General features: G+C 65.9%; 331 protein-coding genes, 8 tRNA genes, 2 other RNA genes, 2 pseudogenes and 1 riboswitch. Of the genes and pseudogenes, 136 read left to right on the top strand and 207 right to left on the bottom strand.

The features are described 5' to 3' along the window. Positions 1 to 68: 68 nt before the first annotated feature. A protein-coding gene (locus F622_RS13680) for an IS3 family transposase (protein ID WP_143592474.1) occupies positions 69 to 1,246 on the top strand; the annotation gives its coding sequence in 2 pieces (ribosomal slippage) (positions 69 to 336 and positions 336 to 1,246; 1,179 coding nt in all). 247 nt (positions 1,247 to 1,493) lie between these two features. On the opposite strand, the gene dinB is transcribed toward F622_RS13680, so the two are convergent. The 4 genes from dinB to F622_RS0103820 form a co-directional block, all read right to left on the bottom strand. Continuing rightward, on the bottom strand, positions 1,494 to 2,750 hold the full coding sequence (gene dinB, locus F622_RS0103840; RefSeq protein ID WP_019571370.1) for a DNA polymerase IV: 1,257 nt from the start codon (positions 2,748 to 2,750) through the stop codon (positions 1,494 to 1,496). Positions 2,751 to 2,868: 118 nt separating this feature from the next. Beyond that, positions 2,869 to 2,945 (bottom strand) — tRNA-Arg (locus F622_RS0103835). 275 nt (positions 2,946 to 3,220) lie between these two features. Further along, positions 3,221 to 3,772 carry a hypothetical protein gene (locus tag F622_RS0103825; protein ID WP_019571369.1) on the bottom strand — a complete coding sequence of 184 codons (552 nt, stop codon included), beginning with the start codon at positions 3,770 to 3,772 and terminating at the stop codon, positions 3,221 to 3,223. 527 nt (positions 3,773 to 4,299) lie between these two features. After that, positions 4,300 to 4,854: an outer membrane beta-barrel protein gene (locus tag F622_RS0103820; protein WP_026331530.1), complete on the bottom strand. Its 555-nt coding sequence runs from the start codon at positions 4,852 to 4,854 to the stop codon at positions 4,300 to 4,302. 386 nt (positions 4,855 to 5,240) lie between these two features. On the opposite strand from F622_RS0103820, the gene F622_RS14185 reads away from it, so the two are divergent. Then, on the top strand, positions 5,241 to 5,453 hold the full coding sequence (locus F622_RS14185) for a CsbD family protein (RefSeq protein ID WP_026304820.1): 213 nt from the start codon (positions 5,241 to 5,243) through the stop codon (positions 5,451 to 5,453). Between the two features lie 250 nt (positions 5,454 to 5,703). Here the strand turns inward: F622_RS14185 and F622_RS0103810 are convergent, their stop codons facing one another. Together F622_RS0103810 and F622_RS0103805 are read right to left on the bottom strand one after the other, a co-directional pair. Further along, positions 5,704 to 6,204 (bottom strand): PRC-barrel domain-containing protein, encoded by a 501-nt coding sequence (locus tag F622_RS0103810; RefSeq protein WP_019571366.1) that lies wholly within the window; start codon positions 6,202 to 6,204, stop codon positions 5,704 to 5,706. Positions 6,205 to 6,475: 271 nt separating this feature from the next. Then, positions 6,476 to 7,183, bottom strand: a complete 708-nt coding sequence (locus F622_RS0103805) for an MBL fold metallo-hydrolase (protein WP_018951899.1) — start codon at positions 7,181 to 7,183, stop codon at positions 6,476 to 6,478. A gap of 72 nt (positions 7,184 to 7,255) precedes the next feature. Between F622_RS0103805 and F622_RS0103800 the strand changes: the two genes are divergently transcribed. Together F622_RS0103800 and F622_RS0103795 are read left to right on the top strand one after the other, a co-directional pair. After that, a complete protein-coding gene (locus F622_RS0103800; protein ID WP_019571365.1) occupies positions 7,256 to 7,876 on the top strand; it encodes a methyltransferase domain-containing protein in 621 nt (206 codons plus the stop codon). 182 nt (positions 7,877 to 8,058) lie between these two features. After that, positions 8,059 to 8,577, top strand: coding sequence for a DUF302 domain-containing protein (locus tag F622_RS0103795; protein ID WP_019571364.1), 519 nt, complete (start codon positions 8,059 to 8,061; stop codon positions 8,575 to 8,577). A 76-nt stretch (positions 8,578 to 8,653) separates the two neighbouring features. On the opposite strand, the gene F622_RS0103790 is transcribed toward F622_RS0103795, so the two are convergent. Continuing rightward, entirely contained in the window at positions 8,654 to 10,609 is a 1,956-nt protein-coding gene (locus F622_RS0103790) for a DEAD/DEAH box helicase (protein ID WP_019571363.1), read from the bottom strand. A gap of 255 nt (positions 10,610 to 10,864) precedes the next feature. Between F622_RS0103790 and F622_RS0103785 the strand changes: the two genes are divergently transcribed. Then, positions 10,865 to 11,218: a metalloregulator ArsR/SmtB family transcription factor gene (locus tag F622_RS0103785; protein ID WP_018169908.1), complete on the top strand. Its 354-nt coding sequence runs from the start codon at positions 10,865 to 10,867 to the stop codon at positions 11,216 to 11,218. Positions 11,219 to 11,321: 103 nt separating this feature from the next. Here the strand turns inward: F622_RS0103785 and F622_RS0103780 are convergent, their stop codons facing one another. Both F622_RS0103780 and F622_RS0103775 read right to left on the bottom strand, forming a co-directional pair. Continuing rightward, entirely contained in the window at positions 11,322 to 12,401 is a 1,080-nt protein-coding gene (locus F622_RS0103780) for a lipoate--protein ligase (RefSeq protein WP_019571362.1), read from the bottom strand. A gap of 44 nt (positions 12,402 to 12,445) precedes the next feature. Further along, on the bottom strand, positions 12,446 to 14,584 hold the full coding sequence (locus tag F622_RS0103775; protein ID WP_019571361.1) for a TonB-dependent siderophore receptor: 2,139 nt from the start codon (positions 14,582 to 14,584) through the stop codon (positions 12,446 to 12,448). A 144-nt stretch (positions 14,585 to 14,728) separates the two neighbouring features. Between F622_RS0103775 and F622_RS0103770 the strand changes: the two genes are divergently transcribed. Further along, positions 14,729 to 15,361, top strand: a complete 633-nt coding sequence (locus F622_RS0103770; protein ID WP_018169905.1) for a MarC family protein — start codon at positions 14,729 to 14,731, stop codon at positions 15,359 to 15,361. Positions 15,362 to 15,434: 73 nt separating this feature from the next. Here F622_RS0103770 and F622_RS0103765 read toward each other — a convergent pair whose 3' ends face one another. Next, on the bottom strand, positions 15,435 to 15,935 hold the full coding sequence (locus tag F622_RS0103765) for a heme-binding protein (RefSeq protein WP_018145527.1): 501 nt from the start codon (positions 15,933 to 15,935) through the stop codon (positions 15,435 to 15,437). A 213-nt stretch (positions 15,936 to 16,148) separates the two neighbouring features. Continuing rightward, positions 16,149 to 16,919, bottom strand: a complete 771-nt coding sequence (locus tag F622_RS0103760) for a hypothetical protein (RefSeq protein ID WP_019571360.1) — start codon at positions 16,917 to 16,919, stop codon at positions 16,149 to 16,151. Positions 16,920 to 17,220: 301 nt separating this feature from the next. Between F622_RS0103760 and F622_RS0103755 the strand changes: the two genes are divergently transcribed. Further along, positions 17,221 to 18,276 carry an NAD(P)-dependent alcohol dehydrogenase gene (locus F622_RS0103755; RefSeq protein WP_018145529.1) on the top strand — a complete coding sequence of 352 codons (1,056 nt, stop codon included), beginning with the start codon at positions 17,221 to 17,223 and terminating at the stop codon, positions 18,274 to 18,276. Here the strand turns inward: F622_RS0103755 and F622_RS0103750 are convergent. The 8 genes from F622_RS0103750 to F622_RS0103715 form a co-directional block, all read right to left on the bottom strand. Then, positions 18,266 to 18,913 (bottom strand): dienelactone hydrolase family protein, encoded by a 648-nt coding sequence (locus F622_RS0103750; protein WP_018176698.1) that lies wholly within the window; start codon positions 18,911 to 18,913, stop codon positions 18,266 to 18,268. The genes F622_RS0103755 and F622_RS0103750 overlap by 11 nt on opposite strands. After that, positions 18,897 to 19,553: a phosphoribosyltransferase gene (locus F622_RS0103745; RefSeq protein ID WP_019571359.1), complete on the bottom strand. Its 657-nt coding sequence runs from the start codon at positions 19,551 to 19,553 to the stop codon at positions 18,897 to 18,899. The genes F622_RS0103750 and F622_RS0103745 overlap by 17 nt, the downstream gene beginning before the upstream one ends. Before the next feature lie 131 nt (positions 19,554 to 19,684). After that, the gene (locus tag F622_RS0103740; protein ID WP_018145532.1) at positions 19,685 to 19,888 is read right to left on the bottom strand and encodes a DUF2892 domain-containing protein; all 204 of its coding nucleotides are present in this window, start codon (positions 19,886 to 19,888) and stop codon (positions 19,685 to 19,687) included. A 114-nt stretch (positions 19,889 to 20,002) separates the two neighbouring features. Continuing rightward, complete coding sequence (locus tag F622_RS0103735; RefSeq protein WP_018169900.1) at positions 20,003 to 20,206, bottom strand: DUF2892 domain-containing protein; 204 nt, start codon at positions 20,204 to 20,206, stop codon at positions 20,003 to 20,005. Positions 20,207 to 20,524: 318 nt separating this feature from the next. Continuing rightward, on the bottom strand, positions 20,525 to 21,829 hold the full coding sequence (locus tag F622_RS0103730) for a citrate synthase (RefSeq protein WP_018169899.1): 1,305 nt from the start codon (positions 21,827 to 21,829) through the stop codon (positions 20,525 to 20,527). A 138-nt stretch (positions 21,830 to 21,967) separates the two neighbouring features. After that, complete coding sequence (locus F622_RS0103725; RefSeq protein ID WP_018169898.1) at positions 21,968 to 22,939, bottom strand: sensor domain-containing diguanylate cyclase; 972 nt, start codon at positions 22,937 to 22,939, stop codon at positions 21,968 to 21,970. A 56-nt stretch (positions 22,940 to 22,995) separates the two neighbouring features. Next, a complete protein-coding gene (locus tag F622_RS0103720) occupies positions 22,996 to 23,946 on the bottom strand; it encodes a GGDEF domain-containing protein (RefSeq protein WP_019571358.1) in 951 nt (316 codons plus the stop codon). Positions 23,947 to 23,981: 35 nt separating this feature from the next. Further along, on the bottom strand, positions 23,982 to 25,478 hold the full coding sequence (locus F622_RS0103715) for an FAD-linked oxidase C-terminal domain-containing protein (protein ID WP_019571357.1): 1,497 nt from the start codon (positions 25,476 to 25,478) through the stop codon (positions 23,982 to 23,984). Positions 25,479 to 25,559: 81 nt separating this feature from the next. Between F622_RS0103715 and crcB the strand changes: the two genes are divergently transcribed. The 4 genes from crcB to F622_RS0103695 all read left to right on the top strand — a co-directional run bounded on the left by crcB (position 25,560) and on the right by F622_RS0103695 (position 28,890). Then, positions 25,560 to 25,970, top strand: coding sequence for a fluoride efflux transporter CrcB (gene crcB / locus F622_RS0103710; RefSeq protein ID WP_018145538.1), 411 nt, complete (start codon positions 25,560 to 25,562; stop codon positions 25,968 to 25,970). A gap of 85 nt (positions 25,971 to 26,055) precedes the next feature. Beyond that, entirely contained in the window at positions 26,056 to 27,342 is a 1,287-nt protein-coding gene (gene serS, locus F622_RS0103705) for a serine--tRNA ligase (RefSeq protein ID WP_019571356.1), read from the top strand. Positions 27,343 to 27,397: 55 nt separating this feature from the next. Further along, positions 27,398 to 28,438, top strand: a complete 1,041-nt coding sequence (locus F622_RS0103700) for a thioredoxin fold domain-containing protein (protein WP_019571355.1) — start codon at positions 27,398 to 27,400, stop codon at positions 28,436 to 28,438. Positions 28,439 to 28,467: 29 nt separating this feature from the next. After that, complete coding sequence (locus tag F622_RS0103695) at positions 28,468 to 28,890, top strand: hypothetical protein (RefSeq protein ID WP_018169893.1); 423 nt, start codon at positions 28,468 to 28,470, stop codon at positions 28,888 to 28,890. Positions 28,891 to 28,911: 21 nt separating this feature from the next. Here F622_RS0103695 and cyaY read toward each other — a convergent pair whose 3' ends face one another. The 3 genes from cyaY to F622_RS0103680 are packed head-to-tail and all read right to left on the bottom strand — an operon-like array spanning position 28,912 to position 30,008. Continuing rightward, a complete protein-coding gene (cyaY, locus tag F622_RS0103690; protein WP_018145542.1) occupies positions 28,912 to 29,235 on the bottom strand; it encodes an iron donor protein CyaY in 324 nt (107 codons plus the stop codon). Between the two features lie 51 nt (positions 29,236 to 29,286). Continuing rightward, positions 29,287 to 29,673 carry a DUF423 domain-containing protein gene (locus tag F622_RS0103685; protein WP_018176707.1) on the bottom strand — a complete coding sequence of 129 codons (387 nt, stop codon included), beginning with the start codon at positions 29,671 to 29,673 and terminating at the stop codon, positions 29,287 to 29,289. Continuing rightward, positions 29,673 to 30,008, bottom strand: a complete 336-nt coding sequence (locus tag F622_RS0103680; RefSeq protein WP_018145544.1) for a hypothetical protein — start codon at positions 30,006 to 30,008, stop codon at positions 29,673 to 29,675. The genes F622_RS0103685 and F622_RS0103680 overlap by 1 nt, the downstream gene beginning before the upstream one ends. A 371-nt stretch (positions 30,009 to 30,379) precedes the next feature. Between F622_RS0103680 and F622_RS0103675 the strand changes: the two genes are divergently transcribed. Further along, positions 30,380 to 30,940, top strand: coding sequence for a hypothetical protein (locus F622_RS0103675; protein ID WP_019571354.1), 561 nt, complete (start codon positions 30,380 to 30,382; stop codon positions 30,938 to 30,940). 129 nt (positions 30,941 to 31,069) lie between these two features. Here F622_RS0103675 and F622_RS0103670 read toward each other — a convergent pair whose 3' ends face one another. The 6 genes from F622_RS0103670 to F622_RS0103645 form a co-directional block, all read right to left on the bottom strand. Further along, positions 31,070 to 31,840 carry a class I SAM-dependent methyltransferase gene (locus F622_RS0103670; protein ID WP_019571353.1) on the bottom strand — a complete coding sequence of 257 codons (771 nt, stop codon included), beginning with the start codon at positions 31,838 to 31,840 and terminating at the stop codon, positions 31,070 to 31,072. Between the two features lie 5 nt (positions 31,841 to 31,845). Then, positions 31,846 to 32,064 carry a SlyX family protein gene (locus F622_RS0103665; protein WP_018145547.1) on the bottom strand — a complete coding sequence of 73 codons (219 nt, stop codon included), beginning with the start codon at positions 32,062 to 32,064 and terminating at the stop codon, positions 31,846 to 31,848. Positions 32,065 to 32,069: 5 nt separating this feature from the next. Beyond that, complete coding sequence (locus F622_RS0103660) at positions 32,070 to 33,041, bottom strand: D-2-hydroxyacid dehydrogenase (RefSeq protein ID WP_018169889.1); 972 nt, start codon at positions 33,039 to 33,041, stop codon at positions 32,070 to 32,072. 103 nt (positions 33,042 to 33,144) lie between these two features. Further along, positions 33,145 to 33,834: a Bax inhibitor-1/YccA family protein gene (locus F622_RS0103655; RefSeq protein ID WP_018145549.1), complete on the bottom strand. Its 690-nt coding sequence runs from the start codon at positions 33,832 to 33,834 to the stop codon at positions 33,145 to 33,147. 122 nt (positions 33,835 to 33,956) lie between these two features. Then, positions 33,957 to 36,029 (bottom strand): SulP family inorganic anion transporter, encoded by a 2,073-nt coding sequence (locus tag F622_RS0103650; RefSeq protein ID WP_018169888.1) that lies wholly within the window; start codon positions 36,027 to 36,029, stop codon positions 33,957 to 33,959. 490 nt (positions 36,030 to 36,519) lie between these two features. Beyond that, positions 36,520 to 36,609 (bottom strand) — tRNA-Ser (locus F622_RS0103645). 146 nt (positions 36,610 to 36,755) lie between these two features. On the opposite strand from F622_RS0103645, the gene F622_RS0103640 reads away from it, so the two are divergent. Then, positions 36,756 to 36,830: transfer RNA gene (locus tag F622_RS0103640), tRNA-Val, on the top strand. 271 nt (positions 36,831 to 37,101) lie between these two features. Here F622_RS0103640 and F622_RS13660 read toward each other — a convergent pair. The 3 genes from F622_RS13660 to pdxH all read right to left on the bottom strand — a co-directional run bounded on the left by F622_RS13660 (position 37,102) and on the right by pdxH (position 38,125). Further along, a non-coding RNA gene (locus F622_RS13660) (RtT sRNA) lies at positions 37,102 to 37,232 on the bottom strand. Between the two features lie 53 nt (positions 37,233 to 37,285). Then, positions 37,286 to 37,375 (bottom strand) — tRNA-Ser (locus tag F622_RS0103635). Positions 37,376 to 37,480: 105 nt separating this feature from the next. After that, the gene (pdxH, locus tag F622_RS0103630; protein WP_019571352.1) at positions 37,481 to 38,125 is read right to left on the bottom strand and encodes a pyridoxamine 5'-phosphate oxidase; all 645 of its coding nucleotides are present in this window, start codon (positions 38,123 to 38,125) and stop codon (positions 37,481 to 37,483) included. 119 nt (positions 38,126 to 38,244) lie between these two features. Here pdxH and F622_RS0103625 point away from each other — a divergent pair, with 119 nt between their 5' ends. The 3 genes from F622_RS0103625 (at position 38,245) to F622_RS0103615 (ending at position 42,771) form a co-directional block, all read left to right on the top strand. Beyond that, positions 38,245 to 39,807, top strand: a complete 1,563-nt coding sequence (locus F622_RS0103625) for a glutamate synthase-related protein (RefSeq protein ID WP_019571351.1) — start codon at positions 38,245 to 38,247, stop codon at positions 39,805 to 39,807. Between the two features lie 116 nt (positions 39,808 to 39,923). Beyond that, positions 39,924 to 40,322, top strand: a complete 399-nt coding sequence (locus F622_RS0103620; RefSeq protein WP_018145553.1) for a globin — start codon at positions 39,924 to 39,926, stop codon at positions 40,320 to 40,322. Positions 40,323 to 40,461: 139 nt separating this feature from the next. After that, positions 40,462 to 42,771 carry a YgiQ family radical SAM protein gene (locus F622_RS0103615; RefSeq protein WP_019571350.1) on the top strand — a complete coding sequence of 770 codons (2,310 nt, stop codon included), beginning with the start codon at positions 40,462 to 40,464 and terminating at the stop codon, positions 42,769 to 42,771. A 12-nt stretch (positions 42,772 to 42,783) separates the two neighbouring features. Here F622_RS0103615 and F622_RS0103610 read toward each other — a convergent pair whose 3' ends face one another. The 3 genes from F622_RS0103610 to hpnD are packed head-to-tail and all read right to left on the bottom strand — an operon-like array spanning position 42,784 to position 45,780. Then, entirely contained in the window at positions 42,784 to 43,572 is a 789-nt protein-coding gene (locus tag F622_RS0103610; protein WP_018650067.1) for an SDR family NAD(P)-dependent oxidoreductase, read from the bottom strand. Next, the gene (hpnE, locus tag F622_RS0103605; protein WP_019571349.1) at positions 43,569 to 44,915 is read right to left on the bottom strand and encodes a hydroxysqualene dehydroxylase HpnE; all 1,347 of its coding nucleotides are present in this window, start codon (positions 44,913 to 44,915) and stop codon (positions 43,569 to 43,571) included. Before hpnE ends, F622_RS0103610 begins: the two co-directional genes overlap by 4 nt. 4 nt (positions 44,916 to 44,919) lie before the next feature. Further along, the gene (hpnD, locus tag F622_RS0103600) at positions 44,920 to 45,780 is read right to left on the bottom strand and encodes a presqualene diphosphate synthase HpnD (protein ID WP_019571348.1); all 861 of its coding nucleotides are present in this window, start codon (positions 45,778 to 45,780) and stop codon (positions 44,920 to 44,922) included. Between the two features lie 175 nt (positions 45,781 to 45,955). On the opposite strand from hpnD, the gene hemN reads away from it, so the two are divergent. Both hemN and F622_RS0103590 read left to right on the top strand, forming a co-directional pair. After that, positions 45,956 to 47,344, top strand: a complete 1,389-nt coding sequence (gene hemN / locus F622_RS0103595; RefSeq protein ID WP_018650069.1) for an oxygen-independent coproporphyrinogen III oxidase — start codon at positions 45,956 to 45,958, stop codon at positions 47,342 to 47,344. 301 nt (positions 47,345 to 47,645) lie between these two features. Further along, positions 47,646 to 47,843, top strand: coding sequence for a DUF2283 domain-containing protein (locus F622_RS0103590; RefSeq protein ID WP_018145559.1), 198 nt, complete (start codon positions 47,646 to 47,648; stop codon positions 47,841 to 47,843). A 48-nt stretch (positions 47,844 to 47,891) separates the two neighbouring features. On the opposite strand, the gene hpnC is transcribed toward F622_RS0103590, so the two are convergent. The 8 genes from hpnC to F622_RS0103550 form a co-directional block, all read right to left on the bottom strand. Next, positions 47,892 to 48,755 carry a squalene synthase HpnC gene (gene hpnC, locus F622_RS0103585; protein WP_018176716.1) on the bottom strand — a complete coding sequence of 288 codons (864 nt, stop codon included), beginning with the start codon at positions 48,753 to 48,755 and terminating at the stop codon, positions 47,892 to 47,894. Positions 48,756 to 48,804: 49 nt separating this feature from the next. Next, positions 48,805 to 49,494: a phosphoglycolate phosphatase gene (gene gph / locus F622_RS0103580; RefSeq protein ID WP_018176717.1), complete on the bottom strand. Its 690-nt coding sequence runs from the start codon at positions 49,492 to 49,494 to the stop codon at positions 48,805 to 48,807. Then, positions 49,491 to 50,237, bottom strand: coding sequence for a bifunctional 2-polyprenyl-6-hydroxyphenol methylase/3-demethylubiquinol 3-O-methyltransferase UbiG (gene ubiG, locus F622_RS0103575; RefSeq protein WP_018145562.1), 747 nt, complete (start codon positions 50,235 to 50,237; stop codon positions 49,491 to 49,493). The genes gph and ubiG (F622_RS0103575) overlap by 4 nt, the downstream gene beginning before the upstream one ends. Positions 50,238 to 50,259: 22 nt before the next feature. Continuing rightward, the gene (locus F622_RS0103570) at positions 50,260 to 51,594 is read right to left on the bottom strand and encodes a TRZ/ATZ family hydrolase (RefSeq protein WP_018169877.1); all 1,335 of its coding nucleotides are present in this window, start codon (positions 51,592 to 51,594) and stop codon (positions 50,260 to 50,262) included. Between the two features lie 82 nt (positions 51,595 to 51,676). Further along, on the bottom strand, positions 51,677 to 52,069 hold the full coding sequence (locus F622_RS0103565; RefSeq protein ID WP_018169876.1) for a DoxX family protein: 393 nt from the start codon (positions 52,067 to 52,069) through the stop codon (positions 51,677 to 51,679). A gap of 131 nt (positions 52,070 to 52,200) precedes the next feature. Beyond that, the gene (gene wrbA, locus F622_RS0103560; RefSeq protein WP_018169875.1) at positions 52,201 to 52,821 is read right to left on the bottom strand and encodes an NAD(P)H:quinone oxidoreductase; all 621 of its coding nucleotides are present in this window, start codon (positions 52,819 to 52,821) and stop codon (positions 52,201 to 52,203) included. 108 nt (positions 52,822 to 52,929) lie between these two features. After that, complete coding sequence (locus F622_RS0103555; protein WP_019571347.1) at positions 52,930 to 55,722, bottom strand: EAL domain-containing protein; 2,793 nt, start codon at positions 55,720 to 55,722, stop codon at positions 52,930 to 52,932. A 320-nt stretch (positions 55,723 to 56,042) separates the two neighbouring features. Next, the gene (locus F622_RS0103550; RefSeq protein ID WP_018176720.1) at positions 56,043 to 56,903 is read right to left on the bottom strand and encodes a PhnD/SsuA/transferrin family substrate-binding protein; all 861 of its coding nucleotides are present in this window, start codon (positions 56,901 to 56,903) and stop codon (positions 56,043 to 56,045) included. A gap of 390 nt (positions 56,904 to 57,293) precedes the next feature. Between F622_RS0103550 and F622_RS0103545 the strand changes: the two genes are divergently transcribed. Together F622_RS0103545 and F622_RS0103540 are read left to right on the top strand one after the other, a co-directional pair. Further along, positions 57,294 to 58,349: a hypothetical protein gene (locus F622_RS0103545; RefSeq protein WP_019571346.1), complete on the top strand. Its 1,056-nt coding sequence runs from the start codon at positions 57,294 to 57,296 to the stop codon at positions 58,347 to 58,349. After that, entirely contained in the window at positions 58,349 to 59,116 is a 768-nt protein-coding gene (locus tag F622_RS0103540; RefSeq protein WP_019571345.1) for an OmpA family protein, read from the top strand. The genes F622_RS0103545 and F622_RS0103540 overlap by 1 nt, the downstream gene beginning before the upstream one ends. 11 nt (positions 59,117 to 59,127) lie before the next feature. On the opposite strand, the gene glnD is transcribed toward F622_RS0103540, so the two are convergent. Together glnD and map are read right to left on the bottom strand one after the other, a co-directional pair. Beyond that, the gene (glnD, locus tag F622_RS0103535; RefSeq protein WP_019571344.1) at positions 59,128 to 61,803 is read right to left on the bottom strand and encodes a [protein-PII] uridylyltransferase; all 2,676 of its coding nucleotides are present in this window, start codon (positions 61,801 to 61,803) and stop codon (positions 59,128 to 59,130) included. Positions 61,804 to 61,861: 58 nt separating this feature from the next. Next, a complete protein-coding gene (gene map, locus F622_RS0103530) occupies positions 61,862 to 62,647 on the bottom strand; it encodes a type I methionyl aminopeptidase (RefSeq protein WP_018145571.1) in 786 nt (261 codons plus the stop codon). A 244-nt stretch (positions 62,648 to 62,891) separates the two neighbouring features. Here map and rpsB point away from each other — a divergent pair, with 244 nt between their 5' ends. The 13 genes from rpsB to lpxA all read left to right on the top strand — a co-directional run bounded on the left by rpsB (position 62,892) and on the right by lpxA (position 75,482). Beyond that, a complete protein-coding gene (gene rpsB / locus F622_RS0103525) occupies positions 62,892 to 63,668 on the top strand; it encodes a 30S ribosomal protein S2 (protein ID WP_018145572.1) in 777 nt (258 codons plus the stop codon). A gap of 60 nt (positions 63,669 to 63,728) precedes the next feature. Further along, positions 63,729 to 64,598 carry a translation elongation factor Ts gene (gene tsf, locus F622_RS0103520; RefSeq protein ID WP_019571343.1) on the top strand — a complete coding sequence of 290 codons (870 nt, stop codon included), beginning with the start codon at positions 63,729 to 63,731 and terminating at the stop codon, positions 64,596 to 64,598. A 103-nt stretch (positions 64,599 to 64,701) separates the two neighbouring features. Continuing rightward, entirely contained in the window at positions 64,702 to 65,439 is a 738-nt protein-coding gene (gene pyrH, locus F622_RS0103515; RefSeq protein ID WP_018145574.1) for a UMP kinase, read from the top strand. Then, positions 65,432 to 65,989: a ribosome recycling factor gene (frr, locus tag F622_RS0103510; protein ID WP_018169869.1), complete on the top strand. Its 558-nt coding sequence runs from the start codon at positions 65,432 to 65,434 to the stop codon at positions 65,987 to 65,989. The genes pyrH and frr overlap by 8 nt, the downstream gene beginning before the upstream one ends. Positions 65,990 to 66,001: 12 nt before the next feature. Continuing rightward, complete coding sequence (gene uppS, locus F622_RS0103505; RefSeq protein ID WP_018145576.1) at positions 66,002 to 66,751, top strand: polyprenyl diphosphate synthase; 750 nt, start codon at positions 66,002 to 66,004, stop codon at positions 66,749 to 66,751. After that, a complete protein-coding gene (locus F622_RS0103500; RefSeq protein WP_018951934.1) occupies positions 66,744 to 67,580 on the top strand; it encodes a phosphatidate cytidylyltransferase in 837 nt (278 codons plus the stop codon). The genes uppS and F622_RS0103500 overlap by 8 nt, the downstream gene beginning before the upstream one ends. 21 nt (positions 67,581 to 67,601) lie before the next feature. Continuing rightward, positions 67,602 to 68,804, top strand: a complete 1,203-nt coding sequence (gene ispC / locus F622_RS0103495) for a 1-deoxy-D-xylulose-5-phosphate reductoisomerase (RefSeq protein WP_018176723.1) — start codon at positions 67,602 to 67,604, stop codon at positions 68,802 to 68,804. After that, positions 68,801 to 70,162: an RIP metalloprotease RseP gene (rseP, locus tag F622_RS0103490; RefSeq protein WP_018176724.1), complete on the top strand. Its 1,362-nt coding sequence runs from the start codon at positions 68,801 to 68,803 to the stop codon at positions 70,160 to 70,162. The genes ispC and rseP overlap by 4 nt, the downstream gene beginning before the upstream one ends. A gap of 72 nt (positions 70,163 to 70,234) precedes the next feature. Beyond that, positions 70,235 to 72,568, top strand: coding sequence for an outer membrane protein assembly factor BamA (gene bamA / locus F622_RS0103485; protein ID WP_369773122.1), 2,334 nt, complete (start codon positions 70,235 to 70,237; stop codon positions 72,566 to 72,568). A 44-nt stretch (positions 72,569 to 72,612) separates the two neighbouring features. Next, positions 72,613 to 73,116 (top strand): OmpH family outer membrane protein, encoded by a 504-nt coding sequence (locus F622_RS0103480; RefSeq protein WP_019571340.1) that lies wholly within the window; start codon positions 72,613 to 72,615, stop codon positions 73,114 to 73,116. Next, positions 73,094 to 74,107: a UDP-3-O-(3-hydroxymyristoyl)glucosamine N-acyltransferase gene (gene lpxD / locus F622_RS0103475; protein ID WP_019571339.1), complete on the top strand. Its 1,014-nt coding sequence runs from the start codon at positions 73,094 to 73,096 to the stop codon at positions 74,105 to 74,107. Before F622_RS0103480 ends, lpxD begins: the two co-directional genes overlap by 23 nt. Positions 74,108 to 74,208: 101 nt before the next feature. Further along, positions 74,209 to 74,703, top strand: coding sequence for a 3-hydroxyacyl-ACP dehydratase FabZ (fabZ, locus tag F622_RS0103470; RefSeq protein ID WP_018145583.1), 495 nt, complete (start codon positions 74,209 to 74,211; stop codon positions 74,701 to 74,703). Beyond that, positions 74,700 to 75,482, top strand: a complete 783-nt coding sequence (gene lpxA / locus F622_RS0103465) for an acyl-ACP--UDP-N-acetylglucosamine O-acyltransferase (protein ID WP_018169862.1) — start codon at positions 74,700 to 74,702, stop codon at positions 75,480 to 75,482. The genes fabZ and lpxA overlap by 4 nt, the downstream gene beginning before the upstream one ends. Positions 75,483 to 75,549: 67 nt before the next feature. Here the strand turns inward: lpxA and lpxB are convergent, their stop codons facing one another. The 3 genes from lpxB to F622_RS0103450 are packed head-to-tail and all read right to left on the bottom strand — an operon-like array spanning position 75,550 to position 78,864. Continuing rightward, positions 75,550 to 76,716 carry a lipid-A-disaccharide synthase gene (gene lpxB / locus F622_RS0103460; protein WP_018169861.1) on the bottom strand — a complete coding sequence of 389 codons (1,167 nt, stop codon included), beginning with the start codon at positions 76,714 to 76,716 and terminating at the stop codon, positions 75,550 to 75,552. 40 nt (positions 76,717 to 76,756) lie between these two features. Next, positions 76,757 to 77,854 (bottom strand): DegT/DnrJ/EryC1/StrS aminotransferase family protein, encoded by a 1,098-nt coding sequence (locus tag F622_RS0103455; protein ID WP_018169860.1) that lies wholly within the window; start codon positions 77,852 to 77,854, stop codon positions 76,757 to 76,759. Continuing rightward, positions 77,851 to 78,864 carry a Gfo/Idh/MocA family protein gene (locus F622_RS0103450; protein ID WP_018176730.1) on the bottom strand — a complete coding sequence of 338 codons (1,014 nt, stop codon included), beginning with the start codon at positions 78,862 to 78,864 and terminating at the stop codon, positions 77,851 to 77,853. The genes F622_RS0103455 and F622_RS0103450 overlap by 4 nt, the downstream gene beginning before the upstream one ends. A 119-nt stretch (positions 78,865 to 78,983) precedes the next feature. Between F622_RS0103450 and rnhB the strand changes: the two genes are divergently transcribed. The 16 genes from rnhB (at position 78,984) to F622_RS0103370 (ending at position 95,989) form a co-directional block, all read left to right on the top strand. Further along, the gene (rnhB, locus tag F622_RS0103445; RefSeq protein ID WP_018145588.1) at positions 78,984 to 79,592 is read left to right on the top strand and encodes a ribonuclease HII; all 609 of its coding nucleotides are present in this window, start codon (positions 78,984 to 78,986) and stop codon (positions 79,590 to 79,592) included. Then, on the top strand, positions 79,589 to 83,062 hold the full coding sequence (gene dnaE / locus F622_RS0103440) for a DNA polymerase III subunit alpha (RefSeq protein WP_018169858.1): 3,474 nt from the start codon (positions 79,589 to 79,591) through the stop codon (positions 83,060 to 83,062). The genes rnhB and dnaE overlap by 4 nt, the downstream gene beginning before the upstream one ends. Before the next feature lie 99 nt (positions 83,063 to 83,161). Continuing rightward, entirely contained in the window at positions 83,162 to 84,127 is a 966-nt protein-coding gene (locus F622_RS0103435; RefSeq protein WP_018145590.1) for an acetyl-CoA carboxylase carboxyltransferase subunit alpha, read from the top strand. Positions 84,128 to 84,203: 76 nt separating this feature from the next. Further along, entirely contained in the window at positions 84,204 to 85,400 is a 1,197-nt protein-coding gene (gene tilS / locus F622_RS0103430; RefSeq protein WP_019571338.1) for a tRNA lysidine(34) synthetase TilS, read from the top strand. Between the two features lie 98 nt (positions 85,401 to 85,498). Beyond that, positions 85,499 to 86,224: an ABC transporter substrate-binding protein gene (locus F622_RS0103425; RefSeq protein ID WP_018169856.1), complete on the top strand. Its 726-nt coding sequence runs from the start codon at positions 85,499 to 85,501 to the stop codon at positions 86,222 to 86,224. Next, complete coding sequence (locus tag F622_RS0103420) at positions 86,217 to 86,807, top strand: SiaB family protein kinase (protein ID WP_018145593.1); 591 nt, start codon at positions 86,217 to 86,219, stop codon at positions 86,805 to 86,807. The genes F622_RS0103425 and F622_RS0103420 overlap by 8 nt, the downstream gene beginning before the upstream one ends. Next, a complete protein-coding gene (locus tag F622_RS0103415) occupies positions 86,807 to 87,199 on the top strand; it encodes a DUF1987 domain-containing protein (protein ID WP_018169855.1) in 393 nt (130 codons plus the stop codon). The genes F622_RS0103420 and F622_RS0103415 overlap by 1 nt, the downstream gene beginning before the upstream one ends. A gap of 59 nt (positions 87,200 to 87,258) precedes the next feature. Continuing rightward, on the top strand, positions 87,259 to 88,065 hold the full coding sequence (locus F622_RS0103410) for a GGDEF domain-containing protein (RefSeq protein ID WP_019571337.1): 807 nt from the start codon (positions 87,259 to 87,261) through the stop codon (positions 88,063 to 88,065). Beyond that, positions 88,065 to 89,741 (top strand): PP2C family protein-serine/threonine phosphatase, encoded by a 1,677-nt coding sequence (locus F622_RS0103405; RefSeq protein ID WP_019571336.1) that lies wholly within the window; start codon positions 88,065 to 88,067, stop codon positions 89,739 to 89,741. Before F622_RS0103410 ends, F622_RS0103405 begins: the two co-directional genes overlap by 1 nt. 106 nt (positions 89,742 to 89,847) lie before the next feature. Further along, positions 89,848 to 91,515: a CTP synthase gene (locus F622_RS0103400; protein WP_026331529.1), complete on the top strand. Its 1,668-nt coding sequence runs from the start codon at positions 89,848 to 89,850 to the stop codon at positions 91,513 to 91,515. A 61-nt stretch (positions 91,516 to 91,576) separates the two neighbouring features. Continuing rightward, the gene (gene kdsA, locus F622_RS0103395; protein ID WP_018169851.1) at positions 91,577 to 92,419 is read left to right on the top strand and encodes a 3-deoxy-8-phosphooctulonate synthase; all 843 of its coding nucleotides are present in this window, start codon (positions 91,577 to 91,579) and stop codon (positions 92,417 to 92,419) included. A gap of 66 nt (positions 92,420 to 92,485) precedes the next feature. Then, the gene (gene eno / locus F622_RS0103390; protein ID WP_018145599.1) at positions 92,486 to 93,763 is read left to right on the top strand and encodes a phosphopyruvate hydratase; all 1,278 of its coding nucleotides are present in this window, start codon (positions 92,486 to 92,488) and stop codon (positions 93,761 to 93,763) included. Between the two features lie 190 nt (positions 93,764 to 93,953). Continuing rightward, positions 93,954 to 94,361, top strand: coding sequence for a cell division protein FtsB (gene ftsB, locus F622_RS0103385; protein ID WP_018169850.1), 408 nt, complete (start codon positions 93,954 to 93,956; stop codon positions 94,359 to 94,361). Next, positions 94,354 to 95,100: a 2-C-methyl-D-erythritol 4-phosphate cytidylyltransferase gene (gene ispD, locus F622_RS0103380; protein ID WP_019571334.1), complete on the top strand. Its 747-nt coding sequence runs from the start codon at positions 94,354 to 94,356 to the stop codon at positions 95,098 to 95,100. Before ftsB ends, ispD begins: the two co-directional genes overlap by 8 nt. Then, entirely contained in the window at positions 95,097 to 95,597 is a 501-nt protein-coding gene (ispF, locus tag F622_RS0103375) for a 2-C-methyl-D-erythritol 2,4-cyclodiphosphate synthase (RefSeq protein ID WP_018169848.1), read from the top strand. The genes ispD and ispF overlap by 4 nt, the downstream gene beginning before the upstream one ends. Beyond that, positions 95,594 to 95,989: a VOC family protein gene (locus F622_RS0103370; RefSeq protein ID WP_019571333.1), complete on the top strand. Its 396-nt coding sequence runs from the start codon at positions 95,594 to 95,596 to the stop codon at positions 95,987 to 95,989. The genes ispF and F622_RS0103370 overlap by 4 nt, the downstream gene beginning before the upstream one ends. Before the next feature lie 327 nt (positions 95,990 to 96,316). Here F622_RS0103370 and F622_RS0103365 read toward each other — a convergent pair whose 3' ends face one another. From F622_RS0103365 to F622_RS0103345, 5 genes are all read right to left on the bottom strand, one after another. Then, the gene (locus tag F622_RS0103365; RefSeq protein WP_019571332.1) at positions 96,317 to 97,165 is read right to left on the bottom strand and encodes a pirin family protein; all 849 of its coding nucleotides are present in this window, start codon (positions 97,163 to 97,165) and stop codon (positions 96,317 to 96,319) included. Between the two features lie 85 nt (positions 97,166 to 97,250). Then, entirely contained in the window at positions 97,251 to 97,616 is a 366-nt protein-coding gene (locus F622_RS0103360; RefSeq protein ID WP_018169845.1) for a hypothetical protein, read from the bottom strand. A gap of 5 nt (positions 97,617 to 97,621) precedes the next feature. Beyond that, complete coding sequence (locus F622_RS0103355) at positions 97,622 to 98,488, bottom strand: ABC transporter ATP-binding protein (protein WP_019571331.1); 867 nt, start codon at positions 98,486 to 98,488, stop codon at positions 97,622 to 97,624. Then, positions 98,488 to 99,459: an iron ABC transporter permease gene (locus F622_RS0103350; protein WP_018145607.1), complete on the bottom strand. Its 972-nt coding sequence runs from the start codon at positions 99,457 to 99,459 to the stop codon at positions 98,488 to 98,490. Before F622_RS0103350 ends, F622_RS0103355 begins: the two co-directional genes overlap by 1 nt. A 139-nt stretch (positions 99,460 to 99,598) precedes the next feature. After that, positions 99,599 to 100,435, bottom strand: coding sequence for a cobalamin-binding protein (locus tag F622_RS0103345; protein ID WP_019571330.1), 837 nt, complete (start codon positions 100,433 to 100,435; stop codon positions 99,599 to 99,601). A gap of 220 nt (positions 100,436 to 100,655) precedes the next feature. Continuing rightward, positions 100,656 to 100,920, top strand: a riboswitch (cobalamin riboswitch). Between the two features lie 92 nt (positions 100,921 to 101,012). Here F622_RS0103345 and bluB point away from each other — a divergent pair. The 8 genes from bluB (at position 101,013) to F622_RS0103305 (ending at position 108,929) form a co-directional block, all read left to right on the top strand. After that, positions 101,013 to 101,786, top strand: coding sequence for a 5,6-dimethylbenzimidazole synthase (bluB, locus tag F622_RS0103340; RefSeq protein WP_018951955.1), 774 nt, complete (start codon positions 101,013 to 101,015; stop codon positions 101,784 to 101,786). Then, positions 101,783 to 102,685: an adenosylcobinamide-phosphate synthase CbiB gene (cbiB, locus tag F622_RS0103335; protein WP_018169840.1), complete on the top strand. Its 903-nt coding sequence runs from the start codon at positions 101,783 to 101,785 to the stop codon at positions 102,683 to 102,685. Before bluB ends, cbiB begins: the two co-directional genes overlap by 4 nt. A 10-nt stretch (positions 102,686 to 102,695) precedes the next feature. After that, positions 102,696 to 103,703, top strand: a complete 1,008-nt coding sequence (gene cobD / locus F622_RS0103330; RefSeq protein ID WP_019571329.1) for a threonine-phosphate decarboxylase CobD — start codon at positions 102,696 to 102,698, stop codon at positions 103,701 to 103,703. Next, a complete protein-coding gene (locus tag F622_RS0103325) occupies positions 103,703 to 105,187 on the top strand; it encodes a cobyric acid synthase (protein WP_019571328.1) in 1,485 nt (494 codons plus the stop codon). Before cobD ends, F622_RS0103325 begins: the two co-directional genes overlap by 1 nt. Continuing rightward, positions 105,184 to 105,705 (top strand): bifunctional adenosylcobinamide kinase/adenosylcobinamide-phosphate guanylyltransferase, encoded by a 522-nt coding sequence (cobU, locus tag F622_RS0103320; RefSeq protein WP_018169837.1) that lies wholly within the window; start codon positions 105,184 to 105,186, stop codon positions 105,703 to 105,705. Before F622_RS0103325 ends, cobU begins: the two co-directional genes overlap by 4 nt. A gap of 605 nt (positions 105,706 to 106,310) precedes the next feature. Then, entirely contained in the window at positions 106,311 to 107,372 is a 1,062-nt protein-coding gene (gene cobT / locus F622_RS0103315; protein WP_019571327.1) for a nicotinate-nucleotide--dimethylbenzimidazole phosphoribosyltransferase, read from the top strand. Next, positions 107,369 to 107,935, top strand: a complete 567-nt coding sequence (locus tag F622_RS0103310) for a histidine phosphatase family protein (protein WP_019571326.1) — start codon at positions 107,369 to 107,371, stop codon at positions 107,933 to 107,935. The genes cobT and F622_RS0103310 overlap by 4 nt, the downstream gene beginning before the upstream one ends. A gap of 220 nt (positions 107,936 to 108,155) precedes the next feature. After that, a complete protein-coding gene (locus F622_RS0103305) occupies positions 108,156 to 108,929 on the top strand; it encodes an adenosylcobinamide-GDP ribazoletransferase (protein WP_019571325.1) in 774 nt (257 codons plus the stop codon). A gap of 12 nt (positions 108,930 to 108,941) precedes the next feature. Here the strand turns inward: F622_RS0103305 and F622_RS0103300 are convergent, their stop codons facing one another. Then, a complete protein-coding gene (locus tag F622_RS0103300; RefSeq protein WP_026331528.1) occupies positions 108,942 to 109,151 on the bottom strand; it encodes a hypothetical protein in 210 nt (69 codons plus the stop codon). Positions 109,152 to 109,265: 114 nt separating this feature from the next. Between F622_RS0103300 and F622_RS0103295 the strand changes: the two genes are divergently transcribed. From F622_RS0103295 to F622_RS0103270, 6 genes are all read left to right on the top strand, one after another. After that, positions 109,266 to 109,892 carry a YIP1 family protein gene (locus F622_RS0103295; protein ID WP_026331527.1) on the top strand — a complete coding sequence of 209 codons (627 nt, stop codon included), beginning with the start codon at positions 109,266 to 109,268 and terminating at the stop codon, positions 109,890 to 109,892. Positions 109,893 to 110,590: 698 nt separating this feature from the next. After that, entirely contained in the window at positions 110,591 to 111,976 is a 1,386-nt protein-coding gene (locus F622_RS14265; RefSeq protein WP_019571322.1) for a flagellin, read from the top strand. Between the two features lie 32 nt (positions 111,977 to 112,008). After that, positions 112,009 to 112,476 (top strand): flagellar protein FlaG, encoded by a 468-nt coding sequence (locus tag F622_RS14240; protein ID WP_369773121.1) that lies wholly within the window; start codon positions 112,009 to 112,011, stop codon positions 112,474 to 112,476. A gap of 752 nt (positions 112,477 to 113,228) precedes the next feature. Further along, entirely contained in the window at positions 113,229 to 114,596 is a 1,368-nt protein-coding gene (gene fliD, locus F622_RS0103280) for a flagellar filament capping protein FliD (RefSeq protein WP_019571320.1), read from the top strand. A 39-nt stretch (positions 114,597 to 114,635) separates the two neighbouring features. Further along, positions 114,636 to 115,049, top strand: coding sequence for a flagellar export chaperone FliS (fliS, locus tag F622_RS0103275; RefSeq protein ID WP_019571319.1), 414 nt, complete (start codon positions 114,636 to 114,638; stop codon positions 115,047 to 115,049). Positions 115,050 to 115,095: 46 nt separating this feature from the next. After that, complete coding sequence (locus tag F622_RS0103270) at positions 115,096 to 115,488, top strand: flagellar protein FliT (RefSeq protein ID WP_019571318.1); 393 nt, start codon at positions 115,096 to 115,098, stop codon at positions 115,486 to 115,488. A 246-nt stretch (positions 115,489 to 115,734) separates the two neighbouring features. Here F622_RS0103270 and F622_RS0103265 read toward each other — a convergent pair whose 3' ends face one another. Next, positions 115,735 to 117,927 carry a bifunctional (p)ppGpp synthetase/guanosine-3',5'-bis(diphosphate) 3'-pyrophosphohydrolase gene (locus F622_RS0103265; protein ID WP_019571317.1) on the bottom strand — a complete coding sequence of 731 codons (2,193 nt, stop codon included), beginning with the start codon at positions 117,925 to 117,927 and terminating at the stop codon, positions 115,735 to 115,737. Positions 117,928 to 118,026: 99 nt separating this feature from the next. On the opposite strand from F622_RS0103265, the gene F622_RS0103260 reads away from it, so the two are divergent. The 6 genes from F622_RS0103260 to F622_RS0103235 all read left to right on the top strand — a co-directional run bounded on the left by F622_RS0103260 (position 118,027) and on the right by F622_RS0103235 (position 122,739). After that, positions 118,027 to 118,860 (top strand): alpha/beta hydrolase, encoded by an 834-nt coding sequence (locus tag F622_RS0103260; protein ID WP_019571316.1) that lies wholly within the window; start codon positions 118,027 to 118,029, stop codon positions 118,858 to 118,860. Positions 118,861 to 118,976: 116 nt separating this feature from the next. Further along, positions 118,977 to 120,005: a hypothetical protein gene (locus tag F622_RS0103255; RefSeq protein WP_026331526.1), complete on the top strand. Its 1,029-nt coding sequence runs from the start codon at positions 118,977 to 118,979 to the stop codon at positions 120,003 to 120,005. Between the two features lie 71 nt (positions 120,006 to 120,076). Further along, a complete protein-coding gene (locus F622_RS0103250) occupies positions 120,077 to 120,823 on the top strand; it encodes a class I SAM-dependent methyltransferase (protein ID WP_018145628.1) in 747 nt (248 codons plus the stop codon). 5 nt (positions 120,824 to 120,828) lie between these two features. Next, positions 120,829 to 121,089, top strand: coding sequence for a DUF167 domain-containing protein (locus F622_RS0103245; protein WP_018169822.1), 261 nt, complete (start codon positions 120,829 to 120,831; stop codon positions 121,087 to 121,089). 57 nt (positions 121,090 to 121,146) lie between these two features. Continuing rightward, a complete protein-coding gene (pyrC, locus tag F622_RS0103240) occupies positions 121,147 to 122,181 on the top strand; it encodes a dihydroorotase (protein ID WP_019571314.1) in 1,035 nt (344 codons plus the stop codon). A 78-nt stretch (positions 122,182 to 122,259) separates the two neighbouring features. Further along, positions 122,260 to 122,739 (top strand): hypothetical protein, encoded by a 480-nt coding sequence (locus F622_RS0103235; RefSeq protein WP_019571313.1) that lies wholly within the window; start codon positions 122,260 to 122,262, stop codon positions 122,737 to 122,739. A 10-nt stretch (positions 122,740 to 122,749) separates the two neighbouring features. On the opposite strand, the gene F622_RS0103230 is transcribed toward F622_RS0103235, so the two are convergent. After that, positions 122,750 to 124,717, bottom strand: coding sequence for a bifunctional diguanylate cyclase/phosphodiesterase (locus tag F622_RS0103230; protein ID WP_019571312.1), 1,968 nt, complete (start codon positions 124,715 to 124,717; stop codon positions 122,750 to 122,752). A gap of 101 nt (positions 124,718 to 124,818) precedes the next feature. On the opposite strand from F622_RS0103230, the gene F622_RS0103225 reads away from it, so the two are divergent. The 4 genes from F622_RS0103225 (at position 124,819) to F622_RS0103210 (ending at position 128,082) form a co-directional block, all read left to right on the top strand. Further along, positions 124,819 to 125,193, top strand: coding sequence for a DUF1992 domain-containing protein (locus F622_RS0103225; RefSeq protein ID WP_019571311.1), 375 nt, complete (start codon positions 124,819 to 124,821; stop codon positions 125,191 to 125,193). Beyond that, complete coding sequence (locus F622_RS0103220; protein WP_018169817.1) at positions 125,190 to 126,278, top strand: PA0069 family radical SAM protein; 1,089 nt, start codon at positions 125,190 to 125,192, stop codon at positions 126,276 to 126,278. The genes F622_RS0103225 and F622_RS0103220 overlap by 4 nt, the downstream gene beginning before the upstream one ends. 94 nt (positions 126,279 to 126,372) lie before the next feature. Beyond that, positions 126,373 to 127,182, top strand: a complete 810-nt coding sequence (locus tag F622_RS0103215) for a hypothetical protein (RefSeq protein ID WP_019571310.1) — start codon at positions 126,373 to 126,375, stop codon at positions 127,180 to 127,182. Positions 127,183 to 127,197: 15 nt separating this feature from the next. Continuing rightward, a complete protein-coding gene (locus tag F622_RS0103210) occupies positions 127,198 to 128,082 on the top strand; it encodes a mechanosensitive ion channel family protein (protein ID WP_019567878.1) in 885 nt (294 codons plus the stop codon). Between the two features lie 34 nt (positions 128,083 to 128,116). Here the strand turns inward: F622_RS0103210 and F622_RS0103205 are convergent, their stop codons facing one another. Together F622_RS0103205 and F622_RS0103200 are read right to left on the bottom strand one after the other, a co-directional pair. Continuing rightward, the gene (locus tag F622_RS0103205) at positions 128,117 to 129,817 is read right to left on the bottom strand and encodes an ExeM/NucH family extracellular endonuclease (RefSeq protein WP_019571309.1); all 1,701 of its coding nucleotides are present in this window, start codon (positions 129,815 to 129,817) and stop codon (positions 128,117 to 128,119) included. Between the two features lie 16 nt (positions 129,818 to 129,833). After that, positions 129,834 to 130,271, bottom strand: a complete 438-nt coding sequence (locus F622_RS0103200; protein WP_018145638.1) for an Rrf2 family transcriptional regulator — start codon at positions 130,269 to 130,271, stop codon at positions 129,834 to 129,836. 206 nt (positions 130,272 to 130,477) lie between these two features. Here F622_RS0103200 and F622_RS0103195 point away from each other — a divergent pair, with 206 nt between their 5' ends. Together F622_RS0103195 and F622_RS0103190 are read left to right on the top strand one after the other, a co-directional pair. Next, complete coding sequence (locus F622_RS0103195; RefSeq protein WP_019571308.1) at positions 130,478 to 131,782, top strand: methyl-accepting chemotaxis protein; 1,305 nt, start codon at positions 130,478 to 130,480, stop codon at positions 131,780 to 131,782. Positions 131,783 to 131,878: 96 nt separating this feature from the next. Next, positions 131,879 to 132,757: an undecaprenyl-diphosphate phosphatase gene (locus F622_RS0103190; protein ID WP_019571307.1), complete on the top strand. Its 879-nt coding sequence runs from the start codon at positions 131,879 to 131,881 to the stop codon at positions 132,755 to 132,757. Between the two features lie 182 nt (positions 132,758 to 132,939). On the opposite strand, the gene F622_RS0103185 is transcribed toward F622_RS0103190, so the two are convergent. Both F622_RS0103185 and F622_RS0103180 read right to left on the bottom strand, forming a co-directional pair. Next, entirely contained in the window at positions 132,940 to 135,462 is a 2,523-nt protein-coding gene (locus tag F622_RS0103185) for an ABC transporter permease (RefSeq protein WP_019571306.1), read from the bottom strand. Then, positions 135,459 to 136,169: an ABC transporter ATP-binding protein gene (locus tag F622_RS0103180; protein WP_018951473.1), complete on the bottom strand. Its 711-nt coding sequence runs from the start codon at positions 136,167 to 136,169 to the stop codon at positions 135,459 to 135,461. The genes F622_RS0103185 and F622_RS0103180 overlap by 4 nt, the downstream gene beginning before the upstream one ends. Here F622_RS0103180 and F622_RS0103175 point away from each other — a divergent pair. Then, entirely contained in the window at positions 136,168 to 136,854 is a 687-nt protein-coding gene (locus F622_RS0103175; RefSeq protein WP_019571305.1) for an arylesterase, read from the top strand. The genes F622_RS0103180 and F622_RS0103175 overlap by 2 nt on opposite strands. Before the next feature lie 4 nt (positions 136,855 to 136,858). Here the strand turns inward: F622_RS0103175 and F622_RS0103170 are convergent, their stop codons facing one another. From F622_RS0103170 to F622_RS0103140, 7 genes are all read right to left on the bottom strand, one after another. Further along, on the bottom strand, positions 136,859 to 137,185 hold the full coding sequence (locus F622_RS0103170; RefSeq protein WP_019571304.1) for a hypothetical protein: 327 nt from the start codon (positions 137,183 to 137,185) through the stop codon (positions 136,859 to 136,861). Positions 137,186 to 137,250: 65 nt separating this feature from the next. Further along, positions 137,251 to 137,327 (bottom strand) — tRNA-Arg (locus tag F622_RS0103165). Positions 137,328 to 137,372: 45 nt separating this feature from the next. Then, a complete protein-coding gene (locus tag F622_RS0103160; protein ID WP_019571303.1) occupies positions 137,373 to 138,290 on the bottom strand; it encodes an HPP family protein in 918 nt (305 codons plus the stop codon). Between the two features lie 210 nt (positions 138,291 to 138,500). Beyond that, positions 138,501 to 140,756 carry a bifunctional diguanylate cyclase/phosphodiesterase gene (locus F622_RS0103155; protein WP_019571302.1) on the bottom strand — a complete coding sequence of 752 codons (2,256 nt, stop codon included), beginning with the start codon at positions 140,754 to 140,756 and terminating at the stop codon, positions 138,501 to 138,503. Next, entirely contained in the window at positions 140,753 to 141,616 is an 864-nt protein-coding gene (locus F622_RS0103150; protein WP_018650127.1) for an alpha/beta hydrolase, read from the bottom strand. Before F622_RS0103150 ends, F622_RS0103155 begins: the two co-directional genes overlap by 4 nt. 204 nt (positions 141,617 to 141,820) lie before the next feature. After that, positions 141,821 to 142,651, bottom strand: a complete 831-nt coding sequence (locus tag F622_RS0103145; protein WP_019571300.1) for an OmpA family protein — start codon at positions 142,649 to 142,651, stop codon at positions 141,821 to 141,823. 4 nt (positions 142,652 to 142,655) lie between these two features. After that, a complete protein-coding gene (locus F622_RS0103140) occupies positions 142,656 to 143,495 on the bottom strand; it encodes a motility protein A (RefSeq protein WP_019571299.1) in 840 nt (279 codons plus the stop codon). 121 nt (positions 143,496 to 143,616) lie between these two features. Here F622_RS0103140 and F622_RS0103135 point away from each other — a divergent pair, with 121 nt between their 5' ends. The 5 genes from F622_RS0103135 (at position 143,617) to F622_RS0103115 (ending at position 149,013) form a co-directional block, all read left to right on the top strand. Next, positions 143,617 to 144,207 carry a LemA family protein gene (locus F622_RS0103135; RefSeq protein WP_018145650.1) on the top strand — a complete coding sequence of 197 codons (591 nt, stop codon included), beginning with the start codon at positions 143,617 to 143,619 and terminating at the stop codon, positions 144,205 to 144,207. Positions 144,208 to 144,220: 13 nt separating this feature from the next. Continuing rightward, on the top strand, positions 144,221 to 146,188 hold the full coding sequence (locus F622_RS0103130; protein ID WP_019571298.1) for a M48 family metallopeptidase: 1,968 nt from the start codon (positions 144,221 to 144,223) through the stop codon (positions 146,186 to 146,188). Positions 146,189 to 146,249: 61 nt separating this feature from the next. Continuing rightward, positions 146,250 to 146,336: transfer RNA gene (locus F622_RS0103125), tRNA-Leu, on the top strand. A gap of 19 nt (positions 146,337 to 146,355) precedes the next feature. Beyond that, positions 146,356 to 146,664, top strand: coding sequence for a GIY-YIG nuclease family protein (locus F622_RS0103120; protein ID WP_019571297.1), 309 nt, complete (start codon positions 146,356 to 146,358; stop codon positions 146,662 to 146,664). Between the two features lie 93 nt (positions 146,665 to 146,757). Beyond that, positions 146,758 to 149,013 carry a diguanylate cyclase domain-containing protein gene (locus F622_RS0103115; RefSeq protein ID WP_026331525.1) on the top strand — a complete coding sequence of 752 codons (2,256 nt, stop codon included), beginning with the start codon at positions 146,758 to 146,760 and terminating at the stop codon, positions 149,011 to 149,013. On the opposite strand, the gene mnmD is transcribed toward F622_RS0103115, so the two are convergent. From mnmD to F622_RS0103095, 4 genes are all read right to left on the bottom strand, one after another. After that, on the bottom strand, positions 148,974 to 150,818 hold the full coding sequence (gene mnmD, locus F622_RS0103110; protein WP_019571295.1) for a tRNA (5-methylaminomethyl-2-thiouridine)(34)-methyltransferase MnmD: 1,845 nt from the start codon (positions 150,816 to 150,818) through the stop codon (positions 148,974 to 148,976). The two genes, F622_RS0103115 and mnmD, sit on opposite strands and share 40 nt — an antisense overlap. An 85-nt stretch (positions 150,819 to 150,903) precedes the next feature. Further along, positions 150,904 to 152,412 (bottom strand): peptidoglycan DD-metalloendopeptidase family protein, encoded by a 1,509-nt coding sequence (locus F622_RS0103105; RefSeq protein WP_038096064.1) that lies wholly within the window; start codon positions 152,410 to 152,412, stop codon positions 150,904 to 150,906. A gap of 99 nt (positions 152,413 to 152,511) precedes the next feature. Then, complete coding sequence (locus F622_RS0103100; protein WP_018169799.1) at positions 152,512 to 153,294, bottom strand: ABC transporter permease; 783 nt, start codon at positions 153,292 to 153,294, stop codon at positions 152,512 to 152,514. Continuing rightward, complete coding sequence (locus F622_RS0103095; RefSeq protein ID WP_018169798.1) at positions 153,291 to 154,268, bottom strand: ABC transporter ATP-binding protein; 978 nt, start codon at positions 154,266 to 154,268, stop codon at positions 153,291 to 153,293. The genes F622_RS0103100 and F622_RS0103095 overlap by 4 nt, the downstream gene beginning before the upstream one ends. 92 nt (positions 154,269 to 154,360) lie before the next feature. On the opposite strand from F622_RS0103095, the gene F622_RS0103090 reads away from it, so the two are divergent. Beyond that, positions 154,361 to 155,746, top strand: coding sequence for a M17 family metallopeptidase (locus F622_RS0103090; RefSeq protein WP_018169797.1), 1,386 nt, complete (start codon positions 154,361 to 154,363; stop codon positions 155,744 to 155,746). A 41-nt stretch (positions 155,747 to 155,787) separates the two neighbouring features. Here the strand turns inward: F622_RS0103090 and F622_RS0103085 are convergent, their stop codons facing one another. After that, positions 155,788 to 157,215 (bottom strand): Glu/Leu/Phe/Val dehydrogenase, encoded by a 1,428-nt coding sequence (locus tag F622_RS0103085; protein WP_018169796.1) that lies wholly within the window; start codon positions 157,213 to 157,215, stop codon positions 155,788 to 155,790. A 56-nt stretch (positions 157,216 to 157,271) separates the two neighbouring features. Between F622_RS0103085 and dusA the strand changes: the two genes are divergently transcribed. Next, positions 157,272 to 158,261, top strand: coding sequence for a tRNA dihydrouridine(20/20a) synthase DusA (dusA, locus tag F622_RS0103080; RefSeq protein WP_018169795.1), 990 nt, complete (start codon positions 157,272 to 157,274; stop codon positions 158,259 to 158,261). A gap of 24 nt (positions 158,262 to 158,285) precedes the next feature. On the opposite strand, the gene F622_RS0103075 is transcribed toward dusA, so the two are convergent. Beyond that, positions 158,286 to 159,458 (bottom strand): cupin domain-containing protein, encoded by a 1,173-nt coding sequence (locus F622_RS0103075; protein ID WP_018169794.1) that lies wholly within the window; start codon positions 159,456 to 159,458, stop codon positions 158,286 to 158,288. 13 nt (positions 159,459 to 159,471) lie between these two features. Continuing rightward, entirely contained in the window at positions 159,472 to 160,839 is a 1,368-nt protein-coding gene (gene purB, locus F622_RS0103070; RefSeq protein ID WP_018169793.1) for an adenylosuccinate lyase, read from the bottom strand. A 96-nt stretch (positions 160,840 to 160,935) separates the two neighbouring features. Between purB and F622_RS0103065 the strand changes: the two genes are divergently transcribed. After that, the gene (locus F622_RS0103065) at positions 160,936 to 162,318 is read left to right on the top strand and encodes a lyase family protein (RefSeq protein WP_019571293.1); all 1,383 of its coding nucleotides are present in this window, start codon (positions 160,936 to 160,938) and stop codon (positions 162,316 to 162,318) included. Positions 162,319 to 162,361: 43 nt separating this feature from the next. Here F622_RS0103065 and F622_RS0103060 read toward each other — a convergent pair whose 3' ends face one another. The 7 genes from F622_RS0103060 to F622_RS0103030 form a co-directional block, all read right to left on the bottom strand. Further along, the gene (locus F622_RS0103060; protein ID WP_018169791.1) at positions 162,362 to 164,314 is read right to left on the bottom strand and encodes a bifunctional diguanylate cyclase/phosphodiesterase; all 1,953 of its coding nucleotides are present in this window, start codon (positions 164,312 to 164,314) and stop codon (positions 162,362 to 162,364) included. A 29-nt stretch (positions 164,315 to 164,343) separates the two neighbouring features. Next, positions 164,344 to 165,183, bottom strand: a complete 840-nt coding sequence (locus tag F622_RS0103055) for an HDOD domain-containing protein (RefSeq protein WP_018169790.1) — start codon at positions 165,181 to 165,183, stop codon at positions 164,344 to 164,346. Next, positions 165,183 to 165,515: a hypothetical protein gene (locus F622_RS0103050; protein WP_018169789.1), complete on the bottom strand. Its 333-nt coding sequence runs from the start codon at positions 165,513 to 165,515 to the stop codon at positions 165,183 to 165,185. The genes F622_RS0103055 and F622_RS0103050 overlap by 1 nt, the downstream gene beginning before the upstream one ends. Positions 165,516 to 165,581: 66 nt before the next feature. Next, a complete protein-coding gene (acnA, locus tag F622_RS0103045) occupies positions 165,582 to 168,335 on the bottom strand; it encodes an aconitate hydratase AcnA (protein WP_018176790.1) in 2,754 nt (917 codons plus the stop codon). Positions 168,336 to 168,350: 15 nt separating this feature from the next. Beyond that, positions 168,351 to 168,980: a high frequency lysogenization protein HflD gene (gene hflD, locus F622_RS0103040; RefSeq protein ID WP_018169787.1), complete on the bottom strand. Its 630-nt coding sequence runs from the start codon at positions 168,978 to 168,980 to the stop codon at positions 168,351 to 168,353. A 75-nt stretch (positions 168,981 to 169,055) separates the two neighbouring features. Then, complete coding sequence (mnmA, locus tag F622_RS0103035) at positions 169,056 to 170,153, bottom strand: tRNA 2-thiouridine(34) synthase MnmA (protein ID WP_018169786.1); 1,098 nt, start codon at positions 170,151 to 170,153, stop codon at positions 169,056 to 169,058. Then, the gene (locus tag F622_RS0103030) at positions 170,150 to 170,611 is read right to left on the bottom strand and encodes an NUDIX domain-containing protein (RefSeq protein ID WP_018169785.1); all 462 of its coding nucleotides are present in this window, start codon (positions 170,609 to 170,611) and stop codon (positions 170,150 to 170,152) included. Before F622_RS0103030 ends, mnmA begins: the two co-directional genes overlap by 4 nt. A gap of 152 nt (positions 170,612 to 170,763) precedes the next feature. On the opposite strand from F622_RS0103030, the gene icd reads away from it, so the two are divergent. From icd to clpA, 3 genes are all read left to right on the top strand, one after another. After that, on the top strand, positions 170,764 to 172,020 hold the full coding sequence (icd, locus tag F622_RS0103025; protein ID WP_018169784.1) for an NADP-dependent isocitrate dehydrogenase: 1,257 nt from the start codon (positions 170,764 to 170,766) through the stop codon (positions 172,018 to 172,020). Between the two features lie 105 nt (positions 172,021 to 172,125). Continuing rightward, the gene (gene clpS / locus F622_RS0103020) at positions 172,126 to 172,452 is read left to right on the top strand and encodes an ATP-dependent Clp protease adapter ClpS (RefSeq protein ID WP_018650138.1); all 327 of its coding nucleotides are present in this window, start codon (positions 172,126 to 172,128) and stop codon (positions 172,450 to 172,452) included. 5 nt (positions 172,453 to 172,457) lie between these two features. Continuing rightward, positions 172,458 to 174,728: an ATP-dependent Clp protease ATP-binding subunit ClpA gene (gene clpA / locus F622_RS0103015; RefSeq protein WP_018176792.1), complete on the top strand. Its 2,271-nt coding sequence runs from the start codon at positions 172,458 to 172,460 to the stop codon at positions 174,726 to 174,728. 91 nt (positions 174,729 to 174,819) lie between these two features. Here the strand turns inward: clpA and infA are convergent, their stop codons facing one another. After that, positions 174,820 to 175,038 carry a translation initiation factor IF-1 gene (gene infA / locus F622_RS0103010; RefSeq protein WP_012982660.1) on the bottom strand — a complete coding sequence of 73 codons (219 nt, stop codon included), beginning with the start codon at positions 175,036 to 175,038 and terminating at the stop codon, positions 174,820 to 174,822. 196 nt (positions 175,039 to 175,234) lie between these two features. On the opposite strand from infA, the gene fabD reads away from it, so the two are divergent. From fabD to F622_RS0102960, 10 genes are all read left to right on the top strand, one after another. Beyond that, positions 175,235 to 176,179 carry an ACP S-malonyltransferase gene (fabD, locus tag F622_RS0103005; protein WP_081620962.1) on the top strand — a complete coding sequence of 315 codons (945 nt, stop codon included), beginning with the start codon at positions 175,235 to 175,237 and terminating at the stop codon, positions 176,177 to 176,179. A 50-nt stretch (positions 176,180 to 176,229) separates the two neighbouring features. Beyond that, the gene (gene fabG, locus F622_RS0103000) at positions 176,230 to 176,967 is read left to right on the top strand and encodes a 3-oxoacyl-ACP reductase FabG (RefSeq protein ID WP_018169780.1); all 738 of its coding nucleotides are present in this window, start codon (positions 176,230 to 176,232) and stop codon (positions 176,965 to 176,967) included. 128 nt (positions 176,968 to 177,095) lie between these two features. After that, positions 177,096 to 177,335, top strand: coding sequence for an acyl carrier protein (gene acpP / locus F622_RS0102995; RefSeq protein WP_018145676.1), 240 nt, complete (start codon positions 177,096 to 177,098; stop codon positions 177,333 to 177,335). A 129-nt stretch (positions 177,336 to 177,464) separates the two neighbouring features. Next, positions 177,465 to 178,685: a beta-ketoacyl-ACP synthase II gene (gene fabF, locus F622_RS0102990; RefSeq protein ID WP_019571291.1), complete on the top strand. Its 1,221-nt coding sequence runs from the start codon at positions 177,465 to 177,467 to the stop codon at positions 178,683 to 178,685. Positions 178,686 to 178,700: 15 nt separating this feature from the next. Continuing rightward, positions 178,701 to 180,050 carry an aminodeoxychorismate synthase component I gene (locus F622_RS0102985; protein ID WP_019571290.1) on the top strand — a complete coding sequence of 450 codons (1,350 nt, stop codon included), beginning with the start codon at positions 178,701 to 178,703 and terminating at the stop codon, positions 180,048 to 180,050. After that, positions 180,047 to 180,859 carry an aminodeoxychorismate lyase gene (gene pabC / locus F622_RS0102980; RefSeq protein ID WP_019571289.1) on the top strand — a complete coding sequence of 271 codons (813 nt, stop codon included), beginning with the start codon at positions 180,047 to 180,049 and terminating at the stop codon, positions 180,857 to 180,859. The genes F622_RS0102985 and pabC overlap by 4 nt, the downstream gene beginning before the upstream one ends. Beyond that, on the top strand, positions 180,846 to 181,880 hold the full coding sequence (mltG, locus tag F622_RS0102975) for an endolytic transglycosylase MltG (protein WP_019571288.1): 1,035 nt from the start codon (positions 180,846 to 180,848) through the stop codon (positions 181,878 to 181,880). Before pabC ends, mltG begins: the two co-directional genes overlap by 14 nt. A gap of 17 nt (positions 181,881 to 181,897) precedes the next feature. Further along, on the top strand, positions 181,898 to 182,551 hold the full coding sequence (tmk, locus tag F622_RS0102970; RefSeq protein WP_019571287.1) for a dTMP kinase: 654 nt from the start codon (positions 181,898 to 181,900) through the stop codon (positions 182,549 to 182,551). A 7-nt stretch (positions 182,552 to 182,558) separates the two neighbouring features. After that, on the top strand, positions 182,559 to 183,548 hold the full coding sequence (locus F622_RS0102965; RefSeq protein WP_019567851.1) for a DNA polymerase III subunit delta': 990 nt from the start codon (positions 182,559 to 182,561) through the stop codon (positions 183,546 to 183,548). 97 nt (positions 183,549 to 183,645) lie between these two features. Next, a complete protein-coding gene (locus F622_RS0102960) occupies positions 183,646 to 183,984 on the top strand; it encodes a PilZ domain-containing protein (protein WP_017941553.1) in 339 nt (112 codons plus the stop codon). Between the two features lie 95 nt (positions 183,985 to 184,079). On the opposite strand, the gene F622_RS0102955 is transcribed toward F622_RS0102960, so the two are convergent. Then, entirely contained in the window at positions 184,080 to 185,213 is a 1,134-nt protein-coding gene (locus tag F622_RS0102955) for an aminotransferase class V-fold PLP-dependent enzyme (RefSeq protein ID WP_019571286.1), read from the bottom strand. A 360-nt stretch (positions 185,214 to 185,573) separates the two neighbouring features. Here F622_RS0102955 and F622_RS0102950 point away from each other — a divergent pair, with 360 nt between their 5' ends. Continuing rightward, positions 185,574 to 186,944 (top strand): KamA family radical SAM protein, encoded by a 1,371-nt coding sequence (locus tag F622_RS0102950; protein WP_018176799.1) that lies wholly within the window; start codon positions 185,574 to 185,576, stop codon positions 186,942 to 186,944. Between the two features lie 38 nt (positions 186,945 to 186,982). Then, positions 186,983 to 188,341, top strand: a complete 1,359-nt coding sequence (locus F622_RS0102945; RefSeq protein ID WP_026287897.1) for an adenosylmethionine--8-amino-7-oxononanoate transaminase — start codon at positions 186,983 to 186,985, stop codon at positions 188,339 to 188,341. Positions 188,342 to 188,589: 248 nt separating this feature from the next. On the opposite strand, the gene F622_RS0102940 is transcribed toward F622_RS0102945, so the two are convergent. The 5 genes from F622_RS0102940 to uvrB form a co-directional block, all read right to left on the bottom strand. After that, on the bottom strand, positions 188,590 to 189,342 hold the full coding sequence (locus F622_RS0102940) for an S-methyl-5'-thioinosine phosphorylase (RefSeq protein WP_019571285.1): 753 nt from the start codon (positions 189,340 to 189,342) through the stop codon (positions 188,590 to 188,592). A 22-nt stretch (positions 189,343 to 189,364) separates the two neighbouring features. After that, positions 189,365 to 189,916, bottom strand: coding sequence for a hypoxanthine-guanine phosphoribosyltransferase (locus F622_RS0102935; protein WP_018169770.1), 552 nt, complete (start codon positions 189,914 to 189,916; stop codon positions 189,365 to 189,367). A gap of 140 nt (positions 189,917 to 190,056) precedes the next feature. Next, the gene (locus F622_RS0102930) at positions 190,057 to 190,425 is read right to left on the bottom strand and encodes a DsrE family protein (RefSeq protein ID WP_018145688.1); all 369 of its coding nucleotides are present in this window, start codon (positions 190,423 to 190,425) and stop codon (positions 190,057 to 190,059) included. Positions 190,426 to 190,539: 114 nt separating this feature from the next. Beyond that, positions 190,540 to 191,583 (bottom strand): beta-N-acetylhexosaminidase, encoded by a 1,044-nt coding sequence (gene nagZ / locus F622_RS0102925; RefSeq protein ID WP_019571284.1) that lies wholly within the window; start codon positions 191,581 to 191,583, stop codon positions 190,540 to 190,542. A gap of 42 nt (positions 191,584 to 191,625) precedes the next feature. Further along, on the bottom strand, positions 191,626 to 193,656 hold the full coding sequence (gene uvrB / locus F622_RS0102920) for an excinuclease ABC subunit UvrB (protein WP_018650143.1): 2,031 nt from the start codon (positions 193,654 to 193,656) through the stop codon (positions 191,626 to 191,628). Between the two features lie 84 nt (positions 193,657 to 193,740). On the opposite strand from uvrB, the gene F622_RS0102915 reads away from it, so the two are divergent. Both F622_RS0102915 and F622_RS0102910 read left to right on the top strand, forming a co-directional pair. Beyond that, positions 193,741 to 194,931: a pyridoxal phosphate-dependent aminotransferase gene (locus tag F622_RS0102915; protein WP_018650144.1), complete on the top strand. Its 1,191-nt coding sequence runs from the start codon at positions 193,741 to 193,743 to the stop codon at positions 194,929 to 194,931. Positions 194,932 to 195,014: 83 nt separating this feature from the next. Beyond that, a tRNA-Asn gene (locus F622_RS0102910) sits at positions 195,015 to 195,090 on the top strand. 65 nt (positions 195,091 to 195,155) lie between these two features. On the opposite strand, the gene F622_RS0102905 is transcribed toward F622_RS0102910, so the two are convergent. Together F622_RS0102905 and F622_RS0102900 are read right to left on the bottom strand one after the other, a co-directional pair. Continuing rightward, on the bottom strand, positions 195,156 to 196,037 hold the full coding sequence (locus tag F622_RS0102905) for a cytochrome c (protein WP_081620966.1): 882 nt from the start codon (positions 196,035 to 196,037) through the stop codon (positions 195,156 to 195,158). A 39-nt stretch (positions 196,038 to 196,076) separates the two neighbouring features. Beyond that, a complete protein-coding gene (locus tag F622_RS0102900) occupies positions 196,077 to 196,544 on the bottom strand; it encodes a cytochrome c (protein ID WP_018169766.1) in 468 nt (155 codons plus the stop codon). A 211-nt stretch (positions 196,545 to 196,755) separates the two neighbouring features. On the opposite strand from F622_RS0102900, the gene F622_RS0102895 reads away from it, so the two are divergent. Beyond that, positions 196,756 to 197,427 carry an L-fuculose-phosphate aldolase gene (locus F622_RS0102895; RefSeq protein ID WP_019571282.1) on the top strand — a complete coding sequence of 224 codons (672 nt, stop codon included), beginning with the start codon at positions 196,756 to 196,758 and terminating at the stop codon, positions 197,425 to 197,427. A 22-nt stretch (positions 197,428 to 197,449) separates the two neighbouring features. Here the strand turns inward: F622_RS0102895 and F622_RS0102890 are convergent, their stop codons facing one another. Beyond that, the gene (locus F622_RS0102890) at positions 197,450 to 198,004 is read right to left on the bottom strand and encodes an NUDIX domain-containing protein (RefSeq protein WP_019571281.1); all 555 of its coding nucleotides are present in this window, start codon (positions 198,002 to 198,004) and stop codon (positions 197,450 to 197,452) included. A gap of 142 nt (positions 198,005 to 198,146) precedes the next feature. On the opposite strand from F622_RS0102890, the gene hspQ reads away from it, so the two are divergent. From hspQ to F622_RS0102875, 3 genes are read left to right on the top strand one after another with little or no spacing between them, the layout of a single operon-like run. Beyond that, positions 198,147 to 198,467 (top strand): heat shock protein HspQ, encoded by a 321-nt coding sequence (gene hspQ, locus F622_RS0102885; RefSeq protein ID WP_018169763.1) that lies wholly within the window; start codon positions 198,147 to 198,149, stop codon positions 198,465 to 198,467. A 21-nt stretch (positions 198,468 to 198,488) separates the two neighbouring features. Next, positions 198,489 to 200,174 (top strand): dihydroxy-acid dehydratase, encoded by a 1,686-nt coding sequence (gene ilvD / locus F622_RS0102880; protein ID WP_019571280.1) that lies wholly within the window; start codon positions 198,489 to 198,491, stop codon positions 200,172 to 200,174. Between the two features lie 22 nt (positions 200,175 to 200,196). Next, complete coding sequence (locus tag F622_RS0102875) at positions 200,197 to 200,883, top strand: rhomboid family intramembrane serine protease (RefSeq protein ID WP_018145698.1); 687 nt, start codon at positions 200,197 to 200,199, stop codon at positions 200,881 to 200,883. A gap of 27 nt (positions 200,884 to 200,910) precedes the next feature. Here F622_RS0102875 and galU read toward each other — a convergent pair whose 3' ends face one another. From galU to F622_RS13355, 17 genes are all read right to left on the bottom strand, one after another. Continuing rightward, positions 200,911 to 201,789: a UTP--glucose-1-phosphate uridylyltransferase GalU gene (galU, locus tag F622_RS0102870; RefSeq protein ID WP_018169761.1), complete on the bottom strand. Its 879-nt coding sequence runs from the start codon at positions 201,787 to 201,789 to the stop codon at positions 200,911 to 200,913. Between the two features lie 113 nt (positions 201,790 to 201,902). Continuing rightward, positions 201,903 to 202,187 carry a helix-hairpin-helix domain-containing protein gene (locus F622_RS0102865; RefSeq protein ID WP_018650148.1) on the bottom strand — a complete coding sequence of 95 codons (285 nt, stop codon included), beginning with the start codon at positions 202,185 to 202,187 and terminating at the stop codon, positions 201,903 to 201,905. Positions 202,188 to 202,286: 99 nt separating this feature from the next. Next, on the bottom strand, positions 202,287 to 203,006 hold the full coding sequence (gene pyrF, locus F622_RS0102860) for an orotidine-5'-phosphate decarboxylase (RefSeq protein WP_018169760.1): 720 nt from the start codon (positions 203,004 to 203,006) through the stop codon (positions 202,287 to 202,289). Further along, a complete protein-coding gene (locus tag F622_RS0102855; RefSeq protein ID WP_018169759.1) occupies positions 203,003 to 204,235 on the bottom strand; it encodes a tetratricopeptide repeat protein in 1,233 nt (410 codons plus the stop codon). The genes pyrF and F622_RS0102855 overlap by 4 nt, the downstream gene beginning before the upstream one ends. Positions 204,236 to 204,304: 69 nt before the next feature. Next, positions 204,305 to 204,622: a lipopolysaccharide assembly protein LapA domain-containing protein gene (locus F622_RS0102850; protein ID WP_018145703.1), complete on the bottom strand. Its 318-nt coding sequence runs from the start codon at positions 204,620 to 204,622 to the stop codon at positions 204,305 to 204,307. Between the two features lie 9 nt (positions 204,623 to 204,631). Continuing rightward, positions 204,632 to 204,928: an integration host factor subunit beta gene (locus F622_RS13640; protein ID WP_018145704.1), complete on the bottom strand. Its 297-nt coding sequence runs from the start codon at positions 204,926 to 204,928 to the stop codon at positions 204,632 to 204,634. A 93-nt stretch (positions 204,929 to 205,021) separates the two neighbouring features. Next, a complete protein-coding gene (gene rpsA, locus F622_RS0102840; RefSeq protein WP_018650149.1) occupies positions 205,022 to 206,692 on the bottom strand; it encodes a 30S ribosomal protein S1 in 1,671 nt (556 codons plus the stop codon). A gap of 85 nt (positions 206,693 to 206,777) precedes the next feature. Then, positions 206,778 to 207,485, bottom strand: coding sequence for a (d)CMP kinase (gene cmk, locus F622_RS0102835; RefSeq protein ID WP_018937600.1), 708 nt, complete (start codon positions 207,483 to 207,485; stop codon positions 206,778 to 206,780). Further along, positions 207,482 to 208,786 carry a 3-phosphoshikimate 1-carboxyvinyltransferase gene (gene aroA, locus F622_RS0102830; RefSeq protein WP_019571279.1) on the bottom strand — a complete coding sequence of 435 codons (1,305 nt, stop codon included), beginning with the start codon at positions 208,784 to 208,786 and terminating at the stop codon, positions 207,482 to 207,484. Before aroA ends, cmk begins: the two co-directional genes overlap by 4 nt. Positions 208,787 to 208,792: 6 nt before the next feature. Further along, complete coding sequence (locus F622_RS0102825; protein ID WP_019571278.1) at positions 208,793 to 209,674, bottom strand: prephenate dehydrogenase/arogenate dehydrogenase family protein; 882 nt, start codon at positions 209,672 to 209,674, stop codon at positions 208,793 to 208,795. Then, positions 209,671 to 210,828 carry a histidinol-phosphate transaminase gene (gene hisC / locus F622_RS0102820; protein WP_019571277.1) on the bottom strand — a complete coding sequence of 386 codons (1,158 nt, stop codon included), beginning with the start codon at positions 210,826 to 210,828 and terminating at the stop codon, positions 209,671 to 209,673. Before hisC ends, F622_RS0102825 begins: the two co-directional genes overlap by 4 nt. 17 nt (positions 210,829 to 210,845) lie before the next feature. After that, positions 210,846 to 211,961, bottom strand: a complete 1,116-nt coding sequence (pheA, locus tag F622_RS0102815) for a prephenate dehydratase (protein ID WP_018176813.1) — start codon at positions 211,959 to 211,961, stop codon at positions 210,846 to 210,848. A 3-nt stretch (positions 211,962 to 211,964) separates the two neighbouring features. After that, positions 211,965 to 213,128: a 3-phosphoglycerate dehydrogenase family protein gene (locus tag F622_RS0102810; RefSeq protein ID WP_018951433.1), complete on the bottom strand. Its 1,164-nt coding sequence runs from the start codon at positions 213,126 to 213,128 to the stop codon at positions 211,965 to 211,967. 50 nt (positions 213,129 to 213,178) lie between these two features. Further along, positions 213,179 to 214,258: a 3-phosphoserine/phosphohydroxythreonine transaminase gene (gene serC / locus F622_RS0102805; RefSeq protein WP_018937605.1), complete on the bottom strand. Its 1,080-nt coding sequence runs from the start codon at positions 214,256 to 214,258 to the stop codon at positions 213,179 to 213,181. Then, a complete protein-coding gene (gyrA, locus tag F622_RS0102800) occupies positions 214,255 to 216,882 on the bottom strand; it encodes a DNA gyrase subunit A (RefSeq protein WP_018951432.1) in 2,628 nt (875 codons plus the stop codon). Before gyrA ends, serC begins: the two co-directional genes overlap by 4 nt. 142 nt (positions 216,883 to 217,024) lie before the next feature. Beyond that, positions 217,025 to 218,101, bottom strand: coding sequence for an S-methyl-5-thioribose-1-phosphate isomerase (mtnA, locus tag F622_RS0102795; RefSeq protein ID WP_019571276.1), 1,077 nt, complete (start codon positions 218,099 to 218,101; stop codon positions 217,025 to 217,027). Positions 218,102 to 218,105: 4 nt separating this feature from the next. After that, a complete protein-coding gene (locus tag F622_RS13355; RefSeq protein ID WP_155997094.1) occupies positions 218,106 to 220,484 on the bottom strand; it encodes a DNA internalization-related competence protein ComEC/Rec2 in 2,379 nt (792 codons plus the stop codon). A gap of 146 nt (positions 220,485 to 220,630) precedes the next feature. On the opposite strand from F622_RS13355, the gene F622_RS0102785 reads away from it, so the two are divergent. Beyond that, positions 220,631 to 221,227 carry a DUF2062 domain-containing protein gene (locus F622_RS0102785; protein WP_018176817.1) on the top strand — a complete coding sequence of 199 codons (597 nt, stop codon included), beginning with the start codon at positions 220,631 to 220,633 and terminating at the stop codon, positions 221,225 to 221,227. Positions 221,228 to 221,288: 61 nt separating this feature from the next. Here the strand turns inward: F622_RS0102785 and F622_RS0102780 are convergent, their stop codons facing one another. Both F622_RS0102780 and F622_RS0102775 read right to left on the bottom strand, forming a co-directional pair. Further along, positions 221,289 to 222,011: an ABC transporter ATP-binding protein gene (locus F622_RS0102780; protein WP_018176818.1), complete on the bottom strand. Its 723-nt coding sequence runs from the start codon at positions 222,009 to 222,011 to the stop codon at positions 221,289 to 221,291. Next, positions 222,004 to 223,254, bottom strand: a complete 1,251-nt coding sequence (locus tag F622_RS0102775) for a lipoprotein-releasing ABC transporter permease subunit (protein WP_018145718.1) — start codon at positions 223,252 to 223,254, stop codon at positions 222,004 to 222,006. Before F622_RS0102775 ends, F622_RS0102780 begins: the two co-directional genes overlap by 8 nt. 144 nt (positions 223,255 to 223,398) lie before the next feature. Here F622_RS0102775 and F622_RS0102770 point away from each other — a divergent pair, with 144 nt between their 5' ends. The 5 genes from F622_RS0102770 (at position 223,399) to F622_RS0102750 (ending at position 230,073) form a co-directional block, all read left to right on the top strand. Beyond that, on the top strand, positions 223,399 to 223,731 hold the full coding sequence (locus F622_RS0102770) for a hypothetical protein (protein WP_018176819.1): 333 nt from the start codon (positions 223,399 to 223,401) through the stop codon (positions 223,729 to 223,731). Further along, complete coding sequence (locus F622_RS0102765; protein WP_018176820.1) at positions 223,728 to 224,801, top strand: agmatine/peptidylarginine deiminase; 1,074 nt, start codon at positions 223,728 to 223,730, stop codon at positions 224,799 to 224,801. The genes F622_RS0102770 and F622_RS0102765 overlap by 4 nt, the downstream gene beginning before the upstream one ends. A gap of 22 nt (positions 224,802 to 224,823) precedes the next feature. Continuing rightward, a complete protein-coding gene (locus F622_RS0102760; RefSeq protein ID WP_018176821.1) occupies positions 224,824 to 225,720 on the top strand; it encodes a carbon-nitrogen hydrolase in 897 nt (298 codons plus the stop codon). 204 nt (positions 225,721 to 225,924) lie between these two features. Next, positions 225,925 to 229,395: a transcription-repair coupling factor gene (gene mfd, locus F622_RS0102755; RefSeq protein WP_018145722.1), complete on the top strand. Its 3,471-nt coding sequence runs from the start codon at positions 225,925 to 225,927 to the stop codon at positions 229,393 to 229,395. Then, a complete protein-coding gene (locus F622_RS0102750; protein ID WP_018937614.1) occupies positions 229,396 to 230,073 on the top strand; it encodes a CsiV family protein in 678 nt (225 codons plus the stop codon). A gap of 30 nt (positions 230,074 to 230,103) precedes the next feature. Here F622_RS0102750 and F622_RS0102745 read toward each other — a convergent pair whose 3' ends face one another. Genes F622_RS0102745 through F622_RS0102735 form a run of 3 tightly spaced genes read right to left on the bottom strand, consistent with a single transcriptional unit; the run spans position 230,104 to position 232,755 of the window. Then, positions 230,104 to 231,069, bottom strand: a complete 966-nt coding sequence (locus tag F622_RS0102745) for a S49 family peptidase (protein ID WP_019571274.1) — start codon at positions 231,067 to 231,069, stop codon at positions 230,104 to 230,106. A 13-nt stretch (positions 231,070 to 231,082) separates the two neighbouring features. Next, entirely contained in the window at positions 231,083 to 231,778 is a 696-nt protein-coding gene (locus F622_RS0102740; protein WP_018176822.1) for an HAD family hydrolase, read from the bottom strand. Then, complete coding sequence (locus F622_RS0102735; RefSeq protein ID WP_019571273.1) at positions 231,775 to 232,755, bottom strand: RluA family pseudouridine synthase; 981 nt, start codon at positions 232,753 to 232,755, stop codon at positions 231,775 to 231,777. Before F622_RS0102735 ends, F622_RS0102740 begins: the two co-directional genes overlap by 4 nt. Positions 232,756 to 233,190: 435 nt before the next feature. Between F622_RS0102735 and F622_RS0102730 the strand changes: the two genes are divergently transcribed. Then, positions 233,191 to 236,208 carry an Rne/Rng family ribonuclease gene (locus F622_RS0102730; RefSeq protein WP_019571272.1) on the top strand — a complete coding sequence of 1,006 codons (3,018 nt, stop codon included), beginning with the start codon at positions 233,191 to 233,193 and terminating at the stop codon, positions 236,206 to 236,208. Between the two features lie 197 nt (positions 236,209 to 236,405). On the opposite strand, the gene F622_RS0102725 is transcribed toward F622_RS0102730, so the two are convergent. Continuing rightward, positions 236,406 to 236,897, bottom strand: a complete 492-nt coding sequence (locus F622_RS0102725; protein WP_038096060.1) for a low molecular weight protein-tyrosine-phosphatase — start codon at positions 236,895 to 236,897, stop codon at positions 236,406 to 236,408. A 119-nt stretch (positions 236,898 to 237,016) separates the two neighbouring features. Here F622_RS0102725 and F622_RS0102720 point away from each other — a divergent pair, with 119 nt between their 5' ends. Both F622_RS0102720 and F622_RS0102715 read left to right on the top strand, forming a co-directional pair. Further along, positions 237,017 to 238,291, top strand: a complete 1,275-nt coding sequence (locus tag F622_RS0102720) for a flagellar hook-length control protein FliK (RefSeq protein WP_018176825.1) — start codon at positions 237,017 to 237,019, stop codon at positions 238,289 to 238,291. A 4-nt stretch (positions 238,292 to 238,295) separates the two neighbouring features. Further along, positions 238,296 to 238,667: an EscU/YscU/HrcU family type III secretion system export apparatus switch protein gene (locus F622_RS0102715; RefSeq protein WP_018176826.1), complete on the top strand. Its 372-nt coding sequence runs from the start codon at positions 238,296 to 238,298 to the stop codon at positions 238,665 to 238,667. On the opposite strand, the gene F622_RS0102710 is transcribed toward F622_RS0102715, so the two are convergent. The 34 genes and pseudogenes from F622_RS0102710 to purL all read right to left on the bottom strand — a co-directional run bounded on the left by F622_RS0102710 (position 238,662) and on the right by purL (position 272,916). Further along, a complete protein-coding gene (locus F622_RS0102710) occupies positions 238,662 to 239,087 on the bottom strand; it encodes a DUF2802 domain-containing protein (RefSeq protein WP_018176827.1) in 426 nt (141 codons plus the stop codon). The genes F622_RS0102715 and F622_RS0102710 overlap by 6 nt on opposite strands. 140 nt (positions 239,088 to 239,227) lie before the next feature. Then, a complete protein-coding gene (locus tag F622_RS0102705; RefSeq protein ID WP_018169737.1) occupies positions 239,228 to 239,413 on the bottom strand; it encodes a hypothetical protein in 186 nt (61 codons plus the stop codon). A 63-nt stretch (positions 239,414 to 239,476) separates the two neighbouring features. Further along, the gene (locus F622_RS0102700) at positions 239,477 to 239,935 is read right to left on the bottom strand and encodes a chemotaxis protein CheW (protein ID WP_018145733.1); all 459 of its coding nucleotides are present in this window, start codon (positions 239,933 to 239,935) and stop codon (positions 239,477 to 239,479) included. Between the two features lie 127 nt (positions 239,936 to 240,062). Next, the gene (locus tag F622_RS0102695; protein WP_018176829.1) at positions 240,063 to 240,776 is read right to left on the bottom strand and encodes a chemotaxis protein CheW; all 714 of its coding nucleotides are present in this window, start codon (positions 240,774 to 240,776) and stop codon (positions 240,063 to 240,065) included. After that, complete coding sequence (locus tag F622_RS0102690; protein WP_018169735.1) at positions 240,773 to 241,573, bottom strand: ParA family protein; 801 nt, start codon at positions 241,571 to 241,573, stop codon at positions 240,773 to 240,775. The genes F622_RS0102695 and F622_RS0102690 overlap by 4 nt, the downstream gene beginning before the upstream one ends. Beyond that, a complete protein-coding gene (motD, locus tag F622_RS0102685) occupies positions 241,570 to 242,472 on the bottom strand; it encodes a flagellar motor protein MotD (RefSeq protein WP_018169734.1) in 903 nt (300 codons plus the stop codon). Before motD ends, F622_RS0102690 begins: the two co-directional genes overlap by 4 nt. 7 nt (positions 242,473 to 242,479) lie before the next feature. Then, positions 242,480 to 243,223 carry a flagellar motor protein gene (locus tag F622_RS0102680; protein WP_018145737.1) on the bottom strand — a complete coding sequence of 248 codons (744 nt, stop codon included), beginning with the start codon at positions 243,221 to 243,223 and terminating at the stop codon, positions 242,480 to 242,482. A 1-nt stretch (position 243,224) separates the two neighbouring features. Next, the gene (locus F622_RS0102675) at positions 243,225 to 244,340 is read right to left on the bottom strand and encodes a chemotaxis response regulator protein-glutamate methylesterase (RefSeq protein WP_018176830.1); all 1,116 of its coding nucleotides are present in this window, start codon (positions 244,338 to 244,340) and stop codon (positions 243,225 to 243,227) included. Between the two features lie 2 nt (positions 244,341 to 244,342). Next, positions 244,343 to 246,406, bottom strand: a complete 2,064-nt coding sequence (locus F622_RS0102670; RefSeq protein ID WP_018176831.1) for a chemotaxis protein CheA — start codon at positions 246,404 to 246,406, stop codon at positions 244,343 to 244,345. Between the two features lie 44 nt (positions 246,407 to 246,450). After that, positions 246,451 to 247,227, bottom strand: coding sequence for a protein phosphatase CheZ (locus F622_RS0102665; RefSeq protein WP_018176832.1), 777 nt, complete (start codon positions 247,225 to 247,227; stop codon positions 246,451 to 246,453). A gap of 95 nt (positions 247,228 to 247,322) precedes the next feature. Further along, positions 247,323 to 247,703 carry a chemotaxis response regulator CheY gene (gene cheY, locus F622_RS0102660; RefSeq protein WP_018145741.1) on the bottom strand — a complete coding sequence of 127 codons (381 nt, stop codon included), beginning with the start codon at positions 247,701 to 247,703 and terminating at the stop codon, positions 247,323 to 247,325. Between the two features lie 41 nt (positions 247,704 to 247,744). Then, the gene (locus F622_RS0102655; RefSeq protein WP_018169731.1) at positions 247,745 to 248,512 is read right to left on the bottom strand and encodes an RNA polymerase sigma factor FliA; all 768 of its coding nucleotides are present in this window, start codon (positions 248,510 to 248,512) and stop codon (positions 247,745 to 247,747) included. After that, positions 248,509 to 249,333 (bottom strand): MinD/ParA family protein, encoded by an 825-nt coding sequence (locus F622_RS0102650; RefSeq protein ID WP_018176833.1) that lies wholly within the window; start codon positions 249,331 to 249,333, stop codon positions 248,509 to 248,511. The genes F622_RS0102655 and F622_RS0102650 overlap by 4 nt, the downstream gene beginning before the upstream one ends. Positions 249,334 to 249,501: 168 nt before the next feature. After that, a pseudogene (flhF, locus tag F622_RS0102645) lies at positions 249,502 to 250,594 on the bottom strand (flagellar biosynthesis protein FlhF); the annotation flags it as partial. Between the two features lie 43 nt (positions 250,595 to 250,637). Further along, positions 250,638 to 252,740: a flagellar biosynthesis protein FlhA gene (gene flhA / locus F622_RS0102640; RefSeq protein ID WP_019571269.1), complete on the bottom strand. Its 2,103-nt coding sequence runs from the start codon at positions 252,738 to 252,740 to the stop codon at positions 250,638 to 250,640. Beyond that, positions 252,740 to 253,891 (bottom strand): flagellar biosynthesis protein FlhB, encoded by a 1,152-nt coding sequence (gene flhB / locus F622_RS0102635; protein ID WP_019571268.1) that lies wholly within the window; start codon positions 253,889 to 253,891, stop codon positions 252,740 to 252,742. Before flhB ends, flhA begins: the two co-directional genes overlap by 1 nt. Position 253,892: 1 nt before the next feature. Beyond that, a complete protein-coding gene (fliR, locus tag F622_RS0102630; RefSeq protein WP_018937633.1) occupies positions 253,893 to 254,666 on the bottom strand; it encodes a flagellar biosynthetic protein FliR in 774 nt (257 codons plus the stop codon). Positions 254,667 to 254,668: 2 nt separating this feature from the next. Next, positions 254,669 to 254,938: a flagellar biosynthesis protein FliQ gene (gene fliQ / locus F622_RS0102625; protein WP_018145748.1), complete on the bottom strand. Its 270-nt coding sequence runs from the start codon at positions 254,936 to 254,938 to the stop codon at positions 254,669 to 254,671. Between the two features lie 9 nt (positions 254,939 to 254,947). Further along, positions 254,948 to 255,700, bottom strand: a complete 753-nt coding sequence (gene fliP / locus F622_RS0102620) for a flagellar type III secretion system pore protein FliP (RefSeq protein WP_018145749.1) — start codon at positions 255,698 to 255,700, stop codon at positions 254,948 to 254,950. Then, positions 255,700 to 256,146 (bottom strand): flagellar biosynthetic protein FliO, encoded by a 447-nt coding sequence (gene fliO, locus F622_RS0102615; RefSeq protein ID WP_026304831.1) that lies wholly within the window; start codon positions 256,144 to 256,146, stop codon positions 255,700 to 255,702. The genes fliP and fliO overlap by 1 nt, the downstream gene beginning before the upstream one ends. 2 nt (positions 256,147 to 256,148) lie before the next feature. Beyond that, complete coding sequence (fliN, locus tag F622_RS0102610; protein ID WP_018169723.1) at positions 256,149 to 256,751, bottom strand: flagellar motor switch protein FliN; 603 nt, start codon at positions 256,749 to 256,751, stop codon at positions 256,149 to 256,151. A 10-nt stretch (positions 256,752 to 256,761) separates the two neighbouring features. Beyond that, the gene (fliM, locus tag F622_RS0102605) at positions 256,762 to 257,736 is read right to left on the bottom strand and encodes a flagellar motor switch protein FliM (protein ID WP_018169722.1); all 975 of its coding nucleotides are present in this window, start codon (positions 257,734 to 257,736) and stop codon (positions 256,762 to 256,764) included. A gap of 10 nt (positions 257,737 to 257,746) precedes the next feature. Beyond that, on the bottom strand, positions 257,747 to 258,244 hold the full coding sequence (gene fliL, locus F622_RS0102600; protein WP_018169721.1) for a flagellar basal body-associated protein FliL: 498 nt from the start codon (positions 258,242 to 258,244) through the stop codon (positions 257,747 to 257,749). A 310-nt stretch (positions 258,245 to 258,554) separates the two neighbouring features. Beyond that, positions 258,555 to 259,643, bottom strand: a complete 1,089-nt coding sequence (locus F622_RS0102595; RefSeq protein WP_018176837.1) for a flagellar hook-length control protein FliK — start codon at positions 259,641 to 259,643, stop codon at positions 258,555 to 258,557. Between the two features lie 65 nt (positions 259,644 to 259,708). After that, positions 259,709 to 260,155 (bottom strand): flagellar export protein FliJ, encoded by a 447-nt coding sequence (gene fliJ / locus F622_RS0102590; RefSeq protein ID WP_018169719.1) that lies wholly within the window; start codon positions 260,153 to 260,155, stop codon positions 259,709 to 259,711. Next, complete coding sequence (locus F622_RS0102585) at positions 260,152 to 261,531, bottom strand: FliI/YscN family ATPase (RefSeq protein WP_018145756.1); 1,380 nt, start codon at positions 261,529 to 261,531, stop codon at positions 260,152 to 260,154. The genes fliJ and F622_RS0102585 overlap by 4 nt, the downstream gene beginning before the upstream one ends. Next, complete coding sequence (locus tag F622_RS0102580; protein WP_018176838.1) at positions 261,528 to 262,250, bottom strand: FliH/SctL family protein; 723 nt, start codon at positions 262,248 to 262,250, stop codon at positions 261,528 to 261,530. Before F622_RS0102580 ends, F622_RS0102585 begins: the two co-directional genes overlap by 4 nt. Next, entirely contained in the window at positions 262,247 to 263,257 is a 1,011-nt protein-coding gene (gene fliG / locus F622_RS0102575) for a flagellar motor switch protein FliG (RefSeq protein WP_018169717.1), read from the bottom strand. The genes F622_RS0102580 and fliG overlap by 4 nt, the downstream gene beginning before the upstream one ends. Next, the gene (fliF, locus tag F622_RS0102570) at positions 263,247 to 264,920 is read right to left on the bottom strand and encodes a flagellar basal-body MS-ring/collar protein FliF (RefSeq protein ID WP_019571267.1); all 1,674 of its coding nucleotides are present in this window, start codon (positions 264,918 to 264,920) and stop codon (positions 263,247 to 263,249) included. The genes fliG and fliF overlap by 11 nt, the downstream gene beginning before the upstream one ends. A 32-nt stretch (positions 264,921 to 264,952) precedes the next feature. After that, positions 264,953 to 265,291: a flagellar hook-basal body complex protein FliE gene (fliE, locus tag F622_RS0102565; protein ID WP_018145760.1), complete on the bottom strand. Its 339-nt coding sequence runs from the start codon at positions 265,289 to 265,291 to the stop codon at positions 264,953 to 264,955. Between the two features lie 113 nt (positions 265,292 to 265,404). Continuing rightward, positions 265,405 to 266,763 carry a sigma-54-dependent Fis family transcriptional regulator gene (locus tag F622_RS0102560; protein WP_018176840.1) on the bottom strand — a complete coding sequence of 453 codons (1,359 nt, stop codon included), beginning with the start codon at positions 266,761 to 266,763 and terminating at the stop codon, positions 265,405 to 265,407. A gap of 211 nt (positions 266,764 to 266,974) precedes the next feature. After that, positions 266,975 to 268,354, bottom strand: a complete 1,380-nt coding sequence (locus F622_RS0102555; protein ID WP_026304832.1) for a sigma-54-dependent Fis family transcriptional regulator — start codon at positions 268,352 to 268,354, stop codon at positions 266,975 to 266,977. 89 nt (positions 268,355 to 268,443) lie between these two features. Further along, the gene (locus tag F622_RS0102550; RefSeq protein WP_018145763.1) at positions 268,444 to 268,980 is read right to left on the bottom strand and encodes a PilZ domain-containing protein; all 537 of its coding nucleotides are present in this window, start codon (positions 268,978 to 268,980) and stop codon (positions 268,444 to 268,446) included. Between the two features lie 60 nt (positions 268,981 to 269,040). Further along, on the bottom strand, positions 269,041 to 272,916 hold the full coding sequence (gene purL / locus F622_RS0102545; protein WP_018176842.1) for a phosphoribosylformylglycinamidine synthase: 3,876 nt from the start codon (positions 272,914 to 272,916) through the stop codon (positions 269,041 to 269,043). A 133-nt stretch (positions 272,917 to 273,049) separates the two neighbouring features. Between purL and ssrA the strand changes: the two genes are divergently transcribed. Then, positions 273,050 to 273,410, top strand: a transfer-messenger RNA (tmRNA) gene (gene ssrA, locus F622_RS13635). Between the two features lie 117 nt (positions 273,411 to 273,527). Next, positions 273,528 to 273,752, top strand: a complete 225-nt coding sequence (locus F622_RS0102540) for a hypothetical protein (protein WP_019571266.1) — start codon at positions 273,528 to 273,530, stop codon at positions 273,750 to 273,752. Positions 273,753 to 273,854: 102 nt separating this feature from the next. On the opposite strand, the gene F622_RS0102535 is transcribed toward F622_RS0102540, so the two are convergent. The 12 genes from F622_RS0102535 to F622_RS0102480 all read right to left on the bottom strand — a co-directional run bounded on the left by F622_RS0102535 (position 273,855) and on the right by F622_RS0102480 (position 282,670). Then, on the bottom strand, positions 273,855 to 276,365 hold the full coding sequence (locus tag F622_RS0102535; RefSeq protein WP_231365735.1) for a phage tail tape measure protein: 2,511 nt from the start codon (positions 276,363 to 276,365) through the stop codon (positions 273,855 to 273,857). A gap of 118 nt (positions 276,366 to 276,483) precedes the next feature. Then, complete coding sequence (locus tag F622_RS13350; RefSeq protein ID WP_038096053.1) at positions 276,484 to 276,783, bottom strand: DUF1441 family protein; 300 nt, start codon at positions 276,781 to 276,783, stop codon at positions 276,484 to 276,486. A 153-nt stretch (positions 276,784 to 276,936) separates the two neighbouring features. Then, a complete protein-coding gene (locus F622_RS0102525; RefSeq protein ID WP_019571263.1) occupies positions 276,937 to 277,287 on the bottom strand; it encodes a hypothetical protein in 351 nt (116 codons plus the stop codon). Further along, entirely contained in the window at positions 277,284 to 277,916 is a 633-nt protein-coding gene (locus tag F622_RS0102520) for a hypothetical protein (protein WP_019571262.1), read from the bottom strand. The genes F622_RS0102525 and F622_RS0102520 overlap by 4 nt, the downstream gene beginning before the upstream one ends. Before the next feature lies 1 nt (position 277,917). Beyond that, complete coding sequence (locus tag F622_RS0102515) at positions 277,918 to 278,337, bottom strand: hypothetical protein (protein WP_019571261.1); 420 nt, start codon at positions 278,335 to 278,337, stop codon at positions 277,918 to 277,920. A gap of 1 nt (position 278,338) precedes the next feature. Continuing rightward, entirely contained in the window at positions 278,339 to 278,887 is a 549-nt protein-coding gene (locus F622_RS0102510; protein WP_019571260.1) for a hypothetical protein, read from the bottom strand. Positions 278,888 to 278,969: 82 nt separating this feature from the next. Beyond that, positions 278,970 to 279,359, bottom strand: coding sequence for a hypothetical protein (locus F622_RS0102500; protein WP_019571258.1), 390 nt, complete (start codon positions 279,357 to 279,359; stop codon positions 278,970 to 278,972). Between the two features lie 160 nt (positions 279,360 to 279,519). Further along, the gene (locus F622_RS0102495) at positions 279,520 to 280,608 is read right to left on the bottom strand and encodes a helicase RepA family protein (RefSeq protein WP_019571257.1); all 1,089 of its coding nucleotides are present in this window, start codon (positions 280,606 to 280,608) and stop codon (positions 279,520 to 279,522) included. Beyond that, on the bottom strand, positions 280,601 to 280,933 hold the full coding sequence (locus F622_RS0102490; RefSeq protein ID WP_019571256.1) for a hypothetical protein: 333 nt from the start codon (positions 280,931 to 280,933) through the stop codon (positions 280,601 to 280,603). Before F622_RS0102490 ends, F622_RS0102495 begins: the two co-directional genes overlap by 8 nt. Next, the gene (locus tag F622_RS0102485; RefSeq protein ID WP_019571255.1) at positions 280,930 to 281,151 is read right to left on the bottom strand and encodes a hypothetical protein; all 222 of its coding nucleotides are present in this window, start codon (positions 281,149 to 281,151) and stop codon (positions 280,930 to 280,932) included. Before F622_RS0102485 ends, F622_RS0102490 begins: the two co-directional genes overlap by 4 nt. Continuing rightward, a complete protein-coding gene (locus F622_RS13630) occupies positions 281,148 to 281,315 on the bottom strand; it encodes an AlpA family transcriptional regulator (protein ID WP_231365736.1) in 168 nt (55 codons plus the stop codon). Before F622_RS13630 ends, F622_RS0102485 begins: the two co-directional genes overlap by 4 nt. 152 nt (positions 281,316 to 281,467) lie before the next feature. Then, positions 281,468 to 282,670 (bottom strand): site-specific integrase, encoded by a 1,203-nt coding sequence (locus F622_RS0102480; protein ID WP_019571254.1) that lies wholly within the window; start codon positions 282,668 to 282,670, stop codon positions 281,468 to 281,470. A 226-nt stretch (positions 282,671 to 282,896) separates the two neighbouring features. On the opposite strand from F622_RS0102480, the gene F622_RS0102475 reads away from it, so the two are divergent. Beyond that, positions 282,897 to 283,316: a secondary thiamine-phosphate synthase enzyme YjbQ gene (locus F622_RS0102475; protein WP_018176843.1), complete on the top strand. Its 420-nt coding sequence runs from the start codon at positions 282,897 to 282,899 to the stop codon at positions 283,314 to 283,316. Between the two features lie 8 nt (positions 283,317 to 283,324). Here F622_RS0102475 and rlmM read toward each other — a convergent pair whose 3' ends face one another. From rlmM to F622_RS0102405, 14 genes are all read right to left on the bottom strand, one after another. Continuing rightward, on the bottom strand, positions 283,325 to 284,401 hold the full coding sequence (rlmM, locus tag F622_RS0102470; RefSeq protein WP_019562455.1) for a 23S rRNA (cytidine(2498)-2'-O)-methyltransferase RlmM: 1,077 nt from the start codon (positions 284,399 to 284,401) through the stop codon (positions 283,325 to 283,327). Positions 284,402 to 284,504: 103 nt separating this feature from the next. Further along, on the bottom strand, positions 284,505 to 286,238 hold the full coding sequence (gene soxB, locus F622_RS0102465) for a thiosulfohydrolase SoxB (protein WP_019562454.1): 1,734 nt from the start codon (positions 286,236 to 286,238) through the stop codon (positions 284,505 to 284,507). A gap of 456 nt (positions 286,239 to 286,694) precedes the next feature. Then, positions 286,695 to 287,699, bottom strand: a complete 1,005-nt coding sequence (locus tag F622_RS0102460; protein ID WP_018145769.1) for a class I fructose-bisphosphate aldolase — start codon at positions 287,697 to 287,699, stop codon at positions 286,695 to 286,697. A 139-nt stretch (positions 287,700 to 287,838) separates the two neighbouring features. Next, complete coding sequence (locus tag F622_RS0102455) at positions 287,839 to 289,026, bottom strand: NAD(P)/FAD-dependent oxidoreductase (protein ID WP_019562453.1); 1,188 nt, start codon at positions 289,024 to 289,026, stop codon at positions 287,839 to 287,841. 49 nt (positions 289,027 to 289,075) lie between these two features. Then, positions 289,076 to 289,624 (bottom strand): RDD family protein, encoded by a 549-nt coding sequence (locus tag F622_RS0102450; RefSeq protein ID WP_018145771.1) that lies wholly within the window; start codon positions 289,622 to 289,624, stop codon positions 289,076 to 289,078. A 49-nt stretch (positions 289,625 to 289,673) separates the two neighbouring features. Continuing rightward, entirely contained in the window at positions 289,674 to 291,236 is a 1,563-nt protein-coding gene (locus F622_RS0102445; RefSeq protein ID WP_019571253.1) for a phospholipase D family protein, read from the bottom strand. Between the two features lie 149 nt (positions 291,237 to 291,385). Beyond that, positions 291,386 to 291,462, bottom strand: a tRNA-Val gene (locus tag F622_RS0102440). A 217-nt stretch (positions 291,463 to 291,679) separates the two neighbouring features. Beyond that, positions 291,680 to 293,017, bottom strand: coding sequence for an FAD-binding protein (locus tag F622_RS0102435; protein WP_019571252.1), 1,338 nt, complete (start codon positions 293,015 to 293,017; stop codon positions 291,680 to 291,682). Beyond that, positions 293,014 to 294,144: a cyclopropane fatty acyl phospholipid synthase gene (gene cfa / locus F622_RS0102430; protein WP_038071463.1), complete on the bottom strand. Its 1,131-nt coding sequence runs from the start codon at positions 294,142 to 294,144 to the stop codon at positions 293,014 to 293,016. Before cfa ends, F622_RS0102435 begins: the two co-directional genes overlap by 4 nt. Positions 294,145 to 294,635: 491 nt before the next feature. Beyond that, positions 294,636 to 295,961: an acetyl-CoA carboxylase biotin carboxylase subunit family protein gene (locus F622_RS0102425; RefSeq protein WP_019571251.1), complete on the bottom strand. Its 1,326-nt coding sequence runs from the start codon at positions 295,959 to 295,961 to the stop codon at positions 294,636 to 294,638. A 527-nt stretch (positions 295,962 to 296,488) separates the two neighbouring features. Further along, entirely contained in the window at positions 296,489 to 299,149 is a 2,661-nt protein-coding gene (locus tag F622_RS0102420) for an AMP-binding protein (protein ID WP_018169676.1), read from the bottom strand. Between the two features lie 26 nt (positions 299,150 to 299,175). Next, positions 299,176 to 303,267 (bottom strand): trehalose-phosphatase, encoded by a 4,092-nt coding sequence (gene otsB / locus F622_RS0102415; RefSeq protein ID WP_018176854.1) that lies wholly within the window; start codon positions 303,265 to 303,267, stop codon positions 299,176 to 299,178. A 331-nt stretch (positions 303,268 to 303,598) separates the two neighbouring features. Then, a complete protein-coding gene (locus tag F622_RS0102410) occupies positions 303,599 to 304,564 on the bottom strand; it encodes a 1-phosphofructokinase family hexose kinase (RefSeq protein ID WP_019571250.1) in 966 nt (321 codons plus the stop codon). Between the two features lie 119 nt (positions 304,565 to 304,683). After that, positions 304,684 to 304,926, bottom strand: a complete 243-nt coding sequence (locus F622_RS0102405) for a hypothetical protein (RefSeq protein WP_231365734.1) — start codon at positions 304,924 to 304,926, stop codon at positions 304,684 to 304,686. Between the two features lie 266 nt (positions 304,927 to 305,192). Here F622_RS0102405 and F622_RS0102400 point away from each other — a divergent pair, with 266 nt between their 5' ends. Then, a complete protein-coding gene (locus tag F622_RS0102400; RefSeq protein WP_018176856.1) occupies positions 305,193 to 306,623 on the top strand; it encodes a phospholipase D-like domain-containing protein in 1,431 nt (476 codons plus the stop codon). A 293-nt stretch (positions 306,624 to 306,916) separates the two neighbouring features. On the opposite strand, the gene F622_RS0102395 is transcribed toward F622_RS0102400, so the two are convergent. The 3 genes and pseudogenes from F622_RS0102395 to F622_RS13620 all read right to left on the bottom strand — a co-directional run. Then, complete coding sequence (locus tag F622_RS0102395) at positions 306,917 to 307,237, bottom strand: hypothetical protein (RefSeq protein ID WP_018145781.1); 321 nt, start codon at positions 307,235 to 307,237, stop codon at positions 306,917 to 306,919. A 140-nt stretch (positions 307,238 to 307,377) separates the two neighbouring features. Beyond that, a complete protein-coding gene (locus F622_RS0102390) occupies positions 307,378 to 307,893 on the bottom strand; it encodes a type 1 glutamine amidotransferase domain-containing protein (RefSeq protein WP_018176857.1) in 516 nt (171 codons plus the stop codon). Positions 307,894 to 307,954: 61 nt separating this feature from the next. Beyond that, a pseudogene (locus F622_RS13620) lies at positions 307,955 to 308,318 on the bottom strand (hypothetical protein); the annotation flags it as partial. 116 nt (positions 308,319 to 308,434) lie between these two features. Here F622_RS13620 and F622_RS0102385 point away from each other — a divergent pair. Next, complete coding sequence (locus F622_RS0102385; RefSeq protein ID WP_018169669.1) at positions 308,435 to 308,641, top strand: LexA family transcriptional regulator; 207 nt, start codon at positions 308,435 to 308,437, stop codon at positions 308,639 to 308,641. Between the two features lie 13 nt (positions 308,642 to 308,654). On the opposite strand, the gene F622_RS0102380 is transcribed toward F622_RS0102385, so the two are convergent. Beyond that, a complete protein-coding gene (locus tag F622_RS0102380) occupies positions 308,655 to 309,326 on the bottom strand; it encodes a DUF429 domain-containing protein (RefSeq protein WP_018169668.1) in 672 nt (223 codons plus the stop codon). 85 nt (positions 309,327 to 309,411) lie between these two features. Between F622_RS0102380 and ubiG (F622_RS0102375) the strand changes: the two genes are divergently transcribed. Beyond that, positions 309,412 to 310,170 (top strand): bifunctional 2-polyprenyl-6-hydroxyphenol methylase/3-demethylubiquinol 3-O-methyltransferase UbiG, encoded by a 759-nt coding sequence (gene ubiG / locus F622_RS0102375; protein ID WP_038084752.1) that lies wholly within the window; start codon positions 309,412 to 309,414, stop codon positions 310,168 to 310,170. Here ubiG (F622_RS0102375) and F622_RS0102370 read toward each other — a convergent pair. Further along, on the bottom strand, positions 310,117 to 310,785 hold the full coding sequence (locus F622_RS0102370) for a bifunctional 2-polyprenyl-6-hydroxyphenol methylase/3-demethylubiquinol 3-O-methyltransferase UbiG (RefSeq protein WP_018169666.1): 669 nt from the start codon (positions 310,783 to 310,785) through the stop codon (positions 310,117 to 310,119). The two genes, ubiG (F622_RS0102375) and F622_RS0102370, sit on opposite strands and share 54 nt — an antisense overlap. Positions 310,786 to 311,038: 253 nt before the next feature. On the opposite strand from F622_RS0102370, the gene F622_RS0102365 reads away from it, so the two are divergent. Further along, on the top strand, positions 311,039 to 311,662 hold the full coding sequence (locus F622_RS0102365) for an SPOR domain-containing protein (protein WP_018176858.1): 624 nt from the start codon (positions 311,039 to 311,041) through the stop codon (positions 311,660 to 311,662). An 8-nt stretch (positions 311,663 to 311,670) separates the two neighbouring features. Here F622_RS0102365 and F622_RS0102360 read toward each other — a convergent pair whose 3' ends face one another. Together F622_RS0102360 and F622_RS0102355 are read right to left on the bottom strand one after the other, a co-directional pair. After that, positions 311,671 to 312,216, bottom strand: a complete 546-nt coding sequence (locus F622_RS0102360) for a cyclin-dependent kinase inhibitor 3 family protein (protein ID WP_018176859.1) — start codon at positions 312,214 to 312,216, stop codon at positions 311,671 to 311,673. A gap of 35 nt (positions 312,217 to 312,251) precedes the next feature. Next, positions 312,252 to 313,520, bottom strand: coding sequence for a phosphatidylserine/phosphatidylglycerophosphate/cardiolipin synthase family protein (locus tag F622_RS0102355; RefSeq protein ID WP_018169663.1), 1,269 nt, complete (start codon positions 313,518 to 313,520; stop codon positions 312,252 to 312,254). A gap of 182 nt (positions 313,521 to 313,702) precedes the next feature. Here F622_RS0102355 and F622_RS0102350 point away from each other — a divergent pair, with 182 nt between their 5' ends. Continuing rightward, positions 313,703 to 316,861, top strand: coding sequence for an error-prone DNA polymerase (locus tag F622_RS0102350; RefSeq protein WP_019571249.1), 3,159 nt, complete (start codon positions 313,703 to 313,705; stop codon positions 316,859 to 316,861). 17 nt (positions 316,862 to 316,878) lie between these two features. Here the strand turns inward: F622_RS0102350 and F622_RS0102345 are convergent, their stop codons facing one another. The 5 genes from F622_RS0102345 to F622_RS0102325 all read right to left on the bottom strand — a co-directional run bounded on the left by F622_RS0102345 (position 316,879) and on the right by F622_RS0102325 (position 322,834). Then, on the bottom strand, positions 316,879 to 317,928 hold the full coding sequence (locus tag F622_RS0102345; RefSeq protein ID WP_018650194.1) for a glycosyltransferase family 10 domain-containing protein: 1,050 nt from the start codon (positions 317,926 to 317,928) through the stop codon (positions 316,879 to 316,881). Beyond that, positions 317,925 to 318,890 carry a GDP-L-fucose synthase gene (locus F622_RS0102340; protein WP_018650195.1) on the bottom strand — a complete coding sequence of 322 codons (966 nt, stop codon included), beginning with the start codon at positions 318,888 to 318,890 and terminating at the stop codon, positions 317,925 to 317,927. Before F622_RS0102340 ends, F622_RS0102345 begins: the two co-directional genes overlap by 4 nt. Further along, positions 318,883 to 319,968, bottom strand: coding sequence for a GDP-mannose 4,6-dehydratase (gene gmd, locus F622_RS0102335; RefSeq protein WP_018650196.1), 1,086 nt, complete (start codon positions 319,966 to 319,968; stop codon positions 318,883 to 318,885). The genes F622_RS0102340 and gmd overlap by 8 nt, the downstream gene beginning before the upstream one ends. Positions 319,969 to 320,054: 86 nt before the next feature. Beyond that, positions 320,055 to 321,485, bottom strand: coding sequence for a mannose-1-phosphate guanylyltransferase/mannose-6-phosphate isomerase (locus F622_RS0102330; protein WP_019571248.1), 1,431 nt, complete (start codon positions 321,483 to 321,485; stop codon positions 320,055 to 320,057). A 5-nt stretch (positions 321,486 to 321,490) separates the two neighbouring features. Next, a complete protein-coding gene (locus F622_RS0102325; protein WP_018650198.1) occupies positions 321,491 to 322,834 on the bottom strand; it encodes a phosphomannomutase/phosphoglucomutase in 1,344 nt (447 codons plus the stop codon). A 183-nt stretch (positions 322,835 to 323,017) separates the two neighbouring features. On the opposite strand from F622_RS0102325, the gene F622_RS0102320 reads away from it, so the two are divergent. Further along, the gene (locus F622_RS0102320; RefSeq protein ID WP_018650199.1) at positions 323,018 to 323,779 is read left to right on the top strand and encodes a class I SAM-dependent methyltransferase; all 762 of its coding nucleotides are present in this window, start codon (positions 323,018 to 323,020) and stop codon (positions 323,777 to 323,779) included. Positions 323,780 to 323,888: 109 nt separating this feature from the next. On the opposite strand, the gene F622_RS0102315 is transcribed toward F622_RS0102320, so the two are convergent. The 4 genes from F622_RS0102315 to F622_RS0102300 form a co-directional block, all read right to left on the bottom strand. Then, positions 323,889 to 325,163, bottom strand: a complete 1,275-nt coding sequence (locus F622_RS0102315) for a diguanylate cyclase (RefSeq protein ID WP_019571247.1) — start codon at positions 325,161 to 325,163, stop codon at positions 323,889 to 323,891. Positions 325,164 to 325,246: 83 nt separating this feature from the next. Further along, complete coding sequence (locus F622_RS0102310) at positions 325,247 to 325,639, bottom strand: CBS domain-containing protein (protein ID WP_018145798.1); 393 nt, start codon at positions 325,637 to 325,639, stop codon at positions 325,247 to 325,249. A gap of 11 nt (positions 325,640 to 325,650) precedes the next feature. Next, the gene (locus F622_RS0102305; RefSeq protein ID WP_018169657.1) at positions 325,651 to 325,998 is read right to left on the bottom strand and encodes a hypothetical protein; all 348 of its coding nucleotides are present in this window, start codon (positions 325,996 to 325,998) and stop codon (positions 325,651 to 325,653) included. 3 nt (positions 325,999 to 326,001) lie between these two features. Beyond that, positions 326,002 to 327,513 carry a DUF1538 domain-containing protein gene (locus tag F622_RS0102300; protein WP_018169656.1) on the bottom strand — a complete coding sequence of 504 codons (1,512 nt, stop codon included), beginning with the start codon at positions 327,511 to 327,513 and terminating at the stop codon, positions 326,002 to 326,004. 60 nt (positions 327,514 to 327,573) lie between these two features. Here F622_RS0102300 and F622_RS0102295 point away from each other — a divergent pair, with 60 nt between their 5' ends. Together F622_RS0102295 and F622_RS0102290 are read left to right on the top strand one after the other, a co-directional pair. Then, positions 327,574 to 328,278, top strand: a complete 705-nt coding sequence (locus F622_RS0102295; protein WP_019571246.1) for an SDR family NAD(P)-dependent oxidoreductase — start codon at positions 327,574 to 327,576, stop codon at positions 328,276 to 328,278. 94 nt (positions 328,279 to 328,372) lie between these two features. Then, complete coding sequence (locus F622_RS0102290; protein ID WP_019571245.1) at positions 328,373 to 329,026, top strand: OmpW family protein; 654 nt, start codon at positions 328,373 to 328,375, stop codon at positions 329,024 to 329,026. Between the two features lie 27 nt (positions 329,027 to 329,053). On the opposite strand, the gene F622_RS0102285 is transcribed toward F622_RS0102290, so the two are convergent. From F622_RS0102285 to F622_RS0102275, 3 genes are read right to left on the bottom strand one after another with little or no spacing between them, the layout of a single operon-like run. Next, on the bottom strand, positions 329,054 to 329,476 hold the full coding sequence (locus F622_RS0102285) for an HIT domain-containing protein (protein WP_018176866.1): 423 nt from the start codon (positions 329,474 to 329,476) through the stop codon (positions 329,054 to 329,056). After that, complete coding sequence (locus F622_RS0102280; protein WP_018650203.1) at positions 329,466 to 331,430, bottom strand: M1 family metallopeptidase; 1,965 nt, start codon at positions 331,428 to 331,430, stop codon at positions 329,466 to 329,468. The genes F622_RS0102285 and F622_RS0102280 overlap by 11 nt, the downstream gene beginning before the upstream one ends. Before the next feature lie 3 nt (positions 331,431 to 331,433). Beyond that, positions 331,434 to 332,591 carry a ChaN family lipoprotein gene (locus F622_RS0102275; protein WP_019571244.1) on the bottom strand — a complete coding sequence of 386 codons (1,158 nt, stop codon included), beginning with the start codon at positions 332,589 to 332,591 and terminating at the stop codon, positions 331,434 to 331,436. A gap of 160 nt (positions 332,592 to 332,751) precedes the next feature. Between F622_RS0102275 and F622_RS0102270 the strand changes: the two genes are divergently transcribed. Both F622_RS0102270 and F622_RS0102265 read left to right on the top strand, forming a co-directional pair. Then, positions 332,752 to 333,531, top strand: coding sequence for an FkbM family methyltransferase (locus F622_RS0102270; protein WP_019571243.1), 780 nt, complete (start codon positions 332,752 to 332,754; stop codon positions 333,529 to 333,531). Between the two features lie 45 nt (positions 333,532 to 333,576). Next, positions 333,577 to 334,380, top strand: coding sequence for a creatininase family protein (locus F622_RS0102265; RefSeq protein ID WP_019571242.1), 804 nt, complete (start codon positions 333,577 to 333,579; stop codon positions 334,378 to 334,380). 16 nt (positions 334,381 to 334,396) lie between these two features. On the opposite strand, the gene ribA is transcribed toward F622_RS0102265, so the two are convergent. Continuing rightward, entirely contained in the window at positions 334,397 to 335,542 is a 1,146-nt protein-coding gene (ribA, locus tag F622_RS0102260; protein WP_018951721.1) for a GTP cyclohydrolase II RibA, read from the bottom strand. A gap of 149 nt (positions 335,543 to 335,691) precedes the next feature. Here ribA and F622_RS0102255 point away from each other — a divergent pair, with 149 nt between their 5' ends. Continuing rightward, the gene (locus F622_RS0102255) at positions 335,692 to 336,477 is read left to right on the top strand and encodes a RibD family protein (RefSeq protein ID WP_018145809.1); all 786 of its coding nucleotides are present in this window, start codon (positions 335,692 to 335,694) and stop codon (positions 336,475 to 336,477) included. A 52-nt stretch (positions 336,478 to 336,529) separates the two neighbouring features. On the opposite strand, the gene thrC is transcribed toward F622_RS0102255, so the two are convergent. From thrC to alaC, 3 genes are all read right to left on the bottom strand, one after another. After that, positions 336,530 to 337,672, bottom strand: a complete 1,143-nt coding sequence (gene thrC, locus F622_RS0102250) for a threonine synthase (RefSeq protein ID WP_026289478.1) — start codon at positions 337,670 to 337,672, stop codon at positions 336,530 to 336,532. Positions 337,673 to 337,711: 39 nt separating this feature from the next. Beyond that, a complete protein-coding gene (locus F622_RS0102245; RefSeq protein WP_018176874.1) occupies positions 337,712 to 339,025 on the bottom strand; it encodes a homoserine dehydrogenase in 1,314 nt (437 codons plus the stop codon). A 73-nt stretch (positions 339,026 to 339,098) separates the two neighbouring features. After that, complete coding sequence (gene alaC, locus F622_RS0102240) at positions 339,099 to 340,322, bottom strand: alanine transaminase (RefSeq protein ID WP_019563739.1); 1,224 nt, start codon at positions 340,320 to 340,322, stop codon at positions 339,099 to 339,101. Between the two features lie 189 nt (positions 340,323 to 340,511). Between alaC and F622_RS0102235 the strand changes: the two genes are divergently transcribed. Then, positions 340,512 to 340,886 (top strand): Mth938-like domain-containing protein, encoded by a 375-nt coding sequence (locus tag F622_RS0102235; RefSeq protein WP_019571241.1) that lies wholly within the window; start codon positions 340,512 to 340,514, stop codon positions 340,884 to 340,886. Positions 340,887 to 340,941: 55 nt separating this feature from the next. Here F622_RS0102235 and rpoS read toward each other — a convergent pair whose 3' ends face one another. The 5 genes from rpoS to surE are packed head-to-tail and all read right to left on the bottom strand — an operon-like array spanning position 340,942 to position 344,883. Then, positions 340,942 to 342,018 carry an RNA polymerase sigma factor RpoS gene (gene rpoS / locus F622_RS0102230; RefSeq protein ID WP_018145814.1) on the bottom strand — a complete coding sequence of 359 codons (1,077 nt, stop codon included), beginning with the start codon at positions 342,016 to 342,018 and terminating at the stop codon, positions 340,942 to 340,944. A 23-nt stretch (positions 342,019 to 342,041) separates the two neighbouring features. Next, complete coding sequence (locus F622_RS0102225) at positions 342,042 to 342,812, bottom strand: peptidoglycan DD-metalloendopeptidase family protein (protein WP_018169644.1); 771 nt, start codon at positions 342,810 to 342,812, stop codon at positions 342,042 to 342,044. A gap of 1 nt (position 342,813) precedes the next feature. Next, positions 342,814 to 343,398 carry a YqaA family protein gene (locus F622_RS0102220; RefSeq protein WP_018145816.1) on the bottom strand — a complete coding sequence of 195 codons (585 nt, stop codon included), beginning with the start codon at positions 343,396 to 343,398 and terminating at the stop codon, positions 342,814 to 342,816. A 59-nt stretch (positions 343,399 to 343,457) separates the two neighbouring features. Further along, positions 343,458 to 344,123, bottom strand: a complete 666-nt coding sequence (locus tag F622_RS0102215) for a protein-L-isoaspartate(D-aspartate) O-methyltransferase (RefSeq protein ID WP_018169643.1) — start codon at positions 344,121 to 344,123, stop codon at positions 343,458 to 343,460. Further along, entirely contained in the window at positions 344,113 to 344,883 is a 771-nt protein-coding gene (gene surE, locus F622_RS0102210; RefSeq protein ID WP_018145818.1) for a 5'/3'-nucleotidase SurE, read from the bottom strand. Before surE ends, F622_RS0102215 begins: the two co-directional genes overlap by 11 nt. Positions 344,884 to 344,993: 110 nt before the next feature. Here surE and F622_RS0102205 point away from each other — a divergent pair, with 110 nt between their 5' ends. From F622_RS0102205 to F622_RS0102195, 3 genes are all read left to right on the top strand, one after another. Further along, positions 344,994 to 345,551, top strand: coding sequence for a Smr/MutS family protein (locus tag F622_RS0102205; RefSeq protein ID WP_018169642.1), 558 nt, complete (start codon positions 344,994 to 344,996; stop codon positions 345,549 to 345,551). Between the two features lie 252 nt (positions 345,552 to 345,803). After that, positions 345,804 to 346,412 carry a DUF3365 domain-containing protein gene (locus F622_RS0102200; RefSeq protein ID WP_018145820.1) on the top strand — a complete coding sequence of 203 codons (609 nt, stop codon included), beginning with the start codon at positions 345,804 to 345,806 and terminating at the stop codon, positions 346,410 to 346,412. 222 nt (positions 346,413 to 346,634) lie between these two features. Next, positions 346,635 to 347,066 carry a PAS sensor domain-containing protein gene (locus F622_RS0102195; RefSeq protein ID WP_018169641.1) on the top strand — a complete coding sequence of 144 codons (432 nt, stop codon included), beginning with the start codon at positions 346,635 to 346,637 and terminating at the stop codon, positions 347,064 to 347,066. 7 nt (positions 347,067 to 347,073) lie between these two features. Here F622_RS0102195 and truD read toward each other — a convergent pair whose 3' ends face one another. From truD to mrcB, 5 genes are read right to left on the bottom strand one after another with little or no spacing between them, the layout of a single operon-like run. Next, entirely contained in the window at positions 347,074 to 348,129 is a 1,056-nt protein-coding gene (gene truD, locus F622_RS0102190) for a tRNA pseudouridine(13) synthase TruD (RefSeq protein ID WP_019571240.1), read from the bottom strand. Between the two features lie 14 nt (positions 348,130 to 348,143). Further along, positions 348,144 to 348,827 carry a tRNA (adenosine(37)-N6)-threonylcarbamoyltransferase complex dimerization subunit type 1 TsaB gene (gene tsaB / locus F622_RS0102185; RefSeq protein ID WP_018169639.1) on the bottom strand — a complete coding sequence of 228 codons (684 nt, stop codon included), beginning with the start codon at positions 348,825 to 348,827 and terminating at the stop codon, positions 348,144 to 348,146. Then, entirely contained in the window at positions 348,818 to 350,779 is a 1,962-nt protein-coding gene (locus tag F622_RS0102180; protein ID WP_018650216.1) for an ATP-dependent DNA helicase, read from the bottom strand. Before F622_RS0102180 ends, tsaB begins: the two co-directional genes overlap by 10 nt. A gap of 19 nt (positions 350,780 to 350,798) precedes the next feature. After that, the gene (locus F622_RS0102175) at positions 350,799 to 351,371 is read right to left on the bottom strand and encodes a tetratricopeptide repeat protein (protein ID WP_019571239.1); all 573 of its coding nucleotides are present in this window, start codon (positions 351,369 to 351,371) and stop codon (positions 350,799 to 350,801) included. Beyond that, positions 351,368 to 353,722 carry a penicillin-binding protein 1B gene (gene mrcB / locus F622_RS0102170; protein WP_155997092.1) on the bottom strand — a complete coding sequence of 785 codons (2,355 nt, stop codon included), beginning with the start codon at positions 353,720 to 353,722 and terminating at the stop codon, positions 351,368 to 351,370. The genes F622_RS0102175 and mrcB overlap by 4 nt, the downstream gene beginning before the upstream one ends. Before the next feature lie 139 nt (positions 353,723 to 353,861). Here mrcB and F622_RS0102165 point away from each other — a divergent pair, with 139 nt between their 5' ends. The 4 genes from F622_RS0102165 to F622_RS0102150 all read left to right on the top strand — a co-directional run bounded on the left by F622_RS0102165 (position 353,862) and on the right by F622_RS0102150 (position 357,489). After that, entirely contained in the window at positions 353,862 to 355,424 is a 1,563-nt protein-coding gene (locus F622_RS0102165) for a bifunctional aminoglycoside phosphotransferase/ATP-binding protein (protein ID WP_026331523.1), read from the top strand. A gap of 117 nt (positions 355,425 to 355,541) precedes the next feature. After that, entirely contained in the window at positions 355,542 to 356,342 is an 801-nt protein-coding gene (locus F622_RS0102160) for a hypothetical protein (RefSeq protein WP_018937720.1), read from the top strand. Continuing rightward, positions 356,320 to 356,871 carry a C40 family peptidase gene (locus F622_RS0102155; protein ID WP_231365733.1) on the top strand — a complete coding sequence of 184 codons (552 nt, stop codon included), beginning with the start codon at positions 356,320 to 356,322 and terminating at the stop codon, positions 356,869 to 356,871. Before F622_RS0102160 ends, F622_RS0102155 begins: the two co-directional genes overlap by 23 nt. A gap of 99 nt (positions 356,872 to 356,970) precedes the next feature. Next, positions 356,971 to 357,489 carry a DUF302 domain-containing protein gene (locus F622_RS0102150; RefSeq protein WP_018169632.1) on the top strand — a complete coding sequence of 173 codons (519 nt, stop codon included), beginning with the start codon at positions 356,971 to 356,973 and terminating at the stop codon, positions 357,487 to 357,489. Between the two features lie 65 nt (positions 357,490 to 357,554). Here F622_RS0102150 and F622_RS0102145 read toward each other — a convergent pair. After that, positions 357,555 to 357,840 (bottom strand): transposase (locus F622_RS0102145; protein WP_019571236.1); only part of this gene is annotated, 286 nt, incomplete at its 5' end.

Here is a 357,840-nt window from a genome sequence, read left to right as displayed (position 1 = left end):
TGAGCTGGTCTAATTTCCGTGGACACCTCGTTAGGTGGGACGATATCCCCTGGACGAGGAGAACAACCATGGCACGCAAGCGCCGAAGTTTTTCAAGCGAATACAAGGAGCGCGTGGCCCGGATGGTGGTCGATGACGGCCTGGAGGTCTCGGTCGTATGCCGGGATCAGGATCTAGGCGAGACGGCCGTTCGCCGCTGGGTCGATCAACTCAAGGCGGAGCGCACGGGGCAACCGGGCGAGGGTCGGCCGCTGACGGCGGAACAGCAGCGGATCCGCCAGCTCGAGGAGGAGAACCGGCGGTTGAAGGAGGACAAGGAGCTGCTAAAAAAAGCGTCGGCCTTCTTCGCCCGGGAACTGAAGTGATGCATCGCTGCATCACGCGGTTGAGCGGAGAAGGCCCTGTCCATCGTCTTTGTCGGCTGCTGGGAGTGAGCCGGGCCGGCTATTACGCGGCGCGGGCGCGGGCCGGACGTCCAAGCGTGCCCTGCGCCGCTGGCGCTCACCTCGAGCGCGTGTTCACGGCTTCCGGGCGGACCTACGGCAGCCGGCGTCTGGCAAAAGCCTTACAGGCGGATGGCACCGCCGTGGGCCGTTACCGGGTGCGGACGCTGATGCGCGAGCGCGGCCTGCGGCCCGTCTGGCGGCGACGCTTCGTGACCACCACGCAACGCGACGACAGGGCCCCTGTCGCCGAAAACCATCTCAACCGCGAGTTCACCCCGGCCGGACCGAACCAGGCGTGGGCGTCCGACATCACCTATATCCCAACCGCCACCGGCTGGAGCTACCTGGCGGTCATCCTCGACCTGTACTCGCGCAAGGTCATCGGTTGGGCCCTCGATCGGCAGATGCCGGCGAGCCTGACCTGCGAGGCCCTGCGCATGGCGCTGGAGCAGCGCCAACCGGAGCCGGGACTGCTGCTGCACTCCGACCAGGGCTGCCAATACACCAGCGCCGCCTGGCGGCGGCTGCTGGTCCGGCACCAGATCCAGGCGAGCATGAGTCGCCGGGGTAACTGCTGGGACAATGCCGTCGTCGAGCGCTTCTTCCTGAGCCTCAAGACGGAACGCGTCTGGCAGCGCCGCTACGCGAACCACGGCGAGGCGCGGCGGGATGTCGCGGACTACATCGCTCGGTTCTACAACACCGTTCGCATCCACTCGACGCTGGGCTACCTGCCTCCCAGCGTCTACGAGCAACCAACGGCAGCCAATCCACCTAACGCGGTGTCCGAAATCACTTGACCACCACAAAGGTAACGCCGCCCGGATACCCACTGATGTGGCACGGCTACGCCAAACTCACCACGACGGCCTACGCCTACGCCTACGCTTTGAGAGATGAAATCGGATGACATCGCCCTGCATTGATGGGTCTGCGCGACGTATGGGTAAAGGGCAGGACTAGCGCGGAACCGCGTCGATAGCGTGCATTCCCCGGCGCAACGCTTTTTGCGACTCGGCGTCCGCGCCTTGCCAGACGCCAAGCGCTTCACTCCTCGAAGGCCAACTCGCCCTGGGCCCAGGGTCCCGGATCTTCACCGCCCTTGCCAACCGGCACCAGGGCGCTGACATGTACGCCCAGCAGCCGCAGTGGCCGCTCCAGAGGCGCCCGGCGCAGGCACTCCCGGCTCGCGGCCAGCAGGCCTTCCGGTTCGTCGATTGGCTCGGGCAGCGTGTGGTCGCGGGTCAGCGTGCGGAAGTCCTCATAGCGGAGTTTGATGCCCACGGTCCGTCCGCGCACGCCCAGCGCCTGGAGATCCACGGCCACCCGTTCGCAGAGGGCCACAAGGGTTTCGGTGAGTTGCGCGCGGTCATGACGCGGATGCAGGTCGCGTTCGAACGTCGTTTCCCGGCTGACCGACTTGCGCCCGGCCTCTGTCACCACCGGCCGGTCGTCCCGCCCGCGTGCGGCCGCGTGTAGCCAGGTGGCGTAGTTGGACCCGAAGTGTTCTTGCAGAGACCCGAGCTCTGCTCGGGCGAGATCGCCGATGGTGTGAATGCCCAGACGCGCCAGGCGCTCTGAGGACTTCGGCCCGACCCCGTTGATCTTGCTCGCCTTCAACGGCCATATCCGGCTAGCCAAATCCGCCGGACCCACCAGCGTGAGACCATCCGGCTTGTCGAACTCCGAAGCCATCTTCGCCAGCAGCTTGTTCGGAGCGATTCCGATCGAGCAGGACAACCCCGTCGCGGCACGCACCGCCTCTTTGATCCGGCGGGCGATCCGCGCAGGGCCGCTGCGGTAGGACGTCAGGTCGATGTAGATCTCGTCGATCCCGCAGTGCTCGATCTGCGGCGCCAGGGACGCGACGGCCATCTTGAATCGCCCCGAGTAGTGCCGGTAGGCCGTGAAATCGGCCGGCAGCAGGAACGCATCCGGCGCGCGACGGGCAGCGGTCATCAATCCCATGCCGGAATGCACGCCGAGGGCCCGCGCCTCGTAGGTCGCGGTGGTCACCACGCCCCGGCCGCGGTAGTCGCGCAGGCGGGTGAACTGAACCCCGCCGTCGTCGCCCACAACCGGGGCTTCGATACGGCGCCCACCGACCACGAGCGGCTGGCCCCGCAGTTGCGGGTAGCGCAGCAACTCCACGGAAGCGAAAAAGGCGTCCATGTCGAGATGTGCAATGCAGCGGTCCAGAACGCTCAGAGCGGTCTCCTCCCGTTGACGGTATTTTCCATCAACCGAAAAGGCCTGGCGTGTTTCGCGTTCCGCTTTCACCACAGTGCAGCCAATATCCTTCATGTTGTGTTTGATTTTCGGGGGGGCACAGAAGTGGCACGAGAGTGTCACGGGGCGTGACCTGGCCCAAAACGAAAAAAGGACCAGCGACGGTAAGTCACTGATCCTTTTCTCTGGAATATGGCGCGCCCGGAAGGATTCGAACCTCCGACCACCTGGTTCGTAGCCAGGTACTCTATCCAGCTGAGCTACGGGCGCATCGACTGAAGGCGCGCATTATCGCGATTGGTCCCGAAGGATGCAAGCCGTCGCGGGGTATTCTTTGCGTTCGGCTTGGTCTGCCTGGCTCTCCCAGCCGTGCACGATCGGGCGATAGAGCGTGCTTCGCACTCCGTCGCGTTCACGAATGCGGTCGTGGGCGAAATCCTGCATGCCGCCGACGCCCGCGGAGGCATGGCGCCGGCGCGGCATTGTTCCGGTGTGGATTTCACGATTCGAGCGTGCGCCCGAAAAGCCCCGGTCCCGGACGCGAATCAGAAGTTGTAGCCAAGTCCGACAGTGTACGAAAAGTCACTATCGAGGAGCGCATTCTCTGCGTCATTCGAGCGGCTGAAGAACCATTGGTATTCAATGCGACCGAGGGCGTAGGTGTCCTCCAGGAGGTAGTACTTCAAGCCCCCATCCAGTCCGGCGAACCCGCTGTTGTTGACCCCGTCGCCGTAGACTGCGCCCAGGCTCCCGCCAGCGAAGGGACGCATCCGGCCGTCTGTGTCTTGGAGGTTGAGATAGCCTCGAGTGGCTCCGCTCCAGAAGTCATTGGTCAGGAAGTCGCCCTCGAAGTCGGCGTAGTGGATGCTCTGGCGGACGCCGAGGACCAAGTGACCACGCAGATACCAGCCTATATCACCCGTGATGCCGAGGTTGGTGTTGTCGAACCTCCGGTCACTGATGCCACTTCCGGAAAGCGAGAATTCGCGGTCGCCTATGGAGGGCCCAAAGTTGGCGGCCGATCCTTGTTGAGCCTGGACGGAAAGGGTGAACGGTCCAGCCAGGCAGAGCATGACTGCGGCTACCTTTTTCATCATTACCTGCCTCCTGAAACGTTACCCGCCGCGTTGGCATGGCGCAGAGCACTTTGGAGTGCGACCGCGACCGGGAGGGCCCGCTTTGCATCCGAAACGGCAGATTGCGGTCGCAACCGAGAGGGCATCTGTACGTTGCCGCACATTCGCCCCCGGGCGCGTTGGATTTCAGGTAACGGGAGAAAGAGAAAATACGAGAGATCAATGGCGTAACGATGATTTCGATACATCATATGAGGTGCTGAAAAGGATCTTCAGGGAGACGCTGATTGAAGCGCGTTTGCGTGTTCTCGCGGTGTCGCCCCATGTCGTCCGAGACAAGGGCGCTGTGCATTGGGTAGTGAACGAAAGGGGCCTGATCGGTGGCGCACAGAAGTCTCTGTCAACCTGCTCTTCGAGCAGTGATGAAGCGACTTTGCGGCCCGATTGGATGGTGGCGGGGGGGCGGCTGCCCCCTGATCGTGGTGTGCCTCGGGGCAGGGCAGCAGGCGTGCGTTCTTTCGAATGGCCCCTACCCCGGGCAAGAAGGCTCAGAAGTTGTAGCCGAGGCCTACGGTGTAGGCGAACGCACCATCGCGGAAGGCATCTTCTGCATCGCTGGAGCGGCTGAAGAACCACTGGTATTCGACGCGGCCCAGGACGTAGGTGTTCTCCAGGACGTAATACTTCAGGCCGCCTTCCAGGCCGGCGAACGCACTGTCCTTGACGCCGTCGCCGTAGATGAAGCCCAGGCTGCCCCCACCAAAGGGACGCAGACGGCCGTCCGTCGTCTGGAAGTTGAGGTAGCCGCGCGTGGCGCCATTCCAGAAGTCATTGGTTATGTTCTCGCCCTCGATGTCGGCGTAGTTGATGCTCTGGCGGACCCCGACGATCAAATGATCGCGCAGATACCAGCCCATATCGCCCGAGACGCCAAAGTTGGTGCTGTCGAACTTGCGGTCACTGCTGCCGCTTCCGGAAAGCGAGAACTCGCGGTCGCCCATGGAGGGTCCGAAGTTTGCCGTTGATCCGGCTTGCTGGGCCTGGACGGCGAGGGGGAGTGTTCCGGCCAGACAGAGCGTGAGCGCGATTAGCTTTTTGGTCATTACGTTTCTCCTGATTGGTCCCCATCCGGGGCGGGATGGGGTGGTTGTCTCGGTGGGTTCTGGGCGTGCCCGGGAGGCTCCGGGTCGATACTTGGGGTCAGATTACGTTTCCAGCGATGGGGTATCTGTACGTTGGCGCACACAGACAGCCGGTCGCGCTGTGTCCTGGTTCGCGAAAATCAACAAACCCCTCGATTCCCAGGAACCGTGGGTCCAAGTTGTGCTTTTCAGGAAGGGAAGGAGCCTCGATGGCAAGAACGGTGATGGACGCTGCGCGTGAAGTGAGGGCGGGTTTGTGCGATCCCGCACAGACGGGCACGGGTGGGCTCCGCAGGGTTCTGGATCGGGCGGCAATCAAGCCGGCCAGCCATTCGGAGGAGTGCGAGATGAACTGGAATATCGCGAAAGACCACTGGAAGCAGTTCAAGGGCAAGGTCAAGGCGCGTTGGGACAAGCTGACCGACGATGAACTGGAAACCGTGGCGGGGGAACGCGACGAGTTGGTGGGCTGTATCCAGGAGCGGTATGGCGTGAGCCGGGCCGCGGCCGAAGGACAGCTCGTAGAGTTCGAGAGGAAGGTGAGTCGGGTACACCACTGAACCGCCAGCCATGGGTGGGGCCTGGCCCGCCGGGGCTCACCTCCAGGGTTCGGTGATTGGCGTGTGTCCGGGGCGGTGGCGTAGTGGTGGGCGGCCCTGCTAGCCGGAAACTGGCTACGCGGTTTGGGTGGCGCACTGGGTTTGCGCAAGCGCAGGGCCCCACCCGGACGCGCGAGATAACCAATGGCTGCGTAGCGAGTCGGGGGCCCCGAGGAGTGTGGTACCCCTCGGGGCGAGGACAACCAACGCGTTAGTCGCGTTCGTATTCCGGTATTTCCTGCAGCGTGTCTTCATTCATGTCGATGTAAAGCTTGACCTCTCCGTCTTCGGACGTACGCTCGATACGGTCCCAGGCGATCGCCACGTCCTTTCCGCCGAGGCCGAGAACGCCGCTGCCCGTGCCGATCACGACCGCGACGATACGGCCGTCCTGATCGACGACCAGGTCATGGACTTCCCCGATCTCGTCCTGGCTTTCACGGCTATGGATCTTCTGGTCCATCAGGTCCGAGACGTGCAGCCCCTGGTCCGGCATGCGCTGGATATGGGGGGCATCGTCACGGGCATCCGCACGTGGTTGTTCCATGGCGTCGCGGTCGTGGCCTTCGGCGCCACGTTCTTCCATCACCTCGTGGTCGTTCGAGTCCTTCTCGTGTTCGCCGGCCATCGCGCCGGTCATGACACCGCCCAGGCCAAAGACGAAGATGGGGACCGTGGCCGCGGCGAGTTTGAGTGAGGCAAGTTTTTTCATGGTGTCGCTCCTTGATGGATCCGGCGTTCAATCCGGAAGTCGATGTCGCGTGCATCACGCGGGCACTTGGACCCAGCGATGCGAACGCACCAACGATGTTGCGGAGCGCTGTCACCCACGTCTGTACGTTGCGGCACACACCTGGTTCGTAGCCAGGAAGTCTATCCAGCTGCGCTCGCATCGACTGGATGCAAGGCGGATCGTGATGAGCCCCAAGGCAGCAAGCCATCGCGGTGAGTGTGCTGTGGTTCTCTGACCCCGTCCGCCGTCCTTATCCCCTCGGGACGGGGTGATAGGGCGTACTGCGTACTCGGTCGTGTTCATGCATGCGGTAATCGACGAAGGCGTCCTTGTCGTCAAAGTGCAGGAAGGGGTTGCCCGCATCCTCCTCCGCCAGTGTGGATTCCGCCTTTTCCGCGTAGTTGTGGCCCGGGTGGATGCAGGTATGGGCCGGAAGCCCCTCGCGCAGGCCGTTGAGGGTGTGAAACATCTGTTCCGGATCGCCGCCGGCCAGGTCGCAACGGCCGCAGCCGAAGACGAACAGGGTGTCGCCGGTGATCAGGTCGTCGCCCGCCGGCATGTGGAAGCAGGCGGAGCCGGGGGTGTGGCCGGGGGTATGCAGGAAGCGGATCTCGGTGTCGCCCAGACGCATCTCGTCGCCACCGTGGTGCAGTTCCGGGCGTTCCAGTTCCTTGCCCCAGAATTCGGCCTCGGGCTTGAGCAGGTGCAGTCGTGCATTTGGATACTGTTCAAGGATTGCCTCGACCCCGTTGATGTGGTCGTGGTGGCTGTGCGTCAGCAGGATGTCGGAGATGTCGACTTCGTTTTCGCGGGCCTGACGGATGATCGCCTCCGGATCCCAGGCTGGATCGACCACCGCACCACGATGGCTGGCGCGATCTTCGATCAGATAGACGAAGTTCTCCATCGGGCCGAGTTCCTGGCGGTGGATGCGATAGGGCAGTTGGGTACGGTCCATCGAGGTCTCCGGGAGTTATTCGTGGTTTGGTAGGGTCTATCCGTTTCCTATCCTGTGCCGAGAAGGGGAGTGATGCCAATTTCCGAAGGTTCGCCAGTTGATTCCGAAGTTCTGGATGCCGAGACCGACTGGGAGGCGCGCTATCAGGCGGGTTCGACCCGTTGGGATCGCGGTGCGCCCAGCCCTTCGCTGGAGCGTTGGTTGGAGGTTACCGCGCTGGGACCCGGTTCGCGGATTGTGGTGCCCGGTTGCGGTTTTGGGCACGAGGTGCCGGCTTTGGCCTCGCGGGGTTTCCGTGTGATCGGGCTGGATGTGGCGCCAACGCCGGTAGGGCACTTGCGCCGCGAACTGGCGGAGGCCGGGCTGGAGGCGGAGGTGGTGCAGGCGGACATGCTCGCCTGGCAACCAGAGGGGCCAGTGGACGGCATCTACGAGCAGACATCTCTTTGTGCCCTGCCGCCCGAGCAGTGGTCGGCCTGCGAGGCGAAGCTGCATGGCTGGCTGCGTGAAGGCGGTGAACTGTTTGCGTGTTTCATGCAGACCGGTCGCGAGGGCGGGCCGCCCTACCATTGCGCAGTGCCAACGATGCGTCAGCTGTTTTCTGCCGATCGTTGGGATTGGCCGGACGAGGTGGGCCGTACCGACCATACCAATGGCAAGCACGAACAGCTGTATCGCTTGATCCGGCGTTGAGGCGCTGCTGTGGATCGTGTCGGGCGGGCCTGTGCGGGGCCCGTGCGGCGATGGCGAATCTCCCGCGTCCAGGCGCGGTAGATGCGGTGAAGTGCATGCAAGTGATCTAGATTCGCACTAGGGAGGGCCGCAAGGGCTTTCGGCCGGCGGGCTCTCCCGTCCACCCGAATCAGGAGTGCGCGATGAAAGTCTGGATGCTCGTGTTGTTGTTGCTGCTGCCGCTTCCGCTGACCGCGTCCGAATCGACGGAGGGGGACGAGGCGCTGGATCCTGAAACGTTGCAACAGATGGTTCGGCAGAGTGCCGAGATTTTCAAGATCGAAGATGGTGTCACCATCGACGAGGCCATCGAGTCGATGAAATTGCGGGCCAATCTGCGCAATTTCCAGGAGGTCGCCGATTTGCCGCTGTCGGATCAGGTGCAGGCAATGGGCGGCGAGGGCAATTACATGCGTATTCTCGCCTTCTGTGATGCCCTGATCGCCAACCAGATGGTGAAGCACGACATCATCTATGCGAGCTTTCTGCCCTGTCGTATCGCAGTGGTGGAGGATGACGAGGGGCAGGGCTGGATCGTCACCACCAACATGGACATGATGCTGCATGCGACGGATCTCCCCGAGGATCTCGAGGTCGTGGCCCGCGAGGTGCGCGACACGATCTACAGCATCGTCGAGGCGGGGCGCACCGGAGATTTCTGAACGTCCAAATGAAACGCCCGCGGCTCCTTTCGGAGGCCGCGGGCGTTGTCTGGTACGCGCCTTTGAGTTGCCGCGCTTAGCCGTTGGCGGCCTTGCGCTTGATCATCAGCGTGCCGTCCGCGCGCGAGCCGGTGTTCTTGGGCCCACTGGTACCCTTGCGCACGGGGCGTTTGCCGGGTGCGGCGGCATAGGCCGGGCGCTTGCCGTTGCCCGGGGCCGGGCCGCGCTTGGCCGGTGTGGGCTTGCTGGTCGGCTTGGACTTGCCGCTGGTTTCCGGCTTGTCACTGCGCGGCTTGGCGGTCTTGCGCGGCGCAGGCTTGCGCGCGTCGTCCTGGTTCGCGGCCTGGCCCGGGCGCGGGGCCTGAAGGGTCAGTTCCAGCTTGCGGTTGGCAATATGGATGTTGCCCAGGCGACGAATCGCGGCTTCGTCCAGCGACGCCGGAAGGTCCACATGGCTGTGGTCGTCACGCAGGCCAATGCGGCCGATGTCGCGGCCGTTCAGGCCGCCCTCGTTGGCCAGCGCGCCAACGATGGCACCCGGCGCCACGCCGTTGTTGCGGCCGACCGGCATGTAGTAGCGCACCATGTCGGCTTCCGGTTCGCGATCCTTGCCGCGCGACGGACGCTCGCCCCGGGGCTTGCTGTCCCGGCGGTTGTCGCCGCGCTCGGAATAGGGGGCACGGGCGGCCGCCAGCAGCGGATCGGCGCCCTTCGTGGCGTTGGCATCCAGCGGGCTGCCGGCGGTGGCCAGTGCGACCAGGGCGGTGGCGAGTTCGCGCTCGGATACGCCACTGTCGGTCAGCAGGCGATCGACCAAGGCTTCGTGTCCGGAGTTCTGCTCGCTGCCCAGGAGGGCCTGAACGCGCTCAGCGAAGCGCGTCTCGCGGCGGGCCTGTACGGCCTGGCGGTCGGGCACCGGCTGTTCGCGCACCGGCTTGCCGGTGAGGCGTTCGATGTCCTTCAACATGCGGCGCTTGCGCGGCTCCAGGAACAGGATGGCGCGGCCCTTGCGGCCGGCGCGACCGGTACGGCCGATGCGGTGGACGTAGACCTCGGCATCGCCGGGGGCGTCGAAGTTGAAGACGTGGCTGATGCGCGGCACATCGATGCCGCGGGCGGCGACGTCGGTGGCGACGATGACATCCAGGCGGCCGTCGCGCAGGTCACTGACCACACGCTCGCGCTCGCCTTGTTCCATGTCGCCGTTCAGCGCGGACGCGGCGATGCCGGCCTGGCCGAGTGAATCGGCGATCTCGACCGTAGAGGCCTTGGTGCGGGCAAAGACGACCGCGCCGTCCAGGTCTTCCTCGGTCTCCATCAGGCGGGTCAGGGCCTCTACCTTGTGGCGGGCATCGACCAGGCAATAGCTCTGATCGATATCGGTGCCTGCCTCGTTGCCAGCACCGATCTTGATCTCTTCCGGCTCGCGCATGTGGCGGTGCGCGATACGGCGGATGGGGGCCGGCATGGTGGCGGAGAACAGGGTGGTCTGACGCGCTTCCGGGGTCTGTTCCAGGATCCACTCGATCTCTTCGACAAAGCCCATGCGCAGCATTTCGTCGGCTTCGTCCAGCACCACGACGCGCAGGGCGTCCAGGTTCAGGGTGCCGCGCTTGATGTGGTCGACCACGCGGCCGGGCGTACCGACCACGATCTGCGGGCCCTTGCGCAGGGCGCGCAGCTGTTCGCCCATCGGCTGGCCGCCGTAGACGGGCAGCACATCGATGCCAGAGAACTCGCGGGCGAATTCAGTCAGGGCGCCGGCGACCTGGTTGGCCAACTCGCGCGTCGGGGCCAGCACCAGTGCCTGGGGCACACGCTTGCCGGCGTCCATCAGGTCAATCAGCGGCAGGCCGAAGGCGCCGGTCTTGCCGGTGCCGGTCTGGGCCTCGCCCAGAACATCGCGGCCTTCCAGCAGCGCGGGGATGCAGGCGGCCTGGACCGGGGTCGGGGTCGTGAAGCCCATGTTCGACAGGGCATGAACCAGCGACTCGGAAAGCCCGAGCTGGGAGAAGGAGGGGGAATCAGACATTGAGGGTACTCACACAGGCCGGAAACGAAGGCCCGGCGAAAATCGGATGGCAACTGCCAACCCCGCATCATACACGAATCGAAGACGTAACGAGCGAAAACGTCGGACATCTTCCAGGGAGATGCGGCCGGATGTTCGAAATGCCGCAACCGGCTTGCTCGTCCTGGACTGGGGCGGAATCGTGGGGACGCCTATTCGTTGTTCCACTTGAGCTGTCGGGATATAGTTCGTCCAAGGATTTTTGCTGGATACGGTATGTCGCTTACCCCTACGGACCTGTTCAACTTGCTGGCCGACGAGACACGGCTTCGCTCGCTCTTGCTGATGCAGGCGGAAGGGGAGCTGTGTGTCTGCGAGCTGACCCACGCTCTGGAGATGTCCCAGCCGAAGGTATCGCGTCACCTGGCCGCTCTGCGCCATTATCAGGTGGTGCGTACCCGGCGCGAGAGCAACTGGATCTATTATCGGCTCTCGCCGGAGCTTCCTGAATGGGCCGCGGAGATCCTGAAGACTGCGGATCGTGCCGCCTCCCGAACGGAGCCGTACACAAGTGATCGCGACCGGCTCAACACCGCGCCCAGTCGTGCGGAGTGCCTGGATTCGGCCTGAGGGTCGTCGTACGCAGAAAGCTGCAATAACGTCAAAACGGCCGGACCACCAAGAGGGTGGTCCGGCCGTTTCTGTTTGGATGCGAAGCCTTGCGCGTGACCGCTCAATGAGGCTCGCGGTGGACGCAGGCGAGGATCGCCGTCGCGATGTCGCTGGCTTCGATGCCCGGGGCGTCCAGGCCGATCTCCTGCATGCAGGTGGTCGCAGCAGTGCGCAGGGCTTCTTCTTCCAGTGGCTGGCCGTGCAGGGCGTCGGCGATGCGATCCATGCCGTCTTCCGGGAAGACCGTGAAATCGCCGGACAGCAGGAGATCGGCGATGTGGTCGTCCTTCTCCATCAGCTGGGCCCGGATCAGCCCGCCGGGGGCCTTGTGGGCACCTTCGGTCAGGTGGGTTCCGGCGGCGATCTTGACGCCCATCTCGACGAATTTGCGGCCCTTTCGGTAGGTCCATTCGGGGTCGGTCAGCTCGGCCATCTGTTCCTCGATGGCGGCGGTTTCCTCGGCGGTGGGTTCGCTCATCGCGACCTCGATGGCGAGGTCGCTGGCCACGCGTTTCAGGAAGGCATCGCGCACGGTCTCGCGGGCAGGCATCTCGCCGAGTTCGCGTGACAACGTGGTGATGTAGTCCTCCATGCCGGCGCGCAGCTTGTCGCGGAACTTCTCCGAAGGGACCTTGAGGCAACGCGCCATGGTCGCGGTGTCGAAGTCGAACATGAAGCTGCCGACCATCACGGTGGCGTTGCCAATGCTGGCGGCACCCGTGCCACCGATCTTGCGTCCGTCCACGTGGATGTCGTTCACCGGGCGGAAGGTCGCGTTCACGCCCAGGTCCTGGTAGGTGTTGATCACCGGGTCGATGAACTTCTTGTAGATGTCGGAGACGATCCGCGGGGCCTTGGACGACGGATAGATGAAGTGGAAGAACATCTGGTTGTGGTCCAGATACACCGCACCGCCACCGACGTGGCGGCGGATGATCGGCAGGTTCTGTTCCTTGCAGAAGTCTTCGTCGGCCTCCAGGGCGATCTCCTGATGCAACCCGACGCAGACATACGGGTCGTCGGGGTTGACCAGGGTGAGCACCGGATCGTCGTCCTTGCCCATGGCTTCGGCGATGCCGTGGTAGACCGCCTGGGACCGCACGGCGGGCTGCTGGCCGAAATCGATTACGCGTAAACGCATGGTGTTGTCCTTGTCTTGTCTTGGGGGCGAAGGCGGCGGCCGGTCTAGAACTCGGCGTTCCAGGTGAGCCCGTAGCTGCGGCCGGGGGCCCAGATGTCCTGTACGCCATTGGCCGGGTCCAGGCGTGCCTCGGTCATCTCGTTGACGTGCTCGCGGTAGGTCTTGTTGGCGATGTTGGTCACGCTAAAGGTGATCTCGTTGGAACGAAAGCCGGCGCTGGGCCCGAAGCGGTAGCCGACCGCGAGGTCGGCGGTGGCGAAACCGGAGGTGTTGCGTTCGCTGTTCTCCGTGAAGGTGTCGGCCGTCCGGCTCTGGCTCGCCACGGCCCGGATGCGGGCATCCCACTGCAAGCCTTGGGCCACCGAATGGTTGAGCCCAACACTGGCTTCAGGCGGCGGCATCTGGGTTAGCGGCTCGTTAAAGCGGCGGTCGCGGTTCTCGCCGCGGATCCAGGTGCCGCTTGCGTAGCCGGTAATCGCGTCGGTGAAGGCGTGTTCCACCAGGGCCTCGATGCCGTGGATGCGAGCTTCGTCGAGGTTGATTGTCTCCTTGGTGGGCCTTGGTGCACCTTCCACCACCCGTCCTCCGATGTAGTCGCGGATGCGGCTCTCGTAGGCCGAGACGGTGTACGAGGTCGCGCCGATCCGGCCGCGGGCGCCCACCTCGAAGGTGCGGTTGCGTTCCGGATCCAGCTGCGGGTTGCTCTGCCAGGTGAAGCCGTCGCTGTAGGGGTAGGTCAGGTAGCGTTCCAGCAGGCTGGCGGAGCGGTAGCCCTCGGACAGGCTGAAGTAGGGGTTGAAGGCCTCGTCCAGGTGCCAGGTGAGCCCGGCCGACCAGCTGAGGTTGCGGTCGGTCTTGTCTAGAGGGCCACTTACACGCAGAGCGTCGTCCGCGCTTCCCCGCACCTCGTCGTAGCGGGCTCCGACGTTCACGGTGGCCCAGTCAAGGTAGGTCTCGTGCTGGGCAAAAACGCCGACCGATTCGATCCGACCATTGGTGATCAGTGGGTTCGGTGCGGCTTCATTCGGTCGAAAATCGTTGTCCACCGAACCAAAATTCGATACCGGGCTGGCACGCAGGCGCCAGGCCTCGGCGCCTACGAGGAGGATCTGGTCATCGGTGGGAACCAGCTCGGTCTGTACCTGCAGGCCATCGGTGGTGAAGTCGGTATCAGAGGTCCGATAGTCTCGGCCGAGTTCCGCGTTCCAGTCGTAGTTTCCGCGGGAGAGTTCCTGCCGATAAATTGAGGCCTCCACTCGCGGTTCCCAGGCACCGTTCAACTCGCCTTCGTAGCTTAATTCGACAAGGTCGCGGGTCTGACGCGGAGTGTAGTGGGTGTTCAGGCCCTGTGGAGGGGCCATTTGCCTCTCCTCCCCCTGGAGTGTGTCCGGATCAATCGGGTTGAAGTTGCGCGAGGCGAGGTACCAGACGTCCTTGCGCTCGTCGCGCTGGGCGCGGAACTGGACCTCGTGGCCTGGTGCGAGCTTGCCGCGGTAGCGCAGGTGGTAGGCGTTCTGTTCGGTGCCGGAGTCGCGCAGACGGTCGCCGTCGCCGTTCTTGTAGTTGTCGGTGTTCAGGTAGGCGGTGGAGAGGTCCAGCACGTTGCGGTCGTTGGAGACGGTGACGCCGACCGCGCCGCGGATGCCTTCGTCGACCGAGGTGACGCCCAGGCGGGAGAAGCCGCGGGTCTCGGGTTCGTCGGTGAAATCGCCGCCGCGGGTGATGATGTTGATCACGCCGCCCATGGCACCGGCGCCGTAGAGCACGGAGCCCGGGCCGCGCACGATCTCGATGCGTTCGATCAGGTCGACGTTGACATAGGAAGCCAGCGAGCCGCGGGCCGGCGGCTGCATCGCATTGATGCGCACGCCATCGACCAGAACCAGCACCTGGTCGCGCTTCAGGCCACGAATGATCGGATCGGAGCCCACCGATCCGTCCACGGCCGTAGCGACACCCGGCTGGCCGCGCAGGAGGTCGCCCAGGGTGCGGGCCTCGCGGTTGCGGATTTCGCTGGCCTCGATCACGGTGACGGAGGACGGCGTCTCGTCGATCAGGGTCTCGTATCCGGTGGCCGTAACCGATACGGTGCCCAGTGTCTGAGCGGCCTCCTGGGCATAAGCGAGGGCGGGTGATGCAAGCAGACTGGCCAGCGTCAGATGACCGACAACACGACGTTTCATGACTCGATGGCTCCCCAATAAGCGTTTCAGAACGCGCTAAAGTAGGTTCGTCGATCACGAAGGGCAACTTAAACCCCGGATGGCCAGGCCCATTCCGGGCGTGTCATGGCCGTTGGCGAACATGGGCCAGAGGAGGGATCCGCCATGCTGGAACTGGGAATCGTCGCGCTGGCCACCTTTTTCGTGACCATCGGGCCGGTGGATGTCGCGGTGGTATTCGCGGTCCTCAGTCGGGGCGTGGACCCAGCCCAGCGCCGTGCCATGGCCATCCGCGGGGCGGCGGTCGCGGGCGGCATCCTGTTGCTGTTCGCGCTGGTTGGGGAGGCGCTGCTGTCGCTGCTGGGGATCTCGCTGGCGGCGCTGTACACCGCGGGCGGGATCCTGCTGCTGTTGATTGGCATCGACATGGTGTTTGCCCGCAGCTCGGGCGCGGTGTCGGCCACGGCGGCCGAGACGCAGGAGGCGCGCACCCGCAAGGACTTGTCGATCTTTCCGTTGGCCACGCCCTTGCTGGCCGGCCCCGGCGCGATGGGGGCCGCGATCCTGATGATGAGCCGGGCCGAGGGCGACTGGATGGCCCAGGCCGTGGTGCTCGGGGCGTTGGTGGCCGTTATGGTGCTTGCGCTGGTGTGCCTGCTGGTGGCGTCACGTCTGCAGCACTGGCTGGGCGTCACCGGCGCGCATGTGCTCACGCGCATCCTGGGCGTGCTGCTGAGCGCGCTCGCGATGCAGTTTATCTTCGACGGGCTTCAGCGAAGCGGTTTGCTCGGCGCCTGAAACGGCTGGCGTGGTCATGCGATGAACGGGGCCCTCCGCTCGCGCGAGAAGGCCCCGCCGGCAGATGGTGGGGTTAGAGCAGGTCTTCGGTGATGGCGTCGATGCCGGCTGCCGCGCATTCGTCATCGACCTGTCCGCTAGGGGCGCCGGAGATGCCGATGCCGCCGACAATCCGACCACCGGTGGTGATCTGCTTGCCGCCGCCCAGAGTGCTGACGCCCGGCAGGTGCTGGATGCCATAGCCGGCCTCTCCCGGTTCCGTCATCTCGCGAAGCTCCAGGGTGTCGGTGCGGAAGCTGACGGCGGTCCAGGCCTTGCGGATTGCGGTATCCACCGTGTGCGGGCCGGCAAAGCGGTCGCGCTTCAGGGCCTGGGGGGTGCCATGTCGGTCGACCACGGCTGCAGTGACCTGGGTGTCGCGTTCGCGGCAGGCCTCGACCGCGGCCTCTGCGGCCTTGACCGCAAGCTCGGGGATCAGCGTCGGGGTGTCGAAGGTACCCTCGCTGGCGTGCAGCGGCGCGGCGGCAAACGCAAGGAAGATCGGGGCAGCAAGGCAGTAACGCAGGGTGGTCATGATGGGCCTCCAGAAAGCTGTGGTTTCGCAACTCTGATAACTAGATGCCCGGGCACCGCTCTTCAACGCGCCGTGACGCCGCGCTAAGTGGTATCCACTTTCGATCAGGTAAATCTGACTATTCGACAGTAAGGTACGGAAGAAGTCTTATAAAACGGATTGAATAACGCCACGCCTGGCGGCTGTGCAGCTGGGGCCCGTAGGACGGGCCGATCAGGCGGCGCCGCTCGCGGCTTCACGCTCGCGACGAGCGAGATCGCGCAATGCGTGGCGCAGGGCCGGGCGCAACGGGGTGTTCAGGTGAGCCCTCGCTCGGGACGGCGGGATGGCGTGCCGCCGGCAGAACAACCCCAGGGCGTAGGCAAGGTCGTCGCGCGAGAGTGCGGTTTCGCGTTCGGCGCTCGGCCCCTTGCAGGCACCGCACTGATTCACGCGGACCTGGAAGGCAGTATTGGCCAGCATGACCCCGAAGCCCATCTGGGTGGCGAGGAGTTCCGCGATATGGGCCTCGTTACCCTCCAGGGCGGGTGGGGGCTCGCCAGCCGTGGCGAGCAGGCGCAAGGCGATCTCGCGCGCGAAGTGGGCAATCAGCGCCTGGGAATGGGCGACGAGCTCCGGGTCGTAGCGGATGCCGACGCCCCCGGAGTGGGGGTCTGCCGGGTTGCGGCTGGGTCGGGCCGTATTCATCGCATCCCAGGGGATGGGATCGTCCATCAGGTTTCCAGGGTGCACGAGCCGGAATGGGCTGTCTGCGAGCCCGGCATGTTCCAGTACGCGATCGAACACCAGTTGAGCCATGGCCTGGCGATTGTCGGCTTGCCCGGGGAAGTGCTCGGCCGTGGGTAGAACGAGGTGGGCCTTGCGCAGCATCGATCCCAGGTGTGGTTCGTTCCCGGCCCAATCGAAGATGGCGTGGATCCAGGCCCGGCTTTCGGGATCGAGGGCCGGGGCGCGTTGAAACAGGCGGGGAATGAGCGAGATCACAGGCGATCCTGAACAGCAGATGTAGGCTCATTGTAAGGGAGGCGAGCGGGGCGTCGCGATCAATCGGTGCCCGGGCGGGAAGATCGGGTGGCTGGCCTGCTATGTTTGATGAACAGGGTGTGCATGACGGCATGCCGCCCCTTGGGGAAAACGCTGGATGAGCCGGGCTTGCGGGTAGCGCAGCGGCGAAGCAATCCATGAACAGCGGATGGCCAGGCCCGATTGATTGGCTCGCTGCGCTCGAAATCATGGAAAGCGGGTGGTTCAGTGTTTTTCCGGGAACGATACAAAGGAGGTTGGTATGAGCACGATGAAGGCGGCGGTTTTTGTCGAACCCGGGCGGATCGAGTTGCAGGAGCGTCCAATCCCGGAGATCGGGCCGACGGACGCCCTGCTGCGGGTGACGACCACGACCATCTGCGGGACCGATGTGCATATCCTCAAGGGCGAATACCCGGTGGAGGCGGGCCGCATCGTGGGGCACGAACCGGTTGGGGTGATCGAACGCCTCGGGGACGCAGTGACCGGCTACGAGGTCGGCCAGCGGGTCATCGCGGGCGCGATCACGCCCTGCGGGCAATGCCATTCCTGCCTGGAGGGCATCTCCAGCCAGTGTGGTGGCAAGGCCATGGGTGGCTGGCAGCTGGGAAACACGATCGATGGCTGTCAGGCGGAGTACGTGCGCATCCCCAATGCGCAGGCGAATCTGACCCCGGTGCCGGACGGCCTGAGCGACGAACAGGTACTGATGTGTCCGGACATCATGAGCACCGGTTTCGGCGGCGCCGAGCATGGGCACATCCACATCGGCGATACGGTGGCCGTGTTCGCCCAGGGCCCTATCGGCCTTTGTGCCACGGCGGGTGCCAAGCTCATGGGGGCCACCCGGATCATCGTGGTGGACGGGGTGCCGGAGCGCCTGGAGACCGCCCGCAAGCTGGGCGCGGATGTGGCAATCAACTTCCGCGAGCAGGACCCGGTCGAGACGATCATGGAGCTGACTGGCGGGCGCGGGGTCGATGTGGCCATCGAGGCCCTGGGGCAGCAGCAGACCTTCGAGGCCTGTCTGCGCATCCTGAAACCGGGCGGGACCCTTTCCAGTCTCGGGGTGTATTCGGGCAAGCTGTCCATGCCGCTCGATGCGATTGCAGCCGGGCTGGGCGATCACACCATCGTGACCACCCTGTGCCCCGGCGGGAAAGAACGCATGCGGCGGTTGATGGAGGTCGTCGCCTCGGGGCGCGTGGACCTGACGCCGATGGTGACGCACCGTTACAAGCTGGCGGATATCGAGACGGCCTACGAACTGTTCTCGCATCAACGCGACGGCGTGCTGAAGGTCGCCATTACGCCGTAGGCAAGCACTTGCTGAACCAGGCGGCCGCGAGTTCGGCTGCCTGTTCCAGCGTGCCCGGTTCCTCGAACAGGTGGCTGGCGCCGGGTACGATCTGGAGCTCGCAGCGCGCGTGCATAAGCGCCTGCGCCTGGCGATTCAGCTGAATCACCATGGTGTCGTCACCGCCCACGATCAGGAGGGTAGGGCTCTCGACTCGGGGCAGGGCGGCGCCCGCCAGATCCGGGCGCCCGCCGCGCGAGACAACGGCCCGGATGGTCTCCGGAGCTGCTGCAGCGGCCTGCAACGCTGCGGCGGCGCCGGTGCTGGCGCCAAACAGCCCGAGCGGCAGGGTTGCCAGGCGAGGCTGGACGGACGCCCATTGGCAGGCCTGCACCAGCCGCCGGCCGAGGAGTTCGATATCGAAGCGGTTGGCGTAGGTGCGATCTTCCTCTTCGGTGAGAAGATCGAACATCAGGGTGGCGATGCGGCTGGCCTGCAGTGTCCGCGCCACTTGATGATTGCGCGGGCTCAGGCGGCTGCTACCGCTGCCGTGTGCGAAAACGACGAGCCCAATGGGTCTCTCGGGCACGCCGAGAATCCCCTGGTGGACCTGGCCGTCCAGGGCCAGGTCGACGGACTGTTCATTCGCGCGAGACATCGGGGCTTTCCGCACGGTGGACGGAGGCCATCATCGCGATGACCGCGTCGTCGGAGACTTGTTCGAAATCGTCGTAGTACGCCCCCACCGAGCCGCGGTAGTACTCGGGGATGTCCAGGGTGACCAGTTCATCGACCTCGTTTTCCAGGAGCGCCGCGGTCTCCTCTGGTGCCACCGGGATCGCCACGACCAGATGGCGAGGCTGGCGCTGACGTGCGTCGCGGATCGCGGCGCGCATGGTGAGTCCGGTGGCGATCCCGTCGTCGACAATGATCGCCAGCTTGCCGCCAACGTCCGGGGAAGGCGTCGTGCAGTACAGTTGGCGCCTGCGCCGGGCTTCGGCGCGTTCGCGTGCCTCGGCCTGGTCCAGCCAGCCTGGATCGACGCGTTCCGCCTCGCGTGGATTGCAGACCGGTTCGCCCTGCTCGGGCACGGCACAGATCGCGTACTCGGGATGGAACGGGTGGCCGATCTTGCGCGGGATCAGGAGATCCAGGGGCATGCCCAGGTGCCGGGCGACGGCGATCCCCAGGGGGACTCCGCCGCGCGGCAAGGCATACACAACGCCGGGTTGGCCGCGATAGCGGTCCAGGGCATGTGCGAGTTGCTCGCCGGCTTCCTTTCGGTCTCGAAATCGCATTGGGCCTACCCTCAGCGTGAGTGGGTATCACCTGAAGTGTAGACAGGCGTTGATCACTCGCGGGCGGCGCAAACAAAAAGGCCCGGGACCAGCGGTGCCCGGGCCTTGGAAGGGGTGGGGACCCCTCGGTATTAGTTGAAGGCTTCCCCGGGCTTCACGCCCATCGCCTTCAGGATCATGGCCAGCGGGCAGAAGCCGGTGAAGGCGGACTGCAACAGGTTCGCGCCGACGAACAGGGTCAGGATCAGCCACATCGGGGTGAAGACCCACCCGAGGATGGCGCTGATGATCACGACGGTGCCGGCAAAGGCGAGGACAATGCGGTCAATGCTCATGGATGGTGTCTCCTGATTAAGTATTAGCGAAGTCTAATATGCAGTCTGACGCTCACGAACACAAGGGGCGAGCAGTCGATGGGGTTCCCTCGCCACCCACCGCGCGGGCCGGGTTCAGGGGAAGATTTCGCCGGGCTTGAGCCCCATGGATTTCAGGATCATCACCAGCGGGCAGAAGCCGGTAAACGAGGCCTGAATCAGGTGGATGCCCATGAAGACGGCGAGCAGCAGCCACCAGGGGCTGGCCAGCCAGGTGAGCAGTACGCTGATCAGGACGACAATACCGGCAAACAACATGAAGAAACGGTCGGTGGACATGAGCACTCCCTCCCTTGTTACTACCCAGTAGATAGCACCGGCGCGGGAGTTCGGCAAGCATCGGATCGGATGCCCGCCTGGGGTGGATGCGGATCAACGCACGCGTTCGCGCTCGCGCGGCAACACCGTCGGTGGGCAGAATCGGCCAAGCCCCGGCGTTCCATCGGTCGTGGGGTGGGTACTCCACGCTCCCCGATCTGCGTTGCGACCTCCAATGAGAGGACACAGGCCTGTAGCGCGTCTACCCGTCTGCGTGCCGTATCGGGTCGCGGAAAACACGGGGTGCCAACGCGGACCTGCGCATGGATCCGTGTCTCTCTAGCGTTCCTCGATGGAGGTGTAGTCGCGCGAGCGGTAGCCGGTGTAGAGCTGGCGCGGGCGGCCGATGCGGGATTCGGGATCCTGCATCATTTCGTTCCAGTGCGAGATCCAGCCGACGGTGCGGGCGAGGGCAAAGATCACGGTGAACATGTTCAACGGGATGCCCATCGCGCGCAGGATGATGCCGGAGTAGAAGTCCACGTTGGGGTAGAGCTTGCGCTCGATGAAGTAGTCGTCCTCCATCGCGATACGTTCCAGCTCCATGGCGACGTCGAACAGGGGCTGGTTATCGGCGCCCATGTCGCCCATCTCCGCCAGCAGGTCGTGGCACATCTTGCGGATGATCTTGGCGCGCGGATCGTAGTTCTTGTACACGCGATGACCGAAGCCCATCAGGCGGAAGGAGTCGTTCTTGTCCTTCGCGCGGGCCACGAAGTCCTCCACGCTCTTGTCGGAGTGCACGATCTCCTCGAGCATGCGGATGACCTTCTCGTTCGCACCCCCATGCAGTGGACCCCAAAGCGAGGCGATGCCGGCGGAGATCGCGGCGAACGGGTTGGCCTCGGAGGAGCCGGACAGGCGCACGGTGGAGGTCGATGCGTTCTGCTCATGGTCGGCGTGCAGGATCAGGATCAGGTCGAGCGCGCGCACGAACACCGGGTTCGGCTGGTAGGGCTCGCTGGGCACGCCGAACATCATCGCCAGGAAGTTGGCGGTGTAGGACAGGTTGTTGTCCGGGTACATGAACGGCTGGCCGTTGGCGTACTTGTACGACCATGCGGCAATGGTGGGCATCTTGGAGATCAGCCGGTGCGCGGCGATGCGCCGATGTTCCGGGTTATGCACGTCCACGTTGTCGTGATAGAAGGCCGACAGCGCGCCAACCACGCCGACCATGATCGCCATCGGGTGCGCGTCGTGGCGGAAGCCGTCGAAGAAGCGGCGCACCGCCTCGTGCAGCATCGAATGCTCCTTGATGATGCGCGAGAAGTCGTGCAGATCGTCGGCGGCGGGCAGGTCGCCGTTCAGCAGCAGGTAGCAGACCTCGAGATAGGTGCTTTCCTCCGCCAGCTGCTCAATTGGGTAGCCACGGTAGAGCAGGGTGCCCTCGTCGCCGTCGATAAAGGTGACGTCCGAACGACAGCTGGCCGTGGACATGAACCCCGGGTCATAGGTGAAGTAGCCGAGCTCTTTGTACAGGGTGCGGACGTCCAGGCAGTTGGGGCCGTGCGAGCCCTCCTGGATCGGCAGCTCGATGCTCTTGCCGGTGGTGTTGTCGGTCAGCGTGACGGTTTTGCTCATGAAACGGCCTCGTAGCGAAGGGGTCGTCCGGATGCGGATTAGGTGAATGGTAAACCATCGACCGGCCCGCGGCAGAGGGGTGCGTGAAGTGTGTTGAGCTCGGAGGAAAAGGGCGATCGCGCTTGCCGCGCGAGGGCGTCAGGGCCCGGGGGTTCCGCGGCGCTGGCGCTTGTCGGCGTACATCGCGGCATCGGCGCTGGTCTGGGCCTCGGGCAGGGACCCGCTGACGGTGCGGCAGGCGTAACCGATGGACGCCGACACACCGGCCTCCTGCAGCGCCGCCCGCAGCCGGTTCGCGATCCCGGGGAGGTGGTCGGCCGGCGTCTCCGGAAGCAGCACGCCAAATTCGTCTCCACCCAGGCGGGCAATGATGTCGATTTCGCGACTGGCATCCCGCAGGGCCTGGCCAGCCGCCTTGATCAATCGGTCGCCGGCGTCATGGCCTTCCTGGTCGTTGACGGTCTTCAGGTTGTCGAGGTCGATGGCGACGAGACCCGCCGGGAGGCTGTGATCCTGGCAGCGCTGTTCCTCGGCGCTCAACGCGAGTAGCCAGCCGCGCCGGTTGCAGGTGCCGGTGAGGGCGTCGTTGTAGGCCTCCAGTCGCAGGGCCTCGCGCTCGCGTTCCAGTTCGTCGATCTGGCGGCGCTGGCGGATCAGTGACTCGATGACGGTGACGGCGGCCTGGATCTGGTCGGATTGCGCTTCGATGTCGGCCGATATGGGCTCCGGATTCATCGCGCAAAGTACGCCATACATCTCGTATTCGTGGTCCTGTACCGGAAACCCGATGTAGCTGCCGATGGCGGGGGGATCGGGTTGTGCGGCGAGGGCTTCCTGGTAGGCGGGAACCTGTTGTACGTCCGGCGTGATTCGCGGGCCGCGTTCGGCGAGCATGCGGATGCAGAAGGAGTTGCTCCAGTCAAAGGCCGTGCCGGCCTGAATGCCGTACCCGTGGTCGTCGGCGCGCACCACGATCTGCTCGTTGCCCTCGATGCGGGTCAGCATCCAGACGTCCAGGGGGGCGATCCGGCGGAGCAGTTTCAGGACGTGATCGACCCCGAGGTTGAACGGCGAGGGCGCGGTATCGGGGGGATCGAAGATTCGGGCCATGGGGCATTCCGTCGAGACGGTGGGGGCGGCTGTTCGCCGCGCAGGATGGAAAAAGTCTAGGAGATCGCGGGGCGCGCTGCCGGGCGCAGTTCGCGTTCCGCGCGCCTCAGGGCGTGTTCCAGGCTTCCAGCACCGGGTTCGCGCATGGCGTGGCCAATGGCCGCGGGGATGGCCTTTGCGGACAGGGCCTGGCGGATGTGTTGCGCCCGCGCCGCCAGGGGTTGCGCCCTCAGGTCGATCGCGAGCAGGCCGAAGCGGGTGCCACCGAGTCGACCGATCAGGTCGCTGGGGCCTGCCAGGCCCTGCAGGACGAGGATCGCGCGAACCAGTTCGGTGTCATCCTGAATGCCAGTGCTGTCCACGCTCGAGTCCCCGGGGAAGAGATCGAACAGGATGATGCCGGCGGGTTGGCCGCTCTGTTGGCAGCGGGTCTCCTCTGCGTCTACCGCGAGCTCCCAGCCGTGGCGGTTGAGCACGCCGGTCAGGGGATCACCGTGGGCGGCCAGGGCCGCGTGCTGTCGCAACCGGTCCAGCCCCTCGGCGCGCTGGCTGAGGCGCAGCAGGTGCCCCAGCGATCCTGCCAGGGCACGAACGACCGGCTCATGGTGTTCGATCGCGGGGTCCATGGGTTCGGGATGCAATCCGCAAAGCGTGCCGAAGAGTTCGCCATCGGCATCGTACAGCGGGAACCCGATGTAGCAGCCAATCGTTGCGACGTCATTGATCGGGGCACTGGCATAGGCTGGAACCGTGCGTGCGTCGGCGGCGATGTTCGGTCCGTCTCCGGCGTTCATGTGCACGCAGTAGGAGTGCTGCCAGCTGAATGCCGCCCCGGGACGGATGCGCGGTGCGTGGCCGTGGGTGTGCAATACCACCCAGTCGTCGGATTCGACCCGCGTGAGCATCCACATGTCCAGCGGGATCAACGCCTGCAGCGCCCTCAGGGTGGCGTCGACGGCTCCGGAGAAGTCGTCGGCCAGTGCGGTAGCAAGGGTGGCCCGGGGCATTGGAGGTTTAGCTCGGTTCGGTCAAGCCGGTCATCCTACAGGCGCGGGAGTTCCGGGTGCGACAGCTGCCCACCGTGGACGTGTTGGCGTCCGAACTCGGCGCAGCGGGCGAGGGTGGGGATGGCCTTGCCGGGGTTGAGCAGCCCGAGCGGGTCGAACGCGCGGCGCAGGTGGTGAAACTGCTCCAGTTCCGGCGCGGCGAACTGCACGCACATGCCGTCCAGCTTTTCCACGCCTACGCCGTGTTCCCCGGTGACGGTGCCACCCACCTCCACGCAGAGTTCGAGGATCTGCTGGCCGAAGGCCTCCGCCGTTTCCAGTTGCCCGGGCTGGTTGGCGTCGTAGAGGATCAGTGGATGCAGGTTGCCGTCGCCGGCGTGGAACACGTTGCACACGCCGAGGCCAACCTCGCGCGACAGGATGTTGATCCGTTCCAGCACCGTCCCGATCTGGTGGCGCGGGATGGTCCCGTCCATGCAGTAGTAGTCCGGCGAAATACGCCCGGCGGCAGGGAACGCGGCCTTGCGCCCGGCCCAGAACAATGCGCGTTCGGCGTCGTCGCGGGCGGTGTGCACCTCGGTGGCCCCCAGATCCAGGAGCTTCTGGCGTACCACCATGACGTCCTCGGAGACCTCGGCGTTGGTCCCGTCGAGTTCGCACAAGAGGATCGCGGCCGCCTCCACCGGGTAGCCGGCGTGGACGAAGTCCTCCGCAGCGCGGATGGCAGCGTTGTCCATCATTTCCAGCCCGGCGGGAATCAGTCCGGCGGCGATGATGCCTGCCACTGCGCGTCCGGCGGCCTCGGCCTGGTCAAAGCTGGCCAGCAGGACCTGGGTGCGCTCGGGCCGGGGCAGCAGGCGCACGGTGACTTCGGTGACGATGCCCAGCATGCCCTCCGAGCCAACCATGAAGGCGAGCAGGTCCAGCCCGGCACTATCCAGCGTCTTGCCGCCGAGGCGGATGATCTCGCCATCCAGGGTGACCAGCTCCAGCCCGATCACGTTGTGCACGGTGAGTCCGTACTTGAGGCAATGCACGCCCCCGGCGTTCTCGGCCACGTTGCCGCCGATGGAGCAGGCGATCTGCGAGGAGGGGTCGGGCGCATAGTAGAGCCCTTGCGGGCCTGCCGCCTCGGAGATCGCGAGGTTGCGCACGCCGGGCTGGACGACCGCGCAGCGATTGTCGGCATCGATCTCCAGGATGCGATTGAAGCGCGCCAGGGACAGCAGCAGCCCAGTCTCGCTGGGCAGGGCGCCGCCGGACAGCCCGGTGCCAGCCCCGCGCGGCACGATCGGGACCCCGTGCTCGCGGCACAGCCGCAGGCAGGTCAGCAGTTCCTCGTGGGTTCGTGGCAGGGCCACGGCCCCGGGGATCTGGCGGTAGGCGGAGAGGCCGTCGCACTCGTAGGCTCGGCGTTCCGCGGCCTCGACCACCAGGGCGTCCGAGGGCAGCTCGGTGGTCAGACCCTCAATGACCGCGGCCAGCGCCTGTGCGGCGGCCTCGGTCGGCGGTGTGGCGGGATGGGCGCTCATGGCCTCGATGGTAGGGGTCTGCTGGGTCCGTGCGAGGTGATCGCATAAACTGTGGGTCTTTTCCGCAAGCGGGACGTGATGATGGGCATTGGGCTGGGCTCGTATCTGGCAGTGGCGGCAGGCGGTGCGCTGGGCTCGGCACTGCGGCTGGGGATGCAGGAGTGGATGGTGGCGCACTTCGGGCGTGCCTTTCCCTGGGGTACGTTGAGCATCAACATCCTCGGCTCGTTCCTGATCGGGGTACTGGCCGTGGTGCTGGTGGAGCGCCTGGAACTGCACCCTGCCTGGCGCTTGTTGCTGGTCGTCGGGGTGCTGGGTGGCTTTACGACATTTTCCACCTTCTCCCTGGAAGTCGTTCACATGGTGGATGTAGGCGCCTGGGCGCGTGCACTGGGCTACATGCTCGCGAGCCTGCTGGTCTGCGTGCTGGCTGCGGCAGCGGGGCTCCACGGAACTCGATTCCTGCTGGGGGTCGGGCCGGTCGCCTCGTGAGGGCATTGGCCGCGACCGTGGACGCCACGGGACGGCAACCGTAGACTTCCCCGTCGTTCTTTCCACCCCTTGCCGGAAATCCGTCATGCTTGATATCCACAGCCTGCGCCAGGACCTGGATGCGACTGCCACCGCTCTGGAACGCCGTGGCTATACCCTGGACCGCGAACGCTTCAAGGCCCTGGAGGCCCGGCGCAAGGCGTTGCAGATGCGCACCCAGGAGCTGCAGGCCGACCGCAACACCCGCTCCAAGGGTATCGGGCAGGCGAAGGCGCGGGGCGAGGACATCGAGCCGCTGAAGGCCGAGGTCGGGCGCCTGGGCGACGAGCTCAAGCAGTGCGAGACCGATCTGCACGGGGTCCAGCAGGAGCTGGATGCGATGCTGATGCAGATCCCGAATCTGCCGCAGGCGGACGTGCCCGACGGACTGGACGAGAAAGACAACGTCGAGGTCCGCCGCGAGGGAACCCCGCGGACCTTCGATTTCACGCCGCGCGATCACGTGGACCTGGGCCTGCCCGGTGGCTGGCTGGACTTCGAGGCCGCGGTGCGGGTGGCCGGTTCGCGTTTCGTGGTGATGCGCGGTCAGATGGCGCGCCTGCACCGGGCACTGACCCAGTTCATGCTGGATCTGCACACCGGCGAACACGGCTACCAGGAGACCTACGTCCCCTACCTGGCGAATCCCGAATCGCTGGAGGGGACCGGGCAGTTGCCGAAGTTCGACGATGACCTGTTCTCGGTCGACTGTGACCAGCGCTACCGTCTGATCCCCACCGCCGAGGTCACCCTGACCAACCTGGTGCGCGAGCAGATCCTCGATGCCGAGGCCTTGCCGCTGAAGATGGTGGCCCACACCCCGTGTTTTCGTTCCGAGGCGGGCAGCTATGGGCGCGATGTGCGCGGCCTGATCCGGCAGCACCAGTTCGAGAAGGTGGAACTGGTGCAGATCGTGCAGCCGGAGAGCTCGGATGCCGCACTGCAGGAACTCCTGGGCCATGCCGAGCGGGTCTTGCAGGCGCTGGAACTGCCCTACCGCGTGATGCTCCTGAGCGCCGGGGACATGGGCTTTGCCGCGGCGCGCACCTATGACCTGGAAGTCTGGCTGCCGGCCCAGGATGCCTACCGCGAGATCTCCTCGTGCTCCAACTTCCAGGGCTTCCAGGCGCGCCGCATGCAAGCGCGCTTCCGGCCGAAGGCGGGCGAGCGCCCGGAGCTGGTGCATACCATCAACGGGTCCGGGGTTGCGGTCGGCCGGGCCCTGGTAGCGCTGCTGGAGAATCACCAGCAGGCAGACGGCTCCATCCACATCCCGGAAAAACTGCGCCCGTATCTCGGGGGAACCTCGGTGATGGAGCCGCCGTCCGAATAGGAGGTCCACCGGGAGTTCGCTTGACGTGAATAACGCGCTTGGCAGGAAGAGTTGGTTGGGTCGGCTGGCGAGTCTCTCGCTGGCATGCATGGTGGTGGTATTGTTCGCGACCGCCCCTGTGGCGGACGAATCCGTCGAACCCGACGAGGGGATCGTGTTCGATGACACCCCGCGCCCGATTGGGCTGCATACGCCCGACTGGTTCGAGCTGAGCTTCCTCGATCTGCGCGAGGACCTGGAAGATGCGGTGGAGCAGGGAAAGATGGGGCTGGCCGTCTACTTCGGCATGGATGACTGCCCCTATTGCGAGGCGCTGTTCGACAAGAACTTCGCACAGGACGATATCCGCGAGTACCTGGCGTCACACTTCAACGTGGTGGCTATCGACGCGCTGGGCACACGTGAAGTCACGGACCTGGACGGCGAGACCTGGCTCGAACGGCGCTACGCCGCCGAACAACGGCTGAACTTTACCCCCTCGATTGCCTTTTACGACGAGGACGGCGAGCGCATCCATCAGATGCGCGGTTACTACCCGCCATACCGGTTCCGCGCGCTGCTGGAATACGTGATTGACCGGCATGACCGCGAGGAGAGTTTTCGCGACTACCTGGAGCGCGCCGACCCACCGCCAAAGTTCGATCTCGACGACATCAACCAGCGGGAGTTCTTCATCAACCAGCCGTATGCGCTGGATCGGAGCCGGATCCCCGCCGAACGCCCACTGGTGGTGTTCTTTGAGCGCGAGGCCTGCCATGCCTGCGATATCATGCACTCCGAGCCGCTGCAGCAGGACGAGGTGCTGGAGCGCATCGGCCTGATGGATGCGGTGCAGCTGGATGCCGACGATGCCGATACGCCGGTGCTGACGCCGGGTGGCGACCGCACCAACGCAAAAGACTGGGCCGCGGAACTGGGTGTGCACTGGGCGCCCACGCTCATTTTCTTCGACGAGCGTGGCGAAGAGATTATCCGCATCGATTCGGTCGTCCACCAGAATCGGCTGCGCAACGTGCTGGACTTTGTCCTGACCCGTGGCTACGAGGAGTATCCGACCTTCGAACGCTGGCGTGCCCAGCAGCCGCCGCGCCCCTGACCACGCCGCTGACTCAAGGAATCATCCCTTTGCATTTCGACCGTGACTTCGTAATCCGCAACCGTGAAGTGCTGGAAGGTATCGTTGCCCGTTCCCACCGCGTGGCGCTGGGAATCTTCGCGCTGACCTTCGGGGGCTACGGGGCGGCGGTATGGCTCTGGTTCCAGGACAACGTGTGGGCCGCCCTGGTGGTGGCGACGCTCAGCTATCTGGTGTTCCGCCAGTTCCGCATGCTGGCGCTGGGCGTAGCGCGCATGCCGCTACGCGGCGATGCGGAGGCGGTGGAGGCGCTCAAGGCGATCGATATGGCGCTGGAACAGGACAAGCCCCACCCGGTACTGGCCGAGGTCGAGGCGCATCTGCGGGCGCTGGAAGAGGCGCCCGCAACGCAGGAGGAACGCGAGGCCGCGGGCCCGGACGATTCGAAGAAGGGGGCCGGCAAGGGCGACTGACAGCGACCTGTGATCTCCGGATCAGAGCTCGACGGGTACGCCCAGTTTCTGTTCGATGACCCGCACCAGGGTCGCGTGCAGCTCTTCGCCGTTGCGATCGTCGATCCAGGTGCCTTCCTCGTCGGAATAGCCGAAATGGGCCGGTCCTTCGGGCGAGGAGAGCCAGATCTGCTGTGCGGCCTCCTGGCGGTTCAGGATCATCTGGGCGCCATCGTCGAATTCGATCGTCATCACGCCGTCGATCAGGTCAATGTCCAGGTCGTCCAGCGCGCTTTGCTCGGTGAGGCGGGTCTGGATGTCGTCCAGGGTGTTTTCGGCGAATACGGCGAAGGAGGTCTGGCTCATGGGGATCTCGATACGGTCGGGAAGAGGGGTTGGCTGCGCCGCGATTATAGGTCAGCCGCGCCAGGCGGCAATGGCCAACCCGGCCCAGCCGAGGATAAACGCCGTGCCGCCCAGCGGTGCAATCGCGCCGAGGATACGGGGTGCGCCGAGCGCCAGGGCATACAGGCTCCCAGAGAACAGCAGGATGCCGATCACGAACGCCACAGCACTGGCAGCGGCCCAGCCGTTGGCCAGGTGCGCCCACAACGCCGCGACCAGCAGCAGGGCCAGGGCATGGATGAAGTGATACTGGACGCCGGTATGCCAGGTCGCGAGGGCCTGTTCCGTCAGGCGTTCCTGCAGGGCGTGGGCGCCGAAGGCGCCGAGGACGACGGCAATCCCTGCCAACAGGGCAGCGATGACAACAAGGGGGCGAATCAGCGGTTCGCTGGCCCCCATCAGGCGTCGTCGCCCATCTCGCTGTCGATGTCCTGGCCGGCGACCCAGCCGTGCTCACGGGCGCGCTCGATGGCTTCGTTATGGATGCGCTCATGGCGCTCGCGCAGCTCGGGCGGGAGGTTGCTGATGCGCAGGCTGTATTTGTCCCACTCGGCGTTGACCTGGTCATGCAGCATCTGGATGCGCGAGACATCCCAGCCATCGCAGGTTTCGTCCTCCGGGAGGATGCCGAATACCCAGGCATCGCGGATGAAATTGCCGATGGGGGTCATGCCGGCGTACATGTCGTTGTACAGGCCGACGTAGGTGCGACTGGAGCGTTTGGGTTCATTCATGCTGCATAGTCTAGGGAAATACTGATGAATGTACACACTCGCGTTGGCACCCCAGGTTTTCCGAGACAAGGCGCGTCGTGCAGCGGGTAGTGGTTCTACCCGCAAGCGGCGCAACGCAGGATCGGGGAACCTGGGGTGCCAACCCCATAAACCATTGAATGCAGGGGCTCGGCCGCTTTTGCGTGCGCCCAGCGTTGCGGCTCGCTTATGTAGCTCGGCTACACTTCGCTCACCGCGCCTTGTTCGCACGCAAAAGCGACTCGAGCGCGAGGGTGTACATTCATCAGTATTTCCCTCGGCGTGCGTCCGTCTCAGGCAAAGCGATTTCGACGCGGGTTCCGGGGGCTTCCGGACGCGAACGGGGATACCAGGTGCACGCAACAAACGACTCGCTGACTCGGGTACGCATCCGCGCCCTGATCAAACTGATGGTTCTCGGGGCCGCCCTGCTGCTGGTTGGGGTGATGCTCCGGTACGCCTTTTCCGGACCGGGCGATACCCGTGGCGAGACGCTGCGGGTGGATCTTTCCGAGATTGCCCCGGGCGAGGCCCTGCGTGTGATTCACGGTAGCCGCCACGTGCTTGTGGTCCATCGCGATGCCGCGTGGCAGGCCGCCCTGGCCGGTGATGACGAGCTGGTCGACCCGGAGGCCCGCCGCGGCCAGCAACCGGACGGGCTGGATCGGCCATTGCGCAGCTTCCGGCCCGAGTGGCTGGTGGTGATCGGCGAAAGTGCGGATCTGGGTTGCGAGCTGGACCTGGTCCACCCGGACGAGGCCGACGGCTGGAGTGGTGGCTTTGTCGACCGCTGCCGGGGCGGACGTTACGACGGCGCCGGCCGCGTATATTCGGATCAATCGGCCCGGCGCAACCTGCCCATCCCCGACTATCGTTTTGCCGGGGATGACCAACTGATCCTGGGCAGACCGTGAAGGTCACCTCCCAAGCGGCCCCGGCTCTTTCACAGGGCCCCAGGGGTGACGTGGTTCCGGGAGGCGCCAACCCGGTATGCGGGTGTCTCTGCGGACGCGGAAAACCGTGTCCGGCCTGGACGGACTGAGTCAGCCGTCCTCCACCTTCGCGAGGGTGATGGCAGGGTAGAGGTCAAAGCGCACGCTCTTGCCCTTGATGCTCGCCTGGGGCGAGTCGGGACCGAGGGGGGGCGCATGCAGCGGGCGCTTGACGATGACGCGGCGTTCCACGTTCTGGCGCAGGGTGGCCAGGGTTTGCTCTGCGTCGGGGTCGGCCGCCTCGGGCATCAGTGCCTGCATCAGCTGCATGTCCTTTTTCACCGCGGCCCGCTTGGCCCGTTCCGGGAACATGGGATCGAAGACCGCGGCCATTGCCGGGACGGCGAGATGCGCTGGATCGGCCTTCCCCTCGTGCAGGGTGATGCGTCCGATGATGGGCGCGAGTTCCGGACTGGCCGCCGCGCGTTTCAGCGCGTCGGCGAGCAGGTGGTACACCACGGGATGCCGCTCCCAGGCCGTGACCCGGAAGCCGTGAGCGGCCAGCAGGAGGGTGTCGCGGCCCAGGCCGGCGGAGGCATCCAGCACATGGCCGTCACGCGAGAGTCTGCCGAAGGCGCGGATCAGGCCCTCGCGCTGGTGACCGGCATGGGCGAGGCGATAGCCCTGGCGCCCGGCGGCAAAGTCCAGCTGCAGTCGCAGCGGCGGGTGTACGTCCTCGCGGACCAGTTCGAGCCCGCGGTCTCCCGTCTCCAGCACGAGCGTGGCTTCCCCGGCATGGGCGTAGCCGCGCGCCGCCAAGGCCTGGCGCAGTGCGTTGGCGGCGGACTCGTGGCCGGGGGCCGCGCGTACGGTGAGTGGCATGGGCGTCAGTAGTGCGGCGGGGGTGGTTCGGCGCCCTCCGGCCCGCCGCCGTGCTCCTCGAGGTCGCGCATGCGATCGCGCAGCCACTGGACCTGCTGGCGCAGCTCGGTATTGGCCTGTTGCAGCTCCAGTTGCACGCGGGCCTGCTCCTCCTGGGTGTATTCCTGATGGGCCAGGCGGATCTCCAGATCCTCGATGCGTTTTTGCAGGGCTTCCGAATCCATGTGGGTTACTCCACCACGTTGCGCGGCTGGTCGCTCGCGAAGCCGTGGATATTGGCCGTAACCTCGTCGATCACCCGCTGTCGGGCGGTTCGCGCGGCCCAGGCGGTGTGGGGCGTGAGGACGAGGTTGGGGATATCGTCGGCCAGCAGGGGGTGATCCGCCGGTGGGGGTTCCGGTTCCAGTACGTCGATGCCGGCGCCGCCGAGATGCCCGCTGCGCAGGTACCTGGCCAGGGCCTCGGGATCGACCAGGCCACCCCGGGCGGTGTTCAGCAGCAGGGCCCCCGGACGCATCTGGCGCAGGGCGGCATCATCGATGAGGTGCCGGGTCGTCGCGGTCAGGGGGCAGTGCAGGCTGATGACGTCGCATTGTCCCAGCAACCGTTCCAGCGGCACGCGATCCTCTTGTGCTGCGCGGTCTGGATTCAGGCTCTCGGCGACCAGCACCTCCATGCCAAAGGCCTCGGCGACGCGCGCGGTGGCCCGGCCCAGTACGCCCCAGCCGATGATGCCGAGGCGCATTCCGGCCACGGTGCCGATGGGGTGGTCGAGGAGACAGAACTGATCGGAGGCGCTCCAGCGACCGGCGCGAATGTCCGCGCGGTAGGCGTCCAGTTGGGTGACCAGCGTCAGCAGCAGGGCGAAGACGTGCTGCACCACGGAGTCGGTGGCGTAGTCGCGCGCATTGCTGACGACGATACCCAGGCGGCGGGCTGCCTCCACGTCGATATTGTTGGTGCCGGTGGCGGCGGCGCAGACGAGTCGCAGGCGGGGTGCGGCGGCCAGTGCCTCCGCATTCAGCTCGACCTTGTTGGTGACGATCACCTCGGCATCGCCGATCCGGCCCAGCCGCTGATCCGGCTCGGTGTGCTCGTGGAAGGACCACACGGGAAGGCTGGCCCGGAGTTCGGTCAGGTCAAGATCGTCGCGGTCGACCGTGGCGAGATCGAGAAAGACGCCGCGTTGAAGGTGGCTCATGATCGGCGTGTATCCGTATTCAATGAAGATGGTGTCCAATGAAAAGGGCCCCGCTGTGCGGGGCCCTGGAACGCATTCCTGCCGTGCTGTGCAGCGCGGAACCCTAGTTGTCGCCCATGAAGGCGTGGAACAGGTTCAGCAGGTGCAGGAACATCACATAGAGGTTCGCGTACAGCGAGACCGTCATCACGATGTAGTTGGCCTCGGGGTCGTGAATCATCCGGCTGGTGTCGAACAGGATGGCGGCCGACAGCAGCAGGACAACCGCGGCCGAGATGGCCAGCGACAGAGCCGGGATCGCCAGGAACAGGTTGGCGACGATGGCCAGCAGGGCGACGATCAGGCCGACGACCAGGAAGCCGCCGAGGAAGCTGAAGTCCTTCTTGGTAGCCAGGGCGTAGCCGGAAAGCGTGACAAACGCGACCGCAGTGGCGGCGAAGGCGTTGCCGACGATCTGTGGCCCGTTCGGCAGACCCAGGTACATGCTCAGGATCGGGCCGAGGAAGAAGCCCAGCACGCCGGTGAAGGCGAAGGTCAGCACGATGCCCAGCGCCGAGTTGCGCGCGGCGTGGATGGCGAACGGGCCGCCGATCAGCACCCCCAGCATGATGATCCAGTGCACCGGCGGCGCGTTGACCGCCATGGCGATGAACGCGGTGATCGCGCTGAACGCCAGGGTGAGCGACAGCAGCATGTAGGTCTGCCGGATCACCTTGTTGGTGGAGATGGTCTCGCTGATGGAACCAGTGCTGGACGGATTGCGACTCGAGCGGACGATCTGGTCTCGGGACACGGGTCAACTCCTCATTGGATTCGAAACAAGCACAGTGTAGCGACAAGCGTTCCCGGTTGCAGCGTTTCCCTTGCGGTTTCAGGGCATGCGGGCCGATCACGCGGTGATCGGCCCGGCGCGGGTTACTTGATCGGCTCGCCGACCTTTTCCGAGATGGTCTTCACCGCATGGTCGGTGGACTTGAAGATGTTGTCCTTGCCGATGATGTCGTCCAGCCCCGTGCGCTGCATGACCTCCATGATCTGGGCCTTGACGCCGGCGAACACGAGCGTGATGCCGCGCGCCTTGAGGCGGTGAACCAGTTGATGGATGACCTCTTCGCCGGAGGCGTCGATCTCGTTGATGCCCTTGCCGACGACGATCAGATATTTGGATTGTGGGTGGCGGGCCAGCAGGTCCAGTACGGCATCTTCGAAGTAGGGCACGTTGGCGAAGTACAACGACCCATCGAAGCGCATGATGCCGACCTTCTCGTTGGTCTCCAGGCCGTAGCGCTGGGCCTCGCGCAGGGTGCCGTCCTCATAGCGTGCCAGTTCCGAGACACGCGGCTTCATGGTGCGGTACAGATACAGCACGATGGCCAGACCGGCACCGGTGAGGATGCCGTAGTCCAGGTTCGGAGCCATTGCGAGGGTCGCAACGAAGGTCACGGCCGCGGCAGCGCCATCGTGCTTGTTGGCCACCCATGCGTGCTTGATGGCCTTGAAGTTCACGAGCCCGGCAACCGCCATCATGATGATCGCAGCGAGGACCGCCTGTGGCAGGTGATAGATCAGCGGCGTCAGGAACAGCAGGGCCAGGCCGATGAGTACCGCAGTAAAGACCGAGGAGAGGCCGGTCTTGGCGCCGGAGTTCAGGTTGACCGCTGATCGCGAGAACGAGCCGCTGACCGGGTAGCCCTGGGTGAAGCCGCCGGCGATGTTCGCCAGACCCTGACCCATCAACTCCTTGCTGGGGTCCAGGCGCTGGCCGGTCCGTGCTGCCATGGCCTTGGCGATCGCGATGGCCTCGGTGAAGCCCACCAGCGCGATGACGAAGGCGGTGGTCAGCAGCGTGGTGAAGGTGCCGAAGGTGATATCCGGGATCGAGAACCCGGGGAGGCCCTGGGGCACATTGCCCACCACGGCGCCGCCGCCATTCAGATGCACGGTATCTTCACCGACCCGTTCGATACGCCATGCGGCGCGATCGGCGCGTGCACGTTCGGCATCAGTCAGGTGATCGTCTGCAATGAACCGCGCAGGCTGATCGTTCTCGCCGGGGACGCGACGCAGCGTGATGTCGCGGATCTCCTCGCGCATGCCGGCAAGTTCGGGGCGCAGTTCATCGCGCTGCAGACGCAGCTGGTCGGCCTCGTGGCGCAGGCGCACGGCCTCGGCGCCTTCCTGTTCCTGGAGCTCTGCTTCCAGCCGACGGATCTGCTCGTCGAGATCGGCGAGGCGCCTGCCATCGCTCTCGATGGACTGCGCGAGAGTCAGAACCTGGGCCGGGGCGATCTGCTGAAGGGACGTCTCGGCCTTCTGCTCGTAGCCGATTGCCCAGCTCACCAGGATCGCCACGACCACGGCGACAAGTACCCCCGGGATCTTCGGCACGAACCGTTTCATCAGCACCATCAGGCCAATGGCGCCGACGCCGAACGCCAGCGTGGGCCAGTGGACGCTGCCCAGTTCCGTCATCACGCCCCAGAGACCCAGCATGAAGTGGCCGCTGGTATCAATCGGGACGCCGAGGATCTTGTTCAGCTGCGACAGGGCGATGATGATGGCCGCGGCATTGGTGAAGCCGACGATGACCGGATGCGAGATAAAGCTGACCAGCGCGCCAAGCTTGAACAACCCCAGCATCAACTGGACCAGGCCCACGATGAATGCCAGGGCAATGGCCAGCATGACAAATTCGGAAGAGCCCTCGGCGGCCAGCGGTATCAGCGCCGAGGCGGTAAGCAGCGAGACCACGGCGACCGGGCCGGTGGCGAGCTGGTTCGATGAACCCCACAGCGCGGCGACCATGACGGGCAGCAGGGAGGCGTAAAGCCCGTACACCGGCGGCAGCCCGGCCAGCTGGGCATAGGCCATGGACTGCGGGATCAGGACCAGGGCGACCGAGATCCCGGCGATGAGGTCCGCGTTGAGGGTTTGCTTCGTCGGGCGCCAGCTGAGGAAGGGGAACACTCGCAGCAGAATCGAATTCATCGGGTCGCTCGCTTGGCCAGTTCGTGAGGGTTGACGACGGCCGGAACCGATGCAATGGGCCCAAGGGCAGTCCGGGCCGGGGCTTGCCAGGGCCGTCGTCACAATACTGGCAGCCGGTGCTGGGCCCGGTCGGATGCACGGGCGCAGTCGCGAAAGTAGCGCCAGATTATAGGCGGTCAGTCCATTTTCTTCTATCTAACTTGTTCTATATGACACATACCATATCGGCTATGTATTGCGAGGAAGCTGCGAAGGGGATTCGTCTGGCGGAGCCGGGAGATGACTGCGGCCGGGAGGCTGGAAATGGCGGAGAGGGAGGGATTACGGCCAGCCCCGCTGGCCGCCCTTCGGGTCGCCTTCGCGTTGCTACGGCGTTCCGGTGTCGCGTTGCGCCACCGGTCGAACCCGCTTTCTGGAATCTCGGGTTCGAATCGCGGAACGCTGGGTCTGGAAATGCGAAAGGAGCCGCTTTGGGCCCTTAGCTGAAAGTTGGCGGAGAGGGAGGGATTCGAACCCTCGAGGGGCTTTCACCCCTGCCGGTTTTCAAGACCGGTGCAATCGACCACTCTGCCACCTCTCCGAGGCTGGGCATTGTCTGGCAAGGGCGGCGGGCTGGCAACCGGGGGGCGGTGCCGGGTCTCCCGGCGAAGGGCTCGATGGGAGCGGGATATTCGGCATGCAACGCTTGACGTTCGCTCGCTTGAACCCTAATCTTGTCCGCGCTCCGGGCGGTTAGCTCAGCGGTAGAGCACTGCCTTCACACGGCAGGGGTCACTAGTTCGAACCTAGTACCGCCCACCAGCTTTGAATAACAAGAAAGCGGCCTCGGGAAACCGGGCCGCTTTTTTTGTGCCTGTGAGACGGTCGCATGTGACATGAGAGGCGCTTGCGGAATCTGGCGGAGCGGGAGGGATTACGGCCAGCGCGGCTGGCCGCTTTCGCTTTGCTGCGGCGTTCCGGTGTCGCGTGCGCGCCACCGGTCGAACCATCGTTTCCGATTTCTCTGATTCGAATCCCCGCGCGTCTGGGCTAACCATGCAAAAGGGGCCACTCGGGGCCCTGTGCTTGGATCTGGCGGAGAGGGAGGGATTACTCGGCACTTCGCGCCTCGCCCTTCGGGTCGTCGCCTGCGGCGACGTTCTGGCATCGCTGCGCGCTGCCAGTCGAACCGTCATTTTCGATTCCTCGGGTTCGAATCCCGAAACCGAAGAGGCCAGACATGCGAAAGGGGCCGCTCGGGCCCCTTTGCTAGTGTTTGGCGGAGAGGGAGGGATTCGAACCCTCGGTACTCGCGAGAGTACAACGGTTTTCGAGACCGCCCCGTTCGACCACTCCGGCACCTCTCCGAATCTTCTTGCCGCGCGGGGTCGAACCGCCACGACGGAGCGAATCCTAGCAGATTCGGTTGGCCGAGCGGTAGCCGGGCCGGGGAAGCGCGGATCAGCGTCTCTCTAGGGCATCAGGCGGGTGACCTCCCAGTCGCTGCCCACGCGATGGTATTGGAACCGGTCGTGCAGCCGATTGGGACGGCCCTGCCAGAATTCGAACAGTTCGGGCTGCAGGCGGTAGCCGATCCAGGCGGGATCGCGCGGAATGTCGCCCTCCGGGTATTGCTGCTCCAGCGAACGCACACGCTGCTCGAGTTCGTCGCGGCCGGCGACCGGGTGGCTTTGGGTCGAGGCCGCCGCGGCAATCTGGCTGCCGCGCGGGCGCTGGTGGAAGTAGGTATCGGCCAGTTCGCCCGGGAGGGCGGTGACCGGGCCTTCGACCCGGATCTGGCGCTCGGTCTCGGGCCAGTAGAACAATAGGGCGGCCTGCGGGTTTTCGCTCAGGTCCTGGCCCTTGCGGCTGCGCGAGTCGGTGTACCAGGCCAGGCCCTCGGGATCGACGTGCTTGAGCAGAACGGTGCGAGCGGAGGGCTGGCCGTCGGCGCCGGCGGTGGCCAGGATCATGGCGGTGGGGTCCGGGTTGCCGGCTTCACGGGCGGCCTCGAGCCAGTCATTCAGCAGGCCGAGCGGGTTTTCGTGCAGGTCGCTGCGGCGAAGTTCGGCGTGGGTGTAATCGCGGCGGGTATGGCGGTGGTCGGCGGTGCTCATGGGGCCCCCTGGGCTGGATGCGACGACGTCATCATACGGCGCCGGCGGGGATTCGGAAATTTGTGCGACTTTCACTGTCACAGATGAGGACGATTCAATTCGAGCGCAAGGAGCATCCGATGGCTGAACCGATTATCGCCGCAGTGGAACCCCGGGGAGTGGAACTGACAAAGTGCGAGGAGTACGCGTTCTGTCGCTGCGGGCGCTCGAAGGATCAGCCATTCTGCGACGGCTCGCACGAGGGCACAGGTATCGAGCCGCTGATTTTCACGGCGGAAGAGGACGGCGAGGCGTACCTGTGTCAGTGCAAGCAGTCCGGCAATCTGCCGTACTGCGACGGGACGCATGCGCAGTTCGATCAGGACGCGGTGGGTCAGCCCGCGAGCGCGGCGGAAGGGGATTCCGAGGCATCGGATCAGGGCGATCAGGCCCCGAGCCCCCGTAACAGCGAGGTCGAACCGCATGTCGAGTGGATTCACGCCCTAGCACGCGATGGCTTGGAGGGTGTGGGCCGCCATGGCACAACGGTGGCCATGGGTGTCCCGCGCGATCGGTTGCCCGCGTGGGACGGGCTGCAGCTCCTGGCGGCGCAACTGGCCACACGCCCGCTCGACGAAGATGCCGACGTGGGCACCTCGCTGGTGATCGGGCCCGAGGCGAAGCGCCCGCTGGAACTGGCGATTCCGCTGCTGGTGTCGGACATGAGCTTTGGTGCGCTTTCGCGCGAGGCAAAGATCGCCCTGGCGCGCGGGGCAGAGCGGGCCGGGACCGGTATCTGCTCCGGCGAGGGGGGCATGCTGGACGCCGAGCAGGCAGAGAATTCGCGCTACCTGTTCGAGTTGGGACCGGCGCAGTTTGGCTATTCGGACGAGGTGCTGGACCAGATTCAGGCGTTTCACTTCAAGGCCGGGCAAGCCGCGAAGACCGGGGTGGGTGGGATTCTTCCGGGCAGCAAGGTAAGTGACGAGATTGCGCGGGTGCGTGGGATCGAGGCGGGGCAGGATGCCCATTCACCCGCTACCAATGCCGATCTGCAAAGCCCGGACGATTTCCGCCGGTTTGCCGACGCGGTGCGCGAGAAGACCGGTGGGGTGCCGGTCGGATTCAAGCTGTCGGCCAACCACATCGAGGCGGACCTGGCCTTTGCCCTGGAGGCTGGCGCCGACTACCTGATCCTGGATGGCCGAGGCGGCGGCACGGGCGCCGCGCCGGCCCTGCTGCGCGATCACATCAGCGTGCCTACCATCCCGGCGCTGGCACGGGCGCGGCGCTTTCTCGATGCCAACGGCGCCACTGGACGGGTGACGCTGCTGGTTACCGGTGGGCTGCGCACGCCCGCGGACTTCGTGAAGGCCCTGGCCCTCGGTGCGGACGGGATTGCCCTCGCCAATTCGGCGATCCAGGCCGTGGGCTGCGTGAGCGCGCGGATGTGCCATACCAATCAGTGCCCCAGTGGTGTAGCGACCCAGGATCCGAAACTGCGCAGCCGGCTGGACCCGCAGGAGGGGAGCGAGCGGCTGGAGCGCTTCCTGAATGGTTCCACCGAGTTGATGAAAGTACTGGCGCGGGCCTGTGGGCATTCCGGTCTGGAGGACTTCGGGCCGAATGATCTGACCACGTTCGATCGCGATCTCGCACGTCTCGCCGGTATCCAGTACGCAGGGGTTCTCGAGGGACGTTGATGGCCGTCCTCTGGAGCCGGGTAACCCCGATGTGTTCCTGCTCCCGGGGGGATCTGGATTAGCCCGCCTCGGAGCAATCCCGGTAGAATCGCGCTTTTTCGGGAATGGGGGTTTTGATGAGCTACTCCGATGTCCACCAGAGCTACGGGCGTTGTCGGCGGGCCGGCAACTTCGTGGATCGCTTCTACGAACGCTTTCTCGCCGCCGACGAGCGGGTGGCGCAGGCGTTCACGACCACCAACTGGTCGCAGCAGAAGCGGGCCCTCGGGCAGGCAATCTCCACTGCGATCAGTTACGCCGAGGGCGAGAGCTTCGTGGCCCCGACCATGGAGAAGATGGCCGAGGTGCATAGCCGCCATGGCCGCGTACCGGTCGCGCCGGAGCTGTACGGGGTGTGGCTGAACTGCATGGTGGAGACGGCCCGCGAGGTGGATCCGCGCTGGGACGAGTCCCTGGCGCAGCGCTGGCGCGGCGCGCTGAGTCCTGCGATCGATCTCTTCATCGAGCGCTACTGACGCGAGCCGGGCCGTTTCCGGCGGCCCGGTTACCCACTGCGAAGTCCCGCCCGCGGGCGTGCCCTGTTGATCTTGGGGCGCCCCCGGCGTGTAATGCGCGCATTTCCTGTTGCCGGCGTCCGCCGGAAGAAGCCTGGTCATGTCCGCAGCACCCGATTCCCTGTTCGCCCGCAAGCCCTACTGGGCCAAGCGCTTTGGCACGGCGCCGTTTCTGCCAACCACGCGCGAGGAAATGGACGATCTCGGCTGGGACAGCTGCGACATCGTGCTGGTGACCGGCGATGCCTATGTGGACCACCCGAGCTTCGGCATGGCGATCATCGGCCGGCTGCTGGAGGCCCAGGGGTTCCGCGTGGGCATTCTGGCGCAGCCGGACTGGACCTCGGCCGAGCCGTTCCGGGCCCTGGGGCGGCCGAACCTGTTCTTCGGCGTGACCGCCGGGAACATGGACTCGATGGTCAACCACTACACCGCGGAGCGGAAGATCCGCTCCAACGATGCCTATACCCCGGGTGACGTGCACGGCAAGCGCCCGGACCGCGCGGTGATCGTGTACGCCCAGCGCGCCCGCGAGGCCTACAAGGATGTGCCGGTCGTGGCCGGCGGGATCGAGGCCAGCCTGCGGCGTATCGCGCACTACGACTACTGGCAGGACAAGGTGCGCCGCTCCGTATTGCTGGATTCGCGCGCCGACATCCTGCTGTTCGGCAATGCCGAGCGCGCCCTGGTAGAGCTCGCCCATCGCGTCGCTGCGGGCGAGCACCCGCGCGAGATCACGGACCTGCGCGGGACGGCCCTGCTGCGGGACGCGGTGCCGGCCGGCTACGTGGAGCTGGATTCCAGCGAGGTCGATACTCCCGGACCGGTGGATGCCAACCCCGACCCCTACGCCATGGTCTCGCCCGAGACCTGCGCCGATGCCGAGGCACAGGATGCGCAGGCGGCAGAAGCGGAGGCGGGCGCGAAGGTCGTGCGTTTTCACCGGGATATCCCGCGCGGCACCCCGCGCGAGCAAACGGTGATCCGTATTCCGGCCTTCGAGCAGGTGAAGGGCGATGCGGTGCTCTACGCGCATGCCTCGCGGGTGCTGCACCTGGAGACCAACCCGGGGAATGCCCGCGCGATCGTGCAGCGCCACGGGGACAAGGAGGTCTGGCTCAACCCGCCGCCGATCCCGCTGTCGACCCCCGAGATGGATGCGGTGTTCGATCTGCCCTACGCGCGGGCCCCGCATCCCTCCTACGGGGATGCGCGCATCCCGGCCTGGGAGATGATCCGCTTCTCGGTGAACATCATGCGTGGCTGCTTCGGCGGCTGTACGTTCTGTTCCATCACCGAACACGAAGGGCGGATCATCCAGAGCCGCTCCGAGGACAGCGTGCTGCGCGAGATCGAGGAGATCCGCGACAAGGTGGACGGGTTCACCGGCGTGATCTCGGATCTGGGCGGCCCGACCGCCAACATGTACCGCCTGGCCTGCAAGGACCCGAAGATCGAGCAGAGCTGCCGGCGACTGTCCTGCGTGTACCCGGGCATCTGCAGCAACCTGGACACCGACCACGCGCCGCTCATTCGCCTGTACCGCAAGGCACGGGCGCTGCCGGGCATCAAGAAGATACTGATCGCCTCCGGGCTGCGCTACGACCTGGCGATCGAGTCACCGGAGTATGTGAAGGAACTGGTGACCCATCACGTGGGGGGTTACCTGAAGATTGCGCCGGAACATACGGAAACCGGACCGCTTTCGCGCATGATGAAGCCGGGCATGGGGACCTATGACCGGTTCAAGGCCATGTTCGAGAAATACTCGAAGGCGGCCGGGAAGGAGCAGTACCTGATCCCGTATTTCATCGCCGCGCATCCCGGCACCACCGACCAGGACATGCTGCAGCTCGCGCTCTGGCTCAAGCGCAACGACTTTCGCGCGGATCAGGTGCAGGCATTTCTGCCCAGTCCCATGGCCCTGGCCACCGCCATGTGGCATTCCGGGCGCGACCCGCTGCGCGGCATCCGGCGCACGACCAGCGAACGCGTCCCGGTGCCTCGCGGGGCGCGCGCGCGGCGTCTGCACAAGGCGTTCCTGCGCTATCACGATCCGAACAACTGGCCGCTACTGCGCGATGCCCTGCAACGCATGGGGCGTGCGGACCTGATCGGCAATGGCAAGCATCAGCTGGTGCCGACCTGGCAGCCGGCCGGGACCGGTCAGGGTGCGGCACGTCCGTCCACCGGCGGGCGCATCACCCGAGGCGGCAAGGCGCTGAAAAAGCGCGGCCAGACCTTCCAGACGCAGCACAACGGCGTCGAGGCTGCGGCGCGTCCCGGTGGCAAGCCAGCGCCAGCGGGCAAGGCCGGGGCACGCTCTGCCGCGCCCAAGGGCGGCAAGCCGCGCGCGGGTGGTGGGAAGGTGCGCAAAGGGCGCCCGGCCGGAAAACGACCGCGCGCCTGACGCCGCTGCGGTTCAGGACGCCGCGTCGGGCACCGGGACCTGGCCTTCCAGACTGATGTTCAGACCGGTGGTGGTGCGGTCGCCGGGGTCCAGGAAGTACAGATAGGGGCCGACCACGGCCTCGGGCTCGGGCAGGAGGTCGGGGTTTTCCCCGGGATAATGGCCGGCGCGGAAGCGGGTGCGCACCGGGCCGGTGTCGATACCGTTCACGTGCAGGAAGCGCGGTTCGTTGCGATGCTCGTGCGACAGGATGTCGATCAGGCCGTCCTGGGCTGCCTTGGCCATGCCGAAGGCGCCCCAGAAGGCCTTGCGGGCGTTCTGAGTGGACACGACCAGGCTCCCGGTGGGACTGGCCTCCAGCAGCGGCAGGACGGCCTGCGTGAGGAAGAACGGGCCGTGCAGGTTACTGTTGATGACCTTGAACCACAGCTCCGGGTCGTAGTTCTTCATCGGCATCAGGGCGCCGGCCCAGCCCGCGTTCAGTACCAACCCGTCGAGGCGGCCGAGGGAGTCGCGGATGTTCTCCGCCAGGTCACCATAGTCCTTGACCGTCGCGCCTTCGAGATTCAGTGGGTAGATCGCGGGCTGCGGGTGACCGGCCTGTTCGATCCGGTCATAGACCGCTTCGAGGCCCTTCAGGTCCTTGTCCAGCAGGACCACGATCGCGCCGGCCGCGGCACAGGCCTCGGCAACCGCGCGGCCGATGCCGTCGGCGGCCCCGGTGACCAGGATCACGCGTTCATCGAAGGCGCCGGGTTCCGGGCGGTAGGCGAGCAGGCGGGGAATATCGAGATCGGTCAAGGATGGTCCTCCAGGTACAGGTGCGCCGATTCTAGTCCAGATTGTACGGCCGCTTCGAGCGTGGACGGCAGTGCAGGCGTCAGGTAATCCCCGGCCAGATAACACCCCGGCCAGGGCGTGCGGGCCGGCGGGCGACGTGCATCCAGACCGGCTTGCGCGTCCAGCGTCGCGCGGCGTTCGCAAATGCTGTGGCCGGTCTCGGGTTCGCCCAGTTCGGGGAAGGTTTGGGCCAGGGAGCGGGCGACGGTGCGCCATCGCGCATCCGCCGTCAACGGTTCGAGGTCGTCGGCCGCCGAGATCACGACCGCCAGCCAGTGTGGTGCCCCGGCGACATGCCGCGCGATCAGCCATTGGCCATGCTGGTCCAGCAGCCCCTGTAGTGGCGGAAGATCATCAAGGCGCCGCGCATAGCGCAGGTAGACCGTGCAGATGCTGCGGGCGCCCATGGCATTCAGGCCCTGGTGCGTGGCCTCCCAGCCGGTTTCGTGTGGCAGCAGGGCAGCGGCGGCGGCTGGAGGGGTCGCCATGATCACGCCGCGCGCCGGGCTCGCCACGCCCTGGCGGTCGCGCAGGCGGAAGGGGGCGGCGTCGTGAGTCGTGCTGCGCTCAATGGCGGTGATGCGGCGGCCCAGATCCACTCTGGCGCCACGCTCCCGGAGTTCCTGTACAGCCGGTTCCGGGAACAGCTCGCCGAGTGGCCGCGCGGGGACGAGAAGGCGCGCGGCTTCCGGGCCATGGTTGAGTGCCAGGCGCAGGACGTTCTGGAATATGCGGGCCGAGGCGGTTCGGGGCGGGGTGTTCATCACCGCCAGGCACAACGGGTCCCACAGGCTGCGAATGAGGGCGTCGGGCTGACGGCGCTGGCGCAGCCAGTCGAGGACGGGGAGATCGTCGCGCAGGGGCCGGTGCAACATGGCGGCGGCGCCGGACAGGGCACGCAGGCGTGTACCAAGGGAGTGCTTCGCAAGCGCCCGGTAAAGCGCGGCGGCCAGGGCGGGCAACCGGGGCGAACGTGGTTCCAGCTGGAACGCCGGGTCCTGCGGCCGGCCGGTGGGCTCGAACATGCGCAGGCCGAAGGGCAGGGCCTGAAACGCCTGCTCGGGGTTGATGCCGACCGAACGGATCTGCTGCAGGGTCTGCTGGCAGGCCCCGACCAGGATGTGCTGGCCGTTGTCGAGCGGGGTGCCGTCCAGGTCGAGGTTGCGGGCACGGCCACCGGGGGTCTTGCCGGCCTCGATCAGGTGCACGGATTGCCCGGCGCGAGCAAGCGCCAGCGCAGCGGTCAGGCCGGCCCAGCCCGCGCCGACCACGACCGCCGGGGCCGGGGGGGAGCTGGAGGTCATGGCATCAGGCCGCGCGGCGGCGTTGTTCGCGCTTCAGGCGGCGCGCGGTGCGCCACGCGATCCACAGCTTGCGGATCGGGGTCAGGCGTACGCGGTGTTCCAGCACGCGATAGCCATCGTCCGCGATCTCGTCGAGCAGGGTGCGGTAGATGGCCGCCATGATCAGGCCCGGGCGCTGGGCGTAGCGGTCGGCGTCCGGGAGGTGTTCCTCGGCGCGTTCGTAGTAGCGTTGTGCCCGTTCCGCCTGCTCCGCGAACAGGGCGCGGTGGCGGTCGTCGGTGATGTTGATCTGGAATTCCTCCGGCTTGACCCCGTGCTTGCTGAGCTCGTCCATGGGGATGTACACGCGGCCGCGCATGGCGTCCTCGTGCACGTCGCGCAGGATGTTGGTGAGCTGCAACGCCATGCCGAGGTCGTGGGCGTACTTGAGAGTGCGCCGATCGGTGTAGCCGAAGATGTGAGCGGACAGGATGCCCACGACGCTGGCCGCGCGGTAGCAGTACAGTGACAGCGTGGTGAAGTCCGGATAGCTGTCGTAGTCGAGATCCATCTGCATGCCGTCGATGATCTCGTCGAAATACTCGCGCCCGAGGTCAAAGGCGGCGATATGCGGCTGCAGTGCCTGGGTGATGGGGTGGCGGGGTTCGCCGGCGAACAGGCGCTCGATCTCCTGGCGCCACCAGTCGAGCTTGGTGCGCGCAATGCTCTCCTCGCTCACCTCGTCGACGATGTCGTCGACTTCCCGGCAGAAGGCGTACAGCGCCGTGATGGCGCGACGGCGATCCGGTTCCAGAAAGCGGAACGCGTAGTAGAAGCTGGAGCCGCTTTGCGCGGCCTTCTCCTCGCAATACTCGTCGGGGGACATGCGCTCTCGCGTGGCGGGTGTCGAACAGGGAGGAGAAGGCTAGCACAGGCAGCACAGGGGGCGGGAGAGGGCGCCGAAGGCGGATTGTTGACCTGTATCAAGCTCGGGCCTGGCGTGCGGCCGTAGTCTGCAGAACCAAGGTCGCGAGTGCGCGGCGACGGCTGTGGAGCTCCCAATGGAACAACGCCTGGTGTTTGATCCCGAAATCCTGCGCCGCTACGACGTGAGTGGGCCGCGGTACACGTCGTATCCCACCGCGCCACAGTTTCACGAGGGCTTCGACGACCGCGCCTATGCCGAGGCGGCGCAGGCGACCAACGGGGCCGATCCGGCGCGCCCCCTGTCGCTGTACGTGCATGTCCCGTTCTGCGACACGGTGTGCTTCTACTGCGCCTGCAACAAGGTCATCACCGGAAATTACCAGCGCGCCCAGCGCTACCTGCAGTATCTGGAGCGCGAGGCCGAATTGCAGGGCGAGCTGTTCGATCGGGAACGCACTGTCGGGCAGCTGCACTTCGGGGGCGGCACGCCGACCTATCTTGGCGATGACGATCTGCGCCGGGTGATGGCGACGCTGGCGAGGCACTTCCGCCTGGACGAAAGCGATGCCCGCGAGTTCTCCATCGAGATTGATCCGCGCGCGGTGCGGCCCGGGACCATCCCGCTGCTGGGCGAGCTGGGTTTTAACCGGATCAGCCTCGGGGTGCAGGATTTCGACCCGAACGTGCAGCGGGCGGTGAACCGCATCCAGCCGTTCGAGGTGACCGCGCAGGCGGTGGAGAAGGCGCGGGCCAACGGCTTCGAATCTACCAACCTGGACCTGATCTACGGCCTTCCCTTGCAGACGGTGGAGACCTATACCGCCACCCTGGAACGCGCGCTGGAGCTGCGCCCGGAGCGCCTGGCGATCTACAACTACGCGCACCTGCCGCAGATGTTCAAGACTCAGCGCCAGATCCGCGAGGCCGACCTGCCGGACGCCGCGGAGAAGCTGGCGATCCTCGAGACCACCATCGCTCGCCTGACCGATGCCGGCTATGTATACATCGGCATGGACCACTTTGCCCTGCCGGACGACGAACTGGCCACGGCCCAGCGCGCCGGGACGCTGCAGCGCAATTTCCAGGGCTACTCCACACGGGCGGAGTACGACCTGGTGGCACTGGGGCCGACGGCTATCGGCAAGGTGGGCGCCACCTACAGCCAGAACCTGCGCGAACTGGATGCCTATTACGCGCGGCTGGATGCCGGGCGCCTGCCGGTCTTTCGCGGACTCGAACTGAGTGCCGACGATCGGCTGCGCCGGGACGTGATTACCGAACTCATGTGCCACTCGCGCATCGATTTCGCCGCGATCGAGGCGCGCCACGGGATCGTGTTCGGCGAGGTCCTTGGGGATGCACTGGAGCGGCTGCAGGGCATGGAGGCCGATGGACTGGTACGGATCGGCGCGGGGCGCCTGGAAATCCTGCCGCGCGGGCGGTTGCTGCTGCGCAACGTCGCCATGGCCTTCGACGCCTACCTGAAGACGGAGAGCGCGCAGCGCTACAGCAAGGTAGTGTGAGCGGCTTGACGGCGATCCGTTCTCGGCGGAAGCTTTGAACAATAGCAACCGGTAACAGGGACGTTCCGGTGAAGACGACACGTTACTTCGAGACTGTACGCGAGAGGCCGGATCGGCGAATGATCCGGGATCACTGGATCAGTAGTGCAATCGACCAACCGTTGTGCGAAGAAGTCCAAGGCGATGGGCGTATCCGCAGATGGGCTCGTGTCGAGGAGGCTGAAGGACGCTACCTTCGCGTTGTTCTGCTGCCGGATGGAGAAACCGTTCACAACGCCTTTTTCGATCGAGGGTTCCAGCCATGAAACTCCAGTACTTCGGGGATACGGATACGCTTTATATCGAATTCCGAGGCGATAGCGTGGCCGAAACCCGCTCGCTTGACGAGAACACTACCCTGGATGTCGATGCCAGTGGTGGTGTTTGCGCCATTACCTTTGAGCACGCTAGCGAACGAACTGACCTCCAGCACCTTACGGTCGAGGGCATTGCCGCTTGATGCCTTTTAAGCTCTCAGCTTAACCAGGGGTTCTCGGCGGCTCGATCCCTACGGTCTTCGGCGGCGCGGCCGAAGGCTGTGGCTCAGGATGATCCAGGCGTCGCGGGTACGCAGGCGCGGGCGGGCAAAGACGTCGTCCTGCTGGCGCAGCCGCCATAGGATGCGCGCCCCGCCGTTGATGATCGCCCGGATCTCCAGCCCCATGCGCCCGCGCAGCAGGCCGCCCAGCGGCGCCCCGGCGCGCAGCAGCCGGTCGGCGCGGGCGTATTGAAACTGCATCAGGTTGCGTAGCTGGAAGGTGGTCTGCCCGGTGGCCAGCATCGCTTCGGTCACGCCGTACTGGTCCATCTCTTCCTGCGGCAGGTAGATGCGGTTGTTCTCCTGCAGGTCCTGCTGCAGGTCCTGGTAGAAGTTGATCAGCTGCAGCGCCGAGCAGATGGCGTCCGAGTACCCCAGCATCTCGTCGGTCGGGTTGCCGTTCAGGTGCAGCATCAGCCGGCCAACCGGGTTGGCCGAGCGGCGGCAGTAGTCCATGACCTCGCCGAAGGTCGCATAGCGGGTCTGTTCCAGATCCTGCAGGAAGGCGTCGATCAGGTCGGAGAACGGCGCGGCCGGGAGGTCGAAGCGGGCGCGGGCGTCGGCAAGGGCAATCCATTCGGGTTCGTGTTCGGCGGCGGGGTCTTCCAGGATCTGCACCCGTTCCTGCATCGTCAGCAGCGCCTGGCGCCGCTCGGCGACCGGACGCGGGTCCTCGTCGGCCAGGTCGTCGGCATCGCGTGCGAAGCAGTAGATCGCCGCCACGGGGCCGCGCAGGCGACTGGGCAGCAGCCAGGAGGCCACGGGGAAGTTCTCGTAATGCGCCTTGGCACGCTGGCGACAGTGGCGGTAGGCCGAACGGATACGGGGCGACATGGGTGCTCAGGCCCTGTTTCCGGCGTGCGGGGCGCCGGGGTGGGCGGATTCAGCGCGCAAGCCCGGGCTCCGTGGCGGCTCCGTCGGCGTACCAGGCCCAGAAGTCGTTCGGCTGTTCCAGGGCGGCATCGGCGCCCCATTGATCCGGACGCTGGTTGGCGTCGATGTAGCCCCAGTTGGCGATCAGGGTGGGCATGCCGGCGGCCCGTCCGGCCGCGATGTCGCGTTCTGCATCGCCCCAGTAGCAGTGGCGTTCCGGCGGCAGGCCAGTCTGCCGGGCGGCCAGCCACATGGGTTCCGGGGCGGGTTTGCGCTGGGGCAGGGTATCGCCGCTGACGACGGCTGCCATGCGCGCATGCAGCCCGAGGGCCTCCAGCAGTGGATCGGTCAGCCAGCCCGGCTTGTTGGTCACCACGCCGACGGACCAGCCGCGGGCCTCGCAGGCGTCCAGCAGCTCTGCGAGTCCGGGAAACAGGGCGGTGGTCCGGCACAGGTCGCGGGCGTAGATCTCCAGGTAGCGCTTCTTGAGATGCTCCGCGAAGGCGGGATCGGCGTCCGGGAAGGCGAGATCCACCAGGGCCCGGGACCCGTGGGAGACAAAGTTACGCACGACCTCGAACGCCAGCGGCGCACGGTCGTGTTCGGCCATCAGGGTGACCAGGGCCGCATGCATGTCGGGAGCGGTGTCCAGCAGGGTCCCGTCGAGGTCGAACAGGACCGATCCGAGTTCGTGGGTCATTCGTCGGGGCCGGCTTCGTCGCGGCGGGCGGCCATCAGGTAGTTCACGTCGGTGCGGGCGACCAGGCGATAACGCCCGCTCAGGGGCGAATAGGTCAGGCCGGTCATCGCGGTGACCTCGAACCCGTGGCGGCGCAGGGCGGTGCCCAGTTCGGAGGGACGGATGAAGCGGCCGTACTCATGGGTGCCGGTGGGCAGCATGTGCAACACGTATTCGGCCCCCACGATGGCCTCGGCAAAGGCGCGCGGAGTTCGGTTGATGGTGGACAGGAACAGCCAGCCGCCGGGGCGCACGAGCTTTGCAAGGGCGTCGATGACGGCATCCGGATCGGGCACGTGTTCCAGCATCTCCAGGCAGGTCACCACGTCGTAGTCGCCGGCGTGACGTTCGGCGTGCGCCTCGGCGGTGGTGTGCAGGTAGTGGATCTCAAGCCCTGCCTCCACCGCATGTTCGCGCGCCACCTCCAGGTGTTCGGCGCCGGCGTCCAGCGCGGTGACCTGAGCGCCGCGAACCGCCATTGCCTCGGAGAGGATGCCGGCGCCGCAGCCTACATCCAGCACCTTCTTGCCGGCGAGATCGGCCTGGCCGTCGATCCATTCGAGGCGCAACGGGTTGATCGCGTGCAACGTGGCGAAGGGGCCCTTCGGGTCCCACCATTCGTGGGCCCGATGGGTGAATTTGTGGATCTCGGCGCTATCGACGTTTGCGTGCGCAGAAGTTTGGGAGAGGGGTTCGGGGCTCATGGCGTCTGTCTCGCTCAGGCAGTCAGGCAGTGGGCTGCTGGGTTTCCAGCACCCGGATGCGCCAGTACTCGGCTTCGGCGTGGAGATCCTGCGAGTTCAGCGTAAGCAGTTCGCGGTCGCGTAGCAACGGCCGTCCGGCCACGTAGACATCGCGCACGGCATCGCGGGTGGCGGCGTAAACGATCTGTGCACTGGGGTCGTGCGCCGGTTGCAGTTCCAGCGCCTGCAGGTCTACTGCGACCACATCGGCCTGCTTGCCGGGCTCCAGGGAGCCGATCCGATCCGCGAGTCCCAGGGCTTTGGCACTCCCCAGCGTCGCCATTTCCAGCGCGGCGGTGGCGGGCAGGGCGGCGGCATCGCCACTGACGCCCTTGGCCAGCAGTGCAGCGGTGCGCATCTCGCCGATCATGTCGAGATCGTTGTTGGAGGCGGTGCCGTCGGTCCCGAGGGCGATGTTGATGCCGGCGGCCTGTAACCGCGTGACCGGGCAGAAGCCGGAGGCGAGTTTCAGATTGGATTCCGGGCAGTGGGCGATGGAGATCGGGCGTTCGCGCAGTAGATCCAGATCGGTATCGTCGACCTGGGTCATGTGCACCGCGATGAAGGGCTGGTCCAGCATGCCAAGGCGTGCGAGGCGGGCCAATGGTCGTTCGCCCTGGTCGCGCAGGGCGTCGGCGACCTCGCTGGCCGTCTCGTGAACATGCATGTGGATGGGCACGTTCAGTTCGCGGGCACGGGCCGCCACGCGCTCCAGGCTTGTATCCCCCACGGTGTATGGCGCGTGCGGGGCGACATTGAAGGCGATGCGGTCATGGTGCCCCCAGTTCGCGACGACGTCCGCGCCGCGCTGGAAGTATTCGTCTGCCGTGCTTGCCCAGGGCGTGGGGAAGTCGAACACGGTGAGGCCCAGCGAGGCGCGGATGCCGGTCTCGTCGACCACCCGGGCCGCATCGTCCACAAACAGGTACATGTCACTGAAGCACGTCGTGCCCCCGCGCAGCATCTCGGCTATGGAGAGGCGGGTGCCTGCGCGTACGAATTCGGGGGAGAGCAGCTTGCCCTCGGCGGGCCAGATATAGCGCTTGAGCCAATCCATCAATGTGTGGTCGCTGCCGATGCCGCGCAGGAGGCTCATGCCGGAATGCGTATGGGCGTTCACCAGGCCCGGGATCAGGACCTGTCCGGGGTGGTCCCGGTACTCGGCGTCGGGATGGTTTGCGCGAGCGGTGGCTTGCGGCTCGATGGCTTCGATCACGCCGTTACGAATCACCAGGGCGTGATCCCGCAGGATGGTGTCGCGGGGAATGACCGGGAGGATCTGCGGGGCGCCGAGGATCAGCGTCTGGGCGTTGTGCATGGCGGTATGTCTGCGCGGGGGCCAGGGTCGCGCATGGTACCCGAAAGGGGCGGCATTGCGCCGCCCCGGGAAACGGCCGGGACTACCAGCGATTAATCGCCAGGCGGCCCGGACCGGTCAGTGCCAGGGCGATGGCCGTGAACAGGAACATGCCCTGCAGCTCGAGGGCCCAGCCGCCGGTGCCGGTGAGCAGGAAGACCTCGTGGGTGTGGGCGAGCGCGATGGCGAAGAGCATGTTGATGGCGATAATCACCGCGCCGATGCGCGAATACAGGCCGATGATGACGAGGATCGGGGCGAGGATCTCGCCGATGTAGACGCCATAGGCGAGGATCGCCGGGAGTCCGGCGTTGGTAACCATGCCTTCGATGCCGCTGATCCCGCCAGTCAGCTTGGCGATGCCGTGCAGCAGGATCATGATCCCGAGGGCCAGGCGGAGTACGAGCTTGCCACTGTCGTCTAGCGTGTTGTCCATTGCCATCCTCTCCTTGTCGTGCTGCGGATCGATGTCCCCAGTCGCTACGGTCGGGCCTGTGCCCGACCGGGTTTGTCCCCGGGCAACATCCGGCCAGGGCATGCGCCCCTTTGGGATGTACCTGTGGCGGGTCAGCCGGCGTCGCGCCCCAGACGCTGGGCCCGGGCGACCTCGGCGACGTGACGCCCCTGCGAGGCGGCCATGCCCAGTTCGTTCTCGCTCGGCTGGCGCGAGCCGTCGCCGTCGGCCAGCGTGGTCGCCCCGTAGGGGGTGCCGCCGCAGACCTCGCTGACATCGAGCAGGCGCTTCTCGGTGTAGGGTAGACCAACCACGGTCATACCGTAGTGCAGCAGGTTCACGATGGTCGAGATCAGGGTGGTCTCCTGGCCGCCGTGCTGCGAGGCGGTGGAACTGAACACGCTCCCGACCTTGCCGACCAGCTTGTCGCCGAACCACAGGGCACCGGTTTGATCGAGGAAGTTGGCCATCTGCGCGGCCATCCGGCCGAAGCGGGTAGGGGTGCCGATGATGATCGCGTCGTAGTCCGCCAGTTCTTCGGGCTTGGCGATGGGGGCGGCCTGGTCGAGCTTGGCGCCGGCATTGCGGGCCACGTCGTCCGGCATCAGCTCGGGGACGCGCTTGATCGTGACTTCGGTCTCCGGGACCTCACGGGCGCCGCGAGCCACAGCTTCGGCCATCTGCTCGATGTGGCCCCAGGTGGAGTAGTACAGGATCAGGATCTTGGTGCTCATGGCGAGTCGCCTCTGGTTGGCTAGGTTGCAATACCCGCCACCTTAGATCCGATTTATACGAATGAAAATGGCGAAAAACGGCTCAAACGATTCGAATAATACGAATGGTTAGGGGTAGGTTGCGGCGTTTCCGTTGCCGCTCTGGCGCAGCACCAGGGCCTCAAGTTCTGCCAGCGTGTCGGGATGGCCGTACAGGTAGCCTTGAAAGTGGCGGCAGCCGAGGCCGAACAGGAAGGCCCGCTGCTGGTCGTTCTCGACACCTTCGGCGATGACGTCCAGGTCGAGAGTGTGAGCCAGGTTGACCACCATCTGGGCGATCGCGGCATCGTTGGGATCGTCCAGGACGTCGCGTACGAAGGACTGATCGATCTTCAGCTGAGCGAGGGGCAGTCGCTTGAGGTAGGCGAGAGAGGAGTAGCCGGTCCCGAAGTCGTCCAGGGAGAACTCGATGCCGAAGCTCCGCAATTCCTCGATGTGGGCAATGACGGTCTCCACGTTTTCGAGCAGCATGCTCTCGGTCAGCTCCAGCTTCAGGCGGTGCCCCGGGGCGCCGGTAGCCTCGAGCGTCTCGGCCAGATCGCGCACGAAGTACTTGTGCCGGAATTGGCGCGCGCTGACGTTGACCGACAGGGTGAGGTCCCGAAAGGCGGGCTGGTGTTTCCAGGCGGCCAGCTGCTCACAGGCCGCGCGCAGCACCTTGCGGCCAATCGGGACAATCAGACCGGTCTGTTCAGCCACGGGGATGAACTCGGCGGGCGAGATCATCCCGCGGCTGGCGTGCTTCCAGCGCAGCAGGATCTCGGCCCCGATAACCGCGCCCGACGTGTTCACCTGTGGCTGGTAGTGCACGCTGAAGGCGTCCTGATCCAGGGCGTGGCGAAGCTCGCTCTCCAGTTCGAATCGGGCCTCGACGGCGCGGTGCAGCTCGGGGTCGTAGAAGCGCACAGTGTTGCGCCCGGCGTTCTTGGCCCGGTACATGGCGAGGTCCGCCTGCTTGAGGATCTCCTCCACGCTCAGACTGCGGCCGCTGAACAGTGTGGCGCCGATACTGGGCGTTACATGCCGCCTCTGTCCCGCCAGCTTGAATGGATCGCGAAGAATCTCGATGAGCTTGCGACCCACGGCCTCGGCCTGGGTCGCCGCGCGTGCCGGGTCCGGGTGGAGATCATTGAGGATGATGACGAACTCGTCGCCCCCGAGGCGGGCGAGGGTGTCCGCCTCGCGCACGGAGTTCAGCATGCGCTCGGCGACCTGGCGTAGCAGGTCGTCGCCGACTGCATGGCCGAGGGTGTCGTTGATGTCCTTGAAGTTGTCGAGATCGATGAACAGCAACGCGCCATGCAGTCGGGTGCGTTCGGTATTGGCGAGACTCTGACCCAGCCGGTCGTGCAGCAGGGTGCGATTGGGCAGTTGGGTCAGCCCGTCGAAGAAGGCGAGACGCCGGATCTCGTCCTCGGCCTGCTTGCGATCGGAGATGTCGGTCATCGTGCCGAAGGTCGCCATCACCTGGTCGTGGTCATCGAAGCGGGCACTGGCGTAGATGCTGACCCAGCGGATGTCACCGTCGCGGGTGCGCAGACGGATCTCCTCGGATTGCGAATGGGAGCCGCCCTCGAGGAGGGTGGCACAGAAGCTATGGGCGTCGTCGTGGTCCTCGGGGGCTACAAAGTCGCACAGCGGGCGGCCGAGAGTCTCTTCCACGCTGAACCCCGTCAGGGCCTCCCAGGCTGGATTCAGCAGGGTCCAGTGGCCTTCGGCATCGGTACGGAAGATGACCTCGGAGATGTGGTCCACCACGTCGCGGTAGCGGTTCTCGCTTTCCGCCAGAGCATCGGTGGTGCGTCGGTGGGTGGTGATATCCAGGGTCAGGCCGCGCAGGCTCTCCCGGCCGTCCGCGTCACGGGCCCAGGAGAGGATGTCTCGCAGCCAGATCCACTGGCCGTCGCGATGGGCGAAGCGGTAGTCCACCGTGCGCGGGCTGGTCCGGCTCTCGCGGGCGGCGTTCTGCACGCGCGGCAGGTCGGCAGGGTGGATATGCCGGGCGCGCAGCTCGCCCCGGCCCAGGTTGTGGGCCGGGAAGCCCAGCAGACGGCGGGTGTCGCCGGACACGAACTCCCATTCGTGGGTGCGCGGGTCAGCCTCCCACAAGATCGCATTGGCACCGCCGAGCATGGACTCCAGGCGTGCGACCGAGCGGTTCAGTTGCTGGTTCTGTTGTTCCAGGGTGGTCTGGGTGGACCCCAGATGGGCGGCGACATCGTTGAAGGTGCGCGCGAGGTCGCCGAACTCGTCGTGCGACCGCACCGGGATGCGATGGTCCAGACGGCCGCCCTGTAGCGCCTTGCCGCCCTGGTTCAACAGGCGCAGGCGGCGAGTAATAACCAGGCTGAAGACCACCGCGGCCAGCATGGACAACACGAGCACGCCCAGTGCCAGCAGGACGTTGCGCTGCAGGAGGGTGGCGGACAGGGCGTCGATCGCATCGGTGGAATAGCCCACCGCCAGGGTCCCGAGCGGTTGCCCGGCCAGCTCAATGTCGCGCAGGATCTCGATCTGCCCGGGCGTGGTGCGCGTGCCGTCCGCGCGTGCCGGGATGGTGTCCGGCGAGATGCCCACCGACGCCATCGGCTGGTCCTGGGCATCGAGTACCACGGCATAGAGGACATGGGAGTCGTCCGCGACGAGCTCGAGCAGGTCCTGCAGCATCGCCGGATCCGCGTAGGCCAGGCCGGGGGTCAGGGCGCTGGAGAGCAGGCGGCCCTGCTGTTCGGCAAAGCGTTCCAGCATCTGCGACTGGTTCTGCTGCACCTGGGAGATGCCGCTGATCATCAGCGCTGCCACCATCGCGACCTGGATCGCGACGGTGCCGATGATGATCTGCCAGGCGAAATTCAGGCGCATGTGGGGGGCGCCGACGCCTGTGGGGCGATGCCGGCAGGGGTTGGGCCAGAGCTGGTTGGAGCCGGGCCGGGAAGGGGCATCGACGGAATCCGGGTTGCGTGCGCGCCAGAGTCACCGCGTGGTGCGGCAATGGATGTTATCCCGACCATTTTAACGATACTGGACGATGGATGCCCGTGCCGTTTGAAATTTGGGGGAAGGCCACGGCGGTCGGGGGCGATCATTGGGGTGGGTGGATGGCGAGGTAGCGGGGGAGAAGCCGAAACCCCAGGAGCGGTCAGCGTCCGCGCGGCGGGCGTGATGGATGCTGCGGGCTGGACTTACGGGGTCGGGTTCCCGGCCGGGATGGGGGCCCGGAGATCGAATTTGGCTTCCAGGTCATCCAGCGCACCCTGAAATGCCGCGTACTCGCCGGCATGCGCCTCGATGAATCCGCGGTGTCCGATATGCCTCAGGAGTGTTGTGCCGGACGGGCTCTGCTGCAGCGTGATCAGGCGATGGTGCAACCGCGGGATGTCGCGATCCAGACGTTCGTGTACCAGAAGGGTAAGCCCCGGGAACCGTTCGGATTGGGCGAGGATACGCACCAGGCTTCCGTCGCCCAGCGACATGTGGCGTTGGCGGGTGCCTTCCATATCCGGTCGTACCGGCAATACGTTGCCTTCGATGATCATGACGAGGGCATCGGCGATTCCGCGTTGGAATGCGGCCACTGCCGCGTTGTTGTGGTGATAGTGCAGGTAGCGGGGCGGGCCGGGTGGGTCGGGCCAGTCCTGGGCGTCAGTCAGGCTGCGTGCGAGGGTCGCCGCGCGGCTTTCCTTGTACGGGACTGCGAGGGATCGGCCTGCGAGGCCGGCAAGCGAATCGATGCCACCCCCGGGCCGCACCAGGAGGACCATCGCCAGCTCTTCCTCGCTGCGTACCAGTAAGCGGTAGGGCCCGTTTTCCGTGAGGAGCGGCACTACCTGCGGTGCCACGAGGATCAAGTCGTAGCGGCCCTCTCGGGTGCGTTCGAGGAGCGTCGGCAGGTCGCGTGCGGACTCTAGCCGTACCGGCTGGCCGAGTTCCGTTCCCAGCCAGTCGCGCAGGGGCGCGTAGCGTGTGAACAGCGCTGGCGGGCTGGCAAATGGCTGAATCCCGAAGGTGAATGGGGCTTGTGCCTGAGCCGGGGTGCTCAGCAACCAGAGCAGGCTGGCGAGTGCCAGCCAGACGATTGCCGGCCGCCGCCGGGGCGGGCCGATGGGCTTGCATGACACGTTCGCAGCAGGCGTGACTGTCGCAGGCATGGAGCCACCGTCTATTGGGCTTCACTGGGTAAGACGGATCAGGCGGGCGATTTCGTCCCATTCGGGGCGTCAAAGAATGGACGATTGGGCTCTGGTTGCGGTTCGCTTCCTGGCGCGTGGGCGTCGGGAATCCGTCGAAACCTTGTGGCGCGCCCGGTCCGGTCGTGCCTGAAAGCCCCGTTCCACCGGTCTTTGGTGGGTCTGGCGTTGTTTTTGCTTGCATCCGGTTCTTACGAATCGCACGACCGCGCGGGCGCTACCGACGCCGCGGGACGGAGGAAGCACATGACCGGAATTTTCGATCGGGTCGCCGAGGCGCTGTTGGCCACGTTGCAGGGGCTCAGTCCATTAAGCGTGATTGGCTTGTTCGCGCTGTTGCTGTTTGGTCTGTTCCTGGCGGCGTTGACGGCGACGGCATTGCGCCGCGCCGAGTCCTTGCAGGGAGCGGCGCCCGCGCTGCTGACCACCCTGGGGATCCTCGGCACCTTCCTTGGGGTCGCCATTGGGCTGCTGGATTTTGACGCTGGACGGGTGGAGGCCAGTATCCCGGCCCTGCTGGAGGGGCTCAAGCTGGCCTTCGTGACCAGTATCGTGGGCATCTTGCTGGCGGCGGTGTTGCGGATGGTTCAGGTGATGGCACCTGCGCCGGCGGCATCCCCCGAACCGGCTACGGAGGGTGCGTCGGATGCACCATTGGATAATGCGCACCTGGCGGCACAACAACGGGATGCCTCGCTGGCCGTAGTGGAGGCGGTGCGGGCCCTCGATCAGCGCCTGGATGCCCGGCTGGAGCAACAGCACCGCGAACTGACCGGCGCGCTCGATGGCATGGCCGAGCGCATCACGGAGATGAGCAGCGGGCACCTGGTAGAGGCCCTGGAGCGGGTGATCCACGATTTCAACGATCGCCTGGGTGAACAGTTCGGCGAGAACTTCCGTCGTCTGGACGACTCGGTCGCCCGCCTGGTGGAGTGGCAGGATCAGTATCGCGAGCAGATGGACACCCTGCATCGGGCCTTCGACCAGGCCCGGGCCGGGGTGGAACAGACCGAGCAGACCCTGGAGCGCATGACCGGACAGGCCCTGCAGATCACCCGCCACGTGGAGGATCAGGAATCGACGCTCTCCAGCCTGCGTCGCGAGACGGTGGAACTGGAGGCCTTGCTGGGGAGCATCGCGGCCCTGCGGGATCGTGCCACCGAGGCCTTCCCGGCGATGGACGCACGGCTGGAGGCGATGCTCGAGAGTATCGAGAATGCCGTCCAGGCAGGGCTCGCGGCGGAGACGCGCTGGGGTGGGGAACGTTCCGCCGCCATCGCCTCCGCGGGCGGGCGTAACTGATGTTTTCCTGGTTGGCGAGACGCCGTCGGCGGCAAGGCGTGGCCGCCGGAAACGAGGCCGACCAGGGCTCGCACTGGCTGGCAGTGGCGGACCTGATGGCCGCGCTGATGATGATCTTCCTGTTCCTCGCGCTGCTGCACATGGTGCAGGTGGAGCGCGAGAGTGCCGCGCATACCGAGGTGCGTAACGAGGCGGCGGCACTGCGCGCGGCCATCTACTCGGTACTGGAGGAGGAATTTCGCGAGGATTTGCCGCGCTGGAATGCGGAACTGGACCGCGACAGCCTGACCCTGCGCTTTCGTGAGCCGGAGGTCCTGTTCGAGCGCAGTTCGGCCCGTATCCGGCCGCGTTTCGAGGCGATTCTCGAGGACTTTATGCCGCGTTACGCGGAACAGTTGCGCCCGTTCGCCGAGGTGATACGGGAAGTCCGCATCGAGGGCCACACCTCCAGCGAGTGGGCGGGCAGCGACGATGCGCTGGAGGCCTATTTCGGAAATATGGACCTCAGCCAGCGCCGCACGCGCGCGGTGCTGGAATATGCCTATCAGCTGGAGCCCCTGCAGGAGGCGGACTGGTTCCGCTCGCGGGTCGCGGCCGTGGGGTTGTCCTCTTCGCGCCGGGTGCTGGACGAGCGCGGCGAGGAGGATCGCCGGGCATCCCGCCGGGTCGAGTTCAGTGTCCTGACCGATTTCGAGGCGCGCCTGCTGGGCGCAGGGACGCCATCGGACGAGCCAGAGCCCCGGCCTCTGGAGGCGCGCGTCCGCTGATCCGATTGCTGTCAGATGGTGCCGAGCAGGGCCTTGCGCAGGCGGGCCTGGTGCTCGGCATCAAGCGCCGCGTGGCCGGGTCGGCTGAGGAGGAAGCTGTCCTCGACCTGTTCCCCGGCTGTGGCGATGCGTGCGGTACGCACGTCGATTCCCTGCTCGGCAAGGACATGACCGATGGTCGACAGCAGGCCTGGCCGATCCAGGGCTCGCAGTCGCATACGCGTTGCCTGGCCGCCCGCGGCGGGTTCGAATTCGATCTGCGTATCCACGTCGAAGTGCTTGAGGCGTCGCGGCAGTTGCCGTGACGCCGGATTGGGGATGGTCCCTTCGCGTTCGAGTTCACGTTCGAGGCTCTGGCGTATCTCCTCGGAGCGATAACCTGCATCCACGGTCTGGCCGCCGCCGCTTTCGAGAACCAGAAAGGTATCCAGCGTGCGGCCGCCCGCGGTCGTGATGATCCGTGCGTCCACGATGTCCAGCCCCAACTGGGTCAGGGCGCTGGTGATGCGCGCGAAGATCTGCGGATGGTCGTTGGCGTAGACGAAGATCTCCGTGCTGCCACGCGAGGTCTTCGGGCGCACCAGGATCAGGGGAAGGGCGTCCGGAGACAGCGGGAGCAGGGCCCGGCCGTGCCAGGCGATCTCGTCGGCGGAATGGCGCAGGAAGTATTCGTCGTCCAGTTCGTCCCACAACTTCCGGGCCTGATCGGTATCGAAGCCTTGTTGTTCGATTAACGCGAGTGCCTCGGTGCGGGTTTGTCGGATCTGTTCGTCCATGTCCGGCGGGGTATCCAGACCCCGGTCCAGGACATTGCGGGTGGCGTGATAAAGGGTTTGGAGCAGGGAATCCTTCCAGCTGTTCCACAGCTCCGGATTGGTTCCGCGGATGTCGGCAATGGTCAGCAGATAGAGAAAGTCCAGGCGTTCGCGGGTGACCACCTCGCGGGCGAAACCCATGACGACCTCGGGATCGGAGATGTCCTTGCGCTGGGCCGTCAGCGACATCAGCAGGTGGGAACGCACCAGCCAGGCAACCAGGCCGGCATCCGCGTCCGACAGGCCGTGATGCTGGCAGAAATGCAGGGCATCGTGGGCCCCCAGCTCGGAATGATCACCCCCGCGGCCCTTGGCGATGTCGTGAAACAGGGCGGCCAGCACCAGGCGTTCGGGGCGCACCAGTCCGGAGTAGATCTGGTGCGCCAGGGGCTGTTCGTGCGCGAACTCGGGCAGCGCCAGGCGCCGCGCGTTGCGCACCACGTTCAGGGTGTGCTCGTCCACGGTGTAGGCGTGGAACAGGTCGTACTGCATGCGTCCGATGATGCGCCCGAAGGCCGGCAGGTAATTGCCCAGCACGCCGTAGCGGTTCATGCGGCGCAGCTGGCTGGTGATCCCGCGCGGGGCGCGCAGGATGTCCATGAAGAGCTCGCGGCACACCGGATTGCGGCGGAAGTGCCCATCGATCAGGTGGCGGTGGGCCCGGATCAGGCGGATGGTGGAGGCGCGGATGCCCTGGATCTCCGGGTGTTCCTGGAGCAGGCGGAAGACCTCCAGCAGCGCCGGCGGATAGATCATGAAGACCTGATCGTGCGCCGCCTCGAGGTAGCCGCCCCGGACCTGGAAACGCTGGTGGATGCGTACGGGGTCCTGCAAGGCTTCCGGATCGTCGAGGATGGCCTCGTTGAAGTGTTGCAGCAGCAGTTCGTTCAGCCGCTCGAGATCGTTGATGGTGCGGAAGTAGCGCTGCATGAACTGCTCGACCGCCCGGTTGTGGTTCTGGTCGACGAAGCCGAAGGTGTTGGCCAGCTGGCGCTGCAGATCGAAAAGCAGGCGGTCCTCGCGGCGGCCAGCGAGCATGTGCAGGGCAAAGCGTACCCGCCAGAGGAAGTTCTGGCCCTCCATCATCTCGCGGAACTCACCCTCGCGCAGGAAGCCCAGTGACACCAGCTCCTCGATGCGCTCGGCGCCATAATGACGCTTGGTGACCCAGCCGATCATCTGGATGTCGCGCAGGCCGCCGGGGCCTTCCTTGACGTTCGGCTCGAGGCGGTAGGCGGTCTCGCCAAAACGCCGGTGGCGTGCTTGTTGTTCGGCCAGCTTGGCGGCATAGAAACTGCGCGAGTCCCAGATGCGGTCGGGCTCGATGGCGCCACGGAAGTCGTTGAACAGGCTGAGATGGCCGGCCAGGTAGCGGGCCTCGATCAGGTTGGTCGCGACGGTGATGTCGTCGCGCGCCTCGCGGGTGCAGTCGTCGATACTGCGCACGCTGTGCCCGACCTCGATGCCGATGTCCCAGAGGAACGTGACGAAGTCGCTGATCCGGTCGAAGAGGGCGGGGTCATGTTCGCCCTCGAGGATGATCTGGATGTCGATATCGGAGGCCGGGTGCAGTTCGCCGCGGCCATAGCCACCGACCGCGATCAGGCATAGCTGGTCGTCATCCGCGAGGCCCTTCTGGGCCCAGATCAGCTTGAGAAGCTCGTCGATGCGCCGGGCGTGGCCATGGATCAGCTCGGCGATCGGCATGCCGTCGCGAAAGCCCTGGTATTGCTGTTCCAGGATGGCGCGGCGCCGGTCCCGAAACAGCGCAATATTCCCCGGGTTGCGGCTCAGCCGCTGGTAGTCCTCGCCCCAGCCGGGGGTGAAGGCCGGAGTATCGAGTTCGCCGGGGGTGCTGCCCGCAGGATTCATTGGGGCTCCGTGGAGTGGGCGGTTCGAATCGGCGGGGAACAGGCGTGATGGCCTTCGATCAGGCCGCGATCTCCTGCGGTGGGGTTTCGTCCTTGCGCAGGGTCAGGATCTCGTATCCGTCGGCGGTGACCAGCAGGGTGTGTTCCCACTGCGCCGACGGACTGTGATCCTTGGTCACGGCGGTCCAGCCATCCGCCAGGATGCGGGTGTGGCGGCGGCCGGCATTGATCATCGGCTCGATGGTAAAGCACATGCCTTCTCTCAGGGTCATGCCGGTGCCAGGCTTGCCATAGTGCAGGACCTGCGGATCCTCGTGGAAGCCGCGCCCGATCCCGTGGCCGCAGAACTCGCGCACCACGGAGCAGCGTTGGGCCTCGGCGTACACCTGAATCGCGTGGCCGATATCGCCCAGCGTTGCGCCCGGGCGAACCTGCTGGATGCCGAGGTACATGCTGGTACGTGCCACGTCGATCACCCGCTGGGCCTGGATACCGGCCTTGCCGATCACGAACATGCGGCTGGTGTCGCCGTGGAAGCCGTCCTTGATCACGGTGATATCGATATTGAGGATATCGCCGTTCTTCAGCTTGCGATCCCCCGGGATGCCGTGGCAGACCTGATGGTTCACCGAGGTACAGATCGACCTTGGGAAGCCGCGATAGTTGAGTGGGGCCGGGATCGCGTCCTGGGTGTTCACGATGTAGTCGTGACAGATCCGGTCCAGTTCCCCGGTCGTCACGCCGGCTTGCACGTGGGGCTCGATCATCTCGAGGACTTCGGCGGCCAGGCGGCCGGCGACGCGCATGTGTTCGATCTCTTCGGGGGTCTTGATGGAAACGGACATGGGGGCTCCCGCCGCGGCGCCCGGAGGGGCTCGGCGTTTGGTTCGGGTAAGTGTCCTATGCTATAAAGCGCGCGCCTCGCTGGCAATTCGGCGGGGCCGGAAGCCGCCTTTTGCGGGGCGACTCCCGAAACCTTAATCCACACACGCATCGGCACGATCTGTCGGGTGCCCGCCCTCGAAGAAGATTCGGTTCGGGTTTCAGATCGGGATGCGTGGAGGCTCAACCCGTTACAGGAGAAAACTCATGTCCCTCGTGACTATGCGACAGATGCTGGAGGCCGGTGTGCACTTCGGCCACCAGACGCGTTACTGGCATCCCAAGATGGCCCCGTACATCTTCGGGGAACGCAACAAGATTCATATCATCAACCTCGAGAAGTCCCTGCCGATGTTCAACGATGCGTTGAACTTCCTCGGCAAGATCGCTGCCGACGGTGGCCAGATCATGTTCGTCGGCACCAAGCGCTCGGCCCGCGACGTGGTGGCCGAAGAGGCAAACCGTTGCGGCATGCCGCACGTGAGCCACCGCTGGCTGGGCGGCATGCTGACCAACTTCAACACCGTCAAGCAGTCGATCAAGCGCCTGAAGGACCTCGAGACGATGGACGCCGATGGCAGCTTCCAGGTCCTGAACAAGCGCGAGGCCCTGAGCCGTCGCCGCGAAAAGGACAAGCTGGATCGCAGCCTGGGCGGTATCAAGGACATGAACCGCATGCCCGATGCGATGTTCGTGATCGACGTCGGCTACGAGAAGATTGCGGTGGCCGAGGCGAAGAAGCGCGGCATTCCGGTCGTCGCCGTGGTGGATTCCAACCATTCCCCGGAAGGCGTGGATTACGTGATCCCGGGCAACGATGACGCGATGCGTGCGATTCAGCTCTATGTGGCTGCGATCGCCGATACCATCATCGAGGCCAAGGGTGCGGTGACCACGGGTGGCATGGGCGAAGCAGAAGCCGCCGAGCCGGCCGCTGCAACGACTGACGCCCCCGACACCGCGTCGCCCGCCAACCCCGCTTGATAACAGGAGCCGGTCGCCACGCTGGCGGCCGGCTCGAGCATGATTCAGGAGCAAGCAACGATGCAGATTACTGCTGCACAAGTAAAAGAACTGCGCGAGCGCACTGGCGCCGGCATGATGGAATGCAAGAAGGCCCTGACCGAAACCGGCGGCGATCTGGAAGCGGCGGTCGAGGCAATGCGCAAGTCCGGCATGGCCAAGGCCGACAAAAAGGCGGATCGTGTCGCGGCCGAAGGTCGCGTCGAGATTGCCAGCGACGGTTCGCGCGCGGTGATCGTCGAGATCAACTGCGAGACGGACTTCGTCGGCAATGACGACAACTTCCGTGCCTTCACCAGCGCCTGCGCCAATGTGGCGCTGAACACCGCCGCCGATTCGGTAAAAGGCCTGATGACCGAGACCGTCGATGGTCAGACCCTGGAAGAGCAGCGTACTCAGCTGATCGCCAAGGTCGGCGAGAACGTCCAGGTCCGCCGTTTCGAACGCATGACGGCGGAAGGTGCGCTGGGTTTCTATCAGCATGGTGCCCGGATTGGCGTGCTGGTTGGTCTGAACGGTGGTGACGAGCAGCTGGCCAAGGATATCGCGATGCATATCGCGGCGAGCCATCCGGTGTGCATCGACGAGAGTCAGGTGCCGACCGAGATGCTCGACAAGGAACGTGCGATCTTCAAGGCCCAGGCCGAGGAATCGGGCAAGCCGGAGAACATCATCGAGAAGATGATCGAGGGGCGTATCCGCAAGTATCTGGGCGAGATCACCCTGGTGGGCCAGCCGTTCGTGAAGGATCCCGATCAGACGGTCGCACAGCTGCTGGAAAGCAAGGGGGCTTCGGTCTCCGGCTTCATCCGCTTCGAGGTGGGCGAGGGGATCGAGAAGAAGACCGAGAACTTTGCCGAAGAGGTGATGGCTCAGGCGCGCGGCGCCTGATCCAGCAGGACTCCGGGGCGGCCGCTTGATGCGGCCGCTTCCGGATAAAAGGGCCAGAAAAAACTGGCAAGCGAGAACAACCGAGCCCGAGATAAGGAACCCCATGAGTCAGGACAGCCAGCCCGCGTTCCGGCGCATCCTTCTGAAGTTGAGTGGGGAGGCCCTGATGGGTCAGCAATCCTATGGGGTTGACCCGGATGTCCTGGCGCAGGTGGCCGAAGAGGTCTCGGAGCTCTCCCGCATGGGGGTCGAGGTCGGCATCGTGATCGGTGGCGGCAACATCTTCCGTGGTGCGGGGCTGGCACAAGGCGGCATGGACCGGGTGACCGGCGACCACATGGGCATGCTGGCAACGGTGATCAATGCGTTGGCGCTGCAGGATGCGATCGAGCGCGCCGGGCGTTTTTCGCGGGTGATGTCGGCGATCCGCATCAACCAGGTGTGCGAGGACTACATCCGCCGGCGTGCGGTACGGCACCTGGAAAAGGGGCGCATCGTGGTGTTTGCGGCCGGAACCGGCAATCCGTTCTTCACCACGGATTCCGCGGCGAGCCTGCGGGCGATCGAGATCAACGCCGACATCATGATCAAGGCGACCAAGGTCGACGGGGTCTACGATGCCGATCCGATGACCACCAAGGATGCCCGACGCTACGAGCGGCTGACCTTCGACGATGCGCTGGAACAGCGTCTGGGCGTAATGGATACCACGGCCCTGGTGATGTGCCGAGACAATGGCCTGCCGATCCGTGTAATGAACATGTTTGCCAAGGGCGACCTGCAGCGGCTCGTGATGGGCGAGGCGGTCGGCACCTTGGTCGAGGGAGCCCGTAATGAGTGACGCCACCCTGAAAGATGCGCGCGAACGCATGGACAAGAGCCTGGAAGCGTTGCGCAACGAGCTATCGAAGATTCGAACCGGCCGTGCGCACCCCACGCTGCTCGAACATGTGCATGTGGAGTACTACGGCATGGATGTGCCGATCAACCAGGTCGCGAACATCAATGCCGAGGACGCACGCACGCTCTCCGTGGTCCCGTACGAGAAGGACATGGTCGGCAAGATCGAGAAGGCCATCATGACTTCGGATCTGGGACTCAATCCGGCGAGCATGGGGACGACGATCCGTGTGCCGCTGCCGGCGCTGACCGAAGAGCGTCGGCGTGACCTGGTCAAGGTCGTCCGGGCCGAAGCCGAGCACGCGCGGGTGGCCGTGCGCAATATCCGGCGGGATGCCAACAACGCCTTCAAGCAGCTGGTCAAGGACAAGGAGATGTCCGAAGACGACGAGCACAAGGCGCAGGAGCTGATCCAGAAGCTGACCGACGACCACATCGCCAAGGTCGACGCGATGCTTGCGGACAAGGAAGCCGAGTTGATGGAAGTCTGACCGGCGCAGGCGATGCCGGTTACTACTTCACCCAGCGAGGCGCTCCCTGCGCACGTGGCCATCGTCATGGACGGCAACGGGCGTTGGGCCGAGGCCCGAGGTCTGAGTCGTTCCGAAGGCCACCGGGCGGGGCTGGAGGCGACGCGGCATGCCGTGCGGTTTTTCGCCGAACAAGGCGTGGGCACCCTGACGCTGTTCGCCTTTAGCAGCGAGAACTGGGGCCGCCCGCGCGAAGAGGTCGAGGCACTGTTCGATCTGTTTGTGTCCGCCATCGAGGCGGAACTCCCGGAGCTGATCGAGCGCGGGATCGCGCTCACCTTTATTGGCGATCGCGCAAGCTTCCCGTCGGATCTGCAGACGCGGATGGCGGAAGCCGAGCAGGCCTCTGCCGCCAACGAGGGTATGCGGGTTGTCGTGGCACTGGGATACGGTGGCCGCTGGGACATCTTGCAGGCGGCCCGCCGCTGGGTAGCCGCCGGCGATGAAGGGGCGAATCCCGAGACTTCTTTCGCCGGCTATTTGAGCACGGCCGGGATGCCGGACGTCGATCTGTTGATCCGCACCGGCGGCGAACGCCGCATCAGCAACTTCCTCCTGTGGCAGGCGGCGTATGCCGAGTTGCTCTTCATCGAGACGTTCTGGCCGGACATCACAGCCGATGATCTGCGACAGGGCCTGGCGTGGTATGCGAGTCGCCAGCGGCGTTTCGGCTGCGTGACCGGAGCCGCGGAGGCAAGTGCGCGGGAGGTGCCGAGTGCTTAAACAACGGATTCTGACCGCCGCGGCACTGGGTTTGCCGGCGCTGGCCCTGGTGGCCTGGGGCCCGAACTGGGCGGTGCTGGCGCTGGTCGCGCTGGTCCTCGGGTTGGCGACCTGGGAGTGGGGTGGACTGGCCGGGCTCGAAACCCCTTTGGCACGTGGTGCGCTGGTGGCGGCCGTGGTGGTTCCCGTGGTTGCGCTTGGTCTGGCGCCGGTTGCGGGGTTGCACTACCTGATCCTGGGCCTGGTGTTGCTGTGGTGGCTGGTGATCCTGTTGCTGTTGCCGTTTTATCGCGAGTGCGAGACGGCCGCGCCGGCATCCCGTCGGACCCTCTTTGCGGTGGCCGCGATCATGACGTTGGTGCCGGCGGGAATGGGCCTGGTTTGGCTGCATGCCCTGGCGCCGTTGCTGGTGGTCTATCTGGTGGTGCTGGTTGGCCTCGCCGACACCGGGGCGTATTTCGCCGGGAAGGCGTTCGGGCGCAACCCGCTGGCGCCGCATATCAGTCCGGGGAAGACCCGCGAGGGCTTGCTTGGCGGTCTGCTGACGGTGCTGGCCTTCGCGATCGTGGTAGCGGCCGTTTGGGGCCTCGAGCCGATGGACGCGATGGTGTTCTTGCTGCTGTCGGTGCTGATCGGCCTGGTCTCGGTTGTGGGGGACCTGTTCGAGAGCATCCTGAAGCGACAGGCTGGCGAGAAGGATAGTGGTTCCTTGCTGCCGGGCCACGGGGGTATTCTGGACCGGTTCGACAGCATGGTCGCGGCGGCTCCGGTTTTCCTGGCCGGGTTGCTGTGGCTGGCGCTGATTCCGGCCCCGCCGGTGGCGGCATAGCGCGAACGGACGCAGGTACCCATGAAGACGACGCAGATCACCATTCTCGGATCAACCGGCAGCATCGGGTTGAGTACGCTCGATGTCGTGGCGCGTCAGCCGGAACGCTTCCGCGTGTATGCCCTGACGGCGCATTGCAATGTGGAGCGCATGCGCGCGCAGTGCCTCGCCCACCACCCGGAAGTGGCCGTGATGGTCGATCCCGACGCCGCCGAGGCCCTGCGCACGGCTTTGGCGGCGGTCGGTTCGCGTACCGAGGTGCGGGCGGGTGCGGAGGCCCTGGCTGAGGTCGCCCGGGAACCCCGGGTCGACGCGGTGATGGCGGCGATCGTGGGCGCAGCCGGGCTGTTGCCGACGCTGGCCGCGGCCGAGGCGGGCAAACGGGTGCTGCTCGCCAACAAGGAGGCGCTGGTCATGTCCGGGGCCTTGCTGATGGATGCCGTGCGCCGCTCCGGTGCCTGTCTGCTGCCGATCGATTCCGAGCACAACGCGATCTTTCAGTGCCTTCCCAATGGCTACGTCTGCGCCGAGTCGGTGACACCGCACGGGGCACGCCGGATCTGGCTCACCGCATCGGGGGGGCCGTTTCGCGACCGTCCGCTGGACAGCTTTGCCGGGATTACGCCGGACGAAGCCTGCGCCCACCCCAACTGGGATATGGGGCGCAAGATCTCGGTGGACTCGGCGACCATGATGAACAAGGGGCTCGAGGTGATCGAGGCCTGCTGGTTGTTTGCCGTGGCGCCCTCGACGATTCAGGTGGTACTTCACCCGCAGAGCATCGTGCATTCGATGGTGGCCTACGATGACGGGTCGGTGCTCGCGCAACTCGGCAACCCCGACATGCGCACACCGATCGCCCATGCGCTGGCCTGGCCCGAGCGTATGGAGTCGGGCGTTGAACCGCTGGATCTGCTTACGATGGGCAAGCTGGAATTCTCCGAGCCGGAAGCGGCGCGTTTCCCGGCGCTCGGTCTCGCCTACGCGGCACTGGAGCGTGGAGGGACGGCCACCGCGGTTCTCAACGCCGCCAATGAAGTGGCGGTGGATGCCTTCCTGGGAGAGCGCCTGGCCTTCAGCGAGATCCCGGCGGTGATCGCCACGACCCTGGAGGCGATCGAGGCCGAGGCGGCCGATTCGCTGGAGCGCGTCCTGGGGGCGGACCGGCGGGCTCGCGAGGTCGCGAGCGAGTATGTCGCGAACGCACGACCCGTCCTGTCATGACGTTCCTGACGAGCCTGCTGGCGTTTGCGGTGGCCATTGGCGTACTGGTGACCGTGCACGAATATGGGCACTACCTCGCCGCCCGTCTGGTGGGGGTGAAGGTGCTGCGCTTCTCGGTGGGTTTCGGCCGGCCGATTTTCAAGCGCTACTTCGGGCGGGACCGGACGGAATTCGTGATTGCCGCATTGCCGCTGGGTGGCTACGTGAAGATGCTCGACGAGCGCGAGGGTCCGGTGGCGGAGGAGGAGGTCACGCGCGCCTTCAACCAGAAAGGTCTTGGGGCCCGTACATTCGTGGTGTCGGCCGGTCCGGCGGCGAATTTCCTGCTGGCGATCCTGGTATACGCCGTGATGTTCATGGTGGGTGTGGGCGGGATCAAGCCCATTCTCGGCGAGGTAGCGCCGGATACGCCGGCCGCCGAGGCGGGCCTCGAGCGGGGGCAGGAGATTCTGCGGGTGGGCGATCGTGAAGTGGCGGACTGGGAGCAGGCCAACCTGCGACTGCTGGACCATGCGGTTCGCGGCGAGGCGGTCACCCTGCTGCTGCGGGGCACGGACGGTCGAGAGATCGAGCGGGAGGTGGATCTGCGGGATCGCCAGGCGTTGCTGGCAGAGGGGCAGTTCCTCGACAAGCTGGGGTTGCAGCCCTATCGGCCGATGCTGGAACCGCGGATCGGTGCCGTCGAGGGTGGGAGCCCGGCGGCGGCGGCCGGACTGGAGGTCGGGGATCGTGTGCTGGCAGTGGACGGCGAGCCGGTCGCGGACTGGAATCGCTGGGTCGAGGTGGTGCGTGCGCATCCAGAAGCCGATCTGCGGGTCACCGTGGAGCGCGACGGGCGCACCCTGGAACTACGGATGACGCCGGAGGCGACGGATCACGAGGGGGTGGCCATTGGCCGTATCGGCGCGGGCGTGGATACGGATCAATCGGCGGCACGCGACATGGCCGTACTGGTGCGCCAGGGTCCGGGATCGGCATTTGTCTCGGGGGCGGAGCGGACGTGGGATGTGACCGTCCTGACACTGGGCATCCTGTGGCGAATGATCACCGGGGATGCGTCGGTTAAAAATATCAGCGGACCGGTTACCATAGCCGAGTTTGCGGGGGTCTCGGCATTGATCGGGATTTCGGCGTTCCTGGGATTTCTCGGGCTGGTGAGCGTGTCGCTCGGGATCATCAATCTGCTGCCGATCCCGATGCTGGATGGCGGCCATTTGCTGTACTACGCCGCCGAGGCGGTGAAGGGCAGCCCGGTGTCGGAGCGCACCCAGATAATCGGTCAGCAGGTGGGTCTGCTGGCGATCGCGGGGCTGATGATACTGGCCCTGTACAATGATTTGACACGACTGTTCGGTTAGGCGAAGGCACACTGGAGCGCATCCCGGGTGCCTCGATCAGCCCACCGAACGGCCTATTTTTTGGCGGAGAGCATGGCGCGAAACAGCTTGAGAGGAATGGCCCTGGTCGGTTTGCTGGGCCTGGCGGGGACGGCCTGGGGCCAGGCCTACGAGATCGAGGATATCGAGATCGAGGGGCTGGAACGGATCACCGCCGGTACCGCGCTCAGTTATCTGCCCGTGCAGGTTGGGGATACCTTCGACGACAATCGCAGTCCGGAGGTGATCCGCGAGCTGTTCCAGACCGGCTTCTTCGACGATGTGGAGATTGCCCGGCGCGGGGATGTCCTGGTTGTGATCGTCTCTGAACGCCCCGCGATCAACGAGATCAATTTTTCCGGTAACCGGGATATCCCCGACGAGGGCTTGCGCGAGGCGCTGGATTCGGCCGGCCTGCGTTCCGGGCGGGTATTCAACCGCACGATGCTGGACCGCATCGAGAGCGAGCTGCGCCAGCAGTATTTCGCGCGCGGACGCTACAACGTGCAGGTCGATGTGGAGATCGTGGAACTGCCGCGTAACCGCGTGGACATCGAGATCGACATTACCGAAGGGCCGGTGGCCAAAATCCGCCAGGTCAATGTGGTGGGTAACGAGAGCTACTCGGGTCGTGAACTGACCCGGCGTTTCGAGTCCGGCGTGCCACGCTGGTGGGCCTTTTTCAGCCGGCGGGACAATTACTCGCGCGAGAAGCTGTCCGGGGATCTGGAACAGCTCCGTTCGCATTATCTGGATCAGGGTTTCCTGGAGTTCGATATCGACTCCACTCAGGTGACGCTGACGCCGGATCGGCGGGATCTGTTCATCACGATTAACGTCGACGAGGGCGATCGCTATACGGTGACCGGTGTGGATCTCGCCGGGGAGTTCGTGATCCCGCGGGAGGAGCTGGAGAGCCTGATTGACGTGGACATCGATGCGCCGTTTTCGCGCAGCCAGGTGACCGAATCCGCCGAACGGATCAGCGAGCGCCTGACTCGGGAGGGTTTCGCATTCGCCAACGTGAACCCGGTGCCCGACGTGGACGAGGACAACCGCGAAGTGGCGATCACGTTCTTCGTCGACCCGGGCCCGCGCGTCTATGTTCGGAACATCCGGATCACCGGCAATCAGAACACCGAGGAACGGGTGTATCGCCGCGAGATGCGGCAGATGGAGAGTGCCTGGTACAACGGGGCATTGGTCGAACGTTCCCGGGTGCGTGTCCAGCGGCTGCCGTTCGTCCAGAGCGTGAACGTGGAGACCGAGCGGGTCGCCGGCACCGATGACGAAGTGGACCTGAATATCACCGTGACCGAGCAGCAGTCCGGGGCCTTGTCGCTGGGCGCCGGGTTCTCGCAGAACCAGGGGCTGCTGCTGACCGCGAGCCTGACACAGGACAACTTCCTTGGGACCGGCAATCGCTTCTCCACCGAGGTGAGTACCAGCAAGGTCAACCAGCTGTTCCGCATGAGCGTCACCAATCCGCACTTCACCCCCTCCGGTGCGAGTCGCGGGTTCTCCGTGTTTTATCGCAAGATCGACGCCGAGGAGGCCAACATCTCGCGGTATTCATCCAACCGCTTTGGCTTCGACGTGACCTACGGAATTCCGCTGTCGGAGTTCGACCGGATTCAGGTGCGACCGGGTTTCGAGAACATCGAAATCGAGATGGTCGAACGGTCCGACACTCGTATCGGAACCCCGGACGAGATCATCGACGAGCTGGACGAATTTGGCGATTCCGCGAACCTCTACAAGCTCGAGACCAGCTATGTCCACGATACGCGGGACAGCACGACCTTCGCCTCGGAAGGCCGTCGCCATCGGGTCGGCCTGGAAGTCACGGTGCCGGGCAGTGACCGCGAGTTCTACAAGCTCACCTATTCGGGCCAGGAGATCTTCCGGCTGTCCGATCGGTACTCCTTCAGCCTCTCCGCCGGACTCGCGTATGCGGATGGCTACGGAGGGGATGACGTTCCGTTCTACGAACGGCTGTTTGCCGGGGGCATTCGCTCGGTCCGCGGCTACGAGGACAACCAGCTGGGCGATCTGCGACCGATCCGCGATGGTCAGGTGGCGACGCGCGATTCCAATGATGATCCCTACGGTGGGCGGTTCCGGACTACGCTGTCCGCGGAATTGTTCTTCCCGATGCCGTTTGCGGCCGACAACGATGCAGTTCGCATGAGTACCTTTGTGGACGCGGGGAATGTGTTCCATGATGTGTCGGACTTTGATACCAGCGAGTTGCGGGCATCGGCGGGTGTGGCGGTGACCTGGTTCTCGCCGGTGGGGCCGCTGAGCTTCAGCGTGGCCGAGCCGTTCAACGATCAGCCGGGTGACGAGCTGCAGCGCTTCCAGTTCCTGCTGGGGGCCAGTTTCTGAGGATGATCGATGCAAGCGCATCGGGAGGCGTCATGAGATCCGGGATGGCCTGGTTCGCGGCGGTGATTCTCGTCGCCAGCGGATGGCTGGTAGTACCCGCTGTCGCCGGGGCGCAAAACGTCGCATTCGTGACGATGAACCGGATTCTCGAGGATTCGCCGCAGGCCGAAGAGGCCATGCGCGAACTGGAGCGCGAGTTCTCGCCGCGCGATTCGGAGCTGGTGGCGGAGCGTGAGGAGCTGCAGCGGCTGCGTGACCGGCTGGAACGTGACGGGGACCTGATGAACCCATCGGAACGGGCGGACCTGGAGCGGGAGTTCTCGCAACGTTCGCGCGAATTCCGGCGGGCGCAGGAGAGCTTCAGCGAAGACCTGAACGTACGCCGCAACGAGGAGCTGGCCAAACTGCAGCGACGGATCAACGATGCCATCGTCGATCTCGCCCGGGAACGCGACATCGATCTGATCCTGACCGAGCGCAACGTGCTGTATGCCAGCGACCGGATCGACATCACGGACGACATCCTTGCCACAATGCAGCGAGACTGACGGCGGGTATTCGGCCCGCGAGCTGGCCGAGGCGCTGGGCGGGCAGCTCACGGGAGATGGCCAACGCCGCTTCACCGGGTTGAGCCCGCTGGCCACCGCGGGCCCCTGCGATCTGAGTTTTGTGACGGACGCCGGGCGTCATGCCGAGGCCCTGGCGGCGAGTGCCGCGGGTGTGGTCCTGGTGCCGGAGGCCGCGGGCCTGCAAGCGACGTCTTCCCGAACCCTGATCCACCTGGATGATGTCTATCTGGGCTATGCGCGAGCGAGTCAGTGCCTGGGCAGGCCGCGTCGGGCACGGCCTGCGGGTGTCCATCCGGGTGCGTTTGTCGATCCCGAGTCGTCGGTTGCTCCCGACGCATTCGTGGGACCTGGGGCGGTGATCGGGGCAGGGGCTACGGTGGGGCGCCAGAGCGTCGTGGAGGCGCACTGCGTGGTGGGCGAGGGGGTGACGGTGGGGGCCGATACCTTCCTGCACCCCCGGGTGACCCTGCTCGAAGGGGTCGAGGTGGGGGATCGCTGCATCCTGCACAGTGGTTGCGTGATCGGGGCCGATGGCTTCGGATTCGCGCCTGCGGGCGAACAGGGTTGGGAGAAGATCGAACAGCTGGGCCATGTCGTGATCGGTTCCGATGTGGAAATCGGAGCGAATACGACCATCGATCGCGGGGCGTTGCGCGCGACGCGGATCGGGAGGGGTGTAAAGATCGACAACCTGGTTCATGTTGCCCATAACGTCGAGATTGGCGACCATACAGCCATTGCCGGCTGTGTGGGGATTGCGGGCAGTGCCCGGATCGGCGCGCATTGTGCAATCGGGGGCGGTGCCGGGATCCTGGGCCACCTGTCCATCGTGGATCACGTCACCATTCACGCGATGACCCTGGTCACGCGCTCCATTACGCGGCCGGGTCACTACGCCTCTGGAGTCCCGCATCAAGAGGCCCGGTTGTGGAATCGCATGCTGGCCCGACTGCGCCGTCTGGCGCGTTAGGCGATCGAGGGGCGATCGATCGGCCCTGGTAGTAACTGGCCTTGCCGCGTGTGGGGAGGCCGAGTCGAACGTCGTATTGCACGTCCCGCGCAGCGGTCCGGATGCGGCACAACAAGATCAAGAGAAAGGACACCGGCGTGGATGACTTTAATGTCCAGGAGATCATGCGCTACCTGCCGCATCGTTACCCGTTCCTGATGGTGGATCGGGTGCTGGAGTGGGAGGCGGGCAGCTATCTGACGGGGATCAAGAACGTCAGCATCAACGAACCGTATTTCCAGGGGCACTTCCCGATCAAGCCGGTGATGCCCGGGGTTCTGATCCTCGAGGCCCTGGCACAGGCCACCGGCCTGCTTGCGTTCAAGACCGAAGAGGCGCGTAACGAGAACCAGGACAAGCAGCAGTTGTACCTGTTTGTCGGGATCGACGAGGCGCGCTTCCGGCGCCAGGTGGTACCCGGCGATCAACTCCACCTGCGGGTGGATCTGAAGCGTACGGTGCGGGGTATCTGGCGCTTCGACGCGGTCGCGAAGGTGGGCGACGACGTGTGCGCGACGGCGCAGCTCATGTGTTCCGGTCAGGAAATCCCGGCGTGATCGATCCGCGCGCGGACGTCCACCCCAGCGCCGAGATCGACAGCTCGGTGACGATCGGGCCGTTCTCGGTCATCGGTGCCAATGTGAAGATCGGCGCGGATACCTGGGTGGGCCCGCATGTGGTGATCAACGGACCGACCGAGATCGGGCGGGAAAACCGAATCTTTCAGTTCTCCTCGATCGGGGAGGAGCCTCAGGACACCAGCTATCGGGGTGAACCCACGCGGCTGATCATCGGCGATCGCAACGTGATTCGGGAGTCGGTAACGCTGCACCGCGGAACCGAGAAGGGGCTGGGTGAGACGGTCATCGGGCACGATAACCTGATCATGGCGTATGTCCACATCGCGCACGACTGCACCATCGGGAACGGCATCATCTTCTCCAATGCCACTTCGCTTGCCGGACACGTGGAGATCCAGGATCACGCAACGCTGGGTGGGTTCACCCTGGTGCATCAGTTCTGTCGCGTGGGTACCTACGCCTTCACCAGCATGGGTGCGGCGCTGAACCGTGACCTCCCGCCGTATTGCCTGGCGAGCGGCAACTATGCGCGGCTGATCGGGATCAACAAGGTTGGCCTCAAGCGCAACGGTTTCTCCAATGACGCCATCCAGGCGCTCCACCGGGTATTCATCCAGGGAATGCGTGGACGCGCCGGACGCGAGAGTCATCTGGACGCCATGTTCGAGGAGACCGAGGTGCCCGAGGTGCGCAACCTGATCGCATTCGTGCGCGGCAGTCGCCGCGGTATCCTGCGCGGCGGTCGTCCGCACTGACGCAGTCGCCGCGGGACAGGACCCTGCGTGCTGCCCAAGCGTTTGCTCCCCAAACGAACCGTCGCCCTTAAATGGGCTTCTCGCCGTCCCTTAGTTGGCCGTGGTGCAGGAGTTCGTGCGCCATTTCGGCCACGCGGCGGTCGGCTCCACCATTGCCCAGGCGAACGCGCACCTGCGCCAGGCGATCACGCATCGCTTCCAGGGCCTCGGGCCGGTCGATGAGATCCGCGGCATCGCGCGCCAGACGTTCGGCGGTGGCATCGTGTTGCAGGTACTCGGGCACCAGGCGCTCGCCGCCCACGATATTGACCAGGGCGATATTCTCGACCCGTACGAGCCGCGAGAAGACCGCGTGGCTCAGGGCCCCCATGCGGTAGAAGACCAGCATGGGGGCCCTGAGCAGACCGGCCTCCAGGGTTGCGGTGCCGGACGCAATCAGCAGTAGGTCGGCCCCGGCCATCAGGGAATGGGTTCCTGCGTCCCCGCCCACGAAATGCAGGGGCAGGCCGTCAGACGCGGCTAGGGCCCCCAAGTGTTCGGTGGTGACTCCCGGCGCCATGGAGGCCACGAACTGGATGTCCGGGTGCGATACGTGGAGGCGGCGGGCGGTGTCCACGAGCATGGGCCAGTGGCGCTTCAGTTCGCCGTTGCGGCTGCCGGGGAGAAGACCGACCAGGCGCGTATTGGCCGCGAGGCCAAGCTGTTCGCGAATCGGCTGTTTGGGCGGCTGCACCCGGTCCACAAGCGGGTTTCCGACATAGCGTACTGGCACCCCGGCCTTCTCGTAGACGTCGGTCTCGAAGGGAAAAAGTACCGCCATCGCGTCCACGCTGCGCTGGATGCGCTTGATCCGGCCCGAACGCCACGCCCACAGTTGCGGGCTGACATAGAACAGCACGCGGATACCGAGGCGGCGGGCGTGGGCAGCCAGGCGCAGGTTGAACTCCACGTAGTCCACCAGGACCAGCAGGTCCGGGCGGTGGGTCTCCAAATGCTGGCACATGCGCCGGAACAGGCGGCGCAGGCGCGGGTAGTTGACCAGCACATCGACCAGGCCCACCACGGCCAGTTCGGAGACGTCGATCAGGGTGTCGACCCCGGCGGCGCGCATCTGCGTCCCGCCCATGCCCGTGTAGCGGAGACCGGGCTCCAGTGCCGAGAGTTCGTGGACCAGCCCCGCCCCGAGTGCGTCACCGGAGCTCTCGCCGGCGCAGATCACGACATGCTGCGTCATGACCGGTTGAGGCCCCCTGTGTAAGCGATGTGGCGTGGCGTCACGCGAGGGCGGCGCGGATCTTCCCGCAGATCATGTCGATGGTCGCATCCTCGAGTTCCGGGAACACCGGCAGGGACAGACAGCGCGCGGCGACGTCTTCGGTGACGGGCAGCGATTCCGGCCGGTTCGGGAGATCGGCGAAGGCCTTTTGCTGATGCAGGGGTACCGGGTAGTAGATCGCGCAGGCGACGTCCGCAGCCTTGAGGGCCTCCATGATCGCGTCGCGATGATCGGTCAGCAGCGTGTACTGGTGGTAGACGTGGACCCCGATGCCGTCCTCGAACGGCACTTCGACCGGCAGCCCGGCCAGGCCATCGCGATAACGTGCCGCCACCCGGCGGCGTTCGGCGTTGTAGGTGTCGATATGCGGCAGCTTCACCCGCAGGATCGCCGCCTGCATCTCGTCCAGGCGGCTGTTGTAGCCGATCTCGTCGTGGTAGTAGCGCACGCTGGAACCGTGGTTGCGCAATCGGCGCAAGGTATCGGCGGCAGACGGGCAGTTGGTGGTCACCAGACCCCCGTCGCCGAAGGCCCCGAGGTTCTTGCTGGGGAAGAACGAAAAACAGCCGAAGGCGGTGGCCGCGCCGGTCTGTACGCCATCGACCGTCGCGCCGAAGGACTGTGCGCAATCCTCGACGATCAACACCTTGTGTTTCTCGGCGATGGCCTGCAGGCGCGGCATGTCGGCCGGCTGGCCGAACAGGTGGACCGGCAGGATCGCGCGGGTGCGCTCGGTGATGGCCGCCTCGACCTGGTCCGGGTCGATGTTGAAGGTCCGCGGGTCGATGTCCACGAATACCGGGTCGGCCCCGACATAACGGATGGCTTCGGCGGTGGCAATGAAGGTAAACGGGGTGGTGATGACCTCGTCGCCCGGGCCGATGTCGGCCGCGGCCAGCGCCAGATGCAGGGCATCCGTGCCGGAGGCACAGGTGATCGCGTGTTCCACGCCCAGGTACTCGGCGAGCTCCTGCTCCAGGGTCTGCACGTTGGGGCCGAGGATAAAGCGCGCACCGGCAAGCACCTCCTGTAGCGCGGCATCGATTTCGGGGCGCAGGGTCTGGTACTGGCGCTGCAGGTCGACCATCGGGATCACGGCTTGACTCCTGTGGGGTTCGCGTCGAGGTGGCTGTGCGGGCCGTCGGCCCGGCTCATGATGTTCAGGTTCTCGTAGACCAGGTCGGTGATGCGGCTGGCCGTCTCCAGGGCGCGCTGGCCGTCGCGGCCACTGACCACGACCGGTCCCTGACCGCGCACGGCGGCCACGAAGGCCTGGATCTCGGCTAGCAGGGCGTCGGCCTCGTCGAAGACACTCTCCTCGCGGTGGATCGCGGGGGCCCCGGTCTCCGGGTCGGGCTCGCCGATGTGGTTCAGCGACAGGATGCGGTTCTGGAAGTCCACCGAGGCGTAGGCATGCGACTGGAAGATGCGCATGCGGCGCTCGGACTTGGTGCTGATGCGGCTGGAGGTCACGTTGGCTACGCAGCCGTTGGCGAATTCCAGCCGGGCATTGGCGATGTCGATGTCGCCGGTCAGCACGCGGGCGCCGGAGGCGCGAATGTCGGTCAGCGGGGCATCCACCAGCGACAGGATGATGTCGATGTCGTGGATCATCAGATCGAGCACGACCGACACGTCGGTGGCGCGCGGCTTGTAGGGTGCCAGGCGGTGCGACTCGATGAACCGCGGGTGCAGCGGGGTCTCGGTCAGTCGGCGCAGTGCGGCATTGAAGCGTTCCAGGTGCCCGACCTGGAGGACCACGCCCTGTTGCTCGGCGATCTGGTTCAGCGTCTCGGCCTGCTCCAGGGTGGCGGTAATCGGCTTCTCGACCAGAACATGACAACCGGCCTCGAGGAAGTCCCGGGCGATGTCGAAGTGCAGGGTGGTCGGCGCGGCGATGGAGACCGCATCGACCTGACCGATCAGGGCGCGATGGTCGGTCTCCGCGCGGCAGCCGTGCTCCGCCGCGACGCGGCTGGCGGTTTCGGAATCGGCATCGACTACGGCAACCAGTTCGGTGTCCGGCAGCGCGGCGTATTTGGCGGCATGCCATTTGCCAAGATGGCCCACGCCGATGGCGGCGCAGCGTAACGGAGATTGGGACATGAGTAGGCTCGGATCCGGAGGGGGTGTGCTAGGATTTTCGGCGCTATTGTAACGGATCCCCGGCGCGGCGCATGTTCGCGTTCGGGCGATTGCCCGCAGTTCACCGTGGTGGAGACTCCATGTCCGATTTAGAGGCAGCGCAGCGCTACGTCGCCGGCGTGGACGAAGTGGGGCGCGGGCCGCTGGCCGGGCCGGTCGTGGCGGCCGCCGTCATCCTGCCGGAAGGCTACACCTGCCCCGGCTTGACCGACTCCAAGAAGCTCAGCGCGAAACGCCGCGAGACGCTGGACGTGCAGATCCGTGCCGACGCGCTGGCATGGTCGCTGGGCCGGGCCGAGGCGGCGGAGATCGATGAACTGAACATCCATCATGCGACGCTGCTCGCCATGCAGCGAGCGGCGGCCGGGCTCGCCATCGCGCCGGCACATCTGCTGGTGGACGGGCGCTTCACACCGCAGGGTCCCTGGACTGCCGAGGCGATCGTCGGCGGGGATGGCTCGGTGGCTGCGATCAGCGCCGCCTCCATCGTCGCGAAGGTGGCGCGCGACGGCTGGTTGCGCGATCTGCATCACGACTACCCCGATTACGGCTTCGATCGCCATTCCGGCTACCCCACGGTGGCGCATCGCGAGGCCCTGGAACGGTTGGGGCCGTGCCCGCAACACCGCCGTAGTTTCGGCCCGGTAGCGCGTGCGCTGGCGGCCCGTGAACAGGAGATGGGGGCATGAGCGAAGGCCATCCCGGTTTCGTACACCTGCGGGTGCATTCGGAGTATTCCCTGATCGACGGGCTGGTCCGCCTCAAGCCACTGGTGAACGCGGTGGTCGAGGGCGGGATGCCGGCCGTCGCGGTAACCGATCACTGCAACCTGTTTGGGCTGGTGAAGTTCTACCGTGCCGCGATCGCAAAGGGTGTGCAGCCCATCATCGGTGCGGACGTTCTGGTGCGCGATGCCCGCGCCGACGGCAGCCTGGCGCGCATGACCCTGCTGGCGCAGAACGATCCGGGTTACCGCAATCTGACCCGGCTGATCTCGCGCGCCTGGCAGGAAGGCCAGGAAAAGGGCATTCCGCGGGTGGACTGCGCCTGGCTGGATGCGGCCGCCGAGGGCCTGATCGCATTGTCTGGCGGGATCGACGGGTTATTCGTGAACGGTTCGGGGGCTGCGCGCGCGCTGTTGGCCGAGGATCTCGAGCCGTGGATGCAGCGCTTCCCGGGTCGCTTCTATCTGGAACTGGTGCGTAGCGACCGCCCGGGCGAAGAGGCCTGGATCGAACAGGCGCTGGCCGCGGCCGAGGCCTTCGATCTGCCGGTGGTGGCCACCAATGATGTTCGCTTCCTGCGGCCCGAGGACTTCGAGGCCCACGAGGCGCGCGTCTGCATCCATGACGGCGTGACCCTGGACGACCCGCGACGCCCGCGCCGTTACTCGGAGGCGCAGTATCTGCGTACACCCGAGGAGATGGCGGAGCGGTTCGCGGATATCCCCGAGGCCCTGGCCAACAGTGTGGCGATCGCGCGGCGCTGTTCGGTGAGCCTGACCCTGGGCGAGTCGGTCCTGCCGGACTTCCCGGTTCCCGAGGGCTATACGGTCGAAGACCACCTGCGCGAGACCTCGGCGCAGGGGTTGGCGGGGCGTCTGGAGCGCTTCTGCTTCGCGCCGGCGGCGGATTACGAGGCGCGCTTGCAGCGCGAGCTGGACGTGATCTGCCAGATGGGTTTCCCCGGGTACTTCCTGATCGTGGCGGACTTCATCCAGTGGGCCAAGGACAATGGCATCCCCGTGGGCCCGGGTCGTGGCTCCGGTGCGGGTTCTCTGGTGGCCTATGCGCTGGGCATTACCGACCTGGATCCATTGCGTTACGATCTTCTGTTCGAGCGTTTTCTCAACCCTGAACGTGTCTCCATGCCCGACTTCGATGTCGACTTCTGCATGGAGCGACGCGACGACGTGATCGACTACGTCGCCGAGCGCTACGGGCGCGACAAGGTCTCGCAGATCATCACCCACGGCACCATGGCCGCCAAGGCGGTGGTGCGCGACGTCGGGCGTGTGCTGGGCCATGGCTACGGTTTCGTCGACCGCATTGCCAAGCTGATCCCGTTCGAGCTGGGCATGACCCTGCAAAAGGCCCTGACCGAGAGCGCGGACCTCAAGACGCAGTACGACGAAGACGAGGAGGTGCGCGCGATCATCGATCTCGCGCAGAAACTCGAGGGCCTCACCCGGAACGCGGGCAAGCATGCCGGCGGGGTGGTGATTGCGCCGTCCGCACTGACGGATTTCTCCCCGCTGTACTGCGAGGACGACGGCGGCTCGCTGGTGACCCACTTCGACAAGGATGACGTCGAGGCGGTCGGCCTGGTGAAGTTCGACTTCCTCGGTCTGCGCACGCTCACCATCATCGACTGGGCGGTGGACAACATCCGCAAGATGGATGCCGCGGTACAGGTCGATCTCGACGCCATCCCGCTGGATGATCCCGAGACCTTCCGGCTGCTGAAGGACTATCAGACCACCGCCGTGTTCCAGCTGGAATCCGGTGGCATGAAGGACCTGATCCGCCGCCTGCAGCCGGACAGCTTCGAGGAGATCATCGCGCTGGTGGCGCTCTACCGCCCGGGCCCGCTGCAGTCGGGCATGGTGGACGACTTCATCGACCGCAAGCATGGTCGTGCCCAGGTGGAATATCCGCATCCGGATCTGGAACCCATTCTCCAGCCCACCTACGGCGTGATCCTGTATCAGGAGCAGGTGATGCAGATCGCCCAGGTGCTGGGCAATTACACCCTGGGTGGTGCGGATCTGTTGCGCCGCGCGATGGGCAAGAAGAAGCCCGAGGAGATGGCCAAGCAACGCGAGATCTTCCTCGAGGGTGCACTGGGGCGCGGTGTGGATGAAGGGGTTGCGACCTACATCTTCGACCTGATGGAGAAATTCGCGGGCTACGGCTTCAACAAGTCGCACTCCGCGGCCTATGCCCTGGTTGCCTACCAGACCGCCTGGCTCAAGGCGCATTATCCGGCGCCGTTCATGGCGGCGGTGCTGTCCGCGGACATGGACAACACCGACAAGGTGGTGGGGCTGATCGAGGAATGCCGCAATATGGGCCTGGAGGTCCTGCCGCCGGACGTCAATCAGTCGGACTACCGCTTTACCTGCCACGACGCGCAGACCGTGGTCTACGGCCTGGGCGCGATCAAGGGCGTTGGGGAGTCGGCCATCGACACCCTGCTCAAGGCGCGCGGCGAGGGCGGTGAATTCCACGGGCTGGTGGACCTGTGCCAGCGGGTGGATCTCGGCAAGCTGAACAAGCGTGTGCTGGAGACGCTGGTGCGCGCCGGCGCGATGGATCGGATCGGCGCCAACCGTGCGACGCTGCTGAACGACATCCCGATGGCGGTCGCGGCAGCCGAACAGAGCGAGCGCAATGCCAATCTGGGTGTGGTGGACCTGTTCGGGGATCCGGCTGCGGCCGTGATCCCGGATAGTGCGACCCTGGCCGAGATGGAGGACGACGATCGTCTGCGCGGCGAGAAGGACACCCTGGGGCTTTATCTGACCGGCCACCCGGTGGAGCGCTACCGCGCCGAGATGCTGCGCCTGACCGGCACCACGCTGCAGGCGCTGGAGGCCAAGCTGGAGGATCGCCCGGACGAGCCCCAGGGCCAGAAATGGCGGGGCAAGCAGGAAACCGTGCGCATCGCCGGTCTGATCGTCGGGGTGCGAGTGCGCAACACGCAGAGCGGGCGCATGGGCATCGTCACCCTGGACGACCGCAGCGGGCGGGCCGAGGTAGTGTTGTTCAACGACGACTTCACTACCTACAAGGACCGCCTGGAGCCGGATGCCCTGCTGGTCGCGGAGGGTACGGTCACGCTTGACGACTATGCCGGCGGGATCCGTATGCGGGCCCGTACCGTGTACAGCCTGGATGAAGCGCGGGTCCAGTGGGCCCGCGCGCTGCACCTGTGCCTGGAAGGGGTGGTTCCCGAGCAGGTGGCCCATCTGCGCGGGCTGATGGAGCCGCATCGTGAGGGGCCTTGCCGCGTGCACCTGTGCTATCGCCGTGACGGGCTGGAGGCGGATATCAGCCTGCCGGAGGGATGGACCATCCGCCCGGACGAGCGGCTGTTGCGCGGCATTCAGCAGTCGTTGGGTCCGGGTTGCGAGGCCGAGGTGCTCTACGGCCGGTAGGTGGAGCAAGGCATCACCGGTCCGGGAGCGGGGATCGCCGCAATTGGTTACAATTCGCGTCCTTCGTCGGTATCCACAACCAAGTCTTCGGGACCCTGCATGAATCCGGACTTTCTCGACTTCGAACAGCCCATTGCCGAACTGGAAGCGAAGATCCGCGATCTGCGCTATGTCGGCGACGATGCCGAGGTCAACATCCAGGAAGAGATCCAGCGCCTGGAAGGCAAGTGCCGGTCGTTGACCGAGAGCATCTTCGCCAAGCTGACCCCGTGGCAGGTCTCGCAGATGTCGCGGCATCCGCGGCGACCCTACACCCTTGATTACATTCCCGACTTGTTCGACGAGTTCGAGGAACTGCATGGCGACCGGGCGTTTGGCGACGACCCGGCGATCGTGGGCGGCGTGGCGCGCCTGGACGGACGGCCGGTGATGCTGATCGGGCACCAGAAGGGACGCCAGACCCGCGACAAGGTCTACCGCAACTTTGGCATGCCGCGTCCGGAGGGCTACCGCAAGGCGCTGCGCTTGATGGAGATGGCCGAGCGCTTTCGCATGCCCGTGCTCACCTTCATCGACACGCCGGGTGCCTACCCGGGGGTCGGGGCGGAAGAACGTGGCCAGAGCGAGGCGATCGCGCGCAACCTGCGAGTGATGGCGCGCCTCGACACGCCGATCATCGCCACGGTGATCGGCGAAGGCGGCTCCGGTGGGGCCCTCGCGATCGGGGTGGGCGACGCCACCCTGATGTTGCAGTACTCGACCTACTCGGTGATTTCGCCGGAGGGCTGTGCCTCCATCCTCTGGAAGAGCGCCGAAAAGGCCTCGGAGGCCGCGGAGGCCCTGGGCATCACATCGGAACGGCTGCGCGAGCTGGGGCTGGTGGACCGCATCGTGCCGGAACCCCTGGGAGGTGCCCACCGCGACCCCGACACCATGTCCTCCAGTCTGCGCGCCGCGCTTCTGGAAACCCTGGACGGCCTGGAAGGGCTGGACCCGGGCAAGCGCCTGGAGCGGCGCTATCGCCGGCTGATGGATTACGGTGCCTTCCAGGAAGCCGCTTCCTGATCCCGGTGCCGGGGCGCTCGATCCTGTAGCCGCGGCGCTGCGGGACTTCCTCCAGGCGCATCCCGGCTATCGCCAGGTGCGCATCGCCTTCAGTGGCGGTCTCGACTCGACCGTGCTGCTCCACGCCGCGGTGCGCCTGGGTATCCCCAACCTCGAGGCCATGCACGTGGATCATCGCCTGCGTCCGGACTCCGGCGAGCAGGTCGAGCACTGCCGCGCCTTTGCACAGGCACTGAACTGCCCGTTCCGGCTCCGTACCCTCGGCTCACTCGACACCCGTGCCCTCGGCGTGGAGGCTGCGGCGCGCGAGGCACGCTACGCGATGCTGCGCGAAGGGCTGGACGCTACGGGCATCATCCTGGCCGCGCAGCATGCGGACGATCAGGCAGAAACGTTCCTGCTGGCCGCCCTGCGCGGCAGCGGGCCCGAAGGGCTGCAGGCCATGCGGCCGCTGCGCCGCGAGGGCGAGACCTGGCTGGGGCGACCCTTGCTGGGCCTGCCCCGCGAGGCACTGGCCGCCTTGGCGGAGCAGGAGGGCCTCGACTGGTATGACGATCCCAGCAATCAAGATCCCCGATTCGACCGCAATTTCCTGCGCCAGTCGGTGCTGCCCTTGTTGCAGGAGCGATTTGATGGCGCGGCCGGACTGGCGCGCGCTGCCGCCTGGCAGCAGGAGGCGGTCGGGCAATCCCGTCAGCACTTTTCCGGGCTACTGAAAGGGCTGCGAGACCCGCTGGACGGTAGCCTGGATCTCCGCGCCTTGCGCGCGCTCGACTCGAGTACCCAGCGCGGGCTGCTACGGCACTGGCTGCGCGAGCAGGGCCTTCGTGCGCCCGGCCACGACCGCCTGGGCGAATTCCTGCGCCAGGTCCTCGTGGACAACCCCGAGGCCTCCCCCGCCGTGGAATGGGATGGCGGATGGATGCGGCGTTATCGCGATCAGCTGCACGCCGGGCCGAAGGAGGAGGCTGCGGGTCCGCCGCCCGAACAGCCCTGGCCGGCCGGTCAGCCGGAACTGATTCTGGCAGACGGGCGCCGCCTGACCCGGGAGATGCTGCCGCGGCTCGGCGTTGACCGCGAGGCCGCCCTCACCGTTAGCTATCGAAGCGGGGGCGAGGTGGTCGCCACCCCCGCCGGGCGCCGATCCCTGAAAAAGCTGATGCAGGAGCGCGGGATCGCCCCCTGGGAACGCAACCGGGTTCCGCTTTTGTGTCAGCTGGATGGAGCGATTGTGGCGGTGCTCTGGCCCGGGTTGGTTCACGCTGGGAGTTGACGCGCCTGTCCAAATCGGACAATTCTTGGGTCGTATTCAGGGGTGCGGGTGAGCGGTACGTGACAGGTTTCGCGGCACAATGCGGACGACGTACGGGCATGGGGGTGCTGGCGGCCGGGATGTTGCTGGCCGCGCCTCTGGCCGCGGACTCGCTGATGCTCACGACCGAGAGCTACCCCCCGTTCAATTTCGAGACCGAAACCGGCGAGCTGGACGGGATCTCCATCCGGGTGATGGATGCCCTGCTGGATGTCGCCCAGGTGGACGCCGAGATCCGCCTGCTGCCGTGGAGTCGGGCCTACGCCGAGGCTCAGTCGGACCCTGGTACCTGCGTCTTTTCCACCACGCGCACCTCCGAACGTGAAGACCTGTTCACCTGGGTCGGTCCTCTCGTGGAAAACCAGTGGCATGCGTTCGTGCTGGAGGGGTCCGATGTGGACGCGCAGTCTCTGGAGGATCTGGAACGCTACCGCGTCGGGGGCTATCGAGACGATGCCGTGGCGCTCTTCGTTGAGGGCCGGGGCATCCCCGTGGATACCGCACCGAATGACCGGCTGAATGCGCGCAAGCTTGCGGCCAACCGGATCGATGTATGGGTCAGCGGTGAACATCTGGCCCCGTGGTATGCCCGTCAGGAGGGTATCGGTGAACTCCGGTCCCTGTTCGCCTTCAACGATACCGTGATGTCCCTGGCCTGCCACCCGGAAACCGCGCGAGCCCCGCTGGATCGCATGCAGGAGGAGCTGGATGCGATGCGTGCGGACGGGCGCTATGCGGCCATCGTGGAGGATGTCCTGGACAGCAATGGAGAGCGCAATGACTGACGCAGCCGAGGCCCGGACGGAATCGTCGGCCCTGATCGCCGAGGAGGTGCTGGGCTTTCAGCGCAACATGACGCGGCGCGGGATCATCTTTTCGTTCACTGGCTACATTTCCGAGGGCATCCTGAAGGCCCTGGGGGATGCACTGCGGCAGAAAATCCGACTGGAGTCCACCGATACGAAGACCGTGAACCGCGTCTTTTCCGTATTCGTGGAACAGGTTCAGAACGTGATTCGCTATTCAGCGGAGCGTATCGAGCACGACGCGGAGCCCCCCGTCGAGCTGAGCTCCGGGATGATTACCGTCGGGTCGGAAAACGGCCGCTTCTTCGTCATTTGCGGCAACGTGATCGGGCGCAAGGATGCCGACACCCTGGCCGTGCGCCTGCGTGAGCTCGCGGGCATGGACAGCGATGAGTTGCGCCGCTTTTACAAGGAAAAGCTGCGGGAGCCACCGGACGAAGGCAGCAAGGGTGGCAGCATCGGCCTGATCGAGATCGCACGCCGGGCAAGCGAGCCCATCCAGTTCGACTTTCAGCATCTCTCCGATGCGCAATCCTATTTTGTCCTGAAGGCCTATATCTGATGGCAGTCGTCGAGACCATTGAACACAAGGCAACCGACCGCACCCCGGCCGTCGTTTTCGATTTCGCGGCGGGGCAGTACCGGCTGTCCGGCGAGTCGTATCCGGAAGATGCCGCGAACTTCTACGGCCCGCTGACTCAGGGGTTGCGGCAGGCGATCGAGGACCGGGCCAGCGACGAGGTGGAGTTCACCGTGGAAATGATCTACTTCAACAGTTCGACTGCGAAGGCCTTGATGAACATGTTCCAGATCCTGGAAGAGGGCGCCGAGTCGGGTCTGAAGGTGCGGATCAACTGGTGTTACCACGATGACGACGAGACCATGGAGGAGTTCGGCGAGGACTTCTCCGAGGATTTCGAACACGCTGATTATCGAATGTGTCCGCTGACATGAAGGCCCCCTCCCGAGAGGACCCGATGGATCCTGCTACCCGGCCACGGGAGGGCCAGGAAATGGAGGGGCTCGCGGACTTCTCCCTGTTCGAGCAGGAAAAGTCCGTCATGCAGCGCTCCGAGCAGATGCTCGAGGCGCTGGATGCGGTAGGCGATGGCGTGAAGGTGCTCGCCAAGGCCTATTCCGAGAGCTATCGGGCGCAGCGTCGCATGATGCGCATGAGCGACCGCATGCAGGCGGATCTGCAGGAGGCCAACCGCCAGTTGCGTGAGCAGGCGGAGCACCTGGCACAGCTCAACAATGCGTTGTCCGACGAGGTGCGCGAGCGCGAGCGCCTGACAGCCGAGCTGGAGCGCCTGGCGCTGGAGGATGCCCTTACCGGCCTGTTCTCGCGTCGCCGGGTGATTGACTGCGTGGAGGGTATGGCGGATAGCGTCGGCGAGGAATCGCGTTCGCTCACCGTGATGATGCTGGATCTCGACGACTTCAAGGCGCTGAACGATACCCACGGCCATGCCGCCGGCGATTTCGCCCTCGAGAACTTTGCCGACATCCTGCGGGGCGAGCTGGGGGCGGAACAGTACGCTGGGCGCATGGGTGGGGAAGAATTCCTGGTAGTGGCGGCGGATCTGGATCCCGAAGAGGCAGTCGCACTGGCCGAGCGCATTCGCTCGTCGGTGGAGAATGCATCGCTGCACTGGAAGGACGAACCGCTCGCGCTGGCGGTTTCCATTGGTCTGGTCATCACCACGAACCCGTGGCCGGACGCGGGCGAGTTGGTGGCTCTGGCCGATGACCTGCTCTATCGGGCCAAGAACGAGGGGCGCAACCGTGTCATCGTGCAAATGCACGGCAAACACGGGTGATGGCGGGCGGCACCCGCCGGAATCGTAGCCTGGTCGCCAAGCTGGCCGTCGCCACGCTGCTGGCGGCGCTGGCGCTGAGCCTTCTCAGCAGCGCCTATGTCATTGCCTCGGACTGGCATGCCTTCCGGGCCGAGACCGGGGAACAGATCGACCGACTGCAACGCCTGGTAGAACCACCCGCCGCCGAGGCGGCCTTCCAGTTGAGCGCCGCCCAGGCCGACTCCCTGGTCCAGGGCCTGCTGGTATTCGATAAGATCCGACGGGTCGAGATCCTCGACGACTTTGGCAACACCCTTGCGGAGGATGCCCAGGAACGCACCCAGACCGGTGGCGAATGGGCGCACTGGCTCTTCGGTGATCTGCAAACCCATGAGCGTGAGCTGCGCCACCCTGATACCCGCGGAAATATCCAGGGCGTGGGCGTCCTGCGCGTGGAACTGGACCCTGGCGTGCTGGGGCGGGCCTTCGTCAACCGTCTGCAGACCGGGGTCGTGACCAGCGTAACCCAGGCGGTGATCGTCTCTCTGGTGGTGGTTGTACTGTTCTATCTGCTGATGCTCCGTCCGATGTTGAAGATTTCGCGTGCGGTGGCGGAGACCGACCCGGAGCAGCCCGCGCACTGGCCGAGGCCGCGCCTGGGCCATCACGAAAACGATGAGCTGGGGGCGCTGGGGCGTTCGCTGGATCGTTTGCTGCGGGCCTTTCAGGCGGGGCTGGACGCGCGCGACGGGGCCCGGGGCGAGCTCAAGGCCCTGAATGCGGACCTCGAGCGGCGCGTCGAGGACCGCACCCGGCAGTTGGAGGCCGAGAAATCCGAGACGGAACGGGCACTGGCCAAGGTGGACGAGGCCAACCGTGAGCTTGAACGCAGTAATCGCCTGGTGGTGGAGAGCATCCGCTATGCCCGCCGCATCCAGACCGCCATGCTGCCGGACAAGCATGCCCTCGATGGTCACATGGACGAGGTGCAGATCTACTGGGAGCCTCTGCACCTGGTGGGTGGCGACTACTTCTGGGTCGAGGCCATCGACGGACACAGCATCCTGGTGGTGGCGGACTGCACCGGCCACGGTGTACCGGGTGCATTCATTACCCTGGTGGTGGCCTCGGCGCTGGATCGCATCCTGCACGAACACCGCTTGCTGGAGCCCTCGGCCATCCTGCGCGAGATGGACCGACTGGTACGCTCGCGGTTGCGTCAGGATGGCTATGACTCCGACTCGGACGACGGGCTGGAGGCCGCGGTCTGCGTGTATCGTCCGGAGGACCGCAAGCTGGCCTTTGCCGGTGTCGGGCTGCCGTTGATGATCGACCGCGACGGCGAGATCGAGGAGATCCGGGGCGTACGCGGCGGCCTTGGCTACCGCAGCCTGGAACCGGCCCAGCCCGTGGACCACGAGGTCGACGTGGAGCCGGGCACCGAATTCTTCCTGATCACCGATGGCGTGCACGATCATGTCGGCGGAGAGCCGCCGCGATTGTTTGGTCGGCGGCGGTTGCGCCAGGTGCTGACGGACAAGAGTGGCCGCGATCTGTCGGCCAAGATCGATGCCGTGGTCCGGGTGCTGGAAGATTATCGCGACGGCGAGCCGCGGCGTGACGATATGACCCTGGTGGCCTTCCGGCCGTTGTCATCCCGGGCTGGAAACGAGGCACTGCCCCCACCTTCCGATTGAGCGGGGGCGGGTGCTCTGGTACTCTCTCAGGGGTTTTCCGCCTGCCCCGGATTGTCGTGTGCGAACCGGGGCAGGGTGCTTGTCAGCTCCCAGCCAGGTTTCCCGCATGACGCGTTTTGTTTTCATTACCGGAGGCGTGGTCTCGTCTCTGGGCAAAGGTATTGCATCCGCCTCACTGGGGGCGATCCTGGAGGCGCGTGGCCTCAAGGTGACGCTGCTCAAGCTGGATCCGTACATCAACGTGGATCCGGGCACCATGAGCCCATTTCAGCATGGCGAGGTGTTCGTCACCGATGACGGCGCCGAAACGGACCTGGATCTCGGGCACTACGAGCGTTTTGTGCGCATTCGCACCTCGCGGCGCAACAATTTCACCGCCGGGCAGATCTACGAGAACGTGATCCGCAAGGAGCGTCGCGGGGATTATCTCGGCGGCACGGTGCAGGTCATCCCGCACATCACCGACGAGATCAAGCGCTCGATCCACGAGGGGGCCGGCGACGCCGACATCGCCCTGATCGAGATCGGCGGCACGGTCGGTGACATCGAATCCCTGCCGTTTCTCGAGGCGATCCGTCAGATGGGCGTGGAGCTGGGACACGACAACGCCCTGTTCATGCATCTGACGCTGGTGCCGTATATCGAGGCCGCCGGCGAGATCAAGACCAAACCGACCCAGCACTCGGTCAAGGAACTGCGCTCCATCGGTATCCAGCCGGATATCCTGCTGTGCCGCTCCACCCAGGCGATCCCCGAGGGTGAACGGCGCAAGATCGCGCTGTTCACCAACGTCGAGGAGAAGGCGGTCATCTCTGCAGTGGACGTAGACAACATCTACAAGATCCCGCTGTGGCTGCATTCGCAGAAGCTCGACGAGATCGTGCTGCGCAAACTCCATATCGAGGTCCCGCAGGCCGATCTTTCGGACTGGAAGCACGTGGTCAATGCCATGGAGTTCCCGGAGTCCGAGGTGACGGTCGGCATGATCGGCAAGTACGTCGATCTGACCGAGTCGTACAAGTCGGTGAACGAAGCCCTGACCCACGCGGGCATCCAGGCGGGTACCCGGGTCCGGATTCGCTATCTCGATTCGGAAAAGCTGGAAGGGGCCGAGAACGAGGCCGTTCGCGAACTCGAGGGCCTGGATGCCATCCTCGTTCCGGGTGGCTTCGGTGAACGCGGCGTGGAGGGCAAGATTGCCGCGGTGCGCTACGCCCGCGAGAACGATGTGCCCTATCTTGGAATCTGCCTGGGCATGCAAGTGGCGGTCATCGAATTTGCGCGCGATGTGGTCGGGCTGGAAGGTGCGCACAGCACCGAGTTCGCCCCCGACACGCCGCATCCCGTCATCGCGCTGATTACCGAGTGGCAGGACAAGGAAGGCCGCATCGAGCGGCGCGATGCCGACAGCGACCTTGGTGGCACCATGCGTCTGGGCGCCCAGAGCGCGCGTCTGGCCCCGGGGTCACGCATTGCCGAGGCCTATGGTCGCGAAGAGGTGGGAGAACGCCATCGGCATCGCTTCGAATTCAACAACGCCTATCGTGAACGCCTGGAGGCCGCAGGCCTTCGACTCTCCGGGGTCTCGGAATCCGGCGAACTGGTAGAGGCCGTGGAGCTGGCCGACCATCCGTGGTTTGTGGGTTGCCAGTTCCACCCGGAATTTACCTCGACCCCGAGGGATGGCCACCCGCTGTTCACCGCGTTCGTGTGTGCCGCCCGGGATTACCAAGATGCCCGCGAACCGGAAACCACCACGGCGCTGACGGAATAGGCGCCCGTTCACTTTTTTGTGGCCGCACCCGGAGGGTGATGGCCACCAGACAGGACAGAGCATGCAGCTTTGCGGTTTTGAAGTCGGCCTTGATCGGCCCTTTTTTCTGATTGCCGGCCCCTGCGTCATCGAATCCGAGGCCATGGCCCTGGAGACGGCTGGCGCGCTGAAGACGATGGCGGACGATCTCGGCATTCCGTTCATCTACAAGTCCTCGTTCGACAAGGCCAACCGGTCGTCGACGAAGAGCTTCCGCGGGCTGGGCATGGAAGAGGGCCTGCGCATCCTGGACAAAGTGAAGTCGGAGATCGGCGTGCCGATCCTGACGGATGTCCACGAGGACACTGCGCTGGACGAAGTCGCCAGTGTTGTTGATGTGCTGCAGACCCCGGCCTTCCTTTGTCGGCAGACCAACTTCATCCAGAACGTTGCGCGTCAGGGCCGGCCGGTGAATATCAAGAAGGGCCAGTTCCTCGCACCCTGGGACATGGGCAATGTCGTGGACAAGGCCCGCGAGGTCGGTAACGATCAGATCATGGTTTGCGAGCGCGGGGTCTCGTTTGGCTACAACACGCTGATCTCCGATATGCGCGGCCTGGCCCAGATGCGTCAGACCGGCTGCCCCGTGGTCTTCGATGCGACGCACTCGGTGCAGCAACCGGGCGGGCAGGGCGCCTGCTCCGGTGGGCAGCGCGAATTCGTGCCGGTGCTGGCACGGGCGGCGGTGGCCGCTGGCGTATCCGGCCTGTTCATGGAGACCCATCCGGATCCCGAGAAGGCCCTTTCCGACGGTCCCAATGCCTGGCCGCTGCCGAAGATGGCCGAGCTGTTGCAGACGCTCAAGGCGCTGGACGCCGCCGCCAAGGCGCAGCCGTTTGCGGAAGCGGAGTACGGTCTCGGTTAACGACCGAAAGAATCGATAAAACGTCCCGGACGGGCCCGTCCGGGCGGGTATTTTCAAGGAGAGAGCATGTCCAAGATTGCGGAGATTCACGCCCGCGAGATCATCGATTCTCGGGGCAACCCGACGGTCGAGGCCGATGTTGTCCTGGATTCCGGCGCCATGGGGCGAGCGGCGGTGCCCTCCGGTGCCTCCACAGGGGCCCGCGAGGCCCTGGAATTGCGCGACGACGAAAAGCGTTACGGCGGCAAGGGCGTACTGAAGGCCGTCAGCCACGTGAACGGCGAGATCCGCGACGCCCTGCGAGGTATGGAGCTGGATCAGACCGCGGTCGATCGCCGCATGCTGGAACTGGACGGGACCGACAACAAGGCACGCCTGGGCGCCAATGCCCTGCTGGCCGTCTCCATGGCCACTTCACATGCCCTGGCCGCGGATCGCGAACAGCCACTGTTCGAGACCCTGGGCGGCGACGACGCCACGCTGCTGCCGGTACCGATGATGAACATCATCAATGGTGGTGCCCACGCCGATAACAGTGTGGACATGCAGGAGTTCATGATCCTGCCAGTGGGGGCGGATTCGGTGCGTGAGGCCGTGCGCTACGGCGCCGAGGTCTTCCACGCGCTGAAAAAGGTGCTGTCCAAGCGCGGGCTGGCGACGGCGGTGGGCGACGAGGGCGGTTTTGCGCCCGACCTGCCGTCCAACTCCGCCGCGATCGAGGTGATCCTGGAAGCGGTTCACAACGCCGGCTTCAAGGCGGGCGAGGACATCTGGATCGGCCTCGACTGCGCCAGCTCCGAATTCTACCGGGATGGGCGCTATCACCTCGATTCCGAAGGCAAGGCCTTCTCTGCCGACGAGTTCTCCGAGTATCTCGCCCACTGGGTGGACCAGTACCCGATCCTGACCATCGAGGACGGGATGGCCGAAGATGACTGGGACGGCTGGAAGACGCTGACCGAGCGCCTGGGCAATCGCGTGCAGCTGGTGGGTGACGACCTGTTCGTGACCAATACCCAGATCCTGCAGGAAGGCATCGACAAGGGCGTTGCGAATTCCATCCTGATCAAGCTCAACCAGATCGGCACGGTCACCGAGACGCTGGAAGCCATCGAGATGGCGCGCAAGGCCAATTACACTGCAGTGATCTCGCATCGCTCGGGCGAGACCGAAGACGTGACCATCGCGGACCTGGCCGTGGCCACGCGCGCCGGCCAGATCAAGACCGGTTCGCTGTCGCGTTCCGATCGGGTCGCCAAGTACAACCAGCTGATCCGTATCGAGGAACACCTGGGTTCGCGGGCGACCTATCCGGGCATGTCGGCGTTCACCTTCGGGCGCTGATCGAGACCCGGGACGGCCTTGGTCACCACGCAGTCCTCAGCCTGCGGCGCGGTTCCTGTCCCCGGTCGTCAGGGGCTCGTAGAATGCCGGGCATGCCGGCCACTTGCGAAAGCCCTCGTCTCCACGTTGTCGCGTCTGTCGCGCTGCGCGGGCGAGGGCTTTCTCTGTTCAACCATACGGAGTGCGGGTGATGCGCGGCCTGTTGATCGGTCTGGCCCTCGTGCTGCTGGCCCTGCAATGGCCCCTGTGGCTGGGCGAGGGGAGTTGGCGCGATGTTCGCGATCTGCGCGAGCAGGTTGCGCAACAGCAAGCCGCAAATGCCGAGCTGGAACAACGCAATCAGGCTCTGGAGGCCGAGGTGCGCGATTTGCGCGGCGGTACCGCGGCGGTCGAGGAGCGCGCGCGTCGCGATCTGGGGATGATCCGCGAGGACGAGATCTTCTTCTTCGTGGTGGGCGAGGACGAGCCAGCGAGACTGAAGGTCGAGCCGCTACCGGGCCCGGCTGGAGAGACCGATCCGGGCCCGGACGCGCAAGTCCCGGAGGATGCGGAGCCCGCCACCGACACCCTGCCACCCGAGGACCCCTTTGATGGCTGACGCGGAACACGTGCCGACTCGGGAGCCCGCGTTCTGGGCGTTGATCCCGGCGGCTGGCATCGGTCGGCGCATGGGATCCAACCGTCCGAAGCAGTACCTGACACTCGGATCGCACACGATCCTGTCCCACACCCTGTCGATCTTTCTCGAACACCCGCGGATTCGCGGGGTGGTTCTGGTACTCGGTCCGGACGTCGACCCGGATGCCCTGGACCTGCCGCTGGCCGGCGGGCGGCTGTTCCGTGCGGCCGGAGGGGCGGAGCGCGCGGATTCGGTCCAGAACGGGCTCGACTTCCTTGCAGAACGGGCGCACGAGGACGACTGGGTACTGGTGCATGACGCGGCACGACCCTGTCTGCCGCTAGCGGATGTGGACCGGCTGCTGCACGAGTTGCGTGACGATCCGGTGGGTGGGCTGCTCGCCAGTCCCAGCACCGATACCATCAAGTGGAGCGATGGTGCCGGGAAGGTCGAACGGACGCTGGATCGCGAACGGGTCTGGCGGGCCCTGACCCCGCAGATGTTCCGGCTGGGCATGCTCCGCACGGCCAACGCGCAGGCGCGTGCCGAGGGGCATCCGGTGACGGACGAGGCCAGCGCCATCGAGTTCCTGGGCCAGGCACCCCGGCTGATCGAGGGCTCCCCGATGAACATCAAGATCACCCGCAGCGAAGACCTTGAGCTTGCTCGCCTATATCTGATGCAGCAGGGACGCCTGGAAGGCGGGTTTCGCGCATGAGCGGCTTGCGGATTGGCCAGGGCTTCGACGTACACGCCTTCGGCGAAGGCGACCACTTGGTACTCGGTGGCGTGCGCATCCCGTTCGAGCGTGGATTCGTGGCCCATTCGGATGGGGACGTGCTGATCCACGCGGTGTGTGACGCCCTGCTGGGCGCCGCGGCGCTGGGGGATATTGGCCTGCACTTTCCGGATACCGATCCGGCGTTTCGAGGGGCGGACAGCCGCGTCCTGCTAAGGGAGACGCTCGAACGAGTGGCCGGGGCCGGCTGGCGCCCGGTTAACATCGACACCACGGTGATCGCGCAGGCGCCCAAGCTTGCACCGCATGTGCGCGCGATGCGTGAGAACCTGGCAGCCGATACCGCCCTGAATATCGCCGATGTCAGCGTGAAGGCGACCACCACCGAGCACCTCGGCTTCACCGGGCGCAAGGAAGGGGTGGCGGCGCAGGCCATTGTGTTGCTCGAACCGGCCTCGGGGGTGATGCGGGTATGACTTCGGCGAAGGGGGTAGAACCCGGCATCCTGCGTTTGCATCACGCAAGCCTGGTGATTGCGGACACGCGGGTGGCGGCGGCCTTTTACGGGGAGCAGCTCGGCCTGGTGCCACTGGAACGCCCGGATCTCGACTTTCCCGGTCTGTGGTATGACCTGGGGAGCGGACAGGCTCTGCATCTGTTGCAGGTGCCGAACCCCGATCCGACCGAGCGCGGCGTGCGCTGTGGTCAGGACCGTCATCTGGCGTTGCGCGTCCGTGGCCTGGAGGCGCTGGCAGCGCGTCTGGAAGGGGCGGGGATTGCCGTGGAGCGCAGTCGTTCCGGGCGCCCGGCCGCATTCGTGCGCGATCCCGACGGCAACGCCATCGAGCTGATCGAGGAAGGCGGCTGAGGCCGGCCTGGGGGGCCGGCCACGAACCAGCGCCCCTGCACCCGTTGCGGGGCCATCCTTCTCCACGGAACGGATCGTGGGATCACCGGATCCACCCCCAAGCCTAGCTGGGTGGCCCCCCGCTATGCCCATTGCGATCCGGGTTCCCAGCGCCCCGTCACCGCAGCCGTAGCGAACCGAAGAGCCGGGGTCATCTGCGTGGGTGCGAGAGAGCGGGTCGGGGTTCGTTCCACGCAGTGAGATCCCGGATAACCGCTGCGCGGTTTCCGGGATGACGGAGAGGTGGGCTCGCGCGAGGAACTTGCGGGATGATGGGCTGGCTCGAGCTCAGTCCATGCTGGCCGGTTCGGCGGCGAGCTGGCCGGACTGGTAGTCGCTGATGGCCTGTTCGATCTCGTCGGAGGTGTTCATCACGAACGGGCCGTAGTGGGCGATCGGCTCGCCCAGGGGGCGCCCCTTGAACAGCAGTACCCGGGCATCCTGCTGCGCGATGAGGTGGATCTGGGTGTGGCCGTGCCAGACGCCCAGTTGGCCCGTACCGAGGCCGGTCAGCTCGCCGCCGAACACGTAGGCCAGCACGCGATCTTCCAGTTGCACCGCAAGCGACAGGCGATAGCCGGCCGGTAGCGTGAGGTCGGCCATGGCGGCGCCTTGGCCGATCTGCGGCAGGGCGCCTTCGGTGTCCCCGGCGCTGGTCTGCCAGGAGCCGGCAATGGCCTTGAAGCGCAGCGAATCGTCGTCTTCCGGCAGGTGACGCATCGCGTCCGCGCGCACGTCGCGGTAACGCGGCGGGTCCATCTTGCGCGCGGCGGGCAGGTTTACCCAAAGCTGGAAGCCGTGCAGGCCGTCCGCGTCCAAAAGCGGCATCTCGGAGTGGATTACGCCGCGCCCGGCGCTCATCCACTGGGCCTCGCCGGCCTCGACGCGGCCCTGATTGCCCATGGAGTCCTCGTGAGTCAGGCCGCCGTGGACCAGGTAGGTCAGCGTCTCGAAACCGCGGTGCGGGTGCGAGGGGAAGCCGCCGATGTAGTCCTCGCGCGCGCTGGCCTTCAGTTCGTCCAGCATCAGGAAGGGATCCAGCCCGCCACTAAAATCATGGATGCGCCGAATCTTCACCCCGGCCCCGTCCTGGGTGGGATGAGAGGTCTTCACGCTGTCCGGCGGTGTCGGGTTCATGGCGTTCTCCTTCGCAACAGATCTGCACCATACCGACCATGAAACGAAAAGAAAATTGCATCGTTTCCCGTCATGGGGCGTTCTGTCAGGTGGCCGAAAGCTCCCAGGAATCGGCGAACATTTCCAGGCTTTCGATGAAATCAGGATCGTGTTCCTGACGATTGATGGTCAGGTGCAGGGTGACGGCCCGCGGCTCCGGCGGGTGACCGGTGGTCAGCGTCCAGGCGAGGCCATTCGGGCATTCCGGCAGGGAAAAGCGCACGCCACCGTTGATGACTTCCCGATGGACGCGAAACTCGCCCCACAGGCAGTACACGACGCCGGCATCGGGGCCCTCGTCGGCGATCAGCGTATCGATCGCGCCGCTGGCGTCGGGTAATGCGGACACGGTGAGGCTTCGCTGCAGGTTTTCGGCATCCAGGTCGGAATGCAGGGTGCGGAAGAATTCCATGGGGACTACTCGTTGCGCGGCAGGAAGACGGGCAGGCCGTCCACCTCGCCCACGCTCAGGCGTTGGTTGTACAGGCGCTCCAGTGCGCTGGGCACCAGCATGGTGGCCGTGGGGCCCCAGCACGCCTGTCCGTCAGGGAATAGCAGTAGCAAGTGATCGCAGTAGCGCGCCGCGAGGTTGACGTCGTGCAGGACCAACACCGCGCCTCGGTTTTCCTGACCGACGATGGCCTGCACGCGGTTGAGCACGGCCACCTGATGATGCAGGTCCAGCTGGCTGGTGGGCTCGTCCAGCAGGAGCAGGCTGGGGTCCTGCGTCAGCACGGTCGCGATCGCCAGGCGCTGGCGTTCCCCGCCGGACAAGGTGTCCACCATGCGGTCCTCGAGGTCGGCGAGATCCATCGCCGCGAGTGCCGCCCGGGCGCGGGCGTAGTCCTCGGAAGACTCGATATCCCAGGGCCGCAGATACGGGTGGCGCCCGATCAGGGCCGTCTCCAGCACGGTGGCGGGAAAGCCGTCGTGGTGGGTCTGGAAGACCAGGCCCAGGCGACGGGCCAGTTCTGCGCGGGCGAGGGTCGCAATGGATTGTCCCTTGACCTTGATGGTTCCGGCACGCGCGGTCCGCAGGCCGGCGAGGGTCTGCAGGAGGGTGCTCTTGCCGGCCCCATTCGGGCCCAGGATGCCCCAGCACTGGCCCGGGTCGACCGTCAGGTCCAGCGGCGAACCGGGCGGCCGCTCGGGCACGTCGATGACGAGGTCATGCGTCGCGAGCAGGGTCTTGGGCCCCGGTTCCTGGTGGACGCTGCGCGCGCCCAGGCCCGGCGTGTCGTGTGGCTGGGTCGCCGCGGGGACTGGGGGAGGCGTACGCGGCATCAGCGGCTCCGGTAGAGCAGGAACAGGAACACCGGGACACCCAGCATCGCGGTGATGACGCCCACCGGCAATTGTTCCGGGGCAATGATCGTCCGGGCCAGGGTGTCGGCCAGGGTGAGGAGGATGCCCCCGCCCAGGGCCGAGGCCGGCAGGATCACGCGCTGGTCGTTGCCAAAGATCAGACGCAGCATGTGCGGCACGATCAGCCCGACAAAGCCGACCGCGCCGACCTGGGTGACCGCGGTCGCGGTGATCAGGGCCGCCACCACATAGATCGTCCATTCCACCGGGCGTACGGCCACTCCGAGGGCCGCGGCCTGCATGGGCCCGCGCGCCAGGACGTTCAGGGTGCGGCCAAATGGCAGGGCGAGCAGGGCGACGACCACGAGTACGCCCCAGGCCGGGTAGGGGTTGCGGGCATGGGAGACGTCGCCCATCAGCCAGTACAGCATGCCCGGGAGCTCCGCAGTGGGGCTGACCGCGAGGATGAAACTGATCATCGCGCCCCAGCCGGCGGCCACCACGACACCGGTCAGCAGCAGGCGGGTCGGGGTCCAGCTGCCCGTGCCGTGGGCCAGGCCGAACACCAGAATGGTGGACAGCAGGGCGCCCACGAAGGCCGCGGCCGAGACCGAGAACATGGACAGTCCCGCCAGCATCGCCAGCAAGGCGCCCACCGAGGCACCGCCGGAGAGCCCCAGCACGTAGGGATCGGCCAGTGGATTGCGTAGCAGGACCTGCATCAGCGCTCCGGCCAGGCCCAGCAGCCCGCCGGCGGCGAACGCGGCCAGCGCGCGCGGCAGGCGCAGATCCAGTACCAGGGTGCTGTGCAGTCGCGAGGCCTCGCCGAAGAAGACACTCAGCAGGTCAGGGAAGGGAATCTGCACGCTGCCGTAGGCCAGTGCCACCAGAACGGAGAGCACAGACGCGGGCAACAGCACGCCCAGGGCCAGGAGGAAGGAACGGGTCAAGAAGTGGCCCTCCGCTCCTGGAGGGCGAAGCGGCGACGCGTACCCGGTACCGAAGAGCCGCCTTCAGCCTGCGCGCAACGCTTCATTTTGGGCGTCTTGCATCGGCCGCTCCGTGACACTGCGAGGTGGTCCGTCATGTTTACGGGGCAGGCCGCCGCGTGCGGGCGCGTTCGAGTTCTTCGCACATCAGGGCGGTGCCTTCCGCGATGCGTCCGGTATGGCGTTGCAGGAGCGAAGGGGGAATGAAGAACAGATTGTCGCGCTGGACCGCGGTCATATCCTCCCATTGGCCCCAGGCGACCACCCAGTCGGGGCGGTCCTCGCCCATGCCGCCGCCGATGATGACCTCGGGGTCGGCATCCAGTACGGCTTCGCGGCCAATGCGTGGCACCAGGCGGTCGAGATCGCCGAACACGTTCACGCCGCCACAGACGGCGATGGCCTCGGCGATCAGGTGGTCGTCATTGACCGTCATCAACGGTTGCTCCCACACCTGATAGAACACGCGAATCGGGTCCCGGTCGCCGTACGTGGCGCGGAGCGCGTCCATTCGGCCCAGGAAGTCCTCTGCCGCGGCCTCGCCCTGGTCATACGTGCCGGCGAGCGTGGCCATGCGCCGCATGCTCGAGGCCACACCCTCGAAGCTGCGTGGTTCCGATACGTACACCGGCAGTCCCAGTTCGCGCAGGCGTTCGACCTGGGAGGCGGAGTTGCCGCTCTTCCACGCGATCACCAGATCGGGGTCCCTTTCCAGTACCCGTTCCAGGTCAATCCGGCTGTAACCGCCAATCCGCGGGATGGCCTCCGCCTCGGGCGGATAATCGCTGTACTGCGTTGCGCCCACGATGCGGTCCCCCGCACCCACGGCAAACAGCACCTCGGTGATGTGCGGCGCCAGGCTGACGATGCGCTCGGCAGGCTGCTCCAGATGGACCTCGCGGTCATCGTCGTCGGTGACCGTGATTGAGTCCGCCATTGCGATCAGCGGGGTTGAGAGCAGGCCCAGGAGGCAAGCGAGAAGTGGAGTTCGGGAAGTCCAGAATTGCATGATTTTACAGTCGCATTGGATTGGTTGTTCAAGCGCCTTCGAGCCGGCTGGGGAGCCGCCACCAGGCGCTGGACTAGCGGGGCATCATAGCAGCAAGCCTGGGGCGCCTCGGAGCGTCAATTGGTCGGCAGTGGGCTTGCCGCGTATGATTGGCGGCTTGCTACCAGGTGCCCGGGCGACTGATCGCGCGGGTTAAACGGGAAGTCGGTGCAGGCGCGAGATCCTCCGCAGCCCCATTCCGACGCTGCCCCCGCAACGGTAAGCGAGTGGGTTCGAGGGGTGCTTCCGCAGGCCGCTCGGACCTCGACAAGTCGAAAGCCACTGGGCCGAACGCGGCCCGGGAAGGCGACTTGCCGCCCCGGGTTGCCGGGGCCTCGCGAGCCCGGAGACCGGCCTGGACGATGTTTCTGCGACCGCGCGGTGGGCGAGGGTCGGTAGGTGCGGGCCCCTGTGGCCACACCCCGATCCCTCTGCATCCGCGTCGTGTCCCCCTGACGGTAAGCCGATGCAGTCCGAGTTGCCCGCCAATGAGAACCCTTCCTGCCCGGGCGCTGATGCCGGGGGTTCGGGATTTGCCCAAGATGAGCTTGCGGCCGTCTATCGCGTGATCGCGGAACGCCGGGATATGCGCCATTTTCGGCCGGACCCGGTCGATCCAGCGGTGTTGCGGCGGCTGCTCGAGGCGGCGCATCGCGCGCCGAGCGTGGGCTATATGCAGCCCTGGCGCTTCCTGCGCATTACCGACCCGGCGGTGCGCGAGGCGCTCCACGCCCACGCGGCGGATGAACAGGCGCGCACTGCGGAGGCCTGTGGCGAGCGCGCGGCCGACGTGCATCGCTTGAAGCTGGAGGGCATCCGCGAGGCGGGCGAGTTACTGGTCGTGGCCCTGACCGATGGCCGCGAGCGCTACGTGCTGGGCCGGCGGACGCTCCCCGAGATGGACCTCTGTTCGGCCGCGTGTGCGATCCAGAACCTGTGGCTGGCCGCCCGCGCCGAGGGCCTGGGCATGGGCTGGGTTTCCCTGTTCGATCCGGACTGGCTGGCCAATCGGCTGGACATGCCCGAAGGCGGGTACCCCATTGCCGTGCTGTGCCTGGGGCATGTCGAGCGCTTCTATGACCGGCCGATGCTGGAAACGGCGGGCTGGGACAGCCGCCGCCCGCTGGAAGACCTGGTGTTCCAGGATCGCTGGGGTGCGCCGTGCGAGCTGGCTGCGTCCACGGACGCCCGGGAATCCGCCGCGCGTCCGGATGGGCCATCCGGAGGTGGCGACACATGAGTACCTTTCTGATCCTGATCGGCGCCCTGATCCTGGACCGACTGTTTGGTGACCCACGGCGGTTCCATCCGCTCGCCGGATTCGGCCAGCTCGCGGCCTGGGCCGAATCCCGCTGGCATGCGCCCAGTCGTGTACGCGGAGCGCTCCTTCTCGCGGCGCTGGTCCTGCCCTGGGTGGCGCTGGCCGCACTGGGCGCCTCGCTGGCCTGGGGCTGGGTTCTGACGCTGGCGATCCTGACGCTGGCGATTGGCTGGCGCAGCCTGGACGAGCATGCGGAGGTGGTGGCCGAGGCCCTGGAAAAGGATGACCTGTCTGGGGCGCGCACCGGTGTCGGCATGCTGGTCAGTCGCGACACGGCGGCCCTGGACGCGCGCGGGGTGAGTGGCGCGACCATCGAGTCGGTGCTGGAGAACGGCAACGACGCGCTGTTCGCCACGATCTTCTGGTTCCTGGTGGCTGGCGCACCGGGCGTGGTGGCTTATCGCCTGGTGAACACGCTGGACGCGATGTGGGGCTATCGCAATGACCGGTTTCGCTCGTTTGGCTGGGCCGCCGCGCGCCTGGACGATGCGATGAACCTGATCCCGGCCCGTCTCACGGCGCTGGGCTATGCCCTGGCCGGTCGTGGCCGGGACGCGCTGCAGTGCTGGCGCGAGCAGGCCGCCGGCTGGAAGAGCCCGAATGCGGGGCCGGTGATGGCCGCGGGGGCGGGTGCGCTGGGCGTGGTCCTGGGGGGGGCGGCGCCCTATGGCGGGCAGCGCGAGTGGCGACCCCGCCTGGGGATGGGCCGCATGCCCGACGCGGCAGGCATTCGCCAGGCGGTTGCGCTGCTGGATCGTGCGCTGGCCATCTGGATGGCCTTCATTGTGGCCGGGGTGATTGTCGTTGTCCTGTTCTGAGGCCCAATCGATGCAGACGCCGGAGCCGAAGGCACTGATCCAGGTGCACGGGGGTGGTATCCGTCAGGCGGCCGCGCGCTACCGGATCCCCGAGGCCGACTGGCTGGATCTCTCCACGGGCATCAACCCGCATGGCTACCCCGCGGGCGAGCTGCCGCCAGGGGCCTGGGCGCGCCTGCCGGAACCGGACGACGGCCTGGAGGCCGCAGCCGCCGCCTATTACGGGACCGGGGCGCTGTTGCCGGTGCCCGGTTCCCAGGCCGCGATCCAGCTGCTGCCCGCGCTACGGGAGGGCCCTTCGCGCGTGGGCATCCTCGAGCCCAGCTACAACGAACACGCCCGGGCCTGGCACGGGGCCGGGCATGACGTCGTCCCGCTGGATGGGGATTCGATCGAGGCCGCATTGCCCGGCCTGGACGTGCTGGTCCTGGTCAATCCGAACAATCCGACCGGGCAACGGTTCGACCGCGCGGACCTGCGGGCGTGGCATGCGGCCCTGGCCGTCCGTGGCGGCTGGCTGATCGTGGACGAGGCCTTCATGGACGTTACACCGGAGGAGAGCCTGGCGAAGGACGCGCCGCGCGAGGGGCTGGTGGTGCTGCGCTCGCTGGGCAAGTTCTTTGGCCTGGCCGGGGCGCGCGTGGGATTTGTCATCGCGGAGGACACGCTGCGCACGCGACTGGCCGCCCGGATGGGCCCGTGGGGTCTTGCCGGACCGTCCCGCTGGATCGCCACCCAGGCGCTGTCCGACCGGGCCTGGCAGGCCGAGACACGCGGCATGCTCCAGGCACGTGGCCAGCGCCTGGCGGACTTGCTGCGCGACCAGGGGCTGGAACCCGCCGGCGGCACCGCGCTGTTTCAGTGGTGCCGCGTGGACGATCCCGCAGGCTGGCAGGATCACCTGGGCGCGCAGGGCATCCTCGTGCGGCGGTTTGATGAGCCGGGTAGCCTTCGCTTTGGCCTGCCGGGGCAGGAACACGAATGGAAGCGCCTGGAACAGGCACTGGGGGCGTCCTGATGGGAACGACGCTGATGGTGCAGGGCACGACCTCGGATGCCGGCAAGAGCGTGCTGGTGGCGGGTCTGGCGCGGGTGCTGTACCGGCGCGGACTGTCCGTGGTGCCGTTCAAGCCGCAGAACATGGCGCTGAACAGCGCCGTCACGGCCGACGGTGGCGAGATCGGACGGGCCCAGGCCCTGCAGGCCGCCGCCTGTGGTCTGGAGCCGCACACGGACATGAACCCCGTGCTGCTCAAGCCCAGCTCGGACCAGGGGGCGCAGGTCATCATCCATGGTCGGCCGGTGGCGGAGCTGGATGCCCGGGCCTATCACGACTACAAGCCGGTGGCGCGCGAGGCCGTGCTGGCCTCGCATCGGCGCCTGACGGCGCAGTACGCCCATGTGCTGGTGGAGGGCGCCGGATCGCCGGCGGAGATCAACCTGCGCGCGGGCGACATCGCCAACATGGGCTTTGCCGAGGCCGTGGACTGCCCGGTGATCCTGGTCGCGGATATCGACCGGGGCGGGGTGTTCGCGCACTTGGTTGGCACGCTGGCGCTTTTGAGCGAGACGGAGCGCGCGCGGGTGCAAGGCTTCGTGATCAACCGCTTTCGCGGCGATATCGGCCTGCTGCAACCCGGCCTGGACTGGCTGGAGCAGGAGACCGGAAAGCCGGTGCTCGGCGTGATTCCGTACCTGCACGGGCTCTACCTGGATGCCGAGGACGCCCTCCCGCGCGAGGCGATGCCGGAGAAGGCCGCGGACGCGTTGAAGGTGGTCGTGCCGGCATTGCCGCGCATCTCCAACCATACGGATTTCGATCCGCTGCGGCTGCACCCGGCGGTGGACCTGCGCTTTGTCGGACCGGGCGAGGCGTTGCAGCCCGCCGATTTGGTCGTCCTGCCGGGCTCGAAGTCCGTGCGCGCCGATCTCGCCTGGCTGCGCGAGCAGGGCTGGGAAGAAGCGCTGCGGCAGCACGTGCGCTATGGCGGCAAGGTGCTGGGGATTTGTGGTGGATTCCAGATGCTGGGCCACGCCGTGCACGATCCCGATGGGGTCGAGGGCCAGCCGGGCTCTACGCCGGGGATGGGCTGGCTGGATATCGAGACCCGGCTCGCACCCGAGAAGCACCTGGAGCGGGTTCGCGGAGGTCGCGTACTGGACCGAGAAGCCGGCGTAGAAGGTTACGAGATCCATGCGGGCGTGACGACCGGGCCGGGCCTGGAGCGGCCGCTGCTGCAGCTGGAACACGGCCCGGATGGCGCGCGTAGCGAGGATGACGCGGTGGCCGGAACCTATGTCCACGGCGTGTTCGATACATCGGACGCCTCCGAGGCCTTGCTGCAATGGGCGGGTATGCGGAGCGGGATGGCGACCGGGGAAGACCTGGCCACCGCGCGGGAGCGCGGCTTGGAACGCCTCGCCGATTCTCTGGAAGAACATATGGATATGAAATACATACTGACCCTTCTGCAAGCCGAACCGAAGGAGCCAGTCGCATGAAGACCCTGGTACTGGGTGGCGTGCGCTCGGGCAAGAGCCGGCTGGCAGAACAACTGGCGGCGGCCAGCGGCCTGCCCGTGACCTACGTGGCGACGGCGCGCGCGGACGATGCCGAAATGGCACGCCGGATCGAACGCCACCGCGCCGACCGGCCCGGAGACTGGGGCCTCGTCGAGGCGGGCACGGGCCTGGCCCGGTCGCTGGAGCAGGCCGCGGGACCCGAGCAGTGCCTGCTGGTGGACTGCCTGACCCTGTGGCTGACCCAGCTCCTGTGCACCGATGACGAGGGCCGGATCGAGCGTGAGCGCGAGGCCCTGATCGAAACGGTTCCGCGCCTGCCGGGCACGTTGGTGTTCGTCTCCAACGAAACCGGCATGGGGATCACGCCCATGGACGTACTGTCCCGTCGCTTCGCCGACGAGGCCGGCTGGCTCCACCAGCGCCTGGCCCCCGCGATGGACCGCGTCGTCCTCACCGTCGCCGGCCTTCCGCACGTCCTGAAGGGGGACCCGCTGTGACAAACCGGCATACATGCATTCCACCCGCCACGCACATAGACAAGCACGCTGGCAGGCCGGCACCACCGAAGCATCCCGACCCCAACCGTCACCCCTGCCACCCAACCCTTGTCATCCCGGAAACTGCGCAGCAGTTATCCGGGATCTCCATCGTTGGCAGGTGGCACGGACGTCGGGGGTATCCCTGGCGTGGGGAGATCCCGGCTCTCCGCTTCGCTGCGGCCGAGATGACGGACAGTAGTGGGAAGGCGGGCTGACGTCAGGGGGAGTGTTTCGGCCAGGGTGACAACAAGGGAAGCCCTTACGGCCGGGAGGGCGAGGAGTAATGGGCCGGGATGTCATGTGGGCGGGCGGCCAGGATTCCTGGTCCAGACATTCGGATGGTCCGCCAACGTCGTCATCCCGGAAACCGCGCAGCGGTTATCCGGGATCTCCGTCGTGGGAGGTGGCGCAGACGTCGGGGTGTTCCCGCGTGGGGAGATCCCGGCTCTCCGCTTCGCTGCGGCCGGGATGACGGGAAGTAGCCGGTCGGGATGGCGAGAAGCAATGGGCCGGGATGAAGGAAAGTGGCAGAGCGTGCACGAGAGACAAACGAGGACGAACAAGTGACCGAAGACTGTGACTGGCTGCAGGTGCCGCCGGCGCCCCTGAACGCCGAGGCGCGCCGGGCCGCCGCCGAGCGACAGGCCCAGCTGACCAAGCCCCCGGGTTCGCTCGGGCAACTGGAGGCGATTGCCGAGCGCCTGGCTGGCATGCAGGGCGTGGAAAAGCCCGGCCTGGAGAACGTCCACATCGCGGTGTTCGCCGGCGATCACGGCGTGGTGGCCGAAGGCATCTCGCGCTTTCCGCAGGCCGTGACGGCACAAATGGTCGCGAACTTCGCCACGGGCGGGGCGGCAATCTCCGTGCTCGCGCGGCACCTGGGCGCCTCCATCGAGGTGATCAACCTGGGCACGGTCGCGGAGCCGCCCGCCGTCAGCGGTGTGCAGCAACTGAACCTGGGCCCCGGCACCGCGAACCTGACCCGCGAGCCGGCCATGACGCCGGCGCAGCTGGAACGCGCCCTGAACGCCGGCCGCCAGTGCGCGGAACGTGCGCGGCGGGGTGGGGCCCAGATGTTCGTCGGCGGCGAGATGGGGATCGGCAACACGACCTCCGCCGCTGCGCTGGCCTGTTCCCTGTTGGATCTGCCGCCCGTCGATCTGGCCGGGCCCGGCACGGGCCTGGACGCGAACGGGGTGCGGCACAAGGCCGAGGTCATCGAACAGGCCCTGCACACCCATGCGGACGTGCGGGGCGACGCCCTCGGCAGCCTGCGTTGCCTAGGCGGCTTCGAGATTGCGGGGCTGGCCGGGGCGTATATCGCCGCAGCACAGATCGCCCTGCCGGTGCTGGTGGACGGCTTCATCAGCACCTCGGCGGCGCTGGTGGCCGAGCGCCTGTGTCCGGGCACGGCGGACTGGTTCTTCTATGCCCATACCTCGGCGGAGCCGGGTCACCAGCGCCTGCTGGCGGCGCTGGAGGCCGAGCCGCTGCTGGATCTTGGCATGCGCCTGGGCGAGGGGAGCGGGGCGGCCACGGCCGTGCCCCTGCTGCGCCTGGCCTGCGAGCTGCACTCCGGCATGGCGACCTTCGCCGAGGCGGGTGTCAGCGGAGAGGAGGCGTGAGCGTCGGCCCCGCGCGGATCGGCCTGCTGCGCCACGGCGAGACCACCGGCCAGGGATTCTGTGGCCGGGGCAGCGATGTCCCGCTGACCGAGGCCGGCTGGGGCACAATGCGTGACGCTTTGGCGCGAGATACCGCCTGGGATCGCATCGTCTGTTCGCCGCTGACGCGTTGCCGCGCCCCAGCACAAATGTTTGCGGAAGAGGCCGGTGTGCCAGTCGCCGTCGATGAACGCCTGGCCGAACTCGACTTCGGCGCCTGGGAAGGCCGCACGGCGGCGGCGCTGATGGAGACGGACGCCGATGCACTTGGCCGTTTCTGGCAGGATCCGGTGAATCACTCGCCCCCCAAAGGCGAGTCGCTCCTGGAGTTTCGCGAACGCGTTGTCGCCGGCTGGAACGACCTGGCGCCCGACGAAGGCGAACGCGTGCTCGTGATTGCCCACGGCGGCGTCATCCGCCTGATCCGTGCCCTGCGCGAGGGCTGGCCATTGGAGGAGCTGCTCGGCATCGACGTCCCGCTCGCCTCCCTGCATATTGTCGAGCCATGGCAGCCCTATCGATGAATCTCCCGCCCCCGATGCGCCAAGACCCTGTGGGTGGCCTTGTGAGGGCTCTTGTGGGAGCGTGCTTGCACGCGAAGCCCCTGCCAAAGTCAGACGCGGGCAGGGGCTTCGCGGCCAAGGCCGCTCCCACAACTAGGTGGAGGACCTTCGGTGGCCTAGCCCCCTGCGGGAGCAGCCCTGGCCGCGAATGCCTCCCGCCAAAGTCCGGCCAGGCACCCACATGAGCGTCGTGTTGGCACCCTTCTGGCTGGCCCTCCAGTTCCTCACCCGCCTGCCCACCCCCGCGCTAGACCCGCAGCCGGCCGACCTGGGCCGTTCGGTGCTGGCTTATCCACTGGTCGGTCTGATCCTGGGCCTGCTTGTGGTACTGGTCGGTATCGCGCTGGCGGCCATTCCCGGCGCGCCGACGCTACTGGTCGCGGCGCTGGTGCTCGCGTTGTGGGTCGGCCTGACCGGCGCGCTGCACCTGGACGGGCTGGCGGACACGGTGGATGCGTGGGTCGGCAGCCATCAGGACTCGGAACGGGCCCAGGACATCATGAAGGACCCGACCAGCGGCCCGATGGCGGTGGCAGCTCTGATCCTGGTGCTGCTGATCAAGTTCGCAGCCCTGGTAACCGTGGTGGAGACGGGTGCCTGGATCGCATTGCTGGTCGCCATCGTGCTGGGGCGCGCGGCGCTCACCGGGCTGTTCCTGCTGGTGCCCTATGTGAGGGAGCAGGGCCTGGGTGCCGAGATGGCTGCACACCTGCCGCGCAGCCCCGCCCAGATGGTGCTGGTGGCCACCGGTGTGCTGATCCTGCTGCTGGCACTGATCACTGGCCTCTGGAGCCTGATCCTGGGCCTGGCGGCAGCACTGGCGTTGGTGTTCGCCATCGCCGGCTTCCTGCGCCGCTGGCTCGGCGGCTTCACCGGCGATACCGCCGGCGCCACCCTGGAGCTGGTGGAAGTGATGGCGATTACCGTCATGGCGCTAGTGCTCGCCCTGCATTAGGGGAGCTGCCGCTCAACGAGGCGACGTGTTCCCCATCGCCTTGTCCAGCAGCGCCAGGCCTTCCTGTTCCCGACCCTGACCACGCTGGGCGCGCACCCGGAATCGGGTCTCGGCATCGTGCTCCGCAATCATTAGCGTGGCCATTTCGTCCACAAGGCGGTTCACGCTGGTCCCGCGTTCGCGTGCCAACGCCTTCAGCCGTTCGTACTTGTCGTCAGGCAGACGAATCGTCAATCGAGCCAATGCAGCGTTTCCGCGTTCAGGACCAGATGATGCATGCCTGAAGCTAGCAAAATCTGTCATCGAATGGTCACGTAATTGCCACATACTTGGGTGATGACCGTTCCCGTGAGACTTAATCCGGCCCGCATGACCCTGCGCGCGCTCGTGAACCCCCTGAGGGCCGTGCGCGATGCGCGTGGAATCGAGCCGGCCCCGCCGTGGTGGCAGACGTTTCTGGGGCTGGCGCTGCCGGTGCTGTTGGTGAGCGTGATCGCGAGTCAGTGGCTTTACCAGGTGATCCCGACCGGCCTGCCGCCGGAGGCCATGCCGGGCGCCTGGGGCTTCGGCGTCTACAGCGTGCTGGCGATGAGCATCGGGGTGCTGGGGATGGCCTGGTCCGCGCACTACCTGACCGAGCTGTTCCAGGGCTACTCGCACCCGGACCGTGCGATGCTCGCCGTCACGGTCGGGCTGTTGCCCGCCTGGGTCGGCAAGGTGGTCGCGGCGTTCCCCTGGCCCTGGGGCAACGGCATCGCCTTGTTGCTGATCCTGTATTCCCTCTGGCTGCTCTACTGGTCGCTGCGCGAGATCATCGGCCTGCGCCGCGGCAACCGGATCGGCCTGTTCGTGGCCACCATCTTCTGCGGCGCCTTCATCACCCTCATTTTCGGCTGGCTCCTGATGGACCTGATCCCCGGTGCCACCCCCGACCACCGCATCGGCACCACCTGGCTGCTCTAGCCCGCGCCAGCCGTGGTGACCGGCGCCTGTGACTATCGCAGCAGTCGCCCCCACACAAACCGTCATCCCGGAAACTGCGAAGCAGTTATCCGGGATCTTCGTCGTTGGAGCCGGCACAAGCGTCGGGGTGTTCGCACGTGGGGAGATCCCGGCTCTCCGCTCCGCTCCGGCCGGGATGACGGGGAGGGGAGCGCTGCGGCCGGGGTGACGGCGAGGGAGTAGCCCGCTGGGACAAAGGCCAGGGGATGCGGGCTGGATGGATACACGTACGTTTGCAATGACCACCAAACCCTCGGGTTAACCACCCAGCCCTCGTCATCCCGGAAACCGCGCAGCGGTTATCCGGGATCTCCGCCGCTGGATGTGGCACAGACGGCGGGGTGTTCGCCCGTGGGGAGATCCCGGCTCTTCGCTTCGCTACGGCCGGTGATGACGGACAGGGGCTGCGGCCGGGATGACCGAGAAGGCCATGGTGGGCGGAGTGCGATCCGGATGATGGCTGGGCATTGGTGCGGGGCGTTACGGTTTCGCGGCCGGAGGAACTGGGGGCGGCAAGGAATTGCCGCCGGCCGAAAAAAATTTCGATGCAGGGCTAAAGGTTCGTGGGTGAGGGTCGTTAAGGCTTCTGAGAGCGGGGATCAACCCGTTCACCAGAACCGCCCGAGGCGGTGACGCAAGACTCTTACAGGAGAGCGATCATGTCCCAAGTAATTAACACCAACGTTCTTTCCCTGAACGCCCAGCGCAACCTGGGGAACTCCCAGGGCGCGCTGGCCCAGAGCCTGGAACGTCTGTCCTCGGGCCTGCGTATCAACAGCGCCAAGGACGACGCGGCCGGTCTGGCCATTTCCGAACGCTTTACCTCGCAGATCCGCGGCCTGAACCAGGCGGTTCGTAATGCCAACGACGGTATCTCTTTCGCCCAAACCGCCGAGGGCGCCCTGGGGACGGTGGGCGATGCAATGCAGCGCATCCGAGAGCTCGCGGTCCAGTCGGCCAACGATACCAACTCGGCATCGGACCGCGAAGCGCTGAATAATGAAGTCAATCAGCTCGTCGAAGAGATCAATAGGGTTGCCAATTCCACTGAGTTCAACGGCCAGAATATTCTGAATGGGGCACTTGACGACTTGGTCTTTCAGGTTGGTGCCAACCAGAACCAGACCATCTCTGTGGAGGGTGTCGACGCCCGCGGCTCCCAGTTGGGTTCTGCAAGCCTCGGGGGGGACAGCTTGGCGCTGTCAAACCTTGAGACCAATGACGTTTTCACCCTTGCGGATGTCGAGATCAATGACCGCTTTATCAGTCTCGATTCGGCGGAAGACTTGGATGATGTCGTTACGGCGATTAATGCTGAGACGGGTGATACCGGCGTAACTGCGGCTCGAGCTGATGAAGTTGTGGAGACGATTGGTGCAATTACCACCACCGGCGGCGCTACAGTAGAAATCAATGAGGTAAATATCACGATTGACCCTGATGCTACTAACGAGGAAGTGGTTGATGCTATCAATGCCGAAAGCGCACAAACCAACGTCACGGCTTCTTTCGATAACGCTGGCAACCTGGTCCTCACAGCCAGTGACGATGATATCGCGATTGACGTGACTCCTACTGGTAGTAATGGCGATTTCGTGTTCGGCAGCGTCGGCAACGATGGGGATGAGACCTTTCTCCGTGCAATTGACCTGAGCGCCTCCCCGGCTGACGGCATTGACGTTGCAGGTACGGATGCTGTCGACCTGGGGCTCGATGGTGAGGCTGACGTCAACACGCTGAATGGCGTCAGCGTGTTGACCCGCAAAGATGCGACCGAGACCCTTGGTACCATCGATGCGGCGCTGCAGCAGATCAGTGGTCTGCGGTCCGAGTTGGGTGCGGTGCAGATCCGCTTCGAGAGCACCATCTCGAACCTGGAGATCTCCTCGGAGAACCTGTCTGCCGCTCGTTCGCGCATCATGGATGCGGACTTCGCGGCCGAGACGGCCGAGCTGACCCGCGCCCAGGTGCTGCAGCAGGCGGGCACCTCGGTGCTGTCGCAGGCCAACGCCGTTCCGCAGAACGTGCTGGCCCTGCTGCAGTAAGCTCGATCACTCGGGCTTCTGGTTGAGGGTGGATGGCGAGATCGCCATCCACCCCTACTGATGAGGACAGCGATATGAGTGATGGAATCGGCAATATCACATCACCGCTGGTTGCAGTGAACCCGCGCGGGGGCGAAGGGGCGAAGGCGCCCGGCCCCGGCGCGGGTCTTGTGCGTGGCGAGGGGCGGCCGGAGGCCGTGGCTCGTGCGGACAGTCGTTCGGAATCAACGGCTCCCGGCTCCACCGGACCGGCGATCGAGGCCATGGACATGGCCGAGGTCAATCAGGTGGTCGAGTCGATTAATTCCTACTTGCAATCCACCAAGCGGGCGCTGGAGTTCAGCGTGGACGACAGCAGCGGCCGCACGGTGATTACGGTGATGGATGGAGAACGCGAACAGGTGATCCGCCAGATCCCGCCGGAGGCCGTGCTGGCCCTGGTGGAGCAGTTCCAGACCGAGCAGGAGCTCGGCGGTACGGGGCTGGCGGACAAGGCCTGAGGACCTTCTCCAGACTGCACCTCAACGCGGTATGTTTCATTGAGCCGGATCCGGTAATGGGTCCGGCTTTTTTCGTTGTGCTAGCGCCACCAGCCAGCCGCAGATCCACGGTCCGCTGGCCCCTTTCCTGTCACCCGTGCCGCGGCCCCCTTGCCGTCATCCCGGCCGTAGCGAAGCGAAGAGCCGGGATCTCCCACGCCGGGATGCGCCACACGGAAGGGGCAGCTTTGGCCGTGGAGATCCCGGATAACTGCTTCGCAGTTTCCGGGATGACGGGGTTGGGGGTGGTGGGAGGATTGGGATTGGGTCCGTGTTTGTGTCGCGCCATGGTCTGGCACTTGGTGTGGGGCGCGATTCCGGCCACGCCCGCTTCACCATAGACGCGGCCACAGCCGCTCTACCGTCATCCCAGCCGCAGCGAAGCGGAGAGCCGGGATCTCCTGCGTCGGAATGCCCCCGACGTCTGTGCCACCTTCGGCGGTGGAGATCCCGGATAACTGCTGCGCAGTTTCCGGGATGACGGAGTCTGGGTCTGGGTCGGATCGACGTATTGGGGCCAGGTTCTGGCGATTGCTTCGCTTCGTTCGCAATGACGGGGTTGCGGGCGGGGCTGGGGACGGACGTCCGGCGTCGACGGATTCTTCTGCGGCCCGCTCAAGATTTGGGCTAGGCTGTCGTTAAGTGATATATCGCACGTGCAAAGGGCACGTACAAAGGGTTCGAGACGTCGAACGCCGAGGAGCAGAGAGACCATGGCCATCAGTTCATTGGGTGTTGGATCGGGACTGGATCTGAATCAGATCGTTGGTGACCTGATCAACGCCGAGCGAGTACCGAAAGAGCAGCGTTTCGATCGCCGGGAAGGGCGGATCGAGGCCCAGATCTCCGCGTTCGGCAACCTGACCAACAGCGTGGAGCAGGTGGGTGGGAGCCTGAGCCGGTTGGCGGGCTTCGAGCTGTCGCAGTCGGCGACGGTCTCGGACTCCAGCGTGGCCAGTGTGACGTCCGACGGCACCGCCGCGAACGGCAATTTCTCCCTGCAGGTGAAGGAGCTGGCGCAGGCGCAAAGCGTGGCGACGGCGGCCGGTCAGTTTGACGACGGGGATGCGGAGGTGGGCGCCGGCCAGCTGGAGATCAGCGTGGGCGGCGAGAATGCTATCACCATCGACGTGGAGGAGGGCGATACCCTTCGCGACGTGCGCAACGCGATCAACGCGGCCGAGGGCGGTGTGACGGCCTCCATCGTGAACGATGGCAGTGGCGCGCGGCTGGTACTGAACGCTACGGAGACCGGGGCGGATAACACCATATCCGTGGCCGTGAACGGTGACACCGCAGCCGCGAACGACGGGCTTGGTCGTTTGGCGAGCGGGAATCTGGAAACGACCCAGCAGGCGCGTGACGCCGTCGCCGTGATCAACGGTCTGGAAGTGACCAGTTCGACCAATACGCTCGATGACACGATCGAAGGCTTGAGCATCGAGTTGCGCGCGACTTCCGAGGCCCCGGTGACGGTCTCGGTTAGCGAAGACCAGGACCAGTTGCGGGCGGCCCTGCAGGGCTTTGTGGAGTCCTACAACGGCCTGGTGGGCCAGACCCGGGAACTGACTTCGTTCAACCCCGACTCCGAGGAGGGGTCGGTGCTGACGGGGGACAGTACGGTGCGCGGTATTCGCAGCCGCCTGGGCAATGCGCTGATGCAGCCGGCCCAGGTGCCGGATGCCAATGCGCAGACGCTGGCGGAGCTGGGGATCGTGTCCAACCGCGACGGGACGCTCTCGTTTGACGGTGAGCGTTTCGATCGTGCGATGGAGACGGATGGCTTCGACCGGGTCACGGAGATCGTGCGCGAGATCGGCGGGCGTATGCAGGAAGTGACGGATGGCTTTATCGGGCCGGAGGGTCTGATCAATGCGCGAACGGACGGCCTGCGCAACGATCTGGAGCGGATTGGCCAGCAACGCGAGAACCTGGAGGTTCGCCTGGAGCGGATGGAACAGCGCCTGATCGGCCAGTTCTCGCGGATGGACAGCGCCGTGGCGCAGATGCAGAGCACGGGTGATTTTCTGATGGGGCAGTTGGCGAACATGCCGCTGGCCCAGAACGATTCTCGTCGATAGTCGCCCCGGGTTGGGCGAACGGATAACGGAGACCAACACATGTACGGACCGGGTATGAATCGCGGAGTGAACCAGTATCGGCAGTCGGGCGCATTGGCCGAGGCTCAGGTGGCGGATCCGTATCGGCTGATCCAGATGCTGTTCGAGGGCGCGCTGGAGCGGATTGCCGTGGCCAAGGGCGCGATGCAGCAGGGCAACGTGGCCCTTAAGGGCGAAAAGATCGGCAAGGCGATCGACATCGTCGAGTCCCTGCGGGCGGTGCTGGACCACAAGCACAACGGCGAGCTGGCCGGGAACCTGGATTCGCTCTATGAGTACATGAGCCGCCGCCTGCTGGAGGCGAATGCGAAGAACGATCCGGTGGCACTGGACGAGGTGGCCAAGCTGCTGCGCGAGATCAAGGCTGGCTGGGACGATATCCCGTCCGAACAACGTGTTGCCCGGGCGAGTTGAAGCCGCCCATGGGCCAGCCTCTCGAGTGCCCCCTCGGCCGACGGGTATGACGGACGGCGATAGTACCGATACCGCCGACGTCACGGTTGCGGCGACCATGGAGGATGCGGTCGAAGCGATCCGCGCCCACATGGCGCGGGCCGTGGTCGAGGAGGACTGGGAAGAGCTGCAGGAGCTGGACCGGCAGACCAGGGCTCTGGTGGAGCGGGCCTTCGGGGCCGATCCGGTGCCGCTGCGAGATGACTCCGGTGCGGCGCTGCGCGCGGCCCTGGAGGACTTGGCGCGCTTCTACGAGACCTCCATACAGGACCTGTCGCAACGACGGGGCGAGGTCGCACAGCAGATCCGCGAGCTGAAGTCCGGGCGCAAGGGCACCAACGCCTACGAGACGACCCGGCGGCATTCCATGCGGGCCGGGCCGGGCCACTCGGCCGACTGACGGGGCTCTGTACCCGGTCGGCACTTTTTCGACATCCAGCAAAGCTCGATCCCCCCTCCCGTCATCCCGGAAACCGCGGAGCGGTTATCCGGGATCTCTGTGGCGCGGTGCGCCCGCGCGTTGGGGCGTGTCCGGCGTGGGAGACCCCGGCTCTTCGCTGCGCTACGGCCGGGATGACGGGGAGCGCACGTTGTGCCGGGATGACGGGAAGGGGCGGCGATGTACGGTCTGGTTGACGAGATGCGGTCAGGGGTTTGGGGGTAGGCGGCGGACGGTTTGGACGCTGCTGAGGGATTGGAGGCGGTCGAAGAGGTGGCTGAGTTCGCCGAGGTCGCTGAATTCGGCTTCCAGTTCCATGCGGACGCTGCGGTCTTCGCGATTGGTTTCGGTATTCACGCGCAGCAGGTTGATGCCGCATTCGGAGAAGGCGTTGCCGACTTCGCCCAGCAGGCCGGGGCGGTCGTGGGCATCCACCTCCAGGGTGATCGCCTCGCGTTCGGGCTCTTCACCCCAGGAGACAGGGATCAGGCGACCGCGCTTGTCTTCCGGCATGTGCAGGATGTTCACGCAGTCGCTGCGGTGCACGGAGACGCCGGCGCCGCGGGTGATGAAGCCGATGATCGGGTCACCGGTCTGCGGATTGCAGCACTGGGCACGAGTGGTTAGTAGCCCACCCACACCCCGGATTCGGATGTCGTCCGGTTTGGCTTCGCCCTCGTGGCGGCGCGGCCGCTGTGGCGCAGGGGTGGCAGCCGGCTGTTCGCCCGTTCGGGCGTCGCGCAGCTGGTGGGAGATGCGTCCGGCGATCTGGGCGGTGGTGACATCCCCCGCGCCCAGGGCAATCAGGAGTTCGTCGAAGGTCTGATACTTCATTGCCTCGGCCAGCGCGCTGCGGTCGAGGTTGTGGCCGCAGCCGAGGCGCTGGCATTCGCGATCGAACAGGTGCTTGCCGGTCGCCAGGTGTTCGTCCTGATGCTGCTGACGGAACCAGGTGCGGACCTTGGAGCGCGCGCGGGCGGTGTTGAGATAGCCCAGCGCGGGGCTCAGCCAGTCGCGGCTGGGCCCGCCTTCGCGGGTGGTCAGGATCTCCACACGCTCGCCGGACTTCAGCTTGTAGGTGAGCGGGACGATATGGCCGTCGACCTTGGCGCCGCGGCAGCGGTGGCCGACCTCGGTGTGGACCGCGTAGGCGAAGTCCAGCGGAGTCGCGCCCTGGGACAGGTCCAGCACTTCGCCCTGGGGCGTGAGCACGAACACGCGCTGGTGCAGCGGTTCGCTCTGGATCTCGTCGAGCAGGTTCTGGTCGTTGTTGTCGGCGGCCTCCAGCAGCTGCCGCAGGCTGTTGATGGCGCGGTTGAGCGCCTGATCCTCGCGTCCGCCTTCCTTGTAGCGCCAGTGCGCGGCGACCCCGAGCTCGGCGAAGTCGTCCATCTCGCGGGTGCGGATCTGCACCTCCACGACCTTGCCTTCCGGTCCGACCACGGCGGTGTGCAGGGACTGGTAGCCGTTGTCCTTGGGGTTGGCGATGTAGTCGTCGAATTCGCTGGGCAGGTGGCGCCAGTCGTTGTGGACGATGCCGAGCACGGTGTAGCAGGTGGCCAGCTGGTCGACGATCACGCGGGTGGCGCGCAGATCGTACAGCTCCGACAGCGAGGTGCGCTTGCGCTGCATCTTTTTCCAGATGCTGTAGATGTGCTTCGGCCGGCCGAAGACCCGGGCCTCGATGCCGTCTGCCTGCAGGCGTTTCTTCAGCGTGCGGGCGAACTCTTCGACGTAGGCTTCTCGTTCGGTGCGGTTTTCCTCGAGGCCGACGGCGATGTCGCGGTAGGTTTCCGGTTCCAGGATGCGCAGGGCGAGGTCTTCCATCTCCCACTTGAGCTGGCCCACCCCGAGGCGGTTGGCCAGCGGTGCGATGACGTCGAGGGTCTCCTGGGCGAGGATGCGGGCGCCCTCGTCGGGCTCGCGGACGAGCTGGCGCAGATGCTGCACCCGAAACGCCAGCTTGATCAGCACGGCGCGCACGTCGTCCACCATGGCCATCAGCATGCGGCGCAGGCGTTCGGCCTGTTCCGGACGCCCGGCCGGGGCCTCGAAGCGGCGGCGGACCAGCGCCGCGACGTTGGTGGTCAGCCGGGCCACCGCGGCACCGAAGCGCTGCTCGAGCTCGGCCGGCTTGAGCAGGTCCGCCAGATACACGGGTACCAGCAAGGTCGCGATCAGCGTCTGCCGGTCGACGTTGAGATGGCGCAGGATCTCCGCCACGTCCAGTGGATGCGATTCGAGCCCGGCGGTATCGACGGCCTCCAGTGCTTGATCCAGTGCCTCGGCCAGCTGCAGGCCGGTGGCGTCGTCCAGGGGCTGGCTGCCCGCGAAATGGCGCAGCAACGCGTCGCGGTCGAGCCCCTGCAGATCGGTATTGGTCAGCAGCGAATGGCGCATGAAGGCAATCGTCGAAACAGAGCGAGAGCCCTATTGTACGGGAGCGCAGAAGGTGGCGAGAGGCTTGCGAACGGGGGTGACCGGGATCAGGATCGGGATATGGCCAACTTGTTCAAGATCCTGCTGCTCGTGGGGCTGGGCTATGTCCTGGTAACCGCGCTGATCTTCGTGACTCAGGATCGTCTGATCTATCTGCCGTCGAGCACGGTGACCAGCACGCCGGAGGGCATCGGGCTGGACTACGAGGATGTCGAGCTGGTCACCGAGGATGGGGTTCGGATTCATGGCTGGTTCGTGCCGGGGCCCGGGGGCGACACGCCCGTGCTGCTCTTCTTGCATGGCAATGCCGGGAACATCGGCCACCGGTTGCATTCCCTACGGCAGTTCCACGAGCTGGGACTGGCCGTGCTGATCATCGATTACCGCGGCTACGGGCGGAGTGCGGGGCGCCCGGACGAGGCCGGCACCTATGCGGATGCCCGCGCCGCCTGGCAGTACCTGATCGACGACCGTTCGATTCCGCCGCAGGAGATCGTGCTGTTTGGCCGGTCGCTGGGGGCGGCGGTCGCGGCGGAACTGGCAACGGGCGTGGAGCCGGGGGCGGTGATCCTGGAATCCGCCTTTACCTCCGCGGCGGATCTGGGGGCGCGGCATTACCCCTGGCTCCCGGTGCGGGCGCTGCTGCGGCACCAATACGACACCCTGGGCCGGGTGGGCGCGATCTCCGCGCCGATCCTGCTGGCCCATAGTGCCGAAGACGAGATCGTGCCATTCGAGCATGCCAAACGCCTGCGGGCCGCCGCTACGGATGCGTGGGTGCTGGAGATGGAGGGTGGGCACAACGACGCCTTCCTGACCACGGGCGACGACTACACGGAGGGCCTGCGGGCGTTCCTCCGCGATGTAGGCGTGTCGGTCGACGGCCCTCAATGACGAACGGATCAAGAGGCTGGACGGGGCAGGTCGTTGGGAGAATCCGTGTTTCGATCGTGGGAGATTGGTAGACTCCGCGGTTGTTTTGGCTGGAATGGATCTCCCTGGCATCCGGAATGAGCGAACCTGCCGCAAAATCCCCCCTGACCGTTACCTACTGTGGTGACGAGCCCCCGGAATGCGCGTCGGCACCCGTGGTGATCCGCTTTGGCGGGGTGAGCGGCGTGGAACGCAAGCCCGGGCGTCTGGAGATCCGCGTGGGGCTGGAGCCTCTGGGCGTCGAGTCGGGCTGGACGGAGTGCTGGTCGCTTCCGGACGGCGCCGAGGGCGAGACCGGGGTGGAAGGCTCGCTGAGCTACCTTCGCCACAAGGATTGCCTGATCGGTTGCTGGATTCAGCCGCTGGATGCCGCAGGCGACCCGGATCCCCTGACCGAGCGCGCTTACCGCGAGATCCTGGCTAGCTGCCGTTCGCTGGGTTTCGAGCACTTGGTGCGGGTGTGGAACTATCTTCCCGCGATCAATGACCCGGTCGCCGGCCAGGAGCGCTACCGTGGCTTCTGCAGCGGGCGGGCGCGGGTGTTCGAGGCATTCCCGGAGTACGAACAGTTCCTGCCGGCGGCGACGGCGATTGGCACGCATTCCGACGGCTTGCTGATCTATTTCATTGCCACTCGCGAGGCGGCCGCGCGTATCGAGAATCCGCGCCAGGTCAGTGCGTATCACTACCCGCCTCAGTACGGGCCGCGCAGCCCTTCGTTTGCCCGCGCCAGTCTGTGGCAGTCGGGGCCGGAATCGGCCGAGCTGTTCATCTCGGGCACCGCCAGTATTGTCGGCCATGAAAGCCGGCATGTTGGCGATCTCGAGGCGCAGATCGACGAAAGCCTGCGCAATATCGGTGTCCTGCTGGAACAGGCCGCCACGGATCACCCGGTTCGGGTGGAGAGGCCGCGCGACTTGTCGCTGCTCAAGGTGTACCTGCGCCATGCGGCCGATGCATCGGCCGCGGAACGTCACTTGCGCTCGCGCCTTGGTCACGATGTGCCGAGCCTGTTGCTGCACGGGGATATCTGCCGCGAGGAATTGCTGGTGGAGATCGAGGGACTTTATTCGGAGCGTCTGACCGCGACGTTCGCGACACCATGAAGGATTGATGCCGGGCCGGTCAGGCCGCCGAATTGCGGTGGCGCCGGTCCCTTGCCTGGGGAGTACACGCAATGCAGCCAACCACCAAGAAGCCACACCCGGTCCTGAAGGACTACTACGGGGATGAAGCCAGCCGGCGCGCCTACGTCGACGACCTGTTCGACCGGACTGCCCCGTATTACGACCGAATCCTGCGGGTCGGCTTCTTCGGCACCGGGCAGTCGTATCGCCGGTTTGTCCTGAAACAATCCGGTCTGGAGGCCGGCATGGAGGTGCTGGACGTGGCCACCGGCACCGGCCCGGTTGCAGAGGAGATCCGCAAGGTGGTGGGCGATGACCACCTGACCTGCGTGGACCCGAGCCGCGGCATGATGGATGTGGCCCGAACCAAGATGGATGCCACGTTCGTGCAGAGCCTGGGCGAACAGATGCCCTTGCGCGACCAGCAGTACGACCGTCTGTACATGGGGTATGGGCTTCGCCATGTGCGCGACCTGCACGAGTTGTTCAGCGAGTACTTCCGCGTGCTGAAGCCGGGCGGGCGCTGCACCATTCTCGAGGTCTCGCGGCCACGTACGAAGTTCCAGTTTGGCCTGGCGCGTTTCTATTTCCGCGATTTCGTGCCGTTCGTGGGCAAGGTGCTCACCCGCGACCCGGACGGGCAACTGTTGATGCGCTATTTCTGGGACACCATCGATCAGTGCGTCCCCCCGGACGACATCATGGAAACCCTGCGATCGGTCGGTTTCGAGGACGTGCAGCGCAATGTCCAGCTCGGCGTCTTCAGCGCCTACATGGCGACGCGCCCGGCCGGGTAGGGTTTTTGGGCCGGTTGAAGGTCAAGGTGGCGCCCGGGAGCAAGCGCAACGCCATTGGCGGCTGGATGGGCGAGACCCTCAAGCTGCAGGTTCAGGCGCCGCCGGAGAAGGGCCGCGCGAACGAGGCCGTGGTGGCCTTGCTGGCCGCGGAACTGGGGTGTTCGAAGGCGGCCGTGCAGGTGGTGGCCGGTGCGACCTCGCGCAGCAAGACCGTGGTGGTCGAGGGCTGGTCCGAGGCCGAGTTGCACCGCGCGTTATCCTCATGACTCATACACTGTGACGGGGCCCAGTACCGGACGGCCCCCCTGCGAAGGGAACTACGGATGAACCGCCTGACCCTGACTCGACCGGATGACTGGCACCTGCACCTGCGCGATGGCGATGTGCTGGCGACGGTGCTGCCGGATACGGCGCGCCGCTTCCGCCGCGCCATCATCATGCCCAACCTGAAACCGCCAGTGACGACGGTGGAGGCCGCCACCGAGTACCGCGACCGCATCCTGGCGGCGCTGCCGGAAGAGGCGGACTTCGAGCCCCTGATGACGCTGTACCTGACCGAGGGCACGACACCGGGCATGATCGACGCGGCGAAGGCCTCCGGGTTCGTGCACGGTGTCAAGCTCTATCCCGCGGGTGCCACCACCAATGCGGCCAGTGGCGTGACCGATATCCGCCGCTGCTATCCGGTGTTAGAGGCGATGCAGCGGGTGGACCTGCCGTTGCTGATTCACGGCGAGGTGACCGATCCGGACGTGGACATCTTCGATCGCGAGGCGGTGTTTATCGAACGCCACCTGGAGCCGCTGATCCGCGATTTTCCGGAACTTCGGGTGGTGCTGGAACACATCACCACCGAGTCGGCCGTGCAGTTCATCCAGGACGGGCCGGCCAATGTCGGCTCCACGATCACGCCCCAGCACTTGCTGTACAACCGCAATGCGCTGTTCGCGGGCGGCATGCGGCCGCATCACTTCTGCCTGCCGATCCTGAAGCGCGAACGCCACCGCAAGGCGCTGCTCGAGGCGGCCACCAGTGGCCACCCGCGCTTCTTCCTGGGGACCGATAGCGCTCCGCATCCACGCCACGCGAAGGAGTCGGCGTGTGGCTGTGCGGGTATCTATTCCGCGCACGCGGCCATCGAGTTGTACGCGGAGGCCTTTGCCGCGGCGGATGCACTGGACCGGCTGGAGGGCTTTGCCAGTCATTTCGGCCCCGATTTTTACAAGCTGCCGCGCAACACCGACACCCTGACGCTGGAGCGCGCCCCGTGGACTGTGCCGGAGGCGGTGCTGTTCGGGCATGATCCCGGGGTGCCACTGCGCGCGGGCGAGACCGTCGCCTGGCAACTGGCGCGGTGAAGACGGCCGTCACGGCGAACGCTGTGACGCGCGGGCGGTCAGCTAGGTAGAGAGACAGGACAAGACGAGGATGGAGACATGACCGAACCCAAGGTGCAACGCGGGACTTTGTTGTTCTGGATGGCCATCAGCCTGGGGGTGGCGTTGCTGATCGTGGCGCTTGGGGTCGGGCTGGAGCCGGCCGGCGCGCCGATCCTGCGCGCGCCGCTCAGCTCGCCGGCCGCCGGTGCCCTGGGCTTCGGTCTGCTGATGGTCTGGGCCGCGTATGCCTATGCGCTGTCTGCCGGACGAGCCGCGGGCAGCCAGGAGATGGGGGTGGTGATCCTCAACCTTGGGCTCCCGGTGGCCCTGATCCTGCTGTGGCGGGCCGAACTGAACGCGCTGGCGTTCTTCGTGGCGTTGGGCTGGGCGCTGACCCTGGGTGGCATGGCCGTGCGCCTGTTCCGCCGCGAGGCCCTGGCCGGCGTGATGATGTTGCCGCTGATCGGGGTCAGCCTGACGGCGATCCTGCTGTCGCTGACGCTCTGGGTGCTGCCGGCCGCGACCGGCGGGGCCTGAGGCCGGTTTCCTATCCGGCCGCTGGCGCCTGACGGATGTCGGGCGTCAGCGCCTGCGCGCGGCGGCAGTGGTCGAAAAAGGCATTGGCATCCATGGGCCGGGCGAACAGGAAGCCCTGAAAGAGCAGGTCACCGTGGGTGGTCAGCCAACGGTACTGGGCCTCGGTCTCGACCCCCTCGGCCACCACCGCCAGACCGAATTGGCGTGCGATGTCGCAGATTGTGCGCACCATGGCCTGGTCGTCCGGGTCGTGGTCGACCTGGCGGACGAAGCTCCGGTCGATCTTGAGTTCGTCGAACGGGAGACGCTTGAGGTAGCTGAGCGAGGAAAACCCGGTCCCGAAGTCGTCCATCGAGAAGCGTAGGCCCATGTGCCGCAGGGCCTGCATGATATGGATCACCCGGTCGGTATCCTCCGCCACCACGTGCTCGGTGATCTCGAGCGTGATGCGGTGGGCGTGTTCACGGCCCAGATAGCGGGTGATCAGGTCTTGCATGCGGTGGACGAAGTTCAGGTGCACCAGTTGCCGCGGGCTGATGTTGATTGCGAGCTGCTCCAGGGGGAACCCGGCGCGATCCCAGTCGCGCAAGGCCTGGAACGCCCGCGCGATCACCGCGTCGCCCAGTTCGCTGATATAGCCGGTCTGTTCGGCGATGGGGATGAACTCCGCCGGTGACACGGCGCCCAGCTCGGCGCTGTGCCAGCGAATCAGGGTCTCGGCGCTGCGGATCCGCCCAGTGGTATCCACCTGGGGCTGGAACAGGACCTCGATCTCGCGATTGTGCAATGCAAAGTGCAGGCAGCGCTCGATCTGCAGATGCCGCTCCACCGCCCGCGACAACTCGTCGCTGAAGACGACCACGCCGTCGCGCCCGCGGTCTTTTACTTCGTACATGGCGATATCGGCCTCGCGCACGAGCTGATGCGAGTCGACCGGCTGCGCGGGCTCGATCAGGCGGATGCCGATGCTCGCGCTCACGTGCAGGTGATGGTTGCGGATAATGTAGGGCGTCTTGACCACCTGGAGCAGCGAATGCGCCAGGCGCCGGGCGGCGCGCTCGCAGGTCTGGCGGTCTTCCTTGCCAGGGGCCACGATGACGAACTCGTCGCCGCCCAGGCGGGCGAGGTGGTGGCCCGGGGGCAGGGCGTTGGCGAAGTCGCGCGTCACGGACTTCAGCAGCTCGTCGCCGATGTCGTGCCCCAGCAGGTCGTTGACCGTCTTGAAATGGTCCAGATCGATCAGCAGCAGGTACGAGTGCTGTCCGTGATGTTGCAGGACCTCGAGGCTTTGTTCGAGATGCTCGATGAAGGCGGCGCGATTGTTCAGCCCGGTCAGGGCATCGTGGGAGGCCTGGTGGAAGCTGTTGCGCAGCAGCCCGAAGCTGCTGTTGGCCGCGTAAAACAGGACCAGGGCAAGGGTTGCCGAGAAGGCCGCCAGGACATAGCTATACCAGTCCCCGATTAGCAGGAAATACCCGGCCAGCGGCACCATCATGGCCGGGATTAGCGGCCGGAAAACCCAGGGGGCCGGGTAGAGCAGGGCCGCGACCACCGTGGTGGCGCCGATCTGCGTGAAAATGGCGATGTAGTGGAGATTGTGCGAGTCCAGGCGCACAAAGATCAGAAAGATCGCGGTCCACAACGCCAAGTAGAGATACAGGAAGAGGGTGAGGTGCAGCCGCCAGCGGAGCCGTTGCTCCGGCGACAAGGGTGAGCGGTGATAACGCCAATACAGCTGCAGGCCCCAGAGCGATGCGGCAAGCATCACGCTGTACCAGGCTGCAGCCGCGGTGAAGGCCCCGTGCAGCGCACCCAGCAGGATGTAGCCCAGGCCGGGGACCAGGGACAGCGCCACCAGCACCGGGATCTGGCGCGTCAGATAGGTGTCGAACTGGGGATCGGCGCGTAATGCCTCGCGGGCCGGAACAAGCGCGCGTACGCTGGACGCCGGTGGATTGTCTCGCGGGGTGAGTGCCATCGGGGTCCAGACGGGGACGGTTTGTGGAAGAGCTGGACGTTACGGTAAATCGGGCGGGGCCTCAACAAGCGCGGCCCGGCGCATGAACAACGGACTACGGGATGTTGCTAACCGAGTTACAGATCGAGGCCCAGCTGGCCGATGCGGCGCGCCGCGGGGAGTTCGATGACCTCCCGGGGGCGGGTCGACCCCTGCAACTGGATGATGACAGCGCGGTGCCGCAAGAGCTGCGCATGGCCTTCCGGGTGATGAAGAACGCCGGCTATGTCCCCGAGGCCGTGCAACTGAGGGGCGAAATCGCCTCCACGGAGGCGTTGCTGCAGGCGGCGGATGACGAGGCGGCGCGCCAGCAGGCGGCCAAGCGCCTGCGCTTGCTGCTCGACCGGCTGAACCGCAGCGATGCGGGTCGGGGCATGCTCTCCGAGTCCGGCTATTTCCGACAGCTGTGCGAGCGCATGGATGGCCCCAGCCAATGAAGCCGGTCCATGGACCGACCAAGGGCCGGGGCGCGACCATCGATCCCCATGCTCGCTTCGAGTCGACCCGGCACGAACCCTTCGACGACGGGTGGGTCGGTGATGGCGAGGCACCGGCGCCGCTGCGCACCGAGGTGACGGTCGAGCACCCGCGCAGCGTCCTGTCCTGGAATCAGTCCCCGGATGTGCCATTCGAGCTCTCCCTGAACCCTTATCGTGGCTGCGAGCACGGCTGTGCCTACTGCTTTGCGCGGCCGGCCCATGCCTATGTGGGCCTTTCGCCGGGGCTCGACTTCGAGAGCCGGCTGTTCGCCAAGGTCGGCGCGGCCGACTGCCTGCGGCGCGAACTGGCGCGACCGTCCCACCGGGTGACCCCGTTGGCGCTCGGGATCAACACCGATGCGTACCAGCCGATCGAACGTGAATGGCGGATCACGCGCGAGCTGCTGGAGGTGCTGGCCGAGACCGGGCATCCCGTATCCATTGTGACCAAGTCCGCACTGGTCGAGCGCGACCTGGATTTGCTGGGTCCGATGGCGGAGCGCGGACTGGTGCAGGTGGCGATCTCGGTGACGACCCTGGATCGCGGGCTGTCGCGACATCTGGAGCCGCGCGCGGCGGCCCCGCAACGGCGCTTGCAGACCGTGGAGCGGCTCACGGCGGCGGGTGTCCCCGTCAGCTTGCTGGTGGCGCCGTTGATCCCCGTGCTCACGGACGGGGAGCTGGAGGTCTTGCTGGATGCCGGGGCGGCGGCTGGCGCAGTGGCCGCCGGCTATGTGCTGCTCCGGCTCCCGCGTGAGGTGGCCCCACTGTTCGAGGACTGGTTACGCACCCATCACCCGCTCAAGGCGGAGCACATACTGCAGCGCCTGCGCGAGGCGCATGGGGGCAAGCTCTACGATTCAACCTTCGGTCACCGTATGCGCGGGGCCGGGCCGTATGCGGAGCTGTTGCGGCAGCGCTTCCGGCTGGCGCGGCGCCGGGCGGGGCTGGCCGGACGTCTCGTGGAGCTGGACTGCAACCAGTTTGCCCCGCCCGCGCGTCCGCAGAAGACGCGGTCCGAAGGGCAGCTCGATCTCTTCTGACGCTCGGCGAATGGCGCCATTGTCCTGAGGATGCTTCTCCCGCGGACGGGGTGTTCTGGTTTACAGTGGCGCCAACACCACGACAGGGCGGACGATGCCGCAGAATCCAACCATGAGTACCAACGATGCGGCCTGGTGGGGCCGCCGGGGACTTGCATCGGGGCAACATGGACGCTGGTCCATCGGCCCCCTGGACCTCTGGCTGCTGCACGGCGAGCAGGAATGGCAGATGGTCCTGGAACGCCCGCGCGACCCCGCCGATGCCACACTGGCGATCGATGTTCCCTGCGCCGATGGGTTCCCTGCCGATGCGAACGACCTGCTGCGTTTTGCCGGATCCCCGGCGGATTCGGTACCGGAGCTGCGGGTAGCCCTGGCGGATCGGCCGATGGTCAGCCGGCCGCAAAACCCCTTCTATGTGCCGGCCCGTGGTCAGGTCACGCTTTATCTGAGTTCCCCGGCCTGGGTGCAGCTGCATCTGGGCGAGGCCATGGTGCAGGAGTTTCCGGTCTATACGCCGTCCGATACCTGGTTCGGCCCGAATACCGTGAACGGGGAGCTCTGTTATGCCACTCGCACCCAGGCTCGCCTGGACCTGGCCGACGTGCCCATGCGCCCGCACCGCGTCATCACGCCGCTGACCATCGAGAACAAGGCTTCGGATGCCCTGTTCCTGGAACGCGTGAACCTGCCGGTGCCGCGCCTTCCGGTATTCGCCGACGAGCACCACCGGTTGTGGACCCCGGCAGTGCGCATGGAGCGCGAGGAAGATCGCGACATGGCGGACATGAAGATCGACTCCGGTCCCCCCGGTGTGGCCGGCGGGGCCCAGCGCATCGCCGAACCCCGCCAGGCCGGGGGGCGGCATTTGATGGTCAGGGCGTTCACCGCCCTGTTTCAGTAGGGAGCTTCCGGCGCGATGAATGAATGGCTGCAAACCGCTCAGACCTTTGTGACCAGCGAGGCCTTTCTCGCCGCCATCCGCGCCGCGGTCTACCTGCTGGTGGGCCTGCTGCTGGCGCGCCTCCTGTCGCGCGGTCTGGCGCGCGCGCTGGAGGACAAGCTCGACGCGCAGCAGGTCATGCTCACCCGCCGCATCAGCTTTTACTTGATCGTTCTGCTGGTGCTGGCCTCGGCGCTGCGCGAGTTGGGGTTCGATCTCACCGTGCTATTGGGCGCGGCCGGCATCCTGACAGTCGCGCTTGGCTTTGCATCGCAGACTTCGGCCTCGAACCTGATCTCGGGGCTGTTCCTGATTGGCGAACGCCCGTTCTCCGTGGGGGATGTCATCAAGGTCGGGGATGCCACGGGCGAGGTGCTGTCGATCGACCCGCTGTCGGTCAAGCTGCGCACCTTCGACAACCTGATGGTGCGCGTGCCCAACGAGACCCTGGTGAAGACGCAACTGACCAATCTCAGCCGCTTCCCCATCCGTCGTCTGGACATGCAAATCGGGGTGGGCTATCGGACCGATCTCAAGCAGTTGCGTGACGTGCTCATGGGCGTGGCCGAGCGCAATCCGGTCTGTCTGGAGGAGCCCAAGCCGCTGTTTATCTTCCTGGAGTACGGTGATTCTGCGCTGAAGATTCAGCTCTCGGTGTGGGCGCGGCGGGAGAAGTTCCTGGATCTGCGCAATTCCATGCACGAGGGTGTGAAGGCCGCGCTGGACGAGGCGGGGATTGATATCCCGTTCCCGCAGCGTACGCTGGGTGGCCTGGATGGAAGCCCGTTACCCGTGCGCATCGTCGACAACGTGCCGGAGGCCGAGGCCGAGGCTGAGGCGGAAGCGTCCGCGCGCGACTGACCGGCAGGCCGCCGGAGCGGGGTTGGGCCGTCACTCAATCCAGGCGGAGATCCGCCCAGACGGGGTCGTGATCCGAGGCGCGCCAGGGCCCCGTGGCGGGCGCGCGACCGTCAAAGCCGAGGAAGCCGGGTTCGTCTGCATTGACCGGCCAGGCCGCCCCGTCGTGCACGGCGTCGCGCAAGGCATCGGGACCCAGCAGGTAATCCAGCTGTCCGGCCCGGCCGCGAAAGACATAGGTATGGGCGGACGCTGGATCGTCATGCACCAGGTCCCGCTTGCCGGCCGCGGCCAGCGTTCGCACCGGGTCTTCGGCGGCGTAGGCGTTCAGGTCGCCGAGGATCAGTACGGGAACATTGGCAAACTCATTGCGTTGTTGTTCCCGGATCCATGTCACCAGACGTTCGGCCTGGGCCGTGCGCCGTTCATTCCAGCAACCCTGGCCGCGGTCAATATCGCCCGCGTCGGGGCAACCGCTCTTCGCCTTGAAGTGCACCACCACGGCCCCGAAACGCTTGCCACTCCCGGGTTGCTGGAACCAGCCGAGCAATGGCGGGCGATGATGCACGGCATCGCGATCGGTGGCGGACCCAACGAGTTGCAATCGGTCCGGACGGTAGAGCAGGGCCACCTTGATCGCGTCGTCGCCCGGCCCCGGGTGGGCGATGGCCGCATAGTCGCCGCGCGGCGGAGGGACGGCATTCAGTCGTTCGACCAGCTGCCGGCGCGCCGCCTTGGCGTTTTCCAGTTCGACCGCGCCCAGCAGGTCGGCGTCCAGCGTTTGCAGCAGGGCATCCAGCTTGGCCGTCTGGCGCTCGCGTTCCGCCCGGTTTTGTGCGCCGCGCTCGCCCAGCGTCACGAAGTCGTTCTCCAGATTGGCGGTGGCGATGCGCAGGTGGTCCGTTCCCGGCGTCGACGGCGGTTCGGGGCGCTCGCCGCCGAGCCAGTCCAGCGAGTGGGTGGGATGGATGCGATGGTCGCCGAAGGCGTGGGTCAGGATCCCGGTCAGGCCTTCCAGCGTGCTGCCCACCCGGCGCGTGCCATGATCGTCGCGATAGGGGATCGGGTCGGGTTCCGCGCGATAGCTGCCATCATCCAGGATGATCCGGCGCTTCTCGTCCCGGGCGGTTCCCGCGGCCCCGATCTGGCCGGGGTGCATGAGCCGCCCCCCGGCCGAGAGCGTCAGGCTGCCATAGCGCGCGAGTTCGTGGTTGGCGGTCACCGCCAGCGGCTGCGCAAAACGAACACGGAGGTCGGCGTATTCGCCGAGGCGGCTGGCGTCGTCAGGCAGGCGCACCTCCAGCGGTGCCGGCAGTTCGCCGTGCCCGCAGCCCTGGATGCGGTCCAGCCGAGCGATCTGCGGGCGTCCGCGGTGGCGGCTAAACACCCCGTGTACTTGCACATGCTCGCCGGTCGAGACCGGCTCCCGACGCGGGGCATACACGAACATACCGGCCGAGTCGGGCCCGGCGCCCTGCTGCAGATAGAACCCGCCGAGTTGATCGGGCCCCATAAACACGCCCGTGACGATGCCCTCCGCGATGACGGCATCCCCCTCGGCGACCGCGCCGGCGCGGAGCTCGGCGAGAGGGGCGACCTCGGCCCCGGGGGAGGGGCAGGTCACCCGGGCATCGACCGGGGAGGCTGCGAATAGCAGAACCACCAGTGCGCCCCCCAGCGTGCGGCGCACGCACGGGGCCGGGTTGGCGTGGCGGCGGGGGTGCGTCAGCCGATCCATGGCCGCATGAGAAGAATCAGGCGCTCTTGCTGGGGTTCAGCAGTTCGTAGAGATAATCCGGCGCCTGGGTGACATCGGCGATGGTGTAGCGGTCGAGGACGTCCAAGAAGGCATCGCGCGCATCGTTCAGTACCCCACGCAACTGGCAACCAGGGAGAATCGGGCAGACGGGATTCTCGCAGTCCACCACGTTCAGGTTCGGCTCCATGTCGCGGATGACACTGCCTACGTTGATCTCGTTCGGCTCGCAGGCGAGCGAGATCCCGCCCCCCTTGCCACGCCGGGTGATGATGTAGCCCTTCTGGCCGAGCTGGTGAACGATCTTTACCAGGTGGTTGCGCGGGATCGTGAACTGCTCGGAGATATCGCTCACGGTCACGCGCTGGTCGCGCGGTTGCACGGTGAGGTACATCAGGACCCGAAGGGAGAAATCAGTATAGCGAGTGAGCTGCATAGGGAAGGAATCGTCGGTTCGCGGTTTTGAAGGATATGCATGCGCGCATATGTCTTGGAACCTTAATCGCTCCGGACACCCGTCACAAGTTCGGTCGTTGCCGCTGAGTGAAGGCCGGGGCGTATTCGGGGTTCAGAAACCGCACAGCCCGGCCGTTACATGCCAATAATAACAAGGCTTCTGAAGCCGAAATACAGGGGAATTCAATGGAGTCGATCAAGGGGTTGGGCCGGCTGTCACTCGCCGGACGGTTCTCGCTGGCCCTGAGCGCGATCGTAGGGGTGTTCTTTCTAATTGCCGCTGCCGCGGTGTTCTGGCACACCGCAACGCTCAAGGGGGGTATGGAGGCGACGTTGACGGGCGTCATGCAGGGCCACGAGACGACCCCGGCACTGGAGGCCGAGGTGGCGCTCGAGATCAATCGTCTGCTGGATCTTGCGGCCTGGCAGGTCAACGCGATGATGCTGGGTGTCGCGATCGGCGTGGTCGTCGTGGTGTATTTCCTGTTCGTGTTGATGATTCGGCGGCGCCTGGCGCATCTGGCCTCGCAGTTTCGCGGGGTATCGGAGGGGGAGGGCGATCTGAGCCAGCGGATCGATGCCCCGCGCAATGACGGGATTGATCGTTTGGCGCGTCTGTTCAACGCATTTATCGAGCGCTTGCAGGGGATGGTTTCGGAGATGGTGGAACATGCGCGGGAACTGGGGGAGTCCGTCGGCACCCTTCACCGCGTGGCGGAAGAGACCAACCAGGAGGTGCAGCAGCAACAAGCCCGGATTGGCCAGGTTGCTACCGCGATGAACCAGATGACGGCCTCGGCCGAGGAGATCGCGCGCAATGCCCAAACCGCGTCGGAAGCCGCAGATCAGGCCGAGAGCGAGACGCGTACCGGGTCCGATGTGGTGGACGCCTCGGTCCGCACGATGCGCGAACTGGCGAGCGAGATTGGCACGGCAAACGAGCAGGTGGCGCGCCTGCAGTCCGAGTCGGACAGCATCGGTTCGGTGCTTGACGTGATACGCGGCATTGCCGAGCAGACCAATCTGCTGGCGCTCAATGCGGCCATTGAGGCCGCGCGGGCGGGGGAGCAGGGAAGGGGATTCGCTGTCGTAGCGGACGAGGTGCGGACCCTCGCCACACGTACACAGGACTCCACCACCGAGATCCAGGCCATGATCGAACGCCTGCAGGCCGGCGCCCGGGCGGCGGCCAGCGCGATGGAGCGCAGCCGCGAGAGGGGCGAGGCCGGAGTCGACCAGGCCGCTGGTGCGGGCGACGCCCTGCAGGCGATCCGTTCCGCGGTGGAACGCATCCGTCATCTCAACAACGAGATCTCCGGGGCGGTATCGCAACAGGCGGAGGTCGCGCGCGAGGTGGATGGCACCCTCACGGAGGTTAGCCAGGGGGCCCAGATCACCGCGGGGAATGCCGAAGCCACGGCCAGCGAGACGGACGTCCTAGTGGGGCGGATCGAGCGGCTGCGGGGACTGACCACCCAGTTCCGGGTCTGATCCACGCCTGGCTGGGCGTGCGACCGGGGTCCCGGCGCCTCCCTGGCGTTTTCCGTATACTGCGGCCCGCCTCGGGTTCACGGAGCCGTATCTGCAATGACAGTCTGGGTCGCCGCCCTCCTCGGGATCGTTCAGGGCATCTTTATGTTTCTGCCGGTCAGTTCGACCGCGCACCTGGTCCTGACCCAGCACTGGCTGATCCGTCAGGGCGAACCGCTACCGGCGCCCGAGAGCCCCGAGATGATCCTGTTCGACCTGGTAGTGCACGTGGGCACCCTGGTCTCGATCGTCTTCGTATTCCGCAAGAGCCTGACCCGGCTGACCGGTGGCATTGCCCGCGAAAGCCTGCAGTGGGCATCGGCCCACGGGTCGGCCGGGCGCGAGATGCTGTCCCTGCGTCTGGCCCTGCTGGTGGTGCTTTCAGTGTTCGCGACCGCGGTGGTCGGATTCACCCTGAAGGCGGGCTTCGAGCAGGTGTTCGCCCACCCGACACTGATCGCGGGCACGCTTAGCCTGACCGGGGTATTGCTGTGGTGGACGGACCGGCTGCAACGGCGCCCGTTGGGGCTGCGCCAACTGAGTCCGAAGATTGCCACCATCATCGGCGTGGCCCAGGGCTTTGCACTGATCCCGGGGCTCTCGCGCAGCGGCATGACCATCACCTTCGCCCTGTTCAGCGGGCTCAAGCGGCGCTGGGCGGCGGAGTACAGCTTCTTCCTCGCGATTCCGACCATTCTCGCTGCCACCGCCGTGCAGTCACTGGACGTGCTCAATGGCGACGGGCTGGGGAACCTGAACTGGACGGCGCTCGCGGTGGGCTTCGTGGTGTCCGCCCTGGTCGGGATCGTCTCGTTGAAGATGGTCCTGTTCTTCCTGTATCGCGCCAACCTCAAGGTCTTCTCGTTCTACCTCTGGGCGCTGGCGCTGCTGGTCCTGTTCGGATTCCTCGACGTGGAGATCATGTACGGAAAATGACCGGATCCCCGGGTGTGGAGTCTCACGAAGGGGGGCCCATTTTCCCCAACTCTCCGTGGCGTCCCAATGATCGACGCGGGACCGGAGAGTGACCAAGGCGCTGCGCACCGCGCCTTGTCTCGAAAAAATGGGGTACCCACGCGGACGGGTGAGTGAATCAGCCGCTCCCTGGATTCCTCGGCTTACTCCGGTCCGCGCAGGACCGCCAGGGGCGCCTGATCCAGCACCCGCCGGGTGCCCAGCCAGCCCGCCAGGGCAATCCCCAGCGTACCGCCACCGATGCCGTAGACGAAGGTCAGTGGGTTCACGCTGTAGTCGAACTCGAAGACCTGCCAGGCGAGCAGGGCGCCGACCGCCGTGGCAATGACGGACGCCAACAGCCCGGCCAGTAGCCCCAGGGCCCCAAATTCGGCGAGCAAGCCGTTGCGGATCTGGTCGCGGCGTGCACCCAGGGTGCGCAGCAGCGCGGCCTCGCGCCGGCGTACATCGCGCGTCGCCTGCACCGCCGCATAGAGCACGGTCAGACCCGCGATCAGCGTGAACAGGAAGACGTACTCCACCGCCCGGGTGGCCTGATCCATGACGTCGCGCACCTGCGCGAGGATCGCGCTGACATCGATCGCCGAGACTGCGGGGAATTCGCGCAGCCACTGGTTCTGGGCGGAGCGCTGCGCCTCGGGTACGTGCATGGCCGTGATGAAGGTCCGGGGCTGCTCGTCCAGCAACGGCGGCGGACCGATCACGAAGAAGTTCACCTGGAAGCTGTCCCAGTTGACCTCGCGGACACTGGTGATCGGGCTGCGAATAGCCTGACCGCCGACACGGAACGTCAGGTGGTCCCCGAGTGCCAGGTTGAAGCGTTCCATCAGCCCGGCCTCGACCGACCATCCGGTATCGGGGTCCTGCCCCTGCTCGCCAAACCAGTCTCCCTCGACGATGGGGTTATGGTCCGGGGGCGACGCGGCGTAGGACAGGTTGAACTCGCGATCCACCAGCCTGCGGTCGCGATCATCGTCGAAATCATCCGGACGCACGCGCTCGTCGTTGATCTCGATCAGCCGACCGCGGATCATCGGGTCCAGTTGCGGGCGCTCGAGACCGGCCGCTTCGACGCGGTCGGCGAAGGCCTGCTCCTGTCCCGGCTGGATGTTGATGAAGAACTGGTTCGGGGCATCCTCGGGGATGCTGGCATCCCAGGCCTCCAGCAGATCCACCCGGACAATGGCAAGCAGCAGCAGTGCCAGGATGCCTACGCTGAAGGCCACGAGCTGCACGGCACTCAGGCCACCCCGACGGGATAGATTGGCCAAGCCGAAGCGCAGCGCCATGCCGCCGCGGTTGCGCAGGGGCCGCAGGGCCAGCACCAGCGCCATCCCGAGTGCGGCCAGCACCGCGATCGCAACGGCCGTGCCTACCAGCACCCAGGCGGCCAGTTGGGGATCGGCGGCCTGCCAGTACAGCAGGCCGCCGAACGCCAGCAGCGCCAGTGCACCGGACAGCCAGACCGAGGTGGGCGGCAGACCCAGATCGCGCCGGAGGACCCGCAGCGGCGAGACCTGGCCGATCCGCAACAGAGCGGGCAGGGCAAAGCCCACGGCCGTGATCAGCCCCACCCCAAGGCCGGCGATGACCGGGCGGGAACCGGGCGGAGGCAGGTCCCCGGCGAGCCAGTCGCCCAGCAGCGCCGCGAGGACAAACTGGGCCGCGAAGCCGATCGCGAGCCCAACCCCGCTGGCCAGCAGGGCGACCAGCACAACGCGGCCGAAGTAGGTGAGCAGGACCTGGCGTCCGCTGGCTCCCAGCGCGCGCATCACCGCCGCCGGGTCGGCGCGGCGCTGGGCGAAGTGATGGGCCGCGACGGCGATGGCGGCCCCGGCCAGCAGCACCGCCATCAACGAGGCGAGGCCGAGGAAGCGCTCCGCACGCTCGATCGCTGTGCGCAGTTCCGGGTTGGCGTCCTCCAGACCCAGCAGGCGCTGGCCGGACTCCAGGTCATCCTCCAGCCAGTCACGGAATTCCGCGACCCCGGCGCTGGGTCCCGCGGCAAAGAACTCGTAGCGTACGCGGCTCCCGGGGCCGATCAGGCCACTGGCCTCCAGATCATCGAAGGCCAGCATCAGTCGCGGCGCGATATCCAGCAGGTTGCTGCCGCGATCCGGTTCATGCGTGATGATCGCGGCGACCTCCAGATCGAGATCCCCGACCTCCACCCGGTCCCCGACCTCCAGTCGCAGGGCCTCGAGCAGCGCCGGTTCCAGCCAGGCCGTACCCGGTTCCGGACCGCGGTCGCGGACCCGCTCGTCCGCCTCGCGGCCAGGACGGATTCGCGCCTCGCCTTTCAGTGGCCAGCCCGCCTCGACCGCGCGCAGGGCGGCCAGTCGCGATTCGTCATCCGCAGTAAAGACGACGCTGGGGAGGGAGGCCGTACGCGCCGTTTCCAGCCCGTGGCTCGCCGCTTCGGCAGGCCAGCCTTCCGGTAGCGGGTTGTCGCTGACGACGGCCAAGTCACCCCCCAGCAGCGCGGTCGCCTGCTGGGCCATGCCCCGATCCACCCGATCGGTGAAGAAGCCCACCGCCGCGACGGCTGCGACGGCGACGACCAGGGCGGCGGCGAGGACGCGCAGCTCGGCCGAGCGCCATTCACGCCAGGTGCCACGCAGCAGGGCGCGTAGATGGCTGCGGTCGGTTCCCCGGGTGGCGATCATTCGAGCACACCATCCTGGATCGAGATAATGCGATCACATTGTCCGGCCAGTTCGGGGTCGTGTGTCACCAGCACCAGCGCTGTCGCCGGCCCATCATTGTCCGGGTGTCGCGCCAGGCTGAATAGCAGTTCGATGATGCGGTGCCCCGTCCGCCCGTCGAGGTTCCCGGTGGGTTCGTCGGCGAACAGCACTGCCGGGTGATCCACAATGGCGCGGGCGATCGCCACGCGTTGTTGCTCGCCACCGGAGAGTTGATGGGGGTAGTGTGCGGAACGTTCGCCCAGACCCACGCGTTCCAGGGCCTGTGAGGCCCAGTGGTTCAGGGTTTCCTGACTTTCTTGCGCATGGGCCGGGTTGAGCTCCAGCGGGAGCAGGGTGTTTTCCATCGCCGTCAGTGCCGGCAGGAGCTGGAAGGACTGGAACACAAACCCGACCCGGCCGGCGCGCAGGGCGGCACGGCCATCCTCGTCCAGTTCGCTGATGGTTTGCCCGAGCAGCCGAACTTCTCCCGCACTCGGGGCGTCCAGACCTGCAAGCAACCCGAGAAGGGTGGACTTGCCGGAACCCGAGGCGCCGAGAATGGCCACCGTCTCGCCCGCCTGGACCGCCAGTGAGATGCCGCGCAGGATGTCCAGCGGGCCGCTGGGTCCGTTGATCCGCTGCTCGAGGTCCCGGGCCTCCAGTACAAATGACGAGGATGCATCCATGTTGCGTATTCCGTTGGTCGTGATGGGCTTGATCGCGTTGCTATGGAGTCCTGTTGCGGCTGCGAATTCCCTACCGGACGAAAATCGTTCGGCCGAGCCGCTCCGGGTCCTGGTGTTCGGGGACTCGCTGAGTGCCGCGTACGGCATGCCCGATTCCGCCAGCTGGCCGGCCCTGCTGGGCGAACGGCTGGCCGAGCGAGAGAAGGACTGGAAAGTGGTCAACGTATCCATCAGCGGTGATACCACGGCCGGGGGACGGACTCGCCTGCCCGAAGTGCTGGAACGCGCAGCGTTCGAAGTCGTCATCCTGGCCCTGGGCGGCAACGATGGCCTGCGCGGCCTGCCCCCGCAGGCCATGCGCGAAAACCTGGAGGCGATGGTCGATGCGATCAAGGCGGTCGACGCCGACACCCTGTTGCTGGGCATACGTATCCCGCCGAACTACGGCCGCCGCTACACCGAGCGTTTCGAGGCGGTATTCGCCGATCTCGCCGAGGAGCGGGGGCTCGCGTTCGAGCCGTTCTTCCTCGAGGACGTCCTGCTGGACGACGGCATGTTGATGGACGACGGCATCCACCCCAGCGAGGCCGCTCAACCCCATCTGCTCGACGCCATATGGCCGCGGCTGGAGCCCATGGTGGATGAGGCCGAAGCCCGATCGCGCCCATGCAACGGAGCCGGGTAGGGCCTCACTCCGTCAGCAACCCCCGCAGCTCGGCCACGACGGATTCCGGAAGCAGCTGTCGCAGGACCGGGTGCAGGTCGCGTTCAACCTCGGACAGCAACGAGAGGGTGCGGGTTTCCGAATGGCGACAAAGGGGATTGCCGTACTGATTGGCCTGGATGCTGCGCTCGGGGCCCATGGTCATCAAGGCGACCCCGGGTAGACCCCGAGGCCCCTCGTCGAGGACCTCGACCAGTTCGACCATACAACCATCCACCTCGCCCTGAATGCCGATCAGCGGGGCGAGGAGATCGATCATGCGGGTGGACTGTTCGGTCGTCAGCATGGCCATCCGCCTACCTTACGACCGATGCGGGCACGGCGCCAGATCGAAGATCGGCATCGGCCTCATGAATGTGGTGTCCCCGGCAGGATTCGAACCTGCGACCTGCCCCTTAGGAGGGGGCTGCTCTATCCAGCTGAGCTACGGAGACCTGGCGCGAGAGTATAAGCGCCGGGTAGGGGCAGCCCCAAACGCTTCAGTCGCCCGGGGCGGATTTCGGGTCGAGCTGGTGATGGGCCCAGGCGGTGAATTCCGCCAGCGTGACGCGGTCCTGGCGCGGGGCTTCAGGCCCTGCGAGGTTGCGGTAGGTTACTTGCCCGTCGTCGATGTTTAACACGCGCCGCACAGCCCAGTCGGCGTCGCTCCCGCCATTGCTGAAACAGTGATCCGGCTGGATCGCGTCCGGCGTGATGGGGTCGGGGTGCTGGTGATGGCGCCGGGCCAATAGGTACAGGCGTGCGAGGTCGTCTTCGGTGAGGTCGAGATACAGGTTCATTTCGCGCATGGCGTGTTCGAGGTCGTCCTGGCCCAGGCCCGCCCGCTCCAGGGCAGCCAGGGGGCCTTGCTCTGGGGCTTCGGGCGTCGGCGTCAGGCTGGCCGGATAGCGCCGCCAGGGGAACGGGTAGTTGATGATCACCGCGACAACAAGCATGACGCCCACGCTGGTCAGCACGGGATGCAGGAGAAACCAGGGGCCCAGGGTGTGCACCGACTCACCTCCCAGAACCGCATAGAGCGCGGTGGCGCCGCCGGGGGGATGCAGGCACCGCAGGTAGTGCATCAGCCAGATTGCGAGCCCGACGGCGACCGCTGCAGCCAGCAACGGGTGGGGCAGAACGTCGCGCACCAGGACCCCCACGATGGCGGCGACGGCATGGCCACCGAGCACGTTCCGGGGCTGCGACATCGCCGCGTGGGGCGCAGCGAAGAGCAGCACGGCCGTGGCGCCCAGAGACGCGAGGATCAGCCCGTTGATCCCGTTGTCGGTGACCGATGCCGCGACCTCCAGTGACAGGTAGAGGCCGATCACGCCGCCAATCAGGGCAATCAGCTTGTCCTTGTGGTTGGTGGTATCGAGCCAGTCGCCAAACAGGGATCCGCGTCCAGAGCGCAAGCGGGCCTCCTCGTAAGTTGAAAACGGGGCATAGGTTCTGCGTGCGGCGTCTCCGGGTCAAATGGCATTGCTTTGACACGGACCGGTGGAGGATGTCAGGGGGCAGGTCTGTAACGCGGTCGCGCCCGGCCCGCCTCGGGGAAACGCTAATCGAATGTTTCCCGGAGACCCAGCGATCCAGTTTCGTCTGCGAGGCCGGCTCGTGAGCAATCACATCCGGGAAATGCCTGCATGAGCCTGCAGGACCGGTGGGAGGCCTTGCGAAACCGGGGCAGGGTGCCCGAGATGGTAGCCCTGTGCGAAGTCGAACTTCAGGGCGCGTACCCGGCTGAGTTGTTCGGCGGTCTCGATCCCTTCCGCCACGGTGGTGTAGCCCACATCGCGGATCATCTGGACTAGGCCCTCGACAATGTGATGCTGGTCCGGGACATCCAGGCTGCGTACTAGGGTGATATCGAATTTGACAGTATCCACGGGCATGGAAGCCAGATAGCGGATGGAAGAGTAGCCGCTGCCGAAATCGTCGAGGGCGACCAGGAACCCTTGCTGACGTAGTCGCTGGAGATTTTCCGTCGCCAGCCCGATCTCGGTGATCAGGGCGGTCTCCGTGACCTCGAGGATGATTGGCCGATCCTGCAGGAAGGGGACGAAGGCCTCCAGCCACTGGGTAAGCGCGGCATTCACGATGGTGGGGCCCGACAGATTGATCGAGATACCAACCCCTGGCGGGATGAGGGAGGCCCGCAGATCCCCGAGGATGCGGGTCAGTACGGCCCGGTCCAGGTCGACCTCCAGATGGCGCGCCTCGACGACGGGGAAGATATCCGCGGGTCCGATGATCTCGCCCTGGTGTTCGATACGTAGCAGGGCCTCGACATACGAGGAATGATGCTCGTTGAGCGCAACGACCGGCTGGTAGGCCATTCGGATCCCGGTTCCCCGGGTGATGGCCTCGTACACGGCGTTGTTGATCCAATTGGAATAAAGGCTCTGGGTATCCTTCTCCAGTTCCGGGGTGAACAGCACGACCGGCGAGGATCCGGGGCGCTTGGCCTTGTACATGGCAACGTCGGCCTGCCACTGCAGGGCAAGCATGGCCGGGCCGTTGTTGCCGGGTGCAACGGCCAGGCCGATACTGATCTTGATGGGTTCCCGCACCCCGTGCTGGGTGAAATCGGTGGCCCGGATCCGCTCCTGGCAACGCTCGCCCAGGCGCTGGGCGCCCGATTCGTCGCAGTTGAGGAGAATCGCGGCGAATTCATCGCCGCCGATGCGAAACAGGTGTTCCCCCTCCCGCAAGACCTCGTCGATGCTGCGCGCCACACTCTGCAGGACTGCGTCGCCCGTCTGATGGCCGTAGCTGTCGTTGATGGCCTTGAAGTGATTGATGTCGAACAGGGCAAAGCACACAGGATAGCTGTGGCGGGCGGCCAGTCGCGGAAGGGTGTCCCAGTATTCATCGAAGGCCCGGCGGTTGCGCACGCCGGTCAGGGCATCGTGATGCGCGATGCGCCAGAATTCGCGGTTCTTCTCCTCCAGGCTGGAATGGACGTCCTGGAGCCGTGCCTGGTAGGAATTCAGCGATTCGCGGATCTTTTCCGTCTCCGCGACGGGCAGCAGCCCGCCGACGCGTTCCAGCACAAGGCCCCCGGCGCTTTCGCGCAGCCGGTCGACGTGGCCGGAGATGTCGCGCAGGGGGCGGACGATCAAATAGGCCAACGTTGAGAACAGGACAAGCGTGATCACACCCAGGATGGCCCCGAGATTGACCACCGCGCCCGACAGCAAGTCCTCCACCTGATCGGCCATGGGATTGGGGCGCAGATCGAACTGAGCATGCTGCAGAAGTTCCCTCGCGGGGATGGCGTTCCGCTCGCCGAGGTCGAATCGGATCGATTCGGGATCGACATGGCGGTAGACACGGCCCTCGCGGAGGGCATCCAGGAACCGGCTCTTCAGACCGACGAAGCCGGGTGGGGACTGGGCTGCGTCCGGCGCGGGAATCGGCTCGATGACCATCAGGAAGGGCTCGGTGTCGCCCCGTACCGCCCGTGGAGCGGGTGGCGGGAGCTCGAGTCTCCCGGGCAAGTGGTCGCTGTCCGAACCGGGCAAGGTCATTCCCTGGTGATCATAGATCCCGGCGTCCAGGATCCTGTCGGTCAGGATCCCCGCCTGGTGCATGCGATGATTCTTCCAGTAGGCATAGTAGTGCGGCGTGCCCAGTTGCTGGCGCACTTCCTCCCAGCGGGCGAACCTGGATGCCTGTTCTGCCGCCTGCGTGAGGACGTGCTCGAGCGTGCCGGCAAGCTCCTGGCGGGCGGCCTCGCGGCCACTTTCCTGGATCTCGCCGCGTAGCTGGTCGACCTTGTACCAGGTGTAGAGGCCAAAACTGGCGAGGGTGACCAGGGCGATCGCTGCTAGCAGCAGGGCATAGTGCGTGATTGACGGGGTTCGGCCGAAAATCATTGCGCGCGGTATCCCTGGAGGACGTGCTCGATCTCGTCCAGCAGGTCGAATTCGTGAAACTGATCGAAGAAGTGGTTGGCACCCTCCACGATGCGGACCTCTGCGCCATGCTGTTGCAGGGTCTCGATCCATTCCAGGTCGATCCGGTCATCGGCGCTGCCCGCGATCAGGGTGGAAGACACACCGCACGACTGGAAGGCCCGGTTGGTACGTTGCTTGTCCCAGTCGTAGTAGGACAGGTACGCCGCGGGCGTGGTGACGTACTGGCGACAGAAACCCAGGGCATACTCCGCCAGCCCGGCCTCACCACGGGCAAGGGCAGCGCGGGCACGAGCGGCATGTTCGGGGGATTCGAACGCGGCCTCGCCGTGCCCAAAATAGGTCACGCTAATGAAGATGGCGTGGGCGACGGGGCTGCCCAGGGAGTGCGTAAGATAGTCGAGAAGGTTGATGCTGCCGGCGCTGTGTCCGATGACGACGGGTTCCTGGCCGGTCTTTGCGTGCAGCCAGTCGACCCAGATCGCGATCTCTTCCTGGGTGTGTTCCATGGTGTGGGTATGTACGGCCTCGCATGGCAGGCTCGCCGTGCGCCGATCGATCCCCAGTGTCAGTGTGGGGGTCAGGACCGTGAACCCCGAGTCCGCTAACGCCAAGGCAAGGCGGCGCACGGTGGGGAAGTGACGGGTCTGCAGGAAACCGTGCTGGATCAGGATCGCGGGCATGTCCGGTTCGCCCGCCCAGTACGCCGCTTCAGCCGAATCCCCGGACGACATCTCCAGGATCACGGATGTTTCCTTGGCGGTTGCAACCGTGTTCAGGCTCAGGAGGATCACGGTCGCAACCGCAGCCGCACTTCGCAAGAACCATCTAGACATCCTTGTATCCCCCTGTCCTGACACGCAAACCGCTAGCGAAAATCCCTGATCGCAATGTACCAGCATCCTGCTGCGGCGGCATGCGTTGGCTAATAAACACGCGTGGATCGTACCGCGCTGTCGCGCGCTCGCCGCACCGGCGAAGACCCGCTTTTTCGTCGCGGTCGAGCAACGTTGCCTGAGCCGAGCCTACTGGCCGGGATCCGTGTGTGGCACCGCATCGGTCTCCAGCATGAGTGACACACGACGGTTGGCGGCGCGGCCTTCCGGGCTGGCGTTGTCGGCAACCGGACGAGTGTCGGCCAGCCCGACCGCGCGGAGCTGGGCTGCGTCCAGCTCGCGGGCCACCAGGTAGCGCACGACGCCGCTGGCGCGAATCGAGGATAGCTCCCAGTTCGACGGGAAGCGCTCGGTCGCGATCGGGATGTTGTCGGTATGGCCTTCCACGGTGATGGTGCCTGGGTGGTCTTCCAGGATGGGGAGCAGATCCTGGAGCAGCGACTGGCCATCCGGGCGCAGGTCCGCCTCGGCGGTCCCGAACAGGATGTCGTCGCGGATGCGCAGCTCCATCCGCCCGGGTTGCTCGACGACGTCCACGCCCTCGGGGGTGCGCGCGCGTAATCGGTCGGCCTCGCGGCCCGGGGGCTGTTCGGCGACCACCTCCGGGCCGGAGCGCTCACCGACCGGCGCCTCGTCCAGGGCGGGCCGACCCAGCAGAGAGGAATGGACCAGGGGTTCAATCAGGGCGCTGCGGTCCGGGTGGGCCAGGGCGATCGGGCTGGCAGAGACCGCCCTCGGATCATCGTCACGCGGGTCCATGAAAGTGAGCATGATGACGAACACCACGATAACCAGGGTCAGAACGTCCAGATAGGTGAGGATCCAGGCGTGCTCGTCGTCGCGCTGGCGTTCGCCCGGGTAGGAGCCGAGAAAGGCCTGCTCCGGGCGTGTGGCGGCGTGGGCATCCATCTCTGCCTGCAGCGCGGCGCGTTCGGCGGTGGAGGGGCTGGCTCCGGACATGGACTCAGCGCCGCTCCGTGGATTCGCCGCTGGCGCGTTCGTCCGTATCCGGTTCTTCCTCGCCATTCGGGGCCGCCTGGCGGATCTCGTCGCTGTGATTCTCCATGAAGGAGCGCAGGGTCTCGCGGATGTAGCCGGGCGAGCGTCCCTTGCGCATCAGCATGATGCCCTCCAGCACCATGGTCATCAGTACCACGCGCTCCTCGGTCCGGCGCTCCAGCTTGATGGCGATGGGTCGGAAGACCAGGTTCGCCAGGAGGATCCCGTAGAACGTGGTGATCAGTGCGATGCCCAGGTTCACTGCGATGACGGTGAAATCGTCGTTTTCGGTGGTCAGCAGCAGGTTGATCAGGCCGATCAGGGTGCCGAGCATGCCGAAGGCCGGGGCATAGGTGGCCATGGTCCGGAACATCTGCGCATCGGCCTGTTCGCGGGCGCGCAGGCGCGCCATGCGCCAGTTCAGCAGGTCGGAGACATCGTCCATCGGCGTGTCGTCGATCACCAGCTGGATGCCGGTGCGCAGGAACGGGTTGCGGATCTGGTCCAGCCGATCCTGGATGCGCCGCAGATTCTGGGAGAACCAGTAGCGCGAGACCTGCACGATCTCCTCGAGATCCTGGGTGACGTCGTAGCGTTCCTCGCGAATCGCATTGGCGCCGGCGCGAAACACGCGCATCACCTCGTGGAAGGGGTAGCTCATCAGCGTGGCCGCGATGGTACCGCCTACCACGATGCCGAGGCCCGGCAGGTTCAGGAAGGCATCGATATTCTGTGAGGAGAACGCGATGACGCTGCCGAACACCAGCAGACTGCCAAGGATGCCGAGGAGGGTGGAGAGATTCATGCGTACTTCCGGAAGGTGACCGCGGTCAGCATAAAACACCGCCATCGTGAGCGTCTGCCTTGTCGTGCTACCCGCATTCCGGCGTACACTCGGCTCGTCGATGATCAAGGAGTGTGGCGGGATGGATATGACTTGGGTGGTACTGGGGATCCTGGTTCTGTTGGTGATCTGGGGGGTGTGGACGTACAACCGCCTGGTGACCTCACGCAACCGGTACAAGAACGCCTTTGCCCAGATCGACGTGCAGTTGACCCGCCGCTATGACCTGATCCCGAACCTGGTCAAGGTTGCGGAACGCTACATGAGTCATGAGCGCGACACCCTGGAGGCGGTCATCCAGGCCCGTAACAATGCGAAGGAAAGCCTGCAGGAGGTCGGCGGTGATCCAACCAACACCGAGGCCGTGCGCAAGCTCTCGAGCTCGGAACAGGGGTTGTCGGGGGCCTTGGGGCGTTTGTTCGCGCTGTCCGAGAGCTATCCCGACCTGAAGGCCAACGAGAACATGATGCAGCTGTCCGAAGAACTGACCAGTACCGAAAACCGCGTGGCTTATGCCCGTCAGGCCTTCAACGATGCCGTCATGCAGTACAACATCCTGCGCGAGATGTTCCCCAACAGCCTGATTGCCAACAACCTGGGGTTCCGCCCGGGGCAGCTGCTGGAAATCGAGGACCCGCAGAAGCGCGAGCCCGTGCAAGTGAACTTCTCCTGATACCCGGGGCGTCATGAATTTTTTCGAGCAGCAGGACCGGGCGCAGCGCCGGACGCGCTGGTTATTGTTTCTGTTCGGCCTGGCGGTACTCGCCATCGTGTTGGTGATGAATGCCATCGTGCTGGTGGTGTTCGGTCAGGCAGAGCCTGTCGCTGCGGGCGAGCCCTGGCTGACACGTGAGTTCCTTGCCAGCAATGTCGCCGTGATGGTCTGGACGACCGTGCTGACCGTTGGCTTGATTGGCCTGGGCAGTCTCTACCGCACGCTCGGTCTGCGCGATGGCGGCGGGGCGGTGGCCCGCGAACTCGGCGGGACGCGGGTGGATGGCGATACCCGTGACCCGCTGCGGCGTCGCCTGATGAACGTGGTGGAGGAGATCGCCATCGCCTCCGGCGTGCCGGTGCCCGAGGTCTACGTGCTCGAACAGGAGGCCGGTATCAACGCCTTTGCCGCGGGTTACTCGCCGGACGACGCGGCCATCGCCGTGACCCGCGGGGCCCTGGAACAACTGGACCGCGATGAGTTGCAGGGCGTGGTGGCGCACGAGTTCGGGCACGTACTCAACGGCGACATGCGCCTGAACATCCGCCTGATGGGCATGCTGTTCGGGATCCTGGTGATGGCCCTGATTGGCCAGCGTGTGCTGCTTGCCATGAGCCTGTCGCGCAATAACCGCAACGCCGGGGGCATCGTCGCCGCGGGCGTGGCACTGATCGTGGTGGGCTATATCGGGCTGTTCTTCGGGCGCTGGATCCGCGCATCCGTTTCGCGTCAGCGGGAATACCTGGCGGATGCCTCGGCGGTGCAGTTCACCCGGCAGCCGGAGGGTGTTTCCGGAGCGCTCAAGAAGATCGGCGCCGCCCATACCGAGCTCGGGGCGGACACCGAGGAGGTCGGACACATGCTGTTCGCCTCCGGGGCCGTCAGTCAGATGTTTTCGACCCATCCACCGCTGGTTCAGCGCATCCAGGCGATCGAGCCGGGATTCAAGCCGGAAGAGCTGGAGGCCATCCGCGAGCAGATGCAGAAGGATGCCCAGGCGCGTCGTGTCGAAAAGGAGGCCCAGGCCGAGGCGGAGGAACGCGACCGCGGCTCGACGGAAGGCCCGGGTGGTCTGCTCCTGAATCCGGAGCGGCTGATGGAAAACATCGGCGATCCGGGGCTTTCGCAGATCCTCGGGGCGGGGCTGCTGGTGGCGGCGATGCCGGGGCCGCTGGAGCGCGCGGCGCATTCCGATGCCTGGGGTGTCGATGTCTTGTTGTACCTGCTGATCAGTAATGATTTGGAAGTACGCGATCACCAGCTCCTGCGGATCGCCGGCACGCGGGGGGCGGAGAGCGAGTCCCACGTCCGCACCCTGCTGGAGGCCGAACCCGAGCTGCGCCCGGACCTGCGCATTCCGCTGCTGGAGATGAGCTTTCCGGTATTGCGCCATCGCCCACGCGAGGAACGCCGGCAGCTGGAAGGCCTCATTGACGAACTGATCCGCGCCGACGGCCGGGTATCGGCGTTCGAATACGCGACCGGCCGTCTGTTGCGGCGCCAGTTGCGCGACCTGGAGCAGCCCGAACGTGCCCGCGCGGGCGGACGCGACCGGCTGGCTCGCCATGCTGCCCACGCGCAGGACACGCTGGCCGTGCTCGCGCATCACGGACACCCGGACGACCCCGACAAGGCCCGGGCGGCCCTGCGCGCGGGCGTTCTGGCCCTGGCGATCGAGGAGCCCACCGACGAGGCCATTGCCGCAGCTCTGGAGCGGACTGCCGATGAGGCCGCCTGGGCCGAGGGGCTGGATAGGGCGCTGGAGGCCCTGGATGCCCTGCGCCCGGCGGACAAGCAGACCCTGGTCACGGCGATGCTTGCCACGATCACGCATGGCGGCCAGACGGTAGTCGCGGAGGTGGAGCTATTGCGGGCGGTCGCGGCCTCGCTGCACGTGCCGTTACCCGTCGCGGAGATGCCCGCCGCCGACGCGGAATAATAGTGCGGCCCGCTCCCGCGGGTGCGACGATCGGGGCCGCGCGGTATGATGCGGCCGCTCCGGGGGCGTGGCGGAACTGGTAGACGCATCGGATTTAAAATCCGCTGGGCGCAAGCCCGTGCCGGTTCGATTCCGGCCGTCCCCACCAATCATTTCTACCCGGGTGTGTGATCGTGGCCAGCCCCCAACCCTGGTACGTCTATCTCCTGGAGTGCCGCGGTGCCCGGGTCTATACCGGGGTCACACCGCGGCTGGAGGCGCGCCTGGCCGCCCATCGTGCGGGGCGCGGGGCGCGTTTTACCCGCATGTACCCGCCGGAGCAGCTCCTGGGGGCGAAGGTGTTCCCCGGGCACGGCGAGGCACTGCGTGAAGAACAACGCATCAAACGCCTGCCACCCGCCGAGAAGCGACGTCTCGCGGCGACCTGGAAGAGGCAGAACGACGGGCCCGAGGGCACGCTCGATCACGAGGCGTGAGGCGAAGGTCCGTGTTGCGTCCATGCAACGGTTCAGCCGGGCCCGGGAAAGGCGCATAGTAGGGCTCTGAGCGTCCCTGTGAAAAGGCCCGGCATGCCCCAGTCCACGGACACAACCCAAGGATCCGAAGCGCGGCCAGCGGCCCAGCCGACCGACGCCCGCACCACCGAGCCGCATATCAGCGGCCCTGTGGTGGCGGCACTGATTGCCGGGGTGCTGTTTGCCCTGCTTTTCGTAGCCATCGACCAGGCCTGGAAACAGCAGATGGCCGACCGCTATCAGCAAGCGGTGGTCTCGGAGGCAAGCAGTGTTCGGACCCGACTGGAAAGCGTGCTGAATGGCTCGGTCCATGCGACGATCGGCCTTGCCGCTTATGCCTATGTCCACCCGGACCTGACCGAGGACGACTTCGATCGTGCAGCGGACCGTCTTTATCGCAGCCAGCCGGATCTGATTCGCTCTCTGACGCTGGCGCGCGGCGAGACCCTTGCGCTGGTCTACCCGCGCGACGGCAATGAGGGCGCGATCGGCCTTAACCTGGCGGAACATCCGGAGCAGGGTGCTTCTTATCGAGAAGTGCTGGAGAGGCGGCAAACCGTTGTCGCGGGGCCCTGGACGTTGGCACAGGGCGGGCGGGGCCTTCTGGTGCGCGCGCCAGTCCTGACTGATCCGGAAGATTCCCCGGAACTCGTCAATCCGTGGACACTGTCGAGTATTGCGCTGGATTTTGACACGGTCCTCAGCGAGGCGGGTCTGGCACCGCGCCCTCCCGACCTGCAACTGGCACTGCGTGGCCTCGACGGGACCGGCGCCGACGGTGAGGTCTTCTACAACCCCGAACAGATCGACGTGGCCAGCGCGCCGCTCGCGCTCGACGTGACGTTCGCCGGGGGCCAGTGGCAGATGCTTGCACACCCCGTCCCCAACCCATCGGCCACGGAGCGCCCGGCCGCCTGGTGGGTGATGGGCATGGTCGGGCTGCTGGCGGTCAGTGGCTATACGTTCCGCGTGGGGGAGGGCATCCGTCAGCGGCGGGAGGCCCTCACACGCTATCAGGGACTTGTGAATCGTCTTGCGGACGCCACTCTGGTGGTCGCCGGGCGCCACGTACTTTGGGCCAACCCGGCCTTTACCCGCATGACCGGCCTGTCGCCGGATCCTGGCCAGACCCTGTCGGCGCTGGGGGTGATTCAGGCCGACGATCGCCGGCGCCTTCCCCCGGAGCTCGACTTTTCCATGGCATTGGAGGATCCGCGCGGGCGCGAGATCCGCGTCCACACGGCGGACGGAGCTCAGCGGTTTCATTTGCTGCGCTGGGTGCCGATTGACTGGGAAGGGCAGCGGGCCTTCCTGTTGAGCTTTGTGGATGTACACGACAACCGAATGCTGTTCAACGCGTTGAGCGAGGCTCGTGATCTTCAGGACGCGCTGTTCGAGGCCATGCCCGGCGATGCCCTGGTGATCGACGACACCGGCCTGGTTCGCGCGGTCTTTGGCGAAGCGCGGCGTGGCCAGGCACCCCAGCACACGGCCGCCGGCCACACACTGGCGGAACTGCTGCCGGATGAGGTCGCGCAGCGCTTTTCCGGCGTCGTGCGCCGGGCCTTGCGCGAAGGTGAATTGCAGGAGATTCAGTACCGCCTCCAGGCGAACGTGTTCCACGGAGGCGAGACGCGTCCATCACCGGAGGAAAGCCGCTGGTACGAGGCGCGGGTACGCCCGATTGACGCACCGTTCGAAGGCTCTTCGGCCGTGGTGTGGCACGCCCTGGACGTAACCGAGCGCAAGCAGCTGGAAGAACGCATGCAGGCCCTGGCCTGGGAGGACCCGTTGACCAGAACCGCGAATCGTGCGGCGCTGGATCGGGCATTTCCGCGGCTTGCGGCGCGAGCGGATCGCAAGGAGGGACAACTGGCGCTGCTGTTCATTGACCTGGACCGTTTCAAGCCGGTGAATGATCGGTACGGCCACGCCGTAGGGGACGAACTCCTGCGCCAGCTGGCGCAACGGCTTGCGGCCAGTCTGCGTTCGGATGACCTGCTGGTACGCCTGGGCGGGGACGAGTTCATCGTGCTGAGTGCGCCGTTGAATCGACGCGAGGAGGCCGGGAGGCTGATTGAACGGTTGCAGGCGGCTTTCCGCCAGCCGTTCGAGTTGCACCCCGGCCACATGGAACCGGTGGAGGAGAGCCTCTCGTGCAGTATCGGGGTCGCCTTCTATCCCCGAGATGGTCAGCGCCTGGCGGACCTGATGATGGCCGCGGACCACGCGATGTACCGTGTCAAGGCCGCCGGACGCAACGACGTGTCCTACGCGTCGGAGGCGGCGCCGGAATCCGGCACGGAGTGACGCGCCGGGGCGAACCGTGCCGCGGTTTGCGCCTCGAGGGGCTCGATCAGACCCAGCAGGTGATCGGCCAGCCATTCGCCGGCCAGCGGGGCATAGAGCAGACCGCGCGAGCCATGCGCCAGGCTCAACAGCACCCGGCCACCGGGATCCAGCCGGCTGCGCCCGACCAGCGGCAGGCGATCGCGGACCACGGCGCGTTCCCCGGTCCATTGCGCGAGGATCTCGACTGCCTGGGCATCCTGTAGCCCTGGAACCCAGGCAAGATGCCGCAGATTGGTCTGATCATCCTCGGCCTGCGGGGAGTGTTCATTTTCGGCCCCGGGGCCCTCCGTGCGGCGATAGGTCGCGCCAATCCAGGCGGTGCCGTTGTCTCCCCGGATGCAGTAGCCCTGACCTGTTGTCACAAAGCCACCCCAATCGGGGAAGGCCGCACGGACCCGGGTCATCTGACCGGTTACCGTGGAGATACCCGCCTGTTCCGGGCACAAGGTGGTGCCATCGCCGGCGGCCGTCGCCACCACGACCGCGTCGAAGGCTTCAGACCCAGCGTCGCTCTCAACCTGCACGGGACCGGCGTTGGACGACGGCTCCAGCGCCTGTACCGATTCCATGCGCAGGGGCGGCAGGTCGTGGGCCACAGCCTCGCAAAGGGCCCGCATGTCGATCGCCAGACCGTCCGGGTAGTAGATGTGAGGGTCCGCGGTGCAACCCGGCCCGCCAGGGTCGAACAGCAGGGCCGCATGTTCGGGACCCGCTTTCAGCAGACGTTCCACGCGCTTGCGTCCGTGGGCGCTGATGCCATGGAAGGCCACGCCCGTTGCCAGCCGGATACCGTATGCGCCGGTCGGGTCGAGCTGGCCGGCAAGGAAACCGGTACGGCGCATCCCCGCGAGTGCCAGGGTATTCAGCTCCCCGTCCCGGGGGTGCAGGTTCGGTAGCAGGACGGCGGCCGGGTTGCCGGAGGCGCCACCGCCAACACCGTTCGGGTCGAAGACCGTGACCTCCACTCCTCGCGCCTGCAGGGCATGGGCGGCGCTGAGCCCGGCAATCCCGGCCCCCACGATGGCGACACGTTGCGGTACGTCGCGGGGCGGTGACTTCGCGGGCGACTGGGTGTCCCGAAGGGTCCCCACGAGACGCTCGCGTTTCGGGCCATGACCGGGCACCCGGCGTACCTCGAACCCCGTGCTCTCCAAGTCGCGTCGAACCTGACCGGCTGCGGTGTAGGTGCCGAATGTAGTACCCGGCGCGGAAAGCCGCGCCACTTGCCGGAACACCCCGGTGTTCCACAGGGCGGGATTGCTGCGCGGCGCGAACCCGTCAAAGAACCAGGCGTCCACGGTGCCGCGGATCTGTGCAAGAAGTGGAGCGGCGTCACCCAGGCCCAGGGTCAACGCGGCCCTGGCCTCGGGGAACTGGATTCGGTGGAGTCCGGGAACCGGTGGTGGATACTGGGTCCGTAGCTGGCGGGCGTCGGCATTGTCGAGGCCCAGGCGTTGGTGCAGGGCCGCAAGGTCGGCGGGTGCGAGCGGGTGGGCCTCGAGGCTCAACAGAGACAGGAAGGCGCCGGGGGGCGCGTGACGTCGCCACTCCTGCAGCGCCAGCAAGAGGTTGAGGCCGCTCCCGAAGCCGGTCTCGGCAAGCACGAAGCGCTGACACTGGCGGAAGCGCCGGGCGAGGTCGTTGGCCTCGATGAAGACCTCGCGGACCTCGGCATGCGGATCGCTGGAGCCGAAGTAGCCGTCCCCGTAGTCGGCGGCGAAAGGCTGTCCGTCACGCCATTCGAGGCGTGCCCAGTCGAGCAAGGGGGGGGGGAGCAAGGGTGTCGCCAAGGACCGGACCGTCACAGCCCGCCAGGCGCGATTGCGCGAGACGGGCCGTAATGGGAGGTTAGCGGGCCAATTCTTCGAACGGGGTGAACGCCACCTGCTGATTGCGTTGTCCGTTATCCAGCTGGGCCAGCAGGGTCTGGCTGATGGACTTGAAGCGGTCGAGCTCGTCGCCTTCCAGGGCGTCGCTTTCCGGCAGTTCCACGCGCATCGGGTTCTGGGGGCGGCTGTTCACGTGGATCTCGTAGTGAAGATGCGGCCCGGTACTGCGACCGGTATTGCCGGACAATGCGATGCGGTCGCCCCGCTCGACGGTCTGACCCGGGCGCACCAGCTGGCGGTCCAGATGCAGGTAGCGGGTGGAGTAGCCTTGACCGTGCTCGATCACGATGAAGCGACCGGCATACGGGTGGTTCTCGACGCGGGTTACGCGACCGTCGGCGGGTGCCTGGATCGGAGTTCCGATTGGCATGGCGAAGTCTGTCCCCTGGTGCGGGGCCACGCGCCCGGTCACCGGGTGACGACGGTTCGGGTTGAAGCTGGAGCTGATGCGATAGTTGCCGGAGAACGGGCGGCGATCGAATGGGGGCAGCAGGCTTTCGCCATCCGGGGTGTAGAAGCGCCCGTTGACGTTGCGCGCCGCACGGATCTCGATGCGCTCGCCTTCGTAGTCGAATGCCAGCAGACGCAGGTTGAGCGGGGTGTCGTCGCCTACCAGGGTTTCCTGCTCTACCAGCAGGGTGAACTGGTCGCCGGTACGGGCGTGGGTGCGCACCGGCAGGTAGCGGTCCAGCAGCACGGCCAGGGCGTTGGCCGAACGCGCGGAGATATCCGCGCGTTCGGTCAAGGCGTTGGCGATGTTGCCATCAATCTCGGCCGTAATGATCAGGTGGCTGACCTCGCGGCCGTTCTCGACTTCGCCGAGTTCGAACTCCCAGCCATCGGCCTCGCGGACCCACTCATGCCCGCTGGCCCGGTCGGTCCACAGGCGCAGGCGAGTCAGGTAGCCCTCGTCGTCGACCTGCCATTCGATCTCCTGGCCGGGGCGCACACGGTTCAGGATCGAGGCGTTGTCGTCGTCGTCCAGCAGGCGGTAGAGGGTCGCCAGCGGGAGTTCCCATTCGCGTTCCCAGAGGCCCGTCAGACGCTCACCTTTCTGCAGGGTGTGGGTGTACCAGTCGGTGTCCGTGGCTGCGGCGTCAGCGGCGACATCGGAGTCGCCGTCGAGATCGAAGGTCTCGTAGGAAGTGGGGGCCTCGGCGTCCGGGTCGATTGTGGCGTCGTCGTAATCCGGGGCGGGCTCGCCCGGCAGGTCGGAGGCAAAAGCCACGGTCTGGGCGCCACCCTCGAATGCGGCACTATGCGCCGTCCGTATCGACGCGCCGCCAGCCGGATGGTCCGCACGGGCGAGCGCGAGCTGGGATGCGGGGAGCGGATTGCCGGCGCCGATTTGCAGCGGTTGGGACGTCTCGGAGGGCTGGGAGGCAAGAAGCAGGCTGGTGCCCACCAGAATGGTGAGTCCGGCGGTCCCCGCCAGAAAGAAATGCAAAGTCTTTCTGTTGTTACCCATATGGCTGTTGCCCTGCAGAGTTTCCGCTTTATACCACGTTTTTTCGGGCAATAAACAGCGTCGGAAGGCGGTCTCCCGGAGTTTCGCGGCCTGCGCGTCTCAGGATCGAATCCCCACGCCCCGATTGAGCAGGACCAACGCAACCCCGTACATGACTGCAATGAACCCGGCAATGATGGCGAAGGACATGGCGATCGGGAAGTCACTATGGCCCAGGCTGCCGTAACGGAAGGCGTCGACCATGTAGAGGATCGGGTTCAGCATGGACACGCCCTGCCAGAACTCCGGCAACAGGCTGATCGAGTAGAACACCCCGCCCAGATAGGTCAGCGGCGTCAGGATGAAGGTCGGGACGATGGCGATGTCGTCGAAGGTACGCGCGAAGACACCGTTGATCAGCCCGGCGAGGGCAAACAGGATGGACGTCATCAGCACGATGATCAGCATTACGCCGGGGTTGTGGATGCTGAGCGGGCTGAAGAACAGCGAGACCAGCAGTACGGCCACGCCGACCGCCAGGCCCCGCGCCACGCCGCCAAAGACGAACCCGAGAATGATCACGCTGTTGGGGATGGGCGAGACCAGCAGTTCCTCGATGTGGCGCTGGAACTTGGAGCCGAAGAACGACGACACCACATTGGCATAGCTGTTGGTGATCACCGCCAGCATGATCAGGCCCGGGACGATGAAGTCCATGTAACGGTAGCCTTCCATCTCTCCGATGCGCTCGCCGATCAACCCCCCGAAGATGATGAAGTACAGCGCCGTGGTAATAACCGGGGGCAGGACCGTCTGCACCCAGATCCGGGCAAAGCGCAGCACTTCCTTGCTGACGATAGTCCGGAAGGCGGTCCAGTAATCGCGCAGATGGGAGTCGCTCATGCCTGATTCTCCGGCTGCTCGGTGGTCCCGCTGGCGCCGGGGGTCAGATGGCTGGGGCTCTGGCCGGGGCGGGTCATGCGGATGAAGAGTTCCTCCAGCCGATTGGCCTTGTTGCGCATGCTCTGGACGCGAATGCCGGCCTGGTCCAGCACCCGGAACAGGTCGTTCAGGTGCTGGCCGCTGCGGATATCGGCCTCCAGCGTCATCTCGTCCACCTGGCGCAGGGCAATCGGGGAATCCAGCGGGATGCCGGGTGGCGGCTCGCTGAGATCCAGCACCATGGTCTCGGTCTCGAGCTTGGCCAGCAGCTGCTTCATCGTGGTGTTCTCGATGATCGCACCATCATCGATGATCGCGATGTTGCGGCACAGCGTCTCCGCCTCTTCCAGGTAGTGCGTGGTCAGGATGATGCTGCGCCCGTCGGTATTGATGCGGGTCAGAAAGTCCCACATCGAACGCCGCAGCTCGATGTCGACCCCGGCGGTGGGTTCGTCGAGAATCAGCAGGCGCGGTTCGTGGACCAGGGCGCGGGCGATCATCAGGCGGCGCTTCATGCCGCCGGAGAGCGTGCGCGCCATGTCCTTGCGCTTTTCCCAGAGCCCCAGCTCCTTCAGGTAGTGCTCGCAGCGTTTCCAGGCCTCGCGCCGGGGGATGCCGTAGTAGCCGGCCTGATTGACCACGATCTCGCCAATCGGCTCGAAGTTGTTGAAGTTGAACTCCTGCGGGACCAGCCCGATGGAGCGCTTCACTGCCTGCAGGTCGGTATCCACGTCATGGCCGAAGACCTTGACCGTGCCGGCGGTCTTGTTGATCAGCGAGGTAATGATCCCGATGGTCGTCGACTTGCCGGCCCCGTTGGGCCCCAGCAGGGCGAAGAAGCTGCCCGGGGCCACCTCGAGGTCGATGCCCTTGAGGGCCTCGAATCCGTTCTTGTAGGTCTTCTTGAGCCCGCGAATCTCCAGCGCTGGCGTCATCGTCACATCCTGTAAGGCTAGGGGAACACGACCCCGAAGGGTCGACAAGGCAGGTATTATGAAGGCTTTGAATCGTTTTCGAGGAAAGCCGCGTGGATTCTGTTTTTGTTGCGTCGTCCGAAACCGCCGTTCCCCTGATCCCGGTCAGCCGCGAGTCGCTGCCGGTCCGCCTGGAGAGTGCGCCGGAGAGCTGGCGCAAATGGGTGGAAGCCTCCGGGTTCGAGGCGGAGCCGGGCGCAACCCTGCGCATCCCCGATGCCGAGGGCGGACTGGCGGCGGTGCTGGCCGGCTTCGATGCGGAAACTCCGATCTGGATGGTGGCCGCGGCGGCAGAGACCCTCGGGACGGGGGATTACCGTCTGGAAACCGACCCCCTGAACCCCGAGATCCAGAACCTGGCGGCCATTGGCTGGGGTCTTGGACGTTACCGCTTCGAGCGTTACCGCGAACCGGTGGCGCGGTCGCCGCGGCTGGTGTGGCCGGAAGACGCGGATCAGGCGCGGGTCCTCGCGTTTGTGGAGTCCATCGGGCTGACCCGCGACCTGATCAACACCCCGGCCGCCGACATGATGCCGGCCAATCTGGTGTTGAAGGCACGGGAGCTGGCCGAGGAATTCGGCAGCAGCCTGCATCTGGTCAGCGACAGCGACAAGCTGGAGCAGGATTTCCCCTGTATCCACGCCGTGGGGGCTGCCAGCGACCATGGGGCCCGGGTGATCGAACTGACCTGGGGGGCGCCCGACGCGCCGTCGCTGGTGCTGGTGGGCAAGGGCGTGTGCTTCGATTCCGGTGGCCTGAACCTGAAGCCCGGCAATTCCATGCGCCAGATGAAGAAGGACATGGGCGGGGCGGCGATCGTGCTGGGGCTGGCGCGCCTGATTATGGCGCAGGCACTCCCGGTGCGGCTGACGGTGCTGATCGGGGCCGTGGAGAACGCCATCGGGGCCGGGGCCTTCCGCCCGGGCGATGTGCTGACCGCACGCAACGGCAAGCGGATCGAGATCGACAACACGGACGCCGAGGGGCGCCTGGTGCTGGCCGATCTGCTGGATCGTGCGGGGTCGTTCCATCCGGACCTGCTGGTGGACTTTGCGACGCTCACCGGGGCGGCGCGCGTCGCCGTGGGGACCGAGATCAGCGCCTGCTTCACCCAGGACGAGGGCTGGGCGCGAGCACTGGTCGAGCCGGCGCGCGAATGGGATGACCCGGTCTGCCAACTGCCGCTGCACACGCCTTATCGGTACATGCTGGACAGTGACGTGGCGGACATCGTGAACAGCACCACCGGGGGCCACGCCGGGGCCATTACCGCCGGTCTGTTTCTCAAGGAGTTTGTCCCGGAGGGCACGACCTGGATGCATTTCGACATCATGGCCTTTAACGATCGCGCGCGCCCGGGGCGGCCCAAGGGCGGCGAGGCGATGGGCCTGCGGGCCCTGTTTGCGGCGCTCGAATCGCGCTATCGGAAGCCGGGGTAAGGGGGATACTCCCGCCCCTGACGCAGCGCGGCGCGGCGGCATCAGATCAGTTTCAGGTCGCTGCGGGCGCGAATGATCTTGCGCAGCGCGATCAGATAGGCGGCGGTGCGGTAGTCAAGCACCTCGCCATTGCTTTCCATCTCGCGGACCTCGTGCATCTCGCGGAAGGCCTCGCGCATGGCGTCGTCCAGGCCCGAGCGGACCAGGTCGATTTCCTCGGCCCCGCGCACCACGGCATCACGAATCCATTCGGGGACACTCTCGTTGGTCATCATCTCGATGGCACTGACGATGTGCTGGCCCTGGGCCTGGTCGTAGCGGCGCTCCAGGCGCCCGAAGCGCATGTGGGACAGATTCCGCACCCACTCGAAGTAGGACACGATGACGCCGCCGGCATTGACATACACGTCCGGCAGGATCGGGACGCCGCGTTCGCGCAGGGCCTGGTCGGCCTCCCAGGTGCAGGGACCGTTGGCGGCCTCGGCGATTAGCCGGGCCTGGATTTGGTCGACGTTGTCCCGATGGATGGCGCCTTCCAGGGCGGCCGGAATCAGGATGTCGCATTCGCGTTCCATGATGCGGTTGCCATCGCGCACGAACTCGACCCCCGCGAAACCCTCCATGGTGCCGCTGCGGCGCACGTAGTCGTGCAGGGCCTCGATATCGATCCCGTCCTCGGAATACACCCCGCCATCGCTCTTGATGACGCCGACAATCTTCGCGTGATCGTCCTCCTGCAGGAAGCGCGCGGCGTAATAGCCAACGTTGCCGAAGCCCTGGATGATGATGCGCTGGTCACCCAGGCCGCCCTCGAACCCGGCCTCGCGGGCCGCCGAGCCTTCGCGGAAAAAGGCCTGCAACGCGTACTGGACACCGCGACCGGTGGCCTCCAGGCGCCCGACCATGCCGCCCAGCTCGACCGGCTTGCCGGTCACCGAAGCGGCATGGTCGAGGTCCTCCGGGTGGCGATCGCGATAGGTCTCCATGATCCAGGCCATCTCGCGCTGGGACGTCCCCACATCCGGCGCGGGGACGTTCTGGGCCGGGCTGATGTAGTCGCGTTGAATCAGTTCGTGGGCAAACCGTCGGGTAATGCGCTCCATCTCCCATTCGTTGTACTTCTGCGGGTCGATGCGCAGGCCGCCCTTGGACCCTCCGAAGGGGATATCCACGATGGCGCATTTGTAGGTCATCAGGGCCGCCAGGGCCTCGGCGTGGTCCTGGTCCATGGTCGGGGAAAACCTCAGGCCGCCCTTGGCCGGCAAGCGATGGGCGGAATGCACCGCGCGCCAGCCCTTGAACACCTCGATGCGGTCGCGAAAGCGGATCGGAAAGCTCACCTGAATGACCGAGTCGCAGGTCTTGACGGCCTCCCGGGCCCCCTCGGGAAGATCGAGGTAGCCCATGGCCCGGTCGACCATGTGTGAGACACTATCGCGAAAGGTTTCAGGCACTTCGCTTTCCGACATGATGGCAATCCTTTCTGATTTTTGGCCGCCGCCTGCGCGGCATGGAGATTCTGTGAATGGGTAACGCGGGCCACGCTCCCGACCCGCGGTTTTCGGTTGCGCCGATGATGGACTGGACGGACACCTGGTGTCGCCGGTTCCATCGGCTGCTGACCCGACGGGCATTGTTGTACACCGAGATGGTGCATGCCAACGCGGTCATCCATGGGGATCGCGACCGGTTGCTGGGGTTCTCCCCGGTGGAACACCCGATCGCGCTGCAGCTGGGCGGCTCCGATCCGGCCACGCTGGCGCAGGCCGCCCGCATCGCGGCGGATCGCGGCTACGACGAGATCAACCTGAACGTGGGTTGCCCCTCCGACCGTGTGCAGTCGGGCGCGTTCGGGGCCTGCCTGATGGCACAACCGGGCCTGGTGGCCGAGTGCGTCGCAGCCATGCAGCAGTCCGTTGACGTCCCCGTCACCGTCAAGCACCGCATCGGCATTGACAACCAGGACTCGGAGGCCGACCTGCACGCCTTTGTCGAACGCGTGGCCACCGCCGGGTGCCGCCACTTTGTGGTGCACGCGCGCAAGGCCTGGCTCCAGGGGCTCAGTCCAAAGGACAATCGCGACGTTCCCCCGCTGGACTATCAACGCGTCTATCGGCTGAAGGCCGAGTTCCCCGACCTGACGATTGTCCTGAACGGCGGACTGGACGACGTCGGCGCCGCGCGCGCGCACCTGGAGCATGTGGACGGGGTCATGTTCGGTCGGCTGGCCTACCACCAGCCCTGGAGCCTGTCGGTGGTGGACCGCCTGTATTTCGAGGGCGCGGACGACCCGACGCGCGAAGAGGTCCTGGAGGGCATCCTGGGGATTGCGGAGGGGATGCGCCGTGATGGCGTGCCGCTGGCGCGTCTGACCCGGCATGTCCTGGGCCTGTTCCACGGCGAGGCGGGCGCACGCCAGTGGCGGCGCATCCTGACCGAGGGGGCCCATCACGCAGATGCCGGGCCGGAACTGATCGAGCGGGCCGCGCAGGCCTGTCTCCCCCGGGCGGCCTGAGCGCCCGGAGTCGTTCCAGCGTTGCTATTCGCCCGGGTCGTCCGGTGCCAGCCAGCCGGCCTCGAGCCCATCCTCGAGGATCTGCCGGATCATGGGGATTGCCTCCTCCCATTCCGCGATGCTGAGCGTCTCCGCGCTACAGAAGGCCTCGAGAACATCCGCCGCGACGGCTTGTGCGGGATAGTCGTTTCCGGCGATGCACAGAATCGGGCCATCGGGGCCCTGGAACCACGCACGCCGGACGCCGGGGTGGATCGCAAAGCGATCGGCCGGGCCGGCAGTGGCCGCCAGCCCCGGGTCCCCCGGGGCGAGCTCGACGTTGCCGGCGGGGCGGGTCAGGAAACGCCCCAGATAGGCGTCCAGGTCGTGATCCTCCGCCGCCAGCAGGGCACGCAGGGCCTCGCGCAGCTCCTCTCGATCCGCGGCGGGAAGCTCCGCCGCGTGCGCGGACGGGTGCCGACCCGGATCCTCGAAGCGCGCCTGGTCGCCGATCACGTTGGCGCGTTCCTCGAGAAACCCGGTCAGGACATCGAGGATGGTCGGGGCGCGAAACCCCACTGACCAGGTCATGCACTGGTCGTCCAGCGACAGTCCGTAATGCGGCAGGTTGGGGGGCAGGTAGAGCAGGTCGCCGGGACCCAGCTCCCAGGTCTCGGTGGGATCGAACGCCCGCAGGATGGCCAGTGGCAGATCATCATGGCAATCCAGCGATCCCGGAGGGTCCTGGATCTGCCAGCGGCGCCGGCCTGCGGCCTGGAACAGGAAGACGTCGTACTGATCCACATGCGGCCCGACGGAACCGCCGGGCGGGGCATAGGAGATCATCAGGTCGTCCCGGCGCCAGCGCGGGATGAAATCGAAATGGGCGAGGAAATCCGGGCCACCGGGCCAGAAGCGCTCCACGTCGGTGACCAGCAGGGTCCAGTCGCGTTGGGGAAGCTGGCCCAGCCGCTCGGCTTCGAAGGGGCCGTATTCAACATCCCAGTCCTGGCGGTCGACATGCCCGCTGACGATACGGCTGGCCGCGTCCGGATCGGTGGCCAGGCCGGCGAGGTCATCGGGCTCGATCGGATTCTCGAAACCCGCAATCGCGTCGCGCACCAGTAGCGGGCGCTGTTGCCAGTAGTCGCGCAGGAATTCGGCGGGCGTCAGGCCGCCGAGTAGCGCGAGCGGTTGGTTCGGGTCCGGGGCCGCCATGCCGCGCGCGGGATCAGAGTTCGCGCGCGAGTCGGTCGGCGATCCCGGTGTAGCTGCCTGGCGTCAGCTCGCGCAGGCGGGCACGGGCCTCTTCCGGGATGTCGAGGCCGTCGATGAACGCCGCCAGGCCCTCGGGGGTGATGCGCTGGCCCCGGGTCAGTTCCTTGAGCTTCTCGTAGGGCGACTCGATGCCGTAGCGGCGCATCACGGTCTGCACGGCCTCGCCGAGGACCTCCCAGTTCTGGTCCAGGTCCTCTGCCAGGCGTCCCGGCTCGATCTCCAGCTTGCCGAGGCCGCGGCCGAACGCCTTATAGGCGATCAGCGACCAGGCGAATGCCAGGCCGATGTTGCGCAGCACGGTGGAGTCGGTCAGGTCGCGCTGGAACCGCGAAACGGGCAGCTTGCTCGCCAGGTGGTCGAACAGGGCGTTGGCCAGACCCAGGTTGCCCTCGGCGTTCTCGAAGTCGATCGGGTTGACCTTGTGCGGCATGGTCGAGGAGCCGACTTCGCCGGCGACCACCTTCTGCTTGAAATAGCCCAGCGAGATGTAGCCCCAGATGTCGCGCGACGCATCCAGAAGGATCGTGTTCGCGCGCATGAACGCGTGGAACAACTCCGCCAGGAAGTCGTGGGGCTCGATCTGGGTCGTATGGGTGTTCGGTTCCAGGCCCAGACTCTCGATCATCCGGCGCGACAGGGACGGCCAGTCGACCTCGGGGTAGGCCACGGAATGGGCGTTGAAGTTGCCCACCGCGCCATTGATCTTGCCGAGGCAGGCCACCCCGGCGATCTCGGCGCGCTGCCGCTCCAGTCGCGCGACCACGTTGGCCAGTTCCTTGCCCATGGTGGTGGGGGAGGCGGGCTGGCCGTGGGTGCGCGCGAGCATGGGCTGTTCGGCGAAGCGGCCGGACAGTTCGCGCAGCGGTGCGAGCACGGCGTCCAGGGCCGGCAGCATCACCATGTCGCGCGCCTCGCGGACCATCACGCCATAGGCGAGGTTGTTGATGTCCTCGGAGGTGCAGGCAAAGTGGACAAACTCGATCTGGCTCTGCAGGTCGGAGCGATCCGCCATCTGCTCCTTGATGTAGTACTCGATCGCCTTCACGTCGTGGTTTGTGGTCGCCTCGATCTCCTTGACCCGGGCGCCCGCGGTCTCGTTGAAGCTGAAGGCGATCTCGTCGAGGAAGGCGCCGGCCGTATCGGTCAGCGCCGGGACCTCGGGGATCGCGGGCTCGGCGGCCAGGGCCTTGAGCCAGGCGATCTCCACCCGCACGCGGGCCTGCATCAGACCTTGTTCGGAGAAGTAGGGGGCCAGGTCGCGGGTATGCCGGGCATAGCGGCCATCGACGGGGCTGATCGCGGACAACGGGCTCAGGGACATGGGGATTCCGGGGTCGGGTTCGGGACAGGCGGCGCAGTATACTAAGGTGCTCAACTGCAATACAGCATCGCGCCACGCGCAAACCAGGAGGAAGGCATGTCGAAGCCCGCAATGCGTCAGGAACAGGACAGTCTCGGGACGGTGGAGGTCCCGGAGCAAGCCCTGTGGGGCGCCCAGACCCAGCGCGCTGTGGACAACTTCCACATCAGCGGGCGGCCGCTGCCGCAGGCCTTCATTCGCGCCCTGGCGCAGACCAAGGCGGCCTGCGCCGAGGCCAACCAGGCGCTCGACCAGCTCCCGGACGAGGTGGTCGGGGCGATCGTCGCGGCCGCCGAGACCATCGCCAGCGGCGAGCATGCCGATGCCTTCCCGGTGGATGTCTATCAGACCGGTTCCGGGACCAGCAGCAACATGAACATGAACGAGGTGATCGCAAGACTGGCCTCGAGTGATGCCTTGACGGTCCACCCGAACGATCACGTCAACCGTTCCCAAAGCTCCAATGACGTGATCCCCACCGCCCTGCATGTGGCTGCTTCCGTTCAGATGGAAAAGCAGCTGATGCCGGCCTTGCGTCATCTCATTGCGACCATCGCCCGGCGCGAGGGCGAACTGACCGCAATCGTGAAGACCGGACGCACCCATCTGATGGACGCGATGCCGGTGCGGATGAGTCAGGAGCTGTCCGGCTGGCGCCGGCAACTGGAACTGGACGTCGAACGCCTTCGCGACACGCGCGCGCGGGTCAACCGACTGGCGATCGGCGGCACGGCGGTGGGCACCGGCATCAATGCACCGGCCCAGTTCGGGGACCGGGTCACCCACCGCCTGGCGGAGCGCACCGGGATCGCCTTCGAGCGCGAACCCAACGGCTTTGCGGCACTGGCCAGCCAGGACACCGCGGTGGAGCTCTCCGGCCAGCTGCGCACCACGGCCACCAGCCTGATCAAGATCGCCAACGACCTGCGCTGGATGAATTCGGGCCCGCTGGCCGGACTGGGTGAGATCGCCCTGCCGGCCCTGCAACCGGGCAGTTCGATTATGCCGGGCAAGGTCAACCCGGTGATCCCCGAGGCGGTGATCATGGCCGCGCAGCAGGTCGTGGGCCTGGACGCCGCGGTCGCCGCCGCGGGACAGGGGGGCAATTTCCAGCTCAACGTCGGCCTGCCGCTGATCGCCGACAATCTGCTCAACCAGATGGGTCTGCTGGCGCGCGCGGCCGAACACCTTGCCGATCGGGCCATCGCCGGCTTTACGGTGAACGAGGACGTGTTGCGCGCGGCCCTGGACCGCAACCCGATCCTGGTGACGGCGCTGAACGCAGAGATCGGCTACGAGGCCGGTGCCCGGATTGCCAAGGAGGCGTACGCCAGTGGCCGGCCGATCGTTGATGTCGCGGCGGAACATACGGACATCCCGCGTGAACGCCTGCAGGCCTTGCTGAACCCGGCGACCCTGACCGAGCCCCAGACGGACTAGGCCGAGGCCGCCCGAGCCCATGGGTTCGGGGTGACGAACCGGGTCAGGCGGTCGCGGCTGGGAGCTGGACCCGGTCGCGGAGCAGGCCCCGCAGCGCGTCGAACGCCACCGGGTGCGAGAAATAGAATCCCTGGGCGGTGTGGCAATCCAGCTGTTGCAGGATCTCCGCCTGGCGTTCGGTCTCCACGCCCTCCGCAATCACGTCCAGCCCCAGGGTATGGGCCATCAGGATGATCGCGCGGACGATCTGCGAATGTTCCTCGCCCTGGTCAAGATCCTTCACGAAGGAGCGGTCGATCTTCAGGGTGTCGGCCGGTATCTGCTTGAGCTGCACGAGGGACGCATGACCGGTTCCGAAATCGTCGACCGCCAGGGACATGCCGGCGTGACGCAGTCGCTGGAAGACCCGCGCCGCCCCTTGGGGATCGTCCATGATCGCGGTCTCGGTGAGCTCCAGCTCGATACAGCGGGGCGGAATGCCAGTCTCGCGGATAATGCGGTGGAAGGTCCCTGCAAGATCCGGCTGGCGCAGTTGGCGCGCGGAGACATTGATGGCGATACGCGGCAGTTCGTCTTCGGCCAGTCGCAGGGACTGCAGGTCCCGACAGACCTGGCGCAACACCCATTCCCCAATCTCCTCGATCAGGGTCATGTCCTCCGCCAGTTCGATGAAATGGCTGGGGGGCAGCAGACCCAGCGTTGGGTGCTGCCAGCGAATCAACGCCTCCGCGCCGATGATTCGGCCGCTGTCCAGGTCGATCTTGGGCTGGTAATGCAGTCTTAGCTGATCATTGGCAATTGCCTGCCCCAGTTCGTTTTCCAGCTCAAAGTGGCGGAAGGTGCGGGCGTTGAGGTCCTGAGTGTAGAACCGGAACCCGTTGCGACCGCGCTGCTTGGCCTCGTACATCGCCGCATCGGCATTGCCAAGCAGGGTGTCCGCATCCTCGCCGTCATAGGGGTAGACGGCAATCCCGCAGGAGACACTGCTGACCACGGGCTGATCGAAGATCTGCCGCTCGGTCGCCGTTTTGCGCACGACGTCGGTGACCAGCCGGACAACGCCCTCCAGGCCATGGGTGTCCTCGACGAGGATGCCGAACTCGTCGCCGCCAAGACGAGACAGGGTGGTTCGCAGGTGACGTCCCGAGCGTTCCCGGGCATGGTCCAGCAGAGCGGACAGGTCCTGGGCGACCTTGCGGATCAGCTCGTCGCCGGCGCGGTGACCCAGCGAATCGTTGGTGCGCTTGAAGTTGTCCAGATCCAGCAGGATCAAGGCCACATGACCCGCCGCAGCACCCGCGTGGCGCTCCATCGCCTGCGACAGCCGGTCGCTGAACAGCATGCGGTTGGGCAGGTTGGTCAGCGAGTCGTGGGACATGTGGTGCAGCAGCTCGCGTGACTGGCGCTCGGTGATGCGCTGCAGTGCCTTCTGGCGCCGGTCCATCATCTGAAACAGGTCGGCACTCTCCAGGGCATAGGCCGTGTTGAACAGCACCATGGTCAGTGTCGACAGGATCATCTCGTAGCGTTGCAGCTCCGCCTGCCGGAAGCGGGCGACGAACATCCCGCGAATCCGGGTGCGCGTCGAGATCACGTGCAGCATCACACTCTCGCCCTCGACCGGGGAGGGCAGACAGACCGGATGGTTCTGGTGCAGCGCCCAGGAGAACTGGCCGTCCTGGATCAGTTGCTCGACAGTCTCCGACAGGTCCGGCGCCAGTTCCCCGGGGCGTTCCTGATAGTCCAGGTTGAACGAGCAGTCGTTGTCCAGGACGTACACGGCCATGTCCTGCGTCGGCAGCAGGCGCCGGATGGACTCGACGGTGTTCTGGATGATCAGTTCGGGACTGCGGTTACGGTCAGTGTCGCCGAAGATCGCCGTGGTCGAGGCGAGCACATCCATCGCATAGGCGTTGGCTTCCAGTGCTTCCTCGAGGAAGCGGATGCGCTCATGGAGGGCATTGACCTCCTCGGGCGTGCGGTACGATGGGCTCATGCAACAGCGTCCTTTGCTTGCATACAGGCTCAGTCGAGGAGGATCGTCTGCATCTGATCCAGATGCTTGCGGGCGTGGCCGATGATGTCCTCGTAGACCGCCATCTCCAGGCCAATGCGGTCGAAGATCTCCGGGGCAACCGGGGGCACGAAACGTTCCCCGGAGGATCCCAGGCGCAAGGAGTTGGCGATGCTGTCGGCGACGTGCACGATGGCCGTCTCCACGGGAAACGCGCGGGCCTCTTCCGGGGCATGGTGGTAGCGCGTGGCCTCCACCTGGGCCGGGGCCATCCCCCATTCCTCCAGCAGGGCGGACCCGATGGCGGCGTGGTCAAAACCCAGCAGCTCGCGTTCCGCCTCGTACAACAGGCACTGATCGCGCTCGCGGATGTTGATCAGCTCCTCGGTGCGGCTGCCCAGCCGGAGAAACAGCAGCAGCCGCCCGAGGTCGTGCATGATCCCGTAGAGGTAAAGGCGCTCGATGTTCGCTTCGCGCCGAAAGCGGGCGATCGAGCGGCTGAGCACGCCGACAGCAATGCTGTGGCGCCAGAACGATTCCATGTCGACGCCGATGACCGGCAGGCCGCGGAAGTGCTCGATCACGATGGTCGACAGCACGATCTGCCGCATCTGTTGCAGGCCGATGATGGAGACTGCCCGGTGCAGGGTATCGATCGGTTCGGGGAAACCGTACAGCGAAGAGTTGGCCATGCGCAGCGTCTTCGCCGCAATGGCCGGGTCCAGTTCCACCGCTTCGGTAATCCCGGCCACGTTCGCGGTCGGGTCGCTAAGGCGCGAGAAGATCGTGTTGTAACTCCCGGAAAAGCTGCACAACGAGTCATCCTGCTCGAGAAACTCGGCAACGGTCATCATGCGCTCCGGGCCTTGTGGCCGCGGCGCATGAGCTCGTCGAGCAGCTGGGTACGCGCGATGGAGTAGATGCCGTCCATGGGATAGCCGGTCAAGTCACAGTGACGGAAGCGCTCGGCCAGGATGGCATCGGCCTGCTCCTCCATCTCCGGCGTGGGCCGGGCATCCGCGGCCAGGTCCGGGACCGCGTCGTCCCGGGAATCGTTGGCTGCAGCATGTTCGTCCTCGACGATCTCGACAGTGCTGATGCCCCAGGACAGGAGCACGCGGATCTGCTTGTCCTGGAGCACCATGCCGGCGGGGATCAGGAGACGGCCGGAACGGTCATGCACGGCTGTTGCCAGCGTCTGACCGGACTGAATCACCTCCGTGGATACCCGCCGTCCCATGGCCAAACCTTATGCGGAAGCCGCGAGCTGGCGCAACACGTAGGGCAGGATGCCGCCGTGGCGGAAGTAATCCACCTCCTGCGGGGTATCCAGCCGCACACGCACAGCAAAGGTCTTGCGGTGGCCATCATCGGCCACGGCAGTGACCGTGGCCTCGCGCGACTCGCCGTTCTCCACGCCGGTAATGCTGTAGGTCTCGCGCCCGGTCAGTTCGTGGCTGGCCGCGTTCTCGCCGGGCAGGAACTGCAGCGGCAGTACGCCCATCCCCACCAGGTTGGAACGGTGGATACGCTCGAAGGTCTCGACGATGACCGCCTTGACGCCCAGCAGCAGGGTGCCCTTGGCGGCCCAGTCGCGCGAAGAGCCGGTCCCATATTCCTGTCCGGCGATAACGATCAGCGGGGTGTCCTCTGCCTGGTACTGCATCGCCGCGTCGTAGATCGACATCTGCTCGCCATCCGGCAGGTGCTGAGTCACGCCCCCCTGGGTCCCGGGCGCCAGCAGATTGCGCAGGCGCACGTTGGCGAAGGTCCCGCGCATCATCACTTCATGGTTCCCGCGACGAGAGCCATAGGAGTTGAAGTCGGCCGGCTTCACGCCCTGGGACTCCAGGTAGCGACCGGCCGGGCTGTCCTTGGCGATGGAGCCGGCCGGGGAGATGTGGTCGGTGGTGACCGAGTCGCCCAGCAGCGCGAGGACGCGCGCGCCCTGGACATCGGTCCAGGGCGTAGGCGTCATGCTCATGCCCTCGAAGTAGGGCGGGTTGCGCACGTAGGTGGAATCCTCCTGCCAGTCGAAGCGCTGACCCTGCGGGGCCTCCAGGTTGCGCCAGCGTTCCTCGCCGGAATAGAGGTCACCATAGGCGCTGGTAAAGCTGCTGGCGCCGACGTGGCTGGCGACCGCCTCGCGCACTTCTTGCGTGGTCGGCCAGATATCCTTCAGGTAGACCGGCTCGCCCTGTTCATTCTCCCCGATCGGGTCGCTGTACAGGTCGATGTTGCTGCGTCCGGCCAGGGCGTAGGCGACCACCAACGGCGGCGAGGCCAGGAAGTTCATCTGCACCTCGGAGTGGATCCGCCCTTCGAAGTTGCGGTTGCCAGAGAGCACCGAACTGACGATCAAGTCGTCCTTGATGATGGCCTCGGAGATGGGCTCCGGCAGCGGGCCGGAGTTCCCGATGCAGGTGGTGCAGCCATAGCCCACCACGTGGAAACCGAGAAACTCCAGATCGGTCAACAGCCCGGACTTCTCCAGGTAATCGGTTACCACGCGGGATCCGGGGGCCAGGGAGGTCTTGACCCAGGGCTTCACTTGCAGCCCGGCCTCGCGCGCCTTGCGCGCGACCAGGCCTGCGCCCAGCATCACCGACGGGTTGGAGGTGTTGGTGCAGGAGGTGATCGCCGCGATCACGATGTCGCCGTGATCCAGGGTGAAGGTCTCGCCGTCCATCTCGATGGCGGTGTGGTGGGGCTCCTCCGCCTGATGCTCCACGCCCACCGCGGTGTGCCCGCCCTCGGCCGCGAAGCGCTCGGCGTCGTCCGGCTCGTCGGCGCCGCTGGCGCGCTCCTTCAGCATGGTGTCGAGGTGACGGCTGATGGTCGCGCCGGCCTGGCTCAGCGGGATGCGGTCCTGTGGGCGCTTGGGCCCGGCCAGGCTCGGCTCCACGGTGGACAGATCCAGTTCGAACATGTCGCTGTAGCGGGCGATCGGGGCGTTGTCGTTGCGCCACAGGCCCTGGGCCTTCGCGTAGGCCTCGATGAACTCGATGTGCTGGGCGTCGCGCCCGGTCAGGCGGAGGTAGGTCAGGGTCTCGTCATCGATCGGGAAGATGCCGCAGGTGGCGCCATATTCCGGCGCCATGTTGGCGATGGTGGCGCGATCGGCCAGCGGCAGATCGGCCAGGCCGTCGCCGAAGAACTCGACGAACTTGCCGACCACGCCCTTCTTGCGCAACGTCTCGACGATCACCAGCACCAGGTCGGTCGCGGTCGCGCCCTCGGCCAGCTTGCCGGTCAGACGGAAGCCCACGACCTGCGGGATCAGCATGGAGATCGGCTGGCCGAGCATTGCGGCCTCGGCCTCGATGCCACCCACGCCCCAGCCGAGCACGCCCAAGCCGTTGATCATGGTGGTGTGGGAATCGGTCCCGACCAGGGTGTCGGGGTAGGCCATGCAGCCACCCTCGGCCTGCTCGTCCACGAACACCGTGCGCGCCAGGTACTCGAGGTTTACCTGGTGGACGATGCCGGTGTCCGGCGGCACCACCTTGAAGGTGTCGAACGCCTGCTGGCCCCACTTGAGGAAGCTGTAGCGCTCGCGGTTACGCGAGTATTCGAGCTCCGCGTTCAGGTTCATCGCGTTGGCGTTGCCGTGGGCGTCCACCTGCACGGAGTGGTCGATGACCAGCTCGGCCGGCTGCAGCGGGGTGATCTTTTTCGGATCGCCGCCCAGGGCCTCCATCGCATCGCGCATCGCGGCGAGGTCGACGACCGCCGGCACGCCGGTGAAGTCCTGCAGCAGCACGCGCGCCGGACGGAACGCGATCTCCTGGGTCGGTTCGGCCTTCGGATCCCAGTCCAGCAAGGCCTCGATGTCGGCGCGGCGCACCGTGCGCTCGTCCTCGAAGCGCAGCAGGTTTTCCAGCAGCACCTTCAGCGCAAACGGCAGGTCGGTCGCCCGGGCGTCGTCGGTGATCGGCACGTAGCGGCATTCGCGGCCGCCAGCGGTGAGGGTCCGGGTGTTCTTGGGGTCAGCGTGGCTCATGTGCGTCTTCCGCGTTCAGGTATTGAGTCGATTGAGGATGTCATGCGCTTCGCGAATCAGCCGCTTGCGGCCGAAAAGCAATTTCCAGCGCGATCCACCGGCCTGGCGCCAGAGGACCGCCGCGCGGATCCCGGCCAGCAGCAACGCACGGATGCGCGCGGCGGTGTCGGGATTGGAGAGGTTGTTCTGTTCGCCCTGCACGATGATGCGCGGGCCAAGCTCGGAGATGGTCTCCTTGTAGATCTCGGCCAGCCGGGCAATCACGCTTTCGTGGGTAATGTGGAAGTAGTCGATCTGGCGCTGGGCGCCCTGCAGGCCGTCGGTCAGCTTCTGCAGCATGTCGTCGCGCCTTTGCAGCTTGCGCTCGAGGAAGATCAGCCCGATGGCGTAGCGGGTGATCTCCATGTCCGGTGGCTTGCTGCCATTTTGCAGCTGGCTCTCGATACGCTCCAGGCCACTGCGCAGGCTGACCGCCTCGCGATAGACCGCTTCCGGGGTGTCCGCGTCGAAGGCGAACAGGCTCCCGACCAGGACCTCGAATTCGTAGTCGTCGCAGCTCCCGCGCCAGGCCAGATCCTTGACCAGGCTCGCGCACTGGAAGAGGGCGGCCAGCGCCAGGGTGCGGTTGTGATCGGAGCGGTCCAAACCAGTCGGTTCCTTGGGTGGGTCGGAGTCGGGTCGCCGGGCAGCGGCCACTATACCGGAAGTGGCCTGGCAGACTCACGGCGCATTCGTGGTTCGTGTGGCAATCACCGCCCCGCCCAGGCAGACATCGCCACGGTAGAAGGCGATGGACTGCCCCGGCGTCGCCGCGCGTTGGGGTGTGTCGAAGACCACGGTGGCGCCGGCCGTGTCCAGCGCCTGCACCCGGCATTCCTGCAAGGGCTGGCGATGGCGTAACCGGGCCTGCAGCGGCTCACCGGGGACCGGTACATCGTGGATCCAGTGCACCACCTCGGTCGTCAGTGACGGGCTCATCAATAGCGGGTGCTGCGGATCCTGGGCGACCACCAGGGTGTTGCTGTCCAGGTCCTTGTCGACGACATACCACGGGGCTTCGGCAAAGCCGTCGACCCCGCCGATCCCCAGGCCCTGGCGCTGACCGAGGGTGTAGAACATCAGACCCTGGTGGCGACCGACCACCTGGCCTTCCGGGGTGCGCATCGCTCCCTCGGGCGCTTTCAGGTACTGGGCGAGGAAGTCACGGAAGCGTCGCTCGCCAATGAAGCAGATCCCGGTGGAATCCTTGCGCGCATGGTTCGGCAGACCCAGTTCCCGGGCGCGTTCGCGGACCTGATGCTTGGGAATGTCTCCGAGCGGGAACAGGGCGGGGCGCAGTTGCTCCTGGGTCAGGGTATGCAGGAAGTAGGTCTGGTCCTTGTTGGCATCGGCCGCCTGGCACAGCTCACTGTAGTGCGCGTGATGGCGCACCCGGGCGTAGTGACCGGTGGCAATCCAGCGCGCCCCGAGATCCCGGGCATGATCGAGGAACGAGCGGAACTTGATCTCGCGGTTGCAGAGGATGTCGGGGTTCGGGGTGCGCCCGGCCTCGTACTCATGCAGGAATTGCGCGAAAACGCGCTGGCGGTAGTCCTCGGAAAAGTTCGCCTTGTGCAGCGGGATTTCCAGGCAGTCCGCCACCTCACGGGCCATGGCATAGTCGGCCTCGGCGGCGCAGTACTCGGCGTCGTCGTCATCTTCCCAGTTCTTCATGAACAGGCCTTCGACGCGATAGCCGGCCTCCAGCAGGCGGCTGGCCGCGACAGCGGAATCGACCCCACCGGACAATCCGACGATGACGCGCTCGCCGCGCATCATGCGCCCGGCGCCCGAACCAGATCGCCCACCGCCGCGAGCGGCAGCCGCAAGCCGTCCTGATACCGGCGGATGCTGCGCATCACCAGCAGACTGCGCAACGGCCAGTCACCCTCGGCCTGTTCGGGCGCCAGCCAGTGCAGGGCATGAATCGCCGGGTCGCGGGGGGCAGGGGATTGAACCGGTGTCACCGGGCCGCAGAAGGTCACGCGCAGGATCACGGCGCCGCTGGCCACTTGCAGCAAGTCGCAGCCGAGGGCCGCCTCGGGCACGAATTCCAGGCAGGTTTCCTCGCGGACCTCGCGGATCACGGCCCCGATCAGGTCCTCGCCGGCATCCAGGTGGCCTGCGGGCTGGTTCAGCACCCGGCGGCCGGCGTCGGTCTCCTCGACGAACAGGAAACGGCCCTCGCGCTCGATTACGGCGGCCACGGTGATATGACAGGGGAGGCGGTCGGTCATGCCACGGATGATAACGCAGGCTGCCGGTCGGGCTGCCATACGGGAACGCGCAATGGCGCACTGGTTCGGTCACCGGAAAACCCGGCCCGGCATGTATAATCAGGTCATACGTGATTAACGATTCATCTACGAGATCCGCACAAGGAGTTGGCATGGCCTATCAGCACATTCAGGTCCCGGAGAAGGGCGAACGCATCACCGTCGACGACCAGGGGAAGCTGCAGGTGCCGGATCATCCGGTGATCCCCTACATCGAAGGTGACGGGATCGGTGTGGACATCACCCCGGTGATGCGCCGGGTGACCGATGCGGCGGTGGAAAAGGCCTACGGCGGCAAGAAGGCCATCGAGTGGATGGAGGTTTACGCCGGCGAGAAGGCGACGCAGGTCTACGATGACGACTCCGGGCTGCCTGACGAGACCCTGGAGGCGGTGAAGGACTATCGCGTGTCGATCAAGGGTCCGCTGACCACCCCGGTGGGTGGCGGCTTCCGCTCCCTGAATGTGGCCCTGCGTCAGAAGCTGGATCTGTATGTCTGTCTGCGCCCGGTGCGCTATTACGACGGCACCCCGAGCCCGCTGAAGGAGCCGGAGAAGACCGACATGGTGATCTTTCGCGAGAACTCCGAGGACATCTACGCCGGGATCGAGTTCGAGTCGGGGACCCCGGAGGTCAAGAAGGTCATCGACTTCCTGCAGGACGAGATGGGTGTCACCCAGATCCGCTTCCCGGAGACCGCCGGGATCGGTGTGAAGCCGGTCTCCAGCGAAGGCACCAAGCGCCTGGTGCGCAAGGCCATCGAATACGCGATCGATAACGATCGCCCGTCGGTGACCCTGGTGCACAAGGGCAACATCATGAAATTCACCGAAGGTTCCTTCAAGGCCTGGGGCTACGAGCTGGCACGCGAGGAATTCGGCGCGAAGGATCTGGACGGCGGTCCGTGGCAGACCTTCAAGAACCCGAAGACCGGGCGTGACATCGTGATCAAGGATGTGATCGCCGACGCCTTCCTGCAGCAGATCCTGCTGCGCCCGGAGGACTACTCGGTGATCGCGACCCTGAACCTGAACGGCGACTACATCTCCGACGCCCTCGCGGCCCAGGTGGGTGGTATCGGCATCGCGCCGGGGGCGAACCTGTCCGACAGCACGGCGATGTTCGAGGCCACGCACGGCACGGCGCCCAAGTATGCCGGTCAGGACAAGGTGAACCCGGGGTCGCTGATCCTGTCTGCCGAGATGATGCTGCGGCACCTGGGCTGGTCGGAAGCGGCAGACCTGGTGGTCAAGGGCATGGGTGGAGCGATCAGTGCCGGCGAGGTCACCTACGACTTTGCGCGGCAGATGGATGGCGTCGAGCCGATCGACTGCTCGGCCTTCGGCGAGGCGATGATCAAGCACATGTGAGGGTCGGGTGGTCGGAGTGTCCGTAAGGGCACTTGGCCTGAACCCGGAACCAATCGAGGATGACGACTAACAAACGAGTAACCGCTGAAGGCGTAATTTCGACCGATGAGTAATGACAAGCCCCAATCCCCCGATCGAGACGACTCGGTAACGGTCGAAGAATCGAGGCCGGAGCTCAAGCCACCGCGACAGTACAAGGTGGTGTTGCTCAACGACGATTTCACGCCGATGGAGTTCGTGATCGAAGTACTGGAGACCTTCTTCAGCATGGATCGCGAGAAGGCCACCCGGGTCATGTTGCACGTGCATACGCGTGGCAAAGGCGTATGCGGCATCTTTACCCGGGATGTGGCCGAGACCAAGGTGGCGCAGGTGAACGACTATGCCCGCAGTCATCAGCACCCACTGCTTTGCTCGATGGAGGAGGTCTGACTCCCATGCTCGACAAGGAACTCGAATTCAGCCTGAACATGGTCTTCAAGGAGGCCCGCGAAAAGCGTCACGAGTTCGTGACGGTTGAGCATCTGCTGATGGCGCTGGCGCAAAACCCCAGCGCTGCCACGGTGCTGCGGGCCTGCGGGGGCGATCTCGATCGCATCCGCGACGAGCTTGCGGCCTATATTGACGAAAACACGCCGCGCATCCCGCCGAGCGATTCGCGCGAGACCCAGCCAACCCTGGGCTTCCAGCGAGTGCTGCAGCGGGCGGTATTCCATGTGCAATCCAGCGGGCGCAAGGAGGTCTCCGGCGCCAACGTGCTGGTGGCCCTGTTCGGAGAGCAGGACAGCCAGGCCCTGTACGTGCTGGGTCAGCAGAACATCTCGCGTCTGGACGTCGTGAATTTCATCTCCCACGGCATCTCCAAGGTCGGGGAAGACGAACTCGGGGCCCAGCCCAACCCGGGCGAGTCCCAGGCTGAGCCGGTGGAGGGTGAGCGCGAAGAAAAGACCAACGCGCTGCAGCTCTACGCCGCCAACCTGAACGACAAGGCGCGCAAGGACGAGATCGACCCGCTGATCGGGCGCGATCACGAGATCGAACGCACCATCCAGATCCTCTGCCGCCGCCGCAAGAACAACCCATTGCTGGTGGGCGAGGCCGGCGTGGGCAAGACCGCGATCGCCGAGGGTCTGGCGCGCCGCATCGTCGATGAACAGGTACCGGACGCGATCGCGTCTGCCACCGTCTATTCGCTGGATCTGGGCGCGCTGGTCGCCGGCACAAAGTACCGCGGTGACTTCGAGAAGCGTCTGAAAGGCGTGCTCGCCCAGCTCAAGAAAGAGCCGGGCGCGGTGCTGTTCATCGACGAAATCCATACCATCATCGGGGCCGGCGCGGCCTCCGGCGGGGTGATGGACGCCTCCAACCTGATCAAGCCGATGCTCGCCTCGGGCGAACTGAAGTGCATCGGGTCCACCACCTATCAGGAATATCGCGGCATCTTCGAGAAGGACCGGGCCCTGGCGCGGCGCTTCCAGAAGATCGAGGTGCCGGAGCCGACGGTGGACGAGACCGAGCAGATCCTGCGCGGCCTGAAGTCCCGCTTCGAGACGCACCACAACGTGCGCTTCACCAAGCCGGCCCTGCGTGCGGCGGCGGAACTGGCCGATCGCTACATCACCGACCGCTTCCTGCCGGACAAGGCCATCGACCTGATCGACGAGGCCGGGGCCAGCCGGCAGTTGCAGCCGGTCAGCCAGCGCAAGAAGACCATCGGCGTACAGGACATCGAGACGATCGTGGCCAAGATCGCGCGCATCCCGCCGAAGTCCGTCTCCAGTTCCGACAAGGAGACCCTGCGCCACCTCGATCGCAACCTGAAGATGACCGTCTTCGGACAGGACGAGGCCATCGGGACGTTATCCACCGCGATCAAGATGGCCCGCTCCGGGCTGGGCGACATGGACAAGCCGATCGGCTCGTTCCTGTTTGCCGGGCCGACCGGTGTCGGCAAGACCGAGGTCACGCGCCAACTGGCGCAGCAGATGGGCATCCATCTGGCCCGCTTCGACATGTCCGAGTATATGGAGCGGCATACCGTATCTCGCCTGATCGGGGCGCCGCCGGGCTATGTGGGCTACGAACAGGGAGGGTTGCTGACCGATGCCATCCTCAAGCATCCGCATTCGGTGCTGCTGCTGGACGAGATCGAGAAGGCCCACCCGGACGTGTTCAATGTGCTGCTTCAGGTGATGGATCACGGCACGCTGACCGATGCCAATGGGCGCGAGGTCGACTTCCGCAACGTGATCCTGGTGATGACCACCAACGCGGGGGCCGAGCAGGCCAGTCGTCCATCGATGGGCTTTACCAAACAGGATCATTCCAGCGATGCGATGGAAGCGATCAAGCGCACCTTCACGCCGGAGTTCCGCAACCGCCTGGATGCCACGATTCAGTTCGGGCCGCTGGACGAGGCCACTATCCTCAGCGTGGTCGACAAGTTCCTGATCCAGCTGCAAGCCCAGCTCGACGAGAAGAAGGTGCATATGACGGTCGAGCCGGAGGCGCGTGCCTGGCTGGCCGAGCACGGCTACGACGTCAAGATGGGCGCGCGCCCGATGGCGCGTACGTTGCAGGAGTACATCAAAAAGCCGCTGGCCGACGAGCTGCTGTTCGGGCGACTGGCCCACGGTGGCGAAGTGGTGGTCCGATTGGGCGAGGCCGGTCTGGAGCTGGACATCCAGGAAACCGCGGTGCCGTCCTGACGCAGCTCGCCGATCAACGCTACCGGGCCCGGGAGGGCCCGCAAACGAAGAAGCCCCGGTCCGGCCGGGGCTTCTTCGTTGGAGAGGGAACTTACTTGTTGCGGTAGACGATACGACCCTTGGTCAGGTCATAGGGCGTCATCTGCACGATCACCTTGTCACCGCGCAGGATCCGGATGTAATGCTTGCGCATTTTTCCGGAGATGTGCGCCGTGATCGTGTGCCCGTTTTCGAGCTCCACCCGGAAGGTGGTGTTGGGGAGCGTTTCGACTACAGTGCCCTCCAGCTCGATTTCGTCTTCCTTCGCCATACGGTCCCTCTCGTATTGAATCAAGGTGCGACATTATCCGGATGCACCGGCGGAACACAAGTCACGTGGCGGCTTTCGGGGGGACATAGCAGCCCCGGCGACGGACCAGAACCGGTCCCTGCGGATGGGCGGCGTTTGCCGGGGTGTACGTGACCGCCTACACTACGCGCGCTTTCACGCGCGAGATCTGTAACGAATGACAACTTCTTGGGCCGCCGTATTTCCGGGGCAAGGGTCCCAGTCCACCGGCATGCTGGCCGATCTGGGCGATGACCACGCCATTGTCCGCGACACCTTTCAGGAAGCGTCGGATTGCCTCGACGCGGATCTCTGGAGCCTTTGCCAGCATGGTCCGGTGGAACAACTCAACCAGACCGAGTGGACACAACCGGTGATGCTGGCTGCCGGGGTCGCCACTTGGCGCCTCCTGACCGAACAAACGGACGCCCGCCCGCAGGCCGTCGCGGGCCATAGCCTGGGCGAATACAGCGCCCTGGTCGCCGCCGGCGTCCTGCGCTTCCCGGATGCAGTACGCCTGGTCGCCGAGCGCGCCCGGGCCATGCAGGCTGCGGTGCCGGAAGGTGAAGGCGCGATGGCGGCCATCCTTGGGCTCGACGATGCCGCGGTACACGCGCTTTGCCTCGAGCATGCCGGAGGCGAGATCCTGGAGGCGGTCAATCTGAACGCGCCGGGGCAGGTCGTGATTGCGGGCAATGCCACTGCGGTGGATCGGGCCGTAAGCGCCGCCAAGGATGCTGGTGCGAAGCGCGCTCTGAAGCTGCCGGTCTCGGTCCCGTCGCATTGCGCACTAATGCGCCCGGCCGCGGAACGCCTGCAGGCGGCCCTGGACGGCACCAGCTTTCAGTCCCCCACAATCCCGGTCTGGCAGAATGTGACTGCCGCGCCGACCGATGCCGCCGCGGCCATCAAGGAAAATCTGGCCGCGCAGCTGTATCGCCCGGTGCGCTGGGTCGAGACCATTCGCGGCTTGCGCGGGCAGGGCGTGGCGGTTCAGGTTGAATGCGGGCCGGGACGCGTCCTGACCGGTCTTGGCAAACGCATCGACCGCGAACTGGAGCTGTTCGATGTCGCCGACCGCGATACCCTGAAGGTCACGCTCGAACGTCTGGCCGCAGGCTGATCGACCGATCGCGACGGCGGCTTCCTCTCATTTGAAGTAAAGGCACAACCATGTCCGACAGCAAACGTGTAGCCCTTGTAACCGGTGCAAGCCGCGGAATTGGCGCGGCCATTGCCCGCCGTCTGGCGGAGCAGGGCCTGCAGGTGGTGGGTACCGCGACCAGTGCGTCCGGCGCCGAGCGGATCACCGAAACCCTGAAGCAATGGGGCGGGCGCGGCATTGCGATGGACGTTACCGACGCGGACTCCGTCGCGACCGGCCTGCAGGCGATCCAGGAACAGGAGGGTCCGATCGAGGTGCTGGTCAACAATGCCGGCATTACCCGCGACAACCTGTTCATGCGCATGAAGGACGCGGAATGGGACGCGGTCCTCGACACCAACCTGTCCGCTGCCGTGCGCCTGACACAGCGCCTGCTGAAAGGCATGATGAAACTGCGCCGCGGCCGCATCATCCTGGTTGGTTCGGTCGTGGGCTCCACCGGAAACGCCGGGCAGACCAACTACGCCGCCGCAAAAGCCGGCCTTGCGGGATTTGCTCGCTCCCTGGCGCGCGAGGTCGGCAGCCGCAGTATCACCGTGAACACGGTCGCACCGGGTTTCATCGATACTGACATGACCCGGGAACTGGGCGATGACACCAAACAGGCCCTGCTCGGACAGATTCCGCTGGGGCGCCTGGGGGCGCCGGAAGAGATCGCCGCGGCCGTCGGTTTCCTGGCCTCCGAGGAGGCCGGGTACATCACCGGCGAGACCCTGCATGTGAACGGCGGGATGTTCATGCACTGATCACGACGGGTCGGCTGCAGGCCGCCCGCACGGCCCGCTGCGCGGATCGCTAGATCGCGGCGGGGCTTTTCTCTAGAATGGCGGACCTTTCAACGAAGCCGCCTCACACTGAAGGGGATTTCTGAACCATGAGTAGCATTGAAGAACGCGTCAAGAAAATCGTTGTCGAGCAGCTGGGTGTCAAGGAAGAGGACGTGACCAACGCGGCCGGCTTCGTCGACGACCTGGGTGCGGATTCGCTGGACACGGTGGAACTCGTCATGGCGCTCGAGGAGGAATTCGAAACCGAAATCCCCGACGAGCAGGCGGAAAAGATCACCACCGTGCAGCAGGCGATCGATTACATCAACGAGCACATGAAGGACTGATTCGACGCCTCCGGGCGCCGATCAGGACGACGCGAACGGGCCTTCCTGCGCGCAGGGCGGCCCTTCGTCGTTGCGCTGAGCGCGTAATTTCAGTCTTTCGAGGAGAACACATTGGCTAAGCGACGTGTCGTGATTACCGGACTGGGGATCGTCTCCCCGGTCGGATCCACTATCGACAAGGCCTGGAGCAACATCAAGGCCGGCAAGAGCGGCATTTCCCCCATCGATGTCTTCGATGCATCGGACATGCCGGTGAAGATCTCCGGCGCGGTCCGGGACTTCGAAGCCAATGACTACGTCCCGCCGAAAGACCAGAAGAAGATGGACACCTTCGTCCTTTACGGGATCGCGGCGGGGCTTCAGGCCCTGGATGACTCCGGTTTGGAAGTCACCGAGGAGAACGCCGAGCGGATCGGGGTGGCCATTGGCTCCGGGATCGGCGGGCTGCCCTATATCGAACGCTCCTACGGCGCGTACCTGAAGGGCGGGGCGCGCAAGATCTCCCCGTTCTTCGTGCCCAGTGCGATCATCAACATGGTGGCGGGGAACCTGTCCATCATGCGCAACCTGCAGGGTCCGAACATCTCCATCGTCTCGGCCTGCGCCACCGGTACCCACAACATCGGCGACGCCGCTCGTATGATCGCCTATGGGGACGCCGATGCCATGGTCGCCGGCGGGGCCGAGATGGCCACCACGCCACTGGGCATTGGCGGCTTTGCCGCCGCCCGCGCGCTGTCCACTCGCAATGACGACCCGGAACGCGCCTCGCGTCCCTGGGACAAGGACCGCGATGGCTTTGTGCTGAGCGATGGCGCCGGTGTAATGATGCTCGAGGAGTACGAGCACGCGAAGGCCCGCGGGGCCCACATCTACTGCGAAGTGGCCGGCTTCGCCTGGAATGCGGATGCGCACCACATGACGCAGCCGGTCCAGGATGGTTCCGGTGCCGCCAAGTGCATGCATCGTGCCCTGAAAGATGCCGGTGTGAATCCGGAAGAGGTTGGGTACATCAACGCTCACGGGACCTCGACCCCCGCAGGTGACCTGGCGGAAACCCAGGGCCTGAAGAAGGCATTCGGCGATCACGCCTACAAGCTCATGGTCAACTCCACCAAGTCGATGACCGGCCACCTGCTGGGTGCCGCCGGCGGGATCGAGGGCGTGTTTACCGCCCTGGCGCTGCGCGATCAGGTGTCACCGCCGACCATCAACCTGGAAAACCCGAGCGAAGGGTGCGACCTGAACTACGTGGCCAACGAGGCCCGCGAAATGAAGACCAAGGTCGGCCTGTCGAACTCCTTCGGTTTCGGGGGCACCAACGGCACCCTGGTGTTCCGCAGCATCTGACGTTGCGGCGCCGCCATGGCGGTCCATGAACTGGCCGCCGGGGTCGACTTTGCGGCCCTGGCGCGGCGATTCCCAGAGCGCTATCCCCACCTGCTGGAGTCGGCACTGATCGGGCAGGCTCCGGCTCGTTTTTCCATCCTGTTCGCCTTCCCCGGCCGCACGTTGTCCAGTGCGGCCGGAGAGGACGTGCTGGGCGTGCTGGATCAGGATCTCTCGAGCACACCACCACTCGACCCCGAAGACGCCGCATATGCCCACCTCCCGTTCCTCGGGGGATGGTTCCTGTACGCCGGGTACGAACTGGCCTGGCGCATGGAGCCGGCCCTGGGTGATTGCCGCTCGGACCCCTGGCTGCCGGATGCCCTGGTGACCTATTTCCCGGCGGCACTGGTCCACGATCACCACGAGGGGACGACCTGGTTCGTCGACGAGGCAGGCGATTACGCGCGTTTGGAGCGGGTGGAGTCGGACTGCGCGACAGTCCGGGGCCAGCCGAGTCCCGCATCCGAGCCGCTGCCCGCCCTGGCCCTTCAGGAGGAGGACGCCCAGCGCTATCGCGACGCAGTGATGAAGGGCCTCGAGTACATCCGGGCCGGCGACACCTTTCAGGTCAATCTGTCCCGCGAATGGCGTGCCACCGCCGCGCAGCCGCTGGATCCGGCGGGGCTGTACACCCGCCTGCGCGAGGCCAATGCCGCGCCGTTTGCCGCGTGGCTGCAACTCCCCGGTGCTCACGTGATCAGTTCCTCGCCTGAACGGCTGGTGTCGGTCGAAAACGCCATGGTCGAGACCCGGCCGATTGCGGGGACCCGTCGCCGCGATCCGGATGCGGAAGAAGACCGGCGTCTTTTCAGTGAGTTGACGTTCAACATCAAGGAACGCGCCGAGCATGTCATGCTCGTGGATCTGGAACGCAATGATGTCGGGCGGGTGGCCGAGATCGGTAGCGTGCGCGTGGCGGAGCTGATGACCATCGAGAGCTATCGCCGGGTGCATCACATCGTCTCCAGCATTGTCGGGCGCCTGCGCCCGGGCACCACCACGGCCGACATCCTGCGCGCGGTCTTTCCGGGCGGCACCATCACCGGCTGCCCGAAGATCCGCAGCATGCAGATCATCCAGGAACTGGAACAACAGGCCCCGCGTGGGGCCTATACCGGAGGCTGCGGGTACGTCAGCCGCCACGGCCGCATGGATACCAATATCCTGATCCGGACCCTCGTCGTTCGGGGGAACGAACTGCGGTTTCGGGCGGGGGCGGGCATCGTCGCGGACTCCGATCCCGAGCGCGAGCTGGAGGAGACCCGGCACAAGGCACGCGGCCTGCTGGAGGCGCTGCAGGGGGCGGGGGAGAAGAGCCCATGATCCTGGTGAACGGCGAGCGCGAGGGGCGGGTATCGCCATTGGATCGCGGGCTACTCCTGGGCGACGGCCTGTTCGAGACGCTACGGGTGCGACAGGGCCGACCACAGCTATGGCCCTACCACTGGGCCCGCCTGACGCGCGGGCTGGAGCAACTCGGGTTTCCGCAACTCGGCGAGACCGAGGTGCTGGACGAGATTGCCCGAGTGGCGACCCTGCCAGCCTGCATGGTGCGCCTGACGGTGACCCGGGGTGAGGGGCCACGGGGCTACGCGCCGCCTGCGGCACCGGTACTGACTCGGATCGTCAGTGCCGGTCCGGCGCTGGACGACGCCGCCCCCACTGAACGCGAATCCCTAAGCCTGGGTTGGGCCATAGTGCCGATCGGCGTAAACCCGGCGCTCGCGGGCCTCAAGCACACCAGTCGCCTCGAGCATGTGATGGCCCGGCGCAGCTGGCAACCGGGCTGGGACGAGGCAATCCTCCACGATGCGCTGGGGCGCGTGGTCAGCGCCACGCAGGGGAATCTCTGGCTGCGCGAAGGGCGTATCTTGCTCACCCCGCCGGTGGATCAGTCCGGGATCGCCGGTACGCGACGCGCCTGGGTCCTCGAGCATGCCGAACGGTTCGGGTTCGAGGTGAGCGAGGCGTACCCGGACCCCGCGCGTATCGAGAGAGCCGATGCGCTCTATGTCAGCAACGCGCGTATCGGGATGACCCCGGCCGTGCTGTCCGAAGGGGACAAGCGGGGGCCTGCGTGGCAGGATGATCCGCTGTATTCAATGGGAATTGCATTGCATGAAGCGGATTAGCCTCGCTGTCCTGGCGCTCCTGGTCGTTCTGGCCCTGGGCGCCGCCTGGTGGCTTAGCGAACACTACCAGGCGCAGCTGGATACGCCGATGGCGCTGGACGCCTCGGAACGCTTTCAGTTGGAACCGGGGCAGGGGTTGCGTTCGGTGAGCAGGACCTTTGCCGAACGCGGCTGGGTGGATTCTGCCTGGGTGCTCGAGGCCTATGGACGGCGTCAGGGCATCGCGCCGCGTCTCCAGGCAGGAGAATACGCCGTGACGCCGGGCATGACCCCGCGCGAACTGATCCATGCGATGGCTCGCGGCGAGGTGGTACAGCATCGCCTCACGTTCCCGGAGGGCTGGACCATCCGCCAGGCGCTGGCCGCGCTGCGCGAGCACCCGGAACTCATCGGGCCCGCGGAATCGGTCGGGGTCGACAACCTGCTGGAGGCACTGGGGCTCGAGGACCTGGGACACCCGGAGGGATGGTTCCTGCCGGACACCTATTTCTTCGGCTCCGGAACCGAGGCCCTGACGGTGCTGCAACGCGCCCACCAGGCGATGCGCCTGCACCTGGACCGCGCCTGGGAGGACCGCATCGAGGACCACCCGGTGAGTTCGCCCTATGAACTGCTGATCCTTGCCTCCATCATCGAACGCGAGACCGGGCGCGGGGACGAGCGTGAACGGGTGGCCGGGGTGTTCGTGAACCGACTCAAGCGCGGCATGCGCCTGCAGACCGATCCCACCCTGCTGTACGCGCAGGAGCCCGGCGTACAACGCCTGACGCGCGCCGAACTGGACCGCGATCATCCCTACAACACCTACACCCGTGCCGGGCTCCCGCCAACGCCCATCGCCCTGCCGGGGCGCGCGGCCTTGCAGGCGGCGGCACGTCCGGCCGAAACCAATGACCTGTTCTTCGTCTCGCGCGGCGACGGCAGTCATCATTTCTCCGAGACCTATCGTGAACATCGCGAGGCCGTGATCCGCTACCAGCTGGGCGGGGATGGCAGCCGCTACGGCATACGCAACCGGTAACTGGAGACGCCCTGCACATGGAACGCTCGCCCCATCCCGGCCATTTCCTGGTCCTCGAAGGCATCGAGGGCTCGGGCAAGACCACCCAGATCGAGCGTCTGGACACCGCGCTGCGCGCTGCCGGACATCCGGTGCGCAACACTCGGGAGCCGGGCGGGACCGCGCTCGGCGAACGCCTGCGCGGCCTGCTGCTGGACCCCGATCTGCCGGGCATGTGTGCCGAGTCCGAGCTGCTGCTGATGTTCGCCGCGCGGGCCCAGCACCTGCACGAGGTGATTCGGCCGGCTCTGCAGGCCGGCGATTGGGTGCTTAGCGACCGCTTTACCGATGCCTCGTTTGCCTACCAGGGGGCCGGGCGGGGACTCGGCTCCCAGCGGATCGCGCAGCTGGAGGACTGGCTGCAGGGCGATCTCCGCCCGGATCTGGTAATCCTGCTGGACATCGACCCAGAGACCGGGCTTGATCGCGCCGTCCAGCGCGGCCGGCGAGACCGCATCGAACGCGAGGCGCTGGACTTCTTCGAGCGCGCACGCCAGGCGTATCGGGAACGCGCCAAGCGAGCGCCGGGACGCTATCTGGTCGTGGATGCATCCGCGGACCCGGACACGGTAGCCGAGCGCATCCTCGCGGGCGTGCGCGAGCGCCTGCCGTTGCACGCGCTGGAGGGTTAAGGGGGCCATGGCTGCGCCAGTCACCGACGATATGCTGCCGCCCTGGCTGCAAAAGCCGTGGGAGGCGCTGGCGCGGCGCGGGCGCGAAGGGCGCCTGCCCAGCGGTCTACTGGTCCATGGCGCTCCGGGCGTTGGCAAGGCACTGCTGACGCGGGCGCTGGTCCAGGCCCTGCTGTGCCAGCGCGCGACGGGCACCGAGCCGCCGTGCGGCGAATGCAACGGCTGTCGCAGCTTCCTTGGTGGTGTACACCCCGAGGTGATGACGCTGGAGCCGGAGGAGGCGGGCAAGGAAATCCTGATCGCGGCGGCCCGCGAGGCGATCGAGTTTCTCTCGCTGTCCGGTTCGGGCGGGCTGCGCAGCGTGATCATCCGCCCGGCCGATGCCCTGAACACGAACGCGGCGAATGCGCTGCTGAAGACCCTGGAGGAACCCCCGCCCAGGGCCATGCTGATTCTCGAGGCAGCTCAGCCGGCGCGCCTGCCAGCGACCATCCGCAGCCGCTGCCAGATGGTCGAAATCGCCACGCCGGGGCCTGCCGAAGCAACGGACTGGTTGCGCGGGGCCGCCGATGACCCTGCGGCAGTGGACGAGGCCTATGCCGCCAGTCTCGGGCGTCCGCTGGCCGCCCGCGAGATCCTGACCGACCCCGACCGTATGGCGCGCTGGGAACAGGACCGCGAGGCCCTGACCCTGCTACTGCGTCGCCCCGGGGTGACACCGATGGCCAGTGCCATGCAACGCAGCCTGCCGGAATCCCTGATCCCGCGAATCCAGGCTCTGCTGGTTGCGGCCCAGCGCCTGCTCGTCAACGGCGAGCCGGATGCGTTTGGCCGGCAGTTCCCGCGCGATCTAATCGAGGACTTCGCCCGGCGCATGGGGCCGCGGCGGCTGGCTGAACTGTCGAGTCAAGCGCTCGGCTGGCAACGCCAGGCCTCGCGCCAGCTTAACCCGCAGCTGCGCATGGAAGACATCGCATTGAGCTTCCTCGAGCAGTAAGGCGTCACTTGCCACGAGTACAGTCGGGGTGGCGCGGTATCGGTGCGATGGGCGATACTGCCAGACCCAGTACGATTTCAGGTCACACGGAGGGTCTATGGCCGGGCAGGGCATGCTCACCTTGGCAATCAAGGAAAAACCCGCGCTGTATGCGGCATACATGCCGTTCGTGACCAATGGCGGTCTATTTATCCCGACCGACAAGGCCTACAAGCTCGGAGACCAGGTCTTCCTGCTGCTGTCCCTGCTGGAAGATTCGGATCGCCTTCCGACCCCCTGCACGGTGGTCTGGATTACGCCGCCCCGCGCCCAGGGCAACCGGCTGCGGGGCATCGGCGTGCAGTTCAACAAGTCGGACAAGGGTGTGACCCACCGCCGCATCGAGGAACACCTGGGCGGCATGCTGAACTCCGACCGCAAGACGCATACCTTCTAGACGTCTGAAAGTGCCGTCTTGACCGACGCTGCGTCGGGACCTTGCATCGCGCACGAACACCCGCTTGCCACCCCTTCGCGACGAGCCTGGAACCGTCAGCGCACGTTCGCGGCACCGGTCTCGCGGATGGCCTCGCCCAGAGTTTCCAGCGCCTGGTCAATCTGCGCCTGCGTGAGGTAGAAGTGGGGCGCAAAGCGGATCCCGCCGCCTCGCATGGCACACAGGATGCCGCGCCCCTGAAGCCTCGCGTATAGCGCTTCCAGGTCATCCACCGGCGGTCGGAACGTCAGGATGCCGGCACGCCGGCCGCGCGGTGTCAGGATTTGGCAGCCGTGCGCACGCAGGCCTTCTTCCAAATGTAGCCAGTGCTCGCGGATCTCGTGGTCGATGCTGTCCAGCCCGATCTCCAGCAGAAGGGAGAGACTGGCGTGCAGGGCGTGAATTCCGAGCATGTTCGGACTGCCCGGTTCGAAACGCCGTGCACTCGTGGCGGGCTCGATCCCCGGGTTCGAGAAATCGCCGGCATGCGCCAGCATGTTCCAGCCATATTCCTGCAGCGTCAGCCGTTCGCGGATCTCCGGGTTTACGTAGAACACCCCGATTCCCTCGGGCGCCAGCATCCACTTGTGGGCATCGGCCATCACGAAGTCGGCATGGCAACCCGGGGCATCGAAGGGCAGGGCGCCCAGGTGCTGGATCGCATCAACACAGAACAGGATGCGCCGCGAGCGCAGTTCCGCACCCAGCGCCTGGATGTCGACCCGCAGCCCGGAGTCGTAGCGCACAGCACTGGTGGCCACCAGGCGGGTCCGCGCATCACATGCGGCCAGCAGGTCGCGCTCCGGTTCCTCGCCAATGGCGACCTCGCGCGCCTCGATGCCGAAACGCTCTGCGGCGGCCAGCCAGACGACACGATTGGACGGGAACTCGTGCGCCGGGAACACCACATTGTCGCCCGGCTGCCAGTCCAGGCCGAAGGCCACCATCGACAGCGCCTCGGACGTGTTCTTCACGAAGGCAATGTCCTCTGCGGACGGCGCCCCGATCAACGCCCGTGCGAGTTCCCGCGTCGCGTCGATTTGCTGCAGCCACTGCAGGTAGTCACGCGAGCCATGGGCCACGTTCTCCCGGGCGAAGCGGCAGACCGCGTCCTCGGTGCGCCGGGGCCAGGGGCCCACGGCGGCATGATTGAGGTGGATGATCCCTTCCTGTGGAAACTCCGGGTGCATGCGATCCTCCTTGGCGGGAGCCAAAGGGTAACCCAGTCAGGCGAGGCTTAGAACACCCGGAGAGACGCAGCCGAAGGAGCCCGCCTGCGCACCCGGCGCATCAGCCGCGCCCGGGAACTGGTTGTGAAAATGCGCTCAAGTTGTTAATTTACCGGCTTCTGAAGGTCCCGCTACCCCGCCCATCGACAGCGGCACGGGTCAGCATCTTACTCGCAGCTCTTCCGGACGCCGTTCGCGTGCGAATGGTCATCCCGTATTCCTAGAGCTTGAGCGCCCCGAACGTCCCGGGATACACGCGCATCCTCGCCCATCGCTGCGGCGAGGCACTCCAATTTCAGTTTGTCGGCACAGGAGTCGCGGATGAATTCCGTTGTCCAGTTCTATCGTGATCCCCAGCTTGGTGCGGTCGAGCCGCGCGAGTTCCGCGTCTTTAATGAACGCTCGATCGAACGCATCCCGGCCCTGGCCAGCCTGCCCGAGGCCATACGCTTCGAGATGCAGGTCGTTGCCAGCGTTCTTCCGTTCCGGGTCAATGACTACGTGATCGAGGAGCTGATCGACTGGAGCCGGGTTCCCGACGACCCAATCTTCCAGCTGACCTTTCCGCAACGGGACATGCTGGCCCCCGAGGCCTTCGAGCGCATGGCCGTTCTGCATCGCCAAGGGGCAGGGCGGGCCGAGATCCAGGCCCTCGCGCGCGAGCTGCGCGAGGAGCTCAACCCGCATCCAGCCGGGCAGATGGAGCTCAACCGCCCGAGCGAGGAAGCGGGCGAGGTCATCAACGGCCTCCAGCACAAGTACCGTGAAACCGTGCTGTTCTTCCCCGGCCAGGGCCAGACCTGCCACAGTTATTGCACCTTCTGCTTCCGCTGGGCCCAGTTCGTCGGTGACAAGGAGCTGCGCATCGCCAGCACCGATGCCGCGTTGCTGCACGACTACCTGCGCGGCCATCCGGAGATCAGCGATCTTTTGATGACGGGTGGCGACCCGATGGTAATGAAAACCAAGCACCTGAAGGCCTATCTTGAGGCCTTGCTGGAGCCCGATCTGGCCCACATACAGACCGTACGGATCGGCACCAAGGCCCTGACATTCTGGCCTTACCGATTCGTGACCGACTCGGATGCGGACGAACTGTTGCGTCTACTGGAACGGCTGGTCGAGGCGGGCAAGCACGTGGCCCTGATGGCGCATTACAACCATCCGAACGAATTGCGGACCCCGATTGCCCACGAGGCCATCCGCCGTGTGCGCGACACCGGCGCCGAAATTCGCGCCCAGGGGCCCTTGCTCCGGCACATCAATGACGACGCCGAGGCCTGGGCCAATCTCTGGCGCGAACAGGTACGCCTCGGGATTATCCCGTATTACATGTTCGTAGAGCGTGACACCGGGGCGCGACGCTACTTCGAGGTCCCGCTGGCGCGCGCCTGGGAGATCTACCGCGAGGCCATGAAACAGGTCTCGGGGCTCGGGCGCACCGCCCGCGGCCCCTCAATGAGCGCCGAGCCCGGCAAGGTGGAGATCCAGGGCGTTGCCGAGATCCAGGGCGAGAAGGTCTTCGTCCTGCGCTTCATCCAGGCACGCAACCCCGACTGGGTCCAGCGCCCGTTTTTTGCGCGCTACGATGACCAGGCCACCTGGCTCGATCAGCTCAAACCCGCCTTCGGCGAAGATCGCTTCTTCTTCGAGGACGAGCTGATGGCGATGAAGGCCGAATCGGCTCACTGAGTCCGCCTCAGCCGGGCGGGTTTGGCACAATGGACCTCATGGACAACAACACGCTCAAGCAACGCGACCTGCGCACCCTCTGGCATCCCTGTACCCAGATGAAAGACTACGGCGAGGAGGGGACCCTCCCGCTGCTTCCGATCCAGCGGGGGGAGGGCGTCTGGCTGTACGATTTCGACGGCAATCGCTATCTGGATGCCATCAGTTCGTGGTGGGTCAACCTGTTCGGTCACGCCAACCCCCGCATCGGCAATGCGGTGAAGGAGCAGCTCGATCAGCTGGAGCACGTCATCCTCGCAGGCTGCACCCACGAGCCGGTGGTCGAGTTGTGCGAACGCCTGATCGACATCACCCCCGAAGGCCTGAACCGGGTGTTCCTGGCGGACAACGGCAGCGCCGGGGTCGAGGTCGCGCTGAAGATGAGCTTTCACTACTGGCGCAACGTCGATCGCCCGCAGAAGACCCGATTCATTCGCCTGTCCAACAGCTACCACGGCGAGACCCTGGGCGCCTTGTCCGTGAGCGATGTACCGCTGTACAGCGCAACCTACGAACCGCTGATGCTGGACGTCATCACCGTGCCGGCACCGGATTGTTTCGACCGCGAAGACGGCGAAACCTGCGCCGATGTGGCGCGTCGCCAGTTCGACCACATGGAACAGGCGCTGGCGGAACATGCCGATGAGGCCGCCGCAGTCATCGTGGAGCCCCTGGTCCAGTGCGCCGGCCACATGCGCATGTACGACCCTGAATACCTGCGGCTACTGCGTGAAGCCTGCGACCGTCACGGCGTCCACCTGATCGCCGACGAGATCGCAGTCGGCTTCGGGCGCACCGGCACGCTGTTCGCCTGCGAACAGGGGCCAATCACGCCCGATTTCATGTGCCTGTCCAAGGGCCTGACCGCCGGCTATCTGCCCATGGCCGCCGTGTTGACCACAGATACCATTTACCAGGCGTTCTACGACGATTACGAAAAGCTCAACATGTTCCTGCATTCGCATTCCTATACCGGGAATCCGCTCGCGTGCAGGGCCGCACTTGCCACACTGGACATCTTCGATTCCGATCCCGTTCTCGAGAGAAACCGGGAGCTTGCCGCCCATATCGAGAAACGACTTGAACCCTTGCGGGAACATCCGCATGTCGCCGACGTGCGCCAGCACGGCATGATTGCGGCGGTGGAACTGGTGCAGGACAAGTCCCGACGCACCCCGTATCCGTGGCAGGAACGTCGCGGACTGCACATCTATCGCCACGGCCTGACACGCGGTGCGCTGTTGCGACCGCTGGGGAACGTGAGCTATCTGATGCCGCCGTACGTGATCACCGAGGAACAGATCGACTTCCTCGTCGAGGTGATGACCGAGGGGATCGAAAAGGCCGTGCGCGCCTGAGGTGCGGGATCAGGCCTAAACGGGAACGGGATTGGGCCTGGCGCAGGCCGCGTTCATGACTTCGGTGGGAGCATCCCGGTCATTCCGCTCGAGACACGCCCATCTTCAATGTCGCATAATACATATTATGTTAAATCGTGGATAAGGGACTGTGCTGGTCGCCTTAGCGAGTCCCTGGACCATGCGCGTGCGGTAGCCCGGCGCGGGTTCTCTCCCCGGCCGGACTCCGGATTGTTAACGCCTTGGAGTCAGGAAAGACTGCTGATCACGCGCGTCAGGATCTGTTTCACCCGGGCCATGCCGACATCGAGATTCGCGGCGATGTCGTTCATGGTGATCTCGCCTTCGGCGCGTCCGGCCGCCCAGTTGGCGATTACGGCACAACAGGCGTAGTTCAGCCCCAGTTCACGCGCCAGTGCCGCCTCGGGCATGCCGGTCATGCCCACCAGATCGCAGCCGTCGCGTTCCAGGCGATCAATCTCCGCGGCCGTCTCCAGGCGCGGTCCCTGCGTGGCCCCGTAGGTCCCGTGCTCCACGGCCTCGATACCCAGGTCGTCAATCGCGCGGATCAGCGTCTGGCGGACGCTGTCGCTATAGGGCCAGGTCATGTCGATGTGGGTGACCTCTTCCAGGTCTTTCCCCTCGAAGAAGGTATTCGCCCGTGACCAGGTGTAATCGATGATCTGATCGGGGATCGCGACCATACCCGGCTTCATCTCTTCGCCAATCCCGCCGACTGCAGCCACGGCCACCACGTTGTCGATCCCGGCATTTTTAAGCGCCCAGATATTGGCGCGGTAGTTCACCTCGTGCGGCGGGATGGTATGCCGGGCCCCATGCCGTGGCAGAAACACGATCTCGGTGTCGTTCAGGCGGCCGAACACCAGCGGCCCCGAGGGTTCGCCATACGGCGTGTGCATTACCTGACGCCGGGTGATCTCCAGATCTTTCAGCTGGGTCAGGCCGGTGCCGCCGATGACGGCGATACGGGGTGTGGACATGAGCGCCTCGGACGTCAGTGGTTTATTGGTCGGCCACGGCGAAGATGCCGGGCGCATTGCGCAGATAGTCCTGATAATCCATACCGTACCCGAACAGGTAGCGGTTGGGGGCCTCCAGGGCGGCGTAGTCGACGGTGATCGCCGGGTCCCGCTCCGGGTTGTGCTTGTCCACCAGGACGATGGAGATCACCTGCGCCGCACCCTGCTCCTCGCAGAACGTCTTGATTCCCTCCAGGGTGATCCCGCCGTCGAGGATGTCATCAACGACGACGACGGTACGGTCCTTGAGCGACGCCTGCGGACGTGCCAACCAGTGCAGCTGATCGCCGCCGCGCGTGCCACCGCGATAGCGCGTGGCGTGCAGGTAATCCACCTGCATGGGAAACGACCAGCGGGTCAGCAACCCGCCCATCAGCACCACGCCCCCGTTCATTACGCCCATGACCAACGGATTGCGGTCCTTCAGCGAGGCGGCCGTGCGTTCCGCCAGGCGGTCGATCGCCGTCTCGACGGCATCGCGGCTGAAGAGGCAGTCGGCGTCGCGCAGCGTGGCTCGGGCCTGTTCCGGGCTCATGGCATGTCCTGAGGGTGTCGATGCGGGGAAATCATGTCCGAGCCCCGAACATTCGGCAAGGTTGGCCTCGCCTTTTCGGAGCCCGGAAACGCAACCGGCCGGCACAAGGGCCGGCCGGCTGAAAACGAACGTCGATAACCTTAGTAGGTAAAGGTGACCGTGTCGTCGTCCATCGCTTCGGAGATGACGTAGGCGCCGCCCACGGTTTCTTCGATCTCCGGAATCAGGTCGTTGCCCCACAGATCCAGCGTCGGGGTGCAGACCTTCATTACGACGCCGGCTTCGTGGGCGTCCTTCATGAAGTCGTAGACGCTCTTGCTGGAGCCTTCCTGCACGAACAGGTTCTCGGCAACGCCCTTCTTGGCGAGCTCGCCAGCACGGCCGGTCATCACGATTTCAACGTCGTATTCCATGGCGGCAGCCACGGTGGCCTGGAAGAACGGGGCACCCAGTTCGGAAGCGTTGCTCGGGTCGGTGTTGACCATGACGATCATGAGCTTATCGGCCATTTTGGATCTCCAACTTCAGTGGTGAGTGTGAATATTACTAGCTGCTCAACTGCAAACCGGTGGCGCATTATAGGCGGCTCGGCACGCGGGTGCCAATGCGCCCTTTCCATGGGGTTATGCCGTGGCGATCTGGCTAGCTTGAATCCAGTGCGTCAACTGCGCGCGCAATGCGACGAGACGCTGTGGATCAGGCTCCATTGGGCGCGCGCGCAAGCGTTCCAGTCGGCGCCGCGATTCAGGTGACAGCGGCTGATCCGCCTGGGCGGCAAGGATGATGTCGGCTTGTTCCGGCTGGTTGCAAATCAGCACCATGTCGCAGCCGGCCGCACGTGCGGCCGCAGCGCGCTCGGCGGGCCCGCCAATGCCCTCCGCTCCAGCCATGGCGAGGTCGTCGCTGAGGATCGCCCCGCGGTAGCGCAGTTCGCGGCGCAGGATGTCCTGCAGCCAGACGCGCGAGAAGCCCGCGGGATGTTCATCCACCTGTGGGTATACGACGTGGGCCGGCATGATGGCCTCGAGGTCCCCAAGCACCGGGCGAAATGCCTCCAGATCCTGATTCTCGATCTCGGAGAGTGGACGGTCGTCGACCGGCAAGGCCACGTGCGAATCCGCGGCAACAGCCCCGTGACCCGGGAAATGTTTGCCCACGGCCGCCATGCCGGCCGCGGACAGGCCCCGGATCAACTCGCCGGCCAGGCGCGCGATCACGTCCGGGTCATAATGGAAGGCACGATCACCGATGATCTCGCTGATGTCGAGGTCGCGATCCAGCACGGGGGTAAAGCTGAAGTCGATGTCCACCGAGCGTAGCTCGCGCCCGAGAAGTTCGCCGGTCGCATGCGCGAGCTCGCAGGCCTTGTTGCGGTCGTAATCGTGGACATGGCCCAACTGACGCATCGGCGGGATGGCGGTGAAGCCATCGCGCAGCCGTTGCACCCGCCCGCCCTCCTGGTCCACCGCAATCAGGATGCCGGGGCGCTCGGCGCGAATGGCGGCGACCAGCGCGCTCGCCTGCTCCGGAGCGCCGACGTTGCGGGCGAACAGGATCACGCCGCCGGTGGCGGGATGACGCAGGCGTTCACGGTCTTCGGGAGTCAGTTCGGTACCGGCGACATCGAGCATCACCGGACCCAGGGGCAAGGGGTCGTTCTTGGACATTACTCAGGGGCTCGATTCGGCGCTCCCGCGGGAGCCATCTTTTCAGGATAGCGAGGCTTCGGGGAGAAAGGCGAGTGCCTTGAGCTTTTCGATGCGGTTGCGAATGCGGGCGGCCTCCTCGAACTCGAGGTCGCGGGCCTTGGCAAACATCTCTTGTTCCAGGCGCTCGATCTCCTTGGTCGCATTCTCCGGCGCGCCCACGTAATCGGCGCCCTCCTCCGCCACCTTCCGGCCTCGTCGGCCACCGGCGCCGGGCATCGCGTTGCGCGCCTCCAGGATGTCCGCAACGTTCTTGCGAATGCCCTTGGGCGTGATCCCGTGGGCCTCATTGTGCTCGATCTGCTTGGCCCGGCGGCGCTCGGTCTCGTCGATCGCGCGCCGCATGGATCCGGTCACCTTGTCGGCGTACAGGATCGCCTTGCCGTTGACGTTGCGCGCGGCGCGGCCGATGGTCTGGATCAGCGAACGATCGGAGCGCAGGAAGCCCTCCTTGTCGGCATCCAGGATCGCCACCAGCGAGACCTCCGGCATGTCCAGGCCTTCGCGCAGCAGGTTGATCCCCACCAGCACATCGAACTCGCCCAGGCGCAGGTCGCGGATGATCTCCATGCGCTCGACGGTATCGATATCCGAGTGCAGGTAGCGCACGCGTACCCCGTGCTCGGACAGATAATCCGTCAAGTCCTCGGCCATGCGTTTGGTCAGCGTGGTGATCAGGACGCGCTCATTGCATTCGACCCGATCGCGAATCTCGGAGAGCGCGTCGTCCACCTGGGTACCGGCCGGGCGGATCTCCAGGATCGGGTCCAGCAACCCGGTCGGGCGCACCACCTGGTCCACGATCGCGTCGGCATGCTCACGCTCATAGGGCCCCGGGGTGGCGGAGACGTAGATCGTCTGCGGCTGCAAGGCCTCGAACTCCTCGAAACGCAGCGGCCGGTTGTCCAGCGCCGACGGCAGGCGAAAGCCGTATTCCACCAGCGTCTCCTTGCGCGAACGGTCGCCCTTGTACATCCCGCCCACCTGCGGGACCGACACGTGCGACTCGTCGATCACCAACAGCGCATCCTTGGGCAGGTAGTCGAAAAAGGTCGGTGGCGGCTCGCCCGGGGCGCGGCCGGAGAGGTAGCGCGAGTAGTTCTCGATGCCGTTGCAGTAGCCGATCTCGAGGATCATCTCCAGATCGAACAGCGTGCGTTGCTCCAGCCGCTGCGCTTCGACCAGCCGGTCTTCCTTGCGCAGAAAGTCCAGGCGCTCCTTCAATTCGTCGCGGATGTGGTCCACCGCCCCCAACAGGGTTTCGCGCGGCGTCACGTAGTGGGTCTTCGGGTAGATCGTCAGGCGCGGGACGGTGCGCAGCTGCTCGCCGGTCAGGGGGTCGAAATACGACAGGCGTTCCACCTCGTCGTCGAACAGCTCGATGCGCACGGCCTCGATGTCCGATTCCGCCGGGTGGATGTCGATGACTTCGCCGCGGACGCGGTAGGTCGCTCGGCGCAACTCCGCATCGTTGCGGGTGTACTGCAACTCCGCCAGGCGCCGCAGCAAGTCGCGCTGGTCAATACGCTCGCCGCGCTCCAGATGCAGCACCATGGAGAGATACTTGCGCGGATCGCCCAGGCCGTAAATCGCGGAGACCGACGCCACGATGATCGCATCGCGCCGCTCCAGCAACGCACGCGTGGCCGACAGGCGCATCTGCTCGATGTGGTCGTTGATCGACGCGTCCTTCTCGATATAGGTATCCGAGGACGGGACGTAGGCCTCCGGCTGGTAGTAATCGTAGTAGGAAACGAAATACTCCACCGTGTTGTTCGGGAAAAACTCCTTGAATTCCCCGTACAATTGGGCGGCCAAGGTCTTGTTTGGCGCCAGGATGATGGTGGGGCGCTGGATATTCTCGATCACATTGGCGATGGTGAACGTCTTGCCCGACCCGGTGACCCCGAGCAGGACCTGATGTGCCAGGCCCGCCTCGAGGCCTTCGGTCAATGCCGCGATCGCCGCGGGCTGGTCGCCAGCCGGCTGGTATTCGGACACCACCTGGAATTGTTCGCCTTCGCCTGGCTGCACCTTATCCTCCGCGCCTGATTTCAGTATCATTTCGCACCCGACCGCCCGCGCGGCCCTTCGCCCCGATCACACAGAGGCCCCACCTTGGAAATCGAGCTCTCCGACCGCGTCCAGCGCATCCAGCCCTCCCCCACTCTCGCCGTCAGCGCCCTGGCCGCCCAGCTGCGAGCCGAGGGTCGGGATATTGTCGGGCTGGGGGCCGGAGAACCGGATTTCGATACCCCCGAGCATATCAAGCAGGCCGCGGTCGACGCGCTTGCCCGCGGAGAAACCAAGTACACTCCGGTGGACGGAACGGTCAGTCTCAAGGCCGCCATCATTCGGAAATTCGATCGCGACAACGGCCTGACGTTCACCCCCGACCAGATCCTGGTCTCCTCCGGCGGCAAGCAGAGCATCTTCAACCTCTGCCAGGCCCTGCTGAACCCGGGCGACGAAGTGGTGATCCCCGCCCCCTACTGGGTCTCCTACCCGGATATTGCCCTGCTCGCCGGCGCCCGCCCGGTGGTCGTCAGCGCAGAGCAGGAAGCCGGCTTCCGCATCACCGGCGCACAGCTGGAAGCGGCGATCACCCCGAACACCCGCCTAGTGTTCCTGAACAGCCCGTCCAACCCCACAGGTGCCGCCTATTCGGCCGAGCAACTGACGGAACTGGCCGAGGTCCTGCGGCGCCATCCGCGCGTCGTCATCGCCACCGACGACATGTACGAGCACATCCTGTTCGGCTCCACGCCGTTCGTGAACATCGTCAACGTGGCCCCGGACCTGCTGGACCGTACCGTGGTCCTGAACGGCGTTTCCAAGGCCTACGCGATGACCGGCTGGCGTATCGGCTACGCCGGTGGACCGAAGAACCTGATCGCGGCGATGAAGAAGATCCAGTCGCAAAGCACCTCCAACCCGACTTCCATTGCCCAGGCCGGGGCCGAGGCCGCACTCGATGGCGATCAGGACTGCGTGGTCGCCATGTGCTCCGCCTTTGCCGAGCGGGCACGTCGTGTGGTCGACGGCCTCAATGCCATCGACGGCATCGAGTGCCTGATGCCAGACGGTACGTTCTACTGCTTCCCGCGCGTCACCGGATTGATGCAGGCCGCGGACATCGATACCGATGTGGCCCTGACCAAGCAGCTACTGGACGAGGTGGGGGTGGCCCTGGTGCCGGGCAGCGCCTTCGGGGCCCCGGGCCATGTTCGCGTCTCGTTCGCCACCAGCGTCGCTCAGCTCGACAAGGCCCTGGAACGCCTGCGCCAGTTCGTGGCCAACCACAGCTGAGGCCGCGAACGGCGGTAAAACGCGAAGGGCGGCCAGATTTTCCTTGACGCCCCCGCCCCGCCCCATTAGCATTTGCGCCCAATTCCCCGGTAGCTCAGTTGGTAGAGCGGGTGACTGTTAATCACTAGGTCGGCGGTTCGAGCCCGTCCCGGGGAGCCAGATACAGGAAAAGGGCCAGGTCATTGCGACCTGGCCCTTTTTCGTGGTGCGTACAGCGGTGCCGATTACTCGGGATCGTGTTCGATGGGCTCCAGAGAACCAATATAAATCGCGATGGCGCGGCGATCGGCATCGGTCAGGTGGGCAGTACCGTGGTCGATCACGTCGGCCATGCCGCCGCCGGCAAAATCGCCGTCGCGGGTCAGGCCCATCTCCAGATAGCGCGCGATATGCCGCTCCCCCCAGCGTCCGATGCCGGTTTCGCGATCCGGGGTGATATTGGAGGCAACGTCCCCGTCGGGCAGTCGGGCGCCGGCCCCAATGCGCTTGAGGTCCAGACCACCGGTCCGCGTGCGCGGAGTATGGCACTCCATGCAGTGTCCAAGGGCGTTGGCGAGGTAGGCCCCACGGTTCCATTCGTCCGACTGCTCGGGGTCCGCCTCGAAGGTGCCCGGTTCGAAATGCAGCCACTTCCAGCCCATCAGGGATGACCGGAACTGCGCATACCAGACCAGGTCATGCGGGGTGTTTTCCCGAGCGACGGGCTCCACCTCGGATTGCAGAAAGGCCCACAGGGCTTCTACGTCTCGCGGCTGCATCTGGGTGTACGACGTATATGGAAAGGCCGGATAGTAGTGGCGTCCGTCCGGGCTGCGGCCCTCCAGCAGGGCGCGCTTGAAGTCCTCCTCCGACCAGCCCCCTATACCGTCCTCCGCATTCGGGGTGATGTTCGGACCATAGAACACACCAAATGGGCTCTCGATCGCCCGCCCGCCGGCCAGGAATTCCCCGTCTTCGGCCGTGTGGCAGGTCACGCAGCCACCGGCTCGCAAGACGTACTCACCGTAGGCGATCTGCTCGTCGGTGCCCGCGGACGGGTCGTGCTCGCCAATCTGCACCCCTGCCTGCACCGTGGCCGCCGATCCAACCAGAAAAAGGGCTGACAGGCAGGCTGTCAGCCCCTTGTTACCTGCTACCACTGCGGATTACTCGCGGCGGAAGTCGTCGTGGCAGGCCTGGCAGGACTGTCCGAGGTTGCGGAAACGGATGGCGTACTCGTCTTCGTCACCGGCTTCCACCGCTGCGTGCAAGGCCTCGGCGGCCTCGACGGTGTCATTGGAGAGCTCCTCGAAGCGCTCCCAGTCGCCCCAGATCTCTTCCTTGGCATCGGTGTCCGGGAAGTCGCTTCCCTCGGGGAAGAGGCTCGGGATGTCCTGACTGAGCGCCACCAGCTGACTGGTATGCATCTTGAGGTTGTCGCCAAACTCGGCGCCGTCCACGACCACGGCGGCAATGGCGCCCACGTTGCCACCAATGGCGCGCATCACGCCTTGGCGGTAATCGATGGTGGCCTCGTGTTCATCGAAAGCGTGAACAGTACTGCCGGCACCCAGCCCGAGGGTGAGTGCGGCGGCCACGGAGGTGGCGGTAATCAGGCGTGCGACGTTTTTCATGGTGCTTCCTCCCTGTAACAAACAAGAATTCGCCGATATCGGGCGAACCGGATATTCACGGTGACTATAGACGGCCGAACGGCCCAATTTCCATGAACGAAAATGATCACCCATGGCGGATGCGGGCTTTTTCCGATTGACCACAATCCTTGCGCGGGGTTCCCGGACAAAGCCGGTACAATCGAGTTACCCCCACTCAGCGCGAAAAAAGATGATCGCAAACCCCGACTACCCCGCCGACCAGACGGCCCTTCGCGAAGCCGTCATACACACCGGCATGGAGACCAATCGTCGCAGGCTCAACCAGGGCACCTCGGGCAATATCAGCGTGCGCTGCGGCGAAGGCATGCTGATTACGCCCTCGGGCATCGCGTACGAGGCGTTACAGCCGGACGACCTGGTCTATATCGATGCAGACGGACAATGGGTGCCGGGTCGCAAGCCCTCCAGCGAATGGCACTTCCACCGCGCCATCCTGCAGGCGCGACCAGAGCTGGGAGCGGTCGTCCATGTCCATTCCGTCCATGCCAGTGTCGTGGCGATCCAGGGACGCGACATCCCCGCGCTGCACTACATGATCGCCGCCGCCGGCGGGAACTCCATCCGCTGCGCCCCGTACGCCACGTTTGGAACGGAGACCCTCTCGCGGCTCGCGGTGGCGGCCCTGCGGGACCGCACGGCCTGCCTGCTCGCGAATCACGGGATGATTGCCACCGGGACGGACCTGGAGCGCGCCTTGTGGCTGACCGAGGAGGTTGAACTCCTGGCACGGCAATATGTGCTGAGCCTGCAGATCGGAGGGCCGCAATTGCTGGATGACGCGGAGATGGATCGCGTCCTGGAAAAGTTTCGCCACTACGGGCCGCAGCGCGACCGGGATTAGGCGCGCGCAGACAGCGCCACGGTCAAAGGCCGGGGGTGACACCTTCCCCATTGGCCAGCGGGGCCGAGCGCGGGGCGAAATCGACCCGGTCTCGGGTTTCCAGATAGTGCTGCAGGGCCCAGGTCACCGACGGGAAGGCGCGCTCCTCCGGCAGTTCATCGAATCGGAACAGGCCGACCTCTTCCGATTCAGGGCCCGGGGCAATCGCATCGCTCAGCAAGCGCGCCCGATAGATCATCTGCACATGCCCGATGTGCGGGACGCTATAGACGCCCAACAACTGTTCGATTTCCAGATCGGCCCGTGCCTCCTCCCAGGCCTCGCGGCGGGCCCCCTCGGCCGGGCTTTCCCCCTTTTCCATGAACCCCGCCGGCAGGGTCCAGAAACCACGACGCGGCTGAATGGCCCTTCGGCAAAGCAATACGCGGTCTTCCCAGATGGCCACGCTGCCGACGATGATTCGCGGGTTTTCGTAGTCAACGAAGCCACAATGGTCGCAGACACGCCGTTCGCGATCATCGCCTTCGGGGATAAGGTGGTGGAAGCTGGCGTCCAGCCTGTTTTGATTGCGACTCATGGCGGTACCGTTAGGGGCGTTATAGCTTTAAATACAAAGTCGTACAGTGCCATGCGGTGCACCAGAGAGCCGAGCTCGAACACGCGCCGGTGGCCGCGGTCCACAATAGAGGCTTGCGCACCGAGGCAGTACAGAGGCGAACATGACCACACGCACACGCTTTACCGTTGGTGAGCTCATTCACCATACCAAGTTCGATTACCGGGGTGTGATCGTCGATGTGGATCCGGTGTACGCCGGGTCGGACGAATGGTACGAAACCGTGGCCAAGAGCCGCCCACCCAAAGACCAGCCGTGGTATCACGTGCTGGTGGACGGCTATTCGCACAGCACCTACGTGGCCGAACGCCACCTGGAGCCGGATACTCGCGGCGAACAGATCGAACACCCCGCCCTCGGGCAGTTCTTCGATCGTTTCATGAACGGCCGCTACTCGCGCCACGGCGAGCCCGGCGCCCACTAACCCACAACTGCAGGGAAGACCATGGCACAGGACAACCGCCGCAGCCGCGTCGTCACCGAAGGGCCCCGCCGCACGCCCAACCGCGCCATGCTGCGCGCAGTCGGCTTCGGCGACGACGACTTTCAGCGCCCGATCGTGGGCATTGCCAACGCGCACAGCACGATCACGCCCTGCAACATGGGCATTGGTGCCCTCGCCGCCCGCGCCGAACAGGCGGTGCGCCAAGCCGGGGGCATGCCACAGACCTTCGGTACCATCACCATCTCCGACGGCATCTCCATGGGGACGCCGGGGATGAAGTACTCGCTGGTCTCGCGCGAGGTCATCGCCGACGCCATCGAGACCGTAGTCAACGGCCAGAGCCTGGACGGCATTCTCGCCACCGGCGGCTGCGACAAGAACATGCCCGGGGCGATGATTGCCCTGGCCCGTCTCAACGTGCCGGGCATCTTCGTCTACGGCGGAACCATCAAGCCCGGGCACTACAAGGGTCAGGACCTGACGATCGTCAGCGCCTTCGAGGCCGTGGGCCAGCATGGTGCCGGCAATCTGTCCGACGAGGACCTTCAGGGCGTGGAACGCAACGCCTGCCCCGGCGCCGGCTCCTGCGGCGGCATGTTCACCGCCAATACCATGTCGAGTGCCTTCGAGGCCATGGGCATGAGCCTCCCCGGTTCGTCCACCCAGGCCGCCGAGGACCCGGAAAAGGGCGATTCGGCCGCCCGGTCGGCCGAGGTCCTGGTAGCGGCCATCCACGCGAACCGGCGCCCGCGCGACATCCTGACCCGCGAGGCCTTCGAGAACGCCCTCGCCGTGGTGATGGCCATCGGGGGCTCCACCAACGCAGTACTCCACCTGCTGGCGATTGCGCATGCCGCCGAGGTCCCCCTGGACATCGACGACGTCGAGCGCATCCGCCGCAAGGTCCCCGTGCTGTGCGACCTGAAGCCTTCCGGACGCTACGTGACCACCCAGTTCCATGCGGTGGGCGGCACGCCCCAGGTGATGAAGATGCTCCTGAATGCCGGGCTCATGCACGGTGAGTGCCTGACGGTTACCGGGGCCACCCTGGCCGAGACCCTGGCGGAGATCCCCGATACGCCCTCCCCGGATCAGGAAATCATCCGCCCGCTAGAGCGGCCCCTGTACCCACACGGGCACCTGGCCATCCTCAAGGGCAATCTCGCGACCGAGGGCGCGGTGGCCAAGATCACCGGACTCAAGCGGACCGCCATCGCCGGCCCCGCGCGCTGCTTCGACTCCGAGGAGGCCTGCTTGGATGCCATCCTCGACGGCCAGATCCAGGCCGGCGATATCCTCGTCATCCGCTACGAGGGGCCGCGTGGGGGTCCCGGCATGCGCGAGATGCTCGCGCCGACCGCCGCGATCATCGGTGCGGGCCTGGGCGATTCCGTTGGTCTGATCACCGACGGGCGCTTCTCCGGCGGGACGTACGGAATGGTGGTTGGACATGTTGCCCCCGAGGCCGCGACCGGCGGCACGATTGCGCTGGTCCGGGACGGGGATACGATCGAGATCGATGCCGGAGAAAACCGGCTCACGCTGCAGGTCGACGAAGCCGAGCTGGAACACCGCCGCGCGGCCTGGGAGCCGCCGGTGCCCCGCTTTGACCGCGGGGTCCTGGCGAAATACTCGCGTATCGTGGGCTCGGCCAGTCGCGGTGCCGTAACCGACGATTTCACCTGACGGCGGGGAGCAAAAGAGTCCGATGACGCACCCGGACCCCCGCCACCCCGACTTCAGCATGATGCCGCCGGTGATCGGCTTCCTGCTGATCGCCAACGTGGGCCTGTTCCTCACCATGCCGTGGCTGGGTGACTGGTTGATCACCCATTTCGGGCTCTGGCCCATCGGCACGCCGGCCACCGTCCATCAGGACGGCAGCTGGATGCGGGTGCCCGACTTCCAGCTCTGGCAGCTGGTCAGTTACGGCTTTCTGCACGGCGGTCCAGTCCATTTGTTCGTAAACCTGTTCGCCGTATGGATGCTGGGCGTGCAGATCGAGAACGCGTGGGGTTCACGCACCTTCGGGACCTACTTTCTGGTGTGCGTGATCGGCGCCGGGCTGGTGCAGCTGGTCATCACTGCCCACGGCAACGGTGACATGATCTACCCGACCATCGGGGCCTCGGGCGGGGTATTCGGGGTTCTGCTCGCGTTCGGGATGATGTTCCCCAACCAGCGCCTGTTCCTGATCTTCCTGCCCATCCCGATCAAGGCCAAGTATTTCGTGATCGGCTACGGTGCGCTGGAGCTGTACCTGGGGATCTCCGGCACGCTCGCCGGCATCGCCCATTTCGCTCATCTGGGCGGGATGGCCTTCGGCTTCCTGCTGATCCAGTACTGGCGCGGGCGCCTGCCGATCCGGCCGCGTCAGCGCCGTTTCTGGTGGTGACAGGACCCGCAGAGGCTCGGCGTCTCCCTAGCGGTTGCGAAGATACTCGGCGAAGTCGTCTTTCAGCTCCGGGTGGTTCAGAGCGAGCTCCACGGTCGCCTCCAGATAGCCCAGCTTGGAACCGCAATCGAAGCGGCGCCCCTCGAAGTTGAAGGCCGTTACCCGCTCCAGCTCCAGCAACCGCGCGATGGCATCGGTCAGCTGGATCTCGCCGCCGGCCCCTGGCTTTTGTGTGGCCAGCATCTCGAATATTCTCGGGGTCAGGATGTAACGCCCCACCACCGCCACGTTCGACGGGGCCTGGTCCGGATCGGGCTTCTCGACGATCCCCTTCACATCCCAGCTGCGCGGGCCGGTCTTCACTGGATCGATGATCCCGTACTGATGTGTGCGGTCACCCGGCACTTCTTCCACCCCGAGCACGCTGCACCCGTGCTCGGCGTATTGCTCGACCATCTGCCGCGTTGCCCCGCCATTACTTGACTCGATCAGGTCGTCCGCCAGGATCACGGCAAAGGGTTCGTTACGCACAATCGGATGGGCGCAGGCCACCGCGTGGCCGAGACCCAGCGCATCGGACTGGCGCACATAGACGCAGGTCACGTTCGGCGGAACGATATTGCGCACCTGCTCCAGGAGCTCTGTCTTGCCGCGCTCCTCCAGCTCATGTTCCAGCTCGTAAGCCTTGTCGAAGTGGTCCGGAATGGAGCGCTTGTTGCGCCCGGTCACGAACACCAGGGTCTCGATCCCCGCTTCCACCGCTTCCTCCGCTGCGTACTGGATCAGCGGCTTGTCCACGATCGGCAGCATCTCCTTCGGATTCGCCTTGGTGGCCGGCAGAAAGCGCGTACCCATGCCGGCAACCGGGAACACGGCGGTACGGATCGGTGGGTGATTCTGGCTCATTCCATCTCCTGGGCGCTCAATAACGAACCCCTGGCCCACGCGTCCTCACGGACCCATTGACCAGGGGCTGGAACCGGGTGGCAGCACGCGCTGCCACCCACTACGCTACAACGTTACTCGACGACGATGCGGTCGAGATTCATCTCCACGGTGCGTTCACCAATTCCGGAGACCTCGGTCAGTGCCTGCACCGAAGCGAACTCACCGTGTACCTCGCGGTGCTCCACGATCGCCTGGGCCTTCACCGGACCGACGTTGTCCAGCAGCGCGGCCAGCTCTTCGGCGGATGCGCCATTCACGTTGAGCGGCTGGCCTCCCGAGGCCGTAACCATCACCAACGGCAGGACGCAAAGGCCCGCCAGGGCCCAGCACTTCGCGCATTGAAAAAGCTTCTTCATGAAAACGCTCCTTATCTTCATTGAACGATCGGTGCATCCATGCACCAACGGCATCCTAGCGGGATTGATGCCCTGCGAAAACCCCTCCAATCCACGCCGTCATTCCCTCTTCCCCAATCGTGTGATGAAGGCCTCCATGGCCATGCTCGGGTCCGCGGCACGCGTGATCGGCCGGCCGACCACGATGGCGCTGGCCCCGGCCGAGATCGCCCGCTCGGGGGTCATCACCCGCTTCTGATCGTCCCCGCCCGCGTCCTCCAGCCGAATTCCGGGCGTTACCAGCAACGGATCCTCGCCGAGCAGGCGGCGCAGCATGGCGGCCTCCTGCGCCGAACAGACCAGCCCTTCCAAGCCCGCCTTGCGCACCGCCAGTTCGCCCAGCAGACGCACCTGCTCGGCCGGTTCGCGATTCACGCCGATCTCACGCAAGGTACCGGCGTCACTGGAGGTCAGCACCGTTACGGCCAGAAGTGCCGTCGTGTCATTCGTCTCGCGCACCGCCGCGTGCGCGGCGCGCATCATCTCCACACCGCCGCTGGCATGTACGTTAATCAACCAGACACCGGTCCGCGCCGCGGCCCGACAAGCCGCCGCCACCGTATTCGGGATGTCGTGGAACTTCAGATCCAGAAAGACGCGAAAACCCAGGCCGTGCAGACGGTGCAACAGTTCGGGCCCGGCGACCACGAACAGCTCAAACCCGACCTTCAGCGCGCACTGGGCTGGATCAAGCTTTCGGGCGAACGCCAGTGCGGCTTCGGCTTCGGAAAAATCGAGCGCCACAATCAGGCGCGTTGCAGGTTCCGGAATCGGATTCATGAACGGGGACTCCCTTCGCGGATTAGCGCCTCCTCGGCGGCCTCCGTCGTCTGGTCAATGTCGAAGTCGAGACCGCGCAGCGTATCCCAGCGACGACAGCTTGGGCACTGCCACACATGCGCACGCCCTTGATAGCCACAGTTCACGCACTGGTACAGATGCTGGCTCCCGAGCTGGTCCGCCAGGGCCTTCTCGAATGCTGCAAACTCCGTGCTGTATTGCTGGACCGCCGGGAGAATCTTCATCCAGCGCACCGCCTCCAGCAATCCCGAGGTCGGCACCGGGCGCTGTGCCAGGATCGAACCCAGCTCCATCAGCGCGGCATCCAGTCGGCCAGTGCGTCGATAAAGACGCATCAGGGCGATGCGCGCCATCGTGATCCCACGGTTGCGCGCAAGATCGTCGAGGAGCTCCTCCAGCTGACCTAGACGATTCTCCCCAGGCAGCTCCTGATGCAACCGCTCGATACGCGGTACCAGCAAGGGCGCCAGCTGCGGGGTACGCGCCACCGCATCGCGTCCGAATCCGATCGCCTCGCGGATCTCGCCCTTGCGTGCCGCGATCTCCGACTGGATCAGCAATGCCCGCGAAAGCCCCGGCACCAGGCCCTCGGCCTGCTCCGCGCGCGCCCTGGCGCTTTCCCAGTCACCCTTGTCCAGCGCGATCTGGGCCAGTTCGCAATGATAATGCGCGATCCTCTGATGCTCGTGCGCGACCCCATGTTCCTTCAGCCGGTCGCCCACCTCGATCGCACGCTCCCATTCCCGCTGGGTCTCGTAGACCTGACGCAGGCCTTCCAGTGCGGCGACCGCCTGATGCGGCGAATCCGCCAATTCGCGAAACACCGCCTCCGCCCGATCCAATACGCCGGCCAGGAGAAAATCCTCGCCCAGTTCGCACAGGGCCTGCGCCCGCTGCGCCGCGGGCAGCGTGGGCCGCGCGACCAGGTTCTGATGGATACGGATGGCGCGATCGACCTCGCCCCGACGCCGGAAGAGCCGGCCCAGGATTACATGGGTCTCGAAGGTTTCGTGATCGACTTCCACCATTTCGATGAAGGCCTGAAGGGCATCATCCGTGCGGTCGTCGAGGAGGTGGCGCACACCTTCCAGGTAGCGATCCAGTGACGGCTCCCGTTCCTCACGGTCTTCCGGCACGCCGTAACGCGCGAGCCACCAGCCACTCGCAGCCGCAATAGGTAGCAGCAACCAGAACCAGTCGTCGATCATGAGCGAGAATGGTTCCCGGATGAGAAAAGGAACGTGCGGGGCGTCAGTGGCCGCATGCGCGCCACGTGACTAGTAGAAATCCCGCATGGGTGCGGTACGCAACTGCTCGACCTCGACCTTGAGGGCATGGTTCTGTTCGCGCAGGTCTGCAATCTTTTGACGCAACCGGCGCAGCCGCAGCCAGAGTACGAGCGAAGCCAAAACGACCCCGAACAGGGCCGCAATCCCGAGGAACACCACGAGCGGCGCCTCGATCTGCACACCGGGTAACGCAAGGGTCACCAGGTCTTCGTTCAATACAACAAGAATGCCAACAGCGGACGAAATCACGATAAGCGCGGCAAAGGCCACGGCATTGCGAATCTGCTGTCGACGTCGGTCGTCCACGGACGGTCCCTAGTCGTTTCCGTCGATGGAGCCGTTTACCCGTTCGCGCAATTCCTTGCCGGGCTTGAAATGGGGGACATGCTTACCGGGCAAGGCAACACCTTCACCGGTCTTGGGGTTGCGTCCCAGCCTTGGGGGCCGGAAATGGAGGGAAAAACTGCCGAAGCCCCGAATCTCTACCCGCTGTCCATTGGCCAGCGCATGACTCATCCGTTCGAGTAATGCCTTGACCGACATCTCGACATCCCTGGCAGGCAAATGTGGCGATTTCCGGGCGAGGTTCTCGATCAATTCCGATTTGGTCATCTGGCACTCGTCACAGACAGGAAGGAAACCCGGTTTCCCGGAACAAAATGGCCCACGGCACCTTCCGGCACCGTGGGCCGCTGCAGAACGGACTTAGTCGTTCTTGTCCATCTGCTCCTTGAGCAGATCGCCCAGGGTAGTACCGGTACCGGCATTGCTGCCGTAATCGGAGACCATCTCGGCTTCCTCGGCACGATCCTTGGCCTTGATCGACAGGCTGATGGCGCGGGTCTTCTTGTCAACGCCCATGAATCGGGCTTCGACGGTTTCGCCGACCTTCAGCACGGTGCTGGCATCCTCCACACGATCCTGGGAGATGTCGGCGGCACGCAGGATGCCGTCGATGCCGTCGGCCAGTTCGATCACCGCGGCCTTGGCGTCCACTTCCTTCACGGTACCGGACACGATGCTGCCCTTGCTGTGCTCGGCCACGAAGTTGGCGAACGGATCGCGGTCCAGCTGCTTCAGACCCAGGGAGATGCGCTCGCGCTCGGGATCCACGGACAGGACCACGGCCTCGACCTCGTCACCCTTCTTGAAGTTGCGGATCGCCTCTTCGCCGGCCTCGTGCCAGGACAGGTCGGAGAGGTGGATCAGGCCGTCGATGCCGCCTTCCAGGCCAACAAACACACCGAAATCGGTGATCGACTTGATCTGGCCACTGACCTTCTCGCCCCGGTTGTGGTTGGCGGCGAAGTCATCCCACGGGTTGGACTGGCACTGCTTCATGCCCAAGGAGATGCGGCGGCGCTCTTCGTCCAGGTCCAGGATCATTACCTCGACCTCGTCACCGATGGCAACCATCTTGCCCGGGTTGACGTTCTTGTTGGTCCAGTCCATCTCGGACACGTGCACCAGACCTTCCACGCCGTCTTCGATCTCCACGAAGCAGCCGTAATCAGTGATGTTGGTGACCTTGCCGAAGATCCGGGTGCCGGTCGGGTAACGACGGGTGATGTTTTCCCACGGATCCTCGCCCAGCTGCTTCAGGCCCAGCGACACACGCATGCGCTCGCGGTCGAACTTCAGGACCTTGACCTCGACTTCCTGGCCGATCTCGACCACGTCGGACGGATGCTTGACGCGCTTCCAGGCCATATCGGTGATGTGCAGCAGGCCGTCGATGCCGCCCAGATCCAGGAACGCACCATAGTCGGTCAGGTTCTTGACGATGCCCTTGACCTGCGCGCCTTCCTGCAGGTTCTTCAGCAGCTCTTCGCGCTCGGCGCTGTATTCCTGCTCGACCACGGCGCGACGCGACACCACCACGTTGTTGCGACGGCGATCCAGCTTGATGAGCTTGAATTCCAGCTCTTTGCCTTCCAGATACGCGGTATCACGCACCGGACGGACATCCACGAGTGAACCCGGCAGGAACGCCCGGATATCGCCCAGCTCGACGGTGTAGCCACCCTTGACCTTGCCGGAGATCTTGCCGGTGACGTACTGCTCTTCTTCCATCGCACCTTCGAGACGGTCCCAGGCCTTGGCTCGCTTGGCCTTCTCGCGCGACATACGCGTCTCGCCGAAACCGTCTTCCGGGGTTTCGAGGGCCACTTCGACGACATCGCCGACCTTGACCTCGAGCTCACCCTCTTCGTTCATGAACTGCTCGGTGGGAATGACCCCCTCGGACTTCAGGCCGGCGTTCACCACGACGACTTCCGGGGTGACCTCAATGACGGTGGCACTGAGGATGGCACCCGGCTGCATCTGGGTGTAGGCCATGCTCTCTTCGAGCAGTTGCGCGAAACTTTCACTCATGGATTTGTGAACCTGTGGTTTAACAAATGCTTGCAGATACTTCCTGCAACCAGTTCTAGACGTTTATGATCCCGCTTCCGACGGCTTATTCCGCGGGGCGGGGGCTTTGTTCCGGGAGTACGTCCCGGAGGCGTTCCAGGATCATGTCGACCACGCCGACGATGTCCAGGTCCGTGGTATCCACTTCCCAGGCATCTTCGGCGGGCTTGAGGGGGGCCACGCTGCGTTCGCGATCACGCCGGTCGCGGGCCTCCATCTCGTCCTGAAGGGCGGAGAGATTAGCACTAAGTCCTTGTTCCTTCAACTGCATGTATCGCCGCCTGGCCCGCTCCTCGGCCGAGGCCGTCAGGAAGATCTTCAGGTCCGCTTCGGGGAACACGACCGTGCCCATGTCGCGCCCGTCGGCGACCAGCCCCGGGGCCTTCGCGAAACCGCGCTGACGCTCCAACAGCGCCTCGCGCACCGCCGGAATCGCAGCCACCTGCGAGGCGTCACTGCCCGTCTGCTCCGTGCGCAGCAGTTGGTCCACGGGTGCACCTTCCAGCAGCGTGGTCACGGCCGTGGCATCCCGATTGACCTCGAAGTCCACATCCAGACCCGCGGCCAGCCGGGCCAGTGCCTCCTCGTCGGTCAGTTCCACGCCGTGCTGCCGCGCAGCCAGCCCCAACAGCCGATAGAGGGCTCCGCTATCCAGAAGATGCCAGCCCATCGCCGCCGCCACGCGCATGCAGACCGTGCCCTTCCCTGCACCGCCGGGGCCATCAATGGTCAGTACCGGAATGGCCGTACTCATGCCGCCTCCAGTTGCAGTCCAGCCTCACGCGCCAGCGCCACGAAGCCGGGGAAAGAGGTCCCCACGTTGGCGCAATCGCGGATGCGGATCGGCGCTCGGGCACGCAGCCCGGCCATCGCGAACGACATGGCGATGCGGTGATCGCCATGACTGTCGACCTCGCCCCCAGTGAAACCGTCACCGCCCTGGATGCGAATGCCATCCGGCTGCACTGCGCAGTCTACGCCCAGCGCGGCCAGACCATCGGCCATCACCTGGATACGATCACTTTCCTTGACCCGCAGCTCCTCCGCGCCGGTCAGGACCGTCTCGCCCTCGGCACAGGCCGCGGCGACGAAGATGGCCGGGAATTCATCGATTGCCAGTGGCACCAGGTGCTCGGGGATCTGGATCCCCTTCAGAGTGGCCGCCTCGACCTCGAGATCGGCCACGGGCTCGCCACCTGCCTCGCGCTCATCGAGGACGCGGATCTCGGCGCCCATCAGACGCAGGATGTCGATCACGCCGGTGCGCGTCGGGTTGATCCCCACATGTTCCAGGCGCATGCGCGAGCCGGTGGCAATCGAGGCACCGACCAGAAAAAATGCCGCCGACGAGATATCCGCTGGCACATCCACCGGGCTTGCGACCAGGCGACCGCCGCCCTCTACACAGGCACGGGGTCCGTCGCGCTCCACGTGATAACCGAATCCGGCCAGCATCCGCTCGGTGTGATCGCGGGTGGGCGCCGGCTCGGTCACGCAGGTCCTGCCATCCGCCCAAACACCGGCCAACAACAGGGCCGACTTCACCTGGGCACTGGCGACTTTCAATACATGGTCCGTACCCCGCAACGGGGCCCCGCCATGTACCCGCAACGGTGGCGTCCCGGTCGCGCTGGTATCGATGTGCGCACCCATGTGCGCGAGTGGGTCGGTGACTCGGCGCATCGGGCGCCCGCTCAGGGAGCGATCACCGACCAGCTCGCTGTCAAACGCCTGGCCGGCCAGTACGCCGCACAGCAACCGCATCGCGGTCCCCGAGTTGCCCATGTCCAGCGCCGCTGCCGGGGCCTTGAGCCCGTGCACGCCGGCACCCTGAATGCGTACATCGCCTGGACCGGTACGTTCGATCGCCACGCCCATCGCACGAAACGCCTCCAGTGTCGCAATACAATCGGCCCCCTCGAGGAATCCGGTCACACGCGTCTCGCCCTCGGCCAGCGCACCCAGCATGATCGCCCGGTGGGAGATCGACTTGTCGCCCGGCACGCGGGCGCGGCCCGAAAGCTGCCCTCCGGGCTGTACGGTAAAGGTATTCATCGATTTTCAGGTATCCAGTTGTGCGTCCGCGGGGTCGCAAAGGCGATCGCGGGTTTCCTTGGCGTGTTCAAAGCTCTGTTCGATAGTCGCGGCATCGCCGTGTTCGATGGCGCTGCGCAAACCCTCCAGATCGGCCTGGTACTGCCCGATCACCTCGAGGATGGCGGCGCGATTGGCGAGGCAGATATCCCGCCAGACCACCGGATCGCTGGAGGCGATGCGCGTGAAATCGCGAAAGCCCCCGGCGGCGTAATGAAAGATCTCGTCGCGCTCGCTCATGTTCGCAAGCGACGACACCAGTGTGAAGGCCAGCACATGGGGCAAATGACTGGTCGCGGCCAGCACCCGGTCGTGGTGCGCCGGAGTCATGTACTCGACCCGCGCCCCGGCGGCCTGCCACATCGCGGCCACTCGGTCGGTCGCAAGCGCATTCGTGGCATCGACCGGTGTCAGGATTACCAGGCGCTCACGGAACAGGGTGGCAAAGGCCGCCCCCACCCCGCTCTTCTCGGTCCCCGCAATCGGATGGCCGGGGACAAACGCGCGCGGGACCTTGCCGAAGCCGGTACCCACCGCATCGATTACGGCCTGCTTGCTGCTGCCCACATCGGTCAGCGGGCTGTCTTCGGGCCACGCCGCAGCCAGGTCGCGCGCCAGTGGCTCCATCGCCCCCAACGGGACGGCGAGCACGCCCAGGTCCGCGCCCTCGGCGGCCTCGGCGACATCGGTGGTCCAGCGATCGATCACGCCCAGGCGCTGCGCCTCGCGCAGGTTGTCTGCATTGCGCGAACAACCCACGATCTCGCGCACGGCCCCCGCCTCGCGCAGGGCCAGGGCCAGCGAACCGCCGATCAACCCAACGCCGAAGATGACCAGCCGTTCGATCACGCCAGGGCCTTTTTCAGGGCCGCGAGAAAGCGGTCATTGTCCGCACGGGTCGAGACCGTGACGCGCAGATGCCCGGGGAGACCGTAATTCTCTACCGGGCGCGTAATCACGCCGTCGCGCAGCATGGCGTCATATACCGGGCCCGGGTCGCGGCCGGTATCGAAGGTCACGAAATTGCCCACCGACGGAATCACACGCAAGCCCAGCTCGCGCAGGGCGGCGCTCACCTGGCGAACCCCCTCCCGATTGATGGCCACCGACTTTTCCACATGCTCGTGGTCGTCCAGCGCGGCCAGGCCGGCCGCCTGGGCAATCGCATTCACATTGAACGGCTGGCGCACTCGATTCAGCAGGTCCGCGATGGCCGGCGAGCTAACCGCATAGCCGAGGCGCAGTCCGGCCAGGCCCTGGATCTTGGAGAAAGTCCGGGTGACGATCAGGTTCGGATAGCGATCCAGCCATTGCGTGGTGTCCGGATACTCGGCCTCCTCGACATATTCGAAATAGGCCTCGTCGATAACGACCACGGTCGTGACCGGCATCGCGGCCACGAAGGCTTCGAGCGTCGCCGCATCCAGCCAGGTGCCAGTCGGGTTGTTCGGGTTGGCCACGAACACGACCCGCACATCGCCATCCACCCGCGCCTGCATCGCGTCAAGATCGTGCCCGAAGGGCTGTTCCGGATGGTCGGCGGGCAGCGCCGGGGCCACTCGGGCCACGGCATCCACCGCCTGAGTCACCAGCGGATAGACCGCAAACGCGTGGGCAGAAAACACGGCAGCACGCCCCGGCGCCAGCCAGGTCCGTGCAACCAACTCCAGCACCTCGTTGGAGCCATTGCCGAGGGTAATCTGCTCCGGGGTCACGCCATGGCGTTCGGCCAGACGTGCCTTCAGCTCGAAGCCATTGCCGTCGGGATAGACATGCGCATCGGCCAGCGCCACGCGCCCGGCTTCCACCGCAAGGGGCGACGGGCCCAGCGGATTCTCGTTGGACGCCAGCTTGACTGCCTGGGTAATCCCCAGTTCGCGTTCCAGCGTGGCCACGGGCTTGCCCGGCTGGTAGGGGCTAAGCCCCTGGACGCCAGCAACCGCCAGAGTCACCGGATCAAACGCCGGGCCGGCCGTAGCGGATACGGAAGGATTGGATGCCATGCGGAAACCTCGGGGATTCAGGTGGCGGCCTGGGGATAGCTCCCCAGCACCTTGACGGTATCGGCGCTTGCGCGCAGCTGCTCCAGACATTCGCGGATCAGCGGATCCTGCTGGTGGCCGACCAGGTCGAGAAAGAACACGTAGTTCCACGGCGTGCAGCGCGACGGGCGCGATTCGATACGGGTCAGGCTGATACCCGACTCCGCAATCGGCTTGAGCAGCGAATACAGCGATCCCGGACGATTGGCGGTCGTCAGCATCACCGAGGTGCGATCCGCGCCACTGGGTTCCGTGGTGCCGGAACCGATAATCAGGAAACGTGTGGTGTTGTCGGCGCGATCTTCCACGTGCGGCGCCCGCACCGGGATCTGGTAATGGTCGGCCGCGGCCTGGCTGGCGAGTGCCGCCACGGTCGGGTCCTGCGCCGCAATCTCGGCTGCGCGGGCGTTGCTGGAGACCGCCTCGCGTTCGGCGTTCGGCAGCTCCGCGTCCAGCCACTGGCGGCATTGCGCCAGCGCCTGGGCGTGGGCCAGCACGCGCCGGACCTGACCGAGATCTTCGGCGTGCGTCAGCAGATGGTGGTGAATCGGAGTCACGACCTCACCGCAGATCTGCAGCGAAGAATCCATGAAGCAGTCGACCGTGTGGGTTACCACCCCCTCGGAGCTGTTCTCGATGGGCACCACGCCGAACTGCGCGCGACCGGTCTCCACGGCGTCGAACACGGCATCGATAGAGGCCAGCGGCTGGGTCTCGACCGCATGGCCGAAATGCTTGCGCGCCGCCAGATGCGTAAAGGTGCCCACCGGTCCCAGATAGGCCACATGGAGCGGATGCTCCAGAGCCAGGCATTCGGACATGATTTCGCGGAACAGCCGGGTGATCGCTTCGCCGGATAGCGGGCCGGGGTTCTGCTCACGCACCCGGCGCAGGATCTCGGCTTCACGCTCCGGACGATAGAACACCGGATTGCTCTCCTGGCTGCGCTTCACCCGGGCCACGGCCTCGGCACAGCGGGCACGCTCGCTCAGCCGCTCGAGCAGCTCGGCATCCAGCGCGTCGATGCGCGCCCGCAGGGCAGCCAGATCTTCCTGGCCGTCGGCGGGCTGCGACGAATGCGGGTCCCCGGCCACGATCTACAGCACCCGCGCCCGCAGCACGCCGTCGATCTCATGCAGTGCATCCAGGGTCGCCTGGTCCGGCTGGCCATCCACATCCAGCAGGGTGTACGCAATGTCACCGCGGGAGTCGTTCATCAAGTGCAGGATGTTGATGTTGGACTCACCCAGGGTATGCGAGATGCGCCCGACCCGGTCCGGCAGGTTGCGATTGACGACGGCGATCCGGGTGTCTCCCTTGCGATCCAGCACCAGGGTCGGGAGATTCACCGAATTGACCACGTTGCCGTTTTCCAGATAATCACGCAGCTGATCCGCGATCATCACCGCACAATTCTCCTCTGACTCGGTCGTCGAGGCCCCCAGATGCGGCAGGGTGATCACCCGCGGGTGCCCCATCATGGCCTGCACCGGGAAATCGGTGATGTAGGCGTGCAGGCGTTCGGCGTCCAGCCCCTCGTGCACAGCGGCGTCGTCCACGATGCCCTCGCGCGCCAGGTTCAGCACCATCGCCCCGGGATTCATCCCGCTCAGGTTCTTCGCGTTGACCAGGTTGGCGGTGTTCTCGGTCAGTGGCACATGCACGGTGACCGCATCGGCCCCCTCCATCGCGGCTTCCACCGAGCGCGCGCGCTCGATGCCGGAGTCCAGACGCCATGCGTTCTCGACCGTCACCTTGGGGTCGAAGCCCACCACCTCCATGCCGAGCGCCCGCGCGGCATTGGCCACGCCAACACCGATCGCACCCAGGCCGAGCACAGCCAGGCGCCGGCCGGGCAGTTCAAAGCCGGTGAACTTCTTCTTGCCGTGCTCCACCGAGGACATGAAGTCCTCCTTGGTGGGGTCCAGCCCCTGCACGTAGCCTGCCGCCGGCAACAGATTGCGCGCGGCCAACAGCAGACCGGCAATCACCAATTCCTTCACGGCGTTGGCATTGGCGCCCGGGGCATTGAACACCGCCACCCCGCGCTCGGACAGCGCCTCCACCGGGATGTTGTTCACCCCGCTACCGGCGCGCCCGACGGCCAGGACGGAATCCGGGATATCGACCGAATGCAGGTCGAACGACCGCAGCATCAATGCGTCTGGCTGGTTGATGTCCGACGCGACCTCGTAGTGGTCGCGCGGGAAGCGGTCCAGCCCACGCACGGCGATGTTGTTGTAGGTCTGAATTCGGTACATCACGACCTCCTGGCCCGGTAGTTACGCCCGGCGACCACGATTCGACAGGATCAGGCGTGGCGGTTCTCGAAGTCCGCCATGAAATCGATCAGGGCATCCACGGAGCTTTCCGGCACAGCGTTATAGATACTTGCGCGCATCCCGCCCACCGAGCGATGTCCCTTCAACGAGGACAGGCCGGCCGCATCCGCCTCGTTGAGGAACGTCCCGTCGAGGGAATCGTCCGCCAGGATAAACGGCACATTCATCCACGACCGGGCCGTGGGCTCGACCGGGTTGCGATAGAAGGCGGAGTTGTCGATGTACTGGTACAGCTTGGCGGCCTTGCGCTGGTTGGTCTTGCCCATGCTCTCCAGGCCGCCCTGCTCCAGCAACCATTCGAACACCAGCCCGGCCAGGTACCAGCCAAAGGTCGGCGGGGTGTTGTACATCGAATCGTTCTTGGCCTGCAGCGCCCAGTCCAGCACCGCCGGCACGTTGCCCTTGTCGCGCTCCAGCAGGTCATTGCGCACGATCACCACGGTCAGGCCAGCCGGACCGATGTTCTTCTGCGCCCCGGCATAGATCACGCCGAACTTCGACACATCGATCGGACGCGACAGGATGGTGGAGGACATGTCCGCCACCAGCGGTACGTCGCCCACATCCGGAATTTCCGGAAACTCGACCCCGCCGATGGTCTCGTTCGGGGTGTAGTGCACGTAGGCGGCGTTCGGATCCAGGTTCCACGAGGCGCGATCCGGGATCGAGTCGTACCCGCTCGCTTGCGAGCTGGCCACGATATTCACCGGCCCGTACTTCTGAGCCTCCTTGATTGCCTTGCCGGACCAGGCCCCGGTATCGATGTAGTCCATACCCCGGCCATTCGCCAGGTTCATCGGGATGGCGGCAAACTGCCCGGTCGCCCCGCCCTGCAGGAACAACACCGTGTAGTTGTCGGGGATGTCCATCAGCGTGCGCAGGTCCTGCTCGGCCTTCTCGGCCACGGCCATGAAGGGCTTGCCGCGGTGGCTCATCTCCATCACGGACATCCCGGACCCGCGGAAGTCCAGCAGCTCGTCACGCGCCCGTTCGAGCACCGCCTGAGGCAGGGCCGCCGGCCCCGCGCTGAAGTTCATCACTCGCGTCATGCCTGTTCTCCATCGTCACTGGATTCGGGACCCGTCTCCGGGTCCGTCCCGATTTCCGATTGACCGGGCTCTTCATCGTCTTCGACGCCGTCCTCGCCTTGCAACTGGGCGACCCGGGCGAGCTCGACCAGGTTTTCGTCTTCATCGAGACGGATCAGACGCACGCCCTGCGTGTTGCGACCGATCAATGGAATCTGGTCGATCGGTGTCCGCACCAGCGTCCCGCCATTGGTGATCAGCATGACCTCGTCGTCGTCCAGCACCCGTGCTGCCCCGACCAGCAGGCCATTGCGGCCCTCGGTCTGGATCGCGATCACGCCCTGGCCACCACGGCGATGCACCGGGAATTCGTCGAAACGGGTGCGCTTGCCGTAACCGTGTTCGGTCGCCAGCAGCGCCGATCCCTCGTCGACATTCAGCAGCGCGATCACCCGCTGGTCATCCTCCATGCGCACGCCGCGCACGCCGCAGGCCGTCCGCCCCATGGCGCGCACGTCGCTCTCGTGGAAACGCACGGCCTTGCCGGCCGTGGTCACCAGCATCACGTCGAGGGTGCCGTCGGTCAGGGAGACATCGACCAGATGATCTCCCTCGCGCAGATCCACCGCGATGATGCCGGAGGCACGACGGCGCGAGAAATCCGTCAGCGGGGTCTTCTTCACCGTTCCCTGCGCGGTCACCATGAACACATAGTGATCCGGGTCGTACTCGCGCACTGGAAGGATCGTGCTGATGCGTTCATCCGCTTCCAGCGGAAGCAGATTGACGATCGGCTTGCCGCGCGCGGCCCGCGACCCCTGCGGCAACTCGTAGACCTTCAGCCAGTACACCCGGCCGCGGCTGGAGAAGCACAGGATCGTGTCGTGCGTATTGGCCACCACCAGCCGGTCGATGAAATCCTCTTCCTTGAAGCTGGTCGCCGCCTTGCCGCGACCGCCCCGGCGCTGGGCGCGGTAGTCGGCCACGGGCTGGTACTTCACGTAGCCGGCGTGCGAAAGCGTGACGACCACGTCTTCCTCGCCAATCAGGTCCTCCAGCGTCAGGTTGGCCTGGCGCGCGCGGATCTCGCTACGGCGTTCGTCGCCGAACTGCTCGGCCACCCCCAGCAGTTCGTTGCGGATTTCCTGTTGCAGGCGGTCGCCCGACCCGAGGATATCCAGGAGGTCTTCGATCAGCTCCAGAAGGTCGCGGTATTCGTCGAGGATCTTGTCCTGTTCCAGCCCGGTGAGCCGGTGCAGACGCAGATCCAGGATCGCCTGGGCCTGGGCCTCCGACAGCCGATAACCATCCTCGCTCACGCCATATTCCGGCGCCATGTCCTCGGGACGCGAGGCACTGGCCCCGGCGCGATCGAGCATGTCGCTGACCACGCCCAGCGGCCAGGCGCGCGCCAGCAGCCCGGCCTTGGCCTCGGCCGGGTTCGGCGCGGCACGGATCAATTCGATCACTGGATCGATATTGGCCAGCGCAATCGCCAGGCCTTCCAGGATGTGGGCGCGCTCGCGCGCCTTGCGCAGATCAAAGATCGTGCGCCGGGTCACCACCTCGCGGCGATGACGCAGGAAGGCCCGCAGCACCTGGCGCAGATCCAGCACCTTCGGCTGGCCATCTACCAGCGCGACCATATTGATGCCGAAGACATTCTGCATCTGGGTGTGCATGTAGAGGTGGTTCAGGACCACCTCGGCCATCTCGCCACGCTTGAGCTCGATGACCAGGCGCATGCCGTCCTTGTCCGACTCGTCGCGCAGCTCGGAGATGCCCTCCATGCGCTTTTCCTTCACCAGCTCGGCGATCTTCTCGGTCAGACGCGCCTTGTTCACCTGGTAGGGCAGCTCGGTGACGACAATCGCCTCGCGCTGGCCGCCTTCCAGCGGCTCCACGTGCGAGCGCGCCCGGATCAGGACCCGGCCGCGACCGGTCCGATAGGCCTCGCGCACGCCATCGATGCCGTTGATGATGCCGGCGGTGGGGAAATCCGGCGCCGGCACGTGTTCCATCAGGCCGTCGATGGAGATATCGGGGTCATCGATCAGCGCCACGCAGGCGTTGACGACCTCGCGCAGGTTGTGCGGCGGGATATTGGTCGCCATCCCCACCGCGATGCCGGCGGAACCATTAACCAGCAGGTTGGGAAACTTGCTCGGCAACACGGCCGGCTCGCTCTCGGAGCCGTCGTAGTTGTCGGTAAAGTCGACCGTTTCCTTTTCGATATCGGCCAGCAGCTCGGCCGCGATGCGCGCCATGCGCACCTCGGTGTAGCGCATGGCCGCCGGCGAGTCGCCGTCGATGGAACCGAAGTTGCCCTGCCCGTCTGCGAGCATGTAGCGCATCGAGAACGGCTGCGCCATGCGCACGATGGCGTCGTAGACGGCGGAGTCGCCATGCGGGTGGTATTTACCGATCACGTCACCGACCACACGCGCCGACTTCTTGTACGGCTTGTTGTAGTCGTTGCCCAGCTCGCGCATCGCGTAGAGCACGCGGCGATGGACCGGCTTGAGGCCGTCACGGACATCGGGGAGGGCCCGGCCCACGATTACGCTCATCGCATAATCGAGGTAAGACTGCTGCATCTCGTCTTCGAGATTGACCGGAAAAACTTCCTTGGCAAATTCAGCCATCGAGGGTTACGCCGTCCGTCTGAACAAGCTCGCGATGATACCACAGGGGTAACCACTGGGGGCGCCCTTTTCTCCCCTCAAAACGGTTCTCCGAGGCTCTCAGGCCCGACACCGGCCTGTGCCGGGCCCATTTTCCCGGGTGTCAGGCCCCGGTCGTGGCGGATTCCGCGGCCGCGGGCTCGCGCAGTGTGGCCAGGCGCTCCCGCGTCGGGGCCTCGACCACACCGCGTTCGGTGACGATGGCATCGATCAGGTCCGCCGGGGTCACGTCAAAGGCCGGGTTGTATCCGCGCGCACCGTCGGCGGCCACGCGCTGGCCGGCCAGCGCCAGCACCTCGTCCTCGCCGCGCTGCTCGATGGGGATGCCCGATCCGTCTGCCATCTCGAAGTCGATGGTCGCCACGGGCGCCGCAACCATGAAACGCACCCCGTGGGCCCGCGCCAGCAACGCCAGGCCATAGGTGCCGATCTTGTTGGCGGTATCGCCGTTGGCGGCAATCCGGTCCGCCCCGACGATCACCCAGCCCACCCGGCCGGAGCGCAACAGGCTGGCCGCCGCACCCTCGCACAGCACCTGCACCGGAATACCGTCGTGCACCAGTTCCCAGGCGGTCAGTCGGCTGCCTTGCAGCCAGGGGCGGGTCTCGTCGGCAAACACCTCCTTGATACGCCCGGCATCCCAGGCGGCCCGGATCACACCGAGCGCGGTGCCATAGCCCCCGGTTGCCAGCGAACCCGTATTGCAGTGGGTCAGCACGCCACGCCCCGGCTCGATCAATTGCGCACCCAGGGCGCCCAATTGCCGATTGCCGGCAATGTCCGCCTCCAGCATCCGCTCGGCTACCGCCCGGGTCTCGCTCACGGCCGCATCTACTGACTGGCTGGCGGCCACGACCGCCTGCATGCGATCCAGCGCCCAGAACAGATTCACCGCTGTCGGGCGCGAACCGCGCAGGGTCTCGATATCGGCGGCCACCCGCGCACGCCAGTCGTGCTGACCTGCCGCGCGCTGGCAAGCCAGCACCACACCGAATGCCGCCGTGATGCCGATCGCCGGCGCCCCGCGCACGACCATGTCGCGGATCGCCACGGCCACGGCGGGCGCGTCCTGATAGGTTTGCCAGACGCTCTCCTGCGGGAGGCGGCGCTGGTCCAGCAACTGGAGCGCGCCCTCGCGGAAGCGGATGGGACGGATGTTGTCGGAATGTTCGCGATTCATCCGGTCATTCTACCAGCGTGTCTCGTCCGTCGGCGTGGGGGGTGCAACCCTCCTGCCCGCGCAAGGGTGGCAAGGGCGCAGGCTGCCAGAGCCTCCGGTGGCGGGCTCGATGACCGGGCCCCACCTCCAGCTCCGAGTTCGCTTCCAGGCGCAAGGCGCCATGCAGCCCGGTCTCCTGCAGTGGCACACAGGCCGCCTTCAGACGTTCGCGGACAGCGGCCTCCAGACCGCGCCCGCGCCCATCGGTACTCGCCCAGGCGATGCGCGGCGGCGCATCCACCAGCCAGCCCCGGCTCAAGCTGCCCGTGCCAGCCCCGCGCGGCAGCACCAGAAGATCACTGGCACGCCCGTCCGGCACATCACGCATCAGCACTGCCTCGCCCAGTCCTCCGAGCCCGCCCGTCAGCAGCAGACGGACGCCACCGGCCGTCTCCACCGCCAGCACGCAGGAGGCCGAGGCGCTGCCATCCCATCCGGGCGGCGGGTGCAGCACTTCGAATCGCACCGCGTCCCATTCCCAGCGCTCTCCGACCTCGCACGCCCGCTCATCGGCCTCTGCCGGCACCCGTCGCAGGGTCTCGACCACGGGTATGGAATCCCGGACCCCGGCGCTGCCTCCGGCGTGCGCGGCGTGTTCGTGGCTGAGGATCATGCGATCCAGCCGGCGCACCCCCTCGGCCCGAAGGGTCGGGACCACAATCTGCTCACCCGCGCTGTAGCCACCCGCACGCCCGGGACCCGCATCGAACAACAGGTTGTGGTTACGCGTCTGCAGCAAGGCCGACTGCCCGTTCCCGACATCCAGCAGGAGGACGTGCACGGCACCCGGCTCGATATCCGGTCGCATGGGCAAGGCCAGCGGCATGCCTGCGAGCACGACCCACAGGGCACCCAGACGCAGCCGCGGCTGCAAGGCCACGAGCACCGCGAGCCCGCCCAGCAGGCTCGCAGCCAGCGGGACCCGCCGCTCGTCCACCAGCACGGGCAATCCGGACAGGAGATCCAGCAACCCGACGAGCAGAGCCAGTACGCCGTCGCCCGCGTGCAGGAACGGCTGCCCCAAGGGGTCCCACAAGGCGGCCAGCCCTGCCCCGACCAGCAACACCGGCAGCACCAGCAGGCTGATCACGGGCACTGCCACCAGGTTGGCCACCGGCGCGACCCACGAACCCAACTGGAACCAGGCGAGACTGAGCGGGAGCATCGCCAGTGCCAGCATCACCTGGATACTCCCCGCCTCGCGCCAGCCCGGACGCCCCGAGCGCCCCTGCAACAACAGAAGAATGACCGCGACCGCGCCAAACGAAAACCAGAAACCGGGGGCCAGTACACTCGTCGGCTGCCACAGCACGACCGCGATCGCGGCTAGCATCAGACCTCGCCAGGCGAACGCCTCGCGGCGCCACAACAGGGCCGCCATGAAGGCCGCGAGCATGATCAACGCCCGTTGGGTCGGGATGCTGAAGCCGGCCAACGCGGCATACACCGCAGCCCCCGCCAGACCGGCCAGCGCCATGAAGGCCGCCTTCCGCAGACCCCGTTGCAGCGGCAACAAACCGCTCCAGACCAACCCCGACAGCAACCCGACAAAACCGGCAACCAGCCCTACATGCAAGCCGGAGATCGCCATCAGGTGGTTGGTTCCGGTGCGCAGAAAGGCCTGCCATTCCGGCGCGGTCATCCCCTGACGGTCGCCAATGACCAGGGCCTGCACCAGCCCCGGATGGCGCAACTCCGGGGCCGCGACTTCCAGCCGCCCGCGCAGCCAGCCGCGGACGCGGTGCAAGTCGGCCCGCCAGGGCCGTGCCGGTGCGGCCGACACTCCGTTCCCGATCGACTCCAGATCAAGCAACGTCGCGGAGCCATGCAGGCCCTCGCGGTAAAACCACCCCGCGCGATCGAATCCGCCAGGATTCGCGGGCCCTTCGGCCGGGCGCAGGCGCAGGATCATCTGGCCGCGTGTGCCTGCCTCGACCTCAGGCCGCGCCGGATACGCCGTCACCAGGAGTTCACGGGCAGCGAATTCTTCCGGCCCCGCGATGACCGCCTCCACCGTGACCCGGAACCGGCTGCGATGCCCGGCGTGTTCCGGCAAACTGGTGACCGTGGCAAGAACGGTGACCTCTTCTCCCGCAAGCGAAGGCGCCAAGGCCTCCTCGAGCCAGAGGTTCGCGGTCATGGAGACGCTCCCCCACGCGACCACCCCACCCAGCGCCATCGCCCATGGCACAGTGGCCCGGTAGCCGTAGCGTCGCAGGCCGGCGCTAGCGCCTGCGGTGACCACGAGCAGCGCGAGCAGCAGACCCGGGGCCATCGGAAGCGGCTCCGGTACCCGGTGTAGCCACCACGCCGTGACCAGAAGTCCGAGGGTGAAAGCGGTCACGTTGAGGCCCTGAACGCCCGGCCAACCGCGTGGCCCAAGACCCACGTGCCGGGCGACACGGGCATTCGCCGGCCCAAATCAGCGAGAATGGAACCCACATGCGCGGTCGCGAGCCCGCGCCAGGCGCACCATCGGCAACCCGGAACATGGCAAGACACATCATCAAGAAGATGTTTCCAGGCATGGAGCGCATGCGTGGGCACAAGGCGCTCGCCCCGCTGGGGCCGCGTCTGGGGTCGCCGGATCTGTGGCATCTGAACCGCCGCTCCGTGGCTGGTGCGTTTGCCGTGGGGCTCTTCGTGACCTTCCTGCCACTGCCCATGCAGATGCTGATCGCGGCGGCCGTGGCCATTATCGTCCGCGTCAATCTGCCGATTTCGGTGATCCTGGTCTGGATCTCCAACCCGATCACCATGCCGCCCATGTTGTATACGGCCTACACGATCGGGCGCAAGCTTCTGGACGAACCCCGTCGCGATATCCGCCTGGACTGGAGCTGGGAGTGGTTCAGCACGGAGTTACTGACCATCTGGCAGCCCCTGCTCCTGGGGAGCGTCCTGCTGGGCTCGGTCGCGAGCCTGTCGGGTTATTTGCTCGTCCGCTTCCTGTGGCGGCTGAACGTGGTCCAGCGCGTGCGCAGCCGCCGTTATCTGCGGCGGTTGCGCAAGGAACTGGCGGAACGCGAAGCCGCGGAACGCAGCGAAGAGGAAAAATCGAACAAGAAGCAACCGCCGTTGGACTGATCAACCGAGCCCGTTCAGGGTCCGATGCTGCCAGGCGCGCGGATGCGCGCTGCACGGGGGCCTATTCGTGGACCGCCGCCAATTGGCCGTCGAAGACCTCCGGCTCGAGGTGTCCCTTGACCAGCTGGACCGAGCGGTCCAGCTCGCGCGCCAGGGTGATGTCGTGGGTAACCAGGGCCAGCGCGGTGCCGGTGGAGCGATTCATCGCGCGCAGCAGCTCGAACACCTGCGCTGCCCGCTCCTGGTCCAGGTTCCCGGTCGGCTCATCCGCCAGGATGGCCGAGGGTCGGGTGACCAACGCACGGGCGATCGCGACCCGCTGACGCTCGCCACCGGAGAGCTCCGAAGGCTTGTGCTCCAGGCGGTGACCCAGATCCACCTGCTGCAGCCAGTGGCGGGCCTCCTCCCGCGCCTTGCGGTTGGACATCCGCCGGATCAGCAGTGGCAGGGCCACATTCTCGGCGGCCGTCAGTTCCGGCAACAGGTGGTGGAACTGATAAACGAACCCCAGATGCTGGTTGCGCAGGTGCCCGCGCCGCGCCTCGCTCATGCGGGTCCAGTCCGTGCCCAGCAAGCGCACCTCGCCGGCCGTCGGCCGGTCCAGACCACCGAGCAGGTGCAGCAGGGTGCTCTTGCCGCTGCCCGAGGCACCGATGATCGCGGTCTGGTCCCCCGGCTGCAGGGCGAAATCGACCCCGGTCAGCACGGCCACATCCAGCTTGCCGTCGCGGAAACGGCGTTCCACGCCCAAGGCCTCGAGGACCGGGGTCTCGTGGTCAGTCATAGCGCAGCGCCTCCGCCGGCTGGGTACGGGCCGCGCGCCAGGCCGGGAACAGTGTGGCCACGACCGTCAGCAGGAAGCCCAGAATGCCGACCCGTAGAACATCCGACAGTTTAAGTTCAGATGGCAAGTCACTGATGTAATAGACTTCGGCGGACAGGAATTCGACGCCCACCAGCCGCTCGATAAAGGGCACGACGACATCGATATTGGACGCCAGCGCGACCCCGGCCGCGGTACCCAAGAGGATGCCGATCGCCCCGATCACGACCCCCTGGACCATGAAGATCACCATGATGCCTGCGGGCGACAACCCGAGCGTTCGCAGGATCGCGATATCCCCCTGCTTGTCGGTCACCAGCATGATCAGGGTCGAGACGATATTGAAGGCTGCGACCGCCACAATCAGCGAGAGGATGATGAACATCACCATCTTCTCCATCTGGATGGCGCGGAACAGATTCGCGTGCTGACGGGTCCAGTCGGACACCCGGAAAAGCCCGTCCAGCTGCGCCGCCACGTCGCGTGCAATCACCCCGGCCTGCATCATGTCGGTCAGCCGCAGCCGCAGCCCGGTCACCTGATCGCCCATCTGGAACACCGCCTGGGCATCCTCCAGATGGATGAAGGCAGTCCCCCGGTCGTATTCATACATGCCGACCTCGAACAGGCCGGACACCTCGAAGCGCCGCATGCGCGGCATCACCCCGGCCGGCGAGACCGAGGCCTGGGGAGCCATCAGGATGATCGAATCTCCGACCTGCACACGCAGTTCCGCCGCCAGTTCGCGCCCGAGCACGACGCGATAGCGACCGCCCTCCAGGCTCCCCAGCTCGCCGCGGATCATGTGCTCACCGATGCGCGCAACCCGTTCTTCCGCCTCCGGCTCCACACCGCGGATCAACGCCCCGGAGATGTTCCCGCGCGCACTCAGCATCGCCTCGCCCTGAACATAAGGGGCCGCGGCCACCACCCGGTCATCGATCTCCGGCGCCTCGCGCTGCAGGCGCTCCCAGTCACGCAGCCCTCCGTTGGCCTCACCGATGGTCGCATGCGAGGCCATCCCCAGGATGCGCTCGCGCAATTCGCGCTCGAACCCGTTCATCACCGACAACACGGTGATCAGCGCCATCACGCCGAGCACCAGCCCGATGATCGACACCACCGAGATGAACGAGATGAAGTGGTTACGCCGCTTGGCACGCGTATAGCGCAGGCCGATGGCAAGGGTCAGGGGGCGAAACATCGCGAAAGCATGCCAGAGATACCGGGTCGCGCCTATAGGGGAAGCCTCGGGGGAGGCATGGCGTCGCGGTTGACGCTACCATGGAGCCATCCAGCAAACGGAGAGTTGGTCATGCCAGGGAAATGCAACGCAGCGAACCCCACCTTGAAGTCCGGCGCACGCCGGGGCAGCACCGTGCGCGCCGCGGCCAGCGCCCTTGTACTGGCGCTTTTCGCCGGGGCCTTGGCCACCGCCTCGGCCGACATCCTGCGCAGCCCCGAAGGGGGGTTCACCGTAAAGGAACGTGAAGGGGCCCCAACCCGTGGTCAAAGCCAGTCAGCGGTCATCCGCCAGCACGGCGAGCCGGAACAACGCCACGCCACCGTGGGCGATCCGCCGATCACACGCTGGGACTATGCCGACTTCTCAGTGTTCTTCGAGGGCGAGTACGTCCTGCACAGCGCAGTGCGCAACGGATCCCGCTCCGACCGTCCATGAGTACCGGGGACGCCACCCCGGTGCCGCCCAAACGCCGCCTCCCCGCCGAGTGGGAGCCCCAGGGTGCGATCCAGCTGACCTGGCCGCATGACGCCACGGACTGGGCACCCGTCCTGGATCAGGTGCACCCGGTATTTGCCACCATTGCCGCGAGCATCAGCCAGTACGAGCCGGTCATCATCGTCGCGCGCGATCCCGAGCACATCGAGGAGATCTCCGGCTTCCTGACCGAGACCGCCATCCGGCCCGACCGGCTGTGGTTTGCCCTGGCCTCGAGTAACGACACCTGGGCGCGCGACCATGGCGCCATCACGGTATTCGACGGCAATCAGCCACGCCTGCTGGACTTTACCTTCAACGGCTGGGGCGGCAAATACCCCGCCGATCTGGACGATGCGATCACTCGGGCCCTGGCCAGCCAGGGCGTATTCGGCAGCTGTGTACCGGAACCCACCGGGCTGATCCTCGAAGGCGGGTCGATCGAATCCGACGGCGCCGGCACACTGCTCACTACAACGCGCTGCCTGCTCTCCAGCACCCGCAACCCCGATCTGGATCGCACCGGGCTGGAACAGCGCCTCGGCGAATGGCTGGGTGCCGAACGGATCCTCTGGCTGGAACACGGGCAGCTGGAGGGCGACGACACGGATGCCCATATCGACACGCTGGCCCGCTTCTGCGCCCGCGATACGATCGCCTACGTCCAGTGCGACGATCCGCAGGACCCCCATCACCCCGAACTGCAGGCGATGGAACAGGAACTCCGGGCCCTGCGCCAGACCTCCGGAGAGCCCTACCGCCTGATCCCGCTCCCTTGGCCGGCCCCCATCGTCGAGGACGGCCGACGGCTGGCCGCCACCTATGCGAACTTCCTGATTCTGAACGGTGCGGTGCTCCTTCCGGTCTACGATGATCCCGCCGATGCCGTCGCCCGAGACCGGCTCGCCGGGGCCTTTCCGGGACGCGAGATCGTGGAGATCGACTGCCGGGCGATCATTCGCCAGGGGGGCAGCCTGCACTGCCTGACCATGCAATACCCTGCGGCCGCCCTCGGCATCCCGCAGGAATAACCTTCTGCACCGAGCACCCGCCATGCCCAACGACCCATTATCCGTCGCCCTGATCCAGCACCGCGATGCCGGGAGCGTCGACGCCAATCTCGACGCCACCGCGGCCGCGGTCACCGAGGCCGCCGCGAACGGTGCCCGCCTGGTCGTATTGGCCGAGTTGCACACCGGCCCCTACTTCTGCCAGACCGAGGACCTCGCCACCTTCGACCTTGCCGAGGCGATCCCGGGCCCGAGCTGCGAGCGCCTGGGCGCAATGGCACGGGACAACGGCGTGGTCCTGGTCGGCTCCCTGTTCGAGCGTCGCGCCCCGGGCCTCTATCACAACACCGCAGTGGTCTTCGAAACCGACGGCCGCCCGGTTGGCGCCTACCGCAAGATGCACATCCCGGACGATCCCGGCTATTACGAGAAGTACTATTTCACCCCGGGGGACACCGGCTTCGTCCCCATCGACACTTCGGTCGGTCGCCTCGGGGTCCTGGTCTGCTGGGACCAGTGGTACCCGGAGGCCGCCCGCATCATGGCGTTGTCCGGCGCCGAGCTACTGATCTATCCCACCGCCATTGGCTGGGACCCGCAGGACACGCCCGAGGAACAGGCCCGGCAGCAGGACGCATGGATGACCGTCCAGCGCGGCCACGCCGTTGCCAACAACCTGCCGGTGATCGCCTGCAACCGCACGGGGCACGAACCGGACCCCTCCGGACACGCGCCCGGGGCGAACTTCTGGGGCACAAGCTTCGTCGCGGGGCCCCAGGGCGAGATCCTGGCCCGCGCCGGCGAAGCGCAGCCGGAGATCCTCACCGTCGAGCTGGATCGCGGCCGGACCGAGGCCGTACGCCGCCAGTGGCCTTTTCTCCGCGATCGCCGCATCGATGCCTACGGCCCGATCCTGCAACGCTACATCGATCCCACCTGAGGTGATCAACACCCACTAGCGCGATCCGCCCCAGGTAATCCCCGGCCTTCTCCGTGATCTCCATGCCCTCCGCCGCAAAAACGCCCTTCAGCCTCACACAGCACAAACCGATTCGTCAGGGCGTCCTCTGGCTCACGCGCACCCGTCAGGCGGAATCCGTATAATCGCGGCCCTTTCCGCCCCTCCCGACCGAACAACAGGCCCATGTCCGAACAACGGCGCAACCCGCTCCATCCCGGCCGCCTCCCCGGCTCCGGCTTCGAGGTGTGGTCGGGGCTCAATGCCTCGGCGGCGACGCTCGCACTTTCGCGGAACGCCGGCGAGTTCGCCCGGCCACTTCTGGTGATCACGGAATCCAACGAGGCGGCCGACCGCTGGCAGGAAGAGTGGGAGTTCTTCGCCGGCGACCACGACCTGCCGCTGCTGCGCCTGCCGGACTGGGAGACCCTGCCGTTCGATGTCTTCTCCCCGCACGAGGACATCATCTCCGAACGCCTGCGCACGCTGTACCACCTGCCGGGGCTGGAACGCGGGATCGTGTTGATGCCGGTCTCGACCCTGATGCAGCGCCTGCCGCCGCGCGACTGGCTGACCACCCAGGGCCTTTCGCTGCAAACCGGCCAGCGCCTGGACCGCATGACCCTGCGCGAGAACCTCACCGAGGCCGGGTACAGCGCCGTTCAGCAGGTCATCAGCCATGGCGAATTCGCCGCCCGCGGGGAGATTCTCGACCTGTTTCCGATGGGCGCGGACGAACCCGTGCGCATCGAGTTCCTGGATGACGAGATCGACTCCCTGCGCCGCTTCGACCCCGAGTCGCAGCGCTCCACCGAAAAGGTCGAGCGACTGGAGATCCTGCCCAGCCACGAATTCCCGCTGAACGATACCTCCATCAGCGAATTCCGCACCCGCTACCGGGCGCATTTCTCAGGCGATCCCGCCAAGCACCCGATCTACCGCGACATCAGCGAGGGCCTGGTCCCGCCGGGTATCGAGGCCTACCTGCCGCTGTTCTTCGAGGGCATGGACACGGTGTTCGACTACTGCCCCGAGGTCCAGATGGTGCAGGTCGGCAACATCGCCGGGGCAGCCGAGGAGTTCGCCCAGGAGATCCATGACCGCTTTGAACAGCTCAGCCATCAGTATGATCGACCGCTGCTGCCGCCCGAACGGCTCTACCTGGACGTCGACGGCCTGGCCGGCGCACTGCGCGAGCACTCCGGCATTGCCTTGGGCGACCCGGCCGCCCCGCTCCCCGCGGGACGCGGCGCGGACATCGCATTTGCCTGCGACGCGCTGCCGGAACTCGGCATGCAGCAGGGCCGCGACGATCCAGCCCAGCCCCTGAAGGTCTTTGTCGAGGGGCAACAGCGCGTGCTCCTGACCGCGGAATCCGCCGGTCGCCGCGAGGCCCTGCTGACGCTGTTGCGGGACCAGGCCGTACCCCATCATGCCGTGGACGACTGGGACGCCTTCCTCACCGCCGAACCCGGCCTGTACGTCACCGTGGCCGCGCTCGGCGAGGGCTTCGTGCTGCCCGAGGGTGTGGCCGTCGCCCCCGAGGCCGCCCTGCTCGGAGAGCGCGCGCGCCAGACCCGCGGACGCAACCGCACCACGCGGGACGCAGACGCGGTCATCCAGAACCTCAGCGACCTGACCATCGGTGCACCGGTGGTCCACGAGGAACAGGGCGTCGGCCGTTATCTCGGGCTGCAGACCCTGGACTTCAACGGCCAGCCTTCGGAGTTCCTGACGCTCGAGTACGCCGACGAGGCCAAGCTCTATGTCCCCGTGTCCTCGCTGCACCTCATCAGCCGGTATACCGGCGCGGATGCCGAGCACGCCCCCCTGCACCGGCTCGGCAGCGAGCAATGGGGCAAGGCGCGCAAGAAGGCGGCGGAAAAGGCGCGGGACGTGGCCGTCGAACTGCTCGACATTCATGCCCGGCGCGCGGCGAAACAGGGCACGGTCTTCGCTACCGACACCGCCGAGTATCACGCCTTCGCCGCCGGGTTCCCGTTCGAGGAGACCCTGGATCAGCAACAGGCCATCGACGCCGTGCTCGCGGACATGGCCGACACCCGCCCCATGGATCGCGTGATCTGTGGCGACGTGGGCTTCGGCAAGACCGAGGTCGCGATGCGCGCCGCCTTCGTCGCGGTGCAGAACAACAAGCAGGTCGTGGTCCTGGTCCCGACCACCCTGCTCGCCCAGCAGCACCACCAGAACTTCACCGACCGCTTCGCCGACTGGCCAGTCCACATCGAGTCGCTGTCACGCTTTCGCAGCGCCAAGCAGCAGGCCGCCGTACTGGAGGGCCTGAAAGACGGCAAGGTCGACATCGTGATCGGCACCCACAAGCTGCTGCAGGCCAACCTGGACTTCTCGAACCTCGGGCTGGTGATCGTCGACGAGGAACAGCGCTTTGGCGTGCGCCACAAGGAGGCGCTGAAGAAGATGCGCGCCGAGGTCGACATGCTCACGCTGACCGCCACGCCGATCCCGCGCACCCTGAACATGGCCCTGGCCGGCCTGCGCGACCTGTCGGTGATCACCACACCACCGCGCGACCGCCTGGCGATCAAGACCTTCGTCAACGAATGGAACGACGCCATCATCCAGGAGGCCTGCCTGCGCGAGATCCGGCGCGGGGGCCAGGTGTACTTCGTGCACAACGAGGTCAACACAATCGAACGCACTGCCCAGGGCCTGCAGGAGCTGTTGCCCGGGGCGCGGGTCGGCATTGCCCACGGGCAGATGCGCGAGCGCGAACTGGAACAGGTGATGCTCGACTTCTATCACCGGCGCTACAACATCCTGGTGTGCACCACCATCATCGAGACCGGCATCGACGTCCCCACCGCGAACACCATCATAATGAACCGTGCGGACAAGCTGGGCCTGGCACAGATGCACCAGTTGCGCGGCCGCGTCGGGCGTTCCCACCACCGCGCCTACGCCTACCTGATCACGCCGCCTGAGAAGGCCATGTCCGCCGACGCCAAGAAACGGCTGGAGGCCATCGCATCGCTGGAGGACCTGGGCGTCGGCTTCACCCTGGCCAGCCACGACCTGGAGATTCGGGGTGCCGGCGAGCTGCTCGGCGACGAGCAGAGCGGGCAGATCCACGAGGTTGGATTCTCGATGTACAACGACCTGCTCAACCGCGCCGTGAATGCCCTGCGCTCCGGCAATATGCCGGAACTCGAAGGGCCCGCGGCCACCGGGACCGAGGTGGAACTGGGCCTGCCCGCCCTGCTCCCGGGCGACTACGTACCCGACGTGCACACCCGGCTGATCCTCTACAAGCGCATCAGCAGCGCACCGACCTCCGATGCCCTTCGCGAGCTTGAAGTCGAACTGGTGGACCGTTTCGGCCTGCTTCCGGACCCGGCCAAGGCCCTGTTCGAGGCCGCCCGTCTGCGGCTGAAGCTGACCCCGCTCGGGATACGCAAGCTGGAACTGGGCCCTGCTGGCGGACGCCTGGTTTTTGGCCCGAGTCCCAATCTGGACATCGCGGCCCTGATCCAGCTGGTGCAATCCGATCCGCAAATGTACAAACTGGATGGCCAGAAGGCCTTCCGCTTCTTTGCGCCGATGGAGACACTGGAGGCTCGGGCGCAGGCCGTCCTGCGCCTCTTGAACACCATCAGCCCCGAACAACAGGCCGCCTGAATGCGCAACGACCCATCCGAATCCCACAACCCCCTTCGACGCCGCCTGCTGGGCGGACTGGCCGCCCTGCCCCTGGCTGGCGCCACGGGACCGGCCCTGGCACAGGCCGGGCGCCAGTATCGCATCGAACTGGTGATCTTCGAGCATCGCACGGACGAGAGCCGTCGGCTGCAGATGGAGCTCGCCGCGCCGCGCGAGGCCATGCTCGGCGAATCCGAACTGGGCGGGCGGATCTATCGCGACTCACGCAAGGGCTTTGAACTGCAACGCGTGGTGCGCCGGGTGGAGGACTCCGGCGCCGGGCGCATCCTGGCGAGCCTGGCCTGGGATCAGACCGGACGCGACCACGCCTCCGCCCCCTGGCTGCGAGTGCAGCAAGGACGGCGAATCGGTACGCGTGATCTTCTGCGCGACGAGGCCGACCGGATGCCGCGTCCGCTCATGGAGGAACAGGACGAACGCTTCGAGCTGGAGGGCCGACTGCGTATCTGGGTGGGGCGATTCCTGCACCTGGAGACCGACCTGATCTACCACGTCGAGGAACCGCAGGGGGACCAGCCGCCGCGCGCGATAACGGTACGCGGCAGCCAGCGCATGAACTCCGGCGACGAACTGTTCTACCTGGACCATCCGGTGATCGGCATGATCGCCCGCGTCACCCGCATCGATCGCAGCTGACCCGCAGACTGGGAGGCCGGCCAGCGCGCCTCAGCGCCACTGCGGCGTGGTCTCCCAGCTCATCCATTGCTGGAAGGCCGCCATGCCGAGGTCTTCGAACAGCAACTGCAGCGCGCTGCGCCGCGGCTTGAACTCCACCATCTTCTCCACACCGATCACGTCGCGCGCCACGCTGCGGTCCGTGCCGATGCCATCGATCAGGCCGAGCTCCACCGATCGATCGCCCGTCCAGATCAGGCCGTTGAACAGATCGTCGTGTTCGACCAGACGATCGCCACGACCGGCACGCACCACCTCCACGAACTGCTCGTGCACGCCCTGCAGCACCCCGTCGAGGTGATTCACATGGTCATCGTCCAAGGGCAGGAACGGGTCCAGGAACCCCTTGTTCTCGCCGGCGGTGAACAGCCGTCGTTCCACACCGATGTTGTCGATCAGATCCACGAGCCCGAAGCTGTCCATGCGCACGCCGATCGAACCCACCATGCTGGCCTGGCTGGCATAGATCTCGTCCGCCGCTACCGCGATGTAATAGGCCGCCGAGGCGCCCACATCCCCAATGACCGCATACACGGGGATATCCGCGTGCTTCTCCTTTAGCCGCAGGATCTCGTCGTGCACGTTGGCGGCCTGCACCGGGCTTCCGCCCCCGCTGTTGATACGCAGCATTACCGCCTGGGTGCCAGCCGCCTCGAAGGCCTCTTTCAGCACCTTGGAGATGTCCTCGGCATTGGCCGCCGCGCTGGAGGCAATCAGCCCCTCGACTTCGACCACGGCCACGTGTTCGGTGGGCTCGCGTTCGCTCTCGAACATCCCCGAAAGCCCCAGATCGCCGCCGCGCACCAGGATCAGCAGCGCGACCAGGTAGAAGAAGAACAACAGCTTGAAGAAGATGCCCCAGCGTCGGGCCCGGCGTTGCTCGATCACCTGTGCCTGGACCAGGTTCTCCAGGGCCTCGCGTTCCCAGCCCGGTTTGTTCTCGTTCGCCCAGCCCATCGTCATTCCTTTTCTAAGTTGTACCTTCAGCCCGCCGGAACGCCTCAAGCAGCGATTCCAGATCCGGCTGCAAGGCCAGGGGGGATTCGTCACTCAGGCGTTCCGGCGAATGCACCCCGTGGGTGACAGCCACGGCCGGTACTCCAGCATGCCGCGCCATTTCGAGATCATAAACGCTATCACCGACCATGCGCGTGCGGGCCGGTTCCACCCCCGCGCGCCCCATCACGGACTGGAGCATGGACGGATTCGGCTTCGACGGGTATTCATCGCCCGTGGCGGTTGCCATGAAGTACCTGCCCAGACCGGTCGCCTCCAGGGCCTGGTCCAGTCCCCGTCGCGATTTGCTGGTCGCCACGGCCAGCAGGATCTCGCGCGCATCCAGCCAGTCGAGCAGGTCGCTCACGCCGGCGAACAGCGGGGTCTCCGGGGCATCGTCAGCCGCCAGATAACACTCGCGATAGGTGTCGGAAAAGTGCTGCACGAAGGCATCATCGGCGTCCGGGTAGAGCTCGCGGACCGCTGCCTGAACCCCGAGCCCGATAATATTGCGCAGCGTCGCCTCGTCCCGCACCGGGGCACCGGTATCCTTCGCCGCACGCTGCAGGCAGTGCACGATCCGGCGAGGCGAGTCCATCAGCGTTCCATCCCAGTCAAACACAACCAGGCGCAGGTCGCCCTCCTCCGGTGGCAGCAACGGGGTCATCATGCGTCGTCCTCGCCTCCGGCATCCAGGCTCGCGAGCACCGCGGTCAGCTCGTCCGGCAACGGGGCGGAGAAGATATGTCGCTCGCCGTCCGCCGACTGGTATGCCAGTGCCTGTGCGTGCAGGAACAGCCGTTTCAGCCCATGGCGCCGCAGGCTGCGATTGGCATCCGGCAAGCCGTAGTCGTGATCGCCCCCCACCGGATGGCCGATCGACTGACCGTGGACGCGAATCTGGTGCGTGCGGCCGGTCCCGATCTTCACCCCCGCCAACTGGAAGGCACCGTGCGCCTCCAGCGGCACAAAGACGCTCCGGGCTTCCCGTGCCCGCGGCCCGTCGCTGTCGGTCTCGCCCGCACGCATCCGGCGGCGGCCGTCTTCCTGTCGGCCACTGGCGACCGGGGCATCGCATTCGATGGTCTGTCCGCCCGCGAACTGCCCCACCAGCAGCGCCAGGTAGCGCTTCTCGACCCGCCCTTCACGCAACGCGGCATGGAACTCTTGCAGCGCCGAGCGGCGCTTGGCCAGCAGCAGGCAGCCACTGGTCTCGCGATCCAGGCGGTGCCCCAGTTCCAGCTCGATATCCGGCCGTAACTGGCGCATCGCCTCGATAATGCCAAACGCCAGCCCGCTCCCGCCGTGCACCGCCAGGCCGGACGGCTTGTCCAGCACCAGCACATCGTCATCCTCGTGGATAATCGCCCGACGCAACCGGTCCAGTACCTTCGGCGGGATCTCGCTGCTGGCCGCCTCCGGTCGATCCAGATCCGGCACCCGGACCTCGTTGCCGACCGCCAGGCGCTTGTGGGCCTTGGCCCGGCGCCCATCCACCCGCACGGCACCCTGACGGACCAGGCGGTAGATCAGGCCCTTGGGCACGCCCTTCAGTTCGCGGAGCAGGAAGTTGTCGAGCCGCTGACCGTCACCACGCTCGGTGACCTGGAAGGTACGTGGGCCGGAGGGTTCGCGCGTTGCTTTCATGGCGCGGGATGCTACCGGAGCCGCGCTCACCGGGCTACTGCACCCATCCCCCTTGCGGGCGGAAAAACTTGCCCGGACGGGGGGTTATGCCCTACATTGGCCCACGGTACGTTGCTGTGCTACGCCTGCAACGCGCCTCGAATCACCCGCCGCTTCGATCCACAGGCTGAACGCAGCCTCCGGTCGAAGGGCCATCGCCACAAAGCGACACTGTGACGCTATTTCTTCTAACCCAGTCCTGTCTCCCCGGCTACGCCTCCCGCAGGCGACTGATCCCGTGGTTGCTGGTGAACACCTGGCTGGCGCGTTGGCTTGTGCTACGCGCCGCCGCTGCGAGCACGCGTGCGCAAGCGTTGCCGTGCCGCCGCTCGATCGCCGCACCCCGGACCCCGATCTTCCCCGCCGGACGCCAGGACGCCCTACCGAGTCCAATGCATGAAACGCATCCTGATCAATGCCACGCAGCCGGAAGAGTTGCGGGTCGCCATGGTCGACGGCCAGCGGCTGTACGACCTGGATATCGAACTGCCTTCGCGCGAACGCAAAAAGGCGAACATCTACAAGGCCAAGATCACCCGCGTCGAACCGAGCCTGGAGGCCGCGTTCGTCAACTTTGGTGCTGATCGCCACGGCTTCCTCCCGTTCAAGGAGATCGCTCATTCCGCGGTTGGCGCCCCTGCCGACAGCGACAAGCCAATCCGCGACTTCCTGAAGGAAGGCACGGAACTCCTCGTCCAGGTGGAAAAGGAAGAGCGCGGCAACAAGGGTGCCGCGCTGACTACCTACATCAGCCTGGCCGGCCGTTATCTGGTCCTGATGCCCAACAACCCGAAGGCCGGTGGAGTCTCGCGCCGCATCGAGGGCGAAGACCGCGCCTCCCTGCGTGACGCACTCTCCGGACTGACGATGCCGGACGGCATGGGCGTAATCGCCCGTACCGCGGGCGTCGGGCGTACCACCGAAGAGCTCCAGTGGGATCTGGATTACATGACTGCCCTGTGGGCGGCGGTCACCGAAGCGGCGGAAAAGGCCAAGACCCCGGCGCTGATCCACCAGGAAAGCAACGTCATCATCCGCGCCCTGCGCGACCACATGCGCAACGACGTCGGCGAGGTCATCATCGATGACAACGACGTTTACCAGCAGGCCGAGGAATTCGTTCGTCTGGTCATGCCCAACAGCCTGCGCAAGCTCAAGCGCTACGACGACCCGGTCCCGCTGTTCAATCGTTACCAGATCGAGAGCCAGATCGAGAGCGCATTCGACCGCGACGTCACCCTGCCCTCCGGCGGTGCGCTGGTCATCGACCACACCGAAGCCCTGATCTCCATCGACGTCAACTCTGCGCGCTCGACCAAGGGTGGCGACATCGAGGAGACCGCCTTCCACACCAACCTGGAGGCGGCGGAAGAAGTCGCGCGCCAGTTGCGCATCCGCGACCTGGGCGGCCTGATCGTGATCGATTTCATCGACATGAACGCCAACAAGCACCAGCGGGAGGTCGAAAACCGCCTGCGCGAAGCGCTGGAGATGGATCGCGCCCGGGTCCAGGTCGGGCGCATCAGCCGCTTCGGCCTGCTGGAGATGTCGCGCCAGCGCCTGCGTTCATCGCTGGGGGAATCCAGCCAGAACACCTGCCCGCGCTGCCAGGGTCACGGCCAGATCCGTAGCGTGGAATCCCTCGCCCTGTCGATCCTGCGATTGATCGAGGAAGAGGCGATGAAGGACCGCACGGGCCTGGTGATGGGTCAGGTCCCGGTCGACGTGGGCACCTTCCTGCTGAACGAGAAGCGCGAATCGATCAACGACATCGAGGAGCGTCACAAGGTCGACATCAGCATCATCCCCAACCCGCAGTACCTTACTCCACGCTTCGAGGTCCGCCGCGTGCGCGGCGACGAACGCGAAGAGGCGATCAGCGACCGCGGCTCGCACGAACTGGTGGAGACCACCGAGGACGAGAGCGATCCGCATCAGGAGCGCCGCAGCAAGGTCGAAAAGCCACTGGTCCAGGGCGTCAAGATGACCGGGCCGGCCCCGGTCAGCGACAGCGCACCCTCCGCTCCAGAGACGTCACAGCCGGTGGCGAAGCCCGGATTCTTCACGCGCATCTGGTCCTCGCTGTTCCCCAACGCGCGTCCGGCAGACGGACCGGAAGATGAACAGGAAGACAGCCGCAAGGGCGGAGGTCGCGGGCGCGCCGGCGAAAGCAACCGCGGCGGCAAGGGCAGCGGCCGCGGGGGCAGTCGGAAAAAGGCCGACAACGGCGGCCGCAATACCGGCGACAAGCGTGACGAGACCGACAAGGGCAAGAAGGGCGCACCCGACAAGACGGATAGTGCCAAGGGCAATGGCACCAAGCCCGATGGTGCCAAGGGCCGTTCCCGTCGTGGCGGCAAGAAAGATGCCGATGCCGCGAAGGGCACGAGCAACGAATCGCCGAAACAAGCCGCCGAAGGCCGGACGCCTGACACCAGGGGACCCGAGAAGTCCGCAGACTCGAAACCGGCCGAGAAGCCGGCCGAGAAACCAGCACGGGACAAGGACGAGGCCGCCACTAGCGAAGCCGCGGACACTCCTGCGGGTAACGGACCGGAGAAGTCGGACGAGGATGACGGCAGCAAGGGTCGCAGCACCCGTTCCCGCCGTTCCCGTCGCGGTGGCCGGCGTCGTGGCGGTCGTGGACGTTCTGGCGAAAACGCCGGCGAAGCCGGCACCGATGGTGCGCAGAACACTGCAAACGAGGGTTCCGCTCCGGAATCCGGCAGTGATACGGCCGCCCCGGATTCGGCCGCCGCGGCCGACACCGGAAAGGCGCACGCTGAGACGCCCAAAGAAGTTCAGAACCCCGAGTCCTCTGCCCCAACCCGGGACGGTGGCGAGAGCACCCCGCCACCGGAAAAGGCCAGCCCCGACGATGGCGTCCCCAAGGACGCCGCACCCGCCAAGGGGCGTAGCCGCGGTGGTCGCGGCCGCAAGCCGGCCCCGGCCTCCGCAGACACCTCCGCCGGCGAAGGGACTCCGGGCTCCAGCGAGCCGAACACCCCGACGGAAAGCCAGCCGGCCGTTTCCGATTCCCGGGAACCGGCCCCAAAAGCCGAGCCGGCTGCGAAGCCGGACACGGCGGACACCACAGGCCAAAGCGACAAGGCCCCGGCCAAGCGCCCGGCCCGGGCCAAGAAGACCGCAGCCGATGCCGGGGATGCCGCGAACAAGACCGATGCGACCCCGACGGACCAGCCGGACACCGCTCCCAAGCCAAGAACCCGCCGGCCAAAGGCCACCAAGGCGGAGACCACCCCCACCGATGAAGGGGCCGCTGCTTCAAGGCCGGATGAAGTGAAAGCAGAAAAGCCCGCGGAGGCGAAAGACGACAAACCTGCCGCGCCCAAGCCCACTGCCGAGCCAGCGGAACCGGCCGGCGAAAGTCCGAACCGCAAAGGCAACGACTGACAGGACGAGGTCCCGCGTCCAATGAAAAAGGGCCCGCCTATTGGCGGGCCCTTTGTCGTTCCGGCCTCGGGAAGCCGAATGGATGATCTTCCAGAAGGGTCATACCGATGCCTTTGGCTCGGCTTGAACGCGACCCTGCGCCAGTCGACTCCGGCAGCGACTCCTGCGCCCGGTCCGCAACGCGTCCGGCAGTGCTGTCAGGAGGCCTTCAACGTGTGGCGATCGCGGATATGTTCCAGCAACCCATCCGCTGCAGCTTCCACCAGGTCCATGACGTGCACGAACCCTTCGTCCCCGCCGTAGTACGGATCCGGCACTTCGTGTTCGCCGAACTGTGGCGCAAAATCCAGAAACCGCAGCAACTCCGCCCGCGCATCTGCCGGACGGATGCGCTCGGCATTGCGGTAGTTCGCGTCGTCCATAGTCAGGATGTAATCGAACTCCAGGAAATCCTCGGGCTCCAGCCGGCGCGCGCGCAGATGTTCCAGATCGTAGCCGCGCGAGCGCGCCTCCTGGCGGGCCCGGCTATCCGCCTTCGCCCCCACGTGATACCCGGCGGTTCCGGCCGAATCCACCTCGATGGCCTCGTTCAGTCCGTGTTCGCGCACCCGCGCCTCGAACACCCCATGGGCCATCGGCGAGCGACAAATATTGCCCAGGCAAACCATCAGTACACGTATCTTCGACATCGCTCCACAGTCCGAATCGCGAAAGGCATCAGGATAACAAACCGGGCATCCTGGGCGGGCCGTTTCATTCCGCGCCCTCCGGTATGCCATGCTGAGGCTTTGCATCACGAGATCCATTGATGGTCGACCTTGGCGGTCCGCGCATTCCCGGCTGGACACCCCCCGGCAATGTGGCCAGTGGGGCGGGCACCGGAACGCGACAATCCCTCCAGACCGGAACGCGCATCGAGGTTCGTGTCCTGGACGTACTTGCCGATCGCGGGGTGCGGCTGCGTCTCGAACCCTCCCCGGGCCGCAGCGGCGCATCGACCGCGACACGCCCCTCCCCCCCTGCCACGGTGGTCGCCGCCCAGCTGACCGGCGCATTGCCCACGGCCTTGTTGAACCGACCCGGATCGGGCGCTTCCGGCACCGCCATGCTGGCCGAGATCACCCGCACCGAGCCACGCCTGGAGGTCCGCCTGCTCCCCCTGACCATGGATCGCGCCGCACCCCGCCCCGCCAGTAGCGGCTCAGCGCCCAACCCGGCCCAGCAGTGGCTGGGACAAGAACTGCGTCTACAGCTCCCCGGGGCTCGCTCACTGGGGCCGGCTCTGCATGGCCTGCTGACCCAGCCCTCCGGGACCGGGGCGCCAGCCACGAGCGCCATGCCCGGGGCCCAGGCCGCACCCGCACTGCACCGTATCCTGGAGCTCCTGCCCACGCCGGGCCAACTGGCACAGCCCGAGACCCTGCGCCAGCACGTCCAGCAATCGGGACTCTGGATGGAGGCCATGCTGGGGCATGCCGGACGCGGTCAAGGCCCGATGCATCCATTCGCGGCAGATCTCAAGGCCCAGCTGCTGCGTGCCGCAGACCAGGTTCGCCAAGCGGCGGACGCACGCCCTGCAGCGCAAGCACCCCCCGCCACCGCCTCGGCTCCCCCTGCCCCGGCCGCCCTGTCCGGCCTTCTGGAGGGCCTCCTGAAACGTGTCACGTCGCTCCAGCTCCAGTCGCTGCAGTCCTTCGCAAGTGACGAGCCCGGCAACAGTCGCTGGTTATTCGAACTTCCGCTGCGCAGCGAGCAGGGTATCCACGGTGTTTTCGGCGAGATCCACCGCGAAGGCGGAAGCGACGACGAAGCCGAAGCGCCCTGGTCGATTGTGTTGACGCTGGATATCGGTGACCTCGGCCCGACGCGGATCGCCCTGGCATCGCGCAATGGGGGCGTCAGCGTGCACTTCACCGCACCCGAGGCCGATACTGTCACGCGACTGCGCAGCGAAATGGCTTATCTCCGCGATCGGCTGGGCGAGCGCGACCTGACGGTGACGGGGCTGTCGGTACGTCAGGGCGAGGTCGATACGGACCCGCGCCCCACGAATTCGCATCGCATGCTGGACGAACAGGCCTGAGCCGATGGCACGAAAGGATCATGGGGACCGAACGGCCGACCGCGGCCGATCACCGGCCAAGGCGGTCGCACTGGAATGGGATCGTCGGCAGGCGCCGCGGATCACAGCCAGCGGCTCGGGCCTGACGGCCGAGGCCATCCTGCGCATTGCCGAGGAACACGGAATCCCGCTGCATCAGGACCCGGCCCTGAGCGAGGCGCTGGCGCAGGTCCCCGTCGGCAGCGAGATCCCGGAAGAGCTCTACATCGCAGTCGCGGAGATTCTCGCCTTTGTGTTCCTGCTGGCAGGGATCACACCCGACGACCGGGGCAGTGGGTATCAGGCCCCCTCGCGCCAGTCCAGACCGGACCGCGAAGGGCCGGACCGGGACTCATGAACGCCCGGCGAACCCGGAACCGCCGGCATTCCCGGAGCCGTGCAGGCTGAACAACAAGTCGAGTTCGGTGGAAGTAAGGCCACAACGCCGACGGACCTCTTCACGACCCAGGCCCTGCTGGATCAGAAGAATCGCCTGCTCGTAGGCACCGCTGTCGCCCTCGCGGGCGCGTAGCTCGCTGTGCTGGTCATGCAGGCGCGCCAGGGCACGCTGTACCGAGGCCTGTGCCTGCCCGTGGGTCGCAACCCCTTCGGACAGAGCCTTCATTGCCCCTTGCAGCGCCATTACCGAGGTGGCCTGACGCTGATAATCCTGACGCAGGGCAACCAACTGCCGACGCAACAGAATCACGAGCCCCACGGCAAATCCGGCGACGATGGTCGCCAGCAACGCAATCAACGCGGCGAGCCAGATCAGCATTCCCTCTCCCATTGCCTGCACACTCCTGAAACCCGGGGCCTGCCGATTGTCGCGTGATTCGTGAGGGCGTGACCAGCCATGGCGAAAAAATCGGACACGGACCCGCGCCCGGACCGAGTGGGTGCCGGTCCCCGGGGAGTTCAAGCGTAGTCGTCGATCAGGCCGCGCCGCTGGCGGCGTTCTTCCTTGCGCGGCGGACGCTGCTGGGTTGGACGCACTGCGGGACGAAAGACCGGATCGCGGTCATGGTCGTCGCTCAAACTGCGCCCGGGAACAGTGGTATGGACCGGTCGAACAGTCCGGTCCGGCTGGAGTTCGTCGACCATGGTTCACCTCCCGGCTTGCGCCTCATGGTCCTCGTCTGTTGACTGTAGACCCGACGTGCGCGGCTACAGTTCGCGCAACTGCGCCCACTCGTCGTCCGATAGCAGCCTGTTCAGGTCCACCAGGATGGTGAGGCCCTCCTCGGTGCTGGTCACGCCCTGAATAAAGCGGCTGCTGTCATCGTTACCCACCTCGGGCGCCGGCTCGACCGAATCCGGGGAGATCCGCACGACCTCCGAGACGGAATCCACCAGAATCCCCACGTTCTGGTTGTCTACATCGATGATCACGATGCGCGAGGCCTCATCCGACTCGCGATCATCCAGCCCCATACGCCGCCGGGCGTCGATCACCGTAACGACATTCCCGCGCAGGTTGATGATCCCGAGGATGTAGTCCGGCACACCCGGTACCGGGGCGATCTCGGTAACCTTGAGCACCTCCTGAACCTGCAGAACGTCGATCGCATAGGTTTCCTCCGCCAGACTGAAAGTCACATACGGAGCGGTGTCGGCCTTGGTCATGGCTTCTACGTCTTGTGCGCTGCTCATGTCATCCTCGATATTCCGTGCCGGCGGGGGCCGCCCTGTGGTGTCGTCTTGACCGGGTTATCGGCCGATTACCGCCATGCTTGAATGGCGCCGGCCGGGATCAGTCCCAGCCACCCTCGTCGAGGGTGCGATCCAGCGCCTCCAGGTCCAGCAACGTCGCCATCTTCTCGCGCTCCACGCCGGCCAGCCAGGGCAGGCGCCGGCGGTGGCTGCGCCAGCGCAACGACTCCGGCTGGATCACCCGGGTACCGTGAATCGCGCGACAGGCCAGCGCGAACCGCGAACCCGCGAGGAACACCACCTGCCGGGCCGTATCCGGCTCGTAGTCACGATCTTCCGGTGTCACCACTGCGGCCAGGTCAATCAGCTGCACCCGCCCCTGCTTGGTATCCGCCAATCCAAGGTACCAGACCGAATGATTCGGGGTGGGCCGCACTTCCAGGCTGTCCAGCGGCGCCACCCCGCCCAGCGCATGTAGCGGCGCCAGCAGGGTCAGGTTGCCAGCCTCGATCACGAGGGCCGAAAACGGCTGCTCGGGCCGCGCATACTCGCGCTCCGCTGGATCGGCCGGTGGGGCTGGTGGGGCCGAGGCCACTACCGGCGCCGGGACGACGTCCACCGCATCGGCTTCACGGACCGGGGCTTCCAACTCCACTACGGGCGCAGCTTCTTCTACCGGCGGCCGTGGCTCCAGGATATCCGGTCGCAGAAGCGGGCGAACGGGCTCCGGCTCGTCCAGCAGGCTGCCGAAGTAGTCGTCCAGCGCCTCCGGCTCGGCCTTCAGGGCCAGGTTGTCGACTATGGAACGGTTCATCCGCGTCGCCTCCGTTCATGGGGTTCGGACAGCCGGCCACCGATGGCCTCCAGCAGATCCGAGTAGGCGAGCACACCCCGGGCGTCCGGGATCATGAAACACAGCGGCTGCCCGGCACTGGAGGCATCGCGGAATTTCGTGTCCACCGGGATTACGCCCGGCCAGACGTCGTCGCCGTACAAACGACGCAGTTCCGACAGGGCCTCGTGCGCCGCGCGCGTACGACGGTCGAACAGGGTCGGAATAATCCGGTACGCCAACTCGGACTTGCGCGATTTCTGTACCATTTTCAGCGTATTGATCATTCGTTCCAGCCCCTTCAGGGCGAGGAACTCGGTCTGCACCGGCACCAGCAGTTCGTCACAGGCGGCCAGCGCATTGACCATCAACACACCGAGCATCGGCGGGCAATCCAGCAACACGTAGTCGTACTGCCCCGAGATCTTCTCCAGCGCGTGACGCAGCACCAGCCCCATGCCACTGCGGGTTCCCAGCTGGCGATCCAGCGTCGCCAGCGCGGTACTCGCGGTCAGTAGATCCAGCCCCGGGAACCGGGTCTCGCGGATCAGTCCATTCGGGTCCGGATCCGCACCCTCGGCGCACTGGCTGAAAAGCTCGTACACCCCGCGCGTGGCGGTCTCCGGATCATGGCCGAAATACGCCGTCAGCGATCCGTGCGGGTCCACATCCACCAGCAGCACGCGTTGCTCCGGGCCCGACAGGAGCCCGCCCAGCGTCACCGTGGTGGTGGTCTTGCCCACCCCCCCCTTTTGGTTTGCAACCGCCCAGACCTTCATGGTGTGTCTCCATCCATCGGGAGCGGTGCGGGCGGAAGATCCTCGCGCAGGCGCTCCGGTTCCTGCGCGCCCTCGGCGCGCGGACGCGCCCCGGGCAGTACCACGATGGACACGCGCCGGTTCTCGGCCCGCCCCTCCGCAGTGTCGTTGCTGGCCGTCGGCCGGTGCTCGCCATAGCCTAGGGCGACCAGATTCTCCGGATCGACCCCGACCTCCTCGAACACGCTGACCACTGCGGCCGCCCGTCCGGACGACAGCTCCCAATTCGACGGATAGATCGCGGTCTGGATGGGCACATTGTCCGTGTGTCCCTCCACATGAACGCGGGAGACACGTGGCGCAAGAATCTCGCCAACCTCTTGCAGAAGACCCTCCGCCTGTGGGTTCAGGGTCGCCGCCCCGGACGCAAACAGGAGACGGCTGGTGATCTCGATCTCCAGCCAATAGGCCTCGCGCGTCACGCGCAGGTCGCCATCCTCGATCCATTGCGCCATCGCCTGTTCGATCTCGCGCGCGGTATCCGCCAGTTCGTCCAGGAACGCCTGCATCCCAGCGTCGTCCGGGCCCTCGTCAAGCATCCCGCTCAAGGCCATGTCGATGGGCTGAGGACCATCCTCCACCAGACCTGGCTGGACCTCGATAGGCACCAGGGCACGCAGATCCTGCGGTGTACGTTCCCGGGCCACGGTGGGATCCCCGACCTGAATCGGGTCGGCCTGCATCGGTGCGCGAAAGGCGTCCACTAGCGACTCGGACAGCACCCTGTACTTGCCGTCATCCACCGAGGAGATGGCGTACATCACCACGAAGAACGCCAGCAGCAGTGTGACCAGATCCCCATAGGGGATGGCCCATGCCTCGTGATTCTGATGTTCTTCCGCCCGCTTGCGTCGCGCCATGGTGACCTCACTCGTGGATGAAGCCACTCAGCTTGCTTTCGATGTTCCGCGGGTTTTCACCTTCCGCAATGGCGATAAGACCTTCCATCAGCATTTGCTGGTGTTGCGAGCGGTTCTGAATAATCGACTTCAATTTGTTGGCCACCGGAAGGAACAGCAGGTTGGCCGAGGCAATGCCGTAGATCGTGGCGACAAAGGCCGCCGCGATGCCCGCCCCCAGCTTGCTCGGATCCGCGAGGTTCTGCATCACTGCCATCAGGCCCATCACCGCGCCGACAATCCCCAGGGTCGGGGCATAGATCCCCATGCTCTCGAAGATCTTCGCGCCCTGCAGGTCGAAGTGCTCGCGGTTGTCGAGGTCGGCCTCCATGATCTGGCGAATGGTCTGCGGTTCACTACCGTCCACCAGCAGTTGCAGTCCCTTGCGGGCAAAGCCGTCGGTCTCCTCGTCGGCCAGCGTCTCCAGGCCTAGCAGGCCTTCCTTGCGCGCGACATGCGACCACTCGACGATCTGCTCGACCGTCGCGCGATTGTCGACCTTCGGTGGCTTGAAGGCCCACGGCAGGATGCGCATACCGTGCATGAAGACCGACAGCCGTGCCTGCACCAGGGTCGCCCCCAGGGTCCCCAGCACCACGATCAGGAAGGCCGCGGCATTCCACAGCGCACCCAGGCCACTGCCCTTGGCAATGCTGCCGCCGAGAACCGCCACCAGCCCCAGGGTAATCCCGATGAGGCTCAGGATATCCATGTCAGCAGAACCCCTTCACCAGTGCGGGCCCGATTTCGGGCAGCGGGTACACATGATCGGACAGGCCGGCCTCGGCCACTGCCGCCGGCATCCCGTACACCACGCAGGTCGCCGCATCCTGCGACCACACCTGCGCGCCGGCGCCCTTCAGCGCCCGCGTGCCTTCGCGGCCATCGGCGCCCATGCCGGTGAGGATCACGGCAAGCACCTGCCCGCGCAGCGCCTCCACGGCGGAACCGAAGGCCGCATCCACGCTCGGCTTGTAGATGGTGCCCAGGGGGCTCTCCGCGATTCGCACATGCGTCTGGCTGCCGCGCTCCAGCGTTGTCTGCATCCCGCCCGGGGCCAGCAGCGCCACGCCCGGCTTCAGCACATCACCGTCCTTCGCCTGACGCACCTCGATATTGCACATGGCGTTCAGACGTTCGGCGAAGGCCGGGGTAAAACTGGCGGGCATGTGTTGCACCAGCAGGATCGGCAGCGGGAAATTCGCCGGGAGCGGCTTCAGCACCTCCTGCAGCGCCACTGGACCGCCGGTGGAGGTACCAATCAGTACCGCGCGCAACTGCCGTAACGGCGTCGGCGGCCGGGAACTGGCAACCGCCGGAGCCGGCTTGCGCGCATCGGCCGCGGCCTGACGGTCGGTCTCTTCGCGGCGCGCGGACGGCCGGGCCTCCCGCGCAGGCGTGGTCGTGCCCGGGGCACTGACAGAGCGCGCCCGGCTGCGTGACAACGAGCGCACGCGGCGCCGAAGCAGCATGCGCGCGCTGTCCTCGTCCCCCGCCATGTCGCTGAAGCGCTTGGGAAGGAAGTCCACCGCCCCGGCCTCCAACGCATCCAGGGTCGCCTGGGCTCCCTCGGTCGTGAGACTGGAGAACATCAGGATCGGAAGCGGGCGCTCGGCCATGATCTTGCGCACCGCAGTGATGCCGTCCATCACCGGCATCTCGATATCCATGGTCACGACATCGGGATCGAGGTCCCGGACCTTGGCGATCGCCTGCTCGCCATTCTCGGCCGAACCTACGACCTCAATGCCGGAATCGGAATCCAGGATCTCGGCGATACGCCGACGAAAGAACCCCGAATCGTCAACTACCAGAACCCTGATCGGCATCCTCAGCCCTCGCTCGAGCGCGACGCGCGGCGCGGTCGACCGGACATTTGCAGTTGCCGCATCAGGATGGTCACCAGGTCGGAGACGTCGAGGATCAGGGCGATGCCCCCATCCCCGGTGATCGTCGCTCCCGCCAGGCCCTTCACGCCTTGCAGATTCTGGCCGAGCGGCTTGATGACCACCTCTTCCTGCCCCACGAGATCATCCACCACCAGTCCTACCTTGCGGTCGGCCGTATGGACCACCACTACGTGGGCATCCTTGCGCACCTCGGGCTCGTGCCCAGGCTTCAGCCAGCGCTTGAGGTAATGGACTGGCAGGGCGTGCTTGCGCACCATGATGACTTCCTGATCATCCACGTAATTCGTCTTGGTCAAATCCAGATCCAGGATCTCGGAGACCGAGGCCAGCGGGATCGCAAAACGCCGGCCGTCCAGAATCACCATCAGGGCGGGCAGGATCGCCAGGGTCAGGGGCAGCTTCACCCGCAGCGTGGTCCCTACGCCGATCTCGGAATCGATCTCGATGGTGCCGTTGAGCTGCGAGATCTTGGTCTTGACCACGTCCATGCCAACCCCGCGGCCGGAGACGTCCGAGATCTCGGTCTTGGTGGAGAATCCGGCCATGAAGATGACGTTGAAGGCCTCGCGATCGGTCATGCGTTCGGCCATCGCGGGCTCCATCAGCCCCTTCTCCACCACCTTCCGACGCAGGGCCTGCGGGTCCATGCCACCGCCGTCGTCCTTGATCAGCAGTGCGATGTGATCACCCTCCTGGGCCGCGCCGAGCACGACCGTACCCTTGCGCGACTTGCCCGCCGCCTCGCGCACATCGGGCGTCTCGATGCCATGGTCCACAGCATTCCGCACCAGATGCACCAGCGGATCGGACAGGGCCTCGACCAGATTCTTGTCGAGGTCGGTTTCCTCGCCGAAGATCTCCAGCTCGATCTCCTTGCCCAGATTCCGCGACAGATCGCGGATCACTCGAGGGAAGCGATTGAAGACCTTCTTCACCGGCTGCATGCGGGTCTTCATCACCGAGGTCTGCAGGTCGGAGGTCACCAGTGCCAGCGAACTGATCGCCTTGCCCAGTTCGTCGTCGACATGCTGCGAACGCAGCATGCTCAGCCGGTTTCGTACCAGAACCAGCTCGCCCACCAGGTTCATGATCTCGTCCAGGCGCTCGGTATCCACACGCACGGAGGTCTCGCCCTGCGGAGCCGAGCGCCCACCGGCCTCGGCCCCGCCGGCGCGGGCACTACCGCCGCCCTGCCCACCGGCAGCCGCCGGTTCCGGCGTTACCGCTTTTTCCGGCTCGGGCGCCACGGCCGCGGGCTCGGTCGGCAGTGGATCCGCAGGGGCGTCCGCAGCCGGTTCGGGCGATGCCGGACCTCCGCCCTTGGCCTGCAACTCGTCCAGCAAATTCTCGAACTCGTCGTCGCTGATCAGATCACCGCCCGAGTCTTCGCTGGCCCCGGCGTCGCCCGGCACGGCCGCGTCCACGGGTGCCGGGGCCCCGTCACCATGCAACGTATCCAGCAGGGCCTCGAACTCGTCGTCCGTGATCTCCTCCCCACCGCCCACCATGGCGTCGCCGGGGGCCGAGGCCTGTGGCTCGGGGACGGGCTCCGGTTCAGGCGCGGGCGGCGCCCCGGCGGTATCTCCGGCGACATCTTCGTTTTTTGCCATGCGCCGCAGGTCCTCGACCACCGCGGCATCGGCGGGGGTCGGGTCCACTCCGGAACGCAGATCCCCGAACATGACGTTCAGGGAGTCCAGCACGCGGAGCATGGTGTCCATCAGATGGCTATCGGCACGGCGTTCGCCGTTGCGCAGCAGATTGAAGACGTCCTCGGCGTGATGACACACCGTCACCAGCGCATCCAGGCTCAAGAACCCGGCGCCCCCCTTGATGGTGTGGAAGCTTCGAAAGACCGCATTCAACAGATCCCGGTCGTCCGGGTTCTGTTCCAGGTCGATGAGTTGCTCGTTGAGCCCCTCCAGCAGTTCCCCGGCCTCGATCAGGAAGTCCTGAAGGATCTCGTCATTGGGGTCGATGGCCATTCAGTCTCTCCGGTCCCGTGGCGCCAGTCGTATGGGGGGCACTGCTAGAAGCCCAGGCTTGATAGCAGATCGTCCACCTCGTCCTGTCCTTGAACGACATCTGCGCTGGAATCTTGAGTCTTGGGCACACTGGGGCCGTGACCCTTGCGGTCCGCCTCGCGGTCTTCTTCGCCACGATCCAGGGACGCCTCGGCCGCTTCGACCTGCTCCATGCGCCCGCTGGAGAGCCGAATCAGGGTAACGAGGTTCTCTTCGAGGTCAGTCACCAACTGGATCACCCGGCGAATCACCTGGCCGGTAATGTCCTGATAACTTTGTGCCATCAGCACCTCGGAGAGCAGCCGCCGCAACTCCTCGGCGTCCTCGCCCGCCTGCCCGAAGAAGCTGTCCAGCTCACGCGCGAAATCGCGGAATTCGTCCACCGAGAGCTGCCGGTTGCGAAACCGCGTCCATTTGGCGGTCAAGTCGGCCGCCTGCTGGCTGAACGACTCGGCGATCGGCAGGCTCGACTCGATGGCGCCCATCGTGGCGTGCGCGGCCTGCTCGGTCATGGTGACCACGTAGTTCAGGCGTTCCTTCGCATCCGGGATCTCCGCCTGCGTCAGCTCCACCAGACGCGAGTCCCCACGGAAACTCTGCAAGGCCTCGTGAAGGTCGCGCGTCAGCTTGCCCAGTTCATCGAAGAGCTCGCGGTCGTAAGGACGCGCAAGATCCTGCACCAGCGCGCGCGCCGCCGCGTCGTCGCCCGCCTCGAGCGTCTGCACCAGTTGTCGGGCCAGCTCGAGCTGGCCGTCGCGTGGGGGGTGTTCCTGTTCAGTCATGAGGAGCCTCTTGCTGGTACGGCGCCGAAGGAGCCGGGTCACGCCCACCCGCGCAAGCGAGACGGACGTCGTCCGTATTCACCACCGGGCGATCCTTAGCCCTGTGCTTCAATACGTTCGAAGATCTTGTCGATCTTTTCCTTCAGCGTTTCGGCGGTAAACGGCTTGACCACATAACCGTTCACACCCGCCTCCGCGGCCTCCACGATCTGGTCGCGCTTGGCCTCGGCCGTCACCATCAGCACCGGCATCGACTTCAGGTTGGCATCCGCCCGGACGGCCTTCAGCAGGTCGATGCCCGGCATGTTGGGCATGTTCCAGTCGGTAATCAGGAAGTCGAAATCACCATTTTGCAGCATCGGCAGCGCGGTGCTGCCGTCGTCGGCTTCCTGCGTATTATTGAAGCCAAGATCGCGCAAGAGGTTCTTGATAATGCGCCGCATCGTGGAAAAATCGTCCACGATGAGAATTTTCATTCCCTTGTCCACACGTCACTCCGGGATTCGTAAGGTGAGTTTTAGAATAACTGCAAAGCCGCGCCGTCTTCGAGCCACGACCCCATGCGCGCGCGCAGCCGAATGACCGCCTGGCTGCGAATCTGGCTCACGCGCGACTCGGTCACGCCCAGAACAGCCCCGATCTCGCGCAGATTCAGTTCTTCGGTGTAATACAGCGAAAGCACCAGGCGTTCGCGTTCAGGCAGATCCCCAAGGGCCTCGGCCAACTCCTCGCGAAACTCGCCAGCCTCAAGGCTACGCGACGGCGAGACTTCCTGCCCCTCGATCACGCGATCGGCCCCGTCATCCCCGCCACCCAGATCGTCCAGTGCAAACAGATGGGCCCCGGCGTGGTCCTTGAGCATGTCGTAATAGTCATCGATAGGCACGTCCAGCTCGGCCGCCACCTCGCTCCCACGCGCCGCACGCCCCTCGCGGGCCTCGACACTCTGGATCGCGGCGGCAATACGCCGGCTGTTGCGATGCACCGAACGTGGCGTCCAGTCACTGCGACGCAACTCGTCGATCATCGCGCCGCGGATGCGGATTCCGGCGTAGGTGGCAAAGGTCGCCCCCTGCCCGCCCTCGAACTGCCGCGCCGCCTCCAGCAGACCGATCATGCCGGCCTGGATCAGGTCATCGACCTGGACCGAGGCCGGTAGACGGGCCATCAGGTGGTGCGCAATGCGATGCACCAGTTCAACGTGATCGGCAATCAGCTTCTCGTGTCCACCGGTCGCGGTGGACGTCGCCTGGTAGCCGGAAAGGCGATTACGCGTCGTCATCATGCGCTCTGCAGCATTCGTTCCACGAAGAACCCGACGCCCCCGTGGTCACCCCCACCGACTGGCCAGCGATCCACCGTGTGTGCCAGGTCGGCAAACGCCTTGCCAGCCGGACTGCCGGGATACTGCTGAACCACCGGCGCCCTTTTCTGCACGGCCTTGCGCAGATGTTCGTCCATGGGGATATAGCCGGCCAGGTCCAGGACCACCTCCGGCAGGTACTTGCCGCAGACGGTATTGAGTTTCTGCATCAGCCGCTCCGCCCCCTCGCGTCCGCTGACCATGTTCGTGACCATGCGGAAACGCCGCAGGCCGTGGTCACGGTGCAGCACCTTGATCAAGGCATAGGCATCGGTAATCGAAGCCGGCTCGTCGCAGACCACCACCAGGGTCTCCTGTACCGCCCGGCAGAACGAAGTCACCGACTCCTGCAGGCCTGCGGCGGTGTCCACGATCAGGACATCCAGCGGCCTGCGGTAGGCGCTGAAGGCATGGATCAGCCCTGCGTGCTCCGCCGGCGTGAGGTTCGCCATCGCCGCGATACCGGAGGCCGACGGGACCACCTTCACCCCGTCCGGCCCCTGGACCAGGACATCGTCCAGGCTGTCCACCGCGCCGGTCACCAGATCATGCAGGGTGCGCTCCGGGCGCATCCCGAGCAACAGGTCCACGTTGGCCAGGCCCAGATCCGCATCGAACAGCATCACCTCGCGGCCCAACCGGGCCAGGCCGACCGCCAGATTGACCGACACGTTGGTCTTCCCGACCCCGCCCTTGCCCGACGCGACCGCAATGACCTTCAACGGCTTGTTAGTGCGTGGCATAACGCCCCTTTCCAACCGGCTGAATCAGTTCCAGTGTTGCCGGCTCGGTCCCCTGCGCCGGGCGCAGCGGCGCGCGCGAGCGTCGCGGCGGTTCCATTTCGGCCAGCCGTTCGGCAGCCCAGGTCTCACGGGCATTGCCACCCGCCCGCGCGCCCTCCGCGTCGTCGTCCAGCGCCAGGCGGGTCAGATACCCCGTATCAACCCGGTGAAAATCCTCGGCGATGCGCTGGCCATCGCTCACGAACCCAAGTCCCAGGTGCTGATCCAGCAGGACCGACAGGACCTCGCCCAGCTGTTCTGCCTCGTCCAGCTTGGTCAGCACCAGCGCCGAGGGATCCGCCTTGCGAAACGCGTCCAGCACCCGCCGCAACGTACTGCCCTGGGTCGTGGCCGACACGACCAACCAGCTCTCGGCGCGGATATCCGGCGGCAGATGCGCGAACAGCGACTCCTCCTCCACCGTGCGCGGCGCCTGCCCAGCAGTATCCACCAGGATCAGGTGGCCATCGTCCACGCGCCGCGCCAGATCGCGCAGTTCGCGCGCATTCTGCAACACGCGCACCGAGATCCCCGCCATCTGGGCGAAGGCTTGCAACTGCCGTGTTGCACCGATGCGCTGGCTATCGAGGGTCACCAGCGTAACCGAATCCGGTCCCATCCGACGGATCTGGCGCAACGCGATCCGTGCCAGCGTGGTGGTCTTGCCGACACCGGTCGGACCCACCATCGCCAGCAGCCCACCCTCGTCCAGGATCGCCGGGCGATGCGTGGCAATCGCGCCCGAAAGCCGCGCGCGGAGACGCTCCCAAGCCTGCTCGGGGGAGCTGTCATCGAGGATGCTGCCCGCCAGGCTGCGCGCCAGCGATTCACTAAAGCCGCGGTCGATCAGGCGGACCTTGCATTCTGCCGCCAGCGGATGACGGGCCGCCCAGCGAGCCTCGTCACTCTCCGCATACTGACGCGTCATCAGGCTGCGCAGGTCACGCAACTCCTGGCGCATCGCGGTGAGCTCGGGATCGGCCGGCCAGGAAGGGGCCGCCGAATTCGGGGCGCGGTCGGCAGTACGCGCCTCGCGGGCCGGCTTTGCAGCCTCCGGCTCGCGCACCGGCTCCGAGGACTCGCCATCCTCCAGGGCGGCGACCACCTCCAACCAGCCATCCACCCGGCGACTGGAGAGGATCACGGCATCCTCTCCCTGTTGTTCGCGCACCTGACGCATGGCGTCGCGCATGTCCCGGGCCCGATATCGTCTGACATTCATGCTTTGATCTCCTGCGCCGCTCGCGCGGCGGAACCCCTATGTCTCATGCGGACTGCTTCGCCGTTTCTTCCTGACCGACCGTGGCCACTACCCGAATCCGCCGGTTGTCGGGGATCTCGGTAAACGCCAGGACGGTCAGGCTGCGAACCGCGCCGCGCAACCAGCCGGCAATCCAGGAACGGATCTCCGGTGCCACCACCAGGATCGCCGCTTGACCGGCTGTCTCCTGGCGGCGCGCCGCGTCCGCAACCGAACGCTGCAACCGTTCCGCCAGCCCGGGCTCCAGTCCAACCGTGCCACCCGAGCTGCCCTGCAGGGACTTATGCAAGAGCTGTTCCAGCGATGGGTCCAGGGCAATCAGTGGCAGCTCATCCTCCGGTCCCACAAGGTCCTGGACGATGGAGCGCGCCAGCGCGACGCGCACCGCTGCGGTCAAAGTGCCGGGATCCTGACTCTTCACCCCGTCGTCTGCCAGGGTTTCGGCGATCGTGCGCAGGTCGCGGATCGAGACCTGCTCGGCCAGCAGGTTCTGCAACACCTTCAGCACGATCGAAAGCGACAGCGTCTTGGGCACGAGGTTCTCCACCAGCTTCGGCGAATGCCGCGCCAGCTGATCCAGCAGGTGCTGTGCCTCCTCGTGCCCGATCAAGCGGTGGGCGTTCTCTCGGAACACCTGCGACAAATGCGTCGCAATCACCGTGGAACAGTCGACTACGGTATAGCCGGCGCCCTGGGCCTGGTCGCGATCCGACGGGTCGATCCACAGGGCATCCAGGTTGAAGGTCGGGTCCTTGGTCGGGGTACCCGGGACGGTGCCGAAGACCTCGCCCGGATTGATCGCCAGTTCGCGATCGGGAAACACCTCGGCCTCCGCCACAGTGACGCCCAGCAGGCTGATCCGGTAGGCGTTCGGGCTCAATTCCAGGTTGTCGCGGATATGCACCGGCTGCAGCAGGAAGCCGAGCTCCTGCGACAGCTTGCGGCGCACGCCCTTGATCCGGCCCATCAGCTGGCCGTCCTGGGTGCGGTCCACCAAGGGGATCAAGCGGTAGCCGACCTCGAGGGAGACCAAGTCCACCGGCGGGACATCTTCCCAGGTCAGGTCGCGATCCTCCGAACGAGCCCCGCCTTCGTCCTCCTGCGGGATGCGCTCCACTTCCACCTCGGCCTCGCGGCTCCGGCGCTTGAGCAGGTAGGCCCAGCCAAAGATCAGCGCCGCCAGCCCCAGGAACACGGCGTTCGGCATGCCCGGCACGACGCCCAGCGCGCCGATCACGCCACCGGCGACGTACAGGACCCGCGGGTTGGAGAACATCTGCCCGTACACCTGCTGGCCCATGTCCTGGCTGCTGGTCACGCGGGTCACGATGATCGCGGTGGCGGAGGACAGCACCAGCGACGGGATCTGGGCAACGATGCCGTCGCCGATGGTCAGCAACACGTAGTTGGTCGCGGCATCGCCGATCGACATGCCGTGCTGCACCGCACCGATGGTGAGCCCGCCGATGATGTTTACGAACAGGATCAGGATCCCCGCGATGGCATCGCCGCGGACGAACTTGGAGGCACCGTCCATGGAGCCGTAGAAGTCCGCCTCGCTAGCGATCTCCTCGCGGCGCTTACGCGCCTCTTCCTGGCTGAGGATCCCGGCATTCAGGTCGGCGTCGATCGCCATCTGCTTGCCCGGCATGGAATCCAGGGTGAAGCGTGCGCTGACCTCGGACACGCGCCCGGCCCCCTTGGTCACCACCACGAAGTTGATGATGATCAGGATCGCGAACACCACCAGCCCCACGGTGTAGTTGCCGCCGACCACGAAGTCGCCGAAGGCCTGGATGACCTTGCCGGCGGCATCCGTGCCGGTGTGGCCTTCCAGCAGGATCACTCGGGTGGAGGCGATGTTCAGCGCCAGACGCAGCAGCGTGGCGACCAGCAACACGGTCGGGAAGACCGCGAATTCCAGCGGCCGCGGGGTGTACACCGCAACCATGATCACCACCAGCGACAGCGCGATATTGAAGGTGAACAGCACGTCCAGCGCCAGCGGCGGCAACGGCAGCACCATCATCGAGAGCATCGCGATCAGCAGGATCGGCGCCCCCAGCCCCCACTTGCCCACGTTACCCAGACGGTCAAAGAAGGCCATTAGCGATCCCTCCTCTGGCCGCGCTGCTTGTCAGGATCCAGATAGTCCTCGGGCACTGGAAGGTCATCCGGCATCTGCGCGTCGGCATCGGCCCGCTTGAGCTGGTAGACGTACGCCAGGATGCGGGCCACGGCCACGAACAGACCGTTGGGCACTTCCTGGTTCAGATCGGTGGTGAAGTAGATGGCGCGGGCCACGCGCGGAGCCTCGACGCGGATGATCGCGTGTTCGTCCCCGACTGCACGGATCGAGGCGGCCACCTCGTCGACGCCCTTGGCCACCACCTTCGGCGCTGCCATGCGCGAGGCCTCGTAGACGATAGCCACGGCATAGTGGGTCGGGTTGGTGATGATCACGTCGGCCTTGGGGACCTCCTCCATCATTCGCCGCTGCGCCATCTCCTGCTGCAACTGGCGGATCTTTTGCTTGACCTCCGGCTTCCCGTCGGTCTCCTTGTACTCGTCCTTCACTTCCTGCCGAGTCATGCGCAACTGCTTCTGGTGATTCCACATCTGGAACGGCGCATCGATGGCCGCTACGACGATCAACGCCGCGGACACTGCGATGAACGTTCCCAGCACCAGCTGGGCGGCATGGCTAATGCCCTGATGGACCGGTTCGTAGCCAAGCATCAGCAGCCGGTCGGAGAAGGTGGCCAGCACGGCGACCGCGACACTGCTGATCAGTACGAACTTGGCGAAGGTCTTGCCGAACTCCATCAGCCCCTGCCAGGAGAAGATTCGCTTGAGGCCCTTCCCGGGATTCAGCTTGGAGACCTTGGGCGCGGCGGCTTTCCAGGAAAAATTGGCGCCGCCGATCACGATCGGCGCGAGTACCGCGGCCACCACCAGTACGCCGAACAGAGGGAACAGGGTCCGCAGGGTGCGGAAAATCTCGTCGGCCAGATACGGCAATAACAGCGACGAGTCGTAGGCCATTTGGCGTTCGAAATCCAGGCGACTGCTCATCTGTTCAGTAAGTTGCGCCCCCATGTTCGGGCCGTACATCAGCAGGAAGCTCCCGCCCGCCATCAGCACCAGAAAGGTGCTCAGCTCGCGCGAGCGCGGGACCTGCCCCTTCTCCTTCGCCTCGCGCAGGCGTTTCGGAGTGGGCTCTTCGCTTTTTTCCTGTCCGCTTTCGTTCTCGGCCATTTCAGAAGCCCATCCGGGTCTGCATCAGGTTGAAGGCCTCGAACATCAGTTCGCCAAAACGTTCCGGCAGGCCCGGCAGGATCAACATCATCAGCACGAACCCGATCAGGATCATCATCGGGAAACCCACCGCGAAGATGTTGAGCTGCGGGGACGCGCGGGTGATGACCCCCATGGAGATATTCACCAACAGGAGCGACGCAACCGCCGGCAATGCCACCAGCACCGCGCCCACAAACATCGTGGAGCCGAAGGCCACCAGGGCGTAGAAGGCCTCGGCGTTCAGACCGGTCGGGGCGATCGGCATGGTCTCGAAGCTGGTCAACATCAGCTCCAGAGCAATCAGATGGCCGTTCATTGCGAGGAACAGCAGGGTCGAGAAGATGACGAAAATGGTGGAGACCACCGGGACCTGCACCCCCTGGGCCGGATCCATGATGGAGGCAAAACCCAGGCCCATACCCAGTGCGACCACCTCGCCCGCCTGGGTCACGGCCGAGAACACCATCTGCAGAATAAAACCCATGAACACGCCGATCGCGACCTGGTGCAGGGTGACCAGCACGCCCTCAAGGCTCAACGGATCGATATCCGGCAGGACCGGGCCCTGCATGGCCACAAAGATCGCCAACAACAGCGCCAGCCCCATGCGCACCCGCGCATTGACCGTATCCGCGCCGAAGATCGGCATGGCGACGAGCATGGCGCCAATGCGGGCGAACGGCCACAGGACCGCCCCCACCCACAGCACCAGCTGTTCCGCCGCCAGGGCCATGCCTACCCCACCATCCCCGGCGCACCCTCGTAGAGGCGCTCGGTGTAGTCGATCAACAACGCCAGCATCCAGTGCCCGCTGATCAGCAGCGCCGCGAACATCGCCAGCAGCTTGGGGATGAACGACAGGGTCATTTCCTGTATCTGGGTCGCTGCCTGCAGCATCCCGATGGTCAGACCCACGGCCAGCGCCGTCAGCAGCGGCGGCGCGGCCAGCAGGACCACCACGGTTAGTGTCTCGCGACCGATATCCACAACGAGTTCGGGTGTCATCGCGCTCTCCTACACGAAGAAACTGGTGGCAAGGGTGTTCATCATCAGCGCCCAGCCGTCCACCAGAACGAACAGCATCACCTTGAACGGCAGCGAGATAATCAGCGGGGAGAGCATCACCATCCCCATCGACATCAGGACCGAGGCCACCACCAGGTCGATGATCAGGAACGGGATCAGGATCAGGAAGCCAATCTGGAATGCGGTCTTCAGCTCGCTGGTAATGAACGCTGGCACCAGCAGGTTCAACGGGATGTCATCCGCCTCCTCGAATCCGTCGATCCCGTTGATCTCGGCAAACATCGCGATATCGCTTTCGCGGGTATGCATCAACATGAACTCGCGCAACGGCTGCACCCCCGCCTCGATCACCTCCTCCGTCCCGATCTCCTCGTTCACGTAGGGCACAAACGCGGTCTCGTAGATCTCGTCGAGCACCGGGGCCATCACGAACAGGGTCAGGAAAAAGGCCAAACCGATCAGGATCTGGTTCGAGGGCGTCTGGGTCGTGCCCAGGCCCTGGCGCAGGATCGCCAACACCACAATGATCCGGGTGAAGGACGTCATCATGATCAGGATCGACGGCAGCAGGGTCAGCAGCGTCATCAACAGGATGATCTGCAGCGTGACCGAGTAGGTCTCGCCCCCGTCTCCGTTGGTGGTCACGGTCAGGGCCTCGATACCCTGCGCCACTTGGGCCCCGGCGAGGCCCGGCAGGAGCAGCAGGCCCAGTGCCAGCGCGAACCGCAGGAACAGCGCCATCACGACTGCCCCCGCTCGCTGCTACCGGGCGGAGCCCGGCGGGTCACGGCGCGCTTGAGCGCACTGGAGAAGTCCGGGGTCTCGCCTACCGGCGCCACCACGGACTCGCGCATCGTGTGCAGGGTGCGCATGCCGGAAGGCGCCACGCCCACCAGCACCTGTTCATCGCCCACCTGCACCAGCACCAGACGCTCGCGCGTGCCCACCGAGCGTGCCGCGACGATCTCGATCACCTGCGAGCCGCGGTTCAGTCCGCCCTGGGTCCGGCGCAGGATCCAGCCCAGCACCACAATGGCACCGATCACCAGTACCAGACCGCCGATTAGCTGGGTCAGATAGGCCGCGGCCCCGCCACTGCCACCCTCCGCAAGGGCAGTCAAAGGCCAGAGGGTCCCCGTGACGGCCGCCAGGACGAGGGCCGAACTACGCGTATTACGTGGATTCATGGCTATTTGAGCTTGCGGATGCGCTCACTGGGGCTGATCACATCGGTCAGCCGGATACCGAACTTCTCGTTGACCACCACGACCTCGCCATGAGCAATCAGAGTGCCGTTCACCAGCACGTCCAGCGGCTCCCCGGCCAGACGGTCCAGCTCCACCACCGAGCCCTGGTTCAGCTGCAGAAGGTTGCGGATCGGGATGCGCGTGCGACCGATCTCCATGGCGATGGTCACCGGCACGTCCAGCACCATCTCCAGGTTCATCTCCTCGCCGTCGCCCTGCACCACGCCCGACAGTTGTTCAGGCTGCAGCGCCTCCGCGGCCGAATCCGGCTTGTGCTTGCGTTCCTTCTTCTCGGTCTTCGGCGCCGCTTGCGCGGACGCGGCACCCCCACCGCCTTGCGCTTCGTTCAGCAGGGCGTCCGGGTCGGCGGCCTCTTCGTCATCCTTCTGCTCGGCCAGGGCGGACTGTTCCGCCAGAGCGGCCCCCCATTCGTCGGCCAGCGCCTGGTCGTCGCTACCGCCTTCGGTCTCGGCCATGGTTTCAGCGCCCGCGGTATCTTCATCCGCGGTCGGGGTGTCCTGTTTGGGATCGTCGGTGTCAGCCATGCTGCGCCCTCTATCGTTTGATGATGCGTTCCGAAACCTGGATCGCATTCATGCCATTGGATACGCCGAACTTCCCGCGGAACATCGGGATGTCTTCGACCTGCAAGGTGATCTTCTCGGGGAGGTCCACCGGGATGATGTCGCCCGGCTGGATATCCAGTAGCTCGCGCACGGTGACCTCGGTCTCCGCCAGCATGGAGCTGATCTCGACCTCGGCGGTCTGGATCTCCTCCTGCAGCGCGTGCATCCAGCGCTGGTCGACGTCGGAGCGATCCGACTGGATGCCGGTATCCAGCTGCTCGCGGATCGGCTCGATCATCGAGTACGGCAGGGTCACGTGCAGGTTGCCGCCGCCCCCGTCGAGCTCGATGTGGAACTCGCTGATGACCACGATCTCGGTCGGCGAGACGATGTTCGCGAACTGCGGGTTGACCTCGGAGTTCAGGAACTCAAACTTCAGCTCCATCACCGGCTGCCAGGCCTTCTGCATATCCTCGAAGGCCCCTTCCAGCACGCCGTGGACGACCTTCATCTCCATCGGGGTGAAGTCTCGCCCCTCGATGCGGGTGTAGTAGCGCCCGTCGCCACCGAAAAAGTTGTCGACCAGGATGAACACCAGCTTGGGATCGAACACGAACAAACCCGTGCCATGCAGCGGATGCGCCCGCACCAGATTCAGGCTGGTGGGGACAAACAGCGAGTGCATGTACTCGGAGAACTTGGTGATACGGGTGCCGACCACCGAGATCTCGGCCGAACGACGCAGCACATTGAACAGACGGACCCGGAGCTGACGCGCAAAGCGCTCGTTGATCATCTCCAGCGTGGGCATGCGCCCACGGACGATGCGATCCTGCGTGGCAAAGTTGAATTCCCGCGCCTGACCATCACTCGGATACGGGTCTTCGGTCTCGACGTCGCCCTCGTCCACACCATGCAGGAGGGCATCGATCTCGTCCTGGCTGAGGATATCCGTCTGCGCCATAACGGGGCTCCTACTGCATCACCAGTTCGTTGAACAACACGGCCTCGACCGCGTCCGGCGCATCCCGCGAGCGCAGAATCTCGCGGATTGCTTCCTTCAGCTCCTCCGCCAGCGATTCCTTGCCATCACGCGTATTGAGATCCTCGTAACGCTGTTCCGCCAGGATGCCCAGGAGGTCGTTGCGGATCGCCGGCATATGCCGCTCGAACGCCTCGATCACCGGCGCCTCGTGGGTCACCAGGCTCACCTCGGCACGCAGATACCGGATGCGGCCCGGCGCTTCGATGTTGACAGTCATCGGCTCCAGGCTGGTGTAGAAGCGCTCGGGGGGGCCTTCCTCCACCTGTTCGGCAGCCTCGTCGCCCGCAACCAGGAAGAACCAGGCCGCAGCGGCCCCGCCGCCCACCAGCAGGATCACGATCAGCAGCAGCACAAGCAGCTTGCCCATGCCGCCCTTCTTCGGGGTGCCGCCTTCTTCGTCGTCCAGATTGACTTCCTTCTTCGCCATGTCGCACCCGCTATCCGGTAAACCGAGGATTTGCTCTCGGAAAAGACCTTAGCAAGGCAGATGCCAGCATTGTCTTTCTATCGCTTTATCCGATAGTTAGCGACCAATACTGGAGGAGACTGAAGGACACTTCGGGGGAAGGAACGGGCGATAACGTCAAGAATCGGCCGCCCGCCGCGCGGGAAAGACGGATTCTTGGCGGCACTCACGGAAAATCGCTACGACAGCGAAAGGGGCCCGATGGGGCAGGTCACGGACACCGCCCGCCGCCCATCGGATATCGCAAGACCGAGCCCGCGCCGGGCTCGAATCAGGCAAACAAATCCAGGCGCCGATTCAGCATCGAGAGCGTGCTGCCCTCATTCTCGTTGTCTTCGGCCTCGGCCAGCTCCGAAGCGGCCCCGGCGGCTGCCTGGCGCTCATCCTGCTCGGCCTCCTCCTCGGCCGCCTGGTCGGAGACGGTCGCGTCCTCGAGCATCAGCCCGCTCTCGGCGAGGCTGTCGCGCAAGCGCGGCATGGCCGCCTCCAGCACCTCGCGGGTCACCGGATTGGCGCTGATGAACTGGATGCTTGTGCGGTCACCCTCGACCAGCACCCGAATATCCAGACTGCCCAGCTGCGGGGGATGCAGCTTGAGCTCGGTGCGCCCACCCTGTGCCTGGGCGAGCATGCGCACCTGATCGGCCAGCTCGCGGGCCCCATTGGGCTGCTGCAGGAGCCGGGTCAGGTCCAGTCGCGGCAGCGCACGCGCGGCCTCCGCCCCCTCGGCCTGCCCACCGGCGAGAGCCGGCAGGACGCCCCCCAGGGGGTCGGTACGCCCGCGGCGCGACTCGTCGTCCCCGCCCTGGGTCATCCACTGGGCGAGGACATCGAGCACGCCGTCCCGCGACAGCCCGCCCTGCGCGCCCAGCAGTTCGGGCTTCAATGCGGCCAGGCCGTCGCGCCCGCCCGCCGCCTGGCTGGCCTCGACAAACAGGCGCATGACGGCTGCAGGCAGGGGCTTGACCGGCAACGCCTGGCCCTCGGCACCCCTGCGGCCAGAGGCGCCCGCCTCCCCACGGGCCGCGTCCATACGCCCCGGTTCCTGCACTGCCGCCATCAGGCTGGCGACCGGCAAGCCCTTGCCCCCCGCCTCGTCGCCCGCGGCGAAACCCTGCCCGTCGAGTAGATCCTGCAGCCGCGCCAGCATGGCTTCCAGATCGAGCCCTTCCAGCTCGTCCCCGGGCACGCCCAGGTTCGCCAGCAAGGCCTCCATCTGCGGCTCCAGAACCGCGAGGAACCCCTCGCCGTCCTTCCCTTTCAGCCCCTTCAGGCCGTCCAGGTCCTGCAGCGATGCCTCGCCGCCCAGCAATTGCAGCAGCGGCAGCATGCCCTGACCGGTGTTCTGTGTCGCGATCATCTCCGAATCCTCGGTGTGCCGGGTGGATCCCCGGGCCCTTGCCCTAATCGATAGTCACGGTCCATTCAAGAACCTTGCCAACGCGACGCTTCCTCGCGCGCATGAGCCTGCCGCGTGGCCCACATATCCTGTTCGGTTTGCTGGCGCCGGGCGCCGTGTTGCGCCGTCTCGGCCTTCCGGCGTTGCAGCAGCTTTTCCAGCGACAGGCTGTTGCGGTGGCGCTCCAGCCACTCCTGGCGCGCGGTCTCCACCTGCGACTCCGCCGCCTGAATGCGCAGGTCCTGTTGCTCCAGCGCCGAGCGCAACTGGTCGCGCATGCCCGCCAACCACTTGAGGGCGTTGGCGTCATCCGGAAGGGTCGCCTGCAGATACTCGCGCTGATAGGTTTCCAGGCGCTCGCGCTGACCGGCAATGCCATCCAGTTGCTGCAGACGTTCACCCAGCTGGCGGGTGGCCTCGCTCTCCTCGATCCGGCGCAGGCGCAACAGTCGTTCCAGGCGCTTCGGGTTCATGCCGCCCCGCCAACCAGCGCCAGCAGGTCATCCCGCGCCCGGTCAAAACCGACGGCCTCTTCGCGACCCTGCGCCAGATACGCCTCCAGGCGCTCGTGCATCGCCACTGCCTCGTCCAGGTGCGGGTCGGCCCCCTTGCGATAGGCCCCGACCGCGATCAGATCGCGGTTCTGCATATAGGTGGCCGAGAGGCCGCGGAAGCGGCGCGCCGCCCGCTCGTGTTCCGGCGAGATCAGCGACGACATTACGCGCGAGACCGACGCACCGACATCGATCGCCGGGTAGCGCCCGGTCTCTGCCACCTCGCGCGACAGCACGACATGGCCGTCCAGGATCGCGCGCGCGGCGTCCACGATCGGATCGTTCTGGTCATCGCCCTCGGCGAGCACGGTATAGAAGGCGGTAATCGAGCCGCCCCCTACGTCGCCGTTGCCGGCGCGCTCCACCAGTTGCGGCAGGCGCGCAAATACCGATGCCGCATACCCCTTGGAGGCCGGCGGCTCGCCGATCGCCATCGCGATCTCGCGGGCGCCCTGGGCAAAGCGGGTCAGGGAATCCATCAACAACAGGACGTGCAGGCCCTGGTCCCGGAAATGCTCCGCAACCGCAGTGGCCACCCAGGCCCCGTGCTGGCGCAACAGCGGCGACTGGTCCGCCGGCACGGCGACCACCACCGTGCGCGTGCGCGATTCCTCGTCGAGGATCTCGTGGATGAACTCGTTCACTTCCCGACCGCGCTCGCCGATCAGCCCGACCACGATCACGTCCGCCGTCGTGTTGCGGGTCATCATCCCCAGCAGCACACTCTTGCCGACCCCGGATCCGGCGAACAGACCGAGGCGCTGACCACGACCCACCGACAGCAGACCATTGATTGCCCGGATCCCCACATCCAGCGGCTCGCGCACCGGTGCGCGTTGCAGCGGGTTGATCGGCCGCCCGGCCAACAGCCCAAAATCATGGGTGCGGATCGGGCCTTTTCCGTCCAGCGGCTGCCCGTTGGCATCGATCACGCGGCCCAGCAGCCCCTCCCCGACCGGAATCTGACGCTGGTTGTCCAGCGGCTCGATGCGCGCGCCGGGCGTCAGGCCCGCCGCGATTTCCTCAGGCATCAGGAACGTGCGTTCATTCTGGAAACCGACGACCTCGGCCGGCACCGTGTCTCCGTTCTCGCCGTGGATCAGCGCACGCCCCCCGATGGGCAAGCGCAGGCCTTCCGCCTCCAGCGTCAGGCCGGTCAGGCGCGACAGGTGACCCTCCGACTGCGGCGGATTGACCCGCTCGACCCGCCCGCGCGACTGCTGCAGACGATCCAGCAAGCCACTACTCAGCCGTTCCCGGCCCTTGCGGCGGACCTCGTCGATCGGGGTACTCATGAATCCTCCGGGGCCGCGCTGTCCACGGAATTGGCGGATTGGTGATCTTCCTCGTCGGGTGCGCCGTCCATCTCCGGATAGTCGCCATCCCAGAGGGCTTCCACCGCGTGCTGCAGACGCCGCTCGAGACTTGCGTCGACACTCGCCGCGCCCGATTCGAGGCGACAGCCGCCGCGCGCAAGTCCCGCGTCCGGGACCCAGGTGATACGCGCATCCGCCCGCTCACCATAGGCCTCCACCAGCGCCTGGTCGTCCGGGTTCAAGTGCACCCGAACCTCCTGGTTGCGCCCGGGAAGCTGGGCCAATGCCCCCTCCAGGACCGTCCGGATCTGCTCCGGTCGCGTCTCCAGCTCGCTTTGGACGACCTTGCGTGCAAGCGCCGTCACCAGCGCCAGCAACTCCGGCTCCAGGGCATCGGCGGCATCCGCCAGGGGGTCGGCAAGCCCGCCGGCCACGGATTCCAGCACGGCGACCGTCTCCCGCAGTTTCTTGTCCTCACGCGCCCGGGTGGCCTTCTCGGCTTCTTTCTTGCCCAGTTCATGCCCCTCGGCATAACCGCCCTCGAACCCGTTCTTGCGGGCCTCGTCCTCGATCGCCTCGATCTCGGCGGCCGTGGGCAGGCGACGCGGGGGGTGGACCCCATGGTCGCCAATCTCCGGCGGCTCCCACCGCGATGCCGCCGCGTCGGTGTAAAGCCTGGCCGCCGGGGCGTCGGTCACAACATCGCCTCGCTACCACCGCCACCCAGCACGATATCGCCGTTCTCCGCGAGCCGGCGGGCCACGGACAGGATCTCCTTCTGTGCGGCCTCGACCTCGCTGACCCGGACCGGCCCCTTGGCCTCGAGGTCTTCGCGCAGCATCTCGGCCGCGCGCTTGGACATGTTGCGGAAGATCTTGTCCTTCATGTCGTCGTCGGCACCCTTCATGGCGAGCACCAGCGATTCCGTCTGGATCTCGCGCATCAGCGTCTGGATACCGCGGTCCTCGATCTCCACCAGGTTCTCGAACACGAACATCTCTTCCTCGATCCGCGAACCCAGATCGGAATCGGACTCCTTGATCGTATCCATGATCTCCGCCTCCCGTGAGCCCTCCATCAAGTTCATGATGTTGGCCGCCGAACGCACGCCACCCAGCATCGACGTCTTGCTCGCGGCATTGCCGGAAAGCTGACGGTCGAGGATCTCGTCCAGCTCCTGCAGGGCCTGGGGCTGAACGCCATCCATGGTCGCAATGCGCATCACGATGTCGGACTGCACCCGCGCGGGCAGGTACTGCAGGGTGTCCGAGGCCTGGTCGGAGTCGAGGTGGGAAAGAACAATCGCCACGATCTGCGGGTGCTCGTTGCGCAGCATGTCGGCGATCGCCCGTGGATCCAGCCACTTGAGGGCCTCGATTCCCTTGGAATTGCGTCCCAGCAGGATGCGGTCGATCAGGCCCGAGGCCTTGTCACCCAGCGCGCTCTCCATGACGCTGCGCACGTACTCGTCGGCACCCACGCCCAGCGCCGTCTGTTCCTGCACATGAGTGGAGAACTCGTGCAGCGCCGCGTTCACGTCACTGCGCGAAATGCGGTCCATGGAGGCCATCGCGGTGCCAATCTTCTGCACCTCCTTGGGCCCCATGTGGCGCATGACCTCGGCCGCCGCGTCCTCGCCGAGGCTCATCATGAACACGGCGGCGCGCTCGGCACCTTCCTGTTTGGCGTTCTTGTCAGCGGCCATCGTCACCCAACCACGTCTTCATCACCTGTGCCACGCGCTTGGGGTCCTCGCGGACCATCTCGCGCACCGCCTCCAGATCCATCTCCTGCTGGTCCGGACCCTTGGGGCCGGTCAGCGCGGCCACGGCCGAACCCTCGCCCTGACCCATCCCCATGCCCATCTCGCTGCCCGCTGACTCGTCGGTCAGCGCCTCGCGATCTTCCTCGCGCCGCGGCGGCGGCGCCGGCCGCTTCATCAGATGTTTCATCGCCGGACGCACCACCGTCAACAGGATAATCAGAGCCAGCAGCAATGCCGCCACGATCTTGACCACCTCGAGGAACCAGGGTTGTTCCCAGAACGCGATTTCGTCCGCCGCCACCGCCTCGATGGGCGCCTCGAACGGGGCGGTCACTACATTGATCGTATCCCCCCGTTCGGCATTGAATCCAACCGCCTCGCGCACCAGCGCTTCGATGCGTTGCAGTTCCTCCGCATCCCTCGCCACCTGCACGGTCTCGCCGTCCTCGTTGACCTCCTGGCGGAAGTCCACCACCACGGCCGTGGACACGCGTTGCACGCCCCCCGGCATCTCGCGGATATGGTTTATGCGGCGATCCACCTCGTAGTTGCGGGTGATATTGGTGCTGCGGCTGCCCGGGAGCGCCGCGGGCGGGCCATCACCCTCCTCGCCTTCCTCGCCGACAACCCCACCGGCGGGCGGCTGGTTGGTCAGCGCCCCGGGGACACCCCCGATACCGCCCTCGGGTCCCGTGCGCTCGTCCTCGCGGGTCTGCTCGGACCGCAGGGCAATCGTCTCGGGATCGTACAGTTCCTCGGTGCGCTCGACGCTCGAGAAGTCGATGTCCGCGTTCACCTGCACCCGTACCTTGTCGCGCCCGACGATCGGAATCAGCAGGTCACGGATACGGTCGGTATAGCGGGTCTCCACGTCGCGGGTGAAACTCAGGCGGTCGCCACTACCACCCATGCCCGTCTCGCCGCCATCCTGGGTCAGGAGCGTCCCGCTTTGGTCCACCACGGTGACCCGATCAGGATCCAGATCAGAGGTGCTGGACGCGACCAGATGCACGATCGCACCGACCTGCGACTCGCTCAGGGACCGCCCACCGCGCAGGTGCACGACCACCGACGCGCTGGCCGGGCGCCGATCACGCACGAACACCGACTGCTCACCCTCGGCAATGTGCACACGCGCCCGGTCCACCGCATTCAGCGATGCCACGGTACGCGCCAGTTCGCCCTCCATCGCCCGATGGTGGCGCGCCCCCTCGATCATCCGGCTCGTACCCAGGCCGGTATCCTCCTGCAGCAGCTCGAAGCCCATGTCGCCCGAACGTGGCAGGCCTTCGCCGGCCAGCTGCAGCCGCGCACCAGCCACCTCGCCCTGGGGTACCTTCACCTGCCCCGTCGTGGAATCGACCTGATACTGAATACCGGCCTGCGAAAGGACTTGCACAACCTCCGCCGCATCCTCCGAATCCATACGCGGAAACAGCGGTACGTAGGTCGGGCGCAGCGCCCAGTACAGCAGCGCCACGATCACCACAATGGCACCCGCCAGCATCCCGATCAGGGCCAGCTGGCGGCCCGCAGGCATCCCGTTAAACTCCTTGATCCCGCCGGTCACCACCGCGGGCAGGGATTGTGCATTTTCGGCCATCGTCCGTTCTCTCCCTCAGCCCGATCGGCCGATCAGACCTGCATCCGCATGATTTCCTGATACGCCGTCAGCAGACGGTTGCGCACCTGGTTGGTCGCCTCGAAGGCGATGCTCGACTTGCTCATCGCGGTCATCACCTGCGGCAGGCTCACGTTGTCGTCGCCCAGCTCGAAGCGCGTCTGCAGATCGGTCGCCTGCTGCTGCACCTGATTGACACCCCGCAGCGACTCCGTCAGCACGTTCTGGAAGTCCGTGCCGCCGACGCGCTGGGGTTCGCGCGTCTGCTGGGCCGCATTCGTGTTTTCCACGCCGTTGGCTTGCGTCAGTTGACGCATCTGCTGCAGGACGTTCTGGATCTGCATCTCGCTCATGCTCACTACCCCCGGGGCGTCTTGTTACGCCGGCCGACCGACCACGAAGGGCCCGCCGTATTTTCGTGTTCGACAGAAACTCTCAAGCAATCCATATGCCAGGCGACTGCACATTAGCCCGACGCGGGCACCGCAAAGCCGTGCTCGCGCAGACGCGCTATCTTGTAACGCAATGTTCTGGGGCTGATTCCCAGCCGGTCGGCCGCCTCCTTGCGCCGCCCGCCGGACTCGCGCAGGACGTTCATGATCACCCGGCTCTCCTGCGTCTGCAGGGTCTGCTCCAGCATCGGTGTCGGGTTCTCGTCATCCAGCCTCGATTCCGCCCCGGTGGTCACCTCGCCGGCCCCGGTACTCCAGGGGTTCACCATGTCCGCATCCAGCCAAACCGACTCTGCACTCACCTGCGGATCCGCGTTGTCATGCAATGTGACCGCGCGTTCCATCACGTTCGCCAGTTCGCGCACGTTGCCCGGCCAGTCGTGTTCGCGCAGGCGTCGTTGTGCGCCGTCATCCAGGGTCTGGAGCTGGCCGCCACTCAGGCGTCGGAGCAAGGCCTCGGCCAAGGGCACAATATCTTCTGCACGCTCGCGCAGTGGCGGGATGCACAGGGGAAAGACGTTCAGTCGGTAGTACAGGTCTTCGCGCAGATGCCCTTCGGCCACGGCCGCGCGCAAATCCCGATTGGAGGTCGCGATCACGCGCACGTCCACGCGCTGCGGCCGCCGCCCGCCCAGGGGCTCGACCTCGCGCTCCTGCAGCGCACGCAGCAGCTTTGCCTGCAAATGCACCGGGATCTCCGTCACTTCGTCCAGCAGCAATGTGCCGCCGTCGGCCCGCACAAACTTGCCCGGTCGTGCCTCGACCGCGCCGGTAAAGGCGCCCTTGGCATGCCCGAAGAGCATCGCCTCGAGCATCGCCTCGGGCAGTGCGGCGCAGTTGATCGCTTCGAATGGTCCCCGTCGCCGCGGCGAGCGCGCGTGCAACTGCCGCGCCAGAACCTCCTTGCCCACCCCCGACTCACCGGTAACGAACACGGTTGCCGTGCTGCCGGCAATGCGCGTAACGAAGCGATCGATGCCGCGCATCACGGGACTGCGTGTCACCAACGCAGGGACCTCGAGCGACGGCTCCGGTCGCACCCGCGGACGCAGCCACCCGGCCAGCTCGTCCGCCATAAGCGGGAGCGCGAAGTGCGCCTCCAGCCCATGTCGCATCGCGGCCAGTTCCTGATCCTGGCTCGCGTCGCGGCTGACTGCCGCCAGCGCTGCCGTGGCATGGCTCAGGGCATCCCGGGACAGGTCCGCAGGCTGCGCCAGCAGAATGACCGCCGGGGCGGATACCTCCAGGGATTGCACCAACTCGCCGGCAGTACACGTCTGCAGACGCACCCGCGGGATCGTGGCCAGCACCTGGACCACGGCCTCTCGCAGTTCGGGTTCGGCATCCACCAGCAGGATCGTGGCTCGCGACATGAAGGTCTTCCCGTATCGATTCGGGAAAGATCTAGCAAACATCGCGCCACCAAGGCAGGCGATTGGTTTATAGAGGGTTTTTCTGGATCGGCCCGGGATCCGTCAAGCCTATGACGCGGGGGTTGCCCATCTCGGATCCATCGAGTGACGGGATTCCGTCCACTTGAGCCCACCGATTTCCGGGCGCGTTCACGCCCGCATTCGCGTCTTCTCAGGCCTTGCCCAGCCCGAACTTGCGCATGCGCTCAACCAGGGTGGTCCGCCGCATGCCCAGACGCCGAGCGGCGCGCGCCACCACGTGCCCGGTCTCATCCAGGGCACGGGTGATCATGTCGCGCTCGAGGTCGTTGAGGAAGCTGCGCAGATCGACGCCCTCCGGTGGCAGACCACCGGCCAGCAGGTTGGCGCCCGCAGCGGAACCGCCTTCGAAACCATTCGGCGTAGTCGGCGGCAGGGTCAGATCCTCGATTCCGTCCGGACGCACCCGCGGCGGCAGCTGCGCCAGGTCCACCGGTAGATCCGGATAGATGATCGCAAGCTGCTCCAGGAGGTTAGCCAGCTCGCGGATATTCCCCGGCCACGCCAGTTGCCCCAGGTGGGCAACCACCGCAGGGGTCAGGTGGGCGGGGGCCATGCCCTGGTCGCGCAGCCGGTCTTCCAGAGCGGCGATCAGCAGCGGCATATCGCTGGTGCGTTCGCGCAGTGGCGGCAGCTCGATCGGGAATACACTCAAGCGGAAGAAAAGATCCTGCCGGAAGCTGCCATCCGCCACCGCATCATCCAGATTCCGGTGGGTGGCCGCGATGATTCGCGCGCGGGCCGGGATCGACTTGTTGGAGCCGACCCGCTCGAACACCCGCTCCTGCAGTACGCGTAGCAGTTTCACCTGCATCGGCAACGGCATGTCGCCGATCTCGTCGAGAAACAGCGTGCCATCCTCGGCCAGTTCAAAACGGCCAGCGCGCGCGGTGAAGGCGCCCGTAAAAGCGCCCTTCTCGTGGCCGAACAGCTCGCTTTCCAGCAGATCCGCCGGGATGGCACCGCAGTTGACTGCCACGAACGGCTTGTCCGCGCGGTCGGAGGCGTTGTGGATCGCGCGGGCCACGACCTCCTTGCCGGATCCGGTCTCGCCCAGGATCAGCGCCGTGGCATCGGTCCGCGCCACTTGCCCGACCAGGCGCTTGACCGCCTGCATGGTCGGATGCGACCCGACCAGCCCGGGGATATCGTCGTACCCCGGCTCGCGACCGAAGCGCAGCCACTGAAGGACCTGAGAAACCCGGCCAATCGAGAGCGGATGCTCGACGATGCAATCCACCCCGTTGGCCTGCACCTGGCCACCGTCAGTCGGTTGCACGACAACCGGTGCCAGATTCCCGCGCGGCTCCTGCAGGCGCGCGGAGAGTTCGGCGGCAGGTCCGCAAAGCCACACGGCTGCGGCGGGCGTGCCGTCCATCAGATCAGTGGGGTTGGAGTGGGTCTCGGCCTCGCAACCAAGGCAGTTCAGGATCGCCCGTGTTGCGTCCGCGGCTCCCGCATCGCCGCTGAGTGCAATGCGCATGGCCTGTTGTTGTTCCCCCGGATCCCGCATCTGTGCCCCGATTGCCGCGATCGGATGCGCCCACCCGAGAAAAGTCCGGGCCGGCATCCAATGGTGTGATCGAGTTCGCAGTATCGAGCTTATTTGTGATTGCCGTCAACTTTCTGGCGTTTCCCGGCGACCTCGCGGCGATGCAACCGAAAGATCCAGCGACCGATCGCCTCTTCCAGGGGACCTTCAATCCCTGTCCAGCGAGTCATCTGCAGGCCTCCACGGGTTGTCGGAGTCTCGACACCCAGAACGCAGGGCTGGGGCAACAGGCGACTGAGATAGACCTCCACGCGGTCACAATCCTCCGGCAGCGTGCCCGCTGGCAGCACAATCCCGTGGCCACTGAGCGTCGCCTCCACCGGATCCGGGCGCTCGGGGTGGAGTGACTCCGCGACCAGATGCAACAACAGATCCAGCTTGTGTTCCAGACGCTGCACCTCGGGCGAGGACTCGTCCTCGTGCGGCATCGCTCCGCGCGGGTGCGCGTCGTCGAACAGGTCCAGGCTCTCGATCAGGCGCTGCGCCAGCACAGGATCGGTGGCGGACCGGACCGACGGACCAATCATCAGCGCGGTCGTCACACGCAGGTCATCTCCGAGAAACTCGTCCTGACTGGCGTCATCCATGTGCGCTCCCGCCTCCCTCGTCGCCGGAACAAATGTTTCCGTTATAGACCATGGCGGGCTTCAGCCGACGAACACCCGGGCATTGCGGAACAGCCGCAACCACGGGCCCTCCTCGCCCCAGTCCGCCGGGTGCCAGCTGTGCTGCACGCTGCGGAACACGCGTTCCGGATGCGGCATCATGATCAGCGCGCGCCCATCCTCACTCGCGAAGCCGGTGGCCCCGCCGGCAGAGCCATTCGGATTGGCCGGATAAACCGTCGCCGGGGTGTCATCGGCCTCCACGTAGCGCAGGGTGGCCTGATCATGGACCGGCACACCATTAGCGTAACGGGTGCGTCCCTCGCCATGCGAGACCACGACCGGCAGCACCGAGCCGGCCATTCCGTCGAGCAGCACGGCCGGGCCCGGCTCGATGCGCACCTGCGACAGGCGCGCTTCGAACTGCTCGGAACGGTTGCGCACAAAGCGCGGCCAGTGATCGGCTCCCGGGATCAGCGGCGCGAGATGCGAAAGCATCTGACAGCCGTTGCAGACCCCCAGCGTGAAGGTCTCGGGACGCTCGAAGAACCCCTGGAAGCCATCCCGCAGAGCCGGATGATTCAGGATGGTCTGCGCCCAGCCGCCGCCGGCACCCAGCACGTCGCCGTAGGAAAACCCGCCGCAGACGGCCATCCCCTGCATCGAGCCCAGATCCTGGCGCCCATCCAGCAGGTCAGTCATGTGCACGTCCACCGGGGCAAACCCGGCGCGCTCGAACGCCGCCGCCATCTCCAGCTGCCCGTTGACCCCCTGCTCGCGCAGGATCGCAATGCGCGGACGTTCGCCGCGCGCGATCATCGGGGCGGCCACATCCTCGGCCGGATCGAAATTCACCCGTGGCTGCAGACCGCCATCGGCATCCACCCGCGCGAGCTCCTCGTCGGCACACTCCGGATCATCGCGCAGCCGCTGCATCCGCGCCGAGGTCTCCTGCCACTGACGCTGCAGACCGGCACGGTCACCGGTGTACAGATCCCGCCCGTCCTGGCGGATGGCGATCTGTTCGTCCTCGCGCAGGCGCGCCACCGGGTGCAGGTGCGCCTCCAGCCCCGCCTCCGCGAAGGCGTCGCGCAGCGCGGACTCGGCACCCGCAGCCATCTGGACCACCGCACCCAGTTCCTCGTTGAACAGCCAGGCCGCTACCGGCTGGCCGCCAGGGATCTCCACATCGAGCCCACAGCGCCCGGCGAAGGCCATCTCCAGCAGGGTCGTGACCAGTCCACCGTCGGAGCGGTCATGGTAGGCGCGCAACAGGCCATTGCGGCGCAGGGTGCCGATGGCATCGAAGAAGGCGCGCAGGCGGGCGGCATCCACCACGTCCGGGGCGGTCTCGCCGATATGCCCGTAGCCCTGAGCCAGCGCCGAGCCGCCCATGCGCGTGCGGCCTTCGCCCAGATCGATCAGCCACAGCCGATCGTCCGCAGCCGGATCCGGCTGCGGCGTCAGGGTCCGGCGGGCATCCGCGACCCGGGCAAAGCCCGACACGATCAGCGATACCGGCGCGTGCATGTGCCGCGCCTGCCCGTCCTCGGTCTCCCATACCGTGCGCATGGACAGCGAGTCCTTGCCCACCGGGATCGATATCCCCAGCGCCGGACACAGGTCCTCGGCAATGGCGCGCACGGTGTCGAACAGGTTGGCGTCCTCGCCCGGCACCCCGGCGGCGGCCATCCAGTTGGCCGAAAGGCGAATCGCATCCGTGCCGTCGATATCGGCCCCGGCCAGGTTGGTCACCACCTCGCCGATGGCCATGCGCCCGGAGGCCGGCGCCGACAGGATCGCCAGCGGCGTGCGCTCGCCCATCGCCATCGCCTCGCCGGTATACCCATCGAAATCCGTCAGCGTGACGGCGCAGTCCGCCACCGGCACCTGCCAGGGACCGACCATCTGATCGCGCGCGACCAGCCCCCCCACGCTGCGATCCCCGATCGTGATCAGAAAGTGCTTGGCCGCGACCGAAGGCACGTGCAGCACGCGCTCCAGCGCCTCCGCCAACGGACAGGCCTCGGGGTCGAAGTCCGTCACCGGCGGCGCCCGGCGGCGGTCCTCGCGGGTCATCAACGGCATCTTGCCCAGCAACATGCCCATGGGCATATCCACCGGCGGCTCGTGGAACAGGTCGTCCTCGACCTTCAGGTGCCCCTCGTCCGTGGCCTCGCCCACCACCGCGAACGGGGCGCGCTCACGCGCCGCCAGGGTACGGAAGGTCTCCAGATGTTCGCGGGCAATTGCCAGCACGTAGCGTTCCTGCGCCTCGTTGCACCACAGCTCCATCGGCGACAGACCCGGCTCGGCCGTCGGCAGGTCGCGCAGCTGGATCACCCCACCGCGCCCGGCGTCGTCCAGGATCTCCGGAATGGCGTTGGACAACCCGCCCGCACCCACATCGTGGATCGACAGGATGGGGTTGCCGGCCCCCAGGGCCGTACAACGGTCGATCACTTCCTGGCAGCGCCGCTCCATCTCGGGGTTGCCGCGCTGCACCGAGGCAAAGTCCAGCTGCTCCGAACTCGCCCCGCTCGCCATGGACGAGGCCGCCCCGCCGCCCAGACCGATCAGCATCGCCGGGCCACCCAGCACGACGATCGGGGTGCCGGCCGGCACATCCTGCTTGTGCACGTGCTCGCCGCGGATCGACCCGACCCCGCCGGCCAGCATGATCGGCTTGTGATAGCCGTACAGGGTCTCGCCACCGGCGGCATCCGGCAGTGCCATCTCCAGGGTACGGAAGTAGCCAGCCAGCGCCGGCCGTCCGAACTCGTTATTAAACGCAGCCGCGCCGATCGGGCCATCCAGCATGATCTGGCGCGCGCTCTCGATTCGGCCAGGGCGGCCAAAATCCCGCTCCCAGGGCTGTTCGAAGCCGGGAATGCGCAGGTTGGACACGGAGAACCCGGTCAGCCCCGCCTTGGGCTTGGACCCCTGTCCCGTCGCGCCCTCGTCGCGGATCTCGCCACCGGAGCCGGTGGCAGCCCCGGGAAACGGGGAGATCGCGGTCGGATGGTTATGCGTCTCGACCTTCATCAGGATCGCAAGATCCAGCGCCTCGCGACGATACTCGCCGGTAATTGCATCCGGCATCAGGCGCGTCCCTTCATGCCCGGCGATGACCGATGCGTTATCACTATAGGCGGACAGCACGCCCTCGGGATGGCGCGCATGGGTCTGGCGAATCATCCCGAACAGCGTGCGCTCGTCGGCCTCGCCGTCCAGCACCCAGGCGGCATTGAAGATCTTGTGCCGGCAGTGTTCCGAGTTGGCCTGCGCGAACATCATCAGTTCGGCATCGGTCGGCGCGCGCCCCAGCGCGGAGAACCCATCGGCCAGGTAATCGATCTCGTCCGGGGACAGCGCCAGGCCCAGTTCGCCATTGGCGCGCTCCAGCGCCGCGCGGGCATCCTCGCCGAGCTCCACACGCCCCAGCGACCGTGGCGTCTCGTGGTGAAAGAGTTGGGCCGCGGCCGCCGGGTCCTCGATCACCGCGTCGGTCATGCGATCATGGAGCAGGTCGGCCAGCGCCTCCAAATCGGCCCTCGCCGCTGCTTCGCCCCCGATCTGCCAGTGGATGCCGCGCTCGATCCGCTCGACCGCGTCCTCCAGCCCGGCATGGTGGGCAATCTCGGTGGCCTTGGACGACCACGGGCTGATCGTGCCAAAGCGCGGGATCACCACCAGTTCGCGTTGCACCGCAAACTCGGGGGCCTCCCAGGCATCGCCCTCGCGCAACAGGCGCGCCAGCACCGCCTCCTCGTCCGGACTCAGCCGACGGCGAGTCGCCACGAAATAGATGAACCGTGCCGCCAGCGGGCCGGCACCCGGTACGCTTGCCCGCAGCCCTGCCTCCAGAGCCCGCAGCCGAAACGGCGAGACCGCCGCGCCCCCTTCCACAACCCGCATTACGCTTCCTCGAAACCGGACGTACCGAAAGCCGCGCATTGTACCGGAGGCGCCTGCCGCGCGGGACCGGTACGTGACAGCAATTGCGCTGGTTGGGGAACTCCCAATGCGTTACCCTGTCCATGTAGTACTTGGGGGCGACATGGCTTCGACGCGGGTCGCGAAACCTGAGGTGCATGCCGAGGCTGTAGTGGACCTCGTTAAAACCGCTGCAAAAAAATAGTTGCCAACGACGACAACTACGCACTCGCCGCTTAAAAACCGGTAGATGCCGTCCGACTGGAGCCGTGCTTATGCGTCCAGTATCGGGCGTCGACTCTCATAAGATCGTGGTGAAGCGCGCCCGGCGTGGATCCATTAAAACTCAACCGGGATCGCCAGCTACATTCCCTGCCTGTCGGGTAGTCGCTGGTTAAATTAAAAGACAGAATAAGCATGTAGAGCCGAAGGCGGAGGTCCTGCGGACGCGGGTTCGATTCCCGCCGCCTCCACCAAACAAGTAGTAAAATCAGTGAGTTAGCAGCGCCTTCGGGCGCTGTCTATCTTTCTGACCACCTTTCCCGAAAGTGCTCCCCCGGTCTACCCTGTTCACCACAACAGGAGAATGACCAATGACCGAAACCAATACCCCCGTATGGAACGCCTTCTACGTTGTCCAGGATCGCGACCTCCCCGATGGAGGGCGCCTGATTGGCGATATCGTGGATGGGCCGTTTGATACCCGCGATCAGGCGCACGACGCGCTCGAAGATGGCTTGGCCTCAGGCCGCTACGTCGCCCGCTGGATGGACGAAAGCGACCCCATCGGAGTCGAGGAGCGGCGGTACTTCCGGTAGCAGGCACAAAAAACCCCGTCGACTGAGGACTGGCTAGGACTCGTCGACGGGGGTTTACCGGGATTGCGGAGCACGGTTCCCGGCGGACCGCGAGGGGCCTGGCTACACGCCCGTCAACATCTCTAGCCCGTCTTCGTTCACACGGACCTGGATCGTGCGCAGGATTTCCCACATGAACGCCTCCAGGTGCGGCTGTAGGCCGTCGCCTTCGATCTTGATCGCGGCGTCACCGCGTTGCATGGCATCCGTGCGTGCCTCCAGGTTGCGGATATGCTCGTCGAGCATCTTCATTTGCTTCTGGTGGGCTTCCTCTCGGATCTTGTTTTCACGGTCGATCTGGCTTTTGATATCCAGCCGATCCCAGGCGCTGGCGTCACCGAGCTGCCCGAACAGGCCGTCGAGCATCTGCGCGGTGCTGTCCATGGTGTTGTTGATCGACCCGAACGCCGCCTCGACCTGCGCGGTCTGCGCCTCGACCTCCGCGACGTTCATGTTGGCCTGGAACTCCATGTAGCGGATGCGCTCGTTACTGGCGAGTTCCTCCAGCGCGATCTTGAGATCGTCGGATTGCTCCACCGCTTCCTCCGTCGCCCGGCTGGCGCCTTCCATCTCGCCACGGAACACTTCGCCCACCTGCGAGAAGGTGGCCACACCGTCCTCCATGGTGCGCGTCCACCGCTCTTGCGATTCGGCGGCCTCCTCGGTGGCCTGCTTGCCCTCGCCCATCTTCCCGGTCGCGGCGTCCCACTCGAGGCCCTGCTCGGCGAAGGCTTCGGACAACAGACGCTTGGACTCCCGCGCCATGTCATCCGCCTCGGTCATTTCGTTGACGATGCGGTCATAGTCGCGGCCGGTGTCCTCCATGGCCCCGTTGGTTTCGTCCAGGTCGTGAGCAAGGTCGCGTGTGGCGGCGCTCAGGTCGCGCGTGGCGCCTTCCCATTCCTCGGTGCCGTGGATCACTTCATAGATCCAGGTGCCGAGCGTGTTCTCGTTCTCCGTGGCCGCGTTGACCAGCGGGTCGACTACGTTGTCGTTCAGGAACGACCCGACGCCATAGCCAGCGGTGCCGGCCACGCCGATCGCCCCCAGGGCTTTGCCGAGCGTGCCCAGGGCGGCCGCAGACTGGTTTGCGCCCTTCACCAGGTTCAGCGCCTGGTTACCGATCATCAGGGTGATCAGGCCGTTCAGCAGCGGCAACAGCAGGTCGACCTGTGTGACGATGCCGCCAAACCGCCCGGCCATGCGGAACAGGTTATCGTCCAGTGCGGCGGTGCTCGAACCCGCCTTAACCATCAGGTCGAGCAGCCATTGGAACGACTCGATCACGCCGGCCGTGAACTGCGAAAGCCCGGCGAAGGCGTCAGCCAACGTGGTCATGGCATCAGCCAGCCCTTCGGCGGTGGTCAGATCCTGATTGCTGAACAGGTTTTGGATGCCGTCGCGCAGCGCCTCGATACCGCGCTCGAAGCCCGAAAGGTCGGCTTCCTCGAGCGCCTCGGTCATGTTTTCGGCCATGCTGCGGAACACGGACTCGGTATCCGCGAGGATCGTCTCCACGACGCCCACCAGGTCGCCCAACTGGCCATCCCGCACACTGGCCCCCACTGCCTGGAAAACGGCCGTCAGGGCGTCCGTCACGCCGCCGTACTGATCCAGTAGCGGGCCGCCGATCTCGATTGCCAGGCCGCGCAGGCTGTTGGCCACGCGCTGATTCTGCTGTTCGACGCTGCCGGCCATGTCGGCAAAGGCGCGATCCGTGGCCCCGGCGTTGTCTTCCATGCTGCCCAGGGTCTCGGCAAACCCCTCCGCCGCGCCGCCCGTCAGGTCCAGCACCGCCAACAGGCCGTTGGTGCTGCCGAACAGCTTGCCCATCTGGTCTTCGCTGCGGCCGGTCGCTTCGGCGACGGTGTCCAGCAGCCCGGCCAGCCCCTCGGATCGCAGCGCGGTGGCGCCGAACTCGATCCCGAGTTCTTCGGCCATCGTGCGCGCTTGCTGCGTGGGATTGATGATGTTGGCCAACGCCTGCTGTATGCGGGTGATGGCTTCGTTCGTGGGCGTGCCGGTCGCGGTGATCGCGGAGATCGCCGCCAGCAGCTCCTCGAACTCGACACCGCCGGTCGACGCCAGGCCAGTGACCCGCGACAGCGAGTTGCCCAGTTCCGGCAACGTGGTCTGTCCTTCTTGTACCGCCGTGAACAGCGCATCGCTGAATCGGGCCGCCTCGTCCATCTCGAGGCCGTAGGCGTTCAGGCTGGAGACCAGCACGGTCAGGGAGTCGTTAAGGTCCGCTTTGCCGGCCACCGCAAGCTGTTCGGCCTGCGCGACGGCTTCGATACTGTCTGCGTAGTCCACACCGGCGGAGATCGCGCTGTAGATCGCGCCGGTGATCGACTCCAGCGGTTGGGTGCTGGTCTGCGAGTATTCGAGGATGGCGTCTCGGAATTCCCCGAGATCCTCGACGGGTTGGTCGATCAGGGTCGAGATTTCACGGAACGCCGAATCGAAGTCTCCGGCGGCCTTGATCGAGAATGCGGTGATGGCAGCCCCGGCACCGAGGAGCGCGGCCTCGAACGCCACGGCCTTCTTGGTGAAGTCCGCGACGGGGGCGGTCACGTTGCCCAGGGAATCGGTGAACGACTGCGCGTTCCGGAGCGCGGCTTGCGTGGCCTCCCCCGTTCGGTCGACGCCCTGAAAGATAAGCTCAACCGTACTCCGCTTCGCTGCCATCGTGTTACCTCTTCTCGGGGCCGAGCTGTTCGAGCTGGTCGGCGATCCCGTCCATCGTGTCGTGGATGATCCGCTCCGCCTGTTCGGCCTGTTCCGGTGTCAGCAGGCCGCGGCGCTCAAGGTCATCGGGCATGCCATGGAGCTTCTGCGCGATCCGGGCAAACGCCGTCGCGATCGCTTCCTCGACTTCGGCGGCCGGTATCAGCCTCCCGGCATTCGTGTCGACTTCCATCCGGCGCAGGTCTGCCAGGGAGCGTTCCTTGTCAGCCCGAGCCGCGTTGAAGCGCTCGGTGTGATCGCTCACATTTGAGCCTTTGGGCCGGCCTGCGCCCGGTCGTTTACCGCCGTGTGAGTTCATAGTGTTGATTCACAATCAAGTTTAAGTTGCTGAAGTTGGTCGACGCGGGCGCCTCTGCGACCCCGTATGCAAGGGATATCGCCAGGGAACCCTTACCCTCTACGCCGCATCCCCCGGCAGCCGTCCAGACTCGACCAGATCGGCTTTGATCGAGTGAACCCGTCGCTCGGACAGGTTCGCCAGCATCGCCACCATCCGCACTTCGAGATTGTTCTTCAGCGCAATCTCCACCCGATGGCGGCTGTTGTCGCGCAAGGGGGGCATGGTGATCGTGTCGCCTCCGAAGCGTTCAGCCAGGAGGCTCAGCTCGGCTTCGCTGAGAATGTCGCGCAACCAGTGACGGGGGCCTGGTTTGCCGGGAACGTAGAAGCTCGTCCCGGCGCGCTGGATGCTCAGCTCGTACGCGCCACGGAACCCGATCAGTTCGGCGATCTCTTCGAGGATGTTCATGCGGCCTCCAGGTGCAAACCGGCCTCGGAGGCTTCCCGGCGCATCTGCGCGGCCTGCTCTTCGAGGTCGGTGATCTCGGTCTTCAGCCGTTCGATGTCGGCTGCGCGGGATTCGCCGGCGGGGGCGTGGGTCTCTGCGAAGGTGCGCATACGCTCGACCAGTTCATCCTTGAACAGCCAGGCGATCATCATCGCCATGTTGTTGCCGGTAATCTCTTTGTCCTGGGGTTCTCCCCCGCTGGCGCCTGGCGCGAACAGATCGAACACCAGTTGGCTCCGCCAGTTGTCTTGCATACGCCCTCGCAGCACGGCCCCGGCCGGCCCCTTCAGGTTGCCGTTGTCGGGAATCGTCGGGCCTGTCTGGAGCATCTTCTCCGGGGACTGCCCCTCCACGAACGTTCCCTTCAGGAGGGACTCATACCGCCCCGCCATCTCGTCGATGGACAGTTGCGTCCGGTGGAGGATCTCGCCCACGTTCGGGGTTGCGCTGTTGATCGCCCGCAGCTCGTCGCGCTTGGTCTCGATCTTGGCCATCAGGTCATCGTGCGCGGCCTTCATCTCGCTTTGGAGTTTCTGCCGGCCCTCAGCCAGGGAGCCCAGCTTGGATTTGAAGTCGGTTTTCGCGGCCATCTCACTTGCCCCCGGTGATGTTGGTGATGTTGGCGATCAGGTGATTGGTGATTGCGGCGAGGCTGTACCGGATGCCGTCACGGGTCTCCGTGAACTCGGGGCCGGTGCCGGCACGGCGCATGTTCGCAAGCTCGGACACGGTGCAACCCAGCGCGACGGCGCAGTCGAGTTCGGTCCAATCCGGCTCGCTGGCACGGCGGTCGGCCTCCTCTGCCATCTCCAGACTGAAGTTGACGGGCAGGAGGTTGAGGACGGGGGTCCATGCGCCGGAGTTCTTGACCTTGGGGGTCTTCACGCGCTGTACAGGACCGGTCGGCTTGGCGCGTTTCTTCGGTGCCGGGCGGTTCAGGTACGCCTTGGCCGGACCGCGCGGGATCGTGGAGTCGTCAGGGGTCTTCGGGGCAAATCTTCGCTTCGGCATGTCACTTATCCTTTTCCTGTTGCAGGATCTCGTAGCCGAGCTGCTCGGCTTTCCGCTCAAGCTCGGCCTTCGCCAGTTGCTCCTTGGCGATCTGCTGTTGAATCTGCTGCGTGTCCTCGTAGGTCGCGAGCTTGGCCCCCAGGGCGCGGGCCTTCTGCTCGGCTTCGCTCGGCTTCAGCTTGGCTTCGAGCTTGCGCATCTGCTGCTTACTGGCGGCCCTCTCTGACTCCGTGTACTTGTCGAAAAGGTCTGGGTTTTCCTCTGCGAGCTTGAGCATGAATGCCCTCTCGTCCGCCATGTGGTCCTGCCAATCCTGTTCCGGTGTCTTCTCCGCGAGCTGCGGGCGCTTCGCTTCCCGCATCACGGCCGCTGCGCGTGCTGCCTTTTCACCTTCGGACAGGGTGGGATCGTTCTGAATGACAAACACTTGCCGGCGCGCCTCCGCCTCGACCACGTGCTGTTCGCGGGTAGCGCAGCCGTACCGCCTCGGGTCTTCGCGCATCATCTCGAGCTGGCGTTCCTGCCAGGCGTTGCCGTTGTAGACGGTCATCGGGCGGCCTCCATGTGTCGGGTCCGCAGGGCGATCGCGTAGGCGACCGCGAAGTCGAGTTGGGCTTTCAGTTCGGCCAGGTTCATGCGTTGCACCCTCCGCGTTGTTTCAGGATCTCCATGGCGATCGCTGCCCCGCGCTTCAGGTTCTCGACGCGCTTGTCGAGGATCGTCCACCGGGGGTCTCCGGCGGCCTGTAGCGCCTTCAGGGAACCGGTGAGGTTGATCGCTTCGATCTGTGAAGCGAGGGCCTTATCGCGGGTGGTCAGGTCGGGATCTTCCACCGCGCCGCTCATCTTCCGGGTCGCGGCCTCGACGATGGCGTCGTGCATTTCCTGGAATCGGGCAAAGGATTCGATCGGGGGGAACTGCGGTGGCCTGTGGATGTAGTACCGCTGGCCGGCGTCCGCGTCGGCAAACATGCGGGCGCTGTCTTCGCGTAGCTGCTGCTCGAGTTCTTCGGCTTGGTTCATGGTGTCCCCTCTTCTGATAGGTATTGTCTATCGGCTGGCTTAGTCTGTCAAGGCGCAGACTATTGATATTGTTGGCTTTTTGGTCCGGTTAACGGTCCGGTTAAGGTCCGGTTTTGGTCCGGTTGTCCGGTTAAGGTGGTCCGGTCCGGTCCGCCTCCCCTTAGGGGGCGGACGGACCGGACTTCCGGACCTCCAGGTGTACAAAACCGTGTTCGATGGAAACGTCACCGGAATCGACGCACGCCTTGCGAACATCAGCCCATCGCTGCTTCGGCATCTCGGCATCGGCGCATTGCTGCCGCCACTCACTTAACTCGACCCGGGCGGTGCCAGGATCAAACCCTCGGCTTTCGAGGTTGGCCCGCCGGGACTCGTACAGCAGGGCGAGCTGATCTAGGGCGAATTGCTTCCACTTGCCCTTGCGGCCGGAACTCCGGGCCGGCGGCTCGTAGGTGGTCGACGCCAGGGCGGCGGACGTCACTTCGCGGCCGTCTGCGTCATCAATGCCCAGCGGGATACTCCGCAGCTCGAACGCCAGCGGTGCCGGGTTCGGTGCGTCCTTCATCTTGGTCGCCTCGATCCGGACCGTGCCGGTCTCGTCTTTGTCGGCTCGATACTCAGCGTCCAGGGCGCCCCGCAGGGCGGTTGCCCCTCTGGCGCGGGCCTTGTCGCCATGCCCGCTGTGGTGGATCAGGAGGACCGTGCAGCTGTACCGCTCGCGGATCGCATCGGCGGCCTGGACGAACACGCCCATGTCGCGGGTGCTGTTCTCGTCACCAGGGCCGAAGTTGCGGGCCACGGTGTCGATCACGACCAGCGCCGGCGGCTCCCCGGTGGGCACCGCGTCGACGGCCTGCACGACCGCTTGCGCGGACTCCGGATCACATAGGGCTGCGGGCGCACAGGAGACGTACAGGGGCGCGCCGCCGATGCTCTGGCCCGTGTGGGTCTCCCAGGCCACAAACCGCCGCTTCAAGCCATTTGCGCCCTCGCCAGCGACGTAGACCACCCCACCCTGGCTGGTGGGGTTTCCGTGAAAGTCGGCACCGGTGGCAATACAGCAGGCCAGGTCGACGGCGAGGAACGACTTGCCGCAACCGGGATCGCCGAACACCAGCGCCAGGGATTCCTCCTCGAGGTAGTCGCGCACCAGGAACCGGGGCGGCCGGAACTCCAGGTCGGAAACATGCAGTAGCTTGAAACGGGGCGGCTCCATCCGCTGTACCGGTATGGAGACGGTTTCAGCCATGGCTCACCTCCGGCACGAACAGCGTTCCCGTATCGTCCAGCACGCGCTCGACGCCATCGCGCAACAGGGCGGCGATCAGCTCGCGCACCTTCGCGCCTTCCATCGGGCCGGTGAGCACGACAAGCACCGGGTCATGCCCGCGGCACATGCGCCAGTCCAGCGCGGCCGGATCTTCCTCGGGAGGGGCCACCAGCACCACATGGCTCGGCCGCGAGCGCGCCCACTTCCAGGCATTGGGACCGGCCGCGACCCAGACGGTGTGCGGTGGATGCTTCAGGGCTTCGGCGTGGCGCCGGGCATACGGGGGCAGCTTGCGGGCATTCATCGGTCACCCCTGGCCAGGGCGGCCTTGAGTGCGGTCAGGAAGTGCCGGACGGCGCGGTTGCGATCGCGGCCTTTGTAGATCCCGATGACGTGGGCCCGCATGCGGGCGATGCGAAACAAATCATCGGTGCTATACTGAGACCTGAGTGCTTCCTCGCGCTCCGCCTTCGCGCCCTGCGCCGCTCCCCCGGCCAGGGCGTTTTTGTGTGCGGCCCTCATGCCGCACCCCGCTCAGATTCCCAGCGTTCGACATCTTCGAGGCGCCAGCGGGTACAGCCCGGCGAAAGTCGAACGGGCTGCGGGAAATCTCCATTGCGGACCCAGCGCCAAACGGTGCTGGGGGAAACTTCCTCGCGCTCAGCGATCCGGTACACGGAGACCATGACCGGTGCGCTCTGGGTGCTGTTCACTGCTGTTCGTGCTGCCATTGTCTGAACCTCGCTAGTCGCTGTTGCTATGGCGAGATCCAGATTGGCGTTGTACGGTCGGGCCGGTAATATGAACGGCGTCATCTTCCGTTCTGTGCTAATTAATGCTACCCTGTCCTGTTGCCTCCCATAAAGGCGGACCATTCCGCCATCAGCTCGGCCCTTTGCGGCAACAGTTCGTCGCGGGCATAGGCCGCCCGGGTGGCGTCGCTGTTCACATGCGCCAGCGCCAGCTCGGACACTTCATCCGGGAATGAGGTAGAGGACCGCGCCCAATCCTTGAAGCTGCTCCGGAACCCGTGCGGCACCGCGTCCACGCCCATGCGCTTGCACACGGCGCTGATACTCATATCGGACAGCGGGCCACCACGGGGCGCGGTGAACACCAGATCGGAGCCCTCGAAGCGCGGCAGCGCCTCCAGGAGCGCCACGGCGTCATCGGACAGCGGCACACGATGCGGCTTGCCGGTCTTCATCCGATCGCCCGGCACGGTCCAGACGCGGGCGTCGAGGTCGATCTCGGTCCAACAGGCTTTGCGGACTTCCCCGGAGCGGGCGGCCGTCAGGATGGCGAACTCGAGCGCCCGGGCACCCATGCCGTCGCGGCCTCGCAGATCGGCCATGAACGCGGGCACGTCTTTCCAGGGCAGCGCCCGATGATGCTTCACCTTCCGGATCTTCTGCGGCGCCGGCAGCGTCACGTCGAGGTTACCTTTCCAGCGGGCCGGGTTCTCCCCTTCCCGGTATCCCGAGACGGTGGCCCAGTGCAACACGCCCTCGATCCGCTGGCGCACGCGCGTGGCGGTCTCCGTGCGTTCGTGCCAGATCGGTTTGAGCACGCCCAGGACGTGCGGCAGCTCGATTTCGGCCACCGGTAGATCGCCCAGGGACTCGAAGGCATAGCGTTCCAGGCTCGACAGCCAATCGGCCCGATGCTTCGCGGATCGGAACTCGTGCGCCTTTGCTTCGTGGTATTGCCGGGCCGCATCGGCGAAGGTCATCCGCCGGGCCTCCTCGGCTCGCCTGGCGTCGTTTGCGGCCTTGCGTTCGGCCACGGGGTCGATTCCCCTCCATAGCTGATCCTTCAGCTCTCGCGCCCGCTCCTTGGCTTGTGCGAGGGAGACGTCCGGGTAGCCGCCGAGCCCGTAGTGCCGACGCTTGCCCGCGACCGTGACGCGCAGCACCCATCCCCGGGCGCCGGTCTCCGTGATACGGTGCAAGAGCCCGGAGACCCCGCCCACCGCATGGAAGCCCGGACGGTCCAGGCGCTTCACTTCGAGCGCGCCCATCTCCTTGGCCTGTTTCGGCATGTCTCCCTTCCTGTCTATCAAAAACCCTTGCGCTTGGATGCTACAGGGTGATACGGTTTTCAACAAGGGATAGCCCGAGGGAGCCGGAAAGGTCCGGCAAAACAGTCGCTTATTGGGATTGGTTGGGACGGATTGCAACGCCACAGTGGTGGCCGCCGCCTCCACCAATTTAGATCGACCAATCAAGCGCCTACGGGCGCTTTTTTGTTTGCATTCGAGGAATCGCATGGCCGTCTACCAGGACACCCTGACGCAGCAGACCCGAGGCCGCGGAACCCACCACATCACCACCGCCGTGGAGCACATCGTACGCGCCTCCGGCATTACCACCGGCACCTGTCACGTCTTCCAGCATCACACCAGCGCCTCCCTGCTGGTCACCGAGAACGCCGATCCCGACGTCCGCCACGACCTGGAGACCTTGATCGCACGCATGGCCCCGGACGGCGACCCCGCCTACCGCCACGACATGGAAGGCGACGACGACATGGCCGCCCATGCCCGCGCCATGCTCACGCACAACGACCTGACCGTGCCGGTCGGCCAAGGCCGACTGATCCTCGGCACCTGGCAGGGCCTCTTCCTCTGGGAGCACCGCTACGCCGCCCAAACCCGCAAGCTCACGATCACGGTGCAGGGCGAGTAGAACCCGACTCAGCCCCGCTCTACATGCACGGTGATCTCCTCGCGGTCGTGATAGAGCTGGCGCGCCCGCATCCGGTGGGTGATTCGGGCATCCAGCAGGCGTTCCTCGATGTGGTCGAGGCAGTCGTATACGGTCTGCCAGCGCTGTTTCATCGGCAGCTTGAGATTGAAGATGGCCTCGCGGCACCAGCCGGCCTCCAGCCAGTCCGCCATGCGTGCGGCCACCCGCGAGGGCTTGTCCACGATGTCGCAGACCAGCCAGGTGACCGATTTCGGTGGCACCCAGGAGAAGGCGTCCTCGCGGTGGTGCTCCACCTGCGTGGTTGCCATCAACGGGGCATCCATCGGCCCGTTGTCTACTGCATGCACGTACATGCCGCGCCGCACCAGCTGCCAGGTCCAGCCGCCCGGAGCCGCGCCCAGATCCACGGCCTGCATGCCCTGCGCCAGGCGCGTGTCCCAGGCCTCCCGCGGGATGAAGGTGTGCCAGGCCTCCTCCAGCTTCAGGGTCGACCGGCTGGGTGCCTCGCGCGGCGAGCGCAGGTGCAGGATCCCGCCCGGCCACTCGCTGCGCTCGCCGGGCCGGCTAAGGCCCAGTTGCACGCAGTCGCCGGAGCGCCAGAACACATGCAGGCGCAACCCGCCTGCCTGCGCCCGCAGTACCCCGCGTTTGCGCAGGACGGAGGCCAGCGGGCGTTCCACGGCCTTGATCAACCGGCGCAGGCCCTTGCCCTCGTTGGTATCGGGCATCTCGTGCCAGATGGAATCCACCGGGCATCCGGCTGCAAACGCCTGTTCGATGATGGGCGTCAGCCGATCCGCGCGATCCAGGCCCTCGAGTGCGGGCAACGCCGGAAAGACCTGCCGCGCAAAGATCAATTCCTCGAACGGCAATGCGCGCGCCAGCGCCTCCACCGTGCAGCCGGCCGGCTCGAAATGGACGTACCCGCTGCCGGGCTGCACCCGCGCAAAGCCACCCAGCCCCGCGCGCGCTGCCCGGTCGGTCAGCTCGGCCGTCAGGTCCGCCTCGAAGCCCGCGCGACAATACAGCAGCAGGCCGGAAAAGCCTGATCCGCTCGCTTCCATCCCAGAACCCCTCTCCCACACACAAAAGCCGCCGCACACCCGAATGGTGCACGGCGGCTGCGAGACTACCCGGACCGCTTGCGCGGGCCAAGCCAAACGCCGATCAGCGATCCAGGCCAGGATCACCCGCCACGTTCTTCAGCTTCGGCAGATAGGGCTTGCCGGGGCTGATGGTGTCGCGATCGCGCAGATACCCGGCGACCACATCCCATACCGGATCGGTATCCAGCGGCTCGTGGACATTGGCCCAGCCGGCCACCACGTAGTTCTTGTCCGGGTCCAGCGGCTCACCGTTGATGTGCATGTCGCTGATACGGCTACCCATCGATTCGTGCGGATCGATGGTGTATTCGATGCCCGAGGTTCGCACCATGTCCCCGCCGCGGTGATGGTAGGGATTGGCATTGAAGATCGAGTTGGCCACGTCCTCCAGGGCATTCTTCAGCTGCGCACCGGTCATCTCGTTGCGCTGCGTCTCCGAATAGGTGGTCGCGGTCTGCGTCATCAACTCCTCGAAGGTGATGGGCGAACCCGGCAGGACGCTAATGCCCCAGCGGAAGCCGGGCGACAGGGCAACCTCGGCATCCATTTCCTTGATCATCGCATCCATGATGACCTCGTCGAAGGTACCGTTGAAGTTGCCGCGGCGGTAGAGAACACCGTCGGTTACGGCCAGTTCTTCATTCAGTTTGTCCTCATAGGGCTCGCGCACCGAGCGGATGTGCTCCTCCATCTCGGCATCCGCCTCGATCAGGTTGGAGAACACCGGCAGCAGCGTGAACTTGTAGTCGCGGATGCCGCTGTCGGTCACGTCGAGATCCATCACGCCAAGGAACTTGCCATTGGAACCGGCATTGGTGACCAGCGTGGTCTCGCCGCCGGCATTCTCGATCTCCATCGCGCCCGGCACCGCGTCATGCGTGTGCCCGCCCATGATGATGTCCACATCGCGCAGGCGACGCGCCATCTCCATGTCGGTGACCATCCCGTTGTGCGACAGGATTGCCACGACCTTGGCGCCCTTCTCGCGGCACTCGTCGATCATGCGCTGCATGTTCTCGTCGCGGATGCCGAAGCTCCAGTCCGGGAACATGTAGTCGGGGTTGGCCACGGATGTATAGGGAAACGCCTGGCCGATCACGGCGACCGGCACACCATTCATCTCGCGGATGGTATAGGGCTCGAACACCGGGTCGCCCCAGTCGCGATCCTCGATGTTCTGCGCCAGGAACTCGATGTTGTTGGGTTTGAAGTCGTTTTCGATGATCTCCATCACCCGCTCGTCGCCGAAGGTGAACTCCCAGTGGCCGACCATGATGTCCACGCCCAGTAGTTTCTGCGCATCGACCATGTCCTGCCCGTTCGTCCACAGCGACGTGGCGGAGCCCTGCCAGGTATCGCCACCATCCAGCAGCAGGGAATTCGGGCGCTCCGCGCGCAGCTTCTGGACCAGCGTGGACAGATGGGAGAACCCACCCAGACGACCGTATTTCTCGGCCGCATACTTGAAGTCCATATGGGTGACAGCATGCGCCAACGGCGTGCCCGGCTGGATATCGAAATATTCCAGCATTTCCTTGCCGGCCAGCACTGGCGGCTTGCCCTGCATGTCGCCCACGCCGATGTTCACGTCCGGCTCGCGGAAGTGCACCGGTTTCAGCTGCGCGTGGCAGTCGGTGTAGTGCAGCAGCGACACGTTGCCGAATTTCGGCAGGTCGTACATGTTTGCATCGGCCGGCTTCCAGGACCCCTTCTCGCCTGCCCAGGCATTCATCGAGAAGCCGGCGGCACTGGCCGCGACCATGGCTTCGAGAAACTCTCTGCGCGTAAGACTCATATGGATCTCCTTGGTGGCTTGGTTTTATCCGGGACGCCAATCGCACCCCTTACCAAGCTCACGACGCACGGCCACCGCGAATGTTCCCCGAACCGGATGGGGGAATGGACACAACAAAAGCGCATTTTCGCGATGTTTGATGGAGATCGGGAGCAAAAGACGCAATTTCCTGAGTGTTGGCGAATTTCCATCTTTTTGCAACGCCCGTCACATTTCGCACCGGTGCAGACACAAAAAAGCCTGCTATCCGGAGATAGCAGGCCAAGACGCGACATACACCGTCGGAAGCAATCGGCCCGCAGCGCACGCTGGGGGATCGTGCATCCCTTGCTAGGCCGAGGATCGGATCCGACGATCTCAGGCTAGCCAGCCTTCCGACGGTCTTTCTTGATCCAGATCAATATATACGGCGACCCATTTGCCGCGCTTGCGCACCGCGGTTGGCAGGCGGCGACCTCAGGCCCCGTACTTTCCCTGGGCCGCCAGCCCGTTGTCCCGGGCGCGCTCGAACACCGTCTGCTGGGCCTTCTCGAAATTGGCGGCGGGATCCTTGCCCCAAAGCTCCATCGCGGCCTGCTGCATGCCACGGCCATAGGAGAAGGACAGCGGCCACGGTGTCCCACCGATCTGGTTCATGGCGTCCAGGTGGTTGGTGGCATCGGCGTCGCTCTGCCCCCCCGAGAGGAACACCACCCCCGGCAGGATCGCCGGCACGGCGGATTCCAGGCAGCGCAGGGTCGCATGGGCGACGTCCTCGACACTGGCCTGCTCGGGGCAGTCCTTGCCCGGCAGCACCATGCTGGCCTTGAGGATGGTGCCCTCGAGCAGCACGTGATGCTCGTACAGCGCCCGGAACACGGCCCGCTGGGTCGCCTCGGTCACGCCGTAACAGGTCTCGATGTCATGGTCGCCATCCATCAGGACCTCGGGCTCCACGATCGGCACGATCCCGTGCTCCTGGCACAGTGCGGCATACCGTGCCAGGGCATGCGCATTCGACTCGATGCAGGTATCCGTGGGCATGGTCTCGCCAATGGTGATGACCGCGCGCCATTTGGCAAACCGGGCCCCCATCCGCGCGTACTCCTCGAGCCGCTCGCGCAGCCCGTCCAAGCCCTCGGTCACCTTCTCCCCGGGGAAGCCGGCCAGATCCTTCGCGCCGGTATCGACCTTGATGCCGGGCAGGATGCCGGCCTCGTTCATCACGTCCACGAACGGCTTGCCGTCACGGGTGGACTGGCGAAGCGTCTCGTCATACAGGATCGCGCCCGAGATGTACTCCTTCAGCTTCGGCGTCGTCAGCAACAGCTCGCGGTACGTGCGGCGGTTCTCCTCGGTATTCTCGACACCGACCGCACCCAGGCGCTTGGCAATCGTCCCGGTGGATTCATCAATGGCGATGATGCCCTTGCCGGGGGCCACCATCGCTTCGGCCGTCTCTACCAACTGATCGATCTTCATGCCTGCTCCTTGGGTTTCTGCGTGGGACTGCCTTCGAAGAGTAGTCACCCTCCGCGGGTTCTTCCAACCCGACAGGGAAAACCCCACCACAGTTTCCGGAACAGCACGAAAGGCCGTGTGCACGGCGCACGAAAACCGCTCAGGCGTACTCGCCCGCGGCGTGTCCGGAGGCCCAAGCCCACTGGAAGTTGTGGCCACCCAGGTGCCCGGTTACATCCACCACCTCGCCAATGAAGTAAAGGCCCGGGATCGTCCGGCACTCCATCGTCTTGGATGACAGCGCAGCGGTATCCACCCCGCCCAGGGTGACCTCCGCCGTACGATAACCCTCGGTCCCTGCGGGCCACACCGTCCATGGCTGACAAGCGGCCACTACCTGCTCGATATCCGCGTTGCTCAAGTGCTCCAGCGCCCGGTTCTCCACCCACAACTCGCACCAGCGCTGCGCAACCCGGCGCGTCAGCTGCTCGCCCAACACACTCTTGAGCTCCAGCTTCGGTCGCTGTTCGCGCAGTTCGCGCAAATGCGCCGCCAGATCAATGCCCGGGAACAGGTCGATCGCCACCGCCTGCCCCTCCTCCCAGTAGGACGACGCCTGCAACACCGCCGGCCCGCTCAATCCCCGATGCGTGAACAGCAGATTTTCGCGAAACCCCATGCCCCCGGCCGTCGTCACCGTATCCAGCGCCACCCCCGACAGCCCCTCCAGCTCCTCCAGGGGCCGCCCGCTCAGGGTGAACGGCACCAGGGCCGGACGGGTTGGCTGCACCGGCAGCCCCAGCGAGCGCGCGAGGTCCAGCCCGAATCCGGTGGCCCCCATGCGCGGGATGGAATAGCCGCCCGTCGCGATCACCAGCGACTCGCAGGCAATGGTCTCCGCACCGGCCTGCAGGCGGTGCGGCGAGCCCGTTTCCACATCCGTCACCGGCGTGTCGGTGCGCACCGCGACACCGGCCGCCGCGCACTCGTCCAGCAGCATCTGCACGATATCCTTCGACGAACGGTCGCAGAACAGCTGCCCCAGCTTCTTCTCGTGGTAGGGAATGCCGTGCTTGTCCACCAGGGCGATGAAGTCCCACTGGCTATAGCGGCTGAGCGCGGACTTCACGAAATGCGGGTTCGCGGAGATGAAGTTCTCCGGCTCGCAGTACATGTTGGTGAAGTTGCAGCGGCCGCCGCCCGACATCAGGATCTTCTTCCCGACCCGGTTGGCGTGGTCCAGCACCAGTACCCGGCGCCCGCGGTCGCCCGCCGTCAGGGCACACATCAGCCCGGCCGCCCCGCCCCCGATCACGACCACATCGAAATGCTTCGCCGCCTCACTCATGGCGCGCGCTGCGGCTCGAACCGGGAGTCGGGCGTCGTCCCTGGCACAATCAGCGCACCCACTCCTTGCGTACCACCAAAGTCTGCGCGATCAGGTCATGCAAGGCCTGCCGACGCTTGGTAAAGGCCACCATGATGTAGCCGATCATCAGGATCAGCCCGGACAGGATGGTCGCGAAATGCCGCCCGGTCGCACGCAGGAACGAGATCCGCTCACCCTGGAAGTCCACCACCCGCAGCCCGAACACCATCTTGCCCAGCGTCGCCTGGTACTGGGAGCTGTGCATGCCGGCCCAATACAGCCAGGCCACCACAACATTCACCAGAAACCAGGCCGCCTCCCCCGGCGGCACGGGATCATCCGGCCCGCGCGCAGCCAGGGTCTCCGGACTGATCAGCGCCTGCGCCACGATCTGCGGCACACCGATAATCACCGCATCCAGCAGATAGGCCCCCACGCGCACCCAGAAGCCACCGTAAGCCGCGCGCGCCTCGGGCGGGCCGTCGTCACTACCGACTCCGGCCGCCAGTGGCGCACCACACTGAATACAAAACCGCGCCTCTGGCGGGTTCTGCTTGCCACACTGTCCACAATCCATGATGTCTCGCTCTCCTTTTATGTTGCGCGCTCTCGCCGGGACGGTCCGCCTACAATAACGGCTCGACGGGAAGGATCCGGGTCATCCCGGACACAAACCGACGCCACAGACCGGCCTTGGGCTCCTGGCGGTAGGCATTTCCGGAACCGTCCCGCCATACCAGACCACCGGATGCATCCCGCTCCACCCGGTAGGCCACCTGCGGCCGAATCCCCCGTTGATGCAGCGCGGCCAGCTGCTCCACCAAAACCGGCTCGGACAGGAACACACCGGACTCGCTGTTGGTATGCGCCGAGCGCGGGTCCAGGTTGAACGAGCCGACAAAGGCCTCCTCGCGGTCGAAAACCAGCAGCTTGGAATGCAGGCTGGCCTGGGAGGCCTCGATGCCGCGATCGCGCTCCAGGCGCGCCCAGCGCGGCGGCCCGGTCGGACGCAGCTCGAAGAGCTCGACCCGGGCATCCAGCAACGCATGTCGCCGTCGCGCATAGCCGGCATGGGTAAAGGCCACATCGTTCGCCGCCAGCGAGTTCGTCAGCACCTGTACACGCACCCCCGACTCGCTCATCCGCGACAGCTGGGCGGTCCCGTCACGCCCCGGAACAAAATACGGCGAGACGATCAGCAGTTCCTGCTCCACCCCCAGCAGCCGCTCACCCAGGGCGTCCGCAACGCGCGAGCCATCGCCTCGTGCACGCGCCTTGGCCTCATCATCGACCACGAACTCGGCTTGCGTCGTCCACACATATGCCGCCGGATCGGCAATCGGCTGCGGCACCGGTTGCCCATTCAAGGGTTCCATCTGCATCAGGGGATGGGTGTGATTCTGCGCCAGCCAGGCCCGCAAGGACCCCTGCTGCATTGCCAGGCGCTCCGGCGAACCGTCCTTTCGCGCAACGCGCTCGACCCCGATCGCGCCCGGACTGTTCCAGAATTCCACGAACGACCGGTCGATCTCCCGGACCAGCGGCCCCACCACCACCAGATCCAGATCCGCAAAATTGTAATCGGGGCTCGCCTCGAAGTACTCGTCCCCGACATTGCGCCCGCCCGTAATCGCCAGGCGCCCGTCCACCACCCAGGCCTTGTTGTGCATCCGGTGGTTCAGGTCGCTACCACGAAAAAAGAACTCGGCACTGGCCCGCAGCAGGCCCTCGCGCGTACGGAAGGGATTGAAGATCCGAACCTCAACGTTCGGATGCTGCGCAATCGCGGCCAGCGTCGCGTCCCGCCCACGCGCGTCGACGTCATCCAGGAGCAACGAGACCCGAACGCCACGATCGGCCGCCCCGAGCAATTCGCCCATCAACACCCGTCCGGCAGCATCGTCGCGCCAGATATAGGCCTGCACCTGGATTCGTTCGCGCGCCATGCGCACGCTCATCACCCGCCAGCGGAAGGCTTCGGCCCCCTCGTCCAGCAGCCGGAATCCCGTCTTGCCGTGATCGCGGGCCGGCGCAAATCCTTCCAGCCACTCCGCCAGCGGTCCTTCTGAGGCGGGGGGCTCCAGCGCTTGCCATCCGCGTTCCGGCGCCGGCTGCAACGGCGCACAACCGGCCGCGAGTGCCAGAAACAGCACTGCCAGAAGCCAGGAAAACCGATACGAATCAAGCATGAACAAGCAATCGCCCGACGCGATGCCCCCTTATATCGAATGGCACGCCCGGTGCCAGCCTGACGCCGCGTACGCGCCCTGTCGATACCGACCGCCCAGGCATAAAAAAAGCGAGCCGGGCGGACCCTGACTCGCTTTTTTCAACAAATTGGTAGGCGCGATTGGACTCGAACCAACGACCCCTACCATGTCAAGGTAGTGCTCTAACCAGCTGAGCTACGCGCCTGTCGTCTTCGAGCCGCGTATTCTACCGACTCCCCGCCCCCTGTCAAAGCATCCGTTAACTCATTTTGCGTGCCGCGTTAACGGGGTCGGCCCGCGGCACCCTGGACGCGCAACGCTGCGTTGACCGTCGATCGCGCTCTTGCCGGTCGCCGCGGTTTCCCGGCGCGCGACGCACCAGGGTGTGGACGAGCGGTTCCGGCCTCGAGACCCAACCGGCCTCAGCCCCGTTGCACCGCCTTTTCATAGAGTCCCGGAAAGCGTCCTTCGGGATCGCATTCGCGCTTGAGGGCCTCGTAGGCCGGGCGGTCGTAGTTCTGCCAGAAGGTCGCTTCGTCGTAGGTGCTGCGCGAGTACAGGCTCTTCTTGCCGCCGTGCTTCGCGACCAGTGCCTCGACCCTCGCGTTGTAATAGCCGTCGGGCTCGCTGGAGCGGACCATGTCCCAGAAGCCGAAGTTGATGTACGCGGTATCGGTACGCAGCTGGAACAACGAGAACCCGGCCTCGGGCACGACAAATGGGCAGATCCACACCGGACGGATCCCGATTTCGGCCTCGAAATCGGCCAGAAACGCCGCGGCGCTGGCGATCGGGATGTCGACGTCCTGGATCACCGCCTCGCTGCGCGGGCGAACCGCGTGGAGCAGGCTCAGCGGCCAGCGGCGGCTGGCGCGCATGATCTTCTGGTAGGTCACGCTCGACAGGCGTTTGCGCCCGAGAAGCAGCCGCACCGGCTTGAGGTGGGCGCCGACATTCCTGCTGCACCAGAACCAGTCGGTGTCCCAGCGCCAGAGGTAGTCGTGGATGCTCAGATAATCCTCGCGCCGTTCGCGCAGGCTCTCCCAGTACTGGCGCATCCAGGTGTAGTCGCTGGCCTCGGTGCCCGCCGGCGGCGATTCCACGCAATGCGCGCGGGTCAGCACGTAATCGCCGGGTGCGAAGTACACGCCATCGAGGAACGCGCAGGTCGGGTGCGCGCATTCCTCGGCGATCGCGGCGAACAGTTCTTCGGGGTCGCGGAAGCGGGTGTGCTCGAGCCGCACATAAGGCCCCACCCGAATCAGCCGCAGCCGGACCCGGGTGGCGTAACCGAGGCTGCCGTAGGAGTTCGGAAAGCCGTAGAACAGTTCCGGGCGCTGCTCGCGCGAACAGGTCAACACGCGGCCGTCGGCGACCATGACGTCGAGCTCGTCCACCGTGTCGTGCACCAGGCCGTAGCGGAACGCGCCCGACTCGATGCCGATCCCGGTGGTCGCGCCGCCGACCGTGATGCTCCTGAGTTCCGGCACGATGGCCGGTGCCAGGCCGTGCGGCAGGGTTGCGTCGACCACGTCGGCATAGGTCGTCATGCCCTCCACCTCGGCAACGCCGGCCTCGGCGTCGATCTCGATCACGTGGTTGAGCGAAGCCACGTCGATCTCGGTCCGGCGGGCCTCCTGGCGCGGCCTGAACAGGTTGCTGGTGGACTTTCTCAGGCGCACCGGTCCGTCCGACCCGGCCAGCGCCGCGGCCATCGCCTCCACACGATTGCGGTGGGCGGCCCAGGCGGCGCTGCTCATCGGACCGGCTCGTAACGCGGCAGATCCCCGTGGCTGAGCACGAGCTGCCAGAGATTCAGCTGGCGCGCCCGGAAGGCGCCGGCACAGCTCAGCAGGTAATAGCGCCACATCCGGTAGAAGCGTTCATCCAGGCCTTCGCTTTGTTTCAGCTCCGGCCAGGCGGCGACGAAATTGTCGTCCCAGGCCATCAGGGTGCGGTCATAGTCCGGGCCGAAGTTGTGCCAGTCCTCGAGCACGAACAGCCCCTCCTTGGCCCGGGTGAGCTGCGCCTCGGATGGGATCACGCCACCGGGGAAGATGTATTTCGCGATCCAGGGGTCGGTGCCGCCACGGCTAATGTTGCCGCCGATGGTGTGGACCAGCGCCAGGCCGCCGGGCTTCAGGCGGGCCCGGGCCAGATCGAAGAAGGCGCGAAAGTTCTTCGGCCCGACGTGCTCCATCAGACCGACACTCAGGACACGGTCGTATTGCCGGGATTCATTGGCCGCCTCGCGGTAGTCCTGCTGCCGAACGTCGACCGGCAGGCCCTCGCAAAGCCCTCTCGCGTACTCCACCTGCTGACTGCTGATGTTGTAGCTGTCCACCTCGCATCCGTGCTCCGCGGCCAGAAACCGGGCCAGCTCGCCGAACCCGCCGCCCAGTTCGAGCACGCGCATACCCGGCTCCAGGTGCAGCTTGCGCGCGATCAGGTCCAGCTTCGCGCGCTGGGCTTCGTCCAGGGTCGCGTCGGCCCCGTCGGGGCCGTAATAGGCGCAGGTGTATTGCATGGTCGGCCCGAGCATGGCCTCGTAGAGCCGGTTCGAGAGGTCGTAGTGCTGCTCCGCGACCCGCCGCGAGCGCCGGCGACTCTGCTCGTTGGCGAGCCAGCTCAGCAGCACCCGGCCGAGTACCGCGGGGCTGCGCACCTTGCGCTCCAGGCGTCCCCGGAGGATCCGGAAGAACAACTCGTCCAGCCGCTCGACGTCCCACCAGCCGTCCATGTAGGCCTCGCCGGTGCCGAGCGACCCCTCGGCCAGAATCCGCCGATACAGCCGCTCGTCGTGGACCTGAACATCCCAGGGCCGCTCGCCACCAACCTCGATGTCAGCGCTGAGCAATAGGTCCGTGACTTGTTGGCTTGCTGACATGCTCGTGCTCCTTGCAAGAATCGGACGGCCGGTTTCCAGCCGCGATAAATCCCTCCACTTTAGGCAGAGTTATGAGCTAGATCCAAATTCGCAATGGTCCGTTCTCCTCCAGATCCGGTCCCCTCGTTCACCCGCCTTCCGCCGTTGTGCATGAACGATCCGCCACCAAAAAGACCTGCGACGGGATAAGCCACCCCACATCACAGCCCGTACCCAGAAGATGTACGGCCAGGCCAGGGCTGCGCCGCTCCGTCGGCAAGCAGCCCACCGGTGCCGGGCTACCTCATCAGACCGCCTCCGCGCAGGTCCGCAAACGCGACTGATTGATCCGCTCATATGCCCCGGGACGACCGAACACTGCTTTTTGGAACATGATCGCCCTTCAGACCATGCGCGCAAGCCGTATCCCGTGCAAAGCGGAAACCCCGGTCGCGCACCCTCGCACACCCCGGGGCCATTTCGGATTCCAATCCCGTAGCGAAGGCCGCATCTCAGGACACAGCATTCTGCACCTCCGGGGCCTCGCCTGATATCTCTGGAACAGACCCGAACTCGAAGTGCAGGGCCTGCAGAATACGGTTGTATTTTTCCAGCAATGCCTTGCGATCCTCTGCGCCCGTATGGACATGAGCGATATCGTAGCTGTAGCTATCCTGCTCCAGCAGGCTCGAGAGCCGCGTCCCCTGCTCGACCTTCAGCTCGATCAGGGTATCCGGAAATTCCTCCTGGATACGCTCGATATCGCCTGCGCTGGGAACATGCGTGGCGATACCATCCTCGAACACGCGCACGTGAAACTTCGCGGCACACCCATAACGGCCGCGTCGTAACGGTAAATCCGGTGCCCTTCCCAATGCCAGTTCAAGCATGATCTGGAAATTGGAAGCCCCATCCACTTTTTCAAACATATCGCTATGTGATTGTGACAATCGCGGATTGACTTCCAGCAACGTGAGCTCCTCGGACTTTGGCCGGTAAAAAAACTCCACGTTGTAGGTCGCACTGTCGTAGCCAAAGTGTAGCAATACTTTGTTGGTTGCCTCACTGATCCTGTTCTTCACCCGCTTCGGAAGGCTAGACGGGTATTGATAGCGAAGAAACGACGAACGGTTGGGATAATTGATCGAATCGATGATCCCGTAATGCTGCGGCTTGCCGGCAAACACGTAACCCTCTATCGTGCACTGGCGCCCGCCAACAGCCTGTTCAACGATACAGTTCCGGCCGCCGATGGCGGCAATCTCCTCAGGGAGATCTGCATACGAAAGGATCTGGTCGAAGGGTCCGGCGATCCGATCGATGCGCGCGCGGAGCTGGCCAATGGCGTGGCTCAGCTGGCCCCGGTTGCCCACCCTGAATGCAAGAAGCGAGTCCATCCCCTTAACCGGCTTGATCCAGAAGGGAAAGGGAACGTCCATGGCGTCGATGGCGGCATCATCGAACGGATCCACGACATCGAATCGCGGGACCATGCCCGGGATCACTTTGTGCTGTTCCAGCCGACTCCAGTATTTGTGCTCACAGCGGAGGACACTCTCGAGCGAGGGCGAGGAAAGTCCATATTCGCGGCAGAGGATCGCTACCATCGTGGTCACTGGAAAATCCCAATAACCGAGAATTCCGTCGATCGAACCGTCGAACTCCTGAAGACGTTCTCGTGCCTTGCCAAGGCATTCTTCGACAGGATAAAACCCTTTGGCTTTTACTTCATCAAAACTCAATAGCTCATGGAGTCTGTAGTCGATGCCGATGTCAACCGCCCTGACCTTATTCATGTTAAACGGGTCGGCCCCGACGATGAAAATATTCTTGGCCATTGAAAATCCTCCACGGCGAAGTGGTACAGAACACAATCGCCTTGGCCTGCACCAGACCAAGTGCAGGTAGTACAGAGCCGGGCTGGCCAAAACGCTCGCCCTGTCACATGAGGGCATTACCCCGAGATTAGATGCTGCCTACCAGATAGCAAGCTCGGGGGCCGCCCCGATGGCCGGCCCGACTGTCGTGGTGAGAGGAGTTTGTCAGCGTGATCCGCCAATCGAGTTCGCGAAGCGGCTGATCATCATCCACGGCCCGGAGATCAGGACACACAAGGGCTGGGTCGCCCCAAGGCTCAAGGCTTCAACAAGGATCGCCTCTTTCCAGGCCGTCTCTCATGCTGAAGTCCACCGGTTACGGGAGATCGTCCAGGCCGGGCCGACCGTTGTCTTCAGCACGAGCGTTCCAAAACTACCGCTCGACATCCTCGGCACGGCACATCACGCCCCACCCCCGCCAGCCAGCCAGCCAGCCAGCGTAGTTGACGCCAGACACCCCCTCACCCCCTAGCGGTCAACGTAGTGGTTCACCTGCCGGGTTCTGCCGCAGCGCCCAGTTCCTCCATCGCGGACTGCAGGGTACGGACAATCTCTCGCTCGTCGGTGCCGTATTGCGCCGGCAGAACCGGCTCCCCGATGACGACACGCACCCTTCCGCCGAAGCGCGGAAAATGCTTCCCTGGCGGCAGCACCTCGCGCGTGCCTTCGATCCACACGGGCACCACCGGGACGGGTTGTGCCGCAAGGACGAGCCCGATACCGGGTCGCAGTCTCTGGAGCGTGCCGTCCGGAGAGCGCTGGCCTTCCGGAAACCAGATCAGGCTGTTGCCCCGCTTCACGCTCGCCGCGGCCAGAGCCAGACTCCGGCGCGGAGCGGACCCGGGGTCAACCGGCAGGACGCGCGCAGTGCGGCTGAGCGCCCCATACAACCGGTTGGAGAAGAAATAGTCCTCCAGACCGGCCCAGTACAGCGACTCGAGATCCTGCCTGCTCAGCGCGGGCAATAGCGCCAGGGGGTCCACGAAACTCAGATGGCGGGGGGCGAGCAGGTAAGGACCGTCGGCCGGAAGACTGCCCTGGACCTCCACGCGCATCAGCAACCGCGAGAGCAGCCGCGCACAAACCAGCAGCAGGCCGCCGATCACACGACGGGCCGCGCCGGGGGGCTCCAGGCCCTTTTTTTGGTCTTCGGCGAGCAGCGCTTCCGGATCTACGAGCTGCGCCTTCAGTTCGCCCCGGCCCTCCTTGGCTTCGGAGGCCCCGGCCGCCTCCTGCAGCAGATCCCGGACCGTCTCGACGCGTTCGATCGCCGAATCATCCAGATCGATCCCGGCGCGGTCCTGCAACGCAAGCGTGAGGTCGACCCAGCTGAGCGAATCGATCCCGAGCTCCTCGGCGAGGCTACTGTCGGGCGTAACGCGGATATCATGAAAGCGCTCGGCGAGGTAGTTCCAGGTACGTTCGGCGCCCGGGTCCGAGAGCAGCTGCTGGTCCTCGGGGGCCATCGACTCCGGAGAGACCGGCTCCGGTCGCGCCTCGGAAACGGCATCTTCCTTGCCCAATTCCTCGAAGAGCTCTTCGAGCTTGTGCCGGCGCAGCTTGCCCAGGCGCGTGCGCGGAAGGGGATCGAGCGCAATGCGCACCACACCCGGGCGGTGATGACTCGGCAGTTCCTCTGCCGCGCGCTTGACCGCATCCTTCACCCGTTTCTCCAGGTCCTCGCCGGTGACCTCGCGCAACAGCCCCGACTCCGGAACCACGACCGCCGCCAGGCGATCGTCATGCGCCAGCACGCCGGCCTCGCGGATCTCGTCAATGCCTTGCAGGGCGCCCTCTACCCGTTCCGGGTCGACGTTCTCGCCCCCGGAGAGCAGGATCATCGAGGACTCGCGACCGTGCAGGTGCAGGTAGCCATCGTCGTCGATCTCGCCCGTGTCCCCAGTGCGGAACCAGCCGTCCTCGTCGAGGACCTCCTCGGTCTTTTCCGGAAGATTCAGGTAGCCGGCAAAGATGTTCGGGCCGCGTGCCATCACCTCGCCGCGCCCGTCGCGGGAATCAGTGTCGTCGATGGCCAGCTCGACGCCCGGCAGGGGCAGCCCCGCGGCCTCCAGTCGCAACCGGTCCGGCGGGTTGTAAGTGAGAATCGGCGCGGTCTCGCTGAGACCGTAGCCGGTACCCACCTCCCAGCCCAACGCCTGCAGGTCGCGCCCGAGGTTGGGGTCGAGCGCGGCACCCCCGGCGACTACCAGGCGCAGGCGCGGGGCGAGCCGCTGGTGCAGGCCCTTGAACAGCCGGCGACCCAGGCGCAGCCCGAATCGCTGGCGCGCCAGTTTCGACAGCCGCAGCATCTGCCGGAACAACAGCGCCGCGATCCGCCCACGCCCCGCAACCCGGTCCTCCAGGGCCTTCCACACGGCCTCGTAGAGGCGCGGCACCCCCAGCATCACCGTTGCCTCGCCATCGCGCAGGCCGCGCACGATCTGCGGCCCTACCAGGGAGAACGGCACGATGATGGGCGCCCCGAGGGTCAGGGGGACCAGGATGCCGACGGTGAACGGATAGACATGATGGAACGGCAGAGGGACCAGGACCCGGTCGCGATGGTCCGCGATTTCCTCCGCACAGAGCGCGCCGACATTGCTCGTCAGGTTCCGGTGGGTCAGCGGCACGCCCTTCGGCGGTCCGGTGGTACCGGAGGTGTAGAAGACCGCCGCGACATCGTCGTGTCGCGCAACCGACGATGCCGCATCCTGCTTCAGAAGCCCCTCCCACGCCTTGGAAGCCTCCGGCTCGGCATCAAAGAGGCAGGTGCGCACCTCACCCAAATCAGCCGGGAGGCGCTGTTCCAGCCTCGAGGTAGTGAAGATGAAGCGCGGCCGCGAATCGGACAGGGCGTGCTGCAGATCCTCGGAGGGCATCTGCGTGTCCAGGGGAACCACAGTGCCCCCCGCGGTCATCACCCCCAGCGCGGCGATGACCCACTCCGGGCTGTTCGGGGCGAACAGCCCCACCCGGTCTCCGCGTTCCAGGCCGGCCTCCCGGAGTCCGGCCGCCAGACGCCCGGCTCGCTCGAGCAGATCCGCCCGCGAAGTGGTTTCGAGGCCATCGCGGGTCATGGCGACCACCGCCACCTGCCCCTCCTCCGGCGACTGCGAGGCGAAGAGTTCGTCGACGGTCTGGGCATTCATGTCGGAAACCTCCAGGGAAACACGGATCAATGTGCCGGGTCGGGCTCGACCCCGCCGGTGCGATTCTCGTCGCGCACGCGTTCCTCCGGCTTCAGCAGCCGGAAGCGGCAGTCGTCGCCGGGCGCCAACTCCCGGTAATGACCGCGGTAAGCCACCATGATCGAGTGGGTGGTATAGGCACCGCTGCGGATCTCCAGCAACTCGCGGGTGGCCTCCACCTCCAGCGTTTGGTTGCGGTAATGCAATCGCACCTTCACGCAGTGCAGTTCCGGGGGAAACACCGGATCGAAGTGGAGCACGTTACCCCGCATGTCGATCCCCAGGTAGCAACGCTGAACCAGATCGACGCTCCCGGCCATCGCGCCGACATGGATGCCCTCGGGCGTCGTACCGCCCTGGATGTCCTCGAGGTCACTGTCCAGGACGCGCTGAAAGAGATCCCAGGAATGGGAGCGGTCGGACCGCGCCATCACCCAGGAATGCGGCACGTGGCTCAGGGTCGAGCCGTGCGAGGTGCGGGCCAGGTAGTAATCGACGTTGCGCGGGATCATCGACGGATCGAACGGATAGCCGAGCTGTTCGAACAGCATCGCCAGCTCCTCCGCCGAGAACAGATAGAACATCATCAGGACGTCGGCCTGCTTTGAGACCTTGTAGCGATTTGACGAATCGCCCTCGGCCTCCAGGATCCGGTCCAGGCGCTGGATATCACCGTAGCGTTCCCGGTACTCCTGCCAGTCGAACTCTGCGAGCTGTTCATAGCCCTCGAACTGACAGATGATCCCGTCCGCGTCCATCGGCACGCGCAGCTTGCGGCTGATCTCGTCCCAGAGATCGAGTTCCGCGTCGTCCAGGCCGACACGTTCCCGCAGCTCCCGCCAGCGGATCTCCGGAAGCAGGTCGATGACGTCCCGCGCGCGGGTCAGTACCCAGGCCGCCATCACGTTGGTGTAGGCATTGTTGTCCACCCCGCCCTGGGCCTCGGGGTCGGCGTCCGGATACGCGGTGTGATACTCGTCCGGCCCCATCACACCCTTGATCTCGTAGCGGTCCAGGTTCGGGTTGTAGACCGATGCACTGGCCCAGAACCGGGCGATCTCCAACAGCATCTCCGCCCCGTAGAAGTTCATGAACTCCTGGTCACCGGTGGCCTGGAAGTACTGCCACAGGTTGTAGGCGATCGCGGAGTTGATGTGCCGCTGCCGGTGGGAGGTATCCGGGAGCCACCGCCCCGAAGTCGGGTTCAAATGCAGTCGCTGCGTCTCCTCGCGTCCGTCGCTGCCGCTCTGCCAGGGATACATCGCGCCCCGATAGCCGGCCTCAAGCGCCGCCTGCCGGGCCTCCCCGAGGCGGCGATAGCGGTAGCGGAGCAGCGCCCGGGTCAGCATCGGAATACGCAGGTTCAGGAAGGGGAAGATGAACAACTCGTCCCAGAAGACATGTCCGCGGTAGGCCTCGCCGTGCCAGCCCCGCGCGGGGATGCCGGTATCGAGATCGACCGAGTGCTTCGAGGTGGTCTGCAGCAGGTGAAAGATGTGGATCCGCAGCTTGAGTTCGGTATCCGGCGCCGCGTCATCCTCGAGCGCAATGTCGCATTCCCCCCACAGGTGGCGCCAGGCCATCTCGTGGCGGGCGCGAAGGGCGTCGAAATCACCGGCACGGCCGAGGGTTCGGAGGGCCTCTATGCCGGGTTCGGCGATCGCGGCATCACGCGACGAGTACAGCGCGAGGACCTTCTCAATCCGGAGGTTCGCGCGTTCCGGCAGATCGAGGATGATCTCCTGCGCCACGCCCTGCGCCTCCCGCAGCGTTTGGCGCTCGACCCCGGCCTCCACGCCTTCGTGGTACACACGGGTGCGGGCGGCCTGCGCAATGTCGAGCCGGGACTGGTTGGTCCGGGCCCGAAGAAAGAGGGTGTCGTCGCCCCGGTGGTCCGCCTCGAGAATCTCGAGATGGCGGTTCTCGAGCCCCCGGTAGCGCGCCACGCCATCATTGACCACCCCGCCGTCGAGCGTGGAATGCAGGGTGACCCGTCCCGACCAGTCCTCCGCGGTCAGCTCCACGCACAGGGCCGCGAGGTGCGGGTTATCCATGCTGACCAACCGACGCTCGCGCCACTGCGTGGTACGGCCCGCCGGATCGCGGAAACGCAGGCTGCGCAGCAACAGGCCGCGGTCAACATCGAGTTCCTGTGCAAACGACAGGATCTCCGTGTCGTCAAGCCGGAACCAGTCGCCGTCATCCACGCGGAAGGTCAGCGGCAAGGCGTTGGGTAGGTTGACTAGGTCCTCGTTCTCGACCTTCCTACCGGCCACCTCGCTGATCAGGCGGTTGTAGCCGCCGGCGAGATAGGTGCCCGGGTAATGCACGTCATCCGCCCACGCGTCCGGCGCGGCACCCCGCATCGCGAAATACCCGTTGCCCAGCGTGCACAGCGCCTCGCGCAGACGCTCCTGCCAGGGACGGTAGCCGGAGTAGCGCAACACCCAGCCTCCCTTGTCCCGTGTATCCGCCGCCGCGGCATCGGAGACGCGCGCCGCCAGAATCCCGGTCAGGGACTGGAGCAGACGTTTCACGCCGAGGACGTCATCCACCACGCAGTCGGCAGCGGTCGCCCGGGTTTCGTCATGTCGCACCGCGACGCAAATGCCCTCCCCCGCAAGCGCGCGGAAGGCGTCCTCGTCGGTCAGGTCGTCGCCGACATACACCGGCACGAACTTCTCGCCCGGGCCGTCCACCTCGCCAAGAATCCAGCGCACGGCCTCGCCCTTGTTCCAGTGGATGCCCGGACCGATATCCAGCACCTTCTTGCCGTGGCCGAGACGCAGTTTCGGGTGTACCTCCAGCACCTCGCGGACGATCGCGCCGACCCGATCCACCTCCGCGGTGGCGACACGCCGGTAATGCACGGCAATGGAAAAGCGCTTGCGCTCCACCATGTGGCCCTCGATCCCGGCCAGCCGCTGCGTTAGTTCCTGTTCCGCCGCATCCAGTTCGGGGAGGAACTCATCGCCCTTCTCCAGACTTCGGTCGTCGTCCTTCGGACCGGCGATCTCGAAGCCGTGGCTGCCCGCGAGCCACACGGAGTCGAGGGCGACCAACTCCCGAAGCTTCATCAGATCGCGACCGCTCACAATGACCACACTGCAGTGCCGGGCCAGCGCCCCCACCGTCGCGCGCATGTCGCCGGCCAGCCATGCCTGCGTGTGATCCTCGATGATCGGCGTCAGGGTGCCGTCGTAATCCAGAAACACCACCGGACGCGCGGCCTGCAGGCGCGCGAACATCTCGCTCTCGCGATCCCGGGCACGGGGCAGATCGACGAGCGTGCGTCGGGTCAGTCCGGCGGCACGACTGTAGCGAAGCTCGGCGGCATCGCGGACCACCAGGTCGGCGCCGAGCTCGAGCAAGGCATCGGCACGGTCGGGACCGGCCATGCCGATCACGGGCCGAAAGCGGCCGCGCACCGCCGCCTCGACACCACTGCCCGCATCCTCGAGGACCGCGCATTCCTGCGGCGCTACGCCCAGTCGCCGCGCCGCCTCCAGCAGCATCGCCGGATCCGGCTTGCCGGGGATATCCAGCCGCGCCAGCTCGTTGCCATCCACCCGTACGTCGAAGGCGTCGAGCAAGCCGGCGCTGCGCAGGACGGCCTCCGCATTGCGACTGGAAGAGAACACCGCGGCCGGGATGCCACCGCGGCGCAGTACATCAAGCAGTCGCAGGGTGCCCGGGAGCGGCTGCACCCGGTTTGCCTCCAGCCAGGCATGGAAATACCGGTTCTTGCGCCGGCCCAGGCCCGCGACCGTCTCCGCCTCCGGGTCATCCTCGTCGCTGCCGGCCGGCAGTTCGATGCCGCGCGCGTCAAGAAACGTGCGGATGCCCTCGGCACGAGGGCGCCCGTCCACATACCGGCGATACTCCGCATCGGCGTCGAAGGGCTCGAACGTCTCTCCGAAACGCTCGGCGCGCGCCTCGAGGAACTCGTCGAACAGGCGCTTCCAGGCCGCGGCGTGGGCGCGTGCCGTATCCGTCACCACCCCGTCCATATCGAACAGCACGGCCCTGGTGTTTGCCCCTCGTTCCGCCTGATCCTTCATGCGGGCCTCCCGCTGCATGAAATCCCTCGGTCGAATGGCGGCGCCTGCAGGCAACCCCCACTCTCATCATACGCATGGAAAGATTTCGCCAAGAAACCCTGATCTTCGATGAAACCCTGCCGCCGCCACGCGGCACGGATATCACCCTCGCGCAGATAATGAGCACCCCGACTGTCGTGCTGAACGGGGTTTTTCAGAGTGATTAGCCAATCGAGTTCGCCAAGCGGCTGATCATCATCCCCAGCCCGGAGATCAGGGCACACGCCCCAGGCCTGGGTCGCCCCAAGGCGCGGGTGTTTCAACGAGGATCGCCTGTTTCCAGGCCATCTTTCATGCGGACTTCTACCGGTTATGGGAGATCGTCCGGACCGGACCGATCGTTGTCTTCACCACGAGTCTCCCGAAACAACCGCTCGACATCCTCGGCACGGCACATCACGGTACCCTCGCTCAACAGCGCGGCGGCACCCGCGGCGACGGCATACCGGGCCGCACCCCCGAGTGACTTTCCGCCAGCCAGCCCGAGTACGAGAGCAGCCACGAAGCTGTCACCCGCACCCACCGCGCTGCGGGCTTCAACCTCTGGCGAGGGGAGATGGAAGACACCCTCGGACGAGGCAAACAGCGCCCCTTCCCCGCCAAGGCTCAGCGCGACGATCTCCGAGCCGCCGGCGTCGAGGATCTTCTGCAGCGCGGCCTCCTGCTCTTCCCGCGAATCCAGATCGGCCCCGGTTAGCTGGCGCAATTCCTGTTTGTTGGGCTTGACCAGGAAGACCCCTTCATCCAGCGCAGCCTCCAGGGAGGCGCCGGAAGCATCGACAACACAGCGGGTCCCTGCCTGCTTTGCCAGCCGTGCCACCCGGGCCGTGAAATCGTCCGGGACCCCTTCCGGCAGGCTGCCGCTCACCACCAGATAGCCACCGTCCGAAAGCGCCTCCTCCACACGGTCCAGCGCCCCGCGCCACTCCTTCTCCTGCCACTCCGGACCCTCCAGAACAAAGCGATATTCCTTTCCGGTCGAGTCCTCGGTCACGTTAAAGCTCTGGCGGGTGCTGCCCTCGATTTCGATCGGCTGTGCCCCATCCAACTCGGCTTCCAGCAACCCGCGGTACACGTCGCCCATCGGGCCGCCCACGGCGTAGAGCGCCGTCGCCTCGCCTCCCAGACGCTCGATCACGCGGGCGACATTGACGCCACCGCCACCGGGATCGAAACGGCCGCCCGAGCAGCGCAGCTTGTGTTTGCTGACCACCTCCTCCACCGACGTGCTGACGTCGAGTGCGGGATTCATCGTGAGCGTGACGATCGGTTGCATCGTATTTCCTCCGGTGCTTGCGCGCGGATGTTCTCAAGTACCGAATCCGGGTATCGGCGTAGCGCCCCACTCATCGGCTGCGAGTTCCTCTGTGCATTCGGCCTGCGCGACCCTCCGCTTCACCATGAAGCTGTCCGGACACTCACCAGGATGCGTTCGATCCCCTGCTCCACCCGAAACGCGGCGAACTCCGGGTAGTCGTTCGGGGCCCGACCGCCGAGGCCGGTCTCCACACCGGCGTCCCGGGCCTTTTCCAGCATCACACCGTTCGCGGCGATGCTCTCGCCGAAGCCGGGATCGCGAGACCACTTGTCCGGCACTGGCGTCCAGGCACCCGCCTGCGCATTGACAGACTTCGCCACCAAACCCCAGTCTCTAGGCAGACGCTACGCGGTCCTACGGCCCGGACAAGCAGTTGCGCTTCAGGGGCCACCCGCCACCGCAGCCGGGCGGGTTCCCTGACATCAGTGTAGCCCACCATCGGAGGGGTCCCGTTGAACGTCACTGAGATGCCCCCGCCACCTCTGGACGGCTATGTGCCGATCGAGGATCACGGCCTGATCGGCGATGGTGCCAGGACCGGAACGCCGCCGCGTTCGTCCCTGGCCGCCGGCGCTTCGGGCTGCGCATGAGGCGCGGGCGCTGGTTCCTGCTTGGGTTGCTGGCTGTCTACCTCTCGACCGGCGCCTACCACCTGTACAAGCCGCTTCCCGAAGGGCTCGATGTCGTCACGCCCTACCATCCCGCCGAGGGGGTCGAGTTCCTCGCGGATGCCACATGGACGGACACGCAGGGCAATCAGCACACAGAGCAGGAGATATTCGATGCCGCCCTGGAGATGATCGGACAGGCGCAGTCGCTGGTCGTCGCGGATTTCTTTCTGGTGAACCAGTTTGCGGCGACGTCCGAGGCTGCGCATCGTCCACTCTCAAGCGAGTTCGTCCTCGGACTGGCGGAGTGGCACGCACAACGCCCCGGGGTCGAGGCGCTGCTGATCACCGATCCCTTCAACACCCTCTACGGCGGCATCAAGCAGCCCCTGCTCTCCCGGCTGGAGGCGCAGGGGATCCCCGTGATCGAAACGGATCTGCGGGCCCTGCGCGATCCCAACCCCCTGTGGTCGGCCACCTGGCGCATCTGTTGTCAGTGGTTCGGCAACAGTTCGCATGGTGGTTGGCTCCCGAACCCGGTGGGCGATACACCCGTCACCCTGCGCACGTACCTTGCGCTTCTAAACTTCAAGGCGAACCACCGCAAGACGCTGGTCACGGATGGGCCGGACGGCTGGACCGGACTGGTGACCTCGGGGAATCCGCATGACGCCAGCAGCCGGCACGACAACATCGCCGTGCGTTTCCGGGGCGCCGCGGCCATCGACCTGCTGCACACCGAGCGCGCGGTCGCAGAGTTCTCGAATGGAACCCGAACGGCCCTTCCGGATCGCGTGGAAGCGAACGGAGCCGTCGATTCGCCCGTCGGGATCCGAGTCCTGACCGAGTCACGGATCCGCGACGCCGCCCTGGAGATGATTGACGCCTCGGATCCCGGGGACCAGCTGGACCTGTGGATGTTTTACCTCTCGCACCGGGCCATCGTGAAGGCCCTTCTGGCCGCGCAGCAGCGCGGCGTCGACCTGCGGGTGCTTCTCGATCCGAACCGTGATGCATTCGGCCGGAAAAAGCAGGGACTACCCAACCGGCAAGCGGCGCTGGAACTGAACGCCGGGGGCGTCTCGGTGCGCTGGTGCAATACCCAGGGCGAGCAGTGCCACGCGAAGATGCTCCTGCATCGTCCTCGCGATGGAGATGCCACGCTGCTTGCGGGCTCCGCGAACTTCACCCGGCGCAACCTGGACAATTTCAACCTGGAGACCAACGTGCAGATTCAGGCCGAGGCCGGGACTCCGGTTATCGCCGATGCCGCCCAATTCTTCGATACCCGCTGGCACAACGAGCCGGACCGGGTTCACAGCCTCCCCTACCAGGAATATGCCGACGACTCCCGGCTGCGCTACTGGCGCTACCGGATGATGGAGGCAACCGGGCTGTCTTCTTTCTGATCCGCACCAGACACCGCTTACTGCGGTGCGGACCCGTTCCACACTCGGAAACACCACGCCGAGGGCGGTCGCCCACGAGTATGGCGGTTATTCGCGAACCAGCAGGCGCGGGCCACACCACGCTGGGCTGAACCCACCGAAGCGACCTTCCTCCACCGGGGACGCACCGCCCCCCGGGACGGACTCGCGGCCATGCCTCTGGCAATGCCAGGCACTGGGCCGGGGAGCAAGAAAAGGCGATCGGGGCGGCGACGCGGCTCGCGCGACCGTTTCCATTTCGCCAGGCCTCGTTCTTACCGGAAGCGATCCGAAGCGTTTCGAAGTGCCTTTGCCATGTCATCCCAGGCGGACTCCATTCCTTCCCGCAACTCCTTCCACGAATCCTCGCTCGCCTCGCGCACCTGGCGTAGCCGTTCCTCGGCCTCGTCGCGCCGTTTACGCAGTTCCTGGATTTGCTCTTCGTACTTGGCGCGCAGATCCGCATCCGCCTGCTTGGCCTTCGCCTCCAGCTTTCCCAGGTCGTGGTTCCATTCGTCAATTTTTGCTTTCATCTTCTCGACGTATTGTTCGCGATCACTCATCTCGTCCGTATCCTTGTTCTTCGTGAATTGCATGGGTCCGCTGCGAACCAAGGATCCGCAGCATATAAAGCTGCGCCCTGAACACGCCCCAATACATCCGTTAGCGGAAGCATTGGTCCGGGACTAGGGCCTGCTGGCTCGAACTAAAGCCCTCTGCTGTATGTGCGGGGGAATCAGCCCAGTTTTTCGAGCAACACCCGACAAAATGCAGGCAAGTCATCCGGCGTGCGGCTACTGATCAGGTTGCCATCCTGCACGACTTCCTCGTCGAACCAGTCGGCACCTGCGTTGACCATATCGTCACGGATCGAATGGAACGAGGTCACCCGCCGCCCGGCCAGTATGTTGGCCGATACGGCCATCCAGCCACCGTGACAGATCCAGGCCACCAGCCCGCCACGCTGGTCCACGGCGCACACCAGATCGACCATTGCCCGATGCCTCCGCATCTTGTCGGGTGCCATGCCGCCCGGGATGATCAGCGCATCAAGGTCGTTCGCATCGACCCCGACGGCACTGACGTCCGCCTTCACCGTATAGCCCTTGGCGCTGGCGTATTCCGGCTTGCCGGCGCCCACAACGGAAACCCGCATCCCGGCTTCCAGCATGCGCAGCCGTGGATAGTGCAGCTCCAGCTCCTGGTAATTATCTTCTGCGAGGATGGCGACATGCTTGTCGGCAAGGCTCATGGTGCTTCCTCCATGCAGGGGTTTTCATGACGGGTGTAGTCAAGCCCGCGGCGGAAGAGCGTCACGCCTGCCCTTCCATCGCCTGATCCTTCAGGATCTCGCGGATTGCTTCCACCTCCAGGGTTTCCTGTTCCGCCAGGGCCTGGGCAAGGGTTTCGAATGCTTCGCGGTGTTTTTCCAGTGTCTCCCGAGCGCGAGCCTCGTTGAATACCAGAGATTCGGCCAGACGCCCGCCCGAACATCACCGCGATCTTGTCGCGCAAGTAGGACTCGCCGAAATTGTAGCGCTCCTCCTCGGGCACCTGCGCCGTTACCGCAAGGGCGTGCCCGCGCGGGATCACGGTCGCCTTTTCGAGAGCATCAGCCTTGGGTAACAAATACGCCAGAAGGGCATGCCCCGACTCGTGGTACGCGACGATCTGTTTGGCTACATTGAGCGGTTCCACAATCCAAGGATGCGGCGCCGCATCGCCGTTCAGGATCTGAAGTTTTCAGCCCTTTCCAAACCGTCCGCAGAAATGGGGTAGAACCCGACTGGGTGGTGATCGAATCGCGCAACCATGCCCGCAACGGCGAGATCCTCGTGGTCCTGATCAATGGCGAAGAAGCCACCCTCAAGCGTATCGAGCAGCCCCCGAATGTCGTCCTGCTGCACGCGGAGACTCGGACCTATGCGCCCCTCTTCGTCGCCCCGGACCGACTCCGCATCCAGGCCGTACTGGTCGGGCAGATGCGCCGTCACCTCTGATCGAAGCAGCCCGTCAGCAGGCGAAGTCGAACGGATGCAGCGGCGGCTCGGCCGGGTGGATCCAGGCGGGGCTGCCCTGGCTCCACCACCAGGCCGCCACGGCCGCGGCACAGGCGGCCACCGAGTGATCGCTGACCTGATCGAGATCGCACACCCCGTGGAGCCCCTGACCCTCCAGCCAGACCAGCAGCTCGCGGCGCGCCTCTGAATCATGCTTCATGGCCTTCAATGTCGCCACCGAGGCGTCCCTCAGGACCATCGCCACGGTGGGGTGTACCTCCACCACCCGGGCGTCCGGGCGCTCGCTGCGGAGCATGCGGCTGACCGCCACGCCCCGCAGCGTCAGGTAGGCCATGCGCGGTGCGGAAGGTGCCATGACGGTTCCGGCCGGCAATCCGTGTTCGACCGCCACGCGTCGCAGGGACTGGTCGGATGTGCGGCTGCCTCCGATGGGCGAATACGACAAGGGCGCATCCAGCCCCACAATCGCGCCCGCGGGTACACGGTCGAGGATCGCCTGGTCATTGGCCCCCGCCACCAGCTCCAACAGATCGAGCGCCCCACCCTGTTCACGGAACACGGCGACGGAGGTATGCGCGGCACTCCCGGGACCGGACAGGTCCACCCCGATGATCGTCTGCCCCATTCGATCTACCTCGGCCCGCTTCTGACGAAGGGCCACCATCGCATCGATCCTGGCCGGGTGCGATCAAAAACGGGATCGCGTGGTCCGAAAGTAACCTTCACATACATGGTGAGCCGCGCAGCCAATGAATTCTCCGGATGTGGAACGCGACCGAACCGTCGATCCGAACGAGGTGGAGCGCTACCGCGCCCTGGCCGAGATGTGGTGGCAACCGGATGGCAGACTCTGGCCCCTGCACGTGCTGAATCGCCTGCGCACCGACTACATCCGGGATCAGCTCTGCCACTCGCTCGGACGGGACCCGGAAGCCGACCGCCCCCTGGCCGGCCTGCGCATGCTGGACATCGGCTGCGGCGGAGGCCTGTTGAGCGAGGCCATGGCCCGCCTCGGTGCGGACGTGCTGGGCGTGGACGTGGTGGACCGCAACATCGCCGCGGCCCGGCATCACGCCGACGAGCAAGGCCTCGATATCCAGTACGAGGTCAACACGGCGGAGGCCCTCGCGGAGCGCGGAGAAGACTTCGATGTGATCCTCAACATGGAGGTGGTCGAACACGTCGCGGACCTGCCGGCGTTCATGGGGAGCGTCAATCGCATGCTCCGCCGCGGCGGTCACACCTTCGTGGCCACGATCAACCGCAATCCGGTCTCGTTCGTGGTCGCCATTGTCGGGGCCGAGTACCTCTTCCGCATCCTGCCCCGAGGCACCCATCAGTGGAAGCGATTCGTCACGCCCCGGGAAACGCGGGACCTACTGGCACGGGACGGCCTGGAGCCCATGACGCAGACGGGGGTCAGGGTCAATCCGCTCAACCGCCGGATGTGGCTGTCACGATCCATGAGCGTCAACTACATGATCCTGGCGCGCAAGCCCATTGCCTGATCCGGCGCCCTCGCTCGCCGGACACGCCACCACGAGGCAGGAAGCACGCGACCCATGGGTGGCCAGCACGCTCCATTCCTCCACCACCAGATCCGCGGCCGCGAGCTGGGCGCGGAGATCCGCCTCGTAGGTCACGTGCCCGAAATCGATGGTCGTGATCCGCAGCAGCAGGGGCTTGAGGATCTCGACCCAGCGCGCCGGGTGGCGCTGGATGGTCTGCGTGAACAGGAACCGGCCGCCTGGCGCGAGCAGCCCCTTGCAGTGGCGCAGGGCCTGTTCCGGATCGGGCAGCAGCATGAAGCTCGCGGAAAAGTACACCACGTCGTAGGGACCACCCGCGTGGTCGTACACGGATTCCCGAAATACCGCGGCGCAGTCGGCCAGGGTTGATTCCTGCAACCGGCGCCGCGCCCGCCGGACGTAGTCGCCATCGATGTCGATCCCGGTCAGGTGCAACTGCTTGTGCCGCGCCCGCTCGGCATTGGCCAGCAATGCCCCCGCCGTGCCGATGCCCACATCCAGCACTCGCGCGCCATCTGGCATCCGCTCCAGGGCCTCCGCATACCAGCGGGCGGTCAGTCGCAGGATCAGGAGATCGTAGATCGCACTTCGCATCAGGCTTCTCGCCAAGGACCGGTAGGGCAGCGCGGCAGGGACAAGGGCCGTACGAACCCTCGCCAGGCCCTGCGCGCATCATCGCACCCAAGCAGACAGTCTTCCACGAACCTCTCGCCTCCCGGCCCGACCCATAACTGGCATCTTGTTTGCATATCGCTACAAGAGGGCGGAAACGTCATTTTTCCGTCGCCCGACGGAGGTCCCGCCCCTCGATGACGAAAAGGCAAAGATTGCCAAGGAGGGTCATAAGATGATCAATCTGTTCCTTACCCGACGCCAACTGTTCCTCCTGGTGCTGGGCACCCCGCTGGCCACGGTCCTGCTATTCGTTCTGGGTGTCTTTTCGGGCGCCGCGATCGGGGCCCCCGGACCGCTTGTCGCCGAGCCCGAATCGCCGGCAACCGAGAACACGGGCTCGGCGCCGGAATCCGGACGCGCCCGCGCGTCTTGGCTGGATACCCCGGCACCCTTGTCGACCCGCGCCGGCGATGACACCGCATTGCCACTCTTCTCGCCGGCTCGCCATTCCGGCCGCATTGAGCGGAAAAGCCAGGAGCCGTCGCTGGCGGAACCCACGCCGGAACGCCAGCATGAGCGGAGCGAAGCCGCCTCCGCACCCGAGGAGCTGTATTCCATCCAGGCCGGCGTATTCACCGAACTGGAAAACGCCCGGAAGCTGGACCGGATCCTGAAGGCCCGCGGGCTTGCCAGCCGCCTGGAGGTCGTGGACGGACCCGAGCCGGCCTCCGAACGCTACCGGGTTCGCATCGGCCTGTTCGACGCGCGCGCAGCCGCGATGGCCGCCCTCGAGGCACAGGAAGGGGATACGCTCGCGGATGCCTTTATCGTCGCGCGGCCGTTGAACCACTCCTGAAACGCACCTCAGTCCGTGCGCGGCAAGCTGCGCAGGTAGCGTTCCTGGTCGGGGCTTTCGATCGCGCCGGGACGGGCCGACCGGACCTCCCGGATGGCCGCCTCCGGCGCAAGCCCGCGTTCGATGAGGGTCAGGGCAGCAATGGTGCCCGCACGGCCCTGACCGCCCCCGCAGTGGAACACCACGCGCTCGCCGGCCCGCAACCGCTGGTGGACCTGCGGCCCGACATCCTGCCAACCCTCTTCCCAGGGCCGATCGGGAGCGGCCATGTCGCCGATCGGGAGATGCAGCCAGCGCATCCCCGCCGCCCGAACGGTCTTCCCGAGATCCGGAACACCCAGATCAGTTAGCTCGGACCCCTGATTCAGGGTCACGAGCACGTTCGCACCCCAGTCCCACAGCGCCGCCAGATCCGCCTGCACGTCCTGCGCCGCGCAACTCGTTCCATCCGGCCGCTTGCCGGGGCAACGAGTCATGCCAATCGCCCCGCCCTCGGGCAGATGAATGACCCCGATGTCGAACGAAGGGGTCTGGCCGGCCGTGGGGGATGTCATGGCGTGCTCCTGCCGTGGGGGTCGGAATGGGTGCATCAAAGATAGGGACCAATCAGGTGCGTGATCCACCCCGCCAGGCGTCGCCGCAGCGGCCGGTTCTCCCAGTCCTCGATGGTCAGGCGCTCGGCATCGGCCTTGTCCACCTCGATCAGTTCGCGGATCTCGCGGGCGAAGCCTTCGTCCCAGATGTTCAGGTTGGCCTCGTCGTTCAGACGAAACGACCGGTTGTGCAGATTCGCGGAGCCGATACTGGCCCAGCGGTCGTCGATCGCCATCAGCTTGGAGTGGTACATGCGCGGATGATACTCGTACAGTTCCACCCCGGATTCGAGCATCGGCCGCCAGCGATTGACCGATGCATGACGGAAGAAACCGAAGTTCATGCTGTCGCCCGGGACGAGCACGCGAATACGGACGCCCCGGTCGGCCGCCTCCTCCAGTACCTCCAGGAACCGCGGATCGGGATAGAAATAGGCCGTACCGATCGTGATGTGCTCTTCCGCCGCGGCGATGGCATGCAGAAACATCAGGCGCACCCGGTGACGCCCCTCGCGCGGGGCACTGTTAACCATCTGGGCGTCGCGATCCCCCATTTCGGACAGCTCGGGGAAATACGCCTCGCCGGTGGGCATCCGCCCCGTGGCGTCCAGCCAGGTCTCCAGGAACACCGCCTGCAGATTGCCGACCACCGGGCCCTGGATGCGGAAGTGATTGTCGCGATAGCCATCGCGGTCGTCACCGTCAACCCAGGGATCGGCCACGTTGGCTCCCCCGATGAAACCGGTATGACCGTCCACCACCAATAGCTTGCGGTGCGTGCGGTGATTGAAGCGCGACAACTGGTACCAGGACGGCTCGCGCCAGCGCACCAGCTCCACCCCGGCCTCTTCCATGCGCTCGAACATCTCCGGGTCAGCATCGCGCGAACCAAGGAAATCCAGCATGGCATGCACCCGAACCCCGCGTTCCGCCGCACGCGCCAGGACCTCGGAGAAAATCGCCGCCTGCTCGCCCCAGTACTCGTACACCTCGAAGGTGACCGAATGCTCGGCGTTTTCGATCGCCTCGATCTTGGCCGCGTAGATGGCCTCGCCGTCCTGTAACAGGTCAATGCGGTTGCCGCTCATGATCGGCTGCTGCAGGAGCAGGCCCATGTCCCGCCGGAACTGCTCCGACGAAGTCCCGTACTCCAGCGCCAGCGGCTCTTTCAGCCGGTCCGGTTTCGGCAACGCATTGAACAGCACCACATTCCCCAGCGCAAAGATCAGGGCAATCAGCACCACCGGGAGCAGGACGTAGCGCATGGGGTCTCCAGGCACGCAGCGAATACATGAGGATTTTGGCTCAGTGTACACAGCCGGTTACAAAAACCGGCGAAGGTTCGTCAGGTGGCCTGTTATCCCGGCACCGCGTTGAAGCGTAATGGGTTGGCGATCCCCCCGGTCATTGTGGGACGGATTCCATATACTGTATATATCGACAGTATATGGAATCCGCAGCCCATCCCCCCACCCGCAAGCATGCCGGCGCCCCCCCGGCCTATGCCGAACTGACGACGCTCAGCAACTTCTCGTTCCTGCGCGGGGCTTCGCACCCGGAGGAACTGGTCGAGCAGGCGCAGGCACTGGGCTATCGCGCGCTGGCGCTGACCGATATCGCCTCGCTGGCTGGTGTAGTACGAGCACACTCGGCAGCAAAGGAATGTGGGTTACACCTGATCCTGGGGGCGACCTTCCGGCTGGCCGATGGCCCCACCCTGACGCTTCTGGTGCGCAATCCCACGGGGTATTCCGCCCTGTGTCGATTGATCACTCGGGCCCGCGGCGCGGCGGACAAGGGACACTACCACCTGACGCGCGCCGACCTGGATGCCCTGCCCGCCGAGAGCCGCACCGGCTGGCACAGCCTGCTGCGGGTCGAGGCCGACAGCCCAGGGGCGTCGCTCGCCGAAGCGGCCCACTGGCTGTCCGGATGGGCCGCCCCAGGTCAGGGCCACCTGGCCGTGAGCCAGTTGCGTACCCCCGAAGATGCCACCCTGACGACCCGCGCCCGGACGCTGGGAACCGCCACTGGACTCCCGCTCGTCGCCTGCGGCGACGTGCACATGCACCGGCGCGGCCGGCGAGCACTACAGGACGTGCTGACCGCCCTGCGCCTGCGTTCGACGGTCGCGGAGGCGGCGCAGGAACGCTTCCCCAATGGGGAACGCTGCCTGCGCCCGCGGGCCGAACTGGCCACGCTGTATCCCGCCGCCTGGCTTGAGGCCAGTGTGGCCATCGCGCGGGACTGCGACTTCTCGCTGGACGCGGTCACCTACCGCTACCCCACCGACCCGTTGCCGAAGACCATGACCCCGTCCGCCTACCTGCGCGAGGAGACCCTCAAGGGCGCGCTCAAGCGCTGGCCCGATGGCATCCCGGCCCCGGTGCGCGAACAGATCGAACGCGAACTGGGCATCATCCGCGAGCTGGGCTACGAGCCGTACTTCCTGACCGTGTACGACATCGTGTGCTTTGCCCGCGGCCGCGGGATCCTGTGCCAGGGGCGCGGCTCGGCCGCCAACTCGGCTGTGTGCTACGCACTTGGCATCACCGCAGTGGATCCCTCGCGCTCCAGCATGCTGTTCGAGCGCTTCATCTCCGCCGAGCGCGGCGAGCCGCCGGACATCGACGTCGACTTCGAGCACGAACGCCGCGAGGAGGTGATCCAGTACATCTACCGGCGCTACGGCCGCGAGCGCGCCGCACTGGCCTGCACGGTGATCCGCTATCGCCGCCGCAGCGCCCTGCGCGACGTCGGCCGGGCGCTGGGCATCTCGCGCGCGCGGCTGGATGCGCTGACCGCCAACCTCGCCTGGTGGGACGACGGCATCCCCGCCGAGCGCCTGCGCGAGGTCGGGCTGGACCCGGACGGCGCCCTGGCCCGGCAGTGGCAGACGCTGACCGCCGAGCTGCTCGGCTTCCCGCGCCACCTGTCGCAGCACACCGGCGGCTTCGTGATCGCCGACGGCCGGCTGGACGAGCTGGTCCCCATCGAGAACGCGGCCATGCCGGAACGTTCGGTGATCCAGTGGGACAAGGACGATCTGGACGCGGTGGGCCTGCTGAAGATCGACGTGCTGGCGCTGGGGATGCTTTCCTGCGTGCGCCGCGCGCTGGAGCTGATGGCGCATCACCGGGGCCGCGACTGGGGCCTGGCCGACATTCCCGCCGAGGATCCGGCGGTCTATCGCATGCTGCAGAAGGCCGACACCCTGGGCGTGTTCCAGATCGAGTCGCGCGCGCAGATGAGCATGCTGCCGCGCCTGAAGCCCGCGAACTTCTACGACCTGGTGATCGAGATCGCCATCGTGCGCCCCGGCCCGATCCAGGGCGAGATGGTGCACCCGTATCTCAAGCGCCGCGCCCACCCGGAGCGGGTGCGCTATCCGAATGCAGAGGTGAAACGCGTGCTCGGACGCACGCTGGGCGTGCCGATCTTCCAGGAGCAGGTGATCGAGCTGGCGATGGTTGCGGCCAGCTTCTCCGCCGGCGAGGCGGACGGGCTGCGCCGTGCGATCGGTGCCTGGCGCCGCACCGGCCAGCTCGCGCGTTACCGCGAGCGCCTGATGGACGGCATGCGCGAACGCGGCTATCCGGAGAGATTCGCCGAGCAGCTGTACAAGCAGATCCTCGGCTTCGGCGAATACGGATTCCCCGAGTCGCACTCGGCCAGCTTTGCGCTGATCACCTATGTCTCGTCCTGGCTCAAGTGCCACGAACCGGCGATCTTTGCCTGCGCGCTGCTGAACAGCCAGCCGATGGGCTTCTACGCCCCGGCGCAGATCGTCGCCGACGCCCGCCGCCACGGCGTGGAGGTCCGCCCGGTGGACGTGCGCTGCAGTGACTGGGAGTGCACGGTGGAACCGCTGGCCGGGAGCGATGCGCTGGCCCTGCGCCTGGGCCTGAACCGCGTCGGCGGGCTGGCCCGCGACGTCGCCGAGCGCGTGGTCACCGCCCGCGTTGAGCGAGCCTTCGCGGACGTGCCGGACCTGGTGGCCCGCGCCGCCCTCACCCGCGCCCAGGCCAATCGCCTGGCCCGCGCCGACGCGCTCAAGGGCCTGGCCGGCAATCGCCACCAGGCACGCTGGGCCACCGAGGCGGTGGAGGAGCCCCTGCCGCTGTTCGCCGAGGGACCGGGCGAGACCGTGCGCGAGGCCGACGTGACCCCGTTGCTGCCCCGCCCGGATGCGGTGGACGACCTGGTGCAGGACTACGCCACCCAGGGCCTGAGCCTGGGCCCGCACCCACTGGCGCTGATGCGCCCGTTCCTGGAACAGCACCGGTTATCCACCGCCGCCCGGCTACTCGAACAGCCCGGCTACAGCCGGGCCCGCTACGCCGGCCTCGTGATCACCCGCCAGCGCCCCGGCTCGGCCAACGGCACAGTATTCCTGACCCTGGAGGACGAGACCGGTACGTTGAACCTGATCGTCTGGCCGGACCGGGTGGAACGCTTTCGCGCCGAGGCCCTGCACGGCCGCCTGCTGGAGGCCCACGGCGAGTGGCAGTACAGCGAGGGCGTCGGCCACCTGATCGTGCAGCGCCTGATCGACCGCAGCACCTGGCTCGGCGAACTCGCCACCCACTCCCGCGACTTCGGCTGAACCGCAAAGCGGCCAGTTCAGGTACGTCCGGCGAGGTGGCCGATGCGCTGGCTGACCTTCTCCCAGGCTCCTTCCAGAGCGGCCAGCGGATCGCGGCGCCGCAGGGCGCGACGAGAATGGATCCACTGCCCCGTGGGACCAGCCGGCTCGGTGTCGTGTGCGGCCTCGATAATCCGCGAGACCACGGCGAACTCGTTGTACTCCTCCAGTACCCGGCGCCGGGCCTCGAGGATGTGTGGCAGGCGCTGCTCGTATTCGTTGTCGCGGATGGCGTGGCGAATGCGTTCCGCCGTCCCCTCAACGTCATCGATATCAATCGCGATGAAGCTTTCCGGCGGAAAATAGTCCGCCGCATTGGGCGCACCGTAGTAAAACGGGAGCGTCGCGCCGAGAAAGGCGTCCGCCAGCTTCTCGGTCCAGTGGTGCGCGCCCACGTAATTCTCCACCGCCAGGTGGTACCGGTACGCGTCCAGGCACTCGGCCTTGTCATCCAGCGGCTGCACCCCCTTGCCGAAGATCTCCAGTTCCGGCAGCTCGGCCTTCAGCGCCCAGGTGAAGTCATAGCGCCGCCGGTGCAAGGTGTGGCGCTGGCGTTTCGCCGAGCACATGGTGGCGATCTCGCGGGTCTTCTCCAGCGGCGGCCTCGCGAGCATCTCGTTGTACGGCCGCTCGCCCTGACTGCCGAAACCGTAGTACCAGAGCATCCCCTGCTGGGAATGGATGCGCCGCCGGTGCTTGAGGGCCCATTCCGGGTGCGAGGTCAGCACGCGCCCGAACTGCCGGGTAAAACGCCGGCCGTAGGACTTGATGGACGGCGGCTCCATGGTTACCAGGAGCGTGCGCTCGGCCCCACAGGTCAGCTGTTCGCTGTAGTGCCGGTTGCGCCCGGTGTTGGAAGGAAATTCGTCGTAGACCACCAGCCAGTCGTAGTCCGTTACCGCGGGGTCGAAAACGAACTCGCAGCGCCCCCAGCGCCCCTCGCCGTCCGGCAACTGATGGCGCCAGATACCCTCGCGCATGGTCGAGAGAAACTTGACCCGAATCGGACGCGAGGTGGGCTCGGTCACGGCCGATCTCCGCCGCGTTCCAGGAACTCGGCATAGGCCCCGGAGAGCCCCTCTTCAAGTTCGATTCGGGCCTTCCATCCCAGCGCCGCGAGTCGCGAGACATCCAGCAGTTTGCGCGGCGTCCCGTCCGGGCGCGACGTGTCAAAACGCAGTTCGCCGGAAAAGCCCACCACCCGGGCCACCAGCCGCGCCAGGTCGGCGATCGCAAGATCCTCGCCGGTGCCGACGTTGATATGGCTCAGCATCGGTTGCGTGTGTTCTGCGTAGGTCACGTGATCGAGGTTCATCACGTGCACACAGGCCGCCGCCATGTCATCCACGTGGAGGAACTCCCGGCGCGGGGTGCCACTCCCCCAGACGGTCACATGCCCGGCTCCGGCCCGCTTCGCCTCGTGAAAGCGCCGGATGAGCCCGGGAATCACGTGGCTGTTCTCCGGGTGATAGTTGTCACCCGGGCCGTAGAGGTTGGTCGGCATCACCGAGCGGTAATCCGTGCCGTACTGCCGGTTGTAGCTCTCGCACAGCTTGATGCCGGCGATCTTTGCAATCGCGTAGGGCTCGTTGGTCGGCTCCAGCGGCCCGAACAGCAGGGCCTCCTCGGGGATCGGCTGCGGCGCCTCGCGCGGATAGATGCAGCTGGACCCGAGAAAGAGCAGCCGCCGCACGCCCGCGATGTGCGCGCCATGGATCACGTTCGTCTGGATCGCGAGGTTGTCGCGGATGAACTCGGCCGGATAGGTGTTGTTGGCATGGATACCCCCGACCTTCGCCGCCGCCAGATAGACCTGATCCGGGCGTTCCACGCGCATGAAGGCCTCGACCGCCGCCTGATCGGTCAGGTCCAGCTCCGCGTGGCTACGGGTCAGCAGTTCCACCCCCGGCCAGTCCTCGAGCTGGCGACACACCGCGCTGCCCACCATCCCCCGGTGTCCGGCGATGAAGACGCGTTGCGATTTACTCATGGCGGCTCAGGGTCCGGTAGCCGTGGTCGCGCACCAGCTCGTCCCGCTCGGCGCTCCTGAGGTCCTCGCGCACCATCTCGGCCACCAGTTCGTCAAAGCGAATGCGCGGCTCCCAGCCCAGCTCGCGCTTGGCCTTGCTGGCATCCCCCAACAGGGTCTCGACCTCGGTGGGACGAAAATAGCGCGGGTCCACCGACACGATGCAGCGGCCCTTTTCGTCGAATCCCTGTTCGTCCACGCCCTCGCCGCGCCATTCGATACTCATGCCCAGTTCGCGCGCCGCGGCATCCACGAAGTCGCGCACGCTGTGCTGTTCGCCGGTGGCGATCACGTAGTCGTCCGGGGTTTCCTGCTGCAGCATCAGCCACTGCATCTCGACGTAGTCACGGGCATGTCCCCAGTCCCGTTTGGCATCCAGGTTGCCCAGATAGAGCCGTTCCTGCAGCCCCAGCTTGATGCGCGCCAGGGCGCGCGTAATCTTGCGGGTGACGAAGGTTTCGCCGCGCACCGGCGATTCGTGGTTGAACAGGATGCCGTTGCAGGCATACATCCCGTAGGCCTCGCGGTAATTCACCACGATCCAGTAGGCATACAGCTTGGCCACCGCATACGGGCTGCGCGGATAGAACGGGGTGGCCTCGTCCTGCGGGGTGGCCTGAACCTTCCCGTAGAGCTCCGAGGTGCTGGCCTGATAGAAGCGCGTGGTCTGCTCCATACCGAGGATGCGGATCGCCTCCAGCACGCGGAGCGTGCCCAGGGCATCGGAGTTGGCGGTGTACTCCGGCTCCTCAAACGAGACCGCGACATGCGACTGCGCGGCGAGATTGTAGATCTCGTCCGGCTGCACCTGCTGAATGATGCGGATCAGGCAGGTCGAATCGGTCAGATCCCCGTGATGCAGGATGAACCGGCGATCACTCTCGTGCGGATCCTGATACAGGTGGTCGATACGATCGGTATTAAACAGAGAGGAGCGGCGCTTGATGCCGTGCACCTCGTAGCCCTTGTCCAGCAAAAACTCGGCCAGGTAGGCCCCGTCCTGCCCGGTAATCCCGGTGATCAATGCCACTTTGGCCATGCCAACTCCCGCTCGCAGGCCACGCCCCGTTCGCGCGCCGCCCAAAAGGGCGGATCATAGCATTCCCGGAACCACCCGATGCCCGGTCACGCGCGGCCGTACACGTCCTCCAGGCGGACAATGTCATCCTCGCCGAGGTAGCTGCCGGATTGCACCTCGATCAATTCCAGCGGGAGCGCGCCGGGGTTCTCCAGGCAGTGAACCTGGCCAATCGGGATGAAGGTCGATTCGTTCTCGGTGACCAGGTAGTTCTGCTCGCCATTGGTCACCCGCGCGGTGCCGCTGACTACTACCCAATGTTCGGCCCGATGATGATGCATCTGCAGGGAAAGACGCGCACCGGGGTTCACGGTGATGCGCTTGACCTGATAGCGCGCCCCGGTATCGATGGATTCGTAGCACCCCCAGGGACGATAAACCGCTGTGTGATTGACGTGCTCGCTGCGGTTGTCGGCTTTCAGGCGCTCAACGATGAGTTTGACGTCCTGGACGCGGTCGCGGTCGGCAACCAGTACGGCGTCACGGGTGGCGACCACGGCCAGGTTGCGCAGGCCAATGCCGGCGACCAGCAAGCCGTCGGCATCCACCACGCAGCCCTCGCTATCTTCCAGCAGGCAGTCCCCGCGCAGGGTGTTGCCCTGCTCATCCACGCCACGCACGCCCGCCAGAGCGGACCACGAGCCGATGTCGCTCCAACCGGCGGCCAGCGGTGTGACGGCGGCGTGCTCGGTGCGCTCCATCACGGCGTAGTCCACCGAGATGTTCGGGGCCGCGGCGAAGGCCTCCGGGTCCACCCGCAGGAAGTCGAGGTCCTCGCGGGCGCCCTCCAGCGCGGCGCGACAAGCCTCGACGATGCCCGGTTCAAAACGCTGCAACTCCTGCATGTACAGCGAGGCGCGGAACACGAACATGCCGCTGTTCCAGAGGTAATCGCCACTGTCGACGTACTCGCGCGCGGTGACGGCATCCGGCTTCTCGACGAAACGCGCCACTCGCGCCCCGGCCTCCCCCAGGGACTCACCCTGCTGGATGTAGCCATAACCGGTCTCCGCAGCGGTAGGCACGATCCCGAAGGTCACCAGGTGGCCCGCCTCCGCCAGCGTCATGGCTCGCGCCACGGCGGCCTGGAAGGCCTCGGGATCACCGATGTGGTGGTCCGCCGCCAAGATCAGCAACAACGGGTCGCGCCCTTCCGCCTGCGCCTGCAATGCGGCCAGGGCGATCGCCGGGGCGGTATTGCGCCCCTCCGGCTCCAGCACGATGCGGGCATGCTCCACACCTGCCGCCCGCAACTGCTCGGCCGCCAGGAAGCGATGCTCGACGTTGGCCAGCACCAGGGGCGCCGACGCGCCCAGGCCGTCGAGCCGCTCGGCCGTCTGCTGCAGCAACGTCTGCTCCCCGGTCAGGGGCAGGAACTGCTTGGGGTAGTGACTGCGCGATACCGGCCACAGCCGAGTCCCCGATCCGCCGGCCAGGATCACCGGCTGCAGTTCCGTCCGGCTTTGCGTATGTTCCATCGGCCTTACCCCCGTATCAGGCGTGAAATCTCGTCCACGCGGCGTTCCAGCAGGGCCGGATCGGCGCGGGTCTCCACATTCAACCGCAACAGCGGCTCGGTATTGGAACTGCGCAGGTTGAAGCGCCAGTCCGCGAATTCCAGGCTGACGCCGTCCGTATGATCCAGCCCCACGGCTTCCGACGCGTAGGCCTGCATCACCCGATCGGTGGCGGCGGCGGCGTCCTCGACCTCGAAGTTCAGCTCGCCGCTGCAGGGGAAGCGCGCCATGCGCTCGGCCACCATCTCGCCCAATGCCTGGCCGCGTCGGCCCATGAGCTCGGCCACCCGCAACCAGGGCAACATCCCGGTATCGCAGTAGTAGAAGTCCCGGAAGTAGTGGTGAGCACTCATCTCGCCCCCGTAGATTCCATCCTCGTGGCGCAGCCGCTCCTTCATGAAGGCGTGTCCGGTCTTGGACTGGATGGGTTCGCCCCCCGCGGCACACACCATCTCAATGGTGTTCCAGGTCAGGCGCGGATCATGGACGATGCGCTCCCCGGCGTGCCCCTCCAGGCATGCCTCGGCCAGCAGGCCCACGATGTAATACCCCTCGATGAAGTTGCCTTGGGCGTCGAACAGGAAGCAGCGATCAAAGTCGCCGTCCCAGGCCACGCCCAGATCGGCGCCGTGCTTGCGCACCGCCTCCGCGGTGGCCGCGCGGTTTTCCGGCAGCAATGGATTGGGAATGCCATTGGGGAAACGCCCATCCGGTTCGAAGTTGACGCGGATCAGCTCGAACGGGAGATGCGGCTCCAGGGCCTCCAGCACCGGCCCCGCCCCCCCGTTGCCGGGGTTCACGACCACCTTGAGTTTCGGCAAGGTTTCGCGGTCGACCGAAGCCAGCAACCGGGAGATGTAGTCCGCCCGATGATCCAGGTGCCGGACCTGCCCGTGGGGCATGGGCCGGAAGTCACCGCGCTCGGCGCAGACGCGAATCGCCTGCAGCCCGGAATCCCCGCTGATCGGGCGCGCATCGCTGCGTACCAGTTTCAGCCCGTTATAGTCCAGCGGATTGTGGCTGGCCGTCACCATGATCCCGCCACCGGCCCCATAGTGCGCGGTGGCGAAATACACCTCTTCGGTGCCACACATGCCGATATCGGCAACATCACTCCCGCCCGCCGTAAGCCCTTCGGTGAGCGCCCGCGCCAGTTCCGGGCTGGAAAGGCGGATATCGTGCCCGACGACCGTGCGTCCCGGCCGGATCTCCTCGGCGAAGGCGCGCCCGATCGCTCGCACCACATCCGGATTGAGCTGGTCCGGCACCCGCCCACGTATGTCGTAGGCCTTGAAACAGTCGATCTTCATGCACGCCCCTTACCGGCATCATTCGCTTCCCGCACCGGACAGAAATCCGTTGCGTACACCTTCATGATACATAGCCGAAGGGCTCCGCGAGGCCATGCCAGCATCACTGGCGTGAGTGCCGTTACTTGACGCTCTACACGCATACCCCCGAGCATGGTGGGTTTATACAACGAGGAAAAGCCGATGAGTGAGCCGCAAGTGAAGACCGAGGAGAAGAAACAGCATTTCGACGATATCTACGTCGCCGAGACCCCGGTGCCGTTCAAGGAGCGCATCATCGACGCGCTCGACTACATCTCCGACGACTTCAACCGGCAAACCTTCGACCGGCTGATCCTGCCCTGGGCCGAGAAACAGGCCGCCACTGGCAAGACCCTGAACTACGTGGACCTGTGCTGCTGTTTTGGCAACACCACCATGGCCGCCATCCACAACATGGATGTCGAGGCGATCCGCGCCAACTGGGCCGATGAGCAGGCCTGCAAGACCGTCGCCGCCCCGCGCCGTCTGCCGATGAAGACCACCGGCATCGACATCTCGGGCAACGCGCTGGCCTATGGCAAGAGCGCCGGGCTGTTCGACGAAACCTTCGAGGCCGACCTGAACCAGCCCGCACCGGAGACCCAGGCCGCGATCGAAAAGGCCATGGCCGACGCGGACATCGTGATCTCCACCGCATCGCTGGTCTATCTGGACCCGCCGGCAATCGAGAAGCTGATCCGCTCCTTCGCCGAGACCCCGCGCGAGGGCTACATGCTGGTCAACTTCCTGAACCCCTTCGCCCTCGAAAAGGCCGACGCGACCAAGCGCCTGCTGCTGGAACACCTGGAATTCGTCGGTAGCACCGCCAGCCGCCATCGCCGCCTGTCGCCGCTGGAGCAGGAGAACTATCCGGGCGAAGACTGGGCCCTGCTGGAGATCTGGGTGCTGCGCCGCCGCGCGTAGTCCGGACGCTGCCAATCTCGGGGCATGGCATCCCCGACAGGACGGGCCGCCCCTTTTGGGGTCGGCCCGTTTTCGTTAGGGCCGCCGCCGCACTACCGGAACCACGGCCTCAGAGCAAGACGACGCGGTTGCGCCCCGCCTCCTTGGCCTGATACATCGCCTCGTCCACGCGGCGGGCGAAGGTCTTGGGGGTATCGCCCTGGCGCATCTCGGTCACCCCGAAACTCGCCGTAACCGACACCGGGCACGCCGTTTCCATGGCCGCGACGGCCTTGCGCAGCTTTTCGGCCATGGCCTCGGCGCCCGCGCCAGGGGTCTCCGGCACGACGACCATGAACTCCTCCCCGCCCCAGCGCCCCAGGGCATCCGCCTCGCGCAGCGCGCCCTGCACCGTATCGGCCAGCCGCTTGAGGACGTCATCTCCGGTCTCGTGACCGTAGTCGTCGTTGAAGTCCTTGAAATGGTCGATATCGAACATGATCAGGGAAAGGGGCCGTCCGTAGCGGCGGCTGCGCTCCATCTCCGCCTCCAGCGTGTTGCCCAGGCTCAGGCGGTTGGCCAGCCCCGTCAGCCAGTCGGTATGCGCCAGGCGCCGGATCTCGTCCTCCATGCGCACTCGATCGGTCACATCCTTGCTGATCGACACGTAGTGCGTCACCCGGCCATGGGCATCGGTCACCGGACTGATGCTCTGCTCCATGTTCATCAGCGTGCCGTCGCGGCGGCGGTTCACGAACTCGCCACGGAAGGCTTCGCCGCGCGCGAGTGTTTCCCACATCCCGCGATAGAACCCGGGCTCCTGCTGACCGGACTGAAGGAACCGCGGATTCTTGCCTACCGCTTCATTCCGGCTGTATCCGGTCTGCTCCTCGAAGGCCGCGTTCACATAGGTGATCGTGCCGTCCGGGTCGGTGATCAGCACGGGGTCCACCGACACCTCAAGCGCGGTCGACAATAGCCGCAGCTCGTCATCCCGCCGCCGCTCCTCGGTAATGTCCTTTTGCACCGAGACAAAGTGGGTGATGTCACGGTCGTTATCGCTGGCATATACGGGCGAGATGTGCCAGCGAACCTCGTACGGGGAGCCATCCTTGCGGTAGTTGACCGTTTCGCCCTCGAAATACTCGCCACTGACGAGGGCCCCGCGCAACCTGTCCAGAACGGCGCGCGAGGTTGCCGGGCCCTGAAGGATACGCGGGGTTTTCCCCAGGGCTTCCTCCCGCGAATACCCGGTCATGCGCTCGAAACCGGCATTGACGTAAACGATCCGCGGACCGCCGTCCAGATCGGCGTCGGTAATGACGACCGAGTTGTACGATTGCTCGATAGCGGCATCCAGCAGTCGGAGTTTCTCGAACCCCTCGATGATCGACACGGACGCCATATCGGGCCTTCTGCAAAAATGAACGCACGACACGGGGTCATGCGCGAGGTCACTGAGATCCGACCCGCTTGGGGCGGCGCGGTTCAGTCCATGTCCGCCATCTCGAGGATCGACCCGACAATGTCGCTGGTCGTCACGATCCCTTCCAGCTCGTTGCCCTTCAGCACCACCAGCCGCCGGATCCCCTGGCTCACCATCAGCCGCGCGACGTACTTCACATCCATCTCGGCGGGCACCGTGATCACCGGTTTCGTGCAGACATCATAGACATTCGAGAGGTCGATATCGCCCTCTTCCGCCACGATCGTCTTGAGGATGGTGGTGTAGGTGATGATGCCGTAGGCATCGTGGGCGTGCTGCTTCTCCACCACCAGCGACTTGACGCCATGCTTGCGCATCAGCTGCATCGCCTCGCGCAGCGGTGCCAGGGGAGACACCGTGACGACATTGGGTCTTAGAATTTCGCTTACCAGCATGTTGCTCTCCGTCAGAGTTCTTCCTTGACCTGTTCCTGGAACTGCTCGATCTGCTTGCGCCCGATACCGGCGAGATGGGCCACATCCACCGTAAAGGCCACTCCCCGCGGGTCATTGGCCAGGTCCAGCTCCTTCGAGATGCACTTGAGCACGTCCAGGGCCACCTTCTTCTCCAGCACCCACAAGAGGACCGACTGACTGCCCTCGTAGGTCATGCCGAGAAACGTCCTGCGGGCCTCGGCGCCAATCCCGCGCGCATCCATGATGGTTACGCCACCAGCGCCCGCTTCCTTGGCCGTGGCAATCGCCTGTTCCTCCAGATCATCCGAGAGGACGGCCACCAGTGCAGAAAATCGCATTGCTCACTCCTCCTGCCGCTCGTCGCGAGCGGACCAGCGTTCGTAAAGATCCACGGCGATCGCGTATAGCATCACCGTGACGATGGGAAATATCGACGCGAACGCGATCAGACCGAAGCCGTCGATCAGTACGTTGCGATCCTCCAGGTGCGTCGCCAGGCCGATCCCCAGAGCCGTCACCAGGGGCACAGTCACCTCGGAGGTGGTCACCCCACCGAGATCGAAGGCCAGTGCCACGATCTGCTTGGGCGCCAGGATCGTGAGCACGATCACCAGCAGGTAGCCGCCCATGATGTAGTGGTGGATGGAGTCCCCCGCCAGGATGCGGTGCACTCCGATGGTGATGCCAATGGCCACGCCCAGCGCCACCAGGATGCGGATTACGTTGCCGCGCAACGAACCGCGAGCCGCCTCTTCGGCCTTCTGGCCAATCGCGATCAGCGCCGGTTCCGCCATGGTGGTCGCGAACCCGATGGAAAAGGCGAACAAATAAACCCACACGAACAGTTCGTTGGTAATCAACTGCTCGGCCATGCTCTCGCCGATCGGGAACAGGCCCAGCTTCAGCCCTACCACGAAGGCATAAAGCCCCAGCACCACCAACACGAAACCGAACATCACCCGCGGCAGATACGGGATGCGCTTGCGCAGCACGAAATACTGGAACACCACGATTACCGCGATGATCGGTGCCACGTCACGCAGCATCAGCAACAGGTCCATGCCCATCGCGGACAGCCAGTGCCGCTCGCCTGCGCCTGGCAGATCGGTTCCCGGATCCATGGCCGCTGTCTCGGCGCCGGTTGGAGCCGCGATCTCCGCTCCTGTAAACACGATGATCCCGTAGATCTGCACCGTGATCATCGGCACCATCACCGCCAGCGCCACCAGCCCGAAGCCGTCGCGCAGCGGGTTACGCCCGCTTATGGAGGCCGCCAGCCCCAGGCCCAGTGCCGCCACGAGCGGCACCGTCACGATGTTCGTGGTCACCCCGCCCGAGTCGTAAGCCAGGCCCACGATCTCCTCGGGGGCGAAGAAGGTCACCAGCACCACCAGCACATAGCCGGTCAGGATGTACCAGTGCAGCGGATGTCCGAGCACCGTGCGCAGGATCCCCAGTGCCACCACGGCCCCTACCGAAAGCGCGACAATCAGCCGCAGCACCATGCCCTCGATACGGCCCTCGCTGATCACCTCCGCCTGCTCCGCCACCGCGATCAGGGCCGGCTCCGCGATCACCGTCGCAAACCCGAGCGTAAAGCCGAAGGCCATCAGCAACAGCAACGATCCACGCCGCGCCAGTGCGTTGGACAGGTTCTTGCCGATGGGGAAGATCCCCATCTCCAGGCCCTGCAGGAACAAGGCCACGCCGAACACCACGATGGCCAGGCCCACCACCATCGACAGCAGGCCATCCGGCACCGTGCGCAGCACCAGCGCCTGGAACACCGCCACCACGATCACGATCGGAGCGAGGTTGCGTGCCGCATGACCCAGGGTGTGGAGAAAATTCATGCGCTCCCTAACCGAGGCGCTGCCCCGGAATCAATCGCAAGCGTAATGGTCCTACGCTGCATGGAATCCCTGCAGATACCCTATCGCGCCGTGGTCATCGGCGCCACGGGCGGCCTCGGTGCCGCGTTTGTCGACCACCTGGAGAACGACCCGAACTGCGAACGCGTGGTCGGCCTCGGACGCCAAAGCACCCCGCCCGTGGACCTGCTCGACGAGGCCAGCATCGAACACGCCGCCACCTGGCTGCGAGACCAGGCAGCCGAGTGGGACTTGATACTCGACGCCACCGGGATCCTGACCATCGACGGCCACGGCCCGGAGAAGCGCCTGCGCGATCTCGACCCGACGATCATGGGCCGTGCCTTCGCCATCAACGCCATCGGCCCTGCATTACTGTTCAAGCACCTGGCACCCCTGCTCCCGCGGGGCCGCAAGGGCATCCTGGCCACCCTCTCGGCCCGGGTGGGCTCCATCGAAGACAACCACCTGGGCGGCTGGGTGAGTTATCGCGCCTCCAAGGCCGCGCTCAACCAGATCGTGCGGACCACGGCCCTGGAACTACGCTTCAGCCATCGCCATGCGCTGGTGATTGCGCTTCAGCCTGGCACCTGCGACACCCGTCTGTCGGAGCCGTACCGGTCACGCGCCCCGGAGGTCCTCAGCCCCGAATACGCAAGCGAACGTCTGCTCGGTGTCCTGGACCATCTGGAGGCCGACCAGTCCGGCAGCTTCCACGACTTCGAGGGCCAGCGCCTGCCTTTCTGAACGCTCACCCGCCACAACCATGATCTGCATCAACAACCGCTAATACCGATGGCGGGATAGTGCCTGCGAACATACACCGATTCGGAGGCTCGACATGCAACGTTCCACCACCCTGCGCGCTCTGACCCTGGCCGGCCTGCTGGCCCCCGCAGCCATGATCCCGGCCCACGCGACCGCTGCCAACGCCGATGTCTCCGCTGGCGACTGGCTGCTGCGCGGCGGCCTGACCCACGTGGCCCCCAAGTCCGACAACGGCAACCTGCCAGGCCTCACAGGCAACCCCTCCGCAGACGTCGGTTCCAACACCCGCCCGTCCGGCAATGTCACCTACATGATGACCGACAACTTGGGCCTGGAACTCCTGGTCGCCATCCCGTTCAAGCACGACCTGAATGTAGGCGGCGCAAATATCGGCAGCACGCGCCACCTGCCGCCGACCCTGAGCCTCCAGTACCATTTCAACACCGGGACGGCCGTTCGGCCCTACGTCGGCGCGGGCATCAACTACACCCACTTCTTCGATGAGGACACCACGCCAGCGACCGGCGCGCAGGACGTCGACCTGGATGACTCCTGGGGAGCCGCAGTGCAGGCCGGCATCGACTTTGCCGTGGACGAAAACTGGTTCGTCAACGCCGAGGTCCGCTGGATCAACATCGAAACCGACGTGTCGCTGGGCGGCGCCGACCTGGGCACGGTCGAGATCGATCCCTGGACCTTCGGGATGAACGTCGGCTACCGCTTCTGAGGCTAGCCACGACCGTCTGACGCCAGCCTAGCCGCCGACGTCTCCGACGAGGCCGAGGACCCGCGCAATGCGGTCCTCGGCCTCTTGCGTTTCCAGCCCGCGGGATTTCGGGGCACCCCACACGGGGCCGGGCCACGCCGGGTCCCCCTCGCAGCGTGCTACATGATGCAGGTGCAGCTGCTCCACGATATTGCCAAGCTTGGCCACGTTCAGCGCCTTCGGGGCGAAGGCCTGTTCCATCGCCCGCGCCAGCGCACCGGACTCGCGCGCCAGCTGGATGGCATCCTCGGGGGCCAGTTGATGCAGTTCGCGCACATCGGCGCGACGCGGCACCAGGATGAACCAGGGATAGTCGTGATGATCCATCAACCGCAGCCGCGACAGTGGCCACTCGGCCACAGCCCAGGTATCGGCCTCCAGGCGTGGATCCAGCAGAAATTCATTCGTCATCGTCAAACTCCTGCCATATTCCCGGCTGGGACCAGAGGCCGGTCCGCCATTCGCCGTTCGCGCCGGGCAACAGGTAACTGTAGTGGGATCGATGCCGCAATGCGGCCAACACCTCGCGCCGTGTATCCGCATCCGCCCCGCTGATCACAACTAACCGGGTATCCGGTACAGCCCAGGCCCGCGCACCCGGACCGATCTCGCCTGCATTCGCCAGTGCGACCGGGTCGCTCGGCAAGTCATGCCGCCCCAGCCAGCCGGCCACGGAGGAATGCGAGCCCAGCACGATCCGCATGCCTTCTGCGTCGTCCGCGGAGCCCGGCACTCGACCCAGCCAGGGGGCGACCTCGGAGGGTTCCGCATCCTCCAGCGCCACCACCCGGGCTTCCGGGTCCAGCGCCCCCTGACGCAGGATGGCGGGCGACTCGTCCGCTGCCAGATGGCGGAACATTCGCCAGTCGGGGTCGATGGCAATGGCCAGGGGTCGGCTGGAGGTCTCCAGCGAAATCCCCTTCTCTGCCGCATTCAGCTCGACCCAATGCGTCTCGCGGCCGTTCTCGGTTTCCAGCTCCAGCGGCACATACAGCTCCCAAGGGGCCTGCTCGTCGCGTTGTTGCAGCCGGCCCTGTACTCGCCAACCGTCTCCCCGCGCCTCGCGGCGCAGTCCCGTCAGTTCCAGCGCAGGCGCGCCAGCGCGCTCTACCCACTGGGAAAAGAAGGGCCGCAGGTCTTCATCCGTCGTTCCGTCGAACGCCCCGATCACGGCGTCCCAGTCCGCCTCGCGAAAGCGCCATTCGTCGTACAGGGCCCGCGCACCCGACAGCAGCGCCTCGCGCCCGATTCGATCCTCCAGCATTCGCCACAGCATCGCGCCGCGGTGATAGCCGGCGATGCGAGCCGCCCCGGAATTGCCACCCCGGAAGCTCCCGTGCGCGCGATCTTCCCCGGCCGGCAAGGCCGCGTAATCGCGCAGCCACTGGCCCCGTTCGTCCCGCCCTTCGCCGCGGTCACGCTTGAACTGATAGTCGGCCATGTAGGTCGTCAGCCCTTCCGACCAGTTGCCTGCGGAATAATCCACGTACACCCCGGTTCCCCACCAGGCGTGCAGGACCTCGTGGCCCAGCGAGGTGTGCGGAATGAATGGCAGCGGAATCACACGCTCCCCCAACAACGTAAAGCCGGAAAACGCCAGCCCCACGGGCTGCGGACTCGCGGCGATCGTGAAGGTCGCAAACGGGTACGGGCCGATCTCGTCATTGAAGCGCTGCAGGTATTTGGCCGCCTGCTCGCGATAGGTCTCCCCGAATCGCTCCTCGAGGCCGACCGGAAACAGGGTGCGTACCTCCACATCTCCAACCCGCCGCTCGGCCGACTCCCAGGGGCCGGTGGCGACCGCCAGGGCTCTACCAGCGGGGTGCTCGAACGTGGCATGGTATTCGTCACCCCGGCGCTCTTCGGCCACGCGGGAGCCGGACGCCACCCCGAGATGGCCACCAAGGCTCTTCAATTCGATCCGCACTGCGTGGGGCTCGGCATCGGGCCGGCGCGGATACCAGTCGGCGCCCGGCGGCAGATACCCGCCGTCCGGGCCCAGATATCCGCTCCCGGGACGTGCCTGGTCCGGTGCCGAAAGACGCGCCCCATAGCGGATCGCCAAAGGCCCGTCATCCGCGGCCGGCTCGCGCGCCAGTTCCAGCCAACCATCCTCGCTGCGGTCGAACTCGACTACCTGCCCGCCGAGCGTCACCGCATCCACGGCAATGCCCGGATCCAATCGGAACCGGCGCAGCGAGGCCGGGTCGATCCGGGCCGGATCCGCCTCGAACCGCCCCTCCAGTTGCGCCTGGCTGGGATCCAGTTCCACCTCCAGCGTCACACCATCGTATGCCGTGTCGGCCGAAGCCGCTCCACTGGCCAGCCACAAGACAACACTGCACACCCACAACCCCAGGCGCATGCGTCAGTCCTCGCGCGGGAAGCGTGCCACGCGCTCTAGCCGCTCGCCCTCACGCTCGATCTGCAGTGGCAGCCACATGCCCGGTGGCGTCGCTTGCACCACGCGTTGCAGATCGCCAGCGGCGCGGATGGTCTGTTCGCCTGCCCGCAAAACACGATCTCCAGCCACCAGGCCGGCCGCCTCACCGACCGACCCCTCCTGCACGCGCAGGATGCGAATCCCCGGCGCGTCATCGGACTCCAGGTGCACGCCCAGCATCAAACTCGAGCGTTCAAAACGCTCGTCGTGTGGCACGCCGAAGACGGCGTCCGCAAGCGCCGGATCGCTATCCGCACAACCGCCGGGCTCGCGCGGCAACAAGACCGCGGCCTCGGTCACGCCCAGATCGGCAAGTTGATGCGGCACCCCATAGCCGTATTCCAGGTGCCCGGAGCCAATGATCGCGGCCACCAGTTGCGGCGTATCGCCGCCCGCCTTGATGCGCGCCGCAATCCCGCCAGCCATCATCCGATCCCACGCCAACTGCGTCGCGATAAACCGCTCCGAGTCCGGTCCCATGCCCGCTGGGTGACGTTCCAGCACGGCTTCCAGATAGTCACGGTAGCCCTGGCTCGCCGCGGCCGGGGCCGACACCCCATCGCGCGTATCGGCATCCACGGTATCCCAGCCCTCGTGACCCAGACGCTGGATATACTCCCGCTCCAGGTTCAGCGCCAGCAGCGGCACGTCGTGGACGCGGGCAAAGTGCAGGATCGGCCAGTACAACTCCGGGTCGAAACCCCAGTGCTCGTACCAACCGCTCTTCTCCAGGAATGCCTCCGGGTCCAGCTCGCCCGCGACCCAGGCATCCAGCACCGGCTGCCTGGAGCGGGGCAGCATCTCCAGCCCGATCACCATGTCCGGGCGCTGACCATGCAGCGCAGAAAGCGTGCCCAACTGCCAGCGATGATGATCCATCCGGTCGTGGCGCTCGCCCAGCAACACCACCTCGCGGGTGGCAAGCTCGGCATACAGCGCGGCGGCATCCAGCGGCTCGCCCGCCGGCGTGGACCACACCCCCGGAGCCGGACAATCACTGCCCGCCTTCACGGTACCCGCCAACAAGGCCGCCAGAAGGCCAACCGCGCCCACCCATGTCCCCACCCGAAAACCCGCCTGCATGCAGTACTCCTCGTTGCGAACCCACTACGCGCGGGAGCATTTTCCAACGCCCACTTTTCCACGAACCCGGAGCCCGGGGCCCGGCACGGCCAAACTATCCAGAAGACCCTGCGGCGCCTCCAGCGTTCCCCCGAGACCTCCGCTCGGTTAGCCTGAAAGGATGAGCACACCCCCGCAAAACCCACGCCACCTGGCCTGGCTGGATCAGACCATCGGTGTCCTGCGATCCCTGATCATCTATCGCCGGCCCGGACGCCAGCGCGGACTACAGCATATGTATGCCCCGTTTATTCAGTCCGGGGATCTGGTGTTCGACATCGGAGCCCATGTCGGCGACCGCACCCGCGCCTTCGCCGATCTTGGCGCGCGTGTGGTCGCACTGGAACCGCAACCGCAGCTCCTGCCCTGGCTGCGCCGCGCGGTGCGCGGGCGCCCGGGCATCTCGATTCGGCGCGAGGTGGCCGGGCCACGTCCTGGTACCGCACAGCTGCAGGTCAGCCGACGCCACCCGACCGTCTCCTCCGCCTCGCGTTCCTGGGTGCGATCACTGCGCACCCGCAACCGCAGCTTTGAACACGTACGCTGGGACGAAGAGATCGCGGTGCCCATGGTCACCCTCGACCAGCTCATCGCCGAATACGGGCCTCCAGCCTTCTGCAAGATCGACGTCGAGGGAATGGAGGCCGAGGTTCTGCGCGGCCTGAGCCACCCCATCTCCGCCCTGTCCTTCGAGTTCGTGGCCGGCGCGCTGGACGTCACCCGCGACTGCCTCGAGCAGATCGCGGAACTGGGCCCGTACGAATACAACCTGATCCGCGGCGAACGCCGCCAGTATCAATTCGCCGACTGGCAATCCGCCGCAGCGATCCTTGCCTGGCTGGAGCGACACGGCGAAAACCTGGGTTCGGGCGACCTGTACGCCCGCCGACACGATGCTTGATGGGGTCGCCTTGACGGAACCAGTGCGAGCGGCAAGGCTGGGCCTATGAACGCCGACAACCTCCCCTGGTGGCAACACCACACGAGCGACGGGATCGCCGCGCTCGCCGCCCGCGATGCGGTCGCGATCCTGCCCCTCTCGGCCATCGAACAACACGGCCCCCACCTGCCGCTGGATACCGACTATCGCATCGGGCTGGGCCTGCTGCAGGCCGCCTGCGAGACCATGCCGGAGGACCTTCCGCTCGCGGTCCTGCCGCCAGTGGCGATCGCCACCAGTACCGAACATACCGGCTTCCCCGGCACCCTGAGCCTGCAGCCCGAAACCGCATTGGCCACCTTGCGGGACATCGGCGACAGCGTGTCCCGCAGCGGCCTGCGGCGCCTGCTGCTCGTAAACAGTCATGGCGGCAATACTGCGATCTGCGACCTCGCTGCCCTGGAGCTGCGCCGGGCCCACGGCATGCTTGTGGTCAAGCATCACTATTTCACCCAGCCCCCGCCGGACGCGCCCCGCATCGCCCCCGACGAGCTTCGCCACGGCCTGCACGGCGGCTTGATCGAGACCGCGATGATGCGGTTCCTCGCTCCCGAGCACGTGCGCATGGAAGCGGCCGCGGACGCACCGTCGCTGGGCGCGGAGCTCGCAGAAAAGCTGGAAGTGCTGGAACCCGAAGGGCGCGCGGCCTTCGCCTGGATGGCGGGTGACCTCCACCCGTCCGGTGTCGTCGGGGATGCCCGCGGCGCAACCGCCGAGTTGGGACAGCAATTGGTGGAGCACTACGCTCGCACCCTGGCCGCGACGATCCGCGACGCCGCGCGGTTCGACCTGACGCAACTCGCGCCCTGAGAGGGAGCGAGGTGCGTCAGCCGCGCTCGGCCTCCGAGGCCAGCAGCTCCTGGAGCCAGTGGCCGCCACGGTCGGCCTTGGTGCTGAGATAGCGCAGGTTGTGCGGATTCAGCTTGCCATGCACCGGCTCGCGTGCCACCACGTCGATGCCACCGGCACGCAGGGCATCCATTTTTCCGGGATTGTTGGTCAATAGCCGTACGCTGTCGATGCCGAGGAACTCCAGCATCTCCACCGCCGCGTCGTAGCGCCGGCCATCGGCCTCGAAACCCAGCTGGCAATCGGAATCGATGGTATCCAGCCCGGCCGTCTGCATGGTATAGGCGCGCAACTTGTTGGCGAGTCCAATGCCACGCCCCTCCTGCGCCAGATACAACAGGACGCCGCCGCCCGAGTCATTGATGGTCTTCACGCCCAGACGCAGCTGATCGCCGCAGTCACAGCGGAGGCTGCCGAACAGATCCCCGGTCAGACAGGCCGAGTGCAGCCGGACCGGTACCGCATCCGGCCAGTCGCGGGGCTCCCCTATCAGCACCGCGACGTGCTCCAGGATCCCGTTGCCCTCGCGGAACAGCATGAATCGAGTGACCGGCGCGTCCGCCAGCGGCACCGGGGCCTCACTGACATAGGCCAGTTCCAGGCGCGGGTGCTTGGCCACCGCGCGCGCCTCCTGCTCGTCAACGTCGAGGAACATGCCATCCGCCAACGCCGTGCGAATGGCCTCCGGCACCGGCTCGGGGACCGGCGCGGCCACCACCGCCGGCAACAGACGCCCCGCACGCACCAGCTCCAGGGCCGCGACCTCTGCGGGAAGCGCACGAACCACCGTGGGCTGCCCAATCGCGGCGTACGGGTGGGTGGTCTCGTTCGAGGCCTCCGGGGCACTGGCCAGTGTAAACAGGGCCTCGGGATCGGTATTCGGAGCGAATTCCAGGGCCACACCTTCCCAGCCTTCCTGCAGCGGCTGGGACCAGCCCATTGCAGAGGCGCGGTGCGCGGTTAGAATCAGTCGAGGCGCGGACCCGGTCATGTGGGTCAGGCGATCCAGCAACACAGGGGTCAGCCCCTCGACGGCCGCAACGAGTACACTCGACTGCGAACCACTCACCAGGACCGGATGGCCCCGGCGAAGATCAAAGATCCCGCGATCGGCGTTGTGCATCGGGTGCTTCCATACGGAGTTTTGTTTATGACCAGCCCGCAAACCGCGAATTCCCCGGATGCGGTTCCCGGCTTGGCCAGGCAGGTCGAAGACGGCGTTAGCCTACCCCAACTCGCTACTTGCGGTCCCGTAACCCCGAGGATTGCGGCATGACGGCCTATCCGGTAACCGAGGAGCAGGCCTGGCGCTGGCTGCTCGCGCAGCGGGCCGATCCCGGGTGCTGCCCCCTGCCCGGCCCCCTGGCACCGGGTGCCCACGAGTTGCTGGATCTCTACGGCCCGATCGTCGAGGCCCCCAGCATCACCGTGGCCCAGCTCGGCCAGAGCCTGGACGGGCGCATTGCCACCGCGAGCGGCAAGTCGCACTACGTCACCGGCCCCGAGGACATCGAGCGCCTGCATCGCCTGCGGGCCCTGGTCGATGCCGTGATCGTCGGCGCCGGCACGGTCGTAGCCGACGACCCTCGCCTGACCGTGCGCAAGACCGAGGGCCCCAACCCGGTCCGCGTGATCCTGGACCCCGATGGCCGCATTCCCGCTGATGCCCATGTCTTTCGCAATGCCGAGGTCCGGACCATTGTCCTGCACGCGGCCGGGTATGGACCCTGCGGCCTGCCCGAGCATGTCGAATGCCTGGAGATGCCCACCGGGGCCGACGACCGCTTCGACCCCGCCAGGATCCGCGGCCAACTCGCGGAGATGGGCCTGCATCGCCTGCTGGTCGAAGGCGGCGGCCAGACGGTCTCGCGCTTTCTCGAGGCCGACACCCTGGACCGGCTGCACCTGACCATTGCGCCCATGCTGATCGGCTCCGGGCGTCCGGGTGTGACCCTGCCGGAGATCGACTCGCTGGATCAGGCGTTACGCCCGCCTTGCCGTATCTTCCGCCTCGGCGGCGACACCCTCTTCGACCTGGACCTGCGCAGCAAGCCCTGACCCGACCCAGATTCGCTCTTCGCCATCGCGTCACGCGCGATGGCGGGGTGCCTCAAACCAGGTTGTCGCGGATCGCGCGGGAGACCGCGTCCAGCTCCGCCGGGACCTTGGCTGGCTGAATCACGCTCTGGGCGATGGCCGTATCCGGGTCCTTCAGGCCGTTGCCCGTGAGGGTGCACACCACAGTGGAGCCTTCCTGGATCTTGCCCTCGCGGATGTCGCGTAGCGCACCCGCCAGCGACGCGGCAGAAGCCGGCTCGCAGAACACGCCTTCCTTTTCCGCCAGGAGCTTCTGTGCAGCCAGAATCTCGTCGTCCTGGCACTCGTCGAACCAACCGCCGGATTCCTCGCGGACCTTCCACGCCATGTCCCAGGACTGCGGATGGCCGATACGGATCGCGGTCGCCACGGTGTCCGGGTTATCGACCATCGCCCCACGCATGAAGGGTGCGGATCCCGCCGCCTGATAGCCGACCATGTGCGGACGGTTACCCACCATGCCGCCACCGGCATACTTGCAGTGGCCCTTGCAATAGGAACAGGCTTCGGTCACGTCGTCGCTGCTCTTGGCCGCCATCTCGCTGTACCCGATCCAGTGCGCGGTGATGTTCCCCGCGTTGCCCACCGGCAGGCAGTGGTAGTCCGGGGCACGGCCCAGTTCCTCGACGATCTCGAAGGCGGCCGTCTTCTGGCCCTGCAGGCGATACGGGTTCACCGAGTTCACCAGCGTCACCGGCGTATTGGAGGCAACCTCCTTGACCAGACGCATGCCGTCGTCGAAGTTGCCCTCGATCTGGATCACCGTGGCGCCGTGCATCATCGCCTGGGCGAGCTTGCCCAGGGCGATCTTGCCGTCCGGGATCACCACGAACGCGGTAATGCCCGCACGCGCCGCATACGCAGCGGCGGCCGCCGAGGTGTTGCCGGTGGAGGCGCAGACAATCGCCCGCGAGCCCTCCTCGATGGCCTTGGTCACGGCCATGGTCATCCCCCGGTCCTTGAACGACCCGGTCGGGTTCAGCCCCTCGAACTTGACGTAGATCTCGACCTCGCGCGTGAGCTCGCGCGGGATGTTGTTCAGACGGATCAAGGGCGTGTTGCCCTCGCCCAGCGAGATGATGCGCGTGTCGTCGTGTACCGGCAGGCGGTCACGGTAGCGCTCGATCAGTCCGGTATAGCGATGTCCAAAGGCCATGGTGTTCTCTTCGTCGTTGCGAAAGGGATAGAGCGCCAACTAGCGCGCCAGTCCTTCCATGCGGATACGGGTAATCGGGGTCAACAGATGATCCAGGGCCTCGATCGCGGCAATTGCCTCGTTCATCGCGCCCTCTCGAACCTTGTGCGTCAGCATGATGATCGTGGCCTCGCCGCGCTCCGGGTCCGGCTCGCGCTGCAGGATCGCCTCGATGCTGATGCCGTGCTCGCCCAGGATCCGGGTAATGTCGGCCAGCACGCCGGGGCGGTCCTGGGTGCGCAGGCGCAGGTAGAAGGAGGTCTCCACCTCGGCAAGATCCAGCACCGGTTTGTCCGACAGGGCATCCGGCTGGAACGCCAGATGCGGCACGCGGTTCTCCGGATCGGTGGTCAGGGCGCGCACCACGTCGACCAGATCGGCCACCACTGCGGAGGCGGTCGCCTCGGCCCCGGCCCCGGCGCCGTAATAAAGCGTCGGGCCGACGGCGTCGGCATGCACCAGCACGGCGTTCATCACGCCGTCGACGTTCGCGATCAGCCGGCGCTCCGGGATCAGCGTCGGATGCACCCGCAGCTCGTAGCCCTTCGGCGTCCGCCGGGCGATGCCCAGGTGCTTGATGCGATAACCGAGTTCGGCGGCGAAGCCGACATCCTCGCGGGTGATATCGCTGATCCCCTCCACCGCGACGCGGTCGAACTGGAGCGGGATGCCGAAGGCGATCGAGGCCAGGATAGCCAGTTTGTGCGCGGCGTCGATCCCCTCCACGTCAAAGGTCGGATCGGCCTCGGCATAGCCCAGTGCCTGGGCCTCGGCCAGCACATCCTCGAAGTCGCGACCCTTGTCGCGCATCTCGCTGAGGATGAAGTTTCCGGTACCGTTGATGATCCCGGCCAGCCACTCGATCTGGTTGCCGGCGAGACCCTCGCGGATGGCCTTGATGATCGGGATGCCACCGGCGACTGCCGCCTCGAAGGCCACCATCACGCCCTTCTCCTGGGCGCGCTCGAAGATCGCGTTGCCATGCAGCGCGATCAGGGCCTTGTTGGCAGTGACCACGTGCTTGCCCGCGTCAATCGCGGCCAGTACCAGGCTCAGGGCGAGATCCGTCCCGCCCATCAGTTCGACGACAACCTCGACCTCCGGATCGTTGACGACCTCGGCCGGATCGGTGGTCAGGCGGATCTGCGAGCAATCGCATTCGCGCTCGCGCTGGATGTCGCGCGCGGCGGCCGCCACGACCTGAATGTCGCGACCCGCGCGGCGAGCGATCTCGGTGCCGTTGCGCGCGAGCACGTTGATCGTCCCGCAGCCGACAGTTCCCAGTCCCAGAATTCCGATCTTTACCGGCGTCATAGCCTTGCTGTCCTTGACGTCGGGCACCAGCGGCGCCCCGTGTTCATTGCGTTGAGGGTCTGCGGCGCTCGAACTAGCTGCCCGAACCCGGATTTTCCTCAGAGGCGTCGGCCAGGATCGAGTCCGCGCGGAACATCGCCTTGATCCCGCGCAGGGCCTGACGCGTACGCTGCTCGTTCTCGATCAGGCTGAAGCGCACGTGGTCGTCTCCGTAGTTGCCGAAACCCACCCCCGGCGAGACCGCCACCTTGGCGTCGCTCAGCATCTTCTTGGCAAACTCCAGCGAGCCCATCTCGCGGTAGGGCTCGGGGATCGGCGCCCAGACGAACATGGTTGCCTTCGGCTTCTCGACCTGCCAGCCGAGCTTGTTCAGCCCCTCGCAGAGGACATCACGGCGCACCCGGTAGAGCTCGCGAATCTCCTCCACGCAGTCCTGCGGGCCTTCCAGCGCAGCGATCGCAGCGACCTGGATGGGGGTGAAGGTGCCGTAGTCGAGGTACGACTTGATCCGCGCCAGCGCCGCGACCAGGGTCGGGTTGCCGCACATGAAGCCGACGCGCCAGCCCGGCATGTTGTAGGTCTTGGACAGGGTGTAGAACTCCACCGCAATGTCCTTCGCCCCCGGCACCTCGAAGATCGAAGGCGCCTTGTAGCCGTCAAAACTGATCTCGGCATAGGCCAGGTCGTGCACGATCCAGATGCCATGTTCCTTGCAGATCGCCACGACCCGCTCGAAGAACTCCCGATCCACGCACTGGGTGGTCGGATTCGCCGGGAAGTTGAGGATCAGCATCTTCGGCTTCGGCCAGGAGTCCTGGATCGCCCGCTCCAGCTCGGCGAAGAAGTCGACATCCGGCGTCAACGGCACATGGCGCACATCCGCGCCGGCAATCACACAACCATAGGGATGAATCGGATAGGCCGGATTCGGCACCAGCACCGCATCGCCCGGCCCCAGGGTCGCCAGCGCAAGGTGCGCCAGGCCTTCCTTGGAACCAATGGTCACGATCGCCTCGGTCTCCGGGTCCAGATCGACGTCGAACCGGGTCTTGTACCAGCGCGTGATCGCGCGGCGCAGCCGCGGGATGCCCTTGGACACGGAATAGCGGTGGGTATCGCCGCGTTGCGCCGCCTCGCACAGCTTGTCCACGATGTGCTGCGGCGTCGGCTGGTCCGGGTTGCCCATGCCGAAGTCGATGATGTCCTCGCCGCGGGCGCGGGCCTCGGCCTTCAACTGGTTCACGATGTTGAAGACGTAGGGCGGGAGGCGCTCGATACGGGGAAAGACGTCGGTCACGGATTCTGGGTCCTGGTTGGGGCCTTGGGGAACGCTTTGCAGGGCCAAAACGGCCCCTCCGGATGCCGCACCGGAAAGCGCGCCAAAGTATAACCCGGGCCCTCGGCTGTCAACGAACCGAGGCTCGGACACCCCGCCGAACGGGGATGGAATCTTGAGCCTGTCGCGGGCTCGGAGTAGCGTAAAGGGATGCTGTTTTCCGAAGTCACCAGCGAAGACTCCTACATCGTGACCGGCTACGAGTCGGGGCGTGTCGGAATCAACCAGTTTGCGCACAGCCGCAGCCTGATCGTGCGCCCGCACGAACTGCGCACCGACTGGCCAGTCGACTCGGTCGAACAACTGGGCGTGGATCACCTGCAAGCAATACTGGACGCGCCGCCCGAGGTCCTGCTAATCGGCACCGGTACGGTCCAGCAATTCCCGGACCGCGCGGTATGGCGTCATCTGCGCTCGCAGGGTCTGGGGGTGGAGATCATGGACACCGCGGCTGCCTGCCGCACGTACAACCTGATCATGGCCGAGGGCCGCGACGTCGCCGCTGCCCTGATCATCAACGGATAAGCGACACGTCATCCTCTAGCAAAGTGGAGGGCTCGGGCGCTTTCCGGCAATCCGCTCAGGAACTCGGCAGGACCTCGTCGCCCTTCATTCCACGCGACTCCAGTAGCTTCCGCAGCCGCTTCAGCGCATCCATCTGAATCTGCCGCACCCGCTCCCGGGTCACGCCGATCTCCGCCCCTACCTGCTCCAGGGTCGAGCGCTCGAAACCGTGCAGCCCGAACCGCCGCACCAGCACCTCGCGCTGTTTGTGGTCCAGTTCTTCCAGCCAGGCATCCACCAGATGATGAAGATCCTGATCCTCCAGCAAAGTGGAGGGCTCGGGCGCATTCACGTCGGCAAGGATATCGGCCAGCGAGCGATCGCCGTCCGGGCCCGACGGCAAATCCATCGAGGTGGAGGGTTCGGACATCGCGCGCAGCTTCTGGATCTCCGCCACCGGCCGGCCCAGGCGCTCCGCCAGCTCTTCCTCGGTGGGGTCGCGGCCCAGTTCCTGCGTCAGGTTGCGCGCAATCCGTGCGTGCATGCGCAACTCCTTGCTCACATGCACCGGAATGCGGATGGTCCGCCCCTGATTCATCAGGGCCCGTTCGATGGTCTGGCGGATCCACCAGGTGGCGTAGGTGGAAAAACGAAAGCCGCGCTCCGGGTCGAATTTTTCCACCGAGTGCATGAGGCCGAGATTGCCCTCCTCGATCAGGTCAAGCAGCGGCAGACCCCGGTTCAGGTAGCGACGGGCGATCTTGACCACCAACCGAAGATTGCACTCGATCATGCGCCGGCGGCCACTCTCGTCTCCCTCGCGCGCCAGACGCGCGTACTTGCGCTCTTCCTCGGGGGTCAGCAGCGGGCGGTATTCGATATCGCGCAGGTAGATCTGGATCGCATCCAGTTCCGCGGGACGGGCGTCGCGCAGGGTTTTCGGCCGTACCGGAGCGCCTTCTTCCGGTTTCAAGCCGGCGGTGACTTCGGGTACCACCGCCTCCGAGACGTCTTCCGGATCCTCGGATTCCTCGATCTTTTCGACCGGATGGGCCAGATCCTCGGGCACCTGGACCGCCTCCTCCGGATCCGGATCGTGGGTCAGGTTGTCGTTGTGCAGTTCCGGAGCGGCCGGTTGCCGGGTCTTGGCCATGTAGTGTCCTGCTCTCGATCGAGTCAGCGGTCCGGGAGGTATCGCGCCGGGTCTACCGGCGTCCCGTCCACCCGGATCTCGAAGTGCAACATCGGGCGCTCGGCCCCCGATGACCCCAGACGCGCGATGGTGTCGCCCGCCTGAACCTGGTCACCCTCGCTCACCAGCAATTCATCGTTGTGCCCGTAGGCACTGAGGAACCGCGCGTCGTGCTTGAGGATGATCAATCGACCATACCCCACCAGGCCGCCACCTGCATAGACCACTTCCCCGGCCCGCGTTGCCCGTACGTGATCCCCCCGTTCGCCGCCGATCGCAAGCCCTCGGCGCGTGCCGCTGCTGGAGAATCCGCGCAGCACCTCGCCCGCCGCTGGCCATTGCCAGCCACCCGGATCGGAGGGCGGCGGACTCGAAGTCGACGAGCTTGAGGTAGAGCCGGACGAGGTTCCGCCACCGCTGTCGCGGCCAGAGGCGCCCGAGGATGGTTGCCGCGTGCTCGGCGCTGAAGAGGCCTGTGGCGCGCTGGGCGGCGACGAGCGCGCCGCACCTCGCAGCCGCAGGCGCTGACCGGGATGGATGACATAAGGGGCACCGATGGCATTGCGTCGGGCCAGATCGCGCCATTCCAAGCCGTAGCGCTGGGCAATGCGATACAGCGTCTCGTTGCGCTGCACCACGTGGGTGTCCGGCATCGAGGCCCCGCTGGGCGCACGCGCCGCACAACCGGCCAGGACACTCGCAACCAGGACCAGCACCAACCCCGTCACCAATCCCTGAACCATGCGCCGGCGCATGTCAGTCCATTACCAGATAGATCGCCATGGCCACGGCCAGCAGGATAATGGCCGCCCAGCCCAGACGCTCCATATACGGTCGCAGATGGCGCTCCGCACGCGGCCCGGCCCAGGCCATGAACAACGCGACCAGGAAGAAACGCAGCCCGCGCCCCACCAACGACGCGATCAAGAACGGCAACAGGGCCATCGAAAGTGCCCCGGCGGTCACGGTGAACAGCTTGTAGGGGATCGGTGAAAAGCCGGCGACCAGGACGACCCAAACTCCCCAGGTGTCAAACCAGGCCTCGGCCTGGCTTAACTCCTCGCCGTACCCGACCTGATGCAGCCAGGGCCCGATCCACTCGAACGCCAGCCACCCGATCAGGTACCCGAGCAAACCGCCAAGCGCGGAAAACAGGGTGGTCAGCGCGGCCAGCCGCCAGGCGGAACGCGGCTGCGCCGCCGCCATCGGCGCAAGCATCACGTCCGGGGGAATGGGAAAGAACGAAGACTCGGCGAACGAGAGCCCAGCCAGATAACGCGGCGCATGACGATGGCGGGACCAGGCCATCACCCGGTCGTAGAGCGGCTCGAAGAGCTTCATCAATGCCGTACCGCCGCGACCAGTTCAGTCACAAATGCCTCGACCTGCACGGTCCGCCGTCATTGCTCGGCCCCCGGAAGCATCGGCACGAACATCACCGCGTCCAGGATATCGCGCACATAGGCCTCTTCCGTCCGGGTATAGCGCACCAGCTGCTGACGCCCATCCGGGCCTTCCACGGGCGCGACCAGGCGCCCGCCCAGCGCCAGCTGGGTCAGCAATGCCTCGGGGACCTCCTTCGGCGCTGCGGTCAGGATGATGCCGTCAAACGGCGCCTTGTCCGGCCAGCCGTCGGCCCCATCACTGTGCCGAAGATTGACGTTGTTGATGCCCAGACGGCTCAACAGTTCGCGGGCGTTCCGGCTGAGCGCCTGAATGCGCTCCACCGAGAACACCCGATCCACGATCTGCGCCAGGACCGCCGCCTGATAGCCGGAGCCGGTCCCGATCTCCAGGACCGTCCGGGGGCGCTCGCCCTCGAGCAGTGCCTCGGTCATGCGCGCGACGATGAAGGGCTGGGAGATGGTCTGGCGATGTCCGATCGGCAACGCCGTGTTTTCGTAGGCGCGATGGCTCAGCGCCTCCTCGACAAACAGGTGGCGCGGAATCGAACGGATCGCCTCCAGTACTCGCGGGTCGCGGATGCCCTGCCCCTCCAGCAACCGCACCAGTCGGTCACGGGCACGCTGCGAGGTCAGACCGGCGCCGGTGGCGTCAGGAACCATGTCCAGCCTCCGGGAGCGAGTCGTCCAGCCAGCGTCCCACCGTGTCGATGGCGTCAAAGCGCGTGAGGTCCACCTGGATCGGCGTCACCGAGACGTAGCCCTCGCGCACCGCGTGGAAGTCGGTACCCGGGCCGGCGTCCTGTTCCGACCCGGCCGGCCCGACCCAGTAGATCGGGCGCCCGCGGGGGTCCTCGTCCGCGATCATCGGCTCCGCCCGATGGCGATGCCCCAGGCGCGTGGCCTGCACACCACGGATCTCCGAGCGCGGCAGATCGGGGACATTCACATTCAGGATGGTGGCCGCCGGCAGCGGCACGCGGTTGATGCGGTCCAGCAATTCGACCACTACGCTTGCCGCAGCGTCGTAGTGCTGCAGATCCGGGCCCACCAGCGACACCGCAATCGACGGGAGCCCCAGAAAGCGTCCTTCCATCGCAGCTGCCACCGTGCCGGAATACAGCACGTCGTCGCCCATGTTCGCGCCGGCATTGATGCCGGAGATGACCACATCCGGCTCCTGCTGCAACAATCCGGTGATCGCCAGGTGCACGCAGTCCGTCGGGGTCCCGTCGACCTGTACATCACCGCTCTGGAGGTGACGCGCCCGCAGCGGCCGCACCAGCGTCAGGCTGTTGCTGGCACCGCTGCGATCCCGGTCCGGGGCCACCACGTGCACCTCGGCAATCCGCCGCAGATGCGTCGCCAGGCACTGGATGCCCGGGGCGTGAATTCCATCGTCGTTGCTAACCAGAATGCGCATGCAGGAACAGGGCCGTTGGGAGGGCACTCAATATACTGGAAACCGTCCAGGGAGACGCTCTCGAATCGACTCGATCGCGCCCGCCCCCCGAAAAGTGCGAGTATCCTGCCATGAACTCCGGGGATGATCCCAACGATTTCGACGAATTCCTGCAGGCCGTTGGCAACGTGCGACGGCTGCACAGTGATCAGGCCGATGTCCGCCCCCCGCCTCCCGCAGCCCGGGCACGCCAGCGAGAGGCCGACGAGACGCGCGCCCACGCCGACTGGCTGAGCGATCCGCTTAACGCCGCCGACCTGCAGCCGGGCGATGAACTCCGCTTTGCCCGCCCCGGCATCAGCCCGCGCGTATTTCGCAAGCTGCGGGGCGGACACTACCGCGTACAGGACGAGATCGACCTGCACGGCCTGTTCGCCGCCGAGGCGCGCCGCGCGATCGGCCTGTTCCTTGATGATGCCCGCCGGGGCGGCGCCCTGTGCGTACGGATCGTTCACGGCAAGGGCCTGCGTTCACGCCAAAAAGGCCCGGTACTCAAGGGGCTGACCGACCACTGGCTGCGCCAGCGCGACGATGTCCTTGCGTTCTGCTCCGCGCGGCCCACCGACGGCGGCACCGGTGCCGTCTATGTCCTCCTCAAGCGGCCCCGGAGCTCGGATCCCGGGCGCTGAAAGCCGCATCCAGAGACCATCTTCAACACGACAAACGGCGCGCTCACATGCGCCATTCGATATATTCGCATTTTGCGATTTGGATGCTTAGACTGGCTCCAGACTCGCAAGGCGGAACCGGGAATCCTGACCCGGATTCATCTATCATCTGGTGAACACCGACCTTGCGCTTTATCCACGATCGGTCCATTCTTTGTATAGGTCTTGTACAAATACAGGACGCAACGGACTCTGCACTGCGAGGTATTTGCCATGAAGAACTGGAAGCTTGCCCCCCTGGCCCTCGGCCTGATCGCCTTCTCTGCCGCCAGCGGCCAAGCGGGCGCAGACAGCATGCCGCAGCTCTCTCAGGACGACCTGCAAGAGCGCATCGCTGCCAATCGTGACGCCATTCAGAAATTTGCCAGCACCCTCCAGGGCGAACTGATGTCCGCGATGGAGTCCGGCGGCCCCACCGAGGCGATCCAGGTGTGCAACGAGCGCGCCCCCGCCATTGCGCGTGACATCTCGGCGGAAACCGGCATCGAGATCGGGAGAACCAGCCTGAAGCTGCGCAACCAGGACAACGCCCCCGACCGCTGGGAACGCCTGACCCTGCAGGGTTTCGAGGCCCAGCATGCGGCTGGCACTCCAGCCACGGATCTGCCGCCGCGCTTTGGCGTGGTCGAATCCGATGATGGTGACCCGAAATTCCGCTTCATGGCGGCCATCCCGACCGGCGGCGCCTGCCTGACCTGCCACGGCTCCGACGTCAGTGGCGACGTGAAGCACGCGCTGGAACGTCTCTACCCCGACGATCAGGCGACCGGCTTCCGCGAGGGTGACGTGCGCGGTGCCTTCACCGTGACCCAGGAAATGTAGGCATTCCGGAGGCATCGGGCGCGAGTCCCGGGCCCATCGGAAGAGGCCGCCTCCGGGCGGCCTTTTTTGTGGCCGGGACGATCCCGGGGCACCCACCACAGCCTCCATCCTTGAGCACAACCGCACCGGAACGTGCTATTTTCGTGGCATGGAAGCCGAGAGGGGCGCCAGAAAAACGCCCCTCCGCGCGCACGACCCGTAGACCCGACCGAAACGCCATATATGACGCGAACCATAGATGCCGAACTGCTTGCCCTCGCCGTGGATGCCTCCAATGACGGCATCGTCATCGCCGAGCGCGAGGGCGACGACAACATCCTGATCTACGTGAATCGTGCCTTCGAGGAACTGACCGGCTATCGCTCCGAGGAGATCCTCTACCGCGACTGCCGCTTCCTGCAGGGCGAGGATACCGACCAGGACGTGCGCCAGGAGATTCGTGCGGCCATCGACGAAAACCGGCCCTGCCGTGTGACCCTGCGCAACTACCGCAAGGACGGCAGCCTGTTCTGGAACGAGCTGTCGCTGACCCCGGTGTTCAACGACGAAGACCGACTCACCTACTACATCGGTATCCAGAAAGACATCACCGACCGCGTGGAAGCCGAGCAGCGCGCCGAACGCGCCGAACGCAAGCTCAAGAACTCCGCCTGACGCCGACTCAGGCGCGATCCGCTGCCCGCGGGACGCAGATCGCCTCAAGCACACCGGTCGCATACTCCCCGGCCCCCAGCTCCAGCGTCAGCCACAGGTCATGCCCCTCCCAGCGCCACTCCACGGCGCCTGGCACCATGCGCAGCGCGCGGCGCGCCGCCTTCACGTCCGCCTTCTCCAGTCCTTCCGCCAACGCCGGCTCGCCAGCGGCCATCGCCGTCTCCAGTGCCTCAACCTCGCCTGCCGTCTGCATCGCACCCTTGCCCCACAGCGGCCCCGTCGGATGGAGATCCAGCCGGGCAGCGCGCGCCTCCAGCTCGGCATCCACCTCCGCCACCGGAAACACGCTGCCCGAGCCTTCGAGATTGGCCACGTCGCCCGGCAGCAACCGGTCCCAGTCGCCGCGGCGGACCCGCTCGGCCAGTACCGCGTTGAAGATCGCGGAACGGGCGGCGGACAAGAGCAGACTGCGCTGGTTGCGGCTGCGCGGCGCGCGACCGCCCCCCAGCCAGGCCCGCGCCTTGGCCAGGTTGTCGCGGCCAAAGCGTTGCGCCCCGAAGTAGTTGGGAAGCCCCCCGCTACGGATTGCCTCGAGGATCTGTTCTGCGGCCGCGCGATCGCCCTGCACATCACCCAGACGGATCTCGAAGCGATTGCCCGCCAGGTGCCCAGTACGCAGCTTGCGCGCATGGCGGGCGATCTGCAGCACCCGCATCCGGCCCGCCTCCTCCTCGCCTTCCTGGGCGGCATTCCAGGCCTCGGCCCGGGCCGTCCAATCCGGCTCGGACTCCGGCGGGCATTGCACGCTGAACCACTGGCGCGTCACCGCCTGGCGGTCCTTGCGCCCGGCGTAGCTGACCTTGCCCCGGCCTGCGCCCGACTCGCGCGCCAGCCACACCGCCACGTCCTCGCTGTTCAGCAGGCGCTTCTCGATCTCCAGCCAGACATGTTCCCCCTCACCTTCGGGCGTCGTTGCCGGCAATTCCTCAACCCGGAAATCTTCCGGGCACGCCTTGATCATCGCGCTCAGGGGCGGGTACCAGGGGTAGGGTGTCGCGTTCATCTCGGGCTCCTGACTCATCGGGGGGATGCCGGCCGGGCAACATCGTCGCGCACATAGACCGGCTGCGCGTCTTCAGGCGCCACCGCCTCACCGCGCTCCCAGGCATCCACTGCCAGCAGCGCAACCTCTTGCGCGTCGGGCAACGCGTCGGCGTCCACCGCCTCGCTCGCCAGCCCCTGGGCGGCGGCCAGATCGGGGAAGGTGGCGAAGGCCGACCCCAGCCCATAGCGCTCGCCCACCGGCCAGGCCACGACCAGGCTCTCCGGTGCGGCCACCTGCTCCGGCCCAAGGCCCACGCGCTCGCCCTGAACCGGACAAAGGCTCCAGTACACCTCCCCCATGCGAGCATCCAGCGCCGCAAGCACGGCCGCCGGCCGGCGATCATCGCGCAGCGCCTGTTGGGCCAGCGCCTGCAACGTGGAGACCGGAACCACCGGACGGTCCAGGGCGAAGGCAATCCCTTGCGCCACGCCCAGCCCCAGGCGTACACCGGTAAACGCCCCCGGCCCCCGTCCGACGGCCACGCCATCCAGACTGCTGCGCGGCACGTCCGCCTCGCGCAGCAATTGCTCGATCTGCCCCAGGATCAGCTCGCCATGCCGGCGCGCCGCGCGCTCGCGCACACAATGGATCTCGCCATCAAGATAAAGGGCTGCCGAACACTGTTCGGAAGCGGTCTCCAGTGCGATCAAGCGCATGTGTTGCGTCCCCGGGCCTGCTCGAGAAAACGCAGCGCGGCGGCCGGCTCCCGCGTACGGTGAAACGCCGGCAGGCTGGCCAGAAAGCGCCGGCCGTAGGATTTCCCGGTTAGCCGCGGATCACACAAGGCGAGGATGCCCGCATCCTCGGCGTCCCGAATCAGCCGCCCCGCGCCCTGTTTCAGCGCCAGCACGGCCTGCGGCAGGGTGAATTCCATGAACGGGGAACGTCCCTCCGCCTCCAGCGCGGACGCGCGCGCCTGCAGCACCGGGTCATTGGGCGCGGCAAACGGCAAACGATCAATGATCACCACCGACAGTGCCTCGCCGCGGATGTCGACGCCTTCCCAGAAACTGTGCGCCCCCAGCAGCCACGCATTGCCCGACTCGCGAAAACGCGCCAGCAGGTCGCCTCGCGGCTGCTCGCCCTGCACCAGGAGTTCGCGATCCGCCGGCAACTCCGCACGCAGGATCGCCGCCGCTTCCTGCAATGCGCGATGGCTGGTAAACAGGAAGAATCCGCCGCCCGGGTTGTCACGCAGCAGCGGCCAGGCCCAGGCGATGCAGGCGCGGGTATAGCCCGGGTCGTTCGGATTGGGCAGCGGGGGCTGTGGGTGGACCAGGCAGGCCTGATTGGGGAAATCGAACGGGCTGTCCAGGCGTTCGCTTGCGACATCGGCCGGCAGGCCGAGTCGGCGCGCCGCGTGGCCGAAGTCCTCGCCCACCGCCAGGGTGGCCGAGGTAAAGATCCACGCCGCCGGCCGCGCGGCGCGCCGCTGTGCCAGCGGCCGTGCCGCATCCAGCGGTGTCCGGTGCAGGATCAGGCTCTGGCTGAAACGCTCCGCCCAGGCCACCGTGTCCGGGGTCTCCTCACGCCAGTCGCGCAGGCGTTCCAGCAACAGGGCGCTGCGCCCGCGCAGCTGCTCCAGGCCTGGTGCCCGTGCGGCCGCGGCCTCCAGCGCGTCGCCGACAAAACCGAGATTCGTGTCGAGCCGATCCAGCAACGGATCGAGCTCGCCGCCAGGACTGACCGTATCCCAGCTGGAGCGGCCCTCCCAGGTGCGCGAGGCATCCAGCAGCTCGGCCACACTCGCCTCCAGCTCCGCGATGCGCTGGCGGATATCCAGCATCTCCGGGGCATGCTGTTCCTGCTCGCGCCGGGTGTCCCGTGCCAGTTCGCGCAACGCGCGCGTGCCGACCGCAATGCCAAAAAACGACCCGGCGATATCCGGCAGCTGATGAGCCTCGTCGACAATCACCGCGTCGACCTCCGGCAGGAGTTCGCCGAAGCCCTCTTCTTTCAGGGCCATATCCGCGAGCAACAGGTGATGATTGACCACCACCACGTCGGCCTCCTGTGCGCGCTTGCGGGCCTGCACCACGAAGCAGTCGTTGTAGCTCGGGCATTCCCCTCCCAGGCAGTTGTCCACGGTCGAGGTGACCTGCGGCCACAACCTGGAGTCCTCCGCGAGGATCCCGGCCTGCCCCAGGTCGCCGGTAGGGCTTGTACGCGCAAACCGCTGCAGGGCCTCGATGACCGGCAACTGCTCGCGGCGCACGGGGCTGCCGGTCGCACCCCCGGCCTCGGCCGCGGCCAGTTCCAAGCGGTAGTGGCACAGATAGTTGGCGCGGCCCTTCAGCAGCGCAGCCCGCGGGCGGTATCCCAGGGCCTCGCAGACCACCGGCAGGTCGCGATCGAAGAGCTGATCCTGCAGGGTCTTGGTTCCGGTGGAGATCAGGGCACGCCGGCGCGACTGCAGGATCGGCACGAGATATGCGAAGGTCTTGCCGACCCCGGTCGCCGCCTCGACCAGCAGGGCGGTGGGCGCAGTCGCCAGCGCCTCTTCGACCGCCACGGCCATGCGTTGCTGTGGCTCGCGCGGACGGAAGCCTTCGACCGCGGTGGCCAGATCCCCGCCCGGGCTCAGGGCCCGTACCGCCGCCGACTCCACCGATACCGCGTTCGACGAGTCAGACAATGTCGGCTTCCAGGCGGCGGATCGCCTCGCGGGCCTCGTCGGCCCCGGCCGCGTCGCCCTGTGCCTCGCGGGCCTTCAGGATCAGTCGCCAATTCTGCAGGGCCAGTTTGCGGTCTCGACCGCCCACCATCTGCAAAGAACGACCGGCCAGCCGCTCGGCCTGTTGATAGCGCCCCTGTTCCATGCGCAGCGCAGCCATCTGGTGCCACAGCCCGGCATCCCGCGGCGCGATCCGCAAGGCGCGCTCCAGACGCTGCTCCGCTCGCGCGGTGTCCCCGGCCTGGCGCGCGGACTCGGCCTGCTGGGCCAGGTTCAGGGCCGCGGCGGGTGTCGGCGCGCGTTCCGGCTCACGGGGTTCGGCCCGATCTTCGCTGGGCGCTGCATCCTCCCCGGTGATATCCCCTTCGTCAGGCACCGGGGCACTCGCATCCCGGGGCGCCGGCGTCGCACAGGCGGCGAGCAGCGCGGCCAGCGCAACAGCACCCAGCCACTGCGCCGGGCGCCATGCCGAACCGGCGGGCAGCGCGACGCGAAACGGGGATCGTGCGGTACACAACATCTTCACCGGAATAGCCTCTCGAACCAGCCTTGCGGGCTGGAATCACTGCGCAGATCACACTCGGCGCGTGTCTCGGGGCTCGAATTCTGCCAGAACGGCAGCCTCTTCACCGACTCGCAGGCGTGATCATCGCTTTCCACACGCAACCCGGAGGCAAGATCGACCCCCTGATAGTCGATGCCGGGGTGGCCCTCCAGGCGCAGGGATTGCACCCCGATCCCCGCCATAATTTCCGCCCACACCGGCGCGGCGGACACCCCACCGGTCAGACCGGTGGGACGGTTGTCGTCCATGCCCAGCCAGACCACTGCCACGTGGCGATCATCAAAACCCGCAAACCAGCTGTCGCGAAAGTTGTTGGTGGTCCCGGTCTTCCCGGCCACGACATCACCGTTCAGGCGCGCATTGATCCGGCTCCCAGTACCTTCCCGGGTCACGTCATGCAGCGCGTGGGTCAACAAACGCACCGCACCATCCGACACCGCGCCCTGCAGGGACAGCCCGTAGTGCGAGAGCATCTCGTCGTCCTGATCCAGCACGTCGCGGATCACCCGGGTTTCGGTCGCATAGCCACCGTTCGCCAGGGCCTGATAGAGCCCGGCCACCTCCAGTGGCGAAAGCTCGATCGCACCCAGCGCCAGCGACGGCAACGGGGCCGGTGTGCGCTGCAGACCCAGCGTCTGCAGCAAGCTGACCACCTGCGAGATCCCGATATCCTCGGCCAGACGCACCGTAGCGATGTTGTAGGACTGCACCAGTGCCTCCCACGCGGTCACCGGCCCCCGGTGTTCGCGGTCGAAGTTGCGTGGCGTCCAGGGCTCGCCATGCGGCAGCTGCAGGGTCAGCGGGCTGTCGTCGAGGAGCGTCGCCAGGGTGTATCGGTTCGGGTTGGTCAGGGCCGCGAGGTACACGAACGGCTTGATCACCGAACCGACCTGCCGCTGGGCTTCCACCGCCCGGTTATAGCCGGGATAACGCGGGTTGCGATCCCCGACCACCGCCAGCACCTCGCCGGCCTGCGGGTCGGTCACGACGGCCGCGGCCTGCAGATCCTCGAGGTCGGTGCCGCCCCCGCGACGCCGGACCAGGTCGTCCACGCCGCGTACCAGCCGTTCCTCGAGGCGCATCTGGACGACCGGGTCCATGGTCGTGAAGATCCGCAGGCCCTCGCTGCGCAGGTCCTCGTCCGCGTAATCCGTACGCAGCTCCCGGCGCACCAGATCCAGGAACGCCGGAAAGCGGCTGCGTCCTTCCGGCATGACCGGGGAAACATCCAGCGCCGTCGCCAGCGCCCGGTCCACCCGGTCGCGTTCGGCCAGCCCGGTCTCGGCCATCGCCTCCAGCACCCGGTCCCGGCGTTGCGTGGCACGCTGCGGATAACGTCGGGGGTCGTAGTAACTGGCCCCGCGCGCCAGCCCCACGAGCAGCGCCAGCTGGTCCAGACGCAACTCGTTCAACGGGCGCTGATAGTAGAACTGCGCAGCCTGACCGAAGCCGTGGATCGCCCGTTCACCGGTCTGCCCCAGAAACACCTCGTTCAGGTAGGCCTCGAGGATCTCCCGCTTGTCATAGCGGTGCTCCAGCAACAGGGCCATCACCGCTTCGTTCAGCTTGCGCGTCAGCGTCTGGTCACGGGTCAGGTAGAAATTCTTCACCAGCTGCTGGGTCAGGGTGCTGCCACCCTGCACCGTGCGTCCGGCCCGCAGGTTCGCGACCGCGGCCCGCCCGATGCCGACCGGGTCCACCCCCCGATGGGACATGAAGCGGCGGTCCTCGATCGCCAGCAAGGCCCCGATCAGCTCGCGCGGCACCTCGTCGATATCGACCAGGATACGATCCTCCCCGTGGGTCGGATAGATGCTGCCAATCAGCAGCGGCTCCACGCGCATCAGGTCCACATCGCGCCCACTGGACTGCTCGGCGACCGACTCCACGCGGCCCTCGGACAGGCGCACCCGCACCGAATGCGCCGGCTCCCGACCGTCCCCAAAGGTAAACGGCCGGGTGGTCAGGCGCGCGCTACTGCCTTCGATGCGGAACTCGCCGGGCCCGGCGCCATCCGGGGTCTGGCGATAGTTCAGGGCGCGCAGTTCGGTCTCCAGCGCATCCGCGGTCAACGGCCGCCCCGCATAGAGCTCCAGGGGCCGCGCATACACCCGCGCCGGCAGCGCCCAACGCTGCCCCTCGAACCGCTCACGAATCTCGCGGTCAAGTTGATGCACATAGATGCCACCCACCGTAAGGCCGGCGAGCAGCAGCCCCGCCAGGGTCCAGCTGCCCGCACCGAACAGGCGCCGGAGCCGGCCCCTTCGGGGCGCGCTTCGCTTGCGGGGACGTGTAGTGGCTTTTCGCGGCATGGCGTGTGATGGGCGAGGTGACCGAAACGGCAGCAATGGTAACCTGATGCGTAAGCGAAAACGGGTGCATGGCCGGCGATTCCGGGAAAAAGACCCGCCCCCGATGCCCAACACCCCCATGGCCTACTGCGGAGCCCCGATGACCGAACTGGAACAGCACCACAAGCGCCTGCACCAACTGGTCGCGGACCGCGGATTTCCCGCCCCGGTGCCGGACGCCGACACCGTGCGCACCATCGAGACCCACATCTCCACGGTCATCCTCGCGGGTGAGGACGCCTACAAGTTCAAGAAACCGCTGAACCTCGGTTTCCTCGACTTCTCGACCCTCGAGGCTCGCCAGCACTACTGCGAGACCGAGCTGGAGGTCAATCGCCGTCTGGCACCCCAGATCTACCTGGAGGTTGCCACCCTCAATGGCGACGATGCCCACCCCGTCATCAACGGCGAGGGCCCCATCCTCGACTACGCCGTGCATATGCGCCGGTTCGACCGCAAACGGCAGCTGGACCACCTTCTGGACAAGGGCCAACTGCCCGCCGCCGCCATGGATGCCCTGGGGCACTACATCGCCGCCTTCCACGAACGCACCGAACGCACCGATGCGCAGTCCGAGTACGGCACCGCAGAGGCCGCCACCCAACCGATGCTGGACAACTTTCCGGCCCTGAAGGAGACCGTTCGTGGTGCGTCGGACCGGGCACGCCTGGAACGGCTGGAACAGTGGACGCGATCGGAAATCAATCGATTGAAGGCTACACTTGAAGCTCGGCATGACGAGGGTTTCGTGCGCCATGGCCATGGCGACCTGCACTTGGGCAACCTGGTTTATGTCGATGACGAGAACGGCGAGGAAGTGCCGGTCGCCTTTGACGCGATCGAGTTTGACCCCGCCCTGCGCTGGATCGACGTGATCTCCGAGATCGCCTTTACCACCATGGATCTCCTGGCCCGTCAGTCGCGCGCCCACGCCTGGCGGCTACTCAATGCCTACCTGGACGGGCGCGAAGACTTCGACGGTCTCGCGCTCCTGCCGTTGTACCAGGTCTACCGCGCACTCATCCGGGCCAAGGTCCAGGGCATTCACGGGGCCGAGGCGCAGCTCCCTTCCGACGAACAGGCGGCCCACCAGGCGGAGATGGGCCGCTATCTAGCCCTCGCCGAGCGCCTGACCGAACCTGGATCCCCCCGCCTGATCCTGATGCATGGCGTCTCCGGCAGCGGCAAGACCGTGATCAGCACACAGATCATCGAAGCCCTGGGCGCCGTGCGCCTGCGCTCGGATATCGAACGCAAACGCCTGTCCGACGCCGTCTCCTACAGTGCCGATGCCCGGGCCCAGATCTACGGCCATCTGCGCGAACGCGCCCAACGCCTGCTAGCGCTCGGCCTGACCGTGGTGGTCGACGCCACCTTCCTGACCCAGGACCAGCGCGCCCCGTTCCAGCGTCTGGCACTGGAACAGGCGGCCGGCTTTGCGGTGGTTGCCTGTCGCGCCCGTGACGAAGTGCTGCGCGAACGACTCGAGGCCCGCACCCGTGCGGGCCGTGATGCCTCGGATGCCGGCGTCGAGGTGATGGAACAGCAACAGCCGCAGCAGGAATGGCCCGGCCCCGAGGAGGGCCTCATCGAGGTGGCCCCGGAGGCACCGCTGGATCCGGACGCGCTCGCCCGCCAATTGCTGCAACCCGTCGCAACCTGAGCGACCGCGTACAATCAGCGATAGACAGACCCCGGATACTCCGTCAACTTCGAGACACAGGAACTGGCGCGCTCGCCCTCGAGCCCGGAACCCGACCAGGAAACCGCAGGAGCCCCAATGCATCATCACCGCCCCGGTCCGCTCGACCGAATCCGCCGCACCCTCACGCCCATTGCTGTCGGCGGATTGCTGGCCATCGGCTCCACCGCCCAGGCCGATGCCCTGCTGCACTACGTCGACGACGAAGGACTTGAGAGCCAGATCCTGGTGCGCGGCGACATCGTGCGCATGGAGCTCAACGAGTCCATCAGCGGCACCTCCGGCTACATGCTCTTCGACGCCAGAACCGATCAGCTGACGGTCGTGGACGACACGGAACAGACCTACACCCCGCTGACTCGCGAGGTGATGGACCAGCAGATGCGCGCCATGACCGACATGGTCAGCGACCTGCGCCGGCAAATGGAGCAGCTCCCACCCGAGGTGCGCCAGCAGCTCGAGGAGCAGCTGGGCATCGGGGCGGAAGGTTTCGATGCCGAGATCGACACCCGCGCCACCGGTGAACAACGCGAAATCGGGGACTTCGTCTGCGACGATTACGAGGTGCTGATCGACGGACAGGTGCAAAGCACGGTCTGCGTAACGGAGCCGGATACCCTGGGCCTGGGCAGCGCGGATTTCGCGACCCTGGGCGCCCTGATGGATCGCCTGTACGAGCTGTCCCTGAACGCCCTTGAGGCCGGCGGGCCGATGGCCTCGCAGATGGGCGCCTCCTTGCTGCCGCGCGTCGACGGCATCCCGCTGCAGGTCAGTGAAAAGGGCGGCGTGACCACGCGGCTTGCCGGCATCTCCACCGACGACCTCAGCGCCGCACTCTTCAGCGTCCCCGACAGCTATGCCGAACGCGATCTTTTCTGACACTTGGCGCCGACGGCTGCCGCTTGCCCTGGCCGGCCCCGGGCTTCTGCTGATTGCGGCCTGCAGTGCGGGCCCCGAACCGCGCGGAGGGGATACCGCGCCCGTTGCCACACCCGAAGGCCTTGCGGACGGCCCAATGAGCCCCACGCCCGAGGCTGGCCTGGAACGCTCCGAGGTCGTGCTGACCGCCCTCGGTCACCTCGACACCCCGTACCAGTACGGCGGCACGGATGCCACCGGGCTGGACTGCTCGGCCCTCGTCCAGCGGGCCTACCGCGAGGCCGGGCGCGCCGTCCCGCGCACGACACGCGACCAGGCCCGCGCCGCGACCCGACGCGAGGGACCGCCCACCCCGGGTGACGTGGTGTTCTTCGCCATTAACGGGAATCAAATCGACCACGTCGGGGTCTACGTGGGAGACGGCCGCTTCGTGCATGCGCCCAGCGCACGGGGTCAGGTTCGCATCGAGCATCTGGACAACCCGTACTGGGCGCCCCGAACCCGCTTTGCCGGTCATTTCTTCAACTGACCGCGATCAGAGCCCGCCCGTCGTCGCCGGATCCACCGCTGACGGCGCGCATACAACCCCATCCTGGCCAGGCCTGGAATCACAATAGAGGAAGGAACCATGAAAACACTCACCGGTATTTCGCGCACCCTGCGCCACTCCGCCCTGGCGATCGGCCTGGGCCTCGGTCTCGCCGTTGGCGGCACCGCAAGCGCCTATGAGACGTTCATGGAGACCGACGAACGCGTCATCTTCACGACCGAAGGCGAATACGACTTCTACTTCGAGATGGTCGAAGAGGCCATCGCCGCTGAAGGCCTGGTCATCAACAACGTCGGCTACATCGCCAACATGCTGGACCGCACCGGTGGACAGGAAAGCGGCGAAGGCATCTACCTCAACGGGCAATCGGTCGACTTCTGCAGCGCCACCTACTCGCGCGCGACCATGGAGGCCGATCCGCACAACATGCTCTTCTGCCCCTACATCATCACGGTCTACGAGCTCTCCGAGGAACCGGGCACAATCTACATGGGCTACACGCCGGTTCCCGAGGTCGGCGACAAGGACTCGAAGGAAAGCCTGCGCGCCGTCAACGAACTGGTCGAGCGCATCATCAAGGAAGCCCTCGCCTTCTGATCCCAGGGACCATTGTCGCAACGAAAAATGCCCGGCAGCCTTGCGGCCCCGGGCATTTTTATGGTTCATCGAGCATTACCGGGGAAGGCTGCGCGGATTTTGAGGAAGAAGTATTCCTGGTCGCGATAGCCATAGGCCCGACGCTTGATGACCTTGATCGTGTTGTTAATGCCCTCGACGACGCTGGTGTTCAGCCGGTGGCGGCAGCGCGAGACGATGCCGGGCAGGTAGGGCTCCAGCAGGCGTGCGAAGCGCTGCAGGGCCTGGATTCCGCTCTCGTGCGCTTGCTGCACCCATTGCCGCCACGCCTGGTGCGTCCGCTCGGGGCTGCGCTGGAACCACAGTCTCTTG

It is taken from the genome of Thioalkalivibrio sp. ALMg3 (genome assembly GCF_000381225.1).
Lineage (GTDB): Bacteria > Pseudomonadota > Gammaproteobacteria > Ectothiorhodospirales > Ectothiorhodospiraceae > Thioalkalivibrio > Thioalkalivibrio versutus.
The sequence above is the reverse complement of the archived record's forward strand: the minus strand, read 5'-3'. Positions and strand labels throughout refer to the sequence as shown.

What these genes read in the sequence shown, in the direction of transcription:
- F622_RS0102780 (WP_018176818.1), bottom strand. Translation starts at nt 222,011, where the DNA reads ATGACTGACCACGAGACCCCGGTCCTCGAGGCCTTGGGCGTGGAACGC.
- map (WP_018145571.1), bottom strand. Translation starts at nt 62,647, where the DNA reads ATGTCCGTTTCCATCAAGACCCCCGAAGAGATCGAACACATGCGCGTC.
- F622_RS0102495 (WP_019571257.1), bottom strand. Translation starts at nt 280,608, where the DNA reads ATGGCTGAAACCGTCTCCATACCGGTACAGCGGATGGAGCCGCCCCGT.
- otsB (WP_018176854.1), bottom strand. Translation starts at nt 303,267, where the DNA reads ATGCAGCGGGAGGCCCGCATGAAGGATCAGGCGGAACGAGGGGCAAAC.
- F622_RS0103660 (WP_018169889.1), bottom strand. Translation starts at nt 33,041, where the DNA reads ATGAGCCACCTTCAACGCGGCGTCTTTCTCGATCTCGCCACGGTCGAC.
- F622_RS0102655 (WP_018169731.1), bottom strand. Translation starts at nt 248,512, where the DNA reads ATGATGACGACGCGTAATCGCCTTTCCGGCTACCAGGCGACGTCCACC.
- F622_RS0103220 (WP_018169817.1), top strand. Translation starts at nt 125,190, where the DNA reads ATGAAGCCGGTCCATGGACCGACCAAGGGCCGGGGCGCGACCATCGAT.
- F622_RS0103415 (WP_018169855.1), top strand. Translation starts at nt 86,807, where the DNA reads ATGGCAGTCGTCGAGACCATTGAACACAAGGCAACCGACCGCACCCCG.
- F622_RS0102745 (WP_019571274.1), bottom strand. Translation starts at nt 231,069, where the DNA reads ATGGGCTGGGCGAACGAGAACAAACCGGGCTGGGAACGCGAGGCCCTG.
- F622_RS0102305 (WP_018169657.1), bottom strand. Translation starts at nt 325,998, where the DNA reads ATGCGATTTTCTGCACTGGTGGCCGTCCTCTCGGATGATCTGGAGGAA.
- F622_RS0103715 (WP_019571357.1), bottom strand. Translation starts at nt 25,478, where the DNA reads ATGAGCGCCCATCCCGCCACACCGCCGACCGAGGCCGCCGCACAGGCG.
- F622_RS0102380 (WP_018169668.1), bottom strand. Translation starts at nt 309,326, where the DNA reads ATGGTGGCCCTTCGTCAGAAGCGGGCCGAGGTAGATCGAATGGGGCAG.
- F622_RS0102355 (WP_018169663.1), bottom strand. Translation starts at nt 313,520, where the DNA reads ATGCGCTACGTCCTGCTCCCGGTGGTGCTGATTGCCCTGATCTTTGCG.
- F622_RS0102275 (WP_019571244.1), bottom strand. Translation starts at nt 332,591, where the DNA reads ATGCAGGCGGGTTTTCGGGTGGGGACATGGGTGGGCGCGGTTGGCCTT.
- cfa (WP_038071463.1), bottom strand. Translation starts at nt 294,144, where the DNA reads ATGTCAGCAAGCCAACAAGTCACGGACCTATTGCTCAGCGCTGACATC.
- fliF (WP_019571267.1), bottom strand. Translation starts at nt 264,920, where the DNA reads ATGGCCGAAAATGCACAATCCCTGCCCGCGGTGGTGACCGGCGGGATC.
- F622_RS0103405 (WP_019571336.1), top strand. Translation starts at nt 88,065, where the DNA reads ATGGCGGGCGGCACCCGCCGGAATCGTAGCCTGGTCGCCAAGCTGGCC.
- F622_RS0102670 (WP_018176831.1), bottom strand. Translation starts at nt 246,406, where the DNA reads ATGGCCATCGACCCCAATGACGAGATCCTTCAGGACTTCCTGATCGAG.
- infA (WP_012982660.1), bottom strand. Translation starts at nt 175,038, where the DNA reads ATGGCGAAGGAAGACGAAATCGAGCTGGAGGGCACTGTAGTCGAAACG.
- rpsA (WP_018650149.1), bottom strand. Translation starts at nt 206,692, where the DNA reads ATGAGTGAAAGTTTCGCGCAACTGCTCGAAGAGAGCATGGCCTACACC.
- F622_RS0103420 (WP_018145593.1), top strand. Translation starts at nt 86,217, where the DNA reads ATGACTGACGCAGCCGAGGCCCGGACGGAATCGTCGGCCCTGATCGCC.
- F622_RS0102155 (WP_231365733.1), top strand. Translation starts at nt 356,320, where the DNA reads ATGCCGAACGCGATCTTTTCTGACACTTGGCGCCGACGGCTGCCGCTT.
- F622_RS0103060 (WP_018169791.1), bottom strand. Translation starts at nt 164,314, where the DNA reads ATGAGCCCATCGTACCGCACGCCCGAGGAGGTCAATGCCCTCCATGAG.
- F622_RS0103325 (WP_019571328.1), top strand. Translation starts at nt 103,703, where the DNA reads ATGGGAACGACGCTGATGGTGCAGGGCACGACCTCGGATGCCGGCAAG.
- fabZ (WP_018145583.1), top strand. Translation starts at nt 74,209, where the DNA reads ATGCGGCACAACAAGATCAAGAGAAAGGACACCGGCGTGGATGACTTT.
- F622_RS0103250 (WP_018145628.1), top strand. Translation starts at nt 120,077, where the DNA reads ATGCAGCCAACCACCAAGAAGCCACACCCGGTCCTGAAGGACTACTAC.
- F622_RS0102425 (WP_019571251.1), bottom strand. Translation starts at nt 295,961, where the DNA reads ATGGCCAAGAATATTTTCATCGTCGGGGCCGACCCGTTTAACATGAAT.
- F622_RS0102220 (WP_018145816.1), bottom strand. Translation starts at nt 343,398, where the DNA reads ATGAAGCTCTTCGAGCCGCTCTACGACCGGGTGATGGCCTGGTCCCGC.
- cobD (WP_019571329.1), top strand. Translation starts at nt 102,696, where the DNA reads ATGCAGACGCCGGAGCCGAAGGCACTGATCCAGGTGCACGGGGGTGGT.
- F622_RS0103355 (WP_019571331.1), bottom strand. Translation starts at nt 98,488, where the DNA reads ATGCCGCGTACGCCTCCCCCAGTCCCCGCGGCGACCCAGCCACACGAC.
- F622_RS0102765 (WP_018176820.1), top strand. Translation starts at nt 223,728, where the DNA reads ATGAGTACCGGGGACGCCACCCCGGTGCCGCCCAAACGCCGCCTCCCC.
- hisC (WP_019571277.1), bottom strand. Translation starts at nt 210,828, where the DNA reads ATGGCATCCAATCCTTCCGTATCCGCTACGGCCGGCCCGGCGTTTGAT.
- F622_RS0102455 (WP_019562453.1), bottom strand. Translation starts at nt 289,026, where the DNA reads ATGAGTGAGGCGGCGAAGCATTTCGATGTGGTCGTGATCGGGGGCGGG.
- F622_RS0103135 (WP_018145650.1), top strand. Translation starts at nt 143,617, where the DNA reads ATGGATATGACTTGGGTGGTACTGGGGATCCTGGTTCTGTTGGTGATC.
- fliS (WP_019571319.1), top strand. Translation starts at nt 114,636, where the DNA reads ATGTACGGACCGGGTATGAATCGCGGAGTGAACCAGTATCGGCAGTCG.
- F622_RS0103650 (WP_018169888.1), bottom strand. Translation starts at nt 36,029, where the DNA reads ATGAATTCGATTCTGCTGCGAGTGTTCCCCTTCCTCAGCTGGCGCCCG.
- F622_RS0103230 (WP_019571312.1), bottom strand. Translation starts at nt 124,717, where the DNA reads ATGGCACTCACCCCGCGAGACAATCCACCGGCGTCCAGCGTACGCGCG.
- F622_RS0102855 (WP_018169759.1), bottom strand. Translation starts at nt 204,235, where the DNA reads ATGATCGACGACTGGTTCTGGTTGCTGCTACCTATTGCGGCTGCGAGT.
- F622_RS0102395 (WP_018145781.1), bottom strand. Translation starts at nt 307,237, where the DNA reads ATGCAATTCACGAAGAACAAGGATACGGACGAGATGAGTGATCGCGAA.
- F622_RS0103670 (WP_019571353.1), bottom strand. Translation starts at nt 31,840, where the DNA reads ATGCCACTCACCGTACGCGCGGCCCCCGGCCACGAGTCCGCCGCCAAC.
- F622_RS0103370 (WP_019571333.1), top strand. Translation starts at nt 95,594, where the DNA reads ATGACTTCGGCGAAGGGGGTAGAACCCGGCATCCTGCGTTTGCATCAC.
- F622_RS0103450 (WP_018176730.1), bottom strand. Translation starts at nt 78,864, where the DNA reads ATGTCCCAATCTCCGTTACGCTGCGCCGCCATCGGCGTGGGCCATCTT.
- mltG (WP_019571288.1), top strand. Translation starts at nt 180,846, where the DNA reads ATGAAGCGGATTAGCCTCGCTGTCCTGGCGCTCCTGGTCGTTCTGGCC.
- F622_RS0103785 (WP_018169908.1), top strand. Translation starts at nt 10,865, where the DNA reads ATGTCGCTTACCCCTACGGACCTGTTCAACTTGCTGGCCGACGAGACA.
- pyrH (WP_018145574.1), top strand. Translation starts at nt 64,702, where the DNA reads ATGAGTCAGGACAGCCAGCCCGCGTTCCGGCGCATCCTTCTGAAGTTG.
- wrbA (WP_018169875.1), bottom strand. Translation starts at nt 52,821, where the DNA reads ATGAGCACCAAGATCCTGATCCTGTACTACTCCACCTGGGGCCACATC.
- F622_RS0102960 (WP_017941553.1), top strand. Translation starts at nt 183,646, where the DNA reads ATGGCCGGGCAGGGCATGCTCACCTTGGCAATCAAGGAAAAACCCGCG.
- F622_RS0103790 (WP_019571363.1), bottom strand. Translation starts at nt 10,609, where the DNA reads ATGTCTGATTCCCCCTCCTTCTCCCAGCTCGGGCTTTCCGAGTCGCTG.
- F622_RS0102365 (WP_018176858.1), top strand. Translation starts at nt 311,039, where the DNA reads ATGATCAATCTGTTCCTTACCCGACGCCAACTGTTCCTCCTGGTGCTG.
- F622_RS0102445 (WP_019571253.1), bottom strand. Translation starts at nt 291,236, where the DNA reads ATGCTTGATTCGTATCGGTTTTCCTGGCTTCTGGCAGTGCTGTTTCTG.
- F622_RS0103810 (WP_019571366.1), bottom strand. Translation starts at nt 6,204, where the DNA reads ATGAAAAAACTTGCCTCACTCAAACTCGCCGCGGCCACGGTCCCCATC.
- F622_RS0103030 (WP_018169785.1), bottom strand. Translation starts at nt 170,611, where the DNA reads ATGACCGACCGCCTCCCCTGTCATATCACCGTGGCCGCCGTAATCGAG.
- F622_RS0102450 (WP_018145771.1), bottom strand. Translation starts at nt 289,624, where the DNA reads ATGGATTGTGGACAGTGTGGCAAGCAGAACCCGCCAGAGGCGCGGTTT.
- F622_RS0102295 (WP_019571246.1), top strand. Translation starts at nt 327,574, where the DNA reads ATGGAATCCCTGCAGATACCCTATCGCGCCGTGGTCATCGGCGCCACG.
- F622_RS0103345 (WP_019571330.1), bottom strand. Translation starts at nt 100,435, where the DNA reads ATGGCGGACTCAATCACGGTCACCGACGACGATGACCGCGAGGTCCAT.
- F622_RS0102760 (WP_018176821.1), top strand. Translation starts at nt 224,824, where the DNA reads ATGCCCAACGACCCATTATCCGTCGCCCTGATCCAGCACCGCGATGCC.
- F622_RS0103115 (WP_026331525.1), top strand. Translation starts at nt 146,758, where the DNA reads ATGCCCCAGTCCACGGACACAACCCAAGGATCCGAAGCGCGGCCAGCG.
- F622_RS0103255 (WP_026331526.1), top strand. Translation starts at nt 118,977, where the DNA reads ATGAGCGAACCTGCCGCAAAATCCCCCCTGACCGTTACCTACTGTGGT.
- F622_RS0102810 (WP_018951433.1), bottom strand. Translation starts at nt 213,128, where the DNA reads ATGTACCGAATTCAGACCTACAACAACATCGCCGTGCGTGGGCTGGAC.
- F622_RS0102710 (WP_018176827.1), bottom strand. Translation starts at nt 239,087, where the DNA reads ATGCTGATCTGGCTCGCCGCGTTGATTGCGTTGCTGGCGACCATCGTC.
- mnmA (WP_018169786.1), bottom strand. Translation starts at nt 170,153, where the DNA reads ATGATGCGCGGCGAGCGCGTCATCGTCGGATTGTCCGGTGGGGTCGAT.
- F622_RS0103235 (WP_019571313.1), top strand. Translation starts at nt 122,260, where the DNA reads ATGACCGAACCCAAGGTGCAACGCGGGACTTTGTTGTTCTGGATGGCC.
- F622_RS0102330 (WP_019571248.1), bottom strand. Translation starts at nt 321,485, where the DNA reads ATGGAACATACGCAAAGCCGGACGGAACTGCAGCCGGTGATCCTGGCC.
- F622_RS0102705 (WP_018169737.1), bottom strand. Translation starts at nt 239,413, where the DNA reads ATGGTCGACGAACTCCAGCCGGACCGGACTGTTCGACCGGTCCATACC.
- F622_RS0103085 (WP_018169796.1), bottom strand. Translation starts at nt 157,215, where the DNA reads ATGTCGGAAAGCGAAGTGCCTGAAACCTTTCGCGATAGTGTCTCACAC.
- F622_RS0103260 (WP_019571316.1), top strand. Translation starts at nt 118,027, where the DNA reads ATGGCCAACTTGTTCAAGATCCTGCTGCTCGTGGGGCTGGGCTATGTC.
- F622_RS0103190 (WP_019571307.1), top strand. Translation starts at nt 131,879, where the DNA reads ATGACAGTCTGGGTCGCCGCCCTCCTCGGGATCGTTCAGGGCATCTTT.
- frr (WP_018169869.1), top strand. Translation starts at nt 65,432, where the DNA reads ATGAGTGACGCCACCCTGAAAGATGCGCGCGAACGCATGGACAAGAGC.
- F622_RS0103820 (WP_026331530.1), bottom strand. Translation starts at nt 4,854, where the DNA reads ATGACCAAAAAGCTAATCGCGCTCACGCTCTGTCTGGCCGGAACACTC.
- F622_RS0102695 (WP_018176829.1), bottom strand. Translation starts at nt 240,776, where the DNA reads ATGAACCGTTCCATAGTCGACAACCTGGCCCTGAAGGCCGAGCCGGAG.
- F622_RS0103615 (WP_019571350.1), top strand. Translation starts at nt 40,462, where the DNA reads ATGTCCGCAGCACCCGATTCCCTGTTCGCCCGCAAGCCCTACTGGGCC.
- F622_RS0103210 (WP_019567878.1), top strand. Translation starts at nt 127,198, where the DNA reads ATGAATGAATGGCTGCAAACCGCTCAGACCTTTGTGACCAGCGAGGCC.
- F622_RS0103365 (WP_019571332.1), bottom strand. Translation starts at nt 97,165, where the DNA reads ATGAACCCGACACCGCCGGACAGCGTGAAGACCTCTCATCCCACCCAG.
- F622_RS0102965 (WP_019567851.1), top strand. Translation starts at nt 182,559, where the DNA reads ATGGCTGCGCCAGTCACCGACGATATGCTGCCGCCCTGGCTGCAAAAG.
- F622_RS0102205 (WP_018169642.1), top strand. Translation starts at nt 344,994, where the DNA reads ATGAACTCCGGGGATGATCCCAACGATTTCGACGAATTCCTGCAGGCC.
- uppS (WP_018145576.1), top strand. Translation starts at nt 66,002, where the DNA reads ATGCCGGTTACTACTTCACCCAGCGAGGCGCTCCCTGCGCACGTGGCC.
- F622_RS0102290 (WP_019571245.1), top strand. Translation starts at nt 328,373, where the DNA reads ATGCAACGTTCCACCACCCTGCGCGCTCTGACCCTGGCCGGCCTGCTG.
- F622_RS0102900 (WP_018169766.1), bottom strand. Translation starts at nt 196,544, where the DNA reads ATGAAAAACGTCGCACGCCTGATTACCGCCACCTCCGTGGCCGCCGCA.
- fabD (WP_081620962.1), top strand. Translation starts at nt 175,235, where the DNA reads ATGACAACTTCTTGGGCCGCCGTATTTCCGGGGCAAGGGTCCCAGTCC.
- F622_RS0103800 (WP_019571365.1), top strand. Translation starts at nt 7,256, where the DNA reads ATGCCAATTTCCGAAGGTTCGCCAGTTGATTCCGAAGTTCTGGATGCC.
- F622_RS0102985 (WP_019571290.1), top strand. Translation starts at nt 178,701, where the DNA reads ATGGCGGTCCATGAACTGGCCGCCGGGGTCGACTTTGCGGCCCTGGCG.
- F622_RS0102350 (WP_019571249.1), top strand. Translation starts at nt 313,703, where the DNA reads ATGGAATCCGCAGCCCATCCCCCCACCCGCAAGCATGCCGGCGCCCCC.
- F622_RS0102690 (WP_018169735.1), bottom strand. Translation starts at nt 241,573, where the DNA reads ATGAAGGTCTGGGCGGTTGCAAACCAAAAGGGGGGGGTGGGCAAGACC.
- F622_RS0103270 (WP_019571318.1), top strand. Translation starts at nt 115,096, where the DNA reads ATGACGGACGGCGATAGTACCGATACCGCCGACGTCACGGTTGCGGCG.
- F622_RS0102225 (WP_018169644.1), bottom strand. Translation starts at nt 342,812, where the DNA reads ATGCGCCGGCGCATGGTTCAGGGATTGGTGACGGGGTTGGTGCTGGTC.
- F622_RS0103545 (WP_019571346.1), top strand. Translation starts at nt 57,294, where the DNA reads ATGACCGGAATTTTCGATCGGGTCGCCGAGGCGCTGTTGGCCACGTTG.
- F622_RS0103755 (WP_018145529.1), top strand. Translation starts at nt 17,221, where the DNA reads ATGAGCACGATGAAGGCGGCGGTTTTTGTCGAACCCGGGCGGATCGAG.
- rlmM (WP_019562455.1), bottom strand. Translation starts at nt 284,401, where the DNA reads ATGGAAGCGAGCGGATCAGGCTTTTCCGGCCTGCTGCTGTATTGTCGC.
- gmd (WP_018650196.1), bottom strand. Translation starts at nt 319,968, where the DNA reads ATGGCCAAAGTGGCATTGATCACCGGGATTACCGGGCAGGACGGGGCC.
- F622_RS0103170 (WP_019571304.1), bottom strand. Translation starts at nt 137,185, where the DNA reads ATGGCCATGCTGACGACCGAACAGTCCACCCGCATGATCGATCTCCTC.
- serC (WP_018937605.1), bottom strand. Translation starts at nt 214,258, where the DNA reads ATGACGCGAGTGATGAACTTCAGCGCGGGGCCGGCGGCCCTGCCTCAG.
- F622_RS0103305 (WP_019571325.1), top strand. Translation starts at nt 108,156, where the DNA reads ATGAGCGTCGTGTTGGCACCCTTCTGGCTGGCCCTCCAGTTCCTCACC.
- F622_RS0102340 (WP_018650195.1), bottom strand. Translation starts at nt 318,890, where the DNA reads ATGAGTAAATCGCAACGCGTCTTCATCGCCGGACACCGGGGGATGGTG.
- F622_RS0103740 (WP_018145532.1), bottom strand. Translation starts at nt 19,888, where the DNA reads ATGAGCATTGACCGCATTGTCCTCGCCTTTGCCGGCACCGTCGTGATC.
- F622_RS0103095 (WP_018169798.1), bottom strand. Translation starts at nt 154,268, where the DNA reads ATGACGCCAGCGCTGGAGATTCGCGGGCTCAAGAAGACCTACAAGAAC.
- F622_RS0102680 (WP_018145737.1), bottom strand. Translation starts at nt 243,223, where the DNA reads ATGGATATCCTGAGCCTCATCGGGATTACCCTGGGGCTGGTGGCGGTT.
- F622_RS0102400 (WP_018176856.1), top strand. Translation starts at nt 305,193, where the DNA reads ATGAGGCGCGGGCGCTGGTTCCTGCTTGGGTTGCTGGCTGTCTACCTC.
- F622_RS0102315 (WP_019571247.1), bottom strand. Translation starts at nt 325,163, where the DNA reads ATGGCGTCCGTGTCGATCATCGAGGGGTTCGAGAAACTCCGACTGCTG.
- bluB (WP_018951955.1), top strand. Translation starts at nt 101,013, where the DNA reads ATGCAGTCCGAGTTGCCCGCCAATGAGAACCCTTCCTGCCCGGGCGCT.
- F622_RS0102865 (WP_018650148.1), bottom strand. Translation starts at nt 202,187, where the DNA reads ATGAAGAAGCTTTTTCAATGCGCGAAGTGCTGGGCCCTGGCGGGCCTT.
- hpnC (WP_018176716.1), bottom strand. Translation starts at nt 48,755, where the DNA reads ATGTCGCCCCGTATCCGTTCGGCCTACCGCCACTGTCGCCAGCGTGCC.
- F622_RS0102675 (WP_018176830.1), bottom strand. Translation starts at nt 244,340, where the DNA reads ATGCCGATCAGGGTTCTGGTAGTTGACGATTCGGGGTTCTTTCGTCGG.
- hpnE (WP_019571349.1), bottom strand. Translation starts at nt 44,915, where the DNA reads ATGACCTCCAGCTCCCCCCCGGCCCCGGCGGTCGTGGTCGGCGCGGGC.
- F622_RS0102730 (WP_019571272.1), top strand. Translation starts at nt 233,191, where the DNA reads ATGAAACGCATCCTGATCAATGCCACGCAGCCGGAAGAGTTGCGGGTC.
- cheY (WP_018145741.1), bottom strand. Translation starts at nt 247,703, where the DNA reads ATGAAAATTCTCATCGTGGACGATTTTTCCACGATGCGGCGCATTATC.
- cobU (WP_018169837.1), top strand. Translation starts at nt 105,184, where the DNA reads ATGAAGACCCTGGTACTGGGTGGCGTGCGCTCGGGCAAGAGCCGGCTG.
- ribA (WP_018951721.1), bottom strand. Translation starts at nt 335,542, where the DNA reads ATGCACAACGCCGATCGCGGGATCTTTGATCTTCGCCGGGGCCATCCG.
- ubiG (WP_018145562.1), bottom strand. Translation starts at nt 50,237, where the DNA reads ATGAGCCCCGAACCCCTCTCCCAAACTTCTGCGCACGCAAACGTCGAT.
- F622_RS0102485 (WP_019571255.1), bottom strand. Translation starts at nt 281,151, where the DNA reads ATGAGGGCCGCACACAAAAACGCCCTGGCCGGGGGAGCGGCGCAGGGC.
- rseP (WP_018176724.1), top strand. Translation starts at nt 68,801, where the DNA reads ATGACGTTCCTGACGAGCCTGCTGGCGTTTGCGGTGGCCATTGGCGTA.
- acnA (WP_018176790.1), bottom strand. Translation starts at nt 168,335, where the DNA reads ATGAGCCACGCTGACCCCAAGAACACCCGGACCCTCACCGCTGGCGGC.
- F622_RS0102510 (WP_019571260.1), bottom strand. Translation starts at nt 278,887, where the DNA reads ATGACCGTCTACAACGGCAACGCCTGGCAGGAACGCCAGCTCGAGATG.
- F622_RS0103730 (WP_018169899.1), bottom strand. Translation starts at nt 21,829, where the DNA reads ATGAGCAAAACCGTCACGCTGACCGACAACACCACCGGCAAGAGCATC.
- F622_RS14185 (WP_026304820.1), top strand. Translation starts at nt 5,241, where the DNA reads ATGAACTGGAATATCGCGAAAGACCACTGGAAGCAGTTCAAGGGCAAG.
- F622_RS0102480 (WP_019571254.1), bottom strand. Translation starts at nt 282,670, where the DNA reads ATGCCGAAACAGGCCAAGGAGATGGGCGCGCTCGAAGTGAAGCGCCTG.
- F622_RS0102700 (WP_018145733.1), bottom strand. Translation starts at nt 239,935, where the DNA reads ATGACCAAGGCCGACACCGCTCCGTATGTGACTTTCAGTCTGGCGGAG.
- F622_RS0102560 (WP_018176840.1), bottom strand. Translation starts at nt 266,763, where the DNA reads ATGTCGCGAGCCACGATCCTGCTGGTGGATGCCGAACCCGAACTGCGA.
- F622_RS0103360 (WP_018169845.1), bottom strand. Translation starts at nt 97,616, where the DNA reads ATGGAATTCTTCCGCACCCTGCATTCCGACCTGGATGCCGAAAACCTG.
- fliN (WP_018169723.1), bottom strand. Translation starts at nt 256,751, where the DNA reads ATGGCTGACACCGACGATCCCAAACAGGACACCCCGACCGCGGATGAA.
- F622_RS0103425 (WP_018169856.1), top strand. Translation starts at nt 85,499, where the DNA reads ATGGGGGTGCTGGCGGCCGGGATGTTGCTGGCCGCGCCTCTGGCCGCG.
- F622_RS0103770 (WP_018169905.1), top strand. Translation starts at nt 14,729, where the DNA reads ATGCTGGAACTGGGAATCGTCGCGCTGGCCACCTTTTTCGTGACCATC.
- tsf (WP_019571343.1), top strand. Translation starts at nt 63,729, where the DNA reads ATGCAGATTACTGCTGCACAAGTAAAAGAACTGCGCGAGCGCACTGGC.
- fliQ (WP_018145748.1), bottom strand. Translation starts at nt 254,938, where the DNA reads ATGACACCCGAACTCGTTGTGGATATCGGTCGCGAGACACTAACCGTG.
- flhA (WP_019571269.1), bottom strand. Translation starts at nt 252,740, where the DNA reads ATGGCCTTCTTTGACCGTCTGGGTAACGTGGGCAAGTGGGGGCTGGGG.
- F622_RS0102540 (WP_019571266.1), top strand. Translation starts at nt 273,528, where the DNA reads ATGACCGAAACCAATACCCCCGTATGGAACGCCTTCTACGTTGTCCAG.
- serS (WP_019571356.1), top strand. Translation starts at nt 26,056, where the DNA reads ATGCTTGATATCCACAGCCTGCGCCAGGACCTGGATGCGACTGCCACC.
- ubiG (WP_038084752.1), top strand. Translation starts at nt 309,412, where the DNA reads ATGAATTCTCCGGATGTGGAACGCGACCGAACCGTCGATCCGAACGAG.
- F622_RS0103480 (WP_019571340.1), top strand. Translation starts at nt 72,613, where the DNA reads ATGGCCTGGTTCGCGGCGGTGATTCTCGTCGCCAGCGGATGGCTGGTA.
- rpoS (WP_018145814.1), bottom strand. Translation starts at nt 342,018, where the DNA reads ATGGCCAAGACCCGGCAACCGGCCGCTCCGGAACTGCACAACGACAAC.
- F622_RS0103400 (WP_026331529.1), top strand. Translation starts at nt 89,848, where the DNA reads ATGACGCGTTTTGTTTTCATTACCGGAGGCGTGGTCTCGTCTCTGGGC.
- F622_RS0103750 (WP_018176698.1), bottom strand. Translation starts at nt 18,913, where the DNA reads ATGTCTCGCGCGAATGAACAGTCCGTCGACCTGGCCCTGGACGGCCAG.
- F622_RS0102200 (WP_018145820.1), top strand. Translation starts at nt 345,804, where the DNA reads ATGAAGAACTGGAAGCTTGCCCCCCTGGCCCTCGGCCTGATCGCCTTC.
- F622_RS0102460 (WP_018145769.1), bottom strand. Translation starts at nt 287,699, where the DNA reads ATGAAGATCGATCAGTTGGTAGAGACGGCCGAAGCGATGGTGGCCCCC.
- F622_RS0103685 (WP_018176707.1), bottom strand. Translation starts at nt 29,673, where the DNA reads ATGGGGGCCAGCGAACCGCTGATTCGCCCCCTTGTTGTCATCGCTGCC.
- pabC (WP_019571289.1), top strand. Translation starts at nt 180,047, where the DNA reads ATGATCCTGGTGAACGGCGAGCGCGAGGGGCGGGTATCGCCATTGGAT.
- F622_RS0103745 (WP_019571359.1), bottom strand. Translation starts at nt 19,553, where the DNA reads ATGCGATTTCGAGACCGAAAGGAAGCCGGCGAGCAACTCGCACATGCC.
- F622_RS0102555 (WP_026304832.1), bottom strand. Translation starts at nt 268,354, where the DNA reads ATGCGGGATCCGGGGGAACAACAACAGGCCATGCGCATTGCACTCAGC.
- F622_RS0102255 (WP_018145809.1), top strand. Translation starts at nt 335,692, where the DNA reads ATGACGGCCTATCCGGTAACCGAGGAGCAGGCCTGGCGCTGGCTGCTC.
- F622_RS0102435 (WP_019571252.1), bottom strand. Translation starts at nt 293,017, where the DNA reads ATGAGCAGCGCCGCCTGGGCCGCCCACCGCAATCGTGTGGAGGCGATG.
- galU (WP_018169761.1), bottom strand. Translation starts at nt 201,789, where the DNA reads ATGAGCCAGAATCACCCACCGATCCGTACCGCCGTGTTCCCGGTTGCC.
- ispD (WP_019571334.1), top strand. Translation starts at nt 94,354, where the DNA reads ATGGCTGACGCGGAACACGTGCCGACTCGGGAGCCCGCGTTCTGGGCG.
- F622_RS0102515 (WP_019571261.1), bottom strand. Translation starts at nt 278,337, where the DNA reads ATGCCGAAGCGAAGATTTGCCCCGAAGACCCCTGACGACTCCACGATC.
- F622_RS0102895 (WP_019571282.1), top strand. Translation starts at nt 196,756, where the DNA reads ATGATCGCAAACCCCGACTACCCCGCCGACCAGACGGCCCTTCGCGAA.
- mfd (WP_018145722.1), top strand. Translation starts at nt 225,925, where the DNA reads ATGTCCGAACAACGGCGCAACCCGCTCCATCCCGGCCGCCTCCCCGGC.
- F622_RS0102320 (WP_018650199.1), top strand. Translation starts at nt 323,018, where the DNA reads ATGAGTGAGCCGCAAGTGAAGACCGAGGAGAAGAAACAGCATTTCGAC.
- F622_RS0103775 (WP_019571361.1), bottom strand. Translation starts at nt 14,584, where the DNA reads ATGAAACGTCGTGTTGTCGGTCATCTGACGCTGGCCAGTCTGCTTGCA.
- F622_RS14265 (WP_019571322.1), top strand. Translation starts at nt 110,591, where the DNA reads ATGTCCCAAGTAATTAACACCAACGTTCTTTCCCTGAACGCCCAGCGC.
- F622_RS0103410 (WP_019571337.1), top strand. Translation starts at nt 87,259, where the DNA reads ATGGAGGGGCTCGCGGACTTCTCCCTGTTCGAGCAGGAAAAGTCCGTC.
- hpnD (WP_019571348.1), bottom strand. Translation starts at nt 45,780, where the DNA reads ATGTCCCCCGACGAGTATTGCGAGGAGAAGGCCGCGCAAAGCGGCTCC.
- F622_RS0103625 (WP_019571351.1), top strand. Translation starts at nt 38,245, where the DNA reads ATGGCTGAACCGATTATCGCCGCAGTGGAACCCCGGGGAGTGGAACTG.
- F622_RS0102525 (WP_019571263.1), bottom strand. Translation starts at nt 277,287, where the DNA reads ATGAACATCCTCGAAGAGATCGCCGAACTGATCGGGTTCCGTGGCGCG.
- F622_RS0103205 (WP_019571309.1), bottom strand. Translation starts at nt 129,817, where the DNA reads ATGGATCGGCTGACGCACCCCCGCCGCCACGCCAACCCGGCCCCGTGC.
- F622_RS0102310 (WP_018145798.1), bottom strand. Translation starts at nt 325,639, where the DNA reads ATGCTGGTAAGCGAAATTCTAAGACCCAATGTCGTCACGGTGTCTCCC.
- F622_RS0103620 (WP_018145553.1), top strand. Translation starts at nt 39,924, where the DNA reads ATGAGCTACTCCGATGTCCACCAGAGCTACGGGCGTTGTCGGCGGGCC.
- F622_RS0102935 (WP_018169770.1), bottom strand. Translation starts at nt 189,916, where the DNA reads ATGAGCCCGGAACAGGCCCGAGCCACGCTGCGCGACGCCGACTGCCTC.
- F622_RS0103075 (WP_018169794.1), bottom strand. Translation starts at nt 159,458, where the DNA reads ATGGCGGCCCCGGACCCGAACCAACCGCTCGCGCTACTCGGCGGCCTG.
- cbiB (WP_018169840.1), top strand. Translation starts at nt 101,783, where the DNA reads ATGAGTACCTTTCTGATCCTGATCGGCGCCCTGATCCTGGACCGACTG.
- fliM (WP_018169722.1), bottom strand. Translation starts at nt 257,736, where the DNA reads ATGGCGCAGACGGATATCCTCAGCCAGGACGAGATCGATGCCCTCCTG.
- cmk (WP_018937600.1), bottom strand. Translation starts at nt 207,485, where the DNA reads ATGAGTACGGCCATTCCGGTACTGACCATTGATGGCCCCGGCGGTGCA.
- F622_RS0102325 (WP_018650198.1), bottom strand. Translation starts at nt 322,834, where the DNA reads ATGAAGATCGACTGTTTCAAGGCCTACGACATACGTGGGCGGGTGCCG.
- hemN (WP_018650069.1), top strand. Translation starts at nt 45,956, where the DNA reads ATGGAACAACGCCTGGTGTTTGATCCCGAAATCCTGCGCCGCTACGAC.
- dusA (WP_018169795.1), top strand. Translation starts at nt 157,272, where the DNA reads ATGGGTAACGCGGGCCACGCTCCCGACCCGCGGTTTTCGGTTGCGCCG.
- soxB (WP_019562454.1), bottom strand. Translation starts at nt 286,238, where the DNA reads ATGAGTCTTACGCGCAGAGAGTTTCTCGAAGCCATGGTCGCGGCCAGT.
- F622_RS0102475 (WP_018176843.1), top strand. Translation starts at nt 282,897, where the DNA reads ATGGCCGTCTACCAGGACACCCTGACGCAGCAGACCCGAGGCCGCGGA.
- F622_RS0103265 (WP_019571317.1), bottom strand. Translation starts at nt 117,927, where the DNA reads ATGCGCCATTCGCTGCTGACCAATACCGATCTGCAGGGGCTCGACCGC.
- F622_RS0103590 (WP_018145559.1), top strand. Translation starts at nt 47,646, where the DNA reads ATGAAACTCCAGTACTTCGGGGATACGGATACGCTTTATATCGAATTC.
- F622_RS0102300 (WP_018169656.1), bottom strand. Translation starts at nt 327,513, where the DNA reads ATGAATTTTCTCCACACCCTGGGTCATGCGGCACGCAACCTCGCTCCG.
- mtnA (WP_019571276.1), bottom strand. Translation starts at nt 218,101, where the DNA reads ATGAATCGCGAACATTCCGACAACATCCGTCCCATCCGCTTCCGCGAG.
- dnaE (WP_018169858.1), top strand. Translation starts at nt 79,589, where the DNA reads ATGAGCGAAGGCCATCCCGGTTTCGTACACCTGCGGGTGCATTCGGAG.
- F622_RS0102940 (WP_019571285.1), bottom strand. Translation starts at nt 189,342, where the DNA reads ATGTCCACACCCCGTATCGCCGTCATCGGCGGCACCGGCCTGACCCAG.
- F622_RS0103295 (WP_026331527.1), top strand. Translation starts at nt 109,266, where the DNA reads ATGACCGTTCCCGTGAGACTTAATCCGGCCCGCATGACCCTGCGCGCG.
- glnD (WP_019571344.1), bottom strand. Translation starts at nt 61,803, where the DNA reads ATGAATCCTGCGGGCAGCACCCCCGGCGAACTCGATACTCCGGCCTTC.
- F622_RS0102950 (WP_018176799.1), top strand. Translation starts at nt 185,574, where the DNA reads ATGAATTCCGTTGTCCAGTTCTATCGTGATCCCCAGCTTGGTGCGGTC.
- fabG (WP_018169780.1), top strand. Translation starts at nt 176,230, where the DNA reads ATGTCCGACAGCAAACGTGTAGCCCTTGTAACCGGTGCAAGCCGCGGA.
- purL (WP_018176842.1), bottom strand. Translation starts at nt 272,916, where the DNA reads ATGCGGGTTGTGGAAGGGGGCGCGGCGGTCTCGCCGTTTCGGCTGCGG.
- F622_RS0102270 (WP_019571243.1), top strand. Translation starts at nt 332,752, where the DNA reads ATGAGCACACCCCCGCAAAACCCACGCCACCTGGCCTGGCTGGATCAG.
- F622_RS0102550 (WP_018145763.1), bottom strand. Translation starts at nt 268,980, where the DNA reads ATGGATGACGCCAGTCAGGACGAGTTTCTCGGAGATGACCTGCGTGTG.
- F622_RS0103130 (WP_019571298.1), top strand. Translation starts at nt 144,221, where the DNA reads ATGAATTTTTTCGAGCAGCAGGACCGGGCGCAGCGCCGGACGCGCTGG.
- fliL (WP_018169721.1), bottom strand. Translation starts at nt 258,244, where the DNA reads ATGGCGAAGAAGGAAGTCAATCTGGACGACGAAGAAGGCGGCACCCCG.
- F622_RS0102875 (WP_018145698.1), top strand. Translation starts at nt 200,197, where the DNA reads ATGACGCACCCGGACCCCCGCCACCCCGACTTCAGCATGATGCCGCCG.
- F622_RS0103140 (WP_019571299.1), bottom strand. Translation starts at nt 143,495, where the DNA reads ATGAATCTCTCCACCCTCCTCGGCATCCTTGGCAGTCTGCTGGTGTTC.
- F622_RS0102955 (WP_019571286.1), bottom strand. Translation starts at nt 185,213, where the DNA reads ATGCACCCGGAGTTTCCACAGGAAGGGATCATCCACCTCAATCATGCC.
- F622_RS0102720 (WP_018176825.1), top strand. Translation starts at nt 237,017, where the DNA reads ATGGTCGACCTTGGCGGTCCGCGCATTCCCGGCTGGACACCCCCCGGC.
- pdxH (WP_019571352.1), bottom strand. Translation starts at nt 38,125, where the DNA reads ATGAGCACCGCCGACCACCGCCATACCCGCCGCGATTACACCCACGCC.
- F622_RS0103215 (WP_019571310.1), top strand. Translation starts at nt 126,373, where the DNA reads ATGCCGCAGAATCCAACCATGAGTACCAACGATGCGGCCTGGTGGGGC.
- ispF (WP_018169848.1), top strand. Translation starts at nt 95,097, where the DNA reads ATGAGCGGCTTGCGGATTGGCCAGGGCTTCGACGTACACGCCTTCGGC.
- F622_RS0102285 (WP_018176866.1), bottom strand. Translation starts at nt 329,476, where the DNA reads ATGACGAATGAATTTCTGCTGGATCCACGCCTGGAGGCCGATACCTGG.
- F622_RS14240 (WP_369773121.1), top strand. Translation starts at nt 112,009, where the DNA reads ATGGCGAGATCGCCATCCACCCCTACTGATGAGGACAGCGATATGAGT.
- fliO (WP_026304831.1), bottom strand. Translation starts at nt 256,146, where the DNA reads ATGAATCCACGTAATACGCGTAGTTCGGCCCTCGTCCTGGCGGCCGTC.
- F622_RS0103185 (WP_019571306.1), bottom strand. Translation starts at nt 135,462, where the DNA reads ATGATCGCCACCCGGGGAACCGACCGCAGCCATCTACGCGCCCTGCTG.
- F622_RS0103155 (WP_019571302.1), bottom strand. Translation starts at nt 140,756, where the DNA reads ATGATTTTCGGCCGAACCCCGTCAATCACGCACTATGCCCTGCTGCTA.
- crcB (WP_018145538.1), top strand. Translation starts at nt 25,560, where the DNA reads ATGGGCATTGGGCTGGGCTCGTATCTGGCAGTGGCGGCAGGCGGTGCG.
- ilvD (WP_019571280.1), top strand. Translation starts at nt 198,489, where the DNA reads ATGGCACAGGACAACCGCCGCAGCCGCGTCGTCACCGAAGGGCCCCGC.
- clpS (WP_018650138.1), top strand. Translation starts at nt 172,126, where the DNA reads ATGAGTAATGACAAGCCCCAATCCCCCGATCGAGACGACTCGGTAACG.
- F622_RS0103540 (WP_019571345.1), top strand. Translation starts at nt 58,349, where the DNA reads ATGTTTTCCTGGTTGGCGAGACGCCGTCGGCGGCAAGGCGTGGCCGCC.
- pyrF (WP_018169760.1), bottom strand. Translation starts at nt 203,006, where the DNA reads ATGAATCCGATTCCGGAACCTGCAACGCGCCTGATTGTGGCGCTCGAT.
- lpxB (WP_018169861.1), bottom strand. Translation starts at nt 76,716, where the DNA reads ATGACGCAGCATGTCGTGATCTGCGCCGGCGAGAGCTCCGGTGACGCA.
- flhB (WP_019571268.1), bottom strand. Translation starts at nt 253,891, where the DNA reads ATGGCCGAGAACGAAAGCGGACAGGAAAAAAGCGAAGAGCCCACTCCG.
- F622_RS0103825 (WP_019571369.1), bottom strand. Translation starts at nt 3,772, where the DNA reads ATGATGAAAAAGGTAGCCGCAGTCATGCTCTGCCTGGCTGGACCGTTC.
- F622_RS0102500 (WP_019571258.1), bottom strand. Translation starts at nt 279,359, where the DNA reads ATGAACCAAGCCGAAGAACTCGAGCAGCAGCTACGCGAAGACAGCGCC.
- fliG (WP_018169717.1), bottom strand. Translation starts at nt 263,257, where the DNA reads ATGGCCGCTGACAAGAACGCCAAACAGGAAGGTGCCGAGCGCGCCGCC.
- F622_RS0102280 (WP_018650203.1), bottom strand. Translation starts at nt 331,430, where the DNA reads ATGCGCCTGGGGTTGTGGGTGTGCAGTGTTGTCTTGTGGCTGGCCAGT.
- F622_RS0103680 (WP_018145544.1), bottom strand. Translation starts at nt 30,008, where the DNA reads ATGAATGAACCCAAACGCTCCAGTCGCACCTACGTCGGCCTGTACAAC.
- cyaY (WP_018145542.1), bottom strand. Translation starts at nt 29,235, where the DNA reads ATGAGCCAGACCTCCTTCGCCGTATTCGCCGAAAACACCCTGGACGAC.
- F622_RS0102665 (WP_018176832.1), bottom strand. Translation starts at nt 247,227, where the DNA reads ATGACTGAACAGGAACACCCCCCACGCGACGGCCAGCTCGAGCTGGCC.
- mrcB (WP_155997092.1), bottom strand. Translation starts at nt 353,722, where the DNA reads ATGCCGCGAAAAGCCACTACACGTCCCCGCAAGCGAAGCGCGCCCCGA.
- F622_RS0103055 (WP_018169790.1), bottom strand. Translation starts at nt 165,183, where the DNA reads ATGACCGTTGCCGAGTTTCTCGAGCAGGATGACTCGTTGTGCAGCTTT.
- thrC (WP_026289478.1), bottom strand. Translation starts at nt 337,672, where the DNA reads ATGGCCTTTGGACATCGCTATACCGGACTGATCGAGCGCTACCGTGAC.
- F622_RS0102410 (WP_019571250.1), bottom strand. Translation starts at nt 304,564, where the DNA reads ATGCAACCGATCGTCACGCTCACGATGAATCCCGCACTCGACGTCAGC.
- F622_RS0103570 (WP_018169877.1), bottom strand. Translation starts at nt 51,594, where the DNA reads ATGCACAACGCCCAGACGCTGATCCTCGGCGCCCCGCAGATCCTCCCG.
- fliJ (WP_018169719.1), bottom strand. Translation starts at nt 260,155, where the DNA reads ATGAACCCGAAGCGCCTGGAACGACTGTTGCGCCTGCGCCGGATCGAG.
- F622_RS0102265 (WP_019571242.1), top strand. Translation starts at nt 333,577, where the DNA reads ATGAACGCCGACAACCTCCCCTGGTGGCAACACCACACGAGCGACGGG.
- F622_RS0103795 (WP_019571364.1), top strand. Translation starts at nt 8,059, where the DNA reads ATGAAAGTCTGGATGCTCGTGTTGTTGTTGCTGCTGCCGCTTCCGCTG.
- F622_RS0103780 (WP_019571362.1), bottom strand. Translation starts at nt 12,401, where the DNA reads ATGCGTTTACGCGTAATCGATTTCGGCCAGCAGCCCGCCGTGCGGTCC.
- fliR (WP_018937633.1), bottom strand. Translation starts at nt 254,666, where the DNA reads ATGGCCCTGGCGGCGGAACAGCTGGTGCTGTGGGTGGGGGCGGTCCTG.
- purB (WP_018169793.1), bottom strand. Translation starts at nt 160,839, where the DNA reads ATGTCCCTGAGCCCGTTGTCCGCGATCAGCCCCGTCGATGGCCGCTAT.
- F622_RS0103225 (WP_019571311.1), top strand. Translation starts at nt 124,819, where the DNA reads ATGTTGCTAACCGAGTTACAGATCGAGGCCCAGCTGGCCGATGCGGCG.
- F622_RS0102420 (WP_018169676.1), bottom strand. Translation starts at nt 299,149, where the DNA reads ATGAATGCCCAGACCGTCGACGAACTCTTCGCCTCGCAGTCGCCGGAG.
- F622_RS0103735 (WP_018169900.1), bottom strand. Translation starts at nt 20,206, where the DNA reads ATGTCCACCGACCGTTTCTTCATGTTGTTTGCCGGTATTGTCGTCCTG.
- F622_RS0103725 (WP_018169898.1), bottom strand. Translation starts at nt 22,939, where the DNA reads ATGGCCCGAATCTTCGATCCCCCCGATACCGCGCCCTCGCCGTTCAAC.
- F622_RS0102490 (WP_019571256.1), bottom strand. Translation starts at nt 280,933, where the DNA reads ATGAATGCCCGCAAGCTGCCCCCGTATGCCCGGCGCCACGCCGAAGCC.
- kdsA (WP_018169851.1), top strand. Translation starts at nt 91,577, where the DNA reads ATGCAGCTTTGCGGTTTTGAAGTCGGCCTTGATCGGCCCTTTTTTCTG.
- F622_RS0102890 (WP_019571281.1), bottom strand. Translation starts at nt 198,004, where the DNA reads ATGAGTCGCAATCAAAACAGGCTGGACGCCAGCTTCCACCACCTTATC.
- F622_RS0102725 (WP_038096060.1), bottom strand. Translation starts at nt 236,897, where the DNA reads ATGTCGAAGATACGTGTACTGATGGTTTGCCTGGGCAATATTTGTCGC.
- rnhB (WP_018145588.1), top strand. Translation starts at nt 78,984, where the DNA reads ATGTCCGATTTAGAGGCAGCGCAGCGCTACGTCGCCGGCGTGGACGAA.
- icd (WP_018169784.1), top strand. Translation starts at nt 170,764, where the DNA reads ATGGCCTATCAGCACATTCAGGTCCCGGAGAAGGGCGAACGCATCACC.
- rpsB (WP_018145572.1), top strand. Translation starts at nt 62,892, where the DNA reads ATGTCCCTCGTGACTATGCGACAGATGCTGGAGGCCGGTGTGCACTTC.
- F622_RS0102520 (WP_019571262.1), bottom strand. Translation starts at nt 277,916, where the DNA reads ATGGCCGCGAAAACCGACTTCAAATCCAAGCTGGGCTCCCTGGCTGAG.
- ftsB (WP_018169850.1), top strand. Translation starts at nt 93,954, where the DNA reads ATGCGCGGCCTGTTGATCGGTCTGGCCCTCGTGCTGCTGGCCCTGCAA.
- F622_RS0102740 (WP_018176822.1), bottom strand. Translation starts at nt 231,778, where the DNA reads ATGATGACCCCGTTGCTGCCACCGGAGGAGGGCGACCTGCGCCTGGTT.
- F622_RS0103180 (WP_018951473.1), bottom strand. Translation starts at nt 136,169, where the DNA reads ATGGATGCATCCTCGTCATTTGTACTGGAGGCCCGGGACCTCGAGCAG.
- F622_RS0102585 (WP_018145756.1), bottom strand. Translation starts at nt 261,531, where the DNA reads ATGAGTACCCCGATCGACGAGGTCCGCCGCAAGGGCCGGGAACGGCTG.
- nagZ (WP_019571284.1), bottom strand. Translation starts at nt 191,583, where the DNA reads ATGTCCAAGAACGACCCCTTGCCCCTGGGTCCGGTGATGCTCGATGTC.
- F622_RS0103720 (WP_019571358.1), bottom strand. Translation starts at nt 23,946, where the DNA reads ATGCCCCGGGCCACCCTTGCTACCGCACTGGCCGACGACTTCTCCGGA.
- F622_RS0102785 (WP_018176817.1), top strand. Translation starts at nt 220,631, where the DNA reads ATGGCAAGACACATCATCAAGAAGATGTTTCCAGGCATGGAGCGCATG.
- ispC (WP_018176723.1), top strand. Translation starts at nt 67,602, where the DNA reads ATGAAGACGACGCAGATCACCATTCTCGGATCAACCGGCAGCATCGGG.
- F622_RS0102595 (WP_018176837.1), bottom strand. Translation starts at nt 259,643, where the DNA reads ATGATCGCGACACAGAACACCGGTCAGGGCATGCTGCCGCTGCTGCAA.
- eno (WP_018145599.1), top strand. Translation starts at nt 92,486, where the DNA reads ATGTCCAAGATTGCGGAGATTCACGCCCGCGAGATCATCGATTCTCGG.
- F622_RS0102750 (WP_018937614.1), top strand. Translation starts at nt 229,396, where the DNA reads ATGCGCAACGACCCATCCGAATCCCACAACCCCCTTCGACGCCGCCTG.
- dinB (WP_019571370.1), bottom strand. Translation starts at nt 2,750, where the DNA reads ATGAAGGATATTGGCTGCACTGTGGTGAAAGCGGAACGCGAAACACGC.
- F622_RS0103100 (WP_018169799.1), bottom strand. Translation starts at nt 153,294, where the DNA reads ATGAGCGACTCCCATCTGCGCGATTACTGGACCGCCTTCCGGACTATC.
- fliE (WP_018145760.1), bottom strand. Translation starts at nt 265,291, where the DNA reads ATGAGCGAGATGCAGATCCAGAACGTCCTGCAGCAGATGCGTCAACTG.
- F622_RS0102215 (WP_018169643.1), bottom strand. Translation starts at nt 344,123, where the DNA reads ATGGTTCCTGACGCCACCGGCGCCGGTCTGACCTCGCAGCGTGCCCGT.
- F622_RS0103145 (WP_019571300.1), bottom strand. Translation starts at nt 142,651, where the DNA reads ATGTCCGGAGCCAGCCCCTCCACCGCCGAACGCGCCGCGCTGCAGGCA.
- F622_RS0103555 (WP_019571347.1), bottom strand. Translation starts at nt 55,722, where the DNA reads ATGCGCCTGAATTTCGCCTGGCAGATCATCATCGGCACCGTCGCGATC.
- F622_RS0102245 (WP_018176874.1), bottom strand. Translation starts at nt 339,025, where the DNA reads ATGACGCCGGTAAAGATCGGAATTCTGGGACTGGGAACTGTCGGCTGC.
- F622_RS0102370 (WP_018169666.1), bottom strand. Translation starts at nt 310,785, where the DNA reads ATGCGAAGTGCGATCTACGATCTCCTGATCCTGCGACTGACCGCCCGC.
- motD (WP_018169734.1), bottom strand. Translation starts at nt 242,472, where the DNA reads ATGGCGCGACGCAAGCGGGCGGAAGAACATCAGAATCACGAGGCATGG.
- F622_RS0102930 (WP_018145688.1), bottom strand. Translation starts at nt 190,425, where the DNA reads ATGGCCGATAAGCTCATGATCGTCATGGTCAACACCGACCCGAGCAAC.
- acpP (WP_018145676.1), top strand. Translation starts at nt 177,096, where the DNA reads ATGAGTAGCATTGAAGAACGCGTCAAGAAAATCGTTGTCGAGCAGCTG.
- F622_RS0102165 (WP_026331523.1), top strand. Translation starts at nt 353,862, where the DNA reads ATGACCGAACTGGAACAGCACCACAAGCGCCTGCACCAACTGGTCGCG.
- F622_RS0102160 (WP_018937720.1), top strand. Translation starts at nt 355,542, where the DNA reads ATGCATCATCACCGCCCCGGTCCGCTCGACCGAATCCGCCGCACCCTC.
- fliP (WP_018145749.1), bottom strand. Translation starts at nt 255,700, where the DNA reads ATGGCGCTGTTCCTGCGGTTCGCGCTGGCACTGGGCCTGCTGCTCCTG.
- fliD (WP_019571320.1), top strand. Translation starts at nt 113,229, where the DNA reads ATGGCCATCAGTTCATTGGGTGTTGGATCGGGACTGGATCTGAATCAG.
- F622_RS0102735 (WP_019571273.1), bottom strand. Translation starts at nt 232,755, where the DNA reads ATGAAAGCAACGCGCGAACCCTCCGGCCCACGTACCTTCCAGGTCACC.
- pyrC (WP_019571314.1), top strand. Translation starts at nt 121,147, where the DNA reads ATGAACCGCCTGACCCTGACTCGACCGGATGACTGGCACCTGCACCTG.
- surE (WP_018145818.1), bottom strand. Translation starts at nt 344,883, where the DNA reads ATGCGCATTCTGGTTAGCAACGACGATGGAATTCACGCCCCGGGCATC.
- F622_RS0103105 (WP_038096064.1), bottom strand. Translation starts at nt 152,412, where the DNA reads ATGGGTAACAACAGAAAGACTTTGCATTTCTTTCTGGCGGGGACCGCC.
- F622_RS0102150 (WP_018169632.1), top strand. Translation starts at nt 356,971, where the DNA reads ATGAAAACACTCACCGGTATTTCGCGCACCCTGCGCCACTCCGCCCTG.
- tsaB (WP_018169639.1), bottom strand. Translation starts at nt 348,827, where the DNA reads ATGCGCTTGATCGCACTGGAGACCGCTTCCGAACAGTGTTCGGCAGCC.
- F622_RS0103665 (WP_018145547.1), bottom strand. Translation starts at nt 32,064, where the DNA reads ATGGATTCGGAAGCCCTGCAAAAACGCATCGAGGATCTGGAGATCCGC.
- bamA (WP_369773122.1), top strand. Translation starts at nt 70,235, where the DNA reads ATGGCGCGAAACAGCTTGAGAGGAATGGCCCTGGTCGGTTTGCTGGGC.
- F622_RS0103765 (WP_018145527.1), bottom strand. Translation starts at nt 15,935, where the DNA reads ATGACCACCCTGCGTTACTGCCTTGCTGCCCCGATCTTCCTTGCGTTT.
- F622_RS0102360 (WP_018176859.1), bottom strand. Translation starts at nt 312,216, where the DNA reads ATGACATCCCCCACGGCCGGCCAGACCCCTTCGTTCGACATCGGGGTC.
- F622_RS0102945 (WP_026287897.1), top strand. Translation starts at nt 186,983, where the DNA reads ATGGACAACAACACGCTCAAGCAACGCGACCTGCGCACCCTCTGGCAT.
- F622_RS0103175 (WP_019571305.1), top strand. Translation starts at nt 136,168, where the DNA reads ATGTTGCGTATTCCGTTGGTCGTGATGGGCTTGATCGCGTTGCTATGG.
- F622_RS0102775 (WP_018145718.1), bottom strand. Translation starts at nt 223,254, where the DNA reads ATGTTTCGCCCCCTGACCCTTGCCATCGGCCTGCGCTATACGCGTGCC.
- F622_RS0103565 (WP_018169876.1), bottom strand. Translation starts at nt 52,069, where the DNA reads ATGGACAACACGCTAGACGACAGTGGCAAGCTCGTACTCCGCCTGGCC.
- gph (WP_018176717.1), bottom strand. Translation starts at nt 49,494, where the DNA reads ATGACCCACGAACTCGGATCGGTCCTGTTCGACCTCGACGGGACCCTG.
- hspQ (WP_018169763.1), top strand. Translation starts at nt 198,147, where the DNA reads ATGACCACACGCACACGCTTTACCGTTGGTGAGCTCATTCACCATACC.
- aroA (WP_019571279.1), bottom strand. Translation starts at nt 208,786, where the DNA reads ATGAATACCTTTACCGTACAGCCCGGAGGGCAGCTTTCGGGCCGCGCC.
- F622_RS0102390 (WP_018176857.1), bottom strand. Translation starts at nt 307,893, where the DNA reads ATGAGCCTTGCCGACAAGCATGTCGCCATCCTCGCAGAAGATAATTAC.
- F622_RS0103065 (WP_019571293.1), top strand. Translation starts at nt 160,936, where the DNA reads ATGTCGAAGCCCGCAATGCGTCAGGAACAGGACAGTCTCGGGACGGTG.
- truD (WP_019571240.1), bottom strand. Translation starts at nt 348,129, where the DNA reads ATGAACGCGACACCCTACCCCTGGTACCCGCCCCTGAGCGCGATGATC.
- F622_RS0102195 (WP_018169641.1), top strand. Translation starts at nt 346,635, where the DNA reads ATGACGCGAACCATAGATGCCGAACTGCTTGCCCTCGCCGTGGATGCC.
- F622_RS0102235 (WP_019571241.1), top strand. Translation starts at nt 340,512, where the DNA reads ATGCTGTTTTCCGAAGTCACCAGCGAAGACTCCTACATCGTGACCGGC.
- F622_RS0103200 (WP_018145638.1), bottom strand. Translation starts at nt 130,271, where the DNA reads ATGCAGCTCACTCGCTATACTGATTTCTCCCTTCGGGTCCTGATGTAC.
- F622_RS0103195 (WP_019571308.1), top strand. Translation starts at nt 130,478, where the DNA reads ATGGAGTCGATCAAGGGGTTGGGCCGGCTGTCACTCGCCGGACGGTTC.
- F622_RS13630 (WP_231365736.1), bottom strand. Translation starts at nt 281,315, where the DNA reads ATGGTCTCCGTGTACCGGATCGCTGAGCGCGAGGAAGTTTCCCCCAGC.
- gyrA (WP_018951432.1), bottom strand. Translation starts at nt 216,882, where the DNA reads ATGGCTGAATTTGCCAAGGAAGTTTTTCCGGTCAATCTCGAAGACGAG.
- F622_RS0103435 (WP_018145590.1), top strand. Translation starts at nt 83,162, where the DNA reads ATGAATCCGGACTTTCTCGACTTCGAACAGCCCATTGCCGAACTGGAA.
- tmk (WP_019571287.1), top strand. Translation starts at nt 181,898, where the DNA reads ATGGAACGCTCGCCCCATCCCGGCCATTTCCTGGTCCTCGAAGGCATC.
- clpA (WP_018176792.1), top strand. Translation starts at nt 172,458, where the DNA reads ATGCTCGACAAGGAACTCGAATTCAGCCTGAACATGGTCTTCAAGGAG.
- F622_RS0102715 (WP_018176826.1), top strand. Translation starts at nt 238,296, where the DNA reads ATGGCACGAAAGGATCATGGGGACCGAACGGCCGACCGCGGCCGATCA.
- F622_RS13640 (WP_018145704.1), bottom strand. Translation starts at nt 204,928, where the DNA reads ATGACCAAATCGGAATTGATCGAGAACCTCGCCCGGAAATCGCCACAT.
- F622_RS0102650 (WP_018176833.1), bottom strand. Translation starts at nt 249,333, where the DNA reads ATGCCACGCACTAACAAGCCGTTGAAGGTCATTGCGGTCGCGTCGGGC.
- F622_RS0103805 (WP_018951899.1), bottom strand. Translation starts at nt 7,183, where the DNA reads ATGGACCGTACCCAACTGCCCTATCGCATCCACCGCCAGGAACTCGGC.